The organism is Vibrio chagasii, assembly GCF_024347355.1.
GTDB classification, from domain to species: Bacteria; Pseudomonadota; Gammaproteobacteria; order Enterobacterales; family Vibrionaceae; genus Vibrio; species Vibrio chagasii.
Genome location: NZ_AP025465.1, coordinates 57,672 through 519,044 on the forward strand (window position 1 = coordinate 57,672; position 461,373 = coordinate 519,044).

Below are 461,373 nucleotides of genomic sequence, written 5' to 3' on the forward strand. Positions count from 1 at the left end.
GCTGTTCGATCGTTAAATCTGAGTAATCAACCAGTGTTTCACCGATAGCGTTCAGTGCCTGTGCTTGCTCGGAGTCATCTGCAATGTAGTCACCAAAGAGCAGCTCTTTAGAGACAGTTAAGCCAGAAGCCATTACTGATTGTAAAACCTTCGCTTCAGCTTGTTCTCGAGTCAGTTCAGTACCAGCAGCTTTTGCCCCTTCAAGTTGTTCAATGACCATATTTGTCATTGGGTTGATGATGGTTGAACCCGCAGTCGTAGCCAGTTCGAAGCTGTCTGTAACTAGGCCGCGTGTTTTATCGTTTGTCTTATCTTCGATTGCTTTGATAAATACAACGCTATCTTTGTACTCATTTGGCAGAATAAACTGACCCTCTTCATCAGTCTTATCATTTAGCTTTTTATCAGAAGGGTCAAGCTTGAAGTTGCCATCTGTATCAACCCACACTTCAGCATTTTGTAGGTAGCCATCGATAGCGGTAATCACTACACCACTGGGAGCTTTACCTGAACTATTCCCCCCCGAAGCTGAGCCTGAACTATCGCCATTTGATGTTGTTCCTGAATTATTGCTATCTGAACCACAGCCAGTAAGAGCTAAGGCCACTGAAGCGGCCAGTAAACTCATCTTCTTCATTCTTCCATATCCTTTTTTTGAGGGGGAGGCTCTATGTAAGCCTACTTATTTCATTAGTTGAGCTAATATAAATTTGCTGAATGTTTTACTTGGATGTGGGTTATGTTTCAATGCACGTAAAGTAATAATAAATCCGTAAAGTTTATTTCATTTTTGCGTGTTGTATTGATCATCTTAATAATAGTGGTCGGGAGTTTATTAAGGTTATATTGCTATATAAATCAATATTTACTGGTATTTAGTGATTGTAAGCCGATACTGCTATGCTCAGTATCGGCTTGTCTGCGTTATGGCGACTTTAAAAGTCAGGGTCTAGATATCGAACATTGAGTTTCATCTCTTCAACCTTATGACGCCACTCCTTCTTAGGGCGGAGTATAATGCTAAATACCTCGCCATGTTTAAACTCATCGAATTCCAAGAAATCAACATCAAAGAAAGAGTATTGAAGGTGACCTAGAGGACGTTCGTCACACTTGATCGGTTCGAAGTTTTTGCCGACGGTTTGACCGATGATGTCGCCGTATACCCCTTGTCCACCAACTGAGTAGTGATCAAATTTGTGGAACAAATCTTCACAAACAACCGTTGTGTTGTAAGACTGCACATTTAAGTCGCCATCCATCTCATCGGGCCAATTGGGGTTGGTTTGTTGATAGTTGCTTAGGTGCATGCCATAACGCCCAAGATAGTACCGACCGTCGTTGGCAAGATACATGTAGTCCTGCTTAGTTATTTGTAGCGCTTCTAAACCCGTTACGGTGTTTATGCGCTGCTCTATTTGAACTTTCGAGGCCACCGTATAGGTTTCATACTCATTACCCATTTTAACTTGCGTTACATGAGCAGTTGTGAACGTAGGGTGACTTGGGTAGGTCTCTAAAATTGTCCAGCGCATGTCAGTGTCAAAAATAGACAGATTACTAGAGACAACTAAGGTATCGCCATCAACATGATACCCTCCAACGTTACGCAGATTGTGCTCGTTCGGGCAGGTAGTTAAGTTGCTTGAAGAAGCAAAGAATACTTCGTCATTGATGAACTTAAACGCCTCGCAGTAGACCTTTTCATAGTTGTATGTCTTACCTGCAAATTGGTGGTTGGTCTCTAGTCGATACCAAGTTTCCCCAATCAAAGGGTGTACGTCATCTTCCTCTAAACTTGAAGACATTGAAGGAAGTGAAAAGCTGGTGGTAACCCAGGCATTCTCTTCTGAGCCGTGGTAATCATCTTTAGCGCGAGCAATCAGCTGAGTGGGCGCTTCTTTAATTTTCGGGGTACCTTGGACGCTTGTTAGCCCGCCGAGATTTGAAACCGAAAATTTCGGATGATTGACGGCAATCTGTGTCGTCAGTAAGTCACTATCAGGGTCTTCAAATAGGCCGGTAACATCAATCGAGTAGTTAATCGGAGAGTTTTCGGTAAGGGACCATTGATTGATTTCGTGTTGAATACTTTGTTGTACAGCTGGGTTTACTTGTGGTTTCTGATTGCGATCTGCGCGGTCTTTGTCGTCAGCGACAATCAAGGTTTCGGTATCGCTGTAAAATTTCTCAGTTGGATCCTCAAATCGATCCGTTTGGCTTTCGAATGTAGCTGCTGGGAATGAAACCTCTGAAAGAGTTGGATCGGCCTTACTTTTTATCAATCTCGTTGATGAGGTACGACTTTGCGTAGGCTGCTCGTTCACGGCGGCCTGCGGTCCTGAAGAGGCAGTTTGTTTGACTGAAAGTAACGAGTCACCTCGGATTAGACGGGGTGTATTCACTTCTTCAGAAGAAAGCCAATGTGGTAGCAGAACGAAGGCTCCGCAGCCAGAGACAACCAAGATACAGAGATGCTTTTTCATGTTAAGCCAGTTTGCTTCGCAACCAACAACGCGAGAATTTGAGGTCTTTCTCGATCAAGCTTGCGCTGCACTCAAGTAGCTCGCTGATTTCACGGTTTCGCATGCCCATTAGATATTTGAGCTTTAGCGCCTGAGATTGACGAGGGTAGTGAATGCTAAAGTTGTCGATGGCTTTGTCCATCATCATGAACTGCTCAAACTTGTCGCTATCTTGGTTGCTAATTATGGTCATTTGCTGACGTTTTTGCGCCTGTAGGTGGCGGGCGTTATCGATAAGAATCTGGCGCATCACCTTAGCCGCCATCAAAAAGAAATCTTTTTTGTTCTCGATCGATTGCAGGTCTGAAGACGAGATTTTCAGATAGGCGTCGTGAATTAATGCAGTGGTGCTGTTCATGCTGTCGCTCAGCACTTGGTTATCAGTGCCGTACTTCTGTGCGCTACGAGTGCGCTCCTGTTGAGCGATTTGACGAAGTTGTAAGTAAGCGAATTGGTACAGGTCTGCTTCGGCGCTTTTGTCGCCGGATTGCCACTGGTGGATGATCTGTGTGATATCTGGAGTTGAAGTTGCCATTAGTTGTTAGACCTCACTTTGGTAAACTCAGAAACAGATAGGGTGCTGATATTATGAGATTTATCTGGATTTAGCGAAATTTTTTGTTTGAACCTGTAGAGGATGCCTTGGTCCCAGTTTTTGCCTGCAGGTAGGTATTCCCAGGCTGTGAAATGTTGTTGAGGTACCGAGTCGTACCAACGAACTACAACATTCATCTGCGCGAGGGATGCCGTAGGATCTGGATTGCTCAACCACCACATGTCGCCAAACTTTTCCGTCACATCTTGTGTGTATTGCTGGTGGTTTGTCGAGCAGGTTTCGGATTCGCTAGGCTCTAACAGAATGCGTTTGTCCTTTACCAGGAGGCACTCTGTGATGATGTCCGCGTGCTGGTATTGGGTATGTTGCCAGATGCCTTCATAAGGAATGTGGTTACCCCGTTCATTGGTGTAGGTGAACCAGGTCATCTCTCCCTTATTAGCATGACGAATGTGCTCTTTCTGACCTAATCCCTGAGTTTTTTCCATTAAGAGTTCGGTCTCGGTATCGAAATCCAAAGCAACAGTGCGATACTTCCAGTCACCTTCATCGTTGTAGTCTTCGATTGAGAACCCACTTAGATCGTGGCGGGTACAGCCCGTTTGTGCGCAACTAGTAAACCCCGTCCAGCCATCGCCAATTGGTTCGCGAGTGATCTCTTGAGGTGCGTGGTAAGGAAGTAGATTACAACCTTTAAAATAGTCGCCCGTTCCTGGGAATAGAATCAGCTCAGTGTCGGTAATCTGGTAGCTTAACTCCCCAATTGGCCCCTTATATTTTGGGTTAGCCTGATGAGCTAAATCGTAGAAGCAGGCTCTTCCCGCGTGATCTTTTTTGGCGATGATGATGTTATGCAGCACTTTGCCTCTTGGAGAGAAGATGATCTCTTCAGATGCAAACTTATCCTTGATGTATTCCTGACTCTTATTCAGGTGTTCAGCCGCTTCCTTAACTGAAATCAAATCGATCCCTAGGTCTTGGTCATCTAGGTAGCTTAAATCTAGGTTTTTAAGTTTCTTTTGAAACTCGACATCCGACAACACCTTACTGGCTAAGATAATCTCATCGCGGTGCTCTGGCGTGTCATCTAATGACAATAATAATCGCGTCATATTGATGCTGCGACTTGGTCGCGTCGATGATAACGTTGGCGTAATGACTTCTTGGCCGGATAGGGTAGTCAGTAGGTAGCCCGAACTATCGGTGCCAATAAAGAAACTCACGATATCACCTGAGTTGTATTGGAATGCCCCTTTATCTGTGGTGCCAGAGAGGTTTGAGCTGGTCTCGTAGTAGAGACCCGAAACTGGTGAATCGATAAAGTACCCAGTCAGAGGTTGGTTAGCATCAGCGTGCACGTTTAAGCTCAAAGCGCACGTTGCAATAAAAGATAAGAGAGCTTTTTTCATAATCAGTTACTAGATGAACTTGATTTATTTTTATTAGTCACGGATTTTTCTGGCGCAGGCGTTAGCATCGCCAATAGCATTTTTTGCTTAACGTCTTTGGGTAAATCTGGGTTCGATAATATTCGACGTCTTGTGAGTTCGAGCATGGTACCTACCGACATTTTGGCGGCATTACTGCCCTTAGCATGAAACAGCAGGCTTGTTACCTCGTACATCATCTCCTCGGCAACCTGCTTCTCTTTTTGCAGTTGCAGGTTCTTGTTGAAGATCGTTGTCGAGAAGGTAGCGCCTGAAATTAATAACAGAATGGTCAGGGCACTCTGTACTGGGCGACGCTTCAGTAGCTTAGATAGAGTATGGAGTGGGTGTTTCTCTCGGAGTGAAATAGGTCGGCACTCCAACATGCGCACAATATCTTGGCGCAACTCACTCACGCTGGTATAGCGTCGATAAGGCTCATGGTGTGTCGCCTTTTCAACAATAAGGTCGATATCCAAGTTAGATGAAGAGTCAAAGATCAATGCCAGGATTTTACCCAGAGAATAGATGTCACTTTGCTGAGTCAGAAATTGCCCTGCAGCTTGTTCTGGGCTTGCGTAAGCCTTGCTATAGGCTGTGAGCAGAGATACGTCGGTGTTTTTGTTTGGAACTGGCTGCTTAACCTTTTGAGTCAGGTTGAAATCCAGAATCTTAGGTGAGCTTAGTGGATCAATTAGGATGTTTTCTGGTTTGAGATCGGCGTGCAGTACCTGTTTTTGGTGTGCGTGTTCGATAGCAGAACAGATCTCTTTAAATAGGTTGAGCTTTTGCTTTTCATTCAAAGAACGATTCTGCAAGTGCAGCGAGAGCGTCTCTCCCTCTACACGCTCCATGACGATGTAGACCGACTCCTCATAGACCCCACCATCGAACACTTTGGCGATACAAGGGTGGTTGAGGTGAGCAAGCAGTTGCGCCTCTTGAAACAGAGCGTGTTCACCGAGGATATGTGAGAGAGCGGGCTGAATGAATTTCACCGCTAAATCTTGTTCAAAGGTTCTGTCTGCTCGGCTCGCAGCATAAACGACTCCCATACCACCGCGACCCAGCTCATGAGAAATCTGGTACTTGTCTACTAGGGTATTGGTGAGGTCGAGCTCTGTTTCGGTTACTCGCTGTGCGTGGAAGCCGAACAGTGATGTGATCTGCTCTGAGGGTTCTTCGTTTATAAGTGGAAGAACTTGTTGGTATAAGCCGGGTTGTTCAGCCTTTAATCGCTCTAGGTAAAGACTTTTTTCTTTATCTGACAGATCCATGAGGTGATAGAAAACCTCAGTGGAGCCACTGCTTTGTTTTTGCACAACTGATCTTTTTTATATCTTTATTATGCGAGCATTCTATAAGATTTTTCGATGTTTTTTCGGCATTTTTATCAATTACATATGAAAAAATGAGTGCATGATCCGCATTTTTGAGAAGAAGGGTGAAAATTCCAGCGTGCGATCTTTTCCCCAAATTTGAGCCCTGTTTTTTCTATCTCAAAAGCTAAAGCTGGGTGAATGTATGAGGATTTTATTATTGGTGGGGTTTATCTAAATTGTTCTCAAACACGGTTTGTTTCGTACTGTTAGTGAATCACTGAAATGAGGTTACAAAGATATGAAATTGAAGACGTGGATAGAGGGCATTTCCCCTCAATTTGAAGCTGGGGGTAAGTACGAAAAGCTCTACCCAGTGTATGAGGCATTTGCGACCATATTTTACACGCCAGGGAATGTGAACCGAGGTATAACTCATGTCCGAGATAGTATTGACCTAAAACGGATTATGATTCTGGTGTGGTTAGCCACTTTCCCCGCTATGTTTTGGGGTATGTACAACGTAGGTCATCAATCCGTGATGGGGTTAACCGCTACCTATTCCGGTGCCGAGCTTGCTTCTATCATCGATAGTAGTTGGCGCTTATCGTGGGCGTTTGGTGATGCACCGTCGTTAGTAGCAAGCGGCTGGGGAAGCCAGATGTTTTTGGGGGCGCTCTACTTCTTACCTGTTTATGCCACCGTATTTGTGGTCGGGGGCTTCTGGGAAGTTTTATTTGCCGTTGTAAGAAAACACGAAGTGAATGAAGGCTTTTTTGTAAGCTCAGTACTGTTCGCACTTATTCTTCCGCCAACTATCCCATTATGGCAAGCAGCCTTGGGCATAACCTTTGGTATTGTCGTTGCCAAAGAGTTGTTTGGTGGTACAGGGCGAAACTTCCTCAACCCTGCATTAGCGGGTCGAGCGTTCCTCTACTTTGCCTATCCCGCTAACATGTCCGGTGGCTTGGTATGGGTTGCCGCTGACGGCTACTCAGGAGCTACACCGCTCAGCCAATGGTATGAAGGTGGTGGCTCATCGCTGATCAATAACATGACAGGTGAGGCCATCACTTGGATGGATGCCTTTATTGGTAATATCCCGGGCTCGATGGGGGAAGTGTCTTCACTGCTCATCATGTTAACTGGTGTGATTCTGATTGTCATGAAGATAGCGTCTTGGCGTATTGTGGCTGGTGTGATTGTTGGCCTTGTAGTGACGTCGAGTCTACTGAACTGGATTGGATCGGATACTAACTCAATGTTTTCGATGCCGTTTTACTGGCACTTTGTATTAGGTGGTGTCGCGTTTGGTACCTTCTTCATGGCGACCGACCCGGTATCTGCAGCGTTCACCAATAATAGTAAATGGGCTTACGGGATTCTGATAGGCGTGATGACGGTCGGTATTCGAGTTCTTAACCCTGCCTACCCAGAGGGCATCATGCTCGCTATCTTGTTTGCGAACCTGTTTGCTCCGCTATTTGATTTCATGGTGAAAGAACAGAATATTAAGCGTAGGCAAAAACGCATGGCGCGTTAAGCCACTAAAGAAAAAGGCTTGCCGATGTGCAAGCCTTTCTATTGATAAAGAAACATAAAAGCCATTCAACTCCACTTCAAATCAATTTCGAATGGTTGTGTACTGCCACAGTGCTCCCCACACATCTCATCGTAAGCGCTGTTATGTATCAGTGTTGCTGACGATATGCCTTGATCACTAAAGTGGTCACGCGCTTGATTGACACTCAAAAACTTCATCGGGTGCTGGTGGTCGTCTTTAATTAACCGCTTTTGCTCGCCAACGACTTGGTAAGCTAAGTAAATTCCGCCTTCAAATGATTCAATTAGTAGATTCATCACAAACTCCATTTTCTAGTTAGGTGGATATTTGTGTTACGTCGAATCGAGAACCAAGGTTCAAAGCGGGCATAAAAAAAGCAGTCCCAAGGACTGCTTTTTAAAAGTATCAAATAAAGGTGTTGATTAACGCATAGTAACGAATTCTTCGCTGCCTGTTGGGTGAATTGCCACAACAGAGTCGAAGTCTGCTTTGGTTGCGCCCATCTTCATTGCAACGCCGAAGCCTTGAATCATCTCATCAACCGTGAAGCCGATGCCGTGTAGACCAACGACAGTCTCTTCTTCGCCAGCACATACTAGTTTCATCTTACAAGGTTGACGGTGCTTGGTTACGGCTGTGTACATCGCAGTGAAGCCTGATGTATAAACCTTGATATTGTCTTTGCCGTACTTCTCTTCAGCTTCTTGAGTCGTTAGACCGATTGTGCCGATAGGTGGGTGGCTGAATACAACAGTAGGAACTAGGTTGTAGTCCATTTTCGCGTTAGTTTGGCCGTTGAATAGGCGCTCAGAAAGCTGACGACCTGCTTTAACCGCTACAGGAGTTAGCTCGATACCGCCTTCCATGATGTCACCAACACAGTAGATGCCAGGAACGTTAGTCGCTTGGAATTCGTCTACCTTGATGTAGCCACGGTCGTTTGTCTCCACGCCAGTTGATGCTAGGTTGATAGCGTCAGTCGCTGGGTGACGGCCGATAGCCCAGATTAGGTGGTCAACGTTTTGAGTGTTGCCATTCTCTAGGTGTAGAGTCAGTGTGCCGTCCGCTTCTTTCACAACTTCTTTAGGCACTGAGTGCGTGTGAAGTGTTGGACCTTCTGCTTCCATTACCTCAACCAATGTCTCAACGATCATTGGGTCGAAGCTACGTAGCGGAGACTCTTTACGGCAGAACAGGTGTGTTTCTGTACCAAGTGCGCTTAGTACGCCTGCGATCTCAACTGCGATGTAGCCTGCACCGATAACCGCAACGCGTTTTGGCTGCTCCATTAGTTCGAAGAAGCCATTTGAATCGATGCCGTATTCTGCACCTGGGATGTTTGGAATCGTTGGACGACCACCTACCGCGATCAGGATATGATCAGCTGTGTAGTGTTCACCGTTTACTTCAACTGTCTTTTCGTCAACGAACTTAGCAAAACCTTTGATTACGTTTACCTTGTTGTTACCAAGTACGCGATCGTAAGATTGGTGGATACGACCAATGTACGCTTGGCGGTTCTCAATCAGTTTGCTCCAGTTGAACTTCTTCACTTCAACATCAAAGCCGTAGTCTTCAGAGTATAGGTTGATCGCTTCAGCGACTTGAGCGCCGTGCCACATTACCTTTTTAGGAACACAACCAACGTTTACACAAGTACCACCAAGGTCCTGAGCTTCGATAAGTGCAACTTTTGCACCGTGCATTGCCGCGCGGTTTGCTGATGCGATGCCGCCGCTGCCGCCACCGATACAGATGTAATCAAAATGAGTCGCCATTACTTTCTCCATTTATTGAGGGTTGTAGTCACAGTGAGCACACTGGATACCTACGTCCTATAGATTCTAAAATTGTCTAATTATTATATTGAGGGCAGATTGGTTGAACTCAATCTCCCTGTTTTAAATTTATTCGTCCACATCACAGTCTTTTGACTGCTCTTTGAGCTTCAATGTGGTATCGAGGTTACTCAGGTACGATCCACTCTACTTTGTAGTGACCGGTTGCTGGAGCAATTGCTTCCTTCAAGAATGGAAGAATCTCGTTCATTTGGCTTTCTAGTTTCCAGGGTGGGTTGATAACAATCATGCCTGATGCTGTCATGCCACGCTCGTTGGTGTCTGGTGATACACCAAGCTCGATCTGTAGAATCTTGTTGATGCCCAAGCTTTCTAAGCCTTCGATCATGTCTTCGATGTCACAACGGTTCACTACTGGGTACCAAATTGCGTAGATACCCGTTGCCCAGCGTTTATGGCTTTGAGCAATGGCGGTCACTACATCACGGTACTCTTTTGCAAGTTCGTACGGTGGGTCGATCAGTACTAAGCCACGGCGCTCTTTTGGCGGCAGGCTTGCTTTTAGACGCTTAAAGCCATCTTCTTTGTAGATCGATACCTGACGATCGCGGTGGAACTCTTGCTCAAGCAGCGGGTGGTCAGCTGGGTGAAGCTCGGTCAGTACCATACGGTCCTGGTCACGCAGGTGAGCACGTGCAACACGTGGTGAACCTGGGTAGTAGCGCAGCTTGTCGCCGTTGTTTAGTGTTGAGATAGACTCAAGGTAGCTTTGAATGTCTTCAGGAAGGTTTTGCTGTTCCCAGACGCGAGCGATACCTTGTTTGTATTCACCGGTTTTTTCAGACCATTCATGCGTTAAGTCGTAACGACCTACACCAGAGTGAGTGTCATGGTAAACAAAAGGCTTATCCTTCTGTTTCAAAGAATTAAGAATAAGGCTCTGTACGATATGCTTTACTACGTCGGCATGGTTACCTGCGTGGAAGCTGTGGCGATAACTTAACAAATTAAACTCTCGTAACACTCTCGTTTTAGAGTGTGGTTAGTGTAGGTGGGTTAATCTGATTATTATAACCCTCAATGGACCATAAATTCTCGAACAATTCAGGGACAGTCGTCAGCTATCTGCAGTTAGTTATTGGTTCTACTATTGAAATTTGCCTTTATGGGCACTATTTAATAACTATTCGCAGGTGATTTTTTAGGGCGCTGCTTAGCCTGATGACTGTAAGACGACCTCATTACAAAAAAGACGAAAGTCTCTAACGCCAAAGGAATGTTTATATGTCTAATCCGCTATTAACCTTCACGGACTTACCTCCGTTTTCACAAATCAAACCTGAGCATGTTAAGCCAGCGGTTGAGCAAGTGATTGAAGCGTGTCGCAACAAGATAGAACAAGTACTTGAAGGTAATACTTCACCAAGCTGGGACAACTTAGTTGCTCCAATTGAAGAAGTGGATGATCGTTTAGGCCGTGTTTGGTCACCAGTAAGCCACATGAACTCGGTTGTGAACAGCGACGAGCTGCGTGAAGCGTATGAAAGCTGTTTACCTCTGCTGTCTGAGTACGGCACTTGGGTTGGTCAACACAAAGGTCTGTTTGAAGCGTATAAAGCGATCAAGGCGAGCGAAGCGTTCTCTGGATTAAATCGTGCTCAACAAAAAACAATTACCGATGCACTGCGTGATTTCGAACTATCAGGCATTGGTTTACCCGCTGACGAGCAGCACCGCTATGGTGAGATCAGCAAGCGTCAGTCTGAGCTGGGTTCTCAATTCTCAAATAATGTACTTGATGCAACCATGGGTTGGAGCAAGCAGGTCACTGATGTTGCTGAGTTGGTAGGCATGCCTGAATCAGCACTGGCGGCGGCAAAAGCGGCGGCAGAGGCTAAAGAGCAAGAAGGTTACCTGCTGACTTTAGATATCCCGTCGTACCTACCAGTAATGACCTACTGTGATAACCAAGAGCTGCGTAAAGAGCTGTACGAAGCTTACGTTACTCGCGCTTCAGACCGTGGTCCAAACGCAGGCAAGTGGGACAACACTGAGATCATCACTGAGCAGCTTAAACTGCGTCACGAGATCGCGCGTATGCTTGGCTTTGGCACTTACAGCGAGAAGTCTCTGGCAACCAAAATGGCAGAGACGCCAGATCAGGTTCTGGGCTTCTTAAATGATTTAGCGGTGAAAGCAAAACCTCAAGGTGAGCGTGAGGTGGAAGAGCTGCGCCAGTTCGCTGAAAAAGAGTTTGGTGTGTCTGAGCTAGAACTTTGGGATATCCCTTACTACAGCGAAAAACAGAAACAGCACCTTTTCCAAATCTCAGATGAAGAGCTGCGTCCTTACTTCCCTGAATCGAAAGCGGTATCGGGTTTGTTTGAAGTACTGAATCGTGTATTTGGTATGACAGTGAAAGAGCGAGAAGGTGTCGATACATGGCATGAGTCGGTACGCTTCTTTGATATCTTTGATGCTAATGAAACATTGCGTGGCAGTTTCTACTTAGATTTATACGCTCGTGAACACAAGCGTGGCGGAGCATGGATGGACGACTGCCGTGGTCGTCGTATTACCGCTGCTGGTGAACTACAAACGCCAGTTGCTTACCTAACGTGTAACTTCAATAAACCGGTTGGCGACAAGCCAGCATTGTTTACCCACGATGAAGTTGTGACTCTGTTCCACGAGTTTGGCCATGGTATCCACCATATGCTGACTCAAGTAGAAGCAGGCGCGGTTGCCGGTATCAATGGTGTGCCTTGGGATGCAGTTGAGTTGCCAAGTCAGTTCCTAGAAAACTGGTGTTGGGAAGAAGAGGCATTGGCGTTCATCTCTGGTCATTTCGAGACCGGTGAAGCGCTACCAAAAGAGATGCTAGAGAAGATGCTAGCGGCGAAGAACTTCCAATCAGCGATGTTTATTTTGCGTCAGCTAGAATTCGGCCTGTTCGACTTTACGCTACACACTACTTACGACCCAGAAGTGGGCGCGCGCGTACTTGAAACACTGGCTGACGTGAAGTCTAAAGTGGCGGTACTACCAAGCCTTGATTGGAACCGTTTCTCGCACAGCTTCAGCCATATCTTCGCTGGTGGTTACAGCGCGGGTTACTACAGCTACCTATGGGCTGAAGTGCTATCGGCAGATGCGTTCTCAGCATTTGAAGAAGAGGGTATCTTCAACACTGAAACGGGTAATCGCTTCCTGAATAACATCCTAGAAATGGGTGGCAGTGAAGAGCCAATGGAGCTGTTCAAACGCTTCCGTGGTCGTGAGCCGCAAATCGACGCGATGCTGCGCCATGCAGGTATCAGCGCGTAATATTGTGCTGGTCAGAATGTAAAAAGAGCCTCCTTGTGAGTAATACCGATCAGTTAAGAAATTTGTGAGATCATTTGACCGATCCTCAAAAGGCTTCAGAATCCGATATTAGGAAACTAATATCGGATTTTTTTATGTCTTTAGAAAGCCAACTTGCCAATACTTTTCAGTCGTGTAATACCTTCCACCACTTTGAAAAATACTCTGAAATTCTTAGTCCAGAGCTTATCCAGCAAGGTTTTGAGCAAGCTGGCGTCGCAACCGTTAGAAGAAGACGGTTACCTTTGGAGGCCGTACTTTGGTCCGTTGTTGGAATGAGTCTCTTTCGTCAACAATCTGTTTGGGATATTGCTAACCAACTCGATATTGTCCTGCCAGACAGACAACGCTTTGTTGCCCCAAGTGCTGTTGTTCAAGCGAGACAGAGATTAGGCGAAGAAGGCGTTAAACAAGTCTTTAAGAAGATGGCTACGCATGGCTATCACTCGTCTAATTTCGAAACTTGGTGTGGACTAAACCTTCTATCCGTCGATGGTGTCGTTTGGAGAACGACAGATACACCTGAAAATCATCAAGAGTTTAAAGCACAGAGCAATCAATCATCGGAGAATATTTACCCTAAGGTACGTATGGTTTGCTTGATGGAGCTTACAAGTCATCAACTAATCGATAGTACATTCTCTGACTATCGCACCAGCGAAATGCGCCTTGCAGAAGAACTCATCGAACAAACCCCCGATCATTCGCTGACTATTTTTGACAAAGGATACTACTCTCTAGGGCTACTTAATCGCTGGAATAAGGTAGGCAAAGAAAGGCATTGGATGCTTCCTGTGAGAAAAGACTTCCAGTATGAAGTCGTTCATAAATACAGTCAGAGTGACGCTATCGTTGATATAAAAACGACACCTCAGGCAAGAAAGAAGTTCAGTGATCTCCCTGAGACAATAGAAGCAAGGTTAGTGTCGAAAATCATCAAAGGGAAGACATATCAGGTACTTACATCAATGCGTGATGGGTTACGCTTTCCTGGTGAAGACATCGTAGAGCTTTATCGCTATCGTTGGGAAATCGAATTAGGCTATCGGGAAATGAAGCAAACCTTGCTTGATAGTGAGTATACATTACGAAGTAAGCGCCCAGATATGGTCAAGCAGGAGCTCTGGGGGATTTTGCTCGCCTATAACCTTATAAGACAAGTTATGACAAAGGCTGCGATTAAATTAGATAGCGTCTGGCCAAATCAATTAAGCTTTACGAGTAGTGCTATGGCTGTGACTCAATACTTCGCGGCTTTACCTTTAACGAGTCCTGGAAAACTTCCTAAACATTATGAAGTCTTACTCAAGCAAATATCCATGTTTACCCTGCCACCTCGAAGAGAAGATAGAAGTTACCCTCGTTGGGTGAAACTGAAACCCCAAAAATATGCAACGAACAGGAAAAATGCCAGTCAGCTTAACTGACTGGCATTACTCCTTGTGAGGCTCTTTTTGTATCGGCTTATCAATCGATTATGGGTTCACATTACGATTGATTGGGTTTTGCAGTGAGATTAGCGTCTCGGTCGATTGCACCTCATCAATTGCCTGCAACTTATCGATCAAAACGAACTGTAGCTCTTCAATCGATTTACACATCAACTTAACGAAAATATTGTAGGCACCAGTGGTGTAGTAGGCTTCAACCACCTCATCTAGGGCATTCAGTTTAGCGATTGCCGAGTGGTAATCTTTGGCTGCATTCAGGTTGATGCCAATAAAGCAACATACGTCGTAACCTAGCTTTTTCGTGTTTACCACCACTTCGGTGCGCTCAATAATGTCGGCCGATCTCATTTTCTCGATACGGACGTGAATAGTCGCAGGGCTTACGTCAAACTGCTTGGCCATCTCGGCGTAAGGCGTACGAGCATCTTCCATTAAGGTTTTCAGAATGGCACGGTCTAGGTCATCGAGACGAGCGGTAGTTGTGGACATGCTTAACCCTTAGATTTAATGAAAATATATCGGCTAGAGTACATATCATAGCCAAGGGTGATAATATTAGCAGCAACAATGATGTTAGGGTGAATTCAGTGCGATTTTGGGTGTTATTTATTGCGATGTGTTGGAGCGTATTGGCTTCGGCGCAGACAAAAGATGTATTGGTGATCCACTCCTACCATCAAGGCTTCTTTTGGACTGATGATTTCCATAAAGGGTTGTCCGAAGAACTCGATCGCGACGGGTTGTCTTACCGCGTCGTTTATCTCGACAGCAAACGCACTCAAAACCCTGAATACCTCGAGCGCGTTTACCAGCTTTATCACACCAAATTAATGCACGAAGAGTTTGCAGCGGTTGTGGTGAGTGATAACAACGCTCTTAATCTGATGAAGCGCCTAGCGTCAGATCTCGATGGAACCCCAGTTATCTTTGGTGGCATCAACAACTTCTCTCCTAAAATGATCGAAGGTTTGAACGCAACGGGCATCACTGAAGACATCGATCTGGTTGGTAACATCGAACTTATCAAGCGTCTCCAGGCGACCGTGAAAAAAGTTTATATGGTGACCGATCACTCGGTGACTGGTGAGGCCATTCGAGCGCAAATCGATCTGTTCATTGAAAAAAATCCTAACTTTGCAGACTTAATTGAACACTATGTTCCAGACTCATACCAAGAATTGACGACTTTTTCGCAGCGTGCAGACCTTGGGAAAAGCTTGCTGTTTTGGGCGTATTACCGAGATGCTAAAGGTGATGTGAGTAGTGATGAAGACTGGCGCCAGCTGAACATTAAAACGCAAATGCCGTTGTATATGGTGCACGACTTAGGCCTAGGCTTTGGTGCCATTGGCGGTGTGATTCAAAGCGGTGAAACTCAAGGACGTAACACGGGTCGTGTTTTGTTGCAGGTGTTGGCGAACCCTAATGAACCGTTGCCTCCTGTGGTCGCTGGTGCTCCGGAGATTAAACTCGACTATCAACAAATATCGCGTTGGGACTTAGGTGCTGAAAACGAAGCCGCGGTGACGTTCCTTAACAAGCCTAAGCCTTTCCTGATGCGCTACCGTGATGAAATTCGCACCATAGGTTTAATGTTCCTTGGCATGTCATGCGTAATCGCCATCTTGGTGTATTACCTCAATCGTCTCAAGAAGAGCGAACGTGCTAGCCGCCAAAGCCAACGATTGTTGGAGTCGATATTCGACCAGAGCCTTCAGTTTATGGGCATTATCGACAAAGGCGGTGTGTTGCTGTCGAGTAATAGCAAGCTGCATGAGCTGCTCTATAATCAGGGCTATAAGCTAGGAACACCTTTGCAAGAACATCAGCACTGGGAAGATTCTGCCAGTGAGGTGTTGAAAGAGTATTTTATTGAGCGAGATGATCCCCCATCTTTACGCTTTGAAGCTGAGGTTTGGTGCCGAGATCGCGGTGCGATGGTATTGGACATCTCATTAAAGCCGATGCCGGGTAGTGAAGAAGGTGATATTCAGTTCTTGTTTGAGGCGCGCGATGTCACTTCACGTAAGTTGGCTGAGAACAAGCTTTTCCAGCGGGAAGCGAACCTAAAACTCTATTACGACAAACAACCGGTGATGATGATCACCTTGGATGGCAATAACCGCATCCAACAAGTGAATCAGTTTGCCGAAGAGCTGCTTGGTTACCCACTGGATGAACTTTTAGGTCACCGTCCTAGAGAGTTCTATGTCGATGAAAACGCGATGATTCCACGTCATATCTTGTTGCAGCCACAGCACAAGATTCGCGGTGTATGGCGTCGTGATATTGAGTATCGTCATGCCGATGGCAGCACGATTTGGATTCGAGAAAATATCCGTCCGCTGGTGGAGTCTGATCAGCTGTTGATTGTGGGCGAGGACATCACCGAGACACATGAGCTTTCTGAAAAGTTGGAGTATCAGGCACGTTATGATCTGCTGACTGATACCTTTAACCGTAACCACTTTGAGCAAGAGCTACAGAAGGCACTCAAAGAGGTTGAGAGCCACATGCGCACCCATGCAATGCTGTTCTTAGACCTAGACCAGCTGAAAGTACTGAACGATACCGCAGGGCATGAAGCGGGCGATGCTGCGATCTTGTTTAGCGCGCAGTTATTGGAAGAGGTACTGCCATACAATGCGGTATTGGCGCGTATGGGTGGAGACGAGTTTGCGGTACTCATCAAAGACTGTACTGAGAGAGACGCGGTGAATGTGTGTCGCAGTATCATCTCGATGATGGGCGATAATCCATTCTTGTGGGATGACATCCGACTTAACTTAACCTGCTCTATCGGTATTCGATTGATCGACCATACTGCCGCAACGCCACAAATGGTGCATGCTCAGGCAGACGCGGCGTGTCATGCTGCTAAAGAGGAAGGACGTAACCGCTATCACCTTTACCATCAAGATGATGAAGACTTACGTCGACGTCATCTAGAGATGGAATGCGTTAACCTAGTGCATGAAGCCCTAGCCAATGATCGCCTGGAGCTGTTTGCGCAGCGTATTCTTGGCTTAGATGAAGACAGCGATAAAATGCACTTCGAGATCTTGGTGCGCATTAAGAATGTGGATGGGGAATACATCTCTCCGGGTATCTTCATGCCTGCTTCCGAGCGCTACAACATCGCGCATTTAATTGACCGCCAAGTGATCGGTCAGACATTGAGTTGGTTAGAGCAACGCCCACATCTGATTGATGACTTAGGGATGTGTTCTATCAACCTTTCTGGTCACTCGATGGGCAATCGAGAGTTTGTTGAGTTCCTGATTGAAAGCTTGAGTAACTCGTCGATTCCGTGTCATAAGATCTGCTTAGAGATCACCGAAACAGCGGCGATGAGCAACATGAAACAGGCGATCAAGTTCTTCACTCGAATCAAAGACCTTGGCTGCATGATTGCGCTCGATGATTTCGGGTCTGGGTTATCGTCGTTTGGTTACTTGAAGAAGCTACCAGTCGACATCGTTAAGATCGATGGTTTGTTCGTGCGTGATATTGATGTCAATGAGATGGACCATGTGATGGTTCGTTCTATCAATGATCTAGCCAAGCAGATGGGGAAGCACACAGTGGCTGAGTTCGTTGAAAACACCCAGATCATCGACAAGCTGATTGAGCTCGGAGTGAACTATGCACAAGGTTATATCATTGGCCGACCTAAGCCGCTTGCTGAACTGGTTGATGAGCTTCAGCAAGAACGAGCGCTAGAAAACGCAAACTAACTAGGCCTTGTGTACAGCCTTGTTTTAATCTCGTGACTTTCAGTGCTAATAGTTTGCACCGCTAATATGTATTGTTGAGGCAATCAGGTAAACTGGTTGCCTCTTTTGTTTTGAATACTACTGTCTGTTGGAGACGACCTTGCAACTACAACTGATTTGCGAAGATGCTACCCAAATCGATCATCTGAATGACTTAGCGACTCGTTGGAATTTATCTCACGATGAAAACAGCGAATTTGCTTTGGTGCTGACTAGCGAGCGACTTGAGCTGCGCAAAGTAGACGAGCCCAAACTAGGCGCTATCTTCGTTGATCTAGTTGGCGGCGCGGTTGGTCATCGACGTAAGTTTGGTGGTGGCAAAGGCCAAGCTATCGCCAAGGCGGCAGGTTTAAATAAAGGCGTTACGCCAACCATTCTTGATGGTACGGCTGGCCTAGGGCGCGATGCATTTGTACTGGCTTCCCTAGGTTGCAAGGTGCAGATGGTCGAGCGTCACCCTGTTGTTGCAGCGCTGCTTGATGATGGATTACAGCGTGCGCAGCAAGACCCTGATATCGGTGGCTGGGTTAGCGAACGCATGAAATTGATTCATGCTTCAAGCCACGATGCGCTGGATAAACTCAGTGACGATCCTAACTTTGAGCAACCGGATGTGGTGTATCTAGATCCAATGTACCCACACCCAGAGAATAAAAAGAAATCGGCTCTAGTCAAAAAAGAGATGCGCGTATTCCAATCTTTGGTTGGTGCAGATTTAGATGCTGATGCTCTATTGGCGCCTGCAATGAAGCTCGCATCAAAGCGAGTTGTGGTCAAAAGACCCGATTATGCGGCTTGGTTAGATGAGCAAAAACCGAGTATGGCGATCGAAACCAAAAAGAACCGTTTTGACGTGTATGTGAAAGCATCAATGACTTAGCGATGCGCTAAGAAAATTTCCCGTCATAAATACGATAAATTGCTATTTAACACTTGCGATAGTCGCGTTACGGATGTATATCTAACTAAGAATCATTATTATTCTTAGCTGGAGTTGTAGCATGGCTAAACGCTTTTGTAAGTTAAACCGTCGAGATATTACCGAACACCTAGGCGAGATCCACAGCTTGGTTACTGAACCTAAGTTTGTGTGCCGCTCTTGTGCACGTTCATCGGCGGACGAAGCGAACCTATGTAAACCAACAGCAATTCCACCGCTCGGTTGTCAGAATAAGCCTGCTGAAGAAAAGGCAGCTTGTGGCCTGTTAGCCGAAACGCTACCAAAGCCTGAAGTTACCTTGGCAGAGATGCCTGATTCATCTGTACAGATGTTTGACCCAGCCGTTGTTCTTGGAGACGCAGAGAAACAAGCGTCACCGAAAAAAGCCAAATTGAAAAAACGCATCGCTAACGCGAGTGGTGATGAGAAATCAGAACTGAAGCGAGCGAAGAAAGCGGCTAAGAAACAAGAGAAATACAATAAGAAGCTGGCGAAGATGATTAAGAAGCAGCAAAAGCTGTTTAAGAAAAGCCAGAAGCTGGAAAGTGAATTGGAACGCATCAATCTACGACTTGATGATGTAGCTTTCACGGAAAACCAGGCTGTGGTTGTGAATCATATTCACTAACACCAACTGTTGAACATTATTCAACACGTTAGCCAGATCTAAAAAGAGCGACCTTAGGTCGCTCTTTTGCTTTTTGTCTCCGAAGAGAACTTGGCCGCGCTGGCGCATAAAAATTTGTTAGGCGTTCGCCGCGGATCTCGCCACACGCTTTTTCACCCACGTCTCATTCACGATGAGAGAAAGCAAGATAACCCCGCCGCCAATCGATAGTCGTACCAAATCAACGTCTCGGTTCCAGATCAGGATGTTCACCACCAAACCAGCAGGCACCAACACGTTATTCATTACGGCAAGTGCACCTGCGTTTACCATGCATGCGCCTTTGTTCCACATAAAGTAACCCAACCCAGAAGCAATTAAGCCAAGGTAGATTAGGATTCCCCATTGCAGTGAAGTGGTTGGTAGTTTTTCAGGGTTGCCTAGAAGCATGAACGCAACCGAAGCCACGCACAGAGCGCCTAGGTAGAAATAACCAAATACCGTATGTTGAGGAAGCTCTGTCGACTCCTTCTCCATCACCACTTTGTAGCCCACCTGACCAATCGCAAAGCAGAGGTTTGCACCTTGCACGACAAGGAAGCCAACCAAAAAGTTGTCGTTAATTCCAGCGAACTTAATGAATACTGCGCCCAATACCGCAATCGCAGCCGTGACTAAGTACCAAGGTGAAAACTGTCCTTTGAGGAAGTCATAAATCAGAGTGACATAGATTGGAGTAAAGACGGTAAATAGCAGCACTTCCGGTACGGATAACAGCAAAAAAGATTGATAGTAGAAGCAGTACATCAGGCCAAGCTGAATACCACCAATCGCCATCAATTTAGCGATCAACTTACCAGGGATGCCACGGAACTTCAGGAAAGGAAGAAAGACGATACCTGCTAGCGCAACACGCATCAAAACAGAGAACCAAGAATCAACCTGACCAGCAAGGTAGACGCCAATCAGGCTAAAAGAGAAGGCCCATAGGAGGGTAACACCAGCTAAATAGCTCATAGTAAAACTTCGTTATTAAGAGATGAGCTGTATGTTACCTAACCTTAAATCATTAGTCTTCTGAATCTCTTAGAGGCACGACCAGCATATCAACCGGAGTGGCGTTGATCAGTTGTCGTGTAGAAGAGAGCAGTTTGCTCCAAAAGTCCTGATGGTGACCACACACCACTAAATCAACGTTGTATTCGGTGATGGTATCGCACAACTCATGGCTCAAATCGCCGCTACCCACAAGCGTGTGAGTGATCGGGTATTGAGCATGTTCAGCAAAGTTTTGTAGCTGAATCCGAGACGCTTCCATCGCGTTGTGTTGGGTTTCTGCCATGTTGATGTCAATCAGCCCTGTATAGAGCTCGGCATAGTTAATATCGATATGGATAAAAGAGACTTTGGCTTCTAATGGCTTTGCCAATGCTACCGCTTTATCCACAATTAATTTGCTGTCATCTGATAAATCGACTGCGACCAAAATATGTTTGTAACTCATATCGCTACCTCCTTTATTCATTGTCTGATTAAAGATTAGCACTATGCGATGCCTTTTTTTGCTGAAGTGATCTCATATCCATCGTCTTGCGTAGTGAAGGTTCGAAATATCGGCTAACTAATGGTCAGCGAGAAATTAATAAAATAGTGATATAGTAGAGAAAATTGAGGATGTACTTAGGAGTCTTAAATGCTGTCACAAACTATGGTTGAGCAACTGAACGAGCAAATTAATCTAGAATTTTTCTCATCCAATCTATACTTACAAATGAGTGCTTGGTGTGAAGACAAAGGATTTGAAGGTGCAGCAGAGTTTCTGCGTGCTCATGCGGTAGAAGAAATGGAACACATGCAGCGTCTCTTCACTTACGTAAGTGAGACAGGTGCAATGCCAATTTTAGGTGCGATCGAAGCCCCAAAACATGAATTTGAAAGCCTTGGCGCAGTATTCCGCGAAACCTACGAGCACGAGCAGATGATTACTGAAAAGATCAATAAGCTGGCTCACGTTGCTTTCAGCACACAAGACTACTCAACCTTTAACTTCCTGCAATGGTACGTTGCAGAGCAACACGAAGAAGAGAAGTTGTTTAAAGGTGTATTGGATAAGCTAGAGCTTGTTGGTGAAGACGGTAAAGCACTGTTCTTTATTGATAAAGACCTAGCGCAATTGGCAAAAGATGGTTCATCTTCAATCATGGATGCTCCTGCAGCCTAGGCTGTAAGAAAAAGACTCTGATTATCTTTTTCTTTTGAGTTTTCCTTTGAAGATGTAGGGAGGAAAGGATGATCAGCGGCGACACTATTCTATTTGCACTAATGGTTGTGACTTGCGTGAACTGGGCGCGTTATTTTACGGCGCTACGAACGCTTATTTATATTATGCGAGAAGCACATCCTCTACTTTATCAACAAGTAGACGGAGGCGGGTTCTTCACAACTCATGGCAATATGACCAAGCAAGTTCGCTTGTTTAGTTACATCAAAAGCAAAGAATACCACCATCACCATGACGAGGTTTTTACTTCTAAATGTGATCGAGTAAGAGAACTATTCATACTTTCTTCGGTTTTGCTTGGTGTGACGTTAGTGGCCGCGTTTATCGTCTAGGTAAATCAGCGAGTGCGCTTAGAGTGTCGGTTATTCTCTCGTTGGACTTTGTAAAACACTAGCCAGTATACGAAGTTTGAATGGTAGAACACCAATTGCAAAGTTTAAAATTGCCGCTAAAATAGCGAGCAATTAGTAAGGATGTGCTGTTAATGCACATCCTTTTTTATTGATGGCATTTTGAGAACAGGGCGCTCTCAAGGTGCAAAGTGAAGAAAGCAGAACCGCAATGAGTGAAAAATTTGATGTAATCGTGATTGGTGCGGGCGCCGCAGGCTTAATGTGTGCCGCGGAAGCTGGTAAACGTGGCCGACGAGTGCTGGTGGTTGATCATGCGAAAAAACCAGGCAGAAAAATTTTAATCTCAGGTGGTGGCCGTTGTAACTTCACCAACTACGATGTGTCTGCGAATAACTTCCTGTGTAAAAACCCCCACTTCGTCAAATCGGCTCTGTCTCAATACACCAACTGGGATTTCATCTCTATGGTGAGCAAGTACGGCATTGAGTTTGAAGAGCGCGATCACGGTCAGCTATTTTGTGTGAATGACCACACAGCAAAAGATATCGTGAGCATGCTGCTTGAAGAATGTCAGCAAGCGAAAGTTGAGCAACGCTACCGCTGTGACGTTCACTCTATCGAAAAGACCGACTCTGGCTTCAAGATGCACCTCAATACCGACCAAGTTGAATGTGATTCACTGGTGGTAGCGACTGGTGGTTTGTCGATGCCTAAGCTGGGCGCAACGCCATTTGGCTATAAGATTGCAGAGCAATTTGGTTTGTCCGTCATGCCGACTACAGCAGGTTTAGTGCCGTTTACGTTGCATAAAGAAGATAAAGAAGATTTCGCAGAGCTTTCTGGTATCGCGATTCCTGCGGAGATCACAGCGCAAGATGGGACCTTATTTAAAGAAGCGCTGCTGTTTACGCACCGCGGTCTATCTGGTCCATCGGTACTGCAAATCTCTTCGTTCTGGAAAGCGGGTCAGTCAGTTTCAATTAACCTAGTACCAGAAGCTGATGTGACTGAATTGCTGGCCAACTCTCGTGAGAAGCACCCAAACCAGAGCTTAAAGAACACACTAGCAAAAGTATTACCGAAGCGTTTTGTTGAGGTGTTGATTGACCGTAAAGAGCTGGAAGACAAACCGCTTAAGCAGTTCAACGAAAAGCAGCTTAATGGCATTGTTGAGCATCTAGAAAACTGGAAAATCGCACCAAATGGCACAGAAGGCTACCGTACGGCGGAAGTTACTCTTGGTGGCGTTGATACCGATCATCTATCTTCAAAAACCATGGAATGTAAGAACATCAAAGGCTTGTTCTTCGTTGGTGAGGTGATGGACGTAACGGGCTGGCTTGGTGGTTACAACTTCCAATGGTGTTGGAGCTCAGGCTTTACTGCTGGTCAGTGGGTGTAGTTAACAATTTCTCCGCAACAGCGATGGACTCATAATGACGACCATCGCTGCTGTTCAATACCGTATTAGACTTTGCCGAAAGCTAAGAGCTTATGATGCTTTGCTTGTTGGTGGGTTGCTTAGTTCAACACAACGCCCTCGATATAAAATCTCACTGTTTGGGTCGCGATTAGCGGTCACTAGCAGTTCAGAACTGCTTTTAAGCGTTTGCCACTCAGTTGGCGACATATAGCGGACGTTATTTACATTTTCTAGGCTATCAATGAGTTTGAGCTCACCAGTATTTCCATCTCTCATCCACACCATTGCTCTATCCATAGGTACTTTCGCCATCGCACGATTTCTCTGCATGCGGATACTTGATTGCCCGGGCTTTTCTCCTTGATAGGCGACCAAAGCAAAATGGTCTTTTTGGCTCTCAGAAGACATCATGGCTAAGTAACTAATAGGGCGTACTTGTGCGATCTCTGCTAGTTGCGAGGTTGGTGATACAAAAGGTTGTAGCGACAATCCTAGGAGCAGAGAAAAAGCCATGCCAATAGGGAGCCACCACCAACGCATAGTCTGAGTCTGTTTCGGTGGGGTGATTGTTTGGGACGCGATGTTTTTCCATACTTGGCGTGGCGGAGGTTTCAAGTTGCCTTCAGAATGTGCCATGTCGACTGCTGGGGTTAAGCTAGACAAATGCTGATGCCAAAGGTCGATGTGTTCCCACCAAGTGGGATCTGATCGTATGAGGGTTTCCAATCTCTTTCGTGCGAGTGGCGTTAATGTTCCCAGAACGTATTCGCTGACGAGTTTTTCTCTTAGCTCTTGATTTTGATAACGTACGTTTTTTAATTGGTCAGGCATCGTTTTAGCTCCTGTAAACCTCGGCGAATCCACGATTTCACTGTACCAAGTGGAGTGCTCACATGGTGGACGATCTCTTGATGACTCATCCCGTGCTGATAGGCCAAGATAATCGCATTCCTTTTCTCTTCAGCGAGCGTGTTTAGACAGTATGATAAGTTGGCCCTTGAGTCAGATGTTACTTCGAGAGCGATCTCTTCAGGAGGCTTTACCAGTTGTTCTTCCCCTCGATTGTTCCGCTTTCTAATTTCATCTATAGCGAGGTTTCTCATACTTTGGCATAACCAAGCCCAAGGGTGATTTACTGGATATTGCTGGTTGTTGTGCCAGAGCTTTACGAACCCCTCTTGGAGTATATCCGCTGCAACGTGTTCGTCTTTAACGACGCCGAGGATAACGTTGAAAAGCCGGGTACTGGTCAACTGGTATAGCGCTTCGAACGCAGCTTGATCTCGAAGCGCTACTTGGGAAAGCAGTAAACCTATCTTATGTTTATCGGTGTTCACGCTTTCCTCATTATTGTTCTACCATGTGCCAGACTTGTTTTACGCCATTGCCACTAGTTTCACCGGGCTTTTGGTCTTTTATCCAACGATAAAGCGGTTTGTTGTGATATGTCCATTGATATGAGTCGTCGTTGCGCTGAGTCACCCCAAATCCTCCCGTCAGATTTAGATCTTCTATCCCCTTTTGAGTTATCTCTGTATCCACGAGGGCAGGTGGCCACTTGGAGGCGCAATCGTCGTAGCAAACGGATTGGTTTGGTTTGTCTTTATCAAAGGTATAAAGGGTCTGATTATGTCTATCGACCAGATAACGTTGCTTACCATCATTGAACAGTCTGATGGTGACATCATCCGCTCGAGCTAGCGGCCAAACGCCTTTGATGCTTGCACCTGTGATCTCTCCTTTCTGGGAGTCCTGATGCCAGCGATAAAGTGGTTTTCCGTTCAAAGCCCATTGTTTGTTGCCGTCTTCTCTTGTGATTTGGCTGAAGTCTGCCAGCATGCCGAAGTGCTCGCTGGATTGTGCGGTTTCGAGAACGGGCGGCCATAACTTTTCACATTGGTCAGTACATACAGATTTCCCAACTGGATCTTTGCTAAAGGTATAAAGTGACTTGCCTGAGGCATCAGTGTACACCTCTCCAACTGACGTAGTTGTTGTTGGCGCAGCAAAACTAGTTGGGGTGATCAGTAATGCCGAAAATAATAGTTTTTTCACAGTCGTTTTCCTTATTAACGAGTCCAACCTTCGCGAGTGAAAAAGGTTTCTCCCTCACTGCTGTTAACGAAATCAATGAAAGCTTGAGTTTGTGGATCTGCACCTTTTGCCTTTGCTAGGGTGAGATCTCGGTAGATGCGTCTTTCTGGCTCAATTTCTACATAGTCGACTTTATCGGCATGGTTGAGCGGCCAGTGAATCCAAGTGATCCAAGCATCAGCCTTTTGCTGTTGAAAAGCTTTGAAACTTGCTCCGCTGCCTTTAGCGTAAGCAATGATTTTTTTGCGAAAGTTCTGTACGTCAGCCAGTGAGCCTGTGCGTCCTGCGACGTCTTCCCAAACGCCTGTACCGGAAGTGTTGTAAACCCCTAGACCTTCAGTCACGACTATTCGTGCTGGTTTTTCGAGTAGGTCTTTAATCCCATTGATATTTTTTGGGTTCCCCTTTGGGACCGCAATCACTGCACGGCGCAAGTACACTGGCTCTACATCTTGATCGGTAATAAAGGGGTAGGTTTCAACAAAAGCACTCATGGATTGTTCCGAGGATCCAAAGATTAGGTCAGCATTTTGCTGTGCGTCTTTCGTCCACTTTGATTCAGGCCCAGCGATCACGTTTACCGTCACCTTACTTTTTTTACTGAAAGCTTCTGCGGCATGACGAAGCGAGGTGTCGGGGCCTCCTGGGCCATAGATATTGATTTCTCCATCTTGAGGTTGATGGGTGATGTCTGAATCAAGTTGGGGTGAGGCGAGTGCTGAAGTGCTCGCAAGCAGTATGCTTAGGCCTACAGTAGTTAGTTTAAGTTGCATCTTTTCTCCTAATCTAAACTCAAAATGCTTACAAGAGACGCAAGAGCTCACCGATTGGATGCAGTAAAGGTAAATTTTTTTGTTCAGCCTTGTTATTTAGGTCGTGATTTTATTTTTTCTCAATGAGATAGAGGGTGTAGTTGAGGGGCAAAGAAGTGGATAGTTTGCGATTTTAGGTGCCAGCCTTGAGAGGGTAGGCACCTAACAATGTTTACCAAGAGAAGAGGTTAGCAAGCGATGTTTTATAATGAGCCTGATCTATTTACTTACTTTGATTTGTTGAATCACCAAACCAGCAATAATCAGCACTAAACCAAACAGGGTTGATGGGTGAATTTCTTCGCCGATAATGGTGGAAAGTAGCATCAAAGAGATAAAAGGTGAGGCGAAAATCAGGTTGCTGATGCGTGCCGTGTTGTTGGTTAACTTCAATGCCGATAGCCACAACACAAAGGTAATTCCCATCTCAAACAAGCCAACGTAAGTCACCGCCATCCAACCTTTCGCCGTGATTTGGCTAAAGCTTTCGCCCTCGAAAATGGTTAAACCAATCGCGAAGGGTAACGCCACTAAGAATCCAAGTAGTACACCAACCACAGGATCAGCCTTGTTTTTGGTGTTAAGGATCCAGTAGCCCGCCCACAGTAGGGTTGAAAGCAGTGCTAGCGCAACACCAAGTGGGCTATCGAACTGCATACCTAGTACATCGCCTTTGGTAGCAATTACAACCACACCCGCATAACTGAAGGTACAAGCCACCCAATCTTGCTTGCGAACCCTTTGTCCCAGAAAAACCGCTGCCATCAGCGTTAGCGTGATAGCCCAGCTGTAGTTGATGGCCTGAGCTTGAGAAGCTGGCAGCAGGTCGTATGCTTTGAAGAGAATCAGGTAGTAGGCCAGCGGGTTAACCAAACCAAGCAGTAGGTAGTACCAAGGGTTTGATAGGAATGTTGTGCTTAGCTGAGAAAGCTTACCTTGAAAGGCGCAGACCGCGATTAGCGCAGTCGACGACACAATGCTGGCAATGGTCAGCATTTGAATAGGTGAAAACTCAGCAAGGGTCAGCTTAAAAGCAGTAGCGACCGTTGACCACAGCAGCACTGCGGAAAGGCCAAAGCCCAAGGCACGACGTTCATTCATGGTAACTCATTCTAATTGGGTGGGACTGAACACGGAGCGCTTAGTCTATCTGTCGAATTTTAATACGGCAAACTGGACATTTATCCAGTATCAAAATACCATTTAATGAGTTATTTCCAATTAGGCTAAATCATTATCATGCAATGGATTATCGAACATCAGGCAACGCTTATTGCTGCAATTTCTGGCGCACTCGTCAGTGGCGGCGTCGTGGGTTGGTGGGTTAAACAGAAACTCTCTTTTCAGCAGCGATTGCTCGAGCAGCAACTTGAGTCTGATCGTTTGTTGCATGAATCTCAGCAGTCACAGCTCAAATCCTCCTTGGCAGAGGCACAGCAAGAGCTCGATGAAATGGATGACGAGCGAGACAAAGCCGCATTTGAGCTTAAACAAGCACACGGTAAGGTGATGGCGGCGATGGAAAAGCTTCGCTACTTCGAAGCGGTCAAACAAGAACGACAGCAGTATGCCGATGAGATTAACGTACTGAAAGACCATAAGTCGGAGTTGGAGGCTGAACTCCGTGAGCAAGAAGCAAGGCACGATCAAGAGAACCTTGCTAACAGTGAAAAGCTGCAGCTCTTAGAGCAGGCTGAATCACGCCTAAAGCAGCAGTTCGAGCATCTTGCCAATCAGCTGTTTGAAACCAAAACTGCTAAGGTCGATCAACAAAACAAGCAGAGTTTAGAAGGGTTACTCTCACCGCTGAGAGAGCAACTAGAAGGCTTTAAGAAGCAGGTTAACGATAGCTTTAGCCAAGAAGCCAAAGAGCGTCATACCTTAGTACATGAATTGAAAAACCTGCAGCGCCTTAATGAAAGTATGACTCGCGAAGCGGTTAACCTGACTCAGGCGCTCAAGGGTGACAACAAACAGCAAGGTAACTGGGGGGAAGTGGTGCTGGCTCGTGTGCTTGCGGAGTCAGGCCTGCGAGAAGGGCACGAGTACCAAACGCAAGTGAACCTACAGAATGATGCAGGTAAGCGCTATCAGCCCGATGTGATAGTCCATTTGCCACAAGATAAGCAAGTGGTGGTGGATTCTAAAATGGCATTGGTCGCGTTTGAGCGCTACTTCAATGCTGAAACTGATCAGCAGCGTGATGTCGCATTGCGTGATCACTTGGTCTCACTGAGAGCGCACATCAAAGGTCTGAGCCAGAAGGATTATCACCAGCTTAAAGGCATCCAAAGTTTGGATTACGTATTGATGTTTATCCCAGTTGAACCTGCATTCCAAGTGGCGATTCAAGCTGACCCTAGCTTGGTGAAAGACGCGATGGAGCAAAACATCATCTTAGTCAGCCCTACTACTTTGCTGGTGGCACTGCGCACCATTGATAACTTGTGGCGCAATGAAAGACAGAACCAGAACGCGCAGGTGATTGCCGAGCGCGCAAGCAAGCTTTACGACAAACTGCGCCTGTTTGTCGATGACATGGAAGGTCTTGGTAGCTCGCTAGATAGAGCCAATCAAAGCTATCAAGGCGCCATGAACAAGCTAGCAACAGGTCGCGGTAACGTGATTCGTCAGGCTGAAAGTTTCAAGCAATTGGGCGTTGAGGTGAAGAAACCTATCTCTATTGGCTTGGCAGAAATGGCGCAAAATGAGGCTTTTTCAGAAAATGCCTCCTTAGTAGAAAGACAACCCGCTGAGGATAAAGTAAACTAATCGGCCGCAGCGCCTCTAAACACAGAGTGTGCTGTCGATGAGAACTTACCATGGTAGATAACAGCATTATGGACACAAGCGTGCAGACAAATTCAGCAGTAGAGTCAGAAACCACACACTTTGGTTTCGAAACAGTCGCGAAAGACGAAAAAGTCGCGAAAGTAGCAGAGGTATTTCACTCTGTAGCCGCTAAATACGACATCATGAATGACTTAATGTCGGGTGGTGTTCACCGTTTGTGGAAACGATTCACGATTGATTGCAGTGGCGTTCGCCCTGGTCAGCGTATTCTAGACCTTGGTGGTGGTACTGGTGACCTGACGGCGAAATTCTCGCGCATCGTTGGTGAAAAAGGCCACGTAGTTCTTGCTGATATCAACAATTCAATGCTGAATGTTGGCCGCGATAAACTGCGTGATAGCGGTATTGTTGGCAACGTACATTACGTACAAGCGAATGCTGAAGAGTTGCCTTTCCCAGACAACTACTTCGATTGCATTACTATCAGTTTCTGTCTGCGTAACGTAACCGATAAAGACAAAGCACTGCGCTCTATGTACCGTGTGCTTAAGCCGGGTGGTCGCCTATTGGTTCTAGAATTTTCTAAGCCAGTACTTGAGCCACTTTCAAAAGTATATGATGCGTACTCATTCCACCTATTGCCAAAAATGGGTGAGTTGATTGCTAACGATGCAGACAGCTACCGTTACCTTGCTGAATCTATCCGCATGCACCCAGACCAAGAAACGTTGGAAGGCATGATGCAAGAAGCGGGCTTTGAGAATACGAAATACTACAACCTAACGGGCGGCATTGTAGCGCTGCACCGAGGTTACAAGTTCTAGTTGAACTTGGTAGCAAGCGCTTTGAGCGTGTTAGATAGAAAATAAGAATAAAGATAGAACGGATAGGTTAAGGCTTATCCGTTTTCAAAGGTAAGGACAGTCATGCCATTTGATCCATTGGTAACCGCGGTTATTGAAACCTCTTTGAATACGCAAGTAAACGACGATCCAGCACTGGTTCGTCGTTTGTCTCGTTTAAAAGGGCAGATCATTCAAGTCAATTTGAAAGAGTTGAATAAAACACTTACGTTCGTTTTTAGCCAACAAATTGATGTGTTGTCAGAATACGAAGGGCAACCTGATTGCTACTTATCTTTGAATCTATCTGTATTGCCAGAACTCCGTGAACAATCGAATATTACTAAGCTTATCAAGCAAGATAAGCTGATTTTGGAAGGTGATATTCAGTTGGCACAGAAGTTTTCTCAGCTGATGACAGACTGCAAACCCGACTTGGAAGAGTGGTTGTCTCGCGTGACAGGTGATGTGGTAGCTCATACCTTGGTGCAAGGCGTTAAGAACGTTGGTGGCCTTGTGGCAAAGCAGGCAACAAAACATCAGAATCACTTCGCTCAGGTTCTGACTGAAGAGTGGAAAATTGCTCCTGCGCCATTAGAGGTGGCACATTTTTGCGATCAGGTTGATGACGTAAAAAGCTCAGCTGCACGCCTTGAAGCTAAGTTGAACGCTCTGTTGGAGAAAGCATGACCCCAACAGAACTGAAACGTCTTTATCATATTATCAAGGTACAGTTGGAATATGGCCTTGATGAACTGATGCCAGAGCACCAATTGACCAAAGCGCCTTTGTTGGCGAGAAAGTCACTGTTTTGGATTAAGAACAAGCACAAAGATAAAGAGTTAGGGCATCGTCTACGCTTGGCTTTGCAAGAGCTAGGGCCAGTGTGGATTAAGTTTGGACAGATGATGTCGACACGTCGTGATCTGTTCCCCCCTCATATCGCTGATCAGTTGGCACTTTTACAAGACCAAGTGGCGCCGTTTGATGGTGAATCGGCTAAGCAAGATATGGAGAAGGCTCTGGGTGGCAGTTTAGATAACTGGTTTACCGACTTTGATATTGAACCACTTGCTTCAGCGTCCATCGCTCAGGTGCATACTGCGAAGTTAAAAGAGAACGGCCGAGAGGTGGTTCTGAAGGTAATTCGACCAGATATTCGCCCGGTGATTGATGCAGATCTAAAACTGATGCATCGAATGGCGAGTATAGTCGCTAAGTCACTTCCTGAAGCACGTCGTTTAAGACCGGTTGAGGTGGTTCATGAGTACGAAAAAACCTTAATTGATGAATTGGACCTACGCCGAGAGGCTGCAAATGCCATTCAACTGCGTCGTAATTTTGAAGGCAGTGAAGAGTTATACGTTCCTGAGGTGATTCCTGATTTAAGCAGCGAAACCTTGATGGTGTCAGAGCGTATTTATGGTATTCAAGTGTCGGATGTCGAGACTTTGAAAGCCAACGGCACCAATATGAAATTGCTGTCGGAACGTGGTGTGACGGTATTCTTCACCCAGGTATTCCGAGACAGTTTTTTCCATGCAGACATGCACCCGGGCAACGTATTCGTTAACCCAGATAACCCAGATAATCCTCAATGGATTGGTCTCGATTGTGGCATTGTCGGCACGTTAAGCAGCGAAGATAAACGTTATTTAGCGGAAAACCTGCTGGCTTTCTTCAACCGAGATTATCGTAAAGTTGCAGAGCTGCACGTTGATTCGGGCTGGGTACCTCATGATACCAACGTTAATGACTTCGAGTTCGCGATCCGCATGGTGTGTGAGCCGATTTTTGCCAAGCCACTCGGTGAGATCTCATTTGGTCATGTGTTGCTAAACTTATTTAATACAGCAAGGCGTTTCAACATGGAGGTTCAGCCTCAGTTGGTACTGCTAGAAAAGACCTTGTTGTATGTTGAAGGGTTAGGTCGTCAGTTGTATCCACAACTCGATTTGTGGGAAACCGCAAAGCCTTTCCTTGAAACTTGGATGATGAATCAGGTGGGGCCGCAAGCTGTGATTAACGCAGTCAAAGAGCGCGCGCCATTCTGGGCAGAAAAACTGCCAGAGCTGCCAGAGTTACTTTATGACAGCTTGCGCCAAGGTAAAGCGATGAACCATAGAATGGATCAGCTTTATCAAGGTTACCGAGAGAGTAAGCGTCAGCAAGCAACTGGAAAGTTTTTGTTTGGCGTTGGGGCCACTTTAGTCGTATGCTCCGCAATATTAGTTTCAAGCCCTTATGAGCAGTTATCTATGGGCTGTGGCATCGCAGGTGTCACATTTTGGCTGCTTAGTTGGCGAGCTTACCGTCGTTAGACAGTAGACTCTCTTTATATTTTTTTGTGTAGACAGACCCGAGGACAATGACAATGGGTGGTATCAGTATTTGGCAACTTCTAATCATTGCTGTAATTGTAATTTTGCTATTCGGAACAAAGAAACTGCGCGGTATGGGCGGTGACTTAGGTTCAGCGGTTAAAGGCTTCAAGAAAGCAATGAGCGATGATGAAAAGCCTGCAGATCAGAAAGATGCAGACTTCGAACCAAAGAATATTGAACAGCAGAAGACAGAAGCGACTGCTGAAACAAAGAAAGACAAAGAGCAGGCGTAAATCGTGTTTGATATCGGTTTTTGGGAACTGGTATTAATATCTGTCGTTGGGTTAGTGGTTTTAGGGCCTGAGCGTTTGCCTGTGGCAATTCGTAGTGTATCCAAGTTTGTGGGTGCGGCGAAAAGTATGGCAAACAGTGTGAAAGATGAACTTTCTCACGAGCTTAAGGTACAAGAGCTACAAGAAAATCTACGCAAGGCGGAACAAATGGGTATGGAAGATTTATCTCCAGACCTTAAAGCGTCAGTCGATGAACTAAAGCAGGCCGCTGCTGAAGTTCAACGTCCATACGCTAAGCCTGAGTCTGATAAGCCGAGTGAGACTACACCTAGTGTCACGGAAACTGTCGAATCTGAAACCATTCAGGTAAACAGTGAAGCTTCAGCACCGTCAGATAAAAAAGCCGAATAGTCTCGCAAGGAGGGGTCGCCAGATATACGCGGCTCCTTTTCGATCTTCCTGTTTAAGAGGTTTGAAATGTCTTCGACTGAGCAGACACAGCCTTTAATTAGCCATCTTCTAGAACTCCGTAATCGACTACTACGCTCGATTCTCGCCGTTCTAGTGGTGTTTATCGGGCTAATTTATTTTGCTAATGATATTTATGAATTCGTATCCGCACCTTTAGTAGATCGTCTACCTGAAGGGGCGACGATGATCGCAACCGATGTTGCATCGCCATTTTTCACACCTTTAAAACTAACGTTAATTTCCGCAGTGTTTGTCGCGGTACCGTTTATTTTGTATCAGGTGTGGGCTTTTGTGGCTCCGGGTTTGTACAAGCATGAGAAGCGCTTGATCATGCCACTTTTGGCTTCAAGTTCTCTGCTGTTTTACTGTGGTGTGGCGTTTGCTTACTTCGTGGTATTCCCGTTGGTATTCAGCTTCTTTACGGCTATCTCGTTAGGGCAGGTAGAGTTTGCGACGGACATATCGAGTTATCTTGATTTTGTACTCGCACTGTTCTTTGCTTTTGGTATTGCCTTTGAAGTACCAGTGGCGATTATCTTATTGTGCTGGACGGGTGCAACGACACCTAAAGCGCTAGCTGAGAAGCGCCCTTACATTGTCGTGGGTGCTTTTATTATCGGTATGATGCTGACACCGCCAGATATGATTTCTCAAACACTGTTAGCGGTTCCAATGTGTATCCTGTTTGAGATCGGTCTGTTCTTCGCTCGCTTCTATGTGCGCAAGCCAGATGGCGACGAAGAGGAAGAAGCAGAATCTTAACTTAGAGTTTGTAGTAAAAACTAGAATAAAAAAAGCGGCCCTAGGCCGCTTTTTTTATTCTTCTTCGTTATCGAATTTTCAACTGATAGCCACAGTTCTGACATACATAGAGCTCTTTAATGCCCAAGATTTTATGCCATAGAGTTCGATGCTGACGTTGTAAGTATTGTGAGTGGTCACACATTATTAACTACCTCTATATGCAGGTGGTTGATAATATACAGGTAGTCCTTTTTTAACAAATGAATTTAGTTGAAAACAATAGAAATTGGTTATCCAAATTATTTATAACTTAAACAATGATTTAGCATTGGCTGTTGTGATCTTTTCAACTTCTTCTAAAGTGATGCCTCGTAGGTCTGCAATACGCTTGGCGACCAGCTCTGTGTAGGCTGGTTCATTGCGTTTACCACGGTTTGGCGCTGGCGCTAGGTAAGGGCAGTCCGTTTCTAAGATAACGTAGTCCATATCTAGGTGTGGAATGACCTTATCCATACCTGAATTCTTAAAGGTCGAAACACCACCTAAACCAAGGTGGAAGCCGAGCGCATTGATAGCTTGAGCTTCTTCTAGACTGCTGCCAAAGCAGTGAAATACACCACGTAAGCTGCCATCTTGCTCTTGTTTTAGCAGAGTCAGAGTCTCTTCTATTGAATCTCGAGTGTGGATTACCACCGGTAGGTCGAGTTCCTTTGCCCATTGCAGTTGGGTAACGAAAGCCATCTCTTGTTCGGCTTTAAAGGTTTTATCCCAGTAGAGATCGATACCGATTTCACCCACCGCGATAAAGTCGCGTTTATCGAACCAAGCGCGAATGGTCTTTAGCGTTTCTTCAATATTTCCATCAACATAACAAGGGTGTAAGCCCATCATTGAACGACATACTTCCGGAAATTGAGCTTCCGTTGCCAGCATTGGCTCGATAGATTCTAGGTCGATGTTTGGTAGTAGAATTGTATCAATACCTTGAGCCAGTGCGCGCTGCACCACTTGTTCGCGGTCTTCATCGAATTCGCTAGCGTAAATATGAGCATGGGTGTCGATCATTGTTTTGTCCTGAATGCGGTCTTTACTGAGTTGCCATGAGTATACGGCAGTGTGAGGAGAAGGTCATTTTTTGCCATTTCTCCCTGTTTTTGAGTGGGTTTTATATTTTACTGCTAGCGTCCTGAGCCATCAGTGATATGCTTTTGCCTGTATTTAGCACTTTTCATATCTAAGTATTTCGGTACTTAGACTAGGCAAGGAGAATCTAGTGTCTGTTTCAATTCAAGGTCAATTCCCAGGTCGCCGCATGCGCCGTATGCGTAAGCACGACTTTAGCCGTCGCCTAATGGCAGAAAATCAATTGTCTGTGGATGATCTAATCTACCCAATGTTTATCCTAATGGGTAAAGACCGCCGCGAGCCTGTAGAGTCTATGCCGGGTGTTGAACGCCTGTCCATCGACCTTATGCTTGAGGAAGCGGATTACCTTTCTAAATTGGGTGTTCCTGCGATTGCTCTATTCCCAGTCGTGAACCAAGATGCTAAAAGTTTATGCGCAGCTGAAGCCCATAACTCTGAAGGTTTGGTTCAGCGTGCTGTACGTTCACTAAAAGAACACGTGCCGAACATTGGTGTTATCACAGATGTCGCACTCGACCCGTTCACCACACATGGCCAAGATGGCATCATCGATGAAGATGGCTACGTGATGAATGATGAGACCACAGAAGTGCTAATCAAACAGGCACTGTCTCACGCTGAAGCGGGTGCCGACGTGGTTGCTCCATCGGACATGATGGATGGTCGTATTGGTAAGATTCGTGAAGCGCTAGAAGAAGCGGGTCACATTCACACTCAAATCATGGCGTACTCGGCGAAATACGCGTCGTGCTACTACGGTCCATTCCGTGATGCTGTCGGTAGTGCATCTAACCTGAAAGGTGGTAACAAGAAGAACTACCAGATGGATCCTGCAAACAGTGATGAAGCTATTCACGAAGTTGCTATGGATCTTAACGAAGGTGCGGACATGGTGATGGTGAAACCTGGTATGCCTTACCTAGATATCGTGCGCCGTGTGAAGCATGAGCTGCAAGCTCCTACGTATGCATACCAAGTGTCTGGCGAATACGCGATGCACAAAGCGGCGATTCAAAACGGCTGGCTGAAAGAGCGCGATACAGTAATGGAATCACTACTGTGCTTTAAGCGTGCTGGTGCGGATGGCATCCTAACTTACTTTGCTAAAGATGTAGCTGAGTGGCTAGCTGAAGACAATGCAAATGCCGCTGAGCATCTAAGAGAAAAGTAACGATTTTAGGTTAAGCCAAAAGAGTATTTAAAGGGTTGGCCTTCGTGCCAACCCTTTCGTTTATTAGGGTGGAAAGTATGTCAGTCATCGTACGTGAAGGCTCGCTGGAAGAAGTGGTTTCGGTTGTTGAGCAGATTAACGAGTTTGCTCAAAAAGAGAGTGTGGCTTCTCTTTCGCAACGCTTATCAGGCAAGAAGAGTTTGATTTTAGTCGCGGAAGAAGCGGGTGTGCTACTGGGTTTTAAGATCGGCTATGAATTGGAACCGAACACTTTTTACAGTTGGTTTGGTGGCGTATCGCCGCTTGCGAGAAACAAAGGAGTCGCACAGGCTCAATTAGATGTTCAGGAGCAGCGGGTGAAACAGCAAGGCTACCAACAACTCAAAGTGAAATCGCGTAATCAGTTTCCTGCCATGTTACGTCTACTATTGAGGAATGGTTATCAGATCGAAAAACTGGAAGAAAAAGAGGATATTCGAGAACATCGCATTCACTTCGTAAAGCAGCTATAGGTTTAATCAACGCGTTGCAGTCGTAGCATTAATCAGTCAATTAAAATTAAATGAGATTTATTATCATTTAGTGGTTGACTATTAAATGATAATCATTATTATTAAACCTGTCTTAGGGAATGAGGAAATGTTCACAAGGATGTTAAGTAATCAAGTATCAACTTGGTTACCCAACAGAATTCTCGCGAACTTATACTAAGTTCTTTTTGACACGACATTGCTCACATTGCTTCCAGTGTAATTTATAGCTTTTAGGTAAAGCTGTGGTATTCAATTTGAATGGCTTTACCGGTTTTTGCTAGGCGACATCTTCGGGTGTCGCTTTTTTTATGTCTACCATTTCAACAGGACGCATATTTAGTAGCACGTATTTTTATGAATAAAACGCCATCAGCATTCTTTTCCACAACGTAAGATCTTAAAAAGATCGTTGATCATCTGTTCGATCTGTAAATTTTTACTTTATTTTCAATGGTTTGTTTGTGTTTTTTGCTTTGTTTGCCTTAGTTCTCAACAGGGTGGATAAATAATATAAACAGAGTTATCCACAGAACACCTGTGTCTAAGAACAAAAAATAACAACAAATTGATTATATCGAACACAACCGAGTGAACGGATACGGATCGACAACGTGGAATCCAACCAACAGACGTGGCATTCTTAACAGATAATTTCTGTACTTACTGGATACACAAACATTATGGCTCGTATTCCTGATAATCCATTGATTCTGATCGATGGCTCTTCTTACTTATATCGCGCGTTTCATGCTTACCCTGGCACCATGAGCAATGGTGATATCCCGACTAACGCGGTTTACGGTGTAGTTAACATGCTGCGCAGCATGATGCGTCAATTTGCTTCTGATCGTATTGCGGTGATTTTTGATGCGAAAGGAAAGACGTTCCGTGATGACATGTACCCAGAGTACAAGGCTAATCGTCCACCTATGCCGGATGATCTGCGTTGTCAAATCGAACCCTTGCACAACGTGATTCGTGCTATGGGTCTGCCACTTATCTCTATCCCTGGCGTTGAAGCGGATGACGTGATCGGTACGCTGGCTTCGCAAGCATCTAAAGCGGGCATGCCGGTTTTGATCAGCACGGGCGATAAAGATATGGCCCAACTGGTTGATGACAACGTTACTTTGATTAACACCATGACTAACGTAGTGATGGATCGCGAAGGCGTTATCGAGAAGTTTGGCATCCCACCTGAGCTTATCATCGACTACCTGGCGCTGATGGGCGATAAAGTGGATAACATTCCTGGCGTACCAGGTGTCGGTGACAAAACAGCAACTGCTCTACTGCAAGGCATTGGTAGCATCGAGAAGTTGTACCAAAACCTAGATGATATTGCTGCGCTTGGTTTCCGTGGTTCTAAGACGATGGCTAAGAAGCTTATCGACAACAAAGATAACGCTGAAATGTCTTACCAACTGGCGACGATTAAGCTGGATGTTGAGCTTGAAGAGACGCCAGAATCACTCGTAAAAACGCAACCAAATACCGATGAGCTGATTAAGCTATATGGTCAACTGGTCTTCAAATCTTGGCTGAATGAGCTTCTTGAGGGCGGTACTGGCGTTGTTGAAGCTGATGAGCAATCTGGAGCCGTACGCAGCAGTGGCACATCGGCAACCTCAACCGTTGAGATGAACACTTCAGCAGTGACGATTGATCGTAGCAAATACGAAACCATTCTTGATGAAGATACTTTCAACGCTTGGCTAGAAAAGCTGAAAGCGGCAGAGGTGTTTGCTTTTGATACTGAGACAGACAGCCTAGATTACATGGTGGCTAACCTGGTTGGCCTATCGTTCGCAACAGAAGAAGGTGTTGCTGCTTACGTACCGGTTGCTCATGACTACCTAGACGCACCACAACAGCTGGATCGTGATTGGGTACTAGAACAGCTTAAGCCGATTCTTGAAGATGATGCACAAGCTAAAGTGGGTCAGAACCTCAAATACGATATGAGCGTTTTAGCGCGCTACGGTATTGAGATGAAAGGCATTAAGCATGACACCATGCTCGCTTCTTACGTTTTCAATAGCGTTGGCGGTAAGCATGATATGGACAGCTTGGCGTTGCGTTTTCTACAACACAGCTGCATCTCATTCGAGCAGATTGCAGGTAAAGGTAAGAAACAACTGACGTTCAATCAGATTGAGCTGGGTGAAGCGTCTCCATATGCGGCTGAAGATGCTGACGTAACACTGCGTCTGCATAACCGATTAATGGAAAACATCGAACAAGACGAAAAGCTAAAAGCGATTTATGAAGAGATCGAAGTACCGCTGATTCCAGTCATGTCTCGCATTGAACGTACCGGTGTATTCGTCGATGACATGTTGTTAGGCGCACAGTCACAAGAGATTGCGGTTCGTCTTGATGAGTTAGAGCAAAAAGCTTACGAGATTGCAGAGCAAGAGTTCAACATGAACTCGCCGAAACAGCTGCAAGCGATTCTGTTCGAGAAAATGGGCCTGCCTGTTATCAAGAAAACGCCATCTGGTTCGCCTTCAACTAATGAAGAAGTACTACAGGAGCTGGCACTAGATTACCCGCTACCTAAGTTGATCATTGAGTATCGTGGTCTGGCGAAGTTGAAGTCTACTTACACTGACAAACTACCGAAGATGATCAATGCAGAAACGGGTCGTGTTCACACCTCGTATCATCAAGCGGTAACGGCGACAGGTCGTTTGTCTTCGACCGATCCAAACCTACAGAACATCCCAATTCGTAATGAAGAAGGCCGTCGTATCCGCCAAGCATTCGTTGCACAGCATGGCTGGAAGATTCTAGCGGTCGATTACTCTCAAATTGAATTGCGTATCATGGCGCACCTATCGGGTGATAAAGCGCTTCTGGAAGCTTTCCAACAAGGCAAAGATATCCACGCGGCAACCGCAGCTGAGATCATTGGCGTTAATATTGAGGATGTGACTTCTGAGCAACGTCGTCGTGCTAAAGCGGTTAACTTCGGTCTTATTTACGGCATGAGTGCTTTTGGTTTGGCTAAGCAGCTAGGTATTCCTCGTGGTGAAGCACAGCACTACATGGATACTTACTTCGAGCGTTACCCTGGTGTGATGCAGTACATGGAAGACACACGCAGCGCAGCTTCAGAGCAGGGCTTCGTTGAAACCATTTACGGTCGTCGTCTGCACCTACCTGAAATTCAATCTCGTAATGGCATGCGTCGTAAGGCTGCTGAGCGTGCAGCGATCAACGCGCCAATGCAAGGTACAGCCGCAGACATCATTAAGAAAGCGATGCTGTTGGTGGATGAATGGATTCAAGCGGAAGGTGATGGTCGAGTTAAGCTATTGATGCAAGTACACGATGAATTGGTATTTGAAGTGGAAGAGTCATCTTTAGCCGAAATTGAAAGTAAAGTACAAGAATTGATGGAATCTGCTGCTGACCTAGATGTGCCGCTTGTTGCGGAAGCAGGTCACGGTGACAACTGGGATCAAGCCCACTAATCAGTTTTTGACCTTATTGAGCAAATTAGTATGAGCCAGTGCACAAACACTGGCTTTTTTTTGTCTCAAATAAAGTTCAATCACACAAAGGGTTTAAGTGTTTTAATAAAACATTCATGAAAAAAAACTACAAAAATTGTTTTCATTTCTGAGCAATTGTTGTACATTAAATCTCGTAGGGTACAGAGGTAAGATGTTCTATCTTTCAGACCTTTTGTTTCACGTTATTGGATTAGGCTGATTCAGCCGCCCCAGTCAGTATTTGACTGGGGCGTTTTTTCTTGTGCGAAAGAAAAATATTTCCACCCCACAGCTCCCCCTGAAAAACGCCTCATTTCTAGTGCTTTTATTACGCTTTTTACGTGTATTCTTTCTCTCTTTCATTCGTGGTGAATTTGGAATTCAATCAGCATTTGGTAATTTAAATCCACACATAAAATGATTGTTTTATCATTTGAAATAACTTTTATTTTACAAGTTGCCGATAAAGGATTGATCGCTCGCGCCCTATTTATCAGTGCATTGAGTGGGTGAATGCTCAATGTAGTCCATGATTTGCTGTTGTTTTTCTGTGCTGTACTTGAGGGCTTCGGCGGTGATCTGTATGGACTGCGCCATTGAGGAGATATTGTTGGTCGCCTTTACCAAGGTTTGCTGCATAGGCTTCAAGATCAGTAGATAAATCGCGGTTAGGGCGATAATAATCACACCCACAACGGCAACCAACGCGATGATGATTTTGGTTTGGATATCATCGATCAGCGTTTGGCTTGTTTGCTTAAAGGCGGCGCGTGATTGGTCTAAGGCTTGTGGCAGTTGCTTGAGCGAGGTTTTGGTGGTGTCGGCGAGTTTGTTAATGCTTTCAACCGTTTGATTAAGCGCCAGTTGTTGCTCGTCGCTAAGGTTAGGGTTATTAACGATGGCCTGCAGCGATTGTGATATTACCTCAAGAGACTCACTCGCATCTTGAGCGTATTTCTCCATACCATCTAAGTCTAAGGTCATATCAACGTTGATCAGCGGAGTTTCTGTTGTGTCTGCTTCAGAGGCGAACCCTGAAAATGAAACCATTATCAGTGCCATTGTGACTAGGGGTATTTTCCACATGAGTGTTCTTTTCTCATTGTACTGTTTATAAAAGTTTGTCTTTTAGTATGGTTCACTTTTGTTGTTTGTAGCGGGTTTATCTTGCTTTTTATTCTTGGTTTTTGAGTTTAAACCGCTAATTTATAGACAAAAAAATACCCCACCTATATAAGGCAGGGTATTGATAAGGTGAGATCTGTTGAAGTCGCGATCGATTCGCTATGTGTTCCCTCTATATATAGAGGTTACTCTGAATCGTTGTGCTCTTCGTTTTCTAGCTCGTCGATGAGTTGTTCAGCAAGCGCTGGAGCAAACCATTCATCCATCTTGTTACGCAGTTGGTCAACACCAATGCCTTTCAATGAAGAGAATACGTCAACAGCGACATCACCACCGAAAGACTCTGCATCTTTGCGAATCTTCAGCAGCTGTGCTTTACGCGCGCCTTGTTTCAGCTTGTCGGCCTTAGTTAGCAGTACTTGTACTGGAATACGGCTATCAATGGCCCAGAAAATCATTTGTTGGTCTAGGTCTTTCATCGGGTGGCGAATGTCCATCAATACCACCAAACCTTTTAACGATTCACGTTTTTGTAGGTATTCACCTAGCGACTTCTGCCACTTTTTCTTCATCTCAAGCGGTACTTGAGCAAAACCGTATCCAGGTAAATCGACGATATGACAACCGTCGGTTACCTTAAATAGGTTAATAAGCTGAGTTCGACCAGGTGTTTTACTGGTTTTCGCTAAGCTTTTTTGGTTGGTAACGCGATTTAGCGCGCTAGATTTACCAGCATTGGAGCGTCCTGCAAACGCAATTTCGATCCCTTCGTCTTCTGGTAAGTGACGAATATCAGGTGCACTGGTAATGAAATGCGTGTTTTGATAATGAATTTTTACGCTCACTGTTAACTCCATCTCGACTTTGTGTAGTCGATTGATTACTTTTTTGTGAATTTGTGTAAAATAACCGTGCTCGGCATAAGGTCGCCTATTGTACCATGAGTGGCAACATAGAGTGGTACTGGAAGCTTGATAATTATAATGGAATGTCATGAAGAAATTAGCGCTAATTTTGAGTCTTTTAGCCAGCTGCTCAGTATGGGCTCAAGGTAGTATTGAAGCTGGTAAAGCCAAATCACAAACATGTGTTGCCTGCCACGGTGCTGACGGCAACAGTCTGATCACTCAGTACCCTAAGTTGGCTGGTCAACATGAGAAGTACCTAGAGAAGCAGTTAAAAGAGCTTAAGCTAGGTATGACAAGTGGTGGTAAGCAAGGTCGTAATGAACCTGTAATGGGTGCAATGGCGATGCCTCTGTCTGAACAAGACATGGCTGACCTAGCGGCATACTACGCATCTCTGCCAATCTCTAATAACTCTACTCCTGAGAACGTAGTTGAAGAAGGTAAGATCCTATACACAGCGGGCAACGCAGAGCGCGGCCTAACAGCGTGTATCGCTTGTCACGGCCCTCGTGGTAACGGCACCGAGCTGTCAGGCTTCCCTAAAATTTCAGGCCAACACGCAGAATATATCAAGGCTCAACTTGAAAAATTCCGCGATGGTAGCCGTAATAACGACATGAATGCGATGATGCGTGATGTAGCTAAAAAGTTAACAGACGCAGAAATTGATACCTTATCGAAGTACGTTGGTGGTCTACACTAATTTGTCGGTTTCTCGCTCTTAGCCAGAGTGAAGAAATGTACGTTCGAGCGAGATTGAAGAAGACGCCCTGATCAGAAATGATTGGGGCGTTTTCTTTTTTAAGTGCCATTTAATAGATATTGGTGATGCTTTGTATTTTTATGTCTAATTTATCTATGTGTGATCAATTTGTGTGCGAAAGTGTGAAGTCGCACTATTGTAGTCTTTTTGTAACACGGTAAAGTAACCGCCATCAGCTAGGAGCTGACTTAGATATGGATGATCATCTAGTCTAACGGTATAGACAGAAACGGATCAGGCTAGGACAGCCCAGCAACAAGGTGTTAGAAAAGGATAGCCAAAACTCATCAGGACGATGAACAACAAACAAATTTGGCATGGAAAGCACCAATAACAAATGGAGATTTGTGTACCAAGTTGAGTATGCAAATTTTGGCCGATATAGGCAGATTTAGAGAGCGATAGGTTTTCCTATCGCTTTTTTTATTGATTTGATGAAAAAACACCCAATACCTCTCCACTATAAACGCAGTTTCTGGTATGTTTCGCATCCCTGTTTAAGGATGTGCTATGTATACTTGTCCCTTATGTCATCACCATGGCGTGAATCACTATTTTGAAGACAAACGCAGAGCCTATCTGCAGTGTCAGCAATGTGAGCTGGTATTTGTAAAACCAGATCAAAGGTTAGAAGCAAACGAAGAGAAAGCGCACTATGATCTCCATGAGAATGATCCTAGTGATGCCGGCTATCGCCGCTTTTTATCTCGCATCGCGGATCCATTAACAGACAAAATTTCATCTAACTCACACGGGTTGGATTTTGGTTGTGGCCCGGGCCCTACGCTATCTATTATGTTAGAAGAAGCCGGACACACCATGGAGTTATACGATATTTACTACCACCCAGAAACTTCTGTGCTGGAGAAAACGTATGACTTTATGACTGCCACCGAGGTGATAGAGCATCTTTACCACCCAGATAAGGTGTGGCAGCAATGGTTGAATTTAGTTAAGCCCAAGGGCTGGATTGGTCTGATGACCAAGCTAGTAATAGACGTGGACGCGTTTGCTGGTTGGCACTATAAGAATGACCCGACACATGTCGTCTTCTTTAGTCGTCAAACATTCCAGTTTTTGGCTGAGCGGGATAAGCTCGAACTCGAATTTATTGGAAATGATGTAATTTTACTGAGGAAGACCCAGTAATGAGCCGTAGTAAAAAATCTAGAAAGCCGGGAGCATATGGTGCTCCTGAAGTTATCGTTACTCGTAACCGTAGCGAATCTGACGTTGAAGGTCGTGAACGTAAGCGTATTAAAAAGCGCAAGGGCCTAAAATCGGGTAGCCGCCACTCAGATGGTAGCGAAGCAAAACAGCGTAAAGCTGCACAAGATCGCGACCCACGTTTAGGTAGCAAGAAAAAAATCCCACTGATCGTTGAACCAGTGAAGAAGCTGACTAAGCAAGAGCGTAAGCTATCTAACGAGCAAGAGTTAGAGATGCTTGAGAATGATCCACAGCTGAACACACTACTAGACCGTATCGAAAATGGTGAAAACCTAGGTGCTGGTCTACAGAAGTTCGTTGATGAGAAGCTTGATCGCATTGAGCACCTAATGGGCCGTTTAGGTTTGCTAGAGCCAGAAGACGATGAAGAAGAAATCTTCGAAGAAGCACCCGTTGTATCGAAAAAGAAAGCAAGCTCTGACGAAGACTTGTTATCTCAGTTCGAAGACATCGACTTAGACAGCTTTAAAGGTTAATAGCCAATGAACGTAACCTTATTAGCAATTGCTGGTGGAATTATCATTCTCGGCTTGGGCTCTTACGCAGGTTACCTTCTACTTCAAGTGAAGAAGCAGACGGAGTTGCAAAAGCAGCATCAAGCACTAGCGATTGAAAAACGTAACGCGACGATTTACGAAAACGTAAATACTTTGTGTCTTGCGGGTATTCAAGGCCAGTGTGATTTGCCTGAGATCAGTATCCGAGTGTGTATCATCATGGATAATGTTCAGGGAGATGAGCGTGTCGATCTTGACGCAGAATATCCGGCCCTTTCCGAGCTGTACCATATTGTTAAAGATATGGCGCGCGGAGAAGAAAGGCAGGAGCTGACAAAGAAAGAGCGCATGCAGCAGAATCTCACACGCCACAAGGCAGAGACTCGCTTGAACGATGCTGTCATCGAGGATTTGAAAAGGTTGCAGGAGAAGGTTAAGCCTCTTAACAACCAAATCAACATCCAGATGATCTAGTCGCTAAGACTATTAAATATAGAGGCTTGTTTACTACCGGTGTTTTTAAGATGAATTATCTTTAACCCGAGTGCTAAATGAGCCTTCTTACCTTTTGCACCTCCGTATTCCGGTGCATTGTTAGTGATCAAGCTAGCAGTTCTGAGTTTTTATCTAGAAAATGGATTTTGTCTTGAAACGACCTTACAGGTCGTGTGACAAAATAACCCATCTATATTTTAATGTATGTAAATTGATTTGAGAGAGCCTACGTTCTCGCGGATCTAAATTGGAAGTACCGCTATGTCGAGCAAGCCAGTAACAACGAATCAGCAAATCGTTTGGGACCAAGAAATCTTAAACAAGTACAACTATTCGGGACCTCGTTACACTTCATACCCAACTGCGTTGGAGTTCCATGAAGCGTTTACCGTCTCTGATTACGACATGGCGTGTACGCAATACCCAGAGCGTCCACTGTCGCTTTACGTGCATATCCCGTTCTGCCATAAGCTTTGTTACTACTGTGGTTGTAACAAGGTGATTACTCGTCACTCGCACAAAGCGGACGAGTACCTAGATGTGATTGAGCATGAAATCCGCCAACGTGCTTCTTTATTGAATGGTCGCGAAGTGACTCAATTGCACTTCGGCGGTGGTACACCAACCTTCCTAAGCAAGACACAAATCACGCGTCTAATGATGATTCTACGTGATGAGTTTAACTTCACTGCTGACGCTGAGATCAGCATCGAGGTTGACCCTCGTGAGATTGAACTCGACGTGCTGGATCACCTGCGTAACGAAGGCTTCAACCGCCTGAGTATCGGTGTTCAAGATTTCAATAAAGAAGTGCAAAAGCTGGTTAATCGTGAGCAAGATGAAAAGTTCATCGTCGCTATGGTTCAGCGTGCTAAAGAGCTTGGCTTCCGTTCAACGAACCTAGATTTGATTTACGGCCTACCGAAGCAGACTCAAGCATTGTTCGCTGAAACGCTGAAGCAAGTGCTTGAGATGAAACCGGGTCGTCTATCGGTATTTAACTACGCTCACATGCCACAACTGTTTGCGGCGCAGCGTAAGATTAAAGATGAAGACCTACCAAAAGCTGAAGAAAAGATGGCGATCTTGCAAGATACTATCGAGACTCTAACGGGTGCTGGTTACCAGTTTATCGGTATGGACCACTTCGCACTTCCTGAAGATGAGCTAGCAGTGGCGCAGCGTGAAGGTGTGTTGCACCGTAATTTCCAAGGCTACACGACTCAGGGCGAATGTGACCTAGTAGGTTTTGGTGTGTCGGCTATCTCCATGGTGGGTGACTCTTACGCGCAAAACCAAAAAGAACTTAAGAAATACTACGCTCAAGTGAATGACCTTCGTCATGCGCTTTGGAAAGGTGTCGCACTAGATAACGATGATTTACTGCGTCGTGAAGTGATTAAGCAGCTGATCTGTAACTTTAAACTCGACAAGACGATGATCGAATCTGAGTTCGCTGTTGATTTTAATTGTTACTTCAAAGAAGACTTAGAGCTTCTGCAAACTTTCATTAACGATGACTTGGTTGAAGTCGACGACAAAGAAATCCGTGTAACGCTTCGTGGTCGTCTGTTGATTCGTAACATCTGTATGTGTTTCGATAAATACTTGCGTGCTAAGGCTCGCCAACAGCAGTTCTCGCGCGTTATCTAATCACTCGTTCAAGAATAAACACATAAAAAGTGCCAGCATCATGCTGGCATTTTTGTATTCGGCTTACTCTAATCTTAGCTTGCTTAGGCAGTAGTCTGTTTGCGGCCTTGTTTAGCGTTAGCAAGGTCAGTCGGCCATTGGTCAAACGGCACCGGGCGACTGTATAGGAAGCCTTGCGCCTGCGAACATTGCAGCTGTTTAAGCAAGTCAGCTTGCTGCTGAGTCTCAACCCCTTCAGCGACTAAGCTAACCTTGAAGCCTCTGGTGATATTGACGATAGCGGCAACAATTGAGCTGTCTAGGTTCTCTTTATCGAGCTTGCTGACAAAGCTGCGGTCGATCTTAAGGCAGTCGAAAGGCAGTTTTTGTAGGTAGGCCAGCGACGAATATCCGGTACCAAAATCATCAATCGCAATTGAGATACCTAATGCTTTGAGTGTCAGCATATTGTCGATGACCGTTGGGTCGTTATCGACGATTCGCGATTCGGTGATCTCCAAGGTGAGGTTCTTCGCTGGTAGCTTAGTGTCACTCAGAGTCTTCTTCACTAAATCAATGAACCCATTCTCACTAAGCTGGTCAACCGAGAGATTAACGTGAATAGAGAAGTCTTCACTCCACTTGCCTGACTCGATTGCGATAGCCGTATCTCGACAAGACTTATGCAGGATCTGCTTATCTATGTCGTAGATAAGGCCGCTCTCCTCGGCAAGAGGAATAAACTCTAATGGTGAGATAATGCCTTCATCTGTTACCCAACGCGCTAGCGCTTCAGCCCCTATGGTTGAGCCTGATTCGAGATCGATGATTGGCTGATAAAATGGTTCGAACTGTTGAAGGTCGATCGCTTTATTGAGGCGCGCCAACATCTTGGTTCTATGCCTAGAAGCGTTCCCCATTTCCGGGCTGTAGATACTGACGCGGGCTTTGTCTTGCTTGGCGTTACTCAATGCGATGCTGCTATTACGAAGCCACACGGTAAAATCTTGCTCATTGGACACATGGACAATACCGATTGAGACTTTAATCATCACGCTCTCAGATTCCATTGCAAACGGAGAGGCGAAGGTCTGCAGTAGGCGATTTGTCAGCAGCTGAACGTCACTCTCTTGAGTGACGCTCGGTGCGTAGATAGCAAACTCATCACCACCAGTACGAGCCAGTAGATACTCTGAAGGTAGCATGCCACGTAAGCGTGCCGCGGATATGATCAATAGTTGGTCACCATTGTAATGGCCAAGGCTGTCATTGATGTCGCGGAAGCGGTCAATACCCACCAAGAATAGCGTGCCTTTCTCGTTAGCTGCACTCTTCTTAGCGGCATCGATCAAACCTTCTCTACTATATAGCTTAGTGAGCGAGTCGTAGGTCAGTTGAGACTGCAATTGCTTAAATGAGGCCTTTAAGTTGTTGGCCATTTCATTGAACGCTTCAACCAACATACTGGTTTCATAGATATGGCCAGACCTCGGCATATTGGTATCCCAATCACCGTTGGCAAGGCGCTTTGCCGCATCAGCGGTTGAGGTGATTGGCTGAGTAACACGGTTAAAGGCGATTAAGCCTAGGATGATGCCAATGCAGCTCACGGTAAGTCCAATTAGCCAGCTATTTCTTTGATTTTCAGGCAGCTCGCCAAGCAAGTTGGTTTTGGGTATCGACATACCGATAAACCAAGTGATGCCATGCTCATCCTGGTAGGGAGTGATTTGATTGAAGTACTGTTCGCCATCTAGGGTAAACCTGAAGCGTTGGGCGCCCATATTTTCAATCAAGTGCAGTTGGTCAACGTAGCTAGCACTCTCGCGTATTATTGTATTAGCGCTCTCGGTAGCTAATAAGCGTTGGCCTCTATTAGTTTTGCCTGTTCCCCAAGAAATCACACTGCCAGCGCCAGAGTGGGCGACTAAACGTTGCTGTTGATCGATGACGTAAACTGACACATCGGTTTTTTCCTTCAGTTCTCTTAAGAACGCGTTGAAGGTGTTGATCTTGATATCGCTAACGATAACCGCTTTGAACTCGTTGTCGTCATAGATAGGAGCAAGAGCTGAAAGGGTGATCTCTTGGCGTTCGTCCGCGTTGGCATAGATTGGAGACCATGACGGCTGTTTGTCATTGACAACAGGGCGATACCAAGGACGAACTCTAGGATCGTATCCGGAAATGACCGAGCGAATATCGTCACTGATCTTACTGCCGCGATAGATAACCAGCTGATCTTGAGTGCGGTCATCTTGGAGCATTAAGGTATAGCCGTTGTTGGCCTCTTTACGAAAACCGACATAGTTACCGTCTTCTGAACCAAAGCCGATCACATCTAATTGAGGGACGGCTGTGAAATGGTCAGAAAACTTATAAAGGATGTAGTCTTGAACCTTGCTAAGGTTTCCAGGCTGATACAGCTTGTGATAGCCGATGTTTTGGCTTAACGAGAGGTTGGCGTGAAATGGCTTCTCTAAGAACTCATCTAGGCTTTGATGAACGTTATCTGTGAGTGATGTTAGCTGGCGTGCACTAATATCACTCACCATCTCTTGGTAGCTTTGCTTTTGAGTGAAAACCATTACGCCCATAGTGAACAGAAAAATCAGCACGAAGGGCAGAACCACAGCGGTTCTCAATGTAATTTGTGTTTTCAAAGACATCGTTGCTACAACTTTGGTGAATAGTGTACTGTAATCGTACCGACACTATTCAAACCAAGCGACACTTTTTTGGTTAAAAAGTAGCTGCATCGAGAGTCATATAAGCCTAGTACAGTTCTTTGAGTTTACGAGTTAGGGTGTTTCTTCCCCAGCCCAAAACCTTGGCTGCGTCTTGTTTGTGACCATTCGTATGGTTGAGTGCAGCCTCTAGCAGTATACGTTCAAACTCCGGAAGAGCATAAGTGAGCAGCTCTTTTTCTCCTGAATCAAGCGCACATTTTGCCCAATTAGCAAGTAGCTGCTGCCAGTTATCTCCAGTACCTGATGGTGCGACGGTTTTTTCTTCCAATAGCTCCGGTGGTAGGTCTGAAGGAAGGATTTCACTACCGCTCGCCATCACGGTCAACCAACGACAGATGTTCTCTAGTTGACGCACGTTACCCGGCCAATTTAGCTGATTCAGCTTGATTATGGTTTCTGGGTGCAGTGTCTTCACTTCCACACCAAGTTCTTCAGCCGCTGAGGCTAGGAAGTGATGAGTCAACTTTTCGATATCTTGTTTACGTTCACGTAGGGCAGGAATGTGAATCCGAATAACGTTGAGTCGGTGGAACAAATCTTCACGGAAATCGCCTTCATGCACTAGTCGTTCTAGATCTTGGTGGGTTGCCGCAACGATACGAACGTCTACCTTAACTGCAGAGTGACCGCCGACACGATAGAACTGACCATCAGAAAGTACACGCAACAAACGAGTTTGAATATCGAGTGGCATGTCACCGATCTCATCCAGAAATAGTGTGCCGCCGTTGGCTTGTTCAAAACGTCCTTGGCGAACGCTGTTAGCGCCGGTAAAGGCACCTTTCTCGTGACCAAACAGTTCGGATTCGATGAGGTCTTTCGGTATTGCCGCCATATTGAGTGCGATGAAAGGCTTTTTTGCTCTTGGGCTATGACGATGCAAAGCGTGAGCAACCAACTCTTTACCAGTACCCGACTCACCATTAATCAGTACTGATATTGATGAGCGAGACAGACGACCAATAGCCCGAAATACCTCCTGCATTGCCGGAGCTTCACCAATGATCTCTGGCGCATTGGTCTCTTCAGAGGCCTCACTGGCTTGTTCGCGCTTCTGCTCTTGGCTGTGGGCGATCGCTCGTTCTACGAGCGTTAGCGTCTCATCGATATCAAATGGCTTAGGCAGGTATTCAAAGGCACCTTTTTGATAAGCATTGACTGCAGCATCTAAGTCGGAGTGCGCCGTCATGATGATCACCGGGAGGTCGGGAGAGCGCTGATGCACTTGGTGCAATAGTTCGATCCCGTCAATGCCGGGCATACGGATATCAGACACCAGTACATCGGGCGTCTCGCGCTCAAGCGCAAGTAGTACGCTCTCTGCATCAGCAAATGTTTCACACTTTATATCAGCTGATGAAAGTGTCTTTTCTACTACCCAGCGGATAGAGCTGTCGTCATCGACGACCCAAACGTATCCCTTACTCATAATTCAATTCCTTTGCAGCCAAATCTATTGTGATAATCATTGTTTTTATTGTTCTGTATTCGTTCCTTGCCTGAAACTCAGTTTCTCATTGATAGGTGTCACTTCGTTTAAATCGGCAAGTAAATCGTAAATGTGGTGTTCCCTGGCCAGCTCTCAACATCGATTTTTCCGTTGTGCTGGTCGATCAGGTTCTGAGAAATGGATAGTCCCAGCCCTGTGCCGCCTTCACGGCCACTGACCATGGGGTAGAACAGGGTGTCTTTTAATTCATTGGGGATGCCCGGACCGTTATCGCTGATCTCAATACGTGCCGCGAGTTTGTGTCGCTGACCATGAATGTTGGCTTGATGCACCGTTCTGGTGCGAATAGTAATTTTGCCTGAATCTTGTGCCTTTAAAATCTGCGCCGCATTGCTCACGATATTGAGCATCGCCTGTTCCACCTGCGCTGAGTCCATCACTATTGGTGGCAGGCTTGGATCGTAGTCTCGCTCAATCGCCAGTGTGGATCCGGACTCGAGCTCGACCAACTGTCTGACTTTTTCGAGTATCTGGTGGAGGTTCTCTTCAGACTTGGTTCCCGGCTTTTGTGGGCCAAGTAGGCGGTCGACCAGAGCGCGCAAGCGGTCGGCTTGCTCAATAATGATCTGGGTGTATTCATTCAGCGACTGATCGGGAAGCATCTTTCCAAGTAATTGCGCTGCCCCTCTTAAGCCACCTAAAGGGTTCTTTATTTCATGAGCTAAACCGCGCACTAACAGCTTCGCCGCTTGTTGTTGCGCATGTTGGTTTAACTCTTGGCTAAGGCGCCTTTGCTGGTCTATCTTGCGCATCTCTACGAGCAACAGGGTTTCACGCTGCCAGGTAATTGGACTAACCGTCACCTCAAGCATCAGCGGGCGGTTGTCGACGACAAAGGTCACGTCACTGTCGGTAATGCTCTGGCCGCTTTGTAGAGGTTGCGTAAGCAGTGCTAAGTCGAGCGAGGCGTGTTGGATAAGTTGACTTAGTGGGTGATCAACAATGCGTCTCGCACTTTGTGAAAAGAGTTGTTCAGCCGCCGGGTTGGCGTATCGCACGTATAACTGTTCATCGAGCATCAATGTCGAAGTCACCATATTGTCGAGAATGGCGTTGGAAAGATGGTGTGTATCTATGCTGTCGCTTTTGGCTGATCGATTCACTGTTTCGTCCTTGAACTGGTGTTTTTCTCACTGCACCAAATTGGTGCGTAGCTAAGTTCAAGTATGGCGCATATCAATCAGAAGCTAAAGATAATTCATAAAAGTCGCGAAAAGCTGCTGAGAACAGGCAAAAATTGATGTTATTCAGTCTCTTTTAACCTATTGGCCTACTTGATCGTCGCTCGATGTAAATACACGGTGACTGGACTAGTAGATGCAATAAGCTTGCCGCTTCTATGTGCTTGAATTGCAATGGTGTGAGTGCCACGATCGATATCTTTCAACTGCCAGTTGGGTTGGGTTTGTGGTGCGCCATAGCGTCGCCCATCGAGCATCAATTGCAGCTGCTCGCCAATGCCCAGTTTACGGTTGAGTTCGATTTGAATTGAGATGAAGCCACGATTACTGCGGATAGTTTGGTCGTGAATGGGAGTGAGCATAGTAAGAGCTAATGGCGCTGGGACTTCTCGCTCGGTCTGTTGTGCTTTTGGTTGCTCTTGGCTTGGAATAGCCGAGGCGCTTTGATCGTCAACGGGTTTCGATGGCTCGAATTTAGGTGCGGGTGCTGAGGCTTGAACATCCGGAAGCTCAAGAGACTTAGCGCCCTTGCCTGTCGGTGTATCACTAAAATGAAGTACGCCATCTTCACCTACCCAAGTATAAACTGTTTGAGCAGAGCATGAGAATGCGACTGTTAACCCGACCAGGAACAGTATTTTTTTCATATGGTTGGCCCCTTTCACCGTTAGGTGATTTCATGTTTGGCGTTGGTTTGTTATTGATTTTATTGTATTTAGCTCGACAGCCTCTGAGGGCTTTTGTCTATTTTCTAAGGCATGTTACGAAGAAGGAGAGGTTGGGAGAATATAAAAAAGGCCCGCCTGCGAGGCGAGCCTAATATTTAGTCAGCGATTCTTACATGATTGCAGTAAGAGAGCTTATCTACCAGAGATTAAACAGAGTAGTACAGTTCGAACTCAAGTGGGTGAGTTGTCATGTTTACTTTCTCTACATCTTGAGACTTAAGGTCGATGTAAGAGTCGATGAAGTCGTCAGAGAATACACCGCCAGCTGTTAGGAACTCACGGTCAGCGTCTAGACACTCTAGAGCTTCTTTTAGTGAGTAAGCCACTGTTGGGATTTCTGCCGCTTCTTCAGCTGGTAGGTCGTATAGATCTTTATCCATAGCTTCGCCTGGGTGGATCTTGTTCTTAATACCGTCAAGACCAGCCATTAGCATTGCTGAGTAGCATAGGTATGGGTTCGCTGCTGGGTCACCAAAACGTAGCTCGATACGACGTGCTTTAGGGCTTGGTACCACTGGGATACGGATAGAAGCAGAACGGTTACGTGCAGAGTAAGCAAGCATAACTGGAGCTTCGAAGCCTGGTACAAGACGCTTGTACGAGTTAGTTGATGGGTTAGCAAATGCGTTGATAGCGCGAGCGTGCTTGATTACACCACCGATGTAGTAAAGTGCCATTTCAGATAGGCCGCCGTACTTATCACCAGCAAACAGGTTTACACCGTCTTTTGCTAGAGATTGGTGAACGTGCATACCAGAACCGTTATCACCAACTAGTGGCTTAGGCATGAATGTCGCTGTTTTACCAAATGCGTGAGCAACGTTGTGTACAACGTACTTGTAGATTTGAGTTTCGTCAGCTTTCGTTGTTAGCGTGTTGAAGCGAGTTGCGATTTCGTTTTGACCCGCAGTTGCTACTTCGTGGTGGTGCGCTTCTACAACTAGGCCCATCTCTTCCATTACTAGACACATTGCTGAACGGATGTCTTGAGATGAATCAACTGGAGCTACTGGGAAGTAACCGCCTTTAACGCCTGGACGGTGACCTTTGTTACCGCCTTCTACGTCAGAACCTGTGTTCCATGCTGCTTCGATGTCGTCGATCTTGAAGAAAGAACCTGACATGTCAGTTGCAAATTTAACGTCGTCAAATAGGAAGAACTCTGGCTCAGGACCTATTAGAACTGTGTCTGCGATACCTGTAGAGCGCATGTACTCTTCAGAACGTTTTGCGATTGAGCGTGGGTCACGGTCGTAGCCTTGCATAGTTGCAGGCTCTAGAATGTCACAACGGATGTTTAGCGTTGCGTCTTCTGTGAATGGGTCTAGAACAGCAGATGATGCGTCTGGCATCATTACCATGTCAGATTCGTTGATGCCTTTCCAACCAGCGACTGAAGAGCCGTCGAACATTTTACCTTCTTCGAAGAAGTCTGCGTCAACTTGGTGAGAAGGAATAGAGATATGCTGCTCTTTACCTTTAGTATCTGTAAAGCGTAGGTCTACAAATTTAACTTCGTTCTCTTGGATCAGCGATAGTACGTTTTCTACTGACATCTTGGATAACCTCCAGTGTTATTAATTTGGTATTAGCTCGATTCGGTTGAAACTAGCATTGATTAATGTCTAACAAGTGCATTAATCGATGCTGATTTATCTATAGCCAAAAGCGTGCCAAAAAAATTATTCCATTAATTTCAATGTGTTACTTGTTTTGCTGTTTCGCCTGTCTCTAGTTTTGCACCAAAATGATCTTTGGTTGCACTATATTGGTGCATTTGTTTGTCGATGCACCAATATGAGACAAAAGCGAACACCATTCAGCATTGAATTGCAGACATTGTCAATCCACTTTTGTCATTTAGCCGGAGTTTTGGCGAGTTACTCGCGTACGAGACTTTTTAGAATCCTACAGATTTTGCTAGCCAACACTGTACTGAATCAAAGTTAAGCCAATGTGAATCGCTAACTAAGAAAAAAGCCTTGGTTCAGATCACATATTTCTGGGTTTTTGTCTAGAATCTGGTATATTATTGACCGTTTTTTTAATCAAGCTAGTGGCATTTCCTCTATTTTCAGAGGTCATTTGCGGCTACTTTTTATGAGTGAATCGAGAATCCATGTCTACTCCACAGATTGATAAGTTAAGAAATATCGCGATCATCGCGCACGTTGACCACGGTAAAACGACTTTGGTTGATAAACTGCTACAACAGTCAGGCACTCTTGAGTCTCGTGGTGAAGCTGAAGAGCGTGTCATGGATTCGAATGACATCGAAAAAGAGCGTGGCATTACCATTCTTGCTAAGAACACAGCAATCAACTGGAATGATTACCGTATCAACATCGTAGATACCCCGGGACACGCGGACTTCGGTGGTGAAGTTGAGCGTATCATGTCTATGGTTGACTCTGTTCTACTGATCGTTGACGCAGTTGACGGCCCAATGCCTCAAACTCGTTTCGTAACGCAAAAAGCATTCGCACACGGTCTTAAGCCAATCGTTGTAATCAACAAGATTGACCGCCCAGGCGCTCGCCCTGATTGGGTTATGGATCAAGTATTCGACCTTTTCGACAACCTAGGTGCGACTGATGAGCAACTAGACTTCACAGTTGTTTACGCTTCAGCTCTAAACGGTTGGGCAACAATGACTGAAGGCGAAACTGGTACAGACATGGAACCACTGTTCCAAGCTGTTATTGATACAGTAGACGCGCCAGCTGTTGACCTTAACGGTCCACTACAAATGCAAGTTTCTCAACTAGATTACAGCTCTTACGTAGGTGTTATCGGTGTTGCACGTGTTACTCGTGGTTCTGTTAAGCCAAACCAACAAGTATCTATCATCGGCGCTGACGGTAAGAAGCGTAACGGTAAAGTAGGTACTGTACTAGGTTACCTAGGCCTTGACCGTCACGAAGTTGAACAAGCTAACGCTGGTGACATCATTGCAATCACTGGTCTTGGTGAGCTTAAAATCTCTGACACTATCTGTGACGTGAACAACGTTGAAGCGATGACTCCGCTTTCTGTTGATGAACCAACAGTAACAATGACGTTCCAAGTAAACACTTCTCCGTTCGCGGGTAAAGAAGGTAAGTTCGTAACTTCACGTAACATCCTTGAGCGTCTAGAGAAAGAACTAGTACACAACGTTGCACTACGTGTTGAACAAACAGACGATCCAGACCGTTTCCGTGTATCTGGTCGTGGTGAACTTCACCTTTCTATCCTGATCGAGAACATGCGTCGTGAAGGCTTCGAGCTAGCAGTATCTCGTCCAGAAGTAATCATCAAGAAAGATGAAGATGGCAACCTAACAGAACCGTTTGAAACAGTGACTATCGATGTGCTTGAAGAGCACCAAGGTGGCATCATGGAAAACATCGGTCTACGTAAAGGTGAGCTAACTGATATGTCTCCAGATGGCAAAGGCCGTGTTCGCATGGACTTCATGATGCCTTCTCGTGGTCTTATCGGTTTCCAAACTGAGTTCCTAACGCTAACGTCTGGTTCTGGTCTTCTTTACCACACGTTCGATCACTACGGTCCACACAAAGGTGGCGTAATTGGTCAACGTAACAACGGTGTTCTAATCTCGAACGCAACCGGTAAAGCTCTGACTTACGCACTATTCAACCTACAAGAGCGTGGTCGTCTATTCGCTGAGCACGCAGACGAAGTATACGAAGGTCAAATCATCGGTATTCACAACCGTTCAAACGACCTGACAGTAAACTGTCTGAAAGGTAAGCAGCTAACGAACGTTCGTGCATCTGGTACTGATGAAGCACAGGTTCTTTCGCCACCTATCCGTCACACTCTAGAGCAAGCTCTTGAGTTCATCGACGAAGACGAACTAGTAGAAGTAACGCCAGAAAACATTCGTATCCGTAAGAAGCTTCTTACTGAAAACGAACGTAAGCGTGCAGCACGTCCAGCTAAAGCTTAATTGCTCGCTGACTAGCTTCTAGTTAAATAAGAAAGCCCTGAGTAGCTAAGCTGCTCAGGGCTTTTGTTTTTTAGTTAGCTAAGATACGAGTACACGAGATGCAGGATACGAAGAGCGTATTTAGATTGGAAATATCTAGGTACTAAGAGGGTAAGTATCTTTGGTGCCCTATTTCCTATCATCGAATCGTCATTCCAGAATAGAGGAACGAGATGTCTGCAATCTAGTTTTTAATTCCTAGGTGGCTTTCAACGAACAGCACTCGCTCAGCGACCGACATAAACGGCACTTCAACCACCTCATAACCTAGCTCTTGATAGACGTTGACTAGAGCGTGGTGAAGCTCTAATGCTTCTTCAAAGGGGTAAGGGCGCACTTCATCTTGAACATAGATCGAAGCCTCGGGGCGACAGAACAACACTTGAGGGTGATAACCTTGGCTTGCTTCTTGGTAGGTCGCATCTATCTCTAGGCTAGCCTGAGCCAAATAGCCACAAATGTCCGGAATAGCGCGATCGAGAAAGGCAATCGGATGTTGATTAGCTTGACCCTTTTGCTTGCTCATTACACCTAGACAAAGCTCAGCAAAGCCGGGAAGGTCTACCCAAGGTAAGATACCGCCTTCAAGCTGACTTTGCTGTTCTATTAACTGACGAGAGGACTCTGCGAAGGTGGGGTAACCCGTATCAGCCAATGCATTAATCAGAGTAGTTTTTCCGGCGCCAGGGCCGCCAGTTATAATGATTGGATTCATACGGGCTTATCTTGTTTTGTCTTTTTAGGCGTTACTTCTGATTGAGTTGAGCAAGGAACTTATCCGACTCAGCAATCGCTGCATTCATCTGTTTGATCGCGTACGCGATGTCTTTTTCTAGACTCATAAACTCACCTTGCAGTGAACCAACCGCACTCGCATTGAGGTTGTGTTTTAGATAAAGGGTGTTGTCGCGCAGAGTATTGAGCACAGGATCCATCTTCTTCTCTGCACGCTTCATAGCTGACAGCATGGTTTGGTAAGACGATTTAGTTTCACGCAGTTTTTGCTCACTCGAACGACGTAGGGAATCACTGGTGTAGAGATCGAGCTCGGCTTGCCACTCTTCAAACAGCGCATCAGACACATCTTCAATCGCAGCGATTCGGTCAGTCACATTTTGCGCTGCTTTTTCGCTGTCTTGGTATTTATCGTTTATCTTGTTGTACATGTCTTCTAGGTCGCCGCCACTGAAATTAGTCAGGCTGCTGAGCGCTTCAAGTGCGCTGGTAAACTCTTCCTGAGCATCCTGCTGCGACTCTTTTGCATCTTCTACTCTGTCGACCATGATGTCACGTTTGTGATAACCCACTTGTTCCATTGCAGAGTAATAAGCGGATTGGCATCCAGTAAGAGTAAAAATAGAGAGGACTATAACTATTAAATAAGGCATCCTTGTTTCCTATAGTTAAATAATATCAATCGTAGTAAATAACTTACTCACTTTGGTTGGTATAACGGATTATTAATTAAAACTATGAACGAGTTACCAGGGAGTTACAAGTTGAAGATAAGAAAGGTCGGCATACTTAGTATCCAGTATTTTCGCTACCTCTTAGCGCGTATGACGCATGATCGAGTCAATGTGAATGCGGGCTATTTGGCGTACATTACTTTGCTTTCAATCGTACCCATGTTGACGGTTTTGCTCTCTATCTTGTCATCATTTTCCGTGTTCGCGGATGTGGGTATCGTGATTCAAAACTTCATCATTACTAACTTTGTTCCAGCGTCAGGGGATGCGGTGCATGGTGCCTTGTTGGAGTTTGTCGCCAACACGGGCAAGATGACGGCGGTTGGTAGTGTGTTCTTATTTATCGCTGCGCTGATGCTGATCTCTAATATCGATAAGAACTTAAACTACATCTGGCGTGTGACCGAGAAGCGACGTGCAGTATTGTCTTTCTCGATGTACTGGATGGTGCTCACTCTCGGGCCAATCTTGGTGGGAGCGAGCATTGCAGCCACCTCATATGTGACATCACTAAGTTTGCTGCAAAACGAAGTGGTGTCTAGTGCTTTTAATACTCTGATTCGCAAACTCCCTCTGATTCTCTCTTTTTTTGCGTTCTTTGGTTTATACCTATTGGTACCTAATAAGAAAATCCACTTTTCTCATGCAGCTGCTGGCTCTTTGGTGGCGGCATTACTGTTCGAACTCAGTAAGAAAGGCTTCGCTGCTTACATCACTCAGTTCCCTTCATATCAGGTGATCTATGGCGCATTGGCGGCGATCCCGATTCTGTTTGTTTGGGTTTATTTATGCTGGTTGATAGTGCTGGTGGGGGCTGAGGTGACGGCTGCGCTCGGTGAGAAGGAAGAGTGGAGTGAGACGCAAAAAATAATGGTACACTCCACGGATAACGACAAAATCACAGAGCAAGGAAACAACAGTGATAGCACTGATTCAGAGAGTAAGTGAAGCTGCCGTCCGTGTTGATGGCGAAGTAGTTGGTGAGATTGAACAAGGCTTATTAGTACTATTAGGCGTAGAAAAAGGTGACGACGAAGCCAAAGCGAAACGTTTGATGGAACGAGTGACGACTTATCGTGTCTTTGGAGATGAAGACGATAAAATGAACCTCAACGTGAAGCAGGTGAATGGCAAGGTGCTAGTAGTTTCTCAATTCACACTTCCAGCCGACACCAAGAAAGGCACACGAGCAGGCTTTTCTCGTGGCGCTCACCCAGAAGATGCCGAGCGTCTTTACAATTATTTCTCTGACCAATGTGAATCAGTATTGCCAACGGAACGTGGCCGATTTGCAGCCGACATGAAAGTGTCTCTGGTTAATGATGGCCCAGTAACATTCTGGCTGCAGGTTTAAGCTTAAAGGAATAAGCATGTTTAAACTCATAACCCCAACCACCGAAAATCAACTGAACAAGTATTACCATTTTCGTTGGCAGATGTTGCGTGAACCTTGGCGAATGCCAGTGGGTTCCGAGCGTGACGAATACGATGGCATGAGTCACCATCGCATGATTGTGGATGGTCGAGGTCGTCCGATGGCGATTGGTCGTCTGTATATCACCCCAGATCTCGAAGGTCAGATCCGCTACATGGCGGTAAAAAACTCTCGCCGTAGTAAAGGCATGGGCTCACTGATTTTAGTCGCACTAGAGTCGCTGGCTCGCCAAGAGGGCGCTAAGCGCTTGGTGTGTAACGCGCGTGAAGATGCGATTTCATTCTATGAAAAGAACAGCTTTGAGCGTCGTGGTGAGATTAACGACCAACGTGGTCCTGTTCGTCACCAACAGATGGTGAAGCCGCTTGATCCAATGGCAGATGTTCTGCGCAAACCTGAATGGTGTAATGAACTTCAGCAGCGTTGGGAGCATCAGATCCCTATCAGCGATAAGATGGGTATCAAGATAAACCAGTACACAGGTTATCAGTTCGAGTGTAGTGCTCAGCTGAATCCAAACCTGAACCCACACAACACCATGTTTGCTGGCTCAGCTTTTACGCTGGCAACCTTAACTGGCTGGGGGATGACATGGTTACTGATGAAAGAGCGCGGCCTAACCGGTGACATCGTTCTCGCAGACAGTAATATTCGCTACCGTCATCCGGTCGAGCAAAACCCTGTCGCCTCTACTTCTTTAGACGGTATCAGTGGTGACTTGGACCGCCTTGCATCAGGCAGAAAGGCGCGTATTATTATTCACGTGACCATTCATAGTGGCGACGTGGAAGCGGTAGAGTTTACCGGAACTTATATGTTGATCCCTGACTACAAGAAGATCCTGTCGAGTGACAGCAAGGTGAGCGAATAACTTCACGCTTGCTTGATGATAGCTTGAGTTATGAATTGAAAGCGCTACTCCTTTGGAGTGGCGCTTTTTTGTTGGCAGTTATTAATCGCTGTGTACTCCGGCTGATCAAGTTTGCCAGAGACTTGGTTGCATGGGTCGGACAGCATAATTGAGAGAGAGTGTTGCTCTGCTTTGAGTAGGTCTAGCTCTCCAGAAGCCTCACCATTGAGCGTTTGAACTCTTTGTGAGCCTTCCTCTACGGCCGATGCACCAATAATGTGCATCGGTTCTAGTGTGAAGCGACCACGGTCAAAATTCGCGCTGAGTTCAGGGATTTCAAACACGTTATCGGTCGAGGTTTCAGAAAGCTTATCGTTAAAGGTCATCACACCCTGGCGAACGCTGCCTTTAAGTTGACCTGTGGTTGAATAGCCCAACATGAGCGAATCACCGTAGAGACCAGAAGCTTGAAGCTCAAACTCACTATAACCTGTTGCATCGAGTGGTAAGTCGAGTTGCTGCAACATGGGTGAGATAGGCAAGCCATCGGCTGAGATGTCTATGCTCCATGGCTTACTGATTTGGTTAAAATCGAGTGTCGCATTAGCTTCAATGTAGCCATTTCTGAGAGGTGCAAACAGACGTGTCAGCGTCCATTTCCCTTGTTCGCTATTCATTTCAACCACAGGCTGTGCGCTGAGAATATTTTTGTAGCTGGCATCATTGGCGCTCGCCATCAGCTTCCCTTGCCACAAACCTAGCTTTCTATCTTGAAGCAGTTGAACTTGGTGTCCTTCAATGTGCAGCCCAGAGACTTGCCAGTAAGGCTTTTGTGCAAGCTGGATAAGTTGGGTGCGTTCTACATTCAATCGTTCTATAGAGATTTGCTGAAGCTCTTTAAGCCAAGGTAATAAGCGCATGGCTGGCAGAGTTTGATCTTGGTTTTCTGTGACCCATTTAATACCTTGCAGATCGAGCTGCGCTAATTCAATGCTGCTGGGCGTGACTTCGCCGTTGAGCTGAACGGTGCCTTGCAGGACTTGAGCGTAGAAATCTTCAATCTGTATCTGGTTTGGCTCTAGGCTTAGCTTGATATTTGGCTCGACAAACATGTCATCATCAACAGTGACTCCTTCGGCTTGCAGAGAGAAAAGCGCTTTCTGTTGTCTCCATAGTTCGAAAGGTAACTTGATGTTTTCTAATGAAGCATCAAAGGCTGCAAGGTGCCCGCTTGGCCATTCGATGTCGCTGCGTAAAATGTCTAAGCTGTTGATATGGTTTATACGAATGCCCGCTACGTCCCATACTTTGCTTAATAGGCTCTGAGTTTGCTGCTGGCTGAGGCGTAAGCCATCAACGGTAACATTCACTAGTGACCAATCATGCTGATACTGTTCTGCTTGTCCTGAAATTTTGGCACCGCGCCATTCAAACGAAGCGCCATAAAGTGTGCTGTCGCTCGGTTTTAGGTCAAGGTCGATCAGAATGTTATCGAAGGCTTCGCCTTGCCAATAGAGTTGCGAAGCGGAAAGTTGGGTTTTGCCGTAAGGCAGCAGTGTTTGATTATTGCTAAAGGTTGGCTCGGCGATCTGCAGATCGATGCCTCGCACATTAAAGCTGTTGGTCGAAAAGTCCAGATTATTGAGCGCCAATTGGCGGAGCTTGAGGTTTTGCTCGGTTAATAGTGGTGAGAGCGCTTCGAGATCGCTCGCTTCCAACTGGATACCACTGATTAATACAGAGTCTAAGACGAGTGTGGCTTCAATGAGAGAGTCAGGGCTGAACCAGAGATCGACCTTATCGATATACAGAGGTGGTTGCTTTTCTGGTTGGGTATAGGTGATTCCCATTAGGGTGATGTGATAAGGCGCTTGATACTCGACATCTTCAATGACCACCGGTTGGTCAACCGTGTGTTTGATAAAAAAGTTAGCAACATCCGCACGGTATTGAGTTTGTAGGCTTAATAGCAACGCTGCGATAGCCGCAACGGCGATAGCCAACACAATGCCGAACACCATTAATACCTTTTTCATTCCCTGAAAGCCTTACATTTCAATAGTCTTAAAACAGAGTGGAACAAAAAGGGACAAGCATCAACAAAAAAGCCCCTCAAAAGAGGGGCTTGCTACAAAAATATCGTTTTAAATGGGCGTTCGCTTTTGGCTTAGCCCGAGCAGATGCTTGGATTAGTCGAGTTGTGGACCAGCCGCAACCAGTGACTTACCTTCAGCGTTGTCAGTGTACTTATCAAAGTTGTTGATGAAGCGCTCTGCTAGATCTTTCGCTTTGCTTTCCCATTGTAGTGGGTCTGTGTACGTGTCGCGTGGGTCTAGGATCGCTGGGTCAACATCGTGCAGCGCTAGAGGCACTTCTAGGTTGAACATAGGGATAACCTTAGTTTCAGCCTGGTCGATAGAACCATCTAGGATAGCGTCGATGATGCCACGCGTATCTTGGATAGAGATACGTTTGCCAGTACCGTTCCAACCTGTGTTTACTAGGTAAGCTTCAGCGCCTGCTGCTTCCATGCGTTTCACAAGTACTTCAGCGTACTGAGTTGGGTGAAGCGTTAGGAACGCCGCGCCAAATGCTGCAGAGAAGGTTGGAGTCGGCTCTGTGATACCGCGCTCTGTACCTGCTAGTTTCGCTGTGAAACCAGATAGGAAGTGGTACTTCGTTTGCTCTGGAGTCAGTTTAGAAACTGGTGGTAGTACACCAAATGCATCAGCAGTCAGGAAGATAACCTTTTGAGCGTGACCTGCTTTTGATACTGGCTTAACGATGTTGTCGATGTGGTGAATCGGGTAAGAAACACGAGTGTTTTCTGTTTTAGAACCGTCATCAAAATCGATAGAACCATCGCCACGAACCGTTACGTTTTCTAGCAGTGCATCACGACGGATTGCATTGTAGATTTCTGGTTCTGCTTCTTTAGAAAGACGGATCGTCTTCGCGTAACAACCGCCTTCAAAGTTGAAGATACCGTCGTCATCCCAACCGTGCTCATCATCACCGATTAGTTCACGTTTAGGGTCTGTTGATAGCGTTGTTTTACCTGTACCAGATAGGCCGAAGAATACCGCTACATCGCCTTTCTCGCCAACGTTCGCACTACAGTGCATTGAAGCAATACCTTGCAGAGGAAGTAGGTAGTTCATCATTGCGAACATGCCTTTCTTCATCTCACCGCCGTACCAAGTACCACCGATGATTTGAACTCGCTCTGTTAGGTTGAAAGCAACGAAGTTCTCAGAGTTTAGGCCCTGTTTTTCCCAATTAGGGTTGGTTGTTTTAGCACCGTTCATTACCACGAAATCTGGCTCGAACGTTGCCAACTCTTCGTCTGTTGGACGAATGAACATGTTCTTAACGAAGTGCGCTTGCCACGCTACTTCAGTGATAATACGTACACTTAAGCGTGTATCTGGGTTAGCACCACAGTAACCGTCAATCACAAACAGACGCTTGCCAGATAGCTGAGTTGTTACAAGCTCTTTTAGCTCGTTCCATACTTCAGTTGTGATCGGTTTGTTATCGTTTTTTCCTTGATCTGACCACCACATGGTATCGCGGGTCGTGTCATCTTTAACAATGTACTTATCTTTCGGTGAGCGGCCAGTAAAGATACCAGTGTCAACAGCAACTGAGCCTAGTTCCGTTACTACGCCTTTTTCGTAGCCTTCCAAACCAGGCAGTGTTTCTTCAACGAATAACTGCTCGTAGCTAGGATTACGAAGAACTTCGGTAACGCCAGTAAGTCCGTGCTTAGTTAGATCAATTTGTGCAGCCTTAGTATGTTCCATAACGGTCATAGGTGCTCCTTGTAGGATATTTTGTAGGGATTTTGTATTAATTTTTTATTGTTATCTGCTCACCATGCTAGCAACGAGACTCGGGGGAAACAGGGATACAGCTCAAAAAATATCCATATTAACCATGGGGTTTTAAGTGTCTCGTCACATATTGGCCTAACTAGTCTATCCTGTACGCAAACCTTTGCGCTAGGGGCGGGAACATTATTAATTGATTAAAATTAAGCGGTGATTTTATTACGAGATGTTACGAAGTTTGCGCTATTTTGATCACAAAAAAGGCCAGCTTAGTGCTGACCTTTTTGGGGTAAATTACGTGTTTTTGGTACGACGTAAATTAATGAACCGTATTGCTGCCTTTATCTGCTGCTTCTGCATACAGTGCATCAACATCGTTCTTATCGAACGAGTAGTTTGTGCCACAGTAATCACAGTGCAGAGCAACGCTTCCTTCGGTGCTTAGGATGTCGTAAATCTCTTCTTGAGCAACGGTAATGATCGCTGCAGCGCTTCGTTCACGAGAACAGCCACAGAAGAACTCAACTGGTTGTGGAGTGAACAGCTGTACTTTCTCTTGGTTGTACAAACGGTAAAGCAGTTCGTTTGCTTCAAGAGAGAATAGCTCTTCGTTTTTCACTGTGTCTGTTAGTTGCTCTAAGTGCTCGAAGTCATTTGGAGTACCAGTGCCATCAGGCATAACTTGCAGCAACATACCTGCAGCGTGTGCTTTGCCTTCGTGCTCACCAGTACGTAGCCATAGACGAGTCTTAAGCTGCTCAGAGTTCGCGAAGTAACCTTCAAGTACTTGAGCTAGTGTGTCGCCTTCAAGACCAACGATACCTTGGTAGCGTTCACCTTTCTTAGGATCAATAGTGATCACTAGGTGGCCTTTACCCATTAGGTCGTGTAGGCCAGCATCGTCAGCAATTTCGCCTTCAAAGCGAGCAACACCACGGATCTTCTGGTTATGGTCGCCATTAATAACTGCTAGAGATACCGGGCCATCACCTTGCAGCTGCATAGTGATAGAGCCTTCAAATTTTAGGGTCGCAGTCAGTAGCGTAGTTGAAACCAATAGCTCACCCAGCAGTTTTTGTACTGGAGCTGGGTATTCCTTGCTAGAAATAATCTGTTGGTACGCTTCATCCATTTGTACCAATTCACCACGTACTGATAGGTCTTCAAATAAGTAGCGATTTAAAACATTGTTTGCCATTTGGCTATTCCTTCTAGCTTATTGATGCTTGAACTTGATGATGTCACGACGTTGCTTTTTATCAGGGCGACGCTCTGGAGCTGGGTTATGTGCATGCAGTTTACGCTGTTTTGCAAACTCTTCTCTTTTTGCCAAGCTCTCGGTGGTTTCTTCATAGAGGGTTTGAGCGATCGGTGCTCCACCACGATGGGCTGAGATTTTCTCGATCGTTACCGTCTTTTCTTCATTACCTTGGCGCAGTGTAATAACTGCCCCAAGTTCGACAATCTTACTTGGCTTGCTGCGCTGACCATTATAGTGGACTTTGCCACCATCGACCATGTTACGAGCAATAGACCGAGTTTTGTAAAAGCGTGCTGCCCACAACCATTTATCGAGTCTGACAGCTTCATTAGAAGTTTTCATATAGGGCTGTGCCTTATTAAGTGAGAAATGAATGCGGTTTAACTGTAGTGAACAGTGCGCAACATGTTTTTGATGATGCTTATCACATTAGGTAGAAGTTTTATGTGGAGGCGGCTAGCATTTTTTTCAAGTCATATTGCAAAATCGCTATGTAATGCCGATTTATCGATTTGCTATGATATAGTTCAAGATCTTATGCTTATATAAGCTCGGTATCGAACGAATGAATAAAAAAGCTGAAAGTTTAATAGTTTGCAGCGTTTGTTGTCATGAGAAGGGGCAAGGGAAGTGAACTTTTTAGAGCTCAAAAATCGTATAGGAAATTCTCCTATGTTGAGCCGCTTATTAGATAATGGATTTGTGCTTCAGCAGAAACTGAGTATCGCCACTTGTTGTGTACTCATTGCCGCTTCAGCATGGATTTTAGGACAACTTGTCTGGTTTGTTGAACCTGCCGAGCAAACGGTTGTGCCTTGGAAAGCAACGGTGTCGTCGTCTGCTACGCCTCAGTCGACTCTCGATATCTCTTCTTTACAACAGAGCAACATGTTTGGTGCCTATAACCCAAGCAAACCCGCAGTGGTTGAGCAACAAGTGATTCAAGATGCCCCCAAGACACGCCTTAACCTCGTCTTGGTTGGTGCGGTTGCCAGTTCTAATCCTGAATTGAGCTTAGCGGTGATTGCCAACCGTGGTACGCAAGCGACTTATGGGATCAATGAACAGATAGAAGGCACCAGAGCTAAGCTAAAAGCCGTGTTAATCGACCGCGTGATCATTGATAACTCAGGTCGTGATGAAACGCTGATGCTAGAAGGTATTGAGTACAAGCGTTTAGCGGTATCAGAACCTGCACCACGTCGTGCCTCTTCTTCAGTTCGTGGTAATAACCCGGCTTCTGCAGAAGAGAAGCTTGATGAGATTAAAGCGAAGATAATGAAAGACCCGCAACAAATCTTCCAATATGTTCGATTGTCTCAGGTGAAACGCGACGACAGTGTGATCGGTTATCGTGTGAGCCCTGGCAAAGATTCAGAACTTTTTAACTCTGTTGGGCTCCAAAACGGAGATATTGCCACTCAGTTAAATGGTCAAGACCTGACAGACCCAGCCGCTATGGGCAACATATTCCGTTCAATCTCAGAACTGACAGAATTAAATCTGGTCGTCGAGAGAGATGGGCAACAACATGAAGTGTTTATTGAATTTTAAAACTTTACGTCTAATGAAAGACGAAAGTGTAGGAGAAGTACGTGAAGCATTGGTTTAAGAAAAGTGCATGGTTACTGGCAGGAAGCTTAATCTGCACACCCGCAGCCATCGCTAATGATTTTAGTGCCAGCTTTAAAGGCACTGATATTCAAGAGTTTATTAATATTGTTGGCCGCAACCTTGAGAAAACGATCATCGTTGACCCATCGGTGCGCGGAAAAATTGATGTGCGCAGTTATGACGTACTCAATGAAGAACAATATTATAGCTTCTTCCTCAATGTATTAGAGGTTTACGGCTATGCGGTCGTTGAAATGGACTCAGGTGTTCTGAAGATCATCAAGGCTAAGGATTCTAAAACCTCTGCCATTCCTGTTGTCGGTGATCGTGATTCTATCGCGGGCGACAGCGTAGTAACACGCGTTGTTACCGTTCGTAATGTCTCGGTTCGTGAGCTTTCTCCTCTGCTTCGTCAACTGAACGATAATGCGGGCGCGGGTAACGTTGTGCACTACGACCCAGCGAATATCATTCTAATCACTGGTCGTGCGGCGGTCGTAAACCGCTTAGCGGAAATCATCAAGCGTGTTGACCAAGCCGGTGATAAAGAGATCGAGGTGGTTGAGCTAAAGAATGCTTCAGCCGCTGAAATGGTGCGTATTGTTGATGCGTTGAATAAAACCACCGACGCGAAGAACACACCAGCATTCCTACAACCTAAGCTGGTGGCCGACGAGCGTACCAATGCAATTCTTATCTCTGGTGACCCTAAGGTTCGTAGCCGTTTAAGAAAGCTGATTGAGCAACTTGATGTCGAGATGGCAACTAAGGGTAATAACCAAGTTATCTACCTTAAATATGCAAAAGCAGAAGACTTAGTCGATGTACTGAAAGGCGTGTCGGACAACCTGCAATCAGAGAAGCAAACTTCAACTAAAGGCAGCTCATCTCAACGCGATAAAGTCGTGATTTCAGCGCACAGCGATACTAACTCGTTAGTCATTACCGCACAGCCAGATATCATGAACGCGCTACAAGATGTGATTGCTCAACTAGATATTCGTCGTGCTCAAGTATTGATTGAAGCCTTGATTGTTGAAATGGCAGAAGGTGACGGCGTTAACCTTGGCGTGCAATGGGGTAACCTAGAAACGGGTGCCATGATTCAATACAGCAACACCGGCGCATCGATCGGTCAGGTTATGGTTGGCTTAGAAGAAGCCGAAGACAAGACAGTTGATAAAGTTGTTACGCCAAGTGATGGTTCAAAGCCTTACACTGTGCAAGAGACAGAGCAGGGTGATTACTCGACATTAGCTTCCGCTCTTGCTGGCGTAAACGGTGCCGCAATGAGTGTGGTGATGGGCGACTGGACAGCTTTGATCAGTGCAGTTGCGACCGATTCAAACTCAAATATCCTATCGTCTCCAAGCATTACTGTGATGGACAATGGCGAAGCGTCGTTTATCGTTGGTGAAGAAGTACCGGTTCTTACTGGCTCGACGGCGGGCTCAAGCAACGACAACCCATTCCAAACGGTTGAGCGTAAAGAAGTGGGTATCAAGCTTAAAGTGGTTCCACAAATCAACGAAGGCGACTCAGTTCAGTTGAATATTGAACAAGAGGTGTCGAACGTATTGGGTGCGAACGGCGCAGTCGATGTTCGTTTTGCCAAGCGTCAGCTAAATACTTCAGTGATTGTTCAAGACGGTCAAATGCTGGTTCTTGGTGGTCTAATTGATGAACGTGCATTAGAGAGTGAGTCTAAGGTGCCACTATTGGGCGACATCCCGGTGCTCGGTCATCTATTCAAATCAACCAGTACTCAGGTTGAGAAAAAGAATCTAATGGTATTCATCAAGCCAACCATCATTCGTGATGGCATGACAGCCGATGGTATCACTCAGCGTAAATATAACTTCATCCGCGCTGAACAGCTGTACAAGTCAGAGCAGGGCCTGAAATTGATGGATAACGACAACATCCCAGTGTTGCCTAAATTCGGTTCTGAGATGAATCACCCGGCTGAAATCCAAGCCTTCATTGATCAGATGGAAACAGAATAATGGCTGAATTGGTAGGGGCGGCACGAACTTATCAGCGCTTGCCGTTTAGCTTTGCGAACCGTTACAAGATGGTGCTCGAGTATCAGCACCCAGAACGTGCTCCGACACTGTATTATGTTGAGCCTCTGAAATCGGCGGCGATCATCGAAGTGAGCCGTGTAGTGAAAAATGGTTTTACACCACAAGCGATCACTGCAGACGAGTTTGATAAAAAACTGACCGACGCGTACCAACGTGACTCTTCAGAAGCGCGTCAATTAATGGAAGACATTGGTGCTGACAGTGATGACTTCTTCTCGTTGGCGGAGGAGCTGCCACAAGATGAAGACTTGCTTGAGTCTGAAGACGATGCGCCAATCATCAAGCTAATCAATGCGATGCTGGGGGAGGCGATCAAAGAAGGTGCTTCGGATATCCATATCGAGACCTTTGAGAAGTCGCTATCGATCCGCTTCCGTATTGATGGTGTGCTGCGTGATGTTCTTGCACCAAGCCGTAAATTGGCGCCGCTGCTCGTGTCACGTGTAAAGGTTATGGCGAAGTTGGATATTGCGGAAAAACGCGTGCCACAAGATGGTCGTATTTCACTGCGTATTGGTGGCCGAGCAGTCGATGTTCGTGTATCAACCATGCCTTCATCACACGGTGAGCGTGTGGTAATGCGTCTGTTGGATAAAAACGCGACCCGCCTAGATCTGCACAGTTTAGGTATGACGGCAGAGAACCACGAGAACTTCCGTAAACTCATTCAACGTCCGCACGGCATTATCTTGGTAACGGGTCCAACAGGTTCGGGTAAATCCACAACCTTGTATGCAGGCCTGCAAGAGCTCAACAGCAACGAACGCAATATCCTTACCGTTGAAGATCCAATCGAATTCGATATCGATGGTATTGGTCAAACACAAGTGAACCCTAAGGTTGATATGACCTTTGCCCGTGGTTTACGTGCGATTCTTCGTCAAGACCCGGATGTGGTGATGATTGGTGAGATTCGTGACTTAGAGACTGCGGAGATTGCCGTTCAAGCTTCTTTGACTGGTCACTTAGTGATGTCGACCCTCCATACCAATACTGCAGTAGGTGCCATTACGCGTCTACGTGATATGGGTATCGAACCATTTCTTATTTCCTCTTCACTGCTTGGTGTGTTGGCGCAGCGTTTAGTTCGTACTTTGTGTAACGACTGTAAAGAACCGTACGAAGCGGACAAAGAGACCAAAAAGCTATTTGATTTGAAGAAGAAAGATAGCCTAACGCTGTATCATGCGAAAGGTTGTGAGGCGTGTAATCACAAGGGTTATCGTGGCCGAACTGGTATTCATGAGTTGCTGATGGTTGATGAGTCGGTACAAGAGTTAATTCACAGCGAAGCCGGTGAGCAAGCGATCGAAAAATCGGTTCGTAGCACAACCCCAAGTATTCGCGATGATGGCCTAGCTAAGGTTCGTCAAGGTATCACTTCACTAGAAGAAGTGATGCGTGTGACCAAGGAAGTCTAGTATGGCGGCATTTGAATACAAAGCACTGGATGTCAAAGGCAAAAGCAAAAAGGGCTCGATTGAAGCGGATAACGCTCGTCAGGCTCGCCAGCGCTTAAAAGAGCAAGGCTTAATGCCGGTTGAAATGGCTGAAGCCAAAGCAAAAAGCAGTAAAGGAGGCAGCGCGCCTTCTACTGGTTTTAAGCGTGGTATCAGCACGCCAGACCTTGCTTTGATTACTCGCCAAATTTCTACATTGGTTCAATCAGGCATGCCGCTAGAAGAGTGTTTGAAGGCCGTGGCAGAGCAATCGGAGAAGCCTCGCATTCGCACTATGTTATTGGCTGTACGCTCTAAAGTGACGGAAGGCTATTCGTTAGCGGATAGCTTAGCTGATTACCCGCACATCTTTGATGAACTGTTTAGAGCAATGGTGGCGGCAGGTGAGAAATCTGGGCACTTAGATGCGGTACTAGAGCGATTAGCCGACTATGCAGAAAATCGCCAAAAGATGCGCTCTAAGCTGCTGCAAGCGATGATTTACCCTGTGGTGCTGGTGGTGTTTGCGGTGACTATCGTTTCGTTCCTATTAGCAACGGTAGTACCCAAGATCGTTGAACCAATCATCCAGATGGGACAAGAGCTTCCTCAATCAACCCAATTTTTATTGGCATCGAGTGAATTTATCCAAGATTGGGGCATCCAATTACTGTTGCTGATCATTGGTGTGATTGTGTTGATTAAGACCGCGCTCAAAAGACCGGGCGTTCGTCTAAGTTGGGATCGCAAATTGTTGAGTATCCCGCTGATCGGCAAGATAGCGAAAGGTATCAACACCTCTCGCTTTGCTCGTACACTTTCAATCTGTACCTCAAGTGCGATTCCTATTCTTGAAGGGATGAAAGTGGCGGTTGATGTAATGTCGAACCACCATGTCAAACAACAAGTATTACAAGCATCAGATAGCGTGAGAGAAGGGGCGAGCCTGCGTAAAGCGCTTGATCATACTAAGCTCTTTCCGCCGATGATGCTGCACATGATTGCTAGTGGTGAGCAGAGTGGTCAATTAGAGCAGATGCTGACTCGTGCAGCCGATAACCAAGACCAAAGCTTTGAGTCGACGGTAAACATTGCGTTAGGCATTTTTACCCCGGCACTTATCGCTCTGATGGCAGGTTTGGTGCTGTTTATTGTGATGGCGACTCTGATGCCAATGCTTGAAATGAACAATTTAATGAGCGGCTAATTCCGTCCATAGAACGTTTTTGGATTATCGAGAGAAGGACAATATTCCCCTCAACTCGTTGTCTTTAATTTGGAGAAAATAATGAAAAACAAAATGAAGAAACAATCAGGCTTTACCCTACTAGAGGTGATGGTGGTTGTGGTTATCCTTGGCGTATTGGCGAGCTTTGTTGTACCTAACCTATTGGGTAACAAAGAGAAGGCTGATCAACAAAAAGCCATCACAGATATCGTGGCACTAGAGAATGCGCTAGATATGTACAAACTGGATAACAGCGTGTACCCAACAACGGATCAAGGTCTTGATGCACTGGTTTCTAAGCCAAGCAGCCCAGAGCCTCGTAACTACCGCGACGGTGGTTACATCAAGCGTCTACCTAACGACCCATGGGGCAACGAGTACCAATACCTAAGCCCTGGCGATAACGGCACTATCGACATCTTTACACTTGGCGCTGATGGTCAAGAAGGTGGTGAAGGTATTGCTGCGGATATCGGTAACTGGAACATGCAAGACTTTCAGTAAGCCTAGGCTTATTGTCGCTTGACGCCGTTATTTGATGGTCGAACGTAAACATATGGAGTCTGCAAGGTGAAAACTACGCACAAACAGCCAGGTTTCACCTTGATTGAGATTCTTTTGGTGCTGGTATTACTTTCAGTAACGGCGGTCGCAGTGATTGCGACCATTCCTACCAATAGTAAAGATGTCGCCAAAAAATACGCTCAAAGTTTCTATCAACGAGTTCAGTTACTTAGTGAAGAAGCGATTTTGAGTGGGCTGGATTTTGGCATTCGCATCGATGAAAAGAAATCGACCTATGTTCTGATGACGCTGAAGTCTGAAGGTTGGCAGGAAGTCGAATTCGAAAAAATACCCTCTTCAACAGAGTTACCGGAAGATCTTGCTCTATCACTCAGCTTAGGCGGTGGCGCATGGGCAGACGATGATCGGTTATTCAACCCAGGAAGCTTATTTGATGAAGATATGTTTGCTGACCTTGAAGAAAAAAAGAAGCCTAAGCCACCACAGGTTTTCATCTTGTCGAGTGCTGAAGTGACACCATTTACACTATCTTTCTACCCCAACACAGGCGATACCATACAAGATGGCTGGCGTATTAAAGTGTCGGATAATGGTGTGATTCGATTGTTAGAACCAGGAGAAGAAGATGAAGAGGAATAACCGTTCTCCTTCTCGCTCTCGTGGTATGACGCTGCTTGAGGTGTTGGTGGCGCTTGCGATCTTTGCTACTGCGGCGATCAGTGTGATTCGCGCCGTAACTCAGCACATCAATACATTGAGTTATTTAGAAGAAAAAACCTTCGCGGCTATGGTCGTTGATAATCAAATGGCCTTGGTGATGCTACACCCAGAGAAGCTGAAAAAGACACAAGGTACGCAGGAGCTAGCCGGTCGAGAGTGGTTTTGGAAAGTTACCCCAATCGATACGGCCGATAATATGCTAAAAGCTTTTGATGTCAGCGTGGCAACCAGCAAGCAAGCTTCTCCAGTCGTTACGGTGCGCAGCTATGTGGTCAACTAAAAGCGTGTGGTCAACTAAGAGAATGCGGTTAGTTAAAAGCATGACGGTAAATAACAGTATGGCTCGCAAACAAGGTCTATCTTCAAAAGGGAGAGGTTTTACCTTAATTGAAGTTTTGGTCTCAATCGCTATCTTTGCCACACTGAGCATGGCGGCCTATCAAGTAGTGAATCAAGTGCAGCGAAGCAACGAGCTTTCAGCTGAGCGCAGTGCTCGTTTGAACCAACTGCAGCGCAGTTTAGTTATCTTAGATAATGATTTTCGCCAGATGGCAGTGCGACAATTTCGTACTGATGGTGAAGAAGCATCATCTAAGCTGGTTATAGTCAAAGAGTATTTATTGGACTCCGATAGCATTGGTATCGTGTTTACTCGCCTTGGCTGGCACAACCCACAGCAGCAGTTTCCTCGAGGTGAAGTGACGAAAGTGGGCTACCGTCTTAAAGAAGAGACGCTTGAACGCCTGTGGTGGCGCTACCCAGATACACCCGCTGGGCAGGAAGCGGTCATCACCCCTTTGCTTGATGAGGTTGAGGCCTTGGAGTTTGAGTTCTACGACGGAAAGCGTTGGGGCAAAGAGTGGCAAGGCGATAAGTCGTTACCAAAGGCGGTGAGACTTAAGCTGACGTTAAAAGATTATGGTGAGATAGAGCGAATTTATCTTACACCAAGTGGCACCTTAGATCAGGTTGGTGGTGATTCAAACAGTGACTCTTCAAGCCGTAACTCCTCAGACAGTAGCGAGGGGGACGGTGATGCGTCGAACTAGTCAGCCTGTACTAACAAGACGTTCGCTAGGGCGTAAGCAACGTGGTGTCGCGCTGATCATTATCCTGATGTTACTGGCGATTATGGCAACCATTGCAGGCAGCATGTCGGAACGCTTGTTTACTCAATTCAAACGCGTTGGTAACCAGCTGAATTACCAACAAGCTTATTGGTATAGCATTGGCGTTGAAGCGCTTGTACAAGATGGTATTAGGCAAAGCTACAAAGACAGTGATACGGTCAACCTAAGTCAGCCATGGGCATTGGAAGAGCAGGTATACCCATTAGATTATGGGCAAGTTAAAGGGCGTATTATTGACGCACAATCTTGTTTTAATCTCAATGCATTAGCTGGAGTAGCAACCACTTCCAGCAACCAGACACCTTATTTAGTGACAGTTTGGCAGACCTTATTGGAGAACCAAGACGTCGAGCCTTATCAAGCTGAGGTGATCGCGCATTCAAGCTGGGAATTTGTCGACAGCGATACTCGAGCAACCTCTTCGGCAGGCGTCGAGGACAGCACCTATGAGGCGATGAAGCCACCTTATGTCGCAGCAAACAGTTTAATGGCGGATGAGTCTGAGCTTAGAGCGGTGTATCAGGTGACTGGTGAGGTCATGAATAAGGTTCGTCCTTTTGTGTGTGCCTTACCGACCGATGACTTTCGACTGAATGTGAATACATTGACTGAGCAACAAGCGCCGTTACTGGAAGCGATGTTTGCACCTGGCTTAAGTGAGTCGGATGCGAAACAGCTGATTGATAAACGCCCGTTTGATGGCTGGGACACCGTAGATGATTTCATGGCCGAGAGCGCCATTACCGCGGTCAGTGCTGAAGTCAGCAAAAAAGCAAAAGCATATTTAACTGTAGATAGTGCCTATTTTGAGCTAGATGCAGAGGTTTTAGTTGAGCAATCTCGTGTACGTATACGAACGCTTTTCTATAGTAGTAATCGAGAAACAGTGACGGTGGTACGCCGTCGTTTTGGAGGAATCAGTGAGCGAGTTTCTGACCGTTCGACTGAGTAGCGAACCACAGAGCCCAGTGCAGTGGTTAGTTTGGTCGACAAGCCAACAAGAAGTGATAGCAAGTGGTGAACTGTCTAGCTGGGATCAGCTTGGTGAGTTAACGCCTTACGCTGAAAAACGCAGTTGTATCGCTTTATTGCCGGGAAATGAGTGCTTAATTAAGCGTGTTGAGATCCCGAAAGGTGCTGCTCGCCAGTTCGATTCTATGCTGCCGTTTTTATTAGAAGACGAAGTCGCGCAAGATATCGAAGACTTACATCTGACTATTTTAGATAAAGACGCAACGCATGCCACCGTGTGTGGTGTGGAACGCGAGTGGCTGAAGCAGGCGCTGGATACTTTCCGCGAAGCTAACATTATCTTTCGTAAAGTATTGCCTGATACCTTAGCGTTGCCTTTAGAAGATCAGGGCATCAGTGCGCTGCAGATCGACCAACATTGGTTATTGCGTCAAAGCAACTATCAAGCAGTGTCGATCAATGAGGCGTGGCTAGCGATGTTCTTACAAAGCGATTGGGTTGCCTTAGATGACGAAGAGCAGTCACCAACGATTTTTAGCTACACCGCACTGCCAAGTGATGACATTCAACAGCAAAGTGGCATTGAGTGGCAAGCTAAGCCTGCTGAACTGGTGATGTCTTTACTGAGCCAACAAGCCATCACAAGTGGCGTAAACTTACTGACTGGCACCTTTAAAACCAAATCTTCATTCAGTAAGTACTGGCGTGTATGGCAAAAAGTAGCGATCGCAGCTTGTTTGCTGGTGGCGGTGATCGTCACTCAGCAAGTCTTAAAGGTTCAGCAGTACGAAGCACAAGCCGAAGCGTACCGAACGGAGAGTGAACGTATTTTTAGAAGTGTACTTCCGGGCAAGCAACGTATTCCGACGGTCAGCTACCTTAAGCGCCAGATGAACGACGAAGCTAAGAAGTATGGTGGCTCGGGTGATGGTGATTCCTTACTTGGATGGCTAGCGTTACTGCCAGAAACTTTAGGACAAGTGAAAGCCATCGAAGTGAATAGTATTCGCTACGACGGCAACCGCTCAGAGGTGAAATTGGAAGCGAAAAGTTCTGACTTCCAACATTTCGAGACTGCGCGAGTGAAACTTGAAGAGAAGTTTACCGTTGAGCAAGGGCCATTGAATCGTAATGGTGATGCCGTATTTGGTAGCTTTACCCTTAAACCCCGTCAATAAACTGCGTAAGGAGATCAGTGATGAGAAATATGATTGAGCCACTCCAAGCGTGGTGGACTTCAATAAGTCAAAGAGAGCAACGATTAGTGATCGGTTGTTCGATTCTATTGGTGCTAGGCATCGTGTACTGGGGGCTATTGCAGCCGCTTAGTCAGCGAGCTGAAATGGCACAAAACCGTATTCAAAGTGAGAAGCAACTACTGGCTTGGGTAACCAACAAAGCCAACGAAGTGGTGGAGCTTCGAGGAAGTGGTGGGATTGTTGCTAGCCAGCCTTTAAACCAATCTGTGCCTGCTTCTATGCGTCGTTTTAAGATTGAATTAATTCGAGTTCAGCCGCGTGGCGAGATGCTGCAAGTCTGGGTGAAACCTGTGCCTTTTAATCAGTTCGTAGATTGGCTGACATACTTGAAAGAGAAGCAGGGTGTCGAAGTTGAGTTTATGGACATTGATCGCTCCGATAACCCAGGGGTTATTGAGGTCAACCGACTACAGTTTAAACGAGGTTAATGTGAAACGCGGTTTATCTTTGAAGTTAGGTTTACTTTTTGGCGGCATCTTTATTGTCTTTTTCTCGGTTAGTCTGTTGCTGCACTTACCGGCCTCATTTGTGCTCAAACATGCACCGGCTGTGCGTGGCTTGAATATTGAAGGTGTTGAAGGAACGGTTTGGCAGGGCAGCGCCAATAATATCGCCTGGCAGCGTGTTAATTACGGTTCAGTACAGTGGGACTTCCAGTTCTCTAAACTCTTCCAAGCCAAAGCTGAATTAGCGGTTCGTTTTGGTCGTAATAGCGACATGAACTTGTCAGGAAAAGGGCGCGTTGGGTACAGCATGAGTGGTGCGTATGCGGAAAACTTAGTCGCATCAATGTCCGCTGCTAACGTGATGAAATATGCGCCAGCGATTCCAGTCCCGGTTGCAATTGGTGGACAGGTTGAGCTGACGATCAAGCATGCGGTTCATGCTCAACCTTGGTGTCAGTCTGGAGAAGGTACTGTGGCTTGGTCTGGTGCTGCAGTCGATTCACCTGTGGGTTCGTTGGACCTTGGGCCTGTGATTGCTGACATCACTTGTGAAGATAATACACTGGCAGCCAAGGGCTCTCAGAAGAGTGCTCAAGTGGATAGCGAGTTCTCTGCGAACGTTACACCAAATCAAAGCTACACCTCGGCAGCATGGTTCAAACCGGGTGCAGAATTCCCACCAGCCATGCAGAGTCAGCTGAAATGGCTTGGTAATCCAGATAGCCAAGGTAAGTACCAATTTAGTTACCAAGGACGTTTTTAATACTTTTTAAAAAATGAATGAGTAAAAGAAAAGGGGATAGAATTAAATTCTATCCCCTTTTTACTATTTACATGTTAATACTTAGTCAGCGTAGTATTTGCTTTCTAGCATTTTCCCTGCGTAAATTTTCTTTAATTGGAGTGATTCCAGTATTTGTCTACTACTACGAGCGGCAGGAGTAGGTCTAGCAACTGAATCAGGATCCGTTGTTGACCACTGATTTATAGGCACAAGGTCATAGCTGAGGTTATCATTAACCTCAATTTCAAATACATGCCACCATAGTTCAGCGTTACCTTCTGGTGGAGTAAACACAGTACGAATGCCATCTAAAATGACTTCTACTTTAGTTTCTCGACGTTGAATTTCGCCAGTTCTAGAGAAGTTGTATACGCCATAACGATAGGTTCCAGGAATAGTAAAGTCAGGAACGGTTACTATTTCGGGGCCGTAGCTACTTGTATCATCAACATCTAAGAAGATATTGTTGCCAGATTGAATGAAGTTCCTATTACTATAGTAAACGTGGAATCGATCGTCTTCACCATTTGGACCATAGAAGTGCGTATCTAAGTCTTCAGGTCTTTGTCCCCAGGTAAGTTGGATCTTAGTTGTAGCATCATCAAGAGTTAAGCACTCATGCGTATTAGGTGAGCTGGTATGAATAGTTTCTGTGCGACTTTGATACTGACTTTCTGCAGAGATTAGCACTCTGCTATTCTGTCTAACCGGTATTCTAAAGTTACCTTGAACATCACTATAGGCAGATGAACTGCCATTGTAGTCAATACCTTCCGAGCGAATTCTTGCATTAACAATTGGTTGGTTTTCTTTGTCAACGACACAACCGTTAATAAATATGGTTTCATAAACCCTATCAGCATTCCACGTTGTAAAGTGGGCTACTTCCCCAACGTAGAATCCATTTTCTAAAGTTGCAGTACCCTCTTTTACCCAAATACCTTGTACTTCATCGTAATAGAAGAGTGGAATTGTCGCCGGTGGATTAGCACCTGAAGCAGGGATTCGAACTCGTGCAGTTTTACCATTTGCTAATTGGAGTTCATTTCCATCACTATCAGTAAAGGTTGCAGTGATAGCTCCAAAAGATTCAATTGGAACTATTTCTCCTGAAGGAGTCTCAGTAATCATTTCACCAGGCATCAAATCAATATCTAACGACGGATCTATGACGAATAGCTCTGAATTAATTTGTCCATTTATTGCTTCCCCGTGCACGTTTACAAAGCTATGAGCCTCAACTGAAACAAGAGTTTCATTATCGACTTGTAGATCTGAAGCTACTTGACTATCAAAGCTAATATTTGCGTGAATCGTTGGTAGATATAAATTTATTGCTGTACTGATATCCGAAAATTGCTTGGACTCTGAAGCTTCAGAAAAACCTACCGCATCAGCTGAAACTATAATTGCTCTGCTGGTATCTAAATCAGTATCCAGTACCTTAATACTGTATTTACCTGATACGCCAGTATTCCCTTCAGCTAAAACAGAACCGTTATTCGATATTTTGACGATGCTGTCTGCAATCGCTGTGTTCTCATAATAGCTAGAGATTTCACCTTGTACGGTGTAGTAGAACAGTTCAGAGAGTTTGAAATTGTTTTGCGCAATTACGGCGCCATCTTCTAAGCCATCTTGAACCTTTAAAACGATGTCGTCATGAATGGTTGAGGCAAGAACAGAAGAGGATATTGTCAGGTTCCCTGTCTCTGAAACCGACAGTCCATTAGGCGCGTTGGTCAAAGAGAACTTAATATCAGAACCATTGTTTTCATCGTCTGGATCGGTGACTTGAACTTGAAAAGATAGTGATTCACCAGCTTCTACACTTAAGCTAGTAAAAGATTCTACTTGTACAGGGTCATTGATTGCTGAAATTAATACAATGCCACTATTACTGATAGTAAATTCTTCATCTGAAACATTGAATGATAAGTTCGCACTGCCATTGTAATCTTGCATTGCTGTAAGAGTAATCGAGTCACTGTTTTCAGTAATAGTTATGGCTGGGTTATCAATTGATAAGTTTGTGATTGTTAAATTACTAGAGTCTACATCTATCACATTGCTTAGAAGAGTTGCATGAGAAATAGTAAGAGCGACATCCTCATTAGTATTAAGCTGTAATGGTGTATCTGCTACCGGAGTGTCGTTGACAGGCCTGACAGTTATTGAAAATGTTTGAGTGTCAGATAGGTTTGCATCACTTGAAGCGAATGCCTTAACGGTAATCTCACCAGATGTAAGGGTACCTTCTAGTGGTGTCCATGTGAGCAAACCATCAGTGCTCAAACTCATACCAGTAGGTATATTAGTAGCAGAGTAGGCTACGGATTCTGAGTGGTTTGTCGATAGTTGATATTGGTATTGAATATCTTCTATGGCGTTTGTGCTTGCCGTAGAGTTGATCTTAAATGATGAGCTTGGTGGTGTTTGTGGACTATTATCTGAGCTGTCGCTACCGCATCCTGATAGAATTAGGGCGAGGGTACATGATGAGCTTGGTGGTGTTTGTGGACTATTATCTAAGCTGTCGCTACCGCATCCTGATAGAATTAGGGCGACGGTACTAGCTAGCAAACTAAGACGTTTCATGGAGTATCCATTCCTATTTATTTTTTTAGTCGCTTTTTATAAATAGGAATAGAATCAGTATCAAACTATTTGCATTATGAATGGTTACTCTTTGAGCTTTATTCATGTTTTATATTTTAAAGTTAGACTGAGGCCTCAATGCTATGTAATTGATAAGACTAATCTTTACCCTGTAAGATCTCGACCCATGGTAAGTCTGAATCACCCAGTACAATGAAGTTCGGGTTCTCAAGCGTCTCTCTTTCATTGTAAGAGAGTGGCTCTAATTGCGTGCTTAAGATGCGTCCACCTGCCTCTTCAACAATGCATTGTGTCGCCGCGGTATCCCACTCGCCAGTAGGCCCAAGGCGCAAGTAACAATCGACAGCACCTTCTGCGACTAAACAGGCTTTCAAAGCTGCTGAGCCTAATGGCACTAAGTCATAGTTCCAAGCGGGACTCATACGGCTAGTGATACGATTGATGTCTTGGCGACGGCTGATCGCCATTGCAATAGATTGGTTTGGTAACTCATGACGATGCGTTTTGATTTTAACGCTGTCGTTAAGGTCTGGAATCTTCCAAGCTCCCTTACCGCTGTAAGCGTAATAGCTCACACCAGAAACTGGTGCATACACCACACCCATCACCGGCTTATTGTGCTCAATTAGTGCAATAATTGTCGCGAAATCACCGCTTCTTGCGATGAACTCCTGCGTTCCATCTAATGGGTCAACCAGCCAGTAGCGATCCCATTGCGCGCGCTTTTCTAGGCTAATGTCAGCGGCCTCTTCAGATAGCACTGGGATATCTGGCGTGAGTTCACTCAGTTTTTTCGAGATCAGTTTATGCGCTGCCAGATCGGCACTGGTGACTGGCGTGTCGTCACTCTTGGTGAACTCTTCGTAATCTTTCTTTTCGTAGATCTCTAAGATGAGTTGGCCTGCGGAGCGAGCAACCTCAATCACAGAGGGTAGGAGATGAGACAAATCTTTTGTTGTTGGCATAAATATTCTCTTACTCTTCGGGGGCGCTTATGGCTTTAATTATTATTTAGCGAGCGAAGGGTCAATAGTAGGGCGGTAATACTGCGAGCTTCACAGAAGTCGAGATGCGTTAATAGCTCTTCGGCTTGAGCAAGCGGCCAGCGCACAATGTCCAATGGTTCAGGTTCATCACCTTCTAGCTTCTCTGGGTAGAGATCTTCCGCGATAAAAAGCGTCATCTTGCTAGAAAAGTAAGAGGGGGCGAGAATCACTTCCTTGAGTGGAGTGAGCTTGTTAGCACCAAAGCCAATTTCTTCTTTGAGTTCACGAACCGCAGCGTCACTTGGTTGTTCACCTGGATCAATCAGTCCTTTCGGAAAGCCGAGCTCGTAGCGTTCAGTTCCCGCTGCATATTCACGGACTAATAGAATATCGCCTTGCTCAGTAATCGGAACCATCATCACTGCGTTGCGCCCGCTAGGCTTCATGCGTTCGTAAGTACGCTCTTCACCGTTTGAAAAGCGTAAGTCGAGAGACTCGATAGAGAATAGTCTTGATTGAGCGACAGTTTGTTTAGTCAAAATCTCTGGCTTGGTCCTTTTTGTCATTGCGCTCGCTCCTTAGCTCATTGGAATTCTTTCTTATAAAGTCATTCTAATATAGGGGAAATGACCTTGAGTTCCTAGATCCGAGTTTTCATATCCGAAAATTATTGAAGCAGGAATCGATTACGATCACTTGAATACCTTACTCAAGATGGTAACGAGGTAAAAATATTGCTGGATAACAAAAGAGTATAGAGAGAACGTGGTAGTCCTAACTTGCTTATCCATATAACAAAAAAGGCTGACGCTTGCGCATCAACCTTTCAAATAGCGATTAACTCTAAATTAGAGATTAGTAGTAAGAGTGCTCACCACGATCGTGCTCAGTTGCATCACGAACAGCAGTCAGTTCACCTTCGAACTGTTGAAGAAGTTCTTTTTCGATACCTTCTTTCAGCGTTACATCAACCATAGAACAACCGTTACAACCACCACCGAATGCTACGATAGCTGCGCCATCTTCAGTGATTTCTACCAAGCTAACGTGACCGCCGTGACCAGCAAGTTGTGGGTTAACTTGTGTTTGAATTGCGTATTCAACACGTTCTAGAAGCGGTGCATCGTCTGCTACTTTACGCATCTTAGCGTTTGGTGCTTTAAGCGTTAGCTGAGAGCCCATTTTGTCAGTAACGAAGTCAATTTCAGCTTCGTCTAGGAACGGTAGGCTTAGCTCATCTACGTATGCAGAGAAGGCTTCAAATTTAAGTTCTGTGTCAGACGCTTCAATAGCATCTGTTGGGCAGTAAGAAACACCACACTCTGCGTTTTGTGTACCCGGGTTTACCACGAACACACGAATGTTTGTACCTTCAGGCTGCTGTGACAGCAGATTGGCAAAATGAGTTTGAGCTGTTTCTGTAATAGTAATATTTGACACGACGAATACCTGAGTAAATTTGTAGGCTATTAGCGCCATTCTACTCCTGTCAGATTTGTAATTCAGCCCTTTTTTGTTGGATTGCTGTACAAGTAGCGACTCACGCCAGTTATCCAGAGGGCTCAGGAGTGCGGCAGATGCAGTAAATATCAATCCTTTTCACCCCTACTTCAAGTAATAATTGGCATAATTGATACACAGTACTGCCTGTGGTTACAACATCATCAATTATCGCGACATGCGAGTAATCCATCGCTGAGAAGCTGGTGTTTTTCATCGCGAATGCACCTTTCAAATTACTTTTTCTGGCTGATTTAGTTAGCCCTTGCTGCGAACCGGTTGAACGGATGCGCTTGAATAAAACGGCATGCTCCACCTTGAGGTCTTGAGCGGTGTAACGCGCCAGTAGCTGACTTTGATTAAAACCACGATGAAAGTATCGACGCCAATGTAAGGGAACACTGGTGACGAGAGATGCTGGTTCTTCGATGCGTGACGCGAGCAAGGTCGACAAATCTCGAGCAAACCAGAATTTATCGGCATACTTCATCTGTTGGATATAGCCTGCGGTTGGAAAGGTGTAATCACCAACACAATAGAGCCGATGCCAAGGGGGTGGGGCAGCCAAGCACTCACCGCATTGCTCGACGGCTGTGACCGTTTTCAGTCCGCACCTTTGACAGCGAGGCACGAGCTCGAACAGTTTTAGGCAACTATCACACCATCGAGGGTGGTGATCATTAGGCTGTTTATCTAGCTTGCAGAGGTGACATTGAGGTGTGACCAGACGTGGTGTGTGTTTTTGTAGCCAATCGGATAACATAGCTCGCGATGCTTTTGGGTTATGGTGTTCCTTTTGCTCACCATACTGAAAAGTGCAGGTTATCGCTGATGGAAAAAGTAGGGAATATTGAGAATGAGTGACGCGTTATATTGGCATGTTTCAGGGCAGGGACCCGATTTGGTGTTAGTCCACGGCTGGGGAATGAATGGTGCAATCTGGCAGCAAACCGTAAATGCGTTAGAGGCCGATTTCCGAGTGCACGTTGTCGATTTGCCTGGTTACGGTCATAGCTCTCATTGTCATGCTCAAGATCTTGAGGAGATAGCCCAGCAACTATTGGCCGAAGCTCCTAAGCAAGCTATTTGGGTCGGTTGGTCACTTGGTGGCTTGGTCGCAACGCACATGGCATTACATCATCCCGATTATGTAAGCAAGTTGGTGACGGTTGCTAGTTCACCGAAATTCGCTGCCGCAAAAGAGCCGGTACTATGGCGCGGCATCCAACCCAACGTATTAACCGCGTTTACGGAACAGTTGGTTGAAGACTTTCAAACCACCATCGAACGTTTTATGGCCCTGCAAGCCATGGGCAGCCCTTCGGCAAGGCAAGACGTAAAACAGCTTAAGCAAGCGGTACTGTCCCGCCCATTACCAAACCCTGAATCATTATTGGCAGGACTAAAGATGCTGTCTGATGTCGATTTAAGAGAACAATTACCGGAGATTTCCGTTCCTATGCTGCGCTTGTACGGTCGATTAGACGGGCTGGTGCCAATCAAGGTCGCTAAAGATCTGGGCAATGCACTACCTCACACCGAGCAGTACATCTTCACTCAATCCTCGCATGCACCGTTTATGACGGAAGCGGATGCCTTCTGCAGTGAGCTAGTCAGTTTCGCACAAAAATAATTGCTAAATTTATCACCATCTTGGTCGATATATAATCTAACCAATGCACTGCATGATACTCAGACATCTCTCTCTCACCTGAGCAGAGTGCAGTAACTTGGGCCATGCCTGTTGTGTGTTCTCGGTACAACAGTGTTATGGCAATAGTGATGGGCGATTCTTGAGGAGAGTTCGCGATGATTGTGTCACCTGCAACTGCAGTGAGTGTGCCACTAATCGCCCCGTCCGTTAATGTGCAAACAGAGCAAGTTGCGCGTGATAATAGAGTCCGAGAGCCTGTTGCTCCCGCAGTAGCATTGGCGAGAACCAATGCAGAGCGTAAGGTAAAATCAGACGATAAACGAAGGCAGCAGTCGGCTTGGGATCCTTCAGACCATCCAGGTTATGAAATGGAGAACGAGTCAGAGGCCAATTCGGTTAGCCAAGAAGAGCCACAAGACCCTTTTGAGCGGCTGTTCAGCTTGTTAGCGCTGAGAACATACAGTGCTGACCAAGGAAAAGGCTATACCATGCGTTTCCGCCTGCCAAAGCATGTTTTAGATGCGGCGATTCAGGAGGGACAGATGGAGAAACGACGTAAGGTCATAAAGTATCATTATGGTCATGCTGTTGCGCCTCATGCTCCATCTGAAATGTTAGTCGTGCTATGAATCGATAATTCATGATTCAGCTAAATTTCGATGTCTTTTTTGAACAAATAATAAAAAACCTGCATACCCTAAGGGATGCAGGTTTTCTGTTTTAGGCGAATCTGTTTTTCAAATGCGCTATTGGATTATTTTTTCGCTTTAGCAAAAGCAGCTGCGAATGCACCGCCCATTGCGCCATTTTGTTGTGGCTCTTCACGACGGCGTTGTCCACCTTGCGAGTGTTGATTCGGGCGGCTTTGCGTGCGAGGTGCACTTGAACGTTGAGCTCGGTTGTCTTGTCCCGGCTCGTCTTTCATACGCATGCTGAGTGCAATACGTTTACGCTGAACATCCACTTCCATCACTTTCACTTTCACGATGTCACCCGCTTTAACCACTTCACGTGGATCAGAGACAAAGCGATCGGTAAGCGCTGAAATGTGCACTAAACCATCTTGGTGAACGCCGATATCGACAAAGGCACCGAAGTTAGCCACGTTTGAAACCACACCTTCTAGAATCATGCCCGGCTCTAAGTCTGAAACGCTGTTTACACCGTCGGCGAAGGTAGCAGTCTTGAACTCTGGGCGAGGGTCACGGCCGGGCTTATCTAGCTCTTTGATGATGTCGGTCACCGTAGGCACACCAAAGTTTTCATTGGTGTAATCAATGGCATGCAAGCCACGCAGGAAGTCTGTGTTACCCACCAGAGATTTGATGTCTTTGTGGTTTTTCTCAGCGATGCTTTTCACCACAGGGTAAGCTTCTGGGTGAACCGATGATGCATCGAGAGGGTTCTTGCCGTCCATAATTCGTAGGAAACCAGCACACTGTTCAAAGGCTTTTGGCCCCAAGCGAGCGACTTTCTTCAGCGTAGTACGCGCTTCAAAACGACCATTTTCATCACGGAAATCCACGATGTTCTGAGCGATGGTGCTAGAAAGGCCCGCTACGCGAGTAAGTAGTGCGGCAGACGCGGTATTCACATCAACACCTACGGCGTTTACACAGTCTTCGACAATCGCATCGAGGCGTTTAGCTAGCATAGTTTGGCTCACATCGTGTTGGTATTGGCCCACACCGATCGATTTAGGGTCAATCTTCACCAGCTCTGCCAATGGATCTTGCAGACGACGCGCGATAGACACTGCACCACGGATCGATACGTCCATGTTCGGGAACTCTTTTGCTGCTAACTCAGACGCAGAATAAACCGATGCGCCCGCTTCGCTAACAATGATCTTTTGTGCTTTTAGGTTGCCACGCTTAATCACATCAGCCACGAAGCTGTCGGTTTCGCGGGAAGCTGTGCCGTTACCAATCGCAATCAGGTCAACGTTGAACTGACGAACCATCTGCTCAACCACGTGTGCTGACTTGTCGTATTGCTTTTGCGGTGGGTGAGGGTAAATAGTCTCTGTCGCTAGAACTTTACCTGTTGAGTCCACAACAGCGATTTTCGAACCGGTACGTAAACCTGGATCCAAGCCCAATGTTGCTCGAGGGCCAGCAGGCGCAGCCATTAGCAGGTCTTTAAGGTTGGTGGCGAATACTTCAATTGCTTCGATCTCTGCTCGTTCTTTCATCGCGCCCATCAATTCGGTTTCCATGTGCATAGAAACCTTGATGCGCCATGCCCAGCTAATCACTTGCTTACGCCAAGCATCTGCAGGAGCGCTGTTTAGGGTAATGCCGTAGTGATCAGAGATGATGTTCTCGCAGTATGAACCACGTACTCCTTCTTCTTGCTCTGGGTCTGCGTTCATTGCCAGTGTTAGGAAGCCTTCATTTCGGCCACGCAGCATTGCAAGGGCACGGTGAGACGGTATTTTGCTAAGCGCTTCGTTGTGCTCGAAGTAGTCTTTGAACTTCTCACCTTCGTTCTCTTTGCCAGCCACAACACGAGCACCAAGCTCTGCATTGCGGTTCAGGTGTTGGCGAATCTTTTCAAGCAGGTTTGCGTCTTCCGCAATGCGCTCCATGATGATCGCGCGTGCGCCATCCAGTGCAGCCTTGGTATCAGCAATGCCTTTATCGCTGCTGATGAAGTTAGCTGCTTCCGTTTCCGGATCGTGCTGTGGTTCATTCCATAACGTATCGGCAAGTGGCTCTAAGCCTGCTTCAATCGCGATCTGACCTTTGGTACGGCGCTTTGGTTTGTATGGAAGGTATAAATCTTCTAGACGAGTCTTGCTGTCTGCTTGAGTGATATCACGCTCGAGTCCTGGCGTGAGTTTTCCTTGGTCTTGAATCGACTTAAGAATCGTTTGGCGACGATCGTCTAGCTCGCGAAGATAAGAAAGGCGGCTATCAAGGTTACGTAGTTGGGTATCGTCTAAGCCACCCGTAACTTCTTTACGGTAGCGGGCAATAAAGGGAACGGTGTTACCGTCGTCAATTAGGTTTACTGCGGCAGTGACTTGCTCAGAACGGACATTCAGTTCTTCAGCGATCAGTCGACAGATAGCTTGGCTCATCCGATGAATCTCTTATTTAATATCATGACAAATACATGGGGGTGAGCGTACGCTTTTTCTAGCTTTGGCTGTGTAATTATCCTGTCAGAAGTCGAATTTCCGTTTGTGATACCTGCTTTGTGCGAGATCTCTTACAAGTGATGTGAGACTAAGTCTCTTTAAATCGATGAAACTGTCTTGAAATTAACCTAAGTCACTGATTTTATTTGATTGTGTATTTTCGGGTGTATTTCCCACCTGAAATGTTTTTTGCGACTATCTAGGAAACTCGCTCAATTACCGTAATATTTAACTTGTCGACAGGGAGTTGGCAGGAACAGGAAAAAGCCTAATGGACTAGGTATCTTCAGGATGAAGATTTGATTACTTAGGATGAGTAGTCAGCAAGGAAGTAACAATCTCTGGATGAGATTCGCCAGTCAGGATGACAGGCTAGAATGGACACCGCTAGGATGGCGATGAACAAAAAGGAAATTGGTTAAAGGATTTAGCCACTATCAAGGAAAGATGCAGGGAGCACCTTATCTCGAAGAGATAAACAGTAGCCGGATTGCTGCGATAGAGACTTAACCCCGTCAGGCGAAAGCCTAGCGGGGTTTTCTTTTGTCTGGAGTTTGAGTTTGCTTGAATACTCAGCTCATCGCTAAGTATTTATTAAGTTTGGTTATTCGTTGTCTGCGTAGCGAATCGAGTTAATGAACCACTCTTTGTCGCCTTCCGGTGTTTTTACCGTAAACTCATCATCCACTTCTTTCTTGAGCAGAGCTCTAGCCATTGGTGAGTCGATAGAGATATAGCCTTTAGCATCGCCGTATATCTCTTCTGGGCCGACAATTCGAAACTTCTTAATTTCCCCATCATCATTCTCAATTTCGACCCAAGCCCCGAAAAATACCTTACCTTCTTGTTGTGGCGAGTAATCAACGATCGTGACATCAGGTAGGAACTTTCTTAAGAAACGTACTCGGCGATCGATCTGACGAAGTAAACGCTTATTGAAGGTGTAATCTGCGTTTTCTGAACGATCTCCAAGGCTTGCAGCCCAAGTGACTATCTTAGTAATTTCAGGGCGTTTCTCGTGCCATAAGTGGTCATGTTCTGCTTTGAGCTTGTTATAACCTTCTCGGGTGATAAGTTTGGTTTTCATAAATCTGACTTAATGAAATGATGATCTAAGATAGAATATATAGAAAGGCAACATACGTTAACAATTATTTAGGCGACTTTTTCTCCAATAATGTTACATTTTTAATGTATTAAACTCATTAGACTGTGCCCAAAAGCTTATAACCCAATAAGCGATTAATAGGTGGAACCATTACATGCAAGAAAACTACAAAATTTTAGTGGTCGATGACGATGCTCGTTTACGTGCACTGTTAGAGCGCTATCTGTCAGAGCAGGGCTTTCAAGTGCGTAGCGTGGCAAACAGTGAGCAGATGGACCGCCTGTTAACCCGTGAAAATTTTCACTTGATGGTATTGGATTTAATGTTGCCGGGCGAAGATGGTCTATCGATCTGTCGTCGCCTAAGAAATGCAAACAACTCGCTACCAATCCTGATGCTTACTGCAAAAGGTGATGAAGTGGATCGTATTGTTGGTTTGGAAGTTGGTGCTGATGACTATCTACCAAAACCATTCAACCCACGTGAACTGCTTGCTCGTATCAAAGCAGTATTACGTCGCCAAGTAATTGAAGCGCCAGGTGCCCCAAGCACAGAAGAATCAGTGGTTGAGTTTGGTGAATTCCGTTTGAATTTGGGTACGCGTGAGATGTTCCGCGGTGAAGAGCCAATGCCGCTGACTTCAGGTGAATTTGCGGTACTTAAATCATTAGTCACCAACGCACGTGAGCCAATGTCTCGCGATAAGCTGATGAACATGGCTCGTGGTCGTGAGTATTCAGCGATGGAACGTTCTATCGACGTGCAGATTTCTCGCTTACGTCGCCTAGTGGAAGAAGACCCAAGTAAGCCTCGCTATATCCAAACAGTGTGGGGTTTAGGTTATGTCTTCGTTCCTGATGGTAAGGCGTTGTAATTTAGTATTGAAAGCCCGAAAGCCGTTTCATTGATTCTGCGATTCAGAGCTCTCTATTTGCGGGCCATCTCATTGATATGTGATGGCCCGTTTTCTATTCAGAGCGAAGGTTTATGGTTATAGTCATATAACGCTTTGTTTTTTCTTTCAACATCTTGGGTGCCCCATGCGTATACGTAGTTCCTTTACTCAGTCGATAGTACTTTTCTTAACGTTATTGGTCGCAAGCCAAATCTTTTCTTACTACGCAGTATTTAATTACGCTTTAATGCCTAGTTTGCAGCAGTTCAATAAGATACTGGCTCATGAGCTGAATTTAGTTCTAGACCAAAGAAATAATATTGAGATTGAGGCCCCAATGCGCCAGCGCGTGCTTGAGCAATTAGGGGTGACGGTACATGCTAAAGATAGCGAAGTCGCGAACGAATATTATCACGCAGTCTCGATTGACTTGATGAGTGAGGAGATGACCAAAGAGTTAGGATCTGAGACTGAAGTGCGTCTGATTCTAGCCAAAGATAGCTATGTGTTGTGGATGGATATTGCAAAACTTCCTAATTCACTGATTCGCATACCGTTATCAGAGCTTCAAGAAGAAGACTTTATGCCACTATTTCGCAATAGTCTGATCATGGCAATGTTGATCGTTGCTGGTGGATGGTTATTTATTCGTTTGCAAAATCGGCCATTGATCGCTTTAGAAAGAGCAGCGCAGGAGGTTGGGCGTGGTGAAATTCCACCGCCATTAACGGTGCGAGGAACAAAGGAAATTCGTTCAGTGACTCGGACTTTTAATCAAATGTCTAAGGATATCCAAGAGTTAGAAGAAGATAGAACGTTGTTGATGGCAGGGGTGAGTCATGATTTACGTACCCCACTTACTCGTATTCGTTTAGCGACAGAAATGATGTCACCGGAAGACAGTTATTTAGCCGAAGGTATCATCAGTGATACGGAAGAATGTAACGAGATCATTAGCCAATTTATGGATTACCTAAAGCCAGTTGATCGAGAGTCATTTGAAGCGGTCGATGTCGATGACATTGCACGCGAGGTATCGAGTTCTGAGGGAGGGTATGAGGTACAGATTGAAACGGATATTCCGGATACCATGAAGCCTGCATTAGGCAACCCGATCGCGATGAAGCGTGCCGTGAGTAACTTGGTAGTGAATGCGCTGCGTTATGGCAATGGTTGGGTCAAGGTATCAACCGGCATGACAGCGGATAACAAACTGGCTTGGGTGACAGTAGAAGATAACGGTCCGGGTATCCCACAAGACCAGATCGGCAAGCTATTTGAACCCTTCACTCGTGGCGATACGGCTCGTGGTAGTGAAGGAACGGGGTTAGGTTTGGCGATCGTCAAGCGTATTGTTAGCCAACACCAAGGCGCAGTGGTGGTCAATAATCGCAGTGAAGGTGGCTTAAAAGCGCAGATCAGTTTCCCTGTTAAGCCCTAGTTGTCATCGGTCCGTGTGATTTCGATGAGTTTGGTTCGGGGAACTATTAAGAGATCCCCGACTCGGTCATTATTCTCTCTCGGGGATGACAAAAAATACCGTCATTCCCTATCGTGAGGAACGAACGAGTAGGGAATCTCGCTCTTGATTGAAGAAAGTAACGTGCACTAAAAAGGCTTCCTTGTGGAAGCCTTTTTACTTTGTAGGCTTGAATATCTGGGGCTATCAAGCCTTCGAATACACATCACGTTCACCTAGCCAGCGATTGATGATCGCCTTAGCGTTATCGGGATAGCTGTCATGAATATGGCGTGCGATACGCTGCACTTCGGGGATTAAACGTTGGTCTCGTACTAAGTCGGCAATCTTGAAATCCGCCAAGCCGGTCTGTTTAGTGCCAAGCAGTTCACCGGGGCCACGGATCTCTAAGTCACGCTGTGCAATCACAAAGCCATCGTTACTTTCACGCAGCACACCTAAGCGCTTCTGAGCGGTTTTAGACAGCGGTGAGTGATACAACAATACACAATGGCTTGCGACTGACCCTCGGCCTACACGACCGCGCAATTGGTGAAGTTGAGCTAGACCAAGACGTTCTGGGTTCTCGATGATCATTAAGCTCGAATTCGGAACATCCACACCCACTTCAATCACCGTAGTCGCAACCAATAGGTGCAGTTTGTTTTCTTTGAACTCCTGCATCACTGCTTGTTTTTCGGCAGGTTTCATTCGGCCGTGTACTAAACCAATTTTCACATCAGGCAGTTTTCGTTGCAGCTCTTCTGCGGTGTCTGCAGCAGCTTGCGCTTCCAATACTTCAGACTCATCAATCAGTGTGCACACCCAATAGGCTTGCTTACCCTCATTGAGGCAGGCATTACGCACGCGTTCGACGATGTCATCACGCTTGGTATCTGGAATTGCCACAGTTTGAATGGGCGTTCGACCCGGTGGTAATTCATCAATGATTGAGGTTTCGAGATCGGCGTAGGCCGTCATTGCCAATGTTCGTGGAATTGGCGTTGCTGTCATCACTAACTGGTGAGGATAGTAGCCTTGCTTAGCGCCTTTCTCACGTAGCTCTAGTCGCTGGTGGACACCGAATCGGTGTTGCTCATCAATGATGACTAAGCCAAGGTTTTTGAACTCGACGTGTTCTTGGAATAGGGCATGAGTACCGACCACCATTTGCGCTTCACCACTGCCAATGCGCGTAAGCTCAGTCTCACGAGCTTTACCTTTGAGTTTGCCCGCCAGCCAACCGACTTGAATGCCCATGGCTTCAAACCAATTGGCGAAGTTGATTGCGTGCTGTTCTGCTAATAGTTCGGTTGGTGCCATCAAAGCGACTTGCTGACCATGTTCCAGTGCGCGAACCGCCGCTAGCGCAGCAACCAAGGTTTTACCTGAACCTACATCGCCTTGTACTAAGCGCATCATTGGGTGCGGCTTTTCTAAGTCAGTTTCAATTTCTTGGGTTACGCGTGCTTGAGCATTGGTTGGCGAGAATGGTAGCTGATCCAGTAGTTTATCTTTGAGTGTATTCACGGGAGGAAGCGGCATCGCTTTATCTTGCTGTCCTTTACTGCGAACAGACAGCATCGACAGGTTTTGAGCCAGTAATTCTTCCATAATCAAACGCAGCTGGGCTGGGTGTTTACCTTCATCAAATAACTCGAGGTCGATACCCGGAGGCGGTCTGTGAATGGTATGCAGTGCTTGTGCGAGAGTAATTTGGTGGTCGTACAAACCAGACGGTAGTAGCTCATTGACGGCTGCTTTGTCGATCAGTTCTAATGCTTGGTCGGTCAGGTTACGCAGTGTGACTTGTCTCAGTCCTTCAGTGGTTGGGTACACCGGAGTTAGGTTCGCTTCCACGTCTGGTTGCTGTCTTGGAGCAAAGAATTTGTAATCCGGATGGACGATCTCAAGTCCCATATTACCACGCTTGATTTCACCATAAGCATGAACTTGCTTGCCCTCGGCAAAGTTGTTCTTCATACCAGCGGTGAAGTTGAAAAAGCGCAGTGTAATAGTGCCATTACCGTCGCTGATCTTTACCGCCAACATCTTACGTTTACCGAAAATGGTATCCACGCTCATCACCTTGCCTTGGACTGCGGCCCAGATTCCAGCGTGCAGTTTGATGATCGGATAGATTCGCGTTCTATCTTCATAACGTAATGGCAGATGAAACAGTAGGTCTTGTACATTGCTAAGCCCAACCTTTTCCAGTTTCTCTGCGACTTTAGCGCCGACTCCAGATAAAGAGTTGAGAGGGATAGCAGATAAAAGCTGTGACATAACAAGGCTCATAAACGTAAGAGTGATGATCTATTCAAGCATTTTACTGGATTTTTGTACAGGATAAAGCTTAGAAGCAGATACGGGATTCGAGTAAACGAGATGCGAAGAGATAAAAAGCAAATAGGATCTTAGAGTTATCGGTGTGATGAAAGAATAAGGCAGTAGAAAAAATTAAAGCAGACTCGAAATACGAAAAGTTGAGTGCTGAAAAGCTTTTGCTCTTCGCATCTCGAGACTCGTATCTCTCATCTGCTTTATCTATCTGCTTTTAGAGCTAGTTCTTACGGCGTCTTACTTTGAGCGCGTGTGGCATCACACGTAGCTTCTTCATAATGCTCGCAAGGTGAACACGATCTTTAGTAGTCAGCAAGATTGTCACTGTGTACAAGCGTCCATCACGCTCTTCGGTCGAAATACCGTGAATGTTTGAGCCTGTTTTCGAGATAACGTTAGTTAACTCAGCCAGTGCACCTTGGTGGTTCTGCAGATCAACCTGAAGTTCAGCTGTGAATTCTTGGTCGTAATCGTCAGACCATTCCACCGCCATATACTTGTCTGGTTCTTTTTGGTAGCCACGAACGTTTGGACACGTTTCACGGTGAACCACAAGACCACGACCTGGAGATACATGGGCAATGATGTGATCATCTGGAATCGGGTGACAACAGTTGGCGAACGTCAGCAATAATCCTTCAGCACCACGGATCGGAAGTTTCTTCCTTGGTATCCCGCTGTTGTTTTCCACTTCAGTCAGTTCGTCAGCATCGCCCAGTAAACGACGAGCAATCACGATACTCATTAGCTCACCAAGACCAATCGATGCCAGCAAGTCTTCGATATTGTCGAGACGAAGATCTGACAATACATGTTCAACGTTTTCTTGGCCGATATCACCAATCGAGTGTTCGCCAAGTGCGTGGTTCAGTAGACGACGACCTAAGGTAATCGACTCTTCACGGCGCATAGTCTTCAGAACCTGACGAATCTTAGTACGCGCACGTGATGTCACCACATAGTTGAGCCATGCTGCATTCGGACGTGCGCCCGGAGCACTGATGATCTCAATGGTTTGACCGTTCTTCAGCGATTTGCTGAGTGGGTAAGGGTTCATGTCTACACGAGCACCTACACACATGTTGCCGACATCGGTATGTACCGCGTAAGCAAAATCGACCGCTGTAGCACCAGCAGGAAGCTCGACAATGCGACCCTTCGGCGTGAACACGAAGATCTCATCTGGGAACAGATCAGACTTAACGTTTTCAATGAATTCGAATGAGTTACCTGCGCTTTGTTGTAGCTCAAGTAAGCTCTGCATCCAACGCTGTGCTTTAACCTGTGCGGTAGTGCCATTACTGCTGCGTGAGCCATTGCCTTTGTATGACCAGTGCGCCGCGACACCTTTATCTGCCATTTGATCCATATCTTCAGTACGGATCTGAACTTCAACTGGTACCCCGTGAGGGCCAATCATTGATGTATGCAGAGATTGGTAGCCGTTGGCTTTTGGTACCGCGATGTAATCTTTCATGCGGCCAGGACGAGGCTTGTACAGGCTGTGTGCCTGACCCAATGCGCGATAACAAGTATCTGGGGTATCAACCACCACGCGGAAAGCGTAGATGTCCATAATGGTGTGGAAGCGCTGCTCTTTAGTTTTCATCTTGTTATAGATGGAGAACAGGTTCTTTTCACGACCAAGCACGCGAGCAGGTAGACCAACCTCTTCAAGGCGACCTTCGATTTCGCTATGGATACGTTGAATCATTTCCTTACGGTTACCACGCGCAGCTTTCACTACGTTTTTCAGTACGCGATAACGGTTAGGGTAGAGGGCTTCGAAGCCCAGCTCTTCTAGTTCGGTCTTGATGTTATGAATACCAAGACGGTGAGCTAGTGGAGAATAGATTTCTAGGGTTTCACGAGCAATACGACGCTTTTTGTCAGGACGAAGTGCCCCAAGCGTACGCATGTTGTGAGTACGGTCAGCTAATTTGATCAAGATAACGCGGATGTCTTGCACCATGGCGAGAACCATCTTACGGAAGTTCTCTGCTTGCGCTTCTTTGCGATCACGAAATTTAAGCTTATCCAGCTTAGATACACCATCTACCAATTCAGCAACGGTATTGCCAAACTTTTCCTCTAGATCTTCTTTAGTGACATCACAGTCTTCAATCACATCATGAAGTAGAGCAGCTTGTAGAGTTTCGATATCCAGTCGCATTTCTGCCAAGATTCTTGAAACAGCTACAGGGTGGATAATGTATGGTTCACCGCTTGAGCGGGTTTGCCCTTCATGGGCGTCTCTCGCTACCACATAAGATTGACGCAGAGCCTCAATTTGAGGCTCTGTTAGGTATTCTTGGGCAACGTCTTTGAGGCTATCGAATAGATACAAATTAAAGGCCCGGAAGGTTAATTAGTTCGAATGACGTTCTTAACGAGAGTGAGCGATGCTGCTTACTGCTGCAAGTTCAGCCGCTTCTTGCTCTTGTTGCTCTTGACGTTCACGAGCATCTAGTACGTCTTTAGTGATAAGACCTTCTTCGATTTCGCGAAGAGCGATAACCGTTGGCTTATCGTTTTCTTCAGGCACTAGTGAATCTTTACCGCCAGTTTGCATTTGACGTGCGCGGCGAGCCGCAATAAGAACTAGGTCGAAACGGTTGCCAACTTTTTCAACAGCGTCTTGAACAGTTACGCGTGCCATGAGGACTCCAAATAGTAATTAACTAATAAATTTTTGATGACGAGAAAGTATACAAGTTTAACTAGAGACTTTCTAGATCACCGTATACTTATCTCAATGGAAAATCTAGCCTTGCTAAATTATTCCGCCAGTAATGCAGTAAGCATGCCGCTGTATTTTGCTGCTTGCTTATCTTCTTTTAAGCGTTCCGCACGAATGATAGCTCTGAAGTCCATTAGGGCTGCATCAAAGTCATCATTCACGATCACGTAGTCATACTCATTATAATGAGAGATTTCTGACTTCGCTTCGTTCATGCGTTTCGCAATAACTTCTTCGCTGTCTTGACCACGAACGTTTAGGCGACGCTCTAGCTCACCATTTGATGGTGGAAGAATGAATACACTCTTCGCTTGAGGCATCTGTTCACGGATCTGACGAGCACCTTGCCAGTCGATATCTAGGAATACATCGATACCGCGGTCTAGGTTTTCTTCAATCCAAACGCGTGAAGTACCATAGTAGTTGCCGAATACTTCAGCGTACTCTAGGAATTCATTCTTCTTGATGAGGTCTTCGAAGTGATGCTTCTCTACAAAGTGGTAGTGAACACCATTTTCTTCACCAGGGCGCATACCGCGAGTGGTGTGTGAAACAGATACCTTCATTGCGTAGGTTGGATTGGTTTCTAGCATTGCTGAGATCAAGCTCGACTTACCTGCGCCACTAGGTGCAGATACGATGTAAAGAGTACCTTTGCCCATCTGTATATTTCCACTGTTGGTTGGATTGAGTGAAGGCGATAAACCGACACTATAAAAGATAGCACTGACCTTAACTGCGTTCCGGTAATTGCACGTATATAACGACAATTGGTGAAAATTAGGTCAGAAAAATGGAGGCGAAGAGTAGCATATTTAGGTGATTGAGAACAACTGGCTTGATCGTTATTTATTAGCGAATGATCCTTTCAAAGATCATTCTAGAAATGTAATCACTCATCAGCTGCAGTTTTTTATGTGATCTATACAAAATTTATTGAAGTTTTAATCTCAATCCTTACAATTCGCGCAAACGATTAAATGCTGTATATGTCTAGTAAAAAGGTCTAGACGTTTCTACTACCAAGCCTATCTTGGTGACTACAGTTTTTAGTGTAGAGACTTCTCTATTCTCACAGCATTTGAATCCCCAAATTCTTAATTTATTGCAAAGGTTTTGTTGTGAGTACCGATTCCACCCTGAAAGCCCAGAACACCTCTGGTTCGCTTGATTCAATGTTTAAAATCACTGAAAGAAAGACCACGATTGGCACTGAGTTGTACGCTGGTTTCATTACTTTCTTGGCAATGAGCTACATTCTGGCGGTTAACCCAGCGATTTTGGGTGGTATCCCGGGGATGGACAAAGGGGCGGTATTTACTGCAACGGCTTTGGCTGCAGCCATCTCGACGTTAATCATGGGCATCTGGGGTAACTACCCTGTGATGCTAGCGCCGGGTATGAGCATGAATGGCTTTTTCAAAGGCCTGTTATTGAGTGGTTCTGTTGCCGTGCTGTGGAATGAAGCGCTCTTTGGTATCTTCCTTTCTGGTATTTTGTATCTGGCATTCTCACTGACCAATATTCGTAAATCGATGATTGAATCGATCCCTGAGGGCTTAAAGCTGGCGATTACGGTATCGCTCGGTTTGTTCATCGCTTTCTTGGGGCTTAAGAACGCGGGCATCATCGTTTCGAATCCGTTTGTATTGGTTGGTTTAGGAGATATCTCCGACCCACAAGTGATCATCGCTTACATCAGCATCTTTATTGCCCTTGGCTGTATGGTTCGTGACATTAAGTTGGCGACGTTTATCTCATTCGTATCAGCGATTGCACTGACAATCCTGGCTGACGTGTTCATGGGTACATCAAATGCGCCAATCCCAGAGCAGCTAGTCGCGATGCCACCGAGCATGGCAGGTAGCTTTGGTGCGATCTTCGATTTCTCTGCGTTTACTCCTGAGAAAATGTTCGATCTATTGTTCATCGTACTTATCTTCCTGATTGTCGACTTCTTTGATGGCTTGAGCACGATTGTTGGTGTTGGCCGTGATGCGGGTATCATCGATAAAGACGGTAAGGTGCCAAATGCGAAATCTGCTCTAGTGGCAGATGCGGGTGGTACGGTGATTGGTTCTGTTCTTGGTACCACATCGATTACGGCATTCTCTGAGTCGGGTATTGCTTCTTCTCAAGGTGCGAAGACAGGTTTGGCGGCAGTGATGGTTGCAGGCTTGTTCCTAATCTCGCTATTCCTGTACCCAATCTTCTCTATTTTCTCGGCGGCTATGGTTGCGCCGGCGATGGTCGTAGTTGGTATCTACATGGTGGGCCGCCTTGGCCAGATTAATTGGGAGAAGAAAGAGTCTCGCATCGCAGCCTTCTTCACCATTATGTTCACGGTACTAAGTTTTTCACCTGCAAACGGCATGGCGATGGGTTTTATCAGCTATGCGTTCACTATGGTTGTCGCGGGTAAGGGTAAAGAAGTTCACCCGTTAATCTATGGCCTGTGTGTGGTGTTCCTGACCTACCTGATTCTTCTTTAAGGCTAATCGGCGATTTAAGTTGAAACGAAGAATGAATAGATGGCTCTACAGTGAATGTGGGGCCATTTTTGTATCTTCTGTCTCCACATAAGGTGTGTAATTGATGGTTTCTCCGCTAGAGAAGGAGCGGCTTATATTGAGGCATGCTATTGTAGAGATTGGATTAATTTTTTTGCAGAGTGACAATGCCTTCTCATTTACCTAAATCTTTTAGTAAGCCTTTCTTGAAAGTTTTTCATACTCTTGAAGCGGTACTGTTGGTGGCGATTACTCTCGCTACCGTGTTTGCGATGGTTGAAGAGTTCATGCATTTGTTTGTTGAGCGACAAGTTCGGCTGACCGATATTCTTCTGATGTTCATCTATTTAGAAGTGTTGGCTATGGTCCAACAATTTGTGATGAACGGTAAGATTCCGGTACGTTACCCTATCTATATCGCGATTATGGCGATTGCTCGTTACATAACACTTGGAATGAAGGAGCTGGATGCGGTTCTCATTGTTTGGTTATCTTTAGCCGCGTTTATCTTAGCTGCCGCTACCTTGTTGATTCGAGTTGGGCATCACTATTGGCCGTATGTTGATCTTAGAACCAAGCAACCGGACGAGTAAACCGTCGACTGACAAATCATTTAGAGCCCAGCCATGTCGCTGGGCTTTTTACTACCTTTTAAGTGTCAAAAAGACATATAAATGTTTTAATGACTCTTCTTATTTGAGAGTCTTAATGACTTCTTTCCCTGGCTTTTCCTTGAAATATAAGGCTTTGTTTTCTGGCATGAATGTTGATTAGTGAATATTAGACTCATATTAAGGAACACGATATGCATTTTGAAAGCACTCATTATAAACCTGAAATATTCTCCGAAAAGGTTGCGCTTCTTGTTACTCGACTTCTCAAAAAAACGCTTAACCTGTTTTATGGAAAACATTTAGCCAAACGTGCGATGTTGTTGGAAACCATTCCGGCTGTACCAGGCATGGTCGCAGGTGTATTTAACCACCTTAAAGCATTACGTCGTATGAAAGATGACGGCGGTTGGATCAAAGAGCTATTGGATGAAGCAGACAATGAACGGATGCATTTGATGATTTTCCTGACCGTTACCAAGCCGTCCATTATAGAACGCATCTTAGTGATGTTACTGCAGTTCATCTTTCTCATCATCTACGGCGTTATCTACCTAGTTTCATCTAAAACAGCGCATAGGATTGTCGGCTACTTTGAAGAGGAAGCCTGTAACAGTTATTCCGAGTACATATCCAAAATTGAAGAGGGGGCTCTGCCCAACCATCCTGCGCCGAGAATTGCGATGACCTATTACGGGCTACCTGAAGATGCGACATTCTTAGATGTACTTTTCCGTATAAGAGAAGATGAAGCCAAGCATCGTGACAAGAATCACGACATTGCCAATCTATACAAAACCAAAGACTTACCTGAGCATCAATGTTGATGGTCCTTTATTACTAAAATAAAGAAAAGCCCCTGCATCTCTCGATACAGGGGCTTACTTGTATTAGCTCTGCGTTGGCTTATTCAATGTTCTGGATCTGTTCACGCATCTGTTCGATAAGAACTTTCAGCTCTACGCCTGATGCAGTGATGTCAGTGCTGATAGACTTAGACGCTAGCGTGTTTGATTCACGGTTGAACTCTTGCATCATGAAGTCCAGTTTACGGCCACATGCGCCGCCTTTCTTCAATACTGCATTGGCTTCTTTCACGTGAGAGTCTAGGCGGTCTAGCTCTTCGGCTACGTCTGACTTCTGTGCGAGTAGGATTAGCTCTTGCTCAACGCGAGAACCTTCAAGCTCAATCTTCGCTTCTTCAAATTTGTTAAGCAGACGCTCACGTTGCCACTCTAGGATTTCAGGCATGCGTGCACGTACTTTTACCACTTCTTCAGTGATCGCATCTAAGCGCTGTACGATTAGCGCCTTCATGTTCTCTCCTTCACGAGCACGAGCATCAATGAACTCTGCAATCGCATCGTTGAACGCTGCTAGCAGGTCTTTGTTGATCGCATCCATGTCTTGCTCAGGTGTTTCCATCACACCAGGCCAGTTCATGACTTGGAATGGGTTAAGACGGCTCTCTTCACCTGTCATGGTCATCACTTGGTTCGCCGCATTAATGACTTGCTGCGCTAAACCTTCGTTGATGCTTAGCTCGCCTTTTGCTGCTGGGTTAGCTTCAAAGCGTAGGTTACATTCTACTTTGCCGCGTGCTAGGCGCTTACGGAAACGCTCGCGTAGGATTGGCTCTAAACCACGGAACTGTTCAGGCATACGGAAGTAAGTTTCTAGGTAGCGTTGGTTTACACTACGGATTTCCCATACTGCGCTGCCCCAATCGCCTTTTACTTCTTTGCGTGCGTACGCGGTCATACTATAAATCATCGAATTTTCCTGTCTTTTATCATTCTGAAAATAACGCGCACGCATAGTATCACGATACGGGTGACAGCCGAAGCTCATCACTTTCGCTAAGGAATTACTTTTCTTGAACAGCGTCTTCGAATGGTAAATAGCTTTGCGCAGTAAACTGCTATATAATCTCGCCCCAACCAAATATGTCTCACCCCTTTCTTAGGTGATGCACGCTTTCGATAGTAAATCACTTCAGACTGTTAATAAGGTAGATACCAATGCGTCCAAATGACCGCGCTGTAGATCAAATTCGTCCAATTAAAATTACTCGTAACTACACAGCTTATGCTGAGGGTTCTGTATTAGTTGAGTTCGGCAACACTAAAGTTCTATGTAATGCGACGGTAGAAGAAAACGTACCGCGTTGGTTGAAAGGTCAAGGAAAGGGTTGGGTAACGGCTGAATACGGCATGCTGCCACGAGCAACGCACACTCGTAACCGTCGTGAAGCGGCGAGCGGTAAGCAAGGTGGTCGCACGATGGAAATCCAACGTCTGATCGCTCGTAGCCTACGTGCTGTTGTGGATCTTAAAGCGATGGGTGAAATCATGATCACTGTTGATTGTGATGTTATTCAAGCAGACGGTGGCACACGTACTGCGTCTATCTCTGGTGCAAGCGTAGCAATGGCTGATGCAATCAAGAGCCTACTAGACAGTGGTAAGTTGAAAAAGAACCCAATGAAGGGCCACGTAGCGGCTGTTTCAGTGGGTATCGTTGGTGCAGAAGCACTGTGTGACCTTGAGTATGTTGAAGACTCAGCAGCCGATACCGATATGAACGTTGTAATGACGGAAGACGGTAAGATGATTGAGATTCAAGGTACTGCAGAAGGCGAACCGTTCAGCCACGAAGAGCTGATGAAGCTTTTAGCGCTGGCGAATAAGGGCATTGCCGATATTGTTGAAGCGCAGAAGTCGGCGTTGGCAGAATAATCAATTTTAATAGCTCCCAATTTGGGGGCTATTTTTTTGTCTGTAAAACCTGAAAGGGTGGTACAGAGCGTAAGTTAAGTTTTATTGAGTAAACATAGAGGATGAGCATGAAAGCATATCAACGTGAATTTATTGAATTTGCACTAGAGAAAGAAGTACTTAAGTTTGGTGAGTTTACTTTAAAGTCTGGCCGTAAGAGCCCTTACTTCTTCAATGCTGGATTGTTTAACACAGGCCGTGACTTAGCGCGCTTGGGTCGTTTCTACGCAGCAGCACTGGCGGATTCTGGTATTGAATTTGATGTACTGTTTGGCCCTGCATACAAAGGTATCCCAATCGCAACGACAACAGCTGTTGCACTGGCCGATCACCACGATGTAGACACGCCTTACTGCTTTAACCGCAAAGAAGCAAAAGACCACGGTGAAGGCGGCAACCTAGTCGGTAGCGCACTGGAAGGTCGCATCATGCTGGTGGACGACGTAATCACTGCAGGTACTGCAATTCGTGAATCGATGGAAATCATCCAAGCGAATGGTGCTGATCTAGCGGGCGTTCTTGTTGCGATTGACCGCCAAGAGAAAGGTAAAGGCGAGCTATCTGCGATTCAAGAAGTAGAACGTGACTTTGGTTGTGCGATTATCTCGATCGTTAGCCTGACTGACTTAGTGACTTTCCTTGAAGAGAAGGGCACTGATGCAGCGCACCTTGAAGCAGTGAAAGCGTACCGCGCTCAGTACGGCATCTAACACAATTTGTTATAGCTATAGAATGCACAAGGGGCTGATGAATCATCAGCCCCTTTTCTTTTGGTTCAGAATATTATTTATAGTGGCTACTCTACTTATAACGAATGCCGCGTTCAGCTTCTGGGTCTTCCATAGTTTTGAAACGCTTGTGTAGCCACATCCACTGCTCTGGTGCGCGTAAGATAATCTTCTCAAGATAGCTATTCATGTAAGCAGCGGCCGCTTTTTCATCTTTTTGTGGATAGTTATCTTCGATGGACTCATCGGCCATGATTTCATATTTGCCGTTGTCGTTTCTAAAACCAGAGCCTGGAACAATCGCGCAGCGGCTGGTGTAAGCCAGAATACTAGTACCAGTAGTAGTACACGCATCAGGCACGGCGAAGAACGGTACAAACACTGACTTATTACGGCCGTAATCATGATCTGGAAGGTAGAAAAGGATCTCACCCTGACGCAGGATTCGGATCATGCGCTTCACATCTTTACGGTGAATTAGGCGGTTGCCATTTTGGGTACGACCACGGTACTGAATAAACTCATAAGCAGGGTTGTTGTGTGGACGATACACTCCTAAGCCAGGAATACCGAGTACAGCCATCGCTCGTGCGGTGATCTCTAGGTTCAAGGCATGCACGCAGCACAGAAGGACACCTTTGCCATTGGCTTTGTGTGTACGCAGCATCTGAGTGTCTTTATCTACTAAAATTCGCTTAAAGCGCCACGTCGGCCAGAACCACGTAATGCCGGTTTCGATCAGCGCCATACCCGTATTCTTAAAGTTCTCGCTCACCATAGCCGCAACTTCATCTGCTGGCTTATCTGGGAAGGCGAGTTCTAAATTGCGAGTGGCGACTGCGACGCGTTTTTTACCATAACGAGCGCCCAAAGTGCCCAATGAACGGCCTAACAGTAATAACAGGCGGTAAGGGAGAACGTTAACGATAAGCGCCAACAGCCCAAAGCCGAACCATACTCCCCAATATTTAGGGTGAAGCAGTGCCAGCGTAAAAGGCGGCTTAGTAATAACGTGTTGTGAAGTGCTGCTTGTCGGAGAAGTTTGCGTCATAACCATCACTTAAAGTTGGATTGCTACTTAATCTGAGCGCTGAGTAGCGCCCAATAAGCATCGAAGTTTTCTGTCGGTTGATATTTGAAGTCAGAACGTACAAAGCGATTCAGACTGCCTTCAACTTGGCCGAGCAATTGTGCCGCTAAGATTTTTTCATCAACGGGAAATGATTTTCCTTCACGAAGCTTTCTCTCTCGCAGAATTTGACGAAGTTGAGTCTCAATGCGTTCGAATAGCTGATTGATGCGGTCACGTAGGCGCTCGTTTTCAAACATTAGAGCATGACCAGATAAAATTCGAGTCAGGCCTGGGTTACGTTCTGAGAAAACTAAGATCAGTTGCAGTACTAGGCGTATGCGCTCTAGCGTGTCTTTCTCTTCATCCAGAATGCGGTTGATTCGAGACATCAAGGCTTCTTCAATAAACTCGATAAGGCCTTCAAACATGCGAGCTTTGCTAGGGAAGTGGCGGTAAAGTGCTGCTTCAGAAACGCCAACTTGCTTGGCTAATTTTACCGTCGTGATACGAGAAGCACCTTCGGTCGATTCCAACATTTGTGCGAGAGCTTGTAGGATTTCTTCACGACGGTTTGATTTTCGAGTACCAGCCATCTATTTACTTCCTTTCCTAAAGATGAGGATTGAGTGAAGAAGGATTATAAACACCATTCAATTCTGTTTCCTAGTTTTGTAAGCCCTAGGTCAACAGAATCTAGAGGTGTCAGCAGATTGTCAGCTCAAAATTGTCTACTTATCCGACAATATTGCTTTAATCAGTGAGCTAGTGATTTTTTTCTAGCAGTTGTTGGATCTGCTCAAGGATCTGGAATCCAAGCGCACCTTTGCTATCCAATGGCAGAGATTTATCGCCACCTTTCCAATAAAGGTGCAATTCGTTACTGCTACTATTGAAGCCTTGGCCTTCGACAGAAACATCATTAGCGCAAATCATATCGAGGTTCTTTCGCTCTAGCTTACCGCGGGCATATTTCTCTACATCTTGCGTTTCAGCCGCAAACCCCACTGTAAATGGACGGCCTTCAGTCATTGCCGCGACAGAAGCGACGATATCTGGGTTTTTCACCATTTGAATCGTCATGTCATCTTTGCCATCTACTTTTTTAAGTTTCTGGTCTGCAATGGTCTCAGGGCGGTAATCAGCAACCGCGGCACAACTGATGAAAACATCGTGTTGAGCGGCGCGATCAGTAACGGCATCAAACATCTGTTGAGCACTATCGACATCGACGCGAGTCACTTTGTCTGGTGTAGCGAGTGACACAGGGCCGCTCACTAAAGTGACCGTTGCGCCTTGTTTAGCTGCGGCTTCAGCTAACGCGTAGCCCATTTTACCTGAGCTATGGTTGGTGATGTAACGTACAGGGTCAATGGCTTCACGAGTTGGCCCTGCAGTAATAAGTACAGAGCGGCCAGCAAGTGGTTTAGGTTGGAAGAAGTCTTCACAGCGGTGCACAAGCTGCATTGGCTCTAACATGCGGCCCATGCCTACATCACCACACGCTTGTTCGCCAGCCGCTGGCCCCCAAATCTCACAACCACGACGTTTTAGCGTCGCGATGTTCTCTTGAGTGGCAGGGTGGCTATACATTTGTTGGTTCATCGCCGGTGATACCGCAACAGGTGCATCGGTCGCTAAAACCAAAGTGGTCAGTAGGTCATTACCCATGCCTGCAGTCATGCGTGCAATAAGATCGGCAGTCGCCGGTGCTAACAATACTAAATCAGCCCATTTTGCGAGTTCGATGTGACCCATTGAAGCTTCAGCAGCAGGATCAAGCAAACTATCAGACACTGGCCTTCCCGAGACCGCCTGCATGGTCAGTGGAGTGATGAACTCTTTGGCTGCATTGGTCATAACGACCTGCACTTGTGCCCCACGTTCAACCAAACGTCGAGTCAGCTCGGCACATTTGTAAGCAGCGATACCACCACTAATACCAAGAAGAATTTTTTTCCCTGCTAGGCCTTGTTGGTCAGCGTTACTCAGTGGATTAACCTGTGTTTGCATGATTCTGTTCCTTAATTTTTCTGCGACTTACGATATCAGAACAAAGGATGAGTGCCTAGAAGCAGAACTTGAACAGACTTGACGCTCATCAAATTGGCGTTATCAAACTTATCAATTACACGTTTTTGTTAGTGACTCGGCTGGCTTTATCTCTATTAAAGGATCTCTGGATACTAGCTAGTTACGCTGAGGGGTTATGTTCATAAGCAATGGATTTGCTCTTCTATGCCGATAAATAAAATGCCAGCTGAATCAATGCCAAGAGAGAAACTACTGACTCGAGGGCCTGATTCTTTGAGTGATGCAGAGCTGCTAGCCATCTTTCTCCGAACGGGCACGCAAGGAATGAACGTTCTAGAGCTGGCAGATAAGCTGCTCAAGGACTTTGGCTCACTTAGACACCTGTTTTCAGCAACACAAGCTGAGTTTTGTACTCATAAAGGGATGGGGCAAGCGAAGTATGTTCAATTGCAAGCCGTACTGGAAATGACGCAGCGTTACCTCGCGGAGACCTTATCTCGAGGCGATGCTCTGACCAGCCCGAGCCATACTAAGCTTTATCTGTCGAGTATGTTGCGCGACCGCCAGCGAGAAGCCTTCTATATATTGTTTCTTGATAATCAAAATAGGGTGATAAAGGATGAAGTGATGTTTGAGGGGACGATTGATGCTGCATCGGTTTACCCCAGAGAGGTCGTTAAACGGGCACTTCATCATAATGCTGCCGCCCTCATATTGGCACATAATCACCCTTCGGGTATCGCAGAGCCGAGCCAAGCTGACAGGCGAATAACTTGCCGATTGACCGATGCCTTGGCGCTGGTGGACATTCGAATTCTCGACCATTTTGTTGTCGGAGACGGTGAAGTTGTCTCTTTTGCTGAGCGCGGATGGATTTGAATCACATTTTAGGTTGTTAACTACGTTAAATCTGCTATCATTCCGCCCACATTTTTAGACCTAAAATCAGCTCTGATTACTCAAGCAAGCTGCGCTGCACAAAAAAAGATCACGAAATCCGCAAAAAGGATCTGTTCGGGTCTTGAGCAATGCGTGTCAAGTTAGTATAATGCGCGACCTTTGATAGCCTTGTATGGATTTTCCATAACGGTTTTTACCTTCTATTTTAATTGATAGAGAGGTTCGGCCACCAAGGTTGATATCGAGCTGAAACGATTGGAGAAGACATTCATGTCCCGAGTATGCCAAGTAACTGGTAAGCGTCCAGTAACGGGTAACAACCGTTCACACGCACGCAATGCTACTAAGCGCCGTTTTCTGCCGAACCTACAAACTCATCGTTTCTGGGTAGAGAGCGAAAAACGTTTTGTTAAACTACGTCTAACTGCTAAAGGCATGCGTATCATTGATAAGAAAGGCATCGATGCTGTTCTTGTTGATATTCGTGCACGTGGCGAAAACGTTTAAGAGGAATTAAGCAATGGCTAAAGGCATTCGTGAGAAAATTCGTCTAGTATCTTCTGCAGGTACTGGTCACTTCTACACAACTGATAAGAACAAGCGTAACATGCCAGGCAAATTTGAGATCAAAAAGTTTGATCCAGTAGTTCGCCAACACGTTATGTACAAAGAAGCGAAAATCAAGTAATTGATGCTTTTTTGGCTCTTCTTCAGTAGAAGAAAGAATTGAAAAACCCAGCTTAATCGCTGGGTTTTTTTATGCTTAAAATTTGGTGACCTCACGTACCTTTTAGTTTTTATAAGGATCTAGCCGGTACAAATAGCAACATAGAAAGTATCGCCACTTTCACGATATACTGAAGACTCAATAGGTTAGATGGCAGAATCAGATGAGATATCGTGGACGCAGGTGGAACAACATACTCATGTTAAGCGTGATCGCTTTTATTGGGGTGCTCAACCTTCCTACTTTGATCAAAGCGTATCTTATCGAGCCAGAACCTGAGCAACAGGTTAGTAGCCCCTATCCCTATCTGTTAAATCCTGGAGCAGAGCTTCAAGCGTTGCACTTTGCTAAGTGGTCATTGGTACTCGAAGATGGCCAGTGGAGCTATCAATTGAAAGGTTCCGCCCCAGCTCAAAGCATTAGCGCTCAAGAACGCTCTCAACGCTGGCAGCAGCTTGTTGGTACCGAGGTTGATTCGCAAACCTATACTGACCTTGCTTCTCAGCTTACTACCCCACACACCATAGAAGTGTGGTATCAAGACCAAGAAGAGCCGCAACGTATTACTTACTATCAGCTGCCAGAGTTTTGGTTACTAAAAAATTGGAATGATCAGTGGTTGGCGGTGTCTATTGAAGAGAGCTACCTGTTTCCAAGTCTTAGCTCAGAGAATCCCTAAAATCGGACGATTAGATTATGCCTGAATTACCCGAAGTCGAAGTAAGCCGTATGGGGATCTCGCCTCATTTAGTCGGCGAGACCATTAAGACACTGACCTTTCGTACGCCAAAGCTGCGCTGGGATATCCCACAAGAGCTTAAAAAGCTAGAAGGGCAGGTGATTCGTGCGATCTCACGTCGTGCTAAGTATCTGTTGATTGAAACTGATACAGGAACTGCAATTGTTCATCTTGGAATGTCGGGATCACTGCGCGTATTAGATGCCGATTTCCCAGCAGCAAAGCACGATCACGTGGATCTCAAGCTCACTAACGGCAAAGTACTGCGCTATAACGATCCGCGTCGTTTTGGTGCTTGGTTGTGGTCAGCACCTGATGAAGTCCACGCTGTGTTGCTTGGCTCTGGCCCTGAGCCGTTAACGGATTACTTTAACGCTGACTATATCGCTGAAAAAGCAGAAAAGCGTAAAGTCGCGGTTAAGCAGTTCATCATGGACAACAAAGTGGTGGTCGGTGTCGGGAATATCTATGCTAATGAAGCTTTGTTCTCTGCAAAAATCCACCCGTTACGATCAGCAAACAAAGTAACCAAAGCAGAATGGATCTTGTTAACCGATGAGATCAAACAAGTGCTCGCGACGGCTATCAAGCAAGGTGGTACTACGTTGAAAGATTTTTCTCAGGCTGACGGTAAACCAGGCTACTTCGCACAAGAGCTGCAAGTGTATGGTAAAGCAGGTGAAAAATGCCCAAGCTGCGAAGCGCTGATTCAAGAGCTAAAAATCGGACAACGTAATACGTTTTATTGCGAAGAGTGCCAAGTATAGAAAATCTGAACTCGTGTTCACTTTTTATTGCTAGTCGGTAGGCTAGCGAGTGGCTACAATTGTACTAATTATATGAATTGAGAATAGTAGAATGAAATATTTAGTAACTGGCGTTGCTGGTTTTATTGGCTCTGCAGTGTCAGAGCGACTATGTGCGGCAGGGCATGAGGTTATTGGTATCGATAACCTAAATGACTACTACGAAGTCTCTCTGAAACACGACCGCCTTAAGCGAATCGAACATGAAAACCTTACCTTTATCGAGCTTGATCTCGCTGATAGAGAGGGTATCGCTGAGCTTTTCGCACAGCAAAAATTTGACCGTGTGATTCACTTAGCGGCACAAGCTGGCGTTCGTTACTCAATCGATAACCCAATGGCTTATGCGGACAGCAACCTTGTTGGTCACTTAGCGATTTTGGAAGGCTGCCGTCATAACAAGGTCGAGCACTTAGTTTATGCTTCTTCAAGCTCGGTATATGGCCTGAACCAGAAAATGCCATTCCACACGGCAGACAGCGTTGACCACCCGATTTCATTGTACGCAGCGACTAAGAAGTCGAATGAGCTGATGGCGCATACCTATTCTCATCTATACGATGTGCCGACAACAGGTCTACGCTTCTTTACGGTTTACGGCCCTTGGAGCCGTCCTGATATGGCGATGTTTAAGTTTGCGAACTTAATCGTGGCGGGTAAAGAGATCGACATTTACAACAACGGCGACATGATGCGTGACTTCACTTATATCGATGATATCGTTGAAGGCATTATTCGTGTACAAGACCGAGTTCCAGAAAAACAGCCAGATTGGACCGTAGAGCAAGGTTCACCAGCAACCAGCTCAGCACCATACCGTGTATTCAACATCGGTCATGGTAGTCCAGTTAAATTGATGGATTACGTTGAAGCATTAGAAACGGCTTTAGGTATTGAAGCGAAGAAGAACTTCATGCCAATACAACCTGGTGATGTGTACGCAACCTACGCCGATACTGAAGATCTGTTTGAAGCAGTAGGCTACAAGCCACAAGTAAAAATCCAAGAAGGTGCCAAAGCATTCGCGGATTGGTATAAAGATTACTACTCGTTGTAAGTCTCAGTCCTTCTAACAAAAAAATAGCGCTCAATGAGCGCTATTTTTGTTTTTGAATACAGGATTATTCCACTGTTTTCAGCTTGATTTCATCTGCAACTTTCTGTGGCACAAACTGACTTATGTCCCCACCGTGTATCGCGACTTCACGAACAATAGTCGAAGATAGGAAAGCATACTCTTCCGAAGGGGTTAGGAACACGCTTTCCAGGCCGGGCAGGAGCTTGCGGTACATGCTAGTGAGACCGAACTCGTACTCAAAATCCATAGTTGTTCTTAGACCACGAACCAATACGTTAGCTTTCTGTTGCTTGGCAAAATCGACAAGCAAACCAGAAAAGCCTTCAACAGATACATTAGGCAAGTGAGACACGGCATCACGTAACAGTTCTACTCGTTCATCTAGCTTAAACATGGTCTTTTTACTTGGGCTCGCGGCGACACCGACGGTGATATGATCAAACATGCTTGCAGCACGGACGATGATATCGAGGTGACCATTGGTTACCGGATCGAAAGTGCCTGGGTAGATAACGTGTGTGGTCATATTAGCTGTCCTTGCTTGGTGTTTTAATCGAGTTTATAGCTTTGTCTAATGTCTGTTTTACCATGTCGAGCGTGATGTCTTTCATTAAATCACCGCCTTTTGCTCGAGTTCCCCATGGAAGGTCTTTAACCGGTTTCCCTTGTTGCGCCTCTACGTGCTGTTGATAAACACTGACCACAATATCAAGGTCATTGTAGGGGCCTGTTCTTCGAGGATCACTGTGTGCGTATAACCCGATGACAGGTGTTGATTGTGTCGTCGCCAGATGTGCTGGGCCGGTATCTGGTGCGATTACCACGGTCGCATACTTGAGTACTGCGGTGAGCTGTTTTAGGTTAGTTTTACCAATTAAGTTGATAACTGGAGATTGGCATAACGCTTCGATGTCTTTACCAAGGTTTACTTCTCGTGGAGCAGGAGAGCCACACAGCACCACTTGCATCCCTTTTTCTACTGCATAATCGGCAATAGCGGCATATCGTTCAGTTAACCAGTTACGTGAATCTTTACTTGCTGCAGGAGAGATAACTAAGGTTTGTTTCCCAGCCATGGTGTCGATGGCTAGTTGTTCGTCTTCCGGCGTTAAAGGAATATCCCACAGGGGTTTATCGAAGGGTACACCAATGTAGCGAGCAAATTCGGCAAAGTTATCTAACACATGAAACTTATCTGAAATAGGCAGGTGGCGGTTAGTAAAGAGTGATTGCATTTCACGAGTACGGTTTTTGCCAAATCCTACCTTATACTTCGCCTTTATTCCCCAGGAAAGTACGCTGGCTCTGAGTGCGGCTTGCATGTGTAGCAGTGCATCAAATTTTCTATCTGACAATTGGCGCCAGAGTTCACGCATTCCTTTGAAGCCTTGTTTCTTATCGAAAACAACGACTTCAATACCTGGCAGGTCGCCGATCAGCATGGCTTCTATTTTTCCGGTTATCCAGGTAATTTTCGTTTCAGGCCACTGCTTCTGGATGGCTTGAACCACAGAAATAGCATGACAAACATCGCCAATCGCGGATAGGCGAAGTATGCAAAGAGATTGAGGTGCAGTTGAGAACAGTGACATAAAGAGCCCGAAAAAGTGAATAACATCAGAATTATGCAGATACTCGCATTAGTTGTAAAATAGCAATGACGAAAAGCGACCCAAAGGCCTCATAGATGGAAACTATTAACACTAAGAACCAAATAATTTGGTATGACCCTGAACTTCTGGCACAAGTGCCGGAGGGTGAGATGGTTCAGATCTTTGAGGCTGAATACTGGCAGCAACGTGATGCTATTTCAGGGAGTGCACAGGGGCGTGGTACCACCTGGTTTATTCAACTTGATGGAATGCAAGCCGCGTTGCGTCACTATCGTCGTGGTGGGCTATTTGGCAAACTCGTTGAAGATCAATATAGATTCTCTGATTGGGAAAGTACGCGCTGCGCGATGGAGCTTAATGTGCTTAACGTATTGGCTAACGCTGGCGTTAATGTACCTAGGCCAGTTGCGGCTCGGGCGACGAAAAGCGGGCTATTTTATCGTGCAGATCTGATGTCAGAGCGGATTCCCAATGCGAAAGATCTGGTTGATGTCTTGGTAGCTAATCCGATAGGTGCGGACATTTATCAAAAAATTGGTCAAGAGATACGTAAAATGCACGATGCTGGCGTTAATCACACTGATCTTAACATTCACAATATCCTGCTTGATGATTCACAAAAGGTGTGGATTATTGACTTTGACAAGTGTGGCCAGCAAGCGGGTGATGACTGGAAAGAAGGTAACTTGAATCGCTTAAAGCGCTCATTCCTAAAAGAAGTAAACAAGCGCCAGATTCAATGGCAAGAATCTGATTGGGAGCCGTTGTTAAAAGGCTACCAAAGCTAACTAAATGATTGCTAGTCAAGAACGTGCTGTAAGGTATTATCCAACGCCCCTCGATTCTGCTCAACCACTTGATAAGCGGCTAAGCCTTTATCTTTACGTAACTTAGGTTGTGTGAACAGCTCTGTTAGCTGGCCTACAATTTCATTGCTGTTTTGGCAAATAGTGACAGCTTGAGCTTCAAGCAGTTTGTCGGTGATCTCGCTAAAATTAAAGTAGCTAGGGCCATTCAGTAAGGGTAGCTGTAGAGCTGCTGGTTCTAGCAGATTATGCCCCCCAACTTTATCTCCAACAAGGCTTCCACCCATAAAACAGACATCAGCGCCGCCGAGTAGTACCAACATTTCGCCCATGGTATCAGCGATATAGATTTCAACATCAGATGTTAATGCTTGCTGACTCGTTCGAGTGACGGTGTTGAAGCCGTGCTGCTTAGCGAGCTCTGTCACTTGGTTGAATCGCTCGGGGTGGCGAGGCACGATGATCAGTAGCGCATTCGGATTGTTTTTTGTAAGTTGCCTATGAGCATCTAAAACCACATCGTCTTCACCTTGGTGGGTGCTAGCCGCAATCCAGACATCGCGTTCAAAACCCACCTGCTCCCTTAATGCTTTGCCTTTTTCGACTTGTTCAGCAGAGACTTCAATATCAAACTTGATAGAGCCCGTCACATGTACTGATGACTTATCTAGTCCTAGTCTAACAAAACGCTCCGCATCACTAGGGTACTGGCAGAGTACCTGAGATAGTTTTTTAGCTAGAAGGTTAAATACAAGCTGGAATTTGGCGTAGCGCTGGCATGAACGTTCAGAAAGGCGAGCGTTGAGTACTGATATAGGAATCCCAGCTTTCGCGACGCAATGCAGCGTGTTTGGCCAAAGCTCTGTTTCCATAATCAACATCTGCTTTGGTTGTACTGATTTAAGGAAGCCTCGTACACACCAAGAAAAATCAATCGGCATGTAGCGATGTTCGACCAAATCACCCAGCTTGTTTATTTGCTCAGCACCTGTGCTGGTTGTCGTGGTAACGATGATGGCTTGATTTGGGGCTCGCTGCTTCAATTGCTTGATAATAGGTATCGCAGCAATAGATTCACCCACCGACACCGCATGAATCCAGATCGGGCTTTTACCTTGAACTTGTGGCGTGATACCGAAATGTTCTTTCCAGCGCTTGCCGAAACTTGGCTTTCCGGGTTTGCTCTTGTAAAGCCCATAGAGGAGCAGTGGAGAGACCAATGACAATATAAGAGTGTATATAAGTCGTATAAGCATAAGAACAGTGACACCAGAGGGTAAAATCAGTAATCAGAAGAGTATTTTCTTCAATCTCGAAAGTAAAGAGCGTTATAATTAAATGCTTAGTGACACTTTCAAACGGAAATGGTGAACTCTATCTCATCGCTTATTCAAACCGATCAATCCTATCGTTTTTTGCTCTATGTCGAGCAGAACTACTCATTTGCTATCCTTCGTCCATTTTATAACTACGCGAAGCAACTTGGCCATGACGTAAAGTGGTTGCTCGTTGGTGAGGATGCTTCTGAACATCTCTTATTAGAGCAAGAGCAGCGCGTGTCTTTGACAGAAGCTGTCGCCTATAATCCTTCTGCTGTTTTAGTACCCGGAGACCGCGTTCCTGCTTTCATTCCAGGGTTGAAGGTGCAAGTGTTTCACGGTTTGAATGAGAGTAAACGAGGGAACTTATATCCTGAGCGTGGTCTATTTGATTTGTATTGCACAGAAGGCCATGAAAGAAGCAACTCATTGGAGCCATTAGCTAAGCAGCGCGGCTACTTTCAAGTCAAAGAGACTGGTTGGTTGAAGCTAGATAGCTTGTTAAATTACCAAGCCAGTGACAAGCATTTTGAAAGACCTCAAATTCTATTCGCTTCCACTTTTTCGCCAAGTTTATCCTGTGCTGAATTGGTTTATGAAGAGCTTAAGCGCCTAAGCAAACTGAGCCAGTGGCAATGGTTAGTCACACTGCATCCTAAAATGAAGCAAGAGACACGAGAAAAATACCAGGCGTTGGAAGGGGACAACCTTCTGTTCTTCGACAATGATCGAGTGATTGAAATGCAGCATCGTGCTGATGTGATGGTATGTGACAACTCATCGATCTTTCAGGAGTTTTTGTTGCTCAATAAGCCGGTTGTTACGGTAAATAACCGAGCCCCTCAAGCGAGTTTCATCAATATTACCCAAGCCGAGCAGTTAGAATCCGCAATTCAACAAGCGATGCTACCGGATGAAGCAAGAGACAAAGCCATCGCTAATTATGGTCCGTCAATAACGCCATATTTGGACGGTCAATCCTCAGCGAGAGTTCTGAGTGCGATTACGGATGTGCTAGAAAGCGGTTGGCAGGATAAAAAACCAAAAAATTGGATTCGTAACTTTAAAATCCGTAAATCATTAAACTATTGGAAATTCTAGGGCTGAATAATGAGAAAACATACCCTGTCTGTCATTGTTATTACCAAGAATGAAGAAGACCGAATTGAAACTTGCCTAAAATCTGTGGTTGATATTGCCGATGAGCTAATTGTGTTAGACAGCGGATCAACGGACACAACCGTTGAGATATGCCAAAAATACACAGACAACGTGACCATCACCGATTGGCCGGGCTTTGGTAAGCAAAAGCAAAGAGCACTAGATAAAGCGACATGTGATTGGGTGTTATCAATCGATGCGGATGAAGCTTTAGACCCTGAAATGAGCAATGCTCTTGTTGAGTTATTAAAACAAGATCAAATCAAACATACCGCTTATAAACTTCCGTGGGGAGTAACGCTCTATGGAACAACACTTAAGTATGGCCGTAGTGCTCGTGCTGTGTTGAGACTCTTCAAAAGAGAGGGCTCTCGATATACCTTGGATGAAGTGCACGAAACCGTTGTGCCGGAACAAGGAGCGACGGGTACCCTGAAAGGATACTTACTCCACTACACCCATCGAGATTATGGGCACGGCTTAGATAAAGCGGCGCAATATGCTTGGCTTGGTTCTCAAAAATATCACCGTAAAGGTAAGAAATCACACGGCTTATTCCTTGCTCTACTTCGAGCGATGTGGACGTTCTTCCTTGTGTATATTATCCGTCGTGGTTTTATGGATGGCAGTGTCGGTTTCATTATGGCTATGACTTACGCTCAAGTGAATTTCAATAAATATGTCGGTTTGTGGATTCTTGAAAATCGCTCAGAAGACAGTTCAACAGACCAAGCTAAATAGGGACCGAGAGATGAAGATTTTAGTTTGTGCATCTTACTTACATGCATGGAACAGTTTGCGTCCAGAGGCTGCGATTTTTATCGAGCTAGCTCGTCAAGGGCATCAAGTGACGATCATGACTCAGGGAGAATCTGAGCACGTATCGAAGCTAGAAGAGCACGGCATCCGAGTTGTTGATGGCTATCCTAAACGTAAAATTTGTTTTGATACCATTAAAAAGATCCGTCATGAGTTAAAAACGCACAATTACGACATCTGCTATGCTTTTAACTCTAAGACAATCCCCAATGCAGCTTTTGCGTGTATTGGTTTTGACGTTAAGTTGGTTGTTTATCGAGGTACTACTGGCGGGCTATATCGACATGACCCAAGTGCTTATCTAACTCAGCTCCATCCTCGTGTAGATGGCATTGTGTGTGTGTCTGAAGCAGTGCGACAAGATGTAGTGAAGCGCGTTTGGAAGAACAAAGATAACGTTGTTACCATATACAAAGGGCATGAATTGGATTGGTACAAGGTACCACCAACTGAGCGTTCTGAATTTGGTTTGAGTGAAGAAGATGTTGTTGCGATTACCGCAGCGCACGTAAGGCCAAGTAAAGGTATTTCCGTTTTGCTCGAAGCGACCAAACACATTACGGCACCCAACTTCCACCTGATTTTAGCTGGGAGCGGTTATGAGCCTCACTTTGATGAGATGAAAGCGAGCCCGATGAGTGAGCGAATTCATTACATAGGCCACCGAACTGACATTCCTTCGATCATGTGTATGGCAGACTTTCAAGTTCAACCATCGATCAGCGGAGAAGGGCTACCACGCACCATTGTAGAAGCAATGGCCAATGGTACTACTTCTGTAGTCACGACTACTGGTGGAGCACCTGAACTCGTTGTGGATGGTGAAACGGGTTATATTGTCCCTACGGGAGACGCTAAAGCATTGGGTGAGGCTATGGACAAGCTCGCACAAGACAAGGCCAAGTGCACAGCCATGAGTGAAGCGGCTAAGAAGCGCCTAGATGAAAGCTTTAGTTCACGAGTGACAGTGAGAAAGCATTTGGAGTTTTTTGATAGATTGTTGAGTAGATAGCTATGAACTTGTATTTGTGTTCTACATTGCGGCACTTTCTATTTGCTTTACTGAAGTCATTAAAAGAATCTGAGCAAGAAAGTCGAATAATCGTTGTTACTGACCAGCAAGGTTTAGAGCCGGATAGTTTTGACTTATCTATTTTACCTAACACAATTACAGTTAAGTTTATAGGTAGAAAAAAGCTCCTTAAAGAAACATATAGCGGTGGTATTGGGTTTATTCATAAGCTTTTTGCTGTTGCTAATTGTCAGAGTGAATTTTTTAAGAAAAGAACAGTTAATAAATTATATGAAAGCAAGATACTGGCCGAGAGGCAGGTAAAAGGAAAAATACGTTTATTCTTATTTAATGATCGTAACCGTCTTTCAAGGTTAATGCGTTTAGCTTTTCCTTTTTATGAGGCGATAGAAGATGGTTTGTCGAATTATACCGGGACTGAGTTAAGTCTCATTGAACGCTTTCTTTCTAATAAAAAAGGTCGGCGCTATATTGGAGATGATAGACGTTGCAAGTTTATTCATTTATTACAGCCAGAACAGGCGCCTAGCCAGATAGCAAAAAAAGTACAACGTATAGAATTTATCGATTCTAATAACGTCAATAAATTTTTATATTCAATATTTAAATTGGATAATTCAAGCGTTGATGTTCCTGATGTGATCATTGCAACTCAACCTATATCTATATCCGGGATGAGTGATTCGGGATATGATATCAATGTTTATCGAAGTATGGTGGAGCACCTTGAAGCTAAAAACCTCACATATGCTTTTAAGGTACACCCTAGAGAAAATGAAGATAAGTACAAAAATGCATTTACAACTTCAACGTTTGTAAAAAGTAAAATTCCATTGGAGTTGTTAGTATTTTCTTCTTCAAGTGCACCAATAATCTTATCTGTTTACTCTAGTGCTGGTATGGGATTTGAAGGTTTTTGCCGTAGAGTGACCTTAATAACGGATGATGAAGCCGAGATACAGGCTGATATTTATAATAAATGGAAACAAAGTCTTTTAGACTTAAATAAACGTTTAGAGGCAATATTTTGATGAAAAAGATGGTTTTTGTAATATCAGCTTTGCGTGGTGGCGGGGCTGAGAAATTTGTACTTAACCTTTACAAAGCAATGGAAAAATATCAAGGCTATGAATGTCATATTGTTTCTATAGAAAAAGCAGTTGAGCATAATGTTGATGGCTACAGAGTGCACTTTGTTAGTGATTTTTGTAATGTTTCGAAAAAAGGCCTCAGACGCCTTTCCTATAAGAGAAATGTAGCAAAATCTATTGATTCCTATATCACTAAAGAAATATCAAAGGATGCATTGGTGTTGAGCAATATGTTGCTTGCAGACAAGATCATGTCTGAAAGCACCTTGCGAGTAAATCACGTAATTCATAGCTCATACCATTCTGCGTTTTTACTAGGGAAAAGTTGGCTTAAGCAAAAACAAATAAAACGAAAAATAAACGCTACTTACAAAAATCACCCTCTGATTTTTGTGTCTGAAGCTTCAAAATGTGAGTATGAATCATCATTTAAATCTAAATTTTCAAATACTGTTATTTATAACCCAACAGAGTTAGAGGATCTTAAAAACTTAGCTGATGAACCTGTTGATGTGGACAGTTTAGGTGACTATCTTGTACATATTGGGCGATTTAATCGAGCTAAGCGACATGACCGTTTGATTGATGCGTTCTCAAAAATGACCAACACATCAGCCAAGCTTGTCTTACTTGGAAATGGTGGTCTGTTAGAGAAAGCTAAGCAACAAGTTAAAGCCCTAGACCTTGAAGAGCGTGTCATTTTTAAAGGTTTTTTAGCGAATCCATACCCTTATTTAAAGCACTCTAAAGGCTTAGTACTGACCTCTGATTTTGAAGGTTTACCCACGGTATTGATAGAGGCAATAGCCCTCGAAAAGCCGTTACTTACTACAAAATGCTCGGGTGGAATCTATGAGATCATTGGTGATAACCAATTCGTAATTTCGGCAGAAAAGGACCTTCCCGAAAATATTGATGAAATTATAGCTAACGGTCAGTGCTACACCGTACCGTTTGATGATAAATTTTCAGCGGAATGTATATCAGAAAGTTACAATAAACTTTATTTTTCTGAATGAGCTTATAATGTCTAAAAAATTATTAACTCCAGCTTTTAAACTTCAACTGATGAAGTTGAATATTCAGGTGGCTAAAAATACCACACTGTTTAGTCGTTTTTCATACAACAAATCGATAAGAATAGAAGAGAATACAGGCTTTTTTTTTGGTAAAAAGTTATGGGCGATGGGACGTTATTCTTACTCTATGAGTTCACTGCCTAGAGATACTATTGTTGGTCGGTATTGTTCAATATCATTTAATGTGGCAGTCATGGGTGATAATCATCCTATCGACCGCTTTACAACAAGTACAGTCACTTATAGTAATGAACAGTTCAATCTGCCATCACCACCAATAGATTTAGTTGATTTTGAACAAGATAAGCAGCCTATAGTTATTGGTCATGATGTTTGGATTGGGGCTAATGTTGTATTGAAACGTGGTATTACAATTGGAAATGGTGCTATTATTGCTTCTAATGCAGTAATAACAAAAGATGTCCCATGTTACACTATTGTAGGTGGGGTTCCGGGTAAGGTTATCCGTAAACGTTTTAGCGATAGTCAGATTACACAGCTTGAAAGCCTATGTTGGTGGGATTTAGATTTGGAAGGTATTGGCAAGTTAGTTAAATCCAACTGCAATATTGAAGACTTTATTGAGAGAATTACAATCGGTAAAGAGACAGGGGAATTAAAGCCATCCCCCCTTAATTTTATAGAATTGTAATTGTTTAAAAGAACTTTCCTTTAAGTTTGAATAGATACTTTTGGTGAGTATAGAGTTTTCCCCAGAAGTTTTTATGTTTAGATTTTAAGAATATTATGCCTTTATTACTTTTCCAAGAGTGTTGATACCAGTGGGTCATATAGCGAGGTATGTCACTATTAATATCAAGTAATTTCTCGCCATCATATGCATAAAAATAAGCTTGCTCAAAGAGTCGGCAGGGCTCTAAGTCTTGGAATTTATCAACAGTTAGCTTGTGAGATAAAACCTTAGGGCCCATATATAGTGGAGAACTCATGATTTCATTCTCATAGAAGTCGACAATTTTAGCTAATATCTTTGAGTCTTTTTCTGCGTAAATAATGGCATTGCCTAGAAACTTATCACTCTCCCAACCAGCAGCGAAGTGTAAACCCTCAAATAGTGGGAAGGGATCTTTGGTAATTGTTACGTCCGTATCTAAATAAAGCCCGCCTTCTAAAGACAATATTTTTAGGCGTAAGTAGTCGGTAACAAAAGCATAGAGGCCTCGTTTATAACATTCACGAGCAAACTCACAATCGGCTATTAAATTTTGTATCTGTGGGTTGTCGTCGAGCCAGACTTTATAAGTGAACCCCTGCTTTTCCCAATCATCGATACATGCATTTGAGAAGCTATTAGGAGTTCCTCCCAGCCAGATTGCGTGAATTGTTTTATTTTTCTTCATTTTCAATGTCACCTTTGAGCTTGTAACTGTACAGTATCCCTAGAGCTAGTGTGTGCACTAAAACTCCACTTTTTACAAAAATATATGACTCAAAAAGGTTTATAACACCTAATAAAGAGTACAGGCATATAGCAAGAATTAATGTATCCTTGCCCCCATTTCTCATCCCAACTTTAAAAACATAAAAATACAAATAGCCTATTAAGGTAACGCCAAATAAACCATAGGATGCTACTATCTCCATATAGCTATTATGAAGGTGTTTGAAATTTTTCTTTTTATATGCCTTTTTGTGGTTAGAATGTTCTAATATGTATTTATTTGCATTATTCCCTAAGCCAAAAATTGGGTTGTATAGGAATTGTTTGACAGTATCAATCCAAAAGTGAAAGCGGTAACCTACAGATGTGTAAGGTATATTCTCAGAGATATGGTCTAAATTTTTAACCATATTTTCTCTTAAACTTAAACGCTCGATTAGTTCTGGATCGTGGTTTAAGTTTTCTACTTTCTTAGCTAAAGGCAATTTAGGCTTAGTTGTTAAAAGATGAGACTTTTCATTATTAATTTCAACATTATGCTCATACTTTTTTTGAAATACTTTAGCTTCGGAGTTTACTCGGGGCATAGAGGAGTAAATAAAGCCACCAATTGCCAATAGAACAATTGGAATAGTAAAAGCTAAGTTTTTCTTACTATTTTTACCGCTGTAGTACACTAAAATAGTAAATGGTATGACTAACGCTACATAAGCTGAGCGAGACTGAGTTCCCATCAATAAAAAGACGATCATTGCTGAAAGCAGGAGTAATAATCCCATATACTTTACGTCGGACGCTAACTTTGAAGTCATGTATGTAACACAGACTAAAGACGTAGCAAGAAGTGCTGCAGAATGGTTTGCATTCATGAAGTTATAGTCAGTTCTTAAACCACTAATAATCTTTGTGTAATCGGCATAAATGTTTTTAGAGTGCAGTAAGCACGTAAGTATAGTGCCGAAAACGAAAGCAAGCATCGTGGCATTTATTTTCTTTTGATCCCCTCTGAGCCAAAGTGCAACTGTAAAAAATATAAATAGGTAGCCCAACCAAGTAAGTGATAGCTTGTTCGGATAAGTAGGGTCTAATAGGTGTAAGTTATACCAACTGATCGTTTGTAAGAAAATGGATAACAAGAAAAGCTGTACTATGCGGCACTTAAATATATTGACCTTATGTAAGCATAAAGCACCTAAAGTTCCTAGATATAGTAGAGCTTGAAAGACATCACCCAGATAACGATAAGATGTTTTAAACATGAAATACCCCAAAATACTTATAAGCATAATTAGGCTAAACAAGTTGTTGTTTTTTTGTGATAAATTCAAAGTGTTCATTATTTATAAGGGTTTACATTACTATCCGGACGAGTCTTAAGCAGTCTTAAGATCCACATATATTGCTCAGGCTTTTTGCTCACGTAATCTTCAATGCATTGATTCATCATACGCGCATCCTGTTCTTCGCTTCCTGTTGGAAATGGTAAAGCGGGGTAGAAGTCCAGAGTGTATTGGCCAGTGTTGCTATCGTATTGAGCGAATAGTGGAACAATTTTAGCCTTGCTCAGCTTAGATAATCGACCAAGGCCTGAAATAGTTGCTTTTTGTGTCGCGAAGAAGTCTACGAAGACACTATGCTCGCGACCAAGGTCTTCATCAGGAAGGTAATAACCTAGGTAACCATCTCGTACAGATTTAATGAAAGGTTTTATACCGCCGCTACGGTCATAAACTCGACCGCCGTATTGTACGCGCTGTCGATGCATCAGCCAGTCACTGAGCTTGTTTTTTTGGGCTTTCGCCATTGCAGATACTGGTAGGTTGCGTGATGCTAGCAACACTGCTGGGATATCTATAGCCCATGTATGTGGTACTAACAAGATAACATTCTCGCCACTATTCGTAATATCGGTTAGGTTGCTCAGACCGTTAATTGACGTATTACTCTCTAACCAACCTTTGCTTTTAAGGGTTAGGGATGCAAAGCCCATCAAAAATGAGATGGATGTAATGTATGATTTATAAAGAACTTCTTCGCGCTCTTCGATTGATTGCTCAGGAAAACACATCTCAAGGTTTACACGCGCTCGACGGTTGGCTTTATTCTTTATTTTTACGGCTTGTCTAGCCATAAACTTAGCTATAGCTAAACGAATGCTATTAGGCAAAAAGCTAACTAACGAAGATAGCATTACTGCGATCCAGGTGCCCCAATATTTAGGTGCTAAAAAGCCCCATTCAAATTCAGGGTTGTATGCTTTTGGGTCAAAGTCATTACGTTGTGTGGTCATCAATACACTACAGTTTTATTAAAGGAGCGAACTATGAGCCCGCTAGCCAGGAAATGAACATATTTTTTGTAATGACGTTTCTAACAAGAGACCCGTCATTAAATCCAATATTTGATAACTTATTGTGCGTTAACAAGCTTCATGTATTCAGCAACACCGTCGGCGACAGATTTAAACTGAATATCACAACCTGTATTACGTAGTTTGGTTAAGTCAGCCTGAGTGAACTCTTGATAAGCGCCTTTTAGGTGCTCTGGGAATGGGATGGTTTCAATTTCTCCCTTGCCATGATGTTTGATTACCGCTTTTGCTACTTCTTCAAATGACTCTGCATTGCCGGTGCCTAGGTTAAAAATACCAGAGGCGCCATTTTCTAAGAACCAGAGGTTTACGGCTGCTACATCACCAACATAAACAAAATCGCGCTTAAAGGTCTCGCTGCCTGCAAATAGTTTTGGATTTTCACCTGCGTTCATTTGATTATTCAGGTGGAATGCAACGGATGCCATGCTACCTTTGTGTTGTTCGCGCGGGCCATAAACATTGAAGTATCTGAAGCCTACGATTTGTGAAAGTGTCTCGTTGTGCGCTGCTGCATCAGCCGTTAAGCGACGAACGTAGTTATCAAACTGTTGTTTTGAGTAGCCATAGACGTTTAATGCACCTTCGTATTCGCGCTCTTCAATGAAAGTATTAGTTTCACCGTACGTTGCAGCGGAAGAGGCATATAGGAATGGAATTTCACGTTCAACACAGTAATGAAGCAGTTCTTTTGAGTACTCATAATTGTTAAGCATCATGTACTTGCCATCCCACTCAGTGGTTGCAGAGCATGCACCCTCGTGGAAAATCGCTTCAATATGACCGAAGTCATCGCCAGCCATTACTTGAGTTAGAAAGTCATCACGATCCATATAATCTGTGATGTCTAAGTCGACAAGGTTTTTAAACTTCTTACCGTCTTTTAAGTTGTCGACGACTAGAATATCGTTGTGGCCCGCTTCGTTAAGCGCCTTAACAATATTGCTGCCAATCATGCCAGCACCACCGGTTACGATAATCATAATTCTCTAACTCTTTTGAATACAAAACTATCACGAGTATAGCAAGGAATGGATAAGGCGGGCTAGTGGAATAATTCCCCAACCGGAGTATGATACGGCAAGCTAAGTTATAAATTTTGTTGAGTTAATTGCTCAAAACTATAGGTATTATCATGAAGATTGCAGTAGCTGGGACAGGGTATGTAGGTCTCTCAAATGCGATGTTGTTAGCTCAGCATCATGAAGTGATCGCAGTGGATATCATCGATGAAAAAGTGACGATGCTTAACAACAAACAGTCGCCTATTGTTGATGCTGAAATAGAACACTTTCTGGCAAGTAAAGTACTGAACTTCAGGGCAACGACCGATAAATCAGTGTATGAAGGTGCCGAGTTTGTCATCATTGCAACGCCTACCGATTATGATCCTAAAAACAACTACTTTGACACCAGCTCCGTCGAGTCTGTTATCAAAGATGTGATGGCAGTAAATCCTAAAGCTGTAATGGTCATCAAATCAACGGTACCTGTTGGCTACACAGAACGGATCAAACAAGAACTGAATTGCGAAAATATCATCTTCTCCCCTGAGTTTTTGCGCGAAGGTAAAGCGTTGTACGATAATTTGAACCCTTCTCGAATTATCGTTGGTGAGTGCTCTGAACGAGCTAAAGTGTTTGCCGATCTTCTTGTTGAAGGTGCGGAGAAAGAGAACATCGATGTTTTGTTTACTAACTCGACCGAAGCGGAAGCTGTAAAACTTTTCTCTAATACGTATCTAGCAATGCGTGTTGCATATTTCAATGAACTTGACTCTTACGCGGAAGCACATGGATTAGACTCTCGCCAGATTATAGAGGGTGTGGGTTTAGACCCTCGAATTGGCAATCACTACAACAACCCTTCGTTTGGTTATGGTGGCTATTGTCTACCGAAAGATACCAAACAGCTATTAGCTAACTACCAAGATGTACCAAATAACATTGTCGGTGCTATTGTTGACGCTAACCGTACCCGCAAAGATTTTATTGCGGATTCAATCATCAAGCGTTCCCCTAAAGTGGTCGGCATTTATCGCTTGATCATGAAGGCAGGTTCGGACAACTTCCGTGCCTCTTCAATTCAAGGGATTATGAAGCGTTTGAAAGCGAAAGGCATCGAAGTGGTTGTGTTTGAACCGGTATTACAAGAAGAGCATTTCTTCAATTCGAAAGTCTATTCTGACCTTGCTGAATTTAAAGCGGTGTCTGATGTGATTGTTTCCAATCGAATGGTAAAAGAGATCGCTGATGTGGCAGATAAGGTTTACACACGAGATTTATTTGGCAGTGATTGATTTGGTTCTATTTTAGCTAGTGCTAATTAGACCAGATGTTAACAGCTCGATCTATCTGTTTAGTGGCGATATACTGAACCACTAAACGGATAGGGATACTAATAAATAATGAAAACACGTGACAAGATTGTTTACGCTGCTGTAGAGCTTTTTAACGAGCATGGTGAGCGTAGTATTACGACTAATCATATTGCTGACCACATCGAGATCAGCCCTGGTAACCTCTACTACCACTTTCGTAACAAGCAAGAAATTGTCCGTGATATCTTTACCCTCTACTCTACTGAATTGCTGGAAAGGTTTACCCCGATCCAAGGTCAGAAAGAGAGCCTCACTCTATTAAAACACTATCTAGATTCGATATTTACTCTGATGTGGAAGTACCGATTCTTCTACGCAAACCTTCCTGAAATCTTGTCTCGTGACGAGAAACTTCATCTTGATTACATGGCTGTGCAAGAAAGGTTACAAACTAACCTTGTCGATATTATGAGAGCTTTTGTTGAATTGAACTTGCTGAAAGCGTCCGATTCAGAGATGAAATCGATGGTGACGTCTCTTCACTTGATTGCATCGGGCTGGTTAGCTTACCAGTCTGCGATGTCCCCAAAAGCGCAAATAACGGAGCAGGTTGTTCATCAAGGTATGTTGCAGATGATCGCGACCGTTAAACCAATTGCCACCGCGCAAGGTTTTGAACAGCTGACATTATTGGAAGATGGTGTAAGGGCGTTGAACTCTAAATAGAAAGATACGAGTAAGTGCGGTATGGGATACTAATTCGCATCCCGTAGCTGCTTTTATCTGACCAACCAACTCTTTGGGTTTTGAGCTTGGCTGTTTCTGCGGATTTCAAAATAGAGGGATGGGCGAGTTTGACCACCAGTATCACCAGCAAGGGCAATCGCTTCACCGGCTTTCACTTTATCGCCTTCCTTCTTGAGTAGTGCTTGGTTAAAGCCATAAAGCGTCATGTCACCTTTACCGTGATCAAGAAGGACTACTAAGCCATAACCTCGCAGGTACTCAGCAAATACAACGGTGCCTGAGTAAACAGATTTAACCTGCTGACCATATTTGGCATTGATTACCATCCCTTTCCAATTAACTTGTCCGGTTTGGCGTGAACCGTAGTTATGCAGAACTTTTCCTTTGATTGGCCAAGGTAGTTTTCCTTTACGTTTTGCTAAGCCATCCATAGGCACCGCGTTACGTCTTTCTCGTGCAGCTTTCTCTGCTTTGGCGATCTCCGCTTTGAGGCGAGTCTCATTACGCTGCAGCTCGGCTAAGTAATTTTTATCGCCTGAGATGTTTTTCTTAATACTGCCAACGGTTTTCTTACGCTGCGTTTGAGTCTGGGCTAATTTATCGCGTTTTGTTGTCTGTTGTTTTAACAGAGTTGCGATCTGCTCTTGTTCAAGTTGGCGCTGTTTATGGCTTTCTTCTAACTCAAGTTGTGTTTGTTCAATGGTTTTGATTGTTGCAGAACGGGCTTTAGCAAGATGTTGGTAGTAATGGCTAATACGATCTTCTTCGACGCCCGTGTTGAGAATGTTAGATGAGGCTTTGGCGCGGCTTGTCATATAGTAAGTTTGAATCAGTTGTTCCAACTTATCGGTATGAGCTTTTTTCTGAGCGGTAAGAGCTTTGATCTTAGCATCTAAGCTAGCAATATTGGCATTCGCCGTATTAAGCTGCTTTTTACTGTCTTGGATGGCTTTTCCCAGTGCAGCTATTGATAGCTCTTGTTTTTTTAGGCTCGCTTGTAGACTATCGAGCTTCTTTTGCTGTGAAGAGAGGGCTTTTTGCTGGCGAGAGATCTCGCTAGACACACCCTTTAATTCACCTTGAGATGCGGCAAATGACGATGTTGATAAAAGCGCAGCACTGAGGCTGGTAGATATAAGAAGAGTTCGGCTGATAGCTCGAATATGTTTCATCATTATCGTCATTTAGTTGTATTCATCTGCTCTTAAATTTTCGAATTCCGCTGAATCGAATCCACACTCGCTTCGTATCTCGGTTACTTGACTTCCGCTTCTGCTTTTAATCTCTTCATATCTCGATACTCGTATCCCGTTAGTGCTGTTTTATATCCCATCACCATGGATAAAGCTTTGTGAGCGACCATTGAACCCTTGGTCCATATCAAGAGAAGGCTTATCTGTCTTTGGCTTACCGACAATCTTAGCGGGAACACCAGCGACCGTAGTATGTGGTGGTACAGCTTGTAGTACCACAGAACAAGAGCCAATTTTAGCGCCTTCACCCACTTCAATATTGCCGAGTATTTTCGCACCAGCACCAATCATCACGCCTTCACGGATTTTAGGGTGACGGTCGCCGCCTTCCTTACCGGTACCGCCGAGAGTAACATCTTGAAGGATGGATACGTCGTTTTCGACTACCGCCGTTTCACCGATAACAATACCAGTCGCGTGGTCGAGCATGATAGCTTTGCCGATACGTGCTGCAGGGTGGATATCCACTTGGCATGCGACTGAAATTTGATTCTGCAGGTAAGTGGCAAGTGCAATACGCCCTTGCTTCCATAACCAGTTAGCCACGCGATAACCTTGCAGTGCGTGGTAGCCCTTAAGGTAGAGCAATGGCATAGAGTACATTTCTACAGCCGGATCTCGAGTAACTGTCGCGCAGATATCACAAGCGGCCGCATCAATGATCGAGTCATCTTCTTCAAAGGCTTGTTCAACAACTTCACGCACTGCCATCGCAGGCATTGAGGCTGTCTTTAACTTGTTAGCAAGAATGTAACTGAGTGCGGCCCCTAGGCTTTCATGGTTGATAATCGTGGCATGGTAAAAACTCGCAAGCATAGGTTCTTGCTCAGACTGCTGTCGAGCTTCCTTCACAATGCATTGCCAAACTTTTTGTTGTGCACAGTGTTTCATTTTTCCATCCATTCTTTATCAGGGGCTGATGCGATGGCGAGATGAGAGTTTCTAAGAGCTACAAGAACAGAAGCGAGTAACCGAGATTCGAGTAACGAAAAGTAGCCGTCATTAAGAGCTCAATTTGCTCTTGCTCTCTTCGTATCTCGTTTACCCGAATCTCGTATCTGCTTTTACTCTTTTCGCATCCCGCATCTGCTCATATTATCTTTCTGACTTTTTATCTCGAGCAAGTAGATCTTGCGCAGCTAAGTGTGCGTCTTTTGCTTGATACAACACTTGATAAATTTGTTCAACAATTGGCATCTCAACGCCCATACGTTCTGATAGTAACCAAACTTCTTTGGTGTTTCGATAACCTTCTACCACTTGGCCTATTTCTTCTTGTGCGGTATCAACATCTTTACCGGAACCTAACGCTAAACCAAAGCGACGGTTACGTGATTGGTTGTCGGTACATGTCAGTACTAGGTCGCCAAGTCCCGCCATACCCATAAAGGTCTCTGGTTGTGCACCAAGAGCAGCACCCAGTCGGCTCATTTCTGCTAAACCACGGGTAATCAATGCGGTACGTGCATTTGCACCGAAGCCAATACCATCCGACATGCCAGCACCAATCGCGATAACGTTTTTAACTGCACCGCCAAGTTGCATACCAATGAAATCTGAGTTTGCGTATACACGGAATGTCTTGCCACAATGTATCTTTTCTTGAAGCTCTTCTAAGAAGGTCTCATCTGGTGACGCGACTGAAATTGCTGTCGGCATACCCATAGCAAGCTCTTTGGCGAAAGTAGGACCAGATAGAACCGCTAAAGAGTAATGGTCACCAAGCACATCATGTGCGACATCTTTGAGTAGTCGGCCTGTTTCAGGCTCTAGCCCTTTCGTTGCCCAGCAGATACGAGAGTTATCAGACAAATGAGGCTTTAGGCTGTTTAAAACGATACCAAATACGTGGCTAGGAACGACGACTAGGAGATCTCGACTTGCTGTTACAGCCTTCTCGAGGTCTGACTCAATGATTAGGCTTTCTGGAAAATCGATATTAGGAAGAAACTCATTATTTGCTCGTTCAGATTCAAGGCGCGCCATGTGGATAGGGTCGTGCCCCCAAAGAACAACATTTGCACCGTTACGCGCGAGAGATATAGCTAAAGAGGTCCCGTAAGAACCAGCGCCAATGACAGTCATTGCGATATCTTTGCCGTAAAAGCTGTCTTTACCAAAAGCGCTTGTCGTGTTAGTCGGGCGAGTTGTGTCTGTCATGCTTCCACCTAAAAATAATGAGGGAAATCGAAGAGTCCTAGAATAGCTTTCAACTAAAATTAGAAGGCTCTATCTTAGTACAGTGTAAAGAAAAAATGCACACCACAGAAGTTGCGATGTGCATTTAAAAGCTAACTAGCGATGAATCGTTAGAATTAAGTTCTACTTTTGAGGCTTAAGCCTGCTCGCCTTCAGCTTGCTGAGCTTGGTTCTGTAGGTAGTTCATGAACAAAGCATCGAAGTTTACAGGTGCTAGATTCAGTTGTGGGAACGTACCTTTAACCACTAGGCTAGAGATTGTTTCACGAGCGTATGGGAATAGAATGTTCGGGCAGAATGCACCTAGGCAATGTGCTAGTTGGCCAGCTTCCATTTCGCTTGCAGAGAAGATACCACCTTGCTGAACTTCACAAAGGAATGCAGTGTCGTCTGCGTTCTTCACAGTAACCGTTAGGCGTAGGATTACTTCGTAAACACCTTGACCAAGTTCGCGGCTTTGAGTATCTAGGTCCAGTTTTACATCTGGATTCCACTCTTTTTGAAACATGTCTGGAGAGTTTGGCGCTTCGAAAGATACGTCTTTTAGGAAGATACGTTGGATTGCGAAGTTCTGTTGTGCGTCTTGTTGTGCTGCTTCAGCCATTTTCTTGTCCTTAAAAATTTAAATTAGGTTTGGTTCGTAATATCTATTGAACAAAACCCGAAAGTTAGTTTACTAGGTCTGCTTGCTTTTTACCTTTACTATTTCTTACCTTTAACCAAAGGCAGGTTAGCTTCGCTCCAAGCCACTAGGCCACTTTTCAGCACGCTTACGTTTTCGAAGCCTGCTTTAACCAGCAAGTTAGCGCTTTCTTGAGCAGTTTGACCTGTCTTGCATACTACGATGATTGGGTCAGCTTTACGGCTTTCAAGGCTACCTAAGTTATTTGATTTGATGTCTGACGGCAAAATGTGAAGTGCGTCAGTAATATGGCCCTTTTTGAACTCATCTTTAGTACGAATATCAACCACAACGCCGTTCTCACGGTTAATCAGTTGTGTGGTTTGCGCAGCTGTGATCTCTTTGTAGGCTGCGTTTGATGTTTTGATTACGTTCGCAATGATGGCAACAACCAAGCCAACCCATACGATGGCTAAAATCATATTCTCTTGAACAAATGGAACTAACTCTTGCATGTCTTGAACTCTTATTCGTTATTGGGCGAAAAATTATAGATTGGGAGTATAGCGAGATTTTGGGGGTTAGTGTATAGGCAAGAGTGATCAACGTATATGCCACATTTCAAGGCGAGCACCTAGTATTTGCCTATTCAGACACGAAATGAGAAGATTAGTCATTTTAAAATGTTCAGTTGCCCACCTAATTACTTGAGTGGCTTCACGCGTCGTATGGTTTTCGCTTTATACCAAAGGGCGGTAGCGTGCCAGAATGTCAATAATGTTGTTATATTTAATAATGCTATGTGTGAATGTAACTTTTTGAAGTCTATAAAAGAGTGAAAAATGAAAAAACTCCTTTTTGCGATCAACGTGGGCTGGTATTACGATTTACACTGGAGGCATCGGGTGAATTCGGCTATGACTACAGGGTATTCCCCTCATATCTGTACGTCCAAACCGACCGAAATAAAGGAAAACATTCATTCATTGTCGTTGAAGCGTTCATCGTTGGGCATAGTTGATAATATAAAAACACTTTATCAAACGATAACTATTTTCAATAAAGTAAAACCTGACCTTATCCACTCGGTTACGATAAAACCTAATATTATGTTCGGCTTACTCGCTTGGTACAGCAAAGTTCCAATTCTTCTGACAGTCCCAGGGGTTGGCTCGATGTTTAGCCAAACAAAGTGGAGCAGTAAATTAGTAGCAAAGCTAATTTTGTGCTTGTATCGCTTAGTTGGGCGAAATAAGCGTTCTCGTTTTGTTTTTGAAAACTCTACTGATATGCAGTTGTTTATTGAAAATAATATATGTACCACATTCAATGCATTCACAGTGCCAGGCTCTGGAGTGGATGTCGATGAATATAGAGCTGAGTGCATAGAAGTCACCCCCCAAAGTCTTAAACTACTTTTTGCTGCACGGTTACTCGAAGGGAAAGGTTTAAGAGAGCTTGTACAAGCTGTAGATAGTTTGAAAAGTAAGGGATTAGATGTTGAATTAAATGTCGCTGGAATCATTGACGATGATAGCAACGAGGCGATCTCCATCAAGCAACTCGAAGATTGGCACCGACAAGGGAAAGTCAATTGGATTGGTCAAGTCAACAATGCTATGTGCGATGTCATTTCAGCTAATGATGTGGTAGTTCTTCCTACTAGATATGGAGAAGGTTTGCCTCGTATTTTGATTGAAGCAAATGCTTGTCAACGACCAGTCATTTCTACCAATATCGCTGGGTGTAAGGACTTTGTTATTGATGGAGAAACCGGTCTCCTTATCCCTCCCTTTGATCAAGCAGCTCTAGAAAATGCCATATTGAAATTAAGCGATCGTCAATATAGTCGAAAACTCGGAATAAGAGGCCGGGAACATGTCTTATCTAAGTATACAGTTAAGCATGTTATAGCTAGCTATAAAAAAATTTATGATGATTTACAAGTATAAAAGAAGAATGGTCAACTAACTTTAACTAAACAGAACTAATAACTTATGTTTGAAAGAAACTTATACATATTGTATACACTTGCTCACCTGAAACAAAAAGCAAATGTTAGAGGAACTATTCTAGGATACCTCTGGTGGTTTATTGAACCAATGATGTTAATAGCGCTTTATGGATATATCGTTGGTGTTATATTTGGTCATAAAGGACCAGAACAAATTATCTTAATTGCAATTGGTGTGACGTTGTGGAAGTGGTGGAGTACATCATTAAGCCGTGCGACAACGTCATTCCGAACTTATAAAGGAATTGTAACGCAAGTCAAGTTACCTCTTCCTTTACTTCCTATATCTGAAGTGTTCGGTCAAACATATTTATTTATGTTTGGTTATGCTCTTCTTCAAATTGTATTATTATACATGGGTTTTGTCCCTGATTTACTGAGCTTAATAATATCATTTTTCACCGCACTAATATTAATTAGTGCCTTATCATTAGGTTTGGCTATTCTAAATGTTTTTATAAGAGATACAGCATTTCTGATTAGTTTTAGCCTTCGAATATTTTTTTATATTACTCCTATTATATACCCTAAGTCACGAGTTCCAGAAGCTTATCAATGGGTAGTTTCTTTAAATCCATTTGCTTACTTAATTGATATGTTTAACGTGTCTCTCGTTTACTCAGAACAAGTTGATATCATGCATCATATGGTTGTACTTTCAGCGTCTGTTGCTTTACTTTTGATGCTTTTGTTTATTTCAAAGAAATTGAGAATGCAAATAGTTAGGAATGTATAGTAATGAATAAAAATAAAATTGTTGAATTGAAGAATGTAACGTTAGAGTATTCATCTAAAAAAAGCTTCTCATTGAAAAAACTATTCCTTTCTAAACATGAGCGTCAAAAAGTATCAGTTGAGTCTAATACTTATCGTAAAGCTGCGTTAGACAATGTATCTATGAGTCTTTACGAGGGAGACATTGTCGGAATTGTAGGGCGAAATGGCGCAGGTAAATCAAGTCTTTGTAAAATATTATCTGGCGTTTTTGCTCCAACAAAAGGGGAGTTTCACTCAAAGGTGCAAATTGGTTCTTTGCTAACGCTGGGTTCTTTCTTTGCCAAAGAGTTAAGTGGTTTAGACAATGTTTACTTAGCAGGAGCACTGTTAGGGAAAAATAAGGTAGAGATAGAGGAAAAAATTGATGAGATCATTGATTTCTCTGAGTTGGGTGAATCAATTAATAAACCAGTGGAAACGTATTCTAGTGGTATGGTTTCTCGCTTAGCATTTTCTATTGCGACATCGTATCGAAGCGATATACTTATTATCGATGAGGTATTAAGTGTTGGAGATAAGCACTTTAGGCAGAAGTGTTTAGAGAGAATGAAAAGTATAATTAATGATGCAAAGTTAATTATCATTGTCTCTCATTCTGATCATGATATTAAGACTATGTGCAATAGGGCTATTTACTTAGATAAGGGGAAGTTGATAATGGATAGTACTGTAAGTGAAGTTCTCAAAACATATCAGTAGTAATGACTCAAAGTACCTGGAAGTCTATATTAGCTATATTGAATATTATGAGTTTTAAATAAGGTTTTTAATTGGGTATGAAGTTAGTTAAATATAATATTGAGTTAGAAGGTTTCAGTGTCTATATATTAGAGCAGGATCAAGTAATATTAAATGAAGCTGAAGTTAAAGAGTTGGTTGAATTATTAAGGTTCAACAATTTTCAATGGATCTGGGTAGAGCATTCGAATAAAAGAGATGTATCTCTAATAAATTTTGATTTTAATAGTCCAAGAGAATTAATTCCGGAGTTTCTTGTTATATCAAATGAGTTTTATAATAGTAAAGACTTAGATTTCTTTGATATGATCGAATATCTAAAGTGTCAGGCACCGACGGGAATAATATGCACTACAAAATTAAAACAAGTTAGAAGTTTTGATATTGAAGAGGTTTTAAAAAACTATGAAAGGTTAGGCATGTTAAAGGGGGGAGTAGTTAAAAAATTATTTTCATCTTTACCAGTGTCCAATAACATCTTCCAAAATATAAATGTAGATGATGTTTTAGAATCAAAGGTTCTAAGTCGAAGACATAAAGTGTTGTTTTCAAAAGCTCGTGGATTAAATATACGTCGTGTCAGAACTCATAATGATGTTTTAATGTATATAAATCAACATCTTATCCACAAGTTAAGTCATAGTTTTGTGAAGATACATAATATTCGTAAGGATGATGATGGGAATTATGTCATTTGTGGTTATTTGACAACACTTTTTGATATGTCTGATGTGAAAATTAAGGTATCTTTATTTAAATATGGTTCTTATAACGATGTTAATTTTTTAAATAAAGAAAATAAACATAAACTTTCATATATAAACTCTTTTGAGATTTCAGCTAAGAATTTTGAATGTATGAGCTTTAAATTACTCCATATTGACACTAATGTGGAAGTAAAGGTGAATATTGAATTTGGTAAGTATAGTGGTCTTGATAAAAGTATAAAGCACTCATATTTTGCAATCGAAGATGATATTATTGCTCATGATAATAATAGTATCTATAAATCAGAGAAATCTATTTTATCAATGGTTAAAAGAGAAGTTAAGCTTCTCATTGGCCTGAGAAGAAAAAGAAATGTTATAGCTTACCGGATGCTTTACTGGTTATCTAAAGGATTCTTTAACAAAAAGAATATCAGCTTGTTCATAGATCGTATAAATAATGCTGGTGATAATGCAGAGGCATTATTTAACTATGCCCAAAGTTCCAATGTATCAAAAGATTGCTATTATGTGATATCAAAAAAATCTGATGATTATGAAAGGTTAGCTTCTCAAGGAAATGTAATTGAATATGGATCAATCAGACATAGGTTATATTTCCTGCATGCTAAAAATGTAATATCTTCACATGCGTCAGATTGGGCTAAGAATCCGTTTATGAAAGCTGAGAAATATTACAGAGATTTAAGAACGTTTGATTTTGTATTTTTGCAGCATGGTGTTACATATAATGATGTGTCGAAGTCCATTAATAAGTATAACGTGGGGATTAATAAGTTCATTTGTTGTTCTGAATACGAGTTAGAGTCATTAAAAAGTGAAAAATATGCATATAGTGATAATGAACTTGAGCTTACAGGGTTTCCTAGGTTTGATTTATTAAATAATTCAGGTGTTGAGAAAATTATACTTCTAGCTCCAACATGGAGAAGAGGCTTGACGGAAAACATAGACGTACGCACCGGTATTAAGAATTACTCTACTGCTTTTAAACATAGTGAATATTTTAGAAGATATAATGATTTAATAAACGATCCAAGACTAATAAATGTACTAGCACGAACTGGGTATAAGATTTTATTTATGCCTCATAATGAGATTAGGCGTCAGATTAGTGATTTTGATACCAACCCACATGTAATTGTTGCTGATGAAAATCAAAAGTATAGTGAAGTATTCAATATCTCTAGTTTATTGATTACGGACTACTCTTCAATATTCTTTGACTTTTCATTTTTAAGAAAACCAGTAATGTTTTATCAGTTCGACAAAGAAGCTTTCTACCGAGGACATTATGAGTCAGGTTATTTTGACCTAAATAAGTTCAGTTTTGGTAAGGTCATATCCGACCACGATTTATTGGTTGATTCTATTTGTTCACTTATTGAAAATGGTGATTTTCAAAAAGATGAAGGTATAATTGATTCAAGCGACTTCTATAAGTTCAATGATAATTCGAATAGTGAAAGAGTTTTTAATCTGATTTTTAAGGATGGATTGTCTTAATTTAATTTAATTTAATTTAATTTAATTTAATTTTTGGTAAGAATTAAATAGCTTGTACTTTAATTGCTAGGTGAGTAACCATATGAATTTTCTTATTTTGAGATCTAAGAAGTTAATTTTGAAAATAATTAGCTGTTTACCTGTAAGTTGGTTTAGTTTTATTGTTAATATTTTTCTTTCACTAAAAAAATTCATTCCGAATAAAAGTGAAACATACTCTAATTATACGGTTCGAGGGGATTATCCCATAGATATCGTTTATACATGGGTGAATAGTAATGATGAAAACTGGAAGAATAAGAAAGACCGACTTGCAGGAACTAATCATAATTTACCTCAAGAGTCTGACGTAGCGTCAAGGTTTCGAGAGAATGATGAGCTAAGGTATTCACTTCGTTCTGTCTTAGCGAATGCAAGTTGGGTGAGAAAGATATACATTGTTACCGATGATCAAAAGCCTAGCTGGTTCTACGAATTTGACGATCGTGTTCAGTTAGTATCCCATCGAGAAATCTTTGTTAATCAAGACGACCTTCCATCTTTTAACTCCCATGCAATCGAGTCTAACCTTCATCGAATTCCAGGTTTAAGTGAACATTTTTTGTATTTTAATGACGACGTTTTTCTTCGAAGTCCTGTAAAACCAAGTGACTTCTTCATACCTGATGGAAGCCAGACGAAGTTCTTTTGGAGCAATCAAGCGTTTATTCCTGAGTCTTTAGATAAGAATAGTTTACCAGTGGATATCGCCGCAGTTAATAATATGAATTTCTTAAAAGAAAACTATGGGTACATCAGTAATCGAAAATTTAAGCATACACCTATCGCTTTGAAAAAGAGCGTTATTACAGAGCTTGAAAAAGAACATCCAGAAATTTTCATTGCTAACTCTTCAGCTCGATTTAGAAGTAACACTGACTATTCTATATTATCTGCCTTGATACACCATTATGGTGTTGTTAAGGGCTATTCTGTGGAGGGAGAGTTACCTTATCTTTATGCTAGCTTTAGCGATGAGCTTTTTGAATTTAAAATGAATTTATTACTGTTATTGAAGTTCAAGAGCTTTTGTATTAATGATGTAGAAGTTGATGAAAAACGATTTGCTTACATATCTAAAGTATTTACAAAGAAAATGAAATTGCTATTTCCTAATCCATCTTCTTATGAAATAGATGAAAAAAATGAAAAAAATCAGTGATGTAGATATAGTGCTGCTTTGGGTTGACTCTAAAGACCCTAAGTGGCAAGAGTTATATGAACAATATTCTCCTGAAAGCGTAACGACAGCTAATCATATTTGCCGGTTTAGATCTTGGGATAACTTGCAGTATATCTTTCGAGGTATTGAAGAGTTTATGCCTTGGGTACGTAAAGTTCACTTTGTGACTCAAGGCCATCTACCTGAATGGTTAAATGTCTTAGATGACAAACTTAGCGTATTGACGCATCAAGATATATTTAAAAATCATACCCATTTACCAACATTTAACTCGAATGCTATTGAGGTGAATTTTAATAATATTCCTGACCTGGCCGAGAAATTCATCCTTTTTAATGACGACTTTTTCGTTTTAAAGCCCTTAAAAGAAGACAGATTCTTTAGAGATGATTTACCTGTCGACTTTTTGGTACAAAGCTTTGAAAGGCGTGGTGTTTTATATAATACTTTAAAGCCTAAAAACACTTTGAGTGCCAAGGCTATTAATAACAATATTGATTACCTTAATAATAACTATAATAAACGCAATTTACCTTCGGCTAAATTCTACTCACCAGAATATAATACTTTCAGTCGAGTTCTTAATATAATTTATAATTTTACTACATCCAATATACCTTGGTTGAAATTAAACCATGTGCCGCAGCCACACCTTAAGTCAACTTTAGATGACTTGTGGGATAGTCATTTTGATTTATTAGATGCAACGAGTAGTCATAAGTTTCGAGTCGAGTCAGATACAACACAGTATCTTTTTAGATATATTAATTTACTTACGGGAAATTTTTACCCTAAAGAATACAAGGATTATATTTCTCGAGAAATCAATGAAACCAATGATATGTCTAGGTTGTTGACAGAATTAGATGATATTAGTTTGTTAAGTGTATCTGATACTGAAAATCTTGGTCATACTGACTTTGATGAAGTAAAAAACATATTCAATCACTTTCTTTCTTCTCTTTTACCTAAGAAGTCAAGTTTTGAAAAGTAGAAGCTTTGGTATGTTTTTTACCATCTTGGTGTATTTCGGTTTACCTAAGTATTATTTAAAGTATACCCAGTAGGAGCTTCTAACAGTATTCTTCTGATACACTCCACCTTAAAATCATGGCAGCACTCGTCTAGCTCGTTCAATAGTATCTGCATCTCTGGCCAGTTGAGCTTACTCTCCATTGCCGTCATGATTTTTTCGTGGCTAGTTCCTTCGACATTGTCACCAATTAGAAGCTCTTCATATAGCTTCTCTCCGGGTCTTAAACCTGTAAATTTGATTTCGATATCTCCTTCATCGGAGCTTGAGCTTTCCTTCATACCCATTAAATGCACCATGCGTTTTGCAAGGTCTAGAATTTTAACGGGTTCACCCATATCCAGGACGAAAACTTGTCCATTGTTTCCCATCGCACCAGCCTGAATGACAAGCTGTGCAGCTTCTGGTATTAGCATAAAATAACGGATGATATCTGGATGAGTAACGGTAACAGGGCCGCCAGCTTTAATTTGCTTCTTAAAAAGTGGCACTACCGATCCGGAAGAGCCTAACACATTACCAAACCTGACCATGGTAAAGACAGTATCTGTACCTTTATCTGCAAGCGCTTGAAGAACGAGTTCAGCCATCCGCTTACTCGCTCCCATTACATTCGTTGGTCTTACGGCTTTGTCGGTTGAAATTAGAGTGAAGTTTTTCACACCGCACTCTATAGCCGCTTGTGCGCAGGATAGAGTCCCAAAAACATTATTACGAATCCCTTCAACAACATTATCCTCGACTAGGGGGACATGTTTGTATGCGGCCGCATGATATAAGGTCTCAATTTCATAGGTATTAATCAGTTTTTCAAGACGGTTCTGTCTTTGGACTGAACCTAAAGCTGCAATGACCTGGGTTTGGCTTTTTAAGTTTTTCTTCGTAGAAAGTAGTTCTTGTTCAATTTTGTATAGGTTGTACTCATTAAGTTCGAATAGGACTAATGTTTTAGGTTGCTGCGCCAAGATTTGACGACATAGCTCTGAACCAATGGAGCCACCAGCCCCGGTTACCATTACACACTTGTTATGAATATTCTTCGCCAGTAATTGACTGTCAGGTGTGATAGGTGCTCTGCCCAACAGATCAGCTACGTCGAGATCTTTGATCTCTGTCGCAGTCGCTTTACCTGCAGCTATGTCCTCTACCGATGGGACAGACTGAATCGCAATAGGCCAATCAGACAATTTTTCTACGAGTCTTAATCGTTTACCTTTATTAATATTATTAATTGCTAGTAATAGCTTTACTGGCTGGTAAAGAGATTGCAGATGTTCAAACTCACTTGGGTGATGGACTTTTAACCCAAATAGAATATTACCTCTTTTGCTCGGGTCGTCATCTAATAATACAACCGGGTTATATTCATCACCGTGTATTAGCGCATATACTAGTTCACGACCAGTAGCTCCCGCACCATAGATAAATACATTGGGCTTTTTGCGTTTTATCATCTGATCATAGGCTGAGCGGATCATTATTCTTGGTCCGCCCAATGTAAGTATGGCTAGCCCGGCATAGATAAATGGAACACTTCTTGGGATAAAGCTATGAAAAAAGAACTCACTAATCACTAATGTTAGAGATGAAATAAATACAGCAAGGAAGATGTGACCGACGGCAGGAAACATCATGTAGCGTAGTACTGCACGATACATCCCAAGTTTGGTGAAGGTGAATATCGTGACTGAAATTGTCAGGAATAATGTGACCCATTCGTTAGGCCCTACGTCAAAGGTATATGTTCCCAACCTTAAAGCAACGGCAAGGTAAATCGACATTGCTATTGCAAATATGTCGTAGCCAATACTAATTAAGCGCTTATTTTTCCGCTTGGTGTTGAGAATCACTCGTATTGGCTTAATCATTATTTTCCTTGATAACTTTTAATTCAGTCTAATAAGCTGTAGCTGAGGATTTGATATGAAGATATTTTAATGTTCTTAAGTGCGGTAAGCTAGATGTAATTGGTTGTTATGTGTTGCCTAATCGATTTACTGTTGATTTTGTTTATTATTTGTTCGTTTATTGAGCGGTTTGTTTTATGAAACTTTTGGTTACAGGTAGTACTGGGTTTGTTGGTGCTCGAGTGGTTGAGTTAGCAGAAGCGCGTGATTGGGAAGTAGTTTCTGTAGTTCGTAAGGGTTCCAGAACACAACCTAACTGCTTTTTGGTTTCGTCTATCGGTGCTGAAACTGACTGGTCTGATGCATTCGAAGGTGTAGACTGTGTTGTTCATTGTGCTGCTCGAGTGCATCAAATGAATGAAAGTGCGCAAGATGCTTTGGCTGCCTATCGAGATATCAACACCTTTGGCACTTTGAACCTAGCGAAGCAAGCCGCTGAGGCCGGTGTTAAACGGTTTGTGTTCGTCAGCTCTATTAAAGTTAATGGTGAGTTTTCCGAACCTGGTTCACCTTTTTTACCTAACTTAGATAACATCCCCGAAGACCCTTACGGTTTGAGTAAGTATGAAGCGGAGATTGCGCTAACTAAGCTCTCGAAAGAAACAGGCTTAGAGGTCGTTATTGTTAGGCCCCCACTGGTTTATGGGCCCGGTGTGAAAGCCAATTTCTTATCAATGATGCGTATGGTTGAAAAGGGCATCCCACTTCCATTTGGCGCGATTCATAATAAGAGAAGCTTGGTATATGTAGATAACTTATCAAGTTTAATATTAACTTGTTGTGAGCACCCCTCTGCACCTGGCCATACCTTCTTGGCTTCTGATTGCCAGGACGTTTCGACTGGTCAATTAATAAGAGCGATTGCGCTTTCAATGGATAAATCACCGAAGCTTTTACCGATTCCAATGTCTTGGATAAAGGTAGGAGCGTCAGTATTGCGAAGGCAGCATATAGCCCAAAGAGTATGTAGCAACCTTCAAGTGGAAGCTCGCCATACAAAAGAGATTTTGGGTTGGATTCCTCCGGTGACTTTCAAAGACGGGATCAATAAAACCGTAGAAGCATACTTGAAGTCACTCTGATGTGTTGCAGCTCACTTTCACTATTCATAACCGCAATCGAGTCGGCTACTGTCTACTACAATGAGTAGCACTGACGACATTCAGCATATTCGTTTAATCAGAGTTTAAGGCATCCATTTTGATTCGTTTATTAGATTTCTTTTTTGCATTGTTTGGCCTACTGTTCCTTTGGCCTGTTTTTGTGGTCATTTGTATTCTTGGTTACTTTGACACAGGCTCTCCAGTCTTCTTTCAGACTCGGGTAGGGCGTAATAAAAAGCCATTTACGTTAGTGAAATTCCGAACTATGCCGGTAGAAACACAATCAGTGGCAACTCACTTGGTGGGGGCTCGCTCGGTGACTAAACTTGGGGGATTTTTACGCAAGACTAAATTGGATGAACTACCACAGTTATACAACGTTCTGAAAGGTGAAATGAGTTTGGTTGGCCCTCGACCATGCTTGTTCAACCAGCAAGAGCTCATCGATGAAAGGGAATTGAGAGGCGTGCTGGCGGTAAGGCCCGGTGTCACGGGGTTGGCTCAAATCAATGATATCGATATGTCGACACCCAAGCTATTGGCGGAATGGGATCAGCGCATGCTCAAGACGCTAACGACTAAGCTTTACTTTCAATACATCATTCAAACGGTGTTAGGTAAAGGAACTGGTGATCGAGTGTGAGTGGCGATGCTTAAGGCTCACGATATATGAGATCTGTGCCAAACTTTACAGTTTTGCGTACTAGAGAGCTCTAATATGATGCTTTATAAGGTATTGCTTATGATTTACTCATTTACTTGATTGTGGTTATTATCTATGATGATCAGTCAGTTGTTTAAGCTGAACAACTTTTTGAGGGTGTGAAAATCATCCTCTATATATAAACGTTTATATCAATGGAAATTATTATGAAAAAGATGGCTCTAGCAGCTGCATTAGCAGTTAGCTTCTCAGGTGCTGCGTTTGCAGCTGAAGAAACTGCAGCAGCTGGTTCAAGTACTGGTACGGCTGCAGGCACTGGTGCATCTGCAGCAGCAGCTGGCACAGCAACAACAGTTGCAGTAGCGACAGCAGCAGTAGCAGCAGCAGCAGCAGTAGCAGTTGCTTCTAACGAAAGCGGTGCAACAACTACAACAACTACTCGATAATTTTTGAGTTGGTTTTTAAAACCATTTTATGTGAAAGCATAAAGTGGTTTTTTTATATCAGATTTTCATATTGGACATCAGCAACCAGGTTGCTAGGAAGCAGAACTCGTCATGCTCAAACCTCTAATCATATCTCTTGGCCTTTTACTTACTGGTTGTTCTCAGCAGTTTCAAGACGTAAATTCCACTTTTGATGAAGCCTTTTTTGGAAGCTCTGATGTTGAGCTATCCAAGGAATACATTCAAACCTTACCTTATTCCAGCATTTATGCGGAAGTAAACGATCAAGGTAAAATCTTTATGGTTTTGGCGTACGTCGGTGAAAATCCGAAAACGGGCGCAGAGCGGTTAAAGTGGATGTCTTCTGACAAAGCGATGATCGTTACTGAAAATGGACGTATCGTACAAACCCTATTACTTCCTTACGAAAACCTCTCTGGTTTGGCATTCCATCCGTTAAACACGTTCTCGTCAGCAAACAGCTCGTCACCAGATTCTTCTTCTGTGTTTGATGTGTCAGTTAACCCCGGAGCCAAAAAATGGCAAGCGGTTTACGATTGGCAACCAAATTATCGATTCGGCTATAAAGCGAACATCACCCGAACGTATGCGGGGAATGAAACCGTCGAAACCCCGCTAGCATCTATCGATACCAAGAAATTCCAAGAAAAAGTGAACTTCCCGATGTTAGAGCAAGAGATGACGAACGCATATTGGGTCGACAGTAAAGGTCAAGTGGTTAAAACCATACAGTATTTAGGCCCAAATATGACAAGGCTTGAGCTAACCGTCCTTAAGCCTTACCAAAGTAATTAACGAGTCTGAGTAACGAATTAAAATGATGAATAATATGAGTCACGCATCAAAAATGACGGAGTGTCGGCTGTCTGTTATGAGTTCTACGCTAACGATGAGAGTTCTGTTGACGTTTAGTGCGCTGTTATCTCTGTGTACTTTTAGCTACGCTTCTTCAGCGTCTAACGTTGTTAAGCCTTCGGTTAAAACAACAATCGAGCTTCCTCTTCAAGGTGTAACGCTTGAGTATAAAGCTAATGTTCGATTGCTTCAGGTATTAGACGACGCGAATGCTAGCGGCAGTATCGGTTATTTTCCTCTTTCAGCTCAATTTTTTGATAAAACTAATACTAAAGCTAACGGACTTTACAAAGATATCGAAGCCAAAAAGCGCCATGTATTTAACCAACTTGACGCTTTCTCGGCAGAAGAGCCAGAAGCAAAATTAGTAAAGCAACAATTAGCTTCTTTCCAATATCTCAATCGAGTTTTTATTGAATTGGACCGCAATGCGGTTATCTCGCAATCAGATAAGAACCCGTTACTGGTTTCCCGTTCTAATCTAGATAAAACATCGGCAACTCAAGCTCAAAGGTTTTCTCTGTACTTACCACAACGACCAACGTCAATTCAGTTGGTGGGGGCAATGAAAGAGTCGGTCACCATGAATCTGATAGAGCATGGCACCTTGAATGACTATCTCGACGCATTGCCGAACGGTTTTATTGGTGAATCAGCAGATAAAAGCGTGGCTTATGTTGTTCAGCCAGATGGCGTGGTACAAACCATTCAATACGCTTACTGGAACGAACAGCCGGTTTACCTAGCACCAGGTGCCATCGTATTTATGGCGTTTTACTCTTTGCCATCGGAATACTCAACGTTAAACCAAGATATTGTCGATTTGCTACGTCATAAGGTTGGCCTGTAATGCTGAAACAGAAATCATTCCCTCTATCGGCAGTGTGCACATCGGTTACCTGCGCCTTGTTAATGACCAGTAGCGCTTCTGTTTTTGCAGAGACGGTTTTTGCCGAAACAGCTATTGGTTCCTCTTCGATTCGAGCAGAGAAATCATCATTCGACGATACAGAATACAGAACGTCGCAAATGAACTTTGGTGGTGTTGGCCTAATGCAAATGCCAACAGGCCGAATGGCACCAGAAGGTGAGTTCAACTTTAGCGCCTCGTTTAATAACGAATACTACTTTTATAACGTCAGCTTACAGGTGATGCCTTGGCTTGAAACCACTATTCGTTATACGCAAGTACAAGACCTGCTTTATAGCGGAGGCGCAGACCAAGACTGCTCACAAAACTCATTCAGTGGTTGTACAAAATACACAGATAAAGGCATCGACTTTAAACTGCGTTTAATCGAAGAAGGGTACTACTTACCAGAAGTGTCGGTAGGCGTGCGTGATTTTGGTGGTACAGGCTTGTTCGATGGCGAATTTGTCGCGGCAACCAAACGCTTTGGCCCTGTTGATTTTACCTTGGGCATGGCTTGGGGATACATGGGCACCAGTGGCAATTTCACTAACCCACTGTGCAAAGCCAGTGACAAGTATTGTGAACGTCCGTCTGATTATAAAGGCAATGGCGGCAGTGTTGACTTTGAACGCTGGTTTAAAGGTGATGCGGCGATTTATGGTGGTTTTGAATATCAAACCCCTTATAAGCCTTTAACCTTGAAGCTTGAATACGATGGCAATGATTACTCTCAAGATTTCCCAGTAGTACGTGGTGGTGTCGACATGACACAACATACGCCATGGAACGTGGGTGCTGTGTACCGTTTCACTGATTGGGGCTCAGCGAAAGTCAGCTATGAGCGAGGCGATACTTTAACCCTTGGTTTCGATCTCTCGACTAACTTCAATGAAATGTATTCTGTGTGGAGAGATACTGAAACAGCCGAATTGCGCCCGAGTGGTGTTGAGGCGGTGGACGATATTGATATGGGGGCCCTCGCAGAACAGCTTGAAACGGTTGCAGGCTATGAACAAGCGCAAATCTTGGTCGACGATAACAGCATTGTAGTAAAAGGTACTCAAGTTAAATACCGAGACAGAGATATTGCTCTTGAACGCGGTGCAACGGTTATCGCGAATGCAGTCCCGAGTTACATCGACACCTACAAAATCATCGAAAATGATAAATCGATGGAACTCACAGAGACGACGGTAGATGCTCAAGCGTTCAAAGCGGCCGCTAATAACAATTATCTTAATGCTCAAACCAGTGATGCAACCGATACTCACGAATTAGAGCGCAAGAAATCCGTTATCTATCATGACGGGCGTGAACGATTCGATGTGTCGATTTCACCAAATTTAGCTCAATCGTTCGGTTCGGCTGAAAACTTCTACTTATACAGTTTGGGTTTATACACCAATGCTTCGTTCTGGGCGTTAAACAATGTCGAACTGTCGGGCTCTCTTTACGTTAACTTAATCGATAACTACGACAAGTTTAATTACGAAATCCCATCAGACGGCACTGACCAAACACCAAGGGTAAGAACCTTGTTCCGCTCTTACGTTGACGATCCAGTTCGCTTAGATCGCTTACAGCTGACTTGGTTTGAAGACTACGGCAGCGGTGTCTACACCCAAGCTTACGGCGGCTACCTTGAAAGCATGTTCGCGGGTGTAGGTGGTGAAATTCTTTACCGACCATTCAACCAAAACTGGGCAATTGGCGCAGACATGACCGCAATAAGCCAGCGCGATCCTGAAAGTTGGTTCGGCACGTTTGATGAAGAGATCCAGGTAAACCCAGACGACAGCAACCGAACGTACAAAGTAATCGATAAAGGCACCACTGGCTTTATCACTGGTTACTACACTCCACAATGGGATTTCTTGAGCGATACCTTGCTTAAAGTGGGTGTCGGTAAATTCCTTGCCGGTGACATCGGTACTCGTGTTGATTTCTCTAAGCAGTTCAAGAGTGGTGTGATTGCCGGCGCGTTTGTCAGCCTAACCGACATGACAACTGAAGAGTACGGTGAAGGTAGTTATACCAAAGGCTTCTACGTGTCGATTCCGTTTGATTTAATGACGGTGAAACCAAGCTCAAGCCGTGGTGGCTTCACCTGGTTGCCGATCACGCGTGACGGCGGACAAGTGCTGAATAAGCAGTACAACTTGTTCGATCAAACCGATGCTCGCTCACCTTGGTTCCAAAGGCCAAGTAGCGTTAAGTAGATTTAGGGGCGAATACGAGCAACGAGTAATCGGGATACGAAGAGCGAGAAAAGATAGATACGGTTAACGAGTAAGCCGGATACGAAAAGCAGGGAAAGAGCAGTCTCGAATAATTCAGTAACGAATAGCTTAAGAGCTCGTGATATTAATGGGGTCTAGCTTTTGGTTCTCCCCCTTGAACGTCGTTCGTTTGTGAGCGGTGATGTTAATCAAAGGGGGAGCTAGAGGGGGATGTTTATCTATGTGTTACCAACCCCTCTCAGCCTCCCGTCACGGCTTTATTTACTCTTGGCTCTTCGTTTACTCGTACCTCGTTACTCTCATCTGCTCTTGCGCTCTTAAGCTTTTCGCATCCCGTTTACTCGCATCTCGTTACTGCTCTTACCCCCTTAAAACCATTCAACTAGGTTGATAATAACCACAATTTGTGGATAATGCTTACGGATTAAACTAACCGTATGCAAGCACACTTTTTTGCTACGCCTTAGACAAAATACGCCTATTCAAATTCCATATTGATAGGGGCAGATTAACTACGCAGTGTGATGTCGCGGAATATCAAGGGGCGGTAGCGTTCCTATCTTTGACATTAAGATGGAAGCGAGATCACGATAGTGGCCTTCCTTAACTCTATTAAATGCTGCGTAGCTGATAAAATGATTCGTTTAATCCCTTATGGGTGTCCTTTGGGGTATCACAACACATTCCGTTTCTAGAACTTGGTTAACATGAAGATTAATAAAAATCGTCTCCTTTTGGCGCTCCTTCCTGTATTACTTGCAGGGTGTACGACTCCAGGTAGTCACCTATCTACTGGTGGCAAGAATGTGATTCAGACTTCTGAAGATCAGCAAGAGTCTGATATTTCTGAAGTGGTGAACGTTTACCCACTTACCGCACAGTCAGTCTCGACTTACCAAACGGGCGAAGTGTCGGTTTCAAGAGCAAACCCTGAGTTAGACGTAGACATCGCAAAATACGAATACAAAGTCGGCGTTGGTGACATCTTAAATATTACGATTTGGGATCATCCTGAGTTGACCATTCCTGCAGGTTCTTACCGCAGTAGTACCGAGGCCGGTAACTGGGTACATGCTGATGGCACCATCTTCTATCCTTACATTGGTACGGTAGAAGTGGCAGGAAAAACCGTTCGTGAAATTCGAGCTGATATCGCGACACGTTTGGCTAAATACATCGAAAGCCCACAAGTGGATGTTAACGTAGCGGCGTTTCGTTCTAAAAAAACCTACATTACTGGCGAAGTGTCTAAACCGGGCCAGCAGCCGCTCACCAATATTCCATTAACGCTACTTGATGCCGTTAACCGTTCCGGTGGTCTTTCAGAAGATGCGGATTGGCGTAATGTGTCATTAACGCGCAACGGTGTAGAAGAGAACCTATCGCTTTATGGCTTAATGCAGCGTGGTGATTTAACACAAAACCGCTTACTGCAAGCGGGTGACATTGTTCACGTGCCGCGTAACGATAATCAAAAAGTCTTCGTAATGGGTGAAGTGAAAGAGCCTAAACTTCTTAAGATCGACCGCGTGGGCATGAGCCTAACCGAAGCGCTAAGCAATGTTGGCGGTATCAACGAACTGACTGCAGATGCGACGGGTGTGTTTGTGATTCGTACCTCTGATGATAAATCGGAGCGTATGGCAGACATCTACCAACTAGACATTGAAGACGCATCAGCCTTAGTGATTGGTACTGAATTTGATTTAAAACCTTATGATGTGGTTTACGTAACAGCAGCACCAATCAGCCGCTGGAACCGTGTGATTGGTCAGTTGCTACCGACAATCAACGGCTTCAACAACTTGACTGAAGGTGCATTGCGTATTCGTAATTGGCCGTAGGCTAAGAGATAATGGCAATCAGGTCGTATGTTAAATGCGGCCTGATTTTTATGTTTATACCCAAGTCACTTCGGGATCCTTGAATCCTGCCTATTAAAGTCGCTTGGGGATACAAGCCCAATACAATTAGAGACAGCTATGTTTAATAAAATTTTAGTCGTGTGCGTGGGCAACATTTGCCGCTCTCCAACAGGAGAGCGCGTTCTGCAACAATTACTTCCAGGCAAAGAGATAGCCTCTGCCGGAATCGCGGCCGAAAAGAGCCGTTTACTTGGTAAGCCAGCCGATGAGACCGCGATTTTAATCGCAGCAGAAAATGGCGTAGATGTCGAAAACCATCAAGCGCAGCAAGTGACGCCTCAGCTTTGTGCGCAATATGATTTGATCTTGGTGATGGAGAAGGGCCACTTAGAAGCGCTCACTCAGATCTCACCAGAAGCACGCGGTAAAACCATGCTGTTTGGCCAGTGGATTGGTCAGAAAGACATTCCTGATCCGCATCGTCAAAGCCGAGAAGCATTTGAATACGCTTATCAGTTGATAGACGACGCCGCACAAGCGTGGGCCAAAAAGCTGTAGTTTGAGGTTTCGTCTTTAATTTGCGTATACGCTATTTATCGTTGAAGCGTTGAAGCGTTGAAGCGTCGAACCGTCACAAAGGCAACAATAACAGAATCATAGACAAGAGGTGCGTCGTTCACCCTCTTGAATAGCAATAATTTAGGAAGTAGCAAACAAATGACAACACAACCCTCCCTGCAATCGCATACAGATAACTCTGATGAGATAGATTTAGGAAAACTGCTTGGTCTCTTATTAGATGCTAAATGGCTAATCATGCTCACCACATTCATCTTTGCTGTGCTGGGTATTGCGTTTGCGCTACTTTCAACACCGGTATACAAAGCCGATGCGCTGATTCAAATTGAAGAGAAGAGCTCTGGCGGCATCTCTTCTATGGTCGGAGATATGGGTGAGCTATTCTCGCAAGAGTCATCAGCAACCACCGAAGTCGAGATCATCAAATCGCGCATGATCTTAGGCGAAACGGTGGATAAATTTAACCTAACGACGGTGACTGCACCAATTTACGCACCGATCGTTGGTAAAGGCTTTGCACGCTTAACCGGTGATATCAACCATATTGCGGTAAGCCGCTTTACCTTGCCAAGCTATGCGAGCAATTACTCACACACTATCCAGATTCTTGATGCCGAACAAGGCACTTATCAACTGTTGCGTGATGATGAACGCGTTATCCTACAAGGTAAAGTGGGTGAGTTAGCAACAGCCGACGACTACAGCCTGTTTGTGGCAGGGTTTGAATCTCACAACGGTTTCGAATTCTCTATTGCTAAACAAAGCCGACTAGAAGCGATCGAATGGTTGAAAAAATCCTTGTCTCTGTCTGAGCAAGGTAAGCAAACCGGTATTCTGAAGTTGAGCTTTGAAGGCGAAAACAAACAACAGATTACTGAGATTCTTAATCACATCAGCCAGATCTACTTTTTACAAAATGTGAAGCGCAATTCAGCGGAAGCAGAAAAGAGCCTAGAATTCTTAGAAAGCCACCTTCCAGGTATTAAGTCTGAGCTGACGGGCTATGAAGACACACTAAACAATTATCGCCAGAAGAACGAATCGATCGACTTGGGCTTAGAAGCGCAATCTACCCTAAAAGTAATGGTAGAGCTTGAAGCGCAATTGAATGAGCTGACGTTTAAAGAGAGCGAGATCAGCCAGCGCTTTACCAAAGATCACCCCGCTTACAAATCACTGCTTGATAAGCGTAAAACATTGCTACGTGAGAAAGACCGCCTGAACGAACAGATTCAAAAGTTACCGAAAACACAGCGTGAAGTGCTGCGTATGACACGCGATGTAGAAGTGAACCAACAAATCTACATTCAGCTGTTAAACAAGGTGCAAGAGCTAAGCATCATTAAAGCGGGTACCGTAGGTAACGTTCGTATTCTAGACGACGCCCAAGCGTATAAGCGCGCTGTAAAACCGAAGAAGCCACTGATCGTAGTATTAGCGACTTTGCTAGGTGGTATGTTGAGTGTGGCGTTTGTATTAGTGAAAGCGGCATTTCACCGAGGTGTAGAAAGCCCAGATCAAATTGAACAGATTGGCTTACCCGTTTATGCGGCTGTACCAAAATCAGATTTGCAAATTGAGCTAACCAACCGCTTTAAATCGAAGAAAACACAGACCAAAGGCGCGCAGGCACTGCTGGCAGAATCTAACCCAGCAGACCTTTCGGTAGAAGCGCTACGTGGCCTTCGTACCAGCTTGCACTTTGCGATGCTTGAAGCCAAAAACAACGTGTTAATGATCTCTGGCCCGGCGCCAGGTATTGGTAAATCTTTCATCTCGACCAACTTTGCCGCAGTAGCGGCTAAAACAGGTCAAAAGGTATTGTTGATTGATGCCGATATGCGTAAGGGTTACCTACAGCAAAGCTTTGGTGTGAAATGGGAAAACGGCCTTTCTGATGTGTTGAGCAACAAACAAGAGTTTGCGCAATCAGTGAAAGCAACACCAGTAGAAAACCTAGACATTCTTACTCGCGGCCAAGTGCCACCAAACCCATCGGAACTGCTCATGCACCCACGCTTTGCAGAGTTGATGGAGTGGGCATCAAAAGAATATGACTTGGTGATTGTCGATACTCCGCCAGTGTTAGCTGTAACCGACCCAAGCATCGTTGGTGCGTTTGCTGGCACCACACTAATGGTGGCACGTTACGGTCAAAACACCCTTAAAGAGATCGACGTTGCTCGTAACCGCTTCGAACAATCAGGCATCGAAGTGAAAGGCGTTATCTTCAACGCCATCGAGAAGAAAGCATCAAGCTCATACGGCTACGGTTACTACAACTACGCGTATTCGAGCGACAAGAAATAAAGAGCGGTAACGGGATGCGAGTAATCGGGTAACGAAAAGCTAAAAGGCAGATACGAGTGGCGAGAATGAAAAACACCACTCGAATCCGCTCTTCATCTTTTTATCTCTTCGTTACTCGTTTACCCGCTACCCGCGTCTATTCTTTTCAGCTCTTCGCATCTCGTTTACTCGCATCCCTCATCTGATCTTAATCTCTTCGCGTCTCGCTATACGTCACCCGTACCTATTTTTATCCCCTCGTACCTGCAGTTCAAATTATTCGAAGACTTAGCTTTTGGTTCTCCCCCTTGAACACTGGACTATTGTGAGTGATGGTGTTGATAGAAGGGGGAGTCAGAGGGGGATGCTAGCGGTGTCTAACCAACCCCTCCCTGCCTCCCCTTATATTAATATTTTTTGCCAAGTAACAATCGTGATATAGGGGAGGAGCTAAAAGCAAAACTCGCATACTTTTGTCTTTGATTTTCATATTGCTTGCTCTCTGCCTCCCGCTTTTTCATCATTACGTTTTATCGATCAATGAAATCGTCATTCCAGAACTGAGGAACGAAGTATCTGGAATCTGCTTTTAATCTCTTCGTATCTCGATACCCGTCACCAGTATCTGCTCCTTCAGCTCTTCGTTTACTCGTATCCCTCATCTGCTCTTCTACTTTTTAATCACCCCTCCCGTTAAATACAATCCAATCGCAGCTAACACCGGATAACCAAACGCTTCATTGGTCATTTCTCCCAACGGTTTCCAATCGTAACCGTGCATGCAGCCTAGAATGACCATCACATGAAGTGCGACATAGGGTATGGTGAACAACAATACAATGTAGCGTTGCACCAATTTAAAAGGTTCATACGCTTTCAGTAGTGCTAGCTTGTGCTTCGCCTTTTCTTCATCAGTAAAAAACATCGCATCTCCTGTGTTGGTGATTGCATCTAAACCTTTGCTAATGGAAGACTGGCTTCCAAATATTCTCCCGAACAACGTCATACTGCTCCTTAGTTTATTGATTGGCTTTGACCGCTTATATAGCCTTTGACTGTATAACCTTCTCGCTCTTTACCTCTGCTCCTTATGTCTTCGCATCCCGCATTCGCTTTGTTAGCTCTTCAAGCTTTTCGTTTACTCGAATCTCGTTACTCGCAACTGCCCCTGATCTCTTCGCTCCTCGTTTCCCCGTCACCCGCAACTGCTCTTCAAGCTCTTCGCATCTCGTTTACTCGCATTCCGCATCTGCTCTTAATCTCATCACCGGACACGCCTTATTCACTCCCCAATCTTTATGGCCCTTTACCGCTTCATCTGAAATAGAGAACTGTTCTTGCAACGCTGCCACCAAGCCAAACAGTGCCTTACGTTGCGCAAACGTGAAATTATCGTCTGGTTGCTGCTTTGCGTTACAGCCACCGATCATACAAACCCCAATATTACTTTTGTTGTGTCCTTTCACATGTGCGCCAGTCTGCGACAGCGGCCTACCTAGCTCTACCTTGCCATCACGACGAATCACAAAGTGATACCCCACATCGCGCCAGCCTCTCTTTTTATGCCAGCGGCGAATGTCATGCACACCTATGTCTTGCTGTGGTGACGTGGCGCTGCAATGCACGGTAATAAAAGAGAAAGCCAAACCGGCGGGGAGGTGACACAAAAAGGAGTAAAGGGATAAAGGTTGGCCCGTTAATCGTGGCCATTGAGTTCGATGAGTTGCTGGTGGAGTGCGTGACAAAATGCTTCCTCATGTTGTTGTAACCATTGTTGGGATGCAGGTACCTGGCTTAGTTCCGAATTGCTACGCTTTAGCCAAGCACGTTCCACAGTTTTCGCGTAAGCGTCGTGATAGCGCACATAGCGAAGGTAAGTAATGTAATAGCCAAGGGTTTCGCGCTTGCTAGCTCGGCTTATTGCCCAACAAACATCCTCATAGCTAACAGCGTTGAAGCCACAAGGTGCAGGTGGTGCGCTATATGCCGAGTTCTGATCTGAGCAACAGCGAGAGTTAGAGTGCGGGTTAGGGAGGGAGTAAGAGCAGCACTCTGCACTGGCCATGTTGCCTCGATAGGTGGAAATAAAAAGAGAGATGATTGCCTTCATTGAACACCTTATGGTTGCTACGGGGGAGGCAATGTAATTCAAGATTTGCGATTAGGGTTGCCGTTGCTCATCATTGAAATAGGCCTAGCTAAAAAGTGAGAGGTGTTTCCCAAAATACCTGTTTTATAGGTTTGATGTTGCATATAAATTCGAGCCAATTAACTAAACATCTTTTCTTACAACTTATCTCACGGGCGTTGCGCCCCCAATCCTTAAAAAAGTGTTGTTAATGCTCTGACTATCAATGGATCTCTTGATGAATCAACCGATAACAAGGAGCGTTAATGATGTGTGTTTCTCTCATTCTTTCTTTTATGCCACTGAAAACCGGTTCGCCAATTAGCAAATTGGTACTGTTAAAATTGGCCGATAATGCCGACGCGCGCGGCGTGTGTTTCCCCTCATTAAATTACTTAGCGCAATATTGCGAAGTGTCGCTAAGAACCGTGACACGACACGTTAACGAGCTGGAAAAGCAAGGTTTTTTACAGCGGATAAAGCGCTTTGATGATTCAGGGCGCCAGCGCAGTAACTTGTACCAACTGCGTGTGCCTGAAGGTTGCCATATTGAACAGCGCAACTTAACTCATGACGCCACACAGCCCGCTGCTGTATCGGTAACGGATCCAGTAGCCAATCACAACCCTAATACGGAGCAATCCGACACCCACCAGGAGGCCAACCGATCCAACACGGAGAGTGATCCCCTGGCACACATAATCTCTCATAAAGAACATAAAACAGGGCTGAGCCTAAAAACTAACACGCTTGAAAAGAGTCCCTCAGAGAACACAGTGGTAGAACGAGGAGATACAAGCACAACGGATACGCACAGTTCGAAGAGCAAAAGCACGGACATCACACGCACTAACACCGAAATCTCGGACGCCAAAAACTCGGACACCAAGAACCCAAATGACGCAGTGATTCACCTGCTTACCCAAGAGGGAAGTGCACCGATTTATCACGAGTTCTTTACCATATTAGAGAGCACCTACCCCAGCTTAGATGTGCTGCAACAACTGCACGCCATGCAAGCCTGGTTGTACATTAACCCCGATAAACGTAAACCGTTTGAGCACATTGGTCACTTTGTGAATGGCTGGCTAAGAAGAAGTGCGAAAGCCAAAACCAAACAGGGAGCGTTCGTGCCAACAAAGCGAACCAAAGGGACAAAGCTAACCAAGCGCAAACCACTAATGCGGCAGGCGCAAGCAAACCCTACGAAAGAACAACCACGAAGTAACCACTTACCTCACCAGCATAGCCAACAAGGCACAACGCCTGTGGCCCAAGCACTGGCTGAATACCAAAGTACTAACACCCACAACCCTTTTGAAGCACGCATTAAAGCGCTCATTCAATCTAAAGCGCAGATCAAAGATGACACTGAGTGAAGCCAAGCTCGGAGCAACCAAAGCAGGGAGCAACCCAAACCACACAATGTAAGTGAGCAAGCAATGCAAACAAGGAAGAAAATAACATGGAAGATACAAGCTTAAAAAAACTGACCACTGAACAGCAAGCCACGCTGTTGGCCAAAGAGGTGGCGCGAGTAGAAGGGCGAATTGGTGAATTCTTAAATTTACTGGTGAGCCATTACCCACAAGGCTTAACCCGCACTGAAATCAAAGCAATGCTGGCGGTGAACACTAACCCCAGTTTTGTTTCATTGTACCGTAACGGCAAAATATTCATCGACATAGAAAAGCGCTACTGCGACGCAGCACAAGAAAACCGATACTACATAGGGACACAATACCTGCAAGACGTACAATGTTTTCGCTGGGTGAATGCTTTGTGAGATCTTGGTTCAAATTTTAGATTAGTCAATATGCACATACTTTGTTACAATCTCGGCCCTGCAAAAACCGTATGAAAACCGCATTATCATGAAGTACGGTGAAAATCATGATTTATTGCCTTTAGGAGCCAAACCTAAGGGCGGTAGCGTGCCTGAATGCGAATTCATTGTAAGCTCAAGCGAGCAAATAGTGTTCTGGGTACCTATTGGGGCGGTTTTAAGAAAGTAAATTAATACTCCTCGTTATAAAAGACAATCGAAAATAGATTGTCTTAAATAGAAACATGCCTCGTGTGCCTTGAATTGCAGAGGCTCAAAGCTATAGAAATCACCTCATTTAACCTCACCTGTCGGTTAGAAATTACATAAAATGACTAAGAAAAAAATCCTTACTGTTTTTGGCACGCGTCCAGAAGCCATCAAAATGGCACCTTTGGTTCATGCTTTAGCGGCCGATGAGCGCTTTGATGCTAAATGTTGTGTTACCGCCCAACATCGTGAAATGTTAGACCAAGTATTAGAGCTATTTGAAATCACACCAGACTACGATTTGAACTTAATGAAAGTAGGGCAAACACTGAACGAAGTGACCGCGCGTATTTTGTTAGAGCTTAAGCCGGTACTAGAAGAATTCAAACCAGATGTGGTTTTGGTACATGGTGATACAGCGACCACATTCGCGGCAAGCTTAGCGGCTTATTACGAGCAAATTGCAGTGGGCCACGTAGAGGCAGGCCTTCGCACGGGTAATATTTATTCACCTTGGCCAGAAGAGGGTAATCGCCGATTAACAGGTGCGTTAACTAAATATCACTTTGCGCCGACGCAAACGTCTAAAGAAAACCTGCTAAAAGAAAACTTTAACTCAAAGGATATCAGCGTTACCGGCAACACTGTGATTGATGCGCTGTTGATGGTTAAGGATAAAATTGACTCGGATAAGAATTTAGAAGCCACACTTTCTGCTCAGTTCCCGTTTTTAGACGAGCACAAAAAACTCATTTTGGTTACTGGTCATCGCCGTGAAAGTTTTGGTGGTGGGTTTGAGCGCATTTGTGAGTCGTTGGCCATCACGGCTAAAGCGCACCCAGAGACACAGATTTTATACCCAATGCACCTTAACCCAAATGTCCGCGAACCTGTAAACCGAATTCTTGCTGGCATCGAAAATATTCATTTGATTGAACCTCAGCAATACTTGCCTTTTATCTACCTTATGAACCGCGCAAACATTATTTTGACCGACTCGGGCGGCATTCAAGAAGAAGCACCTTCGCTAGGCAAACCTGTGTTAGTGATGCGTGATACCACAGAAAGGCCAGAGGCGGTTGAAGCGGGTACGGTGAAGTTAGTGGGTACTGATGTTGAAATGATCGTTGATAGTTTAAATGAATTACTAACCGATGAAAGTGCTTATCAAGCTATGAGTTTTGCACACAACCCATACGGTGACGGCAAAGCTTGCCAACGAATTTTGAACGAATTAGAAAAATAAGAAATTTAGGAAATCAATATGTCTTTTGAAACAATTTCAGTAGTCGGCCTCGGTTACATTGGCCTACCGACAGCAGCCATGTTTGCATCCCGTAAAAAGAAAGTGATTGGTGTCGATGTCAATCAACACGCGGTTGATATCATCAACCGTGGCGAAATTCATATCGTAGAGCCGGATCTTGATATGTTAGTAAGCGCGGCTGTACAGCAAGGTTATCTAAAAGCTGTGACAACTCCTGAGGTTGCGGATGCTTTTTTGATTGCAGTACCGACGCCTTTCAAAGACTGTGCTGATGGTGAAGTTCCTGAGCCGGATTTAAGGTATATCGAAGCGGCATCTAAAGCGATTGCGCCAGTACTTAAAAAAGGCGATTTGGTCATTTTAGAATCAACGTCTCCCGTTGGTGCAACTGAGCAAATGGCCGCTTGGCTAGCAGAAGCACGTCCTGATTTGTCTTTCCCACAAACTCACGGCGAAACTGCGGATGTAAATATAGCCCATTGCCCTGAGCGAGTATTGCCTGGTCATGTTGTTCGTGAACTAGTAGAAAACGACCGAGTAATTGGCGGTATGAGTAAGCGTTGTTCGGAGCGAGCGGTTGAGCTCTATAAGACGTTTGTAATGGGAGAGTGTGTGATTACCAATGCTCGCACGGCGGAAATGGCAAAGTTAACTGAAAACAGTTGCCGTGATGTACAAATTGCCTTTGCTAATGAGTTATCGATGATTTGTGATGAATTAGATATCGATGTCTGGGAGTTGATTTCACTTGCAAACCGTCACCCGCGTATAAACATTCTACAGCCAGGACCTGGTGTTGGTGGCCACTGCATTGCGGTTGACCCTTGGTTTATTGTTTCCAAAACACCAGAGTTAGCAAAATTAATTAAAACTGCGCGTGATGTTAACGATAAAAAGCCAGAATGGGTAATTGATAAAGTGAAAATTGCGCTCGCTGAATTTTTACAAGCCAACCCAAATAAAACTGCACAAGATGTCACTATTGCTTGTTATGGTCTAGCATTTAAACCGGATATTGATGATTTGCGTGAAAGCCCGGCTCTAGATATTACAAAGGCAATTGCAGATTTTCATATAGGAAAAGTGTTAGCAATCGAGCCTAATATTGACTCCATTGATCATGAAAACATTAAGTTGGTGACAATTGATGACTCATTGAGTGAAACAGATATTCATGTGATGTTGGTTGATCATAAACAATTCAAGAAAATCAAATTGATCGAATCATTTGTTATCGATACAAAAGGTATTTGGTAGTGAAAATATTAGTTACAGGTGGTGCTGGTTTTATTGGTTCAGCCGTTATTCGCCATATTATTAATAATTCTTCTGATAGTGTAGTAAACGTTGACAAACTTACTTATGCTGGAAACCTTGAATCACTACACGAAGTGGCTTCAACTGATCGTTATCAGTTTGAAAAAGTGGACATTTGCGATCATGGTGAGCTTAACCGCGTATTTGCCAAGCACCAACCAGATGCAGTCATGCATCTGGCGGCAGAATCGCATGTGGATCGCTCAATCACAGGTCCTGCAGCATTTATTGAAACGAACGTAGTTGGAACATATACGCTGTTAGAAGCGACACGTGAGTATTGGAATACACTTGAAGATCAAGCGAAAGCGGAGTTTCGCTTCCATCATATCTCTACCGACGAAGTGTATGGTGACCTTCCTCACCCAGATGAAGTCTCAGAGGGTACTGAGCTCCCAATGTTCTTGGAGACGACATCTTATGAACCATCTAGCCCTTACTCTGCTTCAAAAGCATCAAGTGACCATTTGGTGCGTGCATGGCTTCGTACTTACGGCCTGCCAACTATTGTCACTAACTGCTCAAACAACTATGGCCCATACCACTTCCCTGAAAAACTAATACCTCTGGTTATTCTTAATGCGTTAGAAGGTAAAGACCTTCCTATCTATGGCAAAGGAGACCAAATCCGCGACTGGCTATTTGTGGAAGATCACGCGCGCGCTCTTTACAAGGTAGTAACCGAAGGCAAGGTAGGTGAGACTTACAACATCGGTGGACATAACGAGAAGAAAAACATTGAAGTAGTCAACACTATTTGTGACATCTTGGATACTCTTGTTCCGAAAGACACCAAATACTCAGAACAAATCACCTATGTTCAAGACCGTCCAGGACACGACCGCCGCTACGCGATTGATTCGGGTAAAATGAAGCGTGAGTTAGGTTGGACACCTGAGGAGACGTTTGAAACCGGTCTTCGTAAGACTGTTCAATGGTATTTAGATAACTCTGCATGGTGTCAAAACGTGCAAAATGGTAGCTATCAACGTGAGCGTTTAGGTGTAGAGACAGCTCAATCAAAAGGGAGAAAATAATGAAAGGCATTATTTTAGCTGGTGGTTCAGGTACTCGTTTATACCCGATTACAATGGGCGTTTCTAAGCAGCTTTTACCTGTGTACGACAAACCAATGATCTATTATCCACTCTCAGTTCTGATGTTAGCAGGTATTAGAGAAGTTCTAATTATCACAACTCCAGAAGATCAGGCAAGTTTCCAACGATTGTTAGGTGATGGTAGCCAATTTGGAATTCGCTTAGAATTCGCGGTACAGGCTAAACCTGAAGGCTTGGCACAAGCATTTATCATTGGTGAAGAATTCATAGCTAATGAGCCAGTGTGCTTGGTTTTAGGTGATAATATTTTTTGGGGACAAGGTTTTACTCCGAAGTTACTTAAAGCTGCTAACCAAAAGGAAGGTGCTACAGTCTTTGGCTATAATGTTCATGATCCTCAACGATTTGGTGTTGTAGAGTTTGACGAAAACAAAAAAGCAATTTCTATAGAAGAAAAGCCTCTGAAGCCTAAATCAAATTTTGCTGTCACCGGGTTGTATTTTTATGATAACCGAGTTGTGGATATGGCGAAGAATGTCCAACCTTCTGAGCGTGGCGAGTTAGAAATAACCACATTAAACGAGATGTATTTAAAAGAAGGCAAGCTAAATGTAGAACTACTAGGCCGAGGCTTTGCTTGGCTTGATACAGGGACACATGAAAGCCTACATGATGCAGCTTCTTTTGTTGAAACTATTGAAAAAAGGCAAGGCTTCAAAGTTGCTTGTTTAGAAGAGATTGCATGGTTCAATGGTTGGATATGTGATGATGTGCTAAAAAAATCGGCTGATAAGCTAGCGAAAAATAGCTACGGAAAATATTTGCAACAGCTTATCAGTAAAAGTCACTAAACGTTCAAAAGTCAGGTAGTTAAAAATGAACATTATGATATTAGGTGCTGGAATATATCAATTGCCGCTGATCAAAAAAGCAAAAAAAATGGGGCACAAAGTATATGTAGTATCGCCTGATGGTAAATACCCTGGTATTGAAGAAGCCGATGTATGGGTAAATAGTGATACAAGAGAAAAAAATTATATATTACAAGTAGCAAAAAAAGCGAATATAGATGGTGTTGTCACAACAGGAACAGATGTAGCTGTTCCAACTATAGGTTTTTTAATTGATAATTTAGGCCTTTCTGGTACAGGTTATAATGCTTCTAAAATAAGTATGAACAAATTTTTGATGAAGAAGTGTTTTATTGAAAATGGCGTCAATACTGCAGATTTTATGATTGTATCATCAAAAGAAAAAATGGTTGATGCGGTAGAAGTTATTGGCCTTCCAGTAATGGTTAAGGCTATTGATTCTTCTGGTAGTCGTGGAATCACAAAAGTAGATAATATTGGTGATTTAGGTAGAGCGTACGATGACGCAATAAGTGTTTCTCAAGAAAAGGAAGTTATTGTTGAGAAATTCCTTCAAGGTAAAGAGATAGGAGCTCAAGCCATTGTAGGTAATGGCAAGTTGAAGGGCGTTTTATTGCATGATGACTTAGTCACTCCTCCACCAGTATCTGTTCCTATTGGGCACTCGATGCCCATAACTCTTGAAGAGCAGTTAATCACAGCTATTGAAACTCAGATTATGCTGGCAGTCAGCAGTATTGGAATAAAAGAAACTATTGCAAATGTTGATATCATGATCTCAGAAGGTAAGCCATATCTTCTAGAAATAGGAGCAAGAATGGGAGCTACTTGTTTACCTGAGAACGTTTCAATATATACAGGGATTGATATTTATGAGCATCTTGTACTTGAAGCATTAGGGCAGAACCCATCGTTTGTAAACCCGAAGAATGGTATCGCTAATGCTGCTGTACTCGTTAGATCTGACAAAGATGGGATTGTGAATAATATCCATATTCCTGAAAGTGTATATTCTAACCCATGGTTAGAAAACGTTTCGATAGATGTCAGTGTTGGAGATAGTGTCAAACAATTTAGAGTAGGCCCTGATAGAATTGGTCAGGTGATCGTGAGAGGGAATTCATCGGAACATGCACATGAAATCGCACAATATATTCTCAGTGAAATAGATATCGAGGTTATTTAAAGTTAGTGAACTCAAAAATTGATGGAAATGCAAAAATATTTAACAATGTAAACATTAATAATTCGCAAATAGGTGTAAGCTCAATAGGTGATAATTCTAATATTGAAAGCACTGTGATAAAAAGCCGTGTAAAAATAGATCGTAATAATTATATATACCATTCATTCATAGGTGAATACTCCTACACGGGAAGAAATACTACAATAATACATACAAAAATAGGTTCCTTTTGTAGTATTTCTTGGAATGTGACTATTGGAGGTGCAAATCATGATTATTCGCGAATAACGCAACATTCATTTTTGTATGACGACTCATCGAAGTTAAGACCTGACGATTCAAAAGTTGTATATGATAGGTTTACAAAACCTTTGAGTATTGGAAGTGATGTTTGGATTGCGGCTGGCTCAGTGGTTACTCGAGGTGTTTGTATTGGCGACGGGGCTGTGGTCGGTGCCAATTCAGTAGTAACGAAAGATGTCCCCCCATATGCAATTGTAGCGGGTAATCCAGCGAAAATTATTAAATATAGGTTTTCTACAGAAATTATTGAATTGCTCCTAACTATAAGATGGTGGGATTGGCCATTAGAAAAGATCAGAAAACATTATGAAATGATATCAAATACTCCTAGCATAAAAGAATTAGAAAAATTTTTGAGGAAAGAAAATGATTCCATTTAACGTGCCACCTGTAACAGGTGATGAATTAAGTTACGTAAGTAAGGCAATTGAAAACCGCAAGTTATGCGGTGATGGCGAGTTTGGGAAAGCCTGTGAATCATGGTTTGAATCAAAACTTGAATGCGATAACACACTCCTAACACCATCATGCACACATGCATTAGAGCTCGCAGCGTTGTTAATTGATATTAAGCCAGATGATGAAGTGATTATGCCAAGTTACACTTTTGTTAGTACGGCCAACCCTTTTGTCTTGCGAGGCGCGAAGATTGTTTTTGTTGATATTCGACCTGATACAATGAATATTGATGAGACCCTGATAGAACAAGCAATAACTAATAGAACGAAAGCAATTGTTCCTGTTCACTATGCTGGAGTAGCATGTGAAATGGATACAATTATGCGAGTAGCTGAAAAATATGGATTGTATGTGATTGAAGATGCAGCTCAAGGGGTTATGTCTTACTATAAAGAGAAGGCTTTGGGCACTATAGGTCATCTTGCTGCGTTTAGTTTCCATGAAACTAAAAATTATACTAGTGGTGGTGAAGGTGGTTTATTACTAATAAATGATCAAAGTTTGGCAGAGCGAGCGGAAATAATAAGGGAAAAAGGCACAAATAGAAGTAAATTTTTTAGAGGTATGGTTGATAAATATTCTTGGGTTGATATAGGAAGTAGCTATCTTCCAAGCGAAATCCAAGCAGCATACCTTTATGCGCAGTTAAAAAAAGCAGAAAAGATAAATGAAAAACGATTATCATTATGGAATAAGTATCACGAAAGTTTGAGTGATTTTTCTAGTCAAGGGAGTTTCTCTATCCCAAAGATCCCTGATAATTGTCAGCATAACGCGCATATGTTCTACATTAAAACTAAAAATATTCAGGAAAGAAGCCAATTAATAGAATTTCTAAAGAGTAAAGGGATAGGTTGTGCTTTTCATTATATTCCATTGCATAGTGCCGAAGCTGGTAAAGATTATTCAATATTTTCTGGAAGTGATCAATATACGACAAAAGAGAGTGAGCGATTATTAAGGCTGCCTCTTTGGTATGATTTGAAAATGGAAGATGTAAATTATATTTGCCAGGTCATTAAAAAGTTTTATCAATGAATTTAAAAAAAATTTTACTCTTCGCTATTGGTCCATTGTTAACCGCTATTTTAGGTGTAATCACATTACCATTATTATCTTGGTTTTTTAATCAAGAAGACATTGGACGATTATCAATATTTCAGGCAATTATAAGTTTAAGTGGACTTTTTTTTACATTAGGGTTAGATCAAGCATATGTAAGGGAGTACCATGAACAAGATAATAAGAATAAACTATTTAAAAGCTGTATATTAGCTCCTATTTGCATGTTGATAATATTAGCATTTTTATACTACTTTAGTAATATAAGTGCTAGTCTATTCTTATTTGATGTGGATAGTAAAGTTATCAATTTTATTCTGATTTCATCGATATTGTGTTATGTGCTGTCGCACTTTTTAACGATTAATCTCAGGATGCAAGAAAAAGCTTTAGCATATTCATTATCAAAAGCAGCAATTAAGACTATTTTTGTTTTATTCTTAGTGTTTACAGTGATTTTTTATGATGAATATACTTTTACAGTTCTACTTTACCTATATTTAATTTCCTATGTAATATCGACATTAATAATATTTATCTATAATCGTGAGTTTATAAAAAAAAGTATAGTTCAAAATGTTAATAAAAAAGAAGTTAAGCATCTGTTAAGGTTAGGCTTCCCATTAGCATTTTCAGGTGTAGCATACTGGGGCTTGACGTCTTTAGATCGATTCTTTTTAAAAGAATACTCAAACTTTAATGAATTAGCAATTTATTCTGTCGCTATCAGTTTTGCAAGTGCGGGTACTATATTACAAACCATATTCTCAACTGTTTGGGCTCCTATGGTGTATAAATGGGTATCAAAAGGTGAAGGAATTGAAAAAATAAGTATTATTGCTGATAGAGTTCTAATTTTTGTATTAATGATATTTTCATTTATTGGGATGTTCTCTTTTATTATTGATTTTTTCTTACCAACTCAGTATCAAAATGTATCGAGCCTAGTAGTGATATGCTTATCATATCCTTTATTATATACTCTTTCAGAGGTCACTAAGTTAGGAATTGGTATATCAAGAAAGTCAAATTTTTCTTTATTAGCAACCACCTTGTCTTTTATTATAAATTTAGTAGGTAATGTTTTTTTAATACCGATATTTGGAGCATTCGGAGCTGCGACATCTACAGCAATATCCTTTTGGGTTTTCTTGATTCTTAGAACCGAATTTTCTTTATATCTCTGGCCAGAATTATGTTTAAAAAAACTCAAGATATATGTTTGGTCAATTTTTCCTATCGTTATTGCAATAACTTTAAACTATTTAAATCGTGACGAAAAGTATATCGATATATTAGTTTGGTTTATGTATATGCTAACTGTGATTTTTCTTTGGTGGGATACCTTAAAAATAATACTTTTCGATTTCAAAAAGAGGGCTAATGTTGATTCTTAATGTAATGATGGTTAATAAATTCTCAATTCCATTTATTCGCTTTGTGGAAAATGAGATTGATAACCAAAAGGTTAAGTACTTTTGTTATGGTAATATTCCGCCAAAGGATATTTTAAGTCTAAGTAATTCTTTCTACTCTAAATCAATATTATTTAGGTATATTTCAATGTTATACTTTATGTGTAAGTCGGAAAGGATAGTTTTACATGGATTGATTGATTTTAAAGTTGTGTTATTACTATTTTTCAACCCCTTTTTACTTAAAAAGTGTTACTGGTTAATGATGGGAGTTGATTTATATAGTTATAAACTAGATAAATCTAAAAAACTCTATAAATTGAAAGAGTTTTTTAGAAGTAAAGTGATAAGAAATATAGGGTTTCTCGTAACATCAGTTGATGGTGATTATGAGCTAGCAAAAAAATGGTATAAGACTATTGGTAAAAGATTGGATATGTATACCTTCCCTAATAGTGTATATACGCCTCTATCTACTAAAGATACCTCTACTAAAGATACCTCTACTAAGAAGAAAAAGAAAGTACTAATAGGAAACTCAGCTGATCCTACAAACAACCATATGGAGATCTTATCTTCATTAAAAGACTTTGATATTGAAGGTATAGAGTTTTATATTCCTCTTTCTTATGGGGATAAAAGTTATGCGAAATATATAGAAAAAGAGGCTAAATTAATTCTTGGTGATAATGTTATAATTTTGACTGATTTTCTAGATATTAATGAATATAATCTTATCCTTAGCGAAATTGATATTGCTATCTTCAATCATAAAAGGCAGCAAGCTTTAAGTGTGATAAGAACATTACTTGGTAATGGAGCTAAAGTATATATGAGAAGAGATGTTACTTCTTTTGATATGTTTAGTAAACTTGGAGTTAAAGTTTTTGATTTTAGTGATTTTAACTTAAATAAAGACTTTTACGAAAGGGAAAGTAATAAAGACATTATAACTAGCTTTTACTCACCAACTAAATTGAAGTTAAATTTAGAAGAGTTATTCTCATGACTGTTTTTATCTTCTATTTATTTTCCATGATATTTTTTATTTTGGGTTTGTATAATATAATTGATAAGCGAAAGTCTTTATTATGCTTTTTAATTTTAGTTGTGTTTCTTCCTATTGGTGGTGTTTTTAATAACTATTTCTTTAAATATTATATTTATTCATTTGAGTTTTATTATATAGGGCTTTTTCTTGCATTTTCCCTTTCTATTTTAAGCAGGCGCCGCCTTCAGAAATATTATATACTTTATGCGTTCTTTATATTTTCAATAATTTATTCAGTATTGCTTAATGACTCCCCGTTAATATATAAATTTAAAGATTTAAAACCATTTTTTATTTTATTAACAGCTTCGATGTTTTATTTTTATTATAAAGATATCTTTTCATTGAGTAATTCGTTTCACTTAAGTTTAAACTTAGTAACTAATCTTTTACTTATAAAATATTGTTGTATTGTTGTGATATTGTATTTGTTTGGATCTTCTTTTTTTTCAAATGATTTATATTATCAAATTAATAACTCCATACGTTATTCTGATGTTGGAATGCTTTTTATAAAGATGTTGTTTTTTTATTTATTGTTAAATAAGAGGCTAAATGTAAAGTTTGTTATTCTTCTCACTATGACTTTGCTTATCTCTGGAAATAGAACTGTCTTAATTGCATTACTATTATCTTTAGGGGTTTATTTTTTGTTTTATGCTAAACTGCACAAGAAATTAATTTTTGTTTTAATATTGCCATTAATAATTTTTCTTGTTGTATATATTTTTGAGAGTCGAGGAACATATTTAAACTTTGAGTACTTAAATTCATTTTTTATGAACCGTTTCTCCCCTTTCTTCATTGAATTATCACGATTTAGTGATTTTTCTTATATATTTGGCTTGGGGGTTGGTCATCCATTTTACATACCATGGTTTGAGTACAGAGGATTAGAGCCATATAATCACAGCCTTGATAATCTATATTTGACTATTTTTATTAAGCAAGGTATTTGTTCTGTTTTTACACTCTTTTTTATTTCATTTACAGCTTCAATAGTATGTGATAACAAAAAGTTTTTGTTTTTGACTTTATGCTACATTTCTATTCTAGGGCTTACTAGCTCTATAATATATCAGTCAACATTTATATTTTTATTTATTTTTCTTATGACCTTAAGAAGAGATTTTAAACTATTTGGTAAGCAGTGATGAAAGTATTACATGTTCTATATAATTATTACCCGGATTTAACCGGTTCAACGATTAGATCTGAAGGAATACTAAAGGGACAGGTACATAATAGTATTGATGTTGTTGCTGTAACTTCTCCTTTTCAAGAAGGATATTCGGTATCTGACTACGAGATACTAGATGGTATTAAAGTCTACAGGGCGAAAAATTCAATTGATAATAATTTAGAAATTAGTGAAAAAGAAAAGACCCTGTTTTCTAGGTTAAAGAAAGTATTTCTAATTTTTAAATTTTATTCATATTTGAGGAATAAGGCTGAAGTTGAAGCCGTCGATGTTATTCATGCTCATAGTATGTTTTACTGTGCATTGCCGTCAATTCTAGTGGCTAGAAAGTTAAAAATAAAAAGTATTTATGAATTTAGGTCTTTATGGGAAGAAAGATTTAAATCAAAAGGTGTTACTAATTTTATTATTTCAAAGTTGATTAAAGCAATCGAGACGTTATCTTTAAAATTAGCAGATCAAGTTGTCACAATAAATCAATCTTTGCGGGATGATTTGGTTAGACGAGGTGTAAATCCGAATAAAATTTTTATTGTTCCAAATGCAGTTGAAAATGATATTTTGGAATTAGCGACAGGTGTAAGTGCCCCCAAAAAAGTTAAAAGATTTGGATACGTAGGAAATTTTAGCGAAATTGAAGGTTTGGAATTATTGATTTCAGCATTTGAAAAGGCATTTCCTATTTCAGATTTTCCTGATACAAGCTTAACATTCTTTGGGAAAGGACCAAGCTTAAATAAACTAACTGAAATTGTTTCTAACTCTTCTGACAAACGTATTATGATTAAAGGAGCTTTTTCTCGAAAAGATCTCGTTAATATATACACCTCTCTTGATTGTATTGTTATCGCACGTTTAAATTTGGATATTACTCAGAAAGTGACGCCACTTAAGCCTCTAGAAGCTATGGCATTCAAACGTTTAGTTATAGGGAGTGATGTTGGGGGAGTAAAAGAAGTTATATCCGGTACCGATAACGCTCTATTTTTTGAAGCGGAAAATGTAAGTGATTTATCAGATAAATTACTTCAAGCTTATCATGGTGATAATTCTAAGTTTATAAGTTCGGGTAATAATTTCGTATTGAAAAATAGATCCTGGAACAATATTGCTAATATCTACAAGAGTATATACTAATGCAGAAGAAATGTGCTGTACTTTTTAGTTTTGGTGAAGGTGGCCATACTGCTCAGATGAACCGATTGGCTCCAAAAATAGTTGAGTCATTAAAAGAATTTGAAATAGTATCGTTATCAGATACTGCCATAATACCAGAATGGTCAGACTTTCATTATAAAACTTCAGAAGTGAGAGGAAAACATAGTCACTTCTCGATATTTATAAATTCTGGTCCTATTTTAGTTGTTAAGTCTATCGTTAATATAAATATTAAGCACAATATTAAGTGTATGGTCACGACAGGACCCGGCATCGGAATATTCTCTGCTGTAATATGTAAACTTTTTGGAGCAAAAGTTATTCATATTGAAACTTGGTCTAGATTTAATTCTCGTTCACTCACTGGTCGGTGTATGTACTTAATTGCAGATGAGTTTTATATTCAGAATAAATCCCTTCACTCTCTTTATCCTAAAGCTATATACTCGGGTATTTTATGAAGATACTAGTAACAGTAGGTACGACTGTATTTGATAGTTTAATTGAGCATGTTGATAGCCTCGCGGGAAGTGACAAAGAGAATGAGTATACATTTCAGGTTGCTTCTAGCAGAATAAAATCTAAGAATGGTAGCTATGTTAGCTTTGTTGAAGATATAGAGAGTTATTACTTAAATGCAGATTTAATTATTACTCATGCTGGTGCAGGCACTATTTATCGTTTGCTTGAGCTAAGAAAAAAAATCATTGTCGTTCCTAACCTTGAGCGTGTAGATAAGCACCAGAGTGATATTGCGAAATATATGGAAAAACATAAGCATTTACTTGTATCTTGGGAGCTTGATAATCTTCTAAGCAAAATTAATGAAGCTAAATCATATGTTCCAGTTTATTACTCAAAAGTTCCTTTTTTTAAAGTAGATGAAATTGTCTTATCGATTAAGGATTCATTAAAATGAAATTAGCTGTTGCTGGCACTGGCTATGTTGGTTTATCAAATGCGATGCTGTTGGCCCAGCATCATGACGTTGTCGCCGTCGATATTATCGAAGAAAAAGTAAAATTACTGAATAATAAAATGTCGCCAATTGTCGACGCAGAGATCGAAGGTTTTTTGGCAAACAAGCCATTAAACTTTACCGCAACTCTTGATAAAGAAATGGCGTATGCCGATGCGGAATTCGTTATTATCGCTACCCCAACGGACTACGATGTTGAAACGAATTACTTTAATACATCTTCTGTTGAAGCCGTGATTAAAGACGTAATGGCGATCAATCCGAATGCGGTAATGGTGATCAAGTCTACTATCCCAGTGGGTTATACTGCGCGTATCAAAGAAGAACTAGGGTGTGAAAACCTAATGTTCTCGCCAGAGTTTTTGCGTGAAGGCAAAGCGCTCTACGATAACTTGCACCCATCGCGTATTGTAGTGGGTGAGCGCTCTGAACGTGCTCGAGTATTTGCTAACCTGCTGTTAGAAGGCGCGGTAAAGAAAGATGTTGAAATCTTGTATACCGACTCGACGGAGGCGGAAGCGGTAAAACTGTTTTCCAATACTTACTTGGCTCTGCGTGTCGCTTATTTTAATGAGCTAGACACTTACGCAGAATCGCACGGCCTAGATACGCGCCAGATCATTGATGGTGTGTGCTTAGACCCACGTATCGGCTCACATTACAACAACCCTTCATTTGGTTACGGTGGTTACTGTTTACCGAAAGACACCAAACAATTGCGTGCCAACTACTCAGACGTACCGAATAACATCATTGGTGCGATTGTAGATTCGAATACCACACGTAAAGATTTTATCGCCGATTCAATCATCAAGCGTAACCCAACGCGCGTGGGTATCTACCGTTTAGTAATGAAATCTGGTTCGGACAATTTCCGAGCTTCGAGCATTCAAGGCATTATGAAGCGCCTGAAAGCCAAAGGCATTGAAGTGGTGGTGTTTGAGCCAGAGCTGAAAGAAAAAGAGTTCTTCCGCTCATTGGTGCTAACGGATTTTGAGCAGTTCAAATCAAGCTGTGATGTGATCGTGTCTAACCGCATGGCGCAAGAGCTGACGGATGTACAAGACAAAGTGTACACACGCGATCTTTTCGGTTCAGATTAAGGGTTAACAATGAAGTATTTAGTAACCGGCGCAGCGGGTTTTATTGGCAGTGCTGTGGTAGAACAGTTAACTGCAAAAGGCCATCAAGTTGTTGGTGTTGATAACCTAAATGATTACTACGATGTCGCTTTGAAAGAGGCTCGCCTCGCGCGTATTCAACATGCTAATTTTAAACTGGTCCAGTTAGACATTGCTGATCGCGATGGCGTGGCTCACTTGTTTGAAGCGGAGCAATTTGATCAAGTCGTTTATCTTCACTAAGAAGATTCTCGATGGCGACACGATCGACATCAACAACAATGGTGACATGTGGCGTGATTTTACCCACGTCAACGATATTGTTGAAGGTGTAGTACGCATCGCCGATGTCGTGCCAACGCGTCATAGCGAATGGACAGTAGAAGCCGGATCGCCAGCAACCAGTTCTGCCCCTTATGCGGTGTATAACATTGGCCATGGCTCACCAATCAATTTGATGGATTTTGTTAAGGCGATTGAAGACGAGCTAGGCATTGAAGCGAAGAAAAACTTCCGTGAAATGCAACCTGGTGATGTGTACCAAACTTATGCTGATACTCAAGATCTATTTGCAGCAACCGGCTATACCCCTAAGGTTACTGTGAAAGAGGGTGTCGCTGAATTTATTCAGTGGTACCGCGAGTTTTATAACAAGTAAAACCACAGTAGAGCTTTTTAAAGCTCCAATATAGAAATTACTCCATTTCTATAGACTTCTTCTATACATACAGCATCTCTGATGTTGCTAGTGCCTCATTCTATTCCGGTTTGGGGCACTTTTGTTTGCCATTCAGTTGCGCAAACAAAAGCCATACCCGCTGTACCTTGATAATAAAAACGAGAAAGAAAAAATAATGCTTAAACACTGCTTATTTCCTGCAGCGGGCTACGGCACGCGCTTTTTACCTGCAACAAAATCTATGCCTAAAGAAATGATGCCTATCGTTAATAAACCGCTGATTGAATACGGCGTTGATGAAGCCATTCAAGCGGGTATGACCAGCATGGCGGTGGTGACCGGCCGTGGTAAAAGCTCATTGATGGATCACTTTGATAAGAACTACGAGCTTGAGCACCAAATTCAAGGCACCAATAAAGAGCCTTTGTTGGATGACATTCGTTCCTTGATCGACTCCGCTCAATTTACCTACATTCGCCAACGTGAAATGAAAGGGCTAGGGCATGCCATTTTAACGGGCAAAGAACTGGTGGGCGATAACCCGTTTGCTGTGGTGTTGGCCGACGACCTTTGCATTAATGAAGACCAAGGTGTGCTGGCACAAATGGCGGCACTGTATCGCCAGTTCCGTTGCTCCATTGTTGCAGTCGAAGAGGTGCCAGAATCGGAAACCCACAAATACGGTGTGATTGCGGGTGAGCATTTGAGTGATGACTTGATTCGCATTACCGATATGGTCGAGAAACCAGAGCAAGGCACAGCGCCAAGCAACCTTGCCATTATTGGTCGTTATATTCTCACGCCAGACATCTTCGATATTTTGGAAGAGACTCAGCCAGGCAAAGGCGGCGAGATTCAAATTACCGATGCGCTGCTAGAGCAAGCGAAAACAGGGTGTGTGATTGCTTACAAATTCAAAGGTAAGCGTTTCGACTGTGGCAGCGTCGATGGCTACATTGAAGCGACAAACTACTGTTACCAAAACGTCTACCTTAAAGGCAGCAAAGCGGAAATAGACCAAACGGCGACAGAAAAGAAATAGTACTTTAGGCTGGGTGAATCGTAGTATGAAAGGTTATTTCATCAATGAGGTTCACCACCTTACTCTCCTTCCCCTATTCCAATGCCTTGTTGCTAATAGTTTAAAGAATGGCGTTAAATGGCAAGCTTTAAAGTCATGCGCCTTGCCATAATTCGCCATTCGGCCATTCTTCAGCAATAAAGCAATAAAGCAATAAAGCAATAAAGCAATAAAGCAATAAAACAATAACCAATTATAGGCTTACCCTGATGTCACTGTTTGAGTACCTCATCGAACTCTCGATGTTCTTCTTTATCTCCCTTGCTGTGCTGTACTGCATGCGCAAAGTCGGCTATGCGATTGGCCTAACCGATAAACCCAATGCCAGAAAGCACCACGAAGGCGTAGTTCCCTTAGTCGGGGGCATCTCTTTGTGCATTACCTTGTTGTACTTTCTGTATGTGAACGCAGAACAGTTCAATAACCTAGAGATAGCTGCCACGTGTTTAACTGTACTAGTACTGGTTGGGGTGGCGGATGATCGCTTTGATATCAGCTTTAAGCTCAGAATGGGCGTACAAGCGATGTTGGCGATGGTGATTATGCATTACACCGGGTTAACCCTTTCTCACGTTGGCGATGTATTCGGGTTTGGCGTGTTAGATTTCCCTGTGGTACTCGACAGCGTGATTACGGTGATCGCCGTAATTGCTGCAATTAATGCCTTTAATATGGTTGATGGTATTGATGGCCTGTTAGGTGGCTTGAGTATGGTGGTGTTTACTTCGTTAGGGGTGGTGTTCTTTGCTTATGAACTCGAGTTTTATGCCTTTTTTATGGCGGTCATGGTGGTCATGCTATTTCCTTTTGTTCTGTTCAACTTAGGCTACTTTGGTAAGCTTCGTAAGGTGTTCATGGGCGATGCGGGCAGCATGATGATCGGCTTTATAGTGATTTGGGTGTTGATTGGTGGCACGCAGTCCGATGACGGGCACTATATTATTCGCCCAGTGACAGCCTTGTGGCTTATTGCAGTGCCTTTGATCGATATGATGGCGATCATGATACGTCGTATTCGTAAAGGGCACTCTCCATTTAAACCGGACCGTGAGCATTTCCACCACATTATGCAACGTATCGGCTTTACCCCTCGTGAGTCGTTAGTGGTGATCTGCTTAGTGCAATTGCTTTATTCAACCTTGGGGTTATTGGGAGAGTACTTCCAGGTGCCAGAATTCGTCATGTTCTACACCATTGTGGCATGTTTCTCATTCCACACCTACGCAATGACACATTCGTTCAAGATGGCGAAGATTGTAAGAAAGTGGAAGAAGTTAGAAGAAAAACAATCAGAGGAAACAACAGTATAAGGTGATGGGTATGTAGAAATACCAGCATTTTGTGTATGTAGATGTGAAGGTTAGGCTTCATCTATCGCCTGCTTAATTCATCGTTATCTGTTGGTATTGCTTCGCTAATTCTGCATTTAGGTTGCCATCATTCAGTTATCACAAGCAAAAGGGCCCAATCTCGATATGAGGTTGGGCCCTTTTTGTTTTTGGTGGTAAGCGCTTCAGTTTTTAAAGCTGGCTTATTGGCACGGCCTTGTTTAAATCACTTTTGAAGTCTTAGCCATCAATGCGCTGCTGAGTTACTCATATACCTTCTCAGGAAGATTACGCCAACTTCTAATCCAGCTTGTGATACGCCAAACATAGCTCATCGCAACGGTGTACGAAACGAAGCAAAGCATAAACAGGATGAACATGGTTGATTCAGATATCCCCAAGAACTCACCGTAGATCCCGAAGCCGGCAAAGCCACTGGCGATCAAACAAATGATGGCCAGCGTCTGGCGTGATGTAAAACCGAGGCGCTGGAAAATGTGGTGTAAATGTTCTCTGTCGGGCTTGAATGGGGAATCGCCACGTCTTACTCGTCGAAACATGATTGCGGCCATGTCCATTAACGGAATAGCAATCAGCCATAACGCCGTGATCGGTCGCATGAGCGCTTCAGAAGGATCTTGGCTGGCACCAAGCAGTAGCCAGATGACGGTAAAGCCAATCATCATGCTGCCAGCATCCCCCATGAACACTTTGCGTTCTCGGCCTAGAAGCCCGAGGTTCATCAAGATATAAGGGATAGTCGCGGCAATGAATACGGCGCACAAATACGCTAAGCCGTTTTGGCTATCGATTTTGAGTAAAATGGCGATACCAGCAAAGGTGACGATAGCGAGCCCACCTAATAGGCCGTCGATACCATCAACCATATTGAACGCGTTAATGGCTCCAATCACCGCAAGTATAGTGACGACCGGGCTTAAGAATCCTAAATGTAATTCACCTATGCCAAAAATATTACCAATGTTTTCTAGGCGAATATCGGCAAAGTGCATCATGCAAATGGAAAGAATTGCTTGAACGACAAGCCGAATTTTGAAGCTAATATCAAACTTATCATCGAGCGCGCCGATAACGATAAGCACTGCGATAGAAGCTAAAAAAAGCTGGCTATGCGGTATCACATTGGGGTGGGTGAGTATGAACTGAGCTATCGACAAGCTTATTGAGATTCCGCCTACGAGTGGGATCGCTCCGTTATGCAGTTTTCGTTCGTTGGGTTTATCTACTAAGCCGACGGCTTTTGCTGCTTTTCGCATTACAAAGAGCGACGAAAAGGAAAAGAAGCCAACAAGTGATAGCTCTAATAACATGGTGAACTCTAGCCAAATTTTTAACTTTTTATTTACGTGTAGCTTACGTTAAAACTATCAATATGTACACTTGGTTGAGTATGATTTGTTCGCTTTTTTGGAACAAAGCCTACATTTTTAAATATGCACAAATATTCATACTTGGTGTAAATATTGCGTTGTTATGCGCTGTCTAATCCCTAATGTTGCCTCGGAGTCTTGAACACAAAATGACATTTTTTTTCACATTCGATCGGCCTACCTGAGACGTTTCTTGATCTTCCACTACAGTTTTGACTGTAAACTGTAGTAAAATTACGCTAATTTGTTTTTATACCGATTTATTTTGAATTGAACGAGGTCAGTCCTATGTCAGCTAAGAAGCCAATGGCTCTAGTGATCCTTGACGGTTACGGTTACCGTGAAGACAACCAAGACAACGCTATCGCGAACGCTAAGACACCAGTATTAGACGGTCTTATTGCTAACCAACCTAACACGCTAATCTCTGCTTCTGGCATGGATGTAGGCCTACCGGATGGCCAAATGGGTAACTCTGAAGTTGGTCACACCAACATCGGTGCTGGTCGTGTGGTATACCAAGATCTTACTCGTATTACTAAGTCAATTGCAGACGGTGAATTCGGTCAAACTGAAGCGCTAGTGAATGCTATCGACAAAGCTGTGAAAGCGGATAAAGCGGTTCACATCATGGGTCTTATGTCACCAGGTGGCGTTCACTCTCATGAAGATCACATCTACGCAGCGGTTGAAATGGCAGCAGAGCGTGGCGCAGAGAAAATCTACCTACACGCATTCCTAGATGGCCGTGATACGCCACCACGTAGCGCAGAAAATTCTCTACAACGCTTCCAAGATCTGTTCTCTAAACTGGGCAAAGGTCGTGTGGCTTCTTTGGTTGGTCGTTACTACGCAATGGACCGAGATAACAACTGGGAACGCGTTCAAACTGCATACGAGCTTTTAACTGAAGCAAAAGCAGAGTTCACATTCGACACGGCAGTTGCTGGCCTAGAAGCCGCTTACGCTCGTGATGAAAACGATGAGTTCGTTAAAGCGACTGAAATTAAAGCGGAAGGTGAAGAGTCTGCAGCTATCGTTGATGGTGATGCAGTTATCTTCATGAACTACCGTGCCGACCGTGCTCGTCAAATCACTCGCACATTCGTTGCTGATTTTGCTGGTTTTGAGCGTAACGTATTCCCAGCAATCGACTTTGTGATGCTGACTCAATACGCTGCTGATATTCCATTGCTATGTGCATTCCCACCGGCTTCTCTAGAGAACACTTACGGTGAGTGGTTATCTAAGCAAGGTAAAACGCAGCTACGTATTTCAGAAACAGAGAAATACGCGCACGTGACTTTCTTCTTCAATGGCGGTATCGAAGACGAGTTCGAAGGCGAAGAGCGTCAACTTGTTGCTTCTCCAAAAGTAGCGACTTATGACCTACAGCCTGAAATGAGCGCACCAGAACTCACTGAAAAGCTAGTTGCAGCAATCAAAGGTGGCAAATACGACGCTATCGTTTGTAACTTCCCTAACTGTGACATGGTTGGTCACACTGGCGTTTACGATGCAGCAGTGAAAGCCGTAGAGTCTCTAGACGAATGTCTTGGTAAAGTGGTTGAAGCAATTCAAGAAGCTGACGGCCAACTGCTTATCACAGCAGACCACGGTAACGCAGAAATGATGGTTAACCCAGAAACGGGCGGCATCCACACAGCACACACTAATCTACCAGTGCCACTTATCTACGTAGGTAACAAAGACGTTGAGTTCAAAGAGGGCGGTAAACTGTCTGACCTTGCACCAACAATGCTATCTCTAACGGGTACAGAGATCCCTGCTGAAATGTCAGGTGATGTTTTAGTTAAGTAACTTTTAACTTTCATCGAATACTAGAACGGCTGCACGCGAGTGTGGCCGTTTTTTTGTATCTGGATCTTGAAGAATAGATGCGGGATGCGAGTAAACGGGATTCGAAGAGCTGAAGGGCAGATGCGAGATACGAGTAAACGAGATGAGAAGAGCTTAAGGGTAGATGTGGGATACGAGTAATCGGGATACGAAGAGCTTTAAGAGCAGATTCGAGATGCGAGTAAGCGAGATGAGAAGAGCTAAACGCTATTTGTAGAGTATGCAGTGTTGAATGAGCAGTTGTTCTAAATTTTGTTTTTGCAATGCTATCACATCTACCATTACTCTCGTTTTTTTCGGGTGAGCTGACGGTAACGTTCGGTAGATAATACGAAAGCTATCGAGGTGAAATTCGCGAAAGTTTTTCACTCCAAGCTCTAGTAAAGGAGGGGCAATGTTTGCAGCATGAGGGTTATCAGAAACTAAGGCTTCAAATCGGTCGAGAAGAGCTTCTATGCGTTCTATGACGGCCCCTTCACTCGAATAATCACTTAAGTAGTTAATTAATGCATCAAGTAATTGATCAAAGGTGTCTGTGTACTCGATGGTTGTCATATTATTGAACCGACTGCTTACGCTTTGCCAATTTATCTCGAATCTGAGCGCTGGAGTTTACTCGGCCATGTTTTTCATCATCAACAGAAAATGATAATAGTTTCATTAATGCTATCGCTTCATCTCTACGCTTTCGATCTTCATAAGATTCAATCGTATAAGCGGGTTTACCATTTTGAGTAATGGTCATAGGCTCCGATAAATCGAGGTTAGCCGCGTGCTTTTTTAAGTAACTTATCGTTTCAGTGGACATTATCATTATCTCTTAATGTAGAAGTTTAAATGTAGACTATATTTAGTCTGATGACAACGGCACTTCTTGATGGTGAACTTTTATATTATCGATCTAGCGTGATAAGGCTTATTGCGTTCTATCTATAACCGAACGCTCAAAGTCGAGTAACCACTCTTTGCGATTCATGCCGCCGGTATAGCCGGTTAATGTTCCATTGGCACCAATCACTCGGTGGCAAGGGACTACGATGCTAAACGGGTTCTTGCCGTTCGCACCACCCACCGCTCTCACTGCTTTGGGATTGCCCATTCTCTTTGCTTGTTCGCCATAGCTAATAGTTTCGCCATAAGGAATAGAAGTGAGAGCCTGCCAAGCTGATTTTTGAAAGTCCGTGCCTTTTGTCGCTTTCAATGGCAAATCAAATTCAGTTCTTTGACCAGCAAAATACTCGTCGAGTTGGCGAGATACTTTGAGGCATAATTCATTGGGATTGCAATCAATAGCCTCATCATGGTTCACATGGTCGATTTCTATAATCGATACGCCATCACTAACAATGATTATCTTACCAATCGGCGCTTCGTAGAGCATTTTGTGAGTACTGCCTTCCATGCCATCTCCTTTCTTCTAGTCTCTTTCTACTCTAAAGCACTTAGAACTTCGTATCAGCTTGAAGCTTTTAACCCTTTCAGTATCTCGAACTTATTTTTAATCTTTTCGTATCTCGATACCCGAATCTCGCATCTACTGCAGTACCTTAAGTCGTCATTACAGAACTGAGGGACGAAGTGTCTGGAATCTCAAACAACGCGGTATTAGCAATGGAGAATAGATTTCCTACCAGGCTCGCTCCTCGCTATAGGGAATGATGGGTTGAACTCGAATGTCACTTGAGCCTGATATTTGTTCCGAAATCCTTTCGCATCTGCTTTTTAATCTTTTCGAATCCCGATTACTCGCATCCCGAATCTGCTTTACCCCTTATACGAAGCGCAAACAAATACCCTGAAATGCCACCCATTATGTTTCCTAGCGCTAGTCCAATAAATAGGCCTTCGACACCATCAATTTGGCTGCCTACCCAGGCAAATGGCAGGGTAAATACGAACAGGCGCATGAAGCTCCACTGGAAGGCTTTTAATGGTTGATGCATCGCATTCATTGCACTTATCAGCATCATCACAATACCTTGGAACCCGTAACTAAATGGCACGACTAACAGATAGTGCCACAAAATACCTCGAACCGACTCTTCCTGAGAAAAGAGCGCGGCTAAAGGGATGCTCAGTGGCACCATCATTAAAAAGATCAAACCTTGGAATAGCACGGCGAAACGCATGCTCAAGAATAGAGCTTTGAAACTGCGTTGTGGATTCTCTGCGCCAAAGTTTTGCGCCATAAAAGGGGTAAGAGCGGAAGTGAGAGACATTAAGACGATGATCAGAATCGATTCAATACGCTGAGCAGCACCATAAGCGGCAACGGCTTCGGTTCCTTGCTTGGCCAGCATCATCATAATGATAGCCCCCGCGAGTGGGTTCAGCGCGTTTGAAAGTGCGGCGGGTGTTCCAATGGTGAGGATTTGTTTCCAGTCATCAATGATGTTTTTTAGTTTGGGTGGAGCAAGCAGCTTTTCTCGTATGGTTAACACATACAGTGAGCCACATAACGCACCAAACCAACTGAAACCACTTGCAATGGCTGCGCCTTGAATCCCTAGCTCAGGAAAAGGTCCGTAACCGAAGATCAGCAGCGGGTCGAGAATGCCGTTAATCAGGCCCGCCAACATCATGATCTTGGCAGGGGTTTTGGTATCGCCACTCGCTCGTATCGCGCTATTGCCTGCCATTGGAATAACAAGTAGCGGTATAGCTAAATACCAGACCGTCATGTATTCAGATATCAGTGGCAGTAATTCTGGCTCTGCCCCCAATAAGGTAAACATGGGTTCTAGAGTTACCAGCCCTAGTGTTGATGCAAACCCAACAAGCAGTACGGCAAGCAATAATCCATGGCAAGTAAAGCGAGCTGCATTTTGTGCGCAGCCTTGGCCCAGTAGCCGCCCAATACAGGTGGAAAGCCCTACACCGATGCCCATGGTGATGCAGTTGATGGCGAAGGTAACTGGGAAGGTAAAGCTCACGGCAGCCAGTGCTTGTGTGCCAAGCAGTGAGATAAAGAAAGTATCGACCAAGTTAAACATCAAGATCGCAACCATACCGAAGATAGTCGGAATGGTCATGGTACGTAATGTACTCGCAATTGGGGCGGTTAATAGCCCGTGCTTATCTTGCATGTAAAACGCCAGTTGGAACGAAAGGTGTAGGATAAACAGATGTGGCTTGGAAAGAAAGAAAAGCTAAAAGCAGATGAGAGATGCGAGTGAACGAGATGCGAAGACCTTGAAGAGCAGATACAAAGAATTAGATGAGGGTAACGGGATTCGAGATACGAAAGGCGAAAGGCAAGAACAAAAGAAGGCGGTTCTATTTTTTGCCTGCTCTTGCCTTTCGCTACTCGTTTACTCGAATCCCGCATCAGCTCTTATTCTCTTCGCTACTCGTTTACTCGCATCCCGCATCTGCCTCTTAGATCACAAAATTTCCTTTCCACCCCTTGGGATCTTTCACTTCGCCCCAACATACTCTTTAACCCCATGCCAATCGTGGCAACTATCAAATTAAATGGAAATTATCAGGAGATACGACCGATGAATATCCGTCCTCTACACGACCGAGTTATCGTTGAGCGCCAAGAAGTTGAATCTAAATCTGCTGGTGGCATCGTTCTAACTGGTTCTGCCGCTGAAAAGTCAACACGCGGTGTAATTCTAGCTGTAGGCAAAGGCCGCATCCTAGAAAACGGTTCAGTACAACCATTGGACGTTAAAGTTGGCGACACTGTTATCTTTGCTGAAGGCTACGGCACTAAGTCTGAAAAAATCGACGGCAAAGAAGTTCTGATCATGTCTGAAAACGACATCATGGCGATCGTTGAGTAATCCGCGCTATACAAACTGAACTGACTGAATAAAGAATTTAAAGGAAATAAAGATGGCTGCTAAAGACGTTAAATTTGGTAACGACGCACGAGTTAAAATGCTAGAAGGTGTAAACGTTCTGGCTGACGCAGTAAAAGTAACGCTAGGCCCTAAAGGTCGTAACGTTGTTCTAGACAAATCATTTGGCGCACCAACGATCACTAAAGATGGTGTTTCTGTGGCACGTGAAATCGAACTTGAAGACAAGTTCCAAAACATGGGCGCGCAAATGGTTAAAGAAGTGGCTTCGCAAGCGAACGACGCAGCTGGTGACGGTACAACTACCGCTACAGTTCTAGCTCAAGCTATCATCACTGAAGGCCTAAAAGCCGTTGCAGCTGGCATGAACCCAATGGACCTTAAGCGCGGTATCGACAAAGCAGTAACAGCTGCTGTTGAAGAGCTAAAAGGCCTTTCTGTTCCATGTGCTGATACTAAAGCTATCGCGCAAGTAGGTACTATCTCAGCAAACTCTGATGCGACTGTAGGTAACATCATTGCTGAAGCGATGGAAAAAGTAGGTCGTGATGGCGTTATCACAGTTGAAGAAGGTCAGGCTCTACAAGACGAGCTAGACGTAGTTGAAGGTATGCAGTTCGATCGCGGTTACCTATCTCCTTACTTCATCAACAACCAAGAAGCAGGTTCTGTTGATCTAGAAAGCCCATTTATCCTTCTTATCGACAAGAAAGTTTCAAACATCCGTGAACTTCTTCCGACTCTAGAAGCAGTAGCTAAGGCATCTCGTCCACTTCTAATCATCGCTGAAGATGTAGAAGGCGAAGCGCTTGCAACTCTAGTTGTAAACAACATGCGCGGTATCGTGAAAGTCGCGGCTGTTAAAGCACCTGGTTTCGGTGACCGTCGTAAAGCAATGCTACAAGACATCGCTATCCTAACTGGCGGTACGGTTATCTCTGAAGAGATCGGTCTAGACCTTGAGAAAGTAACGCTAGAAGACCTAGGTCAAGCTAAGCGTGTAACTATCACTAAAGAAAACTCAACCATCATCGATGGCGCGGGTGAAGAAGCGATGATCCAAGGTCGCGTTTCTCAAATCCGTCAACAAATCGAAGATGCAACGTCTGACTATGACAAAGAGAAACTACAAGAGCGCGTTGCTAAGCTAGCTGGCGGTGTTGCAGTAATCAAAGTTGGCGCTGCGACTGAAGTTGAGATGAAAGAGAAGAAAGACCGCGTAGAAGATGCACTTCACGCAACTCGCGCTGCAGTTGAAGAAGGTGTGGTTGCTGGTGGTGGTGTTGCACTTATCCGTGCTGCATCTAAAGTGGCTAACATTGAAGGCGACAACGAAGAGCAAAACGTAGGTATCCGCGTTGCACTACGTGCAATGGAAGCGCCTATCCGTCAAATCACTAAGAACGCAGGTGACGAAGAGTCTGTTGTTGCTAACAACGTTCGCGCTGGCGAAGGTAACTACGGTTACAACGCTGCGACTGGCGAATACGGCGACATGATCGCTATGGGTATCCTAGATCCAACTAAGGTGACGCGTTCTGCACTACAATTCGCTGCATCAGTTGCTGGTCTTATGATCACAACAGAAGCAATGGTGACAGACAAGCCTCAAGAAGCAGCTCCAGCAATGCCTGATATGGGCGGCATGGGCGGTATGGGTGGCATGGGTGGTATGATGTAATCCCCCTCGCTATTTATAGTGACATTGAAAACGGAGACTTCGGTCTCCGTTTTTTTTGTTCTTATCTCATCTCGTTACCCGAATCTCGCATCTGCCTCTACCTGCTCTATACTCAAAAAGATAGCTATGACAGAGAGATAACATGTCTGGTTGTTGAATAAAGCATAATAAACGCTTGCTTGAGCATATATTAAATCAAGTTAACAATAAGTCAGTGGAGACTCCCCAATGAAAAAACTACTTTCAGTACTTGCTGTGTCGGCAGCGGTAATGGCACCAGCGGCATTCGCTTCTTCGCCTGTTATGTTTTCAACAATCAACGGCTTCAACGCACCTGATTCAGATGCAGTTGGTGGTGTGCGCTTGGCTCTGCTTCACGGACAAGTAAACGACCTTAAGGGTGTCGACCTTGCGGTTGTGGGTATGTCTGAGACTCAAACAACAACGGGTGTGAACCTTGGTATTTTTGGTGCATCTAAAGTGAACCAAGAGATGACAGGTGCATCGCTAGGTTTCTTCAACTGGAATACGGGTAAAACAACGGGTCTTAACCTGGGTGCTGTGAACATCACTAACGATGTAAAAGGTGCCAACGTGAGCTTCGTAAACTACTCTGAAGGCGACACTATGGTTGATGTTGGTGCGGCGAACCTTTCAGAGGTGTCGACTGTACAGGTTGGCATCTTCAACAAAACCAACAAAATCGAAGGTGTACAGATTGGTCTGATCAACTGTGCGGATAACGGTTTCTTCCCGTGCTTCCCAATTGTGAACTTTGCGAAGTAAGGTATAGTTTTACTACTCTGATTCGTAACGCCTAAGTGCTTCTTACTTAGGCGTTATTTCTACTCTGTATTTTAATATCCAGGTTCAAACTCTCTCGTACTGAATAATATAAGCATGTTGTTTTATATTTATTGTTGCAGTGAGTTTATTCATAAGTACAATGTGCGCTAAATTCACAACGATGATTGATATGCTTTGATTAATCCCCATACTATCGATTTTAAGAAGGCTTTCTTAGGCCTGACCGCCAGTTTTTTAGTAGTTTTGAGCTTATTGCTCGTTGATTCAGCGGAAGAATCAGACACACAGTATGGATCAGAAAACCAAGGCGTAACCCATGCACTCACTGAGCTCACTCAGATACTGAATGCGTTAGAGTACAACATTACAGCGCTCCACCCATTACATGGTGAGACTTATACCTTTTCGCATGAAAAAAAGACGGAGGACGATACCTGCTATTTTATTAGTGAAGGGCAGAAAGACCCTCTTTTTGATTTTATGTTCTCAGGCCCTACCGAGATGTGTGACTCTCAATCTGCGCTGTATAGGGAAGCGAGCAAGCGTCTGTTTATTGCTCCAACGATGGCTTACTTTACGAACACCATCAGTAGTGTCTCCGCCATTTATTTTATTTCCAAAGATAAATTTATCATCTCGGCCCCCTCGGATATTGCCCAATATATGAAAGGCGATACGTTTGACTCGATCGTTAGTCGTCGGCCCTATTGGATCAATACCATCCGCTATGGCGTATCTCAAAATAGAGATAAGGTTGTGTATACCGGCCAATACGACGATTACCTGACTGGTGAGAAAGTGGTGACCTTAACCAAAGGGATCTATATCAACGGTGAGTTTAAAGGGGTATTAGGTATTGATGGCTATACCTCTAGCTTATTTTCGAATGCGAAGCATGGCTATGAGATTACTAGTGTCAGCGGCAGGAATAAATATGGCTTGTTGGATTACTCTTTTTCACAACCCTTGTACGTGGATGGGGTGAATACGCAGCTGTATTTGACCATTCAAGAAACGAAGAGCGAGCACTTCTTACACATACTGGAAAGGGACTACAAAGGGTTACTGGTACTCTTGTTCTTGTATGTGGTTGCAGCATGGCGGCTATGGCGATTTTATCGTGAGCAAAGACACCGCCGCTTAAATGATCTTTCAATGACCGATCCATTAACAGGGTTACTCAATCGCAGTGGCTTTGAAGCGCAATTTTTGGCGCAAGATGAGAGAAATATTTTAGGGATTGGTGTCTTTGAAATCGATGATTTAAAGGCGATCTGCGATCGGTATGGCAATGAGATTGGTGATAGGGTGATTTGTCACGTTGCTAAACTTATCGTCAACAGCGTGAGGCAACACGATATCGTGGCGAGATTTGATGGCCGGGAGTTCGTGGTGGCGATTGCGGGAGAGTCGTTAGAATTGCTTTCTTCAATATTTGAACGAATCCAGAGCGATATTAGTTTACAGAACTACCAGTGTTCGACAGGAGAGAAAGTGGCTATTTCGGTTTCTGGGGGAGCAGTGCTCTACTCTTTACATAAGTTCGAGAGTATCGGACACCTATGGAAAAATCAGAGTGTCCGTTCTTCAAGTAAACAGCTGAGCATTGCTAAGTCCTTGGGCGCAAATCAACTGTGTATCCACGTTCATTGATATACAAAGAAGCCTAGTCGTGTGACTAGGCTTCTTTGTATTTGTGGTCTTGCTCACAGGTGACTGAGTGCAGCTTTATTTCTTCACGCGGCCTTTTCTCATCCACTTTTGGTGAACACCACGACGTAGGCTCTGGAAGCTGTTTTCCACTTTGTCGACACCAAGTAAGATCGCCAACGCTAATAGCGTGATAATAACCGATTGTGAAAGGTGACCAAGCGCTATCATCATCCCAAGTGCCGCCAATACCCAAATAATGGCAGCTGAAGTCACACCATGAATTTTGCCATCGAGTGTCATCATCACACCCGCACCCAGGAAACCAACACCAGTAATGATCTGGCCAAGTACACGAGCCTGATCGAGTGTGTTTGGAGATAGGCTAATCGCCATGGTAAGGAAGAAATAGGTACCGCTGATGATCAGAATCGAGGTTCTGATACCTACTGGTTTGCCGCGTGTTTGTCGCTCGATACCGATTAACGAACCACACAGCATACACACTGCTAGCCCTGCCCAGCTAAAGGGGGCAAGGTTTAACGTTTGTTCTATAAATTGTGACATATCACCCCTCCTAAAAATTTAGAATAGAGCCGAGTATGCTGATAATCAGCCTGACGATCGAACAAATATTTGTTGTCTTCTCGATTAATTTTATTGATCCCGCAATGGATAAAAGGAACATACAAGTGTTATTGATTCTACGGCTAAGAGGGGCGTGAGCGATCAGTGAGAGCAAAATAGGGATGGCTTTTGGGCATACTCTTTTCAGTAAGGTATCAGCGCGTTGGCTGTCTATCTTTCCTTTGAGTATCAAGGGTGTCACCGCTTTGAATGGTTTTCTAAGTTATTGATATTGTTACGTTATGCATCGCTATCACGCTTGACGTGGAAATACTGTTAAGGCCCAAAAAAATAAGCTCGAAATCCCAACATTCTCTAGAAGCATTTAATTTATTTAACTATCATTAAGTTAATAACTATAGGATGTTTTGTAATGGTTAAGATTCTCTCTAATAAAGTCATATCGATTCTGTTTCTTATTGCGACGACTTTTACTTCACTCTCTGCTATCGCAGCTCAACCTCCAACCCCGCTTCGTACTTATGCCCAATCTCCCGAGCAATCGACCCATTTAACCACGGAGCTACGTTCAGCTTTTCCGGTTGGAAACCATGGTGTAGAGCTGTTTGCATCGGGCACGATGGCGAGTGTTTGGGCAAGCTCTGCTGCTGCAGATCTTGATTATTACCAGAATCACATTTTCGTCGGTGCTAATTGGCAGGTAAACCCTCAATTGCAAACTGAAGTGAAATATCAATACACCTATGCGGCCAATAATCACCTAGATTCATTGACCATGGATTTCCACAGTTTTTTCGGCATTGGACAAAACGGACGTGATGAAGCAGGCAAACATCAATTCCATATATCCAGTGATGAATACGGTGTATCGATTGATGATTTCGAGGGGGAAGCGTTAGCGAAAGCCTTGCATTGGTACACTCAGTACCAGCTTTTTTCTTCGAATACGAGTGCTCTTGCCATCGGGGGAAGCGTTTATTATAAAAATGTCGACAGCGGTCCATTCAAAAAAAGTGCTTTTGAGCAAGCTGTACAGTTGAATTACAGCCTTGCCCGAGGGGCGAGTTCATTTTTTGCGAGCGCTGGTGTCACGCACAATGACAACAATAGTGCGTTAATAGGCACTGAAATCCGCGATTTTACCGGAGCGGTCGCCTTTGGGTATGGCTACAAATTTGGCTATTTTCATGAAGTGCTTGTTGAATATCACTGGTACCAAGGTTTGTTGGAAGATGAGGGGGCATTCTCTGAAGCCTCTAATGAAGTGGTTCTGGGCTATCGTTTGAACCTTGGCAACGCCATGTTAGAAGCCAGTATGATCGAAAACATTATCAACATGGATAATTCTGCGGACATTGCTTTTGGGCTCGGTATTCGTTACTTCCTATGATGTGTTTGATCGTGTGCTGTGCGTGGCCAAAGGTTATTGTTTTACCTAACTGAAAAGGGACTTAATTAAACAGCCGCTAACCTAAGCCGTGTTTGAGTGAAAATGTGAAGGGTTTAAGAACCATTAACCGACTTGTGGGCCATCAACGGATGTTGCTGGCCCTTTTGTTTGCTTTATCATTCAATATTATGCTTTATCACTCAATGTGTAGGTCGAGAGGTGTTTTACTGCTGCGGCCACCGATCTCGCGGGTTAACTTGGGTACTAGGTAGCCCGAAACCTCAGAGATTAATCCCTTGAAGTGATGCTTCGCCTCTTCATCTGAGATACAGAAGTGAGCGGCGCCCTGAACCTTATCCAGTACATGCATGTAATACGGTAGAATGCCAGCGTTGAATAGCTTTTCACTGAGTGCTTTTAATGCGTCAGCACTGTCGTTCACGCCTTTTAGCATCACGCCCTGGTTAAGCAGAGTCGCGCCAATAAGCTTTAATTTAAGGAAGGCTTGTTTAAGCTCTACATTGATTTCATTGGCGTGATTAATATGGCTTACCATCACTACATTGAGGCGAGTCTTAGATAAGATTTGGCACAGTTCGTCAGTAATACGAGCTGGGATCACGACGGGTAAACGGCTATGAATACGCACGGTTTTCACATGTGGTATCTGTTCGATAGCGTGAATCAGCCACTCGATTTCGCTGTCTTTGGCCATCAGTGGGTCGCCACCCGAAAGGATGACCTCGTTAATCTCAGAGTGTTGAGCGACATAATCGAGGCTGGTTTGCCACACCGACTTTGAGCCCTTGTTGTCTTGATACGGGAAGTGGCGTCGAAAGCAGTAACGGCAGTTAACCGCACAGCCACCTTTTACTATCATCAAGGCGCGACTTTTGTATTTATGCAATAAACCCGGGATCGCGTTGTCTTGCTCCTCTAATGGATCGGCCGAGTAGCCTTCATGAACTTCGAACTCTTCGCTCAATGGCAAGACCTGGCGTAATAGCGGGTCATGCGGGTTGCCTTTTTCCATTCGCTCGACAAAGCTTAACGGTACTCGCAACGCAAATAGGTTGCGTGCCGCAAAGCCTGCTTGCCATGGTGTTGGGTCTATTTCCAATGCTTCAAGGAGTTTTGTCGGGTCTGAGATCGCATTCGATAGTTGTTTGAGCCAGTTTTGCTCAACAGATTCGACTTTTCGGGTTATGATATGCGGCATTGAAATCAACTCAAAGATGTGTAAGAGGAAATCATGGCGTCAGTAAGCACCAATGAATTCAAAGGCGGTTTAAAATTCATGATGGATAACGAGCCTTGCTCAATTATCGAAAATGAATACGTTAAGCCGGGTAAAGGCCAAGCGTTTAACCGTGTAAAACTTCGTAAACTGCTGTCAGGCAAAGTGTTAGAGAAAACATTTAAGTCAGGCGACACAGTAGAACTAGCTGACGTTGTAGACGTTGAACTAGGCTACCTATACAGCGATGGCGAATTCTACCACTTCATGAACAACGAGACATTCGAGCAAATCGCAGCTGAAGTAAAAGCAGTTGGCGACACAGCTAAATGGCTAGTTGAAAACGACGTATGTACTCTAACGTTGTGGAATGATAACCCTATCACAGTAACTCCACCAAACTTTGTTGAGATCGAAGTAACTGATACAGATCCTGGCCTAAAAGGCGACACACAGGGTACTGGTGGTAAACCTGCAACTCTAGCAACTGGCGCGGTAGTTCGCGTACCTCTATTCATCGCTATCGGTGAAGTGGTAAGAGTAGATACTCGTACTGGCGAATACGTTGGTCGTGTAAAGTAATTTGATTGTGCTCACCTTGATTTAAGGTGGTTCAATGAAATGAAAAAGGTCGCTTGTGCGGCCTTTTTTGCATTTAAAAAGCAGATGCGAGTAAACGAGATACGGAATGCGAAGAGCTTGAAAGGCAGATGCGCGTAAGCGAGATACGGGATGCGAAGAGCTTGAAGGGCAGATGAGAGTATATGAGATATGAAAAACAAAAAAAGCAGAACAAAATGGTATTGTTCTGCTTTTAGTCTTTTCGCTCTTAAGCTTTTCGCATCTCGATTACCCGAATCCCGTATCAGCTCTTAAGCGCTTCGATATTCGTTTACCCGAATCCCGTATCTGCTCGTAAGCTATTCGATACTCGTTTACTCGAATCCCGTATCTGCTTTTCGTCCCTAACCCGCTATGGCTTAAGCAAGCTAAACACTAAAGCGCTCACGGCGACGACACCCACCAACAAGATGAAGACGCAGGATAAATCCTTTCTGTAGCGGCGCAATGCCTCTACCTTATACACGGCCACCATAGGCATAACGAACAAGATCATCGCAATTACAGGCCCAGACAAGGCTTCCATCATCCCTAAAATGCTCGGGTTGACAATCGCTACCACCCAGATCGATGCAAACAGCGAGATTATTGTCACTTTATGAGCCAAAGGTGTGGATAGGGAGGTACTTTTGGTTAGCATCCCGACCATGCTTTCTCTCGCGCCCAAGAAGTGGCCAATAAATGATGATGTTATTGCTAGGAAAGCCACAATCGGGCCAAGTGTCGCAATAAACGGGTTGTCTTTAACGTTGGCCAGATAAGACAGAATCGACACGTTTTGTTCCTTCGCTTGTGCTAGCTGTTCAGGAGACAGTGTCAGAACACAAGAAAATACAAACAGCATCACAAACAGGATCAGCATGATGCTGGTGCGTTGTAAGATGTGCTCTGATTTTACTCTTGCGCTGTCATCGTAATGGCTGCGTTGAGCGTGGGCAAAAGAAGAGAGTGCTGCTAAATGACTGAATGAGAAGATCACTACTGGCGTCGATAGCCAAAGCGTGCTGCCCAAAGAAGATAATGAAGGCATTGTCAGTTCAGGAGCTTGCCAGCTTGGAATCAAGTATACGGACAAAAATAGCAGAATCGCGACTAGGGGATAAACCATCAACGAGAGTGTACGAAGTATGATCTTCTCGCCAGCGATCATCACCGCGATTAACCCTGTCACTAAGGCCCCCGAAAGCAAAGGTCGCGGCAGTGACTCTAGCCCAGCTTGGTTAACCATAAAGCTATCTACGGTATTCGTTAGCCCGACACCATAAATTAATAAAATCGGGAAGATAGACAAAAAGTACAGCAGTGAAATGATTTGTCCCGCAGTGGCTCCAAAGTGCTCAGCAACGACATCGGTAAAGTCTGCGTCTTTTTGGCTGGAAGATAGAACGAACCGAGTAAAGCCACGGTGCGCTAAGAAAGTCATAGGGAACGCTAAGGTTGCCATGATGAGCAATGGAACGAAACCACTGAGGCCTAGGTTGATCGGTAAGAAGAGAATACCAGCGCCGACAGCTGTACCAAATAAACTCAACACCCATTGAGTATCGTGCTGTGTCCAGCGCCCGCTTTTATTATTTAAGGCTGTATCTAGTTGGTGCATGAGGAGACCACTTGTATGAAAAAAATGGATACTATCTCATTTGTAAATAACTTCAAATTCAACAATATGTTGAGATTATGGCAATCGCAAAAATATCACTGGTTTGCTACATATTAGTGACTGGGATCGTGTTCCTCACCTTCATATCCACTGATTAGGAAAAGATGTTTCAGTGGTTTTTTGTGATCTTATTATCAATTTATGAACGCTCATTTTCGGTGTCGTCTTTGGGTTTTAGGCCGATGTGAGAGGAAGGGGCGGGTGTACGTTTGAATTGATGAAAACTCTGAGTGGTATGACGCGAGTGACGGATAAAAAGTAGGGTACGCCGATATTTCATTATTATGAGATAACTCCTGCGTTAGCACGCTCGTATATCAGCGAATAAAGCGTGCTAACACTGGGGTTGCTTTTGCTTGTTTTATCTCTGATTAGCATTGTTATTCAAGCAGAGCTGCCTTTGCTTTATCGACATCGACGGCTTCTTTCGCCTTTTCTTTATCGATAGCTTCATAAGCTTTTTGATAATCAATGTCGGTCCCATCAACCGATGATTTCAATTCTTCTACATCAACAGATTCAGTGGCTTTTTCCTTGTCTACAGATTCTGCCAGTTTCGTGACATCGACAGCCAAGGCTGTGGTTGGTAAAGATAGAGCCAGAATACAGGTAAGTGAAACAATTTTCATAATGATATCCTCAAACGCGATTTAGCATCTAACAGTATAGGTGCTTCTCTCTATCAACGCATAAATGGCGCCTTGAGCAATCAATAGTCCGTTCTTTGGAAAGTGTAACTTTTCTCCTTTCTATTCCTAAGTAGTGTCGGTCTTTCCTTTTGATCACCGCTTCAATTTTCCTACCGTTCTGAACAGCCAAAGTTCATAAATTCAAAGCTTGTGAATGTAGAGGTTATTTTTATTGTTCGATAAAACCTTATTTATTTGATGAATCTTTCGAATGTTCCGAAGTGTAACAATTTGATACATTATTTCTCGTGGTCAGCGAGTTGCATATCAGTTTGATTTATTTCGATTTAACTCAATGACAACCCTAAAGGAGAATGACATGGAAAATCGAGGCTTGGGAAGAGGTTTGAAAATAGAAGAACGACGTCAGTTACTACATAAAGGGCTGAAAGCGGCAGTATTCGGCGTACCACTGCTGGCTTTAGGCTTAACAATTAATAGCTCAGTTTTGATGACCGATGCCGGTTACAGCTACGTGCATCAAAACAATATTACTGGTGAGTTGGATGTCTTTACCGAGCCTGGTATTCATTTCCGAATGCCGTTTTTATCCAAGATAACCCAGTACGATCAGGTGATTACGGTCTCTTTTGGCAACAGCAAAGGGGAAGATTTTTATCAGAGGTTAGATCCGGTGCAGGTGCGTTTTGCTGATACGTACATTGGTGAGATTCCGGTGACATTCCGCTTTAAGCTCAGCAATGACCCGAAGGCAGTGGAAAAGATGCATAAGGAGTTTCGCAACAACAGTAATTTGATCGATGCGTTGTTGGTTAAAAATGCGCGTAATGTGACAGTGATTACGGCGACTCAATACACGGGCGAGGAGTTCTTCCAAGGTGGCTTAAACCAATTCAAATCTAAATTGGGCGATCAGCTACGCGAGGGCATTTACCTGACGGAGCGTCGTCAGGTTGAAGTGGAAGAGTTAGATCTTGCGCCGGTTGGTGTCAATCAATCGAACTCGAATCAATTGCAACGAACCAATCAACTGGTTTGGAAGACAGTGCCGGTGGTGGATAACACGGGTCAGCCTATCCGTCAGGACAACCCGTTATCACAATACGGCATTCAAGTAACCCAGGTCACGATTGGTGATCCGCAACCAGAAAAGCAACTTGATCAGTTACTGGCGGATAAGAAGCGTTTGGTGGCCGACCGTATCCGTGCGATTCAGGAGCAAGAAACATCAAAAGCGCAAGCTGAAACCGAGCAACTCCGCAAAGAGATTCAGCGTACTCGAGAAGTCCAAGACGCGCAGCGAGGCAAAGAGTTAGCGATTATTTCCCAGCAGAAAGAAGTGGAGATAGCTCGTCAAATTGCTGAACGTGAAATTGTCGAAGTCGAAAAGACTAAGCGATTAGCTGAAGTTGAAAAAGAGAAAGAACTGGCAATCGCAGAAGCGAATTTAGCGATTCAAAAAGCCAATGCATTGTCTGCTGAATTTGAAGCGAAAGCGATTCTGGAAAAAGGTCGAGCGGAAGCGGAAGTGTTGAAAGCGAAATATGCCGCACTGGGGGCCAACCGCGAGGTGTATCTGGCCGAGCTGAACCGTGAGGTCGCTAACTCGCTGTATAACAACCTGCAGAACTTCCAGGTTCAGATGCCACAAAACTACATCGGCGGCAGTGACGAAACGGGTTTGAAAACCAACCTCGATGTCATTACAGGCTTCGGAGCGTTGGGGTTAATGGACCAAACCAAGAAGGTTACACAGCAATAAGATCATGGGTAACCAAGAGCTCTAATTGCCCCGTGATTTAGAACAACAAGGCCGATATACGGGTATTGGCCTCTTTATCTGTCTACTCTAGCTGCGCATCGACAAGTAAGGCCGCCAACATGGGTTCATTGACAACAAGTTGTTGTGAAGGATCTCATCACTTAGCGGAAGCCATTAATGCGAATAATCAATAATGAGTAAAGAAATGAAAATCAATAAACCAGGGGCATGGATAAGTCTAGGGCTCTTACTAACAATAAGTAGCATCGTTAAAATCACGAATTACTCTGGAGAGAAAAAATACATTGAAATCAATTCATTAAGCGCAGATTCACCCTATACGATAGACGAGTACAGCACACAGCGGTATGGCGTAACGCAAGAAGGGAAATTAGGTAAGATGCATCACTGCTTAACCCAATACCGGTCGGTTAATGATGCAAAGAGGTCAAAAGGCGCTTCCGGGCCGTCTGGCAGCATGACAGTAAAAGGGGCGACTTATCAACTGCTTTTTTCAATCTCGGATGGGGAAGTCACTAAGGCAAGGTTGAGTACCTACCATCCAGATGGTAGACCGCGCGCTTCCAGCTCTACTGTTGCGGTCAATTGCAGCATAAAATTACTGAATCAGTGAAGCTTGAAAATGTATCTGTGAAAAAGCAGAACAAGATAACCTTGCTCTGCTTCTAGTCTTTTCGCTTTTAAGCTTTTCGCATCTCGATTACTCGAATCCCGAATCTGCTTTTAGATCATAAAGATGAAAATAACAGACAATGCGCTAATTAGGCCTGCGAAGAAGTAGCAGCCCACTTTGCCAGCAATGCCGACATGAAATTTCAGGTCATGCATGCCGTGGTGAAGACGGTGCATGGCATGCCACATTGGCAGTGCCAGCGTACCGATGATGAACAGTGCACCGATAATGCTGGTGGCAAATTCAGACACACGTTCGTAGCTCATGGCTTCTGCATCGATGATGCCCATTGGTACTAAGATCCCCAACACTAAGATAGTGATTGGCGTGATCATCGCAAACCAAGTACCGCCAGCGCCGAATAGACCCCACCAGATTGGCTCATCAGAGCGTTGAGGGTTGTGGTTAACAGGCTTAACTTTGTAGTTTGTGTTCATAACGAAAGCTCCTTACACCACAACAAGAACGATTAAAGAAATAAAAGCCACCGCTGCCCATTGAGTCAGTACGATGATTCTTTTATCAACCAATTTACCTTTCAGGCGGATTGGCATGACTTGAGGCATCATGCTGAAGAAGGTTTGAGCGTGCATTAAGCTACCTAGCAGTGCCACGATATTAATACCGACAATGATAGGGTTAGCCATAAAGCTCAACCAACCAGCCCACGCTTCAGGGCCTTTCACTAGCGCACCCAAACCAAAGGTGAGGCATACAGTGAACAGAATCAAAGGCAGTACAGTTGCTTCACGTAGCATGTAGAAGCGATAGAACGGATGGTTGCTCCACCACGTTCTCTTCATCTCACGAACATAAGGCTTACGATTGCTCATCTTATGCCTCCTCTGCAGTTTTTACTTGGTTCTTGCTAACAGATGTACCGTCAGGTTTGAACATCGAGATAACGAAGTCCATTGAAGACTCAACTTTACCTTGGTTAACCGCCGCTGCTGGGTCTACTTTCTTTGGACATACTTCAGAACAGTAACCAACAAACGTACAGCCCCAAGCGCCATTTTGACCGTTGATAAGCTTCATACGCTCATCTTTGCCGTTGTCACGGCTATCTAGGTTGTAACGGTGAGCAAGAGTCAGTGCCGCAGGGCCAATGAACTCTGGGTTTAGACCGAATTGAGGGCATGCTGCGTAGCAAAGACCACAGTTGATACAACCAGCGAACTGTTTGTACTTAGCCATTTGCTCAGGTGTTTGTAGGTTAGTGCCGCCTTCAGGCTTACGGTCGTTACCAATGATGTAAGGCTTGATAGCTTCAAGGCGCTCGATGAACGGCGTCATGTCGACAATCAAATCTTTCTCGATTGGGAAGTTAGCTAAAGGCTCGATGGTCAGGCCGTTCGGGTAGTCACGTAAGAAGCTCTTACATGCTAGCTTAGGCACGCCATCAACCATGATGCCGCAAGAACCACAGATCGCCATACGACAAGACCAACGGTATGAAAGGTCTTTGTCTTGGTGGTCTTTGATGTAACCAATCGCGTCGAGTACCGACATGGTTTCATCGAAAGGCACTTCGAAAGTCTGCATGTAAGGTTCTGCATCTTTTTCTGGGTCGTAGCGCAGAATGTCTATTTTTTGGATACGATTCGCTGACATTATGCATTCTCCTCTTCAAGGCGCTCAGTCTGGGCGACCGTCGCTGCTGCCGCTTTTTCAGCGGCCGCGGCTTTCTCTGCAGCTTCACCGTAAAGGCGTGCTTTTGGTTGAGACTTGGTGATCTTAACGTTGCTGTAGTCGATAGTTGGTGCTGCATCTTCGTTGTAGAACGATAGAGAGTGTTTCAGGAAGTTCACGTCATCACGTTCTGTGCAGTTGTCGTCTAGGCGTTGGTGTGCACCGCGAGACTCTTTGCGAAGGATTGCTGAGTGAACCATCGCTTCTGCGACTTCTAGGCCGTAGCCCACTTCGATAGCGTAAAGTAGGTCAGTGTTGAACACCTTGCCTTTGTCTTTAATGCTGATCTTCTTGTAGCGCGCTTTCAGTTCAGTGATCTTGTTGATGGTCTCTTGCATCAAGTCTTCTTGACGGTAGATACCACAGCCCGCTTCCATGGTGTGACCCATTTCAGTACGGATATCAGCCCAGTTTTCGTCGCCTTCTTGGTTCATTAGCGCAGCGATGCGATCTTCAACCGCTTTTACTTGCTTAGCGATAGACTCTTCATTCCAGCCTTTGAACTCTGCTGCGCGTTTCACAGCGTGTTCACCGGCAACGCGGCCAAATACTACGAACTCAGCCAGAGAGTTTGAACCTAGGCGGTTTGCACCGTGTAGGCCAACCGACGCACATTCGCCCACCGCGAATAGGCCTTTGATGCGAGTTTCACAAGTACCGTTAGTTTCGATACCACCCATGGTGTAGTGAACAGTCGGACGAATTGGGATTGGCTCTTTTGCTGGATCGACGTTCACGTAGGCTTTTGCCAGCTCACAGATGAACGGTAGACGCTCTTGCAGGTACTCTTCACCAAGGTGGCGAAGGTCAAGGTGTACTACATCACCAAGCGGGTGCTTGATGGTGTTGCCTTTTTGCTGCTCGTGCCAGAATGCTTGAGAAACTTTGTCGCGAGGACCCAGTTCCATGTATTTGTTCTTCGGCTCGCCCACTGGAGTTTCAGGGCCCATGCCGTAATCTTGTAGGTAACGGTAGCCGTTCTTGTTGACGATGATACCGCCCTCACCACGACAACCTTCGGTCATCAAGATGCCCGTGCCCGGTAGGCCTGTTGGGTGGTATTGAACGAACTCCATGTCACGCAGTGGCACACCGTGGCGATAAGCCATTGCCATACCGTCGCCAGTTACGATGCCGCCGTTAGTATTACAGTGGTAAACACGACCTGCGCCACCTGTTGCTAGAACAACCGATTTTGCTTTGATGGTAACAAGCTCACCTTCAGACATATGAATCGCGATAAGGCCTTGTACTTCGCCTTCTTCAACGATCAAATCCACCACAAAGTACTCGTCAAATCGTTTGATTTGGTCGTACTTCATCGAAGTCTGGAACAGAGTATGAAGCATGTGGAAGCCAGTTTTATCCGCTGCGAACCACGTTCTTTCTACCTTCATACCGCCGAATCGGCGTACGTTTACTTCACCGTTTTCTTTACGACTCCATGGGCAGCCCCATTGTTCCATTTGGATCATTTCGCGAGTCGCGTTTTCAACAAAGTATTCAACAACATCCTGTTCACATAGCCAGTCGCCACCGCCAACGGTATCGTTGAAGTGGTTATCTAGGCTATCTTCGTCTTTAATTACCGCTGCTGAACCGCCTTCTGCTGCTACCGTGTGCGAACGCATTGGGTAAACTTTAGAAATCAGTGCTACTTCCAAATCAGGATTAGCTTCAGCTGCTGCAATAGCTGTACGAAGACCAGCGCCGCCTGCGCCGATGACTGCGATATCTGTGGTAATTGTCTTCACAGTTATTCTCCAGTGTGATGCGGAGTCTTCCGCTTGTTATTATTAAAAGCCTATTTAGAGCGCAGTAAACGGCATCAACCGATTATCACCTCTAAGCCTTAAGTGGTAGATTCAGTGTATGAGAGGGTGTAATTTCAAATATTGATTTAATTAGGTTTTTGCTTCGGTAATGCATGTGGAGGCATAGAAATTCTAGGTTATGTGATGCTAATCACAGCAAGAGTTTGTTCGTTGCGAAAAGTTAAGAAACGTGTCGATAAATGTATCGATATTGAGTGCATTGTTGTTGATGTTGTTAATTGCTCTTGACGCTAATTATCAATTTCAGTGTGGTAGGTCGAGTTTAAGAAGAGATGATTTTTGGCTAAACAAACGGTATCTTTCGATCCAGTTATTTCAGTGAGTAATTCTAAAATCATGAACCAAGCTAACTGGCAACCAGCTGCGCCGATCAAGCAGTTAAAACACCGTGCTTTACTGATTCGTCAGATCCGCGATTTCTTTTTTGAGCGTGATGTGTTGGAGGTGGATACCCCAGCCATGAGCCATGCCACTGTGACAGATGTGCACTTACATACTTTCAAAACTGAGTTTGTAGGGCCAGGGTATGCGGGTGGGCAAAAGCTGTTCTTCATGACCAGCCCTGAGTTCCATATGAAACGTCTTTTGGCGGCAGGAAGCGGCTGTATTTATCAGATAGCTAAGGCATTCCGCAACGAAGAGAACGGCCGTTACCATAACCCTGAGTTTATGATGTTGGAGTGGTATCGTGTTGGTTTCGACCACCATCAGTTGATGGATGAGATGGATGACTTGTTGCAGCTGGTGCTGAATTCTCGGGCGGCTGAACGAATGACTTACCAAAACGCGTTTCTTGAAGTGCTGGGTGTGTGTCCATTAGAAGGTTCAATGGAAGCGCTAAAGGTTTGTGCTGGTACATTAGGTTTGAGCGATATTGCTGACCCTGAACAAGACAGGGATACTTTGCTGCAGTTACTGTTTAGCATTGGTGTAGAACCTAAAATTGGCCAAACCGTGCCAGCATTCGTTTATGATTTCCCTGCGTCTCAAGCGGCACTGGCTAAAATTAATCCAAACGACTCGAGAGTGGCTGACCGTTTTGAGGTGTACTTCAAAGGCATCGAGTTGGCAAATGGCTTTAATGAGTTAGATAACCCGCAGGAGCAATTGCAGCGCTTTGAAGATGACAATGCCAAGCGTATCGATATGGGCTTATCGCCTCAACCGATTGACCATCACTTGATTGAGGCATTAAAAGCGGGTTTGCCTGATTGTGCGGGTGTTGCATTGGGTATCGATAGGCTAATCATGTTGGCTTTAGGTTACGACCATATCGATGACGTGACCGCTTTCCCATTCCCACGTTCTTAACTTTAGTTAGCTAGTAGAAGTTAGCGAGCAGATCGACTAGCTGACAAGAATACCAGTGCCACTATCTTACTAGGATACCTGTGCCGACCACTGCAACAATGGCACCGATCCAAGCATAGGCGTTTGGTCTCTGCTTGGTGTATAGCCATAGAATGGGCAGCAACATGATAGGTGTGGTTGAAGAGAGTAGAGCAACCATGCCGACATTTCCTTCTTGCAGTGCATACAAGATCAGCGTCATTCCTACCGCCATTGCAAGAAAGCCGTTCACTGCGGTAATCGCGAATATTTGACCATTCATTGGGTTGATTGCGCGTGAAAGTTTAGCACCCGTTAAACGAAATGCGGAGTGAGCAACAAAGGCGGTGATCATTCGAATCGCAGAGGCAGCTACCGGGTCGATGCTAGTTTGCATCACGGGCTTTGCGATGATCCCCCCCAATGCTTGGCAGATAGCCGCCGTGATTCCGAGAGCGACACCAATCCACACGGTGCCCTTGATGGTTTCAAGTTGGTTATTAGCTTGGCCTCGACGACCAAAGAATATCGCGGTTAATACGCCACTGAAAACCAAGGCCGAGCCAATAAGCTCGCCCGAGGTCATGCTCTCACTAAACAGGAAGTAACCGAGAATCGCAGAGAACACGGCGTGACAAGAGAACAGCAAGCCAGCTTGGCGCGGGCCCATTCGGTTCAAACAGGCAAATAGGGCAGTATCACCAATGAAGATGCCAATCAGGCCAGACAGCATCATCGGCGTGATTAGCTCTGTTTCGACAGTTGACCAGCCACCAGTAAACCAAGCCATGCTCGATAAGATGGCCGCAGTACAGCCCATACGCCAGCGGCTATAGGCAAAAGAACCTAAGTGTTGAGCTGGCTTTACGGACATTAGGCTTGCGATAGCCCAAAGAAAAGCAGCGGCGAGAGCCAACCATTCAAAACCCATCGATTAACAGTCCTTCTGTCTGGGATAAATTAGCTCATCAATATGCATCAAACCGAACTGAGAACAAAGTGATTCTTAACAAAAGAATCATGAAGGTTTACAGCTCGGCTTAGCTTGATGTGATTAATTACGCGTTACACTTTAAAGCGCTCCACATCTCTACGCATCGACTCAGCAGCGCTACTCATTTCATTTGAGCTATTGCGGCTGCTTTCCGCTTGTTGGGCTAGGTCGTCAGAGGCATCTTTGATTCCTTGTGTATTACGACTGATGTCTTCGCTCACTGCTCGTTGTTCTTCGGCTGCACTCGCTATTTGTAGAGCCATGTCGTTGATTTCACTGATGGCTTGGGTGATTTTAGACAGGCTGTCGTGTGCTTGTTCTGCGAAGCCAACACTGTTTTCTGCCAGTTGAGTGCTGGTGGTCATGCTTTCTACGGCATGTTCGGTATTCTTCTGCAGGGTATCAATCATCACGCGGATCTCTTCCGTCGAGCCATGCGTTCTTTGGCTGAGCACTCGCACTTCATCGGCGACAACCGCAAACCCACGACCTTGTTCACCAGCACGAGCTGCTTCAATGGCAGCATTTAATGCCAGCAGGTTAGTTTGCTCGGCGATGCCTTGAATGGTGGATAAGATCTGGTTGATGCTTTGCGCGTTGTTTTCCAGTTCTCGGATCACATTGGCAGCGTCTTCCACTTGGCTCGCAAGGCGAGTGATGGCATCGCGGTTCTGTTGAATCACTTCTTGGCCGTCATTACACGCGGTTGCAGAGGCTTGAGAAGCGGATGCGGTTAATTCTGCATGGCTCGCTACTTCGGCTGCGGTAGCCGACATCTCATGAATTGCAGTCGCAATCTGGTTGATATCGTTTTGTTGATTCTCCACTCGAATAGAGGATTGCGTTGCCAGTTGGTTGGCTTTTTCGGCGTGGTTGTTTAAATCGTGGCTGTGCTCAACGACGCCTTTCAGCATGCTCTGCATTTGACTCAAGAATTGGTTTACCAGCTCAGCAAGTTTACCTATCTCATCCATGCGGGTGATATCGATACGTTGAGTAAGGTCACCTCGACCTTGAGCAAGTTGGGTCAGCGCTTCTGACAAGGTTTGTAATGGGTAAAGCAGTCGGTTGATGACCATGGTGCTAGCGATTGAAATTACGATGTACAGAACAAGTGAGGTTAGTGCGATGAATTGAATCGCATCAGTGACCGCAGAGAACGCTAGCTCTTTATCGATAACAATGCCCAGAGACCAATCGGTATTCGGCACGTTAGCAATGTAAACCAACTTATCTCCCTGACCAGGCCAAGCTAATGTGGTGATCGTTTGGTTCTGAATCAGTTGTGACACTCGGTTTGCGGTCAACTCTGGGTTTAAGCTTGTGAGTGGTTTTTGACTTAACGCTTCATCGCTGTACGCAACGATGTTGTTGTTACCATCCACCAAGAAGGCGAAGCCATCGTTATCCAGTTTCACGTTAAGAACCGTATCGATAATGCTCGTCACGGTTAAGTCCGCAGCCAGTACGCCCTGCTTTTGGCCGCTAAAGGCTTTCGCAAAGCTGATGACGATACTGCCATCGAAATCTTGATACGGTTCAGTAATGATAAGATCGGATGCGGCGTTGGCATCCTTGTACCAAGGGCGGGTACGAGGGTCGTAGTCTGCTGGCCAGCTTTCCGTTTTATCACCATACGCGATCGTACCATCGCTAAATCCCGCATAAACCGATAGGAATCGACCAGCTTGTTTAGTCAATAATAGCTCACGGTCAGAGTTACTGTTATTTGCTATGGTCGGCTCATTGGCCAACATCATATTACTTCGAGTCGAGATCCAATCTGCAATGTAGTTGTTTATCCCTACGCTTACATTCTTCATTTCTTGATTGATCGCGACTTCCGTCTCTTGAGTGAGCTGATTTACTGATATCCAAGCTTGAGCGCCACTCACAGTGGCAATGATAATTGTAATTGCCATTTGGATTTTAAATTTGATTGTGTGTCTCAAGGTGCACTCCTCTTTTTAGACAAAACCTTATTGGTAGCGACGTGCTGAGTGGGGAAATGGGTGTGTCTTTGTTGGCCGAATAGTGTCGTTGTCTGAAGGATAATAAATGTGTTTAATATCAAAAAACTGAATATATCTATTCTGCTTTTTTATAAATAATGAAGTAGAATCACATTTCCACAATTGACTTTAGTATCAGTTATTTACTGCCTATTTAAATGTGGCGCTAAATGTAAATTTAGCGCCCTAGAGAATCAAAAGGGAGGGTTAGCGTCTACTAGGTGATGATAAACAGGGCTAGGTAGACCAACAGCAAACCGACAAGACCCAGGATCATCCCCATTTTCGCCATGTCTTTGCTTTCGATAAGCCCGGTTGAGTAAGCCAGTGAATTCGGTGGCGTTGATACCGGAAGAATCATGCCGAGTGATGCTGAGAAGGCAACCACAACCAATAACCCTTGTAAGCCCCCAATTGTTGCCAAGCTCTCCATAGAAGCGCCAATTGCCGCGGCTATTGGCATTAGCAAGTTGGCCGTCGCGGTGTTCGACATGAAGTTCGCCATTAACCAGCACACGATCGATAGCGTGATGACTACGGCTGCAGGGGACAGCGACTCATAGTCGATCGCATGTGCCAATGCAGACGCTAAGCCTGTTTTATCTAAGCCGATACCAATCGCAATACCACCGGCGACTAGCCACAACACATCCCAGTTAATCAGCTTGAGTTCTTCTTTGCCCATGATGCCCGTCAAGGTGAAGACCGCTAATGGAATGATAGAGACCACATAGGTGTTCATACCATGCAGCTTGGTGGTCATCCACAACAAGATGGTGGCGGCAAAGGTGACGTAAACCACGATCGCTCGCCAGCTCTTTCTGAATTGCCCATCGAGTTTAAGCACCATGTTTTTCTGCGTGGAAGGGAAGATTTTCTGAAGAAGGAACCAAGCAATGGTGAGCTGGATGATCACAAAGGGTAAGCCCATCATCATCCAGCTCAGGAAGTCGATGGTGTTTTCACCGGTCAGGTATTGCAGTGCGATGGCATTGGGAGGCGTACCGATTGGTGTTGCGATACCACCAGTATTAGCGGCAATCGGAATACACAATACGAGTGCTTTGATCCCCATATCGCCTTTTGGTGCAGAAGCTACGATAGGCCCAAGCAGAGCTAGCATCATGACAGTGGTTGCGGTATTCGACATAAACATTGAGAACACGGCGGTGATCAGCATTAAGCCAAGCATGATGAAGCGCGGTTCTGTACCGAATGGTTTCAGCAGCACTCGAGCTAGGTTGTTATCGAGTTCGTACTTAGATGCCGAGATTGCGAGAGCAAAGCCACCCATGAATAGAATGATGATTGGTGATGAAAATGCACCGAATATGTCGGTATATTTAATTAATTCACCGAGATCGTGTCCCGCTGGTGGATTTCGAAATAGGTGCAGACCTTTGTCGGAAATCATCACCAGTTCAAGTGCAATGATCAGTATTGAGGTGGCGAAAACTGGAACGGGTTCAAGTACCCAAAGTAGGGCAGCAAGTAGAAATATCGCTAGCAGGCGGTGTTGAATCAGCGTCAGGTCATCGATAGGTATTGAATCTATTGGCATGAATAACACGCCCAAGGGAATCGCAAAACAAATCAACAGCTTGACCAGAACGCCAACATTGAGTTTAGGCATGTACAAAGACCCTATGAATAAAATATCTTCAAATAGAGTAAGTTATCTGGATTTTTGGTACTTGGAGACGGGTTGGAAAATCAAAAAGTTGTTTAAGGTTTCGGCAACTGTTTTGTTTTTGGTCAATCTTTTATAGCGCTGATTTATGCATTGCTTTTTTAGGTCAGGGCTTATAGGGGTATTGGAAGGTTAGAGGGCTGGGTAATAAAAAGGCACGTTATTCATTCAAATAACGTGCCTTGAAAGCTAAATGAGTTTACTCAAATTATTACGCTTGGTCTGTGTTCTCTACTGCATCAACAGCTTCAGTCTCAACCTCTTTACCAGCGATGTGCGCGTAAGGCGTACCAAGAACCGTTTTCTCGCCATTTTGCATCGTGTCGTCGAACTTGATTGCATCTTTCGCAAATAGGTTGATAACCGTTGAACCAAGCTTAAAGCGACCCATTTCTTCGCCTTTCTTCAAGATGATTGCTTTATCGCCTTGTGCTGGGTAATCCCATTTGTACACAGAGTTACCGCGTGGTGGAGTAATCGTGCCAGCCCATACTTGCTCGATACTACCTACGATAGTTGCGCCAACCAGCACTTGTGCCATTGGGCCAAATTCCGTATCGAAGATACACACTACGCGCTCGTTACGTGCGAATAGGTTTGGAACATTCTCAGCTGTTAATGGGTTAACAGAGAAAAGGTCACCTGGAACGTAGATCATCTGACGCAGCGTACCGTCACATGGCATGTGTACGCGGTGGTAATCACTTGGAGATAGGTAAAGCGTTGCGAATTCACCGTCTTTAAACTCTTCAGCAAGACCGGCATCACCACCTAGCAGCTCACGTGCAGAGTAGTCGTGGCCCTTCGCCTGAATCAGTTGGCCGTCAGTAATTGGGCCAAATTGGCTTACGCGAGCGTCTGCTGGGTGAACGATAACAGAGTCGCCTTCAGCGATAGGGCGCATGCCGTCTTTCAATTCACGTACGAAGAATTCATTGAATGTTTTAAAGTGTTTTGGGTCGCTATGTAGCGCTTCATCCATGTTCACTTTGTATTGTTTGATGAACCAATTGATGATCGCTGTCGTTAAGCCGCCCGCTTTAGCAGACGCCAGTTTGCCGACTAGACGAGTTAGTCCATGTTGTGGAATCCAGTACTGCAATCCAACTTTAATCTTATCCATTGTATTAATTTTCCAATGCTATGTGTTTTTCAATTCAATCTGTCGATGACGCTTTAGGGCGCGAGATGTTACTTAAATTCGCGCCAATTGTCAGTAACTGCACATATTTGTTCACAAAAACGCGATTAAAGATCTGCTTTTTTGTTTCGTGAATACTGACGATTGTCTTTGTTGTTGACCATGCTCTCAATGATGCGGTGGTAGTTGTCGAAGCGCAGTCGACTGATCTTCCCATCTTCAACGGCTTCACGCAGGATGCATCCTGGATCATCATTGTGCTTACAATCTCGGAACTTACAGCCGCCAAGGTAAGGTTTGAACTCGACGAAAGCTTCGGTGATTTCATCGGCTTCTAAGTGCCATAGGCCAAATTCACGAACTCCAGGTGAATCGATTAGGTCACCACCTGAAGGGAAGTGGTACAAGCGAGCTGCTGTAGTAGTGTGCTGACCAAGGCCTGAGTTTTCAGAAACTTCACCTTCTTCGATGTCGAGTGTCGGCATTAGCGCATTCACTAGGCTGGACTTACCTACACCAGATTGGCCAACAAAGATGTTGATACGGCCTTTAAGTTCAGCTTCTAGCTCTTTAATGCCGTAGCCAGACTCTTTACTCACGAACATCACCTTGTAGCCGATCTCTTCGTAAATTTTCAGTGTCTCTTGGTACTCAGCAATTTGCTCTTCAGTCAGTAGGTCGACCTTGTTGAGTACAACAAGCGGTGCGATTTTTACTGTTTCTGAAGCAATTAAGTAACGGTCGACAATATTAAGCGATAGCTCTGGAAGTACAGCAGACACGATAACCATCTGGTCTACGTTAGCCGCAACCGGTTTTAGGCCGTCGTAGTAATCAGGACGAGTAAGCATTGAGGTTCTTGGTTCAACCGCTTCCACAACACCTGAAATACCAGCCATCGACTCTAAGCCTGCACGCCAAGTCACTCGGTCACCAGAAACTAAAGTCTCGATACTACGGCGTAAGTTACAACGATGAACTTCGTTTGTTTCAAGATCTTCGATATCAGCATGTTGACCAAAGCGTGTAATCACGAGTCCGCTTTTGGTGCCACCAAGCATGTTCTCATCCCACTGGATAGAATCTTCTTTCTTGAGTCGCTTGTTCTGGTTGCTACGTACTCGACGTACCTGACCTTTAGTTAACTTCTTTTTTTTAGCCACAATTTTTCACTTAACACATCTAACTTGATGATTGGGAACTCAAACTGGTGTTGCTGGTGCCATTTGATTTCGATGGTCCTAAAGCTAGTTTGAGTATAGTTATTTGGGTATAGTACCTCTTTTAAACATAAACAAATAGGCGACGCCTTATGTCCTTTAGCGATCAGAACCTAATTTGGGTAGATCTAGAGATGACGGGACTGGATCCTGAAACTCATAAAATCATTGAAATTGCGACTATCGTGACTGATAGTGAGCTTAACATCCTTGCTGAAGGACCTGTTTTGGCTATTCACCAACCTCAGAGTGAATTAGACAAGATGGACGAGTGGTGTACAACGACGCACACTGGCAGCGGGCTAGTGAAGCGTATTCAAGAAAGCACCATCACTGAGCAAGACGCTATCGAACAGACGATCGCGTTTCTTGAAAAGTGGGTACCAAAAGGTAAATCGCCGATTTGTGGTAACAGCATTGGCCAAGACCGCCGCTTCCTATACAAGCACATGCCTGAATTAGAAGAGTACTTCCACTACCGCTATGTAGATGTCAGTACGCTTAAAGAGCTAGCTCGTCGTTGGAAACCTGAAGTATTAGATGGTTTTTCTAAGTCAGGAAGTCACTTAGCATTAGACGATATTCGCGAGTCAATTGCCGAACTGCAATACTACCGAAAAACAATTATTAACATCTAGCCGGATAAACTGATCACGTTTGTCTAACTTTTCAGGGACATAAGAGCCAATTTTTTTGCAAATCTGTGTGCTTTTACAGCAGTTGAATAAAAAGTTTCGTAATTTTGCATTAAGGACTTGCATCACAAAAAAATGCTCTTATAATTCGCAGCCCTGAACGGCGAAAGACGTTTTCAGAATGCGACACTAGCTCAGCTGGTAGAGCGCAACCTTGCCAAGGTTGAGGTCACGAGTTCGAACCTCGTGTGTCGCTCCAATTTGTAGATTATGGCGAAAGCGGTAATCAGAAGGTGAAAGACCTTTCTATGCGATACTAGCTCAGTTGGTAGAGCGCAACCTTGCCAAGGTTGAGGTCATCGGTTCGAACCCGATGTATCGCTCCAATTTGCAGGTTACGGCGAAAGCGGTAATCAAAAGGTGAAAGACCTTTTCTAATGCGATACTAGCTCAGTTGGTAGAGCGCAACCTTGCCAAGGTTGAGGTCATCGGTTCGAACCCGATGTATCGCTCCAAATTCGCCTCTTAGAGGCAAGATTCATTGACTTAAACAATGCATCCGGACGCGGGATGGAGCAGCTTGGTAGCTCGTCGGGCTCATAACCCGAAGGTCGTCGGTTCAAATCCGGCTCCCGCAACCACATTACAGTTAAACGCGATAGCGGTTAACTTATGCGATACTAGCTCAGTTGGTAGAGCGCAACCTTGCCAAGGTTGAGGTCATCGGTTCGAACCCGATGTATCGCTCCAAATTCGCCTTTTAAAGGTAAGATTCATTGACTTAAACAATGCATCCGGACGCGGGATGGAGCAGCTTGGTAGCTCGTCGGGCTCATAACCCGAAGGTCGTCGGTTCAAATCCGGCTCCCGCAACCACATTACAGTTAAACGCGACAGCGGTTAACTCATGCGATACTAGCTCAGTTGGTAGAGCGCAACCTTGCCAAGGTTGAGGTCATCGGTTCGAACCCGATGTATCGCTCCAAATTCGCCTTTTAAAGGCAAGACTCATTGACTTAAACAATGCATCCGGACGCGGGATGGAGCAGCTTGGTAGCTCGTCGGGCTCATAACCCGAAGGTCGTCGGTTCAAATCCGGCTCCCGCAACCACATTACAGTTAAACGCGATAGCGGTTAACTTATGCGATACTAGCTCAGTTGGTAGAGCGCAACCTTGCCAAGGTTGAGGTCATCGGTTCGAACCCGATGTATCGCTCCAAATTCGCCTTTTAAAGGCAAGACTCATTGACTTAAACAATGCATCCGGACGCGGGATGGAGCAGCTTGGTAGCTCGTCGGGCTCATAACCCGAAGGTCGTCGGTTCAAATCCGGCTCCCGCAACCACATTACAGTTAAACGCGACAGCGGTTAACTCATGCGATACTAGCTCAGTTGGTAGAGCGCAACCTTGCCAAGGTTGAGGTCATCGGTTCGAACCCGATGTATCGCTCCAAATTCGCCTTTTAAAGGTAAGATTCATTGACTTAAACAATGCATCCGGACGCGGGATGGAGCAGCTTGGTAGCTCGTCGGGCTCATAACCCGAAGGTCGTCGGTTCAAATCCGGCTCCCGCAACCACATTACAGTTAAACGCGACAGCGGTTAACTCATGCGATACTAGCTCAGTTGGTAGAGCGCAACCTTGCCAAGGTTGAGGTCATCGGTTCGAACCCGATGTATCGCTCCAAATTCGCCTTTTAAAGGCAAGACTCATTGACTTAAACAATGCATCCGGACGCGGGATGGAGCAGCTTGGTAGCTCGTCGGGCTCATAACCCGAAGGTCGTCGGTTCAAATCCGGCTCCCGCAACCACATTACAGTTAAACGCGATAGCGGTTAACTCATGCGATACTAGCTCAGTTGGTAGAGCGCAACCTTGCCAAGGTTGAGGTCATCGGTTCGAACCCGATGTATCGCTCCAGCTTTCTTCTAAAAAAGCTAATAAGTACTTTAAACCTCTGTGTTTAAAGGCGACCACAAAGGTCACGCTCTTTCTTTAATGCTGCGAAGCATAATCCCCCAAAAAAGCAAATAATCCTCCATCATGGTGGATATTTTTTTGTCTTAAATTTTTCTTAGCAACTGGAATGCTAGTAAACATCAGGTCTCTGAAGCAGATACTTGAGGTTTTTCAAATCTATAAACAGACTTATCCACAAACAGTTAGATGTGGATAACTTGGTTGATAAAGTTATTTCAGGCTTAATTCTTTATATATCTCAAAAAGATCTTTCTTATTTTTAATATATTAGTTGAATTCTGATGTTTGTAACTTGTTGTTTTTTATGAGTTTAGGTGCGTCTGTGGAATTAAGCGAAAGATCGTTAACTTGTTGTTTTTTGATCTTAATCATTTATCAGTACTGTGTTTAACTTTGTGTAGGTGTCGGAAGTTTACGAGAGTTCTGAATTTTTTCCACATTGCCAAAATTGAGAACAAGGTCAAACATTGTTCTAAAATTATGTGCAACGAGTTGTCTTAAATGTTGGACTGTTAGTAAGAACTAGCCTGCCAAACATTGGTACATATAGGGCTAAGCATCTCTTGGTAGTCCTTTCTCAACGATGCGTATCAGCCGGTGCTTTTTAGTTGCGACTTTGCTGTTACCTTTTTGAACCTCAATAATGCTCGGCAACTGCTGTAATTGTTTTTCTAAAGCCCACTCGATATGAACATCTAACATGTCGTTATTACCTCGGTGAGACTCTAAGGTTTCAACAATGTGTTGTTGGAATGGCGCATTACCCATCGCAACATAAATATTACGTAACCACTGCGTATGACCAATACGTCTAATCGCTGAGCCTTCCATTTTCTTTAAGAAGGTCGCTTCATCCCAGCTTGCGAGTAAAACGAGGTCAGCTTCTTTAAAATCTTCTCTACGGTGGAAGTCTTTTTGTTCAGTGATCTCAGCATGCCGATTCCATGGGCAGACCAATTGGCAGTCATCACAACCATAGATTCGGTTCCCAATCGCTTCTCTGAACTCTTCTGGGATTACGCCATCGTATTCAATCGTTAAATATGAAATACATTTGCGAGCATCAACCACACCATCCGCAATAATGGCGCCGGTTGGGCAGGAGGTGATACATGCGGTGCATTTGCCACATTCGTCAACACTCGGCTCATCCGTTGGAAGAGGGATGTTAACCAGTAGCTCTCCTAAGAAGAACCAAGAGCCTGCGGCTTTATCGAGAATGAGTGAGTGTTTACCTGTCCAGCCTAGCCCTGCTTTTTGAGCTAGTGGTCTTTCTAAAATAGGCGCCGAATCGACGAAAGGACGAGAGTCTAAATCTTCGACCTCTTTTTCAATTTTTTGACCCAGCTTTTTCAATTGGTTACGGAACAATTTGTGATAATCGCGGCCTAAAGAATAACGGCTGATGTAACCTTGAGTGGTATCACTGAGGTTTGAGGCAAATTGAGCTTCTGGTGGTAGGTAGTTCATTCGGGCGCTGATCACTCGAATGGTTCCTGGGTGAAGTTCATTAGGACGTGCGCGCATCATGCCATGACGGGCCATCCAATCCATTTCGCCGTGATGACCTGCATCTAGCCATGCTTGAAGAGGGGCTTCATGTTCACTGAGATCAACATCGCAGATGCCAACTTTTTGAAAGCCTAGCTCTTTTCCCCAAATTTTAATTTTTTCAGCAAGATGGTCTAGATTCATGGCTTCATTCTTATAGAGATAAGGATAACTAAAATTCGGTTCGGTAAAAATGGGGGCGGATCTTAACGGATCTTAGTGGTGTTGACCAGAACAGACGTGTTTTGAACAGTATTTTTCATAGAACTTACACTTGAGTGCTTGTCTCCCAAAAGCATCACGGTTTACTATTCTTGTTCTTTTGATTTTTATATAGTCAACGATCGATTTTTAGAGAACGTATTCATGAGCACTAAACAATTTACTTTGAAAGATGAACAAGCAACGATTCAACTAGGAACGGAGCTTTCTAATCTTTGCTCACAGCAGACAACGATTTATCTGCATGGTGATCTTGGCGCAGGTAAAACGACGTTTAGTCGCGGCTTTGTAAAAGCACTTGGTCATCAAGGAAATGTAAAGAGCCCAACGTATACTCTAGTTGAACCTTATCAACTTGCAGATTGGCAGGTGTATCATTTTGATCTTTACCGCCTAGCCGATCCTGAAGAACTCGAGTTTATGGGGATTCGTGATTACTTTACGCCTGACGCGATCTGTTTGGTTGAATGGCCAGAGAAGGGCTATGGATTACTGCCAGAAGCGGACATGGATATTGATATTCGTTACCAAGACGATCACCGTATTGTTTCTTTAACCGCTAATAGTGAATACGGACAGCGCTTACTTAGTCAGTTGGAGTTATGTTGATTTCTAGACGCCTTTTTCCAACAGTAGCCATGATGGCTGCTGTTTTCTCCTTACTATTTTCATCACTGGTTTCTGCGAATTCACTAAAAGGTTTGAGGGTTTGGCCTTCTCCTGAAGAAACGCGTGTGGTTATCGATCTTAAATCTGAGGTCGACTTTAGCTATTTCACACTGAGTAGCCCGAGCCGCTTGGTTGTCGATTTAAAAAATACCGAATTGGCCACTAAGCTACCGGTGGTGGTGAAAGACAGCCCAGTACTGTCTAAAGTTCGTAAAAGCTCTCCCCCACAGAAGGGAACCTATCGCTTAGTTTTCGAATTGAAGAGATCTTCTAAAGCTGAACTCTTTAAGTTGAGCCCAACACCGGGCGGCCAATACGGGCACCGCTTGGTGATCGATCTGCCTCATGGTGCGGTGAGCAAGAGTAAGCCAGCTACAAAACCAAGTAAGCCAACGGTAAGTAAAGACATCAATCAGGTTAAGCGTCAGAAAGATATTCTGATCGTGATTGATCCTGGCCATGGTGGTGAAGACCCAGGCTCGATTGGTCCAAGTCGTAAATATGAAAAAGATGCGACGCTAAGTATTTCAAAGAAGTTAGCTGCTCAATTGAATGCGGTTCCGGGCATCAAAACTCGAATGACTCGTAATGCTGACTACTTCGTAAACCTCAATCGACGTGTTGCTATCGCTCGTGAAAATGAAGCTCACCTGTTGATCTCGATTCACGCGGATGCGTTTACCACACCTCAACCTCGAGGCGGTTCGGTGTTTGTATTGAACACTCGACGTGCGAATACAGAAATCTCCCGTTGGATTGAGAATAAAGAGAAGCAATCAGAATTGTTGGGGGGCAGCGGCGCTGCTTTCACTAATAATATTGATGATAAGAACGTAAACCAAACCTTGTTGGACCTGCAATTTAGTCACTCTCAGAAAGAGGGCTATAAACTGGCAACAGCAATTCTGTCTGAAATGGGTAAAGTCGCTAAGCTACACAATAGTAAGCCGATTAATACGAGTTTGGCAGTATTGCGCTCACCGCAGATTCCATCGGTATTGGTAGAAACGGGCTTTATTTCAAATCCAACGGAAGAGAAGTTACTTTTCCAACGCTCGCACCAAGATAAACTTGCGCGTGCTGTGACTAAAGCTGTGGTGAAGTACCTGAAAGAGAACCCGCCAGAAGGGATTATCTTGTCTAATGCGACATCATCAACAGGCAGTGCGAGTCAGCACAAGGTGTCTCGTGGTGAGTCGTTATCGGTGATTGCGAGTAAATACGGTACATCGACACAAGCATTGATGAAGTACAACAATCTGAAGTCGAGCAGCCTAGCGATTGGCCAAGTGCTTAAGATTCCAGGCGGTGCTTCAAGCTCATCATCAAGCAGTGCGGTTAAAACTAAGACTATCACTCACACGGTTAAGTCTGGAGAATACTTAGGTAAGATAGCTAGCCGTTATAAAGTATCTGTGGCTGATATTAAACATGAGAACCGTCTAAAATCAGAAACGGTGAGAGTGGGTCAAAAGTTACGTATTACGGTTGAGGTTAAGGATGTTCCTCTGCGCAAACATAAAGTAGCAAGAGGTGATTACTTAGGCAAGATTGCTGCGAAGTACGGGGTGAGTGTGAACAGCATTCGCCAAGCGAATAAGCTCCGTTCTGATGAATTGGCGATTGGACAAGTGCTGATTATTCCTCATAAATAATCGAGTTTAACTAACATAGAAGTGCCTTATAAACATGGAAGGGCTTCTATGAATGGCAGTAAGGTAGCTATAAATATGACGATCAAAATACTGCCAGCTCGCTTAGCGAACCAAATCGCAGCGGGTGAAGTGGTAGAAAGGCCAGCCTCTGTTGTAAAAGAGCTGGTAGAGAACAGTTTGGATTCCGGCGCGACACGCATCGATATTGATATCGAGAAAGGTGGCGCCAAGATGATCCGTGTTCGTGATAACGGTAAGGGCATCGTAAAAGATGAGCTTGCTCTCGCACTAAGTCGTCACGCTACCTCTAAAATCCATACTCTTGATGACCTTGAGGCGATCGTCAGCCTAGGTTTCCGTGGTGAAGCGTTGGCGAGTATCAGCTCAGTAGCGCGCTTAACCATGACTTCACGTCCAGCCACTCAAGATCAAGCTTGGGCTGCGCACAGTGAAGGCCGAGACATGCAGGTAAAATTGCAGCCTGCTGCACACCCAATCGGCACCTCGGTTGAAGTGCTGGATCTGTTTTTCAATACCCCGGCACGCCGCAAATTCTTACGTACTGAAAAAACCGAATTCACTCATATTGATGAGCTGCTTAAGCGTATTGCATTAAGCCGCTTTGATGTGACGATCAACCTGCGTCATAACGGCAAGATGATTCGTCAGTACCGCGCTGCTAAGACAGAGGTCCAAGCCGAGAAACGCATTGCAGCGGTATGCGGTAATCCATTTGTTCGTCATATGCTTAAGATAGAACTTGAGCACCAAGGGTTGAAACTTCACGGCTGGATTACTACGCCAGAGGGGGCAAGACAGCAAAGCGACTTACAATACTGCTATGTGAATGGTCGTATGATGCGTGACAAACTGATCAATCACGCGATTCGTCAAAGCTACGAAACCAGCTTGCGTCCAGACCAATTTGCCACTTATGTACTCTTCATTGAACTGGACCCGCATCAAGTCGATGTGAACGTTCACCCTGCTAAACACGAAGTGCGCTTTCATCAGGCTCGTCTGGTGCATGACTTCATCTATCAGGCATTGAGTGATGGTCTAGCACAAAGTAAGCAAATCGATGCGGCGCCTATTAATCAATCTGCTTTCCACCAATCAGAAGCCCCTAACTATCAACAAGATAGTTCCGTGCCTGAAGGGGAAGAGACGACGAACTTTAGCGCTCCAGAAAGCAATGTCCCAGCTCATTCGGAACAATCGCAGGTCTCTGAAAGAGTGCGACATGCGATTGAGCAGACTCCAGCCTATCCGAGAAAAGCAGAATCCGAGCAAGCCTATAACAACCAGCCTCAGCACAGCGTTAATGATGGTGGTCAGCACTATAGTTCAGCGTCGAATAGAGGCTCTTCAAGCAGCAGCTCTTCAAGTAATTTGGGCTCACCTGCTAACCGAAACTCGTCTGCTCGTGAAACCAGTTTTACCGGTTCGCCTCGTCAAGAGTGGATAGAATCACGACCTGCTCCGAAAAAAGAGAAAGAGTCACACCAACACCACGCCGAACCAGCGCCTTCGAAGCGTGAGGTGAGCGCTTACAAAGAGCTGTTGAAAACGCCAGATTTTGAGCGCCAAACAGTCGAGCCATCAGATGCTCAATATCCGGTGGCGCAAACAGTTTCAAGCGAAGCTGAGCCGCCTCAACAGAAGTTGCCTCAGTCGAAGCCAAGAACACCGGTTACCGATCTAGGTAAGGCCGTCTCTATTGTCGAGCGTCAGTACCTGATGATGGGCAACAAGAATGGTTGCGTGTTGGTCTCTTTGGCTAAAGCGGAATTACTGCGCGTTATTGGCCAGCTGGATACACGAAGCGGGGCACTAAAAAGTCAGCCATTACTGGTGCCTTTGTCGCTTAAAATTGGCAGTGAATTGGTTGAGGTAGCGAAGACATTAAACCAACCACTGGCTCGTCTTGGTATTGAACTTAAGGTTCGAAATAGCGAAGCCATTATGGTGATGGGGGTTCCTTCTCCATTAAGGCAGCAAAACTTACAAATTCTGATCCCAGATCTGTTATCGTACGCGGCTTCAATAAATGCCCAGAGTACAGTGAAGCTACCTGATGACATGTTGCCAGCTTTGGTTAACTGGATCGGGATTCAAACCGCACAAGTAAAAAGCGACTACACTTTATCTGAAGCGGTTCAATTAGTTGGGGAACTTGAACAACTTTGGCATGGTCTACTTCCATTAGATGATCCTGAGTTTGTTAATTCTATCGACTTTTCGGCGACTATTGCGGCATTTATGGCTTAGTTTATTGGTAAATTAAGCTTATTTACGGCTTAGGCTGTGTGTGATTTATTTTTTACGATGGGACTTTTTTGAAAGCAAGCCTCTCGTGACAAAAGCCCTTTGCTATAAAGCGCTATAACTGAGAAACAAATACTAACTATCATGACTGAAAAATTACCTTTAGCGTTGTTTTTAATGGGCCCAACGGCATCAGGAAAAACAGATTTAGCTATCCGCTTACGTCAGAAATACCCAGTAGAGATCATCAGCGTCGATTCGGCACTTATCTACAAAGACATGGATATTGGCACCGCTAAACCGAATGCAGAAGAGCTTGCGCTCGCGCCTCACCGCTTGATTGATATTCTTGACCCAAGTGAAGCGTACTCTGCGGCAGATTTTCGTCGTGATGCACTGAAAGAGATGAACGAGATCGTTGCTCAAGGCAAGATCCCTCTTTTAGTCGGCGGCACTATGCTCTACTACAAAGCGTTGTTGGAAGGTTTATCGCCACTACCGGCTGCGGATCCTGAGATTCGTAAGCAGATTGAAGCGGAATCTATCGAGCAAGGTTGGCAAGCATTACATGATCAATTAAGAGAGATTGATCCCGTATCCGCTGAAAGAATACACCCAAATGATCCACAAAGGCTTTCAAGGGCATTGGAAGTTTATCGAATTTCGGGTAAAACATTAACAGAGCTAACTCAAACGAAAGGCGATAGCCTGCCATTTCGTGTAAAACAATTTGCAATAGCTCCCAAGGAAAGGAAAGAACTCCATCGCCGCATTGAGCTGCGTTTCGAGAAGATGATCGAAGCAGGATTTGAAGAAGAGATGAAGGCGCTGTACGCCAGAGAAGATCTTCATCCTGAATTGCCATCGATCCGATGCGTTGGTTATAGGCAGATGTGGGATTATTTAGACGGTAATTGTGATTTAGACGAAGCGGTTTTCCGTGGTGTCTGTGCAACCCGTCAGTTGGCCAAGCGACAGATCACCTGGTTGCGCAGTTGGGATGATTTAACTTGGTTGGATAGCGAAAACATTGATCAAGCATTAGAAACTCTTTCAGATGCAATAGCATCTGATTAGTATTGCTGTGTATAATGTGATCGCTTTTGCGTGAATATACTCTGGAAAGGATCCGTTATTGAGGCTTTTTAAAATCACAGCCTTTCAATAACAACGGAGTTTTTTTATTCATTTAGCTCAGATGCAAAGGCCGCACCTTTTTGTGCACCACTAGCTAAATAATTACAACAAAATACAAAATAAGGAAAATAAAATGGCTAAGGGGCAATCGCTACAAGACCCATTCCTAAATGCACTCCGCCGTGAGCGCATTCCAGTCTCAATCTACCTTGTAAACGGCATTAAGCTGCAAGGCCAGATCGAGTCTTTCGATCAATTCGTGATCTTGCTGAAGAACACTGTAAACCAAATGGTTTATAAGCATGCGATTTCTACTGTGGTTCCTGCTCGTGCAGTAAGTCACCACAGCGGCGAGCAACGTGCTCCATCTGATCGTGCTGAGAAGACAGAAGATTAATCGTTCAATTAACACAGCAAATGCTGTGATAAGGAGTTGGTTGCTTGTTTGACCGTTATGAATCCGGTGAGCGAGCCGTACTTGTTCATATCAACTTCACGCATGAGGGAGAATGGGAAGACCTAAGCGAATGCGAAATGCTGGTCTCTTCTGCGGGGGTAGAAACGCTACAAGTGATTACTGGTAGCCGCCAATCCCCACTCCCTAAATACTATGTCGGAGAAGGTAAAGCCCTAGAAATCGCACAAGCTGTTCAGCTGACCGGTGCTGAAATTGTGATTTTTAACCACTCCCTCTCTCCTGCCCAAGAGCGAAACCTCGAGCAATTGTGTAAATGTCGTGTGATTGATCGCACGGGTTTGATCTTAGATATCTTTGCACAACGTGCGCGAACTCATGAAGGTAAGCTACAAGTTGAGCTCGCTCAGCTTCGTCATATCTCTACCCGATTGATTCGTGGTTGGACTCACCTTGAAAGGCAGAAAGGTGGTATTGGTCTTCGTGGTCCAGGTGAAACTCAACTGGAAACCGATCGACGTTTGTTGCGTGACCGTATAAAGGCAATATTACGTCGTTTAGCTAAGGTAGCTAAGCAACGTGAACAAGGGCGACGCGCTCGTAATCGAGCTGAGATCCCAACCGTTTCTTTAGTTGGTTATACCAACGCGGGGAAATCAACGCTTTTCAATCGAATCACTAGTGCCGGTGTTTATGCGGCAGACCAACTGTTTGCAACACTAGACCCAACACTACGTAAGATTGATTTGCCAGATGTCGGGCCTGCGATTCTCGCAGATACCGTAGGTTTTATCCGTCATCTACCACACGACTTGGTCGCTGCGTTCAAGGCTACGTTACAAGAGACGCAGGAAGCTGACATTTTGTTACATGTTGTTGATGCCAGTGATGACCGCTTTCGTGAGAACATTCAGGCTGTTCATGATGTATTAGAAGAAATCGATGCTCATGAAGTGCCAACCCTTGTAGTCATGAACAAGATTGACTGCATGGAAGACCAAAAACCTCGAATTGATAGAGACGAAGAGGGCGCACCACGCGCTGTTTGGGTTTCTGCAATGGAAGGTGAAGGTATCGAACTGCTGTTTGAAGCTTTAACTGAGCGTTTAGCGAGTCAAATGGTTCAATACCGACTGTGTATTCCGCATCAACATCAAGGCCGAATTCGTAGTTTATTTTTCCAGCTGAAATGTATTCAACAGGAAGAGTATGATGAAAATGGTAACTTGTTGATAGATATCCGAATGCAACAGATAGATTGGTCTAAACTTGAAAAAAGAGAAGGGGCGCTCTTGGGTGACTTTATCGTTACCTCAGAGACTGCTACAGTATAACGTCATATCAAATGATGGAGCTTTCTAATGGCGTGGAATGAGCCTGGAAATAACAACGGCGATAACGGCCGCGATAATGACCCTTGGGGTAATAAAAATAATCGCGGTGGCCGAGATCAAGGACCGCCAGACCTAGACGAAGTGTTTAACAAGCTGAGTCAAAAGTTGGGTGGCAAGTTTGGTAAAAAAGGTGGGAACGGAAACGGACCATCTATTGGTGGTGGCGGTGCAATTGGCTTTGGTGTTATTGCCGTTATTGCTATTGCTATCTGGTTCTTCGCAGGTTTCTACACCGTTGGCGAAGCAGAGAGAGCAGTTGTACTTCGATTAGGTCAGTTTGATCGTATTGAAGAACCTGGCCTTAACTGGCATCCACGTTTCATCGATCAAATCAGCGATAGACAGCTAGTCAATGTTCAAGCGATTCGCTCACTGCGTGCATCAGGCACAATGCTGACCAAAGATGAAAATGTAGTGAATGTATCAATGGATGTTCAGTATCGCGTAACTGATCCATACAAGTATCTGTACCGAGTGACGGATGCGGACGATAGCTTACACCAAGCGACAGACTCTGCTTTGAGAGCAGTAATTGGTGATTCTCTGATGGATGCGATTCTAACCAGCGGTCGTCAGCAGATTCGCCAAAGCACGCAAGAAACGTTGAACCAAATTATTGATAGCTATGATATGGGTATCACGTTGGTTGACGTTAACTTCCAGTCTGCACGTCCGCCTGAGCAAGTTAAAGATGCGTTTGACGATGCCATTGCTGCCCGTGAGGATGAAGAGCGTTTTATTCGCGAAGCTGAGGCTTACAAAAACGAAATCTTACCAAAAGCGACAGGTCGTGCTGAGCGTTTGAAGAAAGAAGCGCAAGGTTACAGAGAGCGTATTACTAATGAAGCAGAGGGTCAGGTAGCTCAGTTTGAAAAACTACTTCCTGAATACGCTGCAGCTCCTGAAGTGACACGCAACCGTCTGTATCTAGATACAATGGAAGAAGTATATAGCAATACGTCTAAGGTTCTTATTGATTCAGAGTCGAGCGGTAACCTACTGTACCTTCCGATTGACAAGTTAGCCGGTCAAGATAACGACAGTGCTAAAGCTCGTAAATCGAGAACAGGTTCTGCTTATGATGAGATTCAACTAGAGTCTGACCGTAAAGATGTTGCACCAAAATCTAACTCTGAAACTCGTTCAACATCACGTCAAGGGAGATACTAAGAATGCGTAAGTTAATGATCCCTGTATTAGTGATTACATTGGCTCTTATGTTGATGTCATTGTTTGTGATTCCAGAAGGTGAGCGTGGCATTGTTGTACGTTTTGGTCGTGTTCTGAAAGATAACAACGAAATCACTCGTATCTATGAACCGGGTTTGCATTTCAAAATGCCGATGTTTGATCGCGTACAGCGATTAGACGCGCTAATTCAAACCATGGATGGCCGCTCTGATCGTTTCGTAACTTCTGAGAAAAAAGACGTAATCATTGATTCATACGTAAAATGGCGTATTGAAGACTTTGGTCGTTACTACTTGGCGACAGGTGGTGGTAATGCAATGCAAGCAGAGGCACTATTAGAGCGCAAGGTAACTGATGTTTTACGTTCTGAAATCGGTTCTCGTGAAATCAAGCAAATCATTTCTGGTCCTAGCGACAAGAGCAAAGAGCTTGCTGACGGCGTTGAAGGTGAATTGGCAAATGAAGCTGCATTGAAAGCGTTAGAGATTGATGGCGAACGTGATCAAATCATGCAAGAGGTTTTAGATGATACTCGTAAGAGCGCACTAAAAGATTTGGGTGTACGAGTTGTTGACTTCCGTATTAAGAAGATCAACTTACCTGATGAAATTAGTGAGTCTATTTACCGCCGTATGCGTGCGGAGCGTGAGTCCGTAGCTCGTAAGTTCCGCTCTCAAGGTCGTGAAAAAGCTGAAGTTATCCGAGCTCAAGCAGAGCTCGAGGTAGCAACTATTCTCGCTGAGGCAGATAAAACGGCTCGCGTGACTCGCGGTGAAGCGGATGCAACGGCAGCAAAGATATATGCGGATGCGTATAATCAAGACCCAGAGTTTTTCAGCTTGCTACGTTCTCTTAAAGCCTACAAGAAATCGTTCAGCTCCAAGAATGATATCTTAGTATTGGATCCTAAGAGTGAATTCTTCCAATACATGAATCAAGCGAGCGGTGCGCCAGCTAAATAAGCTGAGCAGTTATTGAAGCAGCAAACGCTGAATTTTAATAACCAGACACGCTAATACTTAAAAGGCTCCCATTGTGGGCAATGTAGTTCACTTAAGCGGAGCTGCTTTGCGATTAATTGGGTAGCGAGTCTTTGATATTTTTACCGCCCTAGGCCGATTAGGCTTAGGGCGTTTGTCTATAAAGAGGACTGATAAGTCTCCCCTTAGACTCTTTAAACGCTTAGGTGTATTGCCTGGCGATATCGCTTTACTCATCACCTTCAGTTGGCTCGCTATAAACTGACAAGCGTATTTAAAGCTAATTTCATTCGGCATTCTTCCATGTTCAACTGCTGCCTGACTTGCTTCACGTCTTACCAAATTATAACCAAGCAACAGCCCCCAGAGTTCTTGATAAACAAGGTTTACTGTTTTACTGCGTAATACTAAGGCATTGTGTTGCATTGAGCTTTTGATATCACGATAACCTAATTCGATTTCCCAACGTTCATGATAAAGTTCGGCTACCGCTTTCGCGTCGTAGTCTGCTCTTGGAAGGGATGTAAAAACAGTTTTCTGCTTACCTTGTACTTCATAGGTCACCGCTCTGACTTGCCATTTTTCAGGTAAACTAGGGTTCTTTTTGAGAGCTTGCGGTGAGACGTTCATTTCGATGAGCATATCATTGCTTTCTTCTTCATCTAAAAGTGTGTATTTCAACCCTTTCCTTGCTGGTATCAACCAATGTCTATTAATACCGCTATTTTGAAGAGAGAGAAGTAAGTCTGCACCGTAAAAACCTTTATCTAGTAACGTCACAGAGTTATCTGGTAAAGAGTCGATGAAGGGCATAGCAAGTGGGATTTCACCACGCCGATAAGGGCTTATGGCAGCGTCAACGATGACATGAGAACGGACATTCATCATAGTCACAACTCTTAGCATTGGATGTGGTGTCTGCCTGCTACTCGAGGTATTACCCGAGCCAAAGTGCTCTCTAAGTTCGGGCGTATCCGCGGTGCGAAAAAGAGCACCGTCTACAGCAAAAACTTGTAATCCTTGCCACGTATCATCACGGTATCGTTCAAGACCCCACGTTCGCCCACATTGTTTAAACAACCACTCTGGTGCAGCACTGCCTAAACGTTGTCTTGCCTGGGTTAAAGCACTTTTTGCTAATAACTCTTCATCAGCCAAGCCATCCGCACAGACATTCATTCTTCGTGCGACTTCGGCAATTGGTTCATTACGGAAGAAGGCCATGCCGACAATTAACCACAAGACCATGTCACTTGGTAGTCGACGTCGGCGAATAGTCGCTTTATCAGAAAGACTAGCTGCCTTAACAACCCATTCATCTGGGATATGTTCAGAGAAAGTGGTGAGTTGAGCTACATCAACAGGATTTTCTTCGAGGAAATCGACAAAATAGTTTTGGATAGACATAAAAAATCGGAAGCCTAGAAACAGGCTTCCGATTATCTCTCAGAAGAAGGATCGGTCAACCGATCCTTATCTGATCTACATTGCCCATTGTGGGAGCCTTTTTACTTTTTAGGGTTCTGCTATTTTTATCTTGTCTGAGCGGCTTTGGGAGAGTGGTGGCTCGAACTATCTATCTGCTAGCAATGGTAAGGAACTATGCAGAGAACTATTGTGGATGCGATGACGCGAATTAGTGATGTGTCATAAAAGCGATCACGGCGCCAGCGACTACCAGGCAGCCACCAATGCGGCGCAATTGAGTATCGGGTTGCTCGCTTAGCTGAGCGACCATATTTCTCCAGCCATTTGGTGCGATTAATGGGCCAAGCCCTTCAACGATGAGAACAAGCCCAATTGCGAGCCAAATTGAATCAGACATGATGCTGCCTTATATCTATAAAAATATAATGATATCAGCATCTTTAGCGATCTGCTCTTCGTAATCGCTGTTTTATTTTTGTACAGCGTTAACGTTTATGAACAAAAAGTGACTGCAAGAAGTGTGATTCAGTGCTAGAATCCATTTTTAATTAGCAACAGAAATTGGAAAGATGGGAAATAACGTAGTCGTTCTAGGCACCCAATGGGGTGATGAAGGTAAAGGTAAAATCGTTGACCTTTTAACTGAAGATGCAAAATACGTGGTTCGCTACCAAGGCGGTCACAATGCAGGTCACACACTTGTAATTGACGGTGAAAAAACCGTTCTTCACTTAATTCCATCAGGCATCCTGCGCGATAACGTTAAATGTGTTATCGGTAACGGTGTTGTACTTTCGCCTGAAGCACTTCTTAAAGAAATGAAGCCTCTTGAAGAGCGCGGTATCCCAGTTCGCGAGCGTCTTTTCGTTTCTGAAGCTTGTCCTCTAATTCTTCCTTACCACATCGCTATCGACAACGCGCGTGAAATCGCTCGTGGCGCGAAAGCTATTGGTACAACGGGTCGTGGTATCGGTCCAGCTTACGAAGATAAAGTTGCTCGTCGCGGTCTACGCGTTGGTGACCTTTTCGATAAAGAAATGTTCGCTGAAAAACTAAAAGAAGTAATGGAATTCCATAACTTCCAACTAGAGCACTTCTACAAAGCTGAAACAGTAAGCTACGCAGATGTACTTGAGCAGTGCATGGGTTACGCAGATCTACTAACTTCAATGGTTATGGACGTAACTGACGAACTAGACGCAGCACGTAAGCGCGGCGACAAGATCATGTTCGAAGGCGCTCAAGGTACTCTACTAGATATCGACCACGGTACTTACCCATACGTAACTTCTTCTAACACGACTGCTGGTGGTGTTGCTGCAGGTTCTGGTTTCGGTCCTCGTCACATCGGTTACATCCTTGGTATCACTAAGGCTTACTGTACTCGTGTAGGTTCAGGTCCATTCCCAACTGAGCTATACGATGGTCTAGACAAGCAAGACCCAGTTGGTAAGCACCTAGGTGATGTTGGCCACGAGTTTGGCGCAACTACTGGTCGTCTACGTCGTACTGGTTGGTTCGATGCTGTTGCTATGCGTCGTGCAATCCAAATCAACTCTCTAACTGGTATGTGTCTGACTAAACTAGACGTTCTAGACGGCCTAGAAGAAATCAAGATCTGTACTGGCTACAAGATGGCTGACGGTTCTATCCTAGAAGTTTCTCCAATGGCTGCTGAGTCTTTCGAAGAAGCAACGCCAATCTACGAAACAATGCCAGGTTGGTCTGAAACAACATTTGGTGCTAAGTCAATCGACGCGCTTCCACAAGCTGCTCTTGATTACATCAAACGTATCGAAGACCTAACAGGTGTGCCAATTGATATCGTATCAACTGGTCCAGACCGTAACGAAACTATCATCAAGGTTCACCCATACAGTGCATAATGCCTGATTGAGTGATTACCACGGCACCTTTAGTGCTTTGATAATTAAATCGTTTTCTAAAAGCCGACTTTCTTAAGTCGGCTTTTTTATACTTGTAATTTGAGGGACGATACCAATCACAGTAAGTAAGTGATCAAAAATTCTAACGAAGTTATCGAGTATTTTAACAAGCTAGAGTGAGCAGTTATTTACTACGATTGGTATATAGCTTTCTGTGATGATCTTTTGAACGCCATCTGGCAAAATATTGCCCATTAGCGGCAAGTTTTGTCTAAAGCGATACGCTGAGTTGCCGATACAGATATCATAGTGAGTGAAATGTAATTGAGTTTGGGTTGCCCAAAGGCTCGATGCGTTTTTAAAACCGATAAAAGAGTGCAGGTATGAAGCTACGAATTGTGGCAGCTTCATTGATAATGGCGCTGAGCTCACCCTTGAGTCATGCAAATTTGGCTGATGTCGGGGAGCCGGTTCCAATATATACAGAAGCTGAACTGATTAATTTAATCGAGAATAATCAACACCTAGAGCGAGTGAAAGCTGATAAGTGCCAGTTAGTTGAAGATATCGTTGCTCGTGCAACGCGTATTAGCTTGCCTTCTTATGAGTTTTTATACGGTGATATGCTGGCGTGGGGCGTGTGCGTTCCTCAAGATGTAGAGCTTGGTCTTTACTACATGGAAAACGCGGCACACCAAGGTTTACCTTCAGCACTAGAGCAATTGGGTCGTTATTATTCTCGTGGAACCTTGGTTCAACAAGACCAAGAGCGAGCGATCCCATACCTGCGTGAAGCGGCCTCTCTGGGGAACCTGAGTGCCAGTATTCATCTAGCAGAGCTGTTGTTGCGTGACTATGGCAGCCCGTTAGATTACGAAGATGCTTACCGCTGGTTATACAACTCAGTCACTGCAGACCAAAGACAACACAAGCGCATTACTGTATTGCGAAGTGGTCTGGAAAAGAGAATGCCAGACAATATTATCGCGCGAGCAAAACGACGCGACGTATTCTGGTAATACCGAGCTAGAAACCTGTAATGATTCCTGCACTCATTGTTACAGGTTACAAGATATAAAAAGCCCCGCCTAATCAAATTAGTGCGGGGCTTTTTACGTTTAGATGGTCATGTTATTCGATAGCGAACTTATTGAACGACTTCACCAGATTCGATAACGGTTTCACGAACTACCTTGGTAAAGTCGAGCGCTTCCTGACGAATCTTATCTTCATTTACCGTTAGCATGTCGCGATCTTGCATGATGATCTTGCCATCGACGATCGTGTGACGAACATTGCCAGAGTTAGCTGAATACACCAGTGCTGAATACGGGTTGTAAACAGGAACCATGTTTGGTGCTTTAGTGTCGATCACTATGATGTCTGCTAGCTTGCCGACTTCAAGGGAGCCGATCTTATCTTCCATGTGTAGCGCTTTTGCTGCGCCCATTGTTGCCATGTCGATCACTTTGATCGGCGGCATTGCTGCACGATCTTTATTGACTAGCTTATGAACTTTAGCAACTTGGTTGAATTCATCGATAGTGCTTAGAGTGTTACCAGACATTGGGCCATCAGTACCTAAACCAATACGTACATTCTCATCATACATCTGTAGTGCAGGTGATACGCCTTTTGCTGACTTGATGTTCGCACTCATGTTATGAGCCACACCCATGTCCGACTTTTTCACAAGCTCAATATCATGGTCATCGATTAAGATCATGTGTGCACCAACTAGGTTTTTGTTGAGTGCGCCAATGCTATCCATGTATTGAACCGGCGATAAGCCTTCTGAACGCTCTGCGATCTTCTCTACTTCACGGTGCGATTCTGCAAGGTGGATCATCACTGGTACATCGAGCTCTAGTGACAATTTAGAAATCTTCTGCAGGACCTCTGTGGTGTTGGTGTAAGGCGCATGTGGTGCAAATGCAGGGGTAATACGTGGGTGATCTTTATATTCTTCAATAAAGTTCAACGCGTACTTGATACCTTCTTCGGCGTTTGCAGCATCGGCAACTGGGAACTTAATCACGGTTTCACCAAGGATGGCACGCATACCAATCTTATCGACGGTTTTTGCAACTTCATCCTCGAAGTAGTACATGTCGGCGTAAGTTGTCACACCGCCTTTGACCATTTCAACGTTACCTAAGTTGGCACCAATACGTACCATGTCGCGTGATACTAACTTCTTCTCTAGTGGGAAGATGTAGCGGTGTAGTCGGTCTGGCACATCATCGGCCAGTGAACGGAAAACCGTCATTGATACGTGGGTGTGAGTATTGATTAGACCTGGCATTACGATGTCGCCATCGACATCTAGCACTTGCTCAGCTTTGTATCGCTTCTCTAGTGAAGCATCGCCAACCGCAATGATTTTGTTGTCTTTGACGACAACCGTTCCGCTCTCATAAACCGTTTTGTCTTGGTTCATGGTTAGAACCATCGCATCGGTAATCATTAGATCTGCTTTTTCCATCGCAGAACTTGCGAATGGTAATAGCGCAAGGCTCGCCATTGCTGAAGCCAATAAGGTGCGTTTTAATTTCATATCAATACTCAGAACAGGAGTTGGTAAAAGTGTCTGGATAATAGTGCATTTCACTCATGAGGCAAACGTTTGTTTTATCGTTTGCGCGAAATTCTTATGGTAGTTTGTGATGATGAAGTGATGTTTCACAAAATGAAGATATGTATCAATCTGAGGTTATTTTCGGGTTTTCTAAAGCATATCTGTAGCTTACCTCTAGCATCGGATATACTAGGGGTATATACCTTCCTTGCTTAAGCAGGCCCGCCTATGTCAAAAAACACACCAATGTCAGAAAACACGACAGCTACCACTAACGTTGATCCTTTTGCCGATCGAGAGTCGAAAAATTACGACAATCCAGTACCAAGCCGAGAGTTCATTTTATCGTTTCTAACGGAAGCGAATATCCCAATGAACCGAAATGATCTATTCGAAGCGCTTGGCCTTGCTGGAGAGGAGCAATATGAAGGGCTACGTCGTCGTTTACGTGCTATGGAGCGTGATGGACAACTGGTCTTCACTCGTCGCCAATGCTACGCGCTACCTGAAAAGTTAGAGCTAGTGAAAGGTTACGTGATTGGTCACAAAGACGGTCATGGTTGGGTTCGCCCTGATGGTAGCAAAGGCAAGGATGACGATATTCTACTGCCACACCATCAGATGAAAACCATCATGCACGGTGACTACGTATTGGCTCAGCCAACGGACAACAGCAAGCGTGGCCGTCGTGAAGGTCGTTTAGTTCGCGTACTTGAAGAACGTACCACGCCAATTGTTGGCCGTTTCTTCTTAGAGTATGGCCACTCTTATGTGGTTGCTGATGACTCACGTATCAGTCATGACATCCTTATCCCAACCGAGCATAAAGGCGGAGCTCGAATGGGTAATGTGGTTGTGATTGAAATTACTGACCGTGGCGGTCGCTCTCGTAACATGATGGGTAAGGTAACTGAAGTGCTTGGTGAGAACATGGCCCCGGGCATGGAAACCAAGATTGCGATTCATACCCACCAGATCCCAAATGAGTGGCCAGAAGCTGTTGATAAGCAAATTGCTAACTTGGGTGAGCATGTCCCTGAAGAAGCGAAAGAAGGACGTGTTGACCTGCGTAAATTGCCATTGGTAACAATCGATGGTGAAGATGCGCGTGACTTCGATGATGCGGTTTATTGTGAAGCGAAGAAAGGTGGAGGTTGGCGCCTATGGGTAGCGATTGCTGATGTTAGCTACTACGTTCGTCCTGATACTGCATTAGATAAAGAAGCGATCAATCGTGGTAACTCGGTATACTTCCCGTCACAAGTAGTCCCAATGCTGCCAGAAGTACTTTCTAACGGCCTATGTTCGTTGAACCCACAAGTAGACCGTTTATGTATGGTGTGTGAGATGACTATCTCAGACAAAGGCAAACTGTCGGGCTACAAGCACTACGAAGCAGTGATGAACTCTCATGCTCGTCTTACTTACAATAAAGTAGGCGCAATCTTAGATGGCAACGAAGAGCTTCGTGAGCGTTACGTACAAGAAGTGCCGCATCTCGAAGAGCTGCACAGAATGTACAAAGTACTGAAGCAGACTCGTGACGAGCGTGGCGCAATTGAGTTTGAAACGGTAGAGACTAAGTTCATCTTCAATGCGGATCGTAAGATTGACCGTATTGAACCCGTTGTTCGCAACGATGCACACAAAATCATCGAAGAGTGTATGATTCTAGCGAACATCGCGTCTGCATCTTTGGTGGAGAAAGCGAAAGAGCCATCGCTGTACCGTATTCACGAAACTCCAGGAGAAGAGCGCTTAGCAGGCTTTAAAGACTTCCTAAGTGAGCTTGGTTTATCGCTAGACGGTGGTTTGTCTCCGTCACCAACGGATTACGCAAAGCTAATGCAGCAAATTAACGAGCGTGAAGATCGCGAGTTAATTCAAACTATGCTGCTACGCTCGATGAAGCAAGCGGTATACAACGCTGATAACGTAGGTCACTTTGGTCTGGCGCTAAAACGCTACGCTCACTTTACTTCGCCGATCCGTCGTTACCCTGACTTGCTACTGCACCGTGCAATTAAGTACCTTATTGCGAAAGAAGAGGGGCGTAACAGCGAACGTTGGACACCAACCGGCGGTTACCACTACACTTTCGATGAAATGGACTTCTACGGCGAGCAGTGTTCAATGACTGAACGTCGCGCCGATGACGCAACTCGTGAAGTGAACGACTGGCTGAAATGTGAATACATGCAAGACCACGTCGGTGAAGTAATGGACGGTGTGATTGCCAACGTTACCGGCTTTGGTTTCTTTGTGCGTCTAACGGAACTGCACATTGATGGCCTAGTGCACATCTCGGCGTTAGCGAACGATTACTACCAATTTGATGCGGTTGGTCAGCGCCTAGTGGGTGAAAGCTCTGGCAACATCTACCGCTTGGGTGACTCGGTTAAAGTGAAGGTTTCTGCGGTTAACCTAGAAACTCGCCAAATTGATTTTGATTTGGAAGACACTGCTCGTCAGCCTCGTGGCAAAGGTAAAACAGCCAAGAAGCGTGCTGCTGAAGCAATGAAAAAGGCGAAAAGTAAGAAACGCGCCGCAGTGAAGAGCAACAAACCAGGTGTCGCAGCTAAACCATTAGTTGAGCCAACTAAGCGACCAGATGGTAGTTCAGAAGCTTCTGAGAAAAAGAAAAAATCGCGTAATAAGACCGGTGCAGCAAAAGCTCGAGCGAAGAAAAAGCGCTCAGCAACTCGCAAGGCAAGGGCGGATAAGTCTTAGGACATCGCCAAGCGTTAACAACGAATGTAATGCGAGAGTATCGGGCGTGAAACGCATACTCTCGAAATAAACAACGCAGAGCTGAATGCATTGGAGTTAGTGCCGTTCATCTCTGAGCAATAAGAGTAATTTGAGACAATGAGTAACGAATTTATTTACGGTATTCACGCGGTGAAAGCCGTATTAGAAAAAGATCCAGCACGTTTCATTGAAGCGTATGTGCTGAAAGGTCGCCAAGATGAGCGTCTTTTACCACTACTGAATCAGTTGCAACAGTTTGGTGTATCAATCCAACAGATGGGCCGTAAGCCGCTGGATGACAAAGCACAAGGTGCAAACCACCAAGGCATTATCGCTAAGGTGAAGCCGGCTAAGCAGCTCAACGAAACTCACCTAGACGACATCCTAGCGCAGCACGAACAGCCATTGCTGTTGGTTCTTGATGGCGTAACAGACCCTCATAACCTAGGTGCGTGTCTGCGTAATGCGGATGCGGCTGGTGTTGCTGCGGTTATCGTGCCTAAAGACCGCTCTTCTCCATTAACAGCAACGGTTAGTAAGGTTGCATGTGGTGCTGCTGAAACAGTTCCGCTAGTACGTGTAACCAACCTAGCTCGCACAATGCGTGCTCTGCAAGAACAAGGGGTATGGTTTGTCGGTACAGCGGGCGAAGCGACGCACGACATCTATCAAGCGAAGCTAACAGGCCCTCTAGCAGTAGTAATGGGTGCAGAAGGTGACGGTATGCGTCGTCTAACGCGTGAGACCTGTGATGACCTGATCAAGATTCCGATGGCTGGTAGTGTATCAAGCCTGAACGTGTCAGTGGCTTCTGGTATTTGTCTGTTTGAAGCGGTACGTCAGCGTCTAGCTCAGTAAATTACTCATTGAATTGATTTATTTCTAACGCCCACCACATGCTGGTGGGCGTTTGTTTTCATCTAATTAAGGCAGATCTCAATAGAACCGCGGATGGTAAGGGGCTGTTGCTCTTTCGTGGTTGAATTTTGTTCGAGATAAAATCGTTTTAGGCGCGGCGAAGAGTATGTAGCCTAGTCATTCTAAGCAAATATTCTTCAACAAAGCACAAAATGATTTTTGCGGGGGCGCCTAGCTCGAACCCTTCGGGCAGCCTTTGTGGTTCATCTCTACTGCGTTATCGGCTTTTTATGTAGGCTAGCTACACGTCAAAGCCTCTGTCTTGTATAAATTTCCCACAAAGAGCTGCAAAAGCCAGCTCGAAAGATTAACAGCCCCTTAATGGCGAAAGAAAAACTGTTTCATTATTCGCCAAATACCACTTGCCAATACAGGGTTCTTTCTATAATATTTGCCGTCCTTAAAACTCGGTCATTTATCTTTAGTTCCTTGCTTCCTCTGGACGACCGAGCCATTCGTGGAAGCTAATAATCCGTAAGGAGCAACCAAATGCGTCATTACGAAATCGTATTCATGGTTCACCCTGATCAAAGCGAGCAAGTTGCTGGCATGATCGAGCGTTACACTGGTTCTATCACTGAAGCTGGCGGTACTATCCACCGTCTAGAAGACTGGGGTCGTCGTCAAATGGCTTACCCAATCAACAAGCTTCACAAAGCTCACTACGTTCTTATGAACGTTGAAGCTGGTCAAGAAGTGATTGACGAGCTAGAAACTGCTTTCCGTTTCAACGATGCAGTTCTACGTAACATGATCATGCGCACTAAAGGCGCTGTGACTGAGCAATCTATTATGCTTAAGCAAAAAGAAGAGCGTGCAGAGCGTGCTCCTCGTCGTGAAGAGCGTACAGAAGCTAAACCAGAAGCAGCTGCTGAGTAATTCTTTTTTGGCTTAATGCCTTAAAAAATTCTCAACTTGTTTTAAGTCTTTCACCACTTTCCGAAGTTTTGAAAGGCTGCATTATTAAATTTAAGATCAGGAGATAGCCCATGGCTCGTTTCTTCCGTCGTCGTAAATTCTGCCGTTTCACTGCAGAAGGCGTACAAGAGATTGACTACAAAGACGTAGCAACTCTTAAAAACTACATCACTGAAGCTGGTAAAATCGTACCTAGCCGTATCACTGGTACAAGCGCTAAGTACCAGCGTCAACTAGCTCGCGCTATCAAGCGTTCTCGTTACCTAGCTCTACTACCGTACACTGACAAGCATCAGTAATCGGTAATAGTTAATAATAGTTTAAGAGGACTAAGATAATGCAAGTTATTCTACTTGATAAGATCGGTAACCTAGGTGGCCTTGGCGACCAAGTAAACGTTAAATCTGGTTACGCTCGTAACTTCCTTATCCCACAGGGTAAAGCAGTTATGGCAACTAAAGACAACGTTGCTATGTTCGAAACTCGTCGTGCTGAACTAGAAGCTAAAGTTGCTGAGCAACTAGCTGCTGCTGAAGCTCGTGCAGAGAAAGTTAACTCTCTAGAAGGCGTTTCTATCGCTTCTAAAGCTGGTGACGAAGGTAAACTATTCGGTTCTATCGGTACTCGTGACATCGCTGACGCTATCACAGCGGCAGGTGTTGCAGTAGCTAAGAGCGAAGTACGCCTACCTGAAGGCGCTCTACGTAACATCGGCGAATTCGAAGTAAGCATCCAACTTCACTCTGAAGTTTTTGCTACTGCGAAAATCGCTATCGTTGCAGCTGAGTAATTTCAGTACCAAGACGAATTCTTTCTTTATGAAAGTTTTAAACACCAGCTTCGGCTGGTGTTTTTTTATATCTGGAATATAGGGAAGAGTAAGGGAGGGTTACAGTAGGCAAAAAGCTTACTATGATCCAAAAGCTCTGATGGCTGAACAAACAGCCATGGAAATTAGAATTGGAACAACAGGTTTATGGAGAGAACCGAGTCTTCTTTATCTAGCCCCTCGGGTACCTTGTCGTGGTACTGGCGAGAGTGTGCAATCTTCAGCGCGATATTGTCAGTAATATCGTTGATCGCTTCTAACTCGGTATCGAACTTCAAGTTACTGTGACCAGAGACAAGCGTCACATCGGCTTTTAGCTGCAAATTCTTCAACACCTGCCAAGAAGTATTCACGTTACCACGGAAAATTGCTTCTTCAACGATCTCTGGGAAGATGATGTCATCATCGTCGATCTCATCGAGGTTTGGTTCTTGGTAACGGAAACCCGGGCCCACTTCGACTTCCAATACAAACTCTTCGGTATTCGAAAACTGGTAACCCAGACCACTCGAAACGGTGTAGTCCTTAAAGTAAGCACTGTAGCGTGAATCGACGCCTTTAAAACTGCCGTAGAGATAGGTTTTAGGACTTAACTTGTAGTCACTCTGAGCTGTGTAAGTCGATTGCCTCTTATCTTCTTCACCATCTTTATAGAGGTTGTAGTATTTCCATTCGCCACTGGTTCTGTGGCGGCCAGCCGTGTACTCACCGTTTAAGCGTGCGTTTAGAGAGCGTGAATCGGAATTACCAGTATGCGACTGATATCCAAATTCGACTTCAGTTTTTAGTGGGCTTGGCAGTTCAGTGTCACTCGTATCACTTGGTGCGATATCCATATCTTTTTCTTCTGGTGCTGGTGCAACGACGATCGGCTCAGCAGTAGGTTCTGGTACTACTATCGAGTCGAGGATTGCATCAACATCGGTTTTAGCATCATCAGCTAAAGCCATCGGAGTGCTCAAGAGACCAGTGCATAGAATACCAGTGCTCAGAGCCAATAGTTTGGACACGCATACCTCAGTTATACAGTGAACGAATGGCGAGATCGTAATGCTAGCCTTGGTTAATTTCGTCAGCAATAAGTAAATTCTTCCTACATAATAAAACAAACTCATAGGAACGCATTACAAATGAGTGTTCTTGGGTATAATGAACGATCATTATTAGTTATTGAGTGTAGTCATAGTGGATACCAAAAGTCAGAAATCAGCCAAAGATCAGGTGGACGCCATTAAGGTCCCGCCACATTCATTAGAAGCTGAGCAATCTGTTATTGGCGGTTTGTTATTAGATAACGAACGCTGGGATACGGTTGCTGAAAAGGTTGTGGCCAAAGACTTTTATAGCCGTCCTCACCGTCTGATCTTTGAAGCGGTAAAAGATATCCTTGAAGAAAGCTCTCCTCTGGATCTTATTACACTCTCAGAACACTTAGAGCTGCGTGAGCAACTTGAAGAAGTGGGTGGCTTTGCCTACCTTGCTGACCTAGCTAAGAACACGCCAAGTGCGGCTAACATTAACGCTTATGCGGATATCGTAGCTCAGCGTGCATTAGTTCGTAGCCTGATTGGTGTGGCGAATGAGATTGCTGATTCTGGTTACGATCCACAAGGTCGTACATCAGAAGACCTGCTCGACCTTGCTGAAAGTAAAGTATTCGCGATTGCGGAAGGTCGTGCGAGTGAAAACGAAGGCCCGCAAAACGTAGATAGTATTCTTGAGAAGACGCTAGAGCGTATCGAAATCCTATACAAAACTCCGCAAGACGGTGTGACAGGTGTCGATACTGGCTTTAATGACCTCAACAAGAAAACGGCAGGTCTACAAGGTTCTGATTTAATCATTGTGGCGGCACGTCCATCGATGGGTAAAACCACATTTGCGATGAACTTGTGTGAAAACGCGGCGATGAAACAAGACAAGCCAGTGCTTATCTTCTCGCTAGAGATGCCGGGCGAACAGCTGATGATGCGTATGCTTGCATCCTTGTCTCGCGTGGACCAAACCAAAATTCGTACCGGTCAACTTGATGACGAAGACTGGGCTCGTATCTCTTCGACCATGGGTATCCTCATGGATAAGAAGAACATGTACATTGATGACAGCTCTGGCCTAACGCCAACCGAAGTACGTTCTCGTGCGCGTCGTATTGCTCGTGAACATGATGGTCTTTCAATGATCATGATCGATTACCTTCAACTGATGCGTGTCCCTTCACTGTCTGATAACCGTACCCTTGAGATCGCCGAGATTTCACGTTCCCTAAAAGCGCTAGCGAAAGAGTTGAACGTTCCAGTTGTGGCACTTTCTCAGCTTAACCGTTCCCTAGAGCAACGTGCCGATAAACGCCCTGTTAACTCGGACTTGCGTGAATCGGGCTCGATTGAGCAAGATGCCGACTTAATCATGTTCATCTACCGTGACGAAGTGTATAACCCAGACAGCTCGCTGAAGGGCATCGCTGAAATCATTATCGGTAAGCAACGTAACGGCCCGATCGGTTCGGTTCGTCTTACATTCCAAGGGCAACACTCCCGTTTCGATAACTATGCAGGTCCTGCATTTGATGACGAGTAATCGCTAATGACGTATATGAAAGCGGCGACCGCGAGCATTGATTTAAATGCGCTTGAGCACAACCTGAACCAAATTAAGTCGAAAGCCCCGCAGTGTAAAGTGATGTCTGTTGTCAAAGCCAATGGCTATGGTCACGGCTTACTGCACATTGCTAAGCACTCTAAAAGCTCAGATGCGTTTGGTGTAGCCCGTATTGAGGAAGCACTGCAGCTGCGAGCTGGTGGCATTGTTCAGCCTATTCTATTGCTTGAGGGTTTTTATTCTTCCGGCGATTTACCGATACTTGTCACTAATAACATTCAAACGGTGGTGCATTGTGAAGAACAGCTTAGTGCTCTGGAAAATTCAGTTCTAGAATCACCGGTTGTGGTATGGCTAAAAGTCGATAGTGGTATGCACCGTTTGGGTGTTCGTTCTGAGCAATATCACGATTTCGTTGAGCGCCTGCATCAATGCCCAAATGTGGCTAAACCTTTACGCTATATGAGCCATTTTGGCTGTGCTGATGAGTTAGATAAAACAACGACTGAGCAGCAAACAGAATTATTCTTATCTCTAACAGAAGGTTGTGAGGGCGAGCGTTCGCTTGCGAACTCAGCGGGTTTACTTGCTTGGCCTAATAGCCACCTGGATTGGGTACGCCCAGGAATCATTTCTTACGGTGTATCGCCGTTTATTGATAAAACAGCACAAGAGCTTGGTTTTTTACCAGTGATGACCCTCACCTCACACCTGATTGCTGTGCGTGATTTGAAGGCTGGTGAAAGTGTGGGTTATGGCGCGAACTGGACCAGTGAACGTGACACCAAAGTGGGGGTTATCGCGATTGGTTACGGTGACGGCTACCCTCGAACTGCGCCTAACGGCACACCTGTGTTTGTAAATGGCAGAAAAGTGCCTATTGCAGGCCGAGTATCTATGGACATGTTAACGGTCGATCTTGGGCCGGATGCTCAAGATAAAGTCGGTGATGAAGCGATACTTTGGGGCAAAGAGTTACCTTCAGAGGAAGTGGCAGAGCATATCGGTACTATCGCTTACGAGTTGGTTACGAAACTTACCTCGCGTGTAGCGATGGAATACGTGAAGTAACTTGGTTAGTCAGCCCCCCTAACTTATGATGCTTTAGTTTCCTGATAAACCAGCCTTTCTAAGTTAAGGTTTATCTGCTCAATTTTCTATTACTCAAGGGGGACGCATTTCTGTGTCCCCCTTTTTATTTCGCTACTCTAGGCTTAGTTACGATGAGCTATTCTCCTTGGATAGTAGCAATCACAGTGCGGCTACCACCGTAGTCTCGGTGTTCTCCCAAGTAAATGCCCTGCCATGTTCCTAAAGCTAAACGACCATTGGTGATAGGGATTGTCACACTGTTGCCAAGTGTCGATGCTTTAATGTGAGCTGGCATATCATCATCACCTTCATAAGTATGTTTGTAATAGGGGGCTCGTTCGGGCACAAACTTATTGAAGTGTGACTCCATATCACTACGGACGGTCGGATCGGCGTTTTCATTGAGCGTCAAGCTGGCAGAAGTATGCTGAATAAATAGATGTAATAAACCAACAGATAAAGAGTTCACCTCGTGTATCTGTTGTTCAATTTCATCAGTAATGAGATGAAATCCACGCTTTTGTGCATTTAGGTGTATAGTCTTCTGAATCCACATACGCCATCCTTTATAATGTATTTGGAAAAAAAGTGGTTTGAGGCTATCTTTTGAACTTGAATTTATCAGGTCTCGCTCACATTTAATTGTGTTAGAGCCAGAGTCTGTACCGATTCCTGTCTCAGGAAATCTAATCCTGATTTATCTCAAGGTACAGCTCTTCATATACGGCATAATACGTCGTGAAAAAAAATTACAAAGAATCTTTCAGTGGTGACGCGGTTTGGTCATCACAGAAAAATATAAACTTTCGCCTAATCGGGGGTTCTATTCATCACCCAGGTGACGTTTAGAATAAAACCTACAGTAACATCGGGATAGATACCATGTTGAAAAATATCAACCCAACGCAAACACAAGCGTGGAAAGCTCTAACAGCTCATTTTGAGTCTGCTCAAGATATGGATATGAAAGAGCTGTTTGCTCAAGATGCAAAACGTTTCGAGAGCTTTTCTACTCGTTTCGGTTCAGACATCTTAGTCGATTACTCTAAGAACCTAATCGACGCAGAAACGATGCAGCACCTATTTGCTCTTGCAAACGAGACTGAAGTTAAGTCTGCAATTGAAGCGATGTTTAGCGGTGATGCGATCAACAAGACTGAAGGCCGTTCAGTGCTTCACACTGCACTACGTAACCGTAGCGACAAGCCAGTAATGGTTGACGGCAAAGACGTAATGCCAGCAGTTAACGCTGTACTAGCAAAAATGGAACTGTTCACACACCGCATCGTTTCTGGTGAGTGGAAAGGTTACACAGGTAAAGAGATTACTGATGTTGTAAACATTGGTATCGGCGGTTCGGATCTTGGTCCATACATGGTGACTGAAGCACTAACGCCATACAAAACTCGCCTAAACATGCACTTCGTTTCTAATGTAGATGGTACGCACATCGTTGAGACACTTAAGTCTCTGAACCCAGAAACAACGCTATTCCTAGTAGCATCAAAAACATTCACGACTCAAGAAACAATGACGAACGCACACTCTGCACGTGATTGGTTCCTAGCAGAAGCAGGTGATGAAGCGCACGTAGCTAAGCACTTCGCTGCACTATCGACGAACGCAACTGCAGTCGCTGAGTTTGGTATCGATACTGACAACATGTTCGAATTCTGGGACTGGGTTGGTGGTCGTTACTCTCTATGGTCTGCGATTGGTCTTTCTATTTCTCTTTCTGTAGGCTTCGATAATTTCGTTGAGCTACTAGAAGGTGCTCACGAGATGGATAACCACTTTGCTTCAACTGAGTTTGAAAGCAACATCCCAGTAATCCTTGCGCTAATCGGTATTTGGTACAACAACTTCCACGGCGCTGAGTCGGAAGCGATTCTACCTTACGACCAGTACATGCACCGTTTTGCTGCTTACTTCCAGCAAGGCAACATGGAATCAAATGGTAAGTTTGTAGATCGTGAAGGTAACCCAGTAGAGTACCAAACAGGTCCTATCATCTGGGGGGAACCAGGTACAAACGGCCAGCACGCGTTCTACCAACTGATTCACCAAGGCACTAAGCTGATCCCATCAGACTTTATTGCTCCTGCAATCAGCCATAACCCAGCATCTGATCACCACCAGAAGCTAATGTCTAACTTCTTTGCTCAAACTGAAGCACTAGCATTCGGTAAGACAAAAGAAACTGTGGAAGCTGAATTCCTAGCGACTGGTAAAACTGCAGAAGAAGTGGCTGAACTAGTACCTTTCAAAGTGTTTGAAGGTAACCGCCCAACGAACTCTATTCTTGTTAAGCAAATTACGCCTCGCTCTCTGGGTAACCTGATCGCGATGTACGAGCACAAGATCTTTGTTCAAGGTGTTATCTGGAACATCTTCAGCTTCGACCAGTGGGGTGTAGAACTTGGTAAGCAACTAGCGAACCAAATTCTTCCAGAGCTTGCTGATGACGCAGAAGTGACATCTCACGACAGCTCAACGAACGGTCTAATCAACGCATTCAAAGCACTTAAAGCTTAATTGAGTTGATAGCATAAAAGTTAACGCCAACCTTAGGGTTGGCGTTTTTGTATCTGTAGAGTAAGCAATGGTTAAATCGCAGGTAATAAAAAAGGCTAACGTATCGACGCCAGCCTTCTAAATATTTTGCAGTAGTTACTTTTATTCGAAACAGATCTCGATGAAGGCATTACCCCACTGAGATGAGAAAGGCATGATGATGATTGCGCCTTCGCATTTGTGACGAATAGTATGGCCTTTACCAGAAACCACAATCGGCGTTGCCATGTCGAAGTCGAAGCCGCTTTCCGCAAGAATACGTTTTGCACCGCCTGTTACCATGTTGGTGATCTCACCAACCATGTCGGTTACTTCTTCGTTCAAACCGTTTGGTCGCTCACCAAGCATGTTTTCCATGATTTCCAGAGCCAGACCTTCATCAAAGGTAATCGACATTGAGCCACGTGATTGTGGACCAACCATACCGATTAAACCAGAGACATCACCACGAGCGATTTCATCTTTCTTAACTCTTGGTTTTTGTGGCTTCAATTCTAGAGAAGCCATCGTTTTTAGAACGTTCATCAAAGAAGCTAAAAACGGGTTTACAAATTCAGCGCGCATAATGTTCTTCTATAATCTTATTCTTTCATATCGGAGGAGCAAGACTGGCAAATGCCATGCGATTCAATGACGTGGTTGGTCAATTGAAAGCCATGCTTCTCAGCGTTACTCGCGAGCAGAGTCACAAGGGAATCGTCTTGTAGTTCTATCACTGTGCCACATTTATCGCAGATCAGTAGTTGGGAGAAATGTTTATTGGCATTACAAGAACAGCAGCATATAAAGCTGTTGGTTGACTCAACTCTGTGAATGAAACCTTGCTCCAACAAGAAATCCAAAGCGCGATACACTGTAGGTGGCTTTGCTTGCGGCTCACTGACTTTCAATTGCTCTAATAATTCATAAGCACTAGAGGCTTTCTTATTAGAGAAGATGAGCTCAAACACTCGCTTTCTTTGAGGCGTTAATCTAACACCACGCGATGCGCATATCCCTTCAACTTGCTCTATTAATGTGTGGTCCAAATTCTTCACCATTCAATCGGACATCCTTAAACAAACCCTATTTTCAGGTTATTTCGGCTAAGGAGCCATTGATTTCTATTAAAGTCAGGTACAGAGCGTATTGTGACCCACGACTTTTAATAAGACAAGGTAACTCAAAATGACATTGTGACTCAAGGCATAACTGATTAGTGACGCTGAATTAGAGATCTGGTGAATGGTTTATAAATAATGTTTGCATATTGGGAGTGCTCAAATAGCTCGAGACACCATGTTTTGGTGGGCTTTTTATTTGAATACGCATTGATAGGTCATATAAGACTATTTTATATGAACGCATTCAACGTAGCTTACAACTAAGCAAATTTAAATCTCAAGTTATTGAGAGAAATATTTTGCAACATCATAGTTGCTAAGTTGTATATTGATATTGTTGACTATGAGGCGTCAGATACCTACTATGCGCCCATATTTTTACAGGAGAAATATTATGGAAAACGACAGTCGAAGGTGGATTACTAGCTCAAGAGCGAGGATCCTATTGGAGTAATATGGACTAAACACTGTTTCCCCCTTCAATTCTTCTCTCCCTCTTATTAATGACGTTGGTTTCTTTCTTTGAAACTCAAACGTTATCTTGTTAGTAACCACCTGAAAATGAGGTTTTTTTCTATTGCTCGAATAGGGCAAGGGATCGTCATATCTAATAAAAAGGTGCGTTATTATGACCGTTATTAACACAGTAAACGAATACAACCATCATCAAACCGTTAGCTTCGAGTCTGGTGCGACTCAGGTAGATTTCACTCTTTTTAATCATTGGATTGAAATACGTGAGATACAAAAGCTTAACCAACATTTTAACGCTGAATACATTCAGCAAGCGCTTTGTTTTACTCCTCAGTTATCGGCAGAGTCGCTTCAACGTCTTTGTTCACTTGAGGGGTTCGACTATCAGCAAGATGTAGAGCTGTTTCTTCAAGCAAGGCATCCAGTTATCCATGCTGTTAATTCCGCAGCAATGACAGTGCTCTATCATGATATGTCCGTAGAGCAGGCGAAAAAAGCATTGAACAGTCTGTATGTTGAGTTTGCCTGTCTTACTATCGTCGATGATATGGGACGGTTTGTTGGCCTAATCAAACTGGATATGTTGTTTAAGTCTCAACCTGATTTAAAACTGTCTGAGATTGTACATCATGCCATCAGCTGTCATTTTAGCGCATCACAAGAACATGCGGTGGCGCTACTCAAACAAAGTCGTTTTGACGTTGTTCCAATCTTAAATAGTCAGGGACTTCCTGTCGGTTTGCTATCGGCTAAATCGGCGATAGATATCGTTACCGAAGAGCAAACTGAAGACATGGAACGATTGATGGGCATTCAGCAAGATGGTCATGTCGGCGACTATATGAACTTGTCTGTTATGGATCATGTGAGTAAGCGTATTGTCTGGGTAATAGGCCTAGCCATATTGGGTTTGCTATCCGGTATGGTGATCCATAGTTATGAAGATGCAATTGAAGCGTTTACGGTTTTGGCCTTGTACATGCCAATGATAGCGGACTCTGGCGGTAATGCTGGTACGCAGTCTGCGACTGTGATGGTGCGCTCTCTGGCGTTAGGAAGCATCAAGCTGCGTGACTGGCTGTCCGTGTTGTGGAAGGAAACACGCATTGCCATTGTTATTGGTGGTGCACTGGCTTTTATTACCTTAGGTAAAGTGAGCTTACTGTCTTATGGCGTTGAGTTGCCGGCGAATCTGACATTAACCATGTTGGGCTGTGCAATTGGCCTAGCACTCTTCTTCCAAATAGTCTCTTCTACCGTTATTGGCGCTATGCTACCTATGATGACTAAACGACTCAACCTAGACCCTGCCGTTGTCGCTAGTCCAGCGATAACCACCATCGTTGATATTGGTGGGCTGCTAATCTATTTCTTCTGTACTACTCGATTACTCGGTTTGTCTTAACCTCAGAGTAGGAGTTGTCATCATGAATATAGAATGGAGAGCTAGCAACGCTATAATGGTGTCCCAGATGCTACGAGGTGGTGAGGTTGGAACCATAGATATCAAGATCTATATGGATAGCCAACGTTATTCAGTTGCAGATTTCAGTGAGGAGGCAACTGATGATCTGTACCGTTCAATATTCCTCTATCACAACACTGATAGTCTATTAACTGAAGAAGCTCGACTGGAGCTCATCTCTCTGGAAATGGGTCACTGGTGTCCTACAACTGAAAGTAGACTAGTGGAATGGTTAACGTCGTTCCATACTGCGATACGTGCACGTTGTCTTTCGGTTTGTTGTGAGTCTGGATACCCTGGCGTGCCATCTTTGTGTTGGCAGGTGGAGAGGGTAAATTATAAGTTTGCTCTTTTGTTTGAGCGTTGCCCATCGGCGCGCTCATTACATCAACGCTTATTGGTCATCGCATGCCAAGAGCTGTTAAAACTCTATGAAAGGTTGAGAGACAATCATGCAGAGTCGTCATCGCAATCTGTGTTGAGCTGTTTGTCTCGGCTTTTGTTTGAACGCAACCATATTGCAGGCTGGCGTCCATACGAACAGAGAAAGAAAGCATATAGTGGAACGGGGTATCGTGATGAAATCGAGGAGTTTGCCTCTAGTTGGCCGGCTTATCGGCATGAACACTTATGTGCTCAGCGCCGTGCATCCGTAAACCACCTGATAACCATTGCTTTAAGCAGCATGCTCGCTATGTCAGTCGTGTTAATGTTCAATATTCATTTGATGAAACAGGATGGACATTTGACTTTGAGTCTACTTATATTGATCTGCTTACTTTATGGTGGGCGTGATGTAGTCAAAGAAGTTCTCAAATTAAAGATCACTAAGCAGCTTAACAAATTTAATTTCTACCGAAGATATAAATTGATTCGACCTGGAAGTTTTCGAAGTATTGGTAAACGAAAAACTCGGATGCAGTCTCAATTTAGTCCGCAAAAAGCATCATCTAAGATGTGTTTGCAAAAAGCGGAGAGTATCTCTGTTGCCAAAAGACTTAGTAAACATGCAGTATCAGTGTACTGCGAGACTCAAATATCACTAAACAGCTTAGACAAATATCGTAAGACGCAGCATTTTAGAGTGCTGAATCAGCATGGAGAAAGTGAACGTACACCAATACGAGATAATCGTGATTTGCATATTTGCATCCAAATTACCCAATCAAATAGAAACACCATAACAAAATCATTTCGTTGTAATAATGAGGACAATAGTCGTTGGTTTGAAATAAAACCGGTAAGCTAGATTGAGGTGGCTGGTGGCCTTTGAATTGCAATTGTTGGTCCGGATACGAGCTGGTAACCGCGTTGGTTCGATTATTAGCCACTTCGCTTTCTTTTTGAAACTCTTCCGCTCCCTGTGTATTATTGGCTGTTTTTTTGATCACGATAACCGCTTTATTACTGAGTGTGTGAAACTCCACAATATTCAAAGCGGATTTGATGGGTAAAATTATTAGGTAAAACAATGACCAAGCCAGGTAACATGAGTAAATTCCAATCAAACCGCTTATCCGTTGCACCCATGCTCGATTGGACTGACCGCCACTGTCGTTACTTTCACCGTTTGCTCTCTCAGCAGACTCTTCTGTACACGGAAATGGTAACAACAGGCGCGATCTTACACGGTAAGGGCGATTTCCTAGAATACAGTGAGCAAGAGCATCCACTGGCTCTTCAACTTGGTGGTTCAAATCCAGTTGATCTTGCGGCTTGTGCCAAACTTGCGGCTGAGCGTGGTTATGATGAAGTAAATCTTAACGTAGGTTGCCCTTCAGACCGAGTTCAAAACGGTCGCTTTGGTGCGTGCTTAATGGCGGAGCCAGAGCTAGTAGCAGACTGTGTATCAGCAATGAAAGAAGTGACTGATATTCCAATCACAGTGAAAACTCGCATTGGTATCGATGACCAAGACTCATATGAGTTTCTGACGAAGTTCATTTCAACGGTTTCTGAAAAGGGTGGTTGTGAGCAATTCACTATTCATGCACGTAAAGCGTGGTTGAGTGGTCTTAGCCCGAAAGAGAACCGTGAGATCCCACCTCTGGATTATGATCGTGCTTACCAGATCAAGAAAGACTTCTCTGATCTAGTGATCGCAGTAAATGGTGGTATCACCACATTAGAACAAACAAAAGAACATCTTCAGTACCTTGATGGCGTGATGATCGGTCGTGAGGCTTACCATAGCCCATTTATTCTGGCGGAAGTGGACCAACAGATCTTCGGATTAGATACGCCAATTAAGAAACGCTCACAAGTCGTGGAAGAGATGTACCCGTACATTGAACGTGAACTTTCAAACGGTGCAAGCTTAGGACACATTTCTCGTCATATGCTTGGCTTGTTCCAAAGCATGCCGGGTGCAAGACAATGGCGTCGCTACATCAGCGAAAATGCACATAAGAAAGGTGCGGGTATCGAAGTCATGCAGACGGCATTGGCTAAGATTCCTAAAGAGCTGAACGTATAGGTTAAATTCGCCATTAAAGGCTAAATTTACCACTTTGATTTATTTAAAAAGCCGCGCATGAGAATGTGCGGCTTTTTATTTGACTGATAAATAAGGATTTTATTGGTTTTGGCGACTTGGTACAGATGCTGCAATGTTAGAAAGTAGGAAAGATAGGTCATTAACTCATTAGGGAGACCATTATGTTTGAATTAATCTTTGTTCTTATTTTCGTTGCTACGCTACTTGTGACAGGCATTACCTTTATGACGGTATTAGCGGCAACTGGAGTCGCATTAGCTGTAATGTTGCTGCTTGGTATGATGAGTGTGGTGTTTAAATTACTGCCTTGGTTGATTGTGATTGCAATCGGTGTGTGGTTTTTCAAAAACTTTGTACATAGCTCGAATCAGAGACGCTACTAAAGTCATGACACCGTCAAATATCGGCTTGCCGTCGGTTTATCGTTTTAGTCTTTAAGATGTGTGGTAGAATTTTCCCCAATAATCTATGAATGTGCATACACTTAGCACAACGATATGGAATTGGAGCTATCTCAAATGAATAAAATGCCATTAATTGCTTTAGTGGGAATGCTATCTTTAAGTTCAGCGGTATCTGCTGAGGAAGAGTTTTCTTACACGGCTAAAGTCGGTGCCGATATGTGGTGGGGAAGTACCAAGCTAAATGAAGTGAGACAAGACGAAGACTCTAACTCTCCTTCTGTGTATTTCGCATTTGAGCATAATGCCCCAATGCTGCCAAATGCTAGCTTCCGTTATACGTCTATTGATACGGATGCATTGGCTTTTGATAAGTACGACTACACATTCTACTACACCTTGCTAGAGCACAAGTTGATGAACTTCGATGCGGGTCTGACGTTTACTCAGTACTCAAACTCGAATTACATTAAACCAAAAGCGACAGGTGCGAAAACATCAACCTTTGATGAGTTTACTTGGAGCTTCTACGGTAACGCAGAAATCAACGTTCCTGACACCAACTTCGATATCATTGGTACCATGGAATTCGGTGATAGCAGCGGTATTAAGAGCACAGATTTGATGGCGGGTGTTCAGTACCGAATACCAGTATCTGAGTCTGAAATCGCTCTGCGCGGTGGTTACCGTGTTATCGACTTAGATTCAGATGAGTTCTTTGATTCTGAGCTAGGTAAAAACTTTGTCATGGTAGATGGCTGGTTTGCTGGCGCAGAAGTACGATTCTAAGTTCACCTAAAGAACATCTAAAACCAATTTTAAAAACGCCGCTTTATTAAGCGGCGTTTTTTTATATCTGTTGATTATATCTTTCTGGAATTAGTTAGCACATTCATCACTTTCGACCATCCTTATACAGAGAGCTGATTAACGTCTATTCTTATAAGGTCTATGTTGTTGGGTCAGAACAAGGGATGGAATATGACACTCAATGAATTACGCAATTTATATCGAGAAAATTTGTTAGTTGAAGCCATCATAGAGCCCTCAATACAAGAAGGGTCTTGGGTTGTGGAGTTTCGCCATATGGGCGGCGGTTTTGTTCTGCTTACTGATGTCCATGGTGAGGAGTGCCATTATGCGGATTTAGATCTAGCATCTAAGTCGGCAATGGCGGTGGGTTTTCAACAAGTTCGTATTGAAAACCAGTAGCCAATTTACCCATTCAATCGCTTTTTACTTCCAAAAAGTTATAAAACATACTTTTATATTCTTTCTTGTTATTAGAAGGAGTGGTTAATCTATCGTCACGCAATGATTAGGGATGTCGTGACCATGTCTTTAAATAAGAAAGAGTCTTCACAAAATAATAATGCACAGTCTGGGGCGAACGAGCTACCTGGATTAGCTGCACCGCTTAATGACCAACAACTGGGTCATCTTCAACAAACTGTTTCCGAATTATCTTCTCAGCAATTGGCATGGGTCAGTGGTTACCTATGGGGTGTGAGCCAAGCTCAACCTGTGGGCGCAGCCGCACCGATTACTCAAGCAGCTGCGGCGGTTGCTGCAAAACCTGCTGGTAAGCTCAGCATTATCTTTGCTTCTCAAACCGGTAATGCTAAAGGCGTCGCTGAATCACTAGAGGCAGAAGCAAAAGCCTTAGGTATCGCCGTCGAGCTTTTCGATGCCAGTGATTACAAAGGCAAGAACCTAGCGAAAGAGACGCACGTCATTTTCGTGGCTTCGACTAATGGCGAGGGTGAAGCGCCAGATAACGCGATTGAGCTGCACGAGTTCCTACAATCAAAGAAAGCGCCAAAGCTATCAAACTTACAATACGGTGTGATTGGTCTGGGCGACTCAAGCTACGAGTTTTTCTGCCAAACCGCGAAAGACTTCGATAACTTCCTAGCCAAGCTTGGTGCCAAATCATTTGTTGACCGTCTTGACTGCGACGTGGATTACGAAGCGGCAGCAACAGAGTGGCGTGCTAAAGCTCTATCACAAGTACAAGAAACACTGTCGACGGGCGCAGAGGCTGAAGTAGTTCAATTACCAGTAGGTCAAGCCGCTTCAGGTCATTCGCAGTACACCAAGCAAAACCCGTATACAGCAACATTGCTAACAAGCCAAAAGATCACAGGTCGTGATTCGGGTAAAGATGTTCGTCATATCGAGATTGATCTGGATGAGTCCGGTATTACTTATCAACCGGGTGACGCACTGGGTGTGTGGTATGAAAACAGTTCAGAATTAGCGAATCAGATTCTTGCTCAAGTTGGGCTCTCTGGTATCGAGAGCGTAGATGTGGATGGTGAAAACCTCTCTATTCATAGTGCTCTAGTGAGTAAGTTCGAGATAACGGCTTCAAACCCTCAACTTGTGACTAAGTTTGCTGAGCTATCTGGTAGCAAGAAACTGTTAAAGCTGGTGGAAGATAAAGACAAGCTTCGTGAATACGCGGGCAACACGCAAATTGTTGATGTATTAGCTGAGAAGAAAACCAAACTATCGGCTGATGAACTTCTAGGCCTGTTGCGTAAGCTTACACCTCGCCTGTACTCAATCGCATCGAGCCAAGCTGAAGTGGATGAAGAAGTTCACCTAACCGTTGGTTTGGTTGAATACCAAAAAGGTGAAGAGTCTCGCTTAGGTGGAGCATCAAGTTTCCTAGCTCAGCGTTTAGAGGAAGGTGGTGAAGTGAAGGTGTTCGTTGAGAACAACAATAACTTCAAGCTACCACAAGACGACAATACTCCAATCATTATGGTCGGCCCTGGTACTGGTATTGCACCATTCCGCAGCTTTGTTCAAGAGCGAGAAAACAATGACGCTCAAGGTAAGAGCTGGTTGTTCTTTGGCGACCGTACCTTTACTCAAGACTTCCTATACCAAGTTGAATGGCAGAAGTACCTCAAATCTGGTGCGCTAACTAAGCTAGATGTTGCTTTTAGCCGAGACCAAAAAGAGAAAGTGTATGTACAAGACCGCTTAATCGAGCAAGCAGAACAAGTATGGCAATGGCTACAAGAAGGTGCGTACTTCTATGTGTGTGGCGATGCGACTCGAATGGCGAAAGACGTACATGAAGCACTAGTTACGATTGCTGAAAAGCAGGGCAATCAAAGTCGCGAACAGGCTGAGCAATTTATTAATGATTTACGTAAAGCAAAACGTTACCAAAGGGATGTGTACTAATGAGCAAGCAAGTAATAGAGCAAGAAGTGCTAGGCCAAGTACTTGGTCCGTTGGCTGACAATGAGCGTCTAAAGCGTGAGAGCAATAACCTGCGCGGTACGATTGAGCAAGACTTACAAGATCGTATCACTGGTGGTTTTACAGCAGATAACTTTCAACTGATTCGTTTCCACGGCATGTACCAACAAGACGACCGTGATATTCGTAACGAACGTGCTAAGCAAAAGCTAGAGCCTCTACATAACGTCATGCTTCGTGCGCGTATGCCAGGTGGTATCATTACTCCTAAGCAGTGGTTAGCAATAGATAAGTTTGCCGATGAAAGTACCTCTTATGGTTCAATCCGTTTAACGACTCGTCAAACGTTTCAGTTTCACGGCGTGTTAAAGCCAAATATCAAGCTGATGCACCAAACGCTAAATAGCATTGGTATTGATTCAATTGCTACTGCGGGTGACGTAAACCGAAACGTTTTGTGTACGACAAACCCAGTAGAATCTGAACTTCACCAAGAAGCCTATAAGTGGGCGAAGAAGATCAGTGAACACCTACTTCCTAAAACTCGTGCTTATGCTGAGATTTGGCTTGATGGCGAGAAATTAGAAACAACCGATGATGAGCCAATCTTAGGTAATAACTATCTACCGCGTAAATTCAAGACAACGGTCGTGATCCCACCACAAAATGATGTCGACGTTCACGCTAATGATCTTAACTTTGTCGCTATTGCTGAAGATGGAAAGCTCGTGGGCTTTAACGTGTTAGTTGGTGGCGGCTTAGCAATGACGCACGGCGATACTTCTACTTATGCTCGTAAAGCTGACGACTTTGGTTTCGTACCACTAGAAAATACGTTAGATGTTGCGGCAGCGGTTGTTACCACACAGCGTGATTGGGGTAACCGTTCAAACCGTAAGAATGCAAAAACTAAGTACACACTAGACCGTGTAGGTATTGATGTGTTCAAAGCGGAAGTTGAAAAGCGTGCGGGTGTTAAGTTCTCGGAAAGTCGCCCTTATGAATTCACGGAGCGTGGTGACCGTATCGGTTGGGTTGAAGGCATTGATGGTAAGCACCATTTGGCGCTGTTTATTGAAAATGGTCGCTTGCTTGATTTTCCTGGTAAAGCATTGAAAACCGGTGTCGCAGAAATTGCTAAGATCCACAAAGGCGATTTCCGTATGACTGCAAACCAAAACTTAATTGTTGCAGGTGTACCTAAGAACCAAAAAGCAAAAATTGAGAAGCTTGCTCGTCAATATGGTTTGATGGATGACGCGGTAAGTGAACAACGCAAAAATTCGATGGCGTGTGTGGCATTTCCAACATGTCCTCTAGCAATGGCAGAAGCCGAACGCTTTCTTCCAGAGTTTGTTACCGATGTTGAAGGCATTCTCGAGAAACACGGTTTACCAGAAGACGATAACATTATCCTTCGTGTAACCGGTTGTCCAAATGGCTGTGGCCGTGCAATGTTGGCTGAGCTTGGTTTAGTAGGCAAAGCTCCAGGTCGTTACAATATGCACTTAGGTGGCAACAAAGCCGGTACTCGTATTCCTAAGATGTATAAAGAGAACATCACATCAGCTCAGATCTTAGAAGAGATTGACACGCTGGTGGGCCGTTGGGCAGCAGAGCGAGAAGAGAACGAAGGGTTCGGTGACTTCACAATCCGAGCTGGCATCATCCAAGAGGTGATCATTTCAAAGAGGGACCTGCATGCATAATTCTGTCGCTTCAAAATTGAAGTTAGCAGAGCTGCTCGCATTGACCAAGACGGAGCAGGTACTTCGTCTTGGACAGATAAATGCAGAGTTAGAACAGCTAACTGCTCTAGAAAGAGTCAAATGGGCACTAGAAAACTTAGAAGGGACACATGTGGTGTCTTCAAGTTTTGGAATCCAAGCAGCACTCATGCTGCACTTAGTCACTCAGGCAAAGCCGGATATTCCAGTTATCCTTACCGATACCGGGTATCTATTTCCAGAGACCTATCGCTTTATAGATGAGTTAAGCCAGAAGCTCACTTTAAACCTACAAGTATTTCGTGCTCAGCAAAGTCCTAATTGGCAAGAAGCACAATATGGAAAACTTTGGGAGCAAGGGCTAGAAGGTATCGAGAAATATAACAAGCTCAATAAAGTCGAACCGATGAGAAGGGCGTTAGATGAACTTGAGGCAGGTACTTGGTTCTCCGGCTTGAGAAGAGAGCAATCCCAATCACGTGCAAATTTGGCAATCTTGTCTATCCAAAATGGTGTGTTTAAGTTCTTACCTATAATTGATTGGACCAATAAAGATGTTCACTACTACCTAGAAGAGTACGGTCTGAGTTACCATCCGCTTCGAGAGCAGGGTTACCTTTCAGTTGGAGATACACACACAACTAAGAAGTGGGAGCCTGGTATGACAGAAGAAGAAACCCGCTTTAACGGGTTAAAACGAGAATGTGGGCTTCATGAGGACGATGGCGAACAATATGGCTCAGGTATTTAGGCTCATTGTTTATTAAAAAGCTGCTTTAGGGCAGCTTTTTTGCTTTTCTGGGGGCAAGAAAGCAACTCCTGTGGATAACTCTGTGATTAGTTTGTAGGTACTTTGTAGTTAAACTTGAATAAATAAGCTCTTGGTGGCTTATCCATCATGTAAGCCTTGTTTTTGCATTTTTCTTAAATAAACACTTGCCAATGTGAGCTACATCTCTATAATGCCGCCTCACTGACACGGCAGACGCCATAAGGCTTCAGCAAAGAATGTTGGTTAGGCAACTAGCTTCAAGCGATTATTCGCTTCTACTTTTAGAAAGTAGAAATTAATTTTCAAAAGTGTTTGACACTGAAGATTAAGTCGCTAGAATGGCCACCTCTTCCGAAGTGATGTAAGTCACAACGAAGAGAAGTTCTTTAACAATTTAAACCTATCAATCTGTGTGGGCACTCGTTGATGAATATCAAAAAATGAAGCTTCGGTTTCAACTTGATTTCAATGAACTGAGTGACCAATTCGAATCGTAAGATTCGGCACAGTCAATTCAACATTACTTAGCTTTTTATTAAGCGAAGAGAATGTAATCAGTATTCATTGAGTCGACAAAATCTTAAATTGAAGAGTTTGATCATGGCTCAGATTGAACGCTGGCGGCAGGCCTAACACATGCAAGTCGAGCGGAAACGAGTTGTCTGAACCTTCAGGGAACGATAACGGCGTCGAGCGGCGGACGGGTGAGTAATGCCTAGGAAATTGCCTTGATGTGGGGGATAACCATTGGAAACGATGGCTAATACCGCATAATGCCTACGGGCCAAAGAGGGGGACCTTCGGGCCTCTCGCGTCAAGATATGCCTAGGTGGGATTAGCTAGTTGGTGAGGTAATGGCTCACCAAGGCGACGATCCCTAGCTGGTCTGAGAGGATGATCAGCCACACTGGAACTGAGACACGGTCCAGACTCCTACGGGAGGCAGCAGTGGGGAATATTGCACAATGGGCGAAAGCCTGATGCAGCCATGCCGCGTGTATGAAGAAGGCCTTCGGGTTGTAAAGTACTTTCAGTTGTGAGGAAGGGGGTGTCGTTAATAGCGGCATTTCTTGACGTTAGCAACAGAAGAAGCACCGGCTAACTCCGTGCCAGCAGCCGCGGTAATACGGAGGGTGCGAGCGTTAATCGGAATTACTGGGCGTAAAGCGCATGCAGGTGGTTCATTAAGTCAGATGTGAAAGCCCGGGGCTCAACCTCGGAACTGCATTTGAAACTGGTGAACTAGAGTACTGTAGAGGGGGGTAGAATTTCAGGTGTAGCGGTGAAATGCGTAGAGATCTGAAGGAATACCAGTGGCGAAGGCGGCCCCCTGGACAGATACTGACACTCAGATGCGAAAGCGTGGGGAGCAAACAGGATTAGATACCCTGGTAGTCCACGCCGTAAACGATGTCTACTTGGAGGTTGTGGCCTTGAGCCGTGGCTTTCGGAGCTAACGCGTTAAGTAGACCGCCTGGGGAGTACGGTCGCAAGATTAAAACTCAAATGAATTGACGGGGGCCCGCACAAGCGGTGGAGCATGTGGTTTAATTCGATGCAACGCGAAGAACCTTACCTACTCTTGACATCCAGAGAAGCCAGCGGAGACGCAGGTGTGCCTTCGGGAGCTCTGAGACAGGTGCTGCATGGCTGTCGTCAGCTCGTGTTGTGAAATGTTGGGTTAAGTCCCGCAACGAGCGCAACCCTTATCCTTGTTTGCCAGCGAGTAATGTCGGGAACTCCAGGGAGACTGCCGGTGATAAACCGGAGGAAGGTGGGGACGACGTCAAGTCATCATGGCCCTTACGAGTAGGGCTACACACGTGCTACAATGGCGCATACAGAGGGCAGCGAACTTGCGAGAGTGAGCGAATCCCAAAAAGTGCGTCGTAGTCCGGATTGGAGTCTGCAACTCGACTCCATGAAGTCGGAATCGCTAGTAATCGTAGATCAGAATGCTACGGTGAATACGTTCCCGGGCCTTGTACACACCGCCCGTCACACCATGGGAGTGGGCTGCAAAAGAAGTGGGTAGTTTAACCTTCGGGAGGACGCTCACCACTTTGTGGTTCATGACTGGGGTGAAGTCGTAACAAGGTAGCCCTAGGGGAACCTGGGGCTGGATCACCTCCTTATACGAAGATGTTCACGATAAGTGTCCACACAGATTGATGGTTTAGATTTAGTTAAGGCCAGAGCTTTAATTAATAACGCTAGTTATTGATTAAAGCTTTTTGCTTTAAGCTCTTTAACAATTTGGAAAGCTGACTGATTAACTCTATGAGTTAATCAAATTAAAAGTTCTCAATGTTTATCTTTAGATAAACACAACATAAACACATTCAAGTGTCTTGGCTTTTTGTCTTCACTTTTTAAAAGTGAAAATAAAGAGTATCAAATTGAGTCCGGCAAACACGTAATAAGAACTAACCCTTCTTATTACAACCAAAAACCTTGGTTGTTTACCATACATAAAGACCTCTTCGGGTTGTATGGTTAAGTGACTAAGCGTACACGGTGGATGCCTTGGCAGTCAGAGGCGATGAAGGACGTATTAACTTGCGATAAGCCCAGATTAGACAGTAAAAGTCATTTGAGTCTGGGATTTCCGAATGGGGAAACCCACTTACATAAGTAAGTATCTTGTTGTGAATACATAGCAACAAGAGGCAAACCGGGGGAACTGAAACATCTAAGTACCCCGAGGAAGAGAAATCAACCGAGATTCCGAAAGTAGCGGCGAGCGAAATTGGATTAGCCCTTAAGCTTTTAATGATGCAGGTGAAGAGTCTGGAAAGTCTCGCAATAAAGGGTGATAGCCCCGTAACCGACACATCATCATCAGTGAAAACGAGTAGGGCGGGACACGTGATATCCTGTCTGAATATGGGGGGACCATCCTCCAAGGCTAAATACTACTGACTGACCGATAGTGAACCAGTACCGTGAGGGAAAGGCGAAAAGAACCCCTGTGAGGGGAGTGAAATAGAACCTGAAACCGTGTACGTACAAGCAGTAGGAGCACCTTCGTGGTGTGACTGCGTACCTTTTGTATAATGGGTCAGCGACTTAATTTTAGTAGCAAGGTTAACCGTTTAGGGGAGCCGTAGGGAAACCGAGTCTTAACTGGGCGTACAGTTGCTAGGATTAGACCCGAAACCAGGTGATCTAGCCATGGGCAGGTTGAAGGTTGAGTAACATCAACTGGAGGACCGAACCGACTAATGTTGAAAAATTAGCGGATGACTTGTGGCTAGGGGTGAAAGGCCAATCAAACCTGGAGATAGCTGGTTCTCCCCGAAAGCTATTTAGGTAGCGCCTCGGACGAATACTACTGGGGGTAGAGCACTGTTAAGGCTAGGGGGTCATCCCGACTTACCAACCCTTTGCAAACTCCGAATACCAGTAAGTACTATCCGGGAGACACACGGCGGGTGCTAACGTCCGTCGTGGAGAGGGAAACAACCCAGACCGCCAGCTAAGGTCCCAAAGTATAGCTAAGTGGGAAACGATGTGGGAAGGCTCAGACAGCCAGGATGTTGGCTTAGAAGCAGCCATCATTTAAAGAAAGCGTAATAGCTCACTGGTCGAGTCGGCCTGCGCGGAAGATGTAACGGGGCTAAGCTATACACCGAAGCTGCGGCTACGCACTTATGTGCGTGGGGTAGGGGAGCGTTCTGTAAGCCGTTGAAGGTGGTCTGTAAGGGCTGCTGGAGGTATCAGAAGTGCGAATGCTGACATGAGTAACGATAAAGGGAGTGAAAAACTCCCTCGCCGGAAGACCAAGGGTTCCTGTCCAACGTTAATCGGGGCAGGGTAAGTCGACCCCTAAGGCGAGGCCGAAAGGCGTAGTCGATGGGAAACGGGTTAATATTCCCGTACTTCTTACAATTGCGATGGGGGGACGGAGAAGGCTAGGTGGGCCTGGCGACGGTTGTCCAGGTTCAAGTACGTAGGCGGAAGAATTAGGTAAATCCGGTTCTTCTTAACGCTGAGATACGATGTCGAGCTACTACGGTAGTGAAGTCATTGATGCCATGCTTCCAGGAAAAGCCTCTAAGCTTCAGATTGTAAGGAATCGTACCCCAAACCGACACAGGTGGTCGGGTAGAGAATACCAAGGCGCTTGAGAGAACTCGGGTGAAGGAACTAGGCAAAATGGTACCGTAACTTCGGGAGAAGGTACGCTCTTATCAGTGAAGTCCCTTGCGGATGGAGCAGACGAGAGTCGCAGATACCAGGTGGCTGCAACTGTTTATTAAAAACACAGCACTGTGCAAAATCGTAAGATGACGTATACGGTGTGACGCCTGCCCGGTGCCGGAAGGTTAATTGATGGGGTTAGACTTCGGTCGAAGCTCTTGATCGAAGCCCCGGTAAACGGCGGCCGTAACTATAACGGTCCTAAGGTAGCGAAATTCCTTGTCGGGTAAGTTCCGACCTGCACGAATGGCGTAATGATGGCCACGCTGTCTCCACCCGAGACTCAGTGAAATTGAAATCGCTGTGAAGATGCAGTGTACCCGCGGCTAGACGGAAAGACCCCGTGAACCTTTACTACAGCTTGGCACTGAACATTGAACCTACATGTGTAGGATAGGTGGGAGACTTTGAAACCGCGTCGCTAGATGTGGTGGAGTCGTCCTTGAAATACCACCCTTGTAGTTTTGATGTTCTAACGTTGGTCCCTGAATCGGGATTACGGACAGTGCCTGGTGGGTAGTTTGACTGGGGCGGTCTCCTCCCAAAGAGTAACGGAGGAGCACGAAGGTGGGCTAAACACGGTTGGACATCGTGTGGTTAGTGCAATGGCATAAGCCCGCTTGACTGCGAGAATGACAATTCGAGCAGGTGCGAAAGCAGGTCATAGTGATCCGGTGGTTCTGAATGGAAGGGCCATCGCTCAACGGATAAAAGGTACTCCGGGGATAACAGGCTGATACCGCCCAAGAGTTCATATCGACGGCGGTGTTTGGCACCTCGATGTCGGCTCATCACATCCTGGGGCTGAAGTCGGTCCCAAGGGTATGGCTGTTCGCCATTTAAAGTGGTACGCGAGCTGGGTTTAGAACGTCGTGAGACAGTTCGGTCCCTATCTGCCGTGGGCGTTGGAAAATTGAAGGGGGCTGCTCCTAGTACGAGAGGACCGGAGTGGACGAACCTCTGGTGTTCGGGTTGTCATGCCAATGGCATTGCCCGGTAGCTAAGTTCGGAATCGATAACCGCTGAAAGCATCTAAGCGGGAAGCGAGCCCTGAGATGAGTTTTCCCTGACACTTTAAGTGTCCTAAAGGGTTGTTCAAGACTAGAACGTTGATAGGCAGGGTGTGTAAGTGCTGCGAGGCATTGAGCTAACCTGTACTAATTGCCCGTGAGGCTTAACCATACAACACCCAAGGGGTTTTGATGGACTCATAACTGTTGTTTCCGCTTTAAAAAGCAGAGGCAAACAAGAACACTTGAATGAGTTTACGTAAGAACTTTTAATAGCTTTCCAGATTATTTTGCCTTCAGTTTTTAAAAAAGCTGAAAGTAAAAGCAAAATTTTGCTTGGCGACCATAGCATTGTGGACCCACCTGATTCCATGCCGAACTCAGAAGTGAAACACAATAGCGCCGATGGTAGTGTGGGGCTTCCCCATGTGAGAGTAGGACATCGCCAGGCTTTAATTTCGACTTTGTCTACAAAGTAGACAAGTCACCATAGAGTTCTAAGTTTTCTTAGTATTTTATGTTGACTTTCAAAGTAGAAAGCGTACTATACGCGTCCTGCTTAAGTGCTAAGGCACTGAAAGCAAAGCTCTTTAACAATTTAAACCTATCAATCTGTGTGGGCACTCGTTGATGAATATCAAAAAATGAAACTTCGGTTTCAACTTGATTTCAATGAACTGAGTGACCAATCGATAATTTATTATCGGCACAGTCAATTCATTATCATTCTGTTGGAATGATAATAGCTTTAGAATTACTTTTTGTAGTTTTGAAGTCAGTATTCGTTGAGTCACAAAATCTTAAATTGAAGAGTTTGATCATGGCTCAGATTGAACGCTGGCGGCAGGCCTAACACATGCAAGTCGAGCGGAAACGAGTTATCTGAACCTTCGGGGAACGATAACGGCGTCGAGCGGCGGACGGGTGAGTAATGCCTAGGAAATTGCCTTGATGTGGGGGATAACCATTGGAAACGATGGCTAATACCGCATAATGCCTACGGGCCAAAGAGGGGGACCTTCGGGCCTCTCGCGTCAAGATATGCCTAGGTGGGATTAGCTAGTTGGTGAGGTAATGGCTCACCAAGGCGACGATCCCTAGCTGGTCTGAGAGGATGATCAGCCACACTGGAACTGAGACACGGTCCAGACTCCTACGGGAGGCAGCAGTGGGGAATATTGCACAATGGGCGAAAGCCTGATGCAGCCATGCCGCGTGTATGAAGAAGGCCTTCGGGTTGTAAAGTACTTTCAGTTGTGAGGAAGGGGGTGTCGTTAATAGCGGCATTTCTTGACGTTAGCAACAGAAGAAGCACCGGCTAACTCCGTGCCAGCAGCCGCGGTAATACGGAGGGTGCGAGCGTTAATCGGAATTACTGGGCGTAAAGCGCATGCAGGTGGTTCATTAAGTCAGATGTGAAAGCCCGGGGCTCAACCTCGGAACTGCATTTGAAACTGGTGAACTAGAGTACTGTAGAGGGGGGTAGAATTTCAGGTGTAGCGGTGAAATGCGTAGAGATCTGAAGGAATACCAGTGGCGAAGGCGGCCCCCTGGACAGATACTGACACTCAGATGCGAAAGCGTGGGGAGCAAACAGGATTAGATACCCTGGTAGTCCACGCCGTAAACGATGTCTACTTGGAGGTTGTGGCCTTGAGCCGTGGCTTTCGGAGCTAACGCGTTAAGTAGACCGCCTGGGGAGTACGGTCGCAAGATTAAAACTCAAATGAATTGACGGGGGCCCGCACAAGCGGTGGAGCATGTGGTTTAATTCGATGCAACGCGAAGAACCTTACCTACTCTTGACATCCAGAGAAGCCAGCGGAGACGCAGGTGTGCCTTCGGGAGCTCTGAGACAGGTGCTGCATGGCTGTCGTCAGCTCGTGTTGTGAAATGTTGGGTTAAGTCCCGCAACGAGCGCAACCCTTATCCTTGTTTGCCAGCGAGTAATGTCGGGAACTCCAGGGAGACTGCCGGTGATAAACCGGAGGAAGGTGGGGACGACGTCAAGTCATCATGGCCCTTACGAGTAGGGCTACACACGTGCTACAATGGCGCATACAGAGGGCAGCGAACTTGCGAGAGTGAGCGAATCCCAAAAAGTGCGTCGTAGTCCGGATTGGAGTCTGCAACTCGACTCCATGAAGTCGGAATCGCTAGTAATCGTAGATCAGAATGCTACGGTGAATACGTTCCCGGGCCTTGTACACACCGCCCGTCACACCATGGGAGTGGGCTGCAAAAGAAGTGGGTAGTTTAACCTTTCGGGGAGGACGCTCACCACTTTGTGGTTCATGACTGGGGTGAAGTCGTAACAAGGTAGCCCTAGGGGAACCTGGGGCTGGATCACCTCCTTATACGAAGATACTCACGATAAGTGTCCACACAGATTGATACGGTTTAGAAAGTAAAGAGACGAAGAACTCCCAAGTTCTTCAATCTAGTGTCCCGTTCGTCTAGAGGCCTAGGACACCGCCCTTTCACGGCGGTAACAGGGGTTCGACTCCCCTACGGGATACCATCTTTAAGTGCATTTTTTATAGTGTTTTTAAAAATGGTTACTTCATTACGAAGTGATTAGCTCTTTAACAATTTGGAAAGCTGACTGATTAACTCTATGAGTTAATCAAATTAAAAGTTCTCAATGTTTATCTTTAGATAAACACAACACAAACACATTCAAGTGTCTTGGCTTTTTGTCTTCACTTTTTAAAAGTGAAAATAAAGAGTATTAAATTGAGTCCGGCAAACACGTAATAAGAATTAACCCTTCTTGTTACAACCAAAAACCTTGGTTAGTTGCCATACACTAAGACCCTTTCGGGTTGTATGGTTAAGTGACTAAGCGTACACGGTGGATGCCTTGGCAGTCAGAGGCGATGAAGGACGTATTAACTTGCGATAAGCCCAGATTAGACAGTAAAAGTCATTTGAGTCTGGGATTTCCGAATGGGGAAACCCACTTACATAAGTAAGTATCTTGTTGTGAATACATAGCAACAAGAGGCAAACCGGGGGAACTGAAACATCTAAGTACCCCGAGGAAGAGAAATCAACCGAGATTCCGAAAGTAGCGGCGAGCGAAATTGGATTAGCCCTTAAGCTTTTAATGAGACAGACGAAGGCTCTGGAAAGTGCCGCAATAAAGGGTGATAGCCCCGTAGTCGACATCTCATCATCAGTGAAAACGAGTAGGGCGGGACACGTGATATCCTGTCTGAATATGGGGGGACCATCCTCCAAGGCTAAATACTACTGACTGACCGATAGTGAACCAGTACCGTGAGGGAAAGGCGAAAAGAACCCCTGTGAGGGGAGTGAAATAGAACCTGAAACCGTGTACGTACAAGCAGTAGGAGCACCTTCGTGGTGTGACTGCGTACCTTTTGTATAATGGGTCAGCGACTTAATTTTAGTAGCAAGGTTAACCGTTTAGGGGAGCCGTAGGGAAACCGAGTCTTAACTGGGCGTACAGTTGCTAGGATTAGACCCGAAACCAGGTGATCTAGCCATGGGCAGGTTGAAGGTTGAGTAACATCAACTGGAGGACCGAACCGACTAATGTTGAAAAATTAGCGGATGACTTGTGGCTAGGGGTGAAAGGCCAATCAAACCTGGAGATAGCTGGTTCTCCCCGAAAGCTATTTAGGTAGCGCCTCGGACGAATACTACTGGGGGTAGAGCACTGTTAAGGCTAGGGGGTCATCCCGACTTACCAACCCTTTGCAAACTCCGAATACCAGTAAGTACTATCCGGGAGACACACGGCGGGTGCTAACGTCCGTCGTGGAGAGGGAAACAACCCAGACCGCCAGCTAAGGTCCCAAAGTATAGCTAAGTGGGAAACGATGTGGGAAGGCTCAGACAGCCAGGATGTTGGCTTAGAAGCAGCCATCATTTAAAGAAAGCGTAATAGCTCACTGGTCGAGTCGGCCTGCGCGGAAGATGTAACGGGGCTAAGCTATACACCGAAGCTGCGGCTACGCACTTATGTGCGTGGGGTAGGGGAGCGTTCTGTAAGCCGTTGAAGGTGGTCTGTAAGGGCTGCTGGAGGTATCAGAAGTGCGAATGCTGACATGAGTAACGATAAAGGGAGTGAAAAACTCCCTCGCCGGAAGACCAAGGGTTCCTGTCCAACGTTAATCGGGGCAGGGTAAGTCGACCCCTAAGGCGAGGCCGAAAGGCGTAGTCGATGGGAAACGGGTTAATATTCCCGTACTTCTTACAATTGCGATGGGGGGACGGAGAAGGCTAGGTGGGCCTGGCGACGGTTGTCCAGGTTCAAGTACGTAGGCGGAAGAATTAGGTAAATCCGGTTCTTCTTAACGCTGAGATACGATGTCGAGCTACTACGGTAGTGAAGTCATTGATGCCATGCTTCCAGGAAAAGCCTCTAAGCTTCAGATTGTAAGGAATCGTACCCCAAACCGACACAGGTGGTCGGGTAGAGAATACCAAGGCGCTTGAGAGAACTCGGGTGAAGGAACTAGGCAAAATGGTACCGTAACTTCGGGAGAAGGTACGCTCTTATCAGTGAAGTCCCTTGCGGATGGAGCAGACGAGAGTCGCAGATACCAGGTGGCTGCAACTGTTTATTAAAAACACAGCACTGTGCAAAATCGTAAGATGACGTATACGGTGTGACGCCTGCCCGGTGCCGGAAGGTTAATTGATGGGGTTAGACTTCGGTCGAAGCTCTTGATCGAAGCCCCGGTAAACGGCGGCCGTAACTATAACGGTCCTAAGGTAGCGAAATTCCTTGTCGGGTAAGTTCCGACCTGCACGAATGGCGTAATGATGGCCACGCTGTCTCCACCCGAGACTCAGTGAAATTGAAATCGCTGTGAAGATGCAGTGTACCCGCGGCTAGACGGAAAGACCCCGTGAACCTTTACTACAGCTTGGCACTGAACATTGAACCTACATGTGTAGGATAGGTGGGAGACTTTGAAACCGCGTCGCTAGATGTGGTGGAGTCGTCCTTGAAATACCACCCTTGTAGTTTTGATGTTCTAACGTTGGTCCCTGAATCGGGATTACGGACAGTGCCTGGTGGGTAGTTTGACTGGGGCGGTCTCCTCCCAAAGAGTAACGGAGGAGCACGAAGGTGGGCTAAACACGGTTGGACATCGTGTGGTTAGTGCAATGGCATAAGCCCGCTTGACTGCGAGAATGACAATTCGAGCAGGTGCGAAAGCAGGTCATAGTGATCCGGTGGTTCTGAATGGAAGGGCCATCGCTCAACGGATAAAAGGTACTCCGGGGATAACAGGCTGATACCGCCCAAGAGTTCATATCGACGGCGGTGTTTGGCACCTCGATGTCGGCTCATCACATCCTGGGGCTGAAGTCGGTCCCAAGGGTATGGCTGTTCGCCATTTAAAGTGGTACGCGAGCTGGGTTTAGAACGTCGTGAGACAGTTCGGTCCCTATCTGCCGTGGGCGTTGGAAAATTGAAGGGGGCTGCTCCTAGTACGAGAGGACCGGAGTGGACGAACCTCTGGTGTTCGGGTTGTCATGCCAATGGCATTGCCCGGTAGCTAAGTTCGGAATCGATAACCGCTGAAAGCATCTAAGCGGGAAGCGAGCCCTGAGATGAGTTTTCCCTGACACTTTAAGTGTCCTAAAGGGTTGTTCAAGACTAGAACGTTGATAGGCAGGGTGTGTAAGTGCTGCGAGGCATTGAGCTAACCTGTACTAATTGCCCGTGAGGCTTAACCATACAACACCCAAGGGGTTTTGATGGACTCATAACTGTTGTTTCCGCTTTAAAAAGCAGAGGCAAACAAGAACACTTGAATGAGTTTACGTAAGAACTTTTAATAGCTTTCCAGATTATTTTGCCTTCAGTTTTTAAAAAAGCTGAAAGTAAAAGCAAAATTTGCTTGGCGACCATAGCATTGTGGACCCACCTGATTCCATGCCGAACTCAGAAGTGAAACACAATAGCGCCGATGGTAGTGTGGGGCTTCCCCATGCGAGAGTAGGACATCGCCAAGCTTTAATTTCGACTTTGTCTACAAAGTAGACAAGTCACCATAGAGTTCTAAGTTTTCTTAGTATTTTATGTTGACTTTCAAAGTAGAAAGCGTATTATTCGCGTCCTGCTTAAGTGCTAAGGCACTGAAAGCAAAGCTCTTTAACAATTTAAACCTATCAATCTGTGTGGGCACTCGTTGATGAATATCAAAAATTGATTCTTAGGAATCACATTGATTTCAATGAACTGAGTGACCAATCGATAATTTATTATCGGCACAGTCAATTCATTATCATTCTGTTGGAATGATAATAGCTTTAGAATTACACAGTAGTTTTGAAGTCAGTATTCGTTGAGTCACAAAATCTTAAATTGAAGAGTTTGATCATGGCTCAGATTGAACGCTGGCGGCAGGCCTAACACATGCAAGTCGAGCGGAAACGACTTAACTAAACCTTCGGGGAACGTTGAGGGCGTCGAGCGGCGGACGGGTGAGTAATGCCTAGGAAATTGCCTTGATGTGGGGGATAACCATTGGAAACGATGGCTAATACCGCATAATGCCTACGGGCCAAAGAGGGGGACCTTCGGGCCTCTCGCGTCAAGATATGCCTAGGTGGGATTAGCTAGTTGGTGAGGTAATGGCTCACCAAGGCGACGATCCCTAGCTGGTCTGAGAGGATGATCAGCCACACTGGAACTGAGACACGGTCCAGACTCCTACGGGAGGCAGCAGTGGGGAATATTGCACAATGGGCGAAAGCCTGATGCAGCCATGCCGCGTGTATGAAGAAGGCCTTCGGGTTGTAAAGTACTTTCAGTTGTGAGGAAGGGGGTGTCGTTAATAGCGGCATTTCTTGACGTTAGCAACAGAAGAAGCACCGGCTAACTCCGTGCCAGCAGCCGCGGTAATACGGAGGGTGCGAGCGTTAATCGGAATTACTGGGCGTAAAGCGCATGCAGGTGGTTCATTAAGTCAGATGTGAAAGCCCGGGGCTCAACCTCGGAACTGCATTTGAAACTGGTGAACTAGAGTACTGTAGAGGGGGGTAGAATTTCAGGTGTAGCGGTGAAATGCGTAGAGATCTGAAGGAATACCAGTGGCGAAGGCGGCCCCCTGGACAGATACTGACACTCAGATGCGAAAGCGTGGGGAGCAAACAGGATTAGATACCCTGGTAGTCCACGCCGTAAACGATGTCTACTTGGAGGTTGTGGCCTTGAGCCGTGGCTTTCGGAGCTAACGCGTTAAGTAGACCGCCTGGGGAGTACGGTCGCAAGATTAAAACTCAAATGAATTGACGGGGGCCCGCACAAGCGGTGGAGCATGTGGTTTAATTCGATGCAACGCGAAGAACCTTACCTACTCTTGACATCCAGAGAAGCCAGCGGAGACGCAGGTGTGCCTTCGGGAGCTCTGAGACAGGTGCTGCATGGCTGTCGTCAGCTCGTGTTGTGAAATGTTGGGTTAAGTCCCGCAACGAGCGCAACCCTTATCCTTGTTTGCCAGCGAGTAATGTCGGGAACTCCAGGGAGACTGCCGGTGATAAACCGGAGGAAGGTGGGGACGACGTCAAGTCATCATGGCCCTTACGAGTAGGGCTACACACGTGCTACAATGGCGCATACAGAGGGCAGCGAACTTGCGAGAGTGAGCGAATCCCAAAAAGTGCGTCGTAGTCCGGATTGGAGTCTGCAACTCGACTCCATGAAGTCGGAATCGCTAGTAATCGTAGATCAGAATGCTACGGTGAATACGTTCCCGGGCCTTGTACACACCGCCCGTCACACCATGGGAGTGGGCTGCAAAAGAAGTGGGTAGTTTAACCTTCGGGAGGACGCTCACCACTTTGTGGTTCATGACTGGGGTGAAGTCGTAACAAGGTAGCCCTAGGGGAACCTGGGGCTGGATCACCTCCTTATACGAAGATATTCGCGATAAGTGTCCACACAGATTGATACGGTTTAGAAAGTAAAGAGACGATATTGGGTCTGTAGCTCAGCTGGTTAGAGCGCTCGCCTGATAAGCGGGAGGTCGGTGGTTCAAGTCCACTCAGACCCACCAATATCGACTTAGATGGGGCTATAGCTCAGCTGGGAGAGCGCCTGCCTTGCACGCAGGAGGTCTGCGGTTCGATCCCGCATAGCTCCACCATCTTTAAGTGTTCTTCCTTAAGAATCTTTAAAAATGGTTCATTTATTGAATCAAGCTCTTTAACAATTTGGAAAGCTGACTGATTAACTCTATGAGTTAATCAAATTAAAAGTTCTCAATGTTTATCTTTAGATAAACACAACACAAACACATTCAAGTGTCTTGGCTTTTTGTCTTCACTTTTTAAAAGTGAAAATAAAGAGTATTAAATTGAGTCCGGCAAACACGTAATAAGAATTAACCCTTCTTATTACAACCAAAAACCTTGGTTGTTTACTATACATAAAGACCTCTTCGGGTTGTATGGTTAAGTGACTAAGCGTACACGGTGGATGCCTTGGCAGTCAGAGGCGATGAAGGACGTATTAACTTGCGATAAGCCCAGATTAGACAGTAAAAGTCATTTGAGTCTGGGATTTCCGAATGGGGAAACCCACTTACATAAGTAAGTATCTTGTTGTGAATACATAGCAGCAAGAGGCAAACCGGGGGAACTGAAACATCTAAGTACCCCGAGGAAGAGAAATCAACCGAGATTCCGAAAGTAGCGGCGAGCGAAATTGGATTAGCCCTTAAGCTTTTAATGATGCAGGTGAAGAGTCTGGAAAGTCTCGCAATAAAGGGTGATAGCCCCGTAACCGACACATCATCATCAGTGAAAACGAGTAGGGCGGGACACGTGATATCCTGTCTGAATATGGGGGGACCATCCTCCAAGGCTAAATACTACTGACTGACCGATAGTGAACCAGTACCGTGAGGGAAAGGCGAAAAGAACCCCTGTGAGGGGAGTGAAATAGAACCTGAAACCGTGTACGTACAAGCAGTAGGAGCACCTTCGTGGTGTGACTGCGTACCTTTTGTATAATGGGTCAGCGACTTAATTTTAGTAGCAAGGTTAACCGTTTAGGGGAGCCGTAGGGAAACCGAGTCTTAACTGGGCGTACAGTTGCTAGGATTAGACCCGAAACCAGGTGATCTAGCCATGGGCAGGTTGAAGGTTGAGTAACATCAACTGGAGGACCGAACCGACTAATGTTGAAAAATTAGCGGATGACTTGTGGCTAGGGGTGAAAGGCCAATCAAACCTGGAGATAGCTGGTTCTCCCCGAAAGCTATTTAGGTAGCGCCTCGGACGAATACTACTGGGGGTAGAGCACTGTTAAGGCTAGGGGGTCATCCCGACTTACCAACCCTTTGCAAACTCCGAATACCAGTAAGTACTATCCGGGAGACACACGGCGGGTGCTAACGTCCGTCGTGGAGAGGGAAACAACCCAGACCGCCAGCTAAGGTCCCAAAGTATAGCTAAGTGGGAAACGATGTGGGAAGGCTCAGACAGCCAGGATGTTGGCTTAGAAGCAGCCATCATTTAAAGAAAGCGTAATAGCTCACTGGTCGAGTCGGCCTGCGCGGAAGATGTAACGGGGCTAAGCTATACACCGAAGCTGCGGCTACGCACTTATGTGCGTGGGGTAGGGGAGCGTTCTGTAAGCCGTTGAAGGTGGTCTGTAAGGGCTGCTGGAGGTATCAGAAGTGCGAATGCTGACATGAGTAACGATAAAGGGAGTGAAAAACTCCCTCGCCGGAAGACCAAGGGTTCCTGTCCAACGTTAATCGGGGCAGGGTAAGTCGACCCCTAAGGCGAGGCCGAAAGGCGTAGTCGATGGGAAACGGGTTAATATTCCCGTACTTCTTACAATTGCGATGGGGGGACGGAGAAGGCTAGGTGGGCCTGGCGACGGTTGTCCAGGTTCAAGTACGTAGGCGGAAGAATTAGGTAAATCCGGTTCTTCTTAACGCTGAGATACGATGTCGAGCTACTACGGTAGTGAAGTCATTGATGCCATGCTTCCAGGAAAAGCCTCTAAGCTTCAGATTGTAAGGAATCGTACCCCAAACCGACACAGGTGGTCGGGTAGAGAATACCAAGGCGCTTGAGAGAACTCGGGTGAAGGAACTAGGCAAAATGGTACCGTAACTTCGGGAGAAGGTACGCTCTTATCAGTGAAGTCCCTTGCGGATGGAGCAGACGAGAGTCGCAGATACCAGGTGGCTGCAACTGTTTATTAAAAACACAGCACTGTGCAAAATCGTAAGATGACGTATACGGTGTGACGCCTGCCCGGTGCCGGAAGGTTAATTGATGGGGTTAGACTTCGGTCGAAGCTCTTGATCGAAGCCCCGGTAAACGGCGGCCGTAACTATAACGGTCCTAAGGTAGCGAAATTCCTTGTCGGGTAAGTTCCGACCTGCACGAATGGCGTAATGATGGCCACGCTGTCTCCACCCGAGACTCAGTGAAATTGAAATCGCTGTGAAGATGCAGTGTACCCGCGGCTAGACGGAAAGACCCCGTGAACCTTTACTACAGCTTGGCACTGAACATTGAACCTACATGTGTAGGATAGGTGGGAGACTTTGAAACCGCGTCGCTAGATGTGGTGGAGTCGTCCTTGAAATACCACCCTTGTAGTTTTGATGTTCTAACGTTGGTCCCTGAATCGGGATTACGGACAGTGCCTGGTGGGTAGTTTGACTGGGGCGGTCTCCTCCCAAAGAGTAACGGAGGAGCACGAAGGTGGGCTAAACACGGTTGGACATCGTGTGGTTAGTGCAATGGCATAAGCCCGCTTGACTGCGAGAATGACAATTCGAGCAGGTGCGAAAGCAGGTCATAGTGATCCGGTGGTTCTGAATGGAAGGGCCATCGCTCAACGGATAAAAGGTACTCCGGGGATAACAGGCTGATACCGCCCAAGAGTTCATATCGACGGCGGTGTTTGGCACCTCGATGTCGGCTCATCACATCCTGGGGCTGAAGTCGGTCCCAAGGGTATGGCTGTTCGCCATTTAAAGTGGTACGCGAGCTGGGTTTAGAACGTCGTGAGACAGTTCGGTCCCTATCTGCCGTGGGCGTTGGAAAATTGAAGGGGGCTGCTCCTAGTACGAGAGGACCGGAGTGGACGAACCTCTGGTGTTCGGGTTGTCATGCCAATGGCATTGCCCGGTAGCTAAGTTCGGAATCGATAACCGCTGAAAGCATCTAAGCGGGAAGCGAGCCCTGAGATGAGTTTTCCCTGACACTTTAAGTGTCCTAAAGGGTTGTTCAAGACTAGAACGTTGATAGGCAGGGTGTGTAAGTGCTGCGAGGCATTGAGCTAACCTGTACTAATTGCCCGTGAGGCTTAACCATACAACACCCAAGGGGTTTTGATGGACTCATAACTGTTGTTTCCGCTTTAAAAAGCAGAGGCAAACAAGAACACTTGAATGAGTTTACGTAAGAACTTTTAATAGCTTTCCAGATTATTTTGCCTTCAGTTTTTAAAAAAGCTGAAAGTAAAAGCAAAATTTGCTTGGCGACCATAGCATTGTGGACCCACCTGATTCCATGCCGAACTCAGAAGTGAAACACAATAGCGCCGATGGTAGTGTGGGGCTTCCCCATGTGAGAGTAGGACATCGCCAGGCTTTAAATTATGAACGACTTGTCAGCGACGACAAGTAGTCCACTGCGGAGTGGTAGTTCAGTTGGTTAGAATACCGGCCTGTCACGCCGGGGGTCGCGGGTTCGAGTCCCGTCCACTCCGCCACTTATTCGATAACCTCGCCTAGTGCGAGGCTTTTTCGAATCTAAAGTACAAAAAGTTTTAGGGGTGTAGCTCCAATTGGCAGAGCAGCGGATTCCAAATCCGCGTGTTGGGAGTTCGAATCTCTCCACCCCTGCCACATTGAAAGGCTCTAGCAGAAATGCTAGAGCCTTTTTGCTTTCTGAATCTAATAATACTCTATTGGCAGAGCCGCGGATTCCCCTACTTACCAAAACTGTGCGTGTTGGGAGTTTATGCCTCAACCCTTGCCATATACTAAGCCTCAGCAGAAATGCTGAGGTTTTTTTTCGCGAAGCAAAGTTGGAATAACTACGCGTTCCCCTAGCTCGCCAGCTCAGTCTAATCTCTCCATTCCTGCCATATTTAAGTCTTTAGAGTGCGCGTCCCAGCAAAATGCTAGAGCCTTTATTATTCCTGTCATCTTTAGAAGTAACGCTAGAAGTACCAAGTGATCTCTATCTAGCCAATACTCATTTTGCTCTATAGTTCCGCTAGTTAATAACTAACGCTATTCTAGCGAGACATTGATTCCCGTTCTTTGTGTTTCCAGGTGAAAGGTGAAGTCTTTCGATTGAAGCTAATATAACTTGAGAGTGGGTTATTGGGGAGGCTAGTGAGTGTGCAGAACAATGAGGTATCTGTAGGACTTAACCTCCTGAAAGAGTTCCGGCCAAATTTAGTACTCCCCCTAAATTAAGGTTTTCGATTACTCCAATAATAGTGGTATCAAATATCTATATAAGCTTCTATGTTCTACACATACCTTTCAGCGATAGCTTCAGTGTGGGAATTGGTGAGTTTGACTTTCATTAGGTATAAAAAAGGCCACCTAAAGTAGGTGGCCTTGGTTAATCTATCTAGGTGTTAATCTAGCTCTTTCTCTGCTTGTTTTGCTTTCTCTATCATAGGAGTAATTGTCGAGCCTTGAACCAGAATCGAGAACACCACTACGGCATAGGTCATGACAAGGATTATCTCTTTAACATCTATCGCTTTGTCTTCAATTACCCAGATACCGGAAGGGATTGATAGAGCCATGGCTAGTGCTAAGCCTCCACGTAAGCCGCCCCAAGTTAGAATCTTAATCGACCATGGGTTGTAAGTTCTAAAGCGCTTAAATCCAATGTACGACAAGAAAACACTCAGGTAGCGTGCACTCAATACTAGAGGAACTGCGAATGCCATTAAGATCCAGTCTTCTTGGTGGAATTTGAACAGCAGCATCGACATACCAATCAATAAGAACAATACGCCATTTAAGAACTCATCTATTAGTTCCCAGAAGTGGTCAAGGTGGTCTTCACTCTCTTTAGAGAAGCCGATAAAGCGAGTCCAGTTACCAATCATGATACCTGATACCACCATAGCTAATGGACCTGATACGTGGAGAACTTCAGCAAAAGCATAACCTGCAGTAGGGACACCAATGGTGAGTAGCAATTCCATTGAGTGGTCATCAGTATTACTGATTAGGTAGTGGAATATAAGACCTAATGCAAAACCATAAACGATACCGCCAATAGCCTCTTGGACAAATAGCATGGTCACGCTGCCAACTGTCGGTGCTTCTGTGCCAAACGCAATGGTGAATAGAGTGACGAAGATTACCAAGCCAAAACCATCGTTAAATAGCGATTCACCTTCAATCTGAGTTGAGATTCGTTTCGGTGCATCGAGTTTCTTTACTATGGCTAAAACAGCGATTGGGTCGGTAGGGGAGATAAGAGAACCGAATAGTAAGCAGTAAATGAGATCGAATTGGATGCCGATGAACTGACAGAAACCATAAAGAACAAAACCAATAAAGAAGGTCGAGAAAAGAGTAGCGCCGAGTGCGAGCACTGTGATTTCCCACTTTTGGTCTTTTAGGTTTGGTAGTTTTATCCCTAAACCGCCTGCGAATAGTAAGAAGCCTAATATCCCTTTAAGTAGGAAGTCTTCAAAGTTGATACTGGCAACCGTTTCAGAAGCAATGTCGGCCAACTGAAACCAGTTGTTTTGGCCCGCAATGATAATTAAAAGAGACAGCATCATTGAGCCTGCTGTGATGGCGATGGTTGTTTGCATTTTACCAATTTTGCTATTAACAAAGGCAATGAGCATGGCTGCAGCAGACAAGAAGCATAAGGTGTAATAGACCGACATTGGGGTACCAACATGTAACAAAGTATGAATATGAATTTTCGTTGTCTCATGCTCAAATAGCAAACACTTTTTGTCAGGACTCGGTAATCAATTTCCTCTTTTAGACGTCTAGACTCCTTTTTAATGTGTGATAGGATGGAAGCATAATTAAAGGAATGAGGTTGTACCGTGGGAAGTAATGTAAGGCAAAAGATTGATGCTCTGTTGAAGCAACGAATTTTACTGATTGATGGTGGCATGGGTACCATGATTCAGGACTATAAATTGGAAGAGCAAGACTATCGTGGTGAACGCTTTGCGGATTGGCATAGTGACTTAAAGGGTAACAATGACCTTTTGGTACTTACACAACCTAAGCTTATCAAAGATATTCATTCGCAATATTTGGAAGCTGGGGCAGACATCCTTGAAACCAATACTTTTAACGCTACAACCATTGCTATGGCCGACTACGATATGGAAAGCCTTAGTGAAGAAATTAACTTTGCAGCAGCCAAGTTAGCACGAGAAGCCGCTGACGAATGGACTGCAAAGACTCCTGAAAAACCTCGTTTCGTTGCCGGCGTCTTAGGCCCAACAAACCGTACTTGTTCTATCTCTCCAGATGTTAATGATCCGGGTTATCGTAATGTGAGTTTTGATGAGTTAGTCGAGGCCTACTCTGAATCGACTCGCGCGCTGATCAAAGGTGGCTCAGACCTTATTCTTATCGAAACCATCTTCGATACACTCAATGCTAAAGCGTGTGCTTTTGCAGTGGAATCTGTTTTCGAAGAAGTAGGCATCACTTTACCGGTCATGATCTCTGGCACCATTACTGATGCATCAGGTCGTACGCTTTCAGGGCAGACGACGGAAGCTTTCTATAACGCCCTTCGTCATGTTAAGCCTATCTCGTTTGGTTTGAACTGTGCATTAGGCCCTGATGAGCTGCGTGAGTATGTTGGCGAGATGTCTCGTATCTCAGAGAGTTATGTTTCTGCTCACCCTAACGCAGGCTTACCTAACGCATTTGGCGAGTATGACCTTTCACCTGAAGACATGGCAGAGCACGTTAAAGAATGGGCTGAAAGTGGCTTCTTGAACTTGATTGGTGGCTGTTGTGGTACTACGCCAGAACATATTCGTCAAATGGCAGAAGCGGTTGAAGGTGTAACTCCTCGCCAATTGCCGGACCTACCTGTGTCGTGTCGTTTATCCGGTTTAGAACCTCTGACCATTGCAAAAGAGTCTCTGTTTGTAAACGTAGGTGAGCGAACGAACGTGACCGGTTCTGCGCGCTTCAAACGCTTGATCAAAGAAGAGCTTTACGATGAGGCATTGAGTGTTGCTCGTGAGCAAGTTGAAAATGGTGCCCAGATCATCGATATCAATATGGATGAAGGAATGCTAGACGCTGAAGCGTGTATGGTTAAATTCCTTAATCTATGTGCCTCTGAGCCAGAGATTTCAAAAGTCCCAGTAATGGTCGATTCATCAAAATGGGAGGTTATTGAAGCCGGCCTGAAATGTATTCAGGGTAAAGGTATCGTTAACTCAATTTCTCTTAAAGAAGGTAAAGAGAAGTTCGTCGAGCAAGCGAAGTTGGTTCGCCGCTATGGTGCAGCCGTAATCGTGATGGCGTTCGATGAAGTCGGTCAGGCAGATACACGTGAACGTAAAGTCGAGATCTGTACCAATGCTTACAACATTCTTGTTGATGAGGTTGGCTTCCCACCTGAAGACATTATTTTTGACCCAAACATCTTCGCGGTTGCGACTGGTATTGAAGAGCATAACAACTATGCGGTTGATTTCATTGAAGCGGTAGGCGATATCAAGCGCGGCCTACCTCATGCGATGATCTCGGGTGGTGTATCGAACGTGTCATTCTCATTCCGAGGTAATAACTACGTTCGTGAGGCAATCCACGCTGTATTCTTATACCACTGTTTTAAAAATGGTATGGATATGGGCATCGTAAACGCTGGTCAGCTGGAAATTTACGATAACGTGCCAGAAGATCTGCGTGATGCTGTTGAAGATGTTGTACTAAACCGTCGTGAAGACTCTACGGAACGCTTGCTGGATATGGCAACCGAGTATCTAGAGCGAGCGGTTGGTAAAGTTGAAGATAAATCAGCACTCGAGTGGCGCACTTGGCCTGTAGAGAAGCGTTTAGAGCACTCTTTGGTCAAAGGTATTACTGACTTCATCGTTGAAGATACTGAAGAAGCACGTGTCAATTCAGCTCGACCAATTGAGGTAATTGAAGGTCCGCTAATGGACGGCATGAACGTGGTCGGCGACTTGTTTGGTGCAGGCAAGATGTTCCTCCCTCAAGTTGTTAAATCGGCCCGTGTAATGAAGCAAGCTGTAGCCCACTTGGAGCCGTTTATTAATGCATCCAAAGAAGTTGGTGCGAGTAACGGTAAGATCCTTCTCGCGACAGTTAAGGGCGATGTTCATGATATTGGTAAGAACATTGTTGGCGTCGTTCTTCAATGTAATAACTATGACATCATCGACCTAGGCGTGATGGTTTCATGTGAAAAAATTCTCAAAGTCGCGAAAGAAGAAAACGTCGATATTATTGGTCTTTCTGGCCTGATTACTCCATCCCTTGATGAAATGGTGCATGTTGCCAAAGAAATGGAACGACAAGGCTTTAAGTTACCACTATTGATTGGTGGTGCTACGACATCCAAGGCGCATACTGCTGTTAAAATTGAACAGAATTACTCAGAACCGGTGGTCTACGTTAATAACGCTTCTCGTGCAGTTGGCGTATGTACCTCACTACTTTCTGAAGAGCTAAAACCTGCCTTCGTTGAGAAGTTGGACTTAGATTACGAGCGCGTTCGCGATCAGCATAATCGTAAGAAGCCTCGCACTAAGCCAGTGACACTCGAGCAAGCTCGCGCAAATAAAGTGGCGATTGATTGGGACGCATATACTCCGCCAGCACCAGCTAAACCGGGTGTGCATGTATTCAATGATTTTGATGTGGCAACACTGCGTAACTATATCGACTGGACACCATTCTTCATGACATGGTCATTAGTCGGTAAGTACCCAGCTATTCTTGACCACGAAGAGGTGGGCGAAGAGGCAAAACGTTTATTCAAAGATGCGAACGAGTTACTGGATCGTGTAGAGAAAGAGAAGCTACTTGAAGCCCGTGGTATGTGTGCGATGTTCCCTGCTAACAGTGTTGGTGATGACATTGAGGTGTATACCGATGAGTCTCGTACCGAGGTTCTCAAAGTTCTACATAACCTTCGCCAACAGACTGAGAAGCCTAAAGGCTTTAACTACTGTTTGTCAGATTACATTGCTCCAAAAGAAAGCGGTAAAGCGGACTGGATTGGTGGTTTTGCTGTGACAGGCGGTATTGGTGAGCGTGAGCTAGCGGATGAATACAAGGCCAATGGTGATGACTACAATGCCATCATGATTCAGGCTGTGGCTGATCGACTGGCTGAAGCGTTTGCTGAATACCTACACCAAGAGGTACGAAAGGACATTTGGGGTTACGCTCCAGATGAAGACTTATCTAACGATGATCTGATTCGAGAGAAATACCAAGGTATTCGTCCTGCTCCTGGTTATCCTGCTTGCCCTGAGCATACAGAGAAGGGCACGTTGTGGGAGTTGATGGATGTTGAGAGGACCATCGATATGTCACTGACGTCCAGCTATGCGATGTGGCCTGGTGCTTCAGTTTCTGGGATGTACTTCTCTCACCCTGATTCTCGATACTTTGCGATTGCTCAGATTCAACAGGATCAAGTAGACAGCTATGCTGACCGTAAGGGTTGGGATATGTTGGAAGCTGAGAAGTGGCTAGGTCCAAATATTAACTAGCTATTAAATCCGCGAGTTACTTGTAAAAATAGAAAGGGTTGCTTAATTGCAACCCTTTTTGTATCTGTACTTTGAGCGTTGAACTCTTATTAATTCACTATCGCCTTATTCGAATAGCTCTTGATGCAGCTTTTGAATCGCCTGTTTAGAGACTGACTCATTGAGCAGGAAGCATAAGTTATGAGGGCTTGCCCCGTAACAAATCATGCGCAGGTTGAAATCTTCAAGGGTGCTGAATACTTGCTTAGCGTAGCCTTTACTTTCACTCATGTTATTACCAATCAATGCCACCAAACATAGGTCATGTTCTACATCGACTGAACACAGTTCTTCTAGCTCAAGACGTGCTGCTTCTGGTAATTCAGGAGCACCACCAGATGTATCAGTTTGATCTAGGGTGAGTGAAACACTGATCTCAGAGGTAGTGATAAGATCAACGGAGATCTTATGTTTAGCAAGGATCTCGAATACTTTCGCAAGGAAACCGTAAGCATGGAACATATTAGCGCTACGTAGTGTAACCATGGTTTGGTTGCAGCGAAGGGCCAGGGCTCTGAACAGTGGGGAGCTTTCCACCTCTTGACGGATCCAAGTTCCACCTAATTCTGGTGCTTTTGAAGAGCCGACAAACACCGGAATTTGGTGACGTAATGCTGGAACTAGCGTTGATGGGTGCAGGATCTTCGCTCCAAAGTTTGCCATCTCAGATGCTTCACTGAAGCTGATTTCTGGGATTGGAGAAGCTTTAGGTGCAATACGAGGGTCGGTGGTGTAGATGCCTGGAACATCCGTCCAAATTTCTAAGCCAATCGCTTGTACTGACTCTGCAATAAGCGCTGCCGAGTAATCACTACCACCACGACCTAAGGTTGTTGTGTTGCCGTCATTGTCTGCACCAATAAAGCCTTGTGTGACTACAACTTGTTGTTGGCACAATGGAATCAGTTTCTCTTTCGCTAGCACTGAAATTTCTTCAAGCTGAGGTTCTGCTTTTCCGAAGTCATCATTGGTGCGCATCACTTCTCTGATATCGAAGCGAACCGCAGGTGCACCTCGTTCTCGAAGGATTTGAGCAAGAAGGTGTGTCGACATCAACTCACCACACGCAACTAAGTGGTCGGTTAACTTAGTGCTTGTTTGAAATGATGCAGCCTCGGCAGCGCTCGCAATGTCGTCAAGAATGGAGTGAACTTCTTTTTCGACGCTGGTTGGGTCAGCAAGTTGGTCAAGAATTGCATTATGAATGTCCGTCAACTGGGTCATCACTTCCTGACGGCGAGTTTTGTCTTGCACACCGTTTGCCAGTTCGACAAGTAAATTGGTTACACCTGAACACGCAGAACTTACGACTAACTTGGTATTTGAGTTGTTTTCAATAATGGCAGCACAACGGCTCATTGCTTTAAAGTTGGCAACACTTGTACCACCAAACTTAGCGACATTAAAAGAACCAGCTACATTAGATGCACTCACGATATATCTCCCACGACTTCCTAAAATAAAATTACGGTTGGGTAATCCAACGTCCAATGTTTTTCGAAGAGAGTTTTAGAGCAAAAAGAGAGGAATTATGTGAATAGTAACCTCAGAAGCTCTTCACCATATAGAAATGGTGACAGTTGCCGGGATTCAGCCCGCTCAACCGATAATAAAGGTCCTGCATCCTTTTATTATCTCGGCACTGCTCCCCATAAATGCTTTGTATCGGAAATGCGGTTCCACAAAACATCTGCCTGGGCAGTGCTCCTCTTCTGCTAGATAGCCATTTCATTGAACGTGTTTGCGCTCACAATGTCAATTGGTAACTTGAGATAATTTAAAAATAATTTTAACAATTATGTGACAGTGGTTTGACCTCAAGACCTAAGGCTAATTGCTGACATGTTCGATTTGCTTTAGGGTGGAATATCAACACCATTAACGTAAGGGATTTACATGTCTAACTTAACAAATACTTCTACTATCGATAGTTTTTATCCACCACATCGAACGTTAATGGGGCCTGGGCCTTCTGATATCTCACCTCAAGTACTGCAAGCTTTGAGTCGTCCAACCATAGGTCATCTAGACCCGCTGTTTATTGCAATGATGGATGAGGTCAAACAGCTTCTTAAGTATGCATTTCAGACAGATAATGAGTTTACGATTGCTGTATCAGCGCCGGGCAGCGCCGGTATGGAAACTTGTTTTGTTAACTTGATTGAACCCGGTGAAAAGGTCATCGTCTGTCGAAATGGCGTGTTTGGTGAGCGTATGCGAGAAAACGTGGTGCGTTGCGGTGGCGAAGCAATTCTCGTTGACGACGAATGGGGTAAGCCGGTATCTGTCGAAAAGGTACAGCAAGCATTGACAGAAAACCCAGACGCAGTCGCGGTTGCGTTTGTACATGCTGAGACCTCTACTGGTGCATTATCGGATGCTCAAGCTATCTCTGCGGTGGCTGGCCAGTTCGATGCATTGACTATTGTTGATGCGGTAACCTCATTGGGTGGTGTACCACTGTTAGTGGACGAATGGCAGCTCGATGCGGTTTATTCTGGTAGTCAGAAGTGCTTGTCTTGTGTTCCTGGTTTATCACCTGTGACTTTCTCTCAGCGTGCTGTTGATAAAATGAAAGCACGTCAGGCTCCTGTACAAAGCTGGTTCTTGGATCAGAGCCTAGTATTAGGTTACTGGAGCGGTGAAGGTAAGCGTAGTTATCACCACACTGCACCAGTCAATAGCCTTTACGCGCTGCATGAGTCTCTCGTGCTACTGAAAAATGAAGGCTTAGATAATGCTTGGTCTCGTCATCACGCCATGCATCAAGAATTAAAAGAAGGTGTAGAAGCATTAGGGCTGAAGTTCGTTGTTGATGAAGAGAGCCGTTTACCACAGCTTAATGCGCTTTACTTCCCAGAAGGAATTGATGAAGCGAAAGTCAGATCGCAGCTTTTAGAAGAGTATAATCTTGAGATTGGTGCCGGGCTTGGTTCTTTGGCCGGTAAGGCATGGCGTATTGGCTTGATGGGCTACGGCGCTCGTAAAGAGAATGTGACGTTGTGCCTTAAAGCACTGCAAGACGTACTTAAATAACCGAATTAGACTAGTTTCAAAGAAAAGCGCACGAGGATCGTGCGCTTTTTTTGTTTGCTTTAAAGGTAATACTACGAGTTAAAATTGGCTACTACTCTGCCGATGAGACGTTGTTTTCAGCTTGAGATATTTTCTTGTATTGAACCTGTGAAAAGTCTCTGTCTGGAAATAGAAACTTTGCTTCACTACGGATTTGCTCCGCTTTGCTCTCTTCCCCTAAACCTTGGTAAGCAAGGATCAGGTTACTGTAGAACGCTGGTCTTGGTTTACTCTTTATGATCTCTAGTGACCAATCAACGTAAGGCTGAATAAGGCTAGGGTCACCCTTATAAAGACCAATGTTCAGGTAGGTGCTGTATATGTCCCAATCGTAGCGATCTTTCCAAACCACAGGGTTAGTGACTTGTTTGAGAATGTCTGGGTTTTTAGGTTTAGATCGCTCAAATTTGGTCAGTACATAGTTAGTATGCAGTGCACTCAACATGTAAACACTCACCAGAATTGGTAACACCAAGCTGGTCACTCTAAATAAGGTTTTACTGATGATGCTGAACGGCTGCTGATAATGACGTGAAGCGCGCTGGTCGACCCAATAAATCAATATGATACAGGTTATCCAGTGTATCGCTGAGTGATAGAACGGGTACTCTAATTGAGAGTGTAAAAGTATCGGTATGAATAGCGCCAGTAAAGCCAAGCGTGTTCCTTTGGCTGAGCTTGAGATCCGCGACAATACTAATACTGCGGCAATCAATATTCCTATGATAGGTACAATACCGCCCTCAACTCCCCAGAATAGAAACTCATTGTGGGGGTGATCCATTGCTGGAAGCCCCGGGTGATAGTTTGAATTGAGTTGATGCTGGCGAGCGGTATACAGGGTGTACTCTGATTCAAATTTTCCGTAGCCGTAACCAGTAAATGGTTTCTCTACCAACATGTCTAATGTTTGCGGGAAGGTGTAAGCACGAGGGCTCTCTAGGTTCGCTTTTTTACTCGCTATGCTATCTGTAGTGCTAAGGCTGATTACTGAAAATGCAACTACGACACCGACAACAACGGATGCACACCATCCATAGAAGCGTTTCTTGGTCGAGAATCTGTATAAGTAAGGCAGAATACACAAGAACCCAATGAGTGCTGCTAACCAACCTGTGCGTGATGCGATTATGATCAGCAGTGGTACCGTTAACGTTGGTGTTAGGTAGAGTAAAAATGATTCACTAATCTTGTGGTTGTACTTGGCTGGCTGCCTCGCTAATAGGTAAGCAGAAAGGACAAAACCCGTCGCTAAAAAACTAGCCATCACATTAGGCTGCTGGAAGATCCCATAAGGACGATTGGCTTCAGTGTTGTAACCAAATAGGTTACCAGGCTCCAGCAAAAAATATTGCACATAGCCAAACAGTGCCTGTATGACGACAGCAAGTACGATGAACCACAGCATGCGCTGTTTATGTTTATTACTGAATTTGAACTGCTGAAGTACTACAAATAAAGCAAAGCCAGCCCATAACCCAAGTAATCGACTGGATGCTCCTTGCGGTGAAGCATTGCTGTATAGAATAGGCAATGTGAGTATCACACAGCTGATCAGTAAGCCTACGGTTAACTTGGAATACTTAAGTTCTCGATTGGTTGCTAGCTGGTAAAATCCAATCGCTAGAGTGAAGCTTAGAGCCAGCCAAGTCGTCGGATTAAAGGATAGAGCAAGGCCCGAACCACCTGGGTTAGGCATGAAAAAATGCATGGCGAGTAAGAACACAACAGCTAATGAAGCAAGGAATGCTTTGTTGAGAGGTAGCTGAGTGATCTGATGCTCTAGCTGGGTTCCGCTAGTGTGTATTGTTGCCATAAATCCCTAACCTTATAAAAACGGAGCTTGTTCCTTTTGAAACAAGCTCCGTTACTTTAACATTTTTCTGTCCACCCACAGGACGCTATTTTACACCTAGTTCAAATTTAACATAGGCTTAAGGAAGCGTGCTGTATGTGAACCTTCGACTAGTGCCACATCTTCTGGTGTGCCTTCTGCAACGATTTCACCACCACCTTGACCACCCTCAGGGCCGAGATCGAGTATCCAGTCTGCGGTTTTAACGACATCCAAGTTGTGTTCAATCACCACAACGGTATTACCGTGATCACGTAGGCGATGTAATACGGTTAATAGCTGTTGGATATCGTGGAAGTGAAGGCCTGTTGTTGGCTCATCCAGAATGTATAACGTTTTCCCTGTATCTCGTTTAGACAGCTCACGCGCTAATTTAACACGTTGAGCCTCACCACCAGATAGGGTAGTTGCGGCTTGCCCCAAACGAATATAAGAAAGGCCGACATCCATGAGAGTTTGCAGTTTGCGAGCGATCACTGGAACCGGATTAAAGAACTCACGTGCGTCTTCTACGGTCATTTCCAGTACTTCGTCGATGGTTTTACCCTTGTAGCGAACTTCTAGTGTTTCACGATTGTAGCGTTTGCCCTTACACACATCACACGGCACATAAACGTCCGGTAAGAAGTGCATTTCGACCTTGATAACACCGTCGCCCTGGCAGGCTTCACAACGTCCGCCACGCACGTTAAAGCTGAAGCGTCCCGGTTTGTAACCGCGCGAACGAGACTCCTGTGTCCCCGCAAATAATTCACGAATAGGTGTAAAGATCCCTGTATAGGTTGCAGGATTTGATCTTGGCGTTCGACCGATAGGGCTTTGGTCAATATCGATGACCTTGTCGAAATGCTCTAAGCCTTTGATTTTTTTATGTGGTGCAGGTACTGCTGTCGTTGCACCGTTGAGTTGGGTGTGAGCAATTTTAAAGAAGGTGTCATTAATCAGTGTCGACTTACCTGACCCTGATACACCTGTAATACAACTGAATAGGCCAACAGGGATAGTTGCTGTGACATTTTTCAGGTTATTACCGGTAGCCCCAATGATCTCGACGACTTTCTTTTTGTCGATCGGCGTTCGTTGTTTTGGTACTTCAATCTCTTTTACGCCACTTAAGTACTGACCAGTCAATGAGTTTGGATTGTCGATGATATCTTGCATAGTGCCTTCAGCGACGACGTGACCACCGTGAACACCAGCGCCTGGGCCGATATCGATCACATGGTCCGCACAGCGAATAGCGTCTTCATCATGCTCAACGACAAGCACTGTGTTGCCTAAATCTCTCAGGTGAACCAAGGTTTGCAGCAGTCGTTCATTATCACGCTGGTGGAGGCCAATCGATGGTTCATCCAAGACATACATAACTCCCACTAAGCCTGCACCTATCTGACTTGCGAGACGAATTCGTTGCGCTTCACCACCAGATAGGGTTTCAGCACTGCGTGACAGGTTGAGGTAGTTCAAACCGACATTAACCAAGAAGTGCAGGCGATCATTGATCTCTTTCATCACCTTATCGGCGATTTGTCCGCGCTGACCGTCTAACTTCAATTCTTGGAAAAATTGCAGTGCGTCAGCAATGCTCAGTTCAACGATTTCAGGCAGTGTTGTATCGCCAATGAAGACATTACGAGCTTCTAATCTCAAGCGTGTACCATCACAGCTAGAGCATGATTTCGTTGAGATGTATTTAGCAAGGTCTTCACGGACTGCGTTTGATTCTGTATCACGGTAACGGCGCTCTAGCGTATTCAAAATGCCTTCAAATGGGTGACGTTTGACTCGAATATCACCACGATCATTGATGTATTTGAATTCAACTTCAGTACGACCTGAACCTTTAAGAATAATCTCTTGAGTCTTCTTTGGGAGAGAATTAAAGGGTGCAAACAGATCGAAACCATAGTGCTCAGAGAGCGATGTTAGCATCTGGAAATAGTAGTAGTTCTTTTGATCCCAGCCCTTAATTGCTCCGTCTGCGATGCTTAAACTTTCATCCAAGATCACTCTGCTTGGGTCAAAGTACTGTTGAACTCCAAGGCCATCACACGTGCCACATGCACCTGCTGGGTTGTTGAATGAAAATAGGCGAGGTTCAAGCTCTTGCATGCTGTAACCACACTTAGGGCAAGCGAAGTTAGCAGAGAATACGATCTCTTCTTGGTCTGTTTCATCCATCCAACCGACAACAGCAATACCACCGGAGAGCTCTAATGTGGTCTCGAAAGATTCGGCTAAGCGTTGTTGAAGATCAGGGCGTACCTTAAATCGGTCAACCACTACTTCTATCGTGTGTTTCTTGTGCAGTTCTAGTGCTGGTGGATCGGATAGGTCGCATGTCTCACCATCAATACGCGCGCGGATAAAGCCCTGAGCCGCTAAGTTTTCCAGTGTTTTTACATGCTCACCTTTACGCTCTTTAACGATTGGTGCTAACAGCATCATCTTTGATCCAACAGGTAGTTCAAGTACCTTATCCACCATTTGGCTGATGGTTTGTGCGGCAAGTGGTGTGTTGTGTTCTGGACAGCGAGGTTCCCCGACTCGTGCGTAAAGAAGCCTCAGGTAATCATAAACTTCTGTAATCGTACCGACCGTTGAGCGAGGGTTGTGAGACGTCGATTTCTGTTCTATCGAGATAGCGGGAGATAAGCCTTCGATGTGGTCGACATCAGGCTTTTCCATAAGTGATAGAAATTGACGAGCATAGGCAGACAAAGACTCAACATAACGGCGTTGCCCTTCTGCGTAGAGGGTATCAAACGCAAGTGATGACTTACCTGAACCAGAAAGACCTGTGATAACAATCAGCTTATCACGAGGGATGGTAAGGTTTACGTCTTTGAGGTTATGCGTACGAGCGCCTCTAATTTCTATTTTATCCATCTCAACAGACCATGTAATTTTTAGTGGCTAAAGTATTACATAGAGTGAGATTTGTGCAAAGTTTTACTGGATAAAAAAACAGTGATTAAAAAGGGCGACTCCAAGAGCCGCCCATTACATTGTGTGAATTGTTACTTACCAGTCAGCAGTTATGCTTCTTTCTGTGTTGAGTGTTTGCCTAACTCAACTTGCTGCTGGTCTTTCTTGTATAGGTTTTCAAAGCAGTAGTTTGTTGCTTCGATGTAGCCTTCTACGCTACCGCAGTCAAAACGCTGGCCTTTAAATTTGTATGCCAATACACAACCTGCTTTTGCTTGTTTAAGCAGTGCATCGGTGATTTGGATCTCACCACCTTTACCAGGCTCTGTTTGCTCGATCAGTTCGAAGATATCTGGAGTCAGGATGTAACGGCCAATGATCGCTAGGTTGCTTGGTGCTGTGCCTTGCTCTGGCTTTTCCACCATGTCATCAACACGGAACAGGTCGTCTTTGATCATTTCACCTGAGATAACACCGTACTTATGTGTCTCTTCTTCAGGAACTTCTTGAACAGCTACGATAGAACAGCGGAACTGTTTGTATAGCGCAACCATTTGTGCCAACACGCCTTGTTGTTCATTTACACATAGGTCATCGGCAAGTACCACTGCGAATGGTTCGTCACCCACAAGTTCGCGACCAGTCAAGATAGCGTGACCTAAACCTTTCATTTCACGTTGACGAATATAGGTAAAGTTTGCAGCTTCAATTGTTTCACGAATATTAACCAGAAGGTCTTCTTTATTGGTGCCACTGATCTGGTGTTCAAGCTCGTAGTTCTTGTCGAAGTGATCCATGATCGAGTGCTTGCCACGACCCGTTACGATACACATTCCGTCCATACCAGCTTCGATGGCTTCCTCAACGCCGTACTCAATCAGTGGTTTGTTGACTACTGGCATCATTTCTTTCGGCATTGATTTGGTTGCTGGTAAGAAGCGTGTACCGTAGCCAGCTGCCGGGAAAAGGCACTTTTTGATCATCGTAAGACCCTTTATCTATAATAATTATTGATTCAACCTGAGCGGTTGATATTTCTGAGGGCAACTCTAGCACAAATTTTGTCGAAAATTCAGCAACAATCCGTATGGCTAACCAGAGCTTCCCTCAAAATTATCATCACTTTAAGAGGTGGATCAATTATGCAAGCAGATTTTGGTTTGCCCATGCGATCGCTTGGACTCTATTTTTTACCGCCAGTTTGCGGAATATTTGATAGAGGTGGGACTTCACGGTGAACTCACTGATAAATAGGTCGTCAGCTATTTGTGTGTTCGATGAGCCTGATTGGAGGCAACGAATGACCTGGATCTCGCGAATAGTGAGATCAACATTAGTAGGCGTTGTGTTGGTATTGACCATATTACGGTAGTAAAACAGCAATTGATTGGTAACCTTTCTTGGTAGCCAGTTTTCGCCATTGATTATCTCTTGTAAACCATGAGCAATTTTGTCTTTTTTATCTGTGTTATAAAACAGCCCTTTTAACACACCAAAAATCAAAAGCTCTGATGTCGGCAGTTGCTGGGGGACATTGAACAAAATGATCTCATGACTTTTCCACATCACGGTCAAGTTAGGGCAGGTTGCTAATAGCTCTGGCACTTGCTTATAGTCGACAAGAAGAATGCGATTACTCTGCTTTCTGTCTACTAACATTAAGTCGCCTGGCGTCATCTTGTACAAGATAATAGACAGGTGTTTTTCTATTTCTTTTACGTGTAAGTAAGTATCACTTGGGTCGATGCACATAAAGTGTAAAGTGCGAGCGTATCGAGACTTTCTCATTGAAACTCCATGTCTAAATTTAATGAGGTTTCACGTTGTCATGCAGACTTTTGCTTCTCTAGCACCATCGTTGTTACTTGCGTTGAATATCAACTCTTAAAGTAAATGAGTGGTTTATCAGTGGAGAAAAAAGCAACATCGCTCTGAATATCATGATTTGTTACGTTTTTATTCTTTGTCGTGAAGTGAGAATAGGAATGCGATTTATCACAGCAGAAAAGCATGCTATTCTTGTGCGCTAAAAATTTTCTGAGACTATGAATTTAGACGGAGCAAATCATGGCTAGCCGTGGAGTTAACAAAGTTATATTAGTGGGTAACCTAGGTAATGACCCAGAAATTCGTTACATGCCAAATGGCGGCGCAGTAGCGAACATTACCATTGCAACGTCAGAGTCATGGCGTGATAAAGCAACTGGCGAACAGCGTGAAAAAACAGAATGGCACCGTGTTGCTCTGTTTGGCAAGTTAGCTGAAGTTGCTGGAGAGTACCTACGTAAAGGTTCTCAAGTTTACATTGAAGGTCAACTGCAAACTCGTAAATGGCAAGATCAAAGCGGTCAAGATCGCTACACAACTGAAGTTGTGGTTCAAGGCTTTAACGGCGTAATGCAAATGCTAGGAGGTCGTGCTCAAGGTGGCGCACCAGCTCAAGGCGGCATGGGTGGCCAGCAACAGCAAGGCGGTTGGGGTCAACCTCAGCAGCCGCAACAGCAGCAGCAATACAGTGCCCCAGCTCAACAGCAGTCGAAAGCACCTCAACAAGCTCCTCAGCAGGCTCAACCTCAATATAATGAGCCTCCGATGGATTTTGATGATGACATCCCATTTTAAGCCCTGTTTTTAATATATTATAAAGACAGTATTAATTTGGAAAGAGCCGCGATTATCGCGGCTTTTTGCTACCTAGAATTCTTAACGCTTTATTAACAACCTCAATTTATAGTATAAGTAGTAATACGGTATAATGTGAGTTGAAAAGGATTTCTTTATTCATGAGATATACCCCCACACTAAAATTGAGCACCCGTTTGGTCGCATTTGTCACCGTGATAGTGATCAGTGCGATGTTCATTCTTTTTATTGGTGGCACCCTATCATTTAAGCGTATCGGACAAGAGTATTTAGACCATTATTTGGTGGGTATTGTCGACGTTGTAGATAAAGAAATGGAAGACCCAGGCGCTGCATATTCAATGCAACGTTGGATGCCTAAGATGTTGCAAGCAAGCAACATTGTTGAGATGAAACTCTCGAATAAGACCGGCATTGTTTATCGCTTCAAAGATACTTCACCACAGATTGATCCTAGTCGCCTTTATGAAAAGAGCTTTGTATTAGAGCGAAATACCGGTTATCAAATCGAGTTTAAGGCTCTGCCTCCTTATATTGGATACAGCTACTCATTGGAAGCAATGTGGTCGATTACTTTAGCGGTCGCTTTGATTATATTTTGCCTAGCTCGTGGCGTTCGATGGCTAAAAGAGCAATTGATGGGATCTGAAATGCTGGAAGAGCGTGGAAGGATGATTCTTGCTGGGCAGGTTGAGGCTCATGCCAAAGGTGATGAGCGAGAGTGGCCTTTTACCGCGAGTGAAGCTCTCGATGTTCTTATTGAAGAGTTAAAAGACGCTCGGCAAGAGCGTAGTCGTTTCGATACCTTTATTCGTACTCATACCTTCTTAGATAAACTCACAGGCACCGCCAACAGAGTACTATTTGATAACAAGCTTGAATCGGCACTGCATGAAAGTGGTGCGCGTGGTGGTGTGCTGTTAATACGTATCGATGAGTGGGAACAGGTACGTGATGATAATGATAAACAAGTTACAGATAATTTTATTATTGAGGTTGGTGAAATTTTATCGAATATCGTTCAGAGATACCCAGATGTAATTTTTTCTCGCTATTACGAAGCCGATTTTGCTGTATTTATTCCGCATCAAGGTGCTAAAGATATTGCAACACTGGCAGCCCAGTGTTTAAGACAACTTGATAAGCTAACACCACCAGAGCCTTTAGAGTCAGATAATTGGTGCCATATCGGTGTGACCATGTACACCGAAGGTGAACGTCACAGCCAAATCATGAGTGAAACAGAAACGGCATTAAAAAGTGCGCAATTGGAGCGTATTAATAACTGGAGCCGCTTCCCGAAACAAAACAAAAATGATCTTGATAGAGGTAGCGTTCGCTGGAGGACGCTGCTTGATACAGCGTTGATTCCTGATAATTTAGTAATCTTTGCCCAGCGGTGTTATCTTATGTCAGAGGTGGGTCAAGTTAATGAATTGCATAGAGAAATATTTACTAGAATTCAGGACCCAGAGAGAGGCTTATTGAAATCCTCTCGATTCATGCCTGCGGTAGAGCAAGTGGGTTATCAAGCTCAAATGGATCAATCGGTTTTGAAGGTGGTGTTGAAATCATTAAAAGAATCAACTCAACCTATTTATTATTCAATTAACCTCAATGTCACGCCATTTGCGAGTAAGCAACATTTTAAATGGTTTAGGAGTGAATTGCTGCAGCTCTCTGCACAGCATCGTTCGCAACTCGCTTTTGAGTTCTCTGAGGGGGATCTCATTGCCCATCTTGATTATATGAGGCCAGTGGCGAAGATGCTGCGCGGACTGGGGTGCAAAATCATTGTTGGTCAAGCTGGGCGAACTATTGTCAGTACTCATTACATCAAGGACCTGAAGGTTGACTATATAAAGCTTCATCGAAGTTTGATTAAGAGAATCGATCAACGGCATGAGAATCAGCTGTTTGTCCGTAGTTTAGTCGGGGCATGTGGTGACGCCCCAACTCAAGTAATTGCGGTGGGAGTTGAGACAAAACAAGAAAAGAACACTTTGATAGAAATAGGTATAAACGGCTATCAGGGAAGGTATTTCGACAAAGAACAACAAATTATCCCTTTGCCTAATAAAGACTCAAAGTCAGTGAAAACTGAATCGTTAGTAAAAATTGGTCGAAGAAATCGATGGCGTAAGAGTAGTAGCTAAGTATGAATTTTAAAGCGATTGTAGACAAATTGAAGCCAAGCAAAAGCGATGGCAACACTCAAGTTGTCATGCTGGGCAACGATGCTGTCTATATTTCATCGACAGGGCAAGAATCCCAAGTAATCAGTATTCCTTTCGTTAATGGTGACTGGGAAAGTGCGCTGAAAAAGTCGTTAAATAGTGGGGAGTTTACCAGCAATACTCTTCAACTTATTGTTAGTACCAACTATTACCAAACCCATCAGCTTGATAAGCCGGACATCCCAGAAAACGAATGGTCGGTAGCCCTACCATTTCTACTCAAAGACCTTGTTGCGGAGAGAGTTACGGAGATCACCGCGAGTGCGGTTGCTCTACCAACTTCGAATAAGCTACAAGTGTATGTATTGCCGAAAAAGCTATTGGACAAGCTGGTTAATATTACGAGCTCGGCGCAAATTGAGCTCAAAGGTGTAGTGCCAGAAGATGAAATCTGGGGTTATAGTGCTAGTGAACTGTCGAATTTTATCCTTTTACAACGCAGTACTAATTCGCACTTCAAGCTGGGTGCGTTTGTTGAACATACCGTTTGTTTCCAAAGAACCATTCGTAGTGTTGTGCCCCCCTTAACTGGAGTGGCGTCCAGTGCTCTGCAATTAGATGGCCTTGCCTTGGAGCTTCAACGCTCTATTGATTATTTGTCTTCTCAAATTAAAGGCACGCAGCTTCATCAATTAAAGCTCTGTTGTGATGAAGAGGATGAAGCGGAATTACAAAGTGCGTTAAATAATACACTGAGTTCGACGGTCTCTTTGCTCGTTGAAGGAGAGCGTGGAAACTCTGAGAGTTTTTTGGTTCAACTTGCGGCTAAAAAAGAGACGTTTAACGTCAATCTTTACCCTGAGCATTTAAAGCCTAAAAAAGAGTATTTTACTTTAGCGAATGTCGCTGCGAGTTGGGGAGTGGTTGGTGCATTGTTGCTTGGCAGTTACTTTGTGATGAACTACCAAGCTTCCAACTTAGATGCTGAATTAACAGCTCTGCAACAAGAGTCGAGCCAGCTTAACAAGCAACTTAACCAATTGAATAGTAAGTTAACTCAACATAAACCTTCCCCTGATAAAGTAGCGGCAGTTGAGCGTCTCAAACGTGAGACTCAAGCAAAAAAAGAGGCGTTAAAGGCGGTTGGACAATACGACGAATCTCAGCAAGTCGGGTATTCTGGCGTCATGAATTCCTTAGCTCAATTAGGCAGAAATGACATCTCTCTTTCGCACATCTATATGACCCATGACACGCTAGATATGAGTGGCTTCGCTCGTAATGCGAATGTCGTCCCTAACTGGATTGGCCAATTTAAAAATGAGCTTAATCTTGTTGGTCGTTCTTTTGAAAAACTGAAAATAGGTCGTAATGATCAAGATGTGGTGACCTTTGAGTTAAGTACTCGTAGGGAGAGCAAGTAATGCAGCAGTGGAATCAGCTTAGCGATAAGTTTCTTGCATTAAGCCTAAGAGAGAAGTGGCTGCTTTTCGTGTGTGGTTTCGTTGGTCTCTCCATGTTGCTATTTACTTTACTGGTGGAGCCTGCATACCTCGAGTTGCAAGCTAAAAACGCCAAAATGACGAATTTGACTCAGTCGAATCAGAGGCAGCAAGGTGAGTTACTTGTTCTGCAAGCTAAATTGAACAAAGACCCTGATAAAGAGATCAACCTCGAATACAAAAAACTGATGAGAGAGAGTCAAGAACTGTCTCTCGAACTTGCCGAAATGATTGATGGGTTGATTTCGCCATCCCAAATGTCGCAATTGCTCGAAAGTGTACTTAATGCAGGTAATGGCTTGAAATTGGAGTCGTTGGAGTCACTTAAGCCAGAAGCGATTTCGAACAACAAAGAGACCAGTGAATATTCAGGTTATTTTCTTCACCCGGTGAGAATGGAATTGACCGGTAGTTACTTTGACATTGCAGCTTACCTTGAGGCTCTTGAGTCTCTTCCTGTGAGCTACTACTGGCGTACATTTGAATACACAGTAGAAGAATACCCGAAAGCTCGACTTGTATTTGAGGTTTACACATTAGGTACTAGACAGGAGTTTATCGGTGGTTAGAGCTCTATTGTTGTCTCTGCTGCTTACCAGTTCATTGGTTTCGGCAGAGCAAGATCCAACCGCTCCTCTGGGTTGGATGGCACCTCAGCAAAAAACAGCGCCGGCGAAGAAAGCGCCAACTCATTATCGTTTACCCTCTTTGGAAAGTATCGTGTGTAAAGCGGATACGCCTTGCTACGCCATTCTCAATGGTGAAATTGTTGCTCAAGGGGAGATGGTAAGAGGGTATCGAGTTAAGAAAATAGATTCAGAATACGTCACTCTGCAGAGAAGCTCTAAGCAGTGGAAATTAGAGATGTTCTCTTTAGATATTAAGAATAATTAAGGTTTGAGTGAAGACATGCGTAAACTTGTAGTAGCAATCCTAGTGTCATCTTTGGTCGGTTGTTCGATGGGGCATCGTGACCCTGTTGAGATAAAAGAGTCTTTAAACGAATCTATTAATGAAGCGAACAGCAAGGCGCTTCACGACCTGCCTTTGTCTGTACAAGATGACCTTATGCCTCAGCTTAATACTGATGCTATGTCTCCTGTGGTGGAAACCGTGAAGCGTTTCCGTATTCAAGCAAAAGGTGTCGAAGCGAGAACCTTCTTTGCCAGTTTAGTGAAAGGCACAGAATACAGTGCAGCGATTCATCCTAGCGTGTCTGGAAAGCTTACGCTGAACTTAACGGATGTGACGCTAGATGAGGTGCTGGCTGTAGCTCAGGACATGTATGGCTACGATATTGAAAAGCGCGGCAAAGTGATTCAAGTCTACCCTGCAGGCCTTCGCACTGTGACGATCCCTGTCGACTACTTACAGGTTAAACGTGCTGGTCGCTCGTTGACTACGATAACGACGGGGACGATCTCTAATTCAGACAACAGTTCGTCGAGATCTTCAAGTTCGGACTTGAATTCGTCGAATTCATCTAACTCTTCAAATAATTCAAACTCTACCTCGAACGGTGGTACTGAGATTCAAACCACTTCTGAAAGTGATTTTTGGCCACAACTTGAGGCTGCGGTTGCACACCTAATTGGTTCTGGAAATGGGCAAAGTGTTGTCGTAACACCTCAAGCGAGTGTGATTACGGTTCGTGCTTTCCCTGATGAAATTCGTGAGGTTCGCGAGTTCTTAGGTGTTTCCCAACAGCGCTTGCAACGCCAAGTTATCCTTGAAGCCAAAATCATGGAAGTGACGTTGAGTGATGGCTACCAGCAAGGTATTAACTGGACGAAAATGTTCTCGTCGAACGGAACTAATTACACGATTGGTATGGGCTCTATCGTCAAGGATGCGGCAGGTACTATTATCCCAAGTTCATTACCAGGGATGGATCCAATTGGTCTTGCTTTGGGGGGCCAATCTAATCTCGTTGTTTCTGGTGGTAGCTTTGAAGCCGTATTAAGTTTCATGGATACACAGGGTGACTTGAACGTACTGTCTAGCCCTAGAGTGACGGCTGCGAATAACCAAAAAGCGGTGATCAAAGTAGGTACTGATGAATACTACGTGACTGAGTTATCAAGCGCAGTAGGGAGTGGTGATAATGCCAATGTGGTTCCTGAAGTGGAGTTGACACCATTCTTCTCAGGTATTTCTTTAGATGTGACTCCTCAGATTGATGATAAAGGCAATGTGTTTCTTCATGTTCACCCTGCGGTTATCGAGGTCAATGAAGAAATGAAAGAACTTAACCTTGGTTTAACTACAGGAGTCGTGCAGCTTCCGCTAGCGAAAAGTTCTATTCGTGAGTCTGACTCGGTGATTCGTGCACAAGATGGTGATGTAGTGGTTATTGGCGGTTTGATGAAATCCAGTACCAGTGATGTGACCTCTAAGATTCCATTTTTAGGTGATATTCCAGCTTTAGGGCACTTATTCCGCAACACCAACCAATTGACACAAAAGACTGAGCTTGTCATTTTGCTTAAACCGACGGTTGTGGGTGTGAATACTTGGCAAACTGAGCTGGAGCGTTCTCGTAATTTACTTCAGGAATGGTTCCCAGATGAAGAGTAACTGCGCCATTTGTAAGCTGGCAGCGCTTTAATAAGCTGGGCGAACCTATGTATCAAACTCATTTTGGTTTTGAACAGCTGCCATTTACTTTAACGCCGAATACCGATTTTTTTTACGGATTAGCCCCGCATTTTGAGGCTATTCAAACGGTCATTTCGGCGTTAGAGATGGGAGAGGGCGTCATCAAGGTGACTGGAGAAGTAGGCACCGGTAAGACAATGGTTTGCCGGATGTTGGTCAATCACCTAAAAGACTGTACCGCATTAATTTACTTGCCAAATCCTGTGTTGTCTGGAGCTGACTTACGTCATGCAGTCGCCAAAGAGCTTGATTTAACGGTTGAGAATGAAGCCTCTCTGGTGGATAACATTCAACATAAGTTGATTGAACTGCATAACTCAGGTTTAAGAGTGGTTGCGATTATTGACGAAGCGCAAGCTCTCTCTGACGAAGCACTAGAGACATTGAGATTGTTCGGCAATCTGGAAACTGAAGACAAGAAACTACTTCAGATAGTGTTGCTTGGGCAGCCAGAACTAGATACTCGCTTAGAGGCTTATCATCTAAGACAATTTCGTCAAAGAATCACTTTTAGTTCGACATTAAGGGCGCTAACTCTTGATGAGACGGTGGCTTATATTGATAACCGAATTGCTAAATCAGGCGGCAGCCCAGAACTGTTCAGTTTGAATCAAAAAAAAGCGATTTGTCGTTCTTCACAAGGTATCCCAAGGTTGATCAATCAGCTATGCCACAAGGCTTTACTGTTGTCGTTCAGTGAAAGCAAAAAAAATATCGATAACCAACATCTGTTCTCTGCGATGCATGAAACTTACGATGTGTGTAAGCCCAAATTTAAAACGCCAATACTGTGGGGTTGGAATTAATTATGAGTGTCATTAATAACGCCTTGTCTGAATTGGCAAAGAAAAAATCAGCGACAGCAATAGAAGCCGCGGTCGTGCCTAAGGTAAAAACGCGCTCACCATTGGTGTGGGTAGCTGCAGGTTTTACGCTGAGCTTGGCCATGGGCGGTTGGGCGATATCACAGGGCCCAACGGTTGAGAACTCAATTTCTACTCGAGATAGGCAGGTTCAGGTCTCTGTTGTAGATAGATCGGCAGAAGTGCCTGCCATTGTTACTCAAGCTCCGTCATCGCCAACTAAGAAGTTAGTGACGGTCGATGCTTCCTATCTAACTCAAGTAAGCCCAGAAACAAGCTCTCGAAATCAGGCACCAGTTGTGGATTCAGCGGTTAAAACGCAACATATAACAAAACCTCAGGTACAAGCGAAACCGACAGCAACAATAAAAGTAAATACGACACAAGTTCCTGAGCCGACCTTGATTGCGAGTGTTGCGAAGAGCAGCCCAGCTTCTATTTCTGATGAGCCAAAAGATTCAGAAAACAGTGCAATACTGATTGAACAAGTAGAACTGACACCAGAGCAGCTTTCTGTAAATGCTCAAGGGCGAGCTCAGAAAGCGCTCGATGCGAATGATCTTACTGGTGCATTGAAGGGATACAACGAAGCACTTCGTTATACGCCAAGAAATGAGGATGTTCGTCAAAAGCTCGCTATTCTCTATTTCGGCAAGGGTGACACTCGTAAAGCTTACGAACTTTTTCAGTCGGGCATTAAGCTCAACATCAATAGTGAAAAGCTACGTTTGGGTTTATCAAAACTGTTAGTTAAAGCGGACCAAGCAGAAGCAGCGTTAAGCCCTCTAATACATATGCCTCCGCATCCAACTCAAGAATACTTAGCAATGCGTGCTGCGCTGAGCCAAAAGTCACAGCAAGAAGATATAGCACTGGAGAGTTACCAAAAGCTGGTCGAGATTGATTCTGAGAACGCTCGCTGGTGGCTAGGTTTAGCGATACAGCAAGAGCGGCAGTTGGATTTCGCTGCAGCAAAACAATCATATCAAGGTGCGTTAACTCGAGTCGGTATCTCATCTCAATCACAAAGCTTTGTGCGTGACCGATTGAAAATAATCAGTGCTTTAGAGGAGAGCAGCCATGCAGATTAGATTAAGAAAAAGGCTTGGTGATTTGCTTGTTGAAGAAGGCATCATCACCGAGGCCCATGTTGATCAAGCACTTGCCTCTCAAAAGAGTACTGGTCGTAAGCTTGGTGATGCTTTGATCGAACTTGGCTTCTTGTCTGAGCAGCAAATGCTGAGCTTTTTGTCGCAACAGCTTGCTATTCCTCTTATCGATCTAAGTCGAGCGAACGTTGATGTTGAAGCGGTCCAGCTTTTACCTGAAGTACATGCCCGCCGCCTTCGTGCATTGGTTATTGGTCGTCAAGGTGACACGCTGCGTGTGGCGATGAGTGATCCTGCGGATCTGTTTGCTCAGGAATCACTGCTTGGTCAATTGGGTGATTACGCACTCGAATTTGTTGTTGCACCAGAAAGACAACTTGTTGATGGGTTTGATCGCTACTACCGTAGAACCAAAGAGATCGCCTCATTCGCTGAGCAGCTCCATGCTGAACACCAAGTTAATGAAGCCTTTGACTTTGATATTGCAGAGGAAGACAGTGACGAAGTGACAGTGGTTAAGCTGATCAACTCGCTGTTTGAAGATGCGATTCAAGTAGGCGCTTCCGATATTCATATTGAACCTGATTCTAATGTACTGCGTCTTCGCCAGCGTATTGATGGCGTGTTACATGAAACTCTCCTTAACGAAGTAAATATAGCGTCGGCGCTAGTATTACGTTTAAAACTGATGGCAAACCTCGATATCTCAGAGAAGCGTCTTCCTCAAGATGGTCGCTTCAATATTCGAGCCAAAGGTCAGTCTGTCGATATTCGTATGTCGACGATGCCAGTGCAGCATGGTGAATCTGTGGTTATGCGTCTGCTTAATCAGTCTGCTGGTTTACGTAAACTGGAAGCGTCGGGCATCCCAAGTGATCTGCTGGTTCGTCTTCGTAAACAGTTACGCCGCCCGCATGGGATGATTCTAGTTACTGGTCCTACGGGCTCTGGTAAAACAACCACTCTTTATGGTGCGCTAAGTGAACTGAATGAACCGGGTAAAAAAATCATTACCGCGGAAGACCCGGTGGAATATCGCCTGCCTAGAATCAACCAAGTTCAGGTTAACCCTAAAATCAACCTCGATTTCTCTACTATCTTAAGAACCTTTTTACGTCAGGATCCCGATATCATTCTTATTGGTGAGATGCGTGACCATGAGACGGTTGAGATTGGTTTGAGAGCAGCTCTTACCGGTCACTTAGTGTTGAGTACGCTTCACACCAACGATGCGGTAGACAGTGCACTGCGTATGATGGATATGGGAGCGCCAGGCTACTTAGTCGCGAGTGCGGTTCGTGCGGTAGTGGCACAGCGATTGGTTCGTAAAGTTTGTACTGACTGTAAAGTTGATGACGAGCTGGATGAAGCGCGCAAACAATGGCTGAGCGTTCGATTCCCAAATCAAGTCGGCGTGCCTTTCATGAAAGGTCGTGGTTGTCAGAATTGCAACTTAACTGGTTATCGTGGGCGTATCGGTGTATTCGAGATGTTGGAGCTTGAACACAACATGATGGATGCTTTGAGAGCTAACGATGCAGTTGGTTTTGCTCAAACCGCAAGACAGTCTGAAAATTACAAACCGTTACTGGCCTCAGCGATGGAGTTGGCTTTGCAAGGTGTTGTGAGCCTTGACGAGATAATGAACCTCGGTGAAGGTGACGCGTCTGGCTCAACCGACCCAATTTATTTGTAGGGGTAGAGTGCTATGCCAACGTATCGTTATGTAGGTCGCAGCTCTGATGGCAGCCAAGTCAGTGGTCAATTAGACGCGAAGAACGAAGATCTTGCTGCGGAAAGTTTGATGAGTAAGGGGATAATCCCAACCTCGATTAAGCTTGGGAAAAGTGGTGGTTCCGTACTGGATATGGATGTATCGGCCCTATTCTCACCAAGTGTGCCGCTTGAGGTCCTGGTGCTGTTCTGCCGTCAGTTATACAGCTTAACCAAAGCAGGGGTTCCGCTATTAAGGTCGATGAAAGGCCTGACCCAAAACTGTGAGAATAAACAGTTGAAAGCTGCGCTTGAAGAGGTGGTTGCTGAGTTAACCAATGGTCGTGGACTGGCGGCGTCGATGCAGGTGCACCCTAAAGTGTTTAGCCCACTGTTTGTTTCTATGATCGGTGTTGGTGAAAATACAGGTCGTCTTGATCAGGCCTTGCTGCAATTAGCGGGTTACTACGAACAAGAAGTCGAGACTCGAAAGCGAATCAAGACCGCGATGCGCTACCCAACCTTCGTGATCAGCTTTATTTTGATCGCGATGTTCATACTTAACATCAAGGTTATTCCACAGTTCTCCAGTATGTTCGCTCGGTTTGGTGTCGATTTGCCACTGCCGACTCGTATCTTAATCGGTATGTCTGAGTTCTTTGTGAATTACTGGGGAATCATGCTCGGTGTGATCTTTGGTCTTATCTTTGCTTTTAAAGCCTGGGTTAAGACGGACAAAGGCCTAGAGAAGTGGGACAGGATTCGCTTAAAGATACCTGTCATCGGTGGGGTCGTGAACCGAGCATTACTGTCACGTTTTTCGCGTACCTTTGCTTTGATGCTGAAAGCGGGTGTGCCGCTAAACCAATCGTTAGCACTATCGGCTGAAGCCTTGGATAACCGCTTTTTAGAGCTGCGGGTGCAAGCCATGAAGTCGGCTATCGAAGCGGGCAGTACGGTTTCATCTACGGCGATTAACAGTGAAATCTTCACACCGCTGGTGATACAAATGATCTCGGTAGGTGAAGAGACTGGTCGTATCGATGAGCTACTGCTTGAAGTGGCTGACTATTATGATCGAGAAGTCGATTATGACCTGAAAACCTTGACCGCAAGAATAGAACCGATCTTGTTGACTATAGTAGCAGGCATGGTGTTGATTCTTGCTCTCGGTATTTTCTTACCGATGTGGGGAATGCTGGATGCAATCAAAGGTTAAGGAATGCTAAATAACCTACAACGCTCACGTTTTGTGATTTGGACTGTGGTTATTCTTTTTCTAACTATAGGGCTACTTTCTGCATGGGAGTCACTAGAAGAGGATGCGACCAATACGGCATTAATCGCGGCAAGTAAGCGTATCCTTGAGCAAGCCAATCTGTTCAAACAACAATACTTGTTAAAAGGTGCAGAGCAAGAAAGCGACTCGGAACACCGTAAAAACTACAGCAGAACAGGTTGGGTAATACCGACTCAAGGCTCAAAGGTCGACTGCAATTATTGGCTGGATCAATTATATCCACCGAAGAGTATTCTAGGGCTAAACTCTCCAAGAGTTGAAGACCAAAGTGATAACATACAGTTTCATTGCACTTATCATTATGGCGATAAATATCAGATAGATATATTACTCAAAAGCGAAAGGTTTAGCGTGAAAGCCAATATTTTGGCTTTGTGAAAATATTGACAGTTTTAGTATGGTTTTATACGTGCGCGAATGTATAATGCGCGTTAATAATTAGATGAGTAGGTAGAAAATGCTTAAGAATCAAAAGGGTTTCTCCCTTGTCGAATTAGTGATAGTGATCGTAGTTGTTGGTTTATTGGCGGTCGCTGCGTTGCCTCGTTTTCTCGATGTGACGGATGAAGCCAAAAAATCCAGTATTGAAGGTGTCGCTGGTGGCTTTGCAACGGCTGTTTTGTCAGCAAGAGCACAATGGGAAGCGGAAGCAAGACCCTCAGAGAAGATAGGTGTTGAAACATACAATACTGTAAATTATGATGGTGTTGATTTTTGGTTAACAAGATCAAAGAACAGTAACAACGTAGATACTGGCTTTCGAGACGGTTATCCATGGACCCTGAACAATAATTCTGGTACTGCGCCACAAGACATTTCAGACGAAACATGTTCTGAGTTGATGGAAAACTTGCTGCAAAATCCACCGAAAGTGGGTCCTATTTCAGATGCAGCGAACGACTCAAACTACAAGTATTCAGCGCAAGCAAATTCTGGTGATGCAACCTGTACCTACGTTCAATTAGAAGGTAGTACTGAGCATGAATTTGTTTACGAAATTAAAACTGGTCGTGTGACCGTAACTTTGCAGTAAGTCTGCGTAAAATTAAACATAGAGAGAGCTTAACTATGAAAAGACAAGGCGGTTTCACCCTAATCGAACTAGTGGTTGTAATTGTTATTCTAGGTATTCTTGCTGTAACTGCGGCACCACGTTTCCTAAACCTGCAAGATGATGCTCGTGAGTCTTCTTTGCAAGGTCTTGCTGGAGCAATGCAGGGTTCTGCTGGTATTGTATTTGGTAAGGCGGCAATTGAAGGGAATGAAGCTTCAACTACGGATGTTGATGTTGATGGAATCATGACTATTTTTGGTTACCCTACAGCAACATCTGCGGGTATTGGTGCAGCGACAACAATTGATGGTTTTGTTGAATTGGATAGTGACACTACTAACAATACAATTAACTACGGTTTTGATAACTATTCTGTTCAGTGTGTTCGCTATACTCAAGCGACATCTGCTGCAGAAGCTTCTGCAGTTGTAATCACTAGCGCTGATGAAGCGAACAGTACTTGTGTTGCACCTTAGTTGAAATTGTTAAGCAAAAAAGGCCAGCACCTGCTGGCCTTTTTTCTATCCAAACCACATAAATATTAAAACTATTCATATAGATAAGACTGAAAGCTTCGTTATCTTATATAATCAGTATTCGTTAGGCAGTTAGAGGCTAATGATGGATAGAAGTCCTGTATCTAAAGGTTTTACCCTGGTAGAGCTGATCATCGTTATTATTATTCTCGGTATTGTTTCCACTTTTGCCGCGAGTCGCTTCGTTGGTACCTCCAGCTTCTCTACTTTTTCTGCGCAAGAGCAAGTCATCTCCGTTATTCGTCAAATTCAAGTTAATCGAATGCAATCAAACGTTTCTTCTGCTAATGATAGTTTCCGTCTTGCGATCAATAGTGACTGCTTAGGTTCGGTTTCGGCATGTAGTTTAAATTTATCGAATAGCGCTCAAAAATCACAAGCCGATGCGCGTAGTGATTATGTGCGTGAGTCGGATATTACATTTTCTCCTGCCAATACGATTATCGATTTTGATCTATTGGGGAACCCTTCAGTCAGCGCTGGCGTTAATATTACGATTAACTCAACCACTTCGAGCAATAGCGCCCAAGTCTGCATTAACTCTCAAGGCTATGTGCGTGAAGGGGCCTGTTTATGATTCGCTCACGTGGATTTACTCTGATTGAAAGTATTGTTGTGATTATCGTCCTAGGAATTGCGATGGTCACAATTACCAGTTTTTTAACACCACAAGTTGCAAGCTCCGCTGATCCACAGTATCAAAATCGCTCAGTCGCGTTAGGGCAAAGTTTGATGAATCAAATATTGGCTCGTGGCTTTGATGAACATAGTGATTTTGATGGTGGAATCATACGGTGTGGTGATGCGGGGGCAGTAGCTTGCTCTGCTCCGGGGGAGCTCGGTGTTGATGGTTCTGAAGCAACGCCTGCTGCTTTTAATGACGTCGATGACTATATTGGATGTTGGTATACAGATACCACAGAGTCAGCTTGTATTTCCTCTGTAAAGTACCCGCTTGCTAATATCCTTGAGGGCAGCTATGCCAATTTTCGGGTCGAAGTGTCTGTTTTTTACGATGCCAATATGGATGGAATTGATGACAATACGATTGGCACGATGAAGCGTGTTGAGATACAGATATTTGGTGGTAACAATCGCTACAGCGTTATCGCTTACAAGGGGAACTACTAATGAAGCAACGTGGTTTCACTTTAATAGAGATGATAGTAACGATAGTTGTAGTTGCTGTTATTGGGCTAGCGATTGCTGGTCTTGTTGAATACGGAATGAAAGGGTATGTCGACACTATCGATCGACAAAAGGTGCAAGTAAAAGGGCAGTTTGTTGTAGAGAAAATGTCGCGCGAGATAAGCCACGCAGTTCCTAACAGTTTTAATTCGAGCATTATGCCTGCTTCGGCTTTTGCTCAGAAATGCCTCACTTTTTACGCTATTAAGTATTCGGGCTTTTATCATTTAGATGAAGCGACCAATGAGCTCAATTTTATCATCGGGCAAGACTCCCCCATACTCGATGCTAACGATTTCCTAATTATCAACCCAACGAACTTCTCTGAACTAGGAGCGGGTTCAACCAAGCGGATTGCAGTGTCAGGGCTAATTTCAACTAATAATGTTTTTACAGCCCCTTCTGTGACTTTAGATAGTCGTTCGAAGGCTGAGCGACATTATATTTACGATGAGAATGCCTCTGTGAGTTATTGCTTAGTGAACGATACTATTCAGAACCAAGGGTTAATTCAACGTAATGGAGTCACTGTTGCAGACAGTATTAATTACGCTCAAAGTAATTTTCGTTATGAAGAGCCAAGCTTGCAAAGAGGTGGTGTGATTCACATCGATCTTGTACTTGAGCAGAATAGTGAAGTAAGCGTTTACCAACAAGATGTGCAGGTACTCAATGCGCCATAGAAAATCATCTCAACAAGGCAGTGTTTTGGTCGTCGCAGTATTTGTTATTGTGGTGATGGGCTTCCTTGCGACTTCTTTAGTACAAGTTCAGTGGTCAAATCACGATACATTGACACGTAAACAACTGGGTACCCAGGCTTGGCTTTTAGCGCATTCTGCTAATGAATGGGCATTGACTCAAGTTTATCCATTAACTGTTTCGCCTGCGGTTTCAACGAGTGTGAGCGCTGTGTGTAGTCTCTTAAATTCAAACCAAGTGAGTGGTGGTATGTCGACTATCTGTACCGTAGATCAATTAACTTGTCGACAAATCGGTGTGCTAGATGGTGTTGGCTTTTTCAAAATTGAATCAACAGCAATCTGTGGTTCGGGTATTAACCAAGTGCAGCGCATTCAAGAGGTATGGCTTCGTGATTAGTATACTCATTCGCTTTCCCTCGGTGATTTTTTTCTTTTTGTGTGTTGTGGCATTCGGTGTGGCTACACCTTCGTACGCTTACGATGAAATCGGTATTGAGCACTTTCCAAATGTTGTGCAGGGACATGCGAATAGAGGTATACAGTGTAGTTTATCAAGAAATGCGAGTCAGCTTTTTGTCTACAATGATGCCACCATCAAAGGAACAAAAGGCCTCGATTTGCATTTCTGTCGTGGCTTTAACTATATGCCCTCTACCTCATGCGACGATCAATATGGCGGCCGTAGAGCTTGTTCGATAAGTTATACACAATACCCAGCATTGCAATTAAAGCCTTTTCAAAAGGCCAGTGGTCGTGACAGTGTTAGCTGTACTGCACCGCAAAACATTTATTCACCAGACTTGAAATTCTTTACCGGTTTTCAGGGGTGTCATGCTGCTTTCATGACTTCTGAGCATAAAATAAAAAGCTTAGTGCTTTATGAAGCTTCTGTGATTCATTTTTTTGATGGTGAGCATTGGATTGAAGATCTCGGTATGCATGACGGCTCGCGTATCATCATACACGGCCATGTCAAAATTCATGTGAAAAAAACAGCCCAGTTAAATGGCTCACAGATTGAGTATGCAGATTCTAAAGCTCAACTGATATTGGTTTCTCGAAATGGTGTCGAGTTAAATTACAGTTGGTCATCTCAGCAACAGTCAAAAATATCAGGGTATGTATACGCCAAGTCTTATGTAAGCCTCAATAATGGCTCTGTGATCAGTGGCAGGGTGAATACTCAAATGCTGACCGTCAGTGATCAGAGTGTGATTGAAGACCAAGAAATACAGCCTGCTCGTTGTGAATATTTGCCAAAAGAGACATTCAGCTCGAGTAATACCGACAATTGGTCGATCGTTGCTTATAAAAATAGCATCAAACCGCATGTGGAAAATGGTCGCTTTAGAATGAATTCATTGAGGTACGATCAAGCTACGGCCGCTGTTTATAACTATCTGTTTCCATCAGACGATAACTATTTGGAAGTGGAATTTGATCATTATGCTCACTCTGGTAGCGGTGCCGATGGCCTAGCGTTGGTACTTTCTGATGCGAGTGTTCCACCGCAAACGGGGGCTTTTGGCGGCCCTTTGGGTTACGGGCTCAAACCCGGGATTCAGGGCTTTGCTGGGGGGTGGCTTGGCTTGGGTATTGATGAGTATGGTAACTATGCTCGCTCGGGTGGAACCGATATAGGTCCTGGTTTTACCCCCAATAATGTCGCGCTACGAGGTTCTGGGCGACAGGATGCCGCTGGTAATTGGGTCGTTGGGTATCGTTATATAAAAGGTAATCATAGCCTGGGCAATTTAGATGGGCGTAAAGGGCAAGCACATCGCTATAAAATGATCATTGATTCCCGAGACTCTGGGAAAGTGTTTGTGACAGTAAAGCGCATGGTTGGAGATACTAACCTCTGGCAAACAGTGATCCCTCGATTCGATGTAATGCAGCGTTATGGTCAATCCGTCATACCGGAAAACTTTCGTGTATCTATTACGGCTTCAACTGGGTCGTTGACCAATGTCCATGATCTCGACAACTTTCAAGTCTGTGCCGACAAGCACCAAAAAATCACAGAAGGTATCCATCATTTTGAGTTTGACTACGCGGGGTCGGGCAGTACCTGCCAAAGCTCAGATATTACTTTGAGGGCTTGTTTAAATGAGAGTTGCTCTAAGTTGTATCCTCGAGATGCATATAACGATGGTTCTCTGCCTGCTCTTTCGGTTGACTTGTTGCCTGCGCAAGGGAGTGATGTCGCAAACTGGGAAGGAGGAACATCAGTTAGATTCGATAATGAAGTTCGTCTTAAATTGAAAGGAGAGCGAGCTGGTAAAGTCAAATTGGGTATTGCCAAAAGTTCAATCCCTCAATCTGGTTTTGATGAAGCACGATGCCGTATTAACGGAGGACCGTTATCTGTTGCCAATTGTGAAGTCACTTTCTCAAGTCATGTTCTAGCTGTAAAAGTTAAGGATATTGTGGCGAGCAAACAGAGTCCTGGTGATAATTATTTGTCATTTTGTAGTCAAAACACCAGTCAAGAAGGGCTCTCAAGAGACGTTAATATGTCGATCGAGTATGAAGTAGCACCTGTTGATCGTTCAAAACCTGTTTCGTTTATCTATCAGAAAAAACGCAAGAGTGGAGAGCTATTTTGGAGCCAACCTTTCGAGTTGAATACGAGTAATACAAAGCTAAAGGATGTGTATTTTGATAACAAAGGAAGCGCTGCGTTTAAAATAAGATACGCTGAAGTAGGGAAAATTAAACTTAAAGCACGTGTGGCTGATATTGATGATTCTTCAGGCTTTAAGAGTTTTGTAAGTTTTCCTGCTGGCCTCAGATTAAGTGCTTACAATCATGCGGGAACCAAGGGGGATTGCTCGGATACAACTGAGCAGTGTTCTAGAGGATTTGTCGCAGCAGGGGAGGTGTTTGAAACAACGGTAGTTGCTTATCAATACGATAATTCAGTTGCGAGAAATTACCAAGAAAGTGATCTGTTGATGGGTAACCATGTTTTATACCCTGTGCAAGGCGTTGATGGGCAGTTGTTAAATACGACACTTCCGGAAGGAGCTGTTTGGAAGGAGGGAGAGGTTAAAGTACCTCAGGCCGTATCAGAAGTGGGTGCTTTTGAGTTGACTGTCCAAGCTCCGATTGCACGCCAATTTGGTAGTGGGGACATTGGTAAGTCAGTGTATTTGGGCAGTCAGGCATTTAAGATTGAGGATGGCCGCTTAGCCATTGGCCGTTTCTATCCGAAATACTTCTTGCAAGAGAACCCTGAATGGCATGTCGCTAATCAAAACGACATTGCTTATTTAGGTCAGCCTTATGACTCAAGCGTTCATCAAGTGTTCCCAATGGCATCTGGTGAAAGCAGTGTCGGCAACGCGCTCAACAATTATCGCTTCTTCCATCCAGACTTACAGGCGACATTTGGGGTTCTAGATGACACAGCCGTCGATAATAGGTTCTTACTAGATACTGATGCTGGGGCTTGGTCTACAGATCGCAAGCATTGGTTGTTGAACGATGGTGCCGCTATTCTTGAGCGAGTTACGGGGACTGATGGGATTAGCCGCAAGGATAATCCTTTTAATACATCAGATGCTAACTCTACAGTCACACATTTTGGTTTGACGGTAGATGGCGTTGATCCCGTGTCATTTACTGATTCTGATACTTTGACAGACTCTGCAGAGTTTCTGGTTCAACCTCCTGCTCGATATGGTCGAATGGCCCTAGATGATATTGGCGGCAACTCAGGCATTACCTTAACTATTCCATTGCGAGCTGAGTTCTGGGATGGCAGCGAATTTGTCGTCAACGATGATGATAATCGCAGCGCCTTTGATGGTTCAAAAGCTTGTAAACAAGTGATTTGGCACAGTGACGGGGCGATAACCACGTTAGCTTCGCTTAACGGCAGTGGCAGCGTCGATAATGGTGAAGAAGAGGTCACCGCGGATCAAAATACGCCTGCTGGTAAAGATACACCGCGCGAGCAAGTTCGTTTATGGTCAAGAATGGGCAACTCGAAGCCAAGCAAGAAGACGGGCGAAAATGAGATATCATGTTCGACAGATTACGAAGATCAACCTTGGTTGCAATACAATTGGCGTCAGTTAGGCGATGAAGATCCCTCAACTGTCGTCACATTCGGCATCTACCGTGGTAACGATCGAGTGATCTACCGAGGTGAAACTGGCTTAACAGGTCAGTAATAATATAATTTTTGATGGTTAAGTTAGGAATCTGTAAGAAATTACGGATTTCAGTCCATGTTTATACTTCAATGCCTTGCCGTGACAGCAAGGCATTGGTACATTTAGTGCAATTTTTGTCTTCTAATTCTTGCAGGATGAGCGAAGAGTATGTTTAAAAAACTTCGTGGCATGTTTTCAAACGACCTATCGATTGATTTAGGTACTGCCAATACCCTTATATATGTCAAAGGCCAAGGCATTGTTCTTGATGAGCCTTCAGTTGTAGCTATTCGCCAAGATCGTGTGGGTTCTGCAAAAAGTGTCGCTGCTGTGGGCCACGCTGCTAAGCAAATGCTTGGTCGTACGCCTGGTAACATTTCAGCGATCCGTCCAATGAAAGACGGAGTAATTGCTGATTTCTACGTAACGGAAAAAATGCTTCAGCACTTCATTAAACAAGTGCATGACAACAGTGTGCTTAAACCAAGTCCTCGCGTTTTGGTTTGTGTACCTTGTGGTTCAACGCAAGTTGAGCGTCGTGCTATCCGTGAATCTGCACTGGGTGCTGGTGCTCGTGAAGTTTACCTAATCGATGAGCCAATGGCGGCAGCGATTGGTGCTGGCCTACGCGTATCTGAGCCAACGGGTTCAATGGTTGTAGATATCGGTGGTGGTACTACTGAAGTTGCGGTTATCTCTCTAAACGGTGTGGTTTACTCATCTTCTGTACGTATCGGTGGTGACCGTTTTGATGAAGCGATCATCAACTACGTTCGTCGTAACTACGGTAGCTTGATCGGTGAAGCGACGGCAGAGAAGATCAAACATGAAATCGGTTCAGCTTACCCTGGCGATGAAGTAGAAGAGATCGAAGTACGTGGTCGCAACCTTGCTGAAGGTGTGCCTCGTAGCTTTAGCCTGAACTCAAATGAGATCCTTGAAGCACTTCAAGAGCCTCTATCTGGCATCGTATCTGCAGTAATGGTTGCACTTGAACAGTGTCCACCAGAGCTTGCTTCTGATATCTCAGAAAACGGCATGGTACTAACAGGTGGTGGTGCACTGCTTAAAGACCTTGATCGTCTGCTAACAGAAGAGACAGGCATTCCTGTTGTTGTTGCAGAAGAGCCACTAACGTGTGTTGCTCTAGGTGGCGGTAAAGCCCTAGAGATGATCGACATGCACGGCGGCGATCTGTTTAGCGAAGAATAATATCTAGTGTTAGGCTCTTTTATTATCTAGTTTTATGTAAAGAGCCTAGGACCTTGTCTATAGGATCAAATGTAGCTCTAGGATCAAATATAGAATGAAGCCAATTTTTGGTAGAGGTCCCTCTCTACAATTGCGCCTGTTTTTTGCTGTAATTTTATCAGCCAGCCTTATGCTGGCTGATAGTCGTTTAGATGCTTTCTCAAATGTCCGCTATCTATTGAACAGCATGGTTGCCCCAATTCAATATGCAGCAAACCTACCTCGTACGATGTTTGACGGTGTATACGACCGTTTTAGCACTCGTAAAGGGCTGATCGAATCAAACCATAAGATGAAGCGAGAAGTCTTGCGACTGAAGAGCGAACTTATTCTGCTTGAGCAATATCAAGAAGAAAATAAGCGCCTTCGTAAGCTATTAGGCTCCCCGTTTATACGTGATGAAAAGAAAGTCGTTACTGAAGTTATGGCCGTGGATACCTCTCCATATCGTCATCAAGTTGTGATCGATAAAGGTCAGATTGATGGGGTGTATGAAGGACAGCCGGTGATCAACGAGAAAGGTATTGTTGGTCAAGTGACGTTTGTTGCGGCTCACAATAGCCGAGTCTTGCTGCTGACGGATGCAAACAATGCGATTCCCGTCCAAGTTATCCGTAACGATATCCGTGTGATTGCTTCTGGTAATGGCATGATTGATGAAATTCAGCTAGAGCACATTCCAACCAGTACTGACATTCAGGAAGAAGATCTCTTGGTAACGTCAGGCCTTGGTGGTGTTTATCCAGAAGGTTACCCAGTCGCTTATGTTTCTAAGGTTGATTACGATCCGAAACGTGAGTTTGCGGTAATCAAAGCGGAACCTGTGGTTGAGTTTGATAAGCTTAGATATCTGCTGCTTGTGTGGCCTGACGAAAACAAACAGAAACAGACCGATCAATCCAACATAGAGCAAGCAATGTTAGAGGATGAAAATGGCCAATAGCGTTTTAAGAAGCAAGACAGTAATTGGCTGTTCATTATTGATCGCGCTTATTCTGCAAACCATTCCATGGCCGGGTAGTTTAGACCTGTTCAGGCCGTCTTGGTTACTGCTGGTTACTTGTTACTGGGTTCTGGCTTTACCTCATCGTGTTAATGTAGGCAGCGCTTTGATTCTGGGCCTTTTGTGGGACCTTTTGATTGGTTCGACATTAGGTATTCGAGGCATGATGATGGCAATAGTGATGTACATTGTTGCGTTAAACTTCCTCGTCATTCGTAATATGGCGCTGTGGCAACAAGCCATGATCATTGCAGCGTTAACGGTATTGTTTGAAGTACTGATATTCTTCGGTGAATATTTGATTCAAGATGTTGTCTTCAATCCATTATCGTTATGGAGTGCATTGATAAACTGTATACTTTGGCCTTGGATGTTCTTGTTGATGAGACGCGTACGTCGCCATTGGCATGTGAGGTAGCGTGACGATGGAAAAGAAACATTTAGTTTTGGCATCCGGTTCGCCGCGCCGCAAAGAATTACTATCTCAACTCGGTTATGAGTTTTCTGTCTTAGTCACCGATGTTGAAGAGTGTAAACACACTCAAGAAACCGCCGAAGAGTACGTTAAGCGACTATCTTTAGATAAAGCTCTAGCTGCGCTGTCTTTATTAACAACGAATCCTTCTGAAAAGCAGCATGTAGCTCCTAGTTCTGATACTGTAGTTGTTAGTTCTGATGCTATTTCTCTTGATTCTGAAATAGTGGTGCTTGGCTCTGACACTGTAGTGGTAAGCCAAGGGCAAGTACTCGAGAAACCCGCTGATTTTTCTGACTCTAAGCGTATGCTGACTCAGCTAGCGAATGAACGACATCAAGTGATGACGGCTGTTTCAGTGGTTTCACAAGAAAAACAAAAAACAGAAATCGTTATTACCGACGTATGGTTTAAACCCCTCAGTGAAAAAGAAATAGAACAATACTGGCAAACAGGGGAGCCATGCGATAAAGCCGGTAGCTATGGGATCCAAGGTTTGGGTGGGCGCTTTGTCACCCGAATCGAAGGTAGTTATTACGCCGTTGTCGGCTTACCTTTATTTGAAACGGACCAGCTACTGCAAGAATTCTTATAATTACTAATCTGAGGTGCACCATGAGTGCTGAATTGTTGCTGAACGTGACCCCGAGTGAAACTCGCGTGGCCATGATTGAAGGGGGAACTCTTCAAGAGATCCATATCGAACGAGACGCTCGACGCGGAATCGTAGGAAATATCTATAAAGGTCGCGTTAGTCGTGTTCTTCCGGGAATGCAGGCTGCGTTTGTGGATATCGGTCTTGAGAAAGCAGCTTTTCTACACGCCTCTGATATTGTCCCCCACACTGAATGTGTCGCTGAAAATGAAAAGAAGCAATTTCAGGTTCGCGATATTTCAGAGCTTGTTCGTCAAGGGCAAGACATTGTGGTTCAAGTCGTAAAAGACCCGCTTGGTACCAAAGGTGCTCGCCTAACCACTGATATCACTCTGCCATCTCGTTACCTCGTGTTTATGCCGGGAGCGAGTCACGTTGGTGTTTCTCAACGTATCGATAGCGAATCCGAGCGTAATCGTCTTAAGAAGGTCGTCTCCCATTACTGTGATGAGCATGGTGGATTTATTATCCGTACTGCTGCAGAAGGCGCTGATTCAAACGAACTCGCACAAGATGCGGCATTCCTGAAGCGTTTATGGCTCAAGGTATTGGAACGCCGTGGCAAGCATAAAGCGCGTACTCGTTTGTACGGCGAATTGTGTTTAAGTCAGCGTATCTTGCGTGACTTCGTGGGAACGGAACTGAGCAAGATTCAGGTCGATTCTCGCCTTGAGTATGAAAACCTAAAAGAGTTTACCTCTGAATATGTGCCTGAGCTGACTGATAAGCTTGAACTGTATGAAGGTGATAAGCCTATCTTTGATATGTACGATACTGAGAACGAAATTCAGCGTTCTCTGGATCGTAAAGTCGAGCTCAAGTCTGGTGGCTATCTGATCATCGACCAAACGGAAGCAATGACTACGGTTGATATCAATACCGGCGCGTTTGTTGGTCGTCGTAACTTAGAAGAGACGATTTTCAATACCAATGTAGAGGCGACACAAGCGATTGCTCGTCAGCTACGTTTACGTAACTTAGGCGGTATCATCATAATCGACTTTATCGATATGCTGTCGGAAGACCACCGTAAGCGAGTACTAACTTCTTTAGAGAGTGCATTAGACAAAGATCGTGTAAAGACCAACATTAATGGCTTCACACAGCTTGGTTTAGTAGAGATGACGCGTAAGCGCACTCGTGAAAGTATTGAGCATATTCTGTGTTCGAGTTGTCCTGCTTGTGAAGGTCGTGGCAGCGTGAAGACAGTTGAAACCGTTTGTTATGAGATACTTCGAGAGATCACTCGTGTCAACCGTGCCTACGATGCTGACAAGTTTGTGGTTTATGCTGCAGCAGCGGTTGCTGAAGCGCTAGAAGGCGATGAGTCTCATGCGCTTGCTGAGCTTGAAGTGTTTATTGGTAAACAAGTTAAAATCCAGGCTGAGCCTCTGTACATACAAGAGCAGTTTGATGTTGTTATGATGTAATGGAAATTTTGTGAGCTCAAGCGTTACTCTGATTCTACGTGCATGCTTATGGTTAGTGGTTACTCTCTTAGTAACGCTAGCCATTGCTGTTACTACACTGCGTGTAGCCTTACCCAATTTAAACAAGTATCAATCTGAAATTGAGCTTTGGGTAAATCAACATTCTGGTTTTGAGTTTTCTATTCAAGACGTGGGTGGTTTTTGGCGTAACACTCACCCCTCCATCGCGTTGCAAGGTGTAAAAGCCAGCCTTCCTAATGCAGAAGATGTAACCTTCTCTGTTGAGCGTGTTGAAGTCGAGTTTGACTTGATTCAATCGCTCGTTCAGATGCGTCCGGTTGTAGCCGATCTGGTTATGAATCAGATGTATCTTGATATCCGTTCTATTGACCTGTTTGCTGGGCAAAATGAGACAGATAAACCCAAAGACTCTGGCTCTTCTAAGCGAGTGGTGAATGAGCTCGATAACCTGCTGCTGAAAACATTGGTCGACGTCACCGCGAAAGATTCCACCATTTTGTATCGTGCTGTTTCTGATGAAGAGCGTCAGCTTGATATCGAAACTTTAAAGTGGCAGAACTCAGGTAAACACCACCTTGCAGAAGGCGTGGTGAGTATCAAAGACGCTAACCTCAACTCTTTGTCAGTAAGCGCTAACTTTATTGATGGCGGCTCACTCACTGATGTGACTGGTGAGTTTTATGTCAGTGCAGATAACATCTCTATAAAACCTTGGTTAACCCGTTACATGCAGGCGGAGTCTGGCATTGAAACGGGGACCTTGAGTCTAAATAGCTGGCTCACGCTACGTAATAGCAAGCCAGTCAGCGCCTACGTCGAAGTGCTGCCTTCAGAATTGACCTGGAACGAAGACGGTAAGCATGACTTGATGCTTGAATCAGGCGTGTTTAAGTTGTCTCCAATCGATGATGGCTGGCAAGTGAATGTTCACTCTCTTAACTTGAGAACCGATGACACGCCTTGGCCTGAGCTTGATGTAGCATTTAAATGGCAACAAGGTCCTTGGCTGCTTAACGTCTCTGAGCTTGATATTTCGACCATCACACCACTGATTAAGCTGCTGCCAGACTCAGAAGAGTCAACCAAGATGATAAATGTGCTGTCTCCGGGCGGTACGGTCTCTGATATTCGTCTATCGATGGAATCTGGTATCGAGAGCCTACGTTACTCCGCCAGTTTTTCTGATCTTGCGATTGAGCAATGGGATTTAGTACCGGGCTTTAGCCAAGTTTCTGGTAGCGTGTTCGGCTCTATGACCGAAGCAAAAGCCAGCCTACATGTTATTGACGATGTATTCCCGTATGGCGATGTTTTCCAAGCGCCTTTAAACATCAAGCAAGGTCAAGTTGATATTGTATGGCAGCAAGACGAGAGCGGCTGGAAGCTTTGGTCTGATAAAGTCACGGCAGCCACGCCAGATTTACAAGTGTTAGGTGCGTTTCGATTAGATTTCCCTAAAGATGCGAGCCCTTACTTATCATTTTATGGTGAAGCAGACGCTTACAACGTTGGCGAAACATGGCGTTACCTACCGACCTTAGCGCTTGGGCAAGACCTGACTGATTACCTATCTACTGCGATTCAGGCGGGTAAGGCTGATACGGTGAAGTTGCTGTGGCACGGTCAATTGGATAACTATCCGTACACCAATCACGATGGTATTTTTCAAGTTTGGGCTCGATTAGAGGACGCTAAATTTAGCTTTGATACCGCATGGCCGCTGATTACAGACCTGCAACTTGATCTATTGTTTGAGAATGATGCGATGCATCTCGATTCTCGCTCTGCACAATTAATGGATGTGACTGCCGATCGAATCACAGGTCGTATTCCTTATTTGGGTGAAGGCGGCCATATCGAGATAGAAGCAAAGGCCACCGCGTCAGGTAATGCGGTACGTGATTACATGACGGCTTCGCCACTGGTTGACTCCGTGGGTGCTGCGTTAACCGCACTTCAAGTGAGCGGTGATGTCTCTTCCGAATTCCAGCTTAATATCCCATTCGACTCTGATAAAGAAGCCAGAGCGTGGGGTTACGCTGACCTAAGCGGCAACCATGTTGAAATTGAAGCGCCACCAATGGTGTTAGAAAACACCACGGGTCGTATCGAGTTTGATAATGATGTTGTGACAGCGAATGGTTTAGCGGCAGACTTGCTTAAACAAGGCATCTCTATTGATTTTAAAGGGCAGAATGATGGCCCTGGCTATGCAGTTGATATTGACGTTCTGGGCGATTGGGATGTGAAACCTTTAGAGCCTTATATTGGAGAGCAATGGTTGAGTCGTCTATCTGGTCATGCGCAATGGCAAAGCCAGATTGATATCCAATTGAATGACATCGGCTTTACTTACCAATTAGATTTACAGTCTGACCTAAAATATCTCGCGAGCGATTACCCATACCCACTGGCGAAAAAGTCATTAGAGAGTGGTTCTGCAAGGCTACAAGCATCGGGTAACCAAGAAGCGATTACTGCGCGTTTGCAGTTGCCGAATACCAAGTACCAAGCTGAAATTGATATCACAGGTGATGTGCCTGAGTTAACCGCGACCAACCTAGTGCTAGGTCGAGGCGGCTATAAAATTAGCCCTGTGGTTGGGCACCATGCATTGATTCGTACGGATAAGTTTAATGCTGATGATTGGCTTTCGGTGATCATGGAGCCGGTACAGCCATCAACTGCTGTTTTAAGCCAAATGAACACACCAACAATTCCTGCTCCAAGTCGTGTGACTTTTGAAAGTAAAGAGCTGATTCTTGGTGGTATTGCTTGGAATGATGTTGATTTTAGTGCACGCAAGAATAAACAAGCTTGGCAAATGGAAGTATCGAGCCAAGAGTTAGAAGGGGATATTAACTATCTGCCTCCTTATGATTTAACCGTGTCATTGGATCGCTTGCACCTGTTTGTTCCTGAATGGAGTGATAAATCAAAGCAAGAGCCATTGCTGCAACGTAAAGAGCAAGAAGCACCGTTGATCTCTGAGTTGGATCGAAAGATTCATGATGTGATGCCGAATCTCAAGCTAACCCTGAATGACTTTTGGCTACAAGGCTATAAAGTTGGCAAAGTGGATTTTGAGCTGGCGAGAGAAGACAATCGCCTTGCGTGGAAGAAAATTCAGGTACGCAGTGGCGGCAACAAAGCAGATGTCAGTGGCTGGTGGGAATTGAATGGTGACAAGAGTCATTCTTCGCTGAAAGTTGATGTGGAAGGTGAAAACAACAGTGAGTTGATGGAGCGCTTTGGCATCACCTCGGGGATTCAAAAAGCACCATTTGAGCTAGAAGCTCAACTTGACTGGGACGGTTCACCTTGGGGTATTAAGATGGATACTCTAGATGGCGACGTAAAAACCAAGTTCGGTAAAGGTATTATTTCAGATGTGAGCGGGGCAGCTCGCTTACTTGGTTTGTTTAGCTTAGATTCGATCATCCGTAAAATGCAGCTCGATTTCTCTGATGTGTTTGATAAAGGCATGGCATTTAACAGTATTACAGGCTCGGGCAAGATTCAAAACGGTATATTCTTGACCAATGACCTGAACATGGATGCCGTGGCGGGAGAGATGAAGATCAAAGGTATCGCTAACCTAAATACTCGTCAGGTAGATGCAGAAGTAAACTTTACGCCAGATATCACGTCGGGTATTCCTGTACTGACAGCGTTTGCGGTAACGCCTCAAACAGCGTTGTATGTGTTGGCGGTAACTACGGTGATTTCACCGGTTGTTGAGGTCTTTACTCAGGTTAATTACTCGGTGAAAGGTCCTCTGGATTCACCAACGGTAAGTGAGCTTTCTCGTAGCTCTGGTGAGTTCCAACTTCCAGAAAATCTAAGAAAGTTGGCAGAGTAAAAGTAAGCCCTAATATACAGATAAATAGTGATTTCTGAATCATAATGAATGGAGAAGCAGTACACATGGATTGTGTTGGTTTGATTCAAATGACTTCGGGCCCAGACCCTGACTGTAACCTTGATTATCTCGCCCAAGAGGTAGCTAGGTGCAAAGCGTTAGGGGCTAAATGGGTCGTGTGCCCAGAGAATGCATTGGTATTTGGTAGCAAAGCTGATTACCACCAGTATGCTGAGTCCCTAAATGATGGCCCACTGCAGAAGAAGCTGGCTGAGTTAGCCAAGCTTCATCGCATTTGGATCATTGTGGGCAGTATGCCGATAAGCACAGCGAGAGGTGTCACTACCACGACTTTGGTGATAGACGACTTTGGCAGTTTAGTGGCTCACTACGACAAGCTACACATGTTCGATGTTGATGTCGCCGATGCTCGCAAGTGCTATCGAGAGTCTGATATTTTCACTCCGGGTGACCGAGTTGTGACAACAGAAACGCCTTTTGGTCACTTAGGTTTAAGTATTTGTTATGATGTGCGCTTTCCTCACTTGTATTCAGAGTTACGCAAGCAAGGCGCGCAGATCATAGTGGTACCAGCGGCGTTTACTGCGGTAACCGGTCAGGCGCATTGGGAAGCACTGTTAAGATGCCGGGCAATCGAAACACAATCGTGGATTGTTGCGGTAGGGCAAGGTGGTAAGCACCCTTGCCAAAGAGAAACATGGGGACACTCTATGGTGGTTGATCCCTGGGGAAGAGTGGTCGCACAGTTAGACCAAGATCCTAAAAGTATGGTTGTCGAGATAGACACATCCAGTTGTGAATCCATTAGGCAAAATATGCCAATCACACAACACACTCGATTTACCAATCAATTTTAATTACAAACAAGAGCCATCTATGAGCATTAATCAAATTGAAGAAGCGCTACTGAACCCAACAGGGCTTACGGAGCAAAATATCGCAGATACATTGGCGAGTATTGCTACCCGCCAAATTGATTATGCTGATATCTACTTTCAGTCAAGCTGGCATGAATCTTTGGTGCTTGAAGATAGCATTATTAAAGACGGCTCTTTCAATATCGATTGCGGTGTTGGCGTTCGTGCAGTATCAGGAGAAAAGACCGGCTTTGCTTACTCTGACCAAATCCAACTGGATGGTCTAAAGCAAAGCGCGATTGCAGCTCGTGGTATCGCGAAGCAAGGTCAAAACGGAAAGGTGCAGGCCTTCAAGCGTAACTCCAACCAAACTTACTATGATGCAGTTAACCCGCTAGCAAGCTGGGAAAAACAGCAAAAAACAGAACTTCTTAAGTCATTGGACGCTTACATTCGCACTAAAGAACCTATGGTGACGGAAGTTTCAGTAAGCTTAAGTGGTGTGCATGAGCAGATGCTGGTTGCTGCGACGGATGGCACCTACGCAGGCGATATTCGTCCGCTTGTTCGTCTATCAATCAGTGTACTTGCACAGAAAGGCGATCGCCGTGAGCGTGGTAGTGCTGGTGGTGGTGGCCGTTTTGGTTACGACTTCTTCCTAAGCGATGACAAAGGTACTCAAGTTGCTTACCAATTTGCTGATGAAGCGATTCGCCAAGCGCTTGTTAACCTTGAAGCCGTTGCCGCGCCTGCTGGTGCAATGCCTGTGGTTCTTGGTTCTGGTTGGCCGGGCGTTCTACTGCACGAAGCGGTAGGTCACGGTTTAGAAGGTGACTTCAACCGTAAAGAGTCTTCAGTATTCTCTGGTAAAGTTGGTGAACAAGTTACTTCAAGCTTATGTACGATTGTCGATGACGGTACATTGACTGACCTTCGTGGTTCATTGAACGTCGATGATGAAGGTGTTAACGGTCAGTACAACACGTTGATCGAAAACGGTATCTTAAAAGGTTACATGCAAGACAAGCTGAACGCTCGTTTAATGGGTGTTGCACCAACCGGTAACGGTCGTCGTGAGTCTTACGCGCATCTTCCAATGCCGCGTATGACGAACACCTACATGCTACCGGGTGAGCACACACCAGAAGAGATTATTGCGACAGTCGATAAAGGTATCTACGCACCAAACTTCGGTGGTGGTCAGGTAGATATTACGTCTGGTAAGTTTGTATTCTCAGCTTCTGAAGCCTACATGATTGAGAACGGTAAGATCACTCATCCCGTTAAGGGCGCAACACTGATCGGCTCTGGTATCGAAGCGATGCAGCAGGTGTCTATGGTGGGTAACGATCTAAGTATCGACCGTGGTGTTGGTGTATGTGGCAAGGCTGGTCAAAGCGTGCCAGTGGGTGTTGGTCAACCAACATTGAAGCTAGATTCGTTAACGGTTGGTGGTACTGAGTAAATCAGGCTCGCTGAAGCAACGTTAGCACAAAAATAGAATTGAAAAGCGCCTCCATTGTGAGGCGCTTTTTGTTTTTAAAGGAGGGGGAGTAATAGCAAAAAGTGATTACATGTTCTCTTCCGCAAACTCTGCCAGTCGGCTACGTACCACGCCATTGAGGTGGATATTGGCGCTGCCTTCGAAGTTTTTAAAACGCTCAACCATGTAGGTTAAACCTGAAGTTACAGGGGTTAGGTAAGACGAATCGATTTGCGCTAGGTTCCCTGAGCAGACAATCTTGGTGCCTTCACCACAACGGGTGATGATGGTTTTGATTTGTGAAGCAGTCAGGTTTTGACACTCATCGAGAAGCACAAACGCATTCTGGATGGAACGGCCGCGCATGAAGTTGATCGACTTGAACTGGATATTGGCTTTATCACAGATGTACTTCATTGACCCTTCGGTGCAGTGGTCGTTTTTGTGCAGCGCTTCCAATGTATCGGTGACGGCGGCCAACCAAGGCAGCATCTTCTCTTCCTCAGTACCAGGAAGGAAGCCAATAGACTCACCAATGTCAGGCGTGTTTCGGGTGACGATGATCTTATCGAACTGTTTACGCTCAATGGTTTGCTCAAGTGCTGCGGCCATCGCGAGCAGTGTTTTACCACTACCTGCCGCGCCAGTTAGGATCACCAGGTCAATATCTGGGTCGAGTAGCGCATCAATTGCCATTCCCTGATAAATATTCTTAGGTGTGATGTCCCAGGCTCTGCGATTCATTAGGCGTTCACGGCTTAAGTCTCTGAGTGTGACGGTTTCGGTATCAATCTCTTCAACTCTTGCTGCAAAGTCGCTCTCTTCATCAATCACATATTGGTTGAGGAAGGTAGGTTCGAAAGGCTCTCTTGCTAACGTATGGAAGGTTTTGCCAGCTAAGGTCTTACTTTCCACATTGTCGATACCATCCCAAAATGCGCCCTCAAGTTGTTGGAAACCTTTGGTGAGGTATTGGATATCATCGATGAGTTGGTCGGTTTGATAATCTTCAACGAAGCGTACGCCCGCGCCTTTTGCACGTAAACGCATGTTGATGTCTTTGGTGATGAGAACCACTTCACGTGGCGCACGTTTATTTTGAAGGTAGAGTACAGCGTTGAGGATTCGGTTATCGCCTGCCTTGTCGTCGGCAAAGGCTTTGATGCTTTCTTGAAGTTCGTAATCGGCGAGTATTGAGATACTGCCTGAGGCCTTAATGTCTTTAGTAAAAGGGATGCCTTCCGATATTTGGTCTGGTGTGGCTTCCCTGAATAAATCTTCGAGAGTTCGAATCGCAATTCTCGCATCTCGTGCAACGTCCCTCTTACTGTCTTTGATTCTGTCTAGTTCTTCTAGCACTGTCATGGGGATAACGACATCGTGCTCTTGGAAAGAAAATATAGCGAAGGGTTCGTGAAGTAGGATATTGGTGTCTAAAACAAATAGCTTCCGGTTGGTCTCGCCCATAGCATCTCCTTGCCGCGTGCGGCTTGCTTTGCATCGATTGAACGTAGATTAAGCTCACTTAAAGGTTAGTCTCTCATTCTGGTGATAGTCAACTGCTCACCTAAAGTTCAACGAGAGAAATATTGCCATATTGTGATCGGTGAACATGGCGTGTTCACTAACGGCAGCAATCTACTACCAATAGGTTAACCATGTTTTTTTGACAGTTTGATTGCATTGGCGAAAACAGAAAAAAAGCATGAAATCATCTCCTTTAGACGTGACCTAAATCACAGCATCGAGTAAGATTAGCGACCTTTTTCTGCACCATTTTCTCGAGATATTTATTATCTAGAGCGCACTTAAAAAGTGGCTGCAAACTAGGCATTTTTGGCTATATTTTTAGTTCAAGAGCAGTAAGATTCTTGTTTCAAATATCAGTTAAAAAGACCAAATTCCAACTATAAGATTGAGGTAGTCGATTCATGACATTTGCTTTGGGGCAACGCTGGATAAGCGATACGGAGAGCGATTTAGGTTTAGGTACCGTTGTAGCAATGGATGCTCGCACAGTGACACTAATGTTTGCAGCATCAGAAGAAAACCGTGTGTATGCACGTACGGATGCTCCCGTAACCCGAGTAACGTTTAATGTGGGCGATGTCATCGAATGCCAAGAAGGTTGGTCTTTGTCTGTCGAAGAAGTTATCGAAGATAAAGGGTTACTAACCTACCTAGGTACACGCGAAGATACCCAAGAATCAGAAGTGACTCTGCGTGAAATCTTTTTAAGCAACCAGATTCGTTTTAATAAGCCACAAGATAAACTGTACGCAGGTCAAATCGACCGTATGGATAACTTCGTGTTGCGTTACCGTGCACTAAGCAATCAATACCAACAGCACAAGAGCCCAATGCGTGGCTTGTGTGGTATGCGTGCTGGCCTAATTCCTCACCAGTTGTATATCGCTCATGAAGTTGGCCACCGTCATGCGCCACGTGTTTTGCTAGCCGATGAAGTTGGCCTAGGTAAAACCATCGAAGCGGGTATGATCATCCATCAACAGGTGTTGTCTGGTCGTGCGGAACGTATCTTGATTGTGGTGCCTGAAACACTACAACACCAATGGCTAGTTGAGATGATGCGTCGTTTCAATCTGCACTTTTCTATCTTTGATGAAGAGCGTTGTATTGAAGCCTTTGCAGAATCAGATAACCCATTTGATACCCAGCAATACGTTCTGTGTTCGTTAGATTTCTTACGTAAGAGTCGCAAGCGCTATGAGCAAGCACTTGAAGGTGAGTGGGATCTATTGGTTGTCGATGAAGCGCACCACCTTGAGTGGAGCCAAGACAAGCCAAGCCGCGAATACCAAGTGGTAGAAGGCTTAGCAGAAAATACTCCTGGTGTGCTTTTGCTGACAGCGACTCCTGAGCAATTGGGCCGTGAGAGTCACTTTGCACGTCTGCGTCTATTGGATCCTGACCGCTTCTACGATTACGAAGCCTTCGTTGAAGAAGAAGATCAATACGCACCGGTTGCTGATGCTGTTACCGCACTATTCTCAGGCGTGAAACTTGAAGACAGCGCGAAGAATCAGATTACAGAGCTGCTTTCTGAGCAAGATGTTGAGCCTCTATTCCGCGTTATCGAAGGTGATAGCAGCGAAGAAGAGCAAGCATTAGCTCGTCAAGAACTGATTGATAACCTTATGGATCGCCATGGTACTGGTCGTGTTCTATTTAGAAATACACGTGCCGCTATCAAAGGCTTCCCTAAGCGTAACGTCAATCTACTGCCGATGGATATTCCAACGCAGTACACCACGTCGATGCGTGTATCAGGCATGATCGGTGGCAAGATGGCACCAGAAGCTCGTGCGATGAAGATGCTTTATCCAGAAGAGATCTTCCAAGAGTTTGAAGGTGAAGACTCAAGCTGGTGGCAGTTCGATTCACGTGTTAACTGGCTGATTGAAAAGATCCAAGACAAGCGAAGCGAAAAAATCTTAGTGATCGCATCACGTGCAAGTACTGCTCTTCAATTAGAGCAAGCACTACGTGAGCGTGAAGGTGTACGTGCAACCGTATTCCACGAAGGCATGTCGATTCTAGAGCGTGATAAAGCAGCGGCTTATTTTGCTCAAGAAGAGGGCGGTGCTCAGGTTCTTATCTGTAGTGAAATCGGCTCTGAAGGCCGTAACTTCCAGTTCGCTAACCAGTTAGTGATGTTTGATCTTCCGTTCAACCCAGACTTGCTTGAGCAACGTATTGGTCGTTTGGATCGTATTGGTCAACAGCGTGATATCGATATTCATGTTCCTTACTTGAAAGGCACATCACAAGCGATCCTAGCGCGTTGGTTTGACGAAGGTCTGAATGCATTTGCGGAAACTTGTCCAACAGGTCGCACAGTTTATGACAAGTATTCAGACGTGCTGATCGAGATGCTAGCTTCTGGTAACACAGAGCAGCTTGATGAAGTGATCGAAGAGTCAGCAAAGCTAAATCAAAGCCTAAAAGCGGATCTAGAAAAAGGCCGAGATCGCCTACTAGAGATGCACTCAAACGGCGGTGATAAAGCGCACGAGATTGCAGAGAAGATCGCATCAACTGATGGCGATACTAACCTAGTTACTTTTGCATTGAGCTTGTTCGATACAATTGGTTTGAACCAAGACGACAAAGGTGAAAATGCGCTAGTAGTAACGCCATCTGAGCACATGATGGTACCAAGCTACCCAGGCTTACCTTATGAAGGTGCAACTATCACGTTCGACCGTGATACAGCGCTTTCTCGTGAAGACATGAACTTCATTAGTTGGGAACACCCAATGATTCAGGGTGGTATTGATTTACTACTTAGCGAAGGGGTGGGTACTTCTGCGGTATCACTACTTAAGAACAAAGCGCTGCCGGTTGGTACTATCTTGCTTGAACTGGTTTACCTGGTGGATGCACAAGCACCAAGACGCAGTGGTATCAGCCAGTTCTTACCTAAGACTCCGATTCGCTTGATGATGGATGGCCGTGGTAACGACCTATCTTCTCAGGTTGAATTTGATAGTTTTAACCGCCAGTTGAGCCCGGTGAACCGTCATCTAGCAAGTAAGTTAGTTAACTCGGTACAAGGCGAAATTCACAAGCTAATCGAAGCGGGTGAGGCACAAGTTCTTCCTAAAGTTGAAGAAGTGCGTCAGCAAGCGCAAAGAGATATGCAGACAAACCTCAACGGTGAACTAGAGCGTCTACAAGCTCTGAAAGCGGTGAACCCGAACATTCGTGATGAAGAGTTAGAAGTTATCGAAGCTCAGATTAACGAACTGACCGGCTACATCAGCAAAGCTCAGGTTCAACTAGACTCGCTACGCTTGATTGTAGTTTCTCACAATTAATATTAGCTAGTCCGTGAACAACAAATAAGGCCTTCACCATGAAGGCCTTATTTTTATCTCGAGTTTGTAGATGGTGGTGATTGGAGGGTTACATCAACCATTTCCACCAAACAAATACGGCTAAGAAACCGAACAAGTAAACTAGGCCTGCGACAGACAGCCATTTTAGTTTGCTGCCAATGGCTAACGCTTCTGGAAGCTTAGCTTTGTTCACCAAGATGAAATTAAGCAGCGCGAAGAATGGCGTCGTTGCGAAAGCAAGTACCATTGCGAAATCCAGCATTGGCATCAACGCAGCGCTGAAGAACATCACAATCGCGAGTGCGGCGATAGAGACAATGATAATCCAGCCTTGTAGCATGCGCGGGCTCGACTCTTTGTTGAATAACAGACGTTGTGATTCCGCGAGTACACGAGAGTAGCCGTCGATAACCGTAATCGTGCTACCAAAGATACAGAAGAAAGCGATAATGGCGATGAGTGGTCGTGACCATTCACCAATCGTCGATGCGTAAATACCAACTAACTGGTGAGTAAAGCCTACACCAGAGCGAGACAGTTCCACGCCTGAACCGTGAAGTACCAGCGCGCCTAAAGCGACAAATACTAAAGCAAGCAGTGCCGTACCAATGTAGCCGACGTTAAAGTCGAATAAAGCAGATTGAGCAGTGACTTCTTGTTTCTCTTTTTGGCTTTTTAGCCACATAGAGGTGATGCTTGAAATCTCGATAGGGGCAGGCATCCACCCCATGGTCACCACGATAAAGCCAATTGCTGCCAATGACCAAGGTGATGGTGGAACAAAAGCAGCATCCGGTTCGACAGGTGAGCCGATAGCAATGGCGACAGCGGCTAGAGTGGTGATCGTAAGGATCGCCATGATCGCTTTTGAAAGGGTGTCCAGAGCACGATAGTGTCCTGCAAATAAGATGATCAAGCAGGTCGCAAGTACGATCATACAAAGCGTGCTGGTGGCTAGCTCAAAAGGAATGAAGTAGCTAAGCAAACTCGCACTAAACAGCAGTAGTGCGGCTGTGTTTACGACGGCTGAAATAGCACTTAGTATCGAAAAGATCACTAGGTAAGGGCGGCCTAGGTTTGAGTAACCCTCAACCAAGCTTTGTCCTGTACCAAGCGTGTATTGGATGCCGGCACGAAAGAATGGGTACTTGAATAGGTTTACTAAGATGATCAATGCAGCGAGCTGCCAACCATAGATGGCTCCGGCTTTGGTTGAGGCAACTAAGTGTGAACCGCCGACTGCCGCTGCAGCCATCATAATACCCGGGCCAAGAGATTTAATTAAACTGGATAGGGGAGCTGAGGTTTTTGTTGTGGTTGTTTTAACCGTACTGTCCATCATTGTTCCTTTGATGTTGGCTTGTTATTTTCCGTTACCCTATCAATACCATGTTTTGTAAACTCGTCAACTTTTATGTACGAAAACATTAAAAATTGTATTTATTAATAAACGAATTAACTGTGAATTATTTGTTCACTAGTAAATAAGAGGCTTCAATGGCGCTAGAGCAGTACACACCACCACGCGAACCTTGGATTGATATTGTTTATCAAGATGATGACATTCTGGTGGTGAACAAGCCTGCGGGGTTACTTTCAGTACCGGGCAGGTTGCCAGAGCATTACGACAGCATGTGGAGTCGTTTGGTAGAGGAGTTCGTTGATATTCAAGTGGTGCACCGTTTGGATATGTCGACCTCAGGCTTGATGTTGCTGGCTAAGCACAAGCAGGCAGAACGTCACTTGAAGAAGCAGTTCCAATATCGCCTGACACACAAACTGTATTACGCACGCGTATGGGGAGCGGTTGAACAAAAATCAGGATTGATCGATCTGCCACTCATCTGTGATTGGCCAAATCGCCCTAAGCAGAAAGTCTGTTTTGAAGACGGCAAACCATCACAAACTCGTTATGTGGTAGAGCAGCAAGAACCCCAAACGACTTTACTTAAGTTACTGCCAATTACCGGGCGTTCTCACCAATTGAGAGTGCACTGCATGGAAATAGGTGCACCGATTGTGGGCGATGAGTTTTACGCAACTCCAGAAGCGTTTGAATACAGTGATAGGCTAGCTTTGCATGCGTGTGAGTTGAGCTTTTATCATCCAGCGAATAATCAGCTGTTCAAAGCCTTTGTTCCCTGTGACTTTTATCCTCAAGCATCCCCACAAATCGAACAGCACTTTGAAATTGCGTCTGAGCTTCCAGACTACAGTAAGCTAAAAGCATAGAATGGACTGACTAATAGGTTTAACCAAGGAAGAAGAATGCCAACGTTGAAAGTCGTGTTTCTCGATAGAGCGACCATCCCGTCTCAAATTCATTTAAAACCTCTGAGCTTTGAGCATGAATGGGTGGAGTATGATTTCACGGCTCCTGAGCAAGTATCGGAGCGAGTTGAAGAAGCTGATGTGGTGATCACTAACAAGGTGGTGCTCAATGAGTCGAATCTAGCTAGTGCGAAAAAGCTCAAGTTGATCGCGGTTTCGGCGACCGGAGTCAACAATGTCGATGTGGAATACTGCAAATCTAAAAACATTGCAGTGGCAAACGTACAAGGCTACGCGACGCAATCGGTTCCTGAGCATGTCATCGCAATGCTATTCGCTCTTAAACGAAACCTTGTTGGTTATCACAAAGACATTGAGGCGGGTGAGTGGCAAAAGGACAAGCAGTTCTGCTTCTTTACTCATCCGATTCAAGATGTGGCTGGCAGTACATTGGGTTTAATGGGCAGTGGCAGCTTAGGTCAAGCCACCGCAATGTTAGCCAAAGCGATTGGTATGAAGGTGATGTTTGCCGAGCGAAAAGGAGCAGAGTCTTGTCGAGAAGGGTATCTGCCTTTTGATACGGTATTGCAGCAAGCGGATGCGATCAGTCTACACTGTCCATTGACTGATGCGACCCCAAATCTGATTTCAGAGCGAGAGCTTACAATGATGAAATCGAGCGCGGTATTAATTAATGCCGGGCGCGGTGGATTAGTAGATGAGCAAGCCCTAGTTGAGGCTTTGAAAAAACATGAGATTGCAGGCGCAGGTATGGATGTGTTTACACAAGAGCCAGCCGACAACTCAAATCCACTATTGGCTAATAGCCACTTACCGAACTTACTGCTGACACCTCATGTGGCGTGGGGCAGCGACAGCTCGATTCAAAAACTGTCTGATATCTTAATGGATAATATTGATGGCTTTATTGCGGGTAGCCTGCAAAACATAGTGAATTGACTCTAAAGCTATGTAGCATGAATTAAAACACAAAAGGTTGGCCTGTAGGCCAACCTTTTTAGATGGTGTGTCGATTAAATGACTTAACCTTGCGGTTTAACCACCAATACATTGATTGGTGAGTTCTGTACTACTTTGCTTGCAACTGAGCCAAGTACCACTTTGTCGATTTTTGAACGCTTATGGCTAGGCATCACGATAAGGTCGGCGCCAAGCTTTTCTGCGTAATCAAGAATCGTCGCGTAGGTTTTACCTTCAGCAACATGAACTTTGTAAACCACTTCATCGTCGATGTGTTTGTCGGCGAACTCTTTCAGCTGATTTTTAACATCCAGCTTCATTTGGTTCGCTGCATCTTTCGGGAAGTAAGACGCCACCATCGACATGTGAATGCCTGGTAGTACGTTCAGAATATGGATTTCAGCATTGCTGTGTTTTGCGTGCCATACCGCCAGTTCGACTGCCTTATCAGAAAAGCCTTTGTCATTAAGATCAACAGGAACAAGGATTTGTTTATACATGTATTCGTCTCTTTTTAATCAGTGCCAAGCTCTCACTTAGCACTGTAATTATCCTTTCCATGTAATAAAGCTAAATAGCGTTAAGCACTACTCAGCCTTATCCATTACGCGCTAATCTCATCCTTACGAGCACGTCTTCTTTGGTTCATCGCTAAACCAATCAAAATGATCAGAGCTGGTAAGAATACCCACTCTTTCATTGGTCGATCTGCATCTTGGATAACGGATTTGATTTCCCAATCGAAATCAATACCAGCCGCTTCTGCTGGGCTACCGAACTCGACCATATCAACAATCATCTTGCCTTCTGATTCAGTCAGCATTAGACCCATAGAGGCAATACGATCTTCACTTGAGGTCGCAGAATCTTCAAACGGTAGGCGAACTGTCTTTTCAGAATAGTCACCTTCTAAGTTTTCGCCACCCACTCTAAGTTCAAGTGATTGTCCCACATCCAGCTTTTCCGTGATTTGAGCAATCTCAACTCCAGGTGAAAGAACTTTCTCTGGGTAAATCATGTCCCACCAGAAGCCAGGGCGGAAGAAAGTGAAGGTTAATGCAATAAGCAGCACCGTTTCCCACCACTTGTTCTTAGTGAACCACCAACCTTGTGTTGCAGCTGCGAAGATAAGTACCGCAGTTACAGATGAAAAGATAGTCAGTGCTAAGTGCCACCAAGAATCAATGCCCATCAGCAGTAGCTGAGTGTTGAAGATGAACATGAACGGCAAGATTGCGGTACGGATATCGTAGGTGAAGCCTTGGATACCAGTGCGAATCGGGTCTGATTTCGCAATTGCCGCTGCAGCAAAGGCCGCAAGACCTACAGGAGGTGTATCATCCGCAAGAATACCGAAGTAGAACACGAATAAGTGCACCGCAATCAGTGGAATGATAAGGCCGTGTGCAGCACCTAGAGTCACAATTACTGGTGCCATCAGTGTCGATACAACGATGTAGTTTGCTGTGGTTGGTAAGCCCATACCCAGGATCAAGCTGATTACCGCAGTAAATAGCAGCATAAGGATGATGCTACCGCCTGAGATAAACTCAACGAAGTCAGTCATTACAAGACCGATGCCCGTCAGCGTTACCACGCCTACAACAGTACCAGCAGCTGCTGTCGCTACACCGATGCCGATCATGTTACGTGCACCTGACACCAGGCTTTCAGCCAGATCAACGAAACCAGCTTTGGTTTGTTCTGCAAGATCGTCTGATTTGTTCATCAGAGTCATCAAAGGACGCTGGGTGATCAAGATGAAGATCATGAACACTGTTGCCCAGAATGCAGATAGGCCAGGTGAGAAACGTTCAACCGTCAGACACCAAACTAGCACGACGATAGGCAGTAGGAAGTGTAAACCTGATTTAATTGTTGGGCCTGGATCTGGAACTTCTTTTAGATCCGCATCGATTTCCATGCCACCTTCAGCTGCGTATTTTGCAGATACGCGAACCAGAGCAACATAAGCGATTAATAGCGCCACAGTAACGATTGGTGTTGCTGCTTCGCCAAATACATCTTTCGTCCAACCGACACCGTAGTAAACCGCGGCACTGATAACACATAGACCTAAAATGGTCCCAGTGAAAGAGAGTAGGCTTTGTACAATAGTTGGTGTGTGACGACGAGGTAGGCCAGTCATGCCTGCTTTACATGCTTCTAGGTGAACAATGTAAATCAGAGCGACGTAAGAGATCAGAGCTGGCAGTAGCGCCGCCTTGATAACTTCCACATACGAAATACCCACATATTCCACCATCAGGAATGCGGCAGCACCCATGATAGGTGGTGTAAGCTGACCATTGGTTGAAGCCGCAACTTCTACCGCGCCTGCTTTTGTTCCAGGGAAACCAACACGCTTCATCAGTGGAATGGTGAAGGTACCAGTGGTTACTACGTTAGCAATCGAAGAGCCAGAAACCAGGCCAGATAAGCCAGAAGCCACAACGGCTGCTTTTGCAGGACCGCCTTTCATGTGACCAAGCAATGAGAATGCGACCTTGATGAAGTAAGCACCTGCGCCCGCGCGCTCGAGCATTGCACCAAACAGTACAAACAAGAATACGAATGACGTTGAAACGCCCAGTGCTACTCCGAATACACCCTCAGTTGTTAGCCACAAGTGAGACATTGCCTTGTTCAGGCTCGCACCTTTGTGGGCGATAACGTCTGGCATGTGTGGGCCACCAAAGGTGTAAAGTAGGAATACTGCTGCCACAACCATAAGAGGTGGACCTAAAGCGCGTCGTGTTGCTTCAAGCAGTAGAACCATACCAAACACAGCGGCAACAATATCGAATGTTGTTGGCGCACCTGAGCGGCCAGCAAGTTCTGTGTAGAAAATATAGATATAAGAAGCTGAAAAACTACCTGCAAGCGCTAATATCCAGTCGACTGCTGGGATGTAGTCCCGTGGCGAGTTTTTCAGAGCTGGATAAGCGGTAAAAGCTAGGAAAATAGCAAAGGTAAGGTGAATTGCTCGAGCTTCGGTGTCGTTTAGAATTCCGAAGTTAAAAATGAACGGCAGCGGAGATGCATACCAAAGTTGGAACAGTGACCAACATAGAGGCACAAACCATAAAATACGGCCTTGAATACCGCGAGGGCTACGCGCACCAGTGTCTGATTGTGCCACCATTTCTTGCACATCTGGAGACGGTGATGTTGTCTGCGTCATGTACTTTATCCTTATTATTGATGGTCTGCCTTTGTTACGAACAACGAGACGTTATTTCTTTCCTATCTAGTGTAGTGAATGGATAGGGAAATGCGTTTTTTGTTCGTCTTTGTCTTAGGCTTGATACGAAGGTAAGTTCGCCAAATTGGAGAAACTTAAAGGTTTGCTCTTTTCACTTAAGTTATTTTTATAAAACGTGAAAAGCCAATAAGGAGGGCTGGCCTCCTTATTGGTGTAGTAGGCTTAAAGTAGAATTACTTTAGAAGGCCTACTTCTTTGTAGTATTTTTCTGCACCTGGGTGAAGAGGGATAGAGATACCCGCTTTTACCATGTCTTCTTTCTTCAGGTTAGCAAATGCTGGGTGTAGGCGTTTGAAAGTGTCAAAGTTTTCAAATACCGCCTTAGCAACGTTGTATGCTACTTCATCAGAAACGTCAGAAGTGGTTACCATAGTTGCTGCAACACCGAAGCTGTTTACATCAGCATCTGTACCACGGTACATGCCTGCAGGAACTGTGCTGTATGCGTAGTATGGGTTTTCAGCTACGATTTTGTCGATCTGTGGACCTGTTGCTGAAACCAATTTTGCGTCACAAGACGTTGTTGCTTCTTTGATTGATCCGTTCGGGTGACCAACCATGTAGATGAATGCGTCAATCTTGTTGTCACAAAGCGCTTGTGAACGCTCAGAACCTTTAAGTTCAGAAGCAAGCTTGAAGCTGTCGTTAGTCCAACCCATCGCGTCCATTACAACACCCATAGTTGCACGGTCACCAGAGCCCGGGTTACCAATGTTTACACGCTTACCAGCTAGGTCTGCAACATTGTTAATACCAGCATCGGTACGAGCGATGATGTTGAACGGTTCTGTGTGTAGAGAGAACATAGCGCGTAGTTTTTTGTACTCGCCCTGATCTTTGAACTTACTTGTACCGTTGTAGCCATGGTACTGCCAGTCAGACTGAACAACACCGAAATCTAGTTCACCAGCACGGATGGTGTTAACGTTGTAGATTGAACCACCAGTAGACTCTACAGAGCAACGAATGTTGTGGTCTTTGCGGCCCTTGTTCACTAGCTTACAAATCGCACCACCAGTTGGGTAGTAAACACCTGTTACTGAACCAGTACCAATTGTGATGAACTCTTGAGCGTTAACAGCGCCAGCGCCCATTACAGCAGCTGCAATAGCACCAACTTTGATAAGTTTGGTAAATGCCATGAATTTCCCTTCCTTTATTCATTATTAACCCAAAAACAAGTGTAGTTGTTTCTGGAGTTTCCTATTTGGAAACGGCACCTTTTTCAATCCATGTGATGAAAAAGTGTCTGAATAATATCAAAAATTGGCAGAAAATTACTCGAATGTTAAAAGATATAGCTAAAAAATCTAACAAATGATGCCTAGATCTTGTGTTTAATTTGCTACTGACTTTTTTAAAATCAACGGTTTAGTGTTGCTGGGTAGAGAGGAGGGGAGATATTCTAGGATGTGATTTGGATCACGAAGTCAATAGATGTTCGCGATCCATTTATATGGCTGATAATTATGAAACTATGAGCAATTATCCAGCGTATTCAAACAGTTCACAGACTGAGTCAAATAGCTGTTTAGTCGTAACGGAAAGGGTTGGGGTGATAAAGATAGTGTCATCACCTGCGACTACGCCCAGTATGCCTTCTGACTTACCTAGTGAGTCTAGCAAGCGAGCAATCAGTTGAGCAGCGCCAGGGCCTGTGTGTATCACAACTAATGCATTGTTGTGGTCAATATCTAAGACAAGTTCTCTCAAAGAACTTGAAACTGTAGGAACACCCAGCTCAGCAGGAAGACAGTAAACCATCTCCATTTTAGCGTTACGAGTTCGAACCGCGCCAAACTTGGTTAACATACGCGAGACTTTAGACTGGTTGATGCTTTCAAAGCCTTCATGCTTAAGGGCATCAACAATTTCGCCTTGTGAACCAAAACGTTCTTCTTTTAGCAGCGCTTTAAAAGCACGGACCAAGTTGTCTTGTTTTTCTGTATTGCGCATATGTCATTCTTATTCATTAACAAAGATGTTTGCATATTCTCGCATACATATTCAATTTTAGCCAAAACAACCCGGTAATTTGTTAGTCATATCACTGTAAATATTTAATAGAATAATGTGTTATTTGCGACGACTTATTTTGTTATTTCAGTCGATTATCGCCATAATGCCAACTTGCTGTGTAGCACGGTTTTACTGACTTGCGCGAAGTCGCAAAGCTGGCGTTAATTGATTGTAATCACTTTGTGATTAATATAGTTTTTTAACTTTAATTTAGCTCAAGATTACCCTACCAAGAATTTATAAGAGAAAGCTCTCAAGGAGAATAACAATGAAAGTAGCTGTTATTGGTGCCGCTGGTGGCATCGGTCAAGCCCTAGCCCTACTACTTAAGAATCGCCTACCTGCTGGTTCAGATCTTGCACTTTACGACATCGCACCGGTAACTCCGGGTGTTGCTGCCGATCTTAGCCACATCCCAACACCTGTTTCGATCAAAGGTTACGCGGGTGAAGATCCAACACCTGCACTAGAAGGTGCGGATGTTGTACTTATCTCTGCGGGCGTTGCTCGTAAGCCTGGTATGGATCGTGCGGATCTTTTCAATGTGAACGCTGGCATTGTGAAGTCTCTTGCAGAGAAAATTGCGGTCGTATGTCCAAAAGCTTGTGTTGGTATCATTACTAACCCTGTAAACACGACTGTGCCAATCGCTGCTGAAGTTCTTAAGAAAGCGGGCGTTTACGACAAGCGTCGTCTATTCGGTGTTACTACTCTGGATGTGATTCGTTCTGAAACTTTTGTTGCTGAGCTAAAAGACAAAGATCCAGGCGACATTCGCGTTCCTGTTATCGGTGGTCACTCTGGTGTGACTATTCTTCCTCTTCTTTCTCAAGTTGAAGGCGTAGAGTTCACTGACGAAGAAATCGCAGCATTAACGACTCGTATCCAAAATGCAGGTACTGAAGTTGTAGAAGCTAAAGCGGGCGGCGGTAGTGCAACACTATCTATGGGCCAAGCAGCTTGTCGTTTCGGTCTTGCTCTAGTGAAAGCTCTACAAGGTGAAGAGAACGTCATCGAGTGTGCATACGTTGAAGGTGAAGGCGAGCACGCACCATTCTTTGCTCAACCAGTTAAGCTAGGTAAAGAGGGCGCAGAAGCTATCCTTAGCTACGGTGAATTGAGCGATTTCGAACGTAATGCTTTAGACAGCATGCTTGAAACGCTAAATGGCGATATCGAGATTGGTGTTGAATTCGCTAAGTAAGCGAGACACGATTCATTTAGCCAAACAGATATAATAAAAGCCGACTTTATAGGTCGGCTTTTTTGATCTTTTCATCTCAATCTGCGTATTAGAGTCAGTGTAAATTCACTTTGTGAAGGAAAAGATGATGGAAGCAAATCGAATCCGTAAAGGTCTAGTAGTAGAGTGTCAGCAAGGGGTAGGAACTATATTGGTAGTTGACCAAGAAGCAGAAACTGTGTTGTTGGCTAAGCAGGGCTCGGAAGAGCAATTAGCGGTAAGCTTTGATGAGATCGAAGATAACCCTCAACTACACGGAAGTTGTGAGCAGTACTATTAGGTTGAACATGCATCCACTCAGCTATCGACCAATAGATAACAAAAAGGAAGAGCTCAGCTCTTCCTTTTTACTCTAGGGTCTTTGTATTCAGCCTTAGCTAGTTCGCTTCACGGCAAGATGCGCAAGAGTCGTCAGAGCTTGCTTATATTCCGAGTCTGGCAGTACTGAAAGCTCAGCAATCGCTTTGTCAGCTTCTTCGTATGCTTTTTTGGTGGTGTAATCTAACGAGCCTGTCTCTTCCATAGCGGCTAGAATCTCGTTGAGCTTAGCCATACCGTTGGCTTTTTCAATTGCCTCACGAATCATGCTTGCTTGCTCTGGAGAGCCATTGTGCATTGCGTATAAAAGAGGCAAGGTCGGTTTGCCTTCTGCTAGGTCATCACCAACGTTCTTACCCATCTCTTTGCCATCTGCGGTGTAATCCATCACATCATCAATCAGCTGGAATGCAGTGCCTAGGTATTTGCCATAGTTTTGCATTGCCGTTTCGATGTCTGGTGACGACTCAGTCAGAATCGCGCCAATTTGAGTCGCAGCTTCAAACAGGCGAGCAGTTTTCGAGTAGATAACCTGCATGTAGCTTTCTTCAGTGGTGTCTGGGTTGTTGCAGTTCATTAATTGTTGAACTTCACCCTCAGCAATCACGTTTACCGCTTCACTCATTAGCTCGAGGATCTTTAAAGATCCTAGCGTCGTCATCATTTGGAATGAGCGTGTGTAAATAAAGTCACCTACCAAAACACTGGCAGCATTACCAAAGGCTGCGTTGGCGGTTGCCTTACCACGTCTCATGTCTGATTCGTCGACAACATCGTCATGAAGCAGAGTCGCGGTATGAATAAACTCAATAAAGGCTGCAGAGGTAATATGTGCTTCGCCTTGGTAACCAAGAGCACGAGCAGATAAAAGAGCAAGCAAAGGGCGTAGGCGTTTGCCGCCGCCGCTAACGATATAAAAACCAAGCTGGTTGATTAAACTTACGTCAGAATTAAGTTGGGCTTGAATTGTTTCATTCACTTTTGCCATATCATTGGCAGTAAGCGTTTGGATAGCTTTAAAATCCATTGTTCATCCGGCTGAAGTTAGACCCTGTAAGGTTTATACGTTGTATTAATTGTTGAATAATACACTAAAAAACGTTGATTAATACATCGCTTAAGGGCATGATTGCCGCACTTTTCTTTGGCGAACAGGTTTTCGCCAATTTTTTAAAAATATGGCTTGTCATAGCGCCATGATTCCCGTAGAATCTGCGCCCTATTGATTAGTTTAGCGCACACCCGAGTTGTACAAATAACAACCATAGGCTGTGCGGAAAAAGCGGAGTAAAATATGTACGCTGTTTTCCAATCTGGTGGCAAACAACACCGAGTAAGCGAAGGTCAAACACTTCGTTTAGAGAAATTAGACGTTGAAACTGGTGCAACTGTAGAATTTGATAAAGTTCTTCTTGTTGCTAACGGCGAAGAAATCGCTGTTGGTGCACCTCTTGTTGAAGGTGGTAAGGTTACTGCGGAAGTAGTACAACACGGTCGTGGCGATAAAGTAAAAATCGTTAAGTTCCGTCGTCGTAAGCACTCTCGTAAGCAAGCTGGTCACCGTCAGTGGTTCACAGAAGTGAAAATCACTGGCATTAACGCTTAAGTATTAGGAGAGTTTAACAATGGCACATAAAAAAGCTGGCGGTTCTACTAATAACGGCCGCGATTCAGAAAGCAAACGTCTTGGTGTTAAGCGTTTCGGTGGCGAATCTGTTCTTGCAGGTAACATCATCGTACGTCAACGTGGTACTAAGTTCCACGCTGGCACAAACGTTGGCATCGGTAAAGACCACACTCTTTTCGCTCTTACTGAAGGTAAAGTGAAATTTGCTGTTAAAGGTCCTAAAAACCGTAAGTTCGTAAGCATCGAAGCTGAGTAATTTAATCTTTAATTAGATTTTATTATAGCTTTCAAGCTGAATTCAAAAGCCCTGCCGATTCGGCAGGGTTTTTTATTTATAACGAGAATAAAAAAGTAGACGCTCTTGTTTAAGCTTTAACAAGTTTCAAGCAAAGAACCTCTCCTTATTTGTTCCTTGGTTGCAGGTCGGCCTAGATCTTAGGTGATCGATCTAAACTCGGATCTGCTAGAATTTATATCACTCCTTGATGAGTGGTAACGCAACGTAAGTGCGGAGTTAAAAAATGAAATTCGTTGATGAAGCGGTAGTAAAAATAGAAGCCGGTGATGGCGGTAATGGTACAGTGAGCTTTTGGCGCGAGAAATTCGTCGCTAAAGGCGGTCCTGACGGTGGTGATGGCGGTGATGGCGGTGATGTTTACATCCAAGCCGATGAAAACCTAAACACATTGATTGATTACCGTTTCCAACGCTTTTACAACGCAGAGCGTGGTGAGAACGGTCGCGGCGGTAACTGTACTGGTAAACGTGGTAAAGACATCACGTTGAAAGTGCCTGTAGGTACTCGCGCTGTTGATATCCATACTAATGAAATCGTTGCCGAAGTTGCTGAGCACGGCAAGAAGGTGATGGTTGGTAAAGGCGGCTGGCACGGTCTTGGTAACACGCGTTTCAAATCGTCTGTTAACCGCGCTCCTCGTCAAAAGACAATGGGTACTAAAGGTGAAGTTCGTGAACTGCGTTTAGAGCTTCTTCTATTAGCTGACGTTGGTATGCTTGGCCTACCAAATGCAGGTAAGTCGACCTTTATCCGCTCTGTTTCTGCAGCGAAGCCAAAAGTAGCTGATTACCCGTTCACAACCTTGATCCCAAGTTTGGGTGTGGTGAGCGTGGTTCCTGAGAAGAGCTTTGTTGTTGCCGATATCCCAGGTCTGATCGAAGGTGCTGCTGATGGTGCAGGTCTTGGTATCCGCTTCTTGAAACACCTTGAGCGTTGTCGTGTTCTTCTACACATGATTGATATCATGCCGATCGACGGTTCTGATCCTATTCAGAATGCACTAACGATCATTGATGAACTTGAGCAGTACAGTGAAAAAGTGGCACAAAAACCTCGTTGGTTAGTGTTCAACAAAGTTGACCTAATGCCAGAAGAAGAAGCAGACGAAAAGATTCAAGAAATCATCGATGCTTTAGGTTGGGAAGACGAGTACTTCAAGATCTCTGCAGTGAATAAGCTAGGCACTAAAGAGCTTTGCTTTAAACTTGGTGAGTTCATGGAGAACCTACCACGTGAAGTGGAAGAAGTTGCCGAAGAAGAAAAAGTCGACTTTATGTGGGATGACTACCATAAAGATGCGATGAGCGGCAAAAATGTCGTTACCGAAGATGATGACGATTGGGATGATTGGGACGACGAAGAAGATGACGGCCACGTTATCTACGTTCGTGACTAATTGAGTCAATTAGATAAAAACCGCAATTAATATTGCGGTTTTTTTGTATCTAAATCATGAACAGAGTTTTATTGTTAAGGCAAAATTTACCTCTTAAGTATTAACGCCAATGGGAAGGAAATCATGGCATCAAAACAAAGAGCGATCTCAAGACTTGTCGCTCAGTCAGGGCAAATGTTATTAGCGCATGGCGCGGAAAGTACTTTAGTTGGCGACATTATGCGTCGTATCGGTATTGCTTGTGGAGTCGACGAGGTCGAGGTTGCGCTGTCTGCCAATGCACTTGTTGTGACGACAGTAATGAATGATCACTGTATCACGACCACTCGAAGCTGTGCAGATCGTGGGATCAACATGCAAGTGATCACCGATATTCAACGCGTGTGTATCATGATGGAGAAAGGGATCCTCGATTATGGGCTAGCGTATAAAAAGATCCAAAATATCAGCCCTGAGCGCTATAACCGTTGGTTAGTCGTTGTGATGATAGGCCTATCTTGTGCTTCTTTTAGTCGGCTTGCAGGCGGTGATTGGCAGGTGTTCATGATGACCTTTATTGCTTCTGCCTGTGGCATGATCGTCAGACAAGAGATTGGTCATCGCCACTTTAACCCACTGTTAAACTTTGCAATCACAGCTTTTGTTACCACGACTATCTCTGCTCAAGCTGTCCTCTACAATATTGGTGGTCAGCCAACTATCGTAATGGCTTCATCGGTATTGATGCTCGTGCCTGGATTCCCACTGATTAATTCTGTTGCAGACATGCTCAAAGGGCACATCAATATGGGGTTGGCGCGCTTTACCATGGCAAGCTTACTTACTTTGGCGACTAGCTTAGGCATTGTTGCTGCGATGAGCCTATCTGGTGTTTGGGGGTGGGCGAGCTAATGAGTATCTTCGAACTGTTTTTAGGCTTACTTAACGATATGTTTTTTGCAGCGATTCCGGCTGTCGGATTCGCATTGGTGTTTAACGTTCCGCAACGCGCTTTAATTTATTGTGCACTCGGCGGCTCTATCGGTCACGGTAGCCGTTATTTGATGATGCACTTTGGGATTCCAATTGAATGGGCAACCTTCTTCGCCGCAACAGTGGTTGGTCTCATAGGTGTGCATTGGTCTCATAAGCTGTTGGCTCATCCCAAGGTATTTACAGTCGCGGCTCTGATTCCTATGGTGCCGGGCGTCTTTGCTTTTAAAGCGATGATTGCCATGGTTGAGATTAATAGGGCAGGATATAGCCCTGAGCTGGTTGCGATGTTGATGGAGAACTTTTTGAAATCGATGTTCATTATCGCAGGTCTAGCGGTTGGCTTAGCTGTGCCTGGGCTGTTATTCTACCGACGCAGACCTATTGTCTAGCATCCATTTTCTCAGTTAAGGACAGGACTTTCGATTTATGATCATCAGTATGATTGCAGCAATGGCCAATAACCGTGTAATAGGTAAAGATAATCAGATGCCTTGGCACTTGCCTGCGGACTTCGCATGGTTCAAACGCTCAACGATGGGGAAGCCTGTAGTCATGGGCCGTAAAACCTATGATTCGATCGGTCGTCCTTTACCTGGTCGATTGAACATTGTGATTAGCCGTGATGCGAACTTGGAAATTGAAGGTGTGACAACGGTTACCTCAATTGAAAAAGCTCTGGGGTTAGTCAGCGATGTTGAAGAGGTGATGATCATCGGTGGTGGCTCAATCTATGAAAGCTGCCTACCTAAAGCAGATAAGCTGTACCTGACTTATATCGATTTTGATGTTGATGGTGATACTCAATTCCCAGATTGGGGGGAAGGTTGGAAGCAGAGCTTTCACGATATGTATCAAGCGGATGAGAAAAACAAACACAATATGGAGTTTGTGATCCTCGAACGTTAAGGTCCATGGTGTTAGAAACGCTTGCGCTGCGAAATCAGTAGCGCAAGCTTCTCGTATCTCGTATCTCGTATCTCGTTTTTATAACGCTTTTTGAGTAAAAAACTGTTTGTCTTCCCAACGAAGCGCAGTCAGCTCTCCTCCCCAAACACACCCAGTATCTAGCCCTATCACATCTTTACCTTGATAGCCTTCAAGTGCAGCCCAGTGGCCAAAAACAACCGTTTTATCGAGCTTTATACGTTGTGGAAGGTCAAACCATGGCACCAATGGTTCATTAGTAATTTCACTTGGTGGTAGCTTGCATGCCATATCAAGCCGAGCATCGGTAAAGCAGAAACGCATTCGGGTAAGGCTGTTAATCGCATAACGATACCGTTCAATATCGTGCAAATTCACGTCCCATAGATCGGGTGTATTGCTATACATATTCTCGATGAGCCACTGCCATTTATCCGAGCGTAATAGGGCGACGACTTTTTGATTCTCTATGCGAGCTCTTTCAAGGTTCCACTGTGGCGAAATACCCGCATGAGACATTATGAACTCAGGGTGCTCTTGAATTAACGGCTGCTGTCTCAACCATTCGAGTAGCGACTCACGGTCTTCGGCATCTAGGATAGCTTGCGTCTTATCTTTAGGCTTTGCTGGAAACAATCCTAGAGATACCGCGAGCAGGTGTAGGTCGTGATTGCCCAATACCACCTTTGCCGAGTCACCTAAACCACGAATAAAGCGAAGTGTTTCTAGAGACTTAGGACCTCGGGCAACTAAGTCACCAGCAACCCATAAGGTATCTTGTTGTGGATTAAAGTTGATGGCTTCGAGTAATAACTGAAGTTCGTCGAAGCATCCTTGGATGTCTCCGACAATATAATTAGACACAGTATTTTCCTATGGCTGCAAAGGTGGTTAGTTAAGGATGTTAGGAATGGCGAGTCTGAATGGGTCGACTTCGGCAATAAAATCGATGCCCTTGTGATCGGTCATAACATAATGACCCTGCATAACGCCTACGGGCGTTTCGATAACGGTACCACTGGTGTAAGTGTATTCGTCGTTGGACTCGATAATTGGTTGCTGACCAACCACACCATCGCCTTCAATGGTCAGTTGCTTACCGTTAGAGTCGGTAATTAACCAGCGACGTGACATGAGTTGAACCGTACTTTTACTTAGGTTTTTGATAGTAATGATGTAGGCGAAGACATAACGATTCTTCGTAGGCTCAGACTGCTCCTCTATGTACTTAGAGTGAACCTGGCATTTGATACAAGGCGTAGATATATCCATATTCGCACCTTTTGTTGTTGATATACTTAATGTAATTAAAGTATTACATAAAAAAGGCTCCTAACCGAAGTGTAGGAGCCTTTTTATTTTATTTGTCAGCGTTGTGGTTGTCGTGCAACCAGTTCGCCATATCGACAAACTGTTCGAGTGTTAGGTTCTCAGGACGCATGCTTGGGTTGATGCCAAGCTCTTCTAGTACGTCCTTATCAATCAGACTCTTGTAGCAGTTACGAACTGTCTTACGACGTTGGTTAAATCCTTCACGACATACGCGATCTAGCCATTTTAGGTCTTTAGCCGGGTAAGGCAGCACTTCGTATGGCTGAAGACGCACAACTGCAGAATCTACCTTCGGTGGCGGAACGAAAGCCGTTGGTGGCACTTCCAGTACTGGTGTCACTTTACAGTAGTATTGAGCCATCACTGTCAGACGACCGTATGCTTTGCTACCAGGGCCTGCAGCTAGGCGGTTCACCACTTCTTTTTGTAGCATAAAGTGCATGTCTTTAATGTCTTTATGGAATTCAAAAAGGTGGAACATCAGCGGTGTCGAGATGTTGTATGGCAAGTTACCAAAGATACGAAGCTTATTGTTTGGTTTAACAAGTTGCTCGAAGTCGAACTTCATCGCATCACCTTCGTGGATCGTCAGCTTATCAGCTAGGTCCGGGTGGTTACGAAGACGTTCTGCAAGGTCTCTATCCAATTCGATAACAGTAAATTTATCGACAAGCTTACCTACCGGCTCAGTAATTGCGCCAAGGCCTGGACCGATTTCTACTAGGTTTTGACCTGGTAGTGGGTTAATGCTAGATACGATGCCATCAATAATGTATGGATCGTTAAGGAAGTTTTGACCAAAACGTTTACGCGCTTTGTGTCCTAAGTGGACATCATTTCTCATTGCTTTTTCTCTACTAATTCAATGGCGTGCGTGAGCGCTGTTCTAAAGCTCCCTGTATCGGCTTGGCCTTTCCCGGCCAAGTCTAAGGCGGTACCGTGGTCGACTGATGTACGAATAAACGGTAAGCCAAGCGTGATGTTCACTGAGCGACCAAACCCTTTGTATTTCAATACCGGGAGTACTTGGTCGTGATACATACCTAAAACAGCATCTGCATCTTGCAAATATTTTTCATTAAAGATGGTGTCTGCTGGCAATGGGCCAACCAAATTAATCCCATCTTTTTGACGAATTTTTTCTAGCGTAGGGGTGATGGTTTCGATCTCTTCACGTCCTAAACAACCATCTTCACCGGCATGTGGATTCAAACCACATACGTAGATAGTTGGTTTCTCAATCGCAAATTTTTCGACCAAATCTTTATTCAGAATCGCAATGATTTGCTCTAACCTGTCTTCAGTCACTGCTTGAGATACATCTGCTAGTGGGATATGTGTTGTCACTAATGCAACACGCAGCCCTTCTGTTGCCAACATCATTACTACAAGTGGCGTGTTGGACTTCTCTGCAAAGAACTCGGTATGGCCGCTAAAAGCAACGCCAGCTCGGTTAATTACACCCTTATGAACGGGGCCGGTGACAATAGCATCAAATTCATCATTCATACAGCCAATTGCTGCGGTTTCTAAAGTATTTAATACGTAATGACCATTAGCTTCGTTAAGTTGGCCTGCAACAGCGCTTTCAGCAAGTGGGATGTGTTTCACAACCAGTGTGCCAGAGCGTTGCGGTTGCTTTGGTGCAGCAGCGTCGTAATCTAACAACTCTACTTCGATACCAAGTAGTTCAGCACGTTCCACGAGAAGGTTTTTATCTGCACAAACCACAAGTTGGTGAGGCCAGCTCTCTTGAGATAAGGCCAGAGTCAAATCTGGGCCTATCCCGGCTGGTTCACCCGCGGTAATGACAATACGTTTAGTTGTCATCTTTGTCGTCCTCAACCATTTCAACAAAGGCACTCGCTCGTACTTCTTGCAGCCAAGCTCCTGCTTCTTCGTTGAACTTACGGTTAAATAAAATTTGGTAAGCTTTGTTTTTTAAAGCGGAATCTGTACGGTCAACTTCGCGACGGTCCAGTACTTCGACAATGTGCCAACCATGAACCGTTTTAAATGGTGCACTGATTTTACCTTCCGGCAGTGTTTCTACTTGGTGCTTGAATTCAGGTACGTATAAATCCGGTGTTTGGTAGCCTAGCTCACCATCCTGAACGGCTGAGCCCGGGTCTTGGCTATATTGCTGAGCCATATCCCCAAAGCTTGCTTCGCCTGCGTTCACACGACGAGTGATCTCTTCAAGTTGCTCTTTCGCACCGTCATCGCTAAGGATTACGGTTGGTTTAATCAGGATATGACGAGCATTCACTTCAGTAACAGCTACTGTCTCTAAGCCTTTCACATCTTCAATTTTTAGAATGTGGAAGCCGACACCGCTGCGGAAAGGACCAATGATGCTGCCTTTATTTTGCATTTTGATTTGGTCTGCAAAAATGGTTGGCATCTCTTCTTTACGCATCCAACCCCAATCACCACCTTGTAGGGCTTTAGGGCCTTTAGAGTAAGTATAAGCCATGGTGCTGAAGTCTTTACCAGAGTTAAGCTCTTCTACAAGTTCTTTTGCTTGAGCTTCTAGTTCTTCTTTGGTTTGGTCGTCGTTGAAACGAAGTTGAATGTGGCCAATTTTATATTGGACAGTCGCATTAGTCTCTTGAGCAAGAATATCTGCTAGGTTGTCTACTTCCGCTGGAAGGATGTTGATACGACGACGAACAAGAGCGTTACGGGCTTCACTTGCCGCGATCTCTTTTCTTACTTGCTCACGGAATGCGTTGTAGCTCAGACCTTCTTCTGCAACTGATGCAGTGAGTTGTTCTACGGTTTGGTTGTTGTCTTTGGCGATGCCTTCAATCGCTTGATCAAGTCGAGCATCATCAATACGAACACCGATACGTTCCGCTTCTTGAGTTTGGATGGTATCGATAATCAGCTTTTCTAGTACTTGCTCATCAAGTACGTCTTGAGATGGTAATGTCTGACCGCTTTTCTTCGCGTTTGCTCGTAGAGTTTTCATCGAAGTATCGATGTCGCTCTGTAAGATCACGCCTTCGTTTACGATCACTCTTACGCTATCGAGTTCAACTGGCGTAGCAAAGCTTGTTGATACAGTGCAAGCTGCTGCGATAGCGATTAATGTGCGTTTCCACAATGTCATGTGTAATCCTTTAAACTTACTGATGCGTTATCAATAAAGAAAATTAGTTATTTAAGAAGAATGGACGACCGTAGCTCAGAGAGTTATCAGAACTGCTTTCCCCAATTGCGCCTGAGTCTGAGCCGATATTGGTACCAAAGCCAATAATACCGAAGTTCACACTGAAGTTGTTTTCGTATTCAGGAGTAGTATTTGGAACGCTAATGTTATTCGTCAAACGGTTACTATAGGTAAATCCGATGTACCAACAATCTGATTTGTAGTTTAAACGTGCTAACCACTCTAGATCTTCTTGTGTGGTTAAGTCATAGAAATATTGAGCACTGGTGCTCCACTTTGGTGAAATTTGGTAGGCACCAAGTAACCCCGCTTGTGAAATACCGTCTCTTGTTATTGATGATACGTCAAAATCTACCGTTTCATTTATGTACTCTTCTGTTACATAACGGTAATTGGTTTGTATGTAGCCACTAGAGAAACGGTATTCTAATGTACTGTTTGCGAGCTGCATGGCTGTGGTATCGATGTCGTATTGCACACCACCATGATAGAACAGGTAGTCATCATAGTTGAAATCCACTTCAATAGCCCAAGACGAATAATTAGTTTGATTATCAGAGTCGTCGTTGTCTAAAGTCTGTTTTGTATCTTTATCGATATAAAAAATTTGGCCGAAAGAGATATTGAGGCGCTCTTTATATTCATCATCAAAGAAGCGAGATGAGGCGCCATAGCTGATTTGGTTTGCCGCAGCAATGCGGTCTACGCCACTGTATTTACGACTTCTAAATAAGCCGTAATAATCTGTTTGTAATAGTGTAGTGTCGTACAAGCCAATATCACTTTGCTCTTGCTCTGGTACATACAAATACTGAACCTGTGGCTCGAGTGTTTGAGTGTAGTTGCCAACGATAGTAGTATTACGCTCAAGAACGATACCAGCATGACTTCGAAATTCAGGTATAACTCGACTTACCGATTCTTCTAAATTTTTGTATTCATCACTTGTTTTATCAACGCCATCAAGATCTTGTTGGTAGTATGTACCAAGTAGTCGAGCTTCAGTTGTCCACGTACCCCAAGTATTTCCTACTGGTATAGTTATACCCGGCTCTACATGGATGCGAGTCGCAGATGGCTTGCCCTTGGCATCGGTATCAAATACCGATACATGACTGATCATATCGAAATCTAAATATTCCATTACTTCTGGAGCGTAGTAATTATACTCAAGCTGCGGCATTAGGCGGTATGGTAGGTTATTACTCGTTGTAAGGACTTGGAAGTCTCGAACAAGCACTGACGCATCCCAGTTGTGAGAACGGTAAGTCGCTTGACCTTCCTGCAATAGTTGACCATCTTCACGGTTACCGATACTACTTGAGCTAACGTCAGTAAAGTAATCTATGTCACTGACTTTGGAGTAATCAACTTCAAACAACCACGACTCTTGGAAAATCCCTGTGTGCTCTAGCTGCGCGCCCCAGCGGTCACCTTTATCTTTGAACTTCTTATCATCTGGTAGGTATTCAGACTTAATGCTACCTGAACCGAAATCACTTAAGTAACGGAATTTACTGTTCAGTTGCGTTCCACGTTCTTGCATGTACTTGAAGGTGGTTTCTAAGTCGTAGTTTGGTGCCAGGTTCCAATACACTGGGATCTCGGCTTCAAAGCCGTCGCTTGAACCGTATGACACGGTTGGATAAAGGAAACCTGTCTTACGTGTATCGCCAATAGGAACGGTTAGGTAAGGCAAGTAAAATACAGGGACACTTTGAATTTCAAAACGCGGGTTATAAAAAGTGGCTTGTTCTTCGTCTTGATCAACATCGATACTTGATGCTCTCAGGCGCCAAGCGTTGTCCCCAATAGGACAAGAGGTGATTGAGCCATCTTCGATTTCATAAACAGCTTTACCTGTTTTCGCGATATAAACAGCATTGCCACGGCCTGGTTCACAAAGAAATTCGTAGTCGGTGTTTTCTAGCGTCATTTCATCAGTAGTCAGATTATTTGTTGCTCTGTCTGATATTGATTTAATTTGACCATCACTAAAGTTTACGTTGCCTTCAGCTACAACGATGTTTTCTTGTTGGTGCAGAGTTACGTTATCAGCAAGGATGGTCTTGTTTCCTTGCGTAACTCTTACGTCACCTGAATATATTGCCTTGTCACCATTGATAGCCTCTAAGCGATCGGACTCAACATGAGCGGGTAGTTGAGTCTCGTTTTCTGCAGCGGGCTCGATCAAGCATTGATCTATAGAGGGCATTTCCTGCACACTACTATCGGTTATTGTTTCAGCTTGAGTTGTCGACACGTATAACGCCGTACTTATAGACGCGGCTAACAAGGTGCGGGAAAAAGATTGCATGAAGTTGAACTATCCTGTGTCACTAGATGAAGGGTTGATCTAGTATCAATCCAATAAATAAAGCATTTTCCTTATGATAAAGGAAATATTAGCATTCAGCATCATCAGACAGCATTACTCAGATAAAATTCATAGATAGAGAACACATAATGCAAATATTTGGCAAAATTTTGGGCGCTTTCTTTGGCTTTCTATTTGGAGGGCCACTTGGTTTAGTTTTTGGTCTATTTTTAGGACACCAATTCGATAAAGCTCGCCGATTGAACCAATCTGGGTTCAACACCTCTGGTTTTGGGCGTGGTCCAAACCAAGCTGAAAGACAAAACGAGTTTTTCAAATCTGCATTTGCGGTTATGGGGCATGTTGCCAAAGCGAAAGGTCAGGTTACGCCAGAAGAGATTCAACTCGCTTCTACTATGATGGAGCGTATGAATCTTCATGGTGAGCAACGCAGAGCGGCGCAAGATGCATTCCGCGAAGGAAAAGAGAGTGACTTCCCGTTAAATGATGTCCTTGAACGAGTCAAAATCTCATCGGGTGGGCGTTTTGACCTTCTTCAGTTCTTCTTGGAGCTTCAAGTTTCAGCTGCATTCGCTGATGGAAGTTTGCATCCAAGTGAGCGTCAGGTTCTTCATAAGATTGCTCAAGGCCTTGGTTTTTCTGCAGAGCAACTTGAACGCCGCTTGCAGATGCAAGAGGCGGCATTCCGTTTTCAACAGCAGGGTGGAAGCTTCGGTGGTGGTCATCAAGGGCAGTCGTCAGGTTGGCAACAAGCATCACAACAGAACCAGTTGGCCGACGCGTTTAAAGTGTTAGGTGTGAGCGAGAACGCGGAAGGTAAAGAAGTTAAAAAGGCCTACCGTAAGCTGATGAATGAGCATCACCCCGATAAACTGATGGCGAAAGGTCTACCGCCTGAAATGATGAACGTTGCGAAAGAGAAATCACAAGAAATTCAAAATGCTTACGACCTAATTAAGAAGGTCAAAGGGTTTAAGTAATCGAGTACAAAGCCGAGTAATGCTAAGAAGTTACTCGGCTTTTTTATTTAAAGGAATAAATATGTCTATCAGTTATCAAGACGTTCTGGACTTTTGGTTTGATGAGCTAACACCAAAGGATTGGTTTACTGGTGGTGACCACATTGATGCTTTGATTAAAGAGCGATTCTCGGATTTACACCAAGCTGCAACTCAGGGGGAGCTGTTTGAATGGCGACAAATTGCACAAGGGCGCTTAGCTGAGATTATTGTATTGGACCAGTTTTCAAGAAACATCGGCAGAAATAGCCCTGCTGCATTTTCAGCTGACCCTATGGCGCTAGCATTGGCGCAGGAAGCGGTAGCGGGTGGCTTTGACCATCAACTTAGTCAGCAACAGAAAAGCTTTCTGTATATGCCTTACATGCACAGTGAGTCACTGTTAATTCATGAGCTGGCGATTGAGTTGTTTTCTCAAACTGGCTTAGAAAATAATCTTGATTTTGAGTTTAAGCATAAGATTATCATTGAGCGTTTTGGTCGTTACCCTCACCGTAATGAAGTGCTAGGGCGAACTTCGACTCCCGAAGAAGTTGAATTCTTGCAGCTGCCTGGTTCAAGTTTTTAGCTCTAGAACACAGTGAAATAGATGAAAAGAGGCTAGTGGTTAATATACCACTAGCCTCTTTTTTGTTTTAGTCGTGAGCGACTGGCAGCAAGCTATTTTGCTTGGTTGAGTGACCAATCGTACTCATAGCTAATTTTGTCGGTATTCTTTACAGGCTCAGCTCGATATTGATCTAAGTGTTGAATCAGCTGCTGTTGGTTACCAAAGTCCACTGCGAACCACTCGTAAATCGATGATAGCTGGAGCTTATTGCCTTTAACCACCACACCTTTGTCACTATTCACAAACTCAGAGGCTGCTTGTTCCAGTAGAGTTTCGGTGTTGTCAGAAGTAAAGGCTTGAGGCTGGAGGTTTGGACACCCTAGGCTGGCACAGTTTACGGCGTAGTGTGTACGTGGATCTCGCCATATTGGTCTTAGGATGCGGTGCTCAATGTCGTTGAGTGTCAGTGATTTACCATTTACTGATACGACATCATCTCCCCATGGCCCAAAGCTAAACAGACCGCCGAGTTTAGTGATAGATTTTACTGGGTAGGCATCGAGAATTAATTCAACAGTCACGGCATTGTATAGATTGACCCAGTAAGCGTACTGCTCTGCTTTTGGGTACTCGAGTGGGTTCATCTGCTCTAACTGCTTGATGTATTGTTTCAGCTTTGACTTCTCTGTAGCGGTCACTGCTTGATAACGAACTAACGTATTTTGCCCTTGTTTAACCAAGTAGCTATCGAGGAATTGCTGCCAGCTTTGATGAGAAACTTGTTCTGAGTTGGCCTCATTACTTTGATTCCAGTACGGCCACAGTTCAGACTTAGGTGCCGACCAAGCTAAGGTTGAAAAAAGTAGGCTGATAATAACGAGTAGTTGTTTCATGGCATTCTCCTGATAGCTGACTACTAAGACCTTATGCTTTACGATTTTCTTTCATGGCTCTTTAGTTAAATAACAGATCAGAGTTTGTAGACACTTTAGACTAAAGCTGAACCAAATAAAAAAGGTTGGCACTTGGCCAACCTTTGGATTTATTCAGAAACGTCTCATTATTTTAGGAAGCTAGGAATCTTAGCTTCAAACTCTGAAATCTTATCAGCGTGCTGCAGCGTTAGACCGATGTTGTCTAAACCGTTCAGTAGGCAGTGACGACGGAACTCATCAATTTCAAACGAGTATTGTTTGCCATTTGCGCTCACTTTCATTGCTTCTAGATCAACGGTAACCTCTGCGCCTTCGTTCGCTTCTACGAATTGGAAAATCTCATCCACTTCTTGCTCAGTCAATCGAACAGGAACCATTTGGTTGTTGATTGAGTTACCGTAGAAGATGTCTGCAAAGCTTGGCGCAATCATCACTTGGATGCCGTAATCAGCAAGTGCCCAAGGTGCGTGTTCACGAGATGAACCACAACCAAAGTTTTCACGAGCAAGCAGGATTGAAGCGCCTTGGTAACGCGGAACATTCATCACGAATTCTGGGTTTGGCTGTTCGCCAGCATCGTCTAGGAAGCGCCAGTCATGGAATAAGTGCTTACCAAAACCAATGCGGTTCACTTTCTGTAGGAACTGCTTTGGAATGATCGCATCAGTATCGATGTTGGCCGTATCTAGAGGAACGACTAATCCGGTGTGTTGTTGAAAACCTGACATGTTAAATCCTCTAATTAAAGTTCACGAATATCGACAAAGTGGCCAGCGATCGCTGCGGCTGCAGCCATTGCAGGACTAACTAGGTGCGTACGACCATCACGGCCTTGGCGACCTTCAAAGTTACGGTTTGATGTAGACGCGCAGCGCTCTTGTGGACCAAGACGGTCGTTGTTCATTGCAAGACACATAGAACAACCTGGTAAACGCCACTCAAAACCGGCTTCTTTGAAGATAACATCTAAGCCTTCAGCTTCAGCTTGAGCTTTTACTTGCTCAGAGCCCGGAACGATAAGCGCTTGCACATGTTTTGCTACTTGGCGACCTTTCGCTACTGCAGCGGCTGCGCGCATGTCTTCGATACGAGAGTTAGTACAAGAGCCAACGAATACTTTATCTACGCTGTAATCTGATAGAGATTTACCCGCTTCTAAGCCCATGTATGCCAGTGCTTTTTCAGCCGATGCTTTTTCAACAGGGTCTGCGAAGCTTTCTGGTGCTGGGATAGGTGCATCAACAGAAATTACCTGACCAGGGTTAGTGCCCCAAGTTACTTGTGGTTTGATGTCTGCGGCTTCTAGAGTTACTACAGCATCAAACTTTGCGTCAGCATCGGTTTTTAGTGTGTTCCAGTATTCAACGGCAGCGTTAAACTCTTCACCTTCTGGAGAGAATTTACGACCCTTGATGTATTCGTAGGTGGTTTCATCCGGTGCAATCAAGCCTGCTTTAGCACCCAACTCGATAGCCATGTTACATACCGTCATGCGGCCTTCCATTGTAAGGTCGGTAATTGCCTCACCGCAGAATTCAACCACGTAGCCAGTACCTCCAGCCGCTGTTGTTTTACCGATGATCGCTAGCACGATATCTTTGGCAGTGATGCCTGGAGCAACCTTACCTTTTACTTCGATCTTCATGGTTTTAGCGCGAGCTTGTTTCAGCGTTTGAGTTGCTAGCACGTGCTCAACTTCTGAAGTACCGATGCCGAATGCAAGAGAACCAAATGCACCGTGTGTTGCGGTGTGCGAGTCACCACAAACGATAGTCATACCCGGTAGAGTAATACCTAGTTCAGGGCCCATTACGTGCACAATACCTTGGTATTTGTGGTTTAGGTCGTAAAGCGTTACACCAAACTCTTCACAGTTTTTTGATAGCGTTTCCATTTGGATACGCGCCATCTCGCCAGAAGCATTAATGTCTTTGGTTTGTGTGGATACGTTGTGATCCATGGTCGCGAAAGTCTTGCCTACTTGGCGAACTTTACGTCCCTTTTCACGCAGGCCATCAAAGGCTTGAGGTGACGTTACTTCGTGGACTAGGTGACGGTCGATGTAAAGAATCGGGTTTTCGCCTTCCGCTGCTACTGCAACGTGCGCGTCGTAAACTTTTTCGTATAAGGTTTTGGCTTGCTGGTTTGTCGACATAGCTTTTCTTCCTTGGGAGCATCAGTCCCAGTGTTTGTTTCTAGCCAAGTCAGGCACTTTGGATGACTTGGCTGGATATTATTCTTATGTACTTACTTTAGATCGTTATGCTTATGAAGCTAAGATGTACTCTGCAATCTTGTCACCCATTTCAGAGGTGGTTAGCGCTTGTTTATCGCCTGCTAGGTCTGCTGTTAGCTCGCCTGCTGAAAGCGCTTTAGATACCGCTGTTTCAATGTCTTGTGCTGCCGCTTCTTCGCCTAGGCTGTAACGAAGCATTAGCGCTGCAGAAAGAATTTGTGCAACTGGGTTTGCAATGTTCTTACCTGCGATGTCTGGTGCACTGCCTCCTGCTGGTTCATATAGACCGAAGTTGCTTTCGTTCAAGCTTGCAGAAGGAAGCATACCCATAGAACCAGTGATCATTGCGCACTCATCAGAAATGATGTCGCCGAAGATGTTTGAACACAGCATTACGTCAAACTGAGATGGATCTTTGATTAGCTGCATGGTCGCGTTGTCGATGTACATGTGGTTTAGCGTTACATCTGGGTAGTCTTTTGCGATCTCTTCGACAACTTCGCGCCATAAGATAGAGCTCTGTAGAACGTTCGCTTTATCAATGGAGTAAACGTTTTTGTTACGTAGACGTGCCGATTCAAAAGCAATCTTTGCGATACGTTCGATTTCGTAGCGGTGATAAACTTCGGTATCAAACGCTTTTTCCGTAGCGCCTTCGCCTTCACGACCTTTAGGTTGACCGAAGTAAATACCGCCTGTTAGCTCACGTACTACCACGATGTCAAAACCGCGCTCGGAGATATCAGCACGAAGTGGAGAGAAAGACTCTAAACCTTTGTGAATTTGCGCAGGACGAAGGTTACAAAACAGTTGGAAGTGTTTACGTAGAGGAAGTAGGGCGCCACGCTCAGGTTGGTCATTGGGTGGAAGGTGCTCCCACTTAGGACCACCAACTGAGCCGAAAAGTACTGCGTCAGACTCTTCACAACCTTTCACTGTAGACTCTGGTAGTGGACAACCGTGGTTATCTATGGCGATACCACCAACATCATACTCTTCGCGAGAAAAGCTAATCGCATGCTTCTTTTCGATCGCGTCTAGCACCTTGTGTGCTTGCTGCATTACTTCTGGGCCAATGCCATCACCAGGTAGTACGGCAATTTTGTATGATTTATCAGTCATGTTAATCCTTTAATTCTTTGTTACTGAGCTATTTGGCTCGTTTTAAATTTTGTCCCTAAAGCCAATAACATCGGCTCTAGGGCTCTGTTATTGGGTACTTAAACTGTCGCGATTTTTTGCTGTTTCATTTCAGCAATGGTGTCTGCGCGTTGAATGCTATTGATAACGTGCAGTAGCGCCTGACCAGAAGCTTCAACGATATCTGTTGAAACGCCTGTGCCGTGGTACTTACGACCTTTATAGTTAGCAATGATGTCAGCTTGGCCTAAACCATCTTCACCTTCACCTTTCGCGGTTAGGTCGAACTTATCTAGTACGATTTCGTAGCCAGTTAAGCGGTAGATACACTGGTATAGCGCGTCAACAGGACCGTTACCGACAGCGGCTTCGCACTTCTCTTCATCACCACATTGCAGCTTGATGCTGGTTGTAGACATTACACTACCAGATTGTACGCTTAGGTAGTTAAGTTTGTAGAAGTCATCTTCGTCACGTAGATTCGCGAAGTGCATCAATGCTTCTAAGTCGTAATCGAAGACTTGACCTTTACGGTCAGCAAGCTTCAAGAAGTCTTCGTACAATGAATCTAGGCTGTACTCGTTGTCTTTGTAACCCATTGCGTCCATATGGCTCTTAACAGCAGCACGACCACTACGGCTGGTTAGGTTCAACGCCTTGTTTTTCAAGCCAATAGACTCAGGAGTCATGATCTCGTAAGTATTTTTGTTCTTTAGCATGCCATCTTGGTGGATACCTGAAGAGTGGCTGAATGCGTTAGCACCAACGATCGCTTTGTTGTCTTGAATTGGCATGTGGCAAAGCTGGCTCACCAATTTACTGGTGCGGTGGATCTCTTGATTATCTAGGCCGGTATGAACACCTAATAACTCTTGACGAGTTTTGATGATCATTGCGATCTCTTCTAAAGAACAGTTGCCCGCGCGTTCACCAATGCCGTTAATGGTACCTTCTACTTGGCGAGCACCAGCTTGTACCGCTGCGATTGAGTTAGCAACCGACATGCCTAAGTCATCGTGACAGTGAACTGAGATGATTGCTTGGTCGATGTTTGGTACGCGGTCAAATAGCGTTTTGATAATACCGCCAAACTCGTTAGGCACTGTGTAGCCCACTGTGTCTGGAATGTTGATAGTTTTCGCGCCTGCGTTGATGGCAGCTTCAACCATACGGCATAGATTATCGATAGGTGTACGGCCTGCATCTTCACAAGAAAATTCAACATCGTCTGTGTAGTTACGTGCGTGTTTAACGGCTTTTACTGCCATCTCTACCACATCATCGTAGCTGCGACGCAATTTATCTTGAACGTGAACCGTCGATGTAGAAATAAAGGTGTGAATACGGAATTGCTCAGCCACTTTTAACGCTTCTGCTGCTGCATCGATATCTTTCGCTACAGCACGAGAAAGTGCACAGATACGGCTATCTTTGATGTTCTTTGCGATAGTTTGTACTGATTCAAAATCACCCGGAGATGATACTGGGAAGCCAGCTTCGATTACGTCCACACCCAGTCTTTCAAGTGCATAAGCAATTTGTAACTTCTCTTTTACTGTCAGGCTTGCAGCTAGAGCCTGCTCGCCGTCACGTAAAGTCGTATCAAAAATTATCACTTGATCGTTCATGGGTGCTTCCTTATATCGATATTGTATCGATTGCTATCCAAATTATTATTGAGAATGATGTTCTTTTAAAAGTGCCAGTTACAAAAAAACCCGCTCAGCGCGGGTTTTAATATTTGTGTAGTTCTTGACCCACAACTTACCCGCGCGATTGGTTCACGATAAGGAGAAGTTTCAGCAGTCGAGAAGAAGAAAAAATCATTACACAAATATCCGTAAATAAACTGTTAACACCATATGTACCGTAATTTATTCTGAGCGTCAAACAAGAAAATCCAATATCAGCATACATTAGCGGCGTTTTGGTTTGGTTTGTGCTGTTAGGGCTGTATTTATTGGTTTTATCATCTGCTTGGGGTTTTTAGGTTGGGCGGTTAGTTTATCGTTTGGCTTATGTGTAGGTTAAAACTTTGTAGTAAATCTTTTTAATGGAACGATTCACAAAAAAAATCACAAGCTCGTTTAAATTAATTAATCAATTGATTAAATAGTGAGTAATTAATCTTCTGCCAGTGTATCGATTTATCCCTATAATTAATCGTGTGATTAATTAGGTTAGTAGGTTTCAGTGATGGCAGGGCGCAAAGCAGGACGACCGCAGCAGAATCTCGATGTCAGGCAGTTGCTTATTGAGCATGCTCGTGATCTGTTCGTTGTTCAACCGTATGACAAGGTATCTACTCGTTTAATTGCTGAACGAGCTGGTGTGAATATCGCGATGATTCGTTATTACTTTGGTAACAAAGCAGGGTTGTTTGAAGCAATGCTGCGTGAAACGTTGCGACCAATGCAGCTGCAGATGCATAAGCTGGTAGCAGAGAGCAGCCACGAGAACTTTCTCGATTTAATGCGGACTTACTACAAAGAGATGGTCAAGGTTCCTAAGTTCCCTCGCTTAATTGCCCAAGTGATGAATATGCCGCCTTCAGAGGTGCAGAGAGAACTGCTAGAGAAGGTCTTTCTCGATGTAACCAAACCCGCCCAAGATGTCATTTTTGAAAAGCTGATGGCACAAGGCGTTTTGCGTAAGGATATGGATCCTAAGCTCTGCCGCGTGTCGTATATAAGTTTGATGGTTTTTCCATTTATAGCACCTCCGCCTTTGCTGGCTATTCATGGCATCGAGCTTAATGAAGCCTTTCTCAACCGATTAATCGAACACAACATTCAACTGATGACGGAAGGCTTTATCAATGCACCAAGCCCTTCATCTTTGCAGGAACCAAAATAATGAGAATAAATAAAAAGCTCCTTTTCTTCCCAGTCCTAGCCGTTGGTGTGATTGGTCTAGTGTTGGCGATTAACTTGAAGCCAGATTTACCAACTAAGCCTGCCGGCGACAGGGCGCGCTTGGTTGAAACTGTCAGTTTAGAGAAGCAGATGATCGCGCCGTTGGCGGTTGGTTTTGGCAAAGTGGTACCTAAGGTTGAATGGAAAGCGATTGCCGAAGTAACAGGACAGATCGTTTATCGACACCCCGATCTTGAGAAAGGGCAAGTGATCCCTGCAGGAACTGAGGTGCTTAAGATCGATCCTTTGGATTACGAGTTGAAGTTGGTACAAGCCGAAGCGGATCTTAAATCGAGCCAGACCTCACTAGAGAAACTGAACCAAGAAGAACAGAACCTGAAACAGACACTGAAGATCGAAAAAAATCGTTTAGTGATCAGTAATAAAGAGCTACAACGTAAACAAGATCTACGTAAGAAAGGGCTGACCTCTCAGTCCGATGTCGATCTTCAACAGCAGAGTGCACTCTCCCAACAGAAGCTGGTGTTAGATATACAGAACCAAATCGCCTTAATGCCAGATGAAAAGCGTGTCGCACAAGCGGTGATTAAGGTCAATGTCTCTAAGGTCAAAGAAGCGCAACGCTCTTTGGATAAAACCACCATCACCTTGCCCAGACCGATGCGAGTCGCTCAGGTTGATATTGAACAGAACCAAGTAGTTAATCTGCAGCAAGAGATGTTCATTGCTCATGGAATTGACGTTATGGAGGTTGAGGCACAACTCTCTATTCACGATATGCAAACTTTAGCCTCAAGCTTTACTCAATTCCCTCGCGATGCTGCTGGCATCCCAAACCCATATCAAACGCCAGCTAAGGCAAGCATTCAGTTGAACAGTGGCAGCTTAAATCTGACTTGGCCAGCCAAGGTTGCACGAATCAGTGAGACTGTGGATGAAAACCAAGCGACAGCAGGCATCATCCTTGAAATCAATCAAGACTATTCTGCGCTTCAGCTAAACAGTGCCACGCCTTTGGTAAATGGTATGTTCGTCAAAGCGGAGATTGAAGGCTTAGCCAATCCAAGCTGGGTGGTACCCGAACGTGCTTTACATGGCGATAAGATCTATTTAATGGATGAGAATCAGCGCTTGAAGGTTGTGAATGTAGAAGTGCTTTACCGCCGAGATAACCAAGTGGTGATTCGTGGTGAATTACAGACGGGAGACAAACTGGTTCTCAACGACGTTCTGCCCGCTATTGAAGGCATGCTGCTGAAAGAGTCTGGTTCAAATGGTGATGAACTTACCGCAGACAGTGACGGGAGCGCTTCATGATTAAGTTCTTCTCAAGACACCCAACCGCAGCCAACTTGTTGATGCTTGGGTTGTTGATATTGGGTTTGAGTTCGTTATCTACCATCAAACGCGAAACCTTCCCTGCTTACGATCCACCTTACATTATGGCTGCGATTGTTTATCCGGGGGCTTCTCCACAAGAGGTCGAAGAGAGCCTGTGTGTGCGAATGGAAGAAGCGGTCGATGGTTTAGCTAACATTGAAGAAACCCAATGTGAGGCGATAGAAGGCAGCGCTCGTCTAATTCTCAAGCTCAATGAGAAAGCGGATATCGGCCGAATGCTGGTGGATGTGCAAACTCAGATCAATTCGATCAACGATTTCCCTACTGAGATTGAATCACCTGTCGTACAAGAGCTGGATTGGAATGAGCCAGTCGTTGATATCGCGATTACTGCGGACACCTCGTGGCCGGATTTGAAGGCATACGCTGAAGATCTAAAACGCACTATGAAGCTCGATTACGATGTTTCACTGGTTGATGTTAGCGGATTCTCAGATCACCAATATCGCGTTGAGCTAGATACTCAAGCGATTCGCCAACTCGGTTTGAGTGTCGGTGATATTGCTGATCAAATTGGCCGTCAGAATGTGAAACTGCCGAGTGGTAACGTTGAAACGCCAGACAAAAACTTCCTGATTCGCTTCGATGAAAGGCGCATTACGCCCGTAGAATTGGAAAGCATTGTAGTGGGTTCTGCGCCAAATGGCTCTGTGATCCGTTTACGAGATATTGCCAAGATCACTGACCGCTTTGAGCTCGATGAACAGAAGGTGTTGTTTGATGGTAAACCTTCTGCGCTGCTCAAGATCAGCAAGAACAAAGAAGATGACGCACTGAGAATCAAAGAGCGTGTCACTCAGTTTGTCGAGGACCAGCGTGCAATTGCACCTGATGGCGTGACTCTGCAAATGACCAATGATCTCTCTTCTGTATTGTGGGATCGTCTGACCATGATGGTGCGTAATGGCTGGCAAGGTATTGTGCTGGTATTCGCAACCATGTGGCTATTCTTCAGCTTACGTTATTCCTTTTGGGTTGCTGCAGGCCTGCCGGTAGCCTTTCTTGGCGGATTGTTCTTAATGGCCAATTTAGGACTGTCGATTAACATTATGTCACTGGTCGGTTTGTTGATGGCGATCGGTATTATGATGGATGACGCCATCGTGATCGCCGAGTCGATAGCCTCCCACCTCGATCGGGGACAAAATGTCGATGACGCGGTGTATAACGGTGTTAAGAAAGTGCTTCCCGGCGTGTTGTCTTCCTTCTTAACCACAGTGTGTATCTTCGGTAGCTTGTTATTTCTTGATGGGGAAATGGGCGCGGTACTCAAGGCCGTTCCTCAGGTGCTGATTTTGGTGCTGTCGTTGAGCTTGATCGAAGCTTTCTTAATTCTGCCGAATCACTTGTCGCATTCGTTACACAAAGAGAAAAACGATAAGCCAGCGCTGCGCTTCAAAACTGTGTTGCTAGAGAAATTTGAGAACTTTCGTAATACCACCTTGATGAATATGGTCGAGAAAGTGGTGACCTTCCGCTATGCCTTTATGGGCGGAGTGTTGACCTTGCTGCTCCTATCGATCTCCTTGATTGCTGGTGGTGTTGTCAAATTCCAGCCATTCCCAGAGCTTGATGGTGATATTGCTGAGGCTCGTATCATTCTTCCTCCGGGGGCATCACTGTCTCAAACTGAGAGAGTGGTCGATAAGATTGTGGCTTCTGCTGAGCGTTTGAATGAGCAGTGGAGCGAAGAAGTTGAAGAGGGCAACACGCTAGTCGAACATATCACCAGCCAGTTTAACGCTAATGCCGATGCCAACGAATCTGGCCCGCACTTGGCTACCGTGCGCTTAGACCTTCGTGGTGCTGAGAGTCGTAATACGGTGATCGATGATTTTATCGATGCGTGGCGAGAGGATATTGGTGAACTCGCAGACCCAATCTCGTTGGTTTTCAAGCAACCAACCATGGGGCCAGGTGGACGAGCGATTGAGATCCGTGCCAAGCATGATGACCTTAATGCATTGAAAGCTGCTTCTCTGGATATTCAAGCTTATCTGAATGAGTTTGATGGTGTTCATGGTGTGCTTGATGACATGCGCATGGGTAAAGAAGAGATCTTGGTTAAGCTGCGCCCAGGCGCTGAAACCTACAATGTGAACGGGCAGATGATTGCCTCTCAATTGCGCGCGGCCTTCTTTGGCCAGACAGCGGACGAGATTCAAATCGGTGTTGAGAATATCTCGATAGAGGTGCGTCTTGATAAAGAGCAAGCGGGTGACATTCAACAGCTTGCTAACTTCCCAATCATTACCGCGGACGGCAGCCAAATTCCGTTAGCTACGCTGGCGACGCTCGATTTCCAGCGTAATTATGTACGTATTCAACGTATTGATGGACTGAGGACTATTAGTATCTTTGGTGATATTGATAATAAGAAAGCGAGCTCTTCAGCGATCTTGGCTCAGTTCCAAAAAGATGAAGCGCCTAAACTCATTCAGAAGTACCCAGGCTTACGTTTTGATTTCGAAGGGGAAGCGAAGGATGCTGCCAAGACGGGCGCCTCGATGGGCAAAGGCTTCTTGCTCGGTCTGTTTGGTGTGTTTGCGATTCTGAGTTATCAATTCAGAAGCTATTTAGAGCCTGTAGTTGTGATGCTCGCGATTCCATTAGCCTTTATCGGAGTTGTAGTTGGTCACTGGGTGCTTGGCCACTCGTTAAGTATGCCAAGTATGATGGGCTTTGTGTCGCTTGCAGGGATTGTAGTTAACGACTCTATCTTACTCGTTCAATACATTCGTCATCACGTTGATGAAGGAGATAGCGTGCATGACTCGGTGGTGAAAGCGAGTCGTGAGCGTTTCCGTGCCGTGTTCTTAACCTCGATGACGACGGCAGCTGGTTTATTGCCTTTGCTCACCGAAACCAGTTTACAGGCTCAGGTTATTCAGCCTTTGGTTATCTCGATCGTATTTGGCATCTTTGCTTCAACCCTGCTGGTGCTGTTTATGATCCCTGCGGCTTACGCAATCTTGGCTGACTTCGGTTTAGTGAAAAAGCACGAGCCCCTTTCGCTATAGAGTTTTAAGTCAGAAATTAGAAATGAATAATAAAGCGGCCTAGGGTCGCTTTATTTTTATATGAGGTGAATGAGCCTCTGATACGGTTGAATCATCGGCTTCTCAACCGTGGAAAATTTCATTTTAGTTCATTCAAAACGTCACTTAACTGTCATTTGTTGGGCATAAGTTGACCCTTAACTGAATAAGGATTGTTAAGGAGAACGTATGCGTACTATCGAACCTATTGTCCGCTGGGATGTGGCATTTTCTGTTTTCTGTTTAAAGAACCGTTTTAGTGGCCAACATGCGACGTTGAGTAAGGCGGTCTCTCATACGGGGGATGGTCACCTCTATATATTGATTGCTTTGATTGCATTGCTCGCCGATAGCAAAACAGGCAGTGATTTTCTGTTGGTGGGCTTAACTGCCTTCGCGATTGAGCTGCCAATCTATTGGCTTGCTAAAAATACTCTAAAGCGCCGTCGACCAGCCGAATTTTCCTCTTTGCTTCACTCTCATATTGTCCCATCAGATAAGTACAGCCTGCCATCTGGGCATGCCGCTGCTGCTTTTGTTATGGCGACATTAATCGGGCATTTCTATCCGAGCTTACATCTCTTTAGTTTGACTTGGGCTGCAGCGATTGCTGGATCTCGAATATTACTCGGCGTGCACTTTTTAACGGACGTACTCATTGGTGCTGCTTTGGGCATAGCTTGTACCAGCCTTGCTATTAGCTTCATTCTTTAATTATCGAATGACCACATCACCAAGCGCTAAACCAGCGAATCGAAAGGAAGTTTCATGAAAATTTTATACGGCGTACAAGGCACTGGAAATGGTCATATTGCTCGTGCAAGGGCAATGGCTGTCGCGTTTCGTCAACAAAACATCGATGTTGATTTTCTCTTTTCAGGCCGAGAAGCAAGCAAGTACTTTTCGATGGAAGAGTTTGGCAACTACCAAGTTCGTAACGGCTTAACCTTTTATAGTGAACAAGGGCAGGTCAAATATGGAAAGACATTCATTAAGAATAATATCTGGCGCTTTCTTAATGAGGTTAAACAGATGGACCTTACACCCTATGACTTGGTGCTCAATGACTTTGAACCTGTGACAGCTTGGGCAGCCAAAAGGCAGGGAGTCCCTTGTATCGGAATCAGTCACCAGAATGCGTTTCGTTATGATGTTCCTAAAGAAGGGGGAAACTGGATTGAGCATTCTGTGATTCAACACTTTGCTCCGACAGAGCACTCTATCGGTTTGCACTGGTATCATTTTGAGCAGCCTATACTTCCGCCTATTGTTCACACCTTAGTTCACAACGAGCAGACTCAAGCGCCACAGGATTTCACTTTGGTCTATTTGCCGTTTGAGGATCTGGAAGCGATTTCAGAGCTATTAATGAAGTTTGTTTCGCACAGTTTTGTCTGTTATCACCCAAATGTGATAGAGCATAGCCAAGTCGAAAACATTACCTTTAAACCACTCAGTCATGCGGGTTTCCAATTCGACCTAAATCAGTGCTCTGGTGTGGTGGCTAATGGTGGGTTTGAACTGCCATCTGAAGCGCTTACTCTGGGCAAGAAGCTACTGCTTAAACCACTTGATGGACAGTTTGAACAACAGAGCAATGTGGCCACACTTGAAGCGCTTGGATTAGCTCAAACTATGAGCTTTCTTGATCCGGCGATCTTGCGTAGTTGGCTCAACGAAAAACAGGCTGAAGTTGTCTCTTATCCAGATGTCGCTAGTGCGCTTGTTGAGTGGGTTTTAGCCGGGAATTGGGCCAATCAAGATGACCTAAGAAAACAGCTTTGGGAGAAGGTGGACTTTCCGAGCTACGCATCGCTTACCTAATCCATAAGTGGTGTTTTTGGATTGAATGGTCAATCAATTCATCAATTCAATAAATTGTAACAAATGTAACCAAACGATAGAACAGCTAAATAAGTCGAAATGAAACTCATAAATAGCGCATTTTATGTTTTTTTATAACTATTCAAGTTATTGATTTTTAATTATTAATTAATTATTGAGATAAAATTAAGTCATTCTTTATCAATCTTGTTGGTAGCCTACGATGTATTGGTTAATAGTAGTGGTAATCCGAAAAACATCGGTCTGATAAATATAAGAATTAGTGGTTATCTATTCCCATACCATTACAAATTTAATGCTGTCGTACCGACAAGAGGCAACTTGAATGTTAGATAAAAAAGACGCAATGAGTGCTATTGCTAGCTACAGAATGGAAAGCACACTTCGTGGAGTAGACTTAAACCTTTTGACTGTATTTGATGCAGTAATGCAAGAGCAAAACATTACACGTGCAGCTCACAATTTAGGTATGTCTCAGCCGGCAGTAAGTAACGCTGTGGCTCGCTTGAAAGTGATGTTTAACGACGAACTATTTATCCGCCAGGGTCGTGGTATTCAACCGACTCAACGTGCACGTCAGTTGTTCGGTCCTATCCGCCAAGCGCTTCAACTAGTACGCAACGAATTACCAAGCTCTGTGTTCTCTCCAGAGTCGTCTTCTCGCTTGTTCAAGCTTGCGATTTGCAGCCCTTGTGACATGCGTTTTGCACCTAAGATTATGTCGACTATCAACGAGCAAGCACCTAGCGTTAAACTGCACATGGATGCTGAATTTGATCGTCAACTTTCTGAGCGTATGCGCTACCAAGAAATCGACTTCGTGATCGATTACGCTCGCTTTGATGAGCAAGGTTTCTCAAGTACTGAGATCTTCCAAGACGAATTGGTTGTGGTTGCTTCGTCTTCTCACCCACGCATTAACGGTGAAGTGACAGCTGAAGAGCTATTGAACGAGAAGCACGCTAAACTGTCTCGCATTCACGGCCAACGCAGCTTCTCTGAGCAAGCATACCGTGACCTAGATTGCATGCCTTTCTACGAAGGTACGAGCCTAAGCAACGTACTTTACGTTGTTGGTCAATCAGAGTTAGTGACGATTGCACCTCGCTGGATGGTAGAGCACGCAGCAAACAAAGAGAACTTACAGATTCTAGATTTCCCATTCGATAATGCGGCAATCTCTGGCTACCTAAGCTGGCACGAATCAAGTGAAAAAGATAAGGGACACATTTGGTTACGAGATCAGCTGATGATGATCTGTGGCGAAGTAGTGGCGCTTAACTAAGCACTAAACTCTATGATTTATAAGCCCTAAGCTGGGAGTCTGGCTTGGGGCTTTTTTGTACCTGCTATTTTTGTTGATAGAAAACTTAGCGTGATACGTACTATTACTTATAACTTTGAGCTTCATCAGTTGCCTTTTCCATGATCAGAGGTACACTTGTGCGCTCAAAAAAGCTTGCAGGTGTAAGCCAAAGGTAAAGAGATGGCCAATTTAGATTTTCATATCGTAAAAAGACTTCGTGACCAAATTGCCCAAGGCGGCAACCGTACAGCTTTGAAGCACAAAGTAGATAATGTATGGCAAGGTATTAGCTGGCAGCAGTTTGGACAACAAATCGATACGCTTTCATTAGCACTATTGGCTCAGGGACTGAGAGTTCAAGAAAAGATCGGTATCTATTCAAACAATATGCCTCAATGGACCGTGGCAGATTTTGCATCTTTACAAGCTCGTCTTGTGACTGTGCCGATTTATCCAACCAACACAGCAGCGCAGTCGTCTTACATCATCCAAAATGCGGATGTGAAGATCTTATTCGTTGGTGAGCAAGTCCAATTTGACGCGGCCGTGAGCCTATTTGAAGAGTGCGAACAGCTAGAAGTGGTTGTCGCGATGTCTGATGATATCGATCTTCAAGGCCATAGCTTTGCGGTATCTTGGACTGATTTCATGGCGCGCGGTGTTGAGGCTCAGCAAGCTGAACTTGATACTCGTCTTGCTGACGCAAGCATGGACGACTTACTGACTCTTATCTATACCTCTGGTACTACAGGTCAACCTAAGGGCGTAATGCTTGATTACACCAATGTTGGCTATCAACTAGAAGGGCACGATGAGCGCTTGAGCTTAACGAAAGACGATGTCTCATTGTGTTTCTTACCTCTATCTCACGTATTTGAGCGTGCGTGGACTTTCTACGTGCTCTACAAAGGCGCAACCAACTGTTACCTGCAAGATACTATGCAGGTGCGTGACGCGCTGAGCGACGTGAAGCCGACCGTGATGTGTGCGGTTCCCCGTTTCTACGAGAAAATCTTCTCAGCGATTCACGAGAAGGTTTCGAAAGCGCCGTTTATCCGGAAAGTGCTATTTACTTGGGCAGTAAACATGGGCGCGAAGCTGTCGGTTTGTCACCAAGAAGGTCGCACACCATCACTGATGCTGAAGAAGAGCCATGCACTAGCTGATAAGCTTGTGTTATCCAAATTGCGAGCGCTGCTTGGCGGTAACATCAACTTCATGCCATGTGGCGGTGCGAAGCTCGATGAAACCATTGGTCGTTTTTTCCACGCTATCGGCATTAACGTAAAACTTGGTTACGGCATGACTGAAACCACAGCAACCGTTTCGTGCTGGGATGACCGCTGCTTTAACCCTGACTCGATTGGTATGGCGATGCCGGGCGCGGAAGTAAAAATTGGTGCGCAGAATGAGATTCTTGTTCGCGGCCCAATGGTAATGCGTGGTTACTACAAAATGCCAGAAGAGACAGCGAAAACGTTCGACGAGCATGGTTTCTTGAAAACCGGAGATGCGGGTCATTTTGATGAAAATGGTAACCTGTTTATTACCGACCGTATCAAAGAGCTGATGAAAACCTCAGGTGGCAAGTACATTGCACCGCAAGTAGTAGAGGGCGCGATCGGTAAAGACCACTTCATCGAACAGATTGCCGTTATTGCTGATACGCGTAAATTCGTTTCTGCACTGATTGTTCCGTGTTACGACTCTCTTGAAGAGTACGCTAAAGAATTGAATATCAAGTACCACGACCGCGTTGAATTGATTAAGCACCATCAGATCGTTGAGATGCTTGAGAAGCGTGTGAATGACTTGCAGCAAGAATTGGCTAAGTTTGAACAAGTGAAGAAGTTCAAGCTATTACCAAAAGCATTTTCGATGGATGATGGCGAACTGACGCCAACTCAGAAATTGCGTCGTAAGGTTATCAACGACAAGTATCAAGACGAAATCGAAGAAATGTACACTGAAAAGTCGAAAGATAAGTAGATTTCTGCTGAGATAAATTTTCAGTTGTTTAAAAATCCCCCTACGAATGTGATTGCATTTTTAGGGGGATTTTTTATGCCTTAAGGCTTGGAATAATGTGCGAAGACGCACACAGGAAAGCGCTTCATTTATCGATAATTAGCCATTTATATAAATATTAAGTGCTTTTTTTGTCTTTTTTTTAGTGTTTGTAACTGGTTATTTAACTCTGCTTAGGTTTTGTTTGATGCTTTAAGCTGATAGTTGGTTTTTTGGCATAATTGTCGATTAACAGGTGTTAGACCGGATGATAATAAAGCGTTAAAGTTGTTTCGTATTACTGTTTGTTGTTATCACGACAGACAGCCATAGCCGAAAAAGTGGAAGTATTTCGAATTAGGCTACGAATAAGCCCTAGACTATGAAAAACCAGCCCAACACGTTCACCAAATGTGCTTGGAAACTGGTGAGGAGAGCAATATGACAACAAAACCTGAAACAGCAATGTTATCCGGCGCTGAGATGGTGGTGCAGTCTCTTATTGAAGAGGGTGTAGAACAAATCTTTGGTTACCCAGGTGGTTCTGTACTTGATATCTATGATGCGCTGCATGCGAAAACTGACGAAATCAAACACGTATTAGTACGACACGAGCAAGCCGCTACTCATATGGCAGATGGCTACACTCGTTCTACCGGCAAGCCCGGTGTAGTACTAGTATGTTCTGGTCCTGGCGCAACCAATACCGTAACGGGTATCGCAACGGCGTACATGGATTCGATTCCAATGATCGTTATCTCTGGTAACGTACCAAACAATCTCATTGGTAATGATGCCTTCCAAGAGTGTGATATCGTCGGTGTATCTCGCCCGATCGTTAAACACAGCTTCTTAGTTAAGAAAGCGGAAGATATCCCTGAAGTGCTAAAAAAAGCATTCTATATTTCAACGACAGGACGTCCTGGTCCTGTGGTTATCGACTTGCCAAAAGATGTATTAAATCCGCAAATTAAGCTTCCTTATCAATACCCAGAAACGATCAAGATGCGTTCGTACAACCCAACGGTTACGGGTCATAAAGGTCAGATTAAGAAGGCACTAAAGGCACTTCTTGAAGCGAAAAAGCCAGTACTTTATGTCGGTGGCGGTGCGGTTATCTCTGAGGCCGATCAACAGCTGATCAAATTGGCTGAAGCATTGAATTTACCTGTAGTAAGCACTTTAATGGGGCTTGGTGCCTTCCCGGGCACGCACAAGAACTCTCTAGGCATGCTTGGCATGCACGGTTTGTACGAAGCCAATATGGCGATGCACAACGCCGATCTTATTTTTGGTGTCGGTGTACGTTTTGATGATCGTACAACCAACAACCTTGATAAGTACTGCCCAAACGCGAAGATCATGCATATTGATATCGACCCGTCGTCGATCTCTAAGAACGTGAAAGTGGATCTACCAATCGTAGGTTCTGCGGAAAAAGTACTAGAGAGCATGGTTAATCTACTGGTTGAGCAAGGCGGCACCAATGATGCTGAAGCTCTGGAAAGCTGGTGGAGTGAAATCAAGCAGTGGCAAGATCGTAACTGCTTAGCGTATGAAAAGTCTTCTGAGTGCATTAAGCCGCAGCAAGTTATTGAAGCTCTGCACAAAGTAACCAATGGCGATGCTTACGTTGCTTCTGACGTTGGTCAACATCAAATGTTCGCAGCGTTATACTACCCATTTAATAAATCGCGCCGTTGGATTAACTCTGGTGGCCTAGGCACTATGGGCTTTGGTCTGCCTGCTGGCATGGGTGTTAAGTTTGCTAAGCCAGATGAAGAAGTAGTAGTGGTAACCGGTGATGGCAGTATTCAGATGAATATCCAAGAGTTGTCTACGGCGCTGCAATACAATATCCCAGTTAAGATTATTAACCTAAACAACCGTTTCTTAGGAATGGTAAAACAGTGGCAAGACATTGTTTATCAAGGTCGCCACTCTAACTCATATATGGACTCTGTTCCTGATTTTGCTGCCATCGCAGAGGCTTATGGCCACGTAGGTATGCGCATTTCATCTCCAGATGAACTGGAATCAGGTTTGGAAAAAGCACTGGCGATGAAAGACCGTTTGGTATTTGTCGATATCAGTGTGGATGATACCGAGCACGTATACCCAATGCAGATTAAGGGCGAGGGTATGGATAACATGTGGCTAAGCAAAACGGAGAGAACATAATATGAGACACATTATTTCACTACTAATGGAAAACCAACCGGGTGCGCTTTCTCGTGTGGTTGGTTTGTTTTCTCAACGTGGCTACAACATTGAGTCGTTGAACGTATCGCCAACCGATGATCCAACGCTTTCTCGTTTGAACGTGACGACCAACTCGAGCGAAATGCAGCTTGAACAGATTCAAAAGCAACTGCACAAGCTGATCGATGTACTAAAAGTGCAAGAGGTGTCTGAGCTTGAACACATCGAGCGTGAGCTCTTGATGGTTAAAGTACGTGCGAGCGGTTTTGCTCGTGCAGAAGTGAAACGCACAGCGGATATCTTCCGTGGTCAGATCGTTGATGTGACGGCTTCTCAATATACAGTGCAAATGGCGGGTACGAGTGAAAAGCTGGATGCTTTCATTCAAGCGTTGTCTGAAGTGACTGAAGTACTTGAAGTGGCACGCAGTGGCGTTGTGGGCATCGCCCGTGGCGAACGTGCGCTGAAAGCTTAAACAACAAGCACTTAAAAAATAGTTTTATAGCCGCTTTTTTAAGCGGCTTTTATTTTGTTAATTTTATAGAGTGCTATAATCCTGCGCTTCACGCCTTCTTTTACTTGAGTTATCAATGAGAAATAGTAAATCGATAATTACATTGCTGATTATTTCGATAACACTGTCTGCTGCAGTGGGTCTTTACTATTTACAACGTTACCAAGAAGTAAAACAACAAAGTTTTGATTACTCTGCGAAACAAGCCCTTCATCAGTTGGTTTACGCAGAACGAGATTACAAGCTCTTAAAATCTCAGTTGGTTTCGGTGATGAAACTACTGAGTCATAGCCAAAGCCTTGTTAATTTCGCTTCCTCCCCCTCTGAACAAACCAAAAGCCTCCTCGAAGAGGTATGGCAGTCTGTGTTAGTGAACCAAAAATGGTATACACAAATTCATCTTATTGATGTTGAGGGTAAAGAGCTGGTCCGAGTGAATTATTCCTCTGCCACGGGCGCTGTGACAATACCTCAGCAATTACAAGATAGGTCTGACTCTAGCTACTATCATTTTGCTAAGAGCTTAGAGCATGAAGATATTGGTGGTTGGGGAATTGAGCTTGAAACCGAACATGGTGAGTTGGCATATCCTTATAAACCGGTGTTTAGAGTCTTCACGCCTGTTGAAACTCCGGAGAAGCGAGTCGGTTATCTGGTGATCAATCTGGATGTCTGGGGGTTGTCTTCACGTCTTAATTTCGCACCTGATTATGATTTTAGAGCTGAAGTCGTCAATGGTGAGGGTTATTACATTGCGAGTCCAAACAACAGTAAATTGTTTGGCGATTCTGTTCCTGAAAGGAAAGGCTTCAACCTAAAAAACATCGCACCTCAAACATGGGAAGCCCTCTCTCGACAACAAATGGGCACTGTGTTTGAAGATGGTAACCTGTTCGCGTTTAACACGGTTCAGCTAGCTAATAATCAAAAGATGCACCTTGTGATTCAATTGAATCAAAAACAACTGCTCGCTAGAGCTGAACGTGATCTAAATGATCTTGCCCATGAAGAGATCATCGTGCTTTTCACTGTGTTGCTGTTCGCGTTCCCATTTGCTTATCTGGTGACGCATTATCGACGTCGTAGCTTAGAGAGTAAGTTAGCTCGCGCAGCGTTGAATGGCATGTCTGCCGTGATGATCACTGATAAGCAGCATCGTACTATGATGATCAACAACGAGTTTGAAAATATGACCGGTTACAGCGAAGCACAAGTTATCGGTCATAATGCGCTGCAACTTCTGTTGGAAAATACAGAACAGCAGATCACCAGTGAATCCATCTGGCGACACCTAGACAACGAAGAAGTGTGGGAAGGGGAAGTGCTGTGTAAAAACAAACTGCGCATCCCTTTTACCGCTATTATGCGTGTCCATGCGGTCAAGAACAGTTCAGGGAAAGTGAGCTACTACATTACTTCGCTGGTGGATATATCAGTAAGGAAAGAGCTCGAAGTTCGTCTGCGTTTTCTGAGTGAGCGAGACGCTTTGAGTAACCTTTGGAATCGTCGAAAGTTTGAAGAGCAGTTAGCTTATTATTCTCGTTTGGTTGAGCGTTACCCAAATGAAGCGACTACTTGTTTAGCTTTAGTCGATATCGATAACTTTAAGCGAATTAATGACGAGCTTGGTCATGATGAGGGCGATCGTGTGATTGCAAGAGTAGCTAAGCTTCTACAAGACAGCCTCCGTAGTACCGATTTTGTGGCGCGTGTTGGTGGGGAAGAGTTTGCACTGTTGATGCCGCACACCTCTTTATCAGAAGCGAAGCGTGTCTTGGACCGGCTGCGAATCGAGATTGAGTTATCTGCGGGCACCAAGGTAACCGTCAGCGTCGGTTTCACTGATTTGACGAGTAACAGTACCCGTTCATACAAATGCGCAGACGTCGGCCTTTACGAATCGAAATCCTCGGGACGAAATACCGTCTCGATTTGTCCTAGCTATGCGGATGTTGCTTAGCTACAGACTCTTTTTACTCCTAAATATCCTCCCACTTTCCCATCGAGTACTCTTTATATAGCTTGCAACTTAGTAAGTGATGAAGTCGCTTCCTCTGTGTACATATGAGGAATCTCATTTTTGAGCGACCTATGTCACAAATTCTATACGGTTAGACTAAAGTCTAATGTTGGCGAAAATTTGAGCTAAAATGAACAATGAGTAAACCACCTTGCTTCAGATTACATCGTGTTAAGCGGTGTGATAAATAGAGTGTTTACCAGATATTAAAGGGATGACACCGTTAACTTAATTCAGCTGGTTAGCTAGCTTTTTCAATGAGTTGAAAAGCAGCAGTAGAATTAGGTTAGCTGGAGCAAGAGTTTGGGGATGATACAGTCTGGTTGAAAGAGGCGTGGTATGTTTGTCGATTTTTTAGTGAGATTAACCATAGGTACATTGGTCATTCTTGGTTTTAAGCTGAGTGCTTTGTATTTTTTACCTATGGTTTTACTGCTCAATACTCATCACAAAGAGTTTTTTGGGTGGTAGCCAGCTTGATGCTGAAAAACAAAAAACGGAGCTGTTAGGCTCCGTTTTTATTTGTTCAAAATTTATCGCTGCATTAAGCCGCTTCGATAACTTCTTCAATTCGCTTCATTGAACCTAGTAGGTGTTGATCAAGCAACTCTGTCGCTTGTTCTACGTTTTTTGACAGCACGAGTTTCATGATCATTTCGTGCTTATCAATATTGAACAGATCATCTGATGCACTTTCCGCCGACATCGCTAGGAAGCGGTAACGTTTTACTTGATTGATCAAATCTTCAAAGAAGCTAAACATGTTCTCTGAGTCCGCACCTTCAAGTAGCGCAACGTGGAATTGTTGGTGACGTTCTTCCCATTCCACACAATCAAACTCTTCAGATACGTGCTGTACTCGCGAAAGCTTATGGTAAGAAGTCAGTACATCCAGTTCCCAAGTTTCATCCCCCGCAGAAATGGCTTTTTTCAGTAGAACTGAAGACACGACACGTAAGCTTTCATAAAGATCATTCAGCTCTTTCTTTGACACTGGCGATACCCAGCAGCCTTTTTGCGGCTCGAGCTTCACGTATTTGCTCCAAGATAACTGTACTAGGGCTTCACGAATCGGAGATGCGCCAACGTTGTATCTGTTCTTTAGATCAGCAACAACGAGCTTTTGGCCTGGGGCTAACTCACCATTAAGAATATCTTGGCGAATCATCTTTGATACTTTGTCAGTGAGAGTAGGACTAGACATTACAAACCTCATGTATATTTGATTTCTAGTCTGCTAATCCGTCTCTTAGAAAGAGTCCATAGGAAGTTAACAGTACGTAGTTCTATTGTGATTGATAATACAGCGTACTGAAAAGTTAGGCAAGATTTTGTTTCATAAAAAAAGAGGGCCGAAGCCCTCTTTTATATTTTATGCGAATCGGTTCATTCTTATAGAACGTGAACAGATGCCGTGTTTGTAGTGCCTGAAGCTACTAGAGCACCAGAAACCATTACAACGATGTCGCCTTTGCTGCCGAACTCAGCTTCAAGTGCGTATTCTTTACCCATTTTGTAGAAAGCATCAGTGCTGTCGATAGACTCAACAAGAACTGGACGAACACCTTTAGTAAGAACAAGCTGAGCAGCTGTCTTTTGGTTAGTTGTCAGTGCAATGATGTTTGCAGTTGGGAAGTACTTACGTACTGAACGTGCAGACTTGCCGCCTTCAGTAGCAACGATGATTAGAGGAGCAGCTAGCTTCTCAGCTGTGTCTACTGCGCCTTTACATACTGCTTCAGTGATGCGTAGACGTGGGCTGTCTAGACGAGAACCTAGCTCAGCTTTAAGAGCTGAATCAGTACGGTTCGCGATTTGAGCCATGATAGTAACAGCTTCAACAGGGTACTTACCTTTAGCCGTTTCGCCAGAAAGCATTACTGCGTCAGTACCATCCATGATTGCGTTCGCAACGTCACCCGCTTCTGCACGAGTTGGACGTGGGTTGTTGATCATAGAATCAAGCATTTGAGTTGCTGTGATAACCATCTTACGTGCACGGTTACACTTCTCGATCATCATTTTCTGAGCGAAGATTACTTCTTCAGCTGGGATTTCAACACCTAGGTCACCACGAGCAACCATGATACCGTCAGAAAGCTCAAGGATTTCGTCGAAGTTATCTACACCTTCTTGGTTCTCAATCTTAGAGATGATGTGGATATCGTTGCCGCCGTTTGCGTCTAGGATCTCACGGATCTCTTTAACGTCAGATGCTTTACGGATGAAAGATGCAGCTACGAAGTCAACGCCTTGCTCACAACCAAACTTAAGGTCAGCTTTGTCTTTCTCAGAAAGAGCTGGAAGTTGAACAGAAACACCAGGAAGGTTAACACCTTTGTTTTCGCCTAGTGCGCCGTTGTTAAGAACTTTACACTTAACTTCAGTTTCAGTAGTAGAGATAACTTCCATTTCGATTAGGCCGTCATCTACTAGGATTGTGTTACCAGCGTTTAGGTCAGCTGCGAAACCAGCGTAAGTTACCGCTACAGTCTCTTTGTTACCTACAACTGAAGTATCAGTTGTGAAAGTGAATTCTTGACCAGCTACTAGATCTACGTCGTTACCGCCTTCTAGTTTGATAGTACGGATCTCTGGGCCTTTAGTATCAAGAAGGATAGCAAGTTGCTTACCTACTTTGTCCATTACTTCGCGGAAGTTCGCAATACGAGTGCCGTGCTCTGCGAAATCACCGTGAGAGAAGTTAAGACGCATAACGTTCATGCCAGCATCTACTAGTTCAGTTAGCTTCTCTACAGATTCAGTTTTAGGGCCAATCGTACATACGATTTTGGTCTTTTTCATGGAAGGTACTCTCCGGTAAGTATTGTTACAATTTGAAATTTATTTAAGTTCTGAAGATTGGTCCGCTACATCAACATTTTGTGCCTGCTGAGTAAAATCGCGGGACTTCCAATATGCCCTTCAGAGTTGTAAGTCTTTCATCAATTTTAGTCATTTTATGACCAAAAGATTTTGATTCAACATCGGGTTTCTGTGACTTACACCAATATATCAGGTGAAAGTTGCAAAAAAATAACGGTCAGTTTTGTAATTTTTTTTCTTTTCGGGTGCGGATTCTACCACCTAATCAATTCAATATCACTGCTTAACAATTGTCTTAGGACAAGGTTTTCTTGCTATTTATTAATTTTTTGGATCAAAATAAATGGACTAAATAGTTTCGTTGTAACTATAATATGTTTCATATCGAAACTTGCTGGTCTTTTTTAAATGTCGAAACGAAACACTCAGCTCAGAAGACATGCAATTTCTAACCTAGTGAACGAAAAAGGGGAGGTTAGTGTTGATGAATTGTCCGCTAAGTTCGAAACCTCAGAGGTCACTATTAGAAAGGACTTAGCGTCTTTAGAGAAAAACGGTCAGCTTTTACGCCGTTATGGTGGTGCGATTTCGCTACCGAAAGAGGTTGTGAACGAAGAATTGGGTCAAAAAGTTTCGACTCGAAAGGTTTCGTTAGCGAAAGCAGCTGCAGATTTAATTCGCGACCATAATCGAATCGTGATCGACAGCGGCAGCACAACAGGTGCCCTAATTCAGCAACTAAACAGTAAGCGTGGTTTGGTTGTCATGACCAACTCGTTGCACGTGGCTAACGCGCTCAATGAGCTTGAAAGTGAACCAACGCTACTCATGACCGGCGGCACTTGGGATACCCATTCGGATTCTTTTCAAGGCAAAGTCGCAGAGTCAGTGTTGCGTGCTTACGATTTTGACCAACTATTTATTGGGGCTGATGGTATCGACCTCGACAGAGGCACAACCACGTTCAACGAACTGGTTGGCTTAAGTAAAGTGATGGCTGAAGTGTCACGAGAAGTGATCGTGATGGTTGAGTCAGAAAAAGTGGGACGAAAGATCCCTAATCTAGAGTTGGCATGGGATCACATCGACATCTTAATTACAGATACAGACTTGAGCAAAGAATCTCAGGCAAGTATTGAATCACATGATGTTCGAGTGATCTTAACGGATCCAGCTTAACAACTTATTTTAACTATTATGCATTTAACTTCCTATAATTGATCTTAATAAAGACATGGCCTTTGCTTGCTGCCAATAGGAATAAACGAAATTGATGGAGTCAAACTATGTGTGGAATTGTTGGTGCAGTAGCACAGCGTGATGTAGCCGAGATTTTAGTAGAAGGCCTTCGCCGCCTAGAATACCGTGGCTACGACTCAGCGGGTGTCGCTGTGGTTGATACCGAATCAAATCTAACTCGCGTACGTCGCCTAGGTAAAGTACAAGAGCTAGCAGACGCGGTAGAAGAGCAACAAGTGATTGGTGGTACAGGTATCGCTCACACTCGTTGGGCTACACACGGCGAGCCGTCTGAAGCAAACGCGCACCCACACATGTCTGGTGACATTGCAGTAGTGCATAATGGCATTATCGAAAACCATGAAGCACTGCGTGTAATGTTGCAAGAGCGTGGCTACGTATTTTCTTCTCAAACGGATACTGAAGTTATCGCTCATCTAGTTGAGTGGGAACTTCGCACTTCAGCTTCTTTGGTTGAAGCACTGCAGAAAACAGCAAAGCAGTTGGACGGCGCCTACGGTACCGTTGTGGTTGATCGTAAAGATCCTAGCCGTATTGTTGTGGCTCGCTCTGGTAGCCCTATCGTTATCGGTTTTGGTGTGGGTGAAAACTTCCTAGCATCAGACCAACTTGCACTACTAAGCGTAACTCGCCGCTTCATGTACCTAGAAGAGGGTGATGTTGCTGAAGTGACTCGTCGTGATGTGACCGTATTTGATGTTGCAGGTGAGCGTGTTGAGCGTGAAATCGTTGAATCAAATGCAGAGCATGATGCAGGTGACAAAGGTAAGTACCGTCATTTTATGCAGAAAGAGATCTTCGAACAGCCAACGGCGCTGATCAACACAATGGAAGGTCGCATCTCAGATACTTCTGTTATCACTAACGCGATTGGTGTTAAAGCCGAAGAGATCCTAAGTAAGGTTGAACACGTCCAGATCATCGCATGTGGTACGTCTTACAACTCTGGTATGGCTGCTCGCTACTGGTTTGAGTCTCTAGCAGGCGTAAGCTGTGACGTAGAGATCGCTTCTGAGTTCCGTTACCGTGACTTCGTGGTTCGTCCAAACAGCCTGCTTGTTACTTTGTCTCAATCTGGTGAGACGGCAGATACACTAGCAGCACTTCGCCTTGCGAAAGAGAAAGGCTACATGTCAGCGATGACAATCTGTAACGTTGCTGGATCTTCACTGGTTCGTGAATCTGACTTCGCATTCATGACTCGTGCAGGCACCGAGATCGGTGTAGCTTCAACTAAGGCTTTCACAACTCAACTTGCAGCAATGCTGATGATGGTGACTTCAATTGGTCGTCTACAAGGCCGTATCAATGAAGAAAAAGAAGCAGAAATCGTGCAAGCGCTTCACCAACTGCCGACTGACATTGAGAAAGCACTGGCGTTTGATAAAGAGATCGAAGCACTAGCGACAGACTTCGCAGACAAGCATCACACGCTTTTCTTAGGTCGTGGCGAATACTACCCAATCGCAATGGAAGCGTCCCTAAAACTGAAAGAGATCTCTTACATTCACGCTGAAGCATACGCTGCGGGTGAGCTTAAGCACGGCCCTCTAGCTCTGATTGATGCCGATATGCCTGTAGTGGTTATTGCACCAAGTAACGACCTACTAGAGAAACTGAAATCAAACGTTGAGGAAGTACGTGCACGTGGTGGTCTACTTTATGTATTCGCAGACCAAGATGCAGGCTTTGAAAGCGATGAGAACATGAAGATCATCAAGATGCCTCACGTGAGTGAAGTCACTGCACCTATCTACTACACAGTTCCAATGCAGCTACTGTCTTACCACGTAGCACTAATCAAAGGTACTGACGTTGACCAACCTCGTAACCTAGCGAAAGCGGTAACGGTAGAGTAAGTTAACTTAAACCCTTAAATAGACGAAAGCCCATCATCATGATGGGCTTTTTGTGCATGCTATTTAGTAAATCTACATTCAGCTTATAGTCGTTAAGCGTTAAGAGCTTGCTCTAGGTCTGCAAGGATATCTTCGATGTGTTCAATACCGACTGATAGGCGAATCATCTCTGGTGATACTCCAGCTTGTTTCTGTTCAGCTTCGCTTAGTTGACGGTGTGTCGTCGAAGCAGGGTGACAAGCCAGAGATTTTGCATCGCCAATGTTTACCAAGCGCTTAAAGATTTGTAGCGCGTCATAAAAGCGAACACCTGCTTCATAACCATCCTTTAAGCCAAAAGATAAAATCGCCGATGGCTTACCTCGCATGTACTTTTCAGCAAGCGGGTAGAACTCTGAACTAGGTAAGCCAGCGTAACTTACCCAGCTGACTTTCTCATGTTGGTTGAGATACTCCGCCACTTTCAATGCGTTCTCTGTATGTCGCTCCATACGTAGCGACAGCGTCTCCAAGCCTAGCATCAACATAAAGGCATTCATTGGCGACAAGGCTGCGCCTGTATTGCGTAGTGGAACCGTTCTAGCACGACCAATAAATGCAGCCTCACCAAAGGCTTCGGTATAAACCACACCGTGATAAGAGGGCTCTGGTTGATTAAATACCGGGAAGCGATCTTTGTGTTCTGCCCAAGGGAATTTACCTGAATCGACAATCACACCACCCAAGGTTGTACCGTGACCACCCACGTACTTTGTTAGTGAATGGACTACAATATCAGCACCAAACTCAATAGGCTTACACAGCACTGGAGTCGCGACGGTATTATCGACAATCACAGGGACACCTTGCGCGTGGGCAAGTTCGGCGACACGCTCTAGGTCGATGATATTACCCGCAGGGTTACCGATACTCTCACAGTAAACCGCTTTGGTTTTTTCATCGATAAGCTCTGCTAGGCTCTCCGGTTTATCGTCTTTAGCAAAACGAACTTCAATCCCTTGGTTTGGCAGCATGTGAGCAAACAAGGTGTAAGTGCCACCGTAAAGCTGAGGTGTTGAGACAATGTTGTCACCGATTTGTGCCAATGTCTGAATCGCGTAGTTGATTGCCGCGCTGCCTGCACTCACTACCAAACCTGCAATACCACCTTCTAACGCCGCCATACGTTTCTCCAACACATCGTTGGTTGGGTTCATAATGCGGGTGTAGATATTGCCTGGTACTTCTAGGTTGAACAGATCAGCACCATGCTGAGCATCGTCAAATTCATAGGCAACGGTTTGGTAGATAGGAGTAGCAACGGATTTAGTGGTTGGATCGGTTTCGTATCCGAAGTGAATCGAGAGTGTTTCGTCTTTCATGTTTCTTCCCTGAACTATTGAGCGATTTATGTACACTCATATTGCCGATTTTTTTATAAAAGAAAAGTAAGCTCAGTCACAGAGAGGCAAATAGCATTGTGTACTGTGGAGTTCACTCATACAGGGATGTATTGATACGAGTAGGGCGTAAATAAATAGCGAGCTTAGAAAAGCAAAAAGCCAGAGCAGCATAAACTGTTCTGGCTTTTCTAATTTGGTGGCCCCTCCCAGATTTGAACTGGGGACCGAACGATTATGAGTCGTGCGCTCTAACCACTGAGCTAAGGGGCCGTAGGGCATAGATTATAGGGGAAGCATTCAGTGGTGTCTAGACACTATAAGGGGCAATTCCGCTTATATCTTAGCCACTTAAATCACACAGCTACAAAAAAGGTGAGCCAAAGCTCACCTTTTGTTAATTATGCTTAAAAGCTAATCACATCAATAGGTGTGATTACTCGTCTAAGAAGCTGCGCAGAGTTTCTGAACGGCTTGGGTGACGAAGTTTACGTAGTGCTTTTGCTTCGATCTGACGGATACGCTCACGAGTTACGTCGAACTGCTTACCAACTTCTTCAAGAGTATGGTCAGTGTTCATGTCGATACCGAAACGCATACGCAGTACTTTCGCTTCACGAGGTGTTAGGCCTGCAAGAACGTCTTTAGTTGCACCGCGTAGGCTGGTTGCCGTTGCAGAGTCTAGAGGTAGTTCTAGCGTTGTATCCTCGATGAAATCACCTAGATGCGAATCTTCGTCGTCACCGATTGGTGTCTCCATTGAGATAGGCTCTTTAGCGATTTTCAGTACTTTACGGATCTTGTCTTCAGGCATTTGCATGCGCTCAGCCAGCTCTTCCGGAAGTGGTTCACGACCCATCTCTTGTAGCATTTGACGAGAGATACGGTTTAGTTTGTTGATCGTTTCGATCATGTGAACCGGAATACGGATAGTACGAGCTTGGTCGGCAATCGAACGAGTGATTGCTTGACGGATCCACCATGTAGCGTAAGTAGAGAACTTGTAACCACGACGGTATTCAAACTTATCAACCGCTTTCATCAGACCGATGTTACCTTCTTGGATCAGATCCAAGAATTGTAGACCACGGTTTGTATACTTCTTAGCAATCGAGATTACTAGACGTAAGTTCGCTTCAACCATCTCTTTCTTCGCACGACGAGCTTTTGCTTCACCGATAGACATACGACGGCTGATGTCTTTAATGCTTTGAACAGTCAGAGAGGTCTCTTTCTCGATCATATCCAGTTTTTGGATTGAGCGACGGATATCGTTCTCGTGACGTTTGATCTTTTCTGCGTATGGTTTGTCAGAAGCAAGTACTTCATCTAACCATGCTTCGCTAGATTCGTTGCCAGTAAATAGAGCAATGAAAGATTTCTTCGGCATTTTGCCGTACTCAACTGTTTGACGCATGATTAGGCGTTCTTGAGTACGTACACGATCCATAGAGTTACGCAGTTCGTTTACTAGGTAATCAAACTGTTTTGGTGTTAGACGGAACTCTTTGAATACGTCTTGCATCATTGTCGTTGCAAGCATTGCTTTCGGGCTTTCATGGCCGTACTCGTTGATCGCTAGCTGACGGTTTTGGTAGCTAGTACGAAGCGCTGTGAATTTCTCAAGAGCAAGCTCAGGATCGATACCTGTATCTTCTTCTTCCTCTTCTTCATCGTCATCAACGTCTTCTGCGTCTTCGTCATCCAGATCTGTTTCAGCAAGTTCTGAACCGATGTGAGTCGCTGTTGGTGCAGCTGTGCCATCGTCATCTGGGTCAACAAAGCCATTAATTAGGTCTGTTAAGCGAATCTCTTCTGCTTGTACGCGGTCAAACTGTTCCAAGATGTATGGAATAGTACCTGGGTATTCAGCAACAGATAGCTGAACGGTGTTGATACCATCTTCAATGCGTTTCGCAATGTCGATTTCGCCTTCACGAGTCAGTAGTTCAACTGTACCCATTTCACGCATGTACATGCGAACTGGGTCAGTAGTACGGCCAATCTCGCTTTCTACGCTTGAAAGCGCAGCAGCTGCAGCTTCGGCTGCGTCTTCATCTATATTGGCATCGTCATCATTAAGCGCTAGATCATCAGCATCAGGTGCAGTTTCAACTACTTTGATGCCCATGTCGTTAATCATTTGAATGATGTCTTCTACCTGTTCAGAATCCACGATTTCTGCAGGTAGGTGGTCGTTTACTTCGGCGTAGGTCAGATAGCCTTGTTCCTTGCCTTTAATAACAAGTAATTTAAGCTGTGACTGCGGATTTTGATCCATAGATGATATCCAACTTCAGGTCTGGTGAAGGACGTTGCATTCTCAAATGCAAACCAATTATGTTAACAAATTTATTAAATGCTGACTAATCAAACAGGGTTACGCTTTTAGATCTAGCATTAAAGCTAGTAGCTCCCTTTTTTCTTCGGCTGATAAACCGACACTTCTTGCTTTGGCCTGCAGGTTTTCAATTTGTTTTTCAACGCACTGGGCAAGTATTTTGTCCAATGAGTCTAAAAATATGTCTTCTTGATTGTCTTCGTCGAGGGGGATTTCCCAGCTCGCGAGACGAGACAGAAGAGCCTCATGTTTATTATCTCGCCAGTGCTCTAATAACTGGCCGGTGTTGATATGGGGATGCGCGTGGCATTTATCAAGTACTTCGACGAATAAACTTAGTCCAGGCAATGGTAAGCCTTTGACACTTGATAAATCCGGTACCATATCAGCATAGCTCGGATTTTGGATAAGCAAAGCGATAACTTCACGCATTGGAGTTCGCTTGAGCTCTTTATGCGGTTGAGGTGTCGGGTTTTGTGTATGAACACGAGCACGTCTCAGTTGGTTATCAAATCCAGTTCGCTCATCCAATAACTTTTCGAGCAACTCTTGGAAATAACTGTCAGGAATTTTATTAATTAAGGCGCTTGCGTGCGCACGCAGTGCCGATTTTCCTTCGGTTGTTCCCAAGTTAAGTTTGTGTATTTCTATCAGGTTGTCGAACAAATAGGTCGATAGTGGCGTTGCATTTTGGACGAGCTGCTCAAAAGCGGCTTTACCATGTTCTCTAATATAGCTATCTGGGTCTTCACCATCGGGCAAGAACAGAAACTTGAGTGTGTTACCTGTTTTCAGGTACTCAAGTGCATTTTCTAGAGCGCGCCATGCGGCCTCTTTACCAGCTCGGTCACCATCGTAACAACAAACCACAGTGCCGGTTTGTCTAAACAGCATTTGAATGTGGTCACCGGTTGTTGAAGTGCCTAGTGAAGCCACCGAGTAATCTACACCATATTGCGCAAGCGCCACGACATCCATGTAACCTTCAACCACAAGGACTTGAGGCGGTTCACGGTATGCCTGTAATACTTCATAAAGGCCATATAGCTCTTTGCCTTTATGGAAGATAGGTGTCTCTGGTGAGTTTAGGTATTTTGGTGTGCCATCTTCTAAGACACGTCCACCAAAACCAATCACACGACCACGACGATCGCGAATCGGGAACATAACACGACCACGGAATCGGTCGTATCGATTACCCTTATCGTTTTCTATCAACATGCCGCCTGTTACCAGCATGTCTTGAGCTTCTTTTTGTTGACCAAAGTTCTTACGAACTAAGTCCCACTCATCGGCCACATAACCAATGCCAAACTTCTGAACAATCTCGCCCGATAAACCACGATTTTTTAGGTACTCAATCGCGGGCTTATTGGCTGCTATTTTTAGCTGTGAGCGATAGAACTGGCTAATGCCGCCCATCAAATCATAGAGGTTACGTTTTTGTTCAGTGTTGGCTCTTGGTGCGGTAGAGATCTCACCGCTACGTTGTTCTCTTGGAACATCGAGCCCTAAGAAGGAGGCGAGCTCTTCAATAGCTTCAACGAATTCGAGGCGCTCGAACTCCATAATGAAGTCGATGGCATTGCCGTGTACGCCACAACCAAAACAGTGATAAAACTGTTTCTCTTGGCTTACGCTAAAAGAGGGGGTCTTTTCGTTATGAAACGGACAACAAGCGCCGTAGTTTTTGCCTTTTTTCTTAAGTTTCACGCGTGCGTCTATGATGTCGACAATGTCGAGACGTGCTAGGAGATCATCGATGAAACTGCGCGGGATGTGTCCTGCCATAAAACCTTAGAAAAATGCACTAACTGAGAGTGTGGATAATAATAGTTTGAATGGGTTACAGATACAAACAAGCCGTGCGTTCCGAAGGATTGCACGGCTTGTTGCAATTTGATTTGGGATTAAGCGAGTTTAGAACGAACTAAACCACTAACTTTACCCATATCTGCACGCCCTTGAATTTGTGGTTTCAAGATAGCCATTACTTTACCCATGTCTTGCATGCCCGCAGGTTGAGCTTCTGCAATTGCGCTATCAAGTAGTGCGATTACTTCTTCTTCAGTAAGCGGTTGAGGCATAAAGCCTTCAAGCACAGCAATTTCTGCTTGTTCCACGTCAGCAAGATCTTGACGACCAGCTGATTCATATTGAGCAACAGAATCGCGACGTTGTTTAACCATTTTTACTAGTACAGCAAGAATGTCGTCATCGCTCAGAGTAATCTGTTCGTCGACTTCACGTTGCTTTACAGCAGCAAGAGCTAAACGGATAGTGCCAAGGCGCGGTTTGTCCTTGGCTTTCATCGCTAATTTTTGCTCTTCTTTGAGTTGTTCAATAAGAGCCATAACTCAGTCCTTATGGATTAAGTTATTAGTACAGGCGAACGCGACGTGCGTTTTCGCGAGCTAGCTTCTTAGCGTGACGCTTTTGAGCTGCTGCTTTAGCGCGTTTGCGAACTGTAGTTGGCTTTTCGTAGTGCTCGCGACGGCGAACTTCAGAAAGGATACCTGCTTTTTCACAAGAGCGCTTGAAACGACGTAGTGCAACGTCGAACGGTTCGTTTTCACGTACTTTAACTATTGGCATATGCCTTTCACCTCAGGGGTTATTCATTATCGCTGGCTACTGATGACCAAATCAGAAAAATTATCCGTAGACAACTTTCGATTAAGTGTGGTCTCTAACCAGCTTGATCAAAAATGGTGCGGAATTTTAATCCGATCAGAGTGGCTTTGTAAAGCACTTTGTCGATTATAGTCTGTACAATATTTGTTTGAAGAGCTTAGGCAGGGTAATATTGCGCTAATTTCCCATTTTAGACGAAAGCGTGCCGAGAAAATTATGCGCATTATTGGTATTGAAACCTCTTGTGATGAAACAGGAATCGCAATTTATGATGATGAGCAGGGCCTGCTTTCTCATCAATTATACAGCCAAGTAAAGCTGCACGCCGATTACGGTGGTGTAGTACCTGAGCTGGCATCACGTGATCACGTGAAGAAAACAATTCCGCTAATCAAAGCGGCTCTTAAAGAGGCAAACCTAACCTCTAAAGACATCGATGGTGTTGCTTACACGGCTGGCCCTGGCCTTGTTGGTGCGCTGCTTGTTGGTGCAACCATTGGTCGCAGCATTGCTTACGCTTGGGGCGTACCAGCTGTGCCAGTTCACCACATGGAAGGTCACCTTCTTGCGCCAATGCTAGAAGATAACCCACCGCCGTTCCCATTTGTCGCTCTGCTTGTTTCTGGTGGTCACACCATGATGGTCGAAGTGAAAGGCATTGGTGAATACAAGATCCTTGGTGAATCGATTGATGATGCGGCAGGTGAAGCCTTCGATAAAACGGCTAAGTTAATGGGCTTAGATTACCCTGGTGGCCCATTACTATCTCGACTAGCAGAGAAAGGCACGCCGGGCCGTTTTAAGTTCCCACGTCCAATGACGGATCGTCCGGGCTTGGATATGAGCTTCTCTGGCCTAAAAACCTTTGCAGCGAACACGATTCGTGACAATGACGATAGTGAGCAAACTCGTGCCGATATCGCATATGCATTCCAAGAGGCGGTTTGTGGCACCTTGGTAATCAAGTGTAAGCGTGCCTTGGAACAGACGGGCATGAAACGTATAGTGATTGCTGGTGGTGTAAGTGCAAACAAACAACTACGTGTTGAGCTTGAAGCACTTGCTAAGAAAATTGGTGGCGAGGTTTACTACCCGCGTACTGAGTTCTGTACTGATAACGGTGCGATGATCGCTTATGCCGGTATGCAGCGCCTGAAAAACGGTGAGACTGCTGATCTTTCAGTTCAAGCCACACCGCGTTGGCCGATCGACCAATTAGAGCCAATTGCGTAATACATCAAAATGTTTCGATAAACGGTCGCCTTGTGCGGCCGTTTTTATATCTTAGCTTACCGACTATATGTCGATAAATAATTGCCGATAGAGATTAGGGAAGAAGATGAATAAGTTCACTGTAGATAATCAATCGATGGCTTACCTAGACGAAGGCGAAGGCCCGGTTGTTGTACTAGGACACAGCTACCTTTGGGATAGTGCGATGTGGAAGCCACAGGTTGAAGCGTTAAAATCTCAGTACCGTTGTATTGTGCCTGAGCTTTGGTCTCACGGTGAGTCTCAAGCAGCACCGAACGCAATGGGCAACCTAAAAGACTACGCTCAACATGTTCTGGCACTGCTTGACCATTTAAACATTGAAGAATTTTCTGTGGTGGGCTTATCGGTTGGTGGTATGTGGGGTACTGAGCTTGCAGAGCTGGCACCGGCACGTATCAAATCTTTGGTACTGATGGACACTTTTGTCGGTCTAGAGCCAGAAGTTGCACACGCGAAATACTTCAGCATGCTAGACACCATCTCTCAAACTAAGATGGTTCCTCAACCGATCGTAGAAGCGGTTGTGCCGTTGTTCTTTGCTAATGACGCACAAACTAACACGCCAGCTTTGGTAGAAGGTTTTACTCAGCAGTTATCGGCACTACAGGGCGAGCAAGCAGAGCAAGTAGCTCGAATTGGTCGTATGGTGTTTGGACGTCGTGACATGATTGAAACTATAGAGAACTTTGCTCTACCTGTGTTGGTAGCTGTCGGCCAAGAAGATAAACCACGCCCGGTACTTGAATCTTACCTAATGCATGATTGCATTTCGGGAAGTGAATTAGTGGTAATTCCTGGCGCAGGACACATTAGTTCGCTAGAGCAGCCAGAATTTGTAAACACTATGCTGAAAGAGTTTTTAGGTAAGCACCTGCTGTAGACTTTCTATCGTTTGAAATGATCGGTTTAATCTTGAATATAAGGTTAAGCCGATTTTTTTTGTCCGAGTTTTGGCTCGCTACCGTCCAGTAGGCGGCGGATGTTTTGATGGTGACGCAGCACGATCAAGCAACACAGCATAGCCACGGGCAGGGTGTATTGCGGTTTGACTAACCAAGCGTAGAAAGGGGCAAGTAGCACTGTCACCAATGCTGCCAAAGAGGAGTAACGAAATAAAAGCGCGACCACGAGCCAAGTTGCCATGATCATACCGGTTAGGTCGAATCCAATTGGGGCGATGGCACCCAGTGCCGTTGCGACGCCTTTACCACCCTTAAAGTGGAAGAAGATCGGATACATATGACCAAGACAAGCTGCAATCGCAACGATACCTAAAATAATTGAGTCGATACCGAGAAAGTAACCAAGCCAGACTGGAATGGTGCCTTTTAACATATCACAGAGTAATACTGCTGCTGCGGCACCTTTGCCACCGACACGTAACACATTGGTTGCGCCTGGGTTGTTTGAGCCCACCGTTCTAGGATCTGGAAGCCTTAAGACTCGGCATATCAAGACCGCACTAGAGATTGAACCTAGCAAATAGGCAGCAATGATCATGATAAGTGCCAATGGGGTCATGTCTGTCCTTTAACGGTTATACGCTTAACGATGGGAAAATAATGCTCAATCCAAGAGTAATTGATATCATATCTCGAATTACGCAAATAATACGTTTTTTTCCCAAATTTGGGTATCCGACCTCTAAAAGGACAAGTCATGGCACTGGATAAAGTTTTCATTGAGCAGCTAGAAGTAATTACAACGATCGGTGTTTACGATTGGGAACAAGAGATCAAACAGAAACTGGTTCTTGATATTGAAATGGCTCATGACAACCGCCCAGCAGGCAAGAGTGATGATGTGGTTGATGCTTTGGATTATTCGAAAGTGAGCACTGCAGTACTCGATCACATTGCGAATGGCCGTTTTCTACTCGTAGAACGTGTTGCTGAGGAAGTCGCAGAGCTCATTATGACTCAGTTCTCCGTTCCTTGGGTTAAAATTCACCTAGCGAAGCCTGGTGCAGTTCCTCAAGCAAAAGCGGTGGGTGTGATCATCGAACGAGGTCAAGCATGACCATCGCCTATGTTGGTGTTGGCACGAACATAGACCGCGACAAGCATGCAAGGGTGGCATGGAAAGAGCTTCAATCGTTAGGGACTAACCTTAAATGCTCTAAAATCTATCACTGTGAGCCTGTCGGTTTTGATAGCCATCCATTTTATAACTTTGTGATAGAGCTCGACACGCCACTTTCATTGACTGAATTTTCACAAGAACTTCGTAAAATTGAGTACAAATGGGGGCGTGCGCAAGATGCACACAAGCTTCAGGATCGAAATTTGGATCTTGATATTGTGCTGTTTGGTGATGAGATATCTGAGTCTGCTCCAGAGTTACCACGCAGTGATATCTATAAATATCCTTTTGTAACACAACCACTTTATGATCTTTGTCCTGCGAGAGTGATCCCGCAAGACGGAAGAACCGTCAGTGAAATATGGCAGAAGATGCAGCAACTAGACTCGCTCTCTGTCGTAGATATAAAACTATAATTTTAAAGGTAAGTAATGAGTTATTTTGAATCGTTTATATTGGCGTTGGTGCAAGGCTTTACTGAGTTTTTACCTATTTCCAGTTCGGCACACTTGATCCTTCCATCAGCGGTTTTAGGCTGGGAAGATCAGGGTTTGGCTTTTGATGTTGCGGTTCACGTGGGTACTTTGGCCGCAGTCGTGATCTATTTCCGTAAAGAAGTGATTTCGTTGTTGAGCGCATTCTTCGGCTCAGTGTTTAAGGGCGACCGCAGCAAAGAAGCTAAATTGGCATGGATGATCATCCTTGCGACGATTCCGGCATGTATCTTTGGCCTGCTGATGAAGGACATTGTTGAACTTTACCTTCGCAGTGCATGGGTAATTGCGACAACGACCATCGTCTTTGGTTTGTTGTTGTGGTGGGTGGATAAGAACTCAAGCCTACGTGATGATGAGTACCAAGCGGGCTGGAAAAAAGCGTTGTTTATTGGTCTTGCTCAGGCAATGGCAATCATTCCTGGTACCTCTCGCTCAGGTGCTACGATTACGGCAGCACTTTACCTTGGCTTTACTCGTGAAGCGGCAGCTCGATTCTCTTTCCTAATGTCTATCCCAATCATCACTTTAGCTGGTGGTTACTTAGGACTTAAGCTTGTGACCAGTGGCGACCCAATTCATGTGGGTACACTGCTAACCGGTATTGCGGTGTCTTTCATCAGTGCTTACATCTGTATTCACTTCTTCTTGAAGCTTATCTCACGTATGGGCATGACACCGTTTGTTATCTACCGCCTAATCCTAGGTTGTGGTCTGTTTGCTTTCTTAATGATGCAGTAACAGGCGCTGATAACAGCCTCGTCATAAAATTGAAAAAGCCCGCAGTTAAGCGCAATGTAGATCAGATAAGGATCGGTTGACCGATCCTTCTTCTGAGAGATAATCGGAAGCCTGTTTCTAGGCTTCCGATTTTTTATGTCTATCCAAAACTATTTTGTCGATTTCCTCGAAGAAAATCCTGTTGATGTAGCTCAACTCACCACTTTCTCTGAACATATCCCAGATGAATGGGTTGTTAAGGCAGCTAGTCTTTCTGATAAAGCGACTATTCGCCGACGTCGACTACCAAGTGACATGGTCTTGTGGTTAATTGTCGGCATGGCCTTCTTCCGTAATGAACCAATTGCCGAAGTCGCACGAAGAATGAATGTCTGTGCGGATGGCTTGGCTGATGAAGAGTTATTAGCAAAAAGTGCTTTAACCCAGGCAAGACAACGTTTAGGCAGTGCTGCACCAGAGTGGTTGTTTAAACAATGTGGGCGAACGTGGGGTCTTGAACGATACCGTGATGATACGTGGCAAGGATTACAAGTTTTTGCTGTAGACGGTGCTCTTTTTCGCACCGCGGATACGCCCGAACTTAGAGAGCACTTTGGCTCGGGTAATACCTCGAGTAGCAGGCAGACACCACATCCAATGCTAAGAGTTGTGACTATGATGAATGTCCGTTCTCATGTCATCGTTGACGCTGCCATAAGCCCTTATCGGCGTGGTGAAATCCCACTTGCTATGCCCTTCATCGACTCTTTACCAGATAACTCTGTGACGTTACTAGATAAAGGTTTTTACGGTGCAGACTTACTTCTCTCTCTTCAAAATAGCGGTATTAATAGACATTGGTTGATACCAGCAAGGAAAGGGTTGAAATACACACTTTTAGATGAAGAAGAAAGCAATGATATGCTCATCGAAATGAACGTCTCACCGCAAGCTCTCAAAAAGAACCCTAGTTTACCTGAAAAATGGCAAGTCAGAGCGGTGACCTATGAAGTACAAGGTAAGCAGAAAACTGTTTTTACATCCCTTCCAAGAGCAGACTACGACGCGAAAGCGGTAGCCGAACTTTATCATGAACGTTGGGAAATCGAATTAGGTTATCGTGATATCAAAAGCTCAATGCAACACAATGCCTTAGTATTACGCAGTAAAACAGTAAACCTTGTTTATCAAGAACTCTGGGGGCTGTTGCTTGGTTATAATTTGGTAAGACGTGAAGCAAGTCAGGCAGCAGTTGAACATGGAAGAATGCCGAATGAAATTAGCTTTAAATACGCTTGTCAGTTTATAGCGAGCCAACTGAAGGTGATGAGTAAAGCGATATCGCCAGGCAATACACCTAAGCGTTTAAAGAGTCTAAGGGGAGACTTATCAGTCCTCTTTATAGACAAACGCCCTAAGCCTAATCGGCCTAGGGCGGTAAAAATATCAAAGACTCGCTACCCAATTAATCGCAAAGCAGCTCCGCTTAAGTGAACTACATTGCGCTTAACTGCGGGCTTTTTAATGCGTGCTTACTAACAGGTTTAAGATCAACTATCAGTGAGTTCTGATAATGCGTTTTCAATGGCTGCCGCTCTGCGCTTCTCTTGCTCTTCTCGAATATATTTACCTTTAAAGCCATCGGCAATGATCGCTTTTACTTCAACTTGCAGCGCCGCTTGATAGGCCGTTTCAAAACGAGCTTTTTGAGGATAAGGGTGATCTTCTAACCCTTTACGGCCTGCGTGGTCAGCTTGGCAGCAAAGTAAGATGTCGTTAAGGCGGTCTGGTTTACGCCAAACATCGAACTTGTTGAGAATCTTAAGGAAAGTTGTCGGCTTGAGCTCGTCTGCACGATGAATGTTTGAGTGTTGCTCACACACTAATAATGCGAGGTCTCTGAATTCATTGGGCACTCTCACTCGCTCACACAGTTTCTTGATGATCTTAACACCAGTGTGGCAGTGCATTTTATGGCTTGGCCATTCAGCTTGTGGTGTCACGCCTTTACCTAAGTCATGCACTTGAGCGGCAAAGCGTACGGGCAGCGATGGGCTTAATAGCGCGGCTTGCTGAGCCACCATCATAGTATGGATACCCGTGTCGATCTCAGGGTGCCATTTTTCCGGTTGAGGAACACCAAATAGAGCGTCAATCTCTGGCAAAACAACCGCTAGTGCTCCGCACTCTCTCAATACCGAAAGAAAGACTTCTGGGTGTGGTGTGTTGAGTGATTTGTGCCACTCTTGCCATACTCGTTCTGCAGTAAGATGGGCGAGTTCACCAGATTCAACGATCTCACTCATCATCAACATAGTTTCAGGGGCGACGGTAAAGCCAAGATGGTGAAGCTTGGCAGCGAAGCGCGCCACTCGCAGCACTCGAAGTGGATCTTCGACAAAGGCATCGGACACATGTCTTAAAATACGATCGGAGAGATCTTGCTGGCCGTGGTAAGGATCGTGAAGGTTGCCTGCATCATCTTGAGCGATGGCGTTGATCGTTAGATCTCGACGCATGAGGTCTTCTTCCAGGCTAACATCTGGCGCGAAGTAACATTCGAAGCCTGTGTAACCAGAGCCTGATTTTCTCTCAGTGCGAGCCAGTGCGTGTTCTTCTTTGGTTTTTGGGTGCAAGAATACTGGGAAGTCTTTACCCACTGCAGTGAAGCCAAGGCTTTCCATCTCTTGAGGGGTACTGCCGACCACCACCCAATCTTTATCATAACTATCAATATTGAGTAGTTTATCGCGCACCGCTCCACCGACTAGATAGCGCTGTAGCCCATTCTCTTTTGGTAGGCTATCGTATATTTGCAACTTATCACCTCGAAATGTTTTATCACTGCTGGACTTTACGGCAAGCAATGGTACTTTCCATTAATCGTAATTATAGGGCAGCACATGTATAAGGAATATTTTGGCTTCGTTGAGATGCCATTTTCGATTGTACCAAATTCTCGCTACTTGTTTTTGAGTCAGCGCCACCAAGAGGCGATGCAGAACCTACAGGCCGGTTTAGGTGAGGGTGGGGGCTTTGCAATGCTTACTGGTGAGGTGGGAACAGGTAAAACAACGGTCGCTAAGGCGATGTTGTCCTCTCTTGATCGCTACACTCAAGCTGGCCTTATACTCAACCCTACGTTTTCCAACACTGATTTGCTTGAAGCTATCTGTGATGAGTTCGAGATCGACTATCCACAGCAGGCATCACTCAAGCAGCTGAGTCAGGCGATTCACTATTTCTTACTGGATAGCCATGCGGAAGGTATTCAAACCTTATTGGTGATAGATGAAGCTCAACACTTAGCTGCCGATGTGTTGGAACAGCTACGCCTCTTGACGAATTTGGAAACCGACAGTCGCAAGTTATTAAAAGTATTACTGGTTGGCCAACCTGAATTACAACAGCATTTGCAGACCACCCAACTGCGTCAATTAGCTCAGCGTATTACAGGGCGTTACCATTTGTTGCCTCTCAATATTCAAGAGACCGGCAAGTACATCGCGTTTCGTCTAGAGACAGCGGGTGGCGAGCAGATGTTGTTTTCGAATCGTTCCGTTAAGCTGATCGCCCAATATACACATGGTATTCCACGGTTGATTAACTTGGTGTGTGATAAGGCGCTGCAGCTAGCTTTTCATGACGGAGAGCAAACACCGAGCAATGACACGGTCAACAGAGCGTGCCAGCAGATCATGGCGTTTCAAGCTGAGGTTTACCATGTCGAAAAACCTCGTGCAGCGAGCACGCTACCAAAGTTAGTTCAATATGCGAGTGCGGCAACCTTGAGTGTCGCACTTGCGATGGCGACCTTTCACTTTTCGCCAGCCTACATTGACTCATGGCTAACAACCCAACCTTCGAATGAAGCCCAAACATTAAGCTCAGTAAGGATGCAGCGGTCGTTAGTCGCAGATACGCCTAAGCTGGTTGTTGAGTCTGAGACAGACAAGTTCGCACTGCCAACACATATTCAGCAACACTTGATGCAAGGGACTAACCGTTCGCTGGCGATCAAGGACTTATATACGCTTTGGGGCTACCAATCCTCTCTGCGTGACGGTTTATGCTTAAGTGAGCCACAAAGCGTGTTCGTATGTGAACAACAACAAGCAAGTCTAGATGACCTTCTAGAGTTAGGCGTCCCTGTGGTATTGAACTTAAAGGTAGAGCAAGAGCCTGTGTTTGCTGTGCTTTATGGTGCATCACAAGACGCTGTCGAGTTATTGGTGAACGAAAAACTGTTAGTCATGCCGAAGCAATCTTTAGAGAAGGTCTGGCATGGTGATTATGTCGCGATTTGGAAACAGCCATTGCGAGAAACGTTAAAAGAGGGATATCAGGGTGAAGCTGTCGCTTTGCTTGATTTGTTGCTTTCTGAGGTTCTTGGAGAGGTTGTGTCCGGTAGTGATGTATTTGATTACGAATTAAAAATGAAAGTCGAAGCGTTTCAAACATGGCAGGGCATGTCGGTCGACGGTATTGCTGGTCAACGAACTTTAGCGAGGCTGCAAAGGTTAGCTCAGCTAGATTCTCCGAAGTTAATGTCATTAAGCGGAGGAGCGAGCTAATGTCACGCATTATGCATGAGTTGAATCAGTCCTCAGACAAATCTAGCTTTAAGGGCTACCAAAACCATCAAGTGCCGAGTTCTGCAAAGGGTATCAGCAACAAACGCGGTTCGTCGTTGGCTATGGGGTTGCTTGTTTTACTTGTGCCTTCTCTGTTGGTAGGTGGTGCCTTGGTGTATCAATCTTACCATCAACAGCAAACGGCTAACCAAGCTGCTATTAGTTCGAATTCAGAATCAGAAACCCAGTCTGTTCAAGCCAAGGATATCGAAACGGCTGATTTGAATGTCGAAGAAGAAGTCGAAGATGAGCCTCTGTTTGTGGTGCGTCCAGCGCCGACAAGCAAGACGTTAAAATCGTTACCTCGCCAAGAGGTTTATGCTCAAGTTAACTCTGATAGCACTCAACTGTCTGCTGGGGTAATTGTGCCGGTAACCAAAGCAGAGAGCACAGCGCGAACAGTGGATGATTCAGAGCTGTCATTAGCTGAGCCTGAAGTTGGACCTGGTGTGAACGACGAAAGCAATTATCAGCAATCAGATAGCGACCTGCTACAAGGCTTGGATTTGACAGAGTTACCGCCTGATTTGGCATTGAAGCTAGAAGCGATTATGGATGAGCAGCCAAGTGCACCTGAGCCGATGGACTCGCGACCAGCAAGCCAGATGGAACCTCAAGTGATTGAGCTCGAAAATCACGTTAACAGTTTGTCTGGCGTATTACCTAAGCTCGACTTACAAACCCATATGTACTCAAGTAGTGAGAACAAGCGTTGGGTCAAAGTGAATGGGCAAGAGGTGTCACAGGGCGATTGGATCGGTAATGATGTTCAACTGCTAGAGATCAAGCCGCAATCTGTGGTTGTTGAGTTTAATCAGCAGAAGATTGAGATTCCTGCTTTGTACGAGTGGAAGGGCTAACCTAAAGCTGCTACAAGCGCTTTGATAACATGTTGAGATAAATAAAAAGGAGCACTTAGGTGCTCCTTTTAGTATCCGATATTGAATTTACTTTGTGTAACGCAATACAGTCAAACGATCAGCTTACGCCCAGCCGTTTGGTGATTTCTTACGACGAGGAATGATGTGTGGTAGAACAAGGCCAAGAAGTAGACCAATACCAGCAACACCACCACCGTACATGAAGTACTTCAATAGTAGGTCATCTTTCTGCGTGTCTAGCTTAGCGCGTAGTTCACGGTTTTCTGTTTGAGAACTTGTTAGCTGTTGGCTAATCTCGCTGTAGTTCTGCTCTAGTTCAGCAATCTGCTTATTACGAGAATCTAGAGAACTTGCTAGGCCTGCTTTTTCACTGTCAGCCGTTTGACGTGCGTTAGCCAGCTTAGTTTTCACTTCTGTCAGTTCTTTCTCAAGCTTAGGCATACGCAGAGCCATACTCTCTTTAGTACTTACAAACTTGCTTTCAACCCAACCTTTACGGCCACGGTTGTCTTGGATTTGTGTGTAACCCGTACTCTTGTTTGCTTGCAGGTAGGTAATCTTCTCACCAGCGTCAACACTGCCGATAATACGGAAGGTGTTGTTTGGGCCAGAATGCATATAAGTAAATAGTTTGTCAGCAATATAACGGTCTTGTGCAAAGGCAGCTGGAGCCGCAAGCATTGCGAACAAAACTAAGCTAATCAGTTTTTTCACAGTAAATCCCTTAACGATTCTAATTGGGTAGGCGGATGAGTCAGCCTCAATGAGCAAATAATATTTAGTTTCTTTATGCGGTGCAACAAAGAAGGGAGGCAAAGCCTCCCTTTCTGTGCGTTTGAGTCAATAATGACATGGCATTTACATATCGTTACTGAAGCTCACATAATTCTGACGCTAGCATCGACTAACGCAGTGGCAATTACATGCTAAACATAGCCTGAATACCGTAGAAGAACACAACAGCAAGTAGAGCACCTGCTGGCAGTGTCACAATCCACGAAGCCACGATATTACGTACAACGCCTAAGTTCAGTGCTGCGATACCACGAGCAAAACCAACACCCAACACCGCACCAACCAGTGTTTGTGTAGTTGAGATTGGAAGACCAGTACCTGACGCTAGAACAACCGTACATGCTGTAGCAAGTTGCGCTGCAAAGCCACGGCTCGGTGTTAGTTCTGTAATACCAGTACCTACCGTTGCCATTACTTTATGACCAAGAGTCGCAAGACCAACCACGATACCAAAACCGCCTAGAGGAAGAATCCACCATGCGATAGTGCTCTTACCTGTGATTTCGCCCATGTGCTCAACCGTTGATACAACAGCAGACAGTGGACCAATCGCGTTTGCAACGTCGTTTGAACCGTGTGCGAATGCCATAGCACAAGCTGTGATAACCATTAGTACAGAGAAGATACCTTCAACACCAGCAAAGCCGTGGTCTTCTTCGCGGTTAGCGAATTTCTTCTGGATGTATAGGTAACCACCAATCATTACAATTGCTGATACTGCTGCAGCCCAAACCCATGCTTCAGTGTTGCTTAGGTGAAGACCAACGTGCTTAAGACCTTTCTTGATTGTTACCAGTGCAATTACCATCGTTGTGATGAACATGTATACCGGTACAAAGCGCTTCGCGTTGAATAGCGGGTTCTCTGTATCAAAAATCAGTCGCTGAGCACTCACAAAGATAACGTAAGCGAAGAAACCAGAGATGACAGGAGTAATAATCCAACTGCCCACAATGCCTTGAACGCTGTTCCAGTCTACCGCTTCAGTACCTACAGACACGCAAGCGAAACCGATGATTGCACCGATGATTGAGTGAGTAGTAGAAACAGGCCAGCCCATGTACGAAGCTAGAAGTAGCCATGTACCTGCAGCAAGAAGTGCAGACATCATACCGAATACAAGAACGTCTGGTTGATGTGCGAATAGAGATGTTTCGATAACACCTTTACGGATCGTATCGGTAACTTCGCCACCGGCAAGATATGCACCAGCGAATTCAAAGATCATTGCGATAATGATCGCTTGTTTTACGGTTAGAGCTTTAGAGCCTACTGAGGTGCCCATTGCGTTCGCAACGTCATTTGCACCAATACCAATAGCCATCAAGAAACCGAAAGCTGCTGCAACAATAATCAGGACAGTGCCGTAGTTAGCAAGGATATCCATCGTAATACCTAGTTGTTTGATAACAAGCGGAACAAATTTAGACGCAAAAAACCGCTCAGCGAGAGAAATACTCAACGCATAAGTGGTTTGTTCAAAAAATGCTCTTCGTTATATGGTTAACGTATGATTTAAGATCGAGAAAGCATTACTTCAAGACGAGCGCCTACACGCTGTGCTTGATCTGCAATACCACCAACCCATTCAAGAATTTTGTATAAGAACATGATATCAACTGGATTCAGATCGCCTTCAATCGCCATTAGTTGTTGGCGTAGTTCGATCTGCATCGCGTCCGTGTCATCTTCAATTACATCTAATTGATGAATCATTTCAGCAACGAGTGTTACTTCACGGCCCTTAAAGCCAGTCTCAAGTAATTCGTCTAGTTCATTGATTACGTTTTGTGCTTGGTTCGCTGCATCTAGACAACGTTTAACGTAAGCGATGAAGTTTTCTTGTAGAGGAGCAGGAATGACAAGTTGACGACCATATACACGGCCAGCAATGTCTTTCGCTAGGTTTGCTAGTTTGTCTTGCTGAGTTAATAGCTCCAACATGTCGGTGCGATCAACAGGCATAAACAAACCACGAGGAAGTTTAAGGCGAATTTCACGTTTTAGTACGTCAGCTTCTTTCTCAAGGTGAGAAATCTGAGCTCGAATTTCAGCTGCTTTTTCCCAGTCACCCTTTGAAGAAACTTCAAAGAAATTAACTAGGTGAGAACAACATTCGTTCACGCATACTACGTGACGCTGCAAAGGTTTAATTGGGGACTTTGCAAATAACCCCATAATTGTATTTACTGGCATGGTCATCCAACCTAATAAATAATAACCTTAAAACAACATACACCATATTCATGGTGAAATGTTAAGCGATGGCTACAAAGTCGCGCATGTTAACCTAATCAATGTCTCATTAAAACTGTTTTAGATCATCATAAGGGCGATATTTCTGACTTGCCGACTTTGAAAATTGGCAATATCCTGTCCCTATCTTCACAGAAAGGTATAACTATGGAAACCGAGATAGAACTGAAGTTTTTTGTTTCTCCTGATTTTTCAGAGACTTTACGCAATAAAATTGCTGAAACTAAAGTACTTCAGCACAGTTGTCGTGAGCTAGGTAACATCTACTTTGACACCCCTGACAACTGGCTACGCAAGCACGATACCGGCTTGCGCATTCGACGCTTTGATGACGTATTTGTACAAACGGTAAAGACAGCGGGTCGCGTTGTTGCTGGCCTGCATCAAAGGCCGGAATACAATGCAGAACACGATAGCAATGAGCCAAAACTTGCCTTACATCCAGAAGATATTTGGCCTGAAGGTAAGGACATTGAAACATTGCAAGCTGAGCTTACTCCTCTGTTCTCGACTAACTTCACGCGTGAACAGTGGCTGATTGGCATGCCTGACGGTAGCCAAGTCGAGGTTGCCTTTGACCAAGGTTTCGTTGAATCCGGTGATCTGCAAGAACCGATTTGCGAAGTTGAGCTTGAACTTAAATCCGGCCAAACGGATGCTCTGTTTACATTGTCTCGCCAATTCTGCGAACAAGGTGGTATGCGCTTAGGTAACTTAAGCAAAGCAGCTAAGGGTTACCGACTTGCTCAAGGTTATCAAGGCGATGAAGTAACTCCTTTGACCTTAGTTGATACTGACAAAAGTGATACCGTTGAATCGTGTTTCATTCAATCTTTAGAGCATGCTCTCGCTCATTGGCATTATCACGAGCAAATTTTCACCGAGCGTCAATCGATTGAAGCTCTGCACGAGATCAGCCATTCACTGAGCTTTATCCGCCAGACTTTCACTATATACGGTGGCATTGTACCGAGACGCGCTAGCGCTATTTTACGCCAAGAGCTGAAATGGCTAGAACAAGAGTTGGATTGGCTAAAAAGCTATGACCACTTTGAGGATTTGCTAGAAGATAAAGGCCACGTTCTGCGTAAGCTTGATGCTCGTAAGTTCTTAGTGGCTGAGCTAAAAGAGATGCAAGAGCAATTGCCAGATCGTGAAGAGTTACTGACTCTCTTGAGTTCAGCCCGCTACACCGGTCTTCTGCTTGATTTAAGCCGCTGGATACTTACTCGAGGTTGGCAGCCATTCTTGGACGATAAAGCGCGTGAGCAAATGGAGCGCGGAATTGAGTGGTTCTCTGTGAAGCAGCTTGATCGCACTTGGGCGGAGCTGATGGAAGCCTTTCCACCAGAGCGCGTGATGACAAGCCAAGCCTATATCGACCAGCAGTATCGTTTGATGCGTAACCTGTATTCTGGTGTTGGCTTTGCGAGCTTATATGATGACGATGAGCGTAATAGCTTCCGTTTGCCTTGGGCGGACATGGTACAAGGTATCGACGATTTGTTGATGCTACGAACCTTACAGCCACTCACTGAGAAGTTAGAAGGTGATGAGAAAGATCAGCTAGAGCGTTGGCTTGCTCGTCAAGAAGTTTCCATTTTGCATGCGATGGAGCAGACTCGCCAAATCAGTGTTGAAGTTGAGCCATACTGGCAAGACTAGTCTCTACACTAACATCCATTTTTAAATAGGGCCTTGGCCCTATTTTTTTGTCTGTCGTTCAAGCGACTCGAGCCGCTCTAGTATCTGTTGCTGCTGCTCTAGAATCTTATCCAGTTTACGCTCTTTGTTTTCCAATTGTTGATTCTGGAGGTCGGTAGGCTCAGTAATCAGCGAGGTAATTAGACCTGAGATCATACCAAATACACCAACCCCACAGATGATCACAATCGATGCGATTAACTGACCAGCGGTGGTTACTGGATAATGGTCGCCATAGCCAACGGTACTGATGGTCACGAAAGCCCACCACAACGCATCATGACCAGTCGTGATATTGGCATTAGGATCTTTGTGCTCCAATAGCAGGATCGTGCCAGCACCGATGGTCAGTAAGATCACCAAAAGCAGAATGATGGAAGCGAAAGTGGTCTCTTTTCTGTTACGAAACAGCTCTCTGAAAATACGTTTACTTGAACGTAGAACCAAGATGACTCGCAGAATTTGAAAAATACGAGCGAAACGGAGTGGCTCGATCATTGGGATACTTGCCAAGAAATCGATCCAGTGTACTTTGAGGTATTCTTTCTTGTTTTGTGATCTGAATAGATCAATCGTGAGCTGAAAAAGAAAAACACTACAGATTATAAAATCGAGGCCGATAAGGACTTGTTTCGATTCTTTATCAATCGGCGCAAACAACAAGCCTGAGATCACAAATAACGCTAAGAAAGAGAGAATCAGTGATAATAAGCTCATCGGCTTAGGTGTGTCTTTGATACTATTTAACATTCATACGAGGCTCAAAATAAATCGCGAACCTGACTCAATCAGCCATCTCGCGGGTATAGAAGCCATCAATATATAAGAGTTAATGGAGAACTGACAATGACTAAACTGTCATTCAAGCCGTGGGAAAGGGTAATCTCTGACGTTCGTCTCGTTCCGAAAATGATCATGCTGATGGTGTTCAGTACCATCTTGATCATTTCTAAACAGCTATGGGACGCGAGCACGTTTTACGATTCATTGCTCGCTGCAACGAATAATGCACAAGTCGCGCAGCAGCATTATGAGACTTACCTGGTTCAAGTCGCTTGGCAGACAGGTTTGATGATCATTGTGTTTGTGGTTCTTTTATTAGCGGCAGCTCGCGTTATGCTGCGCCAAACTCAATACCTCAGCGATGCCATTAAAACGATGGCAGACAAGAACCTATCAGTACCGATTCACATGGACTGTAAAGATGAATACGGCGATGTAGCTCGTGAGCTAGAAAAAACACGAGTTCAGCTGCATGACATGGTGAAGGCTCAACTGGCTTCTTCTGATGAGCTATTTGCTCTAACAGAAGTGATGACCATCAGCATGTCAGAGACTAAAGAGTCTGCTCAAGAAGAGTTCAACGAGATTGACCAACTGGCAACGGCAATGAGTGAAATGACCTCTACTGTTCAAACGGTTGCTGAACATGCACAAAGCGCTTCTTCTCTTACTGAGCAAGCATCAGGCCAAGCTTTGACGGGACAGAAGTTCGTTCAGGGCTCTGTATCTAAAATGAGTGAACTATCTTCAGATATCGCAGCGTCTGCAGCAGCGGTAAACCAAGTTGAAGAGCGCGTTGATTCAATCGGTAGCGTTGTCGGTACAATCCAAGGCATTTCAGAACAAACCAACTTACTGGCACTAAACGCAGCGATTGAAGCGGCGCGTGCAGGTGAAGCTGGTCGTGGTTTTGCTGTGGTTGCTGATGAGGTTCGTAACCTTGCACAGCGCACTCAGCAAGCAACCGTCGAGATTCAAGATATGATCAGCCATCTACAAAGCAGTGCTAACTCTGCGGTAGAGTTGATGGAAAAGAGTGTTGTTGAAGCGGCTGAAGGTGTTGATCTAGTGACCAATGCGGGTTCGGAGTTGGATGGTATCGTAAGCCAAGTGAACCAAATCAATGACATGAACTTCCAGATTGCGACGGCTGCAGGCCAACAGAGCAGCGTTGCGGAAGAGATGAGTGTCAACCTGACCAATGTTCGCGAGCTTGTTGAAGCTTCGGTTGTCGTGGTTGGTGAGCTGCTAGAAACTTCTCAAATCATGCAAAGTAACGCAGAAGAATTAGACGGTAAGATTAAGCAATTCAAGGTGTAGCCTTAATTTCTCAATCCCTGTTGTTAGTGCCTGTTTTCTAGAGAGAAAGGCCTAACTCGATAAGTTAACCGATAAAACGCCCACATTACTGATGTGGGCGTTTTTTATTGGCGTAACTTTGGTATAACTATCTTTAGTTATGAAAACTCGTTATTGAAAAACTGCCCCAACAAATTGATTGTTCGCGCGCAGCTTATACAAGGAAGAAACATGCCATTGCCTCCTCAACTCGTCACTCATTCGCAGTCAGCTTTTGAGCAATTATTAGAGCACCAAAGTGAAGCCATTAATGCTTGGCCTGAGCCGCTAATTGAAGACCTTAAACGCGTCTTAGGATTAAGCTGCTTTATTGGTGATTGCTTACAACGTGATACGGTTTTATCGACGACTCTACCGGATATGTTGGAATGTGAGGAGCGTGCTGAAGGGTATCGTGGACGATTGGCTGAGCTGCTTTCTGATTGTACGGACGAAATGAGCGGTCAGCGAGTGCTACGTCAATTCCGTAATCGAGAAATGACCTATATTGCATGGCGTGACTTTATGGGCTCTTGGGAGCTTGAACAGAGCCTAAGTCATCTCTCTATGTTGGCCGAAGCGATGATCTTCGAGACCTATCAATGGCAGTACGACATTTGCTGTAAAGAGTGGGGCACACCTTGTAATGAACAGGGTGAAGCACAGCCGATGCTTATCATTGGCATGGGTAAGCTTGGTGGCGGTGAACTCAACTTTTCTTCTGATATCGACCTGATTTTTACCTACCCTGAAAATGGCGAAACCCAAGGAGCAAGACGCAGTATCGCCAATGCGCAGTTCTTTACCCGCTTAGGGCAGCGTATTATCAAGGCGCTCGATCAACAAACCTTTGATGGGTTCTGTTATCGCGTCGATATGCGTCTGCGTCCTTTTGGCGAGAGTGGACCATTGGTGATGAGTTACGCCGCTCTGGAAGATTACTACCAAGAACAAGGGCGAGACTGGGAACGTTACGCGATGGTTAAGGCGCGCGTAATGGGCAGTGAAATGTACCCAGAGTATCAAGAGTTGCGCAAGATGCTACGTCCGTTTGTCTTCCGTCGCTATATCGATTTCAGTGCAATTCAATCTTTGCGCCGCATGAAATCGATGATCAGTAGTGAAGTGCGTCGTCGTGGCTTATCCAATAATATCAAGCTCGGCTCAGGCGGTATTCGTGAGGTTGAGTTCATTGCACAAGTCTTCCAACTGATTCGTGGTGGCCGTGAGCCTAGCCTACGTGGACGAGGGCTTTTAGAGACGTTAACCGCCATTGACTCTCTGCATCTGCTAGAAGCCGGAGAAGTGACTGACCTGCGCGATGCTTACCTGTTTTTACGTCGCCTAGAAAACCTACTGCAAGCGATGGCTGACAAGCAAACTCAGACGTTGCCGGATGGTGAGTTTGAACAATTTCAGCTTGCTGTTGCCATGCAATTCAGTGATTGGGAGAGTTTGATTACGGCAACTCGCGCCCATATGGCAAACGTACATAACGTGTTCGAAGAGCTCATTGGAATTGATGAAGAGGACGCTAACTCAATCGCGAGTCACTTCAGTGAGCTGTGGGATATGGCCCATAAGCCGGATGTTATCGAGCATGTATTGGAGCATGATATTGCTATCGCCAATCCGCCTGAAGCGGCGAAAACCATTATTCAATTTAAAGCGGATATCGCTAAGAAAACCCTTGGTCCGCGTGGGCGTGAAGTTCTCAATCGACTGATGCCGAAAGTTTTTCAGGCCTTGTATACTGCTAAAGATGCTGAGTTTGGCTTATCGCGAGTACTGCATTTACTGCATAAAATTGTCACGCGTACCACTTATCTAGAGTTGCTCGATGAGCACCCCGCTGCATTGACTCAACTGGTTCGCTTGTGTACCGCTAGCCCGATGATCTCAGAACAGCTTGGACGTTACCCAATTCTGTTAGATGAACTTATCGACCCTCAGCAGCTCTATAATCCGGTGCCACTTGAGTCTTACAAGACAGAATTACGTGATTACCTTGCTCGTATTCCTGAAGACGACATGGAACAGCAGATGGAAGGTCTGCGTCAGTTTAAGCAGACTTGTATCCTGAGAATTGCCGCGGCTGATATAGCGGGTGTGCTTCCAGTTATGAAGGTGAGTGATCACCTAACTTACTTAGCGGAAGCGATTGTTGAAGCTGGCGTAAACCAAGCTTGGTTACAGGTGTCGGCTAAGTTTGGTGAGCCTACTCACCTTCAAGACCGTGAAGGTCGCGGCTTTGCGGTTGTCGGCTACGGTAAAGTGGGCGGCTGGGAGCTAGGTTACAACTCAGACCTCGATATTGTGTTTATGCACGACTGTCCGGTACACATCTATACTGATGGTAAGAAAGAGATTGATGGGCGCCAATTTTATCTAAGGTTGGCTCAGCGTATTATTCATATCTTCTCGACCAGAACCGCGTCGGGAATCCTGTATGAAGTCGATACTCGCTTGCGTCCATCGGGTGTATCGGGCTTGTTGGTTAGTCCAACCGATGCCTTTGATGAGTATCAGCACAACGACGCATGGACATGGGAGCATCAAGCACTGACTCGAGCTCGTATGATCTACGGTGATGAGCAATTGGCTTCCGCATTCAACAAAACACGTCATGAGGTGTTGTGTTTGCCACGTGATGAAGCAACGTTGAAAAAAGCTGTGGTGGATATGCGAGAAAAAATGCGTGATCACCTTGGCGGCAAAAAAGCGGATCGATTCATGCTCAAACAGGATGCTGGTGGCATCACTGATGTTGAGTTTTTAGCGCAATACTTAGTGTTACGATACAGCCACGAGAAGCCAAAGCTGACACGTTGGTGTGACAATGTCAGAATCTTTGAGAGTCTGATGTCACAAGGAATCATGGACGAGCAACAAGGCATGGCATTGACCAATGCCTACACAACGCTACGCGATGAAATACACCATCGTAACCTACTTAATCTTGATGCTGATGTTGCAATTAATAAGTTCGAAATGGAAAGGGAACATGTGGTTCACGCATGGAAGCAATGGATGGAAGTGTAACTTGTCTTTCGCTTAGCTAGCACAGTGCCTATCGAGATAGGCTTTACTCACTTTTCTATGGTTTAGCCACTGTAATCAGTGTGCTAGACTCTAGCCAGATTCGATTTTTGGAGCTCAACAATGAAACCAATTCTACCTGACTACAGCCAATCAGGTGTTCTTATTGTCGGTGACGTCATGCTTGATCGTTACTGGTATGGTCCAACTGGCCGTATTTCACCAGAAGCACCAGTGCCTGTGGTAAAAGTAGAAAATAACGAAGAGCGTCCAGGTGGTGCTGCCAACGTAGCAATGAATATTGCCTCGCTTGGCGGTCATGCTCATGTTGTTGGTTTAACTGGTAAAGATGAACCAGCTGAGGTGTTGAAAAACACCTTGGGTGCGCTAAAGGTTAAGTGTGATTTTGTTGAGTTAGAAGACTATCCAACCATCACCAAACTACGAGTGATGAGCCGTGGTCAGCAGTTGATCCGTCTTGATTTTGAAGACAAATTCGAAAACACAAACCCAGAGCTTATTCTGTCTCGCATGGAGCAAGCCCTACCAAATGTACGTTCGGTTATCTTGTCGGATTACGCGAAAGGTGCATTAGAGCATGTACAGAGCTTCATTCAAAAAGCACGTGCAGCCAATGTTCCTGTATTCATCGATCCCAAAGGTGCGGATTTAGAGCGCTACCGTGGTGCGACATTACTTACACCAAACATGGCAGAGTTTGAGCTGGTTGCAGGTAAAGTGAAATCAGAAGAAGATCTTATCGAGAAGGGTATTGCCTTGATCGAGAGGTATGACTTTGAAGCTTTATTGGTGACTCGCAGTGAAAATGGTATGACGTTACTACGTAAAGGTCAGGCACCATTCCACTTGCCAACTCAAGCGAAAGAAGTTTACGACGTGACAGGTGCTGGTGATACGGTTATCTCCGTTCTTGCTGCTTCTGTTGCTGCCGGTAAACCATTGGATGAAGCGTGTGCATTAGCGAACGCGGCAGCTGGTGTGGTGGTTGGTAAGCTAGGTACATCGACACTTTCTACTATTGAACTAGCGGAAGCGATTCACGGCAGTCAAGACACAGACTACGGTGTGATCTCAGAAGCGGCACTGGTTGAGGCGGTAAAACGTGCTCGCGCGAAAGGTGAAAAGGTCGTTATGACCAATGGCTGCTTTGATATTCTGCATGCGGGGCATGTTTCTTACATGAACCATGCGGCTGAACTGGGCGACCGTTTGATCGTTGCCGTTAATACCGACGAATCTGTTAAGCGTTTGAAAGGCCCTGGTCGTCCTGTGAACCCAACTGATCGTCGTATGGCGGTATTGGCGGGCTTAGGTGCAGTTGACTGGGTGGTGCCTTTCTCTGAAGACACACCTCAACGTTTGATCTCTGAAGTACTACCAAGCATCTTAGTGAAAGGCGGTGATTACAAGCCTGAAGAGATCGCAGGTGGTGCGGAAGTGATTGCTGCTGGTGGTGAAGTTAAAGTACTTAACTTTGAAGATGGTTGCTCGACTACTGAAATCATTAAAGCGATCAAAGGCGGTCGAGGTTAACGTTTCGCCTTTTAGCTTGAAACTTCTCAGCTAGCTTTAGAACAGATAATAAAAATGCCGCTCAATGAGCGGCATTTTTGTAACTGTAACTTACGTAAGTATTTAAGAATTACTTACTTGCTACTTTTAGACCTGCGTTTACATCAACGATGTCTTGCTCGCTTAGCGTACCAACGGCTTGACGAAGCTGAAGTACACTTAGGATGTAGTTGTAACGAGCGTCTGAGAGGTTCTTGTTCGCATCGTAAAGACGACGAGTTGAATCTAGTACGTCAACGATAGTACGAGTACCTACATCGAAACCTGCTTCCGTCGCTTCTAGAGCTGATTGAGCAGAAACAACTGATTGTTCGTAAGCGCGTAGAGCACCAATTGAAGCACTGATGTTGTTGTTAAAGGCACGTACGTCTTTAACAACGCTACGGTAAGTTGCTTCTAGATCTTCACTTGCTGCAACGTAGTTGTATTCAGCCTGTTTAGTCAAAGAAGTTGTGTTACCACCCGAGTATAGCGGTACAACTAAGTTCAAACCAATATTCAGGTTATCAGCATCGTAATCTAGACCGCTGTTCGAGCTGTTAGTTTGTTCTCCAAGTCCATAGTTGCCATCTAATGTTAGGCTTGGTAGGTGACCAGAGCTTGCTAGAGAGATGTTGTCTTTTGCTACGTCTTGAGAGATACGTGCAGCGAGTAGGCTAAGGTTCTTTTGCTCAGCCTGTTCAACAAGCGCTGCCGCTGATTCTGAGGACTTGCTTGCAGAGAAGCGGTCAGTATCTAGGATGCTCAGCTCTGAGTGCTCTTGGCCTGTGATTTCACGTAAACCTTCGTAGCTATTAGTCAAAGTGTTTTCTGCTAATACTTCGTCTGCTAAAACACCATCAAACTGAGCTTGTGCATCATGTACATCGGTAATTGCAGAAAGACCTACTTCAAAGCGTTGCTTCGTTTGCTCAAGCTGACGAGCAACGGCTGCTTTTTCTGCACGAACAAACTCTAGGTTGTCTTGAGCACGAAGTACGTCGAAGTAAGCTGTCGCTGTTCTTAGAATTAACGCTTGTTGTTCTGCCGCGTATGCTGAATCAGCCTGGCGAGCCGACTTCTCTGCGGTATCTAGAGTGATCCATGAAGAGCGTTGGTATAGCTCTTGGCTAAACCCAATGCCAACCTCCCATTGATTGTTGTCATTGCTATCATCATTGCGGTCACCACGGTTGATATCGTAACTTGCTTTTAGATTAATTTGCGGTAACAAAGAGCTACGGCTTGACGTTACTGCTTCAAAAGCGGCATCGCGCTGCGCTGCTGAACGAAGAAGCTGTGGGTCGTTCTGTTTTGCTTGGTCATAAACTTCAGCTAGCGTATCAGCGAAAGCTGATGAACTCAGGCTGCCAATTGCTGCACTGATAAATAGTGGAAGCAGTTTTTTCATTTTCCTATTCCTGCCTTTAATAGAATTTTCTTTAAAAGAGTTTAACCCAGTTTGGTGGTAATTTACTCGAAACTTTGCACTTTTTTACATTTAACTGTCCACTTGTGCAATATTTATTTTTTGAAACTTAACTTTAATTGTAAGTTTTATATAAAAAGTTGAACCTTATCCTTGGTAGTTAACTCGGACAATGAGTAAACTATAAAGATCACTTAGTGAGGTACCAAATGCAACAGTCTGACAATCAACGACATGAGTTTACTCCGCAAGATGTGGAAATAGTCTCAAAAGAGACGCTGTTTCGTGGTTTTTTCAAAATGGTTAAGTACACATTTAAGCATAAGCTGTTTGAGGGAGGCTGGAGCCAACCGATAGAACGTGAAATGTTTGAGCGTGGTCATGCTGTCGCTTTGCTACCTTATGATCCTGTGCGCGATGAAGTGGTGATCGTTGAACAGATCCGCGTTGGTGCTTTAGAGCATGAGAACCCTTGGCAATACGAAATTGTTGCTGGGATCATTGATACCGATGAGTCGCCTCAAGATGTGGCTCGTCGTGAAGCGATGGAAGAAGCCGGAGTCGAAGTCGGAACTGTGTTGCCCATTACTTCATATTACCCTTCATCAGGTGGTTGCTCAGAAAAGCTAGATGTTTTTGTTGGCTGTGTGGATGCCACCACGGCCAAAGGGGTGCACGGATTGGATTACGAAGGTGAGGATATTCGTGTACAAGTGATGAGCCGTGAAGCCGCTTATCAGTTAGTGAAAGACGGTGTGTTTGAAAATGGAGCCACAATCATTGCGCTGCAATGGCTACAATTGAACTACCAAGAATTACAGTCAGAGTGGGTGGCTTAACGTTATGCCAAATATAGCGGTCAAAAAACCGTATCATGTTGATCTTGCTGAATTGATGCGAGTCTATGAGACGAATTATGCCAAACTCAACGCTTTGTTACCGGTTGGGCATGAGGTTGGTGATGTCCGCTGTTACCAAGCCGTTAATATGGTGTATCAATTGACAGTGAATGAGGTCACAAAATACACCACATTAATAGATATATGTCAGAGTGACGCGATGCCAGTGTTTCCTTTGCCAAAAATGTCTGTCAGGCTATATCACGATGCTCGAGTTGCAGAAGTGTGCGCTAGTGGGGATTTTTCGCGAGTTAAAGCGAAATACGACTATCCCAACACTAAACTTCTGCAAAAGGATGAGAAATTTCAATTGAATAAATTTCTTGGGGAATGGTTAACGTTTTGTTTAAAAACTGGTATCAGCCGTAGCCCTATTGCCTTTTAATTGAGCTTATTTAAGAACACTTTTAACGTCTAAACAGTAACGTATCTGGATTTGTTATTTTGGAATTATCACATACTTCAAAATTTGATGAGAGCAGTATTAAGCTTGTGCAGCTAACGGATACGCATTTATTTGCGCCGAGCAATGGCAGCTTACTAAGCATCAACACTCAAGATAGCTTTCGTGCTGTAGTCGATGGCATTGTTAGTCAGGGCTTTGACTATCAAGCGATCTTAGCGACTGGTGATATTTCTCAAGATCACAGCGCAGAGTCATACCAGAAATTTGAATCAGGGATTCAACCCTTAGAAAAACCGTGTTACTGGCTACCTGGAAACCATGATTTTAAGCCTAATATGGGCAGTGTTTTACCATCACCACAGATTCAATGTGTCGAACATGTATTGCTGGGCGAGCGTTGGCAAATGATCATGTTGGACTCTCAAGTGGTTGGCGTACCTCACGGACGCCTGAGCGATCAACAACTTGATTTGCTTGAGCAAAAGCTGGCGGAATTCCCTGAGCGCAATACCTTGGTTTTGTTGCACCATCACCCTTTGCTAGTCGGCAGTGCATGGCTCGATCAACACAATTTGAAAGATGCAGATCAGTTCTGGGATGTGGTTCAACAGCATTCTAATGTCAAAGCGGTATTGTGTGGTCATGTTCATCAAGACATGAACCGAGAGCACCATGGTGTACAAGTTATGGCAACTCCGTCGACTTGTGTTCAGTTCAAACCGAACTCAGATGACTTCGCTGTAGATACTTTATCTCCTGGTTGGAGAGAGATTGAATTGCATCAAGACGGTACGGTGAGTACTCAAGTTCGTCGCTTGCCTAACGGGCAGTTCTTACCTGATTTTGAAGCCGCTGGTTATTAAAGAAGGCTGCTAATGATGTCTGAATCTATCGAGCAAACTGCGAAACCATCACTGCTTCTCTATATTCATGGTTTTAACAGTTCATCTCGCTCTCACAAAGCGACGGTGATGACTGAGTATTGCGCCGAGCATCGTGCGGATATTAAGGTACTAACACCTCAATTGCCTAGCTTCCCGCAGCAAGCTGCACTTTACCTGCAGCAGCTGGTGGAACAATACAAAGAACAGTACCAGATCGCGTTGGTTGGCAGCTCGTTAGGTGGCTATCTTTCAACTTGGCTCAACAGCCACTATGGCTTTAAAGCGGTTGTAGTAAACCCTGCGGTGAAACCATATGAGTTACTTGTCGACTACTTAGGTGAGCAAGTAAACCCATACACAAATGAACGATATGTCTTAGAGACTAAGCATATCGATGAGTTGAAGGCATTAGATGTTCCAGCTATCACAAAGCCAAGTGATTTCTGGTTACTTCAACAAACGGAAGATGAAGTTCTGGATTACCGACAAGCGGTAGAGAAGTATCAAGGTGCAACCCAAACAGTAGAAGAGGGTGGGGATCATAGCTTTGTTGATTTTGAACGCTACCCACAGCAAATCATCACCTTTCTAAACCTATAACCTGTTTTCTTCACTGAGTCGTTGTCTCTCTTTTTGCCTGTTATTTCATCTATCAATGGTGAAATATCATAGTTTGATGTCTTAGTTTTTGAACTAGCTTGACATCATTAGTCAGCTTCCAGACTATATTCCCCAATACTTCGCTCGTTCGCTCTGCTATGACGGTTCATAGTAATGATTCTGCTTTAGTGAAACTGGAGCCAGCGAACTGACGCAAACTTTTTGAGTAAACTCCGTATTATGACTGAACAATATAATGCAAAAGACCTCGAGGTACTTGAAGGTCTCGACCCTGTGCGACACCGCCCAGGTATGTATACCGAGACAGAAAGGCCGAACCACCTTGCCCAAGAAGTCATTGATAACTCGGTCGATGAAGCTCTAGCGGGACACGCTAAGAAAATCAAAGTTGTGCTTCATGCAGACCAATCATTAGAAGTTACCGATGATGGCCGTGGTATGCCTGTTGATATCCACCCAGAGAAAGGTATCTCAGGTGTTGAGCTGATCCTAACCAAGCTCCACTCTGGTGGTAAGTTCTCGAATAACAACTACAAGTTTTCTGGTGGTTTGCACGGTGTAGGTATCTCGGTAGTAAACGCCCTGTCTAAGCGTGTTGAGGTTACGGTTCGCCGTGAAGGTGAAGTTCATGAAATCGCTCTAGAGCATGGTAAAGCGGTTACTGAACTGACGGTTACAGGCACTTGTGGTCATCGCAACAGTGGTACATCAGTACACTTCTGGCCTGACCCTAAATACTTCGATAGCTCTAAGTTTTCAACGCTTCGTCTAATCAACAATTTACGTGCGAAAGCGGTACTTTGCCCGGGGTTGGAAATCACCTTTAGCGACAAAGTGAACAATGAAGAACACAAATGGTTCTATGAAGATGGTCTAAAAGACTATCTTGCTGAAGGCGTGAAAGGTTACACCCTGTTGCCTGAAGAGCCTTATGTCGGTGAATTCGTTGCTGAAACGGAAATGGCCAACTGGGCGATCATCTGGCAGCCAGAAGGCGGCGATATGATCACCGAGAGTTACGTGAACCTGGTACCGACTAAACAAGGCGGTACGCACGTAAACGGTCTACGCCAAGGTCTATTGGATGCAATGCGTGAGTTCTGTGAATTCCGTAATCTATTACCACGTGGCGTTAAGCTAACGGGTGATGACATCTTCGACCGCTGTTCATACGTGCTATCGGTGAAGATGCAAGATCCTCAGTTTGCAGGTCAAACAAAAGAGCGTTTATCTTCTCGTCAAACCGCAGCATTTGTTTCTGGTGTCGTAAAAGATGCCTTCAGCCTGTGGTTGAATGAAAAACCACAACTGGCGGAGCAGTTAGCGGAAGCTTGTATTGCGAATGCGCACCGTCGTATGCGTGCCAGTAAGAAAGTAGTACGTAAGAAAGTCGCGTCTGGCCCTGCACTACCAGGTAAGCTAACGGACTGTTCGGTACAAGATTTGAATCGCACTGAAATCTTCTTCGTGGAAGGGGACTCGGCGGGTGGTTCTGCTAAGCAAGCTCGCGATCGTGAGTTCCAAGCAGTAATGCCATTGCGCGGTAAAATCCTAAATACATGGGAAGTGTCTGCAGACCAAGTATTGGCCTCTCAAGAAGTTCATGATATCTCAGTGGCTTTGGGTATTGACCCAGACAACGACGATTTATCAGGCCTGCGTTACGGTAAGATTTGTATCCTTGCCGATGCGGACTCGGATGGACTTCATATCGCGACACTACTATGTGCACTATTCACTCGTCACTTCAGCGCACTTGTTGAAGCGGGTCATATCTATGTAGCAATGCCGCCACTGTATCGTATCGACTGTGGTAAAGAGGTGTTCTACGCATTGGATGACGATGAGAAGGATGGCGTACTTGAGCGCTTGTCTAAGAAGAAATCCAAAATCAACGTACAACGATTCAAAGGTCTGGGTGAGATGAACCCACTTCAGCTACGTGAAACCACCATGGATCCAAATACTCGTCGCCTTGTTCAATTAACTATTGACGATAACGAAGCGACACTTGAGATGATGGACATGCTGCTAGGTAAAAAACGCGCTGATGATCGCCGTACATGGCTACAGACTAACGGTGATATGGCCGAGGTATAATGGATGTCTAACGAAATTACATTTGATGGCGTTGAACAATTGCCAATGCGCAAGTTCACCGAAGACGCCTACTTAAACTACTCAATGTACGTGATCATGGATCGTGCATTGCCTTATATTGGTGACGGTCTTAAGCCTGTACAGCGTCGTATTATTTATGCGATGTCTGAGCTTGGTCTATCTGCCGCTTCGAAATATAAAAAATCAGCACGTACCGTTGGTGACGTACTAGGTAAGTATCACCCACACGGTGATTCTGCATGTTACGAAGCCATGGTACTGATGGCACAGCCGTTCTCTTACCGCTACCCATTGGTAGATGGTCAAGGTAACTGGGGTGCTCCCGATGACCCGAAATCATTCGCAGCGATGCGTTATACCGAAGCGAAACTGTCTAAGTTTGCTGAGGTACTGCTTGGTGAATTAGGCCAAGGCACGGTTGAGTGGCAACCAAACTTTGATGGCACGATGAAAGAGCCACAAATGTTGCCCGCGCGTCTGCCTCATATTCTACTCAACGGTATTACTGGTATCGCGGTAGGTATGGCGACAGATATCCCACCACATAACGTGCGTGAGATTGCTGATGCGACGATTAAGCTAATCGATAGCCCGAAAGCTGAGCTATCAGACATCATGGAAAGCGTCCAAGGCCCTGATTATCCAACAGAAGCTGAGATTATTTCTCCGAAGTCGGATATCGAAAAGATCTACAAAACGGGTCGTGGCAGCATCAAGATGCGTGCGGTTTGGCACAAAGAAGGCTCTGATATTGTTATCACAGCTCTGCCTCACCAAGTATCGGGCGCTAAGCTACTTGAGCAAATCGCTAACCAGATGCGCGCTAAGAAGCTGCCAATGGTTGATGACTTGCGCGATGAATCCGATCACGAGAACCCAACTCGTATCGTAGTGGTGCCTCGTTCGAATCGTATCGATTGTGATCAACTGATGAGTCACCTGTTTGCTTCGACAGATCTTGAGAAGAACTTCCGTGTTAACTTGAACATGATTGGCTTAGACAATCGCCCTCAAGTTAAAGGCCTAGTTCAAATTCTGAAAGAGTGGATTGAGTTCCGTCGCACAACGGTTCGCCGTCGTCTGCAACACCGTTTAGATAAAGTACTAGCTCGCCTACACATCTTGGAAGGTTTGCTGGTTGCTTACCTCAACCTTGATGAAGTAATTGAGATCATCCGAACTGAGGATGACCCTAAAGCGGTTCTAATGGAGCGCTTTGGTATTACGGAAATTCAAGCTGACGCTATCCTTGATACTAAACTTCGTCACCTTGCTAAGCTGGAAGAGATGAAAATCCGCGGCGAGCAAGATGAACTAGAGAAAGAGCGTGAGAAGCTAGAGAAGCTACTGGGCTCTGAGCGTCGTCTAAACACACTTATCAAGAAAGAAATTCAAGCTGACGCCGATAAATACGGTGATGACCGTCGTTCTCCATTAGTTGAACGTGCTGAAGCAAAAGCGATGACTGAGCGTGATTTGGTACCTAGCGAACCAATTACTGTTGTGCTGTCTGAGAAAGGTTGGATTCGTCATGCGAAAGGGCATGAGGTTGACGCCGAAGGCTTGAACTACAAATCGGGTGATAAATTCCTAGCGAGCGCTAAAGGTAAGAGTAATCAACAAGCGGTGTTCCTTGGTAGTGATGGCAGAAGTTACTCCCTTGAGTCTCATTCATTACCATCTGCGCGAAGTCAAGGTGAGCCGATTACCGGTCGCTTGAACATAAGCGCAGGCACCTCTATTCGCCAAGTGGTGATGGGAGAAGATGAACAGCTATGGTTAGTTGGCTCTGATGCTGGTTACGGCTTTGTTTGTAAGGGTAGCGATCTGCTGTCTAAGAACAAGAGCGGTAAAGCTCTGGTTAACCTGCCGCAATCTTCAGAAGTGATGGCACCTAGTCCGATTGCTGATTTGGAAAGTAACCAGATTCTAGCGATTACCAACCAAGGCCGCATGTTGTTGTTCCCAATAAAAGACCTACCTCAATTGAGCAAAGGTAAGGGTAACAAGATCATCAACATTCCTTCCGCGAAGGCTAAAGAGCGTGAAGAGTTTGTATCGCACCTGATGGCTATTCCTGAGAATGCAACGCTGACCATCTACGCGGGTAAACGTAAGCTTGGCTTAAAACCGGCTGACCTTGAAAACTTCCGTGGTGAACGTGGTCGTCGTGGCGGTCTACTGCCAAGAGGCCTACAGCGTGTGACTCGCATTGATATCGAAGAGCCAAGTGAATCGTAAAGACATTTGATGCTATCTTCGGATAAAAGAAAACCCAGCCTGTGAGCTGGGTTTTTTGTATTTGTCTGTCAGTTGTTTTGAATCGCTTACTTTTAGCGTTTGCTCTACAGGCGAGTATCTTCAGCAATCGTCACTTTGAGAGTCTTGTTTTCACCTTGGCGCAAGATGCCGACATCGATCACTGTACCTGGACGTAGATCGGTAACGATATCCATCACGCTCTGGCGACCATTTACCTGATTATTGTTGATGCTGACAATAATATCTTGAGCTTCAAAACCTGCATCCGCAGCCGGACCATTTGGATCGATACCCAACACAACAATCCCACCGATATTCTTAGTACCCAACATGCGAGAAGTGACTGAGTTGATGTCTTGCCCGTCGATGCCGATATAACCACGGATCACACGACCATCAGCGATGATCTTTTCCATGATTTTATTGGCAAGTGGGTAGGGGATAGCAAATGAAATACCGTAGGTTTCCATGTCGGTCGCTTGTTGGAAAGAGGCGGTATTGATGCCGACTAACTCACCCTGAGAGTTAACCAGAGCTCCACCAGAGTTGCCTTCATTGATCGCTGCATCAGTCTGAATAAAGGCTTGATGACCGTCAGCGCTGATCGAAGAGCGGCCAGTCGCAGAGATGATACCAAAGGTGGTGGTTTGACCTAGGTTATATGGGTTACCGATAGCTAGTACTACATCACCGACGTTGGCTTTGTAATTAGGGTTGAGTGGGATCACCGGGAGGTTGTCGCCGCTGACTCTGAGTATCGCGATGTCAGTACGTTTATCTGAGCCAACTAACTGTGCTGCAGCTACTCGGCCGTCTTGAAGTGCCACAACAATTTGGTCAGCTTGAGCCACAACGTGGAAGTTGGTAATGATATAGCCTTTTTCGCTGACAATAACCCCCGAACCCAAACCTTGAGTCAGTAGTTTGTTACGATCACCTTCTGCGTATTTACGGCTGTAAATATTCACTACAGCAGGCGCAGCGCGGCGTACCGCTTGATTAAATGAAATCTGAAGAGAGCCAATATTATCGACTTTAGGGCTAGTCACATCTGCAACAATGGCTAGCCTTAGGCTAGGAAAGGCTAGAAGAATCAGCGCCGCTGAAACGAGTCCAAGGGAAATAGAACGAAATAGAAAGGACAGCATTTTTCCCTCTTCGACAGGTAAGGTGTTGAGCCTCCACGCATGGGTGACTAGTTTGAATTACTTGTGAAGCATAGCATTTTGATTCATCTAAATAAAAGGGAGACTGAGTAAGTTTAAAGCAAACTTACAAAGTCTCCCTGTGTTTGTGTCAGCGAAGTAGCTATCGAATTACGAGGTAGATGGTTCTATCGCCTCGCTGGATATTGAGTGCTAATACGCCTGGTTGTTTTTCAACAATCGCTCTAAATTCAGCGAGGTTCTTAACCGGCTGACGGTTTACTCCAATGATGATGTCATCTTTCAGAAGTTGATAAGCTTCCGCTGGTGAACCTTGAGCAACGCTGGATACTTTCACGCCTGTTGCAGGGTCATTGCTAGTGGTGTTGGTAAGCTCGGCGCCAGTTAGCCCTTCGTGAAGCTTCTCGGCTTTGGTTTTGCTATTGGTTGACTCACCCAGCGTTACATCGAAGGTTTTATTCTTACCATCGCGAACGACACCTAACTCGATCTCTTTGCCTGCACCGAGCGTTGCGACTTTTGCTCTTAACTCGCTGAAGGTATCGATGCGCTTACCATTAATAGAGACGATAATGTCACCCGCTTTTAATCCAGCGTCATCAGCGGCACTGTCTGGCACAACTTGGCTAACGAAGGCGCCTTTACTGGACTCGTAACCTAATGCCTCTGCAAGCTCTGAGGTGATCTCACCACCTTGAACGCCAAGCATGCCGCGTTTAACTTCACCGAAATCGATAATCTGTTCTGTTAGGTTTTTCATCATGTTGGATGGAATTGCAAAGCCGATACCGACATTCCCTCCGTTAGGGCCAAGAATGGCTGTGTTGATACCAATCAGCTCGCCATTTAGGTTCACTAGCGCACCACCTGAGTTACCGCTGTTGATTGCGGCATCGGTTTGAATGAAGTTTTCGAAGTTTTCGAGGTTGAGGCCGCTTCGTCCAAGTGCAGAAACGATACCTGATGTCACGGTTTGGCCAAGTCCAAATGGGTTACCAATCGCCACAGTGAAATCACCGACTCTCAACTTATCGGAGTCTGCGAGTTTTATCTGAGTCAGGTTCTTGGCTTTTTCTAATTTTAAGAGGGCAATATCAGACATCTGGTCACCGCCGATAAGCTCAGCATCGTATTCTCGACCGTCATGAAGTCTTACTTTGATATCGTCAGCACCATCAATTACATGGTAGTTGGTGACGATATGGCCTTTCTTGGCGTCAATGATCACGCCTGAGCCTAATCCACGAAATGGACGCTCACGTGTTTGCTCTGGGCCAAAAAAGAATTGGAATTGTTCAGGGATTTGCTGACGTTGTACCTGTTTGCCTTCAACGGCGATACTAACCACAGCGGGGGTCACTTGTTCAAGCATAGGCGCAAGGCTTGGTAATTGTTCATTACCTACACTTAATGGTAGTGCGGCGGTTGCTTGAATGGGGGTGATGATTGAACTTAAGCTTAAAGTCAGTACAGATAAAGCAAGCAAAGGTTTTTTCATCATAAACTCCTCTCTAGTTAAGGTCTTACCCGTCTCATTACGTTTAATACGTATGAGAAGTTTCAAATGACCTGAGTGAAAGTTATGACTCAAAAACCTTTGTAAAGTTCACCTAAGTGTTAAATGTTTATGATGCTTTTGCAGTGACTACATCAGGAGCATCAATGATTTCTTTCTTCTGCTCGGTAAATAAACCAGTCGCACCATTCGCGTAATCTTTAGGTTGCTCTTCCAGTGCTGCTTCTTTGTTTGCCGACTTTTCTTGTGGCTTTTCTGAATGAGCAGCCGCTGTCTTCACAAACGGGTTGTCTTGCTCTGGCAGGTTAGGGATCAGCTCAGAGCTGGTCTTTTCCATGTGTTGGTACAGTTTTGTGTAGTCCTTACCTAAGGTGTCCAACATCTCTGCTGATTTCGCAAAGTGATCAGCCAGCTCTTGTCGCTGCTGTTCAAGGGCAAACTTTGCGCTATCTAATTCTTTCTGTACGTTCTTTTGCTTCTTGTATTCAGGTGTCATGAGACGAGAAATAGCGACCCCTAGAATAACTCCGACTAGTAAACCGGCAATGGCATACATCCAAGGCATAACAGCTCCTTATTATTGTTTTTTAACATGTTTGTTACTGCTTAGTTACACGTGCTACGGCTCCATGGTACTATGAGAAAGCCGCAGTATAAAGAGAAATGCATGTGCGCTACTTAGCAGTTTAATGCTGCATTATTCGCCGCATAATGTCACGTCCCTTACTGTTTGAGCTTAATTTTATTCGCTGTCTGATATCGCTTTCATTGTGGAAATGTCGTCATGAATCCCGTCAAAAAATACGAACAAGATATAAAAGAGCATGGATTTCAAAGAGATCCAGCACAAGAGCAAGCCGTTAAATCTTTAGATGAACTTTTTCATCAGTTCCAAGATTATGTGAATACTCCTATTCCTCAATTGACTCGATTTCAGAAATTGCTCGGTAAAAAGCCAGAGCTACCAACGCCACCTAAAGGGCTCTACTTTTGGGGCGGTGTAGGGCGCGGTAAAACTTATCTGATGGATACGTTCTACGATGCCTTACCGACCACTAAAAAAATGCGAGTGCACTTTCATCGTTTTATGTATCGAGTGCATGACGAATTAAAGGCGCTGGGCAATGTGAGTGATCCTCTGCCTTTGGTTGCTGATAAGTTGAAGCAAGAGGCGGACATTATCTGTTTCGATGAGTTCTTTGTTTCAGATATAACCGACGCGATGATCTTAGGAACCTTATTCCAAGAGTTATTCGCACGAAACGTTATCTTAGTTGCGACCTCAAATATTCCTCCTGCAGACCTGTATCGTAATGGTCTACAACGTGCGCGTTTCTTACCTGCGATTAAGCTGATTCAAGACAACTGTCATATTCTCAATGTAGACAGCGGCATTGATTATCGTCTACGTACCCTAGAGCAGGCTGAGATATATCACTATCCACTCGATAGCCAAGCGAACATCAATCTTGAAAAGTACTACAACCAACTGGTTGGGGAAGATAAAGAGAGACTCAAGCAGATTGAAGTGAATCATCGTCAGTTAGCTGTTATCGAAGCAAGCGATGGCGTGTTGCATGGTACCTTTGCTCAGCTTTGTCAGTCGGCTCGAAGCCAGAATGATTATATTGAACTGTCGCGCGTTTACCACACGGTTCTCTTGGCTGATGTACTGCAAATGGGCGCGACTTCTGATGACGCAGCAAGACGTTTTATCGCACTAGTGGACGAGTTCTATGAGCGCAATGTAAAGCTGATTATTTCTGCGGAAGTAGAGCTTGAAAATTTATATACCCACGGCCAGCTAGAGTTCGAATTTAAACGTTGTCAGTCGCGTTTAATTGAAATGCAGAGCCATGAATATTTAGCAAAAGAGCACTTGAGTTAGCTAGGATTATCTCGATTGAGAAGTAGAAATAAAAAAATCGTGATTTTGTTCAAAAAGAGGTGATTTTTTCTTCGCTCTTCTCTATAATCCTGCGACCTACCGTTACTGCGGGCCTCTAACGATGAGTTAAATCACGTTATGCCAAGAGTTTTCCAACACTCGAAGGGGTGATGAATGGTGACTCTTAGACAGTGGGAATACGCGAGTATTCCTTAAGTGTAAATTTTTTAAATAGGTAATTATTAGCATGAAAACTTTCGTTGCTAAACCAGAAACTGTAAAACGCGACTGGTATGTTGTAGACGCTGAAGGTAAAACTCTTGGTCGTCTAGCAAGTGAAATCGCTTCTCGCCTTCGTGGTAAGCACAAAGCAGAATACACTCCTCACGTAGACACTGGTGATTACATCATCGTTGTTAACGCTGAGAAAGTTGCTGTAACTGGTAACAAAGCTAAGGGTAAGGTTTACTACCGTCACTCTGAGTTCCCAGGTGGTCTTAAGTCTATCACTTTCGAAAAGCTGATCGACAAGAAACCAGAAATGGTTCTAGAACTAGCTGTTAAAGGTATGCTTCCACGTGGTCCTCTAGGCCGCGCTATGTACCGTAAGCTAAAAGTATACGCTGGTGCTGAGCACAACCATGTTGCTCAACAACCACAAGTACTAGACATCTAATTGGGGATTATGAAAATGGCAGAGAATCAATACTACGGCACTGGTCGTCGCAAAAGCTCAGCAGCTCGTGTTTTCATCAAACCAGGTTCTGGTGAGATCGTAATCAACAAGCGTAGCCTTGATGTTTACTTCGGTCGTCCAACTTCTCGTATGGTTGTTAAGCAACCTCTTGAGCTAGTTGAACTAACTGAGAAACTTGACCTTTACATCACTGTTTCTGGTGGTGGTATTTCTGGTCAAGCTGGCGCAATTCGCCACGGTATCACTCGCGCTCTTATGGAGTACGATGAAACTCTACGTCCTGCTCTACGTGCAGCTGGCTACGTTACTCGTGACGCTCGTTGCGTTGAACGTAAGAAAGTTGGTCTACGTAAAGCACGTCGTAAACCTCAATTCTCTAAGCGTTAATTTTTCTTTACGAAAAAGTATACGCTCCCAGTTTTATTACTGGAATTGTGGTTCAAAGCTCGGCTATATGCCGGGCTTTTTGTTTTTCTCCCCCCTGCTAAATGCTTTTCCCCTCTCGTTTTATTTCCAAATTCTTGTATTTTGAAAGCTTTTGTAACTCAATGTGCGCTTTGCCTCATGATTGTTACAAAAAGGTAGCTTTATCTTGTCAAAAAGTAGGGTTTTATTTATCATTTGCCGTCAATAAATAGAACTAAATACATATTTTGTTAGCCATGCTCTTTAATCGGAATAATTTTAATCCACAAGGAGCAAATGGGAGAATGTTTGGATGAGCAACGCGCCTTTAAATAACGGTCGCAGGCGTTTCTTAACCGCAACAACAGCCGTTGTTGGTGGTTTGGGAGCTGCTGCTGTAGCCGTGCCTTTTATTAAATCATGGAATCCGAGTGCCAAGGCGAAAGCTGCGGGTGCACCGGTGGAAGTGGAAGTCAGCAAGTTAGAACCGGGACAAATGGTTCGTGTCGAGTGGCAAGGTAAACCTGTCTGGGTTGTACGCCGTGCTGAGTCGGTACTAGAAAACCTAAAATCTATCGGTGGTCAACTTCGTGATCCTCAATCTGAAACTGAACAACAACCAGAATACGCACAGAACGAATTCCGTTCAATTAAGCCGGAATTCTTCGTTGCTGTTGGTTTCTGTACGCACTTAGGTTGTTCTCCGACTTATCTACCAGATTCTTTCGCAGAACAAGTACAAGGTGTTAAGTCTGGTTTCTTCTGTCCGTGTCATGGTTCGAAATTTGATATGGCTGGTCGAGTATTCCAAGGCGTGCCTGCACCATTGAACCTTGTTGTGCCAAAGCATATGTATTTAAGCGACACCAAGATCCTGATCGGTATTGACGAGGGAGATGCATAATGCAAGGACTACTAGACTGGGTTGAAAAACGTATACCCGCGATGAATGCTTACAAAAAGCACTTATCTGAATACCCAATGCCTAAGAACTTTAACTTTTGGTACCTTTTCGGTTCTTTGGCAATGTTGGTATTGGTTAACCAAATCCTGACTGGTATTTGGTTAACAATGAACTACGTACCGTCTGGTGATGGTGCGTTTGCTTCAGTTGAATACATCATGCGTGACGTAGAATACGGTTGGTTACTACGTTACATGCACTCGACGGGTGCTTCGGCATTCTTCGTAGTTATCTACCTGCACATGTTCCGTGGTCTAATCTACGGTTCTTACCAAAAACCTCGTGAGTTACTTTGGATCTTCGGTATGTTGATCTTCTTGGTGCTTATGGCCGAGGCTTTCATGGGTTACCTACTCCCATGGGGTCAAATGTCTTACTGGGGTGCTCAGGTAATCATTTCTCTGTTTGGTGCGATTCCTGTTATCGGTGATGACCTAACGCTTTGGATCCGTGGTGATTACATCATCTCTGGTGCAACGTTGAACCGTTTCTTCGCACTGCACGTTATCGCGCTACCAATCGTACTTCTACTGCTTATCGTACTTCACGTACTAGCACTGCACGAGGTTGGTTCGAATAACCCAGACGGTATCGAGACTAAACTTCCTAAGGGTACAATGGGCGACGGCTACAAAACTCAGTTCCCATTCCACAAGGATTATACGAAGAAATACGACATCATCGACTCTATTCCTTTCCACCCATACGGGACTGTGAAAGATATGGTAGGTGTTGCTGGTTTTCTATTCTTGTTCTGTTACGTGCTGTTCTTCAACCCTGAAATGGGTGGATATTTCCTTGAGCCGCCTAACTTTGAAGCTGCGAACCCACTGAAGACACCTGAGCACATCGCTCCTGTATGGTACTTTACGCCTTTCTACGCAGTCCTACGTGCGGTTCCTGACAAGCTGCTAGGTGTTGTAGCGATGGGCGCATCAATTGTTGTGCTATTCCTACTACCGTGGTTTGACCGTTGTAAAGTACGTTCGTACCGTTACCGTAGCAAATTGCATTTGATCAATATCATCCAATTCACAATAAGCTTTATTGCGCTTGGTGTACTTGGTGCGCTTCCAGCAACGCCAACTTACACGCTACTAGCACAAATCTTTAGCTTAGGTTACTTCATGTTCTTCGTTCTACTGTGGTTCTACAGTAAAAATGAAGCGACGAAACCATTACCAGAAAGGGTGACATTCAAATGAAAAAGTGGATTGTAATTTTATTCGCTATGTTGCCGTCTTTGGCGATGGCAGCGGGTGCAAACGTACCATTAGACAAAGCGAACAATGACTTAACGGACAAAGCCTCATTGCAAAATGGCGCTAAGATGTTCATGAACTACTGTTTCGGTTGTCACTCGACGCAGTACCAACGTTATGAACGTGTTGCGAATGACTTAGAGATCCCTGTAGATCTAATGAAAGAAAATCTGATTTTCGACCCTGAAGCGAAAATTGGTAGCTTAATGGTTAATGCGATGCCTTCTGAGCAAGCGGCAAGTTGGTTTGGTGCTCCGCCACCAGATCTAACTTTGGTTGCTCGTGTTCGTGGGGCAGATTGGCTATACACGTACCTTCGTACTTTCTATGAAGACCCGTCTCGTCCATTTGGCGTGAACAACATTGTTTTCCCAAGTGTTGGTATGCCGCACGTTCTTGAAGAGCTGCAAGGTATCCCTACACCAATCTACGATACTCACATTGTAGATGGCGAAGAAGTAACAGTGGTTGTTGCTACTGAGACTGATGGCTCTGGTGAACTAAGTGCTGGTGAATACGATGAAGCGGTTCGCGACCTAGTTAACTTCCTAGTTTACTCGGGCGACCCTGTTCAACTTGAGCGTCATGCTCTGGGTTGGTGGGTAATGGCTTTCTTAGTAATCTTCACTATCATTGTGATTCTGCTGAAGAAAGAGTATTGGCGTGATGTGCACTAATTGTGCTATAATACCTTGCTAATTTCCAAATTATGTTAATGTTCAATGGAGGCTTTAGGCCTCCATTGTTTTTATTTAAAGTGTACTGGAGGGCTCCATGGCTGTAGCTGCCAATAAACGTTCTGTAATGACTCTTTTCTCAAGTGCTTCTGATATGTATAGCCATCAGGTGCGCATCGTTCTTGCTGAAAAAGGCGTAAGTGTTGAAGTTGAGTTGGTTGATGAAAAAAATCTTCCAGCAGAGCTTGTTGAACTGAACCCGTACAAATCAGTACCAACTCTTGTTGATCGTGAGCTTGCTCTTTACGACTCTAAGATCATCATGGAATACCTAGATGAGCGTTTTCCTCATCCACCATTGATGCCTGTATACCCGGTTGCTCGTGGTAATAGCCGTCTAATGATGTACCGTATTGAGCGCAACTGGTACTCAGTTGCAGAGAAGATCGTTAAAGGCAACGCTGAAGAATCTGAAGCGGCACGTACTAAACTACGTAACGATCTACTGACTCTAGCTCCTATCTTCGCAGAGTACGAGTACTTCATGAGCGAAGAATTCAGCCTAATCGATTGCTACCTTGCTCCGCTACTATGGCGTTTACCTGAGCTTGGTATCGAGCTAATTGGCCCGGGTTCTAAAGAACTTAAAGTTTACATGAACCGCGTATTTGAACGTGATTCATTCCTAGCTTCTTTAACGGAAGCTGAGCGCGAGATGCGACTAGTTCGCTAAGCGTTATGGATATCTCAAATATGACACCACGCCGACCATACATGCTTCGTGCATTCTATGATTGGCTGGTTGATAACGAATTGACTCCACACCTTGTAGTTGAAGCAACACTACCAGGCGTGCGAGTTCCAGAAGAGTTTGTTCAAGACGGTCAGATCATTCTGAACATCGCACCTCGTGCAGTTGGACAACTTGAGCTGGGTAACGAAGCTGTGACGTTTAGCGCTCGTTTTAGTGGTCGTCCTCACTCTGTGATCGTTCCACTTTATGCTGTACAAGCGATTTACGCTCGTGAGAATGGTGCAGGTACCATGTTTGAACCTGAAGAGGCTTACATGGAATCGTTCGAAGAAGGGATAGAAGAAAGTCCTTTCGAAGAGCCAGAAAAAGGCCCATCTTTGAGTGTTGCAACGGCGGAACCAGAAGCTGAAGAGCCAGACTCAGATCCTGAGCCACCTCGCCCGGCGAAAGGTCGTCCAAGCCTTCGTGTTATCAAATAACGTTAGTTATAAGTAACGACTCAATAAAAAGCAGCGACTCATCGCTGCTTTTTTCTTTTCTGTTACCTGCTGATTTCTTTGCAGTTTTAGCTTAATCGCTAGTTAACGGCTGTCTCTTCTTCACCATATTCAAATGCTCGGATTACCTGCTTCACACCGGAAATGTTGCGTGCAACTTCCGTCGCGATATCTGCGTGTTCACGAGATACTAAGCCCAGTAAGAATACTTCTGAATCTTCAGTGATGACTTTCACCTTGATGCCGTTCAGCTCAGAATTAGCGAGCAGAGCCGATTTCACTTTCGTGGTAATCCAGCTGTCTTTGCTGATAGCGCTAACAGAGAGAGGCTCTTTCACGCGAATCTGATTGTGAATCGTGTCGACGCCAGGTACATCTTTCGCTTGGCTCTCAAAAGAGCGGCGTTCAGCATCTGTTGTTGCTTGGCCCATTAATACCACCGAGCCGCGATAAGAGCTTGCTGTGACACGAACGCTACCACGGTATGGCTGTTTGTTAGTGATGGCTGCGACTTCAAATTCGATATTGTTGTCGTTCCAAATCTCTTTAGTGGTTCGCGTGTCAGTGACAATGTTTGCAGTGGTTGCTGCACCAGCAATGAAAATGCCAGCACAACCAGACAAAGATAGTGTAAGTAGCGAAACACTAATCAGCTTCAATAGCGTCTTAGAGGTAAATGATTTCATTGTGATGCTCCGTATATCACTCTTCGTGAGCAGGGAAGAGTACTTGATCGATTAGGTCACATAGGCAGTGTAGTGTCACCATGTGCACTTCATGAATGCGCGCTGTGCGGTGTGACGGGATACGAATTTCTACATCGTGCTCACCAAGCAAACCTGCCATTTCACCACCATCTTTACCGGTAAAGGCGATGATAGTCATGTCACGAGTTACCGCTGCTTCCATCGCCTTAATGATGTTCTTGCTGTTACCGCTAGTCGAGATAGCCAGTAAAATATCACCCGTTTGACCAAACGCACGCACCTGCTTAGAGAAGATCTCTTCGTAGTGGTAGTCGTTTGCAACCGCAGTAAGCGTGGTGTTATCAGCGGTAAGGGCCATTGCTGGTAGGCTAGGGCGCTCGGTTTCAAAACGGTTAAGTAGGCATGATACAAATTGCTGAGCGTTTGATGCGGATCCACCATTACCACAACATAGGATTTTGTTTCCGTTGAGCAAGGTAGCAACCATAGCTTGAGCGGCGTGCGTGATTGCATCTGGTAGTGCTTCTGCAGCCGCAATTTGGATTTGAATACTTTCTGTAAAACTTTCTTTAATGCTGTCTAGCATGTTTATCCTTGGGTAATCGCGTTTTGAATCCAGTTGATATGATCATCTGGCCCTTCAATGGCAATGATATCAAACCTGAAATCTGTGGAATGTACCGACAAGCCTTGCTGCATCAGCCACACTTGGGCTGTTTTGAGTAGCCTTTGTGACTTCTTCGCTGTCACCATCTCAGCGGCATGTCCGTAGCGAGTTTGCTTACGGTATTTTACCTCGGCAAACACAATCGTATTGTTATGGCGCATTATAAGATCAATCTCGCCACATTTTGCTATGAAGTTTTGTTGAATTAACGATAAACCGTGGCGGGTCAAATAGGCCTTTGCCACGGCCTCGTATTGATCACCCACTTGTTTATGGGTGACCTTTGCTTTGGACAAGAACGTTCGGCTAAAAAGCCCCATGCTCTGCCCAGCTGATTTCACGTTGTACAACACAGTTGTTGTCGATGGTTAACACACCAGTTTTACCCGGAATACTGTAACCCTGTACGGCTTTCATCTGTGGTAGCGCATCCATTAGGTAGTATGCATCCATACCTAGCGCTTGTAGACGTTTCTGGCCGTTTGAATGTGCTGGCCATAGTTCGTTAAGCTCTTTGTTCAGCTCACCTTTGTTTTCAACTAGCAGTGGGATATCGCTGTAGAATACACCTGTTAGGTCCTCATACTGCTTGTCGCCGCTATTACTGCGTGAGTTAGAGAACAGAGCAGGCTGGCTAGCATCTGGGTTGATCGCAACTTCAATGAAAGGCTTGATCAGCGTTAGCTCGGAGTTCTTCGCCACGATGTAGACAGAATCGATATCACGACGACTGCGTGGCTCGGTTTCTAGGTCTAGATCAAGTAGGTTATCCATTTGCGCGATGCGTTGTTGGCTCTCTTGTAGACCGAATACTTGATTCACGTTGCGTTGAAGTTGGCGTTTGTCCGAGAAGAAGCTGATTGCCACATCGTTATTGCTGTATTTCTTCCACTCTTCTTTAAACGCTTGCTCAACACGATCACCAAGGCGTCCCTTCGGAGCCAGAATCAGTGGGTATTTGTAGCCTTGAGAAAACAGGTGTTTCGCTGCTTGAGCAACCTCTTGCTCAGGAGATAGAGCGAGGTAACAAATATTGGTGTCAGGTTCTAGCTGAGTTGGAATATTCAGAGCTAAAGCTGGAATCGAGTTCTCGTGATTTTTCTGCGCTTGCTGAAGCTTAGTGATGTTGCTCTTAATCAGCGGGCCAACGATGAAATCAACATTGTTCTCTTCAAGTGTCGCTTTAATTTCAGCGGCACTTTGAACATTGGTGTCCATAACCGTCAGCGTTGCATCTTCTTCGCGCTCTTTGTCATTCATCATCGCAAAGATGAAACCATCACGTACCAGTTGTGCTTGCTTACCATATTTACCCGTTAGCGGTAGTAGCAATGCAGTGCTGGTTGGCTTGCTGATCTCTAAGGCTAAGATGTCCGTGATCGCTTGCGGTGTATAAGTAGCAGCAGGATGCTGAGGATTCTCGGCTAACCAATCAGACAGGGTTTCCTGTAGGTTTGGCAGGTTCGAGTTGAGTGTCTTCATGTAAATAGCGAGTTGTAACCAACCGGCTAAAACGTCTTCCGTCGGTGACGTTTTCAGTTCCAGAATCTCATATTGAGAGTAGCTATTTAGATTGTGCCAAATTCGATCTGCAGCTTGCTGCTGGATCTCGTCGTTATCTTCTGCGTACTCAGAATAAAGAACAAGTTCACGGCTCGCCTCGAAATACTCGCTTCGCATCTCTGAAATATTCGCGCGTAGCTCGTGGTAATCTTTCCACTGCTCGTTTGGCAGTTTCCACCAAGGCTGAAAGTTTAGTTGGCTGTACGCTTGATCCGGCTGTGAGTTATTCACTAACAGTTGAGCTCGAGCGAGTTGCCATTCTGCTTGCTGAACTTCAGTGAGCACTTGTTTTGCTAAGCGTTTGATAAGCAGTGTCGCTTGGTCGGTTTTACCAGCTTGCACAGAAGCTTTAAGCGCCATGATCAACCAGTCGTTTTGTAGGCTTCCTTTGCTACTGTCCGCTTGCATCATGTAACTTTCAGTGGATTGCACTGGATCTAGTGTAATATCTACGCTTGTTGGTGCTTGTGGACCTGAAGAACAAGCCGCCAATGTAATTGCTAATGCAATTGGAGTTAGTAAGCGTGGTACACTGAGTCTCTTATGGTTCATCGTTGCCATGAGTTCTTTAAATTCCGTATAAATTTGTATCTATATTAATCGTTGAAGTGATGGTAAACAAATGACAGATAACAAAACCTTGCTCACAGAGAGCCCAACTCTCTACATTGTGCCAACCCCAATCGGAAATTTGGGAGATATCACTCAAAGAGCAATTGAAATCTTATCAAGTGTCGATGTTATTGCAGCCGAAGACACACGCCACACGGGTAAGCTGCTTGCTCACTTCAATATATCAACCAGAACGTTCGCTTTACATGATCATAATGAACAAACTAAAGCTCAAGTTCTAGTCGAAAAGCTATTAGAAGGTCAGTCTATCGCATTAGTCTCTGATGCGGGTACACCTTTAATCAGTGATCCAGGTTACCATCTTGTATCACAATGTCGTCAAGCGGGTGTGAGAGTTGTGCCACTTCCTGGTGCTTGTGCTGTGATTACCGCGTTAAGTGCGTCAGGTTTACCATCGGATCGTTTCAGCTTTGAAGGCTTCTTGCCGCCTAAGAGTAAAGGTCGTAAAGATAAGTTCCTAGAGATCGTGAAAGCTGAGCGCACGTGCATCTTCTACGAATCACCGCACCGTATTTCTGACTCTTTGCAAGATATGCTTGAGATTTTAGGCCCTGACCGTGAAGTTGTATTGGCGCGTGAGCTAACTAAGACTTTCGAAACCATTCAGGGCCTGCCTCTTGGTGAGCTGATTGAATGGATTGAAGAGGACGCGAACCGTAAGCGTGGCGAGATGGTATTACTGATTCATGGTCATCGTGAAGAAGCGAGCACTGAATTACCAGATGAAGCGACTCGTACGTTGGGTATTCTGACCAAAGAACTACCTCTTAAAAAAGCGGCCGCAATGACAGCAGAAATCTACAACCTGAAAAAGAATGCGCTGTACAAATGGGGCCTAGAGCACTTGGATGGCTAATGCTTCTGTAGTGATTTAACGCTGATACAGATAAAAGAGCCCGCAATGAGCCTCTTTTATCTGTATCTCTCATCACAGCACTCTAATCCGCTTCTAGTTCTTAGCTCTTTTTTCATCTCGAATCTCGCCACTCGCATCCGTTCTCTAGGTCAATTCCCCATCAGTTAATCATTGGTTTGCACCATATTTGTGATCTCGCTAGACACTGCACACTAATCTCTATACAATCCGCCCTCGGAGTTGAACGGGTAATCGCTGCTTTGCTGATGTCCTTCGGGAGACTGGCAGAGGGGAGGAACGTCCGGGCTCCATAGAGCAGGGTGCCAGATAACGTCTGGGGGGCGCGAGCCCACGACAAGTGCAGCAGAGAGAAGACCGCCGATGGCCTCATTTCTTCGGAAGGGGCACAGGTAAGGCTGAAAGGGTGCGGTAAGAGCGCACCGTGCGACTGGTAACAGTTCGTAGCAAGGTAAACTCCACCCGGAGCAAGATCAAATAGGCCCTCACATTGCGTTGCTCGCGTATGGGGGCGGGTAGATTGCTTGAGCCTGTGAGCGATTGCAGGCCTAGACGAATGGTTACCGCCGCGCAAGCGGAACAGAACCCGGCGTATGTGTCAACTCCACCCATTTTAAGAACCCATCATTACTTAACGGTAGTGATGGGTTTTTTGCTTTATATTGACGTAAATTATTTAGATTTCCTTAAAATCCGTCATCTTGGTATGAGCTTGGGTCAAAAATTCCCAAAGCCTGTACACAATATGGTGGAGATACAGCGTGAAATCAGTACACTAAAACGTTAACAGAACAAATTATTGCCGAACTAATGGCTCAATCCACTCACTGAGAAGACTATGACAGAAGCATTCAAACATATTTCAGTATTGCTTAACGAATCTATTGACGGACTTGCGATCAAACCTGACGGTACCTACATCGATGGTACTTTTGGCCGTGGTGGTCACAGCCGTACAATCCTGTCTAAACTGGGCGAGAATGGACGACTATTTAGTATCGACCGCGATCCACAAGCGATTGCAGAAGCACAAAAAATTGATGATCCTCGCTTTACTATCATCCACGGTCCATTCTCAGGCATGGCTGAATACGCAGAGCGTTATGATTTAGTGGGTAAGGTTGACGGTGTTCTGCTGGATTTAGGTGTTTCTTCTCCGCAACTTGATGACGCTGAACGTGGCTTTAGTTTCATGAAAGATGGCCCGCTGGATATGCGTATGGACCCAACTTCGGGCATCCCGGTATCTCAGTGGTTACTAGAAGCAGATCTTGATGACATCACTTGGGTGATTCGTGAGTTCGGTGAAGACAAGCACGCTCGTCGTATCGCGAAAGGCATCATTGCTTATCAAGAAAACGAAGAGAATGAGCCGCTAACTCGCACTGGTCAGTTAGCTAAGCTTATCTCTGATGTAGCACCAAAAAGCTTCAAAGAGAAAAAGCACCCAGCAACGCGTGCTTTCCAAGCATTCCGTATCTACATTAACAGTGAACTGGAAGAGATCGATACGGCACTAAAAGGCGCAGCAAGCATTCTTGCTCCAGAAGGTCGCCTGTCTGTTATTAGCTTCCACTCACTTGAAGACCGTATGGTGAAGCGCTTTATTCGTAAAGAGAGCCAAGGCCCGCAAGTACCTCACGGCCTTCCGTTAACGGAAGAGCAGATCAAAGCACTAGGCAGTGCTGATCTTAAGCCTGTCGGTAAAGCGATCAAACCATCGAAAGGCGAAGTGGATGAGAACACTCGTTCACGTAGCTCAGTATTACGAATCGCAGAAAAGCTATAGTCAATGAAGACCTCCAAGCCGAACTTAGCCAAGATAATATTTTTTGATTTGCTCTCCGTGGGTAAAGTCCCATTGGTGCTGCTTATCTGTATCTTCGCGAGCGCGATGGGGGTCGTTCTCACGACACACATGTCACGTCAGGCAATCACGCAAAAAGACATGGCATTGAGTGAGCGTGAACAGCTTGATAATGAATGGCGAAATTTAATGCTTGAAGAGACGGCTCTGGCTGAACATAGTCGCGTTCAAGCATCGGCAAAACGAGAGCTAGACATGAAACGTCCAGACTCCGACAAAGAAGTTGTGATCACACTGAAATGACCGGAAAAAAGGAAAAAGCACCCGCGAAAGCCGTTAAGAAACCAACGAAAGAGCGAGTGAAGAGCGAAAAGGACTCGGATCCAATTCTGATTAAATGGCGTTTCAACGTCGTTATTGCTTTTGTGTTGGTTGCCTTTTCTGTACTAGTAGGTCGTGTGGCTTACATCCAAGTTATTGAACCAGATAACTTAATTCGTCAGGGCGACCTTCGTTCTGTACGTGTTAAGGCTATTCCTTCTGCCCGCGGGATTATTTCAGACCGCAATGGCGAACCACTTGCCGTCAGTGTGCCTGTTGAGGCGGTATGGGCTGACCCGAAAACCATCTTCGATAAAAATGGCATGGCCCAAATTGATCGTTGGTATGCGCTAGCTGATGTACTCGGCTTAGATCGACAATCGATGATCAACAAAATCTCCAGCGACAAATCTCGTCGTTTTATCTACCTACAAAGACAAGTTAGCCCAGCAATGGCGAAATACATCCGCGACTTAAAGTTGGTGGGTATTGGTCTTAAAGCAGAATCACGTCGTTATTACCCAGCCGGCGAAGTCAGCGCGCATCTTATTGGTGTGACCGGAATTGACGGACACGGCCTAGAAGGTGTCGAGCGCAGCTACGATAAGTGGCTAACGGGTGAAGCCGGTAAACGTACAATCCGCAAAGACCGTTACGGGCGAGTGGTTGAAAACATTGCATTAGAAGAGCGTGAAGAAGGTAAACCACTCGAATTAACCATCGATCAGCGCTTACAAGCCATTGCTTATCGAGCGATTAAACAGGCGGTAGCCGATCACAAGGCGACATCTGGTTCTGCAATCTTATTAGACGTAAAAACGGGTGCGGTTTTGGCTATGGTCAACGCGCCATCTTACAACCCAAACAATCGTGCTGATTTACAAAGCTTTAAGATGCGTAACCGCGTGATCACCGATGCTTTTGAACCAGGTTCGACGGTTAAGCCTTTTGTCGTTCTAGCCGCTCTCGAAAATGGCACGGCAGATGCTGATACTGTGATTGATACGGGGAACGGTATTATGCAAATCGGTGGTAGCCGTGTACGTGATACTTCCAAAGTTGGTAAGGCAGACTTGGCGTTAATCCTTAAGAAATCGAGTAACATCGGTGTGGCGAAATTAGCCCTGGATATGCCGCTTGAAGCGCTACTGGGTATGTACAGTTCTGTTGGTCTTGGTGAGATGTCTGGGCTGAACCTAGTCGGTGAAACTGTCGGTATTTTCCCGAACCGTCGACGTTGGTCTAAGTTTGAAATTGCGACCTTATCCTTTGGTTATGGTCTAGCGATTACTCCACTTCAATTGGCTCATGCCTATGCGACGTTAGCGAATCATGGTGTTTACGAACCTATTCATATCGTCAAAAGCAACGACCAAGATTTCTCAAAACAGATCATCAAGCGCGAAAATGCTGAGTTGGTTTTGAACATGCTAGAAGGCGTAACCCAAAAGGGCGGTACAGCGACAAGAGCTGCCGTGCCGGGTTACCGAGTAGCAGCAAAAACAGGTACATCTAGAAAAGCGATTTCCGGTGGTTATGGAGACGAGTACTTCGCCTATACCGCTGGTGTTGCTCCGGTGAGTGATCCAAGAGTCTCTTTGGTTGTGATGATCAATGAACCTCAAGGTGACCTCTACTATGGTGGCTCGGTTGCAGCCCCTGTTTTTTCTGAAATCATGAAGGGCGCACTGCAAATTCTGAATGTCCCTGCTGATGAAAACAAGTTTCAAGAATAGAGCTAATCAGGATTCAATATGAGTAATAGCCTCACGCTGTCATCTTTACTTTCTCCTTGGGGAGATTTTAGTGCTCCCGAGTTAGCGTCGATTGCGGTTGAGCAATTGGAGCTCGACAGTCGTGCCATCAAGGACGGTGATATCTTTGTTGCCATTGTAGGGCATGCTGTCGATGGTCGTCGTTTTATCGATAAAGCCGTAGCTCAAGGTGCAAAGGCGGTTATTGCACAAGCAAGCGACGATAAAGCGCACGGCTTGGTTGAATGGCTTAATGAAGTGCCGGTGGTTTATGTATCAGAGCTAAATTTAATTCTCTCTGAATTGGCAGGTCGAGTTTACTCTTCTCAAGCAACCAAGCTTATTGGCGTTACTGGCACTAATGGCAAAACCACCATCACTCAATTGATTGCTCAGTGGCTAGACCTAGTGGGTCAACGTTCTGCGGTAATGGGCACCACAGGTAACGGTTTTCTAGATAATCTTAGAACGGCGGCTAATACGACTGGTAGTGCGATTGAAATACAACGCACACTGAGTGAGTTGTCTGAAGAAAACGCCCTTTATACCGCGATGGAAATCTCTTCTCATGGTTTGGTTCAAGGCCGAGTTAAGGCGTTGGACTTTGAGGTCGGTGTATTTACCAATCTGAGTCGTGACCACTTGGATTATCACGGTACGATGGAAGAGTATGCACTGGCTAAGAAGAGCTTGTTTACTCAACACAAGTGTAAGCACGCTGTGATTAATGTGGACGATGAAGTTGGCAAAGCTTGGATGGCAGATCTGTCCAATGCAGTAGCCGTTTCATTACTTCCGTTATCTGGTTACCAGCAGTCAGTATGGGCATCGGATGTGGCTTATGCAGAGACAGGTATCAAACTCGCTTTTGATGGTAGCTGGGGGCAGGGACAACTATCTGTTCCTTTAATTGGCCAGTTCAACGCATCAAATGTCTTGGTTGCTTTCGCGACACTACTTTCGCTAGGCATCGACAAGCAAACCTTGATCGACACAGCACCTCAACTACAACCAGTTATTGGTCGCATGGAATTGTTCCAAGTACCAAACAAAGCAAAAGTAGTGGTCGATTACGCGCATACACCAGACGCACTAGAGAAAGCATTAGCAGCACTACGAGTTCACTGCTCAGGAAAGCTATGGGCAATCTTTGGCTGTGGTGGTGATCGAGATACTGGCAAGCGTCCAATGATGGCGGTGACCGCAGAGCAGTTCGCCGACAACATTATTATTTCAGATGACAATCCTCGCAGCGAAGATCCTGCATTGATTGTTAAAGACATGCTGGCCGGCTTAAGTGAGCCTGAAGCCGCCTTTGTTGAACACGATCGCTATCAGGCGGTTAAGTTTGCTTTAGAGCAGGCGGGTAATAACGACATTATTCTTCTGGCAGGTAAAGGCCATGAGGATTACCAAGTACTGAAAGACAAAACGATCCACTATTCGGATCGAGAGTCCGCGCTACAACTTTTAGGTATTTCATAATGATTGATGTATCACTCGAGCAGATCTGCTCAGCGGTGAACGGTCAGCTGATAGAGGCTGGCAAATCGAACAATAGTTTGATCAATGCGGTTTCTACCGACACTCGCACTGTTGAAGAAGGTGCGTTGTTTGTTGCTCTCGTTGGTGAACGTTTTGATGCGCATGATTTTTGCGGTCAGGCTGTTGAGGCCAATGCGAGTGCGTTATTAGTCGAACGAAAACTTGACCTAAATATTACTCAAGTTGTTGTTGAAGACACTAAACTTGCTTTAGGTCAGCTAAGTGCTTGGATTCACGAGCAATGTAATGTTCCAACTATGGCGATTACAGGCAGCTGCGGCAAGACAACTGTAAAAGAGATGGTTGCGAGCATTTTGCAGCAACGTGGCAAGGTGCTGTTTACAGCAGGCAACTTCAATAATGATATTGGGGTACCGTTAACCCTGCTACGTAGTGAGTCAAGCGACGACTACGCAGTGATCGAACTAGGCGCCAATCACATCGGTGAAATTGCTTATACCACGCAGCTTGTTAAACCACAGGTTGCGTTGGTGAACAATGTCGCGGCGGCGCACTTAGAAGGTTTTGGTTCTATTGATGGTGTGAAGCAAGCGAAAGGCGAAATTTTCCAGGGGCTTGCTGCTGGTGATACTGCTATTGTTAACCTAGAGAGCAATGGTGGTGACTTCTGGAAGGATGTGCTAGCAGATAAAAGCGTACTGACCTTTTCTGAAAGTAATGACACGGCAGATTACTTTGCGACGAATATTCGCATCAATGAGCAGGGTGAAGCTTGCTTTGATATGCAGACTCCGCAAGGTGCCATTGATGTCGAACTTGGCATTATTGGTCAGCACAATGTGGCAAACGCATTAGCGGCAGCGGCACTGAGCATTCAATTCGGTGCCACGCTTGCAGAAATTAAAAGCGGTTTAGCGAATCTTATCTCAGTTAAAGGCCGAGTTGAGGTTCAACAATTAAGTCAGAATATCAAGCTGATAGATGACAGTTACAACGCCAGCGTACCGGCAATGAAGGCGGCAGCTAAATTGTTGTCGAGCTTCAAAGGTCAGCGTTGGTTGATTTTAGGCAATATGGCTGAATTAGGCGATGAAAGCCTTGCACTTCACCGTCAAGTCGGTGAATATGCTGCCCCATTCGCTTTTGAGCATATACTCACTTACGGTGATGATACCAAGGTGATTAGTGAAGTGTGTAACGGCACTCACTTTGCAACGCATGAAGCGATGATCGCGCACATAGAGCAGCACTTGAGCTTGCTAGATAACGCGCCACAAACCTTGTTGGTAAAAGGCGCCAATAGTGCAGGAATGAGTAAAATAGCCGCTGCTTTAAAGGAGAACTTTTCATGATAATTTGGCTTGCAGAGCTACTACAGCCACACTTTTCTTTTTTCCGTTTGTTCGAATACTTATCGTTTCGTGCAATCGCGAGCATTTTGACGGCTTTATGTCTGTCGCTGTGGATGGGACCTCGTTTAATTGAGCGTCTGCAAATGCTGCAAATTGGCCAAGTTGTTCGTAACGACGGCCCAGAGTCTCACTTTAGTAAGCGTGGCACACCAACTATGGGTGGTGTGATGATCCTTGCTGCGATCATTATTACAGTCTTGCTTTGGGCTGACTTATCAAACCCTTACGTTTGGGCAGTGCTTGTCGTGCTAGGCGGTTACGGTGCAGTTGGTTTTGTTGATGATTATCGTAAAGTTGTTCGTAAGAACACTGATGGTCTGATTGCTCGTTGGAAGTACTTCTGGCAGTCGGCGATTGCTTTGGTTGTGGCGTTTGCTCTGTACGCTCACGGACAAGACACTGCAGCAACACAATTAGTGGTGCCTTTCTTTAAAGATGTGATGCCACAACTTGGTTTACTGTACATTGTTCTAGCTTACTTTGTTATTGTGGGTACCAGTAACGCCGTAAACCTAACGGACGGCCTTGATGGCTTGGCGATTATGCCAACGGTTATGGTTGCAGCGGGTTTTGCTGTTATCGCTTGGGCGACAGGTAACGTTAACTTCGCAGCCTACCTACACATTCTATACATCCCATACACCTCTGAACTGGTTGTGGTATGTACTGCTATCGTTGGTGCTGGTCTTGGTTTCCTATGGTTCAACACTTACCCAGCTCAAGTATTCATGGGCGATGTTGGCTCTTTAGCACTGGGTGGTGCGTTAGGTGTGATTGCGGTGCTTGTTCGTCAAGAGTTGGTATTAGTGATCATGGGTGGTGTGTTTGTAATGGAGACCTTGTCAGTAATCCTGCAAGTTGGCTCTTACAAATTACGTGGCCAACGTATTTTCCGTATGGCACCGATTCACCACCACTATGAGCTTAAAGGCTGGCCGGAACCACGTGTTATCGTGCGCTTTTGGATCATCTCAATGGTGTTGGTACTGATTGGTTTAGCGACACTGAAAGTTCGTTAATCCTATGTGAGCCTCTGTTATAGGGGCTCTTTAAAACTATTAAGAGCATCTTGTTTAAATGGAACGTTGGCAAAATATTCAAAATGTAGTGGTTGTGGGGCTCGGTATTACCGGGCTCTCTGTCGTTAAACATCTCGTAAAATATCAGCCTCATACGTATGTGAAGGTCATTGATACGCGAGAGCTACCACCAGGAAAGGAATCTTTGCCTGAATCGGTAGAGCTGCATTCTGGAAGTTGGAATAACCAATGGCTAGCTGAGGCTGATTTAGTGGTTGCTAACCCAGGAATTGCTTTAGCGACGCCGGAAATTCAAGATGTGCTTCAAGCAGGAACGCCTGTCGTTGGTGACATTGAGCTGTTTGGCTGGGCAGTCGATAAACCTGTTGTGGCAATCACTGGTTCAAACGGTAAGAGTACTGTGACGGATTTGACGGGTGTGCTTGCTAAAGCTGCTGGACTTAATGTTGGTGTTGGCGGCAATATTGGTATTCCTGCCCTAGACCTCCTAGAACTTGATGCCGACTTATATGTTCTTGAGCTTTCAAGTTTTCAGCTAGAAACCACATCGAATTTAAAACTTGCTGCTGCGGCATTCTTAAACCTGTCTGAAGATCATATGGATCGCTATCAGGGCATGACTGATTACCGCGAGGCCAAGTTAAGAATCTTTAATAACGCGCAGTGTGCGATTGTAAATCGTGAAGACAAAGAGACTTACCCTGACCAAACAATGCCATTGGTAACTTTTGGACTAGATAACCAAGAGTTTGGTGTATCAACGATTGATGGTTGTGATTGGCTGGTCGATAACGGTAAACCTGTCCTTACTACTAAAGATTTAACATTGGTTGGACGTCACAATGTGGCAAATGCGTTAGTCTCACTTGCACTATTGAAGCAAGTTGGTATCGACTACAACAAAAGTCTTGAGGCTTTGAAAGCCTATAACGGTTTGACGCATCGTTGCCAAGTGGTGGCTGACAAGCGCGAAATCAAATGGGTTAATGACTCCAAAGCAACCAACGTAGCCAGCACATTGGCGGCTCTGTCTGGTTTAGAGTATCAAGGTACGTTATATCTTCTGGTTGGCGGCGTGGGTAAAGGTGCTGATTTTAGCGAGTTGGAACCTGTATTAGCGCAACTTGAACGTGTTCAATTGTGTTGTTTCGGTGAAGATGCAGATCAATTCATGCCTCTGCACCCATCGGCACAAAAGTTCGATACTATGCAGCAGATAATCGAATCTATCTCGCCACAGCTGGTGGCTGGAGATATGGTGATGCTGTCTCCTGCGTGCGCAAGCTTCGATCAATTTAATAATTTCATGGCAAGAGGTGATGCGTTCACTGAGCTTGCTCATGAGTATGCTTAACGTGTTGAAGGACTAACATTCAGTGCAAAGAGTCAAAGAGATCAATCAATCCATCTGGCAGTGGCTAAACCGTGCTACTCCTGAGGCGCTTTACGATCGTCAATTGGTGTGGATTGCTCTTGGGCTAATGCTGACAGGTTTGGTGATGGTAACGTCTGCTTCGTTCCCCATCAGTGCTCGTTTAACCGATCAGCCGTTTCACTTTATGTTCCGTCACGCGATCTTCCTATTGCTCGCATTGGGTGTCTCCAGTGTGATATTGCAAATTCCGATGAAGCGCTGGTTTCAATACAGCATGTACCTGTTGGGCTTATCTTTCTTCTTGCTAGTCGTAGTATTAGCCGTCGGTAAGTCAGTTAACGGTGCATCTCGCTGGATACCTCTTGGGCTATTTAACTTACAGCCTGCCGAGGTCGCTAAGCTTTCCTTGTTTATCTTTATGGCGGGCTACTTGGTTCGTAAGCAAGACGAAGTGAGAAAAACCTTCTTCGGCGGTTTTGCAAAACCCATCATGGTGTTTGGTGCTTTTGCCGTCTTGCTACTTGGTCAACCCGACTTAGGTACCGTAGTTGTAATGTTGGTAACGCTGTTTGGCATGCTGTTCATTGCTGGTGCCAAACTGTCACAATTTATTGCCTTGATGGTCGCTGGTATTGCCGCCGTCGTTGGTTTGATTGTCATAGAACCTTACCGTGTTCGACGTGTGACTTCATTCTGGGAACCATGGAATGATCCATTTGGTAGCGGCTACCAATTAACTCAATCATTGATGGCGTTCGGCCGCGGTGATTGGATGGGACAAGGGCTTGGTAACTCGATTCAAAAACTCGAATACTTACCAGAAGCGCATACCGATTTTGTATTTGCGGTCTTGGCTGAAGAGCTTGGCTTTGTCGGTGTTACCTTAGTATTAATGTTGATCTTCAGCTTGGTGTTAAAAGCCATTCTTATCGGCAAAAAAGCCTTTGAACATGATCAAGTGTTCAGTGGCTATCTGGCTTTTGGTATTGGTATTTGGTTTGCGTTTCAGACGCTTGTTAACGTAGGTGCTGCATCTGGCATCGTTCCGACCAAAGGTCTAACCCTCCCGCTAATCAGTTATGGTGGTTCGAGTTTAATTATTATGTCGGTAGCGGTATCAATGCTGCTGCGCATTGACCATGAATGTCGAATGCAGCAAAAAGAACAAGCTGATAATCCAAACGAATTAGTAGAATAAGAATCTAACGCGATGAAACAAAACAAAAAACTTTTAGTGATGGCTGGTGGTACCGGCGGTCATGTTTTTCCTGGGTTAGCAGTAGCGAAAAAGCTTCAGCAACAAGGTTGGGAAATTCGCTGGTTAGGCACAGCAGATAGAATGGAAGCGGATTTGGTGCCAAAGCATGGCATTGAGATCGACTTTATTAAAGTGAAAGGCCTGCGTGGTCAAGGCATTAGCAAGCTAATTAAAGCCCCATTCCAAATTATTAATGCCATACTTCAAGCAAAGCAGCATATCAAAGCGTGGCAGCCTGACGTGGTACTTGGTATGGGTGGCTATGTGAGTGGCCCGGGTGGTATTGCGGCATGGTTATCAGGCATTCCAGTGGTTTTGCATGAACAAAATGCAGTGGCGGGTCTAACCAACCAGTGGCTATCTAAGATTGCGAAAAAGGTTTTCCAAGCCTTCCCTGGTGCATTTCCTACTGCAGAGGTAGTGGGAAACCCAGTTCGTGAGGATGTGGTTGCTTTACCGGAGCCTGAGCAGCGCATGGCTGAGCGTGATGGCGATATCCGCATTTTAGTGATGGGTGGCAGCCAAGGGGCCAAAATCCTCAACGATACTTTACCTGTTGCGATGGCACAGCTTGGAGAAGGCTTCACTGTGATGCACCAAGCGGGTAAGAATAATCAACAGCAAGTGATTGAACAATACAAATCACATTCTGTAGATAATGTTCAAGTAACTGAATTTATTGATGATGTGGCGCAAGCTTATGAGTGGGCAGATCTACTAGTGTGTCGCTCCGGCGCGTTAACGGTATCAGAAGTGTCTGCAGCCGGTGTTGGTTCTATTTTTGTTCCGTTCATGCACAAAGATAGACAGCAAGCACTGAATGCCGATCATTTAGTTGAATGTGGTGCGGCGTTAATGATTGAACAGCCACAACTGACGGCTGAAAAGTTAGCGAATACCATCGCTGAGCTTGATAGAAATGAATTAAAAATGATGGCAACAAAAGCGCGTCAAGCAGCCAAGCTTGATGCTGACGTTACCGTCGCTGAAGCGATTAAAGCTTTAGCAAAATAATGAGACTGAATTGATGACGATTGAACATACCCAAAACTTAGCGCAAATCCGTGCAATGGTGCCAGAGATGCGCCGTGTTAAATCTATCCACTTCATTGGTATTGGTGGTGCTGGAATGAGCGGGATTGCTGAAGTCTTGCTAAATGAAGGCTACCAGATCACTGGTTCTGATATTGCTCAAAATCCAGTGACAGAGCGTTTAGTTAGCAAGGGGGCGACTGTTTTCATTGGTCACCAAGCAAGTAACGTTGCTGATGCAAGTGTGGTCGTGGTATCAACCGCTATCAATGAAGAGAACCCAGAGATTATTGCCGCTCGTGAAGCGCGCACGCCTATCGTTCGTCGTGCAGAAATGCTGGCTGAGTTGATGCGTTTTCGTCACGGTATTGCTGTGGCCGGTACGCACGGTAAGACAACAACGACTGCTTTGGTTACACAGATTTACTCTGAAGCTGGCCTAGATCCAACGTTTGTAAACGGTGGTTTAGTGAAAAGTGCAGGTACCAATGCACGCTTGGGTTCGAGCCGTATCTTGATCGCTGAAGCTGATGAGAGTGATGCATCATTCTTACACCTGCAACCTATGGTGAGTATCGTAACCAATATCGAAGCCGATCACATGGATACCTATGGCGGTGACTTCGAAACACTAAAGCAGACGTTTATCGACTTCTTACACAACCTGCCATTTTACGGTCAGGCTGTGATGTGCGTGGATGATCCTGTTGTTCGTGAGCTAATCCCTCAAGTTAGCCGCCAAGTGATTACTTACGGTTTCTCAGAAGATGCGGATATCCGTATCGAGAACTACGTACAAGAAGGCCAGCAAGGTAAGTTCACGGTAGTTCGTGAAGGTAAAGCGAATCTTGATATCACGTTGAACATTCCAGGTCGTCACAACGCACTGAATGCATCGGCAGCCATTGCAGTGGCGACAGAAGATGACATCAGCGATGAAGCGATCCTAAAAGCGATGGCAGGTACCGAAGGTACTGGGCGTCGTTTTGATCACCTAGGTGAGTACGAGACGGGTAATGGTGTCGCTATGTTGGTGGACGATTATGGTCATCACCCAACGGAAGTTGATGTAACAATTCAGGCTGCTCGCAGCGGCTGGGCTGATAAGCGTCTTGTGATGATTTTCCAACCACACCGTTATAGCCGAACACGTGATTTATATGATGATTTTGCGAACGTTCTTGAGCAGGTTGATGTCTTAATCTTACTGGATGTTTATTCTGCTGGTGAGAAACCTATTGCTGGGGCAGACGGACGCTCATTAAGTCGAACTATTCGTGGGCGTGGTAAGATTGACCCAATCTTTGTCGCTGATATTAATACTCTGCCATCGGTTTTAGCTAACGTAATTCAAGGCGGCGACCTTGTACTGACGCAGGGTGCAGGTGATGTTGGTCGTGTTGCTAAGCAACTAGAATCATTACAGTTAGACATTAATAAAATGAAGGACGTGTAGCAGAATACTGTCTACATACCGTGGTCAATCGCTCACTTCTTGCGATTGACCTAAAATTGACCAAAAATCTTATTATCAACGTTTGATAGTTTGATTTTGCTCAGTATAATTCATAGGTTAAAGTAAGTGCTTTTACCTCTATTACGAAGATAGGGAATAGAATTGCGAACCAACGACAGGGAAAGCGGGCTTTGGTAGAAAGTACTTTTAGCGAAAACCGCCACCTATTCAGTTTACCATCGCTCAAGAAACACGCCTTAGGCGGGTCATTTTTTGTCATGGTATTGCTATTCATTGGGTTTCTTTTCTATACCACCCTGACTTGGATGTGGGACGATCAACGATTGCCTCTCTCCAAAATAGTCATTCAGGGTGACTTAACTTATGTAACCGCTAGTGATGTTCAGCATGCTTTTGGCAAACTTGAGCATATTGGTACATTCATGTCGCAAGACATCGGTGTGTTGCAAGACAGTTTAGAAGCGTTGCCTTGGGTGTCAGTCGTATCTATTCGTAAGCAGTGGCCAGACACAATAAAAGTATTTTTGACTGAGTATCATGCGGCAGCAATCTGGAACGGCAACATGCTGTTGAATGATGATGGTCAGGTGTTTAATGGCGATATCGGCCTTCTGAAAGGCGATAGAGTTAAGCTTTACGGCCCAGATGGCACCAGCCAAGAAGTGATCGAAAAGTGGAGAAAGGTAACCCCTTTGATTAACAGTCTGGGGTTAACAGTTACCTCACTTGTTCTCAACGAACGTCGCGCTTGGCAAATAATCCTAGATAACGGTATCCGTTTAGAGCTAGGTAAAGATTCTTTAGATGAGCGTGTTGAACGCTTCATTTCGCTTTACAACGAACTCGGTAGTAAGGCGAATCAAGTGAGCTACATCGACCTCAGGTATGATACGGGAGCCGCTGTAGGCTGGTTTCCAGAGCAAGAGTTAGAAGAGAGCACAGATGACTAAGACCGCAGATGACAACATAATCGTTGGTCTTGATATAGGCACTGCGACCATATCAGCTCTGGTTGGTGAAATACTGCCTGATGGTCAAATCAATATCATTGGTTCTGGGCAAAGCCCATCCAGAGGTATGGATAAAGGTGGTGTGAACGACCTAGAGTCGGTAGTTAAGTCAGTTCAGCGAGCAATTGATCAAGCAGAGTTGATGGCGGAATGCCAAATCAGCAATGTGTTTATCTCGCTATCAGGCAAACATATCGCAAGCCGAATTGAAAAAGGCATGGGCACTATCTCTGATGAAGAGGTGTCTCAAGACGATATGGATCGAGCGATCCATACCGCGAAATCAATTAAAATAGGTGAAGAGCAGAGAATTCTGCACGTGATCCCACAAGAATTTACCATTGATTATCAAGAAGGGATTAAGAACCCACTTGGTCTGTCTGGTGTTCGAATGGAAGTGAGCGTTCATCTTATTTCTTGCCATAGCGACATGGCGAGAAACATTATTAAAGCTGTTGAACGATGTGGTCTCACAGTAGAGCAAATCGTGTTTTCAGGACTTGCCTCAAGTAATGCGGTAATTACTGAAGACGAGAGAGAGCTCGGAGTGTGTGTGGTTGATATCGGTGCAGGTACAATGGATATTTCCATTTGGACTGGCGGCGCGCTACGACACACAGAAGTCTTTTCCTATGCAGGAAATGCAGTAACCAGTGATATTGCCTTCGCTTTCGGTACGCCAGTGAGCGATGCTGAAGAGATAAAAGTAAACCATGGTTGCGCTCTGAGTGAACTCGTTAGCAAGGATGACTCTGTTAACGTCCCAAGTGTTGGTGGTCGCCCGTCAAGAAGTTTGCAACGACAAACTTTGTCGGAAGTGATTGAACCACGTTACACTGAACTTATGGGCCTCGTTAACCAAACTATCGATACGGTTCAATTACAGCTACGAGACGAAGGTATTAAACACCACCTTGCAGCTGGCGTCGTCCTCACTGGTGGAGCGGCACAAATTGACGGATTGGTAGAGTGTGCGGAACGTGTTTTCCGCAATCAAGTTCGAGTTGGTAAGCCATTAGAAGTTAGTGGCTTAACTGATTATGTTAAAGAGCCGTATCATTCTACGGCGGTTGGTTTACTTCATTACGCAAGAGATTGTCAGATCAGTGATGAAGGTGATTACAGCGAACCTAAGCGTTCAGCACCTTCGATGTCTGGTTTATTTGGTAAATTGCGTAATTGGATACAAAAAGAGTTTTAACCTGAGTTGCAGGAAAAAACGGAGATAACACATGTTTGAACCGATGATGGAAATGTCTGACGATGCAGTAATTAAAGTCGTTGGAGTTGGTGGCGGTGGCGGTAACGCTGTTGAGCACATGGTACGTGAATCAATCGAAGGCGTAGAATTCATCAGTGTTAATACTGATGCGCAAGCACTTCGTAAAACAAGCGTGAGCAGCGTGATCCAAATTGGTGGTGATATCACTAAAGGTCTTGGTGCTGGTGCAAACCCACAAGTAGGCCGTGATGCAGCTCTCGAAGATCGAGAAAGAATTAAAGAAGTTCTAACTGGCGCCGATATGGTATTTATCGCAGCTGGTATGGGCGGTGGTACTGGTACAGGTGCTGCTCCAGTTATTGCTGAAGTTGCGAAAGAGCTAGGTGTGCTAACCGTTGCTGTTGTAACTAAGCCATTTAGCTTTGAAGGCAAAAAGCGTCTAGCGTTTGCTGAGCAAGGTATCGAAGAGCTTTCTAAACATGTGGATTCATTAATTACGATTCCAAATGAAAAGCTACTTAAAGTACTAGGCCGTGGCGTTACACTGCTAGAAGCTTTCGCAAGTGCAAATGATGTACTTAAAAACGCTGTACAAGGTATCGCTGAGCTAATTACTCGCCCTGGTATGATCAACGTCGACTTCGCGGATGTTCGCACCGTAATGTCGGAAATGGGGCATGCAATGATGGGTAGCGGTATCGCAAAAGGTGAAGACCGTGCTGAAGAAGCTGCTGAAACGGCAATTTCTAGCCCACTACTAGAAGACATCGACCTAGCTGGCGCGCGTGGCGTTCTTGTGAACATCACAGCAGGCCTAGATATGCGTCTAGATGAGTTCGAAACAGTAGGTAACACAGTTAAGGCATTCGCTTCTGATAACGCAACAGTTGTGATTGGTACTTCTCTAGACCCTGATATGACGGACGAAATCCGTGTAACTGTTGTTGCAACAGGTATCGGTACAGAGAGAAAGCCAGACATTACATTAGTTGCTGGTGGTAAAGCTAAGGTTGCAGCAACTCCTCAACCACAAGTAGCGGCACAAGCTGCACCAAAAGTGGAAGAGAAAGTGGCACAGCCATTGCAAGAAAAAACTGAGGTAAAACCTCAAGTTAAGCCGCAGCCAACAACGTCGCCTGTTTCTTCAGGTACAGGGGCTAGCCAAAGTGCAGCACCTAAAGCTGAAAAAGAGAGCGGATACTTAGATATTCCAGCATTCTTACGACGTCAGGCTGATTAACAATTACCCAAAATTTGACTATCGTCGAATTAATGGTAAAATTCGCGGTCGGTAAATACTGGCCGTGATTTGTAGCACTGATAACGAGGCAAGCAGATGATCAGACAACGTACTCTGAAAGAAATTGTGAAAACAACTGGTGTGGGTCTCCACTCTGGTCGTAAAGTCACACTTACTCTTCGCCCGGCAGCTGCAAATACAGGTATTGTTTACCGTCGAACTGATGTAAATCCACCTGTAGATTTTCCAGCTGATCCAGCATCAGTTCGTGACACTATGTTATGTACTGCTCTTGTGAATGACGAAGGCGTACGTATTTCTACAGTGGAACACCTAAACGCGGCTCTAGCGGGCATGGGCATCGACAATATTATTGTTGAAGTAGATGCACCAGAGATCCCAATTATGGATGGTAGCGCAAGCCCATTCGTATACTTGCTACAGCAAGCGGGTGTTGAAACACTGAATGCACCAAAACGTTTCATTCGCATCAAAAAGCCAGTTCGTTTTGAAGACGGCGATAAGTGGGCAGAATTTGTACCATTTAACGGCTTCCGCATGGACTTTGAGATCGAGTTCAACCACCCAGCAATTGAGTCTGACGAACAGCATTTATTGTTTGATTTCTCTTCTCAAGGCTTTGTGAAAGAGATTTCTCGAGCTCGTACTTTCGGCTTCATGCGTGATATCGAATACCTTCAATCACAAAACCTGTGTTTGGGTGGTAGCTTTGATTGTGCAATCGTACTAGACGAATACCGCATTCTTAATGAAGAAGGTCTACGTTTTGACAATGAGTTTGTAACTCATAAAGTACTAGATGCGATTGGTGACCTATACATGTGTGGACACGCTATTATCGGTGAGTTCCGTGCATACAAATCAGGTCACGGCCTAAACAACCAACTGCTACGTGCAGTACTTGCTGACGCAGAAGCTTGGGAATGGGCAACATTTGAAGAAGAAGCTGGCTCGCCAGTGGCTTTTGCTGAACCAGGAATGGTTCTAGCGTAATTGTTGTTTTTAACAATGTAAGATTTCGAAAACCAGGCTATCGGCCTGGTTTTTTTGTATCTATTTTCCAGATACAGTGTCATCAACATCCGAAAGTCATCGACTAATGGGCGCCAGTCTGGCTAATCCATCAGCAATTAGAAAGAAAAGTTCCAAGCACATCAAACAAATGGGGTTATAAATGGTCGTTGGTGTGAAAATTACTTACACTAAGGGGCATTAATTTTAACTCAAGCCTTGAAAACTCTACTCTCAAGTACAATATCAGAAATACTAGATTTATCTCAGTATCCTTGGTTAGTAACTGAAGACTGGTTCATCGCTAGTAGAGACTGACGGCATTTAAAATAGATCGCGGACGATCTGAGAACGAAGAGATTCCAAGCACATGATTACTAAGCTGCTGACAAAGGTAATTGGCAGTCGCAATGACAGAACACTGCGCCGCCTTAGAAAAATTGTAAAAGAAATTAATAACTACGAGCCAACGTTTGAAGCGCTTTCTGACGAAGAGCTAAAAGCGAAAACTGTTGAGTTCCGTGAGCGCTTAGATAAAGGTGAATCGCTAGACCAACTTCTACCGGAAGCATTTGCTACGGTACGTGAAGCGTCTAAGCGTGTTTACGGCATGCGTCACTTTGACGTGCAATTGATTGGTGGCATGGTTCTAAATGCTGGCCAAATTGCAGAGATGCGTACTGGTGAGGGTAAGACTCTTACAGCAACTCTACCAGCTTATCTTAACGCCCTACCTAGTAAAGGTGTTCACGTAGTAACGGTGAACGACTACCTAGCTAAGCGTGATGCGGAAACTAACCGCCCATTATTTGAATTCCTTGGTATGACTGTTGGCGTGAACGTGCCAAACATGGCTCCACCAGAGAAAAAAGAAGCATACCAAGCGGATATCCTATACGGAACAAACAACGAGTTTGGTTTCGATTACCTACGCGACAACATGGCTTTCCGTGCTGAAGACCGTGTTCAACGCGAACGCTTCTTTGCTGTAGTCGATGAGGTTGACTCAATCTTAATCGATGAAGCGCGTACACCTCTTATTATCTCTGGCCCGGCTGAAGATAGCTCAGATCTTTACACGCGTATTAACACATTGATTCCTCATCTTGAGCGTCAAGATAAAGAAGATTCTGAAGAGTACCGTGGTGAAGGTCACTACACCATGGACGAAAAATCTAAGCAGGTTCACCTGACTGAAAACGGTCAAGAGTTTGTTGAAGAGCTAATGGTGAAAAATGGTCTGATGGAAGAGGGCGATACGCTTTACTCTCCAACAAACATCAGCCTACTGCACCATGTTAATGCTGCGTTGCGTGCTCACGTATTGTTTGAGAAGAACGTAGACTACATCGTAACTGAAGAAGGCGAAGTGGTTATCGTTGATGAACATACTGGCCGTACAATGCCAGGTCGTCGTTGGTCTGAAGGTTTACACCAAGCTGTTGAAGCAAAAGAAGGTGTGAAGATTCAGAATGAAAACCAAACGCTAGCTTCGATTACCTTCCAAAACTTCTTCCGTCTGTACGAGAAACTGTCAGGTATGACAGGTACAGCTGATACTGAAGCTTTCGAATTCCAGTCTATCTATGGCCTAGAAACGGTTGTTATCCCAACTAACAAACCTATGGTTCGGAACGATATGCCAGATGTGGTTTATCGTACAGAAGAAGACAAATTCAATGCGATCATTGAAGACATTAAAGACCGTGTTGCTGCAGGACAGCCATCACTGGTTGGTACGGTTTCTATCGAGAAATCAGAGCTACTGTCTAACGCACTGAAAAAAGCAAAAATTAAGCACAACGTACTCAACGCGAAATTCCACGAGAAAGAAGCGGAAATCGTAGCGCAAGCAGGTACACCTGGTGCAGTAACCATCGCAACTAACATGGCCGGTCGTGGTACCGATATCGTGTTAGGTGGTAGCTGGCAGTCTGAAGTTGAGAAACTACAAAACCCAACTCAAGAGCAGATCGACAAGATCAAAGCGGATTGGAAAGTGGTTCACGACAAAGTACTAGAGTCAGGTGGTCTACACATCATTGGTACAGAGCGTCACGAATCTCGTCGTATCGATAACCAGCTACGTGGTCGTTCTGGTCGTCAAGGTGATGCAGGTTCTTCACGCTTCTACCTATCGATGGAAGACTCGCTACTACGTATCTTCACATCTGATCGTATGGCTGGTCTTATCCAGAGCGGTATGGATGAAGGTGAAGCGATCGAATCTAAGATGCTATCTCGCTCTATCGAAAAAGCACAACGTAAAGTTGAAGGCCGTAACTTCGATATCCGTAAGCAACTTCTAGAGTACGATGATGTAGCGAATGACCAACGTAAAGTGGTTTACGAGCTGCGTGATGAGCTAATGGGCTCTGACGACATCAGCGAAATGATCGAACACAACCGTGAAGACGTGTTTACGTCGGTTATCGATGAGTACATTGCTCCGCAATCTCTGGAAGATATGTGGGACATCGCGGGTCTACAAGATCGTCTGAAGAACGACTTCGACCTAGACTTTGATATCCAAGGTTGGTTGGACGAAGACGACAAGCTTTACGAAGAAGCACTACGTGAACGCATCCTAGGCATGGCTGTTGATGCTTACAAACAGAAAGAAGAAGTAGTTGGTGCACAAGTACTCCGCAACTTCGAGAAGTCTGTAATGCTGCAAACGCTAGATGGTCTATGGAAAGAGCACTTGGCTGCGATGGATCACCTTCGTCAAGGTATCCACCTGCGTGGTTACGCTCAGAAGAACCCGAAACAAGAGTACAAGCGCGAGTCGTTTGAACTGTTTGAAGGTCTACTGGATGTACTGAAGTCAGACGTTATTACTATCCTTTCGAAAGTTCGCGTTCAGCAACAAGAAGAAGTAGAAAAGATGGAAGCGCAGCGTCAAGCTCAAGCTGAAGAAGCAGCGCGTCGTGCACAAGCGCAACACGCAACAGCAGAAAACCAGCTAGGTGATGATGAAGCAGAAGCAGCGTCGCCACAAACAGTAGTACGTGATGAGCGTAAAGTTGGCCGTAACGAGCCTTGCCCATGTGGTAGCGGCAAGAAGTACAAACAGTGTCACGGTAAAATCGCGTAAGTTTAATGAATCGTTGCTGTAGCGCATGATAGTTGCGTTGGTGGTACTCACTTACTATCGTAAGCTCCGTGCCACCGCCTTACTCTCAAGTACTACAGCCTAGCTTCATGAAACTGACAAATAGAATATAAAGAGTCGCTTAGGCGGCTCTTTTTGTATGTGAAAATAATAAGGTTTCGATTGCGTCATCCTCGAGAGTGAGGGAGGAGCGAGTCGGGGATCTTTCGAACTAACAAAAGAGCAGATTCCCTATCTAATTCGTTCCTCATTGTAGGGAATGACGGTAGAGACATAGAAGGAACACCATCAATGAAAAGAATCCATATCGTAGCGGGTATTATCTTCAATCAAGATAAGTCACAGGTCTTTATCACTAAGCGCCCAGATGACAAGCACAAAGGTGGCTTTTGGGAGTTTCCTGGTGGCAAGGTTGAAGAGGGCGAAACTATTGAGCAAGCGATGACTCGCGAGCTTGATGAAGAGATCGGTATCAAGGTGACCGAGCAGTCTCTGTTTGAGCATCTTGAATTTGATTACACGGACAAGTCACTTAAGTTTGATTTCATTCTCGTGACTGATTTTGAAGAGCAACCTTATGGTAAAGAAGGTCAGCAAGGTGAATGGGTCAGCCTTGAATCATTGAATCAGTACGCTTTCCCTGAAGCAAATGTGCCAATTTTAGAGCGAGTGGTAAAAGAGTTTTCTTAATTGCTAGCCTGAGTTTGAGATTGTTGTTAGTTTAAAGAGATTAATCGAATGAACGTTGCTGCAAGAGAACTGCGGCAACAGTAACCAAAACAATGGAGATATTCGCAGTGGTAAGAATTGCAATAGCAGGAGCAGCGGGTCGTATGGGCCGCAACTTGGTGAAAGCCGCTCATCATAATTCAGAAGCTAGTGTTGGCGCTGGCTCGGAACGTCCCGAGTCATCATTAGTAGGCGTTGATGTTGGCGAGCTATGTGGGGAAGGTCGCTTTGATGTTGCTCTAGTGGATGATTTGTCTAAAGCCATCGAAGAGTTTGATGTGATTGTCGACTTTACCGCACCTGTTAGCACATTAGCGAATATTGAACTTTGTAAACGTCACGGCAAAAAACTTATCATCGGTACGACAGGCTTCTCAGAAGAGGAGAAGCAGGTGATTGACGCTGCTGCAAAAGAGATGCCTATTGTAATGGCACCAAACTACAGCGTAGGCGTCAACCTAGTATTTAAGCTACTAGAGAAAGCCGCTAAAGTGATGGGCGATTACTGTGATGTTGAAATCGTTGAGGCCCACCACCGTCATAAAGTGGATGCACCATCAGGTACTGCGATTGGTATGGGTGAAGCGATCGCCGGTGCTATGGGTAATGAGCTGAACGATGTGGCGGTATGGTCACGTGAAGGCATCACTGGCGAACGTACGAAAGATGAGATTGGCTTCGCAACGATTCGTGCCGGTGACATCATCGGAGAACACACTGCTATGTTTGCAGATATCGGCGAACGAGTGGAGATTACTCATAAAGCGACTGACCGAATGACCTTTGCAAACGGTGCGATCAAAGCTGCTGTTTGGCTCCATGACAAGCCAGCAGGCTTTTATACCATGACAGATGTCCTTGGTTTGAATGATCTGTAAATAGATAATTATGCGCTGGCAATTGCCGGCGCTTTCTTTATTTGCTGCCTTTAACGCAGTATTCTTGTTTCTCACCTCTCTCTTAAACCTACCTTTTAACATCGTTTTTACCTCACTTTTCTTGTTGTTTTGTTGTCTTGGTCTTATATTTGGATTAGATCTTTAAATCTTCATGTTTTCTGTTTGTATTTATCGATTGCTTTTTGTTGGTGATGTTTTTAGTACTTAAAGGCAGACAAAAGTAATGGGATAAAACTGGAAAATCTCAATATCGTGCTTAATTGACCATGAAAGTTGAACTTTTGGAGCTTTGGAAGGGTAAATTGAATTAGTGCGTACAAATCTTTAATTTCTTTTGCGTTAAATGTTGACACGTATCACGCACATCACTAAAATACCGCCAATTTGTCTAATTTCCATAAACACTCACTTTTAAGTGTTGCAGGAAGGTAGATTTGCAAATTAAATCAATTTTAATGCATATTTATTTCTGGAGGTTGTCTTGAAAAAGTCAGCACTACTTGTCCTAGAAGATGGGACAGTATTTCACGGTGAAGCCATTGGCGCTGTAGGTTCTGCAGTTGGTGAAGTCGTTTTTAATACCTCGATGACGGGGTACCAAGAAATCCTCACTGATCCTTCCTATTCTCAACAAATCGTTACCCTTACTTACCCTCACATTGGCAATACCGGAACCAATTCCGAAGACGAAGAATCCTCTTCAATCCACGCTCAAGGCCTTGTGATTCGCGATCTCCCTCTTATCGCTTCTAACTTCCGTAATGAACAATCCCTTTCTGATTACCTTAAGTCGCAAAACGTTGTTGGTATCGCTGATATCGATACTCGTAAGCTGACGCGTATTCTTCGTGAAAAAGGCGCTCAGAATGGTTGTATTGTAGCGGGTAACAACTTAGACGAAGCTTTGGCTCTAGCTAAGGCAAAAGAATTCCCTGGCCTGAAAGGTATGGACCTTGCGAAAGAAGTTACAACGAAAGAAGCGTATCAATGGAAACAAGGTTCGTGGACGCTTACGGGTGGACTTCCTGAAGCGAAAGCAGACTCAGAATTGCCATACCACGTTGTTGCTTATGACTTCGGTGCAAAACGAAACATCCTACGAATGCTCGTTGACCGCGGCTGCCGCCTAACGGTTGTTCCAGCTGAAACTTCTGCTGAAGAAGTGCTTGCACTAAACCCAGACGGTGTATTCCTTTCAAATGGCCCTGGTGACCCAGAACCATGTACTTACGCAATTGAAGCGACAAAAGTGTTCCTAGAAAAAGGCTTACCAATCTTTGGTATCTGTCTAGGCCACCAAATTCTTGCTCTTGCGTCAGGCGCTAAGACAGTGAAGATGAAGTTTGGTCACCACGGTGCAAACCATCCAGTTAAAGATTTAGATCGTGATGTTGTGATGATTACTTCACAAAACCACGGCTTTGCTGCTGACGAAGACACACTACCTGAAAACCTACGTGCAACGCACAAATCGCTATTTGATGGTTCTCTACAAGGTATCCACCGTACAGACAAACCAGCATTTAGCTTCCAAGGTCACCCAGAAGCAAGCCCAGGTCCAGAAGACGCAGCGCCGTTATTTGACCACTTCATTGAACTAATTAAAAAGCACACAGCGTAATTCGGAGTAGTAGACAATGCCAAAACGTACTGACATTAAAAGTATTCTAATTCTAGGTGCTGGCCCGATCGTTATCGGGCAAGCATGTGAGTTCGATTACTCTGGTGCTCAAGCTTGTAAAGCGCTTCGCGAAGAAGGTTACCGAGTTATTCTTGTAAACTCGAACCCAGCGACCATCATGACTGACCCAGACATGGCTGATGCAACTTACATCGAGCCTATCCAATGGGAAGTTGTTCGCAACATCATTGCGAAAGAGAAGCCAGATGCAGTTCTACCTACAATGGGTGGCCAAACGGCACTTAACTGTGCACTAGACCTAGAGAAACACGGTGTTCTTGAAGAGTTCGGTGTAGAGATGATTGGTGCAACGGCTGACGCTATCGATAAAGCAGAAGACCGTTCTCGTTTCGATAAAGCGATGAAGTCTATCGGCCTTGAGTGTCCACGCGCTGATACTGCGAAAACCATGGAAGAAGCTTACGGCGTTCTAGATATGGTTGGCTTCCCATGTATCATCCGTCCATCATTCACTATGGGTGGTACTGGCGGTGGTATCGCATACAACAAAGAAGAATTTGAAGAAATCTGTCGTCGTGGTCTGGATTTATCTCCAACCAACGAGCTTCTAATCGATGAATCTCTTATCGGTTGGAAAGAGTACGAGATGGAAGTAGTTCGTGACAAAGCGGACAACTGTATCATCGTATGTGCGATTGAAAACTTTGACCCAATGGGCATCCACACGGGTGACTCAATCACAGTTGCACCAGCACAGACGCTAACAGACAAAGAATACCAATTAATGCGTAACGCATCTCTAGCAGTACTGCGTGAGATTGGTGTTGAAACGGGTGGTTCTAACGTACAGTTTGGTATCAACCCGAAAGATGGCCGTATGGTTATCATCGAGATGAACCCACGTGTATCTCGTTCTTCTGCTCTTGCGTCTAAAGCGACAGGTTTCCCAATCGCTAAGATTGCAGCGAAACTGGCTGTGGGTTACACATTAGATGAATTGCAAAATGACATCACGGGTGGCGCAACACCAGCATCATTCGAACCAACAATCGACTACGTAGTAACTAAGATTCCTCGTTTTAATTTCGAGAAATTTGCAGGTGCTAACGACCGTCTAACGACGCAAATGAAGTCTGTTGGTGAAGTTATGGCTATCGGCCGTAACCAGCAAGAGTCTCTACAAAAAGCACTTCGCGGCCTAGAAGTTGGCGCGACAGGCTTTGACGAAATGGTTGACCTAGATGCGCCTGACGCACTAACAACAATCCGTCACGAACTAAAAGAAGCTGGCGCAGAGCGTATTTGGTACATCGCGGATGCATTCCGTGCGGGTATGTCTGTAGATGGCGTATTCAACCTAACGCAAATCGACCGTTGGTTCCTAGTTCAAATCGAAGACATCGTTAAGCTTGAGCAAGAACTTAAAGCGAAAGGCTTTGCTGGTCTGAACAAAGACGAGCTAAACAAGCTTAAGCGTAAAGGTTTTGCGGATGCACGCCTATCTAAGATTCTAGGTGTAGCGGAAAGCGAAATCCGTCGTCTACGTGACCAATACGATATCCACCCAGTTTACAAGCGCGTTGATACGTGTGCGGCTGAGTTCTCTTCAGACACGGCTTACATGTACTCATCTTACGATGACGAGTGTGAAGCGAACCCAACAGACAAAGACAAGATCATGATTCTTGGTGGCGGTCCAAACCGTATCGGCCAAGGTATTGAATTTGACTACTGTTGTGTACACGCATCACTAGCTCTACGTGAAGATGGCTACGAAACTATCATGGTTAACTGTAACCCTGAGACTGTTTCAACGGATTACGACACATCTGACCGTCTGTACTTCGAACCTGTAACACTGGAAGACGTACTAGCAATCGCTCGTGTTGAGAAGCCAAAAGGCGTTATCGTTCAGTACGGTGGTCAAACACCACTGAAACTGGCTCGCGCACTTGAAGCGGCTGGCGTGCCAATCATCGGTACTAGCCCTGACGCAATCGACCGTGCAGAAGACCGTGAGCGTTTCCAAGTTGCTGTTGACCGTCTAGGTCTTCTACAGCCAGAGAACGCGACAGTAACAACAATGGAACAAGCGGTAGAGAAATCTCGCGAAATCGGCTTCCCATTGGTTGTACGTCCTTCTTACGTACTTGGTGGTCGTGCGATGGAAATCGTATACGATGAGCAAGACTTACGTCGCTACTTCAACGAAGCAGTAAGCGTATCGAACGAATCTCCAGTTCTTCTTGATAGCTTCCTAGACGACGCAGTTGAAGTGGATATCGATGCTATCTGTGACGGTGAGCGCGTAGTTATCGGCGGTATCATGGAGCACATCGAACAAGCGGGTGTTCACTCAGGTGACTCAGCATGTTCTCTTCCTGCTTACACGCTAAGCCAAGAAATCCAAGACGTAATGCGTGAGCAAGTTGAAAAGCTGGCGTTCGAGTTGGGTGTTCGTGGCCTAATGAACACGCAGTTTGCTGTTAAGAACAACCAAGTGTATCTAATCGAGGTTAACCCTCGTGCAGCACGTACGGTACCGTTCGTATCTAAAGCAACTGGCGCACCAATTGCTAAGATTGCAGCACGTGTAATGGCGGGTCAATCGCTAGAGTCTCAAGGCTTTACGAAAGAAATCATCCCACCTTACTACTCAGTGAAAGAAGTGGTACTTCCATTCAACAAGTTCCCAGGTGTTGACCCACTATTAGGCCCAGAAATGCGCTCTACTGGTGAAGTTATGGGTGTTGGTGCAACGTTCGCAGAAGCTTACTCTAAAGCGGAATTGGGTTGTGGCAACATCTACCCAGAAGGCGGCCGTGCACTTCTTTCTGTTCGCGAAGGCGACAAAGAACGCGTTGTAGACCTAGCGTCTAAGCTATCTAAGCTCGGTTACCAGCTAGACGCAACACACGGTACAGCAGTGATTCTTGGCGAAGCGGGCATCAACCCACGTCTAGTAAACAAGGTACACGAAGGGCGTCCTCACATTCTTGACCGTATCAAGAACAACGAGTACACCTACATCGTGAACACTGCAGCTGGCCGTCAAGCGATTGAAGACTCTAAAGTTCTTCGTCGTGGTGCACTTGCTGAGAAAGTGAACTACACAACAACGCTAAACGCAGCGTTTGCAACGTGTATGGCTCACACCGCTGACGCGAAGACGACAGTAACTTCTGTTCAAGAGCTACACGCGCAGGTTAAAGCTTCTCAAGCTTAATTTGTCTTAGCTTAGCTAACTGAACTGAAGTTAGCGGATATAAATGCTCAAAGCCCACTCTTCGGAGTGGGCTTTTTTATGTCTGTGATACAGCGTTAGTTAAATGATGAATATTTGGAATAGGTTAAAATCTTGTGTTTCGTTATTGATCGCCTGCTCAGGATGGTAAGTTGTCGCTACACGAGACTTTGAGGCGTAGGGAATATGGAAATCACTCTGGAAATATTGGCTATCTTGTTTGTTGTCGCAACGGCTGCGGGTTTTATCGATGCGATGGCCGGCGGTGGCGGGCTACTGACTTTGCCAGCACTACTCGCTGCGGGAGTCCCACCGACACAAGCCCTAGCAACTAACAAGCTTCAAAGCTCTTTCGGCAGTTTTTCCGCAAGCTGGTACTTCGTGCGTAATGGTATCGTGAGTATCAAGGAGATGCGCCTCGCCATTTTGTGTACCTTCATTGGCTCGGCGATTGGTGCAGAACTCGTTCAGTTCATTGATGCGAGCTTATTGACCAGTGTGATCCCACTGCTGCTGATCGCGATCTCACTCTACTTCCTATTAGCGCCACAAACCAAGGCCTCTGAAGGAAAACAGAAGATCTCTGAAGCGATGTTTGCTTTGTGCGTTGGTGGTGGTGTTGGCTTTTACGATGGCTTCTTTGGACCAGGTACTGGCTCTATCTTTACTGTCTGCTTTGTTGCAATTGGTCACTTCTCTTTAGTCGATGCGACCGCACGCACCAAGGTGTTGAACTTTACCTCTAACATCGCTGCGCTGCTCTTCTTTATTTTGGCAGGCTTGCCAATCTGGGAGCTCGGCTTAGTGATGGCAATTGGCGGCTTTATGGGGGCTCAGCTGGGCGCGAAAGTGGTGGTGACAAAAGGGCAGAAGTGGATTCGCCCCTTGGTGATCGTGATGTCGATGCTCATGGCGTCTAAACTGCTTTGGGAACAGCATCAACAATGGATTCTATCAGTGTTTTAACTCGTGGAGACTGGTAGCTATTTGGTCTTACACAGACATGAATCGGCCGGATTAAGCCCGCTAATTCCTGGAAGCTATACAGATATTGAGACTCAATATTGAGTGTTTTGACGATCGAGAGCGGAATTAAAGCAGGACCAGTTCCACCTAGTGCAAGCTGCGCCGCGGCAGTGTAGGCATCCATCTCCATCAAAGGTTTAATACCAAATTTTTCTAATACTGAGAGTTGGTAAGAGTTGGCGGGGTTAGTCATATCATTAGTGATGACTTTGGGTGGAAGCTCGTTTAACGGCAATTTACTTACAATGAAAAAGGGCTCGTCGAACAGATGAAACGTCATCAATCCATGATGCGGCGGCAACAAGCCTGCGCATAACCCTAGGGTTGCCTTGCCGGACTGAACTCGCTCGATGATTCTGGGCGTGTGGTTGGTGGTTATCGTGATGTATTTATCTTGTTGGATAAACTGTCCCATCATTTCACCTAAATAGCCGGCTATCAGAGACTTAGAGCTGTCTAAGGTAATGAGAGTCGTATCTTCTAACTCTTGCTGTTCATAAATAAGACCACGAAGTTCATTGAACGTAGGACCAATACTCTCGATCAGTGCTATCGCGTCTGGCGTGAGTTTTATCTGACGACCGCTCGGCTCAATCAGCTTTTTCCCCAACTTCTTTTCTAAGTTAGCAATCCGTTTGCTTACCGCTGATTGGCTGATATACAGCAGGCTGCCAGTGCGGCTCATGGTTTTGGCTTTACTCAAAACCAAGAGAGTTTCGATTCCTTCGAGTAGCATTTGATGATATTCATGAAAGTTGGGAATGATACGTCCAACTTATCTCAATCAAGGCTGTTGCTCTAGCTTTTGTTTACGAGTTCTTGAACCAAGCTGGCGATTCTTGAACCGTAGTATTGAGCCGTGAGTAAGTCATTGTGGTTAACGCTATCTTCACCATCATCGATACTAGACACCAAACCAATATTTGAACCAGTGCGGTTTAACCCTAAATTATCTGTATGTCTTGAGGCGTCTAAGCCAACCCAAACCATTCCGTGCTGACAAGCTAGAGTGAAAAAGCTAAGCAGGGTTTGTTGTTGCTCTCCGTTAAGACTGCCTCCAGTGGTGAAGCCAGCAGCGAGTTTATTTCGCCATAACTTCTTGCAGTAGTTGTCACTGCTCGCATCCATAAAGCTTTTAAACTGAGCGGCAGGTGAACCCATGTAGGTTGGAGCCCCAAAAACGATCGCATCACAACTGTCTAGGAGTTTGAGCTTTTCGTCGTTGTCATATCGGCCTTCAATGATCTCCGAAGGTAGCACTTCGATGAGTAGGGCTGAGTCAGGTAGCTGTGTGTTTACACCCTCAGCGAGCAGTTCTGCGACCTGCTTAGTTGCGCCGCATTTAGAGAAGAAAACAATTCCAATTTTATTACTGCTCATGCTAGAACCCTCATTGTTAGTAAATGAACATGTTTATAAAGTCATTCGTTTACTAATATAGCTCGTCAATCAATTAAGTAAATAAAAAACATTACTAAGCCGGGGCGGAAGTGGCTTGAGGCGGATAAGCAGAGCAGGAGTCTGAGGTGGCAAGATTAAAAAAGGCCCCTAAGTGGCTGTCTCTTATACACAAATCCCTAAGCCACGCTTGGGGATTTTTTTTGAACTATTTTTAGGTTTCATGATCTGATCATCTAAGCAATGACAAGGATGATTATCATGACCTATATAGAGCCAACCCTTTGGGCACAAAAACAGTTCGGTCAAGCCCACCTTAATGACCCTAGACGCACTCAAAGACTCGTTGCTCTCGCAGCCTCACTGGCCGAGCAGCCTGGCGTACCCGTCTCGAAACTCATTATATCCCCTGCTGAAATGGAAGGGGCTTATCGCTTCATCCGTAATGAGCAAATCAAAGCAGAAGATATCGCAGAAGCGGGTTTTTATGTCACCGCACAAGAAGCATTAGAGCAACAAACACTTCTTGCCTTAGAAGACACCACTTCTCTCAGTTACTCCCATCGCAGCATTCGAGATGAACTCGGGCACTCTAATCAAGGCAATCGACATCGCGCCATGTTTGTACACTCAACCTTACTTTTTGCTCCCGACACTCAATCTGTTATTGGTTTAATTGAACAACAGCGCTGGACTCGTGATATAGAAAAGCGAGGTCAAAGGCACCAGCATGCGACTCGACCATACAAAGAGAAAGAAAGTTATAAGTGGGAACAAGCCTCTCGCCATGTCGCTGAGCGACTTGGCGATAAAATTTCGGATGTCATTTCTGTGTGCGATAGAGAAGCCGACCTATTTGAATACCTCACTTACAAGCGAGAGCAACAACAAAGGTTCCTCGTTCGCTCAATGCAAAGCCGCTGTATTGAAGAGCACGATAATCGTCTTTATAGCTATGCTTCTACCCTGTTATCAGCCGGAGAGAAAGTGCTCGAAATACCGCAAAAAGGCGGTCGTAAAGCTCGCAAGGCTCATTTAGATATCAAATATGCCCCCGTGACACTCAAGTCTCCTGCTAACAAGAAAGAGTTCGATAACATTCCGCTTTACTACGTGGGATGTATAGAACAAGGAGAGAGTGGTAATAAGCTCGCATGGCACTTACTGACTTCAGAGCCGATAACGAGCAAGGAAGAGGCACTCAAAATCGTCAGTTATTATGAGCGGCGCTGGCTGATAGAAGATTTTCATAAAGTCTGGAAAAGTGAAGGGACTGAAGTTGAGCAACTGAGAATGCAAAGTAAGGATAACTTAGAAAGGCTCAGCGTCGTTTTGGCTTTTATCGCGACTCGGTTACTCCAGTTGAGGTTTATGAATGAATCAGACGAGTTATCTAAGAGCAGTTGTGAGCAGATATTAAAAGGCAAAGCGTGGAAGTTAATGTGGCTCAAGTTGGAGAGCAAAAAACTACCGAAAGAAGCGCCTAATATATCATGGGCTTACAACGGTATTGCTCGGTTAGGTGGTTGGAAGAATACCAAGCGAACAGGTCGCGCTTCTATAAAGACGTTATGGCAAGGATGGCTTAGGTTACAAACCATCCTTGAAGGGTATGAACTCGCCAAGTCTCTTGATTAACCAGACTTGTGATCAAGAGACAGCCTAAGTGGAGCCCTTTTCTTTTTAGCGATAGCTTATTTTATCGCGAAAGTTGGTAACGATAAGTGCCAACGAATGGCGCCAAGTCTGATCAACAATGTAGAGAATACGCCAGCTAGGAAGGCCGTCTCTGAATCGTGGCCCATGCGAATAGCCATAGTGTGGAATGCACCGCCGATGATACAAGCGGTCGCGTAGACCTCGCTTCGCAGGATCATCGGTACTTCACGGGCAAGTACGTCACGAATAATACCGCCGCCACAGCCTGTAATTACGCCCATGATGATGGCAACCAATGCTGAGTCTTGATAAGCCAATGCTTTTTCAACACCAATACCAACGAACACGGCTAAACCTATGGCGTCACAGACGGGTAGGATCCACCATGCCAAACGCTTGGGGCGTCTCACGATGATCATAGTTAATAAACAGGTAACGATAATGACCCAAAGATAGGTGGTATCGGTTATCCAAAAAACAGGAGTAGCACCCAGTGCCATGTCTCGAATTGTACCTCCGCCAATAGCGGTTACACTGCCGAGAACGGCGACACCAAAAGGGTCCATTTTTAGGCGTCCAGCAACAAATACGCCTGAGATAGCAAAGATGGCAGTGCCAAATAAATCGATAATATAAAGCAGCATGGAGTCCATGATACTGGTGCTCTTATTGTTAAAATTGTAGGGACAGGTCGGTGGCGAATTGTACGAAAAAACAGACTAAAAAGTTAGTGATTTTCTCGGACTCTATCGAAGTAATCGCACACTTGCTGGATAGCTTGCAAAGTTCTTGTGGTTGGTCGGTTAATCCAGTCTGAATTGAGCGACCATATCTGATTTTTAGCGACGGCTGGGATCTCTTCCGCCCACGATTGCCACATGGTTCCATTCTCAATAGCGTGCTGAGAAGTGAAGATCACTTGCGGTTTATTCAGCACAACTTGCTCAATACCGACTTGCGGGTAGGGTGAAGCGCTGTCTTCAAAAATATTTCGGCCGCCACAAAACTCAAATACTTCACTTGGCCAGTGTCCTTGTGCCACGGTGATAATAGGTTTTTCACTTAGCTGGTAGAAGTAGCTGACAGGCTCCGCATCTTTGTATTTTAGCCTTAATGCGTTGAGCTGCTCTTTGTATTGCTTAGCATTATTCTCACCGATACTCGGATCGCTGGCGTATTGGCTAAGTTGCTCTATATTGGTCGCGATGCTGTCTAGGCTTTTGGTTTTCGAGTAATAAATATTAAAGCCAAACTGCTCCAGTTTCGCCAGTTCTCTCGGTGGATTACCCGCTGGCCAAGCAAGGATAAGATCTGGCTGAAGCGCGATGATTTTCTCAACCTTGATACCTTGATAGTTTGCCACTTTTTCTAGCTTATCGGCTTGTGGTGGGTAATCACTTCGTTCACTCACAGCAACTAAGTTATCGCCTAAACCCGCACTGTATGCGAGCTCTGTGGCGTGAGGGGCTAAGCTGACCACGCGTTTTGCCTTAGTTACTTCGGTTGCAAGCGTGCTTGGTATCCATAAGCTAAAGCTGATCGCGAAAGTTGCACATGATGTAACAAGTTGAGAGGGTTTCACTTTAAATCCCTTGGTGAATAATGAGTAAGGCTAAGCTTTGTAAGAATATCCAAATAGCGATGCGTCCAAATAGCAGCTTTTGAACCTGTGATAAGTGCAGTGCGGATGGGGCGATTCTTCCGCCTAATTTTGCGCGAATGGCTTTGGTATCGTTGTAAATAGCCGGACCACCGAGTGATAGCTCAAGCTTATTGCCTACTGCTGTAATCAACCACGCAGGGCCTGGCAGAGGCCAAGAGCGACTTTGAGTTAGCATCATCTTAAGTGTGTGAGACGCTTTATCACCGCATACGATCATCAAAGCAAATAAACGCATTGGGATAAATTCAAGGATCGCGACGATTTTGATGGCTGTTGAGCCAAAAGGAGAGAACTGCTTGCGACTTGGTGACCAAGCTCGAGCTAATTCGATAATCAGGCGATACATCAACGCCGCGATTCCGCCTCCGATGGCGTACCAAAACAGCACACAAACCACATTGCGACCGTAGCCCATGATGATGGTCTCAGCCCCAGCTTTCCCAAGCCCTAGTGACGATAGTGAATCCGTTTGACGATTGACAATCGGAGCCAGCAATTGACGCGCAGTCACTTTATCTTCTCGGCTAAGTGTTTTAATGAGCTGGTTTGCCAGCTTTTCATTATTACGCCAATCAATGGCGAGCAGTAACAAAGCCAGTTGAAACAGCTGAGTCTGCCAAACCAAAGGTTGCAGTGCCAAGAGAAGAATCAGAGCTGGAAGTACCATTAATCCCCAGGCTAAGGTGCCAGAGATCAGGCTTTGGGAATAGTTTTGGTTGTTATTAACCTTGCTTGCTAAAAGCTCAGCAAACTTATGCCATAAGGTCGTGGGGTGTGCGGCATGAGGGATAGGTAGAATCAAATGAAAAAGCAGTGCTCCCCACATTACAAGGAGCACGCCATTTGCAAATACCTGATCAAACAGTGTTTGCATGCTTAGTCGCTTACTTTAGTAGGGCAACCATTTTGATAACCATTTCAGAAGAGCTTTGTGCTGCTAGTGGCAGGAACTCTTCAAAACTCATTGGTGATTCTTTGTCTGCAACGTCAGAGATTGCACGAACAACCACAAATGGTACTTGGAACTGGTGACAAGCTTGAGCAATCGCAGAAGCTTCCATTTCTACAGCAACCACAGATGGGAAGTGTTTACGGATGAACTCTTGGCGTTCTGCTGTGCAAACAAATGCGTCGCCAGTACAGATAAGGCCACGAACCGCGTGCTTGTCTTCCATTTGAGCTAGCGCTTGCTCAGCTACTTTCATCAGGTTCTCGTCAGCTTTGAATGCAGCTGGTTGACCTGCCATCTGGCCGATTTCGTAACCGAAAGCTGTTACGTCCGCGTCGTGGTGACGTACTTCTGTAGAGATAACTACATCGCCAAGGTTTAGAGTTGAATCAAAACCGCCAGCAGAGCCCGTGTTTAGAACGACATCTGGTTGGTATTCGCTTAGTAGGATAGAGGTACCAACAGCCGCAGCTACTTTACCAATGCCTGATTGAAGCAAAACAACGTCAACACCATTTAGCTGACCAGAGAAAAAGGTACAACCGCCTTTATTAACTTCAGTAATGTCTGAAATAGCTGCTTTTAGGATCGCAACTTCTTGCTCCATTGCGCCAATGATGCCGATTTTCATGTGTAGTCTCTTAATTAAAAAATATTTAAACAGTAGAGCGAAATTGTAGCATGGATAAGAAGCGTCGAGCGACTGCCCAGAAGCACTTCTCATCCGAATAGTGTGGATTTACTCCAGTATTCTTTGTCTATTTGATTAGACCTTCGCTTTGCAAGCTAGCACGAAGTTGTTCTGCTCGTTTACGGTTCACACCAAAGTCAGAGTAGCCAGTGCGGGACTCTGAACGAACGATGAGCTTGTCTCCATCGACTTTTAACTCAAGGTCATCGACAAAGCGCATGATGCGTGATGTGCACTCAACACGCAGGTAATCATCGGTTTTGTTGGCCGTTTTCGCGCCCGGCAAAGTCAAAGCGACTTGCTCAATGGCATCAAGGCTTGCTGAATCGGATAGCTCGTATGCAGCCAAAGCGTGTTGTTCACGGTCATCTTGTGTTGATACGCAATTTGGTTTGTCACCACAAGGTGATGAAGTTCTGTTTTTCATGTCCGTAATCCCTTGGCTGCAAGCGGTTAAAGTTAAAAGTGATAGCGAGAGGAGAGCGGCTTTTTTCATAGTGTTTCCTATGGCGAATTTTAGTTTTAATTGTAGTTCTCGGTATTGGTTAATTTTCGATTGTTTTACGTATTTTTTATTATGCCGTTAGTAAACGTATCGAACTTAAAAAAGGATCCATATGCGGATCCTTTTTTATAGTAACGAACTGAGTAATAAAGGAAACCTAATCACACTTCTAGATAATCCAATATCCCTTCAGCGGCTTTGCGACCTTCATCGATAGCGGTCACCACTAAATCTGAGCCGCGAACCGCATCGCCACCGGCAAAGATTTTGCTGTTGGTGGTTTGGTACTGAAACTCTTGCTGGCCGGGTGCTTTAATTCGGCCCCATTGATCAAGCTCGACACCGAAAGGTTCTAACCATTCCATAACGTGAGGTTGGAAACCAAATGCCATGATCACGGCATCGGCTTCAAGAATGTGCTCACTGCCTTCAACAGGTTCTGGGCGGCGACGGCCTGCTTCATCAGGTTCACCTAATGCGGTTTTCACGACTTTAACGCCAGCAACATGCCCAGAACTATCAAGCTCTAAGCCGATAGGCTGGAGGTTAAACTTGAACTTCACGCCTTCTTCACGTGCATTCTTCACCTCACGGCGAGAGCCCGGCATGTTGGCTTCATCTCGACGGTAAGCACACACCACATCTGCCGCATTCTGACGAATAGAGGTTCGAACGCAATCCATCGCCGTATCACCACCACCAAGCACGACGACTTTCTTACCTTGCATATCGATAAATGGGGTTGGGTTGTCTAGTTCCATGACCTTGTAGGTATTAGAAATCAAGAATGGCAGAGCATCATAAACGCCCGGAGCATCTTCATTATCTAGACCTGCACGCATGTTCTTATAAGTGCCGACACCAAGGAAAACAGCGTCGTAATCATCGACCAGCTCTTGAAGTTGAATGTCTTTGCCAACTTCGATATTCATTCGGAACTCAACACCCATCTCGCTAAAGATGCGGCGGCGATTCTCCATGATACCTTTCTCAAGCTTGAACGATGGAATACCAAACGTCAGTAGACCGCCGATCTCCGGATAGCGGTCAAACACAACAGCTTTTACGCCATTGCGTACCAAGATATCAGCCGCCGCTAGACCTGCCGGCCCTGCACCGATGATCGCGACCTTTTTATCGGTCCATTCAACGTGAGACATGTCAGGCTTCCAACCCATCTCAAAGGCTTTGTCGGTAATGTACTTTTCAATATTGCCAATGGTTACTGCACCGAAATCGTCATTGAGGGTACAAGAGCCCTCACACAAGCGGTCTTGAGGGCAAACTCGACCGCAAACCTCAGGCAGGCTGTTGGTTTGGTGAGACAGTTCAGCGGCTTCGATAATACGCCCTTCATTGGCAAGCTTAAGCCACTGAGGGATGTAGTTGTGAACAGGACATTTCCATTCACAGTATGGGTTGCCACAGTCTAAACAACGGTCTGCTTGCGCTTTCGCTTGCTGTTTAGTGAAAGGTTCGTAGATCTCTACAAACTCAATCTTACGTATCTTGATTGGTTTCTTCGCTGGGTCTACGCGATTCACATCAATAAATTGGTATACATTCTGGCTCATTATTGGCTCCTTCCAATTATTGCGCTTGAACACGAAGTTCAGCTGAGCTGCGGCTTTGGTGGCCGAGCAGGGTGTTTAGATCCGCCGTCTTTGGTTTCACTAGGTAGAACTTCGGAATCCATTCATCAAAGTTCGCCAGAATAGCTTCAGCGTGTACTGAGCCCGTCTCTTCTAAGTGCTCTGCAATTAAGCCACGCAGATGTTCTTGGTGGATATATAAGTCAGATAGAGAAAGCGCCTCAACCGACTCGTTGTTCACTCGGCCTTGGAAGTCTTCGTTCTTATCCATGACATAAGCGAAGCCACCCGTCATACCTGCACCGAAGTTAACGCCAGTTGCGCCAAGAATGGCAACAATACCGCCCGTCATGTATTCACAGGCGTTGTCACCCGCACCCTCTATCACGGCAACCGTGCCTGAGTTACGTACGCCAAATCGTTCGCCAGCCGTACCTGCAGCAAATAACTTGCCTCCGGTTGCACCATACAAACAGGTGTTACCTATGATGGTTGCTTCGTTACAAGTAAATGCGGTGCCTTGGTGAGGTTTGATAACCACCTTACCGCCAGCCATGCCTTTACCAACATAGTCATTAGCATCACCCGTTAGGTAAAGCTCTACGCCGCCTGCGTTCCAAACAGCAAAGGATTGGCCTGCGGTACCATCGAGATATAATTTGATTGGTGAACCAGCCATGCCTTGGTTGCCATATCGCTTAGCAATTTCGCCAGAGATACGTGCGCCTATCGAGCGGTCTGTATTAATCACGTTGTAGTAAAGGCTGGTGGACTGTCGTTTCTCAATCGCATCGAGTGCATCATCCAGGATCTGCTGGTTGAGCTGAGCCTTATCAAATGGCGCGTTTGGTTCGGTCCAATACAGAGGGTGACCCTCTGGTGATACCGGAGCTTCCAGTATCGATGAGAGATCCAATTTACTCTGTTTTGCAGTCAGGCCTTCAACAGCCTCCAGTAAATCTGTGCGTCCAATTAGGTCTGTGAGTTTTTCTACACCAAGGTCTGCAAGGTGTTGGCGAACTTCATCGGCTAAGCCAGTAAAGTAGTTCACCACCATGTCTGGTAGCCCCTTGAAGTATTCGCGGCGCAATGTTTCATCTTGAGTCGCGACGCCTGTCGCACAGTTATTAAGGTGGCAGATTCGTAAGAATTTACAACCCATTGCGACCATTGGTGCGGTACCAAAGCCAAAACTTTCAGCACCGAGAATAGCGCCTTTAATCACATCGAGACCGGTTTTCAGACCACCATCAACTTGCAGGCGGATCTTATGACGAAGTCCGTTCGCAACCAGTGCTTGCTGAGTTTCGGCTAAGCCAAGTTCCCAAGGGCAACCTGCGTATTTTACCGAGGTCAGTGGGCTCGCTGCGGTACCGCCATCATAACCAGATATGGTGATCAGATCGGCGTAGGCTTTTGCCACACCAGTCGCGATAGTACCAACACCTGGTTCCGATACTAACTTCACTGAAACCAATGCGTTAGGGTTCACTTGCTTAAGATCGAAAATCAGCTGCGCTAGATCCTCGATAGAATAGATATCGTGATGTGGAGGAGGGGAGATCAGTGTTACGCCTTGAACTGAGTATCTCAGCTTAGCGATTTCTGCTGTGACTTTATGGCCGGGTAGTTGACCACCTTCGCCGGGTTTCGCCCCTTGTGCTACTTTGATCTGTAGAACATCCGCATTGGTTAAGTAATGTGGCGTTACACCAAAACGGCCAGACGCAATCTGTTTGATGCGTGAGTTACGGTAGGTACCAAAACGTCGTGGATCTTCACCGCCTTCACCAGAGTTAGAATAGCCACCTAAGCGGTTCATCGCCATGGCCAGTGCTTCATGCGCTTCTGGGCTCAGGGCACCAATCGACATCGCTGCGGAGTCAAAGCGCTTGAATAGGTCGCTACTCGGCTCGACTTGCTCAAGAGCTAATGGTTTCTCGGCTTTCTTCAGGCTCATTAAGTCACGTAACATAGCCGCAGGGCGAGCGTTTACTTGTTTCGCAAAAGAGAGGTAATCCGATGCTTCGCCAGTTTTTACTGCGGTTTGCAGCGTGCCGACCACGTCTGGGTTATAAGCGTGGTATTCACCACCATGGACGTATTTCAGTAAACCACCGTGCTCGATTGGCTTACGCTTAGTCCATGCTTTACGTGATAGGTTGTAAATATCTTGCTGGAAATCGCTAAAGCTTGCGCCTTGAATTCGAGTAGTTACTCCGCGGAAACAGAGCTCAACGATATCAGAATGTAGGCCAACGGCTTCGAAAAGCTGTGAACAGCGGTAAGAAGCAATGGTTGAAATACCCATCTTCGACATGATCTTATACAGACCTTTGTTGATGCCGTTTTGGTAGTTCTGCATCGCTGCACGATAGTCTTTGTCTAAAGATCCATCATCGAGCATCTTGCCTAACGCCTCATAAGCAAGGTACGGATAAACCGCAGTTGCACCAAAGCCAAGTAGTACCGCGAATTGGTGTGGATCGCGAGCGGTTGCTGTTTCCACCACTATGTTGGCATCACAACGCAGGTCGGTATCAGCAAGGCGAGTCTGTACTGCACCCACCGCCATTGCTGCTGGAATTGGTAGTTTGCCTTTCTCTAAACCTTTATCCGATAACACAACCAAAACCGCACCGTCACGTACTTCTTGTTCTGCACTATCACATACCGCTTTGATCGCTTGTTCAAGGTCTTGCTGCGCTGGATCGTAGTGCATGCTTAGGATCGAATGGCGGTAGTGCTTTTGATTCAGTTGCAGAAGTTGCTGCATGTCTGAGTAAAGTAGAACAGGAGAATCAAATGTCACACGATAGGCGTGTCCATCTGTTTCACAGAACACGTTCATCTCTTGGCCAATGCTGGTGGCGAGTGACATCACATGCTTTTCACGCAGAGGATCAATCGGTGGGTTGGTGACTTGGGCAAACTTCTGACGGAAATAATCAGTGACCAGACGCTCTTTTGAAGAGAGTACCGCCATTGGCGTGTCGTCGCCCATTGAGCCGACCGCTTCCTGTCCCATATCACCAAGCACGCGTAATACCTGATCGGACTCTTCGTTGCTCATTGCAAACTGTTTTTGGTAGGTTTTGAGCGTGTCATCGTCGAAGCTACGCTTACCCACTTGGTCATCATCGAGCTCAGAAAATGGTGTTAGCTTGTGAACGTTCTTTTCCATCCACTCTTTGTAAGGGTGGCGACTTTTGAGGTCATTATCGATCTCGTTAGATTGCCATAGCTTGCCACGGCGAGTATCTATCACCAGTAGTTCACCAGGCCCAACACGCCCTTTTTCTGCTACTTCATCTGGCGCGTAGTTCCAAATACCAACTTCTGATGCCAGTGTGATTAGGTTGTCTTTGGTAATGACATAACGCGCAGGACGCAGGCCATTTCTATCTAGGTTACATGCCGCGTAACGACCGTCAGATAGAACGATACCAGCAGGGCCATCCCACGGTTCCATGTGCTTGGAGTTGAAGTCGTAAAAGGCACGCAGGTCTGGATCCATATCTGGGTGGTTCTGCCAAGCAGGCGGAACCAGCATACGCATAGCTCGGAACACATCCATACCACCGGCTAGGAATAGATCGAGCATGTTATCTAGGCTTGAGGAGTCAGAGCCCGTTTCATTCACGAAAGGTGCTGCATTTTGCAAGTCTGGTAGCAGTGGTGAAGCAAATTTATAGGCACGAGCCTTGGCCCACTGACGGTTACCCTCGATGGTATTGATTTCACCATTGTGCGCTAAATAACGGAATGGCTGCGCGAGAGGCCAACGTGGTTGTGTGTTAGTCGAGAAACGCTGGTGGAACAGACATATCGCTGATTCCATACGTAAGTCTGCAAGATCGAGGTAAAATCGTGGAAGATCGGCAGGCATACACAAGCCTTTGTAGACCATCACTTGTGTTGAAAGGCTACAGATATAGAAATCTTGGTCTTCGGTGATCTGTTTTTCAATTCTGCGACGCGCGATGTATAAGCGGCGTTCAATATCACGCTCACGCCAACCGGCTGGCGCAGAGATAAATACTTGCTGAATATTTGGAACAGAATCTTTTGCGATAGGACCTAATACTTCGGTATTGGTCGGTACTTCACGCCAACCAGCAACGGTCAATGTCTCTTGGGCGAGCTCTTTATTGACGATCTCTTGTGCTGATTGAGCTTTGATTGGGTCTTGGCTGAAGAAAATCATGCCAATAGCGTATTGCTTGCCGAGATTAAAATTATTCTCTTCTGCAATAATTCTTAGATAGGAATCTGGCTTCTGTAGTAGTAAGCCACAGCCATCTCCAGTTTTACCATCCGCAGCGATACCACCACGGTGTGTCATGCGATCTAGGGCTGAAATAGCAGTTCTCACCAACTTATGACTAGGTTGGCCTTCCATTTGCGCTATTAAACCAAATCCACAGTTGTCTTTTTCAAGACTAGGATCATATAGAGCCATTGCAATTCTCCCTTTTGCTTCTCTGTCATCCAGACAGTAAATGACTAACTATTCATGTACTTGTTATTTTTTATAAACTTACCGTTTTTTAGCTAGTTCAACGTTATCCTTTGTGTTAACAAAACCCAGTGGCTTTATTTTCACCAGTTTTACAACGTATAGCTAATTGTGTTTAAGGTCAAGTTCATGGTTAATTATCATGCATAAACGCGATTAACCACGTAATAATCTAAAATACTCGATTGATATCAATTAGATATGAATAGGGAATGTTAATGATATTTAACATTTATAGTAAGGGCGCATCTGTAGTAACAAAATGCCAGATAGAAAAAAGGCTAGCATCGAGTGCTAGCCAAATATAAAAGTTAGGAAGGGTGTTGCTTTTCCTCTAGGCTAACGTCATTGACGTTAGCCCGAGAAATATTATGCGGAAAGCATGAGTGAATCGGCTTTCGCTTCTAGGTTTGAGTTGCCCATTAAGAAGTCATCAATCGCAATTGCACATTCACGACCTTCGTTAATGCAGCGAACGACTAGAGACTGACCTGTACGCATATCACCAGCGGCAAAAACGCCTTTCTGGTTGGTTGCGTAACCTTCAGAAGCAACGTTACCGCGCTCGTCCAGTTTGATATCAAGTTGAGCAAGTACACCGGTTGGCTCTGGGTGTAGGAAACCCATCGCTAGGAATGCTTGGTCACATGGAATCACACGCTCTGAGTTTGCTACTTCGTCAAAAGTAGGGCGCTCACCTGGCGCTGCGTCTTTCCACACGATATCGGCGATACGTAGACCGGTCACTTCGCCTTGATCGTTACCGATGAACTCTTTAGTCAAGATGTTCCAGTGACGTTCACAGCCTTCTTCGTGAGAAGTCGTGGTCTTCATGATCATCGGGTATTGAGGCCAAGGCATGTTTGCTGGACGCTTCTCTGGTGGGATCGGCATGATCTCAACCTGAGTAATGCTCGCTGCTTTGTGACGGTTTGATGTACCCACACAGTCAGAGCCAGTATCACCGCCACCGATAACCACAACGTGCTTATCTTTAGCGTGAATCTCTTCACCTTTTAGGTCCATGTCGTTTGCGCGGCGGTTGTTTTGGCCAAGGAATTCCATAGCAAAATGAACGCCTTTCAATTCACGACCTGGGATTGGTAGGTCACGAGGAACCGTAGAACCACCGGTTAGCAATACCACATCAAACTCTTGGCGTAGCTGCTGAGCGTTAACATCAACACCAATGTGTTGGTTAACTTTAAACTCAACGCCAGCTTCAGCCATTAGGTTGATCTTACGATCAATCACGTCCATGCCTAGTTTGAAATCTGGGATACCGAAACGCAGTAGGCCGCCAACTTTCTCGTCACGTTCAAAGACCGTTACCGAGTGACCAGCGCTGTTTAGCTGCTCAGCTGCGGCTAGACCTGCAGGGCCAGAGCCAACAATCGCTACGGTTTTGCCTGTGCGAGAGCGAGGCGTTTTTGGTTTTGCGTACCCTTCACGGTACGCAGTTTCTACAATCGTTTTCTCGATATTACAGATGGTGATTGGGTCTTGGTTAATACCTAGTACACAAGCACTCTCACAAGGAGAAGGACACACACGACCTGTAAACTCAGGGAAGTTATTGGTCGAGCTTAGGATGTTCCAAGCTTCTTCCCAGCTGTCACGGTAAACCGCGTCATTAAATTCTGGGATGATGTTACCAATTGGACAACCGCTGTGACAGAAAGGTACGCCACAGTCCATACAACGAGATGCTTGAGTATTGATCTTGTCACCAAACTCTTCGTTAAGTACGAACTCTTTGTTGTCTTCGATACGAACCGATGGGTCGAGCTTCTTTGGAAGCTCGCGACCGTGTTCTAAAAATCCAGTAGGCTTACCCATTATACTGCCTCCACTTCTTCCGTTTGTGCCTGTTGTGCTTCAGCTTTACGCTTCTCAAGAACTGCTTTGTAGTCGCGTGGCATAACTTTAATCAGTGATGCAATACTTGCTTCAAAGTTGTCTAGGAAAGACTGAGCAA

At 44.8% G+C, this 461,373-nt stretch carries 380 protein-coding genes, 21 tRNA genes, 9 rRNA genes, 1 other RNA gene, 1 pseudogene and 2 riboswitches (2 of these 414 running past the window's edge); of the genes and pseudogenes, 268 read left to right on the forward strand and 144 right to left on the reverse strand.

All coding sequences use genetic code 11. From position 1 onward, the window contains the following. The 5 genes from OCV52_RS00255 to OCV52_RS00275 form a co-directional block, all read right to left on the reverse strand. On the reverse strand, positions 1-637 hold the start of the coding sequence (locus OCV52_RS00255) for an Ig domain-containing protein (RefSeq protein ID WP_137408743.1). Its footprint begins 1,616 nt before the window's first position; the window shows 637 of its 2,253 coding nt (coding positions 1-637); it begins with the start codon at positions 635-637; its stop codon lies beyond the left edge, outside the window. A 298-nt stretch (positions 638-935) separates the two neighbouring features. Next, entirely contained in the window at positions 936-2,486 is a 1,551-nt protein-coding gene (locus OCV52_RS00260; RefSeq protein ID WP_137408744.1) for a hypothetical protein, read from the reverse strand. 1 nt (position 2,487) lies between these two features. Further along, complete coding sequence (locus OCV52_RS00265; protein ID WP_137408745.1) at positions 2,488-3,060, reverse strand: ECF-type sigma factor; 573 nt, start codon at positions 3,058-3,060, stop codon at positions 2,488-2,490. Further along, positions 3,060-4,490 (reverse strand): chromosome partitioning protein ParA, encoded by a 1,431-nt coding sequence (locus OCV52_RS00270; RefSeq protein WP_137408746.1) that lies wholly within the window; start codon positions 4,488-4,490, stop codon positions 3,060-3,062. Before OCV52_RS00270 ends, OCV52_RS00265 begins: the two co-directional genes overlap by 1 nt. Before the next feature lie 2 nt (positions 4,491-4,492). After that, positions 4,493-5,785, reverse strand: a complete 1,293-nt coding sequence (locus OCV52_RS00275; protein WP_170222471.1) for a serine/threonine-protein kinase — start codon at positions 5,783-5,785, stop codon at positions 4,493-4,495. A 343-nt stretch (positions 5,786-6,128) separates the two neighbouring features. On the opposite strand from OCV52_RS00275, the gene OCV52_RS00280 reads away from it, so the two are divergent. Then, complete coding sequence (locus tag OCV52_RS00280) at positions 6,129-7,370, forward strand: NADH:ubiquinone reductase (Na(+)-transporting) subunit B (RefSeq protein ID WP_137408748.1); 1,242 nt, start codon at positions 6,129-6,131, stop codon at positions 7,368-7,370. A gap of 65 nt (positions 7,371-7,435) precedes the next feature. Here OCV52_RS00280 and OCV52_RS00285 read toward each other — a convergent pair whose 3' ends face one another. The 3 genes from OCV52_RS00285 to OCV52_RS00295 all read right to left on the reverse strand — a co-directional run bounded on the left by OCV52_RS00285 (position 7,436) and on the right by OCV52_RS00295 (position 10,196). Then, positions 7,436-7,687, reverse strand: coding sequence for a DUF6482 family protein (locus OCV52_RS00285; RefSeq protein ID WP_004740941.1), 252 nt, complete (start codon positions 7,685-7,687; stop codon positions 7,436-7,438). A 126-nt stretch (positions 7,688-7,813) separates the two neighbouring features. Then, positions 7,814-9,169, reverse strand: a complete 1,356-nt coding sequence (gene gorA / locus OCV52_RS00290) for a glutathione-disulfide reductase (protein ID WP_004740943.1) — start codon at positions 9,167-9,169, stop codon at positions 7,814-7,816. Between the two features lie 187 nt (positions 9,170-9,356). After that, positions 9,357-10,196 carry a 23S rRNA (adenine(2030)-N(6))-methyltransferase RlmJ gene (locus tag OCV52_RS00295; protein WP_004740945.1) on the reverse strand — a complete coding sequence of 280 codons (840 nt, stop codon included), beginning with the start codon at positions 10,194-10,196 and terminating at the stop codon, positions 9,357-9,359. 278 nt (positions 10,197-10,474) lie between these two features. Between OCV52_RS00295 and prlC the strand changes: the two genes are divergently transcribed. Next, positions 10,475-12,517, forward strand: a complete 2,043-nt coding sequence (prlC, locus tag OCV52_RS00300) for an oligopeptidase A (protein WP_137408749.1) — start codon at positions 10,475-10,477, stop codon at positions 12,515-12,517. A gap of 134 nt (positions 12,518-12,651) precedes the next feature. Then, positions 12,652-13,983, forward strand: a complete 1,332-nt coding sequence (locus OCV52_RS00305; RefSeq protein ID WP_137409199.1) for an IS4 family transposase — start codon at positions 12,652-12,654, stop codon at positions 13,981-13,983. A 48-nt stretch (positions 13,984-14,031) separates the two neighbouring features. Here OCV52_RS00305 and asnC read toward each other — a convergent pair whose 3' ends face one another. Next, positions 14,032-14,496 (reverse strand): transcriptional regulator AsnC, encoded by a 465-nt coding sequence (gene asnC, locus OCV52_RS00310; RefSeq protein WP_008218581.1) that lies wholly within the window; start codon positions 14,494-14,496, stop codon positions 14,032-14,034. Positions 14,497-14,621: 125 nt separating this feature from the next. Here asnC and OCV52_RS00315 point away from each other — a divergent pair, with 125 nt between their 5' ends. The 3 genes from OCV52_RS00315 to OCV52_RS00325 all read left to right on the forward strand — a co-directional run bounded on the left by OCV52_RS00315 (position 14,622) and on the right by OCV52_RS00325 (position 19,351). Beyond that, the gene (locus tag OCV52_RS00315) at positions 14,622-17,744 is read left to right on the forward strand and encodes an EAL domain-containing protein (RefSeq protein ID WP_137406390.1); all 3,123 of its coding nucleotides are present in this window, start codon (positions 14,622-14,624) and stop codon (positions 17,742-17,744) included. A 139-nt stretch (positions 17,745-17,883) separates the two neighbouring features. Further along, positions 17,884-18,663 (forward strand): class I SAM-dependent methyltransferase, encoded by a 780-nt coding sequence (locus OCV52_RS00320; RefSeq protein ID WP_137406383.1) that lies wholly within the window; start codon positions 17,884-17,886, stop codon positions 18,661-18,663. A gap of 121 nt (positions 18,664-18,784) precedes the next feature. Beyond that, positions 18,785-19,351: a DUF3450 domain-containing protein gene (locus OCV52_RS00325; RefSeq protein ID WP_137406382.1), complete on the forward strand. Its 567-nt coding sequence runs from the start codon at positions 18,785-18,787 to the stop codon at positions 19,349-19,351. A 117-nt stretch (positions 19,352-19,468) separates the two neighbouring features. Here the strand turns inward: OCV52_RS00325 and OCV52_RS00330 are convergent, their stop codons facing one another. Together OCV52_RS00330 and uspA are read right to left on the reverse strand one after the other, a co-directional pair. After that, on the reverse strand, positions 19,469-20,347 hold the full coding sequence (locus OCV52_RS00330) for a carboxylate/amino acid/amine transporter (protein ID WP_102425213.1): 879 nt from the start codon (positions 20,345-20,347) through the stop codon (positions 19,469-19,471). 52 nt (positions 20,348-20,399) lie between these two features. After that, the gene (uspA, locus tag OCV52_RS00335; RefSeq protein ID WP_004740958.1) at positions 20,400-20,834 is read right to left on the reverse strand and encodes a universal stress protein UspA; all 435 of its coding nucleotides are present in this window, start codon (positions 20,832-20,834) and stop codon (positions 20,400-20,402) included. A 189-nt stretch (positions 20,835-21,023) separates the two neighbouring features. Between uspA and ftnA the strand changes: the two genes are divergently transcribed. The 3 genes from ftnA to OCV52_RS00350 all read left to right on the forward strand — a co-directional run bounded on the left by ftnA (position 21,024) and on the right by OCV52_RS00350 (position 23,366). Then, positions 21,024-21,551 (forward strand): non-heme ferritin, encoded by a 528-nt coding sequence (ftnA, locus tag OCV52_RS00340; protein ID WP_004740959.1) that lies wholly within the window; start codon positions 21,024-21,026, stop codon positions 21,549-21,551. Between the two features lie 68 nt (positions 21,552-21,619). Then, positions 21,620-21,943: a universal stress protein UspB gene (uspB, locus tag OCV52_RS00345; protein WP_004740961.1), complete on the forward strand. Its 324-nt coding sequence runs from the start codon at positions 21,620-21,622 to the stop codon at positions 21,941-21,943. Between the two features lie 229 nt (positions 21,944-22,172). Then, positions 22,173-23,366: a BaiN/RdsA family NAD(P)/FAD-dependent oxidoreductase gene (locus OCV52_RS00350; RefSeq protein WP_004740963.1), complete on the forward strand. Its 1,194-nt coding sequence runs from the start codon at positions 22,173-22,175 to the stop codon at positions 23,364-23,366. A 90-nt stretch (positions 23,367-23,456) separates the two neighbouring features. Here the strand turns inward: OCV52_RS00350 and OCV52_RS00355 are convergent, their stop codons facing one another. The 5 genes from OCV52_RS00355 to OCV52_RS00375 form a co-directional block, all read right to left on the reverse strand. Beyond that, entirely contained in the window at positions 23,457-24,218 is a 762-nt protein-coding gene (locus tag OCV52_RS00355; protein WP_137406381.1) for a hypothetical protein, read from the reverse strand. Next, positions 24,203-24,724, reverse strand: a complete 522-nt coding sequence (locus OCV52_RS00360) for an RNA polymerase sigma factor (RefSeq protein WP_128162438.1) — start codon at positions 24,722-24,724, stop codon at positions 24,203-24,205. Before OCV52_RS00360 ends, OCV52_RS00355 begins: the two co-directional genes overlap by 16 nt. 10 nt (positions 24,725-24,734) lie before the next feature. Further along, entirely contained in the window at positions 24,735-25,442 is a 708-nt protein-coding gene (locus OCV52_RS00365) for a hypothetical protein (RefSeq protein ID WP_137406380.1), read from the reverse strand. 14 nt (positions 25,443-25,456) lie between these two features. Next, positions 25,457-26,254, reverse strand: a complete 798-nt coding sequence (locus tag OCV52_RS00370; protein ID WP_137406379.1) for a substrate-binding domain-containing protein — start codon at positions 26,252-26,254, stop codon at positions 25,457-25,459. Positions 26,255-26,512: 258 nt separating this feature from the next. Next, positions 26,513-27,394 carry a DMT family transporter gene (locus OCV52_RS00375; RefSeq protein WP_137406378.1) on the reverse strand — a complete coding sequence of 294 codons (882 nt, stop codon included), beginning with the start codon at positions 27,392-27,394 and terminating at the stop codon, positions 26,513-26,515. 138 nt (positions 27,395-27,532) lie between these two features. Here OCV52_RS00375 and rmuC point away from each other — a divergent pair, with 138 nt between their 5' ends. The 7 genes from rmuC (at position 27,533) to tatC (ending at position 33,778) form a co-directional block, all read left to right on the forward strand. Then, positions 27,533-29,065 (forward strand): DNA recombination protein RmuC, encoded by a 1,533-nt coding sequence (gene rmuC, locus OCV52_RS00380; protein WP_137406377.1) that lies wholly within the window; start codon positions 27,533-27,535, stop codon positions 29,063-29,065. Positions 29,066-29,130: 65 nt separating this feature from the next. Beyond that, positions 29,131-29,910 (forward strand): bifunctional demethylmenaquinone methyltransferase/2-methoxy-6-polyprenyl-1,4-benzoquinol methylase UbiE, encoded by a 780-nt coding sequence (ubiE, locus tag OCV52_RS00385; protein WP_032554326.1) that lies wholly within the window; start codon positions 29,131-29,133, stop codon positions 29,908-29,910. 102 nt (positions 29,911-30,012) lie between these two features. Next, the gene (locus tag OCV52_RS00390; protein ID WP_137406376.1) at positions 30,013-30,618 is read left to right on the forward strand and encodes a ubiquinone biosynthesis accessory factor UbiJ; all 606 of its coding nucleotides are present in this window, start codon (positions 30,013-30,015) and stop codon (positions 30,616-30,618) included. Then, complete coding sequence (gene ubiB / locus OCV52_RS00395; protein WP_137406375.1) at positions 30,615-32,249, forward strand: ubiquinone biosynthesis regulatory protein kinase UbiB; 1,635 nt, start codon at positions 30,615-30,617, stop codon at positions 32,247-32,249. Before OCV52_RS00390 ends, ubiB begins: the two co-directional genes overlap by 4 nt. Positions 32,250-32,302: 53 nt before the next feature. Continuing rightward, on the forward strand, positions 32,303-32,545 hold the full coding sequence (gene tatA, locus OCV52_RS00400) for a Sec-independent protein translocase subunit TatA (protein WP_004740981.1): 243 nt from the start codon (positions 32,303-32,305) through the stop codon (positions 32,543-32,545). A 3-nt stretch (positions 32,546-32,548) separates the two neighbouring features. Further along, positions 32,549-32,956, forward strand: a complete 408-nt coding sequence (tatB, locus tag OCV52_RS00405; protein ID WP_004740982.1) for a Sec-independent protein translocase protein TatB — start codon at positions 32,549-32,551, stop codon at positions 32,954-32,956. A gap of 66 nt (positions 32,957-33,022) precedes the next feature. Further along, positions 33,023-33,778, forward strand: a complete 756-nt coding sequence (gene tatC, locus OCV52_RS00410; RefSeq protein ID WP_004740984.1) for a twin-arginine translocase subunit TatC — start codon at positions 33,023-33,025, stop codon at positions 33,776-33,778. 285 nt (positions 33,779-34,063) lie between these two features. Here tatC and OCV52_RS00415 read toward each other — a convergent pair whose 3' ends face one another. Next, complete coding sequence (locus OCV52_RS00415) at positions 34,064-34,825, reverse strand: TatD family hydrolase (RefSeq protein WP_004741487.1); 762 nt, start codon at positions 34,823-34,825, stop codon at positions 34,064-34,066. 208 nt (positions 34,826-35,033) lie between these two features. Here OCV52_RS00415 and hemB point away from each other — a divergent pair, with 208 nt between their 5' ends. The 4 genes from hemB (at position 35,034) to OCV52_RS25720 (ending at position 40,330) form a co-directional block, all read left to right on the forward strand. Next, positions 35,034-36,077 (forward strand): porphobilinogen synthase, encoded by a 1,044-nt coding sequence (gene hemB / locus OCV52_RS00420; protein ID WP_137406374.1) that lies wholly within the window; start codon positions 35,034-35,036, stop codon positions 36,075-36,077. A gap of 77 nt (positions 36,078-36,154) precedes the next feature. After that, positions 36,155-36,589, forward strand: a complete 435-nt coding sequence (locus OCV52_RS00425) for a GNAT family N-acetyltransferase (protein WP_004741485.1) — start codon at positions 36,155-36,157, stop codon at positions 36,587-36,589. A gap of 701 nt (positions 36,590-37,290) precedes the next feature. Next, positions 37,291-40,089, forward strand: coding sequence for a DNA polymerase I (polA, locus tag OCV52_RS00430; RefSeq protein ID WP_137406373.1), 2,799 nt, complete (start codon positions 37,291-37,293; stop codon positions 40,087-40,089). Positions 40,090-40,282: 193 nt separating this feature from the next. Next, positions 40,283-40,330 carry a hypothetical protein gene (locus tag OCV52_RS25720; protein ID WP_438356636.1) on the forward strand — a complete coding sequence of 16 codons (48 nt, stop codon included), beginning with the start codon at positions 40,283-40,285 and terminating at the stop codon, positions 40,328-40,330. A gap of 266 nt (positions 40,331-40,596) precedes the next feature. On the opposite strand, the gene OCV52_RS00435 is transcribed toward OCV52_RS25720, so the two are convergent. Together OCV52_RS00435 and yihA are read right to left on the reverse strand one after the other, a co-directional pair. Further along, the gene (locus OCV52_RS00435) at positions 40,597-41,196 is read right to left on the reverse strand and encodes a GTP-binding protein (RefSeq protein ID WP_137406372.1); all 600 of its coding nucleotides are present in this window, start codon (positions 41,194-41,196) and stop codon (positions 40,597-40,599) included. A 224-nt stretch (positions 41,197-41,420) separates the two neighbouring features. Next, a complete protein-coding gene (gene yihA, locus OCV52_RS00440) occupies positions 41,421-42,080 on the reverse strand; it encodes a ribosome biogenesis GTP-binding protein YihA/YsxC (protein ID WP_032498332.1) in 660 nt (219 codons plus the stop codon). A 148-nt stretch (positions 42,081-42,228) separates the two neighbouring features. Here yihA and OCV52_RS00445 point away from each other — a divergent pair, with 148 nt between their 5' ends. From OCV52_RS00445 to hemN, 5 genes are all read left to right on the forward strand, one after another. After that, entirely contained in the window at positions 42,229-42,846 is a 618-nt protein-coding gene (locus tag OCV52_RS00445; RefSeq protein ID WP_102423523.1) for a c-type cytochrome, read from the forward strand. A gap of 570 nt (positions 42,847-43,416) precedes the next feature. Continuing rightward, a complete protein-coding gene (locus tag OCV52_RS00450) occupies positions 43,417-44,055 on the forward strand; it encodes a class I SAM-dependent methyltransferase (RefSeq protein WP_032498331.1) in 639 nt (212 codons plus the stop codon). Continuing rightward, positions 44,055-44,612: a Der GTPase-activating protein YihI gene (gene yihI / locus OCV52_RS00455; protein WP_008218484.1), complete on the forward strand. Its 558-nt coding sequence runs from the start codon at positions 44,055-44,057 to the stop codon at positions 44,610-44,612. Before OCV52_RS00450 ends, yihI begins: the two co-directional genes overlap by 1 nt. Before the next feature lie 6 nt (positions 44,613-44,618). Then, positions 44,619-45,107 carry a DUF2489 domain-containing protein gene (locus OCV52_RS00460; protein ID WP_008218483.1) on the forward strand — a complete coding sequence of 163 codons (489 nt, stop codon included), beginning with the start codon at positions 44,619-44,621 and terminating at the stop codon, positions 45,105-45,107. Positions 45,108-45,389: 282 nt separating this feature from the next. Then, the gene (gene hemN, locus OCV52_RS00465) at positions 45,390-46,781 is read left to right on the forward strand and encodes an oxygen-independent coproporphyrinogen III oxidase (RefSeq protein ID WP_137406371.1); all 1,392 of its coding nucleotides are present in this window, start codon (positions 45,390-45,392) and stop codon (positions 46,779-46,781) included. 83 nt (positions 46,782-46,864) lie between these two features. Here the strand turns inward: hemN and OCV52_RS00470 are convergent, their stop codons facing one another. From OCV52_RS00470 to glnA, 5 genes are all read right to left on the reverse strand, one after another. Beyond that, positions 46,865-49,429, reverse strand: a complete 2,565-nt coding sequence (locus OCV52_RS00470) for a phosphodiesterase GepA (protein WP_137406370.1) — start codon at positions 49,427-49,429, stop codon at positions 46,865-46,867. A 106-nt stretch (positions 49,430-49,535) separates the two neighbouring features. Next, on the reverse strand, positions 49,536-50,939 hold the full coding sequence (gene glnG / locus OCV52_RS00475) for a nitrogen regulation protein NR(I) (protein ID WP_102423528.1): 1,404 nt from the start codon (positions 50,937-50,939) through the stop codon (positions 49,536-49,538). A gap of 107 nt (positions 50,940-51,046) precedes the next feature. Beyond that, positions 51,047-52,123, reverse strand: a complete 1,077-nt coding sequence (glnL, locus tag OCV52_RS00480; protein WP_170222402.1) for a nitrogen regulation protein NR(II) — start codon at positions 52,121-52,123, stop codon at positions 51,047-51,049. 167 nt (positions 52,124-52,290) lie between these two features. Next, positions 52,291-52,848 (reverse strand): DUF4124 domain-containing protein, encoded by a 558-nt coding sequence (locus OCV52_RS00485; protein ID WP_137406369.1) that lies wholly within the window; start codon positions 52,846-52,848, stop codon positions 52,291-52,293. 227 nt (positions 52,849-53,075) lie between these two features. Next, positions 53,076-54,485 carry a glutamate--ammonia ligase gene (gene glnA / locus OCV52_RS00490; protein WP_004741473.1) on the reverse strand — a complete coding sequence of 470 codons (1,410 nt, stop codon included), beginning with the start codon at positions 54,483-54,485 and terminating at the stop codon, positions 53,076-53,078. Between the two features lie 563 nt (positions 54,486-55,048). On the opposite strand from glnA, the gene typA reads away from it, so the two are divergent. Next, on the forward strand, positions 55,049-56,884 hold the full coding sequence (typA, locus tag OCV52_RS00495; protein WP_137406368.1) for a translational GTPase TypA: 1,836 nt from the start codon (positions 55,049-55,051) through the stop codon (positions 56,882-56,884). Positions 56,885-57,107: 223 nt separating this feature from the next. Here the strand turns inward: typA and OCV52_RS00500 are convergent, their stop codons facing one another. Then, entirely contained in the window at positions 57,108-57,638 is a 531-nt protein-coding gene (locus OCV52_RS00500) for an AAA family ATPase (protein ID WP_137406367.1), read from the reverse strand. 31 nt (positions 57,639-57,669) lie between these two features. Beyond that, entirely contained in the window at positions 57,670-58,311 is a 642-nt protein-coding gene (locus tag OCV52_RS00505; protein WP_137406366.1) for a DUF2959 domain-containing protein, read from the reverse strand. Positions 58,312-58,395: 84 nt separating this feature from the next. Here OCV52_RS00505 and OCV52_RS00510 point away from each other — a divergent pair, with 84 nt between their 5' ends. The 3 genes from OCV52_RS00510 to OCV52_RS00520 are packed head-to-tail and all read left to right on the forward strand — an operon-like array spanning position 58,396 to position 60,698. Continuing rightward, the gene (locus OCV52_RS00510) at positions 58,396-59,340 is read left to right on the forward strand and encodes a virulence factor BrkB family protein (RefSeq protein WP_137406365.1); all 945 of its coding nucleotides are present in this window, start codon (positions 58,396-58,398) and stop codon (positions 59,338-59,340) included. Next, a complete protein-coding gene (gene dtd, locus OCV52_RS00515; protein ID WP_004741469.1) occupies positions 59,312-59,746 on the forward strand; it encodes a D-aminoacyl-tRNA deacylase in 435 nt (144 codons plus the stop codon). The genes OCV52_RS00510 and dtd overlap by 29 nt, the downstream gene beginning before the upstream one ends. A 16-nt stretch (positions 59,747-59,762) precedes the next feature. Then, complete coding sequence (locus OCV52_RS00520; RefSeq protein WP_004741468.1) at positions 59,763-60,698, forward strand: bifunctional GNAT family N-acetyltransferase/hotdog fold thioesterase; 936 nt, start codon at positions 59,763-59,765, stop codon at positions 60,696-60,698. A 44-nt stretch (positions 60,699-60,742) separates the two neighbouring features. Here OCV52_RS00520 and OCV52_RS00525 read toward each other — a convergent pair whose 3' ends face one another. The 4 genes from OCV52_RS00525 to hslR all read right to left on the reverse strand — a co-directional run bounded on the left by OCV52_RS00525 (position 60,743) and on the right by hslR (position 66,113). Then, complete coding sequence (locus OCV52_RS00525; RefSeq protein ID WP_137406364.1) at positions 60,743-62,713, reverse strand: AsmA family protein; 1,971 nt, start codon at positions 62,711-62,713, stop codon at positions 60,743-60,745. Between the two features lie 153 nt (positions 62,714-62,866). After that, positions 62,867-64,492 carry a phosphoenolpyruvate carboxykinase (ATP) gene (pckA, locus tag OCV52_RS00530; RefSeq protein WP_137406363.1) on the reverse strand — a complete coding sequence of 542 codons (1,626 nt, stop codon included), beginning with the start codon at positions 64,490-64,492 and terminating at the stop codon, positions 62,867-62,869. 337 nt (positions 64,493-64,829) lie between these two features. Next, positions 64,830-65,708: an Hsp33 family molecular chaperone HslO gene (gene hslO, locus OCV52_RS00535; RefSeq protein WP_061033109.1), complete on the reverse strand. Its 879-nt coding sequence runs from the start codon at positions 65,706-65,708 to the stop codon at positions 64,830-64,832. 18 nt (positions 65,709-65,726) lie between these two features. Beyond that, positions 65,727-66,113, reverse strand: coding sequence for a ribosome-associated heat shock protein Hsp15 (gene hslR / locus OCV52_RS00540; RefSeq protein ID WP_004741464.1), 387 nt, complete (start codon positions 66,111-66,113; stop codon positions 65,727-65,729). Between the two features lie 330 nt (positions 66,114-66,443). Between hslR and gspC the strand changes: the two genes are divergently transcribed. The 12 genes from gspC (at position 66,444) to OCV52_RS00600 (ending at position 77,954) form a co-directional block, all read left to right on the forward strand. After that, on the forward strand, positions 66,444-67,325 hold the full coding sequence (gspC, locus tag OCV52_RS00545) for a type II secretion system protein GspC (protein WP_061033110.1): 882 nt from the start codon (positions 66,444-66,446) through the stop codon (positions 67,323-67,325). Between the two features lie 41 nt (positions 67,326-67,366). Further along, complete coding sequence (gspD, locus tag OCV52_RS00550) at positions 67,367-69,391, forward strand: type II secretion system secretin GspD (RefSeq protein ID WP_137406362.1); 2,025 nt, start codon at positions 67,367-67,369, stop codon at positions 69,389-69,391. Next, on the forward strand, positions 69,391-70,893 hold the full coding sequence (gspE, locus tag OCV52_RS00555; protein WP_102423536.1) for a type II secretion system ATPase GspE: 1,503 nt from the start codon (positions 69,391-69,393) through the stop codon (positions 70,891-70,893). Before gspD ends, gspE begins: the two co-directional genes overlap by 1 nt. Position 70,894: 1 nt before the next feature. Then, a complete protein-coding gene (gene gspF / locus OCV52_RS00560; RefSeq protein ID WP_102423537.1) occupies positions 70,895-72,118 on the forward strand; it encodes a type II secretion system inner membrane protein GspF in 1,224 nt (407 codons plus the stop codon). Positions 72,119-72,199: 81 nt separating this feature from the next. After that, on the forward strand, positions 72,200-72,643 hold the full coding sequence (gene gspG / locus OCV52_RS00565) for a type II secretion system major pseudopilin GspG (RefSeq protein WP_004741459.1): 444 nt from the start codon (positions 72,200-72,202) through the stop codon (positions 72,641-72,643). A gap of 66 nt (positions 72,644-72,709) precedes the next feature. Beyond that, complete coding sequence (gene gspH / locus OCV52_RS00570) at positions 72,710-73,303, forward strand: type II secretion system minor pseudopilin GspH (RefSeq protein WP_102423538.1); 594 nt, start codon at positions 72,710-72,712, stop codon at positions 73,301-73,303. Then, positions 73,290-73,664, forward strand: a complete 375-nt coding sequence (gene gspI, locus OCV52_RS00575) for a type II secretion system minor pseudopilin GspI (protein ID WP_137406361.1) — start codon at positions 73,290-73,292, stop codon at positions 73,662-73,664. The genes gspH and gspI overlap by 14 nt, the downstream gene beginning before the upstream one ends. After that, positions 73,651-74,433, forward strand: a complete 783-nt coding sequence (gene gspJ / locus OCV52_RS00580; protein ID WP_137406360.1) for a type II secretion system minor pseudopilin GspJ — start codon at positions 73,651-73,653, stop codon at positions 74,431-74,433. The genes gspI and gspJ overlap by 14 nt, the downstream gene beginning before the upstream one ends. After that, positions 74,420-75,466: a type II secretion system minor pseudopilin GspK gene (gene gspK, locus OCV52_RS00585; RefSeq protein WP_170222401.1), complete on the forward strand. Its 1,047-nt coding sequence runs from the start codon at positions 74,420-74,422 to the stop codon at positions 75,464-75,466. The genes gspJ and gspK overlap by 14 nt, the downstream gene beginning before the upstream one ends. Beyond that, complete coding sequence (gene gspL, locus OCV52_RS00590; protein WP_137406358.1) at positions 75,435-76,664, forward strand: type II secretion system protein GspL; 1,230 nt, start codon at positions 75,435-75,437, stop codon at positions 76,662-76,664. The genes gspK and gspL overlap by 32 nt, the downstream gene beginning before the upstream one ends. A 20-nt stretch (positions 76,665-76,684) precedes the next feature. Continuing rightward, on the forward strand, positions 76,685-77,173 hold the full coding sequence (locus tag OCV52_RS00595) for a type II secretion system protein M (protein ID WP_137406357.1): 489 nt from the start codon (positions 76,685-76,687) through the stop codon (positions 77,171-77,173). Between the two features lies 1 nt (position 77,174). After that, a complete protein-coding gene (locus OCV52_RS00600; protein ID WP_137406356.1) occupies positions 77,175-77,954 on the forward strand; it encodes a type II secretion system protein N in 780 nt (259 codons plus the stop codon). Between the two features lie 81 nt (positions 77,955-78,035). Here OCV52_RS00600 and OCV52_RS00605 read toward each other — a convergent pair whose 3' ends face one another. The 5 genes from OCV52_RS00605 to OCV52_RS00625 all read right to left on the reverse strand — a co-directional run bounded on the left by OCV52_RS00605 (position 78,036) and on the right by OCV52_RS00625 (position 83,843). Continuing rightward, positions 78,036-80,573, reverse strand: a complete 2,538-nt coding sequence (locus tag OCV52_RS00605) for a cadherin-like domain-containing protein (protein WP_137406355.1) — start codon at positions 80,571-80,573, stop codon at positions 78,036-78,038. Positions 80,574-80,731: 158 nt separating this feature from the next. Beyond that, positions 80,732-81,559, reverse strand: a complete 828-nt coding sequence (gene cysQ / locus OCV52_RS00610; RefSeq protein ID WP_137406354.1) for a 3'(2'),5'-bisphosphate nucleotidase CysQ — start codon at positions 81,557-81,559, stop codon at positions 80,732-80,734. Between the two features lie 35 nt (positions 81,560-81,594). Further along, positions 81,595-82,146 (reverse strand): ADP compounds hydrolase NudE, encoded by a 552-nt coding sequence (nudE, locus tag OCV52_RS00615; RefSeq protein ID WP_137406353.1) that lies wholly within the window; start codon positions 82,144-82,146, stop codon positions 81,595-81,597. 289 nt (positions 82,147-82,435) lie between these two features. Continuing rightward, the gene (gene nfuA, locus OCV52_RS00620; protein WP_004741449.1) at positions 82,436-83,020 is read right to left on the reverse strand and encodes a Fe-S biogenesis protein NfuA; all 585 of its coding nucleotides are present in this window, start codon (positions 83,018-83,020) and stop codon (positions 82,436-82,438) included. Positions 83,021-83,129: 109 nt separating this feature from the next. Beyond that, positions 83,130-83,843, reverse strand: a complete 714-nt coding sequence (locus OCV52_RS00625) for a ComF family protein (protein ID WP_171730403.1) — start codon at positions 83,841-83,843, stop codon at positions 83,130-83,132. 93 nt (positions 83,844-83,936) lie between these two features. Between OCV52_RS00625 and bioH the strand changes: the two genes are divergently transcribed. Together bioH and OCV52_RS00635 are read left to right on the forward strand one after the other, a co-directional pair. Further along, positions 83,937-84,713, forward strand: a complete 777-nt coding sequence (gene bioH / locus OCV52_RS00630) for a pimeloyl-ACP methyl ester esterase BioH (RefSeq protein ID WP_137406352.1) — start codon at positions 83,937-83,939, stop codon at positions 84,711-84,713. Positions 84,714-84,889: 176 nt separating this feature from the next. Next, positions 84,890-85,363, forward strand: coding sequence for a hypothetical protein (locus OCV52_RS00635; protein WP_061033121.1), 474 nt, complete (start codon positions 84,890-84,892; stop codon positions 85,361-85,363). Positions 85,364-85,488: 125 nt separating this feature from the next. Here the strand turns inward: OCV52_RS00635 and OCV52_RS00640 are convergent, their stop codons facing one another. Both OCV52_RS00640 and greB read right to left on the reverse strand, forming a co-directional pair. Next, complete coding sequence (locus OCV52_RS00640) at positions 85,489-87,819, reverse strand: Tex family protein (protein WP_137406351.1); 2,331 nt, start codon at positions 87,817-87,819, stop codon at positions 85,489-85,491. A gap of 664 nt (positions 87,820-88,483) precedes the next feature. Continuing rightward, positions 88,484-88,966 carry a transcription elongation factor GreB gene (gene greB, locus OCV52_RS00645; protein WP_017062470.1) on the reverse strand — a complete coding sequence of 161 codons (483 nt, stop codon included), beginning with the start codon at positions 88,964-88,966 and terminating at the stop codon, positions 88,484-88,486. Positions 88,967-89,141: 175 nt separating this feature from the next. On the opposite strand from greB, the gene ompR reads away from it, so the two are divergent. Together ompR and envZ are read left to right on the forward strand one after the other, a co-directional pair. Then, positions 89,142-89,861 (forward strand): osmolarity response regulator transcription factor OmpR, encoded by a 720-nt coding sequence (gene ompR, locus OCV52_RS00650; RefSeq protein WP_004741443.1) that lies wholly within the window; start codon positions 89,142-89,144, stop codon positions 89,859-89,861. 166 nt (positions 89,862-90,027) lie between these two features. Beyond that, complete coding sequence (gene envZ / locus OCV52_RS00655; protein WP_004741442.1) at positions 90,028-91,323, forward strand: two-component system sensor histidine kinase EnvZ; 1,296 nt, start codon at positions 90,028-90,030, stop codon at positions 91,321-91,323. 225 nt (positions 91,324-91,548) lie between these two features. On the opposite strand, the gene recG is transcribed toward envZ, so the two are convergent. From recG to gmk, 4 genes are all read right to left on the reverse strand, one after another. Further along, on the reverse strand, positions 91,549-93,627 hold the full coding sequence (gene recG, locus OCV52_RS00660; protein WP_137406350.1) for an ATP-dependent DNA helicase RecG: 2,079 nt from the start codon (positions 93,625-93,627) through the stop codon (positions 91,549-91,551). Positions 93,628-93,904: 277 nt separating this feature from the next. Beyond that, entirely contained in the window at positions 93,905-96,031 is a 2,127-nt protein-coding gene (gene spoT / locus OCV52_RS00665) for a bifunctional GTP diphosphokinase/guanosine-3',5'-bis pyrophosphate 3'-pyrophosphohydrolase (RefSeq protein ID WP_137406349.1), read from the reverse strand. Between the two features lie 39 nt (positions 96,032-96,070). Then, positions 96,071-96,343 carry a DNA-directed RNA polymerase subunit omega gene (gene rpoZ, locus OCV52_RS00670; protein ID WP_004741437.1) on the reverse strand — a complete coding sequence of 91 codons (273 nt, stop codon included), beginning with the start codon at positions 96,341-96,343 and terminating at the stop codon, positions 96,071-96,073. A 119-nt stretch (positions 96,344-96,462) separates the two neighbouring features. Further along, entirely contained in the window at positions 96,463-97,086 is a 624-nt protein-coding gene (gene gmk / locus OCV52_RS00675) for a guanylate kinase (protein ID WP_004741436.1), read from the reverse strand. Between the two features lie 301 nt (positions 97,087-97,387). Further along, positions 97,388-97,487, forward strand: a riboswitch (purine riboswitch). A gap of 58 nt (positions 97,488-97,545) precedes the next feature. Between gmk and OCV52_RS00680 the strand changes: the two genes are divergently transcribed. The 3 genes from OCV52_RS00680 (at position 97,546) to OCV52_RS00690 (ending at position 100,372) form a co-directional block, all read left to right on the forward strand. After that, positions 97,546-98,916 (forward strand): NCS2 family permease, encoded by a 1,371-nt coding sequence (locus OCV52_RS00680; RefSeq protein ID WP_137406348.1) that lies wholly within the window; start codon positions 97,546-97,548, stop codon positions 98,914-98,916. A gap of 185 nt (positions 98,917-99,101) precedes the next feature. After that, entirely contained in the window at positions 99,102-99,527 is a 426-nt protein-coding gene (locus tag OCV52_RS00685; RefSeq protein ID WP_063525624.1) for a phosphate-starvation-inducible protein PsiE, read from the forward strand. A gap of 212 nt (positions 99,528-99,739) precedes the next feature. Further along, positions 99,740-100,372 carry an alternative oxidase gene (locus OCV52_RS00690; RefSeq protein WP_137406347.1) on the forward strand — a complete coding sequence of 211 codons (633 nt, stop codon included), beginning with the start codon at positions 99,740-99,742 and terminating at the stop codon, positions 100,370-100,372. Positions 100,373-100,451: 79 nt separating this feature from the next. Here the strand turns inward: OCV52_RS00690 and OCV52_RS00695 are convergent, their stop codons facing one another. Further along, the gene (locus tag OCV52_RS00695; RefSeq protein WP_061033127.1) at positions 100,452-101,318 is read right to left on the reverse strand and encodes a YicC/YloC family endoribonuclease; all 867 of its coding nucleotides are present in this window, start codon (positions 101,316-101,318) and stop codon (positions 100,452-100,454) included. A gap of 248 nt (positions 101,319-101,566) precedes the next feature. Here OCV52_RS00695 and rph point away from each other — a divergent pair, with 248 nt between their 5' ends. Next, positions 101,567-102,283: a ribonuclease PH gene (rph, locus tag OCV52_RS00700; RefSeq protein ID WP_004741431.1), complete on the forward strand. Its 717-nt coding sequence runs from the start codon at positions 101,567-101,569 to the stop codon at positions 102,281-102,283. Positions 102,284-102,390: 107 nt separating this feature from the next. Further along, the gene (gene pyrE, locus OCV52_RS00705; protein WP_004741430.1) at positions 102,391-103,032 is read left to right on the forward strand and encodes an orotate phosphoribosyltransferase; all 642 of its coding nucleotides are present in this window, start codon (positions 102,391-102,393) and stop codon (positions 103,030-103,032) included. Between the two features lie 91 nt (positions 103,033-103,123). Here pyrE and lpxL read toward each other — a convergent pair whose 3' ends face one another. The 3 genes from lpxL to coaBC form a co-directional block, all read right to left on the reverse strand. Then, positions 103,124-104,107, reverse strand: coding sequence for an LpxL/LpxP family Kdo(2)-lipid IV(A) lauroyl/palmitoleoyl acyltransferase (gene lpxL / locus OCV52_RS00710; RefSeq protein ID WP_137406388.1), 984 nt, complete (start codon positions 104,105-104,107; stop codon positions 103,124-103,126). Positions 104,108-104,124: 17 nt separating this feature from the next. Next, positions 104,125-104,715, reverse strand: coding sequence for a nucleoid occlusion factor SlmA (gene slmA, locus OCV52_RS00715; protein ID WP_004741428.1), 591 nt, complete (start codon positions 104,713-104,715; stop codon positions 104,125-104,127). Positions 104,716-104,884: 169 nt separating this feature from the next. Continuing rightward, positions 104,885-106,132: a bifunctional phosphopantothenoylcysteine decarboxylase/phosphopantothenate--cysteine ligase CoaBC gene (coaBC, locus tag OCV52_RS00720; protein ID WP_137406346.1), complete on the reverse strand. Its 1,248-nt coding sequence runs from the start codon at positions 106,130-106,132 to the stop codon at positions 104,885-104,887. 225 nt (positions 106,133-106,357) lie between these two features. Here coaBC and radC point away from each other — a divergent pair, with 225 nt between their 5' ends. The 6 genes from radC (at position 106,358) to OCV52_RS00750 (ending at position 110,382) form a co-directional block, all read left to right on the forward strand. Next, entirely contained in the window at positions 106,358-107,032 is a 675-nt protein-coding gene (radC, locus tag OCV52_RS00725; RefSeq protein ID WP_137406345.1) for a RadC family protein, read from the forward strand. Positions 107,033-107,323: 291 nt separating this feature from the next. Then, on the forward strand, positions 107,324-107,560 hold the full coding sequence (gene rpmB / locus OCV52_RS00730) for a 50S ribosomal protein L28 (RefSeq protein ID WP_004728407.1): 237 nt from the start codon (positions 107,324-107,326) through the stop codon (positions 107,558-107,560). Positions 107,561-107,573: 13 nt separating this feature from the next. Continuing rightward, entirely contained in the window at positions 107,574-107,741 is a 168-nt protein-coding gene (rpmG, locus tag OCV52_RS00735; RefSeq protein WP_002535344.1) for a 50S ribosomal protein L33, read from the forward strand. 202 nt (positions 107,742-107,943) lie between these two features. Next, complete coding sequence (locus OCV52_RS00740) at positions 107,944-108,459, forward strand: hypothetical protein (RefSeq protein WP_137406344.1); 516 nt, start codon at positions 107,944-107,946, stop codon at positions 108,457-108,459. A 17-nt stretch (positions 108,460-108,476) separates the two neighbouring features. Then, positions 108,477-109,286: a bifunctional DNA-formamidopyrimidine glycosylase/DNA-(apurinic or apyrimidinic site) lyase gene (mutM, locus tag OCV52_RS00745; protein ID WP_004741424.1), complete on the forward strand. Its 810-nt coding sequence runs from the start codon at positions 108,477-108,479 to the stop codon at positions 109,284-109,286. 91 nt (positions 109,287-109,377) lie between these two features. After that, entirely contained in the window at positions 109,378-110,382 is a 1,005-nt protein-coding gene (locus OCV52_RS00750; protein ID WP_137406343.1) for an NAD-dependent epimerase, read from the forward strand. A 64-nt stretch (positions 110,383-110,446) separates the two neighbouring features. On the opposite strand, the gene coaD is transcribed toward OCV52_RS00750, so the two are convergent. Together coaD and OCV52_RS00760 are read right to left on the reverse strand one after the other, a co-directional pair. Further along, positions 110,447-110,929 (reverse strand): pantetheine-phosphate adenylyltransferase, encoded by a 483-nt coding sequence (coaD, locus tag OCV52_RS00755; RefSeq protein WP_061033136.1) that lies wholly within the window; start codon positions 110,927-110,929, stop codon positions 110,447-110,449. Between the two features lies 1 nt (position 110,930). Next, positions 110,931-111,995 (reverse strand): glycosyltransferase family 9 protein, encoded by a 1,065-nt coding sequence (locus OCV52_RS00760; protein WP_137406342.1) that lies wholly within the window; start codon positions 111,993-111,995, stop codon positions 110,931-110,933. Positions 111,996-112,090: 95 nt separating this feature from the next. On the opposite strand from OCV52_RS00760, the gene OCV52_RS00765 reads away from it, so the two are divergent. Next, the gene (locus OCV52_RS00765; protein ID WP_137406341.1) at positions 112,091-112,804 is read left to right on the forward strand and encodes a 3-deoxy-D-manno-octulosonic acid kinase; all 714 of its coding nucleotides are present in this window, start codon (positions 112,091-112,093) and stop codon (positions 112,802-112,804) included. 11 nt (positions 112,805-112,815) lie between these two features. On the opposite strand, the gene waaA is transcribed toward OCV52_RS00765, so the two are convergent. Continuing rightward, the gene (gene waaA / locus OCV52_RS00770; protein WP_137406340.1) at positions 112,816-114,078 is read right to left on the reverse strand and encodes a lipid IV(A) 3-deoxy-D-manno-octulosonic acid transferase; all 1,263 of its coding nucleotides are present in this window, start codon (positions 114,076-114,078) and stop codon (positions 112,816-112,818) included. Between the two features lie 132 nt (positions 114,079-114,210). Between waaA and OCV52_RS00775 the strand changes: the two genes are divergently transcribed. Genes OCV52_RS00775 through OCV52_RS00800 form a run of 6 tightly spaced genes read left to right on the forward strand, consistent with a single transcriptional unit; the run spans position 114,211 to position 119,976 of the window. Further along, positions 114,211-115,242 (forward strand): UDP-N-acetylglucosamine 2-epimerase, encoded by a 1,032-nt coding sequence (locus OCV52_RS00775; protein WP_137406387.1) that lies wholly within the window; start codon positions 114,211-114,213, stop codon positions 115,240-115,242. Positions 115,243-115,251: 9 nt separating this feature from the next. Beyond that, on the forward strand, positions 115,252-116,043 hold the full coding sequence (locus OCV52_RS00780) for a glycosyltransferase family 2 protein (protein ID WP_137406339.1): 792 nt from the start codon (positions 115,252-115,254) through the stop codon (positions 116,041-116,043). A 10-nt stretch (positions 116,044-116,053) separates the two neighbouring features. Further along, complete coding sequence (locus OCV52_RS00785; protein WP_137406338.1) at positions 116,054-117,133, forward strand: glycosyltransferase family 4 protein; 1,080 nt, start codon at positions 116,054-116,056, stop codon at positions 117,131-117,133. Between the two features lie 2 nt (positions 117,134-117,135). Then, positions 117,136-118,185: a glycosyltransferase family 52 gene (locus tag OCV52_RS00790; RefSeq protein WP_137406337.1), complete on the forward strand. Its 1,050-nt coding sequence runs from the start codon at positions 117,136-117,138 to the stop codon at positions 118,183-118,185. Then, the gene (locus OCV52_RS00795; protein WP_240700646.1) at positions 118,185-119,264 is read left to right on the forward strand and encodes a glycosyltransferase; all 1,080 of its coding nucleotides are present in this window, start codon (positions 118,185-118,187) and stop codon (positions 119,262-119,264) included. Before OCV52_RS00790 ends, OCV52_RS00795 begins: the two co-directional genes overlap by 1 nt. A gap of 7 nt (positions 119,265-119,271) precedes the next feature. Continuing rightward, on the forward strand, positions 119,272-119,976 hold the full coding sequence (locus tag OCV52_RS00800) for a CatB-related O-acetyltransferase (RefSeq protein WP_137406335.1): 705 nt from the start codon (positions 119,272-119,274) through the stop codon (positions 119,974-119,976). A gap of 4 nt (positions 119,977-119,980) precedes the next feature. Here OCV52_RS00800 and OCV52_RS00805 read toward each other — a convergent pair whose 3' ends face one another. The 4 genes from OCV52_RS00805 to rfaD form a co-directional block, all read right to left on the reverse strand. After that, positions 119,981-120,685 (reverse strand): glycosyltransferase family 32 protein, encoded by a 705-nt coding sequence (locus tag OCV52_RS00805; RefSeq protein WP_137406334.1) that lies wholly within the window; start codon positions 120,683-120,685, stop codon positions 119,981-119,983. Beyond that, on the reverse strand, positions 120,672-121,985 hold the full coding sequence (locus OCV52_RS00810; protein ID WP_240700645.1) for an O-antigen ligase family protein: 1,314 nt from the start codon (positions 121,983-121,985) through the stop codon (positions 120,672-120,674). The genes OCV52_RS00805 and OCV52_RS00810 overlap by 14 nt, the downstream gene beginning before the upstream one ends. 77 nt (positions 121,986-122,062) lie before the next feature. Beyond that, on the reverse strand, positions 122,063-123,016 hold the full coding sequence (gene lpxM / locus OCV52_RS00815; protein ID WP_137406332.1) for a lauroyl-Kdo(2)-lipid IV(A) myristoyltransferase: 954 nt from the start codon (positions 123,014-123,016) through the stop codon (positions 122,063-122,065). Between the two features lie 119 nt (positions 123,017-123,135). Beyond that, positions 123,136-124,080: an ADP-glyceromanno-heptose 6-epimerase gene (gene rfaD, locus OCV52_RS00820; protein ID WP_137406331.1), complete on the reverse strand. Its 945-nt coding sequence runs from the start codon at positions 124,078-124,080 to the stop codon at positions 123,136-123,138. A gap of 152 nt (positions 124,081-124,232) precedes the next feature. Here rfaD and OCV52_RS00825 point away from each other — a divergent pair, with 152 nt between their 5' ends. Together OCV52_RS00825 and OCV52_RS00830 are read left to right on the forward strand one after the other, a co-directional pair. Further along, positions 124,233-125,396, forward strand: coding sequence for a nucleotide sugar dehydrogenase (locus OCV52_RS00825; protein ID WP_137406330.1), 1,164 nt, complete (start codon positions 124,233-124,235; stop codon positions 125,394-125,396). Between the two features lie 108 nt (positions 125,397-125,504). Further along, entirely contained in the window at positions 125,505-126,143 is a 639-nt protein-coding gene (locus OCV52_RS00830) for a TetR/AcrR family transcriptional regulator (RefSeq protein ID WP_137406329.1), read from the forward strand. Positions 126,144-126,196: 53 nt separating this feature from the next. Here the strand turns inward: OCV52_RS00830 and OCV52_RS00835 are convergent, their stop codons facing one another. The 5 genes from OCV52_RS00835 to OCV52_RS00855 all read right to left on the reverse strand — a co-directional run bounded on the left by OCV52_RS00835 (position 126,197) and on the right by OCV52_RS00855 (position 130,753). Next, positions 126,197-127,348, reverse strand: coding sequence for a murein hydrolase activator EnvC family protein (locus OCV52_RS00835; RefSeq protein WP_137406328.1), 1,152 nt, complete (start codon positions 127,346-127,348; stop codon positions 126,197-126,199). Between the two features lie 138 nt (positions 127,349-127,486). Further along, entirely contained in the window at positions 127,487-128,308 is an 822-nt protein-coding gene (cysE, locus tag OCV52_RS00840) for a serine O-acetyltransferase (RefSeq protein WP_137406327.1), read from the reverse strand. Between the two features lie 204 nt (positions 128,309-128,512). Then, positions 128,513-129,577 carry an NAD(P)H-dependent glycerol-3-phosphate dehydrogenase gene (gene gpsA, locus OCV52_RS00845; protein ID WP_137406326.1) on the reverse strand — a complete coding sequence of 355 codons (1,065 nt, stop codon included), beginning with the start codon at positions 129,575-129,577 and terminating at the stop codon, positions 128,513-128,515. Positions 129,578-129,752: 175 nt separating this feature from the next. Next, on the reverse strand, positions 129,753-130,220 hold the full coding sequence (gene secB, locus OCV52_RS00850) for a protein-export chaperone SecB (RefSeq protein WP_004741403.1): 468 nt from the start codon (positions 130,218-130,220) through the stop codon (positions 129,753-129,755). A 98-nt stretch (positions 130,221-130,318) separates the two neighbouring features. Next, positions 130,319-130,753, reverse strand: a complete 435-nt coding sequence (locus OCV52_RS00855) for a rhodanese-like domain-containing protein (protein ID WP_137406325.1) — start codon at positions 130,751-130,753, stop codon at positions 130,319-130,321. A 327-nt stretch (positions 130,754-131,080) separates the two neighbouring features. On the opposite strand from OCV52_RS00855, the gene OCV52_RS00860 reads away from it, so the two are divergent. The 6 genes from OCV52_RS00860 (at position 131,081) to OCV52_RS00885 (ending at position 138,217) form a co-directional block, all read left to right on the forward strand. Continuing rightward, positions 131,081-132,190, forward strand: coding sequence for a glycosyltransferase family 4 protein (locus tag OCV52_RS00860; protein WP_137406324.1), 1,110 nt, complete (start codon positions 131,081-131,083; stop codon positions 132,188-132,190). Positions 132,191-132,235: 45 nt separating this feature from the next. Next, positions 132,236-132,988: an ABC transporter permease gene (locus OCV52_RS00865; protein ID WP_137406323.1), complete on the forward strand. Its 753-nt coding sequence runs from the start codon at positions 132,236-132,238 to the stop codon at positions 132,986-132,988. Between the two features lie 2 nt (positions 132,989-132,990). Beyond that, positions 132,991-133,728, forward strand: coding sequence for an ABC transporter ATP-binding protein (locus OCV52_RS00870; protein ID WP_137406322.1), 738 nt, complete (start codon positions 132,991-132,993; stop codon positions 133,726-133,728). 77 nt (positions 133,729-133,805) lie between these two features. Then, positions 133,806-136,001 carry a CDP-glycerol glycerophosphotransferase family protein gene (locus OCV52_RS00875; protein ID WP_137406321.1) on the forward strand — a complete coding sequence of 732 codons (2,196 nt, stop codon included), beginning with the start codon at positions 133,806-133,808 and terminating at the stop codon, positions 135,999-136,001. 118 nt (positions 136,002-136,119) lie between these two features. Further along, entirely contained in the window at positions 136,120-137,202 is a 1,083-nt protein-coding gene (locus OCV52_RS00880) for a stealth conserved region 3 domain-containing protein (protein ID WP_170222400.1), read from the forward strand. Further along, positions 137,177-138,217, forward strand: a complete 1,041-nt coding sequence (locus tag OCV52_RS00885; protein WP_137406319.1) for a Stealth CR1 domain-containing protein — start codon at positions 137,177-137,179, stop codon at positions 138,215-138,217. The genes OCV52_RS00880 and OCV52_RS00885 overlap by 26 nt, the downstream gene beginning before the upstream one ends. Positions 138,218-138,261: 44 nt before the next feature. Here the strand turns inward: OCV52_RS00885 and OCV52_RS00890 are convergent, their stop codons facing one another. Further along, complete coding sequence (locus OCV52_RS00890; protein WP_137406318.1) at positions 138,262-140,124, reverse strand: nucleoside-diphosphate sugar epimerase/dehydratase; 1,863 nt, start codon at positions 140,122-140,124, stop codon at positions 138,262-138,264. 176 nt (positions 140,125-140,300) lie between these two features. On the opposite strand from OCV52_RS00890, the gene OCV52_RS00895 reads away from it, so the two are divergent. From OCV52_RS00895 to OCV52_RS00935, 9 genes are all read left to right on the forward strand, one after another. Next, on the forward strand, positions 140,301-141,245 hold the full coding sequence (locus OCV52_RS00895) for a UDP-glucose 4-epimerase family protein (RefSeq protein ID WP_137406317.1): 945 nt from the start codon (positions 140,301-140,303) through the stop codon (positions 141,243-141,245). Positions 141,246-141,360: 115 nt separating this feature from the next. Beyond that, positions 141,361-141,909, forward strand: a complete 549-nt coding sequence (locus tag OCV52_RS00900) for a sugar transferase (RefSeq protein WP_137406316.1) — start codon at positions 141,361-141,363, stop codon at positions 141,907-141,909. A gap of 227 nt (positions 141,910-142,136) precedes the next feature. After that, positions 142,137-142,376, forward strand: a complete 240-nt coding sequence (locus OCV52_RS00905) for a hypothetical protein (protein WP_017629890.1) — start codon at positions 142,137-142,139, stop codon at positions 142,374-142,376. A 111-nt stretch (positions 142,377-142,487) separates the two neighbouring features. After that, entirely contained in the window at positions 142,488-143,192 is a 705-nt protein-coding gene (locus OCV52_RS00910) for a YjbF family lipoprotein (protein ID WP_137406315.1), read from the forward strand. Positions 143,193-143,214: 22 nt separating this feature from the next. Beyond that, on the forward strand, positions 143,215-144,102 hold the full coding sequence (locus OCV52_RS00915; protein ID WP_137406314.1) for a capsule biosynthesis GfcC family protein: 888 nt from the start codon (positions 143,215-143,217) through the stop codon (positions 144,100-144,102). Next, positions 144,102-146,384: a YjbH domain-containing protein gene (locus tag OCV52_RS00920; protein WP_137406313.1), complete on the forward strand. Its 2,283-nt coding sequence runs from the start codon at positions 144,102-144,104 to the stop codon at positions 146,382-146,384. Before OCV52_RS00915 ends, OCV52_RS00920 begins: the two co-directional genes overlap by 1 nt. Before the next feature lie 728 nt (positions 146,385-147,112). Next, positions 147,113-148,249 carry a polysaccharide export protein gene (locus OCV52_RS00925; RefSeq protein WP_137406312.1) on the forward strand — a complete coding sequence of 379 codons (1,137 nt, stop codon included), beginning with the start codon at positions 147,113-147,115 and terminating at the stop codon, positions 148,247-148,249. Between the two features lie 138 nt (positions 148,250-148,387). After that, on the forward strand, positions 148,388-148,828 hold the full coding sequence (locus OCV52_RS00930) for a low molecular weight protein-tyrosine-phosphatase (RefSeq protein WP_137406311.1): 441 nt from the start codon (positions 148,388-148,390) through the stop codon (positions 148,826-148,828). A 159-nt stretch (positions 148,829-148,987) separates the two neighbouring features. After that, on the forward strand, positions 148,988-151,159 hold the full coding sequence (locus OCV52_RS00935) for a polysaccharide biosynthesis tyrosine autokinase (RefSeq protein WP_137406310.1): 2,172 nt from the start codon (positions 148,988-148,990) through the stop codon (positions 151,157-151,159). Between the two features lie 649 nt (positions 151,160-151,808). Here OCV52_RS00935 and OCV52_RS00940 read toward each other — a convergent pair. The 3 genes from OCV52_RS00940 to OCV52_RS00950 all read right to left on the reverse strand — a co-directional run bounded on the left by OCV52_RS00940 (position 151,809) and on the right by OCV52_RS00950 (position 153,248). Then, entirely contained in the window at positions 151,809-152,144 is a 336-nt protein-coding gene (locus tag OCV52_RS00940; protein WP_004741381.1) for a hypothetical protein, read from the reverse strand. 226 nt (positions 152,145-152,370) lie between these two features. Further along, positions 152,371-152,883, reverse strand: coding sequence for an N-acetylmuramoyl-L-alanine amidase (locus OCV52_RS00945; protein ID WP_390903396.1), 513 nt, complete (start codon positions 152,881-152,883; stop codon positions 152,371-152,373). Beyond that, positions 152,835-153,248: a hypothetical protein gene (locus OCV52_RS00950; RefSeq protein ID WP_137406309.1), complete on the reverse strand. Its 414-nt coding sequence runs from the start codon at positions 153,246-153,248 to the stop codon at positions 152,835-152,837. The genes OCV52_RS00945 and OCV52_RS00950 overlap by 49 nt, the downstream gene beginning before the upstream one ends. 287 nt (positions 153,249-153,535) lie before the next feature. Between OCV52_RS00950 and OCV52_RS00955 the strand changes: the two genes are divergently transcribed. The 19 genes and pseudogenes from OCV52_RS00955 (at position 153,536) to wecA (OCV52_RS01045) (ending at position 172,820) form a co-directional block, all read left to right on the forward strand. After that, on the forward strand, positions 153,536-154,645 hold the full coding sequence (locus OCV52_RS00955) for a helix-turn-helix domain-containing protein (protein WP_137406385.1): 1,110 nt from the start codon (positions 153,536-153,538) through the stop codon (positions 154,643-154,645). An 86-nt stretch (positions 154,646-154,731) separates the two neighbouring features. After that, positions 154,732-155,052: a hypothetical protein gene (locus tag OCV52_RS00960; protein ID WP_137406308.1), complete on the forward strand. Its 321-nt coding sequence runs from the start codon at positions 154,732-154,734 to the stop codon at positions 155,050-155,052. A gap of 370 nt (positions 155,053-155,422) precedes the next feature. Continuing rightward, positions 155,423-156,547: a non-hydrolyzing UDP-N-acetylglucosamine 2-epimerase gene (gene wecB / locus OCV52_RS00965; protein ID WP_137406307.1), complete on the forward strand. Its 1,125-nt coding sequence runs from the start codon at positions 155,423-155,425 to the stop codon at positions 156,545-156,547. Between the two features lie 18 nt (positions 156,548-156,565). Beyond that, the gene (wecC, locus tag OCV52_RS00970; RefSeq protein ID WP_137406306.1) at positions 156,566-157,825 is read left to right on the forward strand and encodes a UDP-N-acetyl-D-mannosamine dehydrogenase; all 1,260 of its coding nucleotides are present in this window, start codon (positions 156,566-156,568) and stop codon (positions 157,823-157,825) included. Continuing rightward, positions 157,825-158,922, forward strand: coding sequence for a dTDP-glucose 4,6-dehydratase (gene rfbB / locus OCV52_RS00975; RefSeq protein WP_137406305.1), 1,098 nt, complete (start codon positions 157,825-157,827; stop codon positions 158,920-158,922). The genes wecC and rfbB overlap by 1 nt, the downstream gene beginning before the upstream one ends. Continuing rightward, a complete protein-coding gene (rfbA, locus tag OCV52_RS00980; protein WP_137406304.1) occupies positions 158,922-159,794 on the forward strand; it encodes a glucose-1-phosphate thymidylyltransferase RfbA in 873 nt (290 codons plus the stop codon). Before rfbB ends, rfbA begins: the two co-directional genes overlap by 1 nt. 25 nt (positions 159,795-159,819) lie before the next feature. Continuing rightward, on the forward strand, positions 159,820-161,001 hold the full coding sequence (locus OCV52_RS00985; RefSeq protein WP_137406303.1) for an ATP-grasp domain-containing protein: 1,182 nt from the start codon (positions 159,820-159,822) through the stop codon (positions 160,999-161,001). A 5-nt stretch (positions 161,002-161,006) separates the two neighbouring features. Beyond that, on the forward strand, positions 161,007-161,684 hold the full coding sequence (locus tag OCV52_RS00990) for a CatB-related O-acetyltransferase (protein ID WP_137406302.1): 678 nt from the start codon (positions 161,007-161,009) through the stop codon (positions 161,682-161,684). After that, the gene (gene rffA, locus OCV52_RS00995; protein ID WP_137406301.1) at positions 161,671-162,801 is read left to right on the forward strand and encodes a dTDP-4-amino-4,6-dideoxygalactose transaminase; all 1,131 of its coding nucleotides are present in this window, start codon (positions 161,671-161,673) and stop codon (positions 162,799-162,801) included. Before OCV52_RS00990 ends, rffA begins: the two co-directional genes overlap by 14 nt. Beyond that, the gene (locus tag OCV52_RS01000; protein ID WP_137406300.1) at positions 162,798-164,222 is read left to right on the forward strand and encodes an oligosaccharide flippase family protein; all 1,425 of its coding nucleotides are present in this window, start codon (positions 162,798-162,800) and stop codon (positions 164,220-164,222) included. The genes rffA and OCV52_RS01000 overlap by 4 nt, the downstream gene beginning before the upstream one ends. Beyond that, a complete protein-coding gene (locus OCV52_RS01005) occupies positions 164,209-165,249 on the forward strand; it encodes a TDP-N-acetylfucosamine:lipid II N-acetylfucosaminyltransferase (RefSeq protein ID WP_137406299.1) in 1,041 nt (346 codons plus the stop codon). Before OCV52_RS01000 ends, OCV52_RS01005 begins: the two co-directional genes overlap by 14 nt. A gap of 353 nt (positions 165,250-165,602) precedes the next feature. Beyond that, the gene (locus tag OCV52_RS25620) at positions 165,603-166,445 is read left to right on the forward strand and encodes a DUF6369 family protein (RefSeq protein ID WP_390903398.1); all 843 of its coding nucleotides are present in this window, start codon (positions 165,603-165,605) and stop codon (positions 166,443-166,445) included. Continuing rightward, on the forward strand, positions 166,445-167,629 hold the full coding sequence (locus tag OCV52_RS01010; protein ID WP_137406298.1) for a glycosyltransferase family 4 protein: 1,185 nt from the start codon (positions 166,445-166,447) through the stop codon (positions 167,627-167,629). Before OCV52_RS25620 ends, OCV52_RS01010 begins: the two co-directional genes overlap by 1 nt. Then, the gene (gene pssD, locus OCV52_RS01015) at positions 167,629-168,111 is read left to right on the forward strand and encodes a PssD/Cps14F family polysaccharide biosynthesis glycosyltransferase (protein ID WP_137406297.1); all 483 of its coding nucleotides are present in this window, start codon (positions 167,629-167,631) and stop codon (positions 168,109-168,111) included. The genes OCV52_RS01010 and pssD overlap by 1 nt, the downstream gene beginning before the upstream one ends. Next, a complete protein-coding gene (pssE, locus tag OCV52_RS01020; protein WP_137406296.1) occupies positions 168,108-168,569 on the forward strand; it encodes a PssE/Cps14G family polysaccharide biosynthesis glycosyltransferase in 462 nt (153 codons plus the stop codon). The genes pssD and pssE overlap by 4 nt, the downstream gene beginning before the upstream one ends. After that, positions 168,566-169,732 (forward strand): nucleotide sugar dehydrogenase, encoded by a 1,167-nt coding sequence (locus tag OCV52_RS01025; protein WP_137406295.1) that lies wholly within the window; start codon positions 168,566-168,568, stop codon positions 169,730-169,732. Before pssE ends, OCV52_RS01025 begins: the two co-directional genes overlap by 4 nt. Before the next feature lie 9 nt (positions 169,733-169,741). Next, positions 169,742-170,408, forward strand: a pseudogene (locus OCV52_RS01035) (GDP-mannose 4,6-dehydratase). A 196-nt stretch (positions 170,409-170,604) separates the two neighbouring features. Continuing rightward, complete coding sequence (galU, locus tag OCV52_RS01040; RefSeq protein ID WP_137406294.1) at positions 170,605-171,471, forward strand: UTP--glucose-1-phosphate uridylyltransferase GalU; 867 nt, start codon at positions 170,605-170,607, stop codon at positions 171,469-171,471. Positions 171,472-171,719: 248 nt separating this feature from the next. After that, positions 171,720-172,820 (forward strand): UDP-N-acetylglucosamine--undecaprenyl-phosphate N-acetylglucosaminephosphotransferase, encoded by a 1,101-nt coding sequence (gene wecA, locus OCV52_RS01045; protein ID WP_137406293.1) that lies wholly within the window; start codon positions 171,720-171,722, stop codon positions 172,818-172,820. A gap of 281 nt (positions 172,821-173,101) precedes the next feature. On the opposite strand, the gene wecA (OCV52_RS01050) is transcribed toward wecA (OCV52_RS01045), so the two are convergent. Beyond that, positions 173,102-174,169, reverse strand: coding sequence for a UDP-N-acetylglucosamine--undecaprenyl-phosphate N-acetylglucosaminephosphotransferase (wecA, locus tag OCV52_RS01050; protein WP_137406292.1), 1,068 nt, complete (start codon positions 174,167-174,169; stop codon positions 173,102-173,104). A gap of 348 nt (positions 174,170-174,517) precedes the next feature. Between wecA (OCV52_RS01050) and gpmM the strand changes: the two genes are divergently transcribed. After that, complete coding sequence (gene gpmM, locus OCV52_RS01055) at positions 174,518-176,050, forward strand: 2,3-bisphosphoglycerate-independent phosphoglycerate mutase (RefSeq protein ID WP_137406291.1); 1,533 nt, start codon at positions 174,518-174,520, stop codon at positions 176,048-176,050. Between the two features lie 246 nt (positions 176,051-176,296). Here gpmM and OCV52_RS01060 read toward each other — a convergent pair whose 3' ends face one another. The 4 genes from OCV52_RS01060 to OCV52_RS01075 all read right to left on the reverse strand — a co-directional run bounded on the left by OCV52_RS01060 (position 176,297) and on the right by OCV52_RS01075 (position 179,175). Then, positions 176,297-176,644 (reverse strand): type II toxin-antitoxin system RelE/ParE family toxin, encoded by a 348-nt coding sequence (locus OCV52_RS01060; RefSeq protein WP_137406290.1) that lies wholly within the window; start codon positions 176,642-176,644, stop codon positions 176,297-176,299. Position 176,645: 1 nt separating this feature from the next. Beyond that, positions 176,646-176,897 (reverse strand): type II toxin-antitoxin system Phd/YefM family antitoxin, encoded by a 252-nt coding sequence (locus tag OCV52_RS01065; protein WP_004741356.1) that lies wholly within the window; start codon positions 176,895-176,897, stop codon positions 176,646-176,648. Between the two features lie 108 nt (positions 176,898-177,005). Then, positions 177,006-177,491, reverse strand: coding sequence for a methylated-DNA--[protein]-cysteine S-methyltransferase (locus OCV52_RS01070; RefSeq protein ID WP_137406289.1), 486 nt, complete (start codon positions 177,489-177,491; stop codon positions 177,006-177,008). Between the two features lie 340 nt (positions 177,492-177,831). Continuing rightward, positions 177,832-179,175 (reverse strand): MATE family efflux transporter, encoded by a 1,344-nt coding sequence (locus tag OCV52_RS01075; protein ID WP_137406288.1) that lies wholly within the window; start codon positions 179,173-179,175, stop codon positions 177,832-177,834. A 414-nt stretch (positions 179,176-179,589) separates the two neighbouring features. Here OCV52_RS01075 and OCV52_RS01080 point away from each other — a divergent pair, with 414 nt between their 5' ends. The 4 genes from OCV52_RS01080 (at position 179,590) to OCV52_RS01095 (ending at position 184,039) form a co-directional block, all read left to right on the forward strand. After that, on the forward strand, positions 179,590-179,880 hold the full coding sequence (locus tag OCV52_RS01080) for a co-chaperone GroES (protein ID WP_004741353.1): 291 nt from the start codon (positions 179,590-179,592) through the stop codon (positions 179,878-179,880). Between the two features lie 52 nt (positions 179,881-179,932). Beyond that, on the forward strand, positions 179,933-181,579 hold the full coding sequence (gene groL / locus OCV52_RS01085) for a chaperonin GroEL (protein WP_137406287.1): 1,647 nt from the start codon (positions 179,933-179,935) through the stop codon (positions 181,577-181,579). Between the two features lie 228 nt (positions 181,580-181,807). Further along, positions 181,808-182,365, forward strand: a complete 558-nt coding sequence (locus tag OCV52_RS01090) for a VC2662 family protein (RefSeq protein ID WP_137406286.1) — start codon at positions 181,808-181,810, stop codon at positions 182,363-182,365. A gap of 195 nt (positions 182,366-182,560) precedes the next feature. Further along, complete coding sequence (locus tag OCV52_RS01095; protein ID WP_137406285.1) at positions 182,561-184,039, forward strand: sensor domain-containing diguanylate cyclase; 1,479 nt, start codon at positions 182,561-182,563, stop codon at positions 184,037-184,039. Positions 184,040-184,114: 75 nt separating this feature from the next. Here the strand turns inward: OCV52_RS01095 and OCV52_RS01100 are convergent, their stop codons facing one another. Next, complete coding sequence (locus OCV52_RS01100) at positions 184,115-184,603, reverse strand: MgtC/SapB family protein (protein WP_004741346.1); 489 nt, start codon at positions 184,601-184,603, stop codon at positions 184,115-184,117. Between the two features lie 433 nt (positions 184,604-185,036). Between OCV52_RS01100 and OCV52_RS01105 the strand changes: the two genes are divergently transcribed. Next, entirely contained in the window at positions 185,037-186,014 is a 978-nt protein-coding gene (locus OCV52_RS01105; RefSeq protein ID WP_137406284.1) for a DUF3187 family protein, read from the forward strand. Positions 186,015-186,210: 196 nt separating this feature from the next. On the opposite strand, the gene epmB is transcribed toward OCV52_RS01105, so the two are convergent. Continuing rightward, complete coding sequence (epmB, locus tag OCV52_RS01110; RefSeq protein WP_137406283.1) at positions 186,211-187,233, reverse strand: EF-P beta-lysylation protein EpmB; 1,023 nt, start codon at positions 187,231-187,233, stop codon at positions 186,211-186,213. A 33-nt stretch (positions 187,234-187,266) separates the two neighbouring features. Between epmB and efp the strand changes: the two genes are divergently transcribed. Next, the gene (gene efp / locus OCV52_RS01115; protein WP_004741343.1) at positions 187,267-187,833 is read left to right on the forward strand and encodes an elongation factor P; all 567 of its coding nucleotides are present in this window, start codon (positions 187,267-187,269) and stop codon (positions 187,831-187,833) included. Between the two features lie 391 nt (positions 187,834-188,224). On the opposite strand, the gene OCV52_RS01120 is transcribed toward efp, so the two are convergent. Both OCV52_RS01120 and OCV52_RS01125 read right to left on the reverse strand, forming a co-directional pair. Further along, positions 188,225-189,472, reverse strand: coding sequence for an aromatic amino acid transport family protein (locus tag OCV52_RS01120; protein WP_137406282.1), 1,248 nt, complete (start codon positions 189,470-189,472; stop codon positions 188,225-188,227). A gap of 440 nt (positions 189,473-189,912) precedes the next feature. Next, positions 189,913-190,161 (reverse strand): hypothetical protein, encoded by a 249-nt coding sequence (locus tag OCV52_RS01125; RefSeq protein ID WP_137406281.1) that lies wholly within the window; start codon positions 190,159-190,161, stop codon positions 189,913-189,915. Between the two features lie 379 nt (positions 190,162-190,540). Between OCV52_RS01125 and OCV52_RS01130 the strand changes: the two genes are divergently transcribed. Together OCV52_RS01130 and OCV52_RS01135 are read left to right on the forward strand one after the other, a co-directional pair. After that, on the forward strand, positions 190,541-191,944 hold the full coding sequence (locus OCV52_RS01130; protein WP_102459734.1) for an SPFH domain-containing protein: 1,404 nt from the start codon (positions 190,541-190,543) through the stop codon (positions 191,942-191,944). Positions 191,945-192,149: 205 nt separating this feature from the next. Continuing rightward, positions 192,150-192,578, forward strand: a complete 429-nt coding sequence (locus tag OCV52_RS01135; protein WP_102459735.1) for a hypothetical protein — start codon at positions 192,150-192,152, stop codon at positions 192,576-192,578. Between the two features lie 110 nt (positions 192,579-192,688). On the opposite strand, the gene frdD is transcribed toward OCV52_RS01135, so the two are convergent. Genes frdD through frdA form a run of 4 tightly spaced genes read right to left on the reverse strand, consistent with a single transcriptional unit; the run spans position 192,689 to position 196,084 of the window. Then, positions 192,689-193,075, reverse strand: a complete 387-nt coding sequence (frdD, locus tag OCV52_RS01140; protein WP_137406280.1) for a fumarate reductase subunit FrdD — start codon at positions 193,073-193,075, stop codon at positions 192,689-192,691. Between the two features lie 12 nt (positions 193,076-193,087). Then, positions 193,088-193,471, reverse strand: coding sequence for a fumarate reductase subunit FrdC (gene frdC, locus OCV52_RS01145; protein WP_137406279.1), 384 nt, complete (start codon positions 193,469-193,471; stop codon positions 193,088-193,090). 1 nt (position 193,472) lies between these two features. Continuing rightward, on the reverse strand, positions 193,473-194,252 hold the full coding sequence (locus OCV52_RS01150; RefSeq protein ID WP_137406278.1) for a succinate dehydrogenase/fumarate reductase iron-sulfur subunit: 780 nt from the start codon (positions 194,250-194,252) through the stop codon (positions 193,473-193,475). Continuing rightward, positions 194,252-196,084 (reverse strand): fumarate reductase (quinol) flavoprotein subunit, encoded by a 1,833-nt coding sequence (frdA, locus tag OCV52_RS01155; RefSeq protein ID WP_137406277.1) that lies wholly within the window; start codon positions 196,082-196,084, stop codon positions 194,252-194,254. Before frdA ends, OCV52_RS01150 begins: the two co-directional genes overlap by 1 nt. Before the next feature lie 417 nt (positions 196,085-196,501). Here frdA and epmA point away from each other — a divergent pair, with 417 nt between their 5' ends. Next, the gene (epmA, locus tag OCV52_RS01160; RefSeq protein ID WP_137406384.1) at positions 196,502-197,476 is read left to right on the forward strand and encodes an elongation factor P--(R)-beta-lysine ligase; all 975 of its coding nucleotides are present in this window, start codon (positions 196,502-196,504) and stop codon (positions 197,474-197,476) included. A gap of 61 nt (positions 197,477-197,537) precedes the next feature. On the opposite strand, the gene OCV52_RS01165 is transcribed toward epmA, so the two are convergent. The 5 genes from OCV52_RS01165 to rsgA form a co-directional block, all read right to left on the reverse strand. After that, complete coding sequence (locus OCV52_RS01165) at positions 197,538-198,425, reverse strand: DMT family transporter (protein WP_137406276.1); 888 nt, start codon at positions 198,423-198,425, stop codon at positions 197,538-197,540. Between the two features lie 134 nt (positions 198,426-198,559). Continuing rightward, positions 198,560-200,440 (reverse strand): methyl-accepting chemotaxis protein, encoded by a 1,881-nt coding sequence (locus OCV52_RS01170; protein ID WP_137406275.1) that lies wholly within the window; start codon positions 200,438-200,440, stop codon positions 198,560-198,562. Positions 200,441-200,717: 277 nt separating this feature from the next. After that, positions 200,718-202,133: an SLC13 family permease gene (locus tag OCV52_RS01175; protein ID WP_137406274.1), complete on the reverse strand. Its 1,416-nt coding sequence runs from the start codon at positions 202,131-202,133 to the stop codon at positions 200,718-200,720. A 268-nt stretch (positions 202,134-202,401) separates the two neighbouring features. Continuing rightward, entirely contained in the window at positions 202,402-203,313 is a 912-nt protein-coding gene (asd, locus tag OCV52_RS01180) for an archaetidylserine decarboxylase (RefSeq protein ID WP_137406273.1), read from the reverse strand. Positions 203,314-203,438: 125 nt separating this feature from the next. Then, a complete protein-coding gene (rsgA, locus tag OCV52_RS01185; RefSeq protein ID WP_137406272.1) occupies positions 203,439-204,494 on the reverse strand; it encodes a small ribosomal subunit biogenesis GTPase RsgA in 1,056 nt (351 codons plus the stop codon). A 149-nt stretch (positions 204,495-204,643) separates the two neighbouring features. Between rsgA and orn the strand changes: the two genes are divergently transcribed. The 16 genes from orn (at position 204,644) to OCV52_RS01265 (ending at position 207,111) form a co-directional block, all read left to right on the forward strand. Next, positions 204,644-205,189 carry an oligoribonuclease gene (gene orn / locus OCV52_RS01190; protein WP_004741326.1) on the forward strand — a complete coding sequence of 182 codons (546 nt, stop codon included), beginning with the start codon at positions 204,644-204,646 and terminating at the stop codon, positions 205,187-205,189. A 180-nt stretch (positions 205,190-205,369) separates the two neighbouring features. Beyond that, a tRNA-Gly gene (locus OCV52_RS01195) sits at positions 205,370-205,445 on the forward strand. A gap of 51 nt (positions 205,446-205,496) precedes the next feature. After that, a tRNA-Gly gene (locus tag OCV52_RS01200) sits at positions 205,497-205,572 on the forward strand. 53 nt (positions 205,573-205,625) lie between these two features. Further along, positions 205,626-205,701: transfer RNA gene (locus OCV52_RS01205), tRNA-Gly, on the forward strand. A gap of 49 nt (positions 205,702-205,750) precedes the next feature. Further along, positions 205,751-205,827: transfer RNA gene (locus OCV52_RS01210), tRNA-Met, on the forward strand. Positions 205,828-205,860: 33 nt separating this feature from the next. Then, positions 205,861-205,936 (forward strand) — tRNA-Gly (locus OCV52_RS01215). 49 nt (positions 205,937-205,985) lie between these two features. Further along, positions 205,986-206,062, forward strand: a tRNA-Met gene (locus tag OCV52_RS01220). Positions 206,063-206,095: 33 nt separating this feature from the next. Continuing rightward, positions 206,096-206,171 (forward strand) — tRNA-Gly (locus tag OCV52_RS01225). A 49-nt stretch (positions 206,172-206,220) separates the two neighbouring features. Beyond that, positions 206,221-206,297, forward strand: a tRNA-Met gene (locus OCV52_RS01230). A 33-nt stretch (positions 206,298-206,330) separates the two neighbouring features. Further along, a tRNA-Gly gene (locus OCV52_RS01235) sits at positions 206,331-206,406 on the forward strand. A gap of 49 nt (positions 206,407-206,455) precedes the next feature. Beyond that, a tRNA-Met gene (locus OCV52_RS01240) sits at positions 206,456-206,532 on the forward strand. Between the two features lie 33 nt (positions 206,533-206,565). Continuing rightward, positions 206,566-206,641, forward strand: a tRNA-Gly gene (locus tag OCV52_RS01245). A 49-nt stretch (positions 206,642-206,690) separates the two neighbouring features. Continuing rightward, positions 206,691-206,767, forward strand: a tRNA-Met gene (locus OCV52_RS01250). A gap of 33 nt (positions 206,768-206,800) precedes the next feature. Then, positions 206,801-206,876, forward strand: a tRNA-Gly gene (locus OCV52_RS01255). A gap of 49 nt (positions 206,877-206,925) precedes the next feature. Beyond that, positions 206,926-207,002, forward strand: a tRNA-Met gene (locus OCV52_RS01260). A gap of 33 nt (positions 207,003-207,035) precedes the next feature. Further along, positions 207,036-207,111, forward strand: a tRNA-Gly gene (locus tag OCV52_RS01265). 612 nt (positions 207,112-207,723) lie between these two features. Here OCV52_RS01265 and queG read toward each other — a convergent pair. Continuing rightward, positions 207,724-208,866, reverse strand: coding sequence for a tRNA epoxyqueuosine(34) reductase QueG (gene queG / locus OCV52_RS01270; protein WP_137406271.1), 1,143 nt, complete (start codon positions 208,864-208,866; stop codon positions 207,724-207,726). A gap of 222 nt (positions 208,867-209,088) precedes the next feature. On the opposite strand from queG, the gene tsaE reads away from it, so the two are divergent. From tsaE to hflC, 8 genes are all read left to right on the forward strand, one after another. Next, entirely contained in the window at positions 209,089-209,553 is a 465-nt protein-coding gene (gene tsaE, locus OCV52_RS01275; protein ID WP_008223947.1) for a tRNA (adenosine(37)-N6)-threonylcarbamoyltransferase complex ATPase subunit type 1 TsaE, read from the forward strand. Next, positions 209,547-211,268 (forward strand): N-acetylmuramoyl-L-alanine amidase, encoded by a 1,722-nt coding sequence (locus OCV52_RS01280; protein ID WP_137406270.1) that lies wholly within the window; start codon positions 209,547-209,549, stop codon positions 211,266-211,268. The genes tsaE and OCV52_RS01280 overlap by 7 nt, the downstream gene beginning before the upstream one ends. A 75-nt stretch (positions 211,269-211,343) precedes the next feature. Next, the gene (gene mutL / locus OCV52_RS01285) at positions 211,344-213,539 is read left to right on the forward strand and encodes a DNA mismatch repair endonuclease MutL (RefSeq protein WP_137406269.1); all 2,196 of its coding nucleotides are present in this window, start codon (positions 211,344-211,346) and stop codon (positions 213,537-213,539) included. Positions 213,540-213,680: 141 nt separating this feature from the next. Then, the gene (miaA, locus tag OCV52_RS01290) at positions 213,681-214,613 is read left to right on the forward strand and encodes a tRNA (adenosine(37)-N6)-dimethylallyltransferase MiaA (protein WP_137406268.1); all 933 of its coding nucleotides are present in this window, start codon (positions 213,681-213,683) and stop codon (positions 214,611-214,613) included. A 193-nt stretch (positions 214,614-214,806) separates the two neighbouring features. Further along, complete coding sequence (gene hfq / locus OCV52_RS01295; protein ID WP_004741290.1) at positions 214,807-215,070, forward strand: RNA chaperone Hfq; 264 nt, start codon at positions 214,807-214,809, stop codon at positions 215,068-215,070. A 44-nt stretch (positions 215,071-215,114) separates the two neighbouring features. Then, on the forward strand, positions 215,115-216,422 hold the full coding sequence (hflX, locus tag OCV52_RS01300; protein WP_102422995.1) for a ribosome rescue GTPase HflX: 1,308 nt from the start codon (positions 215,115-215,117) through the stop codon (positions 216,420-216,422). 27 nt (positions 216,423-216,449) lie between these two features. Beyond that, positions 216,450-217,652 (forward strand): FtsH protease activity modulator HflK, encoded by a 1,203-nt coding sequence (hflK, locus tag OCV52_RS01305; RefSeq protein WP_137406267.1) that lies wholly within the window; start codon positions 216,450-216,452, stop codon positions 217,650-217,652. A gap of 2 nt (positions 217,653-217,654) precedes the next feature. Beyond that, the gene (gene hflC / locus OCV52_RS01310; RefSeq protein ID WP_137406266.1) at positions 217,655-218,635 is read left to right on the forward strand and encodes a protease modulator HflC; all 981 of its coding nucleotides are present in this window, start codon (positions 217,655-217,657) and stop codon (positions 218,633-218,635) included. 87 nt (positions 218,636-218,722) lie between these two features. On the opposite strand, the gene OCV52_RS01315 is transcribed toward hflC, so the two are convergent. Together OCV52_RS01315 and OCV52_RS01320 are read right to left on the reverse strand one after the other, a co-directional pair. Continuing rightward, positions 218,723-220,060: an IS4 family transposase gene (locus OCV52_RS01315; RefSeq protein WP_137409200.1), complete on the reverse strand. Its 1,338-nt coding sequence runs from the start codon at positions 220,058-220,060 to the stop codon at positions 218,723-218,725. A 229-nt stretch (positions 220,061-220,289) separates the two neighbouring features. Further along, the gene (locus OCV52_RS01320) at positions 220,290-220,478 is read right to left on the reverse strand and encodes a DUF2065 domain-containing protein (protein ID WP_004741286.1); all 189 of its coding nucleotides are present in this window, start codon (positions 220,476-220,478) and stop codon (positions 220,290-220,292) included. Between the two features lie 172 nt (positions 220,479-220,650). Between OCV52_RS01320 and OCV52_RS01325 the strand changes: the two genes are divergently transcribed. After that, a complete protein-coding gene (locus OCV52_RS01325) occupies positions 220,651-221,967 on the forward strand; it encodes an adenylosuccinate synthase (RefSeq protein ID WP_137408838.1) in 1,317 nt (438 codons plus the stop codon). Positions 221,968-222,350: 383 nt separating this feature from the next. Further along, complete coding sequence (motX, locus tag OCV52_RS01330) at positions 222,351-222,986, forward strand: flagellar protein MotX (protein WP_137408840.1); 636 nt, start codon at positions 222,351-222,353, stop codon at positions 222,984-222,986. A 128-nt stretch (positions 222,987-223,114) separates the two neighbouring features. Here motX and OCV52_RS01335 read toward each other — a convergent pair whose 3' ends face one another. Further along, positions 223,115-224,524, reverse strand: a complete 1,410-nt coding sequence (locus OCV52_RS01335; protein WP_137408841.1) for an amidohydrolase — start codon at positions 224,522-224,524, stop codon at positions 223,115-223,117. 249 nt (positions 224,525-224,773) lie between these two features. Between OCV52_RS01335 and rnr the strand changes: the two genes are divergently transcribed. The 5 genes from rnr (at position 224,774) to rplI (ending at position 229,922) form a co-directional block, all read left to right on the forward strand. After that, positions 224,774-227,275: a ribonuclease R gene (rnr, locus tag OCV52_RS01340; protein ID WP_102422993.1), complete on the forward strand. Its 2,502-nt coding sequence runs from the start codon at positions 224,774-224,776 to the stop codon at positions 227,273-227,275. 138 nt (positions 227,276-227,413) lie between these two features. Next, positions 227,414-228,154 carry a 23S rRNA (guanosine(2251)-2'-O)-methyltransferase RlmB gene (gene rlmB / locus OCV52_RS01345; protein ID WP_004741280.1) on the forward strand — a complete coding sequence of 247 codons (741 nt, stop codon included), beginning with the start codon at positions 227,414-227,416 and terminating at the stop codon, positions 228,152-228,154. Positions 228,155-228,703: 549 nt separating this feature from the next. Beyond that, complete coding sequence (gene rpsF / locus OCV52_RS01350; protein ID WP_004741278.1) at positions 228,704-229,093, forward strand: 30S ribosomal protein S6; 390 nt, start codon at positions 228,704-228,706, stop codon at positions 229,091-229,093. A 110-nt stretch (positions 229,094-229,203) separates the two neighbouring features. Further along, positions 229,204-229,431, forward strand: coding sequence for a 30S ribosomal protein S18 (gene rpsR, locus OCV52_RS01355; protein WP_000090472.1), 228 nt, complete (start codon positions 229,204-229,206; stop codon positions 229,429-229,431). Between the two features lie 38 nt (positions 229,432-229,469). After that, complete coding sequence (gene rplI, locus OCV52_RS01360; protein WP_008223927.1) at positions 229,470-229,922, forward strand: 50S ribosomal protein L9; 453 nt, start codon at positions 229,470-229,472, stop codon at positions 229,920-229,922. 164 nt (positions 229,923-230,086) lie between these two features. On the opposite strand, the gene OCV52_RS01365 is transcribed toward rplI, so the two are convergent. After that, entirely contained in the window at positions 230,087-230,971 is an 885-nt protein-coding gene (locus OCV52_RS01365; RefSeq protein ID WP_137408842.1) for a DUF481 domain-containing protein, read from the reverse strand. Between the two features lie 175 nt (positions 230,972-231,146). On the opposite strand from OCV52_RS01365, the gene OCV52_RS01370 reads away from it, so the two are divergent. Together OCV52_RS01370 and alr are read left to right on the forward strand one after the other, a co-directional pair. Then, on the forward strand, positions 231,147-232,538 hold the full coding sequence (locus OCV52_RS01370; RefSeq protein ID WP_004741275.1) for a replicative DNA helicase: 1,392 nt from the start codon (positions 231,147-231,149) through the stop codon (positions 232,536-232,538). A gap of 6 nt (positions 232,539-232,544) precedes the next feature. Further along, positions 232,545-233,630: an alanine racemase gene (gene alr / locus OCV52_RS01375; RefSeq protein WP_137408843.1), complete on the forward strand. Its 1,086-nt coding sequence runs from the start codon at positions 232,545-232,547 to the stop codon at positions 233,628-233,630. Positions 233,631-233,787: 157 nt separating this feature from the next. Here the strand turns inward: alr and OCV52_RS01380 are convergent, their stop codons facing one another. After that, positions 233,788-234,207: a secondary thiamine-phosphate synthase enzyme YjbQ gene (locus OCV52_RS01380; protein ID WP_004741273.1), complete on the reverse strand. Its 420-nt coding sequence runs from the start codon at positions 234,205-234,207 to the stop codon at positions 233,788-233,790. Positions 234,208-234,533: 326 nt separating this feature from the next. Between OCV52_RS01380 and pgi the strand changes: the two genes are divergently transcribed. Further along, entirely contained in the window at positions 234,534-236,186 is a 1,653-nt protein-coding gene (gene pgi, locus OCV52_RS01385) for a glucose-6-phosphate isomerase (protein ID WP_137408844.1), read from the forward strand. Positions 236,187-236,327: 141 nt separating this feature from the next. On the opposite strand, the gene OCV52_RS01390 is transcribed toward pgi, so the two are convergent. Continuing rightward, on the reverse strand, positions 236,328-236,789 hold the full coding sequence (locus OCV52_RS01390; RefSeq protein ID WP_004741271.1) for a chemotaxis protein CheX: 462 nt from the start codon (positions 236,787-236,789) through the stop codon (positions 236,328-236,330). Between the two features lie 17 nt (positions 236,790-236,806). After that, entirely contained in the window at positions 236,807-237,265 is a 459-nt protein-coding gene (gene zur, locus OCV52_RS01395; RefSeq protein WP_063524689.1) for a zinc uptake transcriptional repressor Zur, read from the reverse strand. A gap of 691 nt (positions 237,266-237,956) precedes the next feature. On the opposite strand from zur, the gene OCV52_RS01400 reads away from it, so the two are divergent. The 23 genes from OCV52_RS01400 (at position 237,957) to OCV52_RS01510 (ending at position 264,963) form a co-directional block, all read left to right on the forward strand. Then, positions 237,957-239,207, forward strand: coding sequence for a magnesium transporter (locus OCV52_RS01400; RefSeq protein WP_137408845.1), 1,251 nt, complete (start codon positions 237,957-237,959; stop codon positions 239,205-239,207). A 22-nt stretch (positions 239,208-239,229) separates the two neighbouring features. After that, the gene (locus OCV52_RS01405; protein ID WP_137408846.1) at positions 239,230-240,516 is read left to right on the forward strand and encodes a hypothetical protein; all 1,287 of its coding nucleotides are present in this window, start codon (positions 239,230-239,232) and stop codon (positions 240,514-240,516) included. A 222-nt stretch (positions 240,517-240,738) separates the two neighbouring features. Next, a complete protein-coding gene (dusA, locus tag OCV52_RS01410; RefSeq protein WP_137408847.1) occupies positions 240,739-241,743 on the forward strand; it encodes a tRNA dihydrouridine(20/20a) synthase DusA in 1,005 nt (334 codons plus the stop codon). A 182-nt stretch (positions 241,744-241,925) separates the two neighbouring features. Beyond that, a complete protein-coding gene (gene pspG, locus OCV52_RS01415) occupies positions 241,926-242,147 on the forward strand; it encodes an envelope stress response protein PspG (protein ID WP_008224319.1) in 222 nt (73 codons plus the stop codon). A gap of 135 nt (positions 242,148-242,282) precedes the next feature. Further along, positions 242,283-242,954: a TIGR04219 family outer membrane beta-barrel protein gene (locus OCV52_RS01420; RefSeq protein WP_137408848.1), complete on the forward strand. Its 672-nt coding sequence runs from the start codon at positions 242,283-242,285 to the stop codon at positions 242,952-242,954. Positions 242,955-243,146: 192 nt separating this feature from the next. Then, positions 243,147-243,377, forward strand: coding sequence for a hypothetical protein (locus tag OCV52_RS01425; protein ID WP_004735813.1), 231 nt, complete (start codon positions 243,147-243,149; stop codon positions 243,375-243,377). A gap of 123 nt (positions 243,378-243,500) precedes the next feature. Then, positions 243,501-245,366, forward strand: a complete 1,866-nt coding sequence (locus OCV52_RS01430; protein WP_137408849.1) for an assimilatory sulfite reductase (NADPH) flavoprotein subunit — start codon at positions 243,501-243,503, stop codon at positions 245,364-245,366. Next, complete coding sequence (cysI, locus tag OCV52_RS01435; protein WP_137408850.1) at positions 245,366-247,093, forward strand: assimilatory sulfite reductase (NADPH) hemoprotein subunit; 1,728 nt, start codon at positions 245,366-245,368, stop codon at positions 247,091-247,093. Before OCV52_RS01430 ends, cysI begins: the two co-directional genes overlap by 1 nt. Next, on the forward strand, positions 247,086-247,862 hold the full coding sequence (locus OCV52_RS01440) for a phosphoadenylyl-sulfate reductase (protein ID WP_137408851.1): 777 nt from the start codon (positions 247,086-247,088) through the stop codon (positions 247,860-247,862). The genes cysI and OCV52_RS01440 overlap by 8 nt, the downstream gene beginning before the upstream one ends. Before the next feature lie 603 nt (positions 247,863-248,465). Then, a 16S ribosomal RNA gene (locus OCV52_RS01445) occupies positions 248,466-250,018 on the forward strand. Positions 250,019-250,377: 359 nt separating this feature from the next. Continuing rightward, a 23S ribosomal RNA gene (locus OCV52_RS01450) occupies positions 250,378-253,268 on the forward strand. Between the two features lie 163 nt (positions 253,269-253,431). Further along, positions 253,432-253,547 (forward strand): 5S ribosomal RNA (rrf, locus tag OCV52_RS01455). Between the two features lie 351 nt (positions 253,548-253,898). Next, a 16S ribosomal RNA gene (locus OCV52_RS01460) occupies positions 253,899-255,453 on the forward strand. A gap of 88 nt (positions 255,454-255,541) precedes the next feature. Further along, positions 255,542-255,617: transfer RNA gene (locus OCV52_RS01465), tRNA-Glu, on the forward strand. A 310-nt stretch (positions 255,618-255,927) separates the two neighbouring features. Continuing rightward, a 23S ribosomal RNA gene (locus OCV52_RS01470) occupies positions 255,928-258,818 on the forward strand. Positions 258,819-258,980: 162 nt separating this feature from the next. Continuing rightward, positions 258,981-259,096: ribosomal RNA gene (gene rrf / locus OCV52_RS01475) — 5S ribosomal RNA — on the forward strand. A 349-nt stretch (positions 259,097-259,445) separates the two neighbouring features. Then, positions 259,446-260,998, forward strand: a 16S ribosomal RNA gene (locus tag OCV52_RS01480). A gap of 66 nt (positions 260,999-261,064) precedes the next feature. Continuing rightward, a tRNA-Ile gene (locus OCV52_RS01485) sits at positions 261,065-261,141 on the forward strand. A gap of 14 nt (positions 261,142-261,155) precedes the next feature. Next, positions 261,156-261,231: transfer RNA gene (locus OCV52_RS01490), tRNA-Ala, on the forward strand. 305 nt (positions 261,232-261,536) lie between these two features. Then, a 23S ribosomal RNA gene (locus OCV52_RS01495) occupies positions 261,537-264,427 on the forward strand. Between the two features lie 162 nt (positions 264,428-264,589). Beyond that, a 5S ribosomal RNA gene (gene rrf, locus OCV52_RS01500) occupies positions 264,590-264,705 on the forward strand. Together the 16S, 23S and 5S rRNA genes with 5 tRNA genes alongside form the textbook arrangement of a ribosomal RNA operon. A gap of 45 nt (positions 264,706-264,750) precedes the next feature. Beyond that, positions 264,751-264,827 (forward strand) — tRNA-Asp (locus OCV52_RS01505). Between the two features lie 59 nt (positions 264,828-264,886). Continuing rightward, positions 264,887-264,963, forward strand: a tRNA-Trp gene (locus tag OCV52_RS01510). Between the two features lie 746 nt (positions 264,964-265,709). Here the strand turns inward: OCV52_RS01510 and OCV52_RS01515 are convergent. Beyond that, a complete protein-coding gene (locus tag OCV52_RS01515) occupies positions 265,710-266,990 on the reverse strand; it encodes a cation:proton antiporter (RefSeq protein ID WP_004740869.1) in 1,281 nt (426 codons plus the stop codon). A 168-nt stretch (positions 266,991-267,158) separates the two neighbouring features. On the opposite strand from OCV52_RS01515, the gene metH reads away from it, so the two are divergent. Further along, positions 267,159-270,836, forward strand: a complete 3,678-nt coding sequence (gene metH / locus OCV52_RS01520; RefSeq protein WP_137407235.1) for a methionine synthase — start codon at positions 267,159-267,161, stop codon at positions 270,834-270,836. A 105-nt stretch (positions 270,837-270,941) separates the two neighbouring features. Here the strand turns inward: metH and lysC are convergent, their stop codons facing one another. Next, on the reverse strand, positions 270,942-272,309 hold the full coding sequence (gene lysC / locus OCV52_RS01525; protein ID WP_137407234.1) for a lysine-sensitive aspartokinase 3: 1,368 nt from the start codon (positions 272,307-272,309) through the stop codon (positions 270,942-270,944). A 108-nt stretch (positions 272,310-272,417) separates the two neighbouring features. Further along, positions 272,418-272,595: riboswitch (Lysine riboswitch) on the reverse strand. Between the two features lie 176 nt (positions 272,596-272,771). Between lysC and OCV52_RS01530 the strand changes: the two genes are divergently transcribed. Beyond that, positions 272,772-273,911, forward strand: coding sequence for a pyridoxal-phosphate-dependent aminotransferase family protein (locus OCV52_RS01530; RefSeq protein WP_137407233.1), 1,140 nt, complete (start codon positions 272,772-272,774; stop codon positions 273,909-273,911). 91 nt (positions 273,912-274,002) lie between these two features. Here the strand turns inward: OCV52_RS01530 and OCV52_RS01535 are convergent, their stop codons facing one another. The 4 genes from OCV52_RS01535 to OCV52_RS01550 form a co-directional block, all read right to left on the reverse strand. Beyond that, positions 274,003-275,766: a PglL family O-oligosaccharyltransferase gene (locus tag OCV52_RS01535; RefSeq protein WP_137407232.1), complete on the reverse strand. Its 1,764-nt coding sequence runs from the start codon at positions 275,764-275,766 to the stop codon at positions 274,003-274,005. Between the two features lie 96 nt (positions 275,767-275,862). After that, the gene (gene uvrA, locus OCV52_RS01540) at positions 275,863-278,694 is read right to left on the reverse strand and encodes an excinuclease ABC subunit UvrA (RefSeq protein WP_137407231.1); all 2,832 of its coding nucleotides are present in this window, start codon (positions 278,692-278,694) and stop codon (positions 275,863-275,865) included. A gap of 149 nt (positions 278,695-278,843) precedes the next feature. Further along, positions 278,844-279,716 carry a UTP--glucose-1-phosphate uridylyltransferase GalU gene (gene galU / locus OCV52_RS01545; RefSeq protein WP_019826989.1) on the reverse strand — a complete coding sequence of 291 codons (873 nt, stop codon included), beginning with the start codon at positions 279,714-279,716 and terminating at the stop codon, positions 278,844-278,846. A 157-nt stretch (positions 279,717-279,873) separates the two neighbouring features. Further along, positions 279,874-280,521 carry a LuxR C-terminal-related transcriptional regulator gene (locus OCV52_RS01550; RefSeq protein ID WP_137407230.1) on the reverse strand — a complete coding sequence of 216 codons (648 nt, stop codon included), beginning with the start codon at positions 280,519-280,521 and terminating at the stop codon, positions 279,874-279,876. Positions 280,522-280,800: 279 nt separating this feature from the next. On the opposite strand from OCV52_RS01550, the gene OCV52_RS01555 reads away from it, so the two are divergent. The 26 genes from OCV52_RS01555 (at position 280,801) to tldD (ending at position 311,383) form a co-directional block, all read left to right on the forward strand. Beyond that, positions 280,801-281,355 carry a single-stranded DNA-binding protein gene (locus OCV52_RS01555; protein WP_137407229.1) on the forward strand — a complete coding sequence of 185 codons (555 nt, stop codon included), beginning with the start codon at positions 280,801-280,803 and terminating at the stop codon, positions 281,353-281,355. Positions 281,356-281,516: 161 nt separating this feature from the next. Beyond that, entirely contained in the window at positions 281,517-283,532 is a 2,016-nt protein-coding gene (csrD, locus tag OCV52_RS01560; RefSeq protein ID WP_137407228.1) for an RNase E specificity factor CsrD, read from the forward strand. Between the two features lie 2 nt (positions 283,533-283,534). After that, positions 283,535-284,977: a PilN domain-containing protein gene (locus OCV52_RS01565; RefSeq protein ID WP_137407227.1), complete on the forward strand. Its 1,443-nt coding sequence runs from the start codon at positions 283,535-283,537 to the stop codon at positions 284,975-284,977. Then, positions 284,977-285,624 carry a type 4a pilus biogenesis protein PilO gene (pilO, locus tag OCV52_RS01570; RefSeq protein WP_004740858.1) on the forward strand — a complete coding sequence of 216 codons (648 nt, stop codon included), beginning with the start codon at positions 284,977-284,979 and terminating at the stop codon, positions 285,622-285,624. Before OCV52_RS01565 ends, pilO begins: the two co-directional genes overlap by 1 nt. Next, complete coding sequence (locus OCV52_RS01575) at positions 285,617-285,949, forward strand: MSHA biogenesis protein MshK (RefSeq protein ID WP_137407226.1); 333 nt, start codon at positions 285,617-285,619, stop codon at positions 285,947-285,949. The genes pilO and OCV52_RS01575 overlap by 8 nt, the downstream gene beginning before the upstream one ends. A gap of 15 nt (positions 285,950-285,964) precedes the next feature. Then, positions 285,965-287,632 (forward strand): pilus (MSHA type) biogenesis protein MshL, encoded by a 1,668-nt coding sequence (gene mshL / locus OCV52_RS01580; protein WP_137407225.1) that lies wholly within the window; start codon positions 285,965-285,967, stop codon positions 287,630-287,632. 47 nt (positions 287,633-287,679) lie between these two features. Continuing rightward, the gene (locus OCV52_RS01585; RefSeq protein ID WP_137407224.1) at positions 287,680-288,519 is read left to right on the forward strand and encodes an ExeA family protein; all 840 of its coding nucleotides are present in this window, start codon (positions 287,680-287,682) and stop codon (positions 288,517-288,519) included. A 2-nt stretch (positions 288,520-288,521) separates the two neighbouring features. Beyond that, positions 288,522-289,667: a tetratricopeptide repeat protein gene (locus OCV52_RS01590; RefSeq protein WP_004740854.1), complete on the forward strand. Its 1,146-nt coding sequence runs from the start codon at positions 288,522-288,524 to the stop codon at positions 289,665-289,667. Further along, positions 289,657-291,381, forward strand: coding sequence for a GspE/PulE family protein (locus OCV52_RS01595; protein WP_137407223.1), 1,725 nt, complete (start codon positions 289,657-289,659; stop codon positions 291,379-291,381). The genes OCV52_RS01590 and OCV52_RS01595 overlap by 11 nt, the downstream gene beginning before the upstream one ends. 12 nt (positions 291,382-291,393) lie before the next feature. Then, on the forward strand, positions 291,394-292,617 hold the full coding sequence (locus OCV52_RS01600; protein ID WP_137407222.1) for a type II secretion system F family protein: 1,224 nt from the start codon (positions 291,394-291,396) through the stop codon (positions 292,615-292,617). A 3-nt stretch (positions 292,618-292,620) separates the two neighbouring features. Then, positions 292,621-293,076 (forward strand): MSHA biogenesis protein MshF, encoded by a 456-nt coding sequence (locus tag OCV52_RS01605; protein WP_137407221.1) that lies wholly within the window; start codon positions 292,621-292,623, stop codon positions 293,074-293,076. Between the two features lie 79 nt (positions 293,077-293,155). Beyond that, the gene (locus OCV52_RS01610) at positions 293,156-293,731 is read left to right on the forward strand and encodes a prepilin-type N-terminal cleavage/methylation domain-containing protein (RefSeq protein ID WP_137407220.1); all 576 of its coding nucleotides are present in this window, start codon (positions 293,156-293,158) and stop codon (positions 293,729-293,731) included. 35 nt (positions 293,732-293,766) lie between these two features. Further along, complete coding sequence (locus tag OCV52_RS25565) at positions 293,767-294,228, forward strand: type II secretion system protein (RefSeq protein WP_137407219.1); 462 nt, start codon at positions 293,767-293,769, stop codon at positions 294,226-294,228. 145 nt (positions 294,229-294,373) lie between these two features. Continuing rightward, on the forward strand, positions 294,374-294,865 hold the full coding sequence (locus tag OCV52_RS01620) for a prepilin-type N-terminal cleavage/methylation domain-containing protein (protein ID WP_137407237.1): 492 nt from the start codon (positions 294,374-294,376) through the stop codon (positions 294,863-294,865). Beyond that, the gene (locus OCV52_RS01625; protein WP_137407218.1) at positions 294,862-295,419 is read left to right on the forward strand and encodes a type IV pilus modification PilV family protein; all 558 of its coding nucleotides are present in this window, start codon (positions 294,862-294,864) and stop codon (positions 295,417-295,419) included. Before OCV52_RS01620 ends, OCV52_RS01625 begins: the two co-directional genes overlap by 4 nt. Further along, on the forward strand, positions 295,419-296,159 hold the full coding sequence (locus tag OCV52_RS01630) for a prepilin-type N-terminal cleavage/methylation domain-containing protein (protein ID WP_137407217.1): 741 nt from the start codon (positions 295,419-295,421) through the stop codon (positions 296,157-296,159). Before OCV52_RS01625 ends, OCV52_RS01630 begins: the two co-directional genes overlap by 1 nt. Then, entirely contained in the window at positions 296,149-296,577 is a 429-nt protein-coding gene (locus tag OCV52_RS01635; RefSeq protein ID WP_004740845.1) for a hypothetical protein, read from the forward strand. The genes OCV52_RS01630 and OCV52_RS01635 overlap by 11 nt, the downstream gene beginning before the upstream one ends. Further along, the gene (locus tag OCV52_RS01640) at positions 296,570-300,361 is read left to right on the forward strand and encodes a DUF6701 domain-containing protein (RefSeq protein WP_137407216.1); all 3,792 of its coding nucleotides are present in this window, start codon (positions 296,570-296,572) and stop codon (positions 300,359-300,361) included. Before OCV52_RS01635 ends, OCV52_RS01640 begins: the two co-directional genes overlap by 8 nt. Positions 300,362-300,511: 150 nt before the next feature. After that, complete coding sequence (locus tag OCV52_RS01645; RefSeq protein WP_004740843.1) at positions 300,512-301,555, forward strand: rod shape-determining protein; 1,044 nt, start codon at positions 300,512-300,514, stop codon at positions 301,553-301,555. A gap of 94 nt (positions 301,556-301,649) precedes the next feature. Then, a complete protein-coding gene (gene mreC, locus OCV52_RS01650; RefSeq protein WP_004740842.1) occupies positions 301,650-302,537 on the forward strand; it encodes a rod shape-determining protein MreC in 888 nt (295 codons plus the stop codon). Then, the gene (gene mreD / locus OCV52_RS01655) at positions 302,527-303,015 is read left to right on the forward strand and encodes a rod shape-determining protein MreD (protein WP_032498535.1); all 489 of its coding nucleotides are present in this window, start codon (positions 302,527-302,529) and stop codon (positions 303,013-303,015) included. The genes mreC and mreD overlap by 11 nt, the downstream gene beginning before the upstream one ends. Positions 303,016-303,022: 7 nt before the next feature. Beyond that, positions 303,023-303,667 (forward strand): Maf family protein, encoded by a 645-nt coding sequence (locus OCV52_RS01660; protein WP_137407215.1) that lies wholly within the window; start codon positions 303,023-303,025, stop codon positions 303,665-303,667. Between the two features lie 20 nt (positions 303,668-303,687). Beyond that, positions 303,688-305,157, forward strand: a complete 1,470-nt coding sequence (gene rng, locus OCV52_RS01665) for a ribonuclease G (protein WP_004740839.1) — start codon at positions 303,688-303,690, stop codon at positions 305,155-305,157. A gap of 10 nt (positions 305,158-305,167) precedes the next feature. Continuing rightward, the gene (locus OCV52_RS01670; RefSeq protein ID WP_137407214.1) at positions 305,168-309,040 is read left to right on the forward strand and encodes a YhdP family protein; all 3,873 of its coding nucleotides are present in this window, start codon (positions 305,168-305,170) and stop codon (positions 309,038-309,040) included. Between the two features lie 65 nt (positions 309,041-309,105). Next, positions 309,106-309,918, forward strand: a complete 813-nt coding sequence (locus tag OCV52_RS01675) for a carbon-nitrogen hydrolase family protein (RefSeq protein ID WP_137407236.1) — start codon at positions 309,106-309,108, stop codon at positions 309,916-309,918. 19 nt (positions 309,919-309,937) lie between these two features. Further along, a complete protein-coding gene (gene tldD / locus OCV52_RS01680; protein ID WP_017630734.1) occupies positions 309,938-311,383 on the forward strand; it encodes a metalloprotease TldD in 1,446 nt (481 codons plus the stop codon). A 105-nt stretch (positions 311,384-311,488) separates the two neighbouring features. Here the strand turns inward: tldD and OCV52_RS01685 are convergent, their stop codons facing one another. Beyond that, positions 311,489-312,868 (reverse strand): PhoH family protein, encoded by a 1,380-nt coding sequence (locus OCV52_RS01685; RefSeq protein ID WP_102424041.1) that lies wholly within the window; start codon positions 312,866-312,868, stop codon positions 311,489-311,491. A 464-nt stretch (positions 312,869-313,332) separates the two neighbouring features. On the opposite strand from OCV52_RS01685, the gene rapA reads away from it, so the two are divergent. After that, positions 313,333-316,242, forward strand: a complete 2,910-nt coding sequence (gene rapA, locus OCV52_RS01690; protein WP_137407213.1) for an RNA polymerase-associated protein RapA — start codon at positions 313,333-313,335, stop codon at positions 316,240-316,242. Between the two features lie 88 nt (positions 316,243-316,330). On the opposite strand, the gene OCV52_RS01695 is transcribed toward rapA, so the two are convergent. Next, positions 316,331-317,602, reverse strand: coding sequence for an NRAMP family divalent metal transporter (locus OCV52_RS01695; protein ID WP_105059031.1), 1,272 nt, complete (start codon positions 317,600-317,602; stop codon positions 316,331-316,333). A 158-nt stretch (positions 317,603-317,760) separates the two neighbouring features. On the opposite strand from OCV52_RS01695, the gene OCV52_RS01700 reads away from it, so the two are divergent. Next, positions 317,761-318,495 carry a pseudouridine synthase gene (locus tag OCV52_RS01700; RefSeq protein WP_137407212.1) on the forward strand — a complete coding sequence of 245 codons (735 nt, stop codon included), beginning with the start codon at positions 317,761-317,763 and terminating at the stop codon, positions 318,493-318,495. A gap of 36 nt (positions 318,496-318,531) precedes the next feature. Further along, on the forward strand, positions 318,532-319,494 hold the full coding sequence (locus OCV52_RS01705) for a D-2-hydroxyacid dehydrogenase (RefSeq protein ID WP_137407211.1): 963 nt from the start codon (positions 318,532-318,534) through the stop codon (positions 319,492-319,494). 83 nt (positions 319,495-319,577) lie between these two features. Here OCV52_RS01705 and OCV52_RS01710 read toward each other — a convergent pair whose 3' ends face one another. From OCV52_RS01710 to argR, 4 genes are all read right to left on the reverse strand, one after another. Further along, positions 319,578-320,015, reverse strand: a complete 438-nt coding sequence (locus OCV52_RS01710; protein ID WP_004740830.1) for a universal stress protein — start codon at positions 320,013-320,015, stop codon at positions 319,578-319,580. Between the two features lie 104 nt (positions 320,016-320,119). Further along, positions 320,120-322,699, reverse strand: coding sequence for a TRAP transporter permease (locus tag OCV52_RS01715; RefSeq protein WP_137407210.1), 2,580 nt, complete (start codon positions 322,697-322,699; stop codon positions 320,120-320,122). Positions 322,700-322,953: 254 nt separating this feature from the next. Beyond that, a complete protein-coding gene (locus OCV52_RS01720) occupies positions 322,954-323,922 on the reverse strand; it encodes a TAXI family TRAP transporter solute-binding subunit (protein ID WP_008220541.1) in 969 nt (322 codons plus the stop codon). A gap of 343 nt (positions 323,923-324,265) precedes the next feature. Then, positions 324,266-324,736: a transcriptional regulator ArgR gene (gene argR / locus OCV52_RS01725; RefSeq protein ID WP_004740827.1), complete on the reverse strand. Its 471-nt coding sequence runs from the start codon at positions 324,734-324,736 to the stop codon at positions 324,266-324,268. Positions 324,737-325,067: 331 nt separating this feature from the next. Between argR and mdh the strand changes: the two genes are divergently transcribed. Both mdh and OCV52_RS01735 read left to right on the forward strand, forming a co-directional pair. Beyond that, positions 325,068-326,003, forward strand: coding sequence for a malate dehydrogenase (mdh, locus tag OCV52_RS01730; protein WP_004740826.1), 936 nt, complete (start codon positions 325,068-325,070; stop codon positions 326,001-326,003). A gap of 127 nt (positions 326,004-326,130) precedes the next feature. Continuing rightward, positions 326,131-326,322 carry a hypothetical protein gene (locus tag OCV52_RS01735; protein ID WP_004740825.1) on the forward strand — a complete coding sequence of 64 codons (192 nt, stop codon included), beginning with the start codon at positions 326,131-326,133 and terminating at the stop codon, positions 326,320-326,322. 93 nt (positions 326,323-326,415) lie between these two features. Here the strand turns inward: OCV52_RS01735 and ispB are convergent, their stop codons facing one another. Further along, entirely contained in the window at positions 326,416-327,387 is a 972-nt protein-coding gene (gene ispB, locus OCV52_RS01740; protein ID WP_137407209.1) for an octaprenyl diphosphate synthase, read from the reverse strand. 267 nt (positions 327,388-327,654) lie between these two features. Between ispB and rplU the strand changes: the two genes are divergently transcribed. The 6 genes from rplU to folA all read left to right on the forward strand — a co-directional run bounded on the left by rplU (position 327,655) and on the right by folA (position 331,562). After that, positions 327,655-327,966 (forward strand): 50S ribosomal protein L21, encoded by a 312-nt coding sequence (rplU, locus tag OCV52_RS01745; protein ID WP_004740823.1) that lies wholly within the window; start codon positions 327,655-327,657, stop codon positions 327,964-327,966. Positions 327,967-327,985: 19 nt separating this feature from the next. After that, positions 327,986-328,243 carry a 50S ribosomal protein L27 gene (gene rpmA / locus OCV52_RS01750; RefSeq protein WP_004735905.1) on the forward strand — a complete coding sequence of 86 codons (258 nt, stop codon included), beginning with the start codon at positions 327,986-327,988 and terminating at the stop codon, positions 328,241-328,243. A 265-nt stretch (positions 328,244-328,508) separates the two neighbouring features. Continuing rightward, positions 328,509-329,681, forward strand: coding sequence for an Obg family GTPase CgtA (gene cgtA, locus OCV52_RS01755; protein WP_137407208.1), 1,173 nt, complete (start codon positions 328,509-328,511; stop codon positions 329,679-329,681). A 123-nt stretch (positions 329,682-329,804) separates the two neighbouring features. Continuing rightward, positions 329,805-330,572, forward strand: a complete 768-nt coding sequence (locus OCV52_RS01760) for a threonine/serine exporter family protein (RefSeq protein WP_008220033.1) — start codon at positions 329,805-329,807, stop codon at positions 330,570-330,572. Beyond that, positions 330,572-331,045, forward strand: a complete 474-nt coding sequence (locus OCV52_RS01765; RefSeq protein ID WP_170222432.1) for a threonine/serine exporter family protein — start codon at positions 330,572-330,574, stop codon at positions 331,043-331,045. The genes OCV52_RS01760 and OCV52_RS01765 overlap by 1 nt, the downstream gene beginning before the upstream one ends. Before the next feature lie 37 nt (positions 331,046-331,082). Further along, on the forward strand, positions 331,083-331,562 hold the full coding sequence (gene folA, locus OCV52_RS01770; protein ID WP_137407207.1) for a type 3 dihydrofolate reductase: 480 nt from the start codon (positions 331,083-331,085) through the stop codon (positions 331,560-331,562). A 78-nt stretch (positions 331,563-331,640) separates the two neighbouring features. Here folA and OCV52_RS01775 read toward each other — a convergent pair whose 3' ends face one another. From OCV52_RS01775 to lptD, 6 genes are all read right to left on the reverse strand, one after another. Beyond that, positions 331,641-332,444: a symmetrical bis(5'-nucleosyl)-tetraphosphatase gene (locus OCV52_RS01775; protein WP_137407206.1), complete on the reverse strand. Its 804-nt coding sequence runs from the start codon at positions 332,442-332,444 to the stop codon at positions 331,641-331,643. A 27-nt stretch (positions 332,445-332,471) separates the two neighbouring features. Then, positions 332,472-332,852, reverse strand: a complete 381-nt coding sequence (gene apaG, locus OCV52_RS01780) for a Co2+/Mg2+ efflux protein ApaG (RefSeq protein WP_004740817.1) — start codon at positions 332,850-332,852, stop codon at positions 332,472-332,474. An 88-nt stretch (positions 332,853-332,940) separates the two neighbouring features. Next, a complete protein-coding gene (gene rsmA / locus OCV52_RS01785; RefSeq protein ID WP_063523468.1) occupies positions 332,941-333,756 on the reverse strand; it encodes a 16S rRNA (adenine(1518)-N(6)/adenine(1519)-N(6))-dimethyltransferase RsmA in 816 nt (271 codons plus the stop codon). After that, a complete protein-coding gene (gene pdxA / locus OCV52_RS01790; protein WP_137407205.1) occupies positions 333,753-334,742 on the reverse strand; it encodes a 4-hydroxythreonine-4-phosphate dehydrogenase PdxA in 990 nt (329 codons plus the stop codon). Before pdxA ends, rsmA begins: the two co-directional genes overlap by 4 nt. Further along, positions 334,732-336,027, reverse strand: coding sequence for a peptidylprolyl isomerase SurA (gene surA, locus OCV52_RS01795; RefSeq protein ID WP_137407204.1), 1,296 nt, complete (start codon positions 336,025-336,027; stop codon positions 334,732-334,734). Before surA ends, pdxA begins: the two co-directional genes overlap by 11 nt. A gap of 43 nt (positions 336,028-336,070) precedes the next feature. After that, positions 336,071-338,404: an LPS assembly protein LptD gene (gene lptD / locus OCV52_RS01800; protein WP_137407203.1), complete on the reverse strand. Its 2,334-nt coding sequence runs from the start codon at positions 338,402-338,404 to the stop codon at positions 336,071-336,073. Between the two features lie 149 nt (positions 338,405-338,553). On the opposite strand from lptD, the gene djlA reads away from it, so the two are divergent. Next, positions 338,554-339,405, forward strand: a complete 852-nt coding sequence (gene djlA / locus OCV52_RS01805; protein WP_137407202.1) for a co-chaperone DjlA — start codon at positions 338,554-338,556, stop codon at positions 339,403-339,405. A gap of 61 nt (positions 339,406-339,466) precedes the next feature. Next, positions 339,467-340,012 carry a DUF924 family protein gene (locus OCV52_RS01810; protein ID WP_137407201.1) on the forward strand — a complete coding sequence of 182 codons (546 nt, stop codon included), beginning with the start codon at positions 339,467-339,469 and terminating at the stop codon, positions 340,010-340,012. A 92-nt stretch (positions 340,013-340,104) separates the two neighbouring features. Here the strand turns inward: OCV52_RS01810 and OCV52_RS01815 are convergent, their stop codons facing one another. The 5 genes from OCV52_RS01815 to leuA form a co-directional block, all read right to left on the reverse strand. Beyond that, the gene (locus tag OCV52_RS01815) at positions 340,105-340,887 is read right to left on the reverse strand and encodes a DUF547 domain-containing protein (protein ID WP_137407200.1); all 783 of its coding nucleotides are present in this window, start codon (positions 340,885-340,887) and stop codon (positions 340,105-340,107) included. Positions 340,888-341,054: 167 nt separating this feature from the next. After that, on the reverse strand, positions 341,055-341,657 hold the full coding sequence (leuD, locus tag OCV52_RS01820) for a 3-isopropylmalate dehydratase small subunit (protein ID WP_137407199.1): 603 nt from the start codon (positions 341,655-341,657) through the stop codon (positions 341,055-341,057). Between the two features lie 14 nt (positions 341,658-341,671). Next, a complete protein-coding gene (gene leuC, locus OCV52_RS01825; protein WP_137407198.1) occupies positions 341,672-343,084 on the reverse strand; it encodes a 3-isopropylmalate dehydratase large subunit in 1,413 nt (470 codons plus the stop codon). Positions 343,085-343,195: 111 nt separating this feature from the next. Further along, positions 343,196-344,287: a 3-isopropylmalate dehydrogenase gene (gene leuB, locus OCV52_RS01830; protein WP_004740807.1), complete on the reverse strand. Its 1,092-nt coding sequence runs from the start codon at positions 344,285-344,287 to the stop codon at positions 343,196-343,198. 98 nt (positions 344,288-344,385) lie between these two features. Further along, positions 344,386-345,933, reverse strand: a complete 1,548-nt coding sequence (gene leuA, locus OCV52_RS01835; protein ID WP_137407197.1) for a 2-isopropylmalate synthase — start codon at positions 345,931-345,933, stop codon at positions 344,386-344,388. Positions 345,934-346,501: 568 nt separating this feature from the next. Here leuA and OCV52_RS01840 point away from each other — a divergent pair. The 10 genes from OCV52_RS01840 (at position 346,502) to OCV52_RS01885 (ending at position 361,454) form a co-directional block, all read left to right on the forward strand. Then, positions 346,502-347,161, forward strand: coding sequence for a TetR/AcrR family transcriptional regulator (locus OCV52_RS01840; protein ID WP_137407196.1), 660 nt, complete (start codon positions 346,502-346,504; stop codon positions 347,159-347,161). Then, entirely contained in the window at positions 347,161-348,498 is a 1,338-nt protein-coding gene (locus tag OCV52_RS01845) for an efflux RND transporter periplasmic adaptor subunit (protein ID WP_137407195.1), read from the forward strand. The genes OCV52_RS01840 and OCV52_RS01845 overlap by 1 nt, the downstream gene beginning before the upstream one ends. Continuing rightward, positions 348,495-351,602, forward strand: a complete 3,108-nt coding sequence (locus OCV52_RS01850; RefSeq protein WP_137407194.1) for an efflux RND transporter permease subunit — start codon at positions 348,495-348,497, stop codon at positions 351,600-351,602. Before OCV52_RS01845 ends, OCV52_RS01850 begins: the two co-directional genes overlap by 4 nt. A 207-nt stretch (positions 351,603-351,809) precedes the next feature. Next, positions 351,810-352,334 (forward strand): phosphatase PAP2 family protein, encoded by a 525-nt coding sequence (locus tag OCV52_RS01855; RefSeq protein WP_137407193.1) that lies wholly within the window; start codon positions 351,810-351,812, stop codon positions 352,332-352,334. Positions 352,335-352,388: 54 nt separating this feature from the next. Further along, positions 352,389-353,444 carry an MJ1255/VC2487 family glycosyltransferase gene (locus OCV52_RS01860; RefSeq protein ID WP_137407192.1) on the forward strand — a complete coding sequence of 352 codons (1,056 nt, stop codon included), beginning with the start codon at positions 352,389-352,391 and terminating at the stop codon, positions 353,442-353,444. Between the two features lie 346 nt (positions 353,445-353,790). Next, on the forward strand, positions 353,791-354,750 hold the full coding sequence (gene leuO, locus OCV52_RS01865) for a transcriptional regulator LeuO (protein WP_137407191.1): 960 nt from the start codon (positions 353,791-353,793) through the stop codon (positions 354,748-354,750). A 201-nt stretch (positions 354,751-354,951) separates the two neighbouring features. After that, positions 354,952-356,760 (forward strand): AMP-dependent synthetase/ligase, encoded by a 1,809-nt coding sequence (locus OCV52_RS01870; RefSeq protein ID WP_137407190.1) that lies wholly within the window; start codon positions 354,952-354,954, stop codon positions 356,758-356,760. 459 nt (positions 356,761-357,219) lie between these two features. Further along, positions 357,220-358,959 carry an acetolactate synthase 3 large subunit gene (locus OCV52_RS01875; RefSeq protein WP_137407189.1) on the forward strand — a complete coding sequence of 580 codons (1,740 nt, stop codon included), beginning with the start codon at positions 357,220-357,222 and terminating at the stop codon, positions 358,957-358,959. A 1-nt stretch (position 358,960) separates the two neighbouring features. After that, positions 358,961-359,455 (forward strand): acetolactate synthase small subunit, encoded by a 495-nt coding sequence (ilvN, locus tag OCV52_RS01880; protein ID WP_008219984.1) that lies wholly within the window; start codon positions 358,961-358,963, stop codon positions 359,453-359,455. Between the two features lie 115 nt (positions 359,456-359,570). Beyond that, positions 359,571-361,454 carry a sensor domain-containing diguanylate cyclase gene (locus tag OCV52_RS01885; RefSeq protein ID WP_105059013.1) on the forward strand — a complete coding sequence of 628 codons (1,884 nt, stop codon included), beginning with the start codon at positions 359,571-359,573 and terminating at the stop codon, positions 361,452-361,454. Positions 361,455-362,058: 604 nt separating this feature from the next. On the opposite strand, the gene OCV52_RS01890 is transcribed toward OCV52_RS01885, so the two are convergent. Then, the gene (locus OCV52_RS01890) at positions 362,059-362,682 is read right to left on the reverse strand and encodes a GntR family transcriptional regulator (RefSeq protein WP_240700672.1); all 624 of its coding nucleotides are present in this window, start codon (positions 362,680-362,682) and stop codon (positions 362,059-362,061) included. Between the two features lie 224 nt (positions 362,683-362,906). Then, positions 362,907-364,319, reverse strand: coding sequence for a pyruvate kinase PykF (pykF, locus tag OCV52_RS01895; protein ID WP_008219975.1), 1,413 nt, complete (start codon positions 364,317-364,319; stop codon positions 362,907-362,909). A 429-nt stretch (positions 364,320-364,748) separates the two neighbouring features. Here pykF and OCV52_RS01900 point away from each other — a divergent pair, with 429 nt between their 5' ends. Together OCV52_RS01900 and glmS are read left to right on the forward strand one after the other, a co-directional pair. Further along, entirely contained in the window at positions 364,749-365,519 is a 771-nt protein-coding gene (locus tag OCV52_RS01900) for a DeoR/GlpR family DNA-binding transcription regulator (protein ID WP_061033552.1), read from the forward strand. A 107-nt stretch (positions 365,520-365,626) separates the two neighbouring features. Beyond that, on the forward strand, positions 365,627-367,459 hold the full coding sequence (gene glmS / locus OCV52_RS01905; RefSeq protein WP_137407187.1) for a glutamine--fructose-6-phosphate transaminase (isomerizing): 1,833 nt from the start codon (positions 365,627-365,629) through the stop codon (positions 367,457-367,459). Between the two features lie 92 nt (positions 367,460-367,551). On the opposite strand, the gene OCV52_RS01910 is transcribed toward glmS, so the two are convergent. From OCV52_RS01910 to rpsU, 6 genes are all read right to left on the reverse strand, one after another. Beyond that, positions 367,552-368,820: an O-acetylhomoserine aminocarboxypropyltransferase/cysteine synthase family protein gene (locus OCV52_RS01910; protein WP_137407186.1), complete on the reverse strand. Its 1,269-nt coding sequence runs from the start codon at positions 368,818-368,820 to the stop codon at positions 367,552-367,554. A 215-nt stretch (positions 368,821-369,035) separates the two neighbouring features. After that, a tRNA-Ile gene (locus OCV52_RS01915) sits at positions 369,036-369,111 on the reverse strand. 163 nt (positions 369,112-369,274) lie between these two features. Continuing rightward, positions 369,275-371,119: an RNA polymerase sigma factor RpoD gene (rpoD, locus tag OCV52_RS01920; RefSeq protein ID WP_008222514.1), complete on the reverse strand. Its 1,845-nt coding sequence runs from the start codon at positions 371,117-371,119 to the stop codon at positions 369,275-369,277. Positions 371,120-371,218: 99 nt separating this feature from the next. Continuing rightward, entirely contained in the window at positions 371,219-372,970 is a 1,752-nt protein-coding gene (dnaG, locus tag OCV52_RS01925) for a DNA primase (protein WP_137407185.1), read from the reverse strand. A gap of 119 nt (positions 372,971-373,089) precedes the next feature. Next, entirely contained in the window at positions 373,090-373,533 is a 444-nt protein-coding gene (locus OCV52_RS01930) for a GatB/YqeY domain-containing protein (RefSeq protein WP_008222517.1), read from the reverse strand. Between the two features lie 25 nt (positions 373,534-373,558). Then, the gene (gene rpsU / locus OCV52_RS01935; RefSeq protein WP_004396009.1) at positions 373,559-373,774 is read right to left on the reverse strand and encodes a 30S ribosomal protein S21; all 216 of its coding nucleotides are present in this window, start codon (positions 373,772-373,774) and stop codon (positions 373,559-373,561) included. 255 nt (positions 373,775-374,029) lie between these two features. On the opposite strand from rpsU, the gene tsaD reads away from it, so the two are divergent. Together tsaD and OCV52_RS01945 are read left to right on the forward strand one after the other, a co-directional pair. Then, positions 374,030-375,046 (forward strand): tRNA (adenosine(37)-N6)-threonylcarbamoyltransferase complex transferase subunit TsaD, encoded by a 1,017-nt coding sequence (gene tsaD, locus OCV52_RS01940; protein ID WP_004740786.1) that lies wholly within the window; start codon positions 374,030-374,032, stop codon positions 375,044-375,046. A gap of 106 nt (positions 375,047-375,152) precedes the next feature. Beyond that, complete coding sequence (locus OCV52_RS01945) at positions 375,153-375,968, forward strand: alpha/beta fold hydrolase (RefSeq protein ID WP_102425837.1); 816 nt, start codon at positions 375,153-375,155, stop codon at positions 375,966-375,968. A 44-nt stretch (positions 375,969-376,012) separates the two neighbouring features. Here the strand turns inward: OCV52_RS01945 and plsY are convergent, their stop codons facing one another. Continuing rightward, the gene (gene plsY, locus OCV52_RS01950) at positions 376,013-376,609 is read right to left on the reverse strand and encodes a glycerol-3-phosphate 1-O-acyltransferase PlsY (RefSeq protein ID WP_061033566.1); all 597 of its coding nucleotides are present in this window, start codon (positions 376,607-376,609) and stop codon (positions 376,013-376,015) included. A 138-nt stretch (positions 376,610-376,747) separates the two neighbouring features. Here plsY and folB point away from each other — a divergent pair, with 138 nt between their 5' ends. From folB to OCV52_RS01970, 4 genes are all read left to right on the forward strand, one after another. Then, a complete protein-coding gene (gene folB / locus OCV52_RS01955) occupies positions 376,748-377,107 on the forward strand; it encodes a dihydroneopterin aldolase (RefSeq protein WP_102425838.1) in 360 nt (119 codons plus the stop codon). Next, entirely contained in the window at positions 377,104-377,586 is a 483-nt protein-coding gene (gene folK / locus OCV52_RS01960; RefSeq protein WP_137407184.1) for a 2-amino-4-hydroxy-6-hydroxymethyldihydropteridine diphosphokinase, read from the forward strand. Before folB ends, folK begins: the two co-directional genes overlap by 4 nt. Before the next feature lie 15 nt (positions 377,587-377,601). Further along, positions 377,602-378,405 (forward strand): undecaprenyl-diphosphate phosphatase, encoded by an 804-nt coding sequence (locus OCV52_RS01965; protein WP_137407183.1) that lies wholly within the window; start codon positions 377,602-377,604, stop codon positions 378,403-378,405. Positions 378,406-378,540: 135 nt separating this feature from the next. Continuing rightward, positions 378,541-379,878 (forward strand): IS4 family transposase, encoded by a 1,338-nt coding sequence (locus OCV52_RS01970; protein WP_137409200.1) that lies wholly within the window; start codon positions 378,541-378,543, stop codon positions 379,876-379,878. A gap of 56 nt (positions 379,879-379,934) precedes the next feature. Here OCV52_RS01970 and OCV52_RS01975 read toward each other — a convergent pair whose 3' ends face one another. Beyond that, positions 379,935-381,251: a multifunctional CCA addition/repair protein gene (locus tag OCV52_RS01975; RefSeq protein WP_137407853.1), complete on the reverse strand. Its 1,317-nt coding sequence runs from the start codon at positions 381,249-381,251 to the stop codon at positions 379,935-379,937. A gap of 36 nt (positions 381,252-381,287) precedes the next feature. Here OCV52_RS01975 and OCV52_RS01980 point away from each other — a divergent pair, with 36 nt between their 5' ends. Together OCV52_RS01980 and OCV52_RS01985 are read left to right on the forward strand one after the other, a co-directional pair. Further along, positions 381,288-382,958: an ExeA family protein gene (locus tag OCV52_RS01980; RefSeq protein ID WP_206383567.1), complete on the forward strand. Its 1,671-nt coding sequence runs from the start codon at positions 381,288-381,290 to the stop codon at positions 382,956-382,958. Further along, positions 382,958-383,878 (forward strand): general secretion pathway protein GspB, encoded by a 921-nt coding sequence (locus tag OCV52_RS01985; protein WP_137407854.1) that lies wholly within the window; start codon positions 382,958-382,960, stop codon positions 383,876-383,878. Before OCV52_RS01980 ends, OCV52_RS01985 begins: the two co-directional genes overlap by 1 nt. Before the next feature lie 123 nt (positions 383,879-384,001). On the opposite strand, the gene OCV52_RS01990 is transcribed toward OCV52_RS01985, so the two are convergent. The 3 genes from OCV52_RS01990 to OCV52_RS02000 all read right to left on the reverse strand — a co-directional run bounded on the left by OCV52_RS01990 (position 384,002) and on the right by OCV52_RS02000 (position 386,890). Beyond that, the gene (locus tag OCV52_RS01990) at positions 384,002-384,613 is read right to left on the reverse strand and encodes a TIGR04211 family SH3 domain-containing protein (RefSeq protein WP_008222545.1); all 612 of its coding nucleotides are present in this window, start codon (positions 384,611-384,613) and stop codon (positions 384,002-384,004) included. Between the two features lie 205 nt (positions 384,614-384,818). Next, on the reverse strand, positions 384,819-386,081 hold the full coding sequence (locus tag OCV52_RS01995) for an inorganic phosphate transporter (RefSeq protein ID WP_061033573.1): 1,263 nt from the start codon (positions 386,079-386,081) through the stop codon (positions 384,819-384,821). A gap of 128 nt (positions 386,082-386,209) precedes the next feature. Beyond that, the gene (locus OCV52_RS02000; protein ID WP_008222549.1) at positions 386,210-386,890 is read right to left on the reverse strand and encodes a TIGR00153 family protein; all 681 of its coding nucleotides are present in this window, start codon (positions 386,888-386,890) and stop codon (positions 386,210-386,212) included. Positions 386,891-387,097: 207 nt separating this feature from the next. Here OCV52_RS02000 and OCV52_RS02005 point away from each other — a divergent pair, with 207 nt between their 5' ends. Further along, on the forward strand, positions 387,098-388,615 hold the full coding sequence (locus tag OCV52_RS02005) for a CYTH and CHAD domain-containing protein (protein WP_061033574.1): 1,518 nt from the start codon (positions 387,098-387,100) through the stop codon (positions 388,613-388,615). A gap of 39 nt (positions 388,616-388,654) precedes the next feature. On the opposite strand, the gene OCV52_RS02010 is transcribed toward OCV52_RS02005, so the two are convergent. Beyond that, entirely contained in the window at positions 388,655-389,404 is a 750-nt protein-coding gene (locus OCV52_RS02010; protein ID WP_032498675.1) for a potassium channel family protein, read from the reverse strand. A 96-nt stretch (positions 389,405-389,500) separates the two neighbouring features. Here OCV52_RS02010 and OCV52_RS02015 point away from each other — a divergent pair, with 96 nt between their 5' ends. The 3 genes from OCV52_RS02015 to hldE all read left to right on the forward strand — a co-directional run bounded on the left by OCV52_RS02015 (position 389,501) and on the right by hldE (position 395,368). Further along, the gene (locus tag OCV52_RS02015) at positions 389,501-390,757 is read left to right on the forward strand and encodes a methyl-accepting chemotaxis protein (RefSeq protein ID WP_137407855.1); all 1,257 of its coding nucleotides are present in this window, start codon (positions 389,501-389,503) and stop codon (positions 390,755-390,757) included. 210 nt (positions 390,758-390,967) lie between these two features. Then, complete coding sequence (glnE, locus tag OCV52_RS02020) at positions 390,968-393,817, forward strand: bifunctional [glutamate--ammonia ligase]-adenylyl-L-tyrosine phosphorylase/[glutamate--ammonia-ligase] adenylyltransferase (RefSeq protein ID WP_137407856.1); 2,850 nt, start codon at positions 390,968-390,970, stop codon at positions 393,815-393,817. Between the two features lie 120 nt (positions 393,818-393,937). Next, positions 393,938-395,368 carry a bifunctional D-glycero-beta-D-manno-heptose-7-phosphate kinase/D-glycero-beta-D-manno-heptose 1-phosphate adenylyltransferase HldE gene (gene hldE, locus OCV52_RS02025; RefSeq protein WP_102424993.1) on the forward strand — a complete coding sequence of 477 codons (1,431 nt, stop codon included), beginning with the start codon at positions 393,938-393,940 and terminating at the stop codon, positions 395,366-395,368. 109 nt (positions 395,369-395,477) lie between these two features. Here the strand turns inward: hldE and tolC are convergent, their stop codons facing one another. Next, a complete protein-coding gene (gene tolC / locus OCV52_RS02030; protein ID WP_137407857.1) occupies positions 395,478-396,797 on the reverse strand; it encodes an outer membrane channel protein TolC in 1,320 nt (439 codons plus the stop codon). A 227-nt stretch (positions 396,798-397,024) separates the two neighbouring features. Here tolC and nudF point away from each other — a divergent pair, with 227 nt between their 5' ends. From nudF to parC, 6 genes are all read left to right on the forward strand, one after another. Next, complete coding sequence (nudF, locus tag OCV52_RS02035) at positions 397,025-397,654, forward strand: ADP-ribose diphosphatase (RefSeq protein WP_137407858.1); 630 nt, start codon at positions 397,025-397,027, stop codon at positions 397,652-397,654. A 4-nt stretch (positions 397,655-397,658) separates the two neighbouring features. Beyond that, positions 397,659-398,099 carry a DUF1249 family protein gene (locus tag OCV52_RS02040; protein ID WP_004740768.1) on the forward strand — a complete coding sequence of 147 codons (441 nt, stop codon included), beginning with the start codon at positions 397,659-397,661 and terminating at the stop codon, positions 398,097-398,099. A 59-nt stretch (positions 398,100-398,158) separates the two neighbouring features. Beyond that, positions 398,159-398,983, forward strand: a complete 825-nt coding sequence (cpdA, locus tag OCV52_RS02045; protein ID WP_102423070.1) for a 3',5'-cyclic-AMP phosphodiesterase — start codon at positions 398,159-398,161, stop codon at positions 398,981-398,983. A gap of 15 nt (positions 398,984-398,998) precedes the next feature. Beyond that, on the forward strand, positions 398,999-399,604 hold the full coding sequence (gene yqiA / locus OCV52_RS02050) for an esterase YqiA (protein ID WP_137407877.1): 606 nt from the start codon (positions 398,999-399,001) through the stop codon (positions 399,602-399,604). A 240-nt stretch (positions 399,605-399,844) separates the two neighbouring features. After that, positions 399,845-401,725, forward strand: a complete 1,881-nt coding sequence (parE, locus tag OCV52_RS02055) for a DNA topoisomerase IV subunit B (protein WP_137407859.1) — start codon at positions 399,845-399,847, stop codon at positions 401,723-401,725. Between the two features lie 3 nt (positions 401,726-401,728). After that, complete coding sequence (gene parC / locus OCV52_RS02060) at positions 401,729-403,987, forward strand: DNA topoisomerase IV subunit A (RefSeq protein ID WP_102423068.1); 2,259 nt, start codon at positions 401,729-401,731, stop codon at positions 403,985-403,987. A 104-nt stretch (positions 403,988-404,091) separates the two neighbouring features. Here parC and degS read toward each other — a convergent pair whose 3' ends face one another. The 3 genes from degS to zapG form a co-directional block, all read right to left on the reverse strand. Beyond that, positions 404,092-405,156, reverse strand: a complete 1,065-nt coding sequence (degS, locus tag OCV52_RS02065; RefSeq protein WP_137407860.1) for an outer membrane-stress sensor serine endopeptidase DegS — start codon at positions 405,154-405,156, stop codon at positions 404,092-404,094. 160 nt (positions 405,157-405,316) lie between these two features. Further along, a complete protein-coding gene (locus tag OCV52_RS02070; RefSeq protein WP_102423066.1) occupies positions 405,317-406,672 on the reverse strand; it encodes a DegQ family serine endoprotease in 1,356 nt (451 codons plus the stop codon). Between the two features lie 127 nt (positions 406,673-406,799). Further along, entirely contained in the window at positions 406,800-407,255 is a 456-nt protein-coding gene (gene zapG / locus OCV52_RS02075; RefSeq protein WP_004740761.1) for a Z-ring associated protein ZapG, read from the reverse strand. 219 nt (positions 407,256-407,474) lie between these two features. Between zapG and zapE the strand changes: the two genes are divergently transcribed. The 8 genes from zapE (at position 407,475) to sspB (ending at position 413,816) form a co-directional block, all read left to right on the forward strand. Beyond that, positions 407,475-408,578, forward strand: a complete 1,104-nt coding sequence (zapE, locus tag OCV52_RS02080; RefSeq protein WP_137407861.1) for a cell division protein ZapE — start codon at positions 407,475-407,477, stop codon at positions 408,576-408,578. A gap of 247 nt (positions 408,579-408,825) precedes the next feature. Then, positions 408,826-409,254: a 50S ribosomal protein L13 gene (gene rplM / locus OCV52_RS02085; protein WP_004740759.1), complete on the forward strand. Its 429-nt coding sequence runs from the start codon at positions 408,826-408,828 to the stop codon at positions 409,252-409,254. A 15-nt stretch (positions 409,255-409,269) separates the two neighbouring features. Further along, complete coding sequence (gene rpsI / locus OCV52_RS02090) at positions 409,270-409,662, forward strand: 30S ribosomal protein S9 (RefSeq protein WP_004740758.1); 393 nt, start codon at positions 409,270-409,272, stop codon at positions 409,660-409,662. Positions 409,663-409,993: 331 nt separating this feature from the next. Further along, positions 409,994-410,584 carry a ubiquinol-cytochrome c reductase iron-sulfur subunit gene (gene petA, locus OCV52_RS02095; protein ID WP_063523420.1) on the forward strand — a complete coding sequence of 197 codons (591 nt, stop codon included), beginning with the start codon at positions 409,994-409,996 and terminating at the stop codon, positions 410,582-410,584. Beyond that, positions 410,584-411,849 carry a cytochrome b gene (locus tag OCV52_RS02100; protein ID WP_063523419.1) on the forward strand — a complete coding sequence of 422 codons (1,266 nt, stop codon included), beginning with the start codon at positions 410,584-410,586 and terminating at the stop codon, positions 411,847-411,849. The genes petA and OCV52_RS02100 overlap by 1 nt, the downstream gene beginning before the upstream one ends. Continuing rightward, positions 411,846-412,583 (forward strand): cytochrome c1, encoded by a 738-nt coding sequence (locus OCV52_RS02105; RefSeq protein ID WP_137407862.1) that lies wholly within the window; start codon positions 411,846-411,848, stop codon positions 412,581-412,583. Before OCV52_RS02100 ends, OCV52_RS02105 begins: the two co-directional genes overlap by 4 nt. Positions 412,584-412,680: 97 nt before the next feature. Next, the gene (gene sspA, locus OCV52_RS02110; RefSeq protein WP_004740754.1) at positions 412,681-413,316 is read left to right on the forward strand and encodes a stringent starvation protein SspA; all 636 of its coding nucleotides are present in this window, start codon (positions 412,681-412,683) and stop codon (positions 413,314-413,316) included. A 20-nt stretch (positions 413,317-413,336) separates the two neighbouring features. Beyond that, positions 413,337-413,816 (forward strand): ClpXP protease specificity-enhancing factor, encoded by a 480-nt coding sequence (sspB, locus tag OCV52_RS02115; protein WP_102423065.1) that lies wholly within the window; start codon positions 413,337-413,339, stop codon positions 413,814-413,816. Positions 413,817-413,914: 98 nt separating this feature from the next. Here the strand turns inward: sspB and OCV52_RS02120 are convergent, their stop codons facing one another. From OCV52_RS02120 to OCV52_RS02135, 4 genes are read right to left on the reverse strand one after another with little or no spacing between them, the layout of a single operon-like run. Then, positions 413,915-414,520 (reverse strand): BON domain-containing protein, encoded by a 606-nt coding sequence (locus OCV52_RS02120; RefSeq protein ID WP_061033385.1) that lies wholly within the window; start codon positions 414,518-414,520, stop codon positions 413,915-413,917. 16 nt (positions 414,521-414,536) lie between these two features. Continuing rightward, positions 414,537-415,127 carry a phosphoheptose isomerase gene (locus OCV52_RS02125; RefSeq protein ID WP_004729817.1) on the reverse strand — a complete coding sequence of 197 codons (591 nt, stop codon included), beginning with the start codon at positions 415,125-415,127 and terminating at the stop codon, positions 414,537-414,539. A gap of 2 nt (positions 415,128-415,129) precedes the next feature. Beyond that, a complete protein-coding gene (locus OCV52_RS02130; protein ID WP_102423064.1) occupies positions 415,130-415,528 on the reverse strand; it encodes a YraN family protein in 399 nt (132 codons plus the stop codon). Continuing rightward, a complete protein-coding gene (locus OCV52_RS02135) occupies positions 415,515-417,332 on the reverse strand; it encodes a penicillin-binding protein activator (RefSeq protein WP_137407863.1) in 1,818 nt (605 codons plus the stop codon). Before OCV52_RS02135 ends, OCV52_RS02130 begins: the two co-directional genes overlap by 14 nt. Before the next feature lie 61 nt (positions 417,333-417,393). Between OCV52_RS02135 and rsmI the strand changes: the two genes are divergently transcribed. From rsmI to OCV52_RS02245, 22 genes are all read left to right on the forward strand, one after another. Next, the gene (gene rsmI / locus OCV52_RS02140; RefSeq protein ID WP_137407864.1) at positions 417,394-418,260 is read left to right on the forward strand and encodes a 16S rRNA (cytidine(1402)-2'-O)-methyltransferase; all 867 of its coding nucleotides are present in this window, start codon (positions 417,394-417,396) and stop codon (positions 418,258-418,260) included. Between the two features lie 236 nt (positions 418,261-418,496). Next, positions 418,497-418,888: RNase P RNA component class A (gene rnpB, locus OCV52_RS02145), an RNA gene on the forward strand. A gap of 228 nt (positions 418,889-419,116) precedes the next feature. Next, positions 419,117-420,067 (forward strand): 16S rRNA (cytosine(1402)-N(4))-methyltransferase RsmH, encoded by a 951-nt coding sequence (rsmH, locus tag OCV52_RS02150; protein ID WP_008223680.1) that lies wholly within the window; start codon positions 419,117-419,119, stop codon positions 420,065-420,067. A gap of 3 nt (positions 420,068-420,070) precedes the next feature. After that, on the forward strand, positions 420,071-420,388 hold the full coding sequence (gene ftsL / locus OCV52_RS02155; RefSeq protein WP_102423063.1) for a cell division protein FtsL: 318 nt from the start codon (positions 420,071-420,073) through the stop codon (positions 420,386-420,388). Further along, complete coding sequence (locus tag OCV52_RS02160) at positions 420,385-422,142, forward strand: penicillin-binding transpeptidase domain-containing protein (RefSeq protein ID WP_137407865.1); 1,758 nt, start codon at positions 420,385-420,387, stop codon at positions 422,140-422,142. The genes ftsL and OCV52_RS02160 overlap by 4 nt, the downstream gene beginning before the upstream one ends. 18 nt (positions 422,143-422,160) lie before the next feature. Then, positions 422,161-423,645 (forward strand): UDP-N-acetylmuramoyl-L-alanyl-D-glutamate--2,6-diaminopimelate ligase, encoded by a 1,485-nt coding sequence (gene murE / locus OCV52_RS02165; protein WP_137407866.1) that lies wholly within the window; start codon positions 422,161-422,163, stop codon positions 423,643-423,645. Continuing rightward, on the forward strand, positions 423,645-425,018 hold the full coding sequence (locus OCV52_RS02170; protein WP_137407867.1) for a UDP-N-acetylmuramoyl-tripeptide--D-alanyl-D-alanine ligase: 1,374 nt from the start codon (positions 423,645-423,647) through the stop codon (positions 425,016-425,018). Before murE ends, OCV52_RS02170 begins: the two co-directional genes overlap by 1 nt. Beyond that, positions 425,015-426,097, forward strand: coding sequence for a phospho-N-acetylmuramoyl-pentapeptide-transferase (mraY, locus tag OCV52_RS02175; RefSeq protein WP_137407868.1), 1,083 nt, complete (start codon positions 425,015-425,017; stop codon positions 426,095-426,097). The genes OCV52_RS02170 and mraY overlap by 4 nt, the downstream gene beginning before the upstream one ends. Positions 426,098-426,155: 58 nt before the next feature. Continuing rightward, a complete protein-coding gene (murD, locus tag OCV52_RS02180) occupies positions 426,156-427,472 on the forward strand; it encodes a UDP-N-acetylmuramoyl-L-alanine--D-glutamate ligase (RefSeq protein WP_137407869.1) in 1,317 nt (438 codons plus the stop codon). Positions 427,473-427,494: 22 nt separating this feature from the next. Continuing rightward, positions 427,495-428,691: a cell division protein FtsW gene (gene ftsW, locus OCV52_RS02185; protein WP_004740740.1), complete on the forward strand. Its 1,197-nt coding sequence runs from the start codon at positions 427,495-427,497 to the stop codon at positions 428,689-428,691. Positions 428,692-428,703: 12 nt separating this feature from the next. Continuing rightward, positions 428,704-429,765 (forward strand): undecaprenyldiphospho-muramoylpentapeptide beta-N-acetylglucosaminyltransferase, encoded by a 1,062-nt coding sequence (murG, locus tag OCV52_RS02190; protein ID WP_004740739.1) that lies wholly within the window; start codon positions 428,704-428,706, stop codon positions 429,763-429,765. 13 nt (positions 429,766-429,778) lie between these two features. Beyond that, on the forward strand, positions 429,779-431,239 hold the full coding sequence (gene murC / locus OCV52_RS02195; RefSeq protein ID WP_137407870.1) for a UDP-N-acetylmuramate--L-alanine ligase: 1,461 nt from the start codon (positions 429,779-429,781) through the stop codon (positions 431,237-431,239). A gap of 191 nt (positions 431,240-431,430) precedes the next feature. Beyond that, positions 431,431-432,210: a cell division protein FtsQ/DivIB gene (locus OCV52_RS02200; RefSeq protein WP_004740738.1), complete on the forward strand. Its 780-nt coding sequence runs from the start codon at positions 431,431-431,433 to the stop codon at positions 432,208-432,210. Continuing rightward, the gene (ftsA, locus tag OCV52_RS02205; RefSeq protein WP_004740737.1) at positions 432,203-433,471 is read left to right on the forward strand and encodes a cell division protein FtsA; all 1,269 of its coding nucleotides are present in this window, start codon (positions 432,203-432,205) and stop codon (positions 433,469-433,471) included. Before OCV52_RS02200 ends, ftsA begins: the two co-directional genes overlap by 8 nt. Before the next feature lie 31 nt (positions 433,472-433,502). Beyond that, positions 433,503-434,732: a cell division protein FtsZ gene (gene ftsZ, locus OCV52_RS02210; protein WP_061033376.1), complete on the forward strand. Its 1,230-nt coding sequence runs from the start codon at positions 433,503-433,505 to the stop codon at positions 434,730-434,732. Positions 434,733-434,828: 96 nt separating this feature from the next. Further along, positions 434,829-435,746, forward strand: a complete 918-nt coding sequence (gene lpxC / locus OCV52_RS02215) for a UDP-3-O-acyl-N-acetylglucosamine deacetylase (RefSeq protein WP_004740735.1) — start codon at positions 434,829-434,831, stop codon at positions 435,744-435,746. Between the two features lie 388 nt (positions 435,747-436,134). Continuing rightward, positions 436,135-438,861, forward strand: coding sequence for a preprotein translocase subunit SecA (gene secA / locus OCV52_RS02220; RefSeq protein ID WP_137407871.1), 2,727 nt, complete (start codon positions 436,135-436,137; stop codon positions 438,859-438,861). Between the two features lie 309 nt (positions 438,862-439,170). Beyond that, positions 439,171-439,569, forward strand: a complete 399-nt coding sequence (gene mutT / locus OCV52_RS02225; RefSeq protein ID WP_008222857.1) for an 8-oxo-dGTP diphosphatase MutT — start codon at positions 439,171-439,173, stop codon at positions 439,567-439,569. A 92-nt stretch (positions 439,570-439,661) separates the two neighbouring features. Beyond that, the gene (gene dapB / locus OCV52_RS02230) at positions 439,662-440,486 is read left to right on the forward strand and encodes a 4-hydroxy-tetrahydrodipicolinate reductase (protein ID WP_198778608.1); all 825 of its coding nucleotides are present in this window, start codon (positions 439,662-439,664) and stop codon (positions 440,484-440,486) included. A gap of 502 nt (positions 440,487-440,988) precedes the next feature. Further along, positions 440,989-442,128, forward strand: coding sequence for a glutamine-hydrolyzing carbamoyl-phosphate synthase small subunit (carA, locus tag OCV52_RS02235; protein ID WP_004740731.1), 1,140 nt, complete (start codon positions 440,989-440,991; stop codon positions 442,126-442,128). 16 nt (positions 442,129-442,144) lie between these two features. Beyond that, positions 442,145-445,375, forward strand: a complete 3,231-nt coding sequence (gene carB, locus OCV52_RS02240; RefSeq protein WP_128162012.1) for a carbamoyl-phosphate synthase large subunit — start codon at positions 442,145-442,147, stop codon at positions 445,373-445,375. A gap of 204 nt (positions 445,376-445,579) precedes the next feature. Continuing rightward, the gene (locus tag OCV52_RS02245) at positions 445,580-446,359 is read left to right on the forward strand and encodes a TSUP family transporter (protein WP_137407873.1); all 780 of its coding nucleotides are present in this window, start codon (positions 445,580-445,582) and stop codon (positions 446,357-446,359) included. Here the strand turns inward: OCV52_RS02245 and OCV52_RS02250 are convergent. Both OCV52_RS02250 and OCV52_RS02255 read right to left on the reverse strand, forming a co-directional pair. Next, a complete protein-coding gene (locus OCV52_RS02250) occupies positions 446,310-447,155 on the reverse strand; it encodes a LysR family transcriptional regulator (RefSeq protein ID WP_137407874.1) in 846 nt (281 codons plus the stop codon). The two genes, OCV52_RS02245 and OCV52_RS02250, sit on opposite strands and share 50 nt — an antisense overlap. A 62-nt stretch (positions 447,156-447,217) precedes the next feature. After that, positions 447,218-447,799, reverse strand: coding sequence for a flavodoxin family protein (locus OCV52_RS02255; protein ID WP_137407875.1), 582 nt, complete (start codon positions 447,797-447,799; stop codon positions 447,218-447,220). A gap of 279 nt (positions 447,800-448,078) precedes the next feature. Here OCV52_RS02255 and OCV52_RS02260 point away from each other — a divergent pair, with 279 nt between their 5' ends. Beyond that, positions 448,079-449,455, forward strand: coding sequence for an IS4 family transposase (locus OCV52_RS02260; RefSeq protein ID WP_261900842.1), 1,377 nt, complete (start codon positions 448,079-448,081; stop codon positions 449,453-449,455). A 56-nt stretch (positions 449,456-449,511) separates the two neighbouring features. On the opposite strand, the gene OCV52_RS02265 is transcribed toward OCV52_RS02260, so the two are convergent. The 9 genes from OCV52_RS02265 to gltB (OCV52_RS02305) all read right to left on the reverse strand — a co-directional run. Next, positions 449,512-450,129, reverse strand: a complete 618-nt coding sequence (locus OCV52_RS02265) for a TRIC cation channel family protein (RefSeq protein WP_061033370.1) — start codon at positions 450,127-450,129, stop codon at positions 449,512-449,514. Positions 450,130-450,203: 74 nt separating this feature from the next. After that, positions 450,204-451,058, reverse strand: coding sequence for a vitamin B12 ABC transporter substrate-binding protein BtuF (gene btuF / locus OCV52_RS02270; protein WP_008222870.1), 855 nt, complete (start codon positions 451,056-451,058; stop codon positions 450,204-450,206). Position 451,059: 1 nt separating this feature from the next. Continuing rightward, positions 451,060-452,013, reverse strand: coding sequence for a cobalamin biosynthesis family protein (locus OCV52_RS02275; RefSeq protein WP_137408242.1), 954 nt, complete (start codon positions 452,011-452,013; stop codon positions 451,060-451,062). A 10-nt stretch (positions 452,014-452,023) separates the two neighbouring features. After that, positions 452,024-452,719, reverse strand: coding sequence for a 5'-methylthioadenosine/S-adenosylhomocysteine nucleosidase (gene mtnN, locus OCV52_RS02280; RefSeq protein WP_004741524.1), 696 nt, complete (start codon positions 452,717-452,719; stop codon positions 452,024-452,026). 127 nt (positions 452,720-452,846) lie between these two features. Next, the gene (locus tag OCV52_RS02285) at positions 452,847-453,275 is read right to left on the reverse strand and encodes a DUF1499 domain-containing protein (RefSeq protein ID WP_137408241.1); all 429 of its coding nucleotides are present in this window, start codon (positions 453,273-453,275) and stop codon (positions 452,847-452,849) included. A gap of 170 nt (positions 453,276-453,445) precedes the next feature. Further along, positions 453,446-454,858, reverse strand: a complete 1,413-nt coding sequence (locus OCV52_RS02290; RefSeq protein ID WP_137408240.1) for an FAD-dependent oxidoreductase — start codon at positions 454,856-454,858, stop codon at positions 453,446-453,448. A 16-nt stretch (positions 454,859-454,874) separates the two neighbouring features. Next, the gene (gene gltB / locus OCV52_RS02295) at positions 454,875-459,338 is read right to left on the reverse strand and encodes a glutamate synthase large subunit (RefSeq protein ID WP_137408239.1); all 4,464 of its coding nucleotides are present in this window, start codon (positions 459,336-459,338) and stop codon (positions 454,875-454,877) included. Positions 459,339-459,764: 426 nt separating this feature from the next. Beyond that, positions 459,765-461,234, reverse strand: a complete 1,470-nt coding sequence (locus OCV52_RS02300) for a glutamate synthase subunit beta (RefSeq protein WP_102425685.1) — start codon at positions 461,232-461,234, stop codon at positions 459,765-459,767. Then, positions 461,234-461,373: the end of a glutamate synthase large subunit gene (gltB, locus tag OCV52_RS02305; protein WP_137408238.1), read on the reverse strand. Its footprint extends 4,408 nt past the window's final position; the window shows 140 of its 4,548 coding nt (coding positions 4,409-4,548); its start codon lies beyond the right edge, outside the window; the stop codon is at positions 461,234-461,236. Before gltB (OCV52_RS02305) ends, OCV52_RS02300 begins: the two co-directional genes overlap by 1 nt.

Excerpts from the sequence above, each read along its gene's own strand:
- OCV52_RS02160 (WP_137407865.1), top strand. The coding sequence starts at position 420,385 with ATGACCGGAAAAAAGGAAAAAGCACCCGCGAAAGCCGTTAAGAAACCA.
- pckA (WP_137406363.1), bottom strand. The coding sequence starts at position 64,492 with ATGACCGTTATGGAACATACTAAGGCTGCACAAATTGATCTAACTAAG.
- degS (WP_137407860.1), bottom strand. The coding sequence starts at position 405,156 with ATGCTGTCCTTTCTATTTCGTTCTATTTCCCTTGGACTCGTTTCAGCG.
- OCV52_RS01605 (WP_137407221.1), top strand. The coding sequence starts at position 292,621 with ATGCTAAATAACCTACAACGCTCACGTTTTGTGATTTGGACTGTGGTT.
- hldE (WP_102424993.1), top strand. The coding sequence starts at position 393,938 with ATGAAACCAATTCTACCTGACTACAGCCAATCAGGTGTTCTTATTGTC.
- lptD (WP_137407203.1), bottom strand. The coding sequence starts at position 338,404 with ATGCAATCTTTTTCCCGCACCTTGTTAGCCGCGTCTATAAGTACGGCG.
- plsY (WP_061033566.1), bottom strand. The coding sequence starts at position 376,609 with ATGACCCCATTGGCACTTATCATGATCATTGCTGCCTATTTGCTAGGT.
- OCV52_RS01325 (WP_137408838.1), top strand. The coding sequence starts at position 220,651 with ATGGGAAATAACGTAGTCGTTCTAGGCACCCAATGGGGTGATGAAGGT.
- OCV52_RS00885 (WP_137406319.1), top strand. The coding sequence starts at position 137,177 with ATGAAAAAAATGAAAAAAATCAGTGATGTAGATATAGTGCTGCTTTGG.
- OCV52_RS01010 (WP_137406298.1), top strand. The coding sequence starts at position 166,445 with ATGAAAGTATTACATGTTCTATATAATTATTACCCGGATTTAACCGGT.
- OCV52_RS01080 (WP_004741353.1), top strand. The coding sequence starts at position 179,590 with ATGAATATCCGTCCTCTACACGACCGAGTTATCGTTGAGCGCCAAGAA.
- OCV52_RS00315 (WP_137406390.1), top strand. The coding sequence starts at position 14,622 with ATGTGTTGGAGCGTATTGGCTTCGGCGCAGACAAAAGATGTATTGGTG.
- OCV52_RS00690 (WP_137406347.1), top strand. The coding sequence starts at position 99,740 with ATGCATTTTGAAAGCACTCATTATAAACCTGAAATATTCTCCGAAAAG.
- OCV52_RS00935 (WP_137406310.1), top strand. The coding sequence starts at position 148,988 with ATGACAACACAACCCTCCCTGCAATCGCATACAGATAACTCTGATGAG.
- OCV52_RS00910 (WP_137406315.1), top strand. The coding sequence starts at position 142,488 with ATGCTCAAACCTCTAATCATATCTCTTGGCCTTTTACTTACTGGTTGT.
- OCV52_RS00305 (WP_137409199.1), top strand. The coding sequence starts at position 12,652 with ATGTCTTTAGAAAGCCAACTTGCCAATACTTTTCAGTCGTGTAATACC.
- OCV52_RS00375 (WP_137406378.1), bottom strand. The coding sequence starts at position 27,394 with ATGAATGAACGTCGTGCCTTGGGCTTTGGCCTTTCCGCAGTGCTGCTG.
- zapE (WP_137407861.1), top strand. The coding sequence starts at position 407,475 with ATGAATCCCGTCAAAAAATACGAACAAGATATAAAAGAGCATGGATTT.
- gspK (WP_170222401.1), top strand. The coding sequence starts at position 74,420 with ATGCGTCGAACTAGTCAGCCTGTACTAACAAGACGTTCGCTAGGGCGT.
- OCV52_RS01995 (WP_061033573.1), bottom strand. The coding sequence starts at position 386,081 with ATGGATATCCTTGCTAACTACGGCACTGTCCTGATTATTGTTGCAGCA.
- OCV52_RS00265 (WP_137408745.1), bottom strand. The coding sequence starts at position 3,060 with ATGGCAACTTCAACTCCAGATATCACACAGATCATCCACCAGTGGCAA.
- glnE (WP_137407856.1), top strand. The coding sequence starts at position 390,968 with ATGCCATTGCCTCCTCAACTCGTCACTCATTCGCAGTCAGCTTTTGAG.
- OCV52_RS01400 (WP_137408845.1), top strand. The coding sequence starts at position 237,957 with ATGACCGTTATTAACACAGTAAACGAATACAACCATCATCAAACCGTT.
- OCV52_RS00595 (WP_137406357.1), top strand. The coding sequence starts at position 76,685 with ATGAGAAATATGATTGAGCCACTCCAAGCGTGGTGGACTTCAATAAGT.
- OCV52_RS00435 (WP_137406372.1), bottom strand. The coding sequence starts at position 41,196 with ATGTGGAAAATACCCCTAGTCACAATGGCACTGATAATGGTTTCATTT.
- zapG (WP_004740761.1), bottom strand. The coding sequence starts at position 407,255 with ATGCCTTGGATGTATGCCATTGCCGGTTTACTAGTCGGAGTTATTCTA.
- OCV52_RS01630 (WP_137407217.1), top strand. The coding sequence starts at position 295,419 with ATGAAGCAACGTGGTTTCACTTTAATAGAGATGATAGTAACGATAGTT.
- OCV52_RS00740 (WP_137406344.1), top strand. The coding sequence starts at position 107,944 with ATGAGATATCGTGGACGCAGGTGGAACAACATACTCATGTTAAGCGTG.
- hflK (WP_137406267.1), top strand. The coding sequence starts at position 216,450 with ATGGCGTGGAATGAGCCTGGAAATAACAACGGCGATAACGGCCGCGAT.
- OCV52_RS00835 (WP_137406328.1), bottom strand. The coding sequence starts at position 127,348 with ATGACGATAATGATGAAACATATTCGAGCTATCAGCCGAACTCTTCTT.
- OCV52_RS02005 (WP_061033574.1), top strand. The coding sequence starts at position 387,098 with ATGGAAACCGAGATAGAACTGAAGTTTTTTGTTTCTCCTGATTTTTCA.
- ilvN (WP_008219984.1), top strand. The coding sequence starts at position 358,961 with ATGAGACACATTATTTCACTACTAATGGAAAACCAACCGGGTGCGCTT.
- OCV52_RS00825 (WP_137406330.1), top strand. The coding sequence starts at position 124,233 with ATGAAGATTGCAGTAGCTGGGACAGGGTATGTAGGTCTCTCAAATGCG.
- nudF (WP_137407858.1), top strand. The coding sequence starts at position 397,025 with ATGCAACAGTCTGACAATCAACGACATGAGTTTACTCCGCAAGATGTG.
- tolC (WP_137407857.1), bottom strand. The coding sequence starts at position 396,797 with ATGAAAAAACTGCTTCCACTATTTATCAGTGCAGCAATTGGCAGCCTG.
- OCV52_RS01075 (WP_137406288.1), bottom strand. The coding sequence starts at position 179,175 with ATGCAAGATAAGCACGGGCTATTAACCGCCCCAATTGCGAGTACATTA.
- rsmA (WP_063523468.1), bottom strand. The coding sequence starts at position 333,756 with ATGAGAAATGATGTCCACTTAGGACACAAAGCGCGTAAACGTTTTGGT.
- OCV52_RS01280 (WP_137406270.1), top strand. The coding sequence starts at position 209,547 with ATGTTGATTTCTAGACGCCTTTTTCCAACAGTAGCCATGATGGCTGCT.
- ispB (WP_137407209.1), bottom strand. The coding sequence starts at position 327,387 with ATGGATTTTAAAGCTATCCAAACGCTTACTGCCAATGATATGGCAAAA.
- prlC (WP_137408749.1), top strand. The coding sequence starts at position 10,475 with ATGTCTAATCCGCTATTAACCTTCACGGACTTACCTCCGTTTTCACAA.
- typA (WP_137406368.1), top strand. The coding sequence starts at position 55,049 with ATGTCTACTCCACAGATTGATAAGTTAAGAAATATCGCGATCATCGCG.
- yihI (WP_008218484.1), top strand. The coding sequence starts at position 44,055 with ATGAGCCGTAGTAAAAAATCTAGAAAGCCGGGAGCATATGGTGCTCCT.
- OCV52_RS01965 (WP_137407183.1), top strand. The coding sequence starts at position 377,602 with ATGAGTTATTTTGAATCGTTTATATTGGCGTTGGTGCAAGGCTTTACT.
- djlA (WP_137407202.1), top strand. The coding sequence starts at position 338,554 with ATGCAAATATTTGGCAAAATTTTGGGCGCTTTCTTTGGCTTTCTATTT.
- frdD (WP_137406280.1), bottom strand. The coding sequence starts at position 193,075 with ATGAACACAAACTACAAAGTTAAGCCTGTTAACCACAACCCTCAACGC.
- gspI (WP_137406361.1), top strand. The coding sequence starts at position 73,290 with ATGAAGAGGAATAACCGTTCTCCTTCTCGCTCTCGTGGTATGACGCTG.
- OCV52_RS02265 (WP_061033370.1), bottom strand. The coding sequence starts at position 450,129 with ATGGACTCCATGCTGCTTTATATTATCGATTTATTTGGCACTGCCATC.
- glmS (WP_137407187.1), top strand. The coding sequence starts at position 365,627 with ATGTGTGGAATTGTTGGTGCAGTAGCACAGCGTGATGTAGCCGAGATT.
- OCV52_RS00605 (WP_137406355.1), bottom strand. The coding sequence starts at position 80,573 with ATGAAACGTCTTAGTTTGCTAGCTAGTACCGTCGCCCTAATTCTATCA.
- tatA (WP_004740981.1), top strand. The coding sequence starts at position 32,303 with ATGGGTGGTATCAGTATTTGGCAACTTCTAATCATTGCTGTAATTGTA.
- tatC (WP_004740984.1), top strand. The coding sequence starts at position 33,023 with ATGTCTTCGACTGAGCAGACACAGCCTTTAATTAGCCATCTTCTAGAA.
- mreD (WP_032498535.1), top strand. The coding sequence starts at position 302,527 with ATGGCCAATAGCGTTTTAAGAAGCAAGACAGTAATTGGCTGTTCATTA.
- uspB (WP_004740961.1), top strand. The coding sequence starts at position 21,620 with ATGATCAGCGGCGACACTATTCTATTTGCACTAATGGTTGTGACTTGC.
- rnr (WP_102422993.1), top strand. The coding sequence starts at position 224,774 with ATGTCAAAAAACACACCAATGTCAGAAAACACGACAGCTACCACTAAC.
- OCV52_RS00275 (WP_170222471.1), bottom strand. The coding sequence starts at position 5,785 with ATGGATCTGTCAGATAAAGAAAAAAGTCTTTACCTAGAGCGATTAAAG.
- OCV52_RS00805 (WP_137406334.1), bottom strand. The coding sequence starts at position 120,685 with ATGAAGAAAAATAAAACAATTCACGCAATCTGGCTGGGAGGAACTCCT.
- leuB (WP_004740807.1), bottom strand. The coding sequence starts at position 344,287 with ATGACTGATAAATCATACAAAATTGCCGTACTACCTGGTGATGGCATT.
- OCV52_RS01885 (WP_105059013.1), top strand. The coding sequence starts at position 359,571 with ATGAGAAATAGTAAATCGATAATTACATTGCTGATTATTTCGATAACA.
- argR (WP_004740827.1), bottom strand. The coding sequence starts at position 324,736 with ATGCGCAATACAGAAAAACAAGACAACTTGGTCCGTGCTTTTAAAGCG.
- OCV52_RS00955 (WP_137406385.1), top strand. The coding sequence starts at position 153,536 with ATGTGTGTTTCTCTCATTCTTTCTTTTATGCCACTGAAAACCGGTTCG.
- murE (WP_137407866.1), top strand. The coding sequence starts at position 422,161 with ATGAGTAATAGCCTCACGCTGTCATCTTTACTTTCTCCTTGGGGAGAT.
- lpxM (WP_137406332.1), bottom strand. The coding sequence starts at position 123,016 with ATGACCACACAACGTAATGACTTTGACCCAAAAGCATACAACCCTGAA.
- OCV52_RS00940 (WP_004741381.1), bottom strand. The coding sequence starts at position 152,144 with ATGACGTTGTTCGGGAGAATATTTGGAAGCCAGTCTTCCATTAGCAAA.
- OCV52_RS00780 (WP_137406339.1), top strand. The coding sequence starts at position 115,252 with ATGAGAAAACATACCCTGTCTGTCATTGTTATTACCAAGAATGAAGAA.
- pyrE (WP_004741430.1), top strand. The coding sequence starts at position 102,391 with ATGAAAGCATATCAACGTGAATTTATTGAATTTGCACTAGAGAAAGAA.
- OCV52_RS00500 (WP_137406367.1), bottom strand. The coding sequence starts at position 57,638 with ATGAATCCAATCATTATAACTGGCGGCCCTGGCGCCGGAAAAACTACT.
- glnA (WP_004741473.1), bottom strand. The coding sequence starts at position 54,485 with ATGTCAGTAGAAAACGTACTATCGCTGATCCAAGAGAACGAAGTTAAA.
- OCV52_RS01620 (WP_137407237.1), top strand. The coding sequence starts at position 294,374 with ATGGATAGAAGTCCTGTATCTAAAGGTTTTACCCTGGTAGAGCTGATC.
- OCV52_RS01380 (WP_004741273.1), bottom strand. The coding sequence starts at position 234,207 with ATGTGGATTCAGAAGACTATACACCTAAATGCACAAAAGCGTGGATTT.
- OCV52_RS00790 (WP_137406337.1), top strand. The coding sequence starts at position 117,136 with ATGAACTTGTATTTGTGTTCTACATTGCGGCACTTTCTATTTGCTTTA.
- OCV52_RS02300 (WP_102425685.1), bottom strand. The coding sequence starts at position 461,234 with ATGGGTAAGCCTACTGGATTTTTAGAACACGGTCGCGAGCTTCCAAAG.
- pspG (WP_008224319.1), top strand. The coding sequence starts at position 241,926 with ATGTTTGAATTAATCTTTGTTCTTATTTTCGTTGCTACGCTACTTGTG.
- leuD (WP_137407199.1), bottom strand. The coding sequence starts at position 341,657 with ATGTCAGGTTTTCAACAACACACCGGATTAGTCGTTCCTCTAGATACG.
- mraY (WP_137407868.1), top strand. The coding sequence starts at position 425,015 with ATGATAATTTGGCTTGCAGAGCTACTACAGCCACACTTTTCTTTTTTC.
- motX (WP_137408840.1), top strand. The coding sequence starts at position 222,351 with ATGAAGCTACGAATTGTGGCAGCTTCATTGATAATGGCGCTGAGCTCA.
- dnaG (WP_137407185.1), bottom strand. The coding sequence starts at position 372,970 with ATGGCAGGACACATCCCGCGCAGTTTCATCGATGATCTCCTAGCACGT.
- rmuC (WP_137406377.1), top strand. The coding sequence starts at position 27,533 with ATGCAATGGATTATCGAACATCAGGCAACGCTTATTGCTGCAATTTCT.
- OCV52_RS01315 (WP_137409200.1), bottom strand. The coding sequence starts at position 220,060 with ATGTCTATCCAAAACTATTTTGTCGATTTCCTCGAAGAAAATCCTGTT.
- OCV52_RS01710 (WP_004740830.1), bottom strand. The coding sequence starts at position 320,015 with ATGTATAAACAAATCCTTGTTCCTGTTGATCTTAATGACAAAGGCTTT.
- OCV52_RS01815 (WP_137407200.1), bottom strand. The coding sequence starts at position 340,887 with ATGAAACAACTACTCGTTATTATCAGCCTACTTTTTTCAACCTTAGCT.
- OCV52_RS00415 (WP_004741487.1), bottom strand. The coding sequence starts at position 34,825 with ATGATCGACACCCATGCTCATATTTACGCTAGCGAATTCGATGAAGAC.
- gmk (WP_004741436.1), bottom strand. The coding sequence starts at position 97,086 with ATGGGCAAAGGTACTCTTTACATCGTATCTGCACCTAGTGGCGCAGGT.
- pilO (WP_004740858.1), top strand. The coding sequence starts at position 284,977 with ATGCAGCAGTGGAATCAGCTTAGCGATAAGTTTCTTGCATTAAGCCTA.
- OCV52_RS01440 (WP_137408851.1), top strand. The coding sequence starts at position 247,086 with ATGCATAATTCTGTCGCTTCAAAATTGAAGTTAGCAGAGCTGCTCGCA.
- mshL (WP_137407225.1), top strand. The coding sequence starts at position 285,965 with ATGCGTAAACTTGTAGTAGCAATCCTAGTGTCATCTTTGGTCGGTTGT.
- pssD (WP_137406297.1), top strand. The coding sequence starts at position 167,629 with ATGCAGAAGAAATGTGCTGTACTTTTTAGTTTTGGTGAAGGTGGCCAT.
- pykF (WP_008219975.1), bottom strand. The coding sequence starts at position 364,319 with ATGAAAAAGACCAAAATCGTATGTACGATTGGCCCTAAAACTGAATCT.
- OCV52_RS00450 (WP_032498331.1), top strand. The coding sequence starts at position 43,417 with ATGTATACTTGTCCCTTATGTCATCACCATGGCGTGAATCACTATTTT.
- OCV52_RS02010 (WP_032498675.1), bottom strand. The coding sequence starts at position 389,404 with ATGTTAAATAGTATCAAAGACACACCTAAGCCGATGAGCTTATTATCA.
- rffA (WP_137406301.1), top strand. The coding sequence starts at position 161,671 with ATGATTCCATTTAACGTGCCACCTGTAACAGGTGATGAATTAAGTTAC.
- OCV52_RS02130 (WP_102423064.1), bottom strand. The coding sequence starts at position 415,528 with ATGGGGCTTTTTAGCCGAACGTTCTTGTCCAAAGCAAAGGTCACCCAT.
- OCV52_RS01430 (WP_137408849.1), top strand. The coding sequence starts at position 243,501 with ATGTCTTTAAATAAGAAAGAGTCTTCACAAAATAATAATGCACAGTCT.
- OCV52_RS01390 (WP_004741271.1), bottom strand. The coding sequence starts at position 236,789 with ATGCGCGCTGAATTTGTAAACCCGTTTTTAGCTTCTTTGATGAACGTT.
- OCV52_RS02015 (WP_137407855.1), top strand. The coding sequence starts at position 389,501 with ATGACTAAACTGTCATTCAAGCCGTGGGAAAGGGTAATCTCTGACGTT.
- mutM (WP_004741424.1), top strand. The coding sequence starts at position 108,477 with ATGCCTGAATTACCCGAAGTCGAAGTAAGCCGTATGGGGATCTCGCCT.
- wecA (WP_137406293.1), top strand. The coding sequence starts at position 171,720 with ATGTCACTGTTTGAGTACCTCATCGAACTCTCGATGTTCTTCTTTATC.
- OCV52_RS02245 (WP_137407873.1), top strand. The coding sequence starts at position 445,580 with ATGGAAATCACTCTGGAAATATTGGCTATCTTGTTTGTTGTCGCAACG.
- alr (WP_137408843.1), top strand. The coding sequence starts at position 232,545 with ATGACGTATATGAAAGCGGCGACCGCGAGCATTGATTTAAATGCGCTT.
- OCV52_RS00860 (WP_137406324.1), top strand. The coding sequence starts at position 131,081 with ATGAAAAAACTCCTTTTTGCGATCAACGTGGGCTGGTATTACGATTTA.
- OCV52_RS02125 (WP_004729817.1), bottom strand. The coding sequence starts at position 415,127 with ATGCTAGACAGCATTAAAGAAAGTTTTACAGAAAGTATTCAAATCCAA.
- slmA (WP_004741428.1), bottom strand. The coding sequence starts at position 104,715 with ATGGCTGGTACTCGAAAATCAAACCGTCGTGAAGAAATCCTACAAGCT.
- frdC (WP_137406279.1), bottom strand. The coding sequence starts at position 193,471 with ATGAGCAATCGTAAGCCTTATGTTCGTGAGATGAAGAGAACGTGGTGG.
- OCV52_RS01065 (WP_004741356.1), bottom strand. The coding sequence starts at position 176,897 with ATGTCCACTGAAACGATAAGTTACTTAAAAAAGCACGCGGCTAACCTC.
- OCV52_RS00260 (WP_137408744.1), bottom strand. The coding sequence starts at position 2,486 with ATGAAAAAGCATCTCTGTATCTTGGTTGTCTCTGGCTGCGGAGCCTTC.
- secA (WP_137407871.1), top strand. The coding sequence starts at position 436,135 with ATGATTACTAAGCTGCTGACAAAGGTAATTGGCAGTCGCAATGACAGA.
- mtnN (WP_004741524.1), bottom strand. The coding sequence starts at position 452,719 with ATGAAAATCGGCATCATTGGCGCAATGGAGCAAGAAGTTGCGATCCTA.
- OCV52_RS01930 (WP_008222517.1), bottom strand. The coding sequence starts at position 373,533 with ATGGCTCTTATTGAACAACTCAAAGAAGAGCAAAAATTAGCGATGAAA.
- rfaD (WP_137406331.1), bottom strand. The coding sequence starts at position 124,080 with ATGATTATCGTAACCGGTGGTGCTGGCATGATTGGCAGCAATATTGTT.
- OCV52_RS00915 (WP_137406314.1), top strand. The coding sequence starts at position 143,215 with ATGATGAATAATATGAGTCACGCATCAAAAATGACGGAGTGTCGGCTG.
- OCV52_RS00425 (WP_004741485.1), top strand. The coding sequence starts at position 36,155 with ATGTCAGTCATCGTACGTGAAGGCTCGCTGGAAGAAGTGGTTTCGGTT.
- OCV52_RS02290 (WP_137408240.1), bottom strand. The coding sequence starts at position 454,858 with ATGAGCCAGAATGTATACCAATTTATTGATGTGAATCGCGTAGACCCA.
- OCV52_RS25565 (WP_137407219.1), top strand. The coding sequence starts at position 293,767 with ATGAAAAGACAAGGCGGTTTCACCCTAATCGAACTAGTGGTTGTAATT.
- rsmI (WP_137407864.1), top strand. The coding sequence starts at position 417,394 with ATGACAGATAACAAAACCTTGCTCACAGAGAGCCCAACTCTCTACATT.
- OCV52_RS01700 (WP_137407212.1), top strand. The coding sequence starts at position 317,761 with ATGGCGCTAGAGCAGTACACACCACCACGCGAACCTTGGATTGATATT.
- OCV52_RS01600 (WP_137407222.1), top strand. The coding sequence starts at position 291,394 with ATGCCAACGTATCGTTATGTAGGTCGCAGCTCTGATGGCAGCCAAGTC.
- OCV52_RS01870 (WP_137407190.1), top strand. The coding sequence starts at position 354,952 with ATGGCCAATTTAGATTTTCATATCGTAAAAAGACTTCGTGACCAAATT.
- miaA (WP_137406268.1), top strand. The coding sequence starts at position 213,681 with ATGACTGAAAAATTACCTTTAGCGTTGTTTTTAATGGGCCCAACGGCA.
- OCV52_RS02255 (WP_137407875.1), bottom strand. The coding sequence starts at position 447,799 with ATGAGCAGTAATAAAATTGGAATTGTTTTCTTCTCTAAATGCGGCGCA.
- rsmH (WP_008223680.1), top strand. The coding sequence starts at position 419,117 with ATGACAGAAGCATTCAAACATATTTCAGTATTGCTTAACGAATCTATT.
- OCV52_RS01105 (WP_137406284.1), top strand. The coding sequence starts at position 185,037 with ATGGTTAAGATTCTCTCTAATAAAGTCATATCGATTCTGTTTCTTATT.
- OCV52_RS01025 (WP_137406295.1), top strand. The coding sequence starts at position 168,566 with ATGAAATTAGCTGTTGCTGGCACTGGCTATGTTGGTTTATCAAATGCG.
- hslR (WP_004741464.1), bottom strand. The coding sequence starts at position 66,113 with ATGAAAACTTCTAATGAAGCTGTCAGACTCGATAAATGGTTGTGGGCA.
- OCV52_RS01150 (WP_137406278.1), bottom strand. The coding sequence starts at position 194,252 with ATGTCAGCGAATCGTATCCAAAAAATAGACATTCTGCGCTACGACCCA.
- rpmB (WP_004728407.1), top strand. The coding sequence starts at position 107,324 with ATGTCCCGAGTATGCCAAGTAACTGGTAAGCGTCCAGTAACGGGTAAC.
- OCV52_RS01550 (WP_137407230.1), bottom strand. The coding sequence starts at position 280,521 with ATGAGAAAGTCTCGATACGCTCGCACTTTACACTTTATGTGCATCGAC.
- tsaD (WP_004740786.1), top strand. The coding sequence starts at position 374,030 with ATGCGCATTATTGGTATTGAAACCTCTTGTGATGAAACAGGAATCGCA.
- tldD (WP_017630734.1), top strand. The coding sequence starts at position 309,938 with ATGAGCATTAATCAAATTGAAGAAGCGCTACTGAACCCAACAGGGCTT.
- dapB (WP_198778608.1), top strand. The coding sequence starts at position 439,662 with ATGGAGATATTCGCAGTGGTAAGAATTGCAATAGCAGGAGCAGCGGGT.
- waaA (WP_137406340.1), bottom strand. The coding sequence starts at position 114,078 with ATGCTTATACGACTTATATACACTCTTATATTGTCATTGGTCTCTCCA.
- yqiA (WP_137407877.1), top strand. The coding sequence starts at position 398,999 with ATGTCTGAATCTATCGAGCAAACTGCGAAACCATCACTGCTTCTCTAT.
- OCV52_RS01555 (WP_137407229.1), top strand. The coding sequence starts at position 280,801 with ATGGCTAGCCGTGGAGTTAACAAAGTTATATTAGTGGGTAACCTAGGT.
- hslO (WP_061033109.1), bottom strand. The coding sequence starts at position 65,708 with ATGGCAAACAATGTTTTAAATCGCTACTTATTTGAAGACCTATCAGTA.
- radC (WP_137406345.1), top strand. The coding sequence starts at position 106,358 with ATGCCGATAAATAAAATGCCAGCTGAATCAATGCCAAGAGAGAAACTA.
- zur (WP_063524689.1), bottom strand. The coding sequence starts at position 237,265 with ATGGTGAAGAATTTGGACCACACATTAATAGAGCAAGTTGAAGGGATA.
- OCV52_RS01645 (WP_004740843.1), top strand. The coding sequence starts at position 300,512 with ATGTTTAAAAAACTTCGTGGCATGTTTTCAAACGACCTATCGATTGAT.
- nudE (WP_137406353.1), bottom strand. The coding sequence starts at position 82,146 with ATGACAAAAAGGACCAAGCCAGAGATTTTGACTAAACAAACTGTCGCT.
- wecC (WP_137406306.1), top strand. The coding sequence starts at position 156,566 with ATGTCTTTTGAAACAATTTCAGTAGTCGGCCTCGGTTACATTGGCCTA.
- ftsL (WP_102423063.1), top strand. The coding sequence starts at position 420,071 with ATGAAGACCTCCAAGCCGAACTTAGCCAAGATAATATTTTTTGATTTG.
- OCV52_RS02250 (WP_137407874.1), bottom strand. The coding sequence starts at position 447,155 with ATGCTACTCGAAGGAATCGAAACTCTCTTGGTTTTGAGTAAAGCCAAA.
- OCV52_RS02135 (WP_137407863.1), bottom strand. The coding sequence starts at position 417,332 with ATGGCAACGATGAACCATAAGAGACTCAGTGTACCACGCTTACTAACT.
- OCV52_RS00785 (WP_137406338.1), top strand. The coding sequence starts at position 116,054 with ATGAAGATTTTAGTTTGTGCATCTTACTTACATGCATGGAACAGTTTG.
- hfq (WP_004741290.1), top strand. The coding sequence starts at position 214,807 with ATGGCTAAGGGGCAATCGCTACAAGACCCATTCCTAAATGCACTCCGC.
- bioH (WP_137406352.1), top strand. The coding sequence starts at position 83,937 with ATGAGTGACGCGTTATATTGGCATGTTTCAGGGCAGGGACCCGATTTG.
- coaD (WP_061033136.1), bottom strand. The coding sequence starts at position 110,929 with ATGACCACACACGTTATCTACCCAGGCACTTTCGATCCGGTAACCAAT.
- OCV52_RS01090 (WP_137406286.1), top strand. The coding sequence starts at position 181,808 with ATGAAAAAACTACTTTCAGTACTTGCTGTGTCGGCAGCGGTAATGGCA.
- cgtA (WP_137407208.1), top strand. The coding sequence starts at position 328,509 with ATGAAATTCGTTGATGAAGCGGTAGTAAAAATAGAAGCCGGTGATGGC.
- ompR (WP_004741443.1), top strand. The coding sequence starts at position 89,142 with ATGCAAGAAAACTACAAAATTTTAGTGGTCGATGACGATGCTCGTTTA.
- greB (WP_017062470.1), bottom strand. The coding sequence starts at position 88,966 with ATGAAAACCAAACTTATCACCCGAGAAGGTTATAACAAGCTCAAAGCA.
- OCV52_RS01585 (WP_137407224.1), top strand. The coding sequence starts at position 287,680 with ATGTATCAAACTCATTTTGGTTTTGAACAGCTGCCATTTACTTTAACG.
- OCV52_RS01875 (WP_137407189.1), top strand. The coding sequence starts at position 357,220 with ATGACAACAAAACCTGAAACAGCAATGTTATCCGGCGCTGAGATGGTG.
- OCV52_RS01760 (WP_008220033.1), top strand. The coding sequence starts at position 329,805 with ATGGCATCAAAACAAAGAGCGATCTCAAGACTTGTCGCTCAGTCAGGG.
- OCV52_RS01685 (WP_102424041.1), bottom strand. The coding sequence starts at position 312,868 with ATGGGCGAGACCAACCGGAAGCTATTTGTTTTAGACACCAATATCCTA.
- OCV52_RS00640 (WP_137406351.1), bottom strand. The coding sequence starts at position 87,819 with ATGAGCCAAGCTATCTGTCGACTGATCGCTGAAGAACTGAATGTCCGT.
- OCV52_RS00760 (WP_137406342.1), bottom strand. The coding sequence starts at position 111,995 with ATGTCACTGTTCTCAACTGCACCTCAATCTCTTTGCATACTTCGCCTA.
- OCV52_RS00750 (WP_137406343.1), top strand. The coding sequence starts at position 109,378 with ATGAAATATTTAGTAACTGGCGTTGCTGGTTTTATTGGCTCTGCAGTG.
- OCV52_RS00505 (WP_137406366.1), bottom strand. The coding sequence starts at position 58,311 with ATGCCTTATTTAATAGTTATAGTCCTCTCTATTTTTACTCTTACTGGA.
- OCV52_RS00795 (WP_240700646.1), top strand. The coding sequence starts at position 118,185 with ATGAAAAAGATGGTTTTTGTAATATCAGCTTTGCGTGGTGGCGGGGCT.
- orn (WP_004741326.1), top strand. The coding sequence starts at position 204,644 with ATGTCCTTTAGCGATCAGAACCTAATTTGGGTAGATCTAGAGATGACG.
- rpmA (WP_004735905.1), top strand. The coding sequence starts at position 327,986 with ATGGCACATAAAAAAGCTGGCGGTTCTACTAATAACGGCCGCGATTCA.
- OCV52_RS00460 (WP_008218483.1), top strand. The coding sequence starts at position 44,619 with ATGAACGTAACCTTATTAGCAATTGCTGGTGGAATTATCATTCTCGGC.
- asd (WP_137406273.1), bottom strand. The coding sequence starts at position 203,313 with ATGGATAAGATTAAAGTTGGATTGCAGTACTGGATTCCACAACATGGA.
- OCV52_RS01515 (WP_004740869.1), bottom strand. The coding sequence starts at position 266,990 with ATGTCGGTCTATTACACCTTATGCTTCTTGTCTGCTGCAGCCATGCTC.
- hemN (WP_137406371.1), top strand. The coding sequence starts at position 45,390 with ATGTCGAGCAAGCCAGTAACAACGAATCAGCAAATCGTTTGGGACCAA.
- rpsR (WP_000090472.1), top strand. The coding sequence starts at position 229,204 with ATGGCTCGTTTCTTCCGTCGTCGTAAATTCTGCCGTTTCACTGCAGAA.
- OCV52_RS00520 (WP_004741468.1), top strand. The coding sequence starts at position 59,763 with ATGTTTAAACTCATAACCCCAACCACCGAAAATCAACTGAACAAGTAT.
- OCV52_RS02040 (WP_004740768.1), top strand. The coding sequence starts at position 397,659 with ATGCCAAATATAGCGGTCAAAAAACCGTATCATGTTGATCTTGCTGAA.
- OCV52_RS02100 (WP_063523419.1), top strand. The coding sequence starts at position 410,584 with ATGCAAGGACTACTAGACTGGGTTGAAAAACGTATACCCGCGATGAAT.
- epmB (WP_137406283.1), bottom strand. The coding sequence starts at position 187,233 with ATGCCGCATATCATAACCCGAAAAGTCGAATCTGTTGAGCAAAACTGG.
- murG (WP_004740739.1), top strand. The coding sequence starts at position 428,704 with ATGAAACAAAACAAAAAACTTTTAGTGATGGCTGGTGGTACCGGCGGT.
- OCV52_RS01855 (WP_137407193.1), top strand. The coding sequence starts at position 351,810 with ATGCGTACTATCGAACCTATTGTCCGCTGGGATGTGGCATTTTCTGTT.
- OCV52_RS00870 (WP_137406322.1), top strand. The coding sequence starts at position 132,991 with ATGAATAAAAATAAAATTGTTGAATTGAAGAATGTAACGTTAGAGTAT.
- OCV52_RS01590 (WP_004740854.1), top strand. The coding sequence starts at position 288,522 with ATGAGTGTCATTAATAACGCCTTGTCTGAATTGGCAAAGAAAAAATCA.
- lpxC (WP_004740735.1), top strand. The coding sequence starts at position 434,829 with ATGATCAGACAACGTACTCTGAAAGAAATTGTGAAAACAACTGGTGTG.
- rpmG (WP_002535344.1), top strand. The coding sequence starts at position 107,574 with ATGGCTAAAGGCATTCGTGAGAAAATTCGTCTAGTATCTTCTGCAGGT.
- mdh (WP_004740826.1), top strand. The coding sequence starts at position 325,068 with ATGAAAGTAGCTGTTATTGGTGCCGCTGGTGGCATCGGTCAAGCCCTA.
- OCV52_RS00875 (WP_137406321.1), top strand. The coding sequence starts at position 133,806 with ATGAAGTTAGTTAAATATAATATTGAGTTAGAAGGTTTCAGTGTCTAT.
- envZ (WP_004741442.1), top strand. The coding sequence starts at position 90,028 with ATGCGTATACGTAGTTCCTTTACTCAGTCGATAGTACTTTTCTTAACG.
- OCV52_RS01945 (WP_102425837.1), top strand. The coding sequence starts at position 375,153 with ATGAATAAGTTCACTGTAGATAATCAATCGATGGCTTACCTAGACGAA.
- OCV52_RS00925 (WP_137406312.1), top strand. The coding sequence starts at position 147,113 with ATGAAGATTAATAAAAATCGTCTCCTTTTGGCGCTCCTTCCTGTATTA.
- OCV52_RS02000 (WP_008222549.1), bottom strand. The coding sequence starts at position 386,890 with ATGCCAGTAAATACAATTATGGGGTTATTTGCAAAGTCCCCAATTAAA.
- recG (WP_137406350.1), bottom strand. The coding sequence starts at position 93,627 with ATGTCACAGCTTTTATCTGCTATCCCTCTCAACTCTTTATCTGGAGTC.
- OCV52_RS00270 (WP_137408746.1), bottom strand. The coding sequence starts at position 4,490 with ATGAAAAAAGCTCTCTTATCTTTTATTGCAACGTGCGCTTTGAGCTTA.
- OCV52_RS01980 (WP_206383567.1), top strand. The coding sequence starts at position 381,288 with ATGTATAAGGAATATTTTGGCTTCGTTGAGATGCCATTTTCGATTGTA.
- rpsI (WP_004740758.1), top strand. The coding sequence starts at position 409,270 with ATGGCAGAGAATCAATACTACGGCACTGGTCGTCGCAAAAGCTCAGCA.
- wecB (WP_137406307.1), top strand. The coding sequence starts at position 155,423 with ATGACTAAGAAAAAAATCCTTACTGTTTTTGGCACGCGTCCAGAAGCC.
- pdxA (WP_137407205.1), bottom strand. The coding sequence starts at position 334,742 with ATGACAACTAAACGTATTGTCATTACCGCGGGTGAACCAGCCGGGATA.
- OCV52_RS01070 (WP_137406289.1), bottom strand. The coding sequence starts at position 177,491 with ATGGAAGGCAGTACTCACAAAATGCTCTACGAAGCGCCGATTGGTAAG.
- OCV52_RS00765 (WP_137406341.1), top strand. The coding sequence starts at position 112,091 with ATGGAAACTATTAACACTAAGAACCAAATAATTTGGTATGACCCTGAA.
- OCV52_RS01840 (WP_137407196.1), top strand. The coding sequence starts at position 346,502 with ATGGCAGGGCGCAAAGCAGGACGACCGCAGCAGAATCTCGATGTCAGG.
- ftnA (WP_004740959.1), top strand. The coding sequence starts at position 21,024 with ATGCTGTCACAAACTATGGTTGAGCAACTGAACGAGCAAATTAATCTA.
- rpoD (WP_008222514.1), bottom strand. The coding sequence starts at position 371,119 with ATGGATCAAAATCCGCAGTCACAGCTTAAATTACTTGTTATTAAAGGC.
- OCV52_RS01970 (WP_137409200.1), top strand. The coding sequence starts at position 378,541 with ATGTCTATCCAAAACTATTTTGTCGATTTCCTCGAAGAAAATCCTGTT.
- OCV52_RS02120 (WP_061033385.1), bottom strand. The coding sequence starts at position 414,520 with ATGAAATCATTTACCTCTAAGACGCTATTGAAGCTGATTAGTGTTTCG.
- mreC (WP_004740842.1), top strand. The coding sequence starts at position 301,650 with ATGAAGCCAATTTTTGGTAGAGGTCCCTCTCTACAATTGCGCCTGTTT.
- OCV52_RS01660 (WP_137407215.1), top strand. The coding sequence starts at position 303,023 with ATGGAAAAGAAACATTTAGTTTTGGCATCCGGTTCGCCGCGCCGCAAA.
- OCV52_RS01810 (WP_137407201.1), top strand. The coding sequence starts at position 339,467 with ATGTCTATCAGTTATCAAGACGTTCTGGACTTTTGGTTTGATGAGCTA.
- lpxL (WP_137406388.1), bottom strand. The coding sequence starts at position 104,107 with ATGGTTATGACGCAAACTTCTCCGACAAGCAGCACTTCACAACACGTT.
- OCV52_RS01860 (WP_137407192.1), top strand. The coding sequence starts at position 352,389 with ATGAAAATTTTATACGGCGTACAAGGCACTGGAAATGGTCATATTGCT.
- OCV52_RS02285 (WP_137408241.1), bottom strand. The coding sequence starts at position 453,275 with ATGAAAAAAGCCGCTCTCCTCTCGCTATCACTTTTAACTTTAACCGCT.
- OCV52_RS02260 (WP_261900842.1), top strand. The coding sequence starts at position 448,079 with ATGACCTATATAGAGCCAACCCTTTGGGCACAAAAACAGTTCGGTCAA.
- gspJ (WP_137406360.1), top strand. The coding sequence starts at position 73,651 with ATGTGGTCAACTAAAAGCGTGTGGTCAACTAAGAGAATGCGGTTAGTT.
- OCV52_RS00625 (WP_171730403.1), bottom strand. The coding sequence starts at position 83,843 with ATGTTATCCGATTGGCTACAAAAACACACACCACGTCTGGTCACACCT.
- OCV52_RS01130 (WP_102459734.1), top strand. The coding sequence starts at position 190,541 with ATGGAAAATCGAGGCTTGGGAAGAGGTTTGAAAATAGAAGAACGACGT.
- cysI (WP_137408850.1), top strand. The coding sequence starts at position 245,366 with ATGAGCAAGCAAGTAATAGAGCAAGAAGTGCTAGGCCAAGTACTTGGT.
- rph (WP_004741431.1), top strand. The coding sequence starts at position 101,567 with ATGCGTCCAAATGACCGCGCTGTAGATCAAATTCGTCCAATTAAAATT.
- OCV52_RS02070 (WP_102423066.1), bottom strand. The coding sequence starts at position 406,672 with ATGAAAAAACCTTTGCTTGCTTTATCTGTACTGACTTTAAGCTTAAGT.
- OCV52_RS00280 (WP_137408748.1), top strand. The coding sequence starts at position 6,129 with ATGAAATTGAAGACGTGGATAGAGGGCATTTCCCCTCAATTTGAAGCT.
- OCV52_RS01125 (WP_137406281.1), bottom strand. The coding sequence starts at position 190,161 with ATGAAAATTGTTTCACTTACCTGTATTCTGGCTCTATCTTTACCAACC.
- hflC (WP_137406266.1), top strand. The coding sequence starts at position 217,655 with ATGCGTAAGTTAATGATCCCTGTATTAGTGATTACATTGGCTCTTATG.
- OCV52_RS02170 (WP_137407867.1), top strand. The coding sequence starts at position 423,645 with ATGATTGATGTATCACTCGAGCAGATCTGCTCAGCGGTGAACGGTCAG.
- OCV52_RS01695 (WP_105059031.1), bottom strand. The coding sequence starts at position 317,602 with ATGGACAGTACGGTTAAAACAACCACAACAAAAACCTCAGCTCCCCTA.
- OCV52_RS01765 (WP_170222432.1), top strand. The coding sequence starts at position 330,572 with ATGAGTATCTTCGAACTGTTTTTAGGCTTACTTAACGATATGTTTTTT.
- OCV52_RS01845 (WP_137407195.1), top strand. The coding sequence starts at position 347,161 with ATGAGAATAAATAAAAAGCTCCTTTTCTTCCCAGTCCTAGCCGTTGGT.
- OCV52_RS00390 (WP_137406376.1), top strand. The coding sequence starts at position 30,013 with ATGCCATTTGATCCATTGGTAACCGCGGTTATTGAAACCTCTTTGAAT.
- OCV52_RS00830 (WP_137406329.1), top strand. The coding sequence starts at position 125,505 with ATGAAAACACGTGACAAGATTGTTTACGCTGCTGTAGAGCTTTTTAAC.
- OCV52_RS01715 (WP_137407210.1), bottom strand. The coding sequence starts at position 322,699 with ATGACGCAGACAACATCACCGTCTCCAGATGTGCAAGAAATGGTGGCA.
- rplU (WP_004740823.1), top strand. The coding sequence starts at position 327,655 with ATGTACGCTGTTTTCCAATCTGGTGGCAAACAACACCGAGTAAGCGAA.
- gspF (WP_102423537.1), top strand. The coding sequence starts at position 70,895 with ATGGCGGCATTTGAATACAAAGCACTGGATGTCAAAGGCAAAAGCAAA.
- gorA (WP_004740943.1), bottom strand. The coding sequence starts at position 9,169 with ATGGCGACTCATTTTGATTACATCTGTATCGGTGGCGGCAGCGGCGGC.
- OCV52_RS01420 (WP_137408848.1), top strand. The coding sequence starts at position 242,283 with ATGAATAAAATGCCATTAATTGCTTTAGTGGGAATGCTATCTTTAAGT.
- OCV52_RS00890 (WP_137406318.1), bottom strand. The coding sequence starts at position 140,124 with ATGATTAAGCCAATACGAGTGATTCTCAACACCAAGCGGAAAAATAAG.
- efp (WP_004741343.1), top strand. The coding sequence starts at position 187,267 with ATGGCGTCAGTAAGCACCAATGAATTCAAAGGCGGTTTAAAATTCATG.
- OCV52_RS00685 (WP_063525624.1), top strand. The coding sequence starts at position 99,102 with ATGCCTTCTCATTTACCTAAATCTTTTAGTAAGCCTTTCTTGAAAGTT.
- OCV52_RS01635 (WP_004740845.1), top strand. The coding sequence starts at position 296,149 with ATGCGCCATAGAAAATCATCTCAACAAGGCAGTGTTTTGGTCGTCGCA.
- rplI (WP_008223927.1), top strand. The coding sequence starts at position 229,470 with ATGCAAGTTATTCTACTTGATAAGATCGGTAACCTAGGTGGCCTTGGC.
- pgi (WP_137408844.1), top strand. The coding sequence starts at position 234,534 with ATGTTGAAAAATATCAACCCAACGCAAACACAAGCGTGGAAAGCTCTA.
- OCV52_RS01595 (WP_137407223.1), top strand. The coding sequence starts at position 289,657 with ATGCAGATTAGATTAAGAAAAAGGCTTGGTGATTTGCTTGTTGAAGAA.
- OCV52_RS00285 (WP_004740941.1), bottom strand. The coding sequence starts at position 7,687 with ATGAATCTACTAATTGAATCATTTGAAGGCGGAATTTACTTAGCTTAC.
- OCV52_RS01890 (WP_240700672.1), bottom strand. The coding sequence starts at position 362,682 with ATGATTCGCCAAGATATTCTTAATGGTGAGTTAGCCCCAGGCCAAAAG.
- OCV52_RS01530 (WP_137407233.1), top strand. The coding sequence starts at position 272,772 with ATGTCTAACTTAACAAATACTTCTACTATCGATAGTTTTTATCCACCA.
- gspC (WP_061033110.1), top strand. The coding sequence starts at position 66,444 with ATGTTGAGCCGCTTATTAGATAATGGATTTGTGCTTCAGCAGAAACTG.
- OCV52_RS00810 (WP_240700645.1), bottom strand. The coding sequence starts at position 121,985 with ATGTTTAAAACATCTTATCGTTATCTGGGTGATGTCTTTCAAGCTCTA.
- OCV52_RS00950 (WP_137406309.1), bottom strand. The coding sequence starts at position 153,248 with ATGAAGGCAATCATCTCTCTTTTTATTTCCACCTATCGAGGCAACATG.
- OCV52_RS00525 (WP_137406364.1), bottom strand. The coding sequence starts at position 62,713 with ATGAAAAAGGTATTAATGGTGTTCGGCATTGTGTTGGCTATCGCCGTT.
- gspE (WP_102423536.1), top strand. The coding sequence starts at position 69,391 with ATGGCTGAATTGGTAGGGGCGGCACGAACTTATCAGCGCTTGCCGTTT.
- OCV52_RS01320 (WP_004741286.1), bottom strand. The coding sequence starts at position 220,478 with ATGTCTGATTCAATTTGGCTCGCAATTGGGCTTGTTCTCATCGTTGAA.
- rlmB (WP_004741280.1), top strand. The coding sequence starts at position 227,414 with ATGAGTAACGAATTTATTTACGGTATTCACGCGGTGAAAGCCGTATTA.
- OCV52_RS02105 (WP_137407862.1), top strand. The coding sequence starts at position 411,846 with ATGAAAAAGTGGATTGTAATTTTATTCGCTATGTTGCCGTCTTTGGCG.
- rng (WP_004740839.1), top strand. The coding sequence starts at position 303,688 with ATGAGTGCTGAATTGTTGCTGAACGTGACCCCGAGTGAAACTCGCGTG.
- wecA (WP_137406292.1), bottom strand. The coding sequence starts at position 174,169 with ATGTTATTAGAGCTATCACTTGTTGGCTTCTTTTCCTTTTCGTCGCTC.
- OCV52_RS01720 (WP_008220541.1), bottom strand. The coding sequence starts at position 323,922 with ATGGCATTTACCAAACTTATCAAAGTTGGTGCTATTGCAGCTGCTGTA.
- OCV52_RS01335 (WP_137408841.1), bottom strand. The coding sequence starts at position 224,524 with ATGAAATTAAAACGCACCTTATTGGCTTCAGCAATGGCGAGCCTTGCG.
- pssE (WP_137406296.1), top strand. The coding sequence starts at position 168,108 with ATGAAGATACTAGTAACAGTAGGTACGACTGTATTTGATAGTTTAATT.
- OCV52_RS00985 (WP_137406303.1), top strand. The coding sequence starts at position 159,820 with ATGAACATTATGATATTAGGTGCTGGAATATATCAATTGCCGCTGATC.
- OCV52_RS01120 (WP_137406282.1), bottom strand. The coding sequence starts at position 189,472 with ATGCACCAACTAGATACAGCCTTAAATAATAAAAGCGGGCGCTGGACA.
- OCV52_RS01985 (WP_137407854.1), top strand. The coding sequence starts at position 382,958 with ATGTCACGCATTATGCATGAGTTGAATCAGTCCTCAGACAAATCTAGC.
- glnG (WP_102423528.1), bottom strand. The coding sequence starts at position 50,939 with ATGAGTAAGGGATACGTTTGGGTCGTCGATGACGACAGCTCTATCCGC.
- leuA (WP_137407197.1), bottom strand. The coding sequence starts at position 345,933 with ATGAACGATCAAGTGATAATTTTTGATACGACTTTACGTGACGGCGAG.
- carB (WP_128162012.1), top strand. The coding sequence starts at position 442,145 with ATGCCAAAACGTACTGACATTAAAAGTATTCTAATTCTAGGTGCTGGC.
- ubiB (WP_137406375.1), top strand. The coding sequence starts at position 30,615 with ATGACCCCAACAGAACTGAAACGTCTTTATCATATTATCAAGGTACAG.
- OCV52_RS01425 (WP_004735813.1), top strand. The coding sequence starts at position 243,147 with ATGACACTCAATGAATTACGCAATTTATATCGAGAAAATTTGTTAGTT.
- murC (WP_137407870.1), top strand. The coding sequence starts at position 429,779 with ATGACGATTGAACATACCCAAAACTTAGCGCAAATCCGTGCAATGGTG.
- folB (WP_102425838.1), top strand. The coding sequence starts at position 376,748 with ATGGCACTGGATAAAGTTTTCATTGAGCAGCTAGAAGTAATTACAACG.
- gpsA (WP_137406326.1), bottom strand. The coding sequence starts at position 129,577 with ATGACAGACACAACTCGCCCGACTAACACGACAAGCGCTTTTGGTAAA.
- OCV52_RS01900 (WP_061033552.1), top strand. The coding sequence starts at position 364,749 with ATGTCGAAACGAAACACTCAGCTCAGAAGACATGCAATTTCTAACCTA.
- galU (WP_019826989.1), bottom strand. The coding sequence starts at position 279,716 with ATGATCAAAAAGTGCCTTTTCCCGGCAGCTGGCTACGGTACACGCTTC.
- mutL (WP_137406269.1), top strand. The coding sequence starts at position 211,344 with ATGACGATCAAAATACTGCCAGCTCGCTTAGCGAACCAAATCGCAGCG.
- folK (WP_137407184.1), top strand. The coding sequence starts at position 377,104 with ATGACCATCGCCTATGTTGGTGTTGGCACGAACATAGACCGCGACAAG.
- OCV52_RS01625 (WP_137407218.1), top strand. The coding sequence starts at position 294,862 with ATGATTCGCTCACGTGGATTTACTCTGATTGAAAGTATTGTTGTGATT.
- parC (WP_102423068.1), top strand. The coding sequence starts at position 401,729 with ATGTCTAACGAAATTACATTTGATGGCGTTGAACAATTGCCAATGCGC.
- ftsA (WP_004740737.1), top strand. The coding sequence starts at position 432,203 with ATGACTAAGACCGCAGATGACAACATAATCGTTGGTCTTGATATAGGC.
- groL (WP_137406287.1), top strand. The coding sequence starts at position 179,933 with ATGGCTGCTAAAGACGTTAAATTTGGTAACGACGCACGAGTTAAAATG.
- OCV52_RS00800 (WP_137406335.1), top strand. The coding sequence starts at position 119,272 with ATGTCTAAAAAATTATTAACTCCAGCTTTTAAACTTCAACTGATGAAG.
- OCV52_RS01165 (WP_137406276.1), bottom strand. The coding sequence starts at position 198,425 with ATGGGTTTTGAATGGTTGGCTCTCGCCGCTGCTTTTCTTTGGGCTATC.
- gpmM (WP_137406291.1), top strand. The coding sequence starts at position 174,518 with ATGTCAGCTAAGAAGCCAATGGCTCTAGTGATCCTTGACGGTTACGGT.
- OCV52_RS01060 (WP_137406290.1), bottom strand. The coding sequence starts at position 176,644 with ATGACAACCATCGAGTACACAGACACCTTTGATCAATTACTTGATGCA.
- sspB (WP_102423065.1), top strand. The coding sequence starts at position 413,337 with ATGACACCACGCCGACCATACATGCTTCGTGCATTCTATGATTGGCTG.
- leuC (WP_137407198.1), bottom strand. The coding sequence starts at position 343,084 with ATGTCGACAAACCAGCAAGCCAAAACCTTATACGAAAAAGTTTACGAC.
- rapA (WP_137407213.1), top strand. The coding sequence starts at position 313,333 with ATGACATTTGCTTTGGGGCAACGCTGGATAAGCGATACGGAGAGCGAT.
- OCV52_RS00325 (WP_137406382.1), top strand. The coding sequence starts at position 18,785 with ATGGCTAAACGCTTTTGTAAGTTAAACCGTCGAGATATTACCGAACAC.
- OCV52_RS00920 (WP_137406313.1), top strand. The coding sequence starts at position 144,102 with ATGCTGAAACAGAAATCATTCCCTCTATCGGCAGTGTGCACATCGGTT.
- OCV52_RS00695 (WP_061033127.1), bottom strand. The coding sequence starts at position 101,318 with ATGATTTATAGTATGACCGCGTACGCACGCAAAGAAGTAAAAGGCGAT.
- OCV52_RS01100 (WP_004741346.1), bottom strand. The coding sequence starts at position 184,603 with ATGTCACAATTTATAGAACAAACGTTAAACCTTGCCCCCTTTAGCTGG.
- rpsU (WP_004396009.1), bottom strand. The coding sequence starts at position 373,774 with ATGCCAATAGTTAAAGTACGTGAAAACGAACCGTTCGACGTTGCACTA.
- epmA (WP_137406384.1), top strand. The coding sequence starts at position 196,502 with ATGAACCAAGCTAACTGGCAACCAGCTGCGCCGATCAAGCAGTTAAAA.
- uvrA (WP_137407231.1), bottom strand. The coding sequence starts at position 278,694 with ATGGATAAAATAGAAATTAGAGGCGCTCGTACGCATAACCTCAAAGAC.
- rpoZ (WP_004741437.1), bottom strand. The coding sequence starts at position 96,343 with ATGGCACGCGTAACTGTTCAAGACGCTGTTGAAAAAGTTGGCAACCGT.
- OCV52_RS00470 (WP_137406370.1), bottom strand. The coding sequence starts at position 49,429 with ATGTCTTTGAAAACACAAATTACATTGAGAACCGCTGTGGTTCTGCCC.
- OCV52_RS01405 (WP_137408846.1), top strand. The coding sequence starts at position 239,230 with ATGAATATAGAATGGAGAGCTAGCAACGCTATAATGGTGTCCCAGATG.
- OCV52_RS00865 (WP_137406323.1), top strand. The coding sequence starts at position 132,236 with ATGTTTGAAAGAAACTTATACATATTGTATACACTTGCTCACCTGAAA.
- OCV52_RS00855 (WP_137406325.1), bottom strand. The coding sequence starts at position 130,753 with ATGCAAGAGTTAGTTCCATTTGTTCAAGAGAATATGATTTTAGCCATC.
- OCV52_RS01705 (WP_137407211.1), top strand. The coding sequence starts at position 318,532 with ATGCCAACGTTGAAAGTCGTGTTTCTCGATAGAGCGACCATCCCGTCT.
- OCV52_RS01535 (WP_137407232.1), bottom strand. The coding sequence starts at position 275,766 with ATGGCAACAATACACACTAGCGGAACCCAGCTAGAGCATCAGATCACT.
- sspA (WP_004740754.1), top strand. The coding sequence starts at position 412,681 with ATGGCTGTAGCTGCCAATAAACGTTCTGTAATGACTCTTTTCTCAAGT.
- polA (WP_137406373.1), top strand. The coding sequence starts at position 37,291 with ATGGCTCGTATTCCTGATAATCCATTGATTCTGATCGATGGCTCTTCT.
- OCV52_RS00350 (WP_004740963.1), top strand. The coding sequence starts at position 22,173 with ATGAGTGAAAAATTTGATGTAATCGTGATTGGTGCGGGCGCCGCAGGC.
- galU (WP_137406294.1), top strand. The coding sequence starts at position 170,605 with ATGCTTAAACACTGCTTATTTCCTGCAGCGGGCTACGGCACGCGCTTT.
- OCV52_RS25620 (WP_390903398.1), top strand. The coding sequence starts at position 165,603 with ATGTTTTATTTTTATTATAAAGATATCTTTTCATTGAGTAATTCGTTT.
- OCV52_RS00445 (WP_102423523.1), top strand. The coding sequence starts at position 42,229 with ATGAAGAAATTAGCGCTAATTTTGAGTCTTTTAGCCAGCTGCTCAGTA.
- OCV52_RS00355 (WP_137406381.1), bottom strand. The coding sequence starts at position 24,218 with ATGCCTGACCAATTAAAAAACGTACGTTATCAAAATCAAGAGCTAAGA.
- OCV52_RS01735 (WP_004740825.1), top strand. The coding sequence starts at position 326,131 with ATGGAAGCAAATCGAATCCGTAAAGGTCTAGTAGTAGAGTGTCAGCAA.
- rplM (WP_004740759.1), top strand. The coding sequence starts at position 408,826 with ATGAAAACTTTCGTTGCTAAACCAGAAACTGTAAAACGCGACTGGTAT.
- gspG (WP_004741459.1), top strand. The coding sequence starts at position 72,200 with ATGAAAAACAAAATGAAGAAACAATCAGGCTTTACCCTACTAGAGGTG.
- OCV52_RS01005 (WP_137406299.1), top strand. The coding sequence starts at position 164,209 with ATGTTGATTCTTAATGTAATGATGGTTAATAAATTCTCAATTCCATTT.
- queG (WP_137406271.1), bottom strand. The coding sequence starts at position 208,866 with ATGAATCTAGACCATCTTGCTGAAAAAATTAAAATTTGGGGAAAAGAG.
- tsaE (WP_008223947.1), top strand. The coding sequence starts at position 209,089 with ATGAGCACTAAACAATTTACTTTGAAAGATGAACAAGCAACGATTCAA.
- rfbA (WP_137406304.1), top strand. The coding sequence starts at position 158,922 with ATGAAAGGCATTATTTTAGCTGGTGGTTCAGGTACTCGTTTATACCCG.
- OCV52_RS00510 (WP_137406365.1), top strand. The coding sequence starts at position 58,396 with ATGAACGAGTTACCAGGGAGTTACAAGTTGAAGATAAGAAAGGTCGGC.
- murD (WP_137407869.1), top strand. The coding sequence starts at position 426,156 with ATGGAACGTTGGCAAAATATTCAAAATGTAGTGGTTGTGGGGCTCGGT.
- OCV52_RS01850 (WP_137407194.1), top strand. The coding sequence starts at position 348,495 with ATGATTAAGTTCTTCTCAAGACACCCAACCGCAGCCAACTTGTTGATG.
- dusA (WP_137408847.1), top strand. The coding sequence starts at position 240,739 with ATGACCAAGCCAGGTAACATGAGTAAATTCCAATCAAACCGCTTATCC.
- leuO (WP_137407191.1), top strand. The coding sequence starts at position 353,791 with ATGTTAGATAAAAAAGACGCAATGAGTGCTATTGCTAGCTACAGAATG.
- apaG (WP_004740817.1), bottom strand. The coding sequence starts at position 332,852 with ATGGATATATCTACGCCTTGTATCAAATGCCAGGTTCACTCTAAGTAC.
- OCV52_RS01175 (WP_137406274.1), bottom strand. The coding sequence starts at position 202,133 with ATGCCTAAACTCAATGTTGGCGTTCTGGTCAAGCTGTTGATTTGTTTT.
- OCV52_RS01610 (WP_137407220.1), top strand. The coding sequence starts at position 293,156 with ATGCTTAAGAATCAAAAGGGTTTCTCCCTTGTCGAATTAGTGATAGTG.
- surA (WP_137407204.1), bottom strand. The coding sequence starts at position 336,027 with ATGACATTGTGGAAACGCACATTAATCGCTATCGCAGCAGCTTGCACT.
- ftsZ (WP_061033376.1), top strand. The coding sequence starts at position 433,503 with ATGTTTGAACCGATGATGGAAATGTCTGACGATGCAGTAATTAAAGTC.
- OCV52_RS00330 (WP_102425213.1), bottom strand. The coding sequence starts at position 20,347 with ATGAGCTATTTAGCTGGTGTTACCCTCCTATGGGCCTTCTCTTTTAGC.
- OCV52_RS01910 (WP_137407186.1), bottom strand. The coding sequence starts at position 368,820 with ATGAAAGACGAAACACTCTCGATTCACTTCGGATACGAAACCGATCCA.
- secB (WP_004741403.1), bottom strand. The coding sequence starts at position 130,220 with ATGGCTGAAGCAGCACAACAAGACGCACAACAGAACTTCGCAATCCAA.
- OCV52_RS00370 (WP_137406379.1), bottom strand. The coding sequence starts at position 26,254 with ATGCAACTTAAACTAACTACTGTAGGCCTAAGCATACTGCTTGCGAGC.
- OCV52_RS01000 (WP_137406300.1), top strand. The coding sequence starts at position 162,798 with ATGAATTTAAAAAAAATTTTACTCTTCGCTATTGGTCCATTGTTAACC.
- OCV52_RS00485 (WP_137406369.1), bottom strand. The coding sequence starts at position 52,848 with ATGAAAAAAATACTGTTCCTGGTCGGGTTAACAGTCGCATTCTCATGC.
- rpsF (WP_004741278.1), top strand. The coding sequence starts at position 228,704 with ATGCGTCATTACGAAATCGTATTCATGGTTCACCCTGATCAAAGCGAG.
- OCV52_RS02275 (WP_137408242.1), bottom strand. The coding sequence starts at position 452,013 with ATGCAAACACTGTTTGATCAGGTATTTGCAAATGGCGTGCTCCTTGTA.
- cysE (WP_137406327.1), bottom strand. The coding sequence starts at position 128,308 with ATGAAACACTGTGCACAACAAAAAGTTTGGCAATGCATTGTGAAGGAA.
- parE (WP_137407859.1), top strand. The coding sequence starts at position 399,845 with ATGACTGAACAATATAATGCAAAAGACCTCGAGGTACTTGAAGGTCTC.
- csrD (WP_137407228.1), top strand. The coding sequence starts at position 281,517 with ATGAGATATACCCCCACACTAAAATTGAGCACCCGTTTGGTCGCATTT.
- asnC (WP_008218581.1), bottom strand. The coding sequence starts at position 14,496 with ATGTCCACAACTACCGCTCGTCTCGATGACCTAGACCGTGCCATTCTG.
- OCV52_RS00905 (WP_017629890.1), top strand. The coding sequence starts at position 142,137 with ATGAAAAAGATGGCTCTAGCAGCTGCATTAGCAGTTAGCTTCTCAGGT.
- OCV52_RS00960 (WP_137406308.1), top strand. The coding sequence starts at position 154,732 with ATGGAAGATACAAGCTTAAAAAAACTGACCACTGAACAGCAAGCCACG.
- coaBC (WP_137406346.1), bottom strand. The coding sequence starts at position 106,132 with ATGCAAACACAGGTTAATCCACTGAGTAACGCTGACCAACAAGGCCTA.
- cysQ (WP_137406354.1), bottom strand. The coding sequence starts at position 81,559 with ATGCCAACAACAAAAGATTTGTCTCATCTCCTACCCTCTGTGATTGAG.
- OCV52_RS01135 (WP_102459735.1), top strand. The coding sequence starts at position 192,150 with ATGAAAATCAATAAACCAGGGGCATGGATAAGTCTAGGGCTCTTACTA.
- OCV52_RS00895 (WP_137406317.1), top strand. The coding sequence starts at position 140,301 with ATGAAACTTTTGGTTACAGGTAGTACTGGGTTTGTTGGTGCTCGAGTG.
- gltB (WP_137408239.1), bottom strand. The coding sequence starts at position 459,338 with ATGGCTCTATATGATCCTAGTCTTGAAAAAGACAACTGTGGATTTGGT.
- petA (WP_063523420.1), top strand. The coding sequence starts at position 409,994 with ATGAGCAACGCGCCTTTAAATAACGGTCGCAGGCGTTTCTTAACCGCA.
- folA (WP_137407207.1), top strand. The coding sequence starts at position 331,083 with ATGATCATCAGTATGATTGCAGCAATGGCCAATAACCGTGTAATAGGT.
- OCV52_RS00930 (WP_137406311.1), top strand. The coding sequence starts at position 148,388 with ATGTTTAATAAAATTTTAGTCGTGTGCGTGGGCAACATTTGCCGCTCT.
- OCV52_RS00635 (WP_061033121.1), top strand. The coding sequence starts at position 84,890 with ATGATTGTGTCACCTGCAACTGCAGTGAGTGTGCCACTAATCGCCCCG.
- mutT (WP_008222857.1), top strand. The coding sequence starts at position 439,171 with ATGAAAAGAATCCATATCGTAGCGGGTATTATCTTCAATCAAGATAAG.
- OCV52_RS01675 (WP_137407236.1), top strand. The coding sequence starts at position 309,106 with ATGGATTGTGTTGGTTTGATTCAAATGACTTCGGGCCCAGACCCTGAC.
- OCV52_RS01565 (WP_137407227.1), top strand. The coding sequence starts at position 283,535 with ATGAATTTTAAAGCGATTGTAGACAAATTGAAGCCAAGCAAAAGCGAT.
- uspA (WP_004740958.1), bottom strand. The coding sequence starts at position 20,834 with ATGAGTTACAAACATATTTTGGTCGCAGTCGATTTATCAGATGACAGC.